The sequence below is a fragment of the Streptomyces eurythermus genome (genome assembly GCF_014649115.1).
GTDB classification, from domain to species: Bacteria; Actinomycetota; Actinomycetes; order Streptomycetales; family Streptomycetaceae; genus Streptomyces; species Streptomyces eurythermus.
In genome coordinates this window covers 285,416-629,120 of sequence record NZ_BMSK01000001.1, presented here as the reverse complement: position 1 = coordinate 629,120, position 343,705 = coordinate 285,416, and the positions used below count along the sequence as shown (strand labels likewise).

Genomic DNA, 343,705 nt, shown 5'->3' with positions numbered 1-343,705 from the left:
ACCGGCACCAACTGGGTCTTCCGCGACGAGACCATGCACATGAGCTTCGCCTTCGACGTCGTCGACACCGTCCGCAAGGAAGAACCCGACCTCTTCGACGACCAACTCCAGCAACAGGTCACCGACATGCTCAAGGAAGCCGTCGAAGCCGAGCTGCAATTCGCCCGCGACCTGTGCGGCGACGGCCTCCCGGGCATGAACACCGACTCCATGCGCCAATACCTCGAATGCGTCGCCGACCAGCGCCTCACCCGCCTCGGCTTCGCCCCGGTGTACGGCTCCGAAAACCCCTTCTCCTTCATGGAACTCCAGGGCGTTCAGGAACTGACGAACTTCTTCGAGCGCCGCCCCTCCGCCTACCAGGTCGCCGTCGAGGGCACGGTCGACCTGGACGAGGACTTCTGATCCCTCCTGCCGTCCCGGGCCTCCTGGGCCTCCCTGATCTGCCGGTCGATGCGCCTGTCGCGCAGGTGCCCGAGCATGGAGGGGAGGGCCAGGAGGACCAGGATCCCGAGGGTCAGTCCGATTCCGATGAGGCCTTCGATCTGGTTCTCGTTCATGGACACCACTGTCGCGCCGGACACTCCTGACCGGGAGGGGCAGGACTGCCGGGGACCCTCGAATTACTGCCACCGCCGAGGCACACTGGCAGCATGCTGAAGAACGTGGCGGCCGTGCTGCTGGATGGTGTGCATCCCTTCGAACTGGGCGTCGTCTGCGAGGTGTTCGGCATGGACCGCAGCGATGACGGGCTCCCGGTGTACGACTTCGCCGTGGTGTCGGCGGAGGGGCCCGGCCTGGCCACCCACTGCGGGTTCACGGTGTCCACGCCGCATGGCCTGGAGCGGCTCGAGGAGGCCGATCTGATCGCCGTGCCGGCGGGCGAGGCCTTCACCGTGCGCGAGTTCCCGCCGGAGCTGCTGGCGGCGCTGCGCCGGGCGGTCGACCGGGGTACCCGGGTGCTCAGCGTCTGCTCCGGGGTGTTCGTCCTGGCCGCGGCGGGGCTGCTGGACGGGCGGCGGTGCGCGGTGCACTGGCACCACGCCGAGCAGCTCGCCCGGCGCTACCCCCGGCTCCAGGTCGAGCCGGACGTGCTGTACGTGGACGAGGACCCGGTGATCACCTCCGCCGGCACCGCCGCCGGGATCGACGCCTGTCTGCACCTGGTGCGCAAGGAGCAGGGCCCGGAGGTGGCCAACAAGCTGGCCCGCCGCATGGTGGTGCCGCCGCACCGGGACGGCGGACAGGCGCAGTTCATCGAGCGGCCGCTGCCGAAGGCCCCGGCCGACACGGTCGGGGAGGTGCTGGCGTGGATGGAGACCCACCTCGACCAGGAGGTCACCGTCGAACAGCTCGCCGCCCGCGCCCATATGGCGCCGCGCACCTTCGCCCGGCGCTTCCGGCAGGAGACGGGGACCACGCCCTACCGCTGGCTTCTGCGGCAACGCGTGTTGCTGGCACAGGAGTTGCTGGAGGGCACGGACGAGACGATGGACGCGATCGCCTGGCGCACCGGGTTCGGTACGGCGGCCGCGCTGCGCCATCAGTTCCTGCGGGCGCTGGGTACCACTCCGAACGCCTACCGGCGCGCGTTCCGGGGCCCGCGGGCCGCCTGAGCGCGCGCCGGCAGCGGCGGCCTACCAGGGCCTCGCGCGCAGCAGCAGATTGTGCGGGCGGAGCGTGATGCCCACGCGGGTGCTGTCGTCCGAACCGTCGGCCGGTTCGAAGCGGTACTTCGCCGAGACCGCCGCGGTGATCAGGCTCAGCTGGGTCATGGAGAAGTGGTCGCTGGGGCACTTGCGGTTGCCCACGCTGAACGGGCTCATGGCGTACTTCGGCACGTCCTTGGCCCGCTCGGGCAGCCAGCGGTCGGGGTCGAAGTCGAGGTGGCGGTCGTAGGAGCGGTGGTCGCGCTGGATCGCGTACGGGCTGTAGACGATGTCCGCACCGGCCGGAAGGCGATAGCCGCCGAGTGCGGTGTCGGCCACCGCGCGCCGCGTCAGAATCCACACGGCCGGCCGGAGCCGCATGGCCTCGACGACGACATTGTTGGTGTGCGTCAGCGAGCGGACATGCTCGAATCCGACCGGTCGACCACCGGTCACGGATTCGACCTCGGTCCGTACCTTCTCCGCGTGTTCCGGGTGTTCGGCGAGGACCTGGAGCAACCACATGACGGTGGAGGCCACTGTTTCGCTGCCGGGCGTGAGTATCGCCACGACCTGGTCGTGGATCTCCTGTTCCCCGATGGGGTCGCCATTGTCGTCCTTCGCCTCCAGCAATGCCGTCAGCAAATCGTCCGGCCTTTGCCCGGATGCCCTGCGTTCGGCGACGATCTCGTCCACCAGCAGATGCAGATCGGCCAGGGCCCGGTTGAATTCGCGGTTGGCCGGGAACGGCAGCCGGTACAGCGGCCCGAGCGGGATCACCATCCGGCGGTACATGCCCCGGAAGACGGTGGCGAGATCGACGCTGAGCCGTTCCGCGCGCTCGTCCATGAAGTCGCCGCGCAGCAGGCAGCGGGCGGCGATGCGGACGGCGACCCGGAAGGACTCGGAGGTGCAGTCGATGGTCTCGCCGGGCCGCCAGCGCTCGGTCAGCGCGTGCGCCTCCTCCTCCATGACGGGACCGTAGCCCGGTAGCGCGTCGAGCCGGAACGCGGGCTGGATGGTGCGCCGCTGCCGGCGGTGCCGGGGCCCGTTCGCGGTGGCCACGCCCTCCTTGCCGAGCAGTCCCTCCAGGGACTCCCACAGCGGGCCGTCGATCGTGAAGTCCGGGTTGAGGGCCAGCGCGCCGGTCAGCTCCGGGGTGGTGACGGCGTACACCGTCTTGGGGCCGAGCCTCAGGCGTACGACGTCGCCGTGGTCGCGCAGCGCGGACATGAAGGCGAGCGGGTCGCGGACCAGTCTCAGGCCGTGCCCGAGGACCGGCAGGGCGCCCTGGGCCAGGGGCGGTTCGCGCAGTTCGGACGTCCCGGGGGTGGCGGGGCTCTGGGGCCGCACCGACTCTACGGTCATTTCTCACCTGCCGCTTCGTTCGTGACGTACGGGGGCGTGGCGCGGTCGTCCCAGCTGTCGACCATGTACCGGCCGGACTCGTGGTGGAACCAGTAGACGGAGCTGAACCAGTTGCGCATATTGCCGACGCAGGTACGGACCGCGGTGCTCAGTTCCCGGCCGCGTGCCGTTCCGTCGTCGATCTGCCGGGCCAGTGCGAGGGCGTTGCGCTCCGCCTCGGGAAATTCGCTGACGCATCCCTCGACCCGCCGTCTGATTTCCTCCACCGCTTCTTCGAGGGTGAGCCCGGCATGGGTGATGAGACTGATGCCGAGATTGTGCACCTCGTCGCCCGCGATTTCCTTGGGCAGCGAGCAGAGGTCGTTGTACCAGGCGGCGAATTCCTGGCTGAGCAGCGCCGCCCTGCGGTATGCGGGATTTCTCCTCACAGTGTCCGGGAGTTCACATCCGGCGCTGGGTTCCAGCAGATCCGTCCATATCCAGTGGGCGAAGGTGAGGCGGCGCAGGGCGAGGTATTCCCCGACGGCGGGGATACGGCCCTCGGCGCGGTTGTGGAACTCCCGGTCGTAGGCCTCGATCACGGCGTGGAAGTGCCGGGCGAACCGCTGGTTCCAGGTGTGCGGCAGAAAGCCGTACAGCCGCAGCACGCTCTCGGCGAAGCCCGCCACGAGGGGGTCGGGGTGGCGCAGATGGGAGCGGGGCGCGTCCAGGGCCGTGTGCAGCCGGTTCCGCAGCCGCTGCCAGTCGGCGGCCCGGCCGTGGACGATGTCGCGGTCGTGGCGGTCGTCCCAGACGAAGAACCAGGCGCTGTAGTCGGCTATGGCCTGGAGGACCTCGTCCGGGGCCCCCAGGTAGTAGCCCGCCATGAGATCGGTGTAGCACAGTCCATCGGCATATTCCGCGACCTTGTCCGCCGGCATCAGCCGCTTTTCCAGCAGCCACAGCCGCGTCTTCTCCTGGAGCTTTGGCCAATACGGGTGCAGTTGCCGTGGAAAGGAGGACTCGATCACCGGGAGTGCCAGTGACGGTGGGACTACGACCGCTGTCGCCGTCGCCGTGGTGCTGCGTGGGAAAGCTTGCACAGAACAAACCCCTCTCAGCCGCCAGGAGCGCACACCCTCCCCTCGTGCGGGCGTGCGCCGTTGTGTATCCCCGTACTTACATTCAGCACCACAAGTGACCGCCGTGGGAACGGATTTGCTCCACTCACTACCCCAAAGTGGCGTGACAGCCCCCTTGTCTGACTGAACAGTGACAACACGAAGGCGCCCGGCCGGGAGATTCCCGGCCGGGCGCCCCATCGGACCGTGCGGATCAGTCGTTGGCGACCACGGGGTAGCGCGGCTCGTTCTCGGCCATCTGCCGCAGCGCGTCCTTGCGGTCCCGCTTGGAGAGCCGGTCGATGTACAGGTAGCCGTAGAGGTGGTCGGTCTCGTGCTGGAGGCAGCGCGCGAAGTACCCGGTGCCCCGGACCTTGATCGGGTTGCCCCGCTCGTCCTGGCCGGTCACCTCGGCGTAGTCGGGGCGCGCGAGCGAGGCGTACGCCGTCGGAACGGACAGGCAGCCTTCGTTGCTGTCGTCGAGCCGGCGCCGCTCGGCGGGCAGGTCGACCAGCTTCGGGTTGCACACCACGCCGACGTGCCGGACGCCCTCGTCGTCCTGGCAGTCGTAGACGAAGACCTTCAGGTCGACACCGATCTGGTTGGCGGCCAGGCCCACGCCCTCGGCGGTGCGCTGGCTGGCGAACATGTCGGCGACCAGCTGCTGGAGCTCCTCGCCGAACTCGGTGACGTCCTGGCACTCCTTGTGCAGGACCGGGTTGCCGACGACCGTGATCGGCCGCGAGGTGCCGCGCTCACGCCAGGCATTCTCGCGCTCCTCGCAGTTCTCCGTGTCGACGACATAGCCCTCGTCGTCGACGGGGAGCACGCCCGCGTGCTGCTGATCGGTGTCCTGCTGCGCCATGACCGACGTACGCCTTCCTCAAAGAACAGGGGGAGATGTTGCTGGTACAGGTTACGTGCACGCTCCCCGGAGGGGCGCGGGGAACCGCAGGGCCGGGCGCGGTCCTCAGCACACCTCTTCGAGATCCCGCCAGTCACGCGAATCCGGGCTGTCGGCGACCCAGCCGTCGAGCAGCCCCCGGACCAGCGAGGCCGGCGCGGCCACCCCGCACTCCCGCTCGGGCACCCACAGCTGCCCGTCCGTCCGGTGCCCCAGCGGCCCGGGATGCCCCGGCTCGCTGTGGTCGTGCGGGTCGAGGTGCACCCCCTCCCCCTCGTCGGAGGGCATCCGGGACTCGCTGCACATCCGGCACAGCAGCCGCACCGAGGACGACCAGTCCTCCGCGGCGAACCCCGCGTCGGCGGCCAGCTGCTCCAGCGCGTCCCGGTCGGCCTCGGTGGCCGCCTCCAGCAGGACCACCCAGGTCGGCACGGGGGACGGCGCCCACAACTCGATCTCGTCGAACACCGGGTAGGAGTGCCCGGTGGAGGTGGTGCGCTCGCCGTGCGGGACGCCGTCGTGCAGCACGACCTCGCCCCAGCGTCGCCCGGACGAGGGAAGCGGGATGGACAGCACCTCCAGCCGGGCCGGGTCCAGCCGGCGGCCCCAGACCACCTCGGCCTCGCCCTCCGGGGAGAGCCGTACGGCCGCGCTGCCCAGCTCCATGCCGAGCGGCTCGGCGGTGGCCGCCGAGCCCCCGGGCACCTTCAGCCCGTACGCCTGCCAGGCGCGGCGGGCCAGCGGCCAGTCCTGCAGGGCGGTGGCGGCGATGCCGACGTTCCACCAGTCGGGCGCCCCGGTGTCCTTGTCGAGCAGGGCGACCGCGCGCAGTCCGGCCGCGCGGGCCTGCTCCCAGTCGTGCCGGAACTTGTGCAGCAGCGCGAGGTTGAACCAGGACTCCGACAGCCAGGGTTCGAGATCGGCGGCGCGTGTCAGCAGTTCGCCGGCGTCCTCGTACCGGCCGTCGCCGATGAGTGTGAACGCGCGGTCGGTGGCCTGCCGCCAGGAGGCGGAGGGCCGGTGCCGTCCCTTGCCGAAGATCCTCACGATTCCCGCCTGCCAGTTCCAGTTCCGCACAGTGGGCTGGCTTGTGCCCCCGGACACCCTCTCCCTCGCATCCAACCACGTACGGCGGGAAAGGCGCTCATTACCCATGGGTTACCCAGCCCGGCGCGGGATCAGACCATCCCGGCCGCCTCACCGGCACGCGTTCGCGCGCCGTCTGGGGCTGGGCCAGCACCCGGGCGAGCGACTCCACCACCTCGGGGGCGTAGTCCCCCGCGGTGCCGAGCCGCAGTTCCTCCAGCGCGCGCCGGGCGCCCCGGGGGCCGGCGTCCCGGCTCTTCTCCTCGTAGGCGTTGACGGCCCGGACGATACGGGCGGCGAGCGGCTGCTCGGGGTAGGGGTCGGCCTGCCGCTCGACGACGACGGCGACGGCCGGGTCGACCCCGGTCTGCCGGACGACGGCCCCGCCTAGCAGGGCGATGCGCCGCTGCTCCGCCACGGGCAGGGCGGCGGTGGCGCCGGCCGGGACCGGGTCGACCAGGCTGAGCTGTCCGATGTCGTGCATCAGGGCCGCGTACTCCAGCACGGTCAGTTCCGGGCCGGTCAGCCTGAGGTCCCGGCCGACGGCGACGCTGAGCGCGGCCACCCGGCGGGCGTGTCCGGCGGGGGTGCACCCGGCGATCTCGGTGGCGCGGGCCAGGGAGGCGATGGTCTGCCGGTAGGTGGCGCGGACCGCCGCGTACCGGCGCACGGACAGCTGGACGAGCAGCAGGGGCAGGCAGAACACGGGCAGCGCCCACAGCCCGGCGACGGCGACCGCGAGCGCCATCACCGCGCCGGTCGCGACGACGGCGGAGCCGATGCCGAGCAGCCCGCGCACCTCCTCGCGCAGCAGCGGGCCGAACGGCCGGCCGGTGCGGCAGTGGGCCAGCGCGGCGACCAGGGCCGTGCCGCACAGGGAGGTCAGGGCGAGCAGGGTGAGCAGCAGCAGGGCGTAGGCGGAGCCGTCCAAGGCGGTGAAGACGCCCTTGTTGTACAGGGGTTGGAAGCACAGGGCGGCGAAGCCGACAGTAAGGACGCGGCGGGCCAGGTGGTCGGTGGTGGGGGCGCGGCCGGACCAGATGTGCGGGACGGCACCGAGCAGCGCGGCGACGAGCACGACGGTGACGACCTGGGCGGCGTCGTGCTGGCTGGGCCGGCCGGCGACGGCGCCCAGCAGGGCGTACGACAGCGAGCCGGCGGCGCCGAGCGGCGCGGCCTGACGGGCCCGGTCGTCGCTCCACCGGGTCAGCTCGCCGACGGTGATGAGCAGGCCGAAGGCGAGCGCGTCGCCCCGGTCGGCCAGGCCGGTCCACAGGGTCTCGGCGACGGAGCCGGCCGCGACGAGGGCGGCGGCGGTGTGGATGAGCCGCAGCACGGTCATCGGTGGGCCCCGGTGCGCGGGGCCCGCTCGGCGGGCGCGGTGCCGTACGCCGGTTCGTCGGCGGTGACCGCCGGGCGCCAGCCCTCGCGGCGCAGGGCGCGGACCAGCGCGCGGACCATGCGGGGGTCGAAGTGCGCCCCGGCGCAGCGCTCCAGCTCGGCGACGGCGGCCTCGACGGGGCGGGCCCGGCTGTAGCAGCGGGTGGAGGTCATGGCGTCGAAGGCGTCCGCGACGGCGACGATCCGGGCGCACTCGGGGATCCGGTCGCCGGCCAGGCCGTAGGGGTAGCCGGTGCCGTCGAGCCGTTCGTGGTGGTGCAGGATGGCGGCGCGGGCCTCGCCGAGGAAGGAGATCCCGCGGACCATCTCGTGGCCGTACTCGGGATGCAGTTCGATGATCCGCCGTTCCTCGGGGGTGAGCGGCCCGTCCTTGCGCAGCAGCCGGGTGGGCACGCCCAGCTTGCCGACGTCGTGCAGGATGCCCGCGAAGCGCAGCACCTCCACCCGGTCGTCGTCCAGGCCCAGTTCGCGGGCGATCAGCACCGAGGCCTGGCCGACGCGTTCGCTGTGGCCGCGGGTGTAGCCGTCCTTGATGTCGACGGCCTGGACGAGGGCGCGGATGGTGGCCTGGTGGGCGGCGCGCTCGCGGTGGTACTGGGCGAACACCCACCAGGAGACGCACATGGGCAGCAGCACGAGCAGGGCGGACACCGGCCCGTAGGGGCTGCGCCACAGCACGGCCATCATCAGGCCGGCGAGTCCGTGCACCGCGACGGGGGCGAGCGAGCGGGCCAGCAGGCCGCGCCAGGTCCGGCACGGCGGCACCAGTCCGGCCGCCGCGCGCAGGCCGCCGTCGAGCGCGGTGAGCACCAGGCAGAAGGCGAGCACGGCCGCGCCGGCGGGCAGCAGGGCGTACGGGAAGTCGGCGTCGGCGACGGCGTCCCGTCCGCCGAGCGCCTCGTGCACCCGGGCGGCGGCCCATACGGCGAGCGCGGGCCGCGCGGCCCGCCAGACCCGGCGGGGCAGGGCGGGCCGGTGGCCGACCGGGCCGAGCAGGGCGGCCGGGACCGGCACGAGCGCGGCGGCCGACGGCGGGAGCAGGAACGCCCCGGCGAGCAGCACCGGGTAGAAGGTGCCGCCGAAGCGCCGGTGCACGGCGTGCTCACAGGCCGCGTAGAGTGCGGCGAGCAGGGTCGGTGCCAGCCAGGAGCCGGGGGTGTCCGGCGGCCGGGACAGGCAGGGGACGGCCAGCAGGGCGACGGCGGTCACATAGCCGCGTGCCCTCGCCGGTACCGCGTCCATCACGCCCTCCCCGACCGTGTCCGTCCAGGGCTCGGAGCCTAGGGCGGCAATCGGGGGATGTGGGGCTTATGACCTGAGGATTAGCACGTACGGGTGATTTGGCCCGGCGTGTCAGGTCTCCTGGGGCGCGGTCGGCGCCCGGGTCACGTCGTGCTCCGGCACGGTCTGCCCGGAGCGGATCAGCTCGATCCGCCCCATGACCTTGGCCCGCAGGTCGGCCGGCACGTCGTCATGCCCGCAGCAGCGCTTGACCAGCTTCTTCACTGCCTGCTCCAGCCCGTACTTCTCCAGGCACGGGGAGCATTCCTCGAAGTGGTGCTGGAACTTGTCGCGATCGATGTCCGGCATCTCGCTGTCGAGGAACTCGTACAGGTGGTCGAGGACCTCACTGCAGTCCGTCTCGTGCGGCTCTCCGCAGCTCATGAGCCCGAGCCTTTCGCTTCGTTCGACTCTCCGGCGCCCGCCGGGACCAGCCCGCGCTCACGGGCGTAGTCCTCCAGCATGCCGCGCAGCTGACGGCGGCCCCGGTGCAGCCGGGACATCACCGTACCGATGGGTGTCCCCATGATGTCGGCGATCTCCTTGTAGGCAAAGCCCTCCACATCCGCCAGATAGACGGCGATGCGGAACTCCTCGGGGATCGCCTGCAGGGCTTCCTTCACGTCCGAGTCGGGCAGGTGGTCGAGCGCCTGCGACTCGGCGGAGCGCAGCCCCGTCGACATGTGCGACTCGGCGCGCGCGAGCTGCCAGTCCTCGATCTCCTCGGCCGCGCTGCGCTGGGGTTCGCGCTGCTTCTTGCGGTACGAGTTGATGAAGGTGTTGGTGAGAATCCGGTACAGCCACGCCTTGAGGTTGGTTCCCTCACGGAACTGGTGGAACGACGCGTACGCCTTGGCGTAGGTCTCCTGCACCAGATCCTCGGCGTCGGCCGGGTTGCGCGTCATGCGCAGCGCGGCCGAGTACATCTGGTCGAGGAACTCGAGCGCGTCCCGCTCGAAGCGCGCGCTGCGCTCCGCGCTCGTCTCGGACGCGCCGTTGCCCTGGCCCTCGGGCAGCTCCGCCTGGCCGTTGTCGGTCCCTGCGTCGGTCCCAGTGACCGGACCCACCTCCTCAAGATCCCGGGCGGGACCGAAGCCGATCCCACTCGTTTCGGAGGATAGAACACGACCGGTACCCGCCGCCGCTCGAATAGGGGCCGTCTTGGCCGCGTGCAGCACGGACCAGTCCAGGTCAGCGGCGCTGCGGCGGCTCGGGCAGATGGTCGAACCCATGCGGCGGACTTCCTCTCGTGCTACGACGTCGGTGCCGGGACTTCGGCACTTCTGACGCTCTCAACAGCGGGCCGCCGCCCGGCATTCCCGGGGTCACCCGAGTGACGCGACCCACTGCCGGACCGCTTCGGTGACGATCTCCAGCGCCCTCTCCCCGGTGATCTCCGCGCGCTTGGGCACGGCGAGGCCGTGATCGGCCCAGGGCACCTCGACCAGGCCGTGATCGCCCGGGGGGAACTCGGCCGGCTTCCCGAAGGGGTCGTTGCCGCCCTGCACCACCAGCGTGGGCACACCGGCGCCCAGCAGTTCCTCGGCGCGGGACTTCTCCGGCTTGCCCGGCGGGTGCAGCGGGAAGCTCAGGGCGAGCACGGCGTGCGCGCCCAGTCCGGCCGCCGTGCGGCAGGCGACCCGGGCGCCCGCGCTGCGGCCGCCGGAGATCACCGGCAGGCCGGGCCGGGTGAGCGCGGGCCACACGCCGCGCCATCCGGTGTCCAGGGTCTTCGGCGCGGGCGCGACCTTCTTGCCGGCCACCCGCCAGGGCTGCTCGACGAGGGCGACGGTCACGCCGTGGGCGGGCAGCGCGCCGGCGAGCGCCTGGAGGTCGCGGGCCTCGATGCCGCCGCCCGCGCCATGGCTCACGGCCAGCACCAGCCGCGCCTTGCTCGCCGGGTGCCAGGTGATCCGGGCGTCCCCGGCCTCCGTGGCGACCGTCTCGGTGGTCACGTCGGTCACGTGTGTCACATCCGTCACGTCAGAAGAGTGTGCCCTCTTCCGGTGCCTCCAGCTCCTTCAGCAGCTCCGGGCCGTTGTTGCGGACGTTGCTGACGGCCGTGGAGACCGGGTAGGCGCGCATCAGGCCGGGCGGGGGCGGGGCGAGCAGGTCGCGCAGGGCGTCGGGGTCGGTGCGGGCGGGGTCGAGCCAGGCGTCCCAGCGGTCGGGGGTGAGCATCAGCGGCATCCGGGGGTGGATGTCGGCGAGGGAGCGGGGGCCCTCGGCGGGGGCGACGGCGAGCGGGGTCCGCTCGGCCTCGGTGGTGATCACCGAGCAGGTGACCCACCAGGCGCGGGGGTGGTCGTCGGGCAGGGTCCGGTCGCGCCAGAACTCGTACAGTCCGGCCATCGCGAACACCGAGCCGTCGGCGGGCAGCACGAAGTACGGCTGCTTGCGGGGCCGCTTCTTCTTCCCCTCGACCTCCAGCTCGCGCTCCTGCTCGCCGGTGACCCACTCGTAGTAGCCGTCGGCGGGCAGGATGCAGCGGCGGGCGGCGAAGGCGCGGCGGTAGGCGGGCTTCTCGTGCACGGTCTCCGCGCGGGCGTTGATCATCCGGGCGCCGCCCTCGGGGCTCTTGGCCCAGGACGGGACCAGTCCCCACGTGAGCTTGCGCAGCTGGCGAACCGGACGCGGCGATTCCGCGTCTTTCAAGGGGCGGTCCAGGACGGCGTAGACCTCCTTGGTCGGCGCCACGTTGTAGTCCGGCTCCAGGGTCTCCTCGGGCTCCCATTTCTCGACCTCGAAGACGCCTGCGAGATCCTCGGGCCCACGACTCGATGCATACCGTCCGCACATAAGTGCCACACTGCCAGACCCGACACGACAACAGGGAGCCGTCACCGGACATGGACAGCCTCGCCGCCACCGCGCTGCCCGACCTCTGGGACCGGCTCACCGGCACCCAGACCGCCCCGGCCCTGTGGGTCGTGCTGGCCACGTGCGCCGCCGCGCTGGCCGTCGTGGTCCCGCACCCGGTGTGGCGGATATCCCGCAACGCGATCACCATCGCGCACGAGGGCGGCCACGGACTGCTCGCCCTGCTCACCGGCCGGCAGCTCACCGGCATCCGGCTGCACTCCGACACCAGCGGCCTCACCGTGAGCCGGGGCAAGCCGTACGGGGCCGGCATGATCCTGACCGCCGCCGCCGGCTATCCGGCCCCCTCCCTGCTGGGCCTCGGCGGGGCCGCGCTGCTCGCGGCCGACCGGATCACCCTGCTGCTGTGGGCGGCGACCGCGCTGCTGCTGGCGATGCTGGTGATGATCCGCAACGCCTACGGCGTGCTGACCGTGGTCCTGGCCGGCGGCACGTTCCTGCTGGTGTCCTGGCTGGCGCCGCCGCAGGTGCAGGCGGCGTTCGGGTACGCGGTGGTGTGGTTCCTGCTGCTCGGCGGGGTCCGGCCGGCGTTCGAACTCCAGGCCAGGCGGTCCCGGGGCGGCGCGGGCGACTCGGACGCCGACCAGCTGTCCCGGCTGACGCACGTACCGGCGGGCCTGTGGCTGCTGCTGTTCCACGCGGTGTCGCTGTGCTCGCTCATCGGCGGCGGCCGCTGGCTGCTGGAAGGTTGACCCCGGGCCCTCCTTATAAAGTGGCCCCATGGCCCCGAACAGCTCCTCCACCGCCCTCTGGCCCGCCCCGCACGCGAGCGGAGCCGTCGACGCGACGGTCCACGTGCCGGGGTCCAAGTCGGTCACCAACCGCGCCCTGGTCCTCGCCGCCCTGGCCTCCGAGCCGGGCTGGCTGCGCCGCCCGCTGCGGTCCCGCGACACCCTGCTGATGGCCGGTGCGCTGCGGGCCATGGGCGTGGAGATCGAGGAGGGGGTCGGTCCGGACGGCACCGGCGAGGCCTGGCGGGTGCTGCCCACGGGGCTGCGCGGCCCCGCCACGGTGGACGTCGGCAACGCGGGCACGGTGATGCGGTTCCTGCCGCCGGTGGCCGCGCTGGCCGACGGCCCGATCCGGTTCGACGGGGACCCCCGGTCGTACGAGCGCCCCCTGAACGGTGTGATCGACGCGCTGCGGCAGCTGGGCGCCCGGATCGACGACGACGGCCGGGGCGCGCTGCCGCTGACCGTGCACGGCGGCGGGGCCCTGGACGGCGGCCCGGTGTCGGTCGACGCCTCCTCGTCCTCCCAGTTCGTCTCGGCTCTGCTGCTGTCCGGCCCGCGCTTCAACCAGGGCGTGGAGGTCCGCCACACCGGCGCGACCCTGCCCTCGATGCCGCACATCCGGATGACGGTGGACATGCTGCGCGCGGTCGGGGCCCAGGTGGACACCCCGGAGTCGGGCGGCGAGCCCAACGTGTGGCGGGTGACGCCGGGCGCGCTGCTCGGCCGGGACCTGACCATCGAGCCGGACCTGTCCAACGCGCAGCCGTTCCTGGCGGCGGCCCTGGTGACCGGCGGCAAGGTGCTGATCCCGGACTGGCCGGCCCGCACCACCCAGCCGGGTGACCGGCTGCGGGAGATCTTCACCGAGATGGGCGGTTCCTGCGAACTCACCGAGTTCGGGCTGGTGTTCACCGGCTCGGGGGCGATCCACGGCATCGACGTGGACCTGGGTGACGTGGGCGAGCTGACCCCGGGCATCGCGGCGGTGGCCGCGCTCGCCGACTCGCCGTCCACCCTGCGGGGCGTGGCCCATCTGCGGCTGCACGAGACGGACCGGCTGGCCGCGCTCACCAAGGAGATCAACGAGCTGGGCGGCGATGTCACGGAGACCGCCGACGGCCTGCACATCCGCCCGCGCCCGCTGCACGGCGGGACCTTCCACACCTACGAGGACCACCGCATGGCCACCGCCGGTGCGATCATCGGCCTGGCGGTGCCGGGCGTGCGGATCGAGAACGTGGCGACGACCGCGAAGACCCTCCCGGACTTCCCCGAGCTGTGGACCGGGATGCTCGGGCAGTAGGGACGTACGCCATGCGCCGCTACGGCAAGCACACCGACGAGGACGACATCCGCAGCCGCCCCAACCGCAAGGGCAACCGGCCGCGCACCAACATCCGGCCCAAGCACGAGGACGCCGCCGAGGGCATGGTCCTCACCGTCGACCGGGGCCGCCTGACCTGCCTGGTGGACGACCGGCCCGTGCTGGCGATGAAGGCCCGCGAGCTGGGCCGCAAGGCGGCCGTCGTGGGCGACCGGGTGGCCCTGGTCGGGGACCTGTCCGGCAAGAAGGACACCCTCGCCCGGATCGTCCGCATCGAGGAGCGCTCGTCGGTGCTGCGGCGCACGGCCGACGACGACGACCCCTACGAGCGCGTGGTCGTCGCCAACGCCGACCAGCTGGCCATCGTCACCGCCCTGGCCGACCCCGAGCCCCGGCCCCGCCTCGTCGACCGCTGTCTGGTCGCGGCCTACGACGGCGGCCTGGAGCCGCTGCTGGTGCTGACCAAGTCGGACCTGGCCCCGCCGGACAAGCTGCTGGAGCTGTACGGCGACCTGGACATCCCCTACGTCGTCACCAGCCGGGAGGAGCTGGAGAACGGCGACGCGGCGGACCGGGTGCGCACCCACCTGAACGGCAAGATCACGGCGTTCGTGGGGCACTCCGGCGTCGGCAAGACGACCCTGGTCAACGCGCTGGTGCCGGAGGAGCGCCGGCGGACGACGGGACTGGTCAACGCGGTGACGGGCCGGGGCCGGCACACCACCACCTCCGCGCTCGCGCTGCCGCTGGCCGGTGCGGACGGCTGGGTGATCGACACCCCGGGCGTGCGGTCCTTCGGGCTCGCCCACATCGATCCCTCCCGGGTGATCCACGCCTTCCCGGACCTCGAACCGGGCACCGCGGGCTGCCCGCGCGCGTGCAGCCACGACGAGCCGGACTGCGCGCTGGACGCGTGGGTGGCGGACGGGCACGCCGACCCGGCTCGGCTGTACTCCCTGCGCCGGCTGCTGGCCACGCGGGAGCGGCGGGAAGGCGACTGAGTCCCGCGTTGTTTGCCCGAGCATCAATGCGGTGAGTGCATAATCACACCGAGCCGGAGATCCGGATCCAACGGGAGGACAGCACATGGCGTGGCTGCTGGTCATAGTGGCCGGGATATTGGAGACCGGTTTCGCCGTGTGCCTGAAACTCTCACACGGGTTCACCCGCCTGTGGCCGACGATCGCGTTCGCGTCGTTCGCACTGGGCAGCTTCGGTCTGCTGACGCTGTCCCTGAGGAAGCTGGACGTCGGCCCGGCGTACGCCGTGTGGACCGGGATCGGCGCGGCCGGCACCGCGATCTACGGCATGGTCTTCCTCGGCGATCTGGTGTCCACCTTGAAGATCGTCTCCATCAGCCTGGTCATCGTCGGGGTGATCGGGCTCCAGCTGTCGGGGTCGGCGCACTAGAGGGCCGCGCCGGTCCGGTCAGGTGGCGCGGGAGCACGGCCCGCACCAGCTCCGCGATGCCGCCCTCCCCGGGCGGGACCGCCACACAGGACAGGGCGAGGCGGACGACCAGTTCGCACGGGAGCAGCAGTTCGGCCGGGGCGGTGCCGGGAGCGGCCAGCGCGGTCGCCGCGCGGTCCCGGACGATCCGTACGAAGTCGCGGGGCGCCGGCAGCGGCCCGTCCGCCCGGCGCTGCGCCGGGACCGTGGCGGTGGAGTGCGCGGCGGTGAGCGGCGGGCTCGGCAGCCGCTCGGTCCAGCAGCCGGTGAGCAGGGCCCGCACCAGCACGTTGTCCCGGGCCGCGGCGGCCGTCCACTCGGCGGCCGCGGTGAGCCGGTCGCAGGCCTCGGCGGGCCCGGCGAGGGCCCGCTCGACCCCGGCGAGGTAGCCGTCGGCCTCCCGCCGCACCAGCGCCCGCGCCAGGCCGTCCTTGCTGCCGAACTCGTTGTACAGGGTCTGCCGGGACACCCCGGCCCGCGCGGCCACGTCGACCATCCGCACCGCGGGCCACGGCCGGCGCGCGAGCGCCGCGTAGGCGGCGTCCAACAACGATTCCCGGGCAGCAGGCATCCGCGCCTCCCTGGGCCACAGTGACTTAGCGCCCAGATTTGACGGGCTTGTATGCACTGTCAAGGGTTCGCGGGGGGTGTGGGGGGCGTGCGGTGAAGTACGGGGGTGGTGACCGCCGGTCCACGGGCCGGGGGCGGCCGCACCGCCCCGACCGCGCCCCGCCGCCCGCCGCCCCCTGTGGCCCCGCGCCGAGCCCGGCGGATACCGTTCGTCACATGCCCGACTACCTCGACGACCTGCGCCTCGCCCACGCCCTCGCGGACGCGGCCGACGCCGCCACCACGGCCCGCTTCCAGGCCCTCGACCTGAAGGTGGAGACCAAGCCGGACATGACGCCGGTGAGCGAAGCGGACAAGGCGGCGGAAGAACTGATCCGCGGCCATCTCCAGCGCGCCCGCCCCCGGGACGCCGTCCTCGGCGAGGAGTACGGCGTCGAGGGCACCGGACCGCGCCGCTGGGTGGTCGACCCGATCGACGGCACCAAGAACTACGTCCGCGGCGTCCCGGTGTGGGCCACCCTCATCGCGCTGATGGAGGAGGCGGAGGACGGCTACCAGCCGGTCGTCGGCGTCGTCTCCGCCCCCGCCCTCGGCCGCCGCTGGTGGGCGGCGAAGGGCCACGGCGCCTTCAGCGGGCGCGACCTGGCCGCCGGCACCCCGATCCATGTCTCCCGCGTCGGCGGGCTCGCGGACGCCTCCTTCGCGTACTCCTCGCTCTCCGGCTGGGAGGAGCGGGGCCGCCTGGACGGCTTCCTGGACCTCACCCGTCAGGTGTGGCGCACGCGCGCGTACGGCGACTTCTGGCCGTACATGATGGTCGCGGAGGGTGCCGTGGACATCTGCGCCGAACCGGAGCTGTCCCTGTGGGACATGGCCGCCAACGCGATCATCGTGACCGAGGCGGGCGGCACCTTCACCGGCCTCGACGGCCGTCCGGGCCCGCACAGCGGCGACGCGGCGGCGTCCAACGGCCTGCTGCACGACGAGCTGCTGGGGTATCTCGGCCCGCGCCGCTGAGCGCCGGTCTGCCCCGCGCGCGCCGTCGACAAGCGGCGCGCGCCCTCTTGTTGACCCTTCCTTTGCCTGTCACCCTGGGCCCACCCCACTTGTGAACAAGTGAATCCCGGGCTTTCGCGGGATTCCCAGGAGGTGGCCCCTTCATGCTCGTCCGTGACGCCATGAGCACGGTGATCCTCACCCTCGGCCCCGCCCACACCCTCCGCCAGGCAGCCACCCTGATGTCGTCCCGCCGTGTCGGCGCCGCCGTGGTCCTCGATCCGGACGCCGGCGGCATCGGCATCCTCACCGAACGCGACATCCTCGAATCCGTCGGACTCGGCCAGAACCCGGACGCCGAGCCCCTGCACGCCCACACCACCACCGACATCGTCTTCGCCGCCCCGACCTGGACGCTGGAGGAGGCGGCCCGCGCCATGGCGCACGGCGGCTTCCGGCACCTGGTCGTGCTCGACCACGGCGAGGTGGCCGGGATCGTCTCGGTCCGCGACATCGTCCGCCGCTGGATCCCGGCCCAGCGGCCCGCCCCCGTCTCCTGAGCGCGCGAACGGGCGGCCCGCCGGGTTCCGGCCCCGGCGGCCCGCCCACGTGTCCCGAACGCGCGAACGGGCCGGACCCAGAGCACCGTGGGTCCGGCCCGCCCAGCCGCGGGAGCGGCCGGCTCAGCCGCGCAGCTCCTGCACCGCGGCCTCCAGCCGCTTGCCGAAGTCGGCGTCGGCGTTGCGGAAGTTGCCGATCGCGCGCTCGACGATGTCCTGGCGCGTGACCTTGGCGATGAAGCCGGCCAGGTTGGCGACCAGCCGCTCCTTCTCCGCCTCGGTCATCAGCCGGTAGAGGTTGCCCGCCTGGACGAAGTCGTTGTCCTCGGCGTGGACCGGCGTCGGGTGGTTGCCGGTGCCGCCGCTGACGTCGAACGGCTGCCACAGCGCGCGGCCGGTCTGCTGCGGGCCGCCGAAGCTGTTCGGCTCGTAGTTCTTCTCCCCGCCGTGCCGGCCGTCGTAGAGGTAGCCGTCACGGGAGTTGGTGCGCGCCTCGGTGGCGTGCGGGCGGTTGACCGGCAGGTGGTCGGCGTTGATCCCGACGCGGTAGCGGTGCGCGTCGCCGTAGGCGAACAGCCGGCCCTGGAGCATCTTGTCGGGCGAGGGGCCGATGCCGGGCACGAAGTGCGCCGGGGAGAAGATCGACTGCTCGACCTCGGCGAAGATGTTGCGCGGGTTGCGGTTCAGCTCCAGCTTGCCGATCTCGATGACCGGGTAGTCCGCGTGCGGCCACACCTTGGTCAGGTCGAACGGGTTGAAGCGGTAGGTGGCCGCGTCGGCCGCCGGCATGATCTGCACGCCCACGGTCCAGCTCGGGAACTGACCGCGCTCGATCGCCTCGCGCAGGTCGCGCTGGTGGGAGTCGGGGTCCTTGCCCGCGAGGATCTCCGCCTCCTCGGCGGTGAGGTTCTTGATCCCCTGGTCGGTCTTGAAGTGGTACTTGACCCAGAAGACCTCGCCGGCCTCGTTGTTCCACTGGAAGGTGTGCGAGCCGAAGCCGTCCATGTGCCGGTACGACGCCGGGATGCCGCGGTCGCCGAACAGCCAGGTCACCTGGTGCGTGGACTCCGGCGACAGCGACCAGAAGTCCCACACGTTGTCGGCTTCCTGGCTGCCGGTGTACGGGTCGCGCTTCTGGGTGTGGATGAAGTCCGGGAACTTGATCGCGTCCCGGATGAAGAAGACCGGGGTGTTGTTGCCGACGAGGTCGTAGTTGCCCTCCTCGGTGTAGAACTTCACCGCGAAGCCCCGCGGGTCACGCACGGCGTCCGCCGCGCCGAGGTTGCCGGCCACGGTCGAGAACCGCAGGAAGACCTCGGTCTGCTTGCCGACCTCGGAGAGGAAGGCGGCACGCGTGTACGGGGTGACGTCCGCGGTCACCGTGAAGGTGCCGTAGGCGCCGGCGCCGCGGGCGTGCACGACCCGCTCCGGGATCCGCTCCCGGTTGAAGTGGGCCAGCTTCTCCAGGAGCAGCTGGTCCTGGACGAGGACCGGCCCGCCGACGCCCGCCGTCTCGCTGTTCTGGTTGTCGGCGACCGGAGCCCCGGCCTCCGTGGTGAGCGGTCCCTGCGTCACGTGCGCCTCCTGCGTCATCACTGACTTGTCCTGTCCTGTGGCCAAAGCCGTTCCCGATCCTACAATGGACTTTGTCTAAGTCAAGTGATGATCCAAAGTCACACCTATTCCCGATCTGGGGATCCTTCCTGTTAGGCTGGTGGTCATGAGCGACCTTCTGGAACGGCTGCGTGGACGCGGATGGCGGATGACCGCGCAGCGGCGCGTGGTGGCCGAGGTCCTGAACGGCGAGCACGTCCATCTGACCGCCGACGAGGTCCACGCGCGCGCCGTCGCGAAGCTGCCCGAGATCTCCCGGGCGACCGTCTACAACACCCTGGGCGAGCTGGTCTCGCTCGGCGAGGTGCTGGAAGTCACGACGGACAAGCGCGCCAAGCGGTACGACCCGAACGCGCACCGGCCGCACCACCACCTGGTGTGCGCCCGCTGCGGCGCGATCCGCGACGTCCACCCCACCGGCAACCCGCTCGCCGACCTCCCCGACGCCGAGCGCTTCGGCTTCACGGTGTCGGATGTCGAGGTGACCTACCGGGGGCTGTGCCCGGACTGCGCCGACGCGTGACCCGAGCGGCACACCGATCGCGTGACACGCGGCACAAGGGGGCGAGAGCCCCCTTTTTTTGCTGCCCGTTTTCGTTGTCCGGACCTTTTCGCCACCGGATCTTCGCCGCCCGGGCCGAGCGGACGCCGCAACGACCGAGGGCCGGAACCCATTCCTGGATTCCGGCCCTCGGCCTTCAGTAGCGGGGACAGGATTTGAACCTGCGACCTCTGGGTTATGAGCCCAGCGAGCTACCGAGCTGCTCCACCCCGCGTCGATGAACAAGACACTACGTGACTGTTGAGCCGGGATGCAAATCCCTTGGCGGGCAAGTGGCCGGGGTCACGCCGACAGCTCCTCGCGCAGCGCGTCCCGCAGCCGGCCCGCCCGCTCCGCCACTTCCGCCGGACCCAGCTCCACCGCGCGGTCGGCCCAGCGCTGCCCCTCCGCCAGCTCGCCGCGACGCGCGTAGACCAGGGCCAGCCGCAGGGCTGCCCGCCCGTGGCCGGCGTCGGCGGCCCGGGCCCACCACACCGCGGCCTCCGGCTCGCTGCCCTCCCGGGCGAGCAGCAGCCCGAGGTTGAAGGCGCCGTTGCGGGAGCCGGCCTCGGCCGCCGTCCGGTACCACCGCGCCGCCTCGACCACGTCCCCCCGGGCGGCGGCCAGCATCCCGACGCGGACCTGCGCCCGCCGGTGCCCCTGGGTGGCGGCCCGCTCGTACCACTCCTCGCACTCGGTCTTCTCGTGCACGATCTCGCCCAGCTCGTGCGCGGGCTCGGGGGGACGGCGCGCGTCGAGCAGGGTGGCCAGCCGGTATGCGCCCTCCGCGCTGCCGCCCCCCGCGGCGCAGCGCAGATGGCGTTCGGCCTCCCGCTCGTCGCCCTCGCGCAGCCGGGCGATCCCCACCTGGAGGGCGGCCTCGGCGTGTCCGGCGGCGGCGGCCCGCTCGTACCAGCGCAGCGCCATCCGCTCCTCGCCGCGTCCGGCGTAGAGGATGCCGAGGTTGAACGCGGCGTCCACGCTTCCGGCCTCGGCGGCCTTGGAGAACCACGGCTCGGCCCCGGTGGTGTCGCCGCCCTGGAGCAGCAGGATGGCCAGCGCGTTGGCGGCCTCCCGGTGCCCGGCGTAGGCGGCCCGCCGGTACCACTGTTCGGCCTGCGCGGTGCGGCCCTGCTCGGCGCAGAGCAGCCCGAGGTTGTAGGCGCCGTTGTCGTCACCGGCGTCCAGCGCGGCCCGGTACCAGCGCTCGGCGGTCTGGGTCTCCCCCCGCTCGGCGTGCAGCGCGCCCAGCGCGTTGGCCGCGTTGCCGTCGCCCTCCTGGGCGGCGCGCAGCCACCACACGGCGGCGCTCTCGGTGTCGCCGGCGTCGCGCAGCAGAAAGCCGAGGGCGCAGGCGGCCCTCGGCTCGCCGTCCTTGGCGGAGGTCAGGTACCAGCGCCCGGCCTCCTTCAGCTCGCCGCGCCGCTCCAGGATCGCCCCGAGCTGGAGCGCGGCCTTCCGGTGCCCGCGCGCGGCGGCCTGCCGGTACCACTGCTCGGCCTCCGCGACACCGTTGTCCGGGCCGTTCCCCTCCCCGGGCCACTCCTCCCCGTGCCCGGCGGCACGGTCGAGCGCCCGGGCCAGCCGGTAGGCGGCCTCCCGGTGCCCGCGCTCGGCGGCGGAGCGCATCCAGTGCTCGGCCCCGACGTCACCGCGGTGCTCCAGCAGGTCGGCGAGGGCGTAGGCGCCGAGGACATGGCCCTGCTCGGCGGACTGGCGCAGCCAGTACTCGGCGGCCGGCTCGTCCCCGCGCTCGCGGTGGTAGCGGCCGAGGGCGTGCGCCGCGGCGGCGGAGCCGGCCACGGCGGCGATCCGCCACCAGCCGGCCGCCTCCTCGGGATAACCGCGCTGGTGCAGCAGGACGCCCAGGTTGTTGGCGGCGGCCCGGTCACCGGCCGCGGTGGCGGCGCGCAGATGGGGTTCGGCCGCGTCCAGCTCGCCGCGGCGCAGCAGCATCGCCCCGAGGACACTGGCCGCCTCGGCGTCCCCGCTCTGCGCGGCGAGCGCGAGACGCGTCTCCTCGGCGGCCTCCCCCATGTCCACCAACTCGTCGCGGGCCGACTCCGTACCGGAAGACTGCGCAAATCGCCCTGACTCGAACAGAGTTGCCTTCTCCCCCATAACGTCCATCGTCGCACCACCTGCAACCTGGGTACACCCGGTATACCGCAGCAGCCCGTGAGGTCACTTCGGCGTTTTGTCGACATGCCCACAGAGTGACAAGTCAAACACACACCCCCCAACTCCCCACGGCGGCGCGGCCGTCCCTCCCCTCGGCACATGAGTTCGCACACCACGAAGGCCCGGATCCCTTTTCCCGGATCCGGGCCTTCGATGCAGTAGCGGGGACAGGATTTGAACCTGCGACCTCTGGGTTATGAGCCCAGCGAGCTACCGAGCTGCTCCACCCCGCGCCGTTGCGTGTCAACCGTACCACGGCGCGGGGGGCATCCTGATCAGCTCTTCTTTTTCTCGCCGGCCTTCTCGCCGGCCTTCTCGCCTGCCTTGTCGCCGGCCTTGGACTGGGCCTCCTCGGCCTGCTTCAGCGCCTCCTGGAGTTCCTTCTGCGCCTTGGCGTACGCGGCCCAGTCCGGCCCGTCCTTCAGCGCCCGCTGCCCGGCGTCGAAGGCCTTCTGGGCGTCCTGGAGCGCCTGCCGGACCGTCGGGTCGCTGGTGCCGGGCGGGGTGCCGGTGCCGGTCCCCGGCGGCTTGGTGGCCGGACTCCTGGCGCCGAAGATCTTGTCGAGCGCCTCGTCGAGGGTGTTCTCGAACGCGGTATCGCTCCCGTAGGTGACGAGAACCTTGCGCAGCAGCGGGAGCTTGAGTCCGCCGCCGCGGACGTAGACGGGCTCGACATAGAGCAGTCCGCCGTCCAGCGGCACGGTCAGCAGGTTGCCGTACTCGATGTCGGAGTCGTCGCCCCTCAGGAGCTTGATCGTGGAGGCGATCCTCTCGTTCGAGTTGAACTTGCTCTGCACCTGTTTGGGGCCGTCGACCGTCGTCCTGGTCGGCAGTTTCAGAATCCTGATCTTGCCGTAGTCCTTGCTGCCGGCCTCCGCGTCCACGGTCATGAACGCGGCCAGGTTGTCCCGCCCGGTGGGCGTGAACGTCGTCGACAGGGAGAACGCCTGCTGCTTCTGGCCCGGCATCTTCATGCTCAGGTAGTACGGCGGCACCGCGTTGCCCGACTTGTTGGTCGGGTCGTTGGGCACCTGCCACACCTCGCTGGCGGTCAGGTAGGTCTCGGCGTCCGTCACGTGGTAGCGGGTGAGCAGTTCGCGCTGCACCTTGAACAGGTCCTGCGGATACCGCAGATGGTCCATCAGGTCGTCGGAGATCGCGCTCCTCGGCTGCACCGTGTCCGGGAACGCCTTCATCCAGGTCTTCAGCACCGGGTCCTGGGTGTCCCACTGGTACAGCTTGACCTCGCCGGTGTAGGCGTCGACCGTCGCCTTCACCGAGTTGCGGATGTAGTTGACCTGGTTCTGCTGGGCCACCACCGCGCGGGAGTTGTTCGTCGCGGTCAGCGAGTCGGCCGTCGTATCGCCCAGGGTCGTACGGGAGGCGTACGGGTAGCCGTTGGTGGTCGTGTAGGCGTCGACGATCCACTGGATGCGGCCGCCGACGACCGCCGGGTACGCGTCGCCGTCGATGGTCAGCCAGGGGGCGACCGCCTCCACGCGCTCCTTGGGGGTGCGGTTGTACAGGATCCGCGAACCCTTGCCGATCGCGCCCGAGTACAGGATCTGCGGCTCGTTGAAGGTCAGCGCGTACGCGGCCCGGTTGACCGGGTTGTCGAGGTTGACGCCGCTGCCGCCCCGGTACCTGGTCGGCTTCTCACCGTCGTTGTCGGAGTAGTCGATCTCCTCCTGGGGACCGCCGACGATCGAGTAGGTGGTGGTCTTCTCACCGTAGTAGATCCGCTGCTCGTAGTCGCCGATGTCGCCCTTGGACGGCAGGTCGTACTCGGTGAACACCGGCTCGCCGCCCTTGGCCTCGGTGCCCTTGGCGGCGACCACGCCGAAACCGTGCGTGTAGCGGAAGTGGTCGTTGATCCAGTTGTGCTTCGGGACGCCGGCCAGGTCCAGCTCGCGCAGCCCGATGACCGTGTCCTGTTCCTTGCCGTCCTTGCCCGGGTACCGGTCGACGTCCAGGTTGTCCGGGAAGCCGTAGTAGTCCTTCATCTCCTGCCGCTGCTGGAACGTCGGGGAGACGATGTTCGGGTCGATCACCCGGAAGCTCGCCGCGTCGTCGACGGCACCGCGCAGCGTGCTCTTGTCCTTGGTCTTGGACTCGCCCTCGTACCCGGTGACCTCGGTGTCGTCGATGCCGTACGCCTCGCGGGTGGCCTTCAGGTTCTTCTGGACGTACGGCGCCTCCTTGGCCTGCTCGTTCGGCTGCACCTGGAACTTCTGCACGATGGCCGGGTACAGGCCGCCGATCAGGATCGCCGAGAGCACCATCAGGCCGAAGCCGATGACGGGCAGCTGCCAGGTGCGCCGCCACAGCGTGGCGAAGAACAGCAGCGCGCAGATGACGGCGATGCAGAACAGGATGGTTTTGGCCGGCAGATAGGCGTTGGCGTCGACATAGCGCAGGCCGGTCCAGTTGTCGGTGGCCTTGAAGTCGCTGGACTTGACCGCGAGGCCGTACCGGTCGAGCCAGTAGGCGACCGCCTTCAGGGCGACGAAGATGCCGAGCAGCACCGACAGGTGGCCGGTCGCGGCGGCGGTGGCCCGGGCGCCCGGGCTGGTGACGCGCAGCCCGCCGTACAGGTAGTGGGTGAGCGCGGCGGCGATCAGGCACAGGATGGTGGCGGCGAAGCCGAAGCCCAGCAGGAACCGGTACCAGGGCAGGTCGAAGGCGTAGAAGGCGATGTCGAGGTGGAACTGCGGGTCCTTCTGGTGGAAGGGCACGCCGTTCACCCACATCAGCCAGGTCCGCCACTGGCCCGCCGCCGAGGCGCCCGCGATCAGCCCGACCAGGCAGGTGACGACGAGCAGCAGCCACTTCTTGTACGGCGCGATGCCCATGCGGTAGCGGTCCAGGCTCTGCTGCTCCATGGACATGGCGCTGAGCGGGGGCCGCAGCCGGTGCGCGAGCCAGATGTTGAGGCCGACCGCGGCCGCCATCAGCAGACCGAAGACGAAGAACAGCCCGATCTTCGTGGACAGCGTGGTGGTGAACACGGACGAGTAGTGCACCGACCGGTACCAGAGCCAGTCCGTCCAGAAGCCCGCGAACATGGTGAACACCATGCCCAGGGCGGCGAGGACCCCCAGGGTCACGAGCAGGGCCCGCACCTTCCGGGAGGGGCGGCCCGCCCTGATCCGTGGCCCCGTCGGGCCTCCGCCGCGGTCCGGCATCTGGAAAGCCAAGGTGCGCCCCTCGAAGTTCGCTGTCGTTCCGTCAGGCCCTCGGGTTCGCGGGCCCACCGTGGCCCCCCGTGTCCGCGGGCCCACACCTATGCAACTTACTCACCGTTTACTCGGTTCCCGATTCCGGCCGGGAACGAGGCAGGATTGTGACCATGTCCAACACTCCCATGGCAGCGAGCCCGCTCACCCGGGCCGTACTCGAGATCGACGAGTACGTCTCCGGCCTCGGCTGGGACCAGCCCGCTCGCCTTTTCGCCCTTGTAGACACCGCACGGCTGCGGGCTCAGGAACCTTCGCTCGCGGCTCAGCTGGGCCTCGAGGACGAGTCCGAGACCGCCGGTCTCACCCCGATCGAGCAGGACGAGGTCCCCTCCGGCAAGCCGCTGGACGAGTTCCTCGCCACCATCGCCTGGCCCGACGCGGTCACCGGCTGCGCCCTCACCGTGGAGCGGCTGATGCTGCCGCCGTCCGCCGAAGCCCAGGTGCCCTCCGACCTGGACGAGGCCCGGCTGGCCGAGTGGGTCGCCCGGCACCCCGAGCGCCAGGAGGTCCGCATGACGGTGGCCGTGCTGCGTGACGGCAGCCGCGAGTCGGCGCTGCGGCTGCGCGAGAAGGACACCCCGACGGAGGTCCTGACCGGCCCCGACCTGGTGCCGGGCCTGGCGGACGCGCTGGCGGCGACGTTCGCGGACTGATCCGTCCACCGCGGACGCGCCTTGGTATGACACCTTGGCGTGACGCGTTGATACGGCGTCCTGGTACGGCGCCGGGGGTGCCCCGTCCCTGGGGCGCCCCCGGCCGGGGCACGGCCGCTCAGCCCTTGGCGGTGCACTTCGGCAGGGCGGCGATGTCCCCGCCGCGGATGTCCTTGAGGGCGTCGAGCGCGTCGCCGATGGTCTTGACCTTGACCAGGGTGAGCCCGTCCGGGGTGTCCTTGGCCGCCGCCGCGCAGTTGTCGGCCGGGGTGAGGAAGTACCGGGCGCCCTTGTCCCGCGCGCCGACGGTCTTCATCTCGATGCCGCCGATCGGGCCGACCGTGCCGTTGTCGTCGATGGTGCCGGTGCCCGCGACGAACGTGCCGCCGGTGAGGCTGCCCGGGGTGAGCTTGTCGTAGATGCCGAGCGCGAACATCAGGCCGGCGCTGGGCCCGCCGACATCGGCGAGCTTGATGTCGATGTCGAACGGGAAGGTGTGGTCGGTCCCGGCGGAGATGCCGACGATCGCCCGCTTCGCGCCGCCGTCGTCGGCGGCCCGGGTCGTGATCGTGACGTTCCGCGCGCCGGTCGCCTCCTTGCGGGCCTTCTCGGCGGCCGCCTGGTCCTTGGCGGGGACGATCGTGAAGACGACGTCCTGACCCGGCTTGTGCTTCGTCACCAGCTTGGCGACGTCGGCCGGCTGCTTGACCGCCGTGCCGTCGACGGCCTTGATCACATCGCCCGCGTGCAGCCGGCCCTCGGCCGGGGAGCCCTTGACGACCGTGGAGACGATCACCCAGGACTTCACCGGGATGTGCAGCTCCTTCAGGGCGGCGACCTTGGCGCTCTCCTGGGACTGGCTGAACTCCTCGGCGTTCTCCTGGCTGGACTGCTCCTCCGTCTTGCCGTCCGGATAGAGCGTGTCGTGCGGGACGATCTTGCTGTCGTGGGCCAGCCAGCCGTAGACGGCCTCGACGAGGTTCATCCGGTAGTCGGCGCCGGTGACCCGGACGGTGGTCATGTTCAGGTGGCCGTCGGCCGGGTACGTCTTGTGCCCGGAGATCTGCAGCACCGGCTCGCCGTCGTGCTTCCCGAGCGTGTTCACGGTCGGGCCGGGGGACATCTCCGCGTACGGCACGGGGATGAGCACTCCCGCGCACAGGAGCGCGATCAGCATCAGGGTCGAGGCGAGCATCGTCACGGTGCGGCGTGGCATGCCTCGACAGTACGGGACGACGCTGTCGGCGCGCCGTCGCACCCCTCTTCAGGCGCCGCGCGCGCCCGGCCGGGGCTTCTCCATGGCCTCGCGGAACCGGGCGTATCCGTCCAGCTCGGGGCCGTCGCCGCGCACCTTGCGGGTCCGGTTGGCCCAACTGCCCCACAGTCCGCCACCGACCGCGGCCACCAGCGGAATCAGCAGCCAGACAAGCACCCCCATGCCGACCTCCTACGCCATGAGCGTCCGCAACTGACTGATCAGCAGATTAACCATCCGCACGGACAACGCTCACGCGAGGGTGCCGGTTACGCAACCGCAGAGGGGGGTGTGTCGGGTGTGAAGGGGAAGAGAGCCGCAATATCGGCAGGCCCCCACCCGCCCTCCCGTCGCCCGGCCACCACCCCTCGACGACGGCGCTACGCGCCGACCCACTCCTCGGTTCCGTCGGAGAACTTCTGGTGCTTCCAGATGGGCACCTCGTGCTTGAGGTCGTCGATCAGCTTGCGGCAGGCGTCGAAGGCCTCCGCACGGTGCGGGCAGGCCACGGCGACGACCACGGCGAGATCCCCGACCCGCAGATCACCCACCCGGTGGACGGCGGCCAGCGCCCGCACGGGATGGTCGGCGACGACCTTCTCGGCGATCCGCCGCATCTCGGCCTCCGCGCTGGGATGGCAGGAATAGCCGAGGGCGTCCACGTCGGCGCCGCCGTCGTGGTTGCGCACGGTGCCCACGAACAGCGCGATGCCCCCGGCCGCGGCGTCCCCGACGGCGCGGAAGACCTCGTCCACGGAGAGCGGTGTCTCCCGGACGGCGATCAGCTTGACGGGGTTCTCGGCCGCCCGCTCGCCCGGGTGGTCGTTCGTGAGTGCCATGCGCCCATCGTGCCCCACGGGTCCGACATCGGGGAATACGGCTTTCCGCAGCACGCGCGCGTGGACGGTTTGGAGGCTTCTACAGAGGCTGCCGCCGGCCCACGCGGGCCAGGGGCGTGTCGCCGCGCCTCAGACCCGCCGCCGGGCCTTCCGGGCCCGCCGTACGACGGCCGCCGCGCCCAGCAGGGCGACGGTCGCGCCGGCCGCCCCGGCCGCCGTCGCGTCCTTGCGGCCCAGCCGCCGCCCGGCGACCGTGCGCCGCCCGGACACCTCCTCCAGCAGCTCGGCCAGCACCTCCTCGTTGGTCCACTTCGGCCGCCAGCCGGCGTCGTGCAGCCGGCTGCCGCTGACCACCCAGGGGTACATCGTGTACGCCAGGTCCCCGGCCGGGGAGGGGGTGAGCCCGATCCGGTGCAGCCGGGCCGCCGCGCCGAGGGCGACCGCCGACGGCAGCTCCATGCGCCGGATCCCGCTGAGCTCCTCGACCTCCTCCTGCTCCAGCCACCCGTCGCAGCCGACGGCCAGTTCCCCGTCGACCTTCTCCAGCACGGCGTACTCCAGGGCGCTGCACAGGTCCTCGACGTGGCAGAACTGCCACGCGGGCCGCGATCCGGCCACCACCAGCAGCCGCGGCGACTCGAAGTACCTGGTCAGCGCGGTGTCGGTGCCGCCGACCAGGACGGCCGGCCGGACCACGGTGACGTTCAGCCCCGGATGCGCGCGCGGGGCGCGCCGTGCCAGCCGCTCGATCTCCAGCAGGTCCCCGACCCCGGTCGCCTCGGCGGTGGCGCGCAGCTCGGCCTCCTCCGACAGGGGCAGCTCGTTGTCCGGCAGCGCGCCGTAGACCATCGCCGAGGTGCACAGCACCACCCGGCGCACACCGGCCGCCGCGGCGGCCGTCAGCACCGTCTGGGTCCCCCGCACGTTGTAGGCCGTGCGCGCCGCCGGGTCGGTCTCCAGATCGAGGTCGAGGGCGAGGTGGACGACCACGTCGGTGCCGCGCAGCTTGTCCGCGATCGCCGGGTCGCGCACGTCGAGGATGTGCCACCGGGCCTCGGCGCACTCGCCGCGCCGCTCGTCGATGGCGACAACCTCCTTGATCTCGTCGGAGGCGGCGAGCCGCTCGGTGAGCAGGGCGCCGACCCCGCCGGCCGCGCCGGTCACCGCGACGACGGGCCCGCGCACGGCGGGAGAGGTTGAACGGTTTCGCGCTGCGCGAACCTGCGGATCTGGGGAACTCACCGGGCGTCTCCAGCGGTTGTCTTCAGTACGCGCGCGAGTGACGCGTACGTACCAGGTGCATCCATCCTGCCGCAGGCCTTCCGCAGGCGAAGCACCGAGGCCCGATCGGGTCCGGGTGTCTACGCTGGGTGGTGTTGTCGGGCAGCCGCGCCGCCGGAAGAACCGGTGGCCTTACCAGCCGAGGAATCCCGTGAGTGACACCCCATTCGGTTTCGGCCTTCCGCCGGAGGAGCCGGAGGACGGCGACGAGGGCAAGAAGAAGGACCAGCAGAGCGGTGGTGGGCAGGGACCGGCGAATCCGTTCGGTTTCGGCGGCCTGCCCGGAGCCGGCGGCTTTGGCGGCCCCGGCGCAGACAACCCGTTCGCTGCCATGTTCGGCTCCCTGAACCCCAGCGACCTGGGCGCGGCCTTCCAGCAGCTCGGGCAGATGCTCTCGTACGAGGGCGGGCCGGTGAACTGGGACATGGCCAAGCAGATCGCCCGCCAGACGGTCGCCCAGGGCGCGCCGAACGGCACGAAGGACGCCAGCGTCGGCGCGGCCGAGCGCCGGGCCGTGGAGGAGGCCGTCCGCCTGGCCGACCTGTGGCTGGACGACGCGACGTCCCTGCCGTCGGGTTCCGCCTCGGCGGTGGCCTGGTCGCGGGCGGAGTGGGTCGAGGCGACCCTGCCCGCCTGGCGGGAGCTGGTCGACCCGGTCGCCGAGCGGGTCGGCGCGGCGATGGGCGACGTGCTGCCGGAGGAGATGCAGGCCATGGCGGGCCCGCTGATCGGCATGATGCGGTCGATGGGCGGCGCCATGTTCGGCACGCAGATCGGGCAGGCCGTGGGCGTGCTCGCGGGCGAGGTCGTCGGCTCCACCGACATCGGCCTGCCGCTGGGCCCGGCCCGCAAGGCGGCCCTGCTCCCGGCCAACGTGGAGGCGTTCGGCAAGGACCTGGGCGTGCCGCAGGAGGAGGTGCGGCTCTATCTCGCGCTGCGCGAGGCCGCCCACCAGCGGCTGTTCGCGCACGTGCCGTGGCTGCGCTCGCACCTGTTCGGCGCGGTCGACGGCTATGCGCGCGGCATCAAGGTCGACACGGCCAAGCTGGAGGACGTGGTCGGCCAGTTCGACCCGCAGAACCCCGAGCAGCTGCAGGACGCGCTGCAGCAGGGCATGTTCCAGCCGGAGGACACACCCGAGCAGAAGGCGGCCCTGGCCCGTCTGGAGACCGCTCTGGCGCTCGTGGAGGGCTGGGTGGACGCGGTGGTGCACGCCGCCGCGAAACCGCGTCTGGGGTCCGCCGACGCGCTGCGCGAGACGCTGCGCCGCCGGCGCGCGACCGGCGGCCCGGCGGAGCAGACGTTCGCCACGCTGATCGGCCTGGAGCTGCGTCCGCGCCGGCTGCGCGACGCCTCCCGGCTGTGGGCCTCGCTCACGGACGCGCGCGGGGTCGACGGCCGGGACGGCCTGTGGGCCCACCCGGACATGCTGCCGACCGCGACCGACCTGGACGACCCGGACGGTTTCGTGCACCGCGAGCAGCTGGACTTCTCCGAGCTGGACAAAATGCTCGGTGAGGCGGCGGGCGGCGGCCACGACAAGCCCGACCTGCGCAAGAAGGACGACGACGAGACCAAGGGCGACGGCACCGAGTGAGCCTGTACGACGACGCGGTCCTGGTCCTGAAGGGGTACGAGGGCCAGGACGAGCTGCGCCAGTCGTACCTGGACCACCTGGCGGACCGTCCGGACGGCATGTGGAAGGCCTGTGACGCCGGCCACGTCACGGCCAGTGCCCTGGTCGTCGACCCCGGGCGCGGCCGGGTGCTGCTCACGCTGCACCGGAAGCTGCGGATGTGGCTCCAGATGGGCGGTCACTGCGAGCCGGGCGACCCGACGCTCGAGGCGGCGGCCCTGCGGGAGGCGACGGAGGAGTCCGGGATCGCGGGGCTGACCCTGCTGCCCGGCGGCCCGGTGCGGCTGGACCGGCATCCGATCCCGGCGCCCTGCAACTGGCACTTCGACGTGCAGTACGCGGTTCTGGCCCCGCCCGGCGCGGCGTGGGAGATCAGCGAGGAGTCCCTGGACCTGCGCTGGTTCGGCTACGACGAGGTGGCCGGGGTGGCCGACGAGTCGGTCGTGCGTCTGCTGGAGGCCACGCGCGCCCGGCTCTGACGGGTGTCCGGCGGGTTGTAAGGGGCGTCCGCCTGAGCGGTCGCCCCTTACCCGTGTCCGGCTCAGCTCCAGACGTTGCCCTGGTTCTGGCCGCGCGCCCCCTGCTGGCCCATGCCGAACTGGGCGGCGAGGCCCTGCCCGATCACGGCGTTCTGCGGCGGCAGCAGCTCGCTGGGCTGGACGAGCGCGAACCCGGAGCCCATGAAGCTCAGCTCCCAGCCCTCTCCGGTGCTGCCACGCCGGCGCCAGACCCCGGAGGAGTGCGTCTGGGCCTGCATCTGCACGCGCAGCCCGGTGGACCAGGCGACGATCGCGTCGGCGTCGCAGTTGACGTACTTGTCGGGCGTGACCCGCATCAGCAGCGGGGCGCCCGAGGTCATCAGGGCGACCCTGCCACGCCCGGTGATGTTGAGCTGGTACTTCCCGGAGCCGGAGATGCCGTACAGGCTGTCGACGGCGACGACCTCGTAGTGCAGCGAGGAGTCCATGGCGAGGACGTAGGAGCTGTCGACGGTCAGCCCGTCCTGCTCGATGTCCATGATGTGCACGTGCTGGGCGAGGTTGGCGAGGTAGACCGTGCCCTGGCCGTGGCAGCGCATCAGGTCCAGGCCCTCACCGGTGCGCGCACGCGCGCGTGCCTGCCGGTTGCCCTGGTACTCGGCGTCGAACTCGACCATCCCCTGGTAGGCGACCATGGTGCCCTTGCGGGCGAGGAGGTCGTCATGGCCGTCCAGGGTGATCCGGAGCATCTGCGCGTTCTGCAGGCTCCAGCGCTCCTGGGTCTGGAGGTCGTTGTGCGCGAAAAGCGGGCTCTGCATGGTGTTCTGGCTCCCCCTCAGCCCCGGACCCGGAGGCGGTCGGTGCTGTCCTCGCTGGGCTGGACGACGACGATGCCCTGTCCGGAGAAGGCCATCTGGTAGGCCTCGCCGCTGCCCCGGCCGATCAGCGACTGTGCCTTGAAGCTGCGCTTGCCCTTCACCTTCAGGTTCGGCGACCAGGCGACGAGCGCGTCGGGGTCGACGTACGTCTCGTCCTCGCCGCCCCCGCAGTCCACGACGATCGGCGTGCCCCGGGAGGTCAGCGCGACCCAGCCCTGCCCGGAGATCCGCGTGTTCCACAGGCCCTGCCCGGCGAACTTCGCGAGCCCCTTGACGCGCTCCACGCCCCAGCTCAGATGGGCGTCGAAGGCGAGGAGGTTGGTGGCGTTGACGGAGATGCCGTCGCCATTGAGGTTGATCACGACGACGTCGGCGCCGTAGTCGGCGAGGTAGAGCAGGCCGTCGCCGGAGCACTTCATCAGCGGCGCGCCCTCGCCGGTGGCCCAGTCGCGGGCGATCTGGCGGACGGCCGGCGGGTTGGGCTCGTACTGGATGAAGCCCTCGTAGGCGACCATCGACCCCACGCGCGCGAGGAGGTCGTTTCCGGTCTGCAGGGCGACCTTCAGCATGTGGTTGCCGTGGTTCTCCATGCGGGCGGTGACGGGTGCGGGGGCGAAGCCCGCGAGCGGCTGGTTCATGACGGGCTCCCTCAGACCTCGTACGGCTGGACGACGATGAAGTTGCCGGGCGCGCCCCGGAACTGGAGGTTGACGCTCTCGCCGGTGTCGCCCGGGTAGGCGTTGCGGCGCATGCGGACCTGGCTGGAGACGATCACCTGGGAGCCGGCCGACCAGGCGACGACGGCGTTGCAGTCGGCGAAGGTGGTCGGCGTGACCGGCAGCACCACGGGCGTGCCGTGCGTCTTGACGACGATGGTGCCGGTGCCCTGGAACTGCATCGTGAACAGCGCGCCGCCGGGGATGCCGTGGCCCTCGACCCGGCGGACCTCGTAGCTCAGGCTCTCGTCGAAGGCGAGGACGTTCTCCGCGGACACGCAGATCGCGTCACCCTGGAGCTCGACGGGGTGCAGATGGGCGGAGTTCTCGGCGAGGAAGACCTGGCCCTGGCCGGAACAGCGCATGAGCTGCATCTCCTGGCCGGTGGCGTTGCCCACGACGCGGCCCATGAAACCGGCGCCCTTGTAGCCGAAGTCGACCTTGCCCTGGTAGAGCACCATGCTGCCCTGCCGGGCCAGCACCGGCTGCCCTCCGATGCCGAGGTCGACGCGGACGAGCGTCTTGTTCTGCTGCGTCCAGCGCTGCCCGGTCGGCGTCTCCTTGAACGCCTGGAGCGCGGCCGTCACGCCGGCACCGCCCTGGGGCGCGCCCTGCGGCACTTCGTAGGCGGCGGGCCGGCCGGGTGCCTGCGCGTAGCCCGGCGGCATGGGCGGGGCGGGCTGGCCGGCGCCGTAGGGGGCGGGCTGCTGGCCGTACCCGGGGGGCATCGGCGCGCTCGGCCGGCCGCCGTACGACGGCTGCTGGGGCGGCTGGCCGTAGGGCGCGGGAGCCGTGGGGGCGGGGGTCACGGGCGCGGCCGGCGGGGGGACGGTGCCGCCGGGCGGGGTCAGGGGGGCGACGACCGTGGGGGCGACGTGCACGTTCGGCGCGGGCGCCGGGGCCGGGGGCGGGGTGTGGCCGGGCGGCGGGGCGAAACCCTGCGGGGCGGGCTGCGGGGCCGGGGCGGGCGCAGGTTGCGGGGCCGGGGCGGGCTGCGGGGTCGCCTGGGCCGGCGGTGCGGCGAACGCGGGCGGCGTGGCCTGGGCGGGCGGGGCGAAGCCGGGGACCGCGCCGGGCTGCGGTTGCTGTGGCTGTTGCGGGGCGGCGGGAGCCTCCTCCTCCGCCACCTCGCCGCCGAAGTTCTTCAGCAGCGCCTCCAGGCCGCCGTCGAAGCCCTGTCCGACCGCGGCGAACCGCCATCCGTCCTTGAAGTAGAAGTCGCCGAGCATCACGGCCCGCTCGGTGGAGAACTCGGAGCCGTCGAAGGAGTACCGCGCGACCTCCTCGCCGCCCGCCACGATGCGCAGGTAGCCGGGGGCTATCTGCGACATCTGGCCGGCGCCGTCGATGGTCGCCGTGAAGGACAGCTTGCGGATCTGGGAGGGGATCCGGTCGAGGGTGACCCGGAAGGACTCGGTGTCTCCCGCCTGCGCGCCCAGCAGCTGGATCGACTCCTCGGGCGACTTCGGCTGGTTGAAGAAGACGAAGTACCGGTCGTCCGAGAGCCGTTCGTCGGCGTCCAGGCCGAAGCAGCTGATGTCGAAGGTCAGACCGGGAGCCGAGATCTGCACGCCTACGTACAGATCCGTGCCCAGCGTGAGGTCACTGATCCTGGCCTTGTGGCCGCGTTGGAATTCCCTGGCCATGCGTTACGACCGTCCCCCATCCCGAGTGTGAGTGCGTCGCGTCAGGCTAACGGCAAAGACCGACAGCGCCGCCGAAGGGGCCTGGTCGGTACAGAGCCGGTACACAATCACACCCGACCGCGGACACACCGGGGCCGCCGCCACGTCAGGGGCGCCGGCGGGCAGGGTGTCAGGCGTTCCGTTCGCCGCGCGCGCCGGGCACGTGCGGCAGCCGTGCGGCCGCGACGACCCCTTCCAGATAGCCGCGGGCCCGCTCGGTCCGCGGATAGGCCTCCAGCAGCCGCCAGAAGTCGGGGCCGTGCCCGGGGACCAGCAGATGCGCCAGCTCGTGGCAGAGCACGTAGTCCACGACGTACTCCGGCATCCCCTGGAGGCGGTGCGAGAGCCGGATGCTGCCCTCGGCGGGGGTGCACGAACCCCAGCGGGTGTTCTGGTTGGTGACCCAGCGCACGGAGGCGGGCCGGGCGCGGCCGGCGAAGTACTGGGCCGACAGCCGCTCGGCGCGCTCGGCCAGCTCGGCGTCGCCCAGTATCTTCCTGCTCTCCTGGGCGGCGAGTTTGTCGAGCATGACGGTCACCCAGCGCTGCTCCTCCGCCTTGGACATCCGGGCGGGGATCAGTACGACGGTGCGGTCGCCCTCGCGGTACGCGGAGACCGTGCGACGGCGCCGGGCGCTCCTGCGGACCTCGATCGCGCTCGCCCCCGAGCCGCCGGGCGGCTGGGTCGTCGTGCTGCGCTGTGGTTCACCGGCGCGGTACAGAGGGTCGGCGGGCACGCCCCGACGTTACCCGGTGGGCGAGGGCAAAGTCCCGGCTCCCGGAGGGTTCCCCGCCGATCCCCCACCATGTGTTTGATTCGTACGATCGCTCCGCCGATCTTGTTTGCCCATGTTCAGCCCACTGCAGGTCGGCGACACACCCGATTTGTACGACTACCCCGCTCGCCTGTGGATAACTTTCGGCGCCCGGCGGCGGGCCCGGGCATGCTGGCAGGCGTCGGCGGATCGTGACCGGTGCCACCGGCGAAGGCGCGGTCCGCGTCTCCCTTCCACGCTTCTCCGCTTTCGGCTCAAGGGTCTTTTCGACAGGTACGGGGGTCTGGCATGCATCCGATGGTGAAGCCCGCGCTGCGGCGCGGCTGGCGCGACCGCGGCACCGTGCAGTTCGGGATGACCCCGGCGCACGCGGTGACGCTAGGCCCGGTGGACCCGGCGACGGAGGGCCTGCTGAAACTGCTCGACGGCACCCGCGGGCTGGCCTCGCTGCGCGCGGAGAGCAGCCGGGCGGGCGTGCCGGCCGCCCGGGTCGACACCCTGGTGGCCCGGCTGGCCCGGGCGGGTCTCGTCGACGACGCCCGTGGCGGAGGTCCGGCCGCGGACGCGCTGCGGGAGAAGACGGAGGTCCTCGACCGGCTGCGCCCCGACCTGGCCTCGCTGTCCCTCCTCACACCCGAGCCCGGTGGCGCGCCGGCCCGGCTCGCCGCCCGGCGCGCGCTGCGGGTCCGGGTGCGGGGCGCGGGCCGGGTCGGCGCCCTGCTGGCGTCGGTGCTGGCGGGCGCCGGCGTGGGCGAGGTCGACGTGCACGACGTGGGCCGCGTGGAGCCGTGGGACCTGGCGCCGGGCGGGCTGACCGCCGAGTCGCTCGGCGACCGCCGGGACGCGGCGGCGCGGGCCGCCGTCCGTCGCGCCGCACCCGAGCGCCCGCCGCGCCATGCCCACCGCCCGGGGTCGGGCGCCGGGGACCCGGGCTTCTCCCTGGTGATCCTCGCGCCCCGGGACGACATCGCCGTGCACGCCCCGGACCCGTGCGCCGCCGAACCGCTCCTGGCCTCCGGCACACCCCATCTGTACGCCGGTGTGGTGGAGGGCACGGGCGTCGTCGGCCCGCTGGTCCTGCCCGGCGAGTCGGCCTGCGCCGGATGTCTGGACCTGGACCGCCGGGACCGGGACCCGGTCTGGCCCCGGCTGGTCACCCAGTGGCGCTCCGGCCGGGCCCGCCGGGTCGGCGCCTGCGACCTGGCCCTGGCCACGACGGTGGCCGGTCTCGCCGCGGCCCACGCCCTGGCCTTCCTCGACGGACGGTCACCGGCCGGCACGGGCACCCGCTGGGAGGTCTGTATGCCCGGCCTGGACTGGCGGGCCCGCCCGGTCCGGCCGCATCCGGAGTGCGGCTGCGGTGCGGCGAGGAGAGGTAAACGGGAGCGCTCCTCAACCGACGGCGAGCGGCGCGAGACAATGGCGGTGCAACGGCCGTCGACGGAGCGACAACGCCAAGCAGGCGCGGCACGGCCGACTGGGACCTGGAGGGCGCATGTCTGATCTTCCCCGGAAGGCGGTCACCCGTACCGCCAAGCTCGCCGCGCTCCCGCTCGGCTTCGCCGGCCGGGCGACCTGGGGGCTGGGCAAGCGGATCGTGGGCGAGTCCGCTGAGCTGGTCGGCCGCGAGCTGCAACAGCGCACGGCGGAGCAGCTGTTCAAGGTGCTCGGCGAGCTGAAGGGCGGTGCGATGAAGTTCGGGCAGGCCCTGTCCGTCTTCGAGTCGGCGCTGCCGGAGGAGGTCGCCGGCCCCTACCGGGCGGCCCTGACCAAGCTCCAGGAGGCGGCCCCGCCGATGCCGATCCGCACGGTGCACGCGGTGCTCGAGGAGCGGCTGGGCGCGGACTGGCGGGAGCTGTTCGAGGAGTTCGAGGACAAGCCGGCCGCCGCGGCCTCGATCGGCCAGGTGCACCGGGCGGTGTGGCACGACGGCCGCGAGGTGGCGGTCAAGGTGCAGTACCCGGGCGCCGGTGAGGCGCTCCTGTCCGATCTCGGCCAACTGAGCCGCTTCGCCCGGCTGTTGGGTCCGCTGATCCCGGGCATGGACATCAAGCCGCTGATCGCGGAGTTGCGGGACCGGGTCTCCGAGGAACTGGACTACGGGCTGGAGGCCGAGGCCCAGGCCGTGCACGCGCGGGAGTTCGCCGGTGACCCGGACGTGGTCGTCCCGGCGGTGGTGCACCAGTGCGAACAGGTCCTGGTGACCGAGTGGATCGACGGCATCCCGCTGTCGGAGATCATCGCGGACGGCACCGAGGAACAGCGCGACCGGGCCGGTCAGCTGCTGGCCCGCTTCCTCTTCTCGGGCCCGGCACGCACCGGCCTGCTGCACGCCGATCCGCACCCGGGCAACTTCCGGCTGCTGCCCGGCGGCCCGGGCGGGGAGGACGACTGGCGCCTGGGCGTGCTGGACTTCGGCACGGTCGACCGGCTCCCCGGCGGCCTGCCGGCCCCGATCGGCGTCTCCCTGCGGATGACCCTGGACGGCGAGGCGGAGACGGTCTACGAACTGCTCTGCGCGGAGGGGTTCGTGAAGGAGACCATCGAGCTGGACCCGGAGGCGGTCCTGGAGTATCTGCTGCCGATCATCGAGCCGGCCCGGGTGGACGCGTTCACCTTCACCCGTTCCTGGATGCGCGGCCAGGCCGCCCGCATCGCCGACCCCCGCTCCCCCGCCTACCAGCTCGGCAAGCGGCTCAATCTGCCGCCGGCCTATCTGCTGATACACCGGGTGACCCTCAGCACCATCGGGGTCCTGTGTCAGCTGGGTGCCACGGTCCGGCTGCGGGACGAACTGGAGGAATGGCTGCCGGGCTTCGTGACCGGCGCGGCCGAGTCCGGCCCGGACGAGGAGGAATCCGCGGCGGGGGCGTGATCCGGCGCGCGTCCGGGGTTTCTGAGCGGGCCTCCCGGCGGGGCGCGACGCGCCGCGGGGGCCGGTCCGTTCGGCCGGACCGGCCCCCGCGGGGAGCTTCGCCTCCCGGGTCCGGGAGGCCACCGCTGCTCAGGTGTTCATCACTGCATGACGGCCATGGCGAGCGCGCGGCGCGCGCGCAGCGAGGCGCGCTCGGCCCGGCGCTGCATCCGCTGGGCGACCGCCAGGCGCATGGCCCGGCGTTCCCGTACGGCGTCATGAAGCCGGTCGTGCATATGCGCGCGAGCCAGGGCTTCTTGCATGAGTTGCATCTCACGGTTCCTGTTCTGGCGCGCTTCGGTCGCGCCGGTGTTGGTGGAGTCTGGGATCGCGGAGCCGGCGGGCTCGCTGGTGGACGGCTTCATCGGGGCCTGCTTCTTGGGGTCGTGCGTGAGGGGGCGATCGATTGTTCCTGCGGTGTTCATGCCGTGACCGGGTTCTTCCGCGGGCGGCCACGCGGCCGCTTCCGGGCGACGACGACACCCTGGACGAACAGCTCGCCACCCCAGACACCCCAGGGCTCGCGCCGCTCCTTGGCTCCGGCGAGGCATGCCTCGATCAGCGGGCAGGTGCGGCACAGGGACTTGGCGTACTCCACGTCCGCGGGCGACTCGGCGAAGAAGACCTCCGGGTCGTAGGAGCGGCAGGGTACGGCTACGCCGAGGTTCTCGATGGCGTCGTCGAGCGCGGTGAGCGCGGTGAGGGGGGTCAAGGTGGAGTCCTCCGTGAGGCCGGGCGGGGGGATCGTTTGCGAAGGCGGTACGGACGGGGCGTGCGCTTCGAGTTGCACGATTGGTCTTCCTCGTCTGTTCGTTCCGGCCGGTTGACCGGGTGTCGGCTTGGTACCGGGTTCTTTTCTTGTCCCGAGGCCCCTTCGCTCCGCCGTCCCGTTCGGGACAAACAGAAGGGCCGCGGATCCCGGATGGGGTTCCGCGGCCCTGAAGGCGCCGGCCTGATCGGCGATCAGGCTGGATCACTCCAGGGTTCTGGCCCACGGAAGGCCCACATCAGGTGGTGCTGCGTCGTCTGCTTCCGGAATCCGGCACCGGCCGCCGCAAAGGCATAGGCGTGCGCCTGTGCCACTACCGCTTCCAGTGCCTTGCTCGGTCGCTCATCGCGCTCGCGGACGGGAAGGCCCGCGGGGGCAACGGAGGACGCCGGACGCACGGCAGAGATGCCGGACAGACCGGTGCCCTGGTTCGAGGCGCCGAGCATGCACGTGGAGACGGCCGAGCGATCGGTCAGTTTGGCCGTGCTGATGGTGCTGAAGTTGATGCTGATCACTGGACTCGCCTCCTCTCGGCGTCTCAGGGACTGGAGTGAACCAGTCCGCTCGGATGTGCAAGTACAACACGGAACCGGGGCCTTCGAGAAGGCCGCTGCTTCCGTGCCTAGAACCTATGGGGATTGCCGGGGCATGCGCAAACTATTTTTTCGACGAGTTCCACTCAGTCGTCCCCGTCGGCCTCATCAGGCTCCTGACCTGCGCAGATGGCCAGAACATCGGCGCCGTAGCTGCGCAGCTTGCGGCTGAGGACACCAGGGATGCGGGCGAGTTCGGCGGAGGTCTCCGGGCAGGCTTCCGCGATGGCCATGAGCGTCCGGTCCGTGAAGACGCAGAAGTCCGGCTGGCCGCTGCGCTCGGCCTGGACCGCCCGCCACTCGCGCAGCCGCTCGTAGAGCCCTTCGTCCATGTCCGAGGGGCAGTCCGCGCAGCGCATCAGCTTCATCTCGCCCGCGTCGGTGAGCGTGCGGCCGCAGACCCGGCAGCGGGCGGGGGTGCGCTGGGTGCGCCGGGGAGCGGCGACGGCACCGGCGGTGAACCCGCGCTCGACTCCGCCGCCCGTGCCGGCGCCGGTGTGTCCGACGGTGGGGGTGGTGCCGGGGCGCAGGCCGTCCAGGAAGCGGCTCGGTCTGCGGTTGGGGCGTCCGCCGGGCGAGCGGGACAGGGCCCAGGAGACATGGAGCCGTTCGCGGGCGCGGGTGACGCCGACGTAGAGCAGCCGGCGCTCCTCCTCGATCTGCTCGTCCGTGCGGGCGTAGGTGATGGGCATCATGCCCTCGGCGACGCCGACCAGGAAGACGACGTCCCACTCCAGGCCCTTGGCGGCGTGCAGGGAGGCGAGGGTGACGCCCTGGACGGTCGGGGCGTGCTGTGCGTTCGCCCGCTCGTCCAGTTCGGCGACGAAGTCGGCGAGGGTGGCCGTGGGCCGGGCGGCGGCGAGGTCGTGGGCGAGACCGACCAGGGCGGCCAGGGACTCCCAGCGCTCCCGGACGGCACCGGAGCCGGCCGGCGGCTCGGTGGTCCAGCCTTCGCCGGACAGCACCGCCCGCACCTGCGAGGGCAGGTCCACGGCGTCGTCCAGCAGGGAGTCGTTGCCGCCGAAGCGGGCCGCGCCGCGCAGGGCGACGCCGGCCTTGCGGACCTCGGGCCGGTCGAAGAAGCGCTCGGCTCCGCGCAGCTGGTAGGGGACCCCGGCGTCGGCGAGCGCCTGCTCGTAGGTCTCGGACTGGGAGTTCGTGCGGAACAGCACGGCGATCTCGGCGGCGGGGACACCGGCGTCGATCAGCTCGCGGATGCGCCGGGCGGCGCCCTCGGCCTCGGCGGGCTCGTCGGTGTACTCGGTGTAGACGGGCTCGGGTCCCGGGGGGCGCTGAGAGACGAGTTCCAGCCGGTGTCCGGCGGCGCGGCCCTTCGCCTGGGCGAGCAGGCCGTTGGCGAGGCGCACCACCTGGGGGGTCGAGCGGTAGTCACGGACCAGCTTCACGACCGTGGCCCCGGGGTGCCGGACACGGAAGTCGAGCAGATGATCGGGGGTTGCTCCCGTGAACGAATAGATCGTCTGGCTGGCGTCGCCCACGACGCACAGGTTGTCCCGGTCGCCGAGCCACAGGTCCAGCAGCCGCTGCTGGAGGGGGCTGACGTCCTGGTACTCGTCCACGACGAAGTGCTGGTACTGCGCGCGGACCTGCTCGGCGATGTCGTGCCGGTCCTGGAGGACGGCGACGGTCAGCAGCAGGACGTCCTCGAAGTCGATCACCGCGCGGTCGCGCTTGAGGTCCTCGTAGGCGGCGTAGAGGTGGGCGATCTCGGCCGGGTCGCGGGGGGCCTCCCGGCCGGCCTTCGCAGCCGCGTACGGATAGTCGGCGGGGACGGTCTGGGTGACCTTGGACCATTCGATCTCGGCGGTCACGTCCCGCAGCTCGTTGCGGTCGAGGCGGGTGCCCAAGGAGGCGGCGGCGTCGGCCACCAGCTGGATCTTGCGGTCCACCAGCCGGGGCATGGAGCCACCGATCGCTTTCGGCCAGAAGTACTGGAGCTGACGCAGGGCGGCGGAGTGGAAGGTGCGGGCCTGGACGCCCTGGGCGCCGAGCTGGCGCAGCCGGCCGCGCATCTCTCCGGCGGCGCGGGCGGTGAAGGTGACGGCGAGCACGCTGGACGGCTGCAGGATGCCGGCGCGCACCCCGTAGGCGATGCGGTGGGTGATCGCCCGGGTCTTGCCCGTGCCCGCTCCGGCCAGCACGCACACCGGACCGTGCAGGGCGGTGGCCACCTCGCGCTGCTCGGGGTCGAGCCCTTCGAGCACCGCGTCGGGCGACTCCGGGACCCGCGGGAAGAGGGTGGAATGCGTTGCTGCTGTCACACCGCCATGCTGCCAGGTCGCCCGGGACGGCTGTGCGAGTTGTCCACAGGCGGGGACTCGCAGTCGTACTGATTACAGGCTGATCGTCGTACCGATGCGGCAGGCATCACACCGACCGCGCGCGGGGAGCGCCGGGGGGCATACCCCGCCCGGGAATGAGGTTCCGCCCGCCCGTGTTCTCCTTCGCGACGAGATTTTCCGAGCCGTGCGAGGAGAGCGAAAGACATGCAGGGCACTGTGACGATGTACAGCACGACGTGGTGTGGCTACTGCCGGCGGCTGAAGAGCCAGCTGGACCGGGAGGGCATCGCGTACAGCGAGATCAACATCGAGCAGGACCCCGAGTCCGCCGCTTTCGTGGAGAAGGCGAACGGCGGCAACCAGACGGTCCCGACCGTGCTCTTCCCGGACGGCACCACGCTGACGAACCCGTCGCTGGCCCAGGTGAAGCAGAAGCTCGCCGCATAACGCCCGGCGGCTCGCGCCGCGACCGACGTGAAGGGCGGCCCCGGCAGGACCGGGGCCGCCCTTCACGTGTCACACGAAGCCGCGGGTCGGCAGGGGCTTGCCGTACCACATCTCGATCAGCCGGGCCGCGATGGAGATGCCGTAGGGCGGCAGCACCTCGCCGGACTCGAAGGCCGCGTCCAGCTCCTCCCGGGAGAACCAGCGGGCCTCGTGGATCTCGTCGCCGTCGACGTCGATCTCGGTGGAGGTGGCGCGGGCCATGAAGCCCAGCATCAGGCTGGACGGGAAGGGCCAGGGCTGGCTGGCGACGTACTCGACCGGGCCGACGGTGACGCCGACCTCCTCGCACACCTCACGGCGCACCGCCTGCTCGATGGACTCGCCCGGCTCCACGAACCCGGCGAGCGTGGAGAAGCGGCCCTCGGGCCAGTGGACCTGCCGGCCGAGCAGGATGCGGTCCTTCTCGTCCGTCACCGCCATGATCACGGCCGGGTCGGTGCGCGGGTAGTGCTCGGCGCCACAGGCCTGGCAGCGGCGGATGTGGCCGGCCGCCGCGATGACCGTGCGCTCACCGCAGCGGGAGCAGAAACGGTGGGTGCGCTGCCAGTTCTCCAGACCGACGGCGTGCACCATGAGCCCGGCGTCGCGCGGCGACAGCAGCAGCCCGGCCTCCCGCAGGCCCGCCGGGCGCGCGGACTGGTCGATCCGGCCGGGCAGCGAGTCCTTCTGGAGCGCGAAGTAGCTGACGCCCTCCTCGTCGATGCCGAGGAAGTAGCGGTGTGCCTCGGTGAGCGGCGCCTCGAAGGACGGCGTCATGACGAGTTCGGTCCGGCCGTCCGGCGTCTCGTCGATGAGCACCTGGCCGCCGGAGACCACGAAACAGCGGGTCGTGGGGTGGCTCCACGCCGCCGCGAGCCAGGCCTCGTCCAGCCGGTGGTGGGCGGCGCGGTCGATGCCGCTCGGGGCGGTCAGCGAGATGGGTCGGTCGGCTGTGTGGTCGGTCCAGGTGGTCACGTGTGCTTCCAACTCCCCCAGTACAGCGGTTTGCGGCGGTCGGTTCGGCGGGACGTGGGCGGGAGGGCACCGGGTCGGGCCGGGCGGGGCGGGCGGGACGGTCCCTCCAGTGTGCCCCGCGCGCGGTGCCCTTCCGTACGGCGCCGGCCGGTCAGGGCGCGGTACGCCAGTTCCGGGCCAGGTCGTCCCATAGGTAGGCGCTGGTCTCGACACCCTTGAGGAGGAGGTCCAGCTCGACCTTCTCGTTGGGGGCGTGCCAGCCGTCGGACGGGACGGAGATGCCCAGGAAGAGCACCGGCGCGCCGAGGACTTCCTGGAGGTCGGCGGCGGGTCCGGAGCCGCCCTCGCGGGTGAAGCGGACCGGTTTCTCGAAGGCGCGGCCCATGGCGCGGGCCACGGACCGCAGCGCGGGATGGTCGAGCGGGGTCAGGCACGGGCGCGTGGCCGAGCCGAAGAGGACCTCGCACCGGATCCCCGCGGGCACCTGCTCGGCGGCCCAGGCGCGGACGGCCTTCTCGATGTGGTCCCGGTCCTGGCCGGCGACCAGCCGGAACGACAGCTTCACCATGGCCGTGGACGGGATGATCGTCTTGCTGCCGGGGCCCTGGTAGCCGCCGCCCATGCCGTTGACCTCGGCGGTGGGCCGGGCCCAGACGCGCTCCAGGGTGGTGTAACCGGCCTCGCCGTGCACGGCGTACGACTTGGCCGTGCGCAGCCAGCGCTCCTCGTCGAAGGGCAGCTCGGCGAACAGCTCGCGCTCGCGGTCGGTCAGCTCCACGATGCCGTCGTAGAAGCCGGGTACCGCCACGCGCCCGTGCTCGTCGTGCAGGGCGGCGACCAGGCGGGCGGCGGCGGTGGCCGGGTTGGGCACGGCACCGCCGAAGGAGCCGGAGTGGATGTCCTGGTCCGGTCCGTGGAACCGGATCTCGCACTCCGCCAGGCCGCGCATGCCGGTGCACACGGTCGGGGTGTCCTCGGACCACATGCCGGTGTCGGAGACGATCACGGCGTCGGCGGCGAGCCGGCCCGCCCGCTCCTCCACCAGCGCCCGGAAGTGCGGGGAGCCGGACTCCTCCTCGCCCTCGATCAGCAGCTTGAGGCCGACGGCCGGTGCGGTGCGGCCGGTCGCGGCGAGGTGGGCGCGGACGCCGAGTGTGTGGAAGAACACCTGGCCCTTGTCGTCGGCCGCCCCGCGCGCGTAGAGACGGCCGTCGCGCACGACGGGCTCGAAGGGGTCGCTGTCCCAGCCGTCCTCGCGGGCGGCGGGCTGGACGTCGTGGTGGCCGTAGACCAGGACCGTCGGCGCCTGCGGGTCGTCCGAGGGCCACTCGGCGAAGACGGCGGGGGCGCCCGGGGTCTGCCAGACCTCCACGGTGGGGAAGCCGGTGTCCTCGAGCTTGCCGGCGAGCCAGTCGGCGCTGCGCCGTACATCGGGCGCGTGGTCGGGCCGGGCCGACACGGAGGGGATGCGCAGCCACGCGGCGAGGTCGTCGAGGAAGGCGGCGCGGTGCTGCTCGATGTACGTGCGGACGGCGCTGTCCGGGGTCTGGCTCATGCTCCGAGCCTATCGGCCCGCACCGACAACCTCGGCGGGCGGTTCGTCACACTCAGGTCGCCTCCCGTGTGCTCTCCGTCTCACCCGTGAGCAGCCGCTCCAGCGCGGCCCGGTCCGGCAGGCCCTCGGGGCGTACGACCTCGCCGGTGCGCACGTACAGGAAGGCGGCCGTGACCGACTCGGGCGGGACGCCCTGCTGCTCGGCCCAGCCGAGGCGGTACACGGCGAGCTGGAGCGGGTCGGCGGTGCGGGTGCGGCCGGTCTTCCAGTCGAGGATCTCGTACGTCGCCTCGTCGCCGTCGCCGTTTTTGTAGACGGCGTCGATGCGGCCCCGGATGACGCGGCCGGCCACGGTGATCTGGAACGGGGCCTCCACCCGGTAGGGCGTGCGCCGGGCGTACTCGGTGCGTTCGAAGGCCTCCTTCAGGGCTTCGAGGTCGTGTTCGTCGGCGATCTCGGCGTCGCCGCCGGGCAGCTCGTCGGGCTCCAGCAGGGGCAGGGTCAGCTCCTCGAAGCGGGCCTCGACCCAGGCGTGGAACCGGGTGCCCCGGCGTGCGGCCGGTTGCGGGGGGCGCGGCATGGGGCGCGCGAGTTCCTGCGCGAGCCCGTCGGGGTCCTCGGCGAGCCGCAGCAGCTGGGACGCGGTGAGCGTGGGGGGCAGGGGGACCTCGGTGACGGCCTGCCGGGCGCGCAGCAGCTCTCCGGTGAGCGCGTCCAGGTCACGGTCCCAGGAGGCGATGGTGCGGGCCTCCTCCGGGGTGAGGCCGGTGCCGGGCCGCGGCGCGGCGGTCCGGGGGCCGTCCGGTGGGGCGGACGCCTGGTGCGGGACCAGACCGGTAGGGCCGGCCGGGAGTGCCTCGTGCGTCCGGCCGTCGGGTTCCGGGCCGTAGGGCTCCTCGTCGCCGCCGGGCTCGTGGCCGTAGGGCGGCAGGCCGTCCTCGTGGGGGGCGTCCTCGTACGGGTCGCCGTCGTACGGGTCGCCGTAGGGCTCTTCGTACGGCTCTTCGTCGTACGGGGCGTCGTACGGCTCCTCGCCGTACAGGTCGTCGTACGGGGCGTCGTCCGGGGCGTCGTCCGGGGCGTCGTCCGGTGGTGCGGGCCAGTCCGGGTGTTCGTCGCCGGCGGGGTCGTGCAGGGCCGGGCCGGGGCCCTCGGGGCTCGCGGCGAGGGCGTCCAGATGGGCGAGGACCGTCCGGGCGGCGGCGCGGCGGCGGGCCAGCGCGCCGGCGTCCAGCGGGAGCGGCCACACCTGGTCGGCGCCGGCCGTGTGCAGGGCCGGGTTCTCCGCGTCCTCGGCGGGCTCCTCCGCCCACGCCTCGATCTCGCCGTACCCGGCGGCGCAGTGGTCGTACAGGGCCTTCAGGAAGTCGGAGGGGCCGCGCTTCTTCTTCTGGCTGGGCCCCCACCAGTGCCCGGAGCCGAGCAGCAGCGAGCGGGGGCGGGTGAAGGTGACGTAGCCGAGGCGCAGTTCCTCGGTGTGCTGGTGGTCCTTCATGGCCTCGTGGAAGGACTTCATGCCGCGCGCGTCCCAGCTGTCGACGTCGGGCAGGGTGTCGGTGTCGCCGCGCAGGGCGTGCGGCAGCACCTTGGCCTGGGCGGTCCACTTCTCGCGGCCCTGGGCGCTGGGGAAGGTGCCGGTGACCAGCCCGGGGACGGCCACGACGTCCCACTCCAGGCCCTTGGACTTGTGCGCGGTGAGTACCTTGACGGTGTTCTCGCCGCCGGGCAGCGCGTTGTCGAGTCCCTTCTCGTACTGGGCGGCGGTGCGCAGGAAGCCGAGGAAGGCCAGCAAGGTGGCCTCGCCGTCGCTCGCGGCGAAGGACGCGGCGATGTCCAGGAAGTTGGACAGGGTCTCGCGGCGCCGGGCGGCCAGTGCGTGCGGTGACGCCGACAGCTCCACTTCGAGGCCGGTGACGGCGAGGACGCGGTGCAGGACGTCCATCAGCGGGTCGGACAGCGAGCGGCGCAGGTCGCGCAGCTCGGCGGCGAGATGGGCGAAGCGCACGCGCGCGTCCGCCGAGAACGGCAGCCCGTCGTCGTCCCCGTAACCCTCGGCCGGCGTTTCCAGGAAGGTGTCCAGGGCGTCGGCGAGCGATATCACCTCGGCCGGGTCGACGCCCTCGACGGCCGCCGCGAGCCGGCGGTCGGGGTCGTCGGCGGCGTCCACGCGCGCGTGGGCGACCAGCAGGCGGGCCCGGCGGCCCAGCAGGGCGAGGTCACGGGGGCCGATGCGCCAGCGCGGTCCGGTCAGCAGGCGCACCAGGGCGGCGTTGGCACCGGGGTCCTGGAGGACCTCGCAGACGGCGACGAGGTCGGCGATCTCGGGCAGGTGCAGCAGCCCGGACAGGCCGACCACCTCGACGGGGATGTCCCGGGCGACCAGGGCGCCCTGGATCTCGGCGAAGTCGGTCGCCGTCCGGCACAGGACGGCGATCTCGCCGGGTGGCGTGCCGGTGCGCACCAGGTGGGCGAGGGAGTCAGCGATCCAGTCGATCTCCTCGGCGTGGGTGGGCAGCAGGGCGCAGCGGACCGTGCCGTCGTACTCGGCGCCGGGCGCCGGGCGCAGGGCCTCCACGCCCGCGTGCATGGCGCGCAGGGGCGCGGCGAGGCCGTTGGCGAGGTCGAGCAGGCGTCCGCCGCTGCGGCGGTTCTCGCTGAGTGCCTGCCGGGCGGCCGGGCGGCCGTCGGCGCCCGGGAAGTGGTCGGGGAAGTCGTCCAGGTTGGCGACGGAGGCGCCGCGCCAGCCGTAGATGGCCTGGCAGGGGTCGCCGACGGCGGTCACCGGGTGGCCGGTGCCGCCGCCGAACAGGCCGGCCAGCAGGACGCGCTGGGCGACGGAGGTGTCCTGGTACTCGTCCAGGAGGACCACGCGGAACTCCTCGCGCAGCAGGCGGCCCACCTCGGGGATGCCGGCGAGGCGGGCCGACAGGGCGATCTGGTCGCCGAAGTCGAGCAGGTCCCGCCGTCGCTTCTCGGCTCGGTAGCGCTGGACGAGGTCGGCGAGTTCCCGGCGGGCGGCGGCCGTCTCGGGGACCTTGCGCAGGTCGGCGTTGGTGAGCTTGGCCCCCTCCAGGGTGCGCAGCAGACCGGCGTCCCAGGCGCGCAGTTCCTCGGGGTCGACGAGGTGTTCGGCGAGTTCGGAGTCGAGGGCGAGCAGGTCGCTGACCAGGTCGGCGAAGGAGCGGGTCAGCGCCGGGTAGGGTCCCGGGGCCTCGCGCAGGACGCGCGCGGCGAGCTGGTAGCGGGTGGCGTCGGCGAGCAGCCGGGAGCTGGGCTCCAGGCCGATGCGCAGGCCGTGGTCGGTGAGCAGCCGGCCGGCGAAGGCGTGGTACGTCGAGATGACCGGCTCGCCCGGCGGATTGTCGGGGTCGACGGAGTCGGCGTCGGTGACCCCGGCCTTGACCAGCGCCTTGCGGACGCGCTCGGCCAGCTCGCCGGCGGCCTTGTTGGTGAAGGTCAGGCCGAGGACCTGCTCGGGGGCGACCTGGCCGGTGCCGACCAGCCAGACCACGCGGGCCGCCATCACGGTGGTCTTGCCCGACCCGGCGCCGGCCACGATCACCTGCGGGGCGGGCGGCGCGGTGATGCAGGCCGTCTGCTCCGGGGTGAACGGGATGCCGAGGAGCTCCTTGAGCTGCTCGGGGTCGGTGAGAGGGGCGGACATGTCGAAAGAGGCTAGCGGCGGGGACTGACAATCGGGCACGGATCGGTCGCCCGGGATGGAAGAAACGCAGGTCAGCGCGGGTGGTGGGGTACGTCACGCCTGCCGCGGGGGATCACTCCACGACGTGCCGGCCCTCCGGACGCGCGCTGCACGAGGCGCGGAAGGCGCAGTGTGCGCAGTGCTGGCCGGCGCTGGGTGTGAACCGCTCGTCGAGGACCTTGCCGGCGGCCGTGGCCAGCAGCTCGCCGACCCACTCCTGCGCCGTCGGCTCCTGCGTCTGGACCTTGGGCAGGCTGTCGCCCCCGTCGCGCTTGGCGGCGCCCTGGCGGAGGTGGACCAGTTCGGCACCGCCCGGTTCGGGGCGGGCGCCGTCGAAGGCGGTGTCGACGGCGCCTTCCCGGATGGCGAGCTGGTAGACGGCGAGCTGGGGGTGGCGCTCCACCTCACGCGCGGTGGGCGCCTGCTTGCCGGTCTTGAAGTCGACGACGTAGGCCCGGCCCGCGGCGTCCTTCTCCACGCGGTCCATCTGGCCGCGGATGCGGACCTGGTAGTCGCCCGCTTCGAGGGTGACGTCGAAGTCCTGCTCGCTGGCCACCGGGGTACGGCCGGCCCGGTCCAGCACATGCCAGTTCAGGAAGCGTTCGAGCGCCACGCGCGCGTTCTCCTTCTCCTGCCGCGATTTCCAGGGCGCGTCGAAGGCGAGCGCGTTCCACACCGAGTCCAGGCGCTCCATGAGGACGTCGAGGTCGGCGGGGGTACGGCCGGAGGCGACCTCGTCGGCGAGGACGTGCATGACGTTGCCGAAGCCCTGCGCGGTGGTGGCGGGCGCGTCGGCCTTCACCTCGCGGCCCAGGAACCACTGGAGCGCGCAGGTGTTGGCGAGCTGGTCGAGGGCGCTGCCGGAGAGCACCACGGGCTGGTCCCGGTGGCGCAGCGGCACCTTGCTCTCGGTCGGCTCGTACATGCCCCACCAGCGGTAGGGGTGCGCGGACGGCACCAGCGGGCGGCCGTCCTCGTCGGCGAGCGCGGCGAGCCGGGCCAGGCGGCGGGCGGCGGCCTCGCGCAGCGCGGCGGACACGCGCGGGTCGACCGTGGTGGCGCGCAGCTCGGCGACGAGCGCTGCGACGGACAGCGGGCGGCGGGGGCGCGCGGTGACGTCCTTGGGCTCGACGCCCAGCTCGGTCAGGAACCGGGACGGCTGGTCGCCGTCGTCGGCCGGGGCCTTCACGGCGGTGACGACGAGTCGGTCACGCGCGCGCGTGGCGGCGACGTAGAACAACCGGCGTTCCTCGGCGAGCAGCGCGCCCGGGGGCAGCGGCTCGGCGAGGCCGTCGCGGCCGATGCGGTCGGCTTCCAGCAGCGAGCCGCGACGCCGCAGGTCGGGCCACAGGCCCTCCTGGACGCCGGCGACGACGACCAGCCGCCACTCCAGGCCCTTGGAGCGGTGCGCGGTCATCACACGGACCGCGTCGGGGCGTAGCGCGCGGCGCGTGAGCGTGTCGGCGGCGATGTCCTCGGCCTCGATCTCCGCCAGGAAGTTCAGGGCGCCCCGGCCGCCGGTGCGCTCCTCCGCGCGCGCGGCGGTGGCGAACAGCGCGCACACGGCGTCCAGGTCCCGGTCGGCGTTCCGGCCGGCCGCGCCGCCACGCCGGGCGGCCCGTTCCAGGCGCCCGGGCCACGGTGTGCCCTCCCACAGGTCCCACAGCGCCTCCTCGGCGGTGCCGCCGCCCGCGAGGCGCTCCCGGGCCTTGCGCAGCAGCGCGCCGAGGCGCTGCGCCCCGCGCGCGTACGCCGGGTCGTGCACGGTCAGGCGCTCTGGCTCGGCGAGCGCCCGCGTGAGCAGCTCGTCGGAGGGCGGCGGCAGCGGGTTCCCGGCGGCGCGCTCCTCCTCGCGCAGGGCCCGGCCGAGGCGGCGCAGATCGGCCGCGTCCATGCCGCCGAGCGGGGAGGTGAGCAGGGTGAGGGCGGTCTCGGTGTCGAGCCAGGGGGTGTCCGGGGCCGGTACGGCGGCGTCGGTGCTCTGCTCGCCGGTGCGTCCGGCCTCCTCGGTGGACGACGCGCTCTCCGCCGTACGCGTGGTTTGCCGGGCGGATGACGCGCTCTCGTCCGTACGCGCGGTTCCCTGGCCGGATGACGCGCTCTCGTCCGTACCCTCGTCCGCCCCGGTGCGCCCGCCCGTCTCCGAGCCACCGGCCGGCCGCTCCGTCCGCTGCCGCGCCTCCGCCGTGGCGACCGCGCGCAGGGCCGCGAGCAGCGGTGCCACCGCCGGCTCGTGCCGCAGCGGCAGATCGTCACCGTCGATGTCCACGGGGACACCGGCCGCGGTGAGGGCGCGGCGGAGGCTCGGCAGGGTGCGGGAACCGGCACGCACCAGGACGGCCATGTCGCTCCAGGGGACGCCGTCCTCCAGATGCGCGCGGCGCAGGATGTCGGCGATGTTGTCCAGTTCGGCGCCGGCCGTCGGGTACGTGTGGACCTCGACCCGGCCACCCTCCCGTACGGGGGCCGGGTCACGGTGGGCGCGGACCTTGTCCGCGGGCAGCCGGGTCAGCGGCATGCGCCGGGTGATCAGGCGGGTCGCGGCCAGCAGGGCGGCACCGGAGCGGCGGGCGGTGCGCAGTACCTCGACGGAGGCGGGACGGCCGTCCGCGCGCGGGAAGGCGGCCGGGAAATCGAGGATGCCGTTCACGTCGGCGCCCCGGAAGGCGTAGATCGACTGGTCGGGGTCGCCGAACGCGACCAGGGTGCGCCCCTGGCCGGCCAGGGCGTGCAGGAGCCGGACCTGGGCGGGGTCGGTGTCCTGGTACTCGTCGACGTACACGGCGTCGTACTGGGCCGCGAGCCGGGCGGCGGTCTCCGGGTGCCGGGCGAGCAGGACCGCGCGGTGGACCAGTTCCGCGTAGTCGATCACGCCCTGGAGGTCGAGGGTGTCGAGGTACTCGGCGAGGAACGCGGCGGCGGCCCGCCAGTCGGGGCGGCCGATGCGGCCCGCGAAGGCGTCCAGGGCCTGCGGGCCGAGACCCAGCTCGCGGGTGCGGGCGAGGACGGCGCGGACCTCGTCGGCGAAGCCCCGGGTGGTCAGGCAGGCGCGCAGTTCGTCCGGCCAGCGCACATGGGTCAGGCCGAGCCGTTCCAGCTCCGGCTGGCCGGCGAGCAGCTCGCGGACGGTGACGTCCTGCTCGGGGCCGGACAGCAGCCGCAGCGGCGTGGTGAACCGGTCGCTGTCCTGGTGGGCGCGGACCAGGGCGTAGCAGTAGGAGTGGAACGTGGTCGCCCTGGGCGCGCGGGCGGCGCCCATGCGCAGGGCCATGCGGTCGCGCAGGTCGACGGCCGCCTTGCGGCTGAACGTGAGCACCAGGATCCGCGCGGGGTCGCCGCCCCGGGCGATCCGGGCGGCCACGGACTCCACGAGGGTGGTGGTCTTGCCGGTGCCGGGGCCGGCCAGGACGAGCAGCGGGCCGCCGCGGTGGTCAACCACGGCGCGCTGCGCCGCGTCCAGACGAGGGGGATCCGCGACGGGCGGCGGGGTACGGACCAGTCGGTAGGCGCCACGCCTCCCCTGTCGCGCCGAGGGGTGCGACAGGCGCCTGGTGGACGAAGAGGAGCTCACGTGATCGGCCGGTCCTGGTGGTTGTGCTGGCGGGCGGGCGGTCACGCGCGCGAGGCGGTGACCGCGGGGTGAGGGGGACACGTGCCGCCGACGCTACGCCGCCGCTCCGGGCGGAAGCAGAGCTTCCGATCCGTCCCGTAGGGCGCTCGGGGCATCCGGCCGGGTGCTCGAGTCGTCCCGCCGGACGCTCGGGTCGTCCCGCAGGAGGCTCGGGCCACGCGTATCCCACCCCTCACGAACGTACGGCATGCCACGGACGTCCCCGATGTCACCCGAACGGGCCACGGGTCTGCCCTGGCGGCATCCGATGGCGGAAGCTGTCAGGTGTGACCCTCCGCGTCCGCACCGCCGTCCCAGCGGGCCCGTCGCATGTCGAGCCGCGGCAGATGACCCTGTGTGGTCCTGCCCGCCTGCTTCAGCGGGGTGCCTTCCGCGCGGTAGTGCGCCAGCGCGCGCAGCTCGTGTCCGGGCAGCAGCACGCCGTCGGCGCGTACGACCCGCCACCACGGAACGGCGCCCCCGTAGAGGGCCATCACCCGGCCGACCTGGCGTGGGCCGCCCTCCTCCAGCCACTCGGCGACGTCGCCGTAGGTCATGACGCGGCCCGGCGGGATCCGCTCGGCGACCTCCAGGACCCGCTCGGCGTACTCCGGCAGCGCGTCCGGGTGCCCGGCGCGGGCCTCTTCGGGAGGGCTCTGCTCGCTCATCCACCCCATCCTGCCGCACCGCTCCGGCGTCCCGGCGGGGTGCGGAGCGAACGGCGCCCTCGCCCCGGGGCGGCGCTTCGGGCAGACTGTGCGCCCGCGCATCCGCACCCTGATGCCCCGGTGTGTCGGTGGGGCATGCCACCATCGTGCGGGCGGTGACTGGTGATACGAGACCAAGAAGAGACCATGAACGAGCAGGGCGCGCACCCCGACAGAGCGGCGGGGACCCCTGACGCCTCCGCGCACCCGGACGCCTCCCGCACGGGCGAGACCGGCGCCGGCGCGCGGCGCGAGGACACCGGTCCGCCCGAGAACGACGCCGCACGTGAGGGCGACAGCGCGGCCGAGAACACCGGTCCGTCCGGGGACGACGGCGCGCGTGAGGACGACAGCGCGGCCAAGGACACACCTCCGCCCGAGAACGACGGCGGGCATGAGGACGAGCGCCCGCCCCAGGCCGACGATGACGACAGCACCCGCGATGACGACGACCCGCACGCCGAGCGGGTGGCGGTCGACGAACCGCTGCTCCCCGCGCGCGTGCACCGCCCCTCCGACCTCATGCGGCTCCTGGTGGGCGTCCTGGCCATCGTGGTGCTCCTCGCGATCGCCGCGTTCGCGCACGGCACCACCTCGGGCTTCGAACAGGACATCAACAAGGGCACCGGGCAGGCCCCGGACCTGCTGATCAAGATCGCGGGGCTGGCGTCCAGCATCGCGATCCTGCTGGTACCCGTCGCCTTCGCCATCGAACGGCTGATCAAACGGGACGGGCTGCGCATCGCCGACGGCGTCCTGGCCGCCGTCCTGGCCCACGGAGTGACACTCGCCACCGATCTGTGGGTCGCCCGGGCCGCCCCGGACTCGATCCAGGAGGCGCTCACCCAGCCCTCGCCGGGCGACATCCACGCCCTGACCGACCCGGTGCACGGCTATCTGGCGCCCGTGATCGCCTATATGTCGGCCGTCGGCATGTCCCGCAGGCCCAGATGGCGCGCGGTGCTGTGGATCGTGCTGCTGCTCGACGCGTTCTCGATGCTGGTCACGGGCTACACGACCCCCTTCTCGATCATCCTCACCGTGCTGATCGGCTGGTCCGTCGCCTACGGCACGCTCTACGCGGTCGGCTCCCCCAACGTCCGCCCCACCGGCCAGACCCTGATGGCGGGCCTCAGGCACGTCGGCTTCCACCCCGTCAGCGCCTCCCGGGAGGACACCTCGGAGTCCGAGAGCGGCGACCGGGGCCGGCGCTATTTCGTCACCCTGGAGGACGGCCCGCCGCTGGACGTCACGGTCGTCGACCGGGAACAGCAGGCACAGGGATTCTTCTACCGCGCCTGGCGCAACCTGACCCTGCGCGGCTTCGCGACCCGCTCCAGCCTCCAGTCGCTGCGCCAGGCGCTGGAGCAGGAGGCGCTGCTGGCGTACGCCGCGATCGCGGCCGGCGCCAACGCGCCGAAGCTGATCGCCACCTCCGAACTCGGCCCCGACGCGGTGATGCTCGTCTACGAGCACACCGGGGGCCGCACCCTGGACACGCTGGCCGACGACGAGATCACCGACGAGCTGCTGCGCAACACCTGGCACCAGGTGCGGGCGCTGCAGTCCCGGCGCATCGCGCACCGCAGGCTGGCCGGTGACGCGATTCTGGTGGATCGTTCCGGCAGGGTGATCCTCACCGATCTGCGCGGCGGCGAGATCGCGGCCGGGGAACTGCTGCTCCGCATGGACGTCGCCCAGCTGGTCACCACGCTCGGCCTGCGGGTCGGCGCCGAGCGCGCCGTGGCCTCGGCGGTCGGCGTGCTCGGGCCGGACGCGGTCGCCGACTGCCTGCCGATGCTCCAGCCGATCGCGCTGACGCGCTCCACGCGCGCGACGCTGCGCCGGCTGGCCCGGGAACGGGCCCAGCGCGAGCGCGAGGCGGTGCTCGAAGCCTCCCGCCAGGCCAAGCTGGCCCGTCCGGAAGAGGCGCCCGGGACCGCCGGGGCAGCCGCCGGAAAGCCCGACAAGAAAGCCGTACGCGCCGAGCAGCGCGCGGAGAAGCGCGCCATCGACGAGGCCCTGGAGGAAGCCCGCGAGGAGGACCTGCTCACCCAGATCCGGCACCAGGTGCTGCGGATCAGACCGCAGGCACCGGTGGAACCGGCCCGCCTGGAGCGGATCCGGCCGCGCACGCTGATCAGCTTCATCGCCGGCGCGATCGGCGCGTACTACCTGCTGACGCAGCTGACCCACATCGAGTTCGGCACGCTGTTCGCCCAGGCCCAGTGGGGCTGGGTGGCCGCCGCGGTGCTGTTCTCCGCGCTCAGTTACGTCGCCGCGGCGATGGCGCTGCTGGGGTTCGTACCGGAGCGGGTGCCGTTCCCGCGGACCGTGGCGGCGCAGGTCGCCGGATCGTTCGTGAAGATCGTGGCACCGGCCGCGGTCGGCGGGGTGGCCCTCAACACGCGGTTCCTCCAGCGCGCGGGCGTGCGCCCTGGGCTCGCGGTGGCGAGTGTCGGTGCCTCGCAGCTGTTCGGGCTCGGCTGCCACATCCTGATGCTGCTGTCCTTCGGCTATCTGACCGGTACCGAGAAGACGCCGTCGCTGTCGCCGTCCCGTACGGTCATCGCGGGTCTGCTGACCGTGGCCGTGCTGGTCCTCGTGGTCACGTCGGTGCCGTTCCTGCGGAAATTCGTCGTCACGCGCGTGAGGTCGCTGTTCGCCGGTGTCGTCCCGCGCATGCTCGACGTGCTCCAGCGGCCCCAGAAGCTCATCACCGGCATCGGCGGCATGCTGCTGCTGACCGCCTGCTTCGTGATGTGCCTGGACGCCTCCATCCGGGCCTTCGGCGACGGCTCGGTGTCGCTGAGCATCGCCAGCGTCGCCGTGGTCTTCCTCGCCGGCAACGCGCTCGGTTCCGCGGCGCCCACCCCCGGTGGCGTCGGCGCGGTCGAGGCGACCCTGACGGTCGGTCTGATCGCCGTGGGCCTGCCCAAGGAGGTCGCCGCCCCGGCCGTCCTGCTGTTCCGGCTGCTGACCCTGTGGCTGCCGGTGCTGCCGGGCTGGCTGGCCTTCAACCATCTCACCCGCAAGGGAGCGCTCTGAGCGCGCGGTGATGTAGCCCGGACGGCCCGCGCCCCGCGCGAGCCGGCGTGCGCACGCTCACGATGGGGAGCATGGCGAACCCCTCCCGGCTGCGCGCCACCGCGCTGACCACCTCCGCTGTGCTGCTCTTCGCCGCGCTCACCGGCTGCGGCGGCGACTCCGAGGACGGGGACCTCACCCACCAGCGGCTGGACTGGCAGGACTGCCCGGCCCCGTCCGAGGCGGAGGGCGGCGGCAGCGCCCCCTCGCCACTGGCGAACGGCACCGAGTGGGAGTGCGCCACCATGAAGGCGCCGCTGGACTGGGCCGAGCCCAAGGGCAAGACGATCGGCATCGCCCTGATCCGCGCCCGGGCCGACGCCCCCGAGGACCGCCGGATCGGCTCCCTGGTGTTCAACTTCGGCGGCCCCGGCGGCAGCGGCGTCACCACGCTGCCCGCGTTCGGCCCGGACTACGCGACCCTGAACACCCGCTACGACCTGGTCAGCTTCGACCCGCGCGGGGTCGGCCGCAGCGCGCCGGTGAAGTGCGAGAGCGACGCCCGGCTGGACGAGTTCTTCCAGCAGGACGCCACCCCGGACGACGGCGCCGAACGCACCGAGCTGCTGCGGCGCACCCGGCAGTTCAACGCGGCCTGCGAGAAGAACTCCGGCAAGATCCTGCCGCATGTACGCACCACCGACGCGGCCCGCGACATGGACCTGATGCGCCAGGTCCTCGGCGACCGGAAGCTGCACTACTTCGGCATCTCCTACGGCACCGAACTCGGCGGCGTCTACGCCCACCTGTTCCCCAAGAACGTCGGCCGCGCCGTCTTCGACGCCGTCGTGGACCCCACCCAGGACGCCGAACAGGGCGCGCTGGGCCAGGCGAAGGGCTTCCAGCTCGCGCTGGACAACTTCGCGAAGGACTGCACCTCCAAGACCACGGAATGCCCGATCGGCGACACCCCGCAGGAGGTGAAGGAGCGCATCGCGAAACTGCTCGCCGACCTGGAGAAGAAGCCCATCCCCGGCATCTCCCCGCGCGAGCTGACCCAGACCGCCGCCACCAGCGGCATCGCGCAGTCCCTGTATTCGAAGGACTTCTGGGAGTTCCTGACCGAGGGGCTGGAGGAGGCCTACGACGGCGACGGCAGGATCCTCATGCTGCTGTCGGACTCGATGAACGGCCGCAGCGAGAACGGGGAGTACAGCAATCTGACCGCGGCGAACGCCGCCATCAACTGCTCCGACGACAAGGCGCGGTACACCGTGGACTACGTCCAGCGGCGGCTCCCGCGGTTCCGTGCCGCGTCCGCGCTGTTCGGTGACTACCTGGCCTGGGGCATGGTCAGCTGTACGGACTGGGCGGTGCCCGGCGCCGCCGACCATCCCGACGTGAGCGCGCGGGGGTCGGCGCCCATCCTCGTCGTCGGCAACACCGGCGACCCGGCCACCCCGTACGAGGGCGCGAAGAAGATGGTGAACGCACTCGGCAAGGGCGTCGGCGTCGAGCTGACGTACAAGGGTCAGGGACACGGGGCCTACGACAGCAAGAACAAGTGCGTGCAGCGCGCGGTGAACGGCTACCTGCTGGACGGGAAGGTGCCGAAAGCGGGCCTGGTCTGTTCCTGACACACTCGCGAATCGGCAAGAAACCGCAGCTCAGAGGGTTATCCACAGGCTCTCACGAGCCGGGTCGAAGACGCCTACCATGGCTTGGACGCCCGGCGCGGCACGACGCGGCGGGCCTGTTACGGGGGGTACGCATGACGCGATTTCCACGGTGGACGGCCGCGGTGGCGGCCGGACTGCTGCTGGCCGGCTGCGGCGGCTCGTCCGGCGGGGACGACAAGGGCGACGAGGGCAAGGAGACCGGATCCGCCGCCCCGTCGGCGCCGGGTTCCCCGGCCGCGCCGTCCGCCACGGCCCTTCCCGCCTCGCTCACCTCCCAGCGGCTCGACTGGCGGCGGTGCCGGGCCAACGGGAACTCCCCCGCGCCGGGCGGCGCCTGGCGGTGCGCGACGCTCAGGGTGCCGCTGGACTGGTCCGACCCGGACGGCAAGACGATCGGTGTCGCCCTCATCCGCTCCCGGGCGACCGGCGACGACCGCATCGGCTCGCTGCTGTTCAACTTCGGCGGCCCCGGCGGCTCGGGGGTGACGACGATGCCGTACTTCGCCTCCGCCGTCTCCGAGCTCCACGAGCGCTACGACCTGGTGAGCTGGGATCCGCGTGGCGTGGGCGCGAGCGCGGGCGTGCGCTGCCGCGACGACCGGACGACACAGGCCGCCGAGGCCGTCGACGCCACGCCGGACACCCCGGCCGAGGAGCAGGCGTACTTCCGGGATGCCGCCGACTTCGGCAAGGGCTGCCAGAAGGCCGCCGGCCCGCTGCTGGCCCATGTGTCCACCACCGACACGGCCCGCGACATGGACCTGATGCGCCAGGTCCTCGGCGACGGCAGACTGCACTACTTCGGCATGTCCTACGGCACCGAACTCGGCGGTGTCTACGCCCACCTGTTCCCCGGGCGGGTGGGCCGGCTGGTGCTGGACGCGGTGGTCGACCCGGCCGCGGACATGGTGGGCCACGCCGAGAACCAGGCCCGTGGCTTCCAGCGGGCCCTGGACGACTACCTGAAGTCCACCGGCCAGGACCCGGTACGGGGTTCGCGGGAGATAGCCGACCTGCTGAGGCGGCTCGACGCCGAGCCGCTGCCGGCCACGTCCGGACGGAAACTGACCCAGACCCTCGCGACCACCGGGATCATCCTCCCGCTGTACAGCGAGCCGAGCTGGCCCAGACTGACCAGCGCCCTCAAGTCGGCGCGGCGGGGCGATGGTTCACCACTGCTCGCGCTCGCCGACGAGTACAACGAGCGGGACGCCTCCGGGCGGTACGGCACCACGTCCCACTCCCAGCGGGTCATCTCATGCCTGGACGACAAGCAGCGGCCGACACCCGCCGAGACGAAGCGCCGGCTGGCCCGGTTCGAGCGGATCTCCCCGGTGTTCGGGGCCTACCTCGGCTGGGACACGGCGGGCTGGTGCCACGACTGGCCGGTGCCGGGCCAGTACGACACCCCGGAGGTCTCCGCCCCGGGCGCGGCCCCCGTCCTGCTGATCGGCAACACCGGCGACCCGGCCACCCCCTACGAGGGCACCCGCAAAATGGCCGACGAACTGGGCCGCGGAGTAGGCATCCAACTCACCTGGAAGGGCGAGGGCCACGGAGCGTACGGCAGCGGCAGTGACTGCGTCGACACGACGGTGAACACCTACCTGCTGAAGGGAACGGTGCCGAAGAACAACAAGGTCTGCTCATGACACATCCGCACCGTGCTTAGGATTCCCGCATGGAGTCGCGCAGCCGGACTGGCCGGCAGGTCAAGCGGATAGAGCAGAAGTGGGGATTCGGGCTGGCCCCGATCAAACCGGACGTACAGCGCGGGCGCGTCGAGGCTGCTCGAACGGTCCTTGCCACCCTCACCCAAGGGCACCACGCGGCTCTCGGCCGGCTCGACGACCTTTCGACGGTCAAGGGCCTGTTCACGCGGACGTACGAGAAGAACCAGTGGGACTGGTTCACCGTGTGCGCCCAGCTGGGCTATCCCGCGTTCAAGGAAGCACGCCAGACATCCGGCACGCTCCGGCACCTCCGTCAGTGCCTCCGGGACGCGAACTGGCAAGCGGCCGCAGAGGCTATAACGGCCTTGCAAAGGATTGAGCTCCCTGACCGACTGCGTGACTTCATCGCCGGTACATCGACTCTCCCCGGCGACCACGGCTTCGTCTACGTACTCTCCACTCGCGAGGCCCCCGAGATGCTCAAGATCGGTTACACCAACCGCGATCCCCTGACACGAGCCAAAGAGATCAATTCCGCGACCGGCGTGATCATCCCCTGGGGCGTCCGCGGCGCTTGGATGGTCGCCCACGCCGACCGTGTAGAAGCGGACGTTCACGCCCTCCTCGCCGACTACCGTGTCCGCAGGGATCGCGAGTTCTTCAACATGCCGTTCGCGGAGGCGGCCCGCGTCATCGAAGGGTACGCGGTCAAGGTCCGTTGAGGTCCCGTGTGTCGGTCATGAGCGCACCTGAACTCGGGGTGTCTCCGGGGCTTCCGGGGTCGGCCCGCACCGACCGGCAACGGCAGAAGCCCCCGGACCCGAGTAGCTCGGAGCCGGGGGCTTCGTCAGTGTCGCTGTTGAGCGGAAGCAGGGATCAGTAGACCGGCTTGTGGGGTTCGATCTGGTTGACCCAGCCGATGACGCCGCCGCCGACGTGGACCGCGTCGGCGAAGCCCGCGGACTTCAGGACCGCGAGGACTTCCGCACTGCGGACACCCGTCTTGCAGTTCAAGACGATCTTCTTGTCCTGCGGGAGGCGCTCCAGGGCGGTGCCCATGAGGAACTCGTTCTTCGGGATCAGCGTGGCGCCCGGGATGGAGACGATCTCGAACTCGTTCGGCTCGCGGACGTCGATGATCTGGATGTTCTCGCCGTCGTCGATCCACTCCTTGAGCTGCTTGGGAGTGATCGTGGAGTCGATCGCCGCCGCCTGGGCCTCCTCGGAGACGACGCCGCAGAAGGCCTCGTAGTCGATCAGCTCGGTGACGGTCGGGTTCTCGCCGCAGACCGCGCAGTTCGGGTCCTTGCGGACCTTGACCTGGCGGTACTGCATCTCCAGGGCGTCGTAGATCATCAGGCGGCCGACCAGCGGGTCACCGATGCCGGCGAGGAGCTTGATCGCCTCGTTGACCTGGATGGAGCCGATGGACGCGCACAGCACGCCCAGCACGCCGCCCTCGGCGCAGGAGGGGACCATGCCGGGGGGCGGCGGCTCCGGGTACAGGCAGCGGTAGCAGGGACCGTGCTCGGACCAGAAGACGGACGCCTGGCCGTCGAAGCGGTAGATCGAGCCCCACACGTACGGCTTGTTCAGCAGCACACACGCGTCGTTGACCAGGTAACGGGTCGCGAAGTTGTCGGTGCCGTCGATGATCAGGTCGTACTGGCTGAAGATGTCCATCACGTTGTCGGCTTCGAGCCGCTCCTCGTGAAGGACCACGTTCACGTACGGGTTGATGCCCTTGACGGTGTCACGGGCCGACTCGGCCTTGGAGCGGCCGATGTCGGACTGGCTGTGGATGATCTGGCGCTGCAGGTTCGACTCGTCGACCTCGTCGAACTCCACGATGCCGAGGGTGCCCACGCCCGCGGCGGCCAGGTACATCAGCGCCGGCGAGCCCAGGCCGCCGGCGCCCACGCAGAGCACCTTGGCGTTCTTCAGCCGCTTCTGCCCGTCCATGCCCACATCGGGGATGATCAGGTGGCGGGAGTACCTGCGAACCTCGTCTACGGTGAGCTCGGAAGCCGGCTCGACCAGGGGTGGCAGCGACACGGGGACTCCGTTGGTCGGTCAATCACTACAGTTGTTCTCCTCGTAACACTGCCACGCCCTTCTTCATTCCGAGACACCCGTTCCGAGGCGCGAGACGGATTCGTCCCAGCAGCCGGGCACCGTCCCCCGGGGGCCGGTCCGGCCGGGCGCCGGCCGTGCTCAGATGCGGCAGGCCGCTTCCATCCAGATGTCGGCCAGGGACTCCTCGAGGTTGATGCGGGGCCGCCAGCCGAGGCGGTCGCGGGCGGTGCGTACGTCGGCCTGCTGCCAGCTGCCACAGCCGTCCGGGTAGGGGTAGGCCACCGGGGGCGTGTGGTCGGCGTCGGCACGGGGGTGCCCGAGGGCGGAGCGCAGCGGCCCGGGCGGGGCGTCCAGTTCGTGGAGGGCACCGCCGTATCCGGCCACGCGCGCGAGCACGGCGGCGGCGTCCCGGAGGCGGACGGCACGGCCGGAGCCGATGTTGATCACGCCTTGCGCGGCGGAGAGCGAGGCGGCGTGCACGGCCCGGGCGACATCGCGTACGTCGACGAAGTCCCGCTGCACGCCGAGGCCGCCGAGCTTGAGCTCGCCGTCGCCGGACTGCATGGCGCGGCGCATGGCCTCGGCGAGCCGGCCGAGCGGGGAGCCGGCCGGCGTACCGGGCCCGGCCGGCGAGAAGACGCGCAGGACGACCGCGTCCAGGCCGGAGCCGAGGACCAGTTCGGTCGCGGCGAGCTTGCTGACGCCGTAGGGGCCGCCGGGGCGCGGTACGGCGTCCTCGGGCGTGGAGGAGCCGGGCTGGCTGGGGCCGTACTCGGAGCCGCAGCCGATCTGCACCAGGCGGGCGCCGCAGCCGCTGCGGCGCAGCGCCTCGCAGACGGTGGCCACGGCCACGGTGTTGTGCCGGGTGAGTTCGCGGGCGCCGCCGCGGGTCGCGCCGGCGCAGTTGATGACGACTCCGGGGTGGACCGCGTCCAGGAAGCGGGTGAGTGCGCCCGGGCTGCCGGTGGCGAGGTCGAAGCGGACGTCGGCGTCGTCGCCGCGCCCGAGCGCGGTGAGCTGGACGGCCGGGTCGGCGAGCAGGCGGTCGGCGACGAAGCGGCCGATGAAACCGTTGGCTCCGATCAACAGGACCCTCATCGGGCGGCTCCCGGGGTGTGCGCGCCGGTGGTACCGGCCGTGTCGACGGCTCGTGCGGCTGCTCCGGACGCTCCGGCGGTTCCGGTGGCTCCGGACGCTCCGGGTCGGGAGGTGGTCATCTGGTGTTCTCCTTCAGAGGGATGGTGCGACATGCCTGCGGCGAGTGGGTCGGGCCGGCGGGCGGGAGATTTACTCGGGTGCTCCCGTGGGAGCGTGGGCCGAGGCCCGGGTGAGGGTGCGGCCGGCGTGCCACAGCAGGGCCAGCGCCGCGGTGCCGCAGGCGAGGACCGGTACGGCGGCCTCGCCCCCGACGTCTACGAGGGTCTGTACCGGGACCGCCAGGAAGGCGCAGTCGGGCAGTCGGCCGGCCGTCGGCAACGCCAGCGCCAGCGCCTCCGCGAGCACGGCGGCCCCCAGCGCGCGGGCGGGCACGCGCGGGTGGCGGTGCGTGGTGAGCAGGCGGGCGGACAGCAGCAGGGCGCCCAGGGTGAGGGCCTGCGGGTAGGCCGCGGGCTGGTGCAGGGCGGTGCCGCACAGCGTGAGCAGTGCGGCGAGGGCGGCCAGGAAGAGGGCGTACGCGCCGAGCAGCGGGGGTGTCACGGCGGCCGTGAACTGCCTCAGGGTCCGGCTGCCGGTGAGCCCGCGATGGGCGCCGACGGCCAGGAGGTGGGCACACCAGGCCGCGGGGGCGCAGGCCAGCAGAAGGGCCAGGGCGGGCGCGGTGGCCGTGGGCCAGGGGCCTTCCGGGGAGCCGGTGGGCGGGGCGTCGGGGCCGCCCGTCAGGACGGCGTGCAGGAGGCCGTCGCCGAGGAGGGCGTACCCGAGGAGCCAGAGCGTCCAGACGCGCGTGCCGAGGGTTGTGCGCCCCGCGTGAGTGCCGGGAGCGATGCGCCCGGCGCGTGCATCGGGCGGCACGGTACGCGCCCCGCGTGCATCGGGCACCGTACGCCCCTCGCCGACGTCGGCGCCGGTGCCGGTGCCGGGGGCGGTGTGCCACGCGCGCGTGGCGGGCGGGCCGGCGAGCGGGCTGTGGCGCAGCGCCGCGCGGGTGGCGAGGGCGACGGCGAGGAGGCCGCCGAGTGCCGCCAGCAGGCGGGGGGTCCCCTGGGTGAAGCGCAGTCCGGTCGCCGTGCCCGCGCCGAGCGCTCCGGGCAGGAGGGTGAGCAGGAGCCAGCGGGCACGGACGCGGGGTACCGGCAGGGGCTGGGATTCCGGGGAGGGCCGCTCGGTGGCGCGTGGCACGCGCGCGTGCAGTTCCTCGGCGAGCGAGAAGACGTCACGGTGGCGGCAGCGGGCGGCGGTCCGGTCGGTGACGCCCTGCGCCTCCAGGCCCACGGCGATCTCCAACGGGTCCACGGCCCGCTCGCACAGCTCCCGGTGCCGGTGCAGCAGCGCTTTCACCGGGTCTCCGGATCCGTACGGAACGCCCCCGCCCCGCAACTGCCCGCCAAGCCCCGCCGAGGGCGAGGGACCGCTCCCAGGGCCCGTCGCGGCCGGACCGGCCGACGGGCCGAAGGCGGACCCGAACCCCTGCGGACCGGCGGACAGCGGCCCCCCGGACAGCCGCTCCCCCGGTGACCGCCCGCCTCCCGACAGTCGCCCCGTCGGCACCCACTCCCCCGACCGCGCGTCCCACGGGTCCGCGCCACTCGGCATCCCCGGGCGGTCCGAACCGACCGGATCCGCCCAGGCCGGGTCACTCCGGACCAGGTCACTCCCGTCCGAGCCTGCCCAGGCCAGGTCGCTCCGGACCAGGCCACTCCGGACCGGATCCGTCCAGGCCGGGCCTCTCCCCCCGGGGTCTCTCCCCGCCAGAGCACCCTCGCCCGGGTCGTCCGCCGTCGCGGCGGCCGGCGTGCTCGGCTCGCCGGGCCGCTCCTGGGGCTCGGCGGTGGACTCGGAGGTCAGGCCCGAGCCCGAGTCCGCCCCATAGCCGGGCCCCCGGCCCTCCGCTCCATAGCCGGACCCCCGGCCCTCCGGGTCTCTCATCGTGCCTCCTCCGCCGACGGCTGGGTGCTGTCCGCAGCCCACGCGGGGACACCGCGGAGCTGGGCGTGGTCCTCAGGACCGGTCCAGTGGCCGGGGACGAGGGACTCGGCGGGGGCCGCGAAGGGGCGGGGCTCGTCCGGCGCGGCCCGGCGGACCGGGCAGCGTGAGGCGATCTCCAGGTAGATGCCGTGAAAAGCCATGGTGTTGCGCTCCACCGTGAACAGTTCCAGCGCCCGGGCGCGCGCGGCGGCGCCGAGGCGCGCACGGCGCTCCGGGTCGCGCAGCAACGCCACGCACGCCTCCGCGAGCGCCCTGGGGTCGTGCGGTGGTACGACCAGTCCCGTGCCGCCGATGACCTCCGCGACCGCTCCCACGTCCGTCGACACCGTGGCCCGGCCACAGAGCATGGCCTCGACGAGGCCGGCCGGAAAGCCCTCCGCGCCGCCGGAGTGGACGGCTACCGCGCAGGCGGCGTACGCGTCGGCCGGCCCCGTCTCCTTCGCCGGGCCGGTCTCCTCGAAGGAGACGGGATGGTCACCCTCCGCCGCGTCCGGGAAGAGCCGCGCGGCCAGCGTCCGGCAGTGGCCGAGGCAGGCGGCGCCCTCGGGACCGGTCGGCGTGCCCAGCACGCGCAGGCGTGCCTTGGGCTCCTCCCGGCGGACCTCGGCGAAGGCGTACAGCAGGGTCTCCAGGTCCTTGGCGGGGTCGACCGGCCCGGCCCAGACCAGCGTGCCCGGGTCGGTCCGGAGCGCCGGCTCGGCCGCCTCCGCGAACCGTTCGGCCGCCGTGCCGGGGTACACCGTGCGGATCCGGGCGCGGTCGGCGCCGCACCGTTCCTGCCAGCGGCGCGCGTGCGCGTCGCCCGCGGTGAGGAGCTCGGCCGCGCGGTAGACCTCGGCCGTGAGCCGGCCCTGGAAGGCGGCGAGGACGGCGCGTACGGCGGGGGCGGCGGTGTGCGGGCCGGACGTCAGGTAGTGCGTGCGCAGGTGCACGGCGTACTCGGTGACGAGCAGCGGCACACCGCAGAAGTGCCGGGCGAGCAGCCCGCAGAGGGCGGGCGGACCGCCCGTGGTGGCGTGGCAGAGGTCGGCCGCGCCGAGGGTGTCGTCGTCGTACCAGTCGAGCGAGAGGGGGCGCAGGGCGCGTTCGAGGTGTGCGGCGATGGTGAGCAGGTCGGACACCCGCGCCTCGTGCGCCGCGCACAGCGCGCGGGGAGCGTGGCAGGCTCGTTCCAGGGCGCGTACGGCGATGTCCGAGCGCAGGGCGCCGGCCAGTCCGCCCTTGTCGCGGGCGAGTTCGGCGAGTCCGTACAGGGCGCTGCCGAAACGGTCCGCCAGGCCCCCGGGCGTGCCCGGTGCCTCCGCCCCGGGCACGCTCCCGACAGCTCCGGCGCGCGCACACACCGCCCCGGCCAGTTCCTCGTAGCACTCGGCGAAGCGTCGGCGTGCCCGTCGGCCGTACGCGGGTCCCTCGGCCGTCCACAGCGGCGCCGTACGCACCCGGCGGACCTGCGGCGGCAGCGGGACACGGTGGCTGCCGGCCTCCTGGCGCGGGCCGTGGCCGAGCGCGTAGACGTCGAACTCGTGCTGCTCCAGTCCGCGCACCAGCCGTTCGCACCAGAGTCCGGCGTCACCGCTCACATACGGATGGCCACCTTCGGTGAGCAGTCCCATGCGCATGTGTGCACCCCCGGTCTCCCGTCTGGGGAGCCGCCTTCGGGCCGGCGGCTCGCAGCGGGATGAACGTAAGGGGACGAGGCGGTGGTGCGACGGACGGTTGTCCGTCGCACCACCAAAAGGGGTGAACGCTCGTAACTTTCGCGTGCGGGTCGCGTTCGACCGCGCTAATGCGTCACAGGGTGACCGCGCGAGCGCGAAACGTTACGGCAATCGAGCGGGCGCGGTGCCGGGTGCTAGGCCACCGCCGGTTCGCGCCGGGCGGCGCGCCGCCGGGCCGCCAGCTCCGGGTCGAGCGCGGGTACGGCGGCCAGGAGCTGCCGGGTGTACGGCTCGCGCGGGCTGTCGTAGACCTCGTCGGCGGGCCCGTACTCGACGAGCCGGCCGCGCCGCATCACGGCGACCCGGTCGCTGACCTGGCGGACCACGGCGAGGTCGTGCGCGATGAAGACCAGCGCCAGGCCGAGTTCCCGCTGGAGTTCGCCGAGCAGGGCGACCACTTGGGCCTGGGTGGTGACGTCGAGCGCGGAGACCGGCTCGTCGCAGACGAGGACGCGCGGTTCGGCGGCGAGCGCGCGTGCGATGCCGACGCGCTGGCGCTGGCCGCCGCTGAACTCGTGCGGGTAGCGGTCGTAGTGCGCCCGGTCGAGGCCCACGCGCTCCAGCAGGTCCGACACGCGCCCCCGGACGCGCTCCTCGTCGCGCTCGCCCCGCGCGCGGAGCGGGTCGGCGATGGACTCGCCGACGCTGCGGCGGGGGTTGAGGGAGGAGACGGGGTCCTGGAAGACCATCTGGACGGCCGGGTTCACCCCGGTGTGCGGACGCCCCTCGTAGCGGATCTCGCCGGCGGACGGCTCCAGCAGCCCGACCAGCATGCGGCCGAGCGTGGTCTTGCCGCTGCCGCTCTCGCCGACCACGCCGAGGGTCTCCCCGCGCCGGACGGTCACCGAGACGTCGTCCACCGCCGCGAACGCCCGCCTGCCGCGACCGAATTCGCGCCGCACCCCGGTGGCCTCCAGCACGACCTCCCCGGTGGCCGGGGAAGCGGTCCGGCGGGCGTCCACGCGCGGGACGGCGTCGAGCAGCTCACGGGTGTACGGCTCGGCGGGCGCGGCGAGGACGGCGCCGACCGGGCCGCGCTCGACGGCTCTGCCGTGCCGCATGACGAGGATGTCGTCCGCGCTCTCGGCGGCCACGCCCACGTCGTGGGTGACGAGCAGCAGGCCCATGCCGGTCTCCGTGCGCAGGGCGTGCACCAGGTCGAGGATCTGGGCCTGCACGGTGACATCGAGGGCGGTGGTCGGCTCGTCGGCGATCAGCAGGTCCGGCTCGCCGGCCAGGGCCATGGCGATGAGGGCACGCTGGCGCATGCCGCCGCTGAACTCGTGCGGCCGGGACCGGGCCCGCCGGGGGGCGTCGGGGATGCCGACGCGGTCCAGTACCTCGACGGCACGCGCGCGTGCGGCGCGCCGCGTCACGCGCGCGTGCACGCGGTAGACCTCGGCGATCTGGTCGCCGATCGCGTAGTACGGGTCGAGCGAGGACAGCGGGTCCTGGAAGACCATGGCCGCCTTGGCGCCGCGCAGCCGGCGCAGTTCCTCGTCGGAGGCCGCCTGGACGTCGGTGCCGGCCACCCGGACCGAGCCGCCGACCCGGGCGCCGGTGCCCCGGTGCAGGCCCAGCAGGGCGCCCGCGACCGTGGACTTGCCGGAGCCGGACTCGCCGACCAGGGCGAGGGCGGCGCCCTCCGCCAGGCTGAAGGAGAGTCCGTCGACGGCGCGCAGGGCCCCGAACTCGACGGTCAGGTCCGTCACTTCCACCAGGCTCATGCGAGCACCACCCGTCGGTCGGCCACCGCGTACAAGACGTCCGCGACGGCGTTGGCGAGGACCACGAAGAAGCCGGTCACCAGGACCATGCCGACGACCACCGGCAGGTCGACGACCTTGACCGCGCGCACCAGTTCCTGGCCGATGCCGGGCAGGCCGAACAGGGTCTCGGTGAGGACGGCGCCGCCGACGGCCGAGCCGACGGTGACCGCGTTGAGCGCGATGACGGAGGCCGTCGCGCCGCGCAGCGCGTGCCGGACGATCACCGCGCGTTCGCCGACGCCGTAGGCGCGGAAGGTGCGGATGTGGTCCTCGGCCAGCGTCTCCAGCATCGAGGCCCGGGTCAGCCGGGCGAAGCCGGCCGCTTCGATGAGGGCGAGGGACAGCCAGGGCAGCAGCAGGTTCCACGCCCACTGTTCGGGATCGTCGGTGAAGTTCACGTACTGCGGGAAGGGCAGCAGCTGGAGTTCGCCGCAGACGACGATCATCAGGACCAGCCCGATGACGAAGACGGGGGTGGCGACGCCCGCGAGGGTGACCGCGGTCAGCACGCGCTCGGAGAGCCGGCCGCGCCGCCAGGCGGACAGCACGCCGGTGCCGACGCCGAGCAGCAGCCAGATCACCATCGCGCCGGACACCAGCGAGAAGCTCACCGGCAGCTTGGCCCAGATGATGTCGGTGACCTCCCGGCCGGTCTGGTACGACTGGCCCAGGCAGGGCGCCGCGCAGTGCTCCACGGAGGTGCCCGTGGAGTAGTCCTGGCCGACGAAGACGCCTTGGAGGAAGTGCCAGTAGCGCACGTACAGCGGGTCGTCGAGGTGGAGTTGCTGGGCCACCTGGTGGACCTGGGCCGGGGAGCAGCGCGGGCCGCAGGTGATCTGGGCGACGTTGCCGGGGGTGGCGTAGAAGACGACGTAGATGATCACCGAGAGCACGAGCAGGGTGACCACGGCACCGGCGAGCCGGCGCAGGACGAAACCGGGGAAGCCGTTCACGCCCCCTCCTCCTTCTTCGGCTCGGTGGCCGGTACGGCCGCCTGGGCGCGGGCCTCCCGTTTGCGGCCGGTGCCGACGCGCAGCCGGGAGGCGGCGCGCGGGTCGAGGGCGACGCGGACGCCGTCGCCGAGGACGGTCATCGCGAACACGGTGACGAACAGGGCGAGGGCGGGCAGCAGCAGGTACTGCGGGGCCGCCTGGTACCAGACGTCGGCGCTGGTGAGCATCTGGCCCCAGGAGGGGGTGGGCGGCTTCACGCCGACGCCGAGGAAGGACAGGGCCGCCTCGGCGCTGATGTTCGACGGGACCAGCAGCGCGGCGTAGGTGATGACCGGCGCGGCGAGGCCCGGCAGGAGTTCGCGTACGGCGGTCCGCCAGGTGCTCCAGCCGCTGAGCCGGGAGGCGGAGACGTAGTCGAGGTTCTTCAGGGCGAGCGTCTGCGCGCGCACCATCTTCGCCGTCGTGGACCATCCGGCGACCAGGGCGAGGATGAGCGCGACCAGGACCGGCCGGGGGAAGCCGTCGGGTACGACGGCCAGCAGGGCCAGCGCCATGATCATCAGCGGGAGCGACAGGAAGATGTCGGTGATCCGGCTCAGGACCAGGTCGATCCAGCGGTTGCCCAGCCCGGCGGCCACGCCCATGGCGACGCCGACGAAGACCTGGACCAGCGTGGCACCCAGCGACACGCCCAGGGAGACCCGCGCGCCGTAGACCAGCCGGGCGAACATGTCGCGTCCGGTCTGCGGCTCGACGCCCAGCCAGTGGTCGGCGCTCGCGCCGCCGAAGGAGCCGATGGGCACGCCTCCGCGGGCGGAGTCGATCAGGTCGGGGTGGTAGGTGGTGGGGTCCTGCCCCTCCAGGGCGGTGAGCAGCGGCGCGGCGAGCGCGACCAGGACGAGCAGCGCGACCACGACGGCGGCGCCGAGGGCGGCGCGCTGCTCCCGCAGCCGCCGCCAGAACTGACGGGCCCCCGGGGCCGCCGGGACGGTGGTGTCCGTCCCGGCGGCCCCGACGGCGGCAAGTGCCTCGCTCACGGTGCTACTTCACCGCGACCTGGGAGACGTCCAGGACACCGGTCCAGTCGCTGATGACGATGTTCTTGACGTCCGAGCCGTACAGACGCTTGTAGACCGGGTGGAACAGCGGCACGACGAGGGCCTTCTCGCCGATCTTCTTGTCGAGTGCGCCCCAGCGCCGGGCGGCGGCGTCAAGGTCGGTCAACTTGTTGATCGCGTCAATCTCGTCATTGACCGACTTGTCGTCCAGCAGGCCCGTGTTGAAGTTCGCTCCGTCCTTGACGATCTGCCGGCCGTCGAAGATGGGTGCGAGGAAGGGGCCACCGGACGGCCAGTCCGCGCCCCAGTGGGCGAGGAAGAGGCCCGGCTCGGACTTCACGCTGTGGATCTTGTCCTTGTAGTCGTTCTCCTCCAGACCCTGGAGCTTGACCGTGATGCCGGCCTTCTTGAGCGCGTCCTGGACGGCGGTGGCGATCTCCGGGCTGGTCTCGAAGTCCTTGCTGTTGGAGTGGGTCAGCGTGAGGGTGAGGCCGTCCTTGTGACCGGCCTGCGCGAGCAGCTCCTTGGCCTTCGCCGGGTTGCCGGAGGCGCCGGCCGGGAACGGGTCGTACGGCGTGTAGCCGAAGGACTTCTGGTTCGGCAGGAAGGTGGTGGCGGGCTCGGCGAGGGCGCTGCCGCCGGCCGCGTTGACCACGGAGGAGCGGTCGACAGCGTACGCGATCGCCTGGCGCACCTTCGGGTCGTCGAACGGCTTCACCTTCGGGTTGAACGCGAGGTAGTTGGTGTAGCCGAAGTGGCCAGTGCCCACGCGGGCGGCCAGTTCCTTGTCGCCGCTCACCTTGGCGAGTTCGGCGGGGCCGAGGTTGGTGTCCGTGGTGACGGCGGCGGCGTCCGCTCCCTGGGACGCGGACAGCCGCTGGTTGATCACCGAGGAGTCGAGGCCGGAGCGCACGTCGATGGTGTCCGGGTACGCCTTGCGCTCGGCGTCGGTCGCCGCCGACCAGTTCGGGTTGCGCTCCAGGACGAGGTGCTCGCCGTCGTTCTCGTTCTTGACGACCTTGTACGGGCCGGAGGAGACCGGATGCGACTCGTACTTGGTGCCGGTGTCCTTGCTCTTGGGCACCGGGGCGAACTGCGTCTGCGTGGCGAGGTACGGGAACTCGCCCTCGGGCTTGTTCAGATGGAAGACGATGGTCCGCTCGTCCGGCGTCTCGATCGCGGAGAGGCCCTTCTTGTCCTTGTACGGCCCCTGGTAGTCGGCGGCGCCGGCCAGCCAGTCCCGCAGATAGGGGGCGCCGCCGGAGAGTTCGGGGGCGAAGGAGCGCTCGATGCCGTACTTGATGTCGGCCGAGGTGATCGGCGTGCCGTCCTCGTACTTGAGGCCCTCCTTCAAGGTGTACGTCCACACCGTCGCGTCCTTGTTGGGGCGTCCGGTGTCGGTGGCGAGGTCCGGGACGACCTTCGCGCCGGCCTCGCCGTTCTCGCGGTTGCGCGTGGTGAGGGTGCGGAAGACCAGCGAAGGGACGTTTCCGCCGCCGGAGGTGTAGAGGCGCGCGGGGTCGAAGTCTTCCTGCGGCTGGGAGTTCAGGATCGTGAGCGTGCCGCCCTTGTGGGGCGCGGAGTCGCCACCGGAGCTCTTGGCATCGTCCTCGGGGCCGCAGGCGGCGACGCCCGCTGCCACTACCAGGCTGACGGATGCCGCTGCCACGCGGCGCGCTCTGACGGACGGTTGACGCATCGGAATGACGACCTCTCGGGATGACGAGTCGGAACCGGGTCGAGTTGATCCAGAGGTGATCGAGAGTCGATCAAGGGTTGATCAATGCTTTCTCGACGGTGGAGCGAGGATTCTCTCGACGGGTGAGACATGTGGACGAGGAGTGAGACGACTGCGGACAGACGTCGGCCCCGGCGTCGGGTCGTCGAAAAATCCGTGACACGGTCACGGAGAGAAGGGTGAACAGTCGCGACGCGAACGCCAGGGAGGCGGCGTCAGCGACAGTGGATGTCGGCCACGCAGAGTGCGGTCACGCCGATGAGCGCCAGCTCGATGGCGGCGCTCGCGGAGACGGCATGACGGGACCACATGCGCAGCAATATGGATGACCATACGGGCTTATGTCAATGTGACATAAGCGCCGCAAGTCAACTCCCCGGATACGGCCAGGCGTTGGCCCGGCAGTGGATCCCGTCGTGGTCCAGGAACTTGGTCTGCTGCTGCATCACCGGCGCCAGTTCGCCGTCCTTCTGGCAGGTGACGTGTCCGTGGCCGAGCCGGTGACCGACCTCATGGTTGATCAACATTTGCCGGTACTCATGGATCCGGTCACCGTACGTCGTGCTTCCTTGAGCCCACCGGTACGCATTGATCATGACGCGTTCGGTCGCGGCCGAGTCGCAGGAAACGTTGTCCTCGGTCGTGTCCAGCCCCGACTTGGCACACCACTTGGCGGTGGTGCCGGGGCTGGCCAGCGTGATCACGAAGTCGGGCGTGCCGGAGGAGACGCGCTCGAAGGTGCGGGCACCGCCGTGGGCCCAGCTGCGCGGGTCGTTGAGCGTCTTCTGCACGGCCTCGGCGAACAGCGCCCCGTCCAGCCCCAGCCCCTGCTCGACATCGACGCGGTAGCGGTACTTCTGCCCGGTGCCGGGCGCTTTGTCGAACCCGGGCACGACATCGAACTTTCCCGGTCCGCTCAGCGTGGCGCCGAGCGGATACGTACGGCTCATCTTCTGGTCGTACGTCAGGGGCGCCGCGCTCGGCACCGCGGAGGGTGCCGAGTCGCCGGAGGTCCGGGTGTCGTGGGCGTGGTCGGTGGCGGACCGCGACCGTACGTCGCCGTCGTCCCGCGCCTTGGTCACCTGGCCGGCGACCAGCACCGCGAGCACGGTGGTGACGGCGGCCGCCGCGATGCCCGTGAAGGTCCGCCCCTTGCCGCCGCCGCGCGGTGCGGGCACACCGGTGCCGGACGCCTGCGGCGCCTCGGCCGGCTGTCCGCTCGTACGGGGCACGGGGACGGTGCCACTACCCGAGCCGCTGCCGGTACCGGTGCCGGCCGGGGAGCCGCCCGTGTTCCTGGTCCCGGCACCGCGCGGACCGGCGCCCCGGCCGTCGCCGGCGCCGTCGAAGGCTTCGAGGTACTCCTGGCGGGGACCCGGCCCGGAGCCGCGCCGCGCCGCGGGCGGCTCCCCCTGCCGCTGCCGGGGCAGCACCACACCGGGCCCGCCGGCCCCGGCCGGACGGCCGCCCAACTCGCCCCAGCCGCCCCCGGCTTCCCGCTGCTCGGGGTGACCGCCCCGCGCGGAACCACCCTCGGGAAAACGCGGCACACCGCGCGCGGGGGTGCCGTCGGCCATGCCCGGCGCGGTGTGCGCGGAAGCACCACCGCCGGCCCCGCCCACGCCGTGCGCGGGGGCACCGGCGGAGAACTCGGGCGCGCCCTCCGCGCGCCTCCGCGTGCCCGTGGCCGGAGTGGCGTCGGGCTGCCCCGGAGCCTCCGGCCCGGGCATGCCGTCGGCAGGTGCCCCGGGGACGGTGTGCTGCCCGCCGTCGGCACGGTTGCCGTGTCCGCCGGTGCGCTGTGGTGTTATGTCCGTCGTCTCGGTCCTGGGGGCCGGTCCGCGGCGGCTGTGGCGTCCCACCCTGGCCCTCAGCTCCTCGCGTCCGGGGCGGTGCCGTCGGCGCCGGCCGGCTGTGCGAGCAGCTCACGGAACGCGCCGGCGACCACGTCGGGGTACTCCATCATCGCCACGTGCCCGGCGTCCGGCAGGGTCACCAGCCGGGAGTGGCGGAAGACGCGGGCGGCCTTGGCGGCCATGCGGAAGCCGACGAGCTGGTCCCGGCCGCCGTAGACCAGCAGGGTGGGGGCCAGTACCCGTTCGGCCTGGCGCCACAGCCCGTGCTGTCCGCCGAGCGTGTAGGCGTTGATGATGCCGCGCGCCGAGCGGGCCATCGCGTCCCAGAAGTACGGCAGTCGCAGCCGCCGCTCCAACTCCTCCACGGCGTGCTGGAACGCCTCCGGCGTCACCCGGCCGGGGTCGCCGTAGCACAGCCCCATGACCCCGCGCACCCGCTGCTCGGCGGTCCACTCCTTGGTGAGCCGGGTGAACAGGGCGGCGATCCCGGGCACGCCGAGCAGTCCGGTCGGCACCGCCGTGCGCTGGATGCGCAGCTCCGGCAGGGCGGGCGAGACGAGCGTGAGCGTGCGGACGAGGTCGGGGCGCACGGCGGCCACGCGCGTGGCGACCGCGCCGCCGAGCGAGTTGCCGAAGAGGTGCACCGGGCCGCGGCCGGCCGAGTCGAGATAGCGGATGACCGCGCGCGCGTGTCCGGTGACGGAGTAGTCGCCGTCGTCCGGGGGCGGGGAGTCGCCGAAGCCCGGCAGGTCGACCGCCTCGCTGTCCACGGCGTCGGCCAGCTCGTCCATCAGCGACGACCAGTTCTGCGAGGAGCCGCCGAGCCCGTGGACGTACAGCGCGGGCGGCAGGCCCTCGCGCGCGGGCCGGCGGGAACGGATCGCCAGCGTGACGCCGGGCAGGCCCACGGACCGCAGTCGCTCGCCCTCACCGACCCGGACGGGCGCCACTCGGGGAAGAACACTGGCGGCCGGCACGGACGGCGACTCGGTCGAAGGCATGCGGCAATGTTACGAGGTGATCACGTCCGGATTCATGTGTTCGCCATCACAGAGTGAACCGTATCCGGACGGAAAACCGACAGCGGACGGGCCTGACGGCATGGCGTCCGGATCAGCAGTCTCCTAGGCTCGTACAGAGGGCACCCGCGTGTGGCCCCTGCTGTTTCCAGGGACGTTCGTAGGAAGGGAGCCCACCATGGCCTATGACCCCACAGAGCCCGACGCGATCGAGGACATCGACGAGCTGGAGGCCGGAACGGCCGCGGAGTTCGGCGTCGAGGCGCCCGAAGGGGACGCCGCCGAGCAGCACACGGACATCGCGCCGGACCGCGACGACCCGCTGACGGATCTGGACCCGGACCGTGGGAACGAGGCCGATCTCATGGAGCAGGCACGCGTCGTCGCGCTCGACGAGGACGACTACCGCTGACCTCGCGGGACCCCGGCCGACCGCCTCGGAGCGCCGCACGGCTTTCGCCGTCGTCCGGTACGTGAAATTCTGCGCTCGCACCGCGCACACCACGGTTACCGAAAAGTACGATGGCCGCGCGGCCGAGACCGCATGTGGACGACTTTGGGAGGCGGCGTGACAGCCATCGAGCAAACTGAGGCGGCACGCCCGCGCGGCACCCGGCTGCCGCGCCGAGCCCGGCGGAACCAGCTGCTGGGCGCCGCCCAGGAGGTTTTCGTCGCGCAGGGCTACCACGCGGCGGCGATGGACGACATCGCCGAGCGGGCCGGGGTGAGCAAGCCGGTGCTCTACCAGCACTTCCCCGGCAAGCTCGACCTGTACCTCGCGCTGCTGGACCAGCACTGCGAGTCGCTGATCCAGGCCGTGCGCGGCGCGCTGGCGTCGACCACCGACAACAAGCAGCGCGTCCGGGCGACCATGGACGCCTACTTCGCCTATGTGGAGGACGACGGCGGGGCCTTCCGGCTGGTCTTCGAGTCCGACCTGACCAACGAGCCCGCGGTGCGCGAACGCGTGGACAAGGTCACCAACGAGTGCGCCGAGGCGATCTGCGACGTGATCGCCGAGGACACCGGTCTGTCGCGCGCGGAGTCGATGCTGCTGGCCTCCGGGCTCGGCGGGCTCGCCCAGGTGGTCGCCCGCTCGTGGCTGCACAGCGACCGCAGCGTCCCGCGCGACCAGGCGGTGCAGCTGCTGGCCTCGCTGGCCTGGCGGGGCATCGCCGGCTTCCCGCTGCACGGCACCGAGCACCACTGAGGGCGCCCCGTCCGGGGCGATTCCGGGGCCCTTCCGGGTTCTTCCAGGTCCGGTCCCGGTTTGTTCCCGCCCGGTGTTCGCTCCTGGCGTTCCGTCCCGCGGCGTGCGGATCCCCTCACCGGGCTAATGTGTGCTGGGTACGGCGCGGTTGATCGCGCACATCACTGACCGTCGGAGGGACATAGCCGTGGAGGTCAAGATCGGCGTGCAGCACGCGCCCCGCGAGATCGTTCTGGAGAGCGGTCAGAGCGTCGAGGAAGTCGAGGCCATCGTGGCCGAGGCGCTGGCCGGCAAGACGGGGCTGCTCAGCCTCCAGGACGAGAAGGGCCGCAAGGTCCTGGTGCCGACGGACCGGCTGGCGTACGTGGAGATCGGCGAGCCGACCGTGCGCAAGGTGGGTTTCGGCGCACTCTGAACGGAAAGCTTCGCGCTCCGCGCCGAAGTTGTCGAAAGGGCCCGGCGGCCGTGTGCCGCCGGGCCCTTTCGCATGGTCGGTACACACACATGCGCGCATGGATCCGTACACACATACGGAGCACAACTTCTCCACAGCCGAGGATTGCAATCCGCAGGTCACGGGTATGACGGGCTACGACCGTCGAGCCGGACCGGCCGTGGGAGGGACCCCGACATGATCTTCGAAGCACTCGGCTCCGCCGTGCTCGGTCTGATCCTCGCGTGGGTGGGGGCGCACCGGCTCGCCCACCGGCTGCCGGCCCGCCCGCTGGTGTACTCGACAGGCGTGGCCGGAGCCCTGTTCGGAGACTTCGTCACCCGTACCGCCCTGGGGCCCGGCACCGCTCTGCTCAGCCTGCTGGGCGCCGCGGTCATCTCGGTGGCGTCGCTGTCCCTGCTGCTGCGCCCGGCGGGCCGCCTGCGCCGGCGATCAGCGCCGGCCTGAGGCTCCCGGCACCCGGCGCCCGGGTCACGGGCCCGGGGGCCGTGCCCAGGCTCATTCGGTTCAGGCCGCGAGGCCCAGCGCGGCCATCCGCTTCGTGTGCGCCTCGGTGATCCGGGAGAACATCCGGCCGACCTCGGCGAGGTCGAAGCCGTCGGCCACGCCCCCCACGAGCATCGTGGACAGCGCGTCCCGCTCGGCGACCACCCGCTGCGACTGCGACAGCGCCTCGCCCATCAGCCGCCGCGCCCACAGCGCCAGCCGGCCGCCCACCCGCGGGTCGGCGTCGATGGCGGCCCGCACCTTCTCCACCGCGAAGTCGGCGTGCCCGGTGTCGTCCAGCACGGCGAGCACCAGCTCACGGGTGTCGGAGTCGAGGCGCGCGGCGACCTCCCGGTAGAAGTCGCTGGCGATCGAGTCGCCGACGTACGCCTTGACCAGGCCCTCCAGCCAGTCCGAGGGCGCGGTCTGCCGGTGGAAGCCGTCGAGCGCGGCCACGAACGGGTCCATGGCGGCCGTCGGCTCCTCGCCGATCCCGGTCAGCCGGTCCCGCAGCCGCTCGAAGTGGTGGAACTCGGCCGAGGCCATCTTCGCCAGCTCCGCCTTGTCCGCGAGGGTCGGCGCCAGCTTGGCGTCCTCCGCGAGCCGCTCGAACGCCGCCAGCTCTCCGTAGGCGAGCGCGCCGAGCAGGTCCACGACGGCGGCGCGGTACTGCGGGTCGGCGGACGCCTGCGCCCAGTCCTGGGCGGCGACACCGGTGGGGCCGGAAGGTGCGGCGGACGCGTTCTCAGGCTTGTCAGAGCTAGTCATGAGGCGCACAATAGCCCGCTCGGCGGCTCGCTCAAGCCCTCGGCCGATCACTGTGAAACCACGGCCGATCGATGTGACGACCACTACGTGACCGAATCGGCCATCGCATGTGCGTCGATCCGGGGTATGGTGGTAATGCGCCTGCTGAGTGCGTCGACGGTGTTCGACGTGTCCCGACAGGCCGCACGCATGAGGATGCCCGGTCGGTGGCCCGATCGGCTCCGACCCGACAGCTCTCCACGACCGTACGGCTCAGACCGTACGACAACGGGAGAGACCCTCAGCGGTACGAGCGCTAGAGCGTCGGCAGAGGTCCCGTGTCTTACGGCTTGCCCGAGTGGTTCGTCCGTACGGCAGCCGACGTCCCCGGCACGGTCAGACATGACCCCCCGCGCTCGCCTCGCACCGCACACACAGAAGAGGCAGCACCCTGACTACGACGTTCCGAGACCTCGGGATCCTTCCCGAGACCGCCGAAGCCCTGGAAGCCGTCGGCATCATCACCCCCTTCCCCATCCAGGAGATGACGCTCCCCGTAGCCCTGTCGGGCACGGACGTCATCGGCCAGGCCAAGACCGGCACCGGCAAGACGCTGGGCTTCGGCCTTCCGCTCCTCGAGCGCGTCACCGTCCCCGCCGACGTCGAGGCCGGGCGCGCCACCCCCGAAGCCCTCACCGACGCCCCGCAGGCCCTCGTCGTCGTCCCGACGCGCGAGCTGTGCACCCAGGTCACCAACGACCTGCTGACGGCGGGCAAGGCCCGTAACGTCCGCGTGCTCGCGATCTACGGCGGCCGGGCGTACGAACCGCAGGTCGAGGCCCTGAAGAAGGGCGTCGACGTGGTCGTCGGCACCCCGGGCCGGCTGCTGGACCTCGCGGGCCAGAAGAAGCTGGACCTCAAGCACGTCAGGTGCCTGGTCCTCGACGAGGCCGACGAGATGCTCGACCTGGGCTTCCTGCCCGACGTCGAGAAGATCATCGACATGCTGCCCGCCAAGCGCCAGACCATGCTGTTCTCGGCGACCATGCCGGGCGCGGTCATCGGCCTCGCACGCCGCTACATGTCCCGGCCCACGCACATCCGCGCCACCGCGCCGGACGACGAGGGCGCCACGGTCGCGAACATCAAGCAGTTCGTCTACCGCGCGCACAACATGGACAAGCCGGAGATGGTCGCCCGCATCCTGCAGGCCGAGGGCCGCGGACTGGCGATGATCTTCTGCCGTACCAAGCGGACGGCCGCCGACATCGCCGAGCAGCTCCAGCGGCGCGGGTTCGCCTCCGGCGCGGTCCACGGCGACCTCGGCCAGGGCGCCCGCGAGCAGGCGCTGCGCGCCTTCCGCAACGGCAAGGTCGACGTCCTCGTCTGCACCGACGTCGCCGCGCGCGGCATCGACGTCGAGGGTGTCACCCACGTCATCAACTACCAGTCCCCCGAGGACGAGAAGACGTACCTGCACCGCGTCGGCCGTACGGGCCGGGCGGGCGCCAAGGGCACGGCGATCACGTTCGTCGACTGGGACGACATCCCGCGCTGGCAGCTGATCAACAAGGCGCTGGAGCTGGACTTCCACGAGCCGGTGGAGACGTACTCCAGCTCCCCGCACCTCTTCACCGACCTGGGCATCCCCGCGGGCACCAAGGGCATCCTGCCGCGCTCCGAGCGGACCCGCGCCGGTCTGGACGCGGAGGAGCTGGAGGACCTGGGCGAGACCGGCGGGCGGGGCGCGCGCGGCCGTGGCCGCGGTGGCCGGGACGACCGTGCCCAGACTGCCGAGCGCGACCGTGACCAGTCGGCCGAGCGCGAGCGTCCGGCCCGTACGCCGCGCCGGCGCCGCCGTACGCGCGGCGGAGCGCCGGTGGACGCGGCCCCCGCCGCGTCGGCCCCGGCCGCCGAGGTCGCCGGGGCGGAGGAGGCCCCGGCCGCCACCCGTACCCCGCGCCGCCGTCGCCGCACGCGCGGCGGAGCGGCCGCGCAGCCGGTGACGGCCGCGACGGCGACCACGACGGCCGAGGAAGCCCCCGCCGCCGAGGCGGTGGCCCCGGTGGAGGTTCCCGCCGCCGTGGAGGAGGCGCCGGAGAAGCCGCGCCGCCGCCGCACGCGGAAGTCGACGGCGAGCGAGCCGGTGACGACGGAGGCTGCGGAGGCTACGGCCCCGGTGGCCGAGCCTGTGATCGCGGCCACCCCGGTGACGGAGCCCGTGACCGAGCCCGTGGCCGCTGCCGCTCCGGTGGCCGAGGTCGCGCCGGCGACGGAGACCAAGCCCCGCCGCCGCACGCGGAAGACGGCCGAGCCGGCCCCCGAGGTGGAAGCGGCCGTGGACACGGCCGAGGCCACGGAGGAGCCCAAGCCTCGTCGCCGCACCCGCAAGACTGCGGAGCCCGCCACGCCCGACGCCCCCGAGGCGGAGGCGGAGACCAAGCCGAAGCGCACCCGCAAGACCGCCGCGACCACGCCGGAGGCCGCCGAGGCCAAGCCGCGCCGGACCCGCAAGACCGCGGCTGCGGCCGAGGCCCCTGCGGACACGGCCGAAGGCACGGAGACGAAGCCGCGCCGGACCCGCAAGGCCGCGGTTGCCGCGGAGGCCCCCGAGGCCGAAGCGGAGACCAAGCCGCGCCGGACCCGGAAGACCGCGGCTGCGGCACCGGAAGCCGCCGAGGCGGAGGCCGAGGCCAAGCCGAAGCGCACCCGCAAGACCGCCGCGACCACGCCGGAGGCCGCCGAGGCGGAGGCCGAGGCCAAGCCGAAGCGCACCCGTAAGACGGCCGCCGCTGCCGAGGCCCCTGCGGCCGAAGCCGAGGCGGAGGTCAAGCCGAAGCGCACCCGCAAGACCGCCGCGACCGCGCCGGAGGCCGCCGAAGCCGAGGCCAAGCCGCGCCGGACCCGGAAGGCCGCCACCACGGCACCGGAGGCCGCCGAGGCGGAGGCCGAGGCCAAGCCCCGTCGTACCCGTAAGACGGCCGCTGCCGCCGAAGCCGGTGACGGGGAAGCGGTGGCCGCTCCGAAGGCGCGGCGGGCCCGTAAGGCCACCGCCGCCGAGGCGGCTGCTCCGGAGATCCCGGCGCAGTCCACCGAGGAGCCGGAGGTCAAGCCGCGACGCCGGACCCGCAAGGCGGCGGAGCCAGCTGCCGAGGCGGCCGGTGAGAGCGCCGGGACGACGACGCCCAAGCCGCGCCGGACCCGTAAGGCCACGGCCGCCGCGGAGGCTCCCGAGGCCTGAGCCGGTGCCGCACGCGCGGCACTGGCAGGGCATCAGCTCAGGTCCGATGGCCGGGTTCACGACAGTGGACCCGGCCATCGGCGTCTCCGCCCGAGCCCGGGCCCCGCCGGCCACTCCGCCCCCTTCTCACGGCGGAGCCCGACGCCCGGGGCCCCCGCCCGGCGGCCCGAACCCGCGCGCGCCCTTCCCCGCCCCCTGCCGATAGCCTCTCCCCATGAGCAGGCCCGCCACCTTCGTCCCGCCCCCCGGTGCCCGCGCCTACCCCCTCCGGACGGCGCGCGGGGAGTTCGCCGTGGTCGACGCCCCGGTGGCCGCCGGAGTCGAGCCCAAGGGGGTCGCGCTGCTGCTGCCGGGGTTCACCGGGAGCAAGGAGGACTTCAATCCGCTGCACGTGCCGCTGGCCGAGCGCGGCTACCGGACCGTCGCCGTCGACGGCCGGGGCCAGTTCGAGTCGGACGGCCCGGTGACGGACGAGTCGGCCTACGCGCAGGAGGAGCTGGCGCGGGACGTCCTCGCGCAGGCGGAGGCGATCGGCGGCCCGGTGCATCTGCTGGGCCACTCCCTGGGCGGCCAGATCGCGCGCGCGGCCGTGCTGCTGGACCGCTCGCCCTTTCTGTCGCTCACCCTGATGGCCTCGGGCCCGGCGCAGATCTCGGCGCCCCAGCAGGAGCGCGTGAAGCTGCTCCGGGACGCGCTGGCGGTGCTCGGCATGGCGGAGGTGTGGGAGGCGCTCCAGGCGATGGAGCCGCCGGAGGAGACGGAGGCGCCGGCGCTCGACGCCGGGCTGGACGACCGGGCCGATCTGCGGCGCCGCTGGCTGGGCACCAAACCCGCCCAACTGCTGGCCACCGGGCGCCAGTTGTGCACGGAGCCGGACCGGGTCGCCGAGCTGGCGGCCGTGCCGCTGCCGTTCCATGTGCTGTCGGGCGCGCGGGACGACACCTGGCCGCTGCCGCTCCTGGACGACATGGCCGTACGGCTGAGGGCCCGGCGCACGGTCGTCGAGGGCGCCGAGCACTCCCCGAACACCGACCGGCCCCTGGAGACGGCCCGGGCGCTCGCCGGCTTCTGGGACGACACCGCGGACGCCCGCCGCAACCGGCCTGGTACCGGCCCGGTGCCGGCCTAGTACTGGGTCCGCAGGTGCTCCCAGAACCCGTCCCTGAGCGCGCGGCGCAGCTCCGCCTGGCCGCGCAGGGAGTACTGGAGCAGTTCCTCGGCCTCGACCAGCAGCTCCTGGTCGACGGAACCGGGCAGGTAGGGGTGGCCGGGGAACAGTTCCACGAGGGCTTCGCGGCCTCGGGAGACGAGCCACTTGGCCGCGATCTGGGCTCCGACGAAGCGGACGTCCTCGCGGGTGGGGCGGGCGGTGCCGGTGGCGTCGTACGCGGCGGCCGTGCGCCGGGCGACGTACGGCTTGAAGAAGTCGAGGTCGAAGGTGCGCTGGCTGTCGACCTCCCAGAGCAGCGGTTCGGCCTGGTTGCGGCCCTCGGGTGCCTCGATGCCCCAGAGGTGGACGCGGGCGCCGTAGCCCTGGGCCGCCTCGACCGCCGAGACGAGGTCCTCGTCGCCGCCCAGGAGGGCCGCGTCGCTGATCGCGCGGTGCCTCGCCAGTGACTCCAGGTCCGTGCGGATCAGCGAGTCGACGCCCTTCTGCTGGTTGTTGGCGTTGAGGTTGCCGAGGCGGACCTTGACGTCGGGCAGCTCGGCGATGACCTGTTGTTCGGCGGTGTGTATACGACGCCGGGCGCCGTCGTACCAGTAGACGCGCAGCAGCCGGCTGTCCGCGAAGATCATTCGGGCCCGGTCGATCAGCGCCTCGATCAGGCCCTCGGCGTCCAGGTCGAAGGCGCGGCGGTCCTCGGTCCCGGCGACCAGCCGGCCGACGGCGGCGTACAGATAGCCGGCGTCCACGAAGATGGCGTGGGTCGAGGGCGTCTTCGCCACCTCGGCGAGCATGCGCTCCAGCAGCTCGTTCGTGCGGTCGATGCGGGCCTCGAGGGCGGCGGCCTGGTCGTCGTTCATTGTCTTCATTGTCCCGGTGGTCACAGTACGAACACAACCGGTCCCGGTCGGTCCCTTCCGTTCTGCTTACCGGTCAGTTATTAGTCGTTCGAAAAATTTCTTTAGCGTAGGGAATGTTCGTAACAAACGGAGCGTTGACTAGGTACGACACCGGGAGCACCGGCAGTCACACCAGTAGTTCTCCGCAGGAGGATGACCAGACGAAGGGAGAAGCCCATGCGCTTCGAAATCATGCGACTCGACGAGGTCGACGGCACCGCCGTGGACAGCACCGTCGTGGACGCCGCCTCCGTCAACCGGATCGTTCAGCAGGCCGCCGCCGTCGGGCAGCGCCTGTGGATCCGCCCGGCCGAGACCCAGGCCTCGTAGCCCGCGCGCGGGCGTCAGCCACTCAAGCTTTCCGGGGGAGCCGAGCCGACGAGGGTCAGCTCCCCCGGATCACCTGAGTGACACCGTTGATGATCTGCTGGACGGCGATCGCGGAGAGCATCATGCCCGCGAGCCGCGTCACCAGCACGACGCCGCCGTCCTTGATGACCCGGATGATCAGCAGCGAGTAGCGCATCACCAGCCACAGCACGACGTGGATCGCGAGGATCGCGGACCACACCGAGATCTGCGTGGTCACGCTGTCGGCCTTCTGCACGGCCAGGATCACGGACACGATCGCGCCGGGCCCCGCCAGCAGCGGCATGCCCAGCGGCACGAGGGCCACGTTGACGTCCTTGGTCTGCTTCGGCTCGTCGGTCTTGCCGGTGAGCAGGTCCAGCGCGATCAGCAGGAGCAGCAGTCCGCCCGCGATCATCAGCGCGGGCACGGAGACGTGCAGGTAGTTCAGGATCTGGTGGCCCAGGACGCCGAAGACGGCGATGACCCCGCCCGCCACGCAGACGGCCTGGAAGGCCATCCGCTTCTGCACCTTGGCCGGCCGTCCGGCGGTCAGGGCGAGGAAGATCGGGGTGATCCCAGGGGGATCCATGATGACAAAAAGGGTCAGGAACAGAGAGCCGAAGACGGCGATGTCGAACATGAGGGAAGTGCAGGCCTTGCGGGAAGAGGAAGTACGGGCGTGAAGGGGTACGGCGGACCGGCCCCGGAGGGCCTCAGGCTCCGCCGGTACCCGGCACCGGGAACGCGCCCGTCGCCCGCCGGGTGATCTCCCCGTACACCTCGGGGTCGGTCGTGTTCGCGCCCAGCGCCACGGTCTTGCGGCTGCCGTGGTAGTCCGAGGAGCCCGTGACCAGCAGCCCCAGCTCGTTCGCCAGGCCGCGCAGCCGGGCCCGGGCGTCGGCGTCGTGGTCGATGTGGTCGACCTCGATGCCGTCCAGTCCGGCCTCCGCCAGCTCCGCGATCCGCGCGTCGGGCACGGTGCGGCCCCGCTTGGCCGCGGCCGGGTGGGCGAACACACAGACTCCGCCCGCGGCCTTGACCAGCCGGATCGCCTCGAAGGGGTCGGTCTCGTGCTTCTCCACGAAGGCCCGCCCGCCGTCGGCCAGCCACTCCTCGGTGAACGCGTCGCTCACCGAGGGCACGACCCCCAGCTCCACCATGGCGCTGGCGATGTGCGGGCGCCCGACGGAGCCGCCGGCGGCGATCCGCTCGACCTGCTCCCAGGTGACCGGCACGCCCAGCATGTTGAGCCGGGCGATCATGCCCTTGGCCCGCGGCACCCGGTCGTCCCGGACCAGCTCCCGCTCGGCGAGCAGGGCGGGCTCCTCGGGGTCGAAGAGGTAGGCCAGCAGGTGCATCGAGATGCCGTCGACCCGGCAGGACAGCTCGGCGCCGGTGACGAGGGTGAGCCCCTCGGGCACCGCGGCGACGGCCTCGCCGTAGCCCCGGGTGGTGTCGTGATCGGTCAGCGCGACGACGTCCAGTCCGGCCGCGGCGGCGTTCCGCACCAGCTCGGCCGGGGTGTCCGTACCGTCGGAGGCCGTGGAGTGGCAGTGCAGATCGATGCGCACGACGACTCCAGACAGACGGACGTAAGGGACACGGACACCTAAGGATACCGATGTTTTCGCCGTCGACTGTCACACCCGAACCCGCCAAGCACCCTTTACTTGGGCGTCCCAAAGGGGCGCGGGGCTGTACCGAATATGCGGCTCCGCCGCGCGGGCGCGACCAGCCACGACGAACCCGCACCCGCCGACGCGCAGAACCCGGCACCCCAGCAGGCGCTACGGCCGAAGCAAGCGCGGCGAAAGCGCTCCGCACGGCACCAGGTCTATCTCCGCCCCCGCGTCCCGCAGATCCGTCAGCACCAGTTCGTCGTACATGAGCAGCCCGGACTGCTCGGGCCAGATCACCGCCCACAGCCACATGCCGAGCGCCTCCCCGGCGAAGACGGCACGGTCGTCGGGGGTGCGGTAGACGTGCCAGAGCGGGGTCGGGCGGCCGGCGGCCAGCACCTTGGTCTGCGGCGGCTTCTCCACGTTCATGTACGAGCCGGGGTCCGGCCCGTCGATGCCGGCGTAGCGCGCGCCGAGGCCGACACCCAGTTCCTCGGCGATCAGGATCAGCTCCCCGGGGCCGCCGAGCGGTCCGGGGCCGGAGCAGGCCACCGCGGTCGCGCGGCCGCCGCTGCGGTCGTCCCCGGCGTACGCCACGCCGGTGAACAGCCAGCCGACCGGCAGCGGCCACGGCATCCACACCGGTACCTGGGTGCGGTGCACGACGACGTTGAGCGCCTCGACGCTGGGCGGGATCACGGGCTGCAGCGGATACACCGTGCCGTGCACATCGCACTGCCACGCATCGGCGAAGAGTCCGGGAGCCCTGACCCGGCCACCGCATCTCGGGCAACTGGGTTCGCCCCTCATAGGGCTCCACGGTCCTACCCCCGACCGCCCACGTCAAGGATGATCACCCGTCCGGACGGAAGAGCCGACCATATGCCCGACCAGCCAAAATAGATGCATCTTGCATTAATTAGGTGCGCTAACTTACTATGTGTATAACCCAACTACCTAGTGAGGATGGGAGAAGCACATGGACCCCCTAGACGCGGGAGCCGGCGGCATCCTGCGGCAGCCCAAGGCGGTCTGGGCCACGGCCGGCGCCTCCGTCGTCGCCTTCATGGGCATCGGCCTCGTCGACCCGATCCTGCCGTCGATCGCCCGGGGCCTGGACGCCACCCCCAGCCAGGTGTCCCTGCTCTTCACCTCGTACTTCCTGATCACGGCCGTGGCGATGCTGCTGACCGGCTTCGTCTCCAGCCGGATCGGCGGGAAGAGGACGCTGCTGCTCGGCCTCGCGTTCGTGGTGGTGTTCGCCGGTCTGGCCGGCACCTCCGGCTCGGTCGGCCAGCTCGTGGGCTACCGGGCCGGCTGGGGCCTCGGCAACGCGCTGTTCGTCTCCACCGCCCTCGCGGTCATCGTCGGCGCGGCGGCCGGCGGCAGCGCGGCGGCGATCCTGCTCTACGAGTCCGCGCTCGGTCTCGGCATGGCCTGCGGCCCGCTGCTCGGCGCGGTCCTCGGCAACGCCAGCTGGCGCTACCCGTTCTTCGGCACGGCCACGCTGATGGCGATCGGCTTCCTGTGCATCGCCGCGTTCCTGAAGGAGCAGCCCAGGCCGGCCCGCAAGACCTCGGTCCTGGACCCGCTCAAGGCGCTCGGCCACGGCGGTCTGGCCTCGGCGGCGGTCTCCGCGTTCTTCTACAACTACACGTTCTTCACCGTGCTGGCCTTCACGCCGTTCGTGCTGGACATGACGCCGTACCGGTCGGGCGCGGTGTTCTTCGCCTGGGGCCTGCTGCTCGCCGTCTTCTCGGTGATCGTGGCCCCGCGCATGCAGGAGCGGTTCGGCTCGCTGAGGGTGCTCGGCGGCTCGCTGGTGCTGCTCGCGGCGGACGTGCTCGTGCTCGGCTACGGCAACCACACCACGGCCGTCGTCTGCACGATCCTGTCCGGCGCGTTCATCGGCGTGAACAACACCGTCTACACCGAACTGGCCCTGGGCGTGTCGGACGCCCCGCGCCCGGTGGCGAGCGCGGGCTACAACTTCGTGCGCTGGTTCGCCGCCGCCGCGGCGCCCTACTTCGCGCCCAAGATCGAGGAGTGGACCGACATCCACATCCCGTTCGTGGTGGCGGCCGTCACGGCGGTGCTGGGCGCGCTCGTGGTCCTGGTCCGGCGCCGGGCCCTCGCGCACGAGGCCGAGGAGCTGGAGCCGAGGCACGCGACCGAGGACGGCGTCGGGGTCTTCGCCAACTGACCGGATCCGGCCTTGTGTTGGTGAGATCGGTCACTCCCGGCGACCGTGGCGGGTCAGTCCAGCGGGACGGATTTCCGGGCCGGGTCCCTGAGGTCCGTCCCGTTCGCCAGCCAGCGCTCCTGGAGGGCCTGGGCGCCGTGCACCCGCTTCCAGGCGGCCTCGTTCGGGGTCATCGGCAACAGCGGCAGGAAACGTACGGGATCCAGCGGGGCGTCCAGTTCCAGGTCCTCGACCAGCCCGCCGGGCTCGCCCACCAGGACCGAGCTGAAGGGGGCGCCGGGCCACAGCGGCTCGCCCACGTCCAGGGAGGCACCGGGTGCCACCACCAGGCCCTCCACCTGCGGGCTCGCGGCCAGGACGGCGAGCGGGCGGAGCAGCTTGTCGGTGTCGGCGAGGCCCGCGCGGACGGACAGCACCAGTTCGGCGCGGGGCCCCTTCACCGGGTCGGCGAGCACCGCCGTGGGGTCCGTCATGGGCTGCCGGGACATCCCGAGGGTGGCGTACCGGACGACGTCCCCCTCGTGGAAGCGGAGCACCTCGATGCGGTCCGTGCCGAGGAAGGTGACGGCGGCACGCGCGTCCGGCTCGCCCAGCGCGGTGGTCAACCGGGCCTCGACCAGAGGAAGAACATCAGCCATGCGGCGAGCATAGAACTCGTCAGCAGCGGGCAAAGCGGCGCCTTGACAGTATCGGCGGCTGGTACTCTGAGCCGGGGGTTCGGGGCGACACGCGGAAGCGTCGCTGTCAAGTCCCGACACCGTTGAGACTCCCTTACGAGGGACCGGCCGGAGGAGGTGGGGCTGCCATGGATCGAAGTCGACCGTGCAGTACCACTCGCTCTTCCGGCCGCTGAATCCCGTTACCGGCTGGCCGCCGTCTTCCTTTGCGCGTCGTCGTTCGGAAGAGCATCTCGTTTCGCTTTGCCTGATCTGTCTGATCTGAATCAGTTCTGCATCGGCAGTGAAGCCGCCACCGCGACGGTGCGGTGCTCCCCGCTTTGTGGACGTGCCACGCACGCACAGCCAGGACGTCCCCATTCCGGGTAGTTCCACCCGTCGCCGCGCGCGTTTTCGCCGCCCGCCCGCGAAGGAGCCTGCCCATGTCGATGATCCGCGACCTGCGCGCCGTGGTCCGCCCCTCGTCCCGCGTCTCGCTGCGCAAGGACTCCGGGACGACGTCGTACGACACCACGCGCGACCCCGCGACGCCCTCGGCCGTCGTCGACTGCGCCGTCTACCGCGACGGCGCGCGCGTGCACAGCGCGGGGCCGCTGAGCCCGCAGGAGGCGATGCGGCAGGTGCGCCGCGACGGCGGGTTCGTCTGGATCGGCCTGCACGAGCCGACCGAGGAGGAATTCGCCGGTATCGCCGGTGAGTTCGGGCTGCACCCGCTGGCCGTGGAGGACGCCGTGCAGGCGCACCAGCGGCCCAAGCTGGAGCGCTACGACGACTCGCTGTTCACGGTCTTCAAGACCATCCACTACGTCGAGCACGACCGGCTGACCGCCAACAGCGAGGTCGTGGAGACCGGCGAGGTCATGTGCTTCACCGGCCGGGACTTCTTCATCACCGTCCGGCACGGCGGCCAGGGTTCCCTGCGCGCCCTGCGCCACCGCCTCCAGGACGACCCCGAACTGCTGGCCAAGGGCCCCTCGGCCGTGCTGCACGCCATCGCCGACCATGTGGTGGACGGCTACATCGCGGTCGCCCACGCGGTGCAGGACGACATCGACGAGGTGGAGACCGAGGTCTTCTCGCCCGGCCGCAAGGGCGGGGTCTCGCGCGGTGTGGACTCCGCCCGGATCTACCAACTCAAGCGCGAGGTACTGGAGTTCAAGCGGGCGGTGGCGCCGCTGCTGCGGCCCATGCAGCTGCTGAGCGAGCGGCCGATGCGGCTGATCGACCCGGACATCCAGAAGTACTTCCGGGACGTGGCCGACCACCTGGCCCGGGTCCAGGAGCAGGTCATGGGCTTCGACGAACTGCTCAACTCCATCCTCCAGGCCAATCTCGCCCAGGCGTCCGTCGCGCAGAACGAGGACATGCGCAAGATCACCGCGTGGGCGGCCATCATCGCCGTACCGACGATGGTGTGCGGGGTGTACGGCATGAACTTCGAGCACATGCCCGAGCTGCACTGGCGGTACGGCTACCCGGTGATCATGGGTGTCACCGCCGCGATCTGTCTGGGCATCCATCGCACGCTGAAGCGCAACGGCTGGCTGTGAGCGGCCGGTGCGGGCCGGCCGGCGGGCCGGTGCGGCCTGGTTAGGCTGGGCCCATGACAAGCGAGCTGCTCGAGCGGGCCCTCATCGAGGAGGCCGCGAAGAAGTCCGGCCTGATCTGGGTCAGGGGCGCCGGTGCCCCGGCCGCGCGGGCGCTGTGGCATGTGTGGCACGAGGGCGCGGTGTGCGTGGTCGGCGACGGGCCGGGCGAGCAGCCGCTGGCGGGGCTGGCCGACGGGGGCCGCGCCGAGGTGAGCGTGCGCAGCAAGGACAAGGGCGGCCGGCTGGTGACGTTCCCGGCCACCGTGAGCGAACTGGTGTCCGGGTCCGAGGAGTGGGAGGCGGCGGTCGCCGAGCTGAAGGGCAAGCGGCTGAACGCCCCCGACGCCGAGGAGATGCCGGCCCGCTGGGCCCGTGAGTGCCGGGTGCTGCGCCTGGTGCCGGCCGGTTCGGTGACCCCGCTGCCGGACGGCAGTCTCGCGGAGCGCCCGGTGCCGACTCCGGTCACCACGCGCGGACCGGTGCCGGCGGGCCTGCCGAAGCTGCTGGTGAAGCGCCGGAAGGGCAGATAAGGGGCTGAGCCGGGTCAGGCACCGCGGCGCCCCCGGCTCGCTACGACGCCGGCAGCTGCCTGCCGTAGTCCACCGTCTCCGACTTCGCCGGCTCCTCGACGGTGAAGTTCCTGCCCCAGTCGGAGAAGCGGAGCGTCCCCGCCTGCCCGGCCCGGACCAGGCGCAGCGGGTACGGCGTGCCCTGGAGGGACACGTCCAGCGTGCCGCCGGAACCCTGGTCGCCGGTGATGCGGATCGTGCGGGTACCCGATCCGTCGGCGTGCCGGCCGTCCGTCGCCAGCGTGCCGTGCAGCGTCAGCAGACCGTCGAGGAGGACGTCCTTGTCCGTGAAGCCGCTGAACTTCCGGTACGCGGGATCCCGCTGCGGCACCTTCACATACTTGCCGTCCAGCTTGCCGGAGGCGCCGTCGCCGCCGTCGGCGTGGTTCCAGAAGTCCGCGCCCGCCTTGAGGTACAGGTCCTCGCCGACCCGCAGCAGCTGGAACGTCGTGCCCTGCGCGGTCACCGACCCGGTGCCGCCGTCGGTCTTGAGCCGCATGTCCAGCCGGTACGTACGGCCGCTGGTGACCACGGTCCCGGACAGCCGTACCGCGCTCGCCGCGTCCGCCGCGGCCCGCGTCTTCGCCTGGATCCGGTCGGGGGGCAGCTTGCCGATCCCGTTGGTCCCGGCGTCGGGATCGTCGTCGCCGCCGCACCCCGACAGCGCCAGCGCTCCCGTCACGGCCAGTGCGCAGGCCGCGGTCACCCAAGCGGTGCGGCGGGTACGGGCCCGGGGAATCGCAGTCACCAAGGGAGCTGCCTTTCTGACGGTTCCTGAGCGGCGTACCGCAGGGTACCGGGGCTCCGCCCGCCCGGCGGAGCCGGTCCGTCCGGACCGCCCACCAGGGCGTATCCGATCGGGACGGGCTAGCCTGAAGCGCACCCGTGCGGACATGTCCGAGCAATTCCCACGATCCTCACGCAAAGGAAGCACAGTCATGGCAGCCGGCGCTCCCCGGATCTTCGTCTCGCACCTCGCCGGGGTGTCCGTCTTCGACCCGGCCGGCGACCAGGTGGGCCGCGTCCGCGACGTGGTCGTCATGCTGCGCGTGGGGCGGCGGCCCCCGCGGGTCCTCGGGCTGGTCGTGGAGCTGTCCACCCGGCGCCGCATCTTCCTGCCCATGACCCGGGTGACCGGCATCGAGTCGGGCCAGGTCATCACCACCGGCGTGCTCAACGTCCGGCGCTTCGAGCAGCGGCCCACCGAGCGGCTGGTCTTCGGCGAGCTGCTGGACCGGCGGGTGACACTGGTGGAGACCGGCGAGGAGGTCACCGTCCTCGACGTGTCCGTGCAGCAGCTGCCCGCCCGCCGGGACTGGGAGGTCGACCGGGTCTTCCTGCGCAAGGGGCGCAAGGGCGGCGCCTTCCGGCGGGCGAAGGGCGAGACGCTGACCGCCGAGTGGTCGGCCGTCACCGGGTTCTCCCTGGAGGAGCACGGGCAGGGCGCCGAGAGCCTGCTCGCCACCTTCGAGCAGCTGCGCCCCGCCGACCTCGCCAACGTCCTGCACCACCTGTCCCCGAAGCGGCGCGCCGAGGTGGCCGCCGCCCTGGACGACGACCGGCTCGCCGACGTCCTCGAGGAGCTGCCGGAGGACGACCAGATCGAGATCCTCGGCAAGCTGAAGGAGGAGCGGGCGGCGGACGTGCTGGAGGCGATGGACCCGGACGACGCGGCCGACCTGCTGGGCGAGCTGCCCGAGGAGGACAAGGAACGGCTGCTGAGCCTGATGCAGCCCGCCGACGCGGCCGACATGCGCCGGCTGATGGCGTACGAGGAGCACACGGCCGGCGGTCTGATGACGACCGAGCCGATCGTGCTGCGCCCGGACGCCACGGTCGCCGACGCGCTCGCCCGGGTCCGCAACCCGGACCTCTCCCCCGCCCTCGCCGCTCAGGTCTACGTCTGCCGCCCGCCCGACGAGACCCCGACCGGCAAGTACCTGGGCACCGTGCACTTCCAACGGCTGCTGCGCGACCCGCCGTACACCCTGGTCAGCTCGCTGGTCGACCACGATCTGCAGCCGCTGGACCCGGACGCGGCGCTGCCGGTCGTCGCCGGGTTCTTCGCCGCCTACGACATGGTGGCGGCGCCCGTGGTGGACGAGTCGGGGTCGCTGCTCGGCGCGGTGACCGTGGACGACGTACTGGACCACATGCTGCCCGACGACTGGCGGGAGACGGAGTTCCACCTGGCCGAGGGAGAGGAGGCGCCCCCGCATGGTTCCTGAGCGCGAGACCGTGGCCCGCGAGCGCCACCCGGCGGGCGCCACGGCCGCCGGCCGGCCCCGGATGCCCCGGCTGGACCAGCCGCGCCCGCCCCGGCGCCGGTTCCTGCCCGAGTGGGACCCGGAGGCCTTCGGCCGGCTGTCGGAGAAGATCGCCCGGTTCCTGGGCACGGGACGCTTCATCGTCTGGATGACGGTCGTCATCATCGTGTGGGTGCTGTGGAACGTCGCCGCGCCCCGCCATCTGCGATTCGACGAGTACCCGTTCATCTTCCTCACCCTGATGCTGTCCCTCCAGGCGTCCTACGCGGCCCCGCTGATCCTGCTCGCGCAGAACAGGCAGGACGACCGCGACCGGGTCAACCTGGAGCAGGACCGCAAGCAGAACGAGCGGTCCATCGCCGACACCGAGTACCTGACCCGGGAGGTGGCCGCGCTGCGCACCGGGCTGGGCGAGGTGGCCACCCGCGACTGGATCCGCTCCGAGCTCCAGGACCTGCTGAAGGAGCTGGAGGAGCACCGCCGGCACGACGGGCACGCGGGTCAGGTCGTATTCCCGGCGGAACGGGCAGAACGCCCGCCGGGACGTGACACAGACGACCGCTGAAGGGCATCCCTCAGGCCCCTCGGCGGGCCGTACCATCGTCCTTATGGCTACGGAAGACGCGGTGCGCGAGGCACTGGCGACGGTGAACGACCCCGAGATCAACCGCCCGATCACCGAACTCGGGATGGTCAAGTCCGTGGAGATCGGCGCGGACGGAGCGGTCGCGGTCACCGTGTATCTGACGGTGTCCGGCTGCCCGATGCGGGACACCATCACGCAACGCGTCACCGAGGCGGTCTCGCGGGTCGAGGGCGTCACCCGGGTCGACGTCACCCTGGACGTGATGAGCGACGAGCAGCGCAAGGAGCTGGCGGCGGCGCTGCGCGGCGGCCAGGCCGAGCGCGAGGTCCCCTTCGCCAAGCCGGGCAACCTGACCCGGGTCTACGCGGTCGCCTCCGGCAAGGGCGGGGTCGGCAAGTCCTCGGTGACGGTCAACCTGGCGGCGGCGATGGCGGCCGACGGCCTGAAGGTCGGTGTCGTCGACGCCGACATCTACGGTCACAGCGTGCCGCGCATGCTGGGCGCCGACGGCCGGCCCACCCAGGTCGAGAACATGATCATGCCGCCGTCCGCGAACGGCGTGAAGGTCATCTCCATCGGCATGTTCACGCCGGGCAACGCCCCGGTCGTCTGGCGCGGCCCGATGCTGCACCGCGCCCTCCAGCAGTTCCTCGCCGATGTCTACTGGGGCGACCTGGACGTCCTGCTCCTGGACCTGCCGCCCGGCACGGGTGACATCGCGATCTCCGTGGCCCAGCTGGTCCCGAACGCCGAGATCCTGGTCGTGACGACCCCGCAGCAGGCGGCGGCCGAGGTCGCCGAGCGCGCCGGTTCCATCGCCGTACAGACCCACCAGAAGATCGTCGGCGTGGTCGAGAACATGTCCGGCCTGCCCTGCCCGCACTGCGGCGAGATGGTCGACGTCTTCGGCACGGGCGGCGGCCAGCTGGTCGCCGACGGCCTGACCCGCACCACGGGCACGACGGTCCCGGTCCTCGGCAGCATCCCCATCGACGTCCGCCTCCGCGAGGGCGGCGACGAGGGCAAGCCGGTGGTCCTCACCGACCCCGGCTCCCCGGCGGGCTCGGCCCTGCGCGCGATCGCCGGCAAGCTGGGCGGCAGGCAGCGCGGTCTGTCGGGCCTGTCGCTGGGCCTGACGCCGAAGAACAAGTTCTGAGCCGGCCTGTCCCAGGCGCTACGGCACGGGGGCGCGCGTCCTTCTGGACGGCGCCCCTTTGTCATGCCCCGGCGGCGCCCCTCTGCCGTGCCGCGTGCGGCTCAGTCGTCCTCGTCCCCCGGGCAGAGGTCGAGCTTGGTGCAGAGCAGGATCTCCTCGTACGCGCCCGACCCGGGTCCGGCTCCGGGCTCGCGCTCGGCATGTGGGACGAACCGCCACTGCGACGCCTTGGCATGCCGGGTCCTGTCCGCCTTCTCCACCTGGACGTGGAGCGTGCGGGCCCTGGGGTCGTTGGTCTCCACGAGGACCTCGTCCGCGGCGAGCGGGAAGTGGTCGTGGAGCAGACACAGGCCGAAGCGGTCCAGGTTGCCGTGCTTGGCGAGCACCGCCACGATGTCCCTGACGAATTCCGAGTCCTCGGGGCCCAGCCCCTCGGCTTCCTCGAAGCGGGGCAGCGGGGCCCGGGAAGCGGAAACGTTCATGTCGGTCATGACCCCTCCGTCGGACAGTTGACGGCACATCGGATTCCAGTATCAACCAGGGACTATTTTCCCGCAATTCCACGGGCGGCAGCCGATGGGGTGGCCTGCCGAAACCCCTTCGCGTGTCCCTGGGCATCCCGAGCACGACGCCGATAAATTCCTCCGGAAGGAGGTGGCGGACAATGAAGGGGATCCGATGGTGGCAGCTACTGCCATTGATTTTCGCGAACCTGATGTGGTGGGGGTGCTCTCCTTCGGAAGCCCTGCAGAAGGATAGCAGCAGATGCTGGGAAAGTCAGCTCGAGAGCAGTCGTGTGGACGCCGTGATTCAATTCGACCAACACGACAGGGACGCCATCAGAATTCACTCGGACATGACTGTCGAGATTCCCGTGAACGAATGGGCCCTGTCCGACCAACTGCTTCTCGACAAGCATTCCGGAGAATATAAACATGCCATGCAGTGCCTGCTGCGCGGGAAGGACACGTCAATCCGGCGTTCGGAATGGCGGTTCAACGAACCGGAGGTGAAAGAGCAGGGGCAGGACATTCGAGTGAGGTATGAATCCTACGCATGGATCAGGGATTATGCCCCCATCAAGCTCGGCCCGTGGGTGGTCAAGTGGAAGAAGGGCGGCACATGGACGGTCCAGTTCAGCCCGACGACGCTGCAGAAATCCCACTGGAAAGTTCGGGCGGACCTCGGGGGCCTGAGCTTTGACGACACGTCGAAAACCGCCTCGCCCGACGACGGCAAGTGGATGTGGGAAGGGGACCCTCCCGGCCGGATCACCTTCGACGTCGGTCTTCCGTGGCAGCGCTGGTGGGTCCTGACCTACGGCCGGTCGTTCTGGAGCAAGATCGGCGTCGGGGCCTGGTGGGTGTGCGCTTCGGTCGTGGTCGCGCTAGCCGCGCTGCGCGGGCGGCCGAGGCACCCGTACTCCGGGAGCGACGGCCGCAAGGACAGCGCTGTCCAGGCCGTACTGCAATGGGCCGCGCTCAGCGGGTCGGTCGCCGTGATGCTGATCGTGATCAGCTACCAGCATGTGAGTCCGCCGTGGAATGCCCTCATGTGCATTTCGGCCGGCCTGGCCCTGACCCTTGTCGCCCGCCCCTGGCTCGGTGGCACGCCTCTCCAGGCCCGCGCCGTGCGAGGCGCGGTCATCTCCGTGGCGGCGGCCGGGTTGCTGGTGGTCGTCGCGCCCCACCTGTTCTACCTGCCGCCGCATCTGGTCTCGAAGGCCGAACCGAGCGTCCTGGGCAAGGTGGGTTATGTGCTCATGGGACTGGCGGCCGTGTGGCTGTGGCTGGCGGCCATGACCGCGTGGGCATGGCGTTTCGCCCGCGAGGGGCTCATGGTCCCCGCCTCCTGGACGGACAGATGGAACAGGGCCCCGGTTCTCTGTGTCACCGTGGTCTCCCTGGCGCTCGGAGCGGTTGCCGGAGGCCTGCTCGGATGTCTCTCCTGGGCGAATGAGAACCAATGGGAGAGGAGTTCCTGGCCCGCCGGGCAGACCGCCGGGCAGACGCACGGGGCGAACGTCGCCAATTACCTGGCGAACTTCTCGTTGTCCCACCTGACGTTGATCTTCTCTGACAGTTGGGTCCTGACGGGGATCGCGCTCCTGGCCCTCTTGAGCTACCGCACCAGGACGCGGCGCCAGTCCGATGAGAATCGGGAGCGGTCGGTGCTGGGGCCGGAAGGACCCGACGTACTGCTCACCGCGGGGGTCTTCTCTTTCACCGCGGGTGTGCAGGGCGCATCGGTCGCCGGGAACGCCGCTCAGTACCCGATCTGGCTCCTGTTGAACATCGCCTCGCTGTTCGGAGTCCTCTCGGTGGGACGACGGTGGTCGGTACTGGGCCGAGCGGGCGAAACCTTCTGCCTGCAGAGGATGAGCGACGAGGGATGGCGTCGTGAGCTGATGGACCGGGCCCATGAGCACCGCTTCCTCGAGAACGAGTCACGGGTGCTCGGCAAGGGGGGCAGCGCGAGCATGACGCTGGATCAGGTGGAAGCCCGTCAGCGCGACTTGCGGCAATGGCTGCTGGCCGGATGCGACAGCGACAGGCCACCGCCCGCCCAGATGTCCGTCATGGACATCGCCCTGGCCTGGGGGCCGGAGGGCCACTGGTGGGACAACGCGGTCCGCGCCGCGCGCGTGGCCTTCTGGTTCGGGATCCCGGGCACCGTAGGGCTGCTTCTGCTGGAACTGCGGCCACGTCTGCAGCAGATGCGGCTCAGATTCGAGCCCACCGCGTTCCCGGAGATCGTCGTGAAGTTCATCGCGTTGCAGGCGGCGTGGGCCGCCGCGGGCTTCGTCCTGGGCGCGCTGTGGCGCCTGCTGCCCGGCCGTCCGAGCCCGGTCCGGGCGTTGAGCCTGGTCCTCGCCTACGCCGTGCCCGCCTGCCTGGCCGTCCTGCTCAATCTCCTCATCGGCGGGGCCTTCACGCGCCTGCTCCTGTACTCCCTTTTCATGGCCGTCGTCCTGACGGCCACCAGCATCGTCATGGACGCGTCGACGTTCAGCGAGGACCAGCAGTACACGCACAGTCGTTTCGCGCTCGTCATGTCCATCTACCGGCTCCAGGGCTTCGCCGCGTACGTCGCCTGGTTCCTGGCCCAGCTGGCCGCTGCCGCAACGCTCTGGGAGTACCTGATCGATTAGCCGGCCGGTCCCGGACCGCCGCCCGGCCGCGGCGGCCCCCAGGCCCCGCCGGCTACGCGTACGCCGCGATGTCCTTGATCGCGGCGAACCCGAGTCCGTACGCGCTCATCCCCCGCCCGTACGCACCCAGATGGACCCCCGCCCCGGTCGTACCGGCGAGCACCCACCCGAACTCGGACTCCCGGTAGTGGAACGAGGCGGCAACCCCGTCGACCGGCAGGGACAGCCGGGACCATTCGGCGCCGTCCAAGTCGTCGGCCAGGGCCCACGCCGTCTCCGTCTGCTGTTCCAGCCAGTCGTCCCGCAGGCTGTGGTCCATCTGCCCGGGCCAGGTGAACGACAGCAGCCCCACCCCGGCCAGCCAGGCCGCGGAGGACACCGACGTCGCCTCCAGCAGGCCGGTGCCGTCGGCGGTCCGCCGGGACGGCTGCGCGGCGACGGTCACCACCACCGCGAACTTCTCCCGCGGCTCGCCCGAACCGCTCTCGCCCCGCAGCGAGGGCTCGTCCCCGTGCCCGATCGAGCCGTGCTCCACGGCACCGTCGGACGTCGTGCCGACCTGCATCAGCCAGCGCGGCCCGGTGAACGCCTCGTCGAGCCCGTACCAGGGGAAGGGCGCCCGCAGGTAACCGTCGACCGTACGCCAGGCGGAGGGGAGCTGCTGTCCGCCCTCCGCGGCCGGCGCCTGCGCGCCCACCCGACTCGTCGTCTCCATCTGCCCGGACGCCTCCTCGCTCTCGTCGGACCGGCCGGCCCGCCCCCCTTCGGGCGTACGCGTCAGGTCCGCACAACAACTCGGCAGCATATCCACACCGCGGAGAGCGGCAGGGCAGGCTCTGGACGCGTGGGTCGCGCGAACGGCCTGTTCACACCGTGCGCGACGGGCGCACGCTATGAAACACGTCACGTGCGCGGCGCACGCCCGCCTGCGTGTCGGGGGGAAGGAGGCGTGGCTTACGGGGAGGAAGCGTGGCTTATGTGGCGTCCATGTCGAACGGCGGGCGGTCGTCGCCGGGACCCTCGGGCTTCTTGGTCATGTCGACGCGTCCACCGGAGGCCGGGGGCGGGGACGACGAGGACGGCGCCTCGCTCTCGCGGCCGTGGACGGCGTCCGTGACCTCGGCCATCTCCTTCTTCAGGTCGAAGCCGTTGCGGATCTCCTTCAGGCCCAGCTCTTCGTTGTCCAGCTGCTTGCGGATGAAGGTCTTGGGGTTGAGATCCTCGAACTCGAAGTCCTTGAACTCCGGACCCAGTTCGTTACGGATGTCCTGCTTGGCGCTCTCCGAGAACTCGCGGATCTTCCGGATCGTGCGCATGACGTCCTGGATGACCTTGGGGAGCTTGTCCGGACCGAAGACGAGCACGGCGAGCACGATGATGGTCACCAGCTCCAGTGGCCCTATGTCATTGAACACCTGACGCTCCTTGCGATGTCCTCGGTCGCTCAACGGTACCCGGCCATCCCGTCCGACCGGTACCGTCCCGAGGTGAGACTTCTGTCAGTTCCGGCCGGACTCGCCCAGCACGAGTGACACCTCCCGCTCCGTGCCGTCGCGTTCGACCGTCAGGCGCAGCCGGTCGCCGGGCCGGTGCGCGCGGATCTTGACGATCAGCTCCCGGCCGGTGCGCACGCGCGCGCCGTCGGCCTCGGTGATGACGTCGCCCGCCTTCAGTCCGGCCCGGTCGCCGGGCCCGCCCCGGGTGACGGCGGGGCCGCCGTTCGCGCCCTTGCCGTCGATGCGGGCGCCGTCACCGGTGTAGCCCATGTCGAGCGTGACGCCGATCACGGGGTGGGTGGCGTGGCCGTGGTCGATCAGCTCCTCGGCGACCCGCTCGGCCTGGTTGACGGGTATGGCGAAGCCGAGGCCGATGGAGCCGGACCGGCCGTCGTCGGCGCCGGAGCCGCCGCCGGCCGAGCGGATGGCGGAGTTGATGCCGATGACCCGGGCGTGGGAGTCGAGCAGCGGGCCGCCGGAGTTGCCCGGGTTGATGGGGGCGTCGGTCTGGAGCGCGTCGACGTAGCTGAGGTCGCTTCCGTCGCTCTTCTCGCCGCCGGCCGTGATGGGCCGCCCCTTGGCGCTGATGATGCCGGAGGTGACCGTGCCCGCGAGGTCGAAGGGGGCGCCGATGGCCACGACGGGGTCGCCCACCTGTACGTCGTCGGAGTCGCCGAGGGGCAGCGGGGTGAGCCCGTGGACGCCGCGCACCCGGACGACGGCGAGGTCATAGCCGGCGTCGCGGCCGACGACCTCGGCCTTCACGGTGTCGCCACTGCTGAACGTCACGGATATCTCGCCGTCCGGCCCGGCGGGCTCGACCACGTGGTTGTTGGTGAGGATGTGTCCCTGGGCGTCGAGGACGAAGCCGGTGCCGGTGCCCGCCTCGTCGTCGCCCCGCACATGCAGGGTGACCACGCTGGGCAGGGCGCGGGCGGCGATCCCGGCCACGCTGTCCGGCGCGCTCCCGGGCTGCGGCCGTACGCCGTCGAGTCGCTCGCGTTCGACGTACGCGCCGACGACTCCGCCGGTGCCGCCGGAGACGACGGCCACGGCGAGGGTCCACCCGACGACCCACCGCCAGGCCCGCCGCCTGCGCTGCGCCCGCGTCAGCACCTTGGCCCCCGTCTGCTGCAACGGCTCCCGCGCCTGAGCCTCGGCCCAGGGGTCGTAACCGGCCCAAGGCCCGGCGCCGCTCTCCGGGCCGGGGGGTGCGGCGGACCCTTGCACCGCCGTGCCCTCCGAGCCGGGGGGTACGGCGGCCTCGTGCGCCGCAGTGCCGTCCGGGCCGGGAGGTACGGCAGCCCCGCGCGCCGCAGTGCCCTCCGGGCCGGGAGGTACGGCAGCCAGGGGCGCCGCCGCGGATTCCAGCCCCTGCGGGGCGGGCGTGCCGTGGGGTGAGGGGAGTGCGGGACCGGTGGGGGGTGCGGGAGGTGGTGCCTGGGGGGCGGAGGGCGTGGCGTCGGACGGCGCCTGGGGGGCGGGGGCCGGCGTTTGGGGCGCGGGAGCTGTGGCGGGAGCCGCCGCTTGGGGCTCGGGGGATGTGGCGAGTGTCTGCGGCACGGGGGCCGTGGTGTGGGCGGGGGCCTGCGGCGCGGGCGCCGTGACGGGAACCCCCGCTTGGGAAGCGGGTGCCGGGGTGGGGGCGGGCATCTGCGACCCGGGAGCCGTGGCGGATCCCGGTGCCTGCGGCGCGGGCGCCGTGGCGGATGCCGGTGCCTGGGGTGCGGACGTCGTGACGGGAACCGCCGCCCCGAGCGCGGGCGCCGCAGCGGGCGCGGGCATCCGCGACCCGGGAGCCGTGGTGGAACTCGGTGCCTGCGGCGCGGGCGCCATGACAGGAACCGCAGCCCCGGGCGCGGGCATCTGCGGCATGGGGGCCACGGTGGATGCGGGTATCTGCGGCGCGGGCGCGCCCTGCGGTATGGGGAGTACGGGCGTTCCGGGGGTCGCGGGCGCCAGCGGGGCCAGGGGCGGGGGGACGGCCGTACCGTGCGCCTGGCTGACCGCCGGATGCTGCACCGGAGGCGCGGGCGCCCAAGGGCCGGGTTCGCCGTACGGCGGGGTGCTGTAGGGGTCGGGATCGTGCAGGGGCGTGACCCGCTCGGCCCCGAACCGCTCACCGGAGTCCGGTACGACGGCCTCCGCGTCCGGACCTCCGGAACCCCCGGCGGACACGGCGGTCACCTCGGCCGCACCGTCCACCGCACCCGGTTCGGGTGACGCCACCTCGGGCCGCCCGGCGGATTCCGCCCTCTCGTCCGCCCGCGCGGCAGGATCCGCCACCGCGTCGGCCCGCGCGGTCGGCGCGGTCGGCAGAGCCGAATCCGCCACCCCGTCGCCCCGCACGACCGGGACCACCACCCCGCCAGCCTGTACGACCGGGTCCACGACCCCGTCGGCCGCCACAGCCGAATCCGCCACCCCGTCGGGTTCGTTCGTCGCCGTCACGGGCCGCGCAGGCCCCGTGCCGGTCTCCCCGGGCTTGCTCCCAGCCTCTCCCCCGGCCTCCCCGGGGGACGCGGGTGGGGTCGGCTTGGCCAGTTCGAAGTCGCCGTCGCCGTCGCCGTCGGAGGGCGGGGTGGTCGGTGTCGTCTCCGGCGTTTTCCGCTGTCCGTCCGCCGGCGGCACGCCGTTCCCCTCGTTCATGCTCTCCCCACGGCTGGTCACGGGACATCGGCCGCCGCCCCGGGTCGGCGCCACGGCACGGCGTCCCAGGATTCAACCAGGTGTGCGGGCCGTGGCGCAGTGACGGTCAGGGCGAGGGGGGCGGGGAGGCCGTGACGGGGGAGGGCGTGGTGTCGGGGACGGGGGCGGGCAGGGGGCCGGAGCCGGTGGCCCCGGGAGGCGTGAGCCAGTCGGTGAGCGGAAGGGCGACCGGCTCGTCCAGCGGACGTATCAGCGGGGAGACGGCGGCCGCACCGGCGAACACCGGCGCGGTCAGCGCGCGTACCGCCTCGGCGCGGGCCTGTCCGGAGGCCGGGGCGGGCACTCCGGGCAGCAGCGGCGCGGACAGCGTGGTCGGCGCCACCGGGGCCGAGCCGAGCAGCGCGCCGCCCTGGGCGAGCAGCGGTCCCATGGGACGCCGGCGCTGACTGTCCGGGGTGGCCGCGCCACCGCCCGTGCCGGCCGAGCGCACCGGGATGACGCCGGAGCCGCCGCGGGCGTCCGTGGCCGGGTCGCCGGGGAAGCCGGTGGTCACGCCGCCGAGGGCCAGCGCGGCCAGCGACACCGCGCCGGCGGCGGCGAACGCGAAACGCCGGCCGCGCGAGGCGGTGCGGGCGTCGTCCGGGCGGCCGACGGGGTGGATGCGGAAGCCGTCGTCCCGGGGTCCGCCGGCGCCGTCCGCGCCGGTCGGCAGCAGTCCGTGCGGGCGGGCCGGGACGTACCCGAACGGCAGGCGGTCGCCGCGCCGCGCCCCGAAGGGCCCGAGGCCGCCGGAGGTGCCGGGTCCGGGCCCGGGTGACGGCGTGCCGCCGCCGTCCGGATCTCCCCCGGGAAGGCCCTGGAGGCGGGCCAGGAGGCTCGCCGAGGGCGGGGGCGGGGCGGCCTCCGCGAAGACGTTCTTCAGCGCGCGCTGGGCGTCCGCCTCGGCCTTGCACCGGGCGCAGGTGGCCAGGTGCGCGAGGACCCGCTCACGCGTCTCATGACCGAGTTCCCCGTCCACCAGGGCGGAGAGCCGGTCTCCCAGGTGCTGCTCTGCGAGGTGTGCCTCCCCGGCAGGTTTCGACCGAGATCCACTCACGCGGTCGCGCCCCCTCCTCCCAGCGCGGGGACCCGGGCCAGGAAGGAGCGCCGCTCGGCCGCGCGGGCCTCCGGGGAGCGGTGTGCGAGCGCCTTGCGCAGCTGGGACCGGCCGCGGTGGATACGGGAGCGGACCGTGCCGAGCTTCACGCCGAGGGTGGCGGCGATCTCCTCGTACGACAGTCCCTCGATGTCGCACAGGACGACGGCGGCGCGGAACTCGGGCGCCAGGGTGTCCAGGGCCTGCTGCACGTCGGCGTCGAAGTGCGCGTCGTTGAACAGCTGCTGCGGGGTGGGCTCGCGGCTGGCCAGGCGCTCGGCCGCGTCCTCGCCGAGGGCGTCGAAGCGGATGCGCTGCTTGCGCCGGACCATGTCCAGGAAGAGGTTGGTGGTGATGCGGTGCAGCCAGCCCTCGAAGGTGCCCGGCGAGTACGTCGACAGGGAGCGGAAGACGCGGACGAAGACTTCCTGGGTGAGGTCCTCGGCATCGTGCTGATTGCCCGTCAGCCGGTAGGCCAGTCGGTAGACGCGGCCGCTGTGCGTGCTGACGATCTCGTCCCACGTGGGCGGAGTCCACGCCTGCCCGTCCGCGTCGGTGGTGAAGGTCGCGGTCGGGGTCTCGCCTGCGGCGGTCCCGGCGGCGTGGCTGTCAGCAGCGGTGTCGGTCACGGATTTCGGCCTGCCCGCCGACCCGAGGAAGCGCCGCAGCACTCCACCCCGGTCCCCGGGCGCAGCCGCACCTCCCCTGTCGGCTCTGGTGGTGTCCAGTGGAGCCCCTACCATAGCCACCTCGCCCGTTAGCTCCGGATAAGCGGTTTTACGAGAATTTGATACTTGCTGATCCGGCTCATCCGGCTGCGTCAGCAGTTGCTCGGCGTCCTGCCTCACCGCTCGCCCCCCGTCGCGTCGCCGGCCACCGTCTCATCCCTGTAAACGCACGGGCTCATCTGCGGGTTCCCGCCGCCAACGGATACAGTCACGCCCAGGCAACCACGGGGACAGGAGAGGGTCATTACCGCCAACCGGCAGACGAGCTGGGCGTTCGCCGACGCCTTTGTCGCCGAGGACGAAGCGCTGCGCTGGGCCCGCGAACGGGCCCGCGAGGCAGGGCTGCGCTCGGTGGCGCCCAGCACGGGCGCCGCGCTGCGACTGCTCGCCGCCTCCGTGGACGCGAAGGCGGTCGCGGAGATCGGCACCGGCTGCGGGGTGTCCGGCATTCATCTGCTGCACGGGATGCGGCCGGACGGGGTGCTCACGACGGTGGACCCGGAGCCGGACCACCAGCAGTTCGCCCGGCAGGCCTTCCGCGGCTGCGGCTTCGCCAGCAACCGGGCCCGGTTCATCCCCGGCCGCGCCCTGGAGGTCCTGCCGCGCCTCGCCGACGCGGGCTATGACCTCGTGTTCTGCGACGGGGACCGGCTGGAGTACCCGGACTATCTCGCCGAATCGTTGCGCCTGCTGCGGCCGGGCGGACTGGTGGTCTTCGAGGGCGTGTTCGCGGACGGCCGTACGGTCGACTCGGGGCCCCAGCCCGCCGAGGTGCTGCGGCTGCGGGAGCTGCTGCGCACGGTGCGGGAGAGCCAGGAGCTGGTGTCGTCGCTGCTGCCGGTGGGCGACGGGCTGCTGTGCGCCGTCAAGCGATGACGGCGGCGCCTGGGGTGCGCGGGGTGCCCGCGGTACCGGCCGAGGGGGCCGCGCCGGCCGCCCCCGAAGACGCGGCTGCCCCGGCACCGCGTACGATGCCGGGGCAGGCGCGAGGACAGAATCGGGACGTCAGACGACGACCTTCTTGAGGGCGTCGCCAAGCGCCTCGGCCTCGTCAGGGGTCAGCTCGACGACGAGTCGACCGCCGCCTTCGAGCGGAACGCGCATGACGATGCCCCGCCCCTCCTTGGTCACCTCGAGCGGGCCATCACCCGTCCGCGGCTTCATGGCCGCCATGCTCGTTCCCCTTCCTGAAACCAGCTCATCGTCTCTGCCGGTACCCCCGGGCAGGGGGCACCCGCCATCCGGAACGGACACGCGACACCGGCATCGAACACATTGCTTCCTGGCCATTATCCCGCATGGCAGGACCCGATGACCAACATCGGTCGGCATCGCTTGGGCAACGCGCGCGAGCAAAACCACCCAATTCGGCGATGTGCCTGCGATACTGCGCCACCCCGCGAGGCTCCTGCGACCGGCTCCGTCCTGGTTTTCTTTGACGCAGGTCACACGTCCGCTCCGGCCGCCGGCCGGGGATCTCCGCCATGCTGTCCTCAGACAGGGACGTACTGAGCGGTACGTCACCAGCGGCTACTCCGGAGGGGACACGCCATGGCCGACACCGTGCTCTACGAGGTGAGCGACGGACTCGCGACGATCACGCTGAACCGCCCGGAGGCGATGAACGCGCTGAACATCGCGACGAAGGCGGCCCTGCGGGAGGCGGCGGAATCGGCGGCCGGGGACACGGCCGTACGGGCGATCCTGCTGACCGCCGCCGGGGACCGGGCCTTCTGCGTGGGCCAGGACCTCAAGGAGCACATCGGGCTGCTGGCCGGCGACCGGGAGACCGGCGCCGGGCAGACGATGAGCACGGTCAAGGAGCACTACAACCCGGTCGTGCGGGCCCTGGCCGGGGCGCCGAAGCCGGTGGTCGCGGCGGTGAACGGCGTCGCGGCCGGCGCCGGGTTCGGCTTCGCGCTCGCCGCGGACTACCGGCTGGTGGCCGACACCGCCGCGTTCAACACCTCCTTCGCGGGCGTCGCCCTGACCGCCGACTCCGGCATCTCCTGGACGCTGCCCCGGGTGATCGGCCCGGGCCGCGCCGCCGACCTGCTGCTGTTCCCGCGCAGCATCAGCGCCCAGGACGCCCTGGAGCTGGGCATCGCCAACCGGGTCGTACCGGCGGGCGAGCTGCGCGCCGAGGCCGAGAAGGTGGCGCGGGCGCTGGCCGAGGGGCCGACCGTGGCGTACGCGGCGATCAAGGAGGCGGTGGCCTACGGGCTGACGCACTCCCTGGAGGAGACGCTGGAGAAGGAGGACGAGCTGCAGACCCGGGCCGGGCGGTCCGAGGACCACCACATCGCCGTCCAGGCGTTCGTCAACAAGGAGAAGCCGAAGTACCTGGGACGGTGACGCGCCGCGGGCCCGCGGCCTCGTCCGCTACGGCGTGCCGCGGGCCACGCAGGCCTCCAGGTGGTCGTCGACCAGGCCGCACGCCTGCATCAGGGCGTACGCCGTCGTCGGGCCGACGAAGCGCAGGCCCCGCTTCTTCAGGGCCTTGGACAGGGCCGTGGACTCCGGGGTCACCGCCGGGACGTCGTCCAGGGTCCTGGGGACCGGGCGGGCCGTCGGGTCCGGGGCGTGGGACCAGATCAGCTCGTCCAGCTCGCCCTCGGCCCAGTCGGCGAGCAGGCGTGCGTTGGCGAGCGTGGCGTCGATCTTGGCGCGGTTGCGGATGATGCCCGGGTCGGCCAGCAGGCGCTCGCGGTCGGCGTCGGTGAACGCGGCGACCTTCTCGATGCGGAAGCCGGCGAAGGCGGCACGGAAGCCGGGGCGGCGGCGCAGGATCGTGATCCACGACAGGCCCGACTGGAAGGCCTCCAGGCTGAGCCGTTCGAAGAGGGCGTCGTCGCCGTGGACCGGGCGGCCCCACTCCTCGTCGTGGTACGCCACATAGTCGTCGGTGGACAGGGCCCAGGGGCAGCGCGGGGCGCCGTCCGGCCCGGCGACGGCGGCTCGGCCGGTCATCGCTGCTCCTCCCGGCCCTCGTCGGGCTCCGTCCGCGGGTGCTCGGCCCGCTGTTCGTGCGCGGCGGCCCGGGCGCCGGCCAGCGCGGACTCCAGGCCGGCGATGCGGGCGTCGCGTTCGGCCAGTTCGGCGGCGAGCCGGCCGAGCGCGTCGTCCACGTCGGCCATGCGGTAGCCGCGCGGCGCGACCGGGAAGCGCAGGCTCTCCACGTCCGCGCGGTCCACCGGCCGGTCCGGTGGCAGCGGGTCCTGGAGCCGCTCCGGCGCCGCCTCCGGCAGCGGGGCGCTCTCCCCGCCGCCGACCACGGCCAGGGTCACCGCGGCGACCACGACGGCCAGCGCGACGACCAGGAACAAGAACATCACCATCGCCTCAGGGTCCCCACGCTCGTACCGGACGCTGCCGGCAGCGGTATCTGTCAGGCTCCGATCGTGCCATGCGAGTCTGACAGTTAGGGTCACAGGCGGCCGTACAGCGGGACGTACTAGGAGAGGGCAGGGCGGATGCTCAGGCTGGGCAAGCGGGAATTCGGGCCGCACGAGCCGGTGATCATGGCGATCGTGAACCGGACGCCGGATTCCTTCTACGACCAAGGGGCCACGTTCCGCGACGAGCCGGCCCTCGCGCGGGTGGAGCGGGCGGTGGCCGAGGGCGCCGCGATCGTGGACATCGGCGGGGTCAAGGCCGGGCCCGGCGAGGAGGTCTCCGCCGAGGAGGAGGCGCGCCGCACGGTCGGCTTCGTCGCGGAGGTACGGCGCCGGTTCCCCGATGTGATCATCAGCGTGGACACCTGGCGGGCGGAGGTCGGCGAGGCCGTGTGCGAGGCGGGCGCGGATCTGCTGAACGACGCGTGGGGCGGCGTCGACCCCGGGCTCGCCGAGGTCGCGGCGCGGTACGGCGTGGGGCTGGTGTGCACGCACGCGGGCGGGGCGCAGCCGCGGACCCGGCCGCACCGGGTGACGTACGACGACGTCATGGCCGACATCCTGAACGTGACCCTCGGGCTGGCCGAGCGGGCGGTCTCGCTGGGGGTGCCGCGGGAGTCGGTGCTGATCGACCCCGGGCACGACTTCGGGAAGAACACCCGGCACAGCCTGGAGGCGACGCGGCGGCTGGACGAGATGGTGGCCACGGGCTGGCCGGTGCTGGTGTCGCTGTCCAACAAGGACTTCGTGGGCGAGAGCCTGGACCGGCCGGTGAAGGAGCGGTTGATCGGCACGCTGGCCACGACGGCCGTGTCCGCGTGGCTCGGCGCCCAGGTGTACCGGGTGCACGAGGTGGCGGAGACCCGGCAGGTGCTGGACATGGTCACCGCCATCGCCGGCCACCGGACCCCCGCGGTGGCCCGGCGGGGCCTGGCCTGACCGCGGTGAAGGCGGCGGTGGTGAACACCCCACGCCCGTGAACCCTCGGGTCGCGGGTCCTCGGTGAGCCGGCCGGTGGCCTGGAGCAGGGTGTCCACGCCCTCGGGATCGTCCTCGAGGAAGCCCGTGGCCTCATCGAGCGCCGCCGGCTCCTCCTGGACTTCCCACGTCACTCCGTGCTCCTCCCCGCGGCTTCGAGGAGTGTCCGCCGCGCCTCGGCGATGGGGTGGGCAGCGGACATGAACCCAGTGTGCGGCCAGATGACACTTCCGTTCAGTGGCTGCGCACTTCTCCCTACCGCCCCGCCTCCTTCGACACCAGGGACACCGCCTCCTCCACCTCGTCCGTGACGTGGAACAGGAGGAGGTCCTTCTCCGCGGCCTTGCCCTGGGCGACCAGGGTGTTTCTCAGCCAGGACACCAGGCCGCCCCAGTACTCGCTGCCGAAGAGGACGATCGGGAAGCGGGTGACCTTCTGGGTCTGGACGAGGGTGAGGGCCTCGAAGAGTTCGTCCAGGGTGCCGAGGCCGCCGGGGAGGACCACGAACCCCTGCGCGTACTTCACGAACATCATCTTGCGGACGAAGAAGTAGCGGAAGTTCAGGCCGATGTCGACGTAGGGGTTGAGGCCCTGCTCGAAGGGCAGCTCGATGCCGAGGCCCACCGAGATGCCGCCCGCCTCGCACGCCCCCTTGTTGGCCGCCTCCATCGCGCCCGGGCCGCCGCCGGTGATGACCGCGAAGCCAGCCTCCACCAGCCCCCGGCCGAGCCGCACCCCCGCGTCGTACTCGGGCGAGTCCACCGGTGTCCGCGCCGAGCCGAAGACACTGATGGCGGGCGGGAGTTCGGCCAGCGTGCCGAAGCCCTCGATGAACTCCGACTGGATGCGCAGCACCCGCCAGGGGTCGGTGTGGACCCAGTCGGTGGGAGCGCGCTCGTCCAGCAGCCGCTGGTCGGTCGTGCTGGCGGTGACCTGGCCCCGCCGCCGGAGGACCGGACCGAGCCGCTGCTCGTCCGGCGGCTGCTTCTTCCCCTCGGGGTTTCCGGTAGCCATGTGCGCTCCCTCCGCTTGCCGGCAGTTCCTTCTCAGCCTAGATCCATACGGGTTACGGACGGGGGACCCCGGCGTGTCCGGCAGGCACCGGCACCCGTGCGGCCCTTACGCGGTGAGCCAGTTCCGCAGCCGCTCCTCGCCCGCGAGGATCTTCGCGGTCTCCACCCGCTCGTCCCGCTTGTGCGCCAAGTGCGGGTTGCCGGGGCCGTAGTTGACCGCCGGGATGCCGAGCGCGGAGAACCGGGACACGTCCGTCCAGCCGTACTTGGGCCGCGGGGTGCCGCCCACCGCCTCGATGAAGGCCGCGGCGGCCGGGTGGGACAGGCCCGGCAGCGCGCCCCCGCTGTGGTCGTCGACGACGAACTCCGTCACGCCGCAGTCCGCGAACACCTCGTGGACGTGCGCGATCGCCTCCTCCTCGGTGCGGTCGGGGGCGTAGCGGAAGTTGACCGTCACCACGCACTCGTCGGGGATGACGTTGCCCGCCACTCCCCCGCCGATGCGCACCGCGTTCAGGCCCTCGCGGTACTCCAGCCCGTCGATGACCGGCCGGCGCGGCTCGTAGGACGCGAGGCGGGCCAGGATGGGGGCCGCCGCGTGGATGGCGTTGGAGCCCATCCAGCCGCGCGCCGAGTGCGCCCGCTCGCCCGTGGTCTTCAGCAGCATCCGCAGCGTGCCCTGGCAGCCGCCCTCCACCTCGCCGTCGGAGGGCTCCAGCAGGACCGCGAAGTCGCCCTGGAGCCACTCCGGACGGGCCTCGGCGACATGCCTGAGGCCGTTGCGCTCGGCCTCGACCTCCTCGTTGTCGTAGAACACGAAGGTCAGGTCGCGGTTGGGGGCGGGGACCGTGGCCGCGATGCGCAACTGCACCGCCACGCCCGACTTCATGTCGCAGGTGCCGCAGCCCCACAGCACGCCGTCGTCGTCGAGCCGCGAGGGCAGGTTGTCCGCGATCGGGACGGTGTCGATGTGGCCGGCCAGGATGACGCGCTCGGCGCGGCCCAGGTCCGTCCGGGCGATCACGTTGTTGCCGTACCGGTCCACGGTCAGGTGCGGCAGGGCGCGCAGGGCGGTCTCGATCGCGTCCGCGAGCGGCTTCTCGGTGCCGCTGACCGACGGGAAGTCCACGAGCCGCGCGGTGAGCGTGGCGGCGTCCAGCGTGAGGTCAAGGGAGGTGTCGGGCATGGCCTCGACCCTAGCGCGCCACCTGCCGGAACACCGCCGGGCCGACGGCGCGGACCCCACGCGGGGCACCGGCCGGGCTCCAGTACCTTGTACGCGTGCCAGAGCCGTCCCCCACCTCTCCCGAGCGCCGTGGCCGCCGTTTCCGTTTCACGGCGGCCCTGTTGGTCCTGTGCGGTGTCGCCGCGTACCTCGTGGTGCAGTACGTCACCGGAGGCGGCGGAGAACGCGGCTGCAAAGTGGTCTCGGCCTCCGGTGACGGGGCCGCCTACGAGTTCACGCCCGAGCAGGCGGAGAACGCGGCCACGATCGCGGCCGTGGGGACCGGGCGCGGGATGCCCCAGCGGGCCGTGACGATCGCGCTGGCCACCGCCATCCAGGAGTCGGGGCTGCGCAACATCCGGCACGGCGACCGGGATTCGCTGGGCCTGTTCCAGCAGCGCCCCTCGCAGGGCTGGGGCAGCGAGCGGCAGATCATGGACCCGTCGTACGCGGCGGGCATCTTCTACGCGCACCTGGCCGAGGTGCCGCACTACACGGACCTGCCGCTGACGGTGGCCGCGCAGCGGGTGCAGCGCAGCGGCTACCCGGAGGCGTACGCCAAGCACGAGTCGGACGCCACGCTGCTGGCGGCGGCCCTGACCGGGCGCGCGGCGGCCACGCTGACCTGTGACGGGCGCCCGCAGCACACGGCGCCCGAGACCGGCCCGGACGCGGTACGGGCCGCGCTGGTACGGGACTTCGGGCGCGACGCGCTCCAGGAGACCGGCGCGGTGGTGGGCGGGGCGCCCGTGCCGTCGCCGTCCCCGTCGCCGAGCGTGACCGCGACCGCGCGCGGGCGGACGGTGACGGTTCCGGTGCCGGAGGGCGCGAGGACGGACGCCGCCGGGCGCGACGAGCTCGAGCGGGGCTGGCAGCTGGCGCACTGGGCGGTCGCCAACTCCTCGGCGCTGCGCATCGAGCGGGTGACGTACGCCGGGCGGGAGTGGACCGTGGGGAGCGACTCCGACGAGTGGCGCCCCGTCGCCTCCGAGGGGGCCGCCGGGGCGGAGCGGTCCGCCGGGGCCGTCCGGATCGTGGCCGCGCAGTAGGCCGTTGGCAGCGGGCCGCACAGCAGTGCGGCCGGTCACTCCCGCGGGTTGTGCTCCGCCGGAGTGACGGGACGGTCGGCGCGGATGCTCCTCCGGGGGCGGAAATCCTTGGGAGATCAGGGACCGGAAGGTTTCTGCGCGGCGAAGACGCGAACCTTCTTTGCCCGTTTTTATCCACACCCGATAATGCGATGCGTTATCCATTCTTTACCCGGGGCGTCCGCAACCTTCGCGGGCTTCGAGCGGTAGTCACGGCGTCCGAGCCGGAGACGGGCTCGGGCGCAGACACCGTTCTCTCCCGTCGAATGGAGCATCATGTCCCTCCCTCTGACCCGCCGGATCGCCCGTGCCGCGCTGCTCGTCGCAGCGGGAGCGGCCGCCGGGGTCGGTGCGGCCGGCTCCGCCGGTGCGGCCACGAACCTGCCCGACGTCGGCCCCAACCTGAGCGGGCTGACCGCGCTGGACGGGGCGCACGCCGGTGACGCCGTCGACAGTGCCGCACGGCAGGTGACCTCGGTCGCGGGCCACACGGGCGGCAAGGCGGTCGAGCAGGCGGTGCCGGCCGCGGGCAAGACCGGCGGCAGCGCCGTGAAGCGGACGACTCCGGTGGCGCAGAAGGCCGCGGGCGACGCGGCCGGGGCCGCGGGGGGTGTCCTCGGGGACGCCGCGGTCGGCGCGACGAAGGGCGGCGGCCTGCCGACGGACTCGCTCACCAAGGGCGGGCTGCCGACGGACTCCCTGCCGACCAAGGGTCTGCCGACGCAGGGTCTGCCCACGCAGGGCCTGCCGCTCGGCTGAGGCCGCCGGTGCCGGTGAACGGGGTCCAGGGAGCTGCCTGGGCCCCGTTCGCCGTTGTGCCCGCGCCCGCGGCGCCGGTCAGCGGGTCAGCGGGTCAGGCGGGAGACGGCCGCCTGGACGCGTTCGTCCGTCGCCGTGAAGGCCACCCGTACGTGGCGTGCGCCCGCCTCGCCGTAGAAGTCGCCCGGGGCCACCAGGATGCCCTGGTCGGCCAGGTGGGCGACCGTGGTCCAGCAGGACTCGTCCCGGGTGGCCCACAGGTAGAGGCTCGCCTCGCTGTGTTCGATGCGGAAGCCGTGGGCGAGGAGGGCCGAGCGCAGCGCCTCGCGGCGGGCCGCGTAGCGCGCGCGTTGTTCCCGCACGTGGTCGTCGTCGCCGAGCGCGGCCACGACCGCGGCCTGCGTCGGCGCGGAGGTCATCATGCCGCCGTGCTTGCGGATCTGCAGCAGCGGGCCGAGGACCTCCGGGTCGCCGGCGACGAAGGCCGCGCGGTAGCCCGCCAGGTTGGACCGCTTGGACAGGGAGTGCACGGCGACGATGCCGTCGTAGGAGCCGCCGTTGACGTCCGGGTGCAGGACCGAGACCGGGTCGGCCTCCCAGCCCAGCTCCAGGTAGCACTCGTCGGAGAAGAGCAGGACGTCGTGGGCGCGGGCCCAGGCGACGATGTCCGTCAGCTCCCGCTTGGTCAGGACCCGGCCCGTCGGGTTGGACGGGGAGTTCAGCCAGAGCAGCCGCAGGTTCGCCGGGTCCAGCTCGCGCGGGTCGTCGTAGACCTCGTACTCGGCGCGGGCGAGGCGGGCGCCGACCTCGTAGGTGGGGTAGGCCAGGCGCGGGTAGGCGACCTTGTCGCCGGGGCCGAGACCGAGCTGGGTGGGCAGCCAGGCCACCAGTTCCTTGGAGCCGACGACCGGCAGGACGTGCCGGTGGGTGATCCCGCGGGCGCCCAGCCGGCGCTCCAGCCAGCCCGTGATCGCGTCGCGCAGAGCGGGGGTGCCCCAGACGGTCGGGTACCCCGGCGAGTCGGCCGCGTCGACCAGGGCCTTCCGGATCAGCTCGGGCACCGGGTCGACCGGGGTGCCCACCGAGAGGTCGACGATGCCGTCCGGGTGGGCGGCGGCCGTCTGCTTGTACGGCTCCAGCTTGTCCCACGGGAAGACGGGAAGCCGGTCGGAGACTGCGGACACGATCAGTGGCTCACTTTCGTACGGTGCGGCAAACGCCTCGGTCCCGTGCGGCGCTGATCAGGGTGATCGGGCCGTACGGGACCGAGGCGGCGCGGTTGCGGCCGCTTGACGCTCAGGCGGGCGCTCAGCCCTGCTTCGGCAGCTCGGCGACGAAGGGGTGGTCGCGCTCGATCAGCCCCAGCTTGCTGGCGCCGCCGGGCGAGCCCAGCTCGTCGAAGAACTCGACGTTCGCCTTGTAGTAGTCCTTCCACTCCTCCGGGACGTCGTCCTCGTAGAAGATCGCCTCGACCGGGCAGACCGGCTCACAGGCACCACAGTCGACGCATTCGTCCGGGTGGATGTACAAGGACCGCTGGCCCTCGTAGATGCAGTCGACCGGGCACTCCTCGATGCACGCCTTGTCCTTGACGTCGACACAAGGCTGCGCGATGACGTAGGTCACGCTGTCGTTCCTCCTCGATAGGGCGCTGGCGGGCCTCCTCAGGCCCGCCGCCTGGCGCGCGGGAGCGCGGCGTCGTCGATGCCCGCCCCTAGTATCTCCGTTCCGGAGCATGATCCGAACAGGAGGGGTGAACTGACCAGTGGAAATCTCGGCGACAGGACGCCTGGAGGTCCGAATCACCCCTGCTGACGTGGGGAAACGGGTCTCTGTACGGCGGTTGGGCGAACCCGGTGCCGGACCGGAGAAGTTCACTGACACGGTGGGTGTTCTCACATCCTGGGACGGTGGCGTGCTCATGATCACACGCCGGGACGGGGAAAGTGTCGGAATTCCGGAAGCCGCGCTGGTCGCGGGCAAAGTGATTCCCGCCGCACCGGCGCGCCGCCGGGGTCCCGCCGCCTCGTACCCGGAACTGGCGCGCGTCGCCGCGCGTGCCTGGCCGCCGGTGGAGAGCGAGCCGCTGGGCGACTGGGAGCTGCGGGCCGCCGCCGGGTTCACCCGGCGCGCCAACAGCGTGCTGCCGCTGGGCGACCCCGGGCTCGGGCTCGACGCGGCCCTGGACGCCGCACGGCGCTGGTACGGCGAGCGTGGCCTGCCGGCGCGGGTGCAGACGGCGACCGGCGCCGAGGGCACGCAGGAGCTGCTGTGCGCGGAGCTGGAGCGGCGCGGCTGGGTGCGGGAGGTGACCGCCGAGGTGTGGACCGGAGCGCTGGCGCCGGTCGCGGACCGGGCCGGCGGCGAGGGCGTGGTGCTGTCCCGGACGGCGGACGAGGCGTGGCTCGCCCGGTACCGGCGCAAGGGAGTGAGCGAGGTGGCCCTGCGGGTGCTGCGCGGCGGACCGTCGGTGTGGTTCGCGGCCGTGCCCGGTGCCGGGGCCGGCGAGCCGCCGGCGGCGATCGGACGGTGTGTCGTGGACGGCCGCTGGGCCGGGTTCGCCGCCGTCGAGGTGGACCCCGCCCGGCGCCGGGAGGGGCTGGCCACCGAGGTGATGGCCGCGCTGGCCCGGCGCGCCCTGGACGAGGGCGCCTCGGCGGCGTGGCTCCAGGTGGAGACGGACAACGAGGGCGGCAGGGCGCTGTACCGCGCCCTCGGCTTCCTGCCGCACCACGCCTACCACCACTACCGCGCCCCGGATGCACCGGCCACGCCCGACGCCGCACCGGCCGCACCGGCCGCGTCCACCACGCCCCACCACCCGCCGCAGGCACCGGCCGCACCCGACGCCGGACCGGGCTCACCGGCCGCATCTGCCGTCCCGGACCGCACGCCGGGAGGACCGGCCGCGTCCGCCGCAACCGCCCGCACGCCGGACCGACCGGCCGCGCCCGGCCACGTACCGGCAGGACCGCCCGGGCCCGCCGGCCCCGACCACACGCCACAGGAGCCACCCGGGCCCGCCGGCCCCGGCCGCCCGCCGGAAGAATCGACCGCGTCCGCCGCAACCGCCCGCACGCCGGACCAACCGGCCGCGCCCGACGCCGCACCGGACGCCTCAGCCGTCCCGGACCGCACGCCGGGAGGACCCGCCGCGCCGGCCGCAGCCCCCCGCACGCCGGACCAACCGCCCGCACCCACCACGCCCCACCACCCGCCGCAGACACCGGCCACGCCCGACGCCGCACCGGACGCACCGGACGCACCGGACGCACCGGACGCACCGGCCACGCCCGACGCCGGACCGGGAACACCGGCCGCGCCCCCCAACCGCCTCGGAAGGGCCTGAGCCTGTCATGCGTCAGCCGTATCTGCCGCCGCCGTATCCGCCCCCGCCGGAACGCTCCGCCGAGTTGCGGCGGCGGTTCGCCGAGGAGGCGCGGGCCGAGCGGCCGGATCTGCCGGCGCTGTGCCTGCTGATCGGCGCCGAGCTGGACGGCTCGCTGGACGACGCCGGTATCGACGCCTCGCAGGCGGAGCTGGACCGGCTGGCGGGCGAGCTGCCGTACCGGCCGGGCGGGCCGCGCGCGTGGGCGGAGGCGGCGCGCCGGCTGCTCGGCGACCGCCACGGTTTCCACGGCACGCCCGGCGACTACCAGCACCTGGAGTCCTCCCTGCTGCACGAGGTGCTCCGGCGGCGGCGCGGGCTGCCCATCCTGCTGTCGGTGGTGTGGCTGGAGGTCGCGCGCCGGGCCGGGGCGCCGGTGTACGGGGTCGCGCTGCCGGGGCACTTCGTGGTCGGGTTCGGACCGGCGGCGGACCGGGTGCTGGCCGATCCGTTCGAGGGCGGGCGGGTGCTCACCGGGACGGACGCCGAGCTGCTGGTGGTGGGCGCCACGGGCGCGCCGCCGGACCCCTCGATGCTGGAGCCGGCGCCGCCGCTGGAGGTCGTGCAGCGGGTGCTGAACAACATCCGGGCGTGGGCGGCGGCCCGGCCGGAGCGGTCGGACGTGGGACTGCGGGCCGTGGAGCTGGCGCTGCTCATCCCCTCCCATCCGGCGCGCCTGCGCTACGAGCGCGGGCAACTGCTGGTGCGGAGCGGGCAGTTCACGGCGGGCGCCGAGGAACTGGAGCATTACGCCGACCTGATCGAGGTGGTGGACGAGGCGGCGGCGCGCAGGATCCGGCAGGAGGCGGGCACCGCACGCGCCCAGCTCAACTGACCGGACACCCCCTTACAGCCACCCCTTCTCGCGGGCGATCAGCACCGCCTCCGCCCGGTTGCGGGCCGCCAGTTTCTGGATGGCCGTCGACAGGTAGTTGCGGACCGTGCCCGGGGACAGGTGCAGGGCCTGGGCCAGTTCGGCGTTGGTGGAGCCGTCGGCCGCCGCGCGGAGCACCTCGCGTTCGCGCTCGGTGAGCGGATTGGCGCCCTCGGCGAGCGCGGCGGCGGCCAGCGTGGGGTCGATGACCCGCTCGCCGGCCAGCACCTTGCGGATCGCCTCGGCGAGCTGCGCGGCGGGGGCGTCCTTGACGAGGAAGGCGTCGGCGCCGGCCTCCATGGCGCTGCGCAGGTAGCCGGGCCGCCCGAAGGTGGTGAGCACGACCAGCTTGACGTCCGGGTGGGCGCGGCGCACCCGGGCCGCGGCCTCGATGCCGGTGCAGCCGGGCATCTCGATGTCGAGCAGCGCCACGTCCACGCCGTGCGCGCCGACGGCGGCGACCACCTCGTCGCCGCGCGCGACCTGGGCGACGACCTCGATGTCGTCCTCCAGGCCGAGCAGCGCGGCCAGCGCCTCGCGGACCATCGACTGGTCCTCGGCCAGCAGGACCTTGATCGTGCTCGTCATGCCCCGGATCCTACGTCGGTCAGGGGGGCCGCCGGCACGCGGGCGACCAGCCGGAATCCCTGCCTGACCCGGCCTGCCCGCAGGGTGCCGCCGGCCTTGTGGAGCCGCTCGGTCAGGCCGGTCAGACCGTTGCCGGGTCCCTTGCCGGAGCCGCCGGAGCCGTTGTCCTCGACGGTGAGTTCGAGCACCGGGCCGTCCAGGGTCTCGTGGCGCGACAGGCGTACGGCGCAGCGGTCGGCGCCGCTGTGCCGGACCACGTTGGTGACCGCCTCGCGCAGCGCCCAGGCGAGGGCGGACTCGGCCTCTTCGGGGACGCCGGTGAGAGCGGGGTCGTGGGGCACCTCGGCGACGACCCCGGCGGCGGCCAGGGCGACCTGGGCGCCGGCGAGTTCGGCGGCCAGCCGGGGCCGCCGGTAGCCGGTGACGGCCTCCCGGACGTCGACCAGGGCCTGCCGGCTGACCTGCTCGATGTCGGCGACCTGCCGGGCCGCCTGCTCCGGGTGGCCCGGCAGCATCCGGCCGGCCAGCTCGCTCTTCAGCGTGATCAGGGAGAGCGAGTGACCGAGCAGGTCGTGCAGGTCGCGGGCGAGGCGCAGGCGCTCCTCGTTCGCGGCGAGCTGGGCGACGGTGGCCCGGGCCTTGCGCAGCTCGATGGTGGTGCGCACGAGCTGGCCGACGCCGGTCATCGCGAACCCGATGAGCACGACGAGGATGACCAGGCCGCGCGCCTCCCGCTCGTCGGAGCGCAGGCCGATCAGGTACATCACCAGGGCGGTGGCCGGGATGGCCCAGTAGGCGGCGCGCAGCGGCAGGGTGGCGCCGTAGGCGACCGCCAGGTAGACGAACAGGCCCAGCCAGGCGCTGCCGAGGGTGTAGGCCAGGACGGGGGCGAGGATGCCGAGGATCCCGCCGAGGGCGAGCACGACACCCCGGGCGAACGGGCGGCCGATGTTGCGGAAGACCATCGTCAGGTAGACCCCGACGAAGACGGCGAGGCCGCAGGAGCCCGCCACGGTGGCGGCGGTGGAGTGGTGGCCGCCGGCCAGGTCCTCGACGGGGGAGCTGAGGAAGACCAGCCAGACCCCGATCCACAGTGATTTGACCATCAGGTCGCGCCGGCTGGTGGGCGGCCGGCCCACGGGGGTGTGCCGCGGCATCGCGGTGTGCCGGTCTTCCGTCGTCGTGCCGCTCACGCCTTCAGCGTGTCCTTCCGGTACAGCCAGGCCGCGCCGCCCGCGAACAGGACGAAGGAGACGACGAGCACGGCGATGTCCTGGGCGTGCGGGGCCTGGCTCTGTTCGATGGCCCGTCCCAGGGCAGCGTACGCGTGGGTGGGCAGCCACCGGGCGATGTCCTGGAGCCACTGCGGGAAGGTGGTGGTGGGCATCCACAGGCCGCCCAGCATGGACAGCGCGAAGTAGATGATCATGGTGATGGGGCGGACCGCGTCACCGGTGGCCAGGTAGCCGAGGGCGACGCCGAGCGCGGCGAAGACCAGGCTGCCGGCCCAGACGGCGCCGCTCAGCGCGAGCCACTGCCAGGCGTCGAGGCGTACGTCCTTCACCACGGCGGCGACCGCGAACACGATGACGATGGACGGCAGGCTGACCACGGCCGCGCCGGCGGTCTTGGCGAGGACGTAGCCGCGCCCGGGCAGCGGGGTCAGCCGCAGCTGCCGTACCCAGCCGCTCTCGCGCTCCTTGGCGATGCGCTCGCTGTTGCCCATGAGCGTGGCGGTCAGGGCGCCGAAGGACGCCATGGAGACCATCATGTACGTCGGCAGGGTCAGCCCCGTGCCGTCGACCTCGGTGTGGCTGTCGGCGTTGCCCGCGATCAGCAGGAACAGGGCCGAGGGGTAGATCACGGTGAAGAACAGGAACTTGCGGTTGCGCAGGGCCCGGACGAGTTCCAGTTTGATCAGGCTGTTCACTGCTGCTTGGCCTCCTCGGCGGCGGTGATGGCGACGAAGGCCTGCTCCAGGCCGAGGCCGGCGACTTCGAGGTTGCGGGGGTAGAGGCCGAGGCCGTACAGGGCGTGGACGGTGGCGTCGGCGTCGGCGGACTGGATGCGGACGGTCTGGCCCGAGACGTCGATCCGGGTGACGGACGGCAGGGCGCCGAGCGCGCTTTCGTCGATGCCGCCGGCCAGGTCGAAGGAGATACGGCGGGCGCCCGCCCTGGCCTTGATCTCGGCGGCGGTGCCGTCGGCGAGGAGGCGGCCCCGGTGCAGCACCAGGACCCGGTCGGCGATGGCGTCGGCCTCTTCGAGGTAGTGGGTGGCGAACAGCACCGTACGGCCCTGGTCGGCCTGCTCCCGCATGGTGGCCCAGAAGGCCTGGCGGGCGGAGACGTCCATGCCGGTGGTCGGCTCGTCCAGGATGATCAGGTCGCTGTCGCCGGCGGTGGCGAGGGCGAACCGGACCCGCTGGGCCTGCCCGCCGGACAGCTTGTCGGCCTTGCGGTCGGCGATCGGGGTCAGGCCCGCGCGCGCCAGCACGTCGGCGACCGGGTACGGCCGCGGGTGCAGCGCGCAGGCCAGCTTCACCAGTTCGGCGACGGTGACCCCGTCCGTCAGCCCGCCGCTCTGCAGCATGGCGCCGACCCGGCCGGCCACGATGGCTTCGCGCGGGCTGGTGCCGAACAGGGCGACCGAGCCGCTGTCGGGCTGCTTCAGCCCGAGGAGCAGGTCGAGGGTGGTGGACTTGCCGGCCCCGTTCGGGCCGAGGAGGGCGACGGTCTCGCCCGGGTACAGCCGCAGCGAGAGGCCGTCCACGGCCCGCACGCTCCCGTACGTCTTGGTCACCTGGTCGAACCCGACCACCGGGGTGGTGGTGGCCGGTACCGCTGTCGTCGTCATGGCGTCCATGCTGGCGGCAGGGGGTGGCGGACCGGCAGTGCCGTGGGTCCTGACCGCCGGGTGACAGATGTCATGCGCGGCGGGTGACGGTACGGCGAGGGGCGCCCCCGCCGTGGAGACGCCCCGCTTCCCGTGCGGTGACCGGCTAGCTCGGGTCCGTCTCGATGATCCCGACCCGGTTGGTCCTGCTCATCAGCGCGGGACGCAGCGCCGCGTAGACGTCCTCGGGGGTGACGGCCGTCTTCTTGCCGTTGCCCCGGGTGATGAGCACCCCGTCGAAGGCCTGGCCGTACAGCTCCTTGAGGGCGGCCAGGTCGGGCTTGTCGACCAGCTTGCCGTTCACGGCCGTGACCCGGAGGAACTTCCACAGCGAGTTCTGCGGGCTGAACGGCACCGAGTGGGCCGCGTCCACCTGGACCGTCACCCGGCCCGACATCGCGGGCTCGGCGAACTCCTTCATCATCCGGTCGACCTCGGCGTCGGAGACCGTCGGCTGCCGGGTGGTGGTCGGCACGGCGACCGGGGTGGCGTCGCCCGTCTCCACCAGTGCCCGGAATGCCTGTTCGACCGCTTGGGCGGAGTGTTCGGCGTCGACGGCCTTGCCCGCCTTGCCGTAGACGGGCACGGCCTTGCCGGACTTGAACTCGATGGTGCCGTCGGTGGCCACGCCCGCGCCCGCCTGAGAGCCGCCCCCGGCCTGCTGGAGCGCGGCGTGCAGCTTCTCCTCGTCCACCGGCATCACCGGGGCGACCACGCGCTTCTGCCCGAACAGGGAGCCGACGACGTGGACCGGGTTGTAGTCGCTGTGCGCGGCCTCGCTGACGGTGGCCTGGTAGTCGAACTGGAGGCCCGCGTTCTCCGGCGTGAGGGTGACGGTCTTGCCGCCGACAGCGAGCTTCAGCGGCTTGTCGACCCGCTTGCCGAAGGCGTCGTCCAGCTTCTTGACCGCGTCGTCGCGGGTGCCGCCGCCGATGTCGACACCGAGCACGGTGGTGCCCTTGGGCACGTCGGTGTGGTTCATCAGCAGCCCGGCGCCGTAGGCACCGCCCGCGACGACGACCACGGCGGCGACGAGCAGCATCAGCTTGCTGCGGCCCTTCTTCTTCGGCTTGGCCGCCTTGGCGGCGGGGGCCGGTTCCGGCTTGGGCGCGGACGCCGCGGGTGCCGCCGGGCCGCCGCCGGGGGCGGCGAACGGGGTGCCGCCGCCCGCGCCGGGGACGACCGGGACGCCGCTGGTGACGGTCTGCCCGGAGACGTTGCCGGCGGCCGGCGAGCGGTAGCCGGGCGTGCCCGGTTCGGGGGCCGGCTTCTGCGGGGTGAGGATCGCGGTGTCGTCGCTGAGCCCGCCGCCGGGACCGCGGCCGGCCGGGCGGGTGCCCGCACCGGTGGGACCGGCGCCGGGGCCGTCGAAGTCCGCGAGGTCGGTCAGGGCGCTGCGCGGGGTGCCCTGGCCGGGGTAGCCGGCGTCGGCGCCCGAGGGGCCGTCGAAGGGGCCGCCCGCGCCGGGGCCGGGCGGCGGCACGAGGGTGCCGTCGCCGGTGACCGGGCCGCTGGTGGGGCCGGCGGGGCCCTGCGGTCCGCCGGGGCCGCCGGATCCGCCGGGCCCGTTGAAGCCGCTGGCGCCGCCGTGGCCGTTCGGGCCGCCGGGGCCGCCGTGGCCGTTCAGGCCGCCGGGGCCGGTGAAGTCGCCGGCGCCGCCCTGCCGGGGGGCACCGGCCGCACCGCCACCGTAACCGTCGGGTCCGCTCGCACCGCCGCCGTAGCCGTCCTGGCCGCCGTGGGCCGGGCGGTCCGCCGAGAAGTACGGCAGGTCGTCGCGGCGGGACTCGTCGGCACCGGGCGCACCGGGACCGGGGGTGCCGGGGCGGGAGCCGCCGCCCAGCGGGCCCGCGGTCAGCGCCTCGGTCACGTCGAAGGAGCCGGTGCCGCCGCCGTGGCCCGGGGCGACCGGGCCGCCGGTGGCACCGGGCAGGCCCTTGCCGCCGCCCTTGCGGCCGCCGGAGCGGGAGCCGCCCGGCGCGCTCATGGCGCCGACCACACCGCCGGGACGCCCGCCGGAGCGCGCGCCGGTGGCACCGGACGCGCCGGACGCACCCGGACCACCCTTACGGGGGCGCGCGGCGCCGGAGGCGGGGGCCGGGGCGGCCGAACCGCCCTGGATCCCGGCGCCGTTGGTGCCGCCGCCGCCCGGACCGCCCTTCGGGGCGCCGGACTTGCGGGGCGCGAACCAGTCGCTGGTCTTCTCCTCCGCCTGGCCGGCGGGCTCGGCCGGGACCTCGGCGGTGCCGTCGCCGGCGGGCGCGCGGTCCACCGCGGGCCGCTCCTCGGCGGCGGGCGTGTCGTCCCCGCCGCCCTCTCCGTCCGCGACGGGCTTGCGCACGACGACCGGCGGGATGGGCCGGGATCCGGGGATGTTGATCCGGATCCGGGTCGTCAGCGTGGTCTCGGTCTTCTTCTCGTCCGGCCGCGTGCCCGAACGGCCCGCGCCCGTACCGTCGTCGGAAGCCAGGGGGGTCCCGTACGGCGGTGTGCCGGAGGGGTATGCGGCTCCGCCGCGCCCGTTGGGCCCGGAGGACGGAGTGTCAGTTTCACGACTCAAGGCAGGTTCTCCCGGTTGGCTCCGCCGCCCTTACGACCTGACTGCTCGGGCGGCTCGGCGGCGCGCACCACCATACTGGCCACTTCTGGCGCGCATCCCACGACCGCTGAGGAAACCCACACGGGACTCGCACGTGCGCCGCACGGCGAAGTGGTACGTCACTTGCCAAGTCGGGCGGAGCCGCCGCCGGGTTGCCGTACGGCGCCAACGGTGGCACAGATCACAGCCAGCACCATGCCGCCGAGCAGGAAGAGATAGGAGCCGCCGCCCGCGCCGAACAGGAAGTCGCCTTCCGGGCGGGTGGTGGTGAGCAGGACCACGGCGACGAGCCAGCCCGCGGCCGGCGCGACCGCCCCGGCCCGGCCGCCGGTGGCGTAGGAGCCGCCGAGGAAGGCCCCGGCGGCGCCGGCGAGGGCGAGCAGCAGCCCGCCGGGGAACCAGGCGGCCTGCACCAGGGCACCGGCCGCGCCCACGAGCGCGCCGAGCACGAACAGGCCGGCGAGGGCGGCGGCCCGGCCGGGAGAGGGCGGGCGCAGCGGCTGGGCGAGCAGCGGGCCCGGTCGGCCGTCGCTCATGACGCCTCCTCGACACCCGCGAAGAGGTCGGTCTCCCCGGGCTCGGCCGTGCCGCGCACCAGCTCGTAGTACTCGGTGGTGAACAGCGGCTGGGCGAGGGCGTTGGAGAGCGCGAAGTACGGCCCGGCCACCTCGATCTGGGTGGCGTGGGCGCGCATCGCGGCGGCCTTGGCGGCGGCGTGCGCGCTGCCGTCGACGGCGGTGGTGATCCGCTCGTCGTCGACCACGCCCGGTACGTCGTCCACGGCCGCGCTCTTGTCGAAGGGCAGGGTGTCCAGCTCGTCCTGGAGGCGGGCGAAGGCGGCCTCGGCGACGGAGCGCGGGACGCGGTTCCAGTACACCTTGGCGATCCGGTGGCCGCGTTCGGCCGCGAGGTCGACGGCGCGCATGGCGACGCGGTGGGCCTGGACGTGGTCGGGGTGGCCGTAGCCGCCGTTGTCGTCGTAGGTGACGAGGACCTGCGGGCGGACCTCGAGGATCACCTCGGCGAGGTGGCCGGCGGCCTCGTCCACGTCGGCCTGCCAGAAGCAGCCGGGGTCGTCGTTGTCGGCGGTGCCGGTCATCCCGGAGTCGCCGTAGCGCCCGGCGCCGCCGAGCAGCCGGCCGTCGGTGACGCCGAGCGCGGCGAGGGCCGCGCCCAGCTCACCGCGCCGGTGTGTGCCCAGCGCGGGGCCCGCCAGATGCCGCAGCTCCGGCGGGATGACCTCGCCGCGCTCGCCCAGGGTGCAGGTGACCAGGGTCACATGGGCACCCTCGGCCGCGTACCTGGCCATGGTCGCGCCGTTGTTGATCGACTCGTCGTCCGGGTGCGCGTGCACCAGCAGCAGACGTCGCGCGGGCAGTTCCGTCATGGCACCACCCTACGAGGTCCCGCGCACCGCCCCCGGCGACACCGGCCCTAGAACTTGATGCTGCCGATCATGCCGGCGACGTTGGTCGTCAGCTCCCTGATCGTGGGCGCGATGGTCGAGGAGGCGAGATAGAAGCCGAGCAGAATGCAGACGACCGCGTGACCGCCCTTCAGTCCTGACTTCTTGATCAACAGGAAGACGATGATCGCCAGCAGCACCACCGCCGAAATCGAGAGTGCCACGGCGGCTCACCTCCAAAGATCCCAGGGACGCGGGTTCTAGATCAGTTGAGCAAATCCATGCAGACGCCAGCAGGTTCATACCCACACAGCGGTAGTGATCATAACTATCCGTGTGCGCGCATCGCTCGGCGCACAGCCGCACAAGGGGGCGCATGGCCAATATGGTCGGGGTATGACGACCGAGGCTGACTCCTTCCCCCGCCGGCACGCCCGGACGCAGCGGTTCACGCTCGGCGCGCCGCGTTCCTTCACCGTGGCACCCGACGGCGCGCGCGTCGCGTTCCTGCGTTCCGGCTCGGGCACCGACCGGGCCAACTCCCTGTGGGTACTGGATCTTCCGGACGGCACCGAGCGCCTGGCGGCCGATCCCGGGGTGCTGCTCCAGGGCTCCCCGGAAGAGCTGCCGCCCGAGGAGCGGGCCCGCCGCGAGCGGAGCCGGGAGGGGGGTGCGGGCATCGTCGGTTATGCCACCGACAATTCCGTGGAGCTGGCGTCCTTCGCCTTGTCAGGGCGGCTTTTCACGGCGGAGCTGCGGGCCGGGACGGCACGTGAACTCCCCGTTCCGGGACCGGTGGTCGACCCCCGTCCGGCCCCCGACGGGCGGCACATCGCCTACGTCGCGCGGGGCGCGCTGCGGGTGGTGGGCGCCGAGGGGGACGGCGACCGGGCGCTGGCCGAGCCGGAGTCGGCGGAGGTCTCCTACGGGCTCGCGGAGTTCGTCGCGGCCGAGGAGATGGGGCGTTCGCGGGGCTTCTGGTGGGCTCCGTCCTCGGACCGGCTGCTGGTGGCGCGCGTGGACGACACGCCGGTGCGGCGGTGGTGGATCGCGGACCCGGCCCGTCCGGAACGTGAGCCACTCAACATCCGGTACCCGGCGGCGGGCACCCCCAACGCGGACGTACACCTGTTCGTTCTCGGGCTGGACGGCAGTCGCACGGAGGTGGTCTGGGACCGGGCCCGCTATCCCTATCTGGCACGTGTGCACTGGTCAGAGGCGGGTGCGCCGCTGCTGCTGGTGCAGGCGCGGGACCAGCGCAGCCAGCTGTTCCTGGCCGTGGACCCCGATTCCGGGGCCACCCGGATGGTGCACGCCGACGAGGACTCAGATTGGCTGGAACTTTTCGCTGGTGTGCCCTGCTGGAGCCCCTCGGGGCGGCTTGTCCGTATCGCGGACGAGGGCGGCGCCCGGGTGCTGACGGTCGGAGAACGGCCGTTGACCAGCGCACAGTTGCACATTCGTGCGGTTCTGGACGTGGGTTCCCGGGACGTACTGGTTTCCGCCTCTTCCGGTCCGGAGGCCGCGGCGCCGGAAATTGGCGAAGTTCATGTGTACAGGGTGAACGAGTTGGGCGTGGAGCGCGTGTCGGAGGAGCCCGGTGTGCACTCCGCGGTGCGCGCCGGGGGTGTGACCGTCCTGGTGTCCGCGGCCCTGGACCGGCCGGGCACCCGGGCCCGGGTGCTGTGCGACGGGAAGCCGGCGGCCACGATCCGGTCGTACGCCGAGGATCCGGGGCTGCGTCCGCGGGTCACGCTCACCGAGGGGGGCGCACGCCGAATTCCATGCGCCGTGCTTATGCCACGGGACTACCCCGGTGACACTCCCCTGCCGGTCCTGCTGGATCCCTACGGCGGCCCGCACGGGCAGCGGGTGGTGGCCGCGCACAACGCCCACCTCACCTCCCAGTGGTTCGCCGACCAGGGTTTCGCGGTGCTCGTCGCCGACGGCCGGGGCACCCCGGGCCGCTCCCCCGCGTGGGAGAAGGCGATCCGGGACGACGTGGCGGCCGTGGTGCTCCAGGACCAGGTCGACGCGCTGCACGCGCTCGCCGAGCGGTACCCGCTGGACCTGGACCGGGTGGCGATCCGGGGCTGGTCCTTCGGCGGCTATCTGGCGGCGCTGGCGGTGCTGCGCCGCCCGGACGTCTTCCACGCGGCGGTGGTCGGCGCGCCCGTCACCGACCTCAGGCTCTACGACACCCACTATCAGGAGCGCTACCTCGGCGACCCGGGCGAACAGCCGGAGGTCTACCGCCGCAACTCGGTGATCGACGACGCGGGCCTGGTCGACGCGGCCGAACCGCACCGCCCGATGATGGTGATCCACGGGCTCGCGGACGACAACGTGGTGGTCGCCCACTCGCTGCGGCTGTCCTCCGCCCTGCTGGCCGACGGCCGGCCGCACGAGGTGCTGCCGCTGTCCGGGGTCACCCACATGACCCCGCAGGAGACGGTCGCGGAGAATCTCCTCCGCCTCCAGCTGGACTTCCTGCGGCGCTCCCTGCCCCCGGTGAAACGCCCGTGAACTCCGTTAACACACAGGCAACTTCACGGAAGCGGTACCGATATACGGACAAGGCAGCCTGAACTGCGTACGGCCGTGCGGGTGCCGTAAACGGGCCGGGGTGCGCCATGTCACCCCGGCCCGTTGCCGTTCCCGGGCTCCCCGGAGGGGAGGGCCGGCCTCTCCTCGGCGAAGTGACAGGCCGACGGGTGGGCCGCGGGGCCGCCGGCGTCCCGGAAGACGGCCGGCACCGCCAGCTCCGGGACCTCCCGCGCGCACCGCTCGCGCGCCTTCCAGCAGCGGGTGCGGAAGCGGCACCCGGACGGGACGGCCGCCGGCGAGGGCACGTCCCCGCTGAGGATGATCCGCTCGCGCCGGTCGCGGGCCCCGGGGTCGGGCACGGGCACCGCGGAGAGCAGCGCCTGGGTATAGGGGTGCGTCGGATGGTCGTAGATCGCGTCGGCCGGGCCGCTCTCCACGATCCGGCCCAGGTACATCACCCCGACCCGGTCCGAGATGTGCCGCACCACCGACAGGTCGTGCGCGATGAAGACGTACGACAGGCCGAACTCCGCCTGGAGCCGGGCCAGCAGGTTGACCACCTGGGCCTGCACCGAGACGTCCAGGGCGGAGACCGGCTCGTCGGCGACCACGATCTCGGGGCGCAGCGCCAGCGCCCGGGCGATGCCGACGCGCTGGCGCTGGCCGCCGGAGAACTGGTGGGGATAGCGGCCCGCGTACTCCGGGTCCAGGCCGACCACGTCCAGCAGCTCCCGCACCCTGCGGCGCCGGTCACCCTTGGGGGCCGCCTCGGGGTGGATCTCGTACGGCTCCCCGACGATGTCCCCGACCGTCATCCGGGGGTTGAGCGAGGTGTAGGGGTCCTGGAAGACCATCTGGACGGCGCGGCGCACGGCCTTCAGGGCCCGGCCGGACAGGGCGGTGATGTCCTCGCCCTTGAACCGGATGGTGCCGGCCGTCGGGCGCTCCAGATGGCACAGCAGCCGGGCCACCGTCGACTTGCCGCAGCCCGACTCGCCGACCAGGCCCAGGGTCTCGCCCCGGCCGAGCGTGAAGTCGACGCCGTCGACCGCCTTCACCGCACCGGTCTGCCCGCGCAGCAGCACGCCCCGGGTGAGGGGGTAGTGCTTGACCAGCCCGGTCACCTCCAGGATCGGCTCAGCCACGCAGGCACTCCCTCCAGAAGTGGCAGGCGCTGGCCCGGCCGCCGGGCACCTCGTACAGCGGGGGCTCGTCGGTGCGGCACACGTCCTGGGCCATGGGGCAGCGCGGGTGGAAGGAGCAGCCGGGCGGGACGCGCATGAGGTTCGGCGGCATGCCCTTGATCGCGTACAGCTCCCGGCCCTTGCGGTCCAGCCGCGGCACCGAGTCCAGCAGCCCCCGGGTGTAGGGGTGGGCCGGGGCCCGGTAGAGGTCGCGCACGGGCGCGGACTCGACGATCCTCCCGGCGTACATCACCGCGATCCGATCGGCGACGTCCGCGACCACGCCCAGGTCGTGGGTGATCAGGATCAGCCCCATGCGGTACTCCCGCCGCAGCTCCGCCAGCAGGTCCATGACCTGGGCCTGGACCGTGACGTCCAGGGCGGTGGTGGGCTCGTCGGCGATGACGAGGGCCGGCCGCAGGGCCAGCGCCATCGCGATCATGATGCGCTGGCGCATGCCGCCGGAGAACTGGTGGGGATGGTCCCGCACCCGCTGGGCCGCCGCCGGGATGCGCACCCGCTCCATCAGCTCCACCGCCCGGGCCCGGGCGTCCTTGCGGGACATCCCCCGGTGCACGACGAACATCTCCCCGAGCTGGTCCCCCACGGTGAGCACCGGGTTGAGCGCCGACAGCGCGTCCTGGAAGATCATCGCCATCTGCGCGCCCCGGATCCGGCGCCGCTCCCTCTCCTTGAGGGTGAGCAGGTCCCGGCCCTGGAACAGGACGCGCCCGCCGGTGATCCGGCCGGGCGGGGTGTCCAGGATGCCCATCACGGCCTGCGCGGTGACGGACTTGCCGGAGCCGGACTCGCCGAGCACGGCCAGGGTCTCCCCCGCGTCCACCGCGTAGCCGACCCCGTCGACGGCCCGGGCGATGCCGTCCCGGGTCCGGAACTCCACGCGCAGGTCCCGCACTTCGAGCAGCACGGCGCCGTCACCTCAGTTTCGGGTCGAGGGCGTCGCGGACCGCGTCGCCGAGCATGATGAAGGCCAGCACCGTCACGGCCAGGGCGCCCGAGGGCCACAGCAGGGCGTGCGGGGCGTTGCGGATGAAGGGGGAGGCGGCGGAGATGTCGATGCCCCAGGAGACGCTGGGCGGCCTCAGGCCGACGCCGAGGTAGGACAGGGTCGCCTCCAGGGCGATGTAGGTGCCGAGCGCGATGGTGGCGACGACGATGACGGGCGCCACCGCGTTGGGGGCGATGTGTCTGAGCAGGATGCGGGTGTCGGAGGCGCCGAGGGCGCGGGCGGCCTGGACGTAGTCGTTCTGCTTGACGGTGATGACCGAGCCGCGCGCGATCCGGGAGATCTGCGGCCACCCCAGCAGCACCATGAAGCCGACGACCGGCCAGACCGTGGTGGAGGTGACCATCGAGAGCAGGACCAGGCCGCCGAGGACGACCGGGATGGCGAAGAAGATGTCGGTGAGCCGGGACAGCAGCGCGTCCCAGACGCCGCCGAAGTAGCCCGCGAGTCCGCCGAGCACCGAGCCCAGCAGCGCCACCCCGAGCGTGGCGCACAGGCCGACCGTGACGGACGTACGGGCGCCGTGGACGGTGCGGGTGTAGACGTTGCAGCCCTGGCCGTCGTAGCCGAAGGGGGCGCCCGGGGCCGGGCCGTCCTGGGATCTGGCCAGGTCGCAGCTGAGGGGGGAGCCGGGGGCGATCAGCGAGGGCCACAGCGAGATCAGCACCAGGAAGCAGATGACCAGGGCCGACAGCAGGAAGACGGGGTTGCGGCGCAGGTCCCGCCAGGCGTCGGACCACAGCGACCGGGGCCGGCCGGCCGGTCCCTGCCCCGGTCCTCCGCCCGGTGTCCCCTCCAGTGTGACGGCCTCGCTCGCGCCGAGGTCCATCGCGCCGCCCATGCCGGTGCCGGCGATCGCGCCTTCGGGCTCGTAGGGCTGTTCAGGCATGGCGGATCCTCGGATCGAGTACGGCGTACAGCAGGTCGACGAGCAGGTTGGCCACCAGGAAGACGAGCACCAGCACGGTCACGAAGCCGACGACGGTCTGGCTGTTCTGGCGCAGGATGCCCTGGTAGAGCTGGTAGCCGACGCCGTGGATGTTGAAGATCCGCTCGGTGACGATGGCGCCGCCCATCAGCGCGCCGATGTCGGTGCCGATGAAGGTGACCACGGGGATGAGCGAGTTGCGCAGCAGGTGCCGGGTGACGACCCGGCGGCGGGGCAGGCCCTTGGCGACGGCGGTGCGGACGTAGTCGGAGCGCCGGTTCTCCGCGAGGGAGGTGCGGGTCAGCCGGGTGACGTAGGCGAGCGAGACGGAGGCGAGGACCAGCCCGGGCACGATCAGCTCGTCGAAGCCGCCGGCGCGCACCGAGGGCCTGATCCACTGCCACTTGATGCCGAGCAGCAGTTGCAGCAGCAGGCCGGTGACGAAGGTCGGCACGGAGATGACCACCAGGGTGGCCAGCAGCACCGCGGTGTCCACGGGCCGGCCGCGCCTGAGCCCGGTCACCACGCCCAGGGTGACGCCGACGACGACCTCGAAGAGGACGGCCACGACGGTCAGCCGGACGGTGACCGGGAACGCCGTCGCCATCAGCTCGGTGACCGGCTGTCCGTTGAACGCCGTGCCGAAGTCGCCGGTGAAGACCTTCGCCATGTAGGTGAGGTACTGCCGCCACACCGGCTGGTCGAGGCCGAACTCCCGTCTGAGCTGGGCGGCGGTCGCCGGGTCGCAGGCCCGTTCCCCGCACAGGCCGGCGACGGGATCGCCCATCACGTTGACCATCAGGAAGATCAGCAGCGTGGCCCCGACGAAGACCGGGATCATCTGGAGCAGCCGGCGCAGGACGTGGCGTCCCATGGCTCAGCCGACCCTGATCTCGTTGTACACGGGCACGCTGAACGGGTTGAGCGCCACGTGGGACAGCCGCTCGGAGTAGCCGGCGTTGCCGTTCTGGTACCACAGCGGGATCGCGGCCATGTGGTCCCGGACGACCTCCTCGGCGCGCTGGAAGAGGGCGACGGACCTGGCGGGGTCGGTCTCGGCGTTGGCCCGGTCGACCAGCCGGTCGAACTCCTCGTCGGACCAGGCGCCGTCGTTGGAGGAGGCGCCGGTGTAGTAGAGGGGCTGGAGGAAGTTCTGGATGAGCGGGTAGTCCATCTGCCAGCCCGCCCGGAACGGGCCGGTCATCCGGTGCCCGCCGAGCTGGTTGCGGAAGTCGGCGAAGGTGCCGACCGGGTTGCCGACGCAGGCCCGGTCGTCGCCGAGCGCGTTGTTGATGGAGTTGCACACCGCGTCGACCCACTGCCGGTGCGAGCCGGAGTCCGCGTTGTAGGTGACGGTGAGCCGGCCGCCGGGGATGCCGCCGCCCTCCTCGATCAGCTCGCGCGCCCGGCCGGGGTCGTAGTCGCACGCCCTGCCGCACAGGCCCTCCTTGTAGCCGCCGGCCGCGCCGAGCACCGGGGAGGTCCAGTCGGTGGCCGGGGTGCGGGTCCCGCGGAAGATGGTGTCGGTGATCTGCCGGCGGTTGATCGCCATGGACAGCCCGGTGCGGACCTTCTCCGCGCCGGGTCTGCTCCAGGCCTTGTCGTAGTAGGGGAAGGCGAGGGTCTGGAGGATGCCCGCGGGCGTGTTGAGGTAGCGCTCGCCCAGGTCGCTCTCGACGTTCTTCAGCTGGGCGGCGGGGATGTCGTCGGCGAGGTCGAGGTTGCCGGCCAGGAGGTCGGTGTAGGCGGTGTTGCTGTCGGTGTAGACGAGCAGGGTGACGCCGTCGTTGCGCGCCTTGTCCGGGCCGGGGTAGCGGTCCCACTTCTTCAGGTACATCTGCGCGCCCTTTGTATAGGACTCGATGGTGTACGGGCCGTTGCCGACGGGCTTGCGCACCCAGGCCGCGTGGTCGGTGAAGAAGGCGCGGGGCAGCGGGGCGAAGGCCGCGTAGCCGAGGGTGTCGGGGAAGCCGGAGAACTTCTGGTTGAGCCGGACGGTGAAGGTGTGGTCGTCCACCACCTTCAGGCCGCTCAGGGTGTCGGCGCGCTGCCGGCCGTTGTCGGGGTGGACCTCGTCGTAGCCGTCGATGTAGCCGAAGAAGTAGGCGTTCTTCTGGTTGTTGCGCAGGTTCGCCCCGTAGTTCCAGGCGTCCACGAAGGAGCGGGCGGTCACCTTCTCGCCGTTGGAGAAGATCCAGCCGTCTTTCAGGCGGACGGTGAAGGTGCGCGAGTCCCGGGTCTCGATGGACCGGGCCAGAAAGTCGCGGGCCTTGCCCGTTTTCGGGTCGTACCGCTTCAGGCCCCGGAAGATCATGTCGAGGACCTTGCCGCCCTGCACCTCGTTGGTGTTGGCCGGCTCCAGCGGGTTCTGCGGGTCGGCCCAGGAGGAGCTGAGCACTGCGCCGCCGTTGCCGCCGGCGCCCGCGCCCGCGCAGCCCGTGGCGGCGAGCGCCAGGGCCGCCGCCGCGCAGGCGGCCCGTCGGGCGTGCGTGCTGCGCCGCATGGCGTGCCTCCTCGTGAGCCGGAAAACGAGTACGGGTCGAGGGAGACATACCGCGCGCGGCTGTCGCGTACTGCCCGAAAAGACGGCCTTTAGGGGGACGCGTCATCCGATTGCAGGCACCCGGCGCCCGGCCACTGATGATCTTGACCATCCAGCGCAATAGATCTCCGCGTAACGATGCCGAAACGTTGGATTGGGACGGGGTGATGTACGCATGTCGACACTCCACCGTCCGCATATCGAACTTCTTGCCCGTTTCGCGCAGTTGGTCCGATGTGAAGCACGGATTGATTACGGCGCGCTACCCGCGTAGCTACGGAACGATCAAGAGGGGGTAAAGAAGGTAAAGAGAAAACCAAGGCGGCCGAGAATTTATTGACCTTGAATGAATTGCGTTGAAAAAGTCCGGCGTAGCCCGTAGGGGAGCGCCCTGCGGAGCCTTGACCCACAAGGCACGGAGCATCATGACCCCCGCAACCCCTTCCCCGGCCGCCCCGCTCGAGGTGACCGACGAAGACAGCGCCGCATCGGCGAAGCCCGCCACCCCCAAGGGCACCGAAAGCCGCTCTCCGGGACGGCTGGCCTGGATCCGCTTCAAGCGGGACCGGACGGGCGTCATATCCGCCTTCGTGGTGATCCTCTTCTTCGTCGTCGGCATCCTCGCGCCGCTCATAGCCAAGCTGTACGGCAAGGACCCGTACACCACCTACGGCATGAACATCCCGGGCCTGCTGAACGAGTTCAACTACCCGGTCAAGCCCAACGGCGGCATCAGCTCCGACTTCTGGTTCGGCATCGAGCCGCAGCTCGGCCGGGACGTCTTCACCTTCCTGCTCTACGGCATCCGCAACTCGCTGCTCATCGCGACCGCGGCCGCCCTGCTGACGACCCTGCTCGGCGTCGTCGTCGGCGTCACCGCCGGTTACCTCGGCGGCAAGACGGACTACTTCGTCGGCCGGGTCATCGACATCCTGCTGGCGTTCCCGCAGACCCTCTTCTTCATCGCCTTCTGGCCCGTGGTGATGGCCATCTTCGTCTCGCCGGAGGAGAACACCCCGGTCTGGCTGACCGTCACCAGCCTCATCCTCGTGATGACGGCCTTCGGCTGGGCCTCCATCGCCCGACTGCTGCGCGGCGAGGTGCTCGCGCTGCGCGAGCGGGAGTTCGTGGAGGCGGCCAAGGTCACCGGCGCGTCCCCGGCACGCATCATCTTCAAGGAACTGCTGCCCAACCTCTGGACGCCGATCCTGATCCAGTCGACGCTGCTGCTGCCCGCGTACGTCACGGCGGAGGCGGGTCTCGCCTTCCTCGGCGTCGGTCTGACGGACCCCACCCCCGACTGGGGCGTGATGATCCAGAACGGCGCCAAGGTGTACCAGGACGACATCACCTTCATGCTCTTCCCGGGCCTGTCGATGGTGGTCTTCGTGGTCGCCTTCAACCTCCTCGGTGACTCGGTCCGCGACGCCCTGGACCCCAAGACCAAGCGCTGAGCTCCATCCCCGGCCACGGCGACGGGGCCCGGCCGGGGTCCCAGCACCACTTCGTTCCTCCAGCAGAACAGGCCAGCCATGTCCTTTTCCCGCAGAAACTTCCTGATCGCCACCTCTGTCGCGGCCGCGGGCTCGACGGTGCTGTCCGCGTGCAGCAGCGGTGACGCGGGCGGCAGCGGTACCCCGAGCGCCGGCGCCACGGAGTACACCGGCGCCAAGGTCACCATCGGCACCCAGGCCGACTCCACCGGCCCGGCCCCGGAGATCCCCGGCGCGAAGACGGGCGGGACGATCTACGGCCTGGCCCCGGACGACTTCTCGCACCTGGACCCGCAGCGCATCTACTACGCGTACAACTCCACCGTCGCGAACGTGCTGCACCGCTGCCTGACCGGCTACAAGATCGACGCGTCCGGCAAGCAGAAGCTGGTCGGCGACCTGGCCACCGACACCGGCACTCCCTCCGCCGACAACAAGACCTGGACCTTCACGCTGAAGGAGGGTCTGAAGTGGGAGGACGGCAGCGAGCTGACCGTCGAGGACGTCCGCCACGGCATCGAGCGCTCCTGGGCGCCGTTCATCACCGAGGGCGCCGACTACGTCCAGCGGGCGCTGACCGGCAAGTCCGGCAAGTGGCGTGACGCCTACGAGGGCCCGTACAAGGGCAAGCACCTCGACTCGATCGTCACCGACAAGGCCAAGCGGACGATCACCTTCAAGCTCGCGGAGTCCAAGCCGGACTTCAACTTCACCCTGGCGATGCACTCGTACGCCCCGGTGCCGGCCAAGCTGGACACCAAGGAGAAGTACGACAAGAAGCCGGTCGCCTGCGGCCCGTACATGGTCAAGGCGCACACCACCGACAAGTCGATGGTGCTGACCCGCAACAAGCACTGGGACCCGAAGACGGACCCGATCCGCAACGCCTACCCGGACGGCTTCGAGTTCCGCTTCGGTGTGGAGACGCTCGACTCCACCGACCGCCTCATCGCCTCCCAGGGCAACGACGCCTACGCGGTCTCCATCTACAAGGGCGTCCCGGCCGAGCGCATCCAGAAGGTCCTGACCGACCCCGAGCTGAAGAAGCGCACCTTCAACGGCCTGATCGGCGGCACCTACTTCTACTGGATCAACACCAAGCGGGTCACCGACCTCAAGGTCCGCCAGGCCCTGATCCACGCCTGGCCGCTCCAGCAGATCCGGCAGATCTACGGCGGCCCGTCCGCCGGTGACATCGCCACGACGACCATCAGCCCCGACATCATCGGCTACGAGAAGTCCGATGTGTACGGCAAGCTGAAGAAGCCGCAGGGCGACCCCGAGGCCGCGAAGAAGCTGCTGAAGGAGGCCGGCAAGGAAGGCCAGAAGATCGTCTACGCCTTCCCGAACGACCCGACCTACAACAAGACCAAGGTCGTCATCGAGAACGCGCTCAAGGCGGCCGGCTTCACCCCGGTCATCAAGCCGATCGACTCCACGTCCTACTACGACCAGGTCCAGCAGGTCGACAACAGCTACGACGTGATGTGGGGCGGCTGGTCCCCGGACTGGCCGACCGCCTTCACGATGCTCCAGCCGCTGTACGACGGCGAGGCCATCGGCAACGGCAAGAACAACGTCTCGCAGACCAACGTCGACTGGATCAACGAGGGCATCAAGAAGAACGCGGTCATCAGCGACCAGAACGAGGCCGGCAAGGCCTGGGTCGCCCTGGACAAGCGGATCATGGAGGAGGTCGCCCCGATCATCCCCGAGACGTTCACCCGCCGCTTCTACGTCTACGGAAACAAGGTCGGCGGCGCGCAGTTCGACCCGAACTTCTCCGCCACGCTGCTGTACAAGACCTTCGTCAAGGCCTGACGTACGGCCCCCTAGGCGGGGCGGCCCCGGTGCCGCCCCGCCGTCTCTCCCCCCTACGGCATCCGTCAGGAAATCCCAACTGCCATGTTCCGCTTCCTCGTCCGCCGGATCCTCGGCGCCGCGGTGATTCTGCTGATCATCAGCGCCCTGGTGTTCGTCCTGTTCTACGCCGCTCCGCGCGACCCCGCCCGCATCGCCTGCGGCAAGGTCTGCACCCCGGAGACCCTGGAGTTGGTGAAGAAGAACCTGGGGATCTCCGATCCGCTCCCCATGCAGTACTGGGAATGGCTCAAGGGCCTGTTCGTGGGGCGGGACTACACCTCGTACGGGCACTGCGACGCGCCCTGCCTGGGCTACTCGTTCCAGAGCCGTGAGCCGGTGCTGGACACCATCCTGGACCGCTTCCCCACCACCATCTCCCTGTCCCTCGGCGCCGCCGTGGTCTTCCTGATCTTCGGTGTCGGCACCGGCATGCTGGCCGCCGTCAAGCAGGGCAAGGCGCTGGACAAGATCGCCAGCTCGGCCTCGCTGATCGCGTCCTCGATGCAGATCTACGTGGTCGGCGTGTTCGCCACCTACCTCCTGGTCGACCAGCTGCACCTGCTGGACCGGGCCAGCTACACGCCGTTCACCGACAACCCCGGCAAGTGGTTCTCCGGCCTGCTGGTGCCGTGGCTGGTGCTGTCGCTGATCTTCACCGCGAACTACACCCGTATGACCCGTTCGCAGATGGTCGAATCGCTCACGCAGGACTACGTGCGCACCGCCCGCGCCAAGGGCCTGTCGCGCCGCACGGTGTTCTTCCGGTTCGCCTGGCGCGGCGCCATGGGCCCGATCATCACCATCTTCGGCCTCGACCTCGGTGTGCTGCTCGGCGGCGCGATCATCACCGAGTCGACCTTCAGCCTCCAGGGCCTCGGCATGCTCTCGGTGAAGGCGGTCGGCACCAACGACCTGCCGATCCTGCTGGGCGTCATCATGGTCGCCGCCGCCGCGATCATCGTGTTCAACATCATCGTGGACGCCGTGTACGCCCTGATCGACCCGCGCGTGCGCCTCGCTTAAGGAGAGACCCATGAGCACCCCCTTCCTCTCCGTCCGCGACCTCAAGGTGCACTTCTCCACCGAGGACGGCGTCGTCAAGGCCGTCGACGGGCTCTCCTTCGACCTGGAGAAGGGCAAGACCCTCGGCATCGTCGGCGAGTCCGGCTCCGGCAAGTCCGTCACCAACATGGCGATCCTGGGCCTGCACGACCCGCGCAACACCGCCCTCGACGGCGAGATCCTGCTCGACGGCAAGGAGCTGGTCACCGCCACCGAGAAGGAGCTGGAGCAGCTCCGCGGCAACAAGATGTCGATGATCTTCCAGGACGCGCTGGCCTCGCTGTCGCCGTACCACACCATCGGCGCGCAGATCGGCGAGACGTACCGCAAGCACACCGGCTGCTCCAAGAAGGAGGCCCGGGAGCGCGCGGTCGAGATGCTCCGCCGGGTCGGCATCCCGCAGCCCGACGTCCGGGTGGACGACTACCCGCACCAGTTCTCCGGCGGTATGCGCCAGCGCGCGATGATCGCCATGGCGCTGGTGTGCGACCCGGAGCTGCTGATCGCCGACGAGCCGACCACGGCCCTCGACGTGACGGTCCAGGCGCAGATCATGGACCTGCTGAAGGACCTCCAGCAGGAGTTCGGCACCGCGATCATCTTCATCACGCACGACCTGGGCGTCATCGCGGACATCGCGGACGACGTGCTGGTGATGTACGGCGGCCGGTGCGTGGAGCGCGGCACGAAGAAGGAAGTGCTCCAGACCCCGCAGCACCCGTACACGCTGGGGCTGCTCGGTTCCATGCCGAGCCTGGACGGACCGGTCGACGTACCGCTGTCGCCGATCCCCGGCTCGCCGCCCTCCCTGCTCAACCCGCCGTCCGGCTGCCGCTTCCACCCCCGGTGCGCGTTCGTCGACCAGGTGGCCGGCGGGCGGTGCTCCAGTGAGCGGCCCGCGCTGGAGTTCGTGGACGGGCGGGCCGCCGCCTGCCATCTGACGCCGGAGCAGAAGCGCGAGTTGTTCTCCGACTACGCCGCGGCCCGCACCCACTGACGGTCTTCAGACGGGACTTCACCACCATGAGCAGCACCACCCCCCTCCTGGACGTCTCCGGGCTCACCAAGCACTTCCCGATCAAGGGCGGCTTCCCCATCAAGCGAACCGTCGGCGCCGTCCAGGCCGTCGACGGGCTGGACTTCCAGGTCGCCGCGGGCGAGAGCCTGGGCCTGGTCGGCGAGTCCGGCTGCGGCAAGTCGACCACCGGCCGGCTGATCACCCGCCTGCTGGAGCCGACCAGCGGCAAGATCACCTACCAGGGCCAGGACATCACGCACGCCGGCCGCAGGGATCTGGCGCCGATCCGCTCCGAGATCCAGATGATCTTCCAGGACCCGTACGCCTCGCTGAACCCGCGGCAGACGGTCGGCAAGATCATCTCCGGGCCGATGGAGATCAACGACATCAACCCGGAAGGCGGCCGGGAGAAGCGGGTCCGCGAACTCCTGGAGATCGTCGGTCTGAACCCGGAGCACTACAACCGGTTCCCGCACGAGTTCTCCGGCGGCCAGCGCCAGCGCATCGGCGTGGCCCGCGCCCTCGCCCTGGAGCCGAAGCTGATCGTCGCCGACGAACCGGTCTCCGCCCTGGACGTCTCCATCCAGGCCCAGGTCGTCAACCTGCTCCAGAAGGTGCAGCGGGAACTCGGCATCGCGTTCGTGTTCATCGCCCACGACCTCGCCATCGTCCGGCACTTCTCGCAGCGCGTCGCCGTGATGTACCTCGGCAAGATCGTGGAGATCGCCGACCGCGAGGACCTGTACGGCAACCCGCGCCACCCCTACACCCGGGCCCTGCTGTCCGCCGTGCCCGAGGCGACGGTGGAGGAGGAGCCGCGCGAGCGCATCCGGCTGACCGGGGACGTGCCGTCGCCGATCAACCCGCCCTCCGGCTGCCGCTTCCGCACCCGCTGCTGGAAGGCGACCGAGAAGTGCGCGTCGGAGGCGCCGCCGCTGGTGCGGGTGGAGGGCAACCGGGACGGCCACCTCACGGCCTGCCACTACCCGGAGACGGCGGACACCGTGCCCGCCCCGCGCCTTTCCAAGGACCCCGAGGCGGCGGCCTGACACACCCCTTTCCGTCAGCCGCCCCCTCGCGGAGCGGACTTTCACCGGCCCATTGACCCGAGCCCATGAACGTCCGGTCCAGGGGACGAGGGCCCGCGCCTGCCCAGGCGCGGGCCCTCTCCCGTGCTCCACCGGTTCGCGTCACCGAACAGCAACTCCCTTTGTTTTCAAGGGATTACAAGTACGCCTTTCCCGACCCATCGTTCGGTGCGGTGTGTCACACTGCCGCGGTGGTGGACCAAGCCTTTGCCGACCCCTCACTCGCCGCGCTGTACGACAGCCTCAACCCCTGGGGACCGGGTGACGACTTCTACCTCGGGCTGCTGCGGGAGGGCGGCTCCGTGCTGGACATCGGGTGCGGCACCGGGCAGTTACTGCGGCGGGCCCGGGCCGAGGGACACCGGGGACGGCTGATGGGCCTCGATCCGGCTCCCGCGATGCTCGTCCAGGCCCGCCGGGCGCGACCCGACGTCGAGTGGGTCCTCGGCGATGTCCGGGTACGGCACTGGCGGCAGGAGTTCGACCTGGTCGTCATGACCGGCCACGCCTTCCAGGAGCTGCTGACCGACGACGACATCCGGACCTGCCTGCACGCCGCCCACGCCGCCCTGCGCGGCGGCGGCCGTTTCGTCTTCGAGACCCGCAACCCCGCCGCCCGGCCCTGGGAGCGCTGGACCCCGGACCGGGTGCACGAGATCACCGCTCCCGACGGCACCCCGGTGCGGGTCTGGCACGAGACGCTCGGCACCGGCCCGGAGCGGGGCCGGGTGCGCTTCACCGAGACCTACGCGGGCCCGCACTGGCCGTCCCCGCGCTCCGCGCACGGCGTCCTGCGCTTCCTGGACGCCCCGGCGCTGGAGGGTTTCCTCGCCGAGGCGGGCCTGACGGTGGCCGCACAGTACGGCGACTGGAACCGGGCCCCGCTCACCCCCGCGGCCCCGGAGATCATCACGGTGGCCCGCCGGGCCTGAGCCCGGCGGGCCGGGCCCCGGGCGACCCCGTCGTGGCGCTCGCGCTCAGCCCCCCTGTTCCTCCTCCAGCGCCGTCAGGGCCGGGTCCAGCACGATGTCCTCGGCCCGGGCCCCGGTGGTCGGCTCCTCCGGGAAGTGGCAGGCCGTCAGGTGGCCGTCCCGGTTGCCGGCGAGCCGGACCAGCGGGGGCTCCTCGGTCGCGCACCGGTCCTGGGCCTTCCAGCAGCGGGTGCGGAAGCGGCAGCCGGAGGGCGGGGAGATGGGGGACGGGACGTCACCGGCCAGCCGGATCCGCTCGCGCCGGGGCGCCTCGCCCTCCGTCAGGGTCACCTCGGGGACGGCGGAGAGCAGGGCGTGGGTGTAGGGGTGGCGCGGACGGGTGTAGATGGAGTCGCGGTCACCCACCTCGATGATCTTGCCCAGGTACATGACCGCCACGCGCTGGGAGAAGTGGCGGACCACCGCCAGATCGTGGGCGATGAAGAGGAACGCGATGCCCAGCTCCTTCTGGACCTTCTGGAGCAGGTTCACCACCTGGGCCTGGATGGAGACGTCCAGCGCCGAGACCGGCTCGTCCGCCACGATCAGCTTCGGTTCCAGCGCCAGCGCCCGCGCGACCCCGATGCGCTGGCGCTGGCCGCCGGAGAACTCGTGCGGGAACCGGTTGTAGTGCTCCGGGTTGAGGCCCACGATCTCCAGGAGTTCCCGGACCCGCTTCTCCCGGCCGCCTTCCGGGTCGATGCCGTTGATCTCCATCGGACCGGAGATGATCTTGCCGACCGTCTGCCGCGGGTTCAGCGACGAGTACGGGTCCTGGAAGATCATCTGGATCTCGGAGCGGATGGGGGCGAGCTGCTTGCGCGTGGCATGGCTGATGTCCCGGCCGCGGTAGGTGATCGTCCCGCCGGTCGGCTCCAGCAGGCGGGTGATCAGCCGGCCGGTGGTCGACTTGCCGCAGCCGGACTCGCCGACCAGGCCGAAGCTCTCCCCCGCGTGCACGGTCAGGTCCAGCCCGTCCACGGCCTGGACGGCGCCGACGGTCCGCTTGATGGGGAAGCCGCCCTTGACGGGGAAGTGCTTGACCAGCCCCGAGACCTCCAGCAGGGGTTCCGGTGGCGTGTCGGCAGCGGCCTCGCGGGCGGCGGGGAGGACCAGGTCCTCTTTCATGTCGGTTGTCCTCCTAGCCCAGTCGGGGCCTGATCTCTTCGGCGAAGATGGTGCGTTTCTGTTCGGCGCCGAGGTGGCACGCCGAGGAGCGGCCCGGTGCCAGGGCGGGGCTCTCGGTGACGCAGCGGTCGCCGCCGACCCGGTCCCGGAAGGCGCACCGGGGGTGGAAGCGGCAGCCGGACGGCGGGGTGAGCAGGCTCGGTGGCGTCCCGGGAATGGGTTCCAGCGGGGTGGCGAGGTCGGAGTCCAGCCGGGGCATGGAGTTCAGCAGGCCCCAGGTGTACGGGTGCCGCGGCGCGCGGAGCACCTCGTCGACCGTGCCGCGCTCCACCGCGCGCCCGGCGTACATGACCATGATGTCGTCGGCCATGTCGGCGATGACCCCGAGGTCGTGGGTGATGAAGACGATCGCGGTGCCGAACTCCCGCTGGAGGTCCTTCAGCAGATCCAGGATCTGGGCCTGCACGGTCACGTCCAGCGCGGTGGTCGGCTCGTCGGCGATCAGGAGGTCCGGGTCGCACACCAGCGCCATGGCGATCATCGCGCGCTGGCGCATACCGCCGGAGAACTGGTGCGGATAGTCCCGGGCGCGCTCCGCGGGGTTCGGGATGCCGACCTTGCCGAGCATCTCCACGGCACGTTCCCAGGCGGCCTTCTTCGAGGCGCCGGTGTGCTTCATGTACGGCTCGGCGATCTGCCGGCCGATGGTGTAGAAGGGCGACAGCGCGGTGAGCGGGTCCTGGAAGATCATCGCCACCCGGTTGCCGCGGAGCTGCTCCAGCTCCTTCTCGGTGGCGGTGACCAGCTCCTTGCCGTCCAGGACGATCTCCCCGTCGATGGTCGTGAACAGCGGGTCGTGCAGCCCGAGGACGGTCAGGTTGGTGACCGACTTGCCCGAGCCCGACTCGCCCACGATGCCGAGGGTCCGGCCGCGGTCGACGTCGAAGGAGAGCCCGTCGACGGCCCTGACCGGGCCGTCCTCGGTGGAGAACGTCACCTGGAGATCGCGCACCGAGAGGAATCCGCCCGGCCCGGTCGGGGCCGGCGCTCCCCCGGCCTTGGTCACTGTGGTCACGATGGCTGGTCTTCCTAGGAGAGCCGGATGCGCGGGTCGATCCACGCGTAGGTGATGTCGGTGAGGATGTTGATGAGCAGGATGAAGAAGGCGCCGAACAGCATCACTCCCATCGTCAGCGGCAGGTCCTTGTTGACCGCGCCGTCCACGGCGAGCCGGCCGATGCCCTGGAGGGAGAACGTCAGCTCGGTGACGACGGCGCCGCCCAGCATGGAGCTGACGTCGATGCCGAGGATGGTGACGATGGGGATGAGCGAGCCGCGCCAGGCGTAGCGCAGGAAGACGTATCTGCGGGACATGCCCTTGGCGCGGGCGGTGCGCACATGGTCCTCGGCGAGCTGCTCGATCATCGACGAGCGGGCCATACGGGTGTACTGCGCGGTGAAGATCGTGGCCAGCACGCAGACCGGGATCGACATCCCGACGAACCAGCCGACCGGGTCCCGGGTGAGGGGCACGTACTTGGGGTCCTCCATCCAGCCGGTGCTGTAGACGAGGATCGTCAGCACGACCGGGCCGAGGAAGTAGATCTGGAAGGAGCTGAGCACCATGGAGGCGCCGGTGGCGACCTTGTCCACCAGGGTGCCGCGCCGGTAGGCGGCGATCATGCCGGCGCCGATCCCGACGAGGAGGAAGACGACGGCGCCGCCGGCGGTGAGGGTGAGGGTCAGCGGGAACCGGTCCATGATGGTGCTCCAGACCATGTCCCCGGAGTAGAACGACACGCCCAGGCAGGGCGCCGAGCAGTGACCGGCCGGGAAGTCGCGGCCCGTGACGATGCCGGACATGAAGTCCCAGAACTGCTGGGCCAGGGGCAGGTCGAGCCCCAGCGCCTCCCTGATGTCCGCCAGCCGCTGGGGCGAGCAGTCCTTGCCGCAGGCCAGGGAGGCGTAGTCGGAGGGTGCGGCCACGAAGAGGAAGAACGTCGCCGCCCCGATGAGGAACAGCGTGACGAAGGCGCCGACCGTGCGCCGGAGGATGAACTGAACCATGGCGGGCTGGCTGCTCTCTGCGGAGTCGGTGGGAGACGGTGGGCGGGCCCAGGTGGCCGGGGAGGCGGGGCGCCCGCCGCGCGGCGCGCTCCGCCTCCCCGGCCGGGCGTCACGACTTCAGGTACAGCCGGTTGATGTCGATGAGGCTGGACACCGTGCCGTAGCGGGCGCCGCCCACGTTCGAGCCGGAGAGCTGGAACTGCTTCGCGTACCACAGGGGGGCCGCCGGGAGGACGTTCTCCAGCAGGTAGTGGTGGGCTTCCTTCCAGGTCTTGGCGGCCTCGGCCGGCTGCTGGGTCAGCGCCTTCTTGATGAGGGCGTCGACCTTCGGGTCCTTCACGTGGGAGTAGTTGGAGGAGCCGTCGAAGACCTGCGAGCCGTCGTAGATCGGGGTGACGACCGTGCCCGGGGACGGCCAGTCCTGGCCCCAGCCGGTGATGTACACGTCGTAGGGGTTGTCGAGCTTGCCGAGCTGCTCGTAGTAGCTGGCCGCGTCGATCTCCTTGGCCACGACGTCGAAGCCGGCCTTGCCCAGCGCGTCCTCGAGGGCGACCTTGCGCCGCTGGCCCTGCTCGCTGTTGGCGTACGCGAGGACGAGCTTCTTCTCGGCGGCCGGGACGTCCTTGAGGATCTCCTTGGCCTTGGCGGGGTTGCCCTGCGGGGTCTTCAGCCGGCCGTAGGGGTCGTAGGAGGGCTCGTAGCCGGGCAGCGTCGGCGCGAAGAGGTTCGGCGCGACCTCACCGCCGTACGCCCCGCCCTCGCCGGCGATGAGGGACTTGGAGTTGACCGCGTAGGCGGCGGCCTCGCGGACCTTCTTGTTCTTGACCCGGTCGAGGTTGAAGGTCAGCGCCATGACGTAGGGCTGGTAGCCCCTGACGGTGCGCTTGTTGGCCTCCGGGTTCCTGATGACGTCCTGGATCTGGGTGGCGTCGACGCCGCCGGTGAGCTGGATGGCGTTCTTGTTGTCGCCCTCGTCGGCGAGCAGCCGCTTGGTCTGGGTGGACTCGGTGACGCCGAACTGGATGGTGAAGCCGTCGACGTACTGGTGGCGCACGGAGTCGGTCTTCGGGTCCCAGTTGGTGTTCCGCACCAGCTTCAGGGTCTTGCCGGCCTTGTTCTCGGCGACTTTGTACGGTCCGGTGGCGACCGGCTTCTTCTCGTACCGCTCCTTGGTGTCGCCCTTCGCGGGGACGACGGCGTAGCCGTGCATGGCGAGCGTCTGCGGCAGGTCCGGGCGCGGCTGGTCGAAGTGGAAGACCACCGTCTTGTCGTCGGGGGTGTCCAGCACCGAGGCCGGCAGGTGCTTGCCGTCGAAGCCGCCGCCGGGCAGGGCCTTGCGGTAGTCGGTGCCGCTCAGCCAGGTCTGCAGATAGGTGGGGCCGTCGAAGATGAACTTCGCGTACTGGCGCTCGACGGTGTGCCGGACGTCGGCCGAGGTGAGGGCGTTGCCGTTCTCGTCCTTGATGCCGTCCTTCAGGGTGAAGGTCCAGGTCTTGCCGCCGTCGGACGCCTTGCCGGAGTCGGTGGCGAGGTCACCGACGACCGTGACGTTGCCCTTGGCGTCCTCCTGGAACTGGGTCAGGCGGCGGAAGAGCAGGTTGGCGACCTGGCCGGAGTCGTTGACGTAGATCTGGCCGGGGTCCAGATGGGACAGGCCCGCCTCCTGGTAGACGGTGATCGTGCCGCCGCGCCTGGCGCCGGGCACCTCCTCGGCGGGGCCGGTCGATCCCGCGACGTCGGCGTAGGCGACCGGTTTGGACTGGACCGCCGCCTCCTTCTGGTCCTCCTTGGTGTCCTTCCCGGACTTGCCGCCCTCGTTCTTCGAGCAGGCCGTGAGAGCCAGTGAGCCGGCCGCGAGGGCGATCACGACGGCACGCGCTGCGCGGGCACGCTGAGACATCATGTGGGCTGTCCACCTACCTGTCGGGTCTGTTATCCGTGAGATCTGCCGGGCGCCGGCCGTGCGGGCCGGCGGGGGCGGCAGCCACCCCCCACCCAACGGACGTGCTAGCGCCCGGACTTGGGGTCGAACGCGTCCCGTACGGAGTCCCCGAGGAGGTTGAAGCACAGGACGAAGATCACCAGCGCCACCCCGGGGAAGAACATGAACGCCGGGTCCTGTTCGGCGTACCGGGCGCCGGCGGCGAAGAGGCGTCCCCAGTCGGGCGTCGGCTCGACGAAGCCGACCCCGGCGAAGGACAGGAAGGCGATGCTGAGGATCGTGTTGGGCAGCTGGTACGTGAACTGCACCAGGATCGGGGTGACGACGTTGGGCAGGATCTCCTTGCGGACGATCCGCCACGGCGAGGCGCCCGAGACCCTGGCCGCCTCCACGAACTCCCTTTCGCGCAGGGAGAGTACGGTGGAGCGCACCAGCCGGGCCATGCCCATCCAGCCCAGCAGCCACAGCACGATCAGCATCGCCGCGGCGCGGAAGTAGGTCGGCGTCTCCTCGCGCGGGTCCACGAAGAACGACGTCACGACGGGCATGAACGCGATGAAGAACAGCTGCTGCGGGAAGGAGAGGAAGAAGTCGGTGCCGCGGCCGATCCAGTAGTCCGTGCGGCCGCCGAAGTACCCGCCGATCAGGCCGATCACGACCCCGGTGAGCATGAGCAGGAGGGTGATGCCGAGCGCCATGTACAGGGAGGTGCGCATGCCGTACAGCAGCATGGCGAAGAGATCACGGCCGTACTGCGGCTCGACGCCGAACCAGTGCTCGCCGGAGACGCCCCCCAAGTAGCCGAGCGGAAGCCCGAATTCGTCGAGCACGGGATGGTCGGCGTAGGTGGGATCCTGGCCGTAGAGGGTGTACGGATCGGTGCCGGGCAGCTTCGCCAGCAGTGGCGCGAGCAGCGCGACGACGAAGTAGCCGATCACCACCACGGCGCAGATCACGCCGGTGCGGTCGCGTCTGAAGCGCAGCCACATCAGCCGGCCCGGCGACCGGCCCGCGAGTTCGACGGCCTGGGTCCCTGGCTCCGGTGGTAACGCGCCGGAGACGACGGCCGACGCCCCGCTGCCCTCTGTTTCGATAGGACTTGTCACGGTTCGTCCGTTTCACAGGTATGCGTGTGAGAGATACCCGGGTACTCCGAGGACGCGCGTGACCGCGGTCGGACGCGCGTGATGACTGGGGTTCCCTCCTCATGACTTCACGTGTTCACCAACGGGAGGGGGTTTCCGTCTTCCCTCCGACACCCCTGACGGAGGGTCAGACACCCCCTGGTGCTCGTGAGTCGGGCACTGTCCCCACAGTGCGAGACCCATTGACCCGAGCGCTACGCCGCTAACTATCTGCCATGGGTCGACTACCGACCACCGCTCGTAGATCTCAATTCAGTCACAGCTCGCGCGTAGACCTTCCAAAATCTGGACAAACTGTTCGCCGGAAGAAGGCGCGAAACGGACTTGTTACATGGCTATCGGGCACCGATCACCGCATGCCGGACATCACGCCCCCGAAAACGGGTTGCAAAAAGCCCGGGTGCCCCCGTGACGGGGGCACCCGGGCTCAAGTGCCGGGAGATCAGCCGTGCTTGGCGCGGCTCGCGGCGCGGGCGCGGTCGCGCTGGTCGAGCACGACCTTGCGGATGCGAACGGCCTCCGGGGTCACCTCGACGCACTCGTCGTCGCGGCAGAACTCCAGCGACTGCTCCAGCGACAGCTTGCGCGGCGGCACGATCGACTCGGTCACATCGGCCGTCGAGGACCGCATGTTGGTGAGCTTCTTCTCCTTGGTGATGTTGACGTCCATGTCGTCGGAGCGGGAGTTCTCACCGACGATCATGCCCTCGTACACCTCGGTGCCCGGCTCCACGAAGAGCACGCCGCGCTCCTGGAGGTTCGTCATCGCGAACGCGGTGACGGCACCGGCGCGGTCGGCGACCAGGGAGCCGTTGTTGCGGGTCTGCAGGGTGCCGAACCAGGGCTCGTGACCCTCGTGGATGGAGTGGGCGATACCAGTGCCGCGGGTCTGGGTCAGGAACTCGGTACGGAAACCGATCAGACCGCGGGACGGCACGACGAACTCCATGCGGACCCAGCCGGAGCCGTGGTTGGACATGTTGTCCATGCGGCCCTTGCGGACGCCCATGAGCTGCGTGACCGCGCCCATGTGCTCCTCGGGCACGTCGATCGTCATGCGCTCGACCGGCTCGTAGACCTTGCCGTCGACCTCCTTGGTGACGACCTGCGGCTTGCCGACGGTCAGCTCGTAACCCTCCCGGCGCATGGTCTCGACCAGGATGGCGAGCGCCAGCTCACCACGGCCCTGGACCTCCCAGGCGTCCGGGCGCTCGGTGTCGAGCACCCGGAGGCTGACGTTACCGATCAGCTCGCGGTCCAGGCGGTCCTTGACCTGGCGGGCGGTGACCTTGCGGTCCTTGACGGCCGCCTTGTTGTCGGCGCCCTTGCCGGTGGCACCCCGGCCGACCAGCGGCGAGGTGTTGGTGCCGATCACCATGGAGATGGCCGGCTCGTCCACCGTGATCAGCGGCAGCGCGACCGGGTTCTCCGGGTCGGCCAGGGTCTCGCCGATCATGATGTCCGGGATACCGGCCACCGCGCAGATGTCACCCGGGCCGGCCTTCTCGGCGGGCTTGCGGGTGAGCGCCTCGGTCATCATCAGCTCGGAGATCCGCACGTTCTGCACGGAGCCGTCGCGCTTGATCCAGGCCACGGTCTGGCCCTTGCGCAGCTCGCCCTGCTCGACCCGCAGCAGCGCGATACGGCCGAGGAAGTTGTCGGCGTCGAGGTTGGTGACGTGGGCCTGGAGCGGGGCCTCCTCGTCGTAGGTGGGGGCCGGGATGTGCTCCAGGATCGTGGAGAAGAACGGCTCCAGGCTGTCGCTGTCGGTCGGGACGGTGCCGTCGGCCGGCTTGGTCAGCGAGGCGACGCCGTCACGGCCGCAGGCGTAGACGATCGGGAACTCGATCTGCTCCTCGTCCGCGTCCAGGTCGAGGAAGAGGTCGTAGGTCTCGTTGACGACCTCGTCGATCCGGGCGTCCGGGCGGTCCGTCTTGTTGATGCACAGGATGACGGGCAGGCGCTGCTGGAGCGCCTTGCGCAGCACGAAGCGGGTCTGCGGCAGCGGGCCCTCGGAGGCGTCGACGAGCAGGACGACACCGTCGACCATCGACAGACCACGCTCGACCTCGCCGCCGAAGTCGGCGTGGCCGGGGGTGTCGATGATGTTGATGGTGATCGGGTCCCCGCCGTCCTTCGGGTGGTACTTGACCGCCGTGTTCTTGGCGAGGATCGTGATGCCCTTCTCACGCTCCAGGTCGTTCGAGTCCATCACCCGGTCGTCGACCTGGTCGAGCTGATGGGCGGCGAAGGCACCGGCCTGCTTCAGCATGCCGTCGACGATGGTGGTCTTGCCGTGGTCGACGTGGGCGACGATGGCGACGTTGCGGATGTCGTGGCGCGTGGCCATATTGTGGCGTACTCCCGGAGTGTGCGGTCTGCCCTGCGCGTACGTCCGTGCCGCGCGGGCCCTGCCGGGCTGGACACGCCACGGCCTCACCCCATGGTACGTGGCCGTCGCCGAAGAGGCTCGCCCGGGCCGTCCTACCCCTTGTCCTTGCCCGGGGCCGGCGAGACCTTCGCCCCCTTCTTCAGGAAGCCCATGTCCTCGTAGACCGGCGTCTGGAAGCCGAAGGCCCCCGCGTTCACGACGTTCCTGCGCGCCCCCACCAGCTGCGGGCGCTGGTAGAGCGGGATGGAGCCCGCCGCCGCCCAGATCCGGGAGTCGGCCTTCTTGATCAGGTCCCGTGCCTCGTCCTCGTCCAGGGTGGTCGCGGCCTGGTCGAAGAGCTGGTCCACCTGGTCGGTGCCGACCCGGGTGTAGTTCTGCTCGACGTTCACCGAGCCGTCCGCCGCCGGCAGCGGCTTGGCGTAGACGGGCCGGGCGTCGGTCGCCGGGAAGGCGGTGGCGGGCCAGGAGTACAGGGCGAGGTCGTAGTCGCCGGCGGCGATGTGGTCCTTGAAGTAGCTCTCGTCCGAGACCTTGGTGATCGTCGCGCGGATGCCGACCTGCTCCAGCATCGCGGAGATCCTCTCGGCGACCGAGTTCAGGGTGTCCGAGCCGGGGCCGGAGGGCAGCACGAAGCGCAGCGCGAGCGGCTTGCCGTCCTTGGCGAGCGGCCCGGCCGGCGCGGCGGCCGGGGCCGCCGTGCCCTTCGGGGCGTAGGCACCGGGGGCGCCGCCGGCCCGGCCCTCCCGGGCCAGGTGCGGGTCGGTGTGCTGGTCGCCGGCGGTCCCGTGGCGGTTGCCCTTGTCGTCCTCGCCGACGATGTACGCGCCGTCCTCGCCGCCCTGGGAGACGTCCTCGCCGTGGTGCTCGGAGCCCGCCGCCTTCTGGGTCTTGTGCTGCTCCTTCAGCGGGCCGCCGCGCACCCAGCCGGCGTCGGCGAGCAGCGCCTGGGCCTCCTTGGCGTCCTGGGCGCCGAGCGCGCCGCTGTTGTCGGCGTAGGCGGCCTGTCCGGACAGCGCCAGATGGCTGCCGACGGGTACGGCGGGCAGCCCCAGCGGGGTGAGCACCAGCCGGGCCAGCTCCACGCGGTCCAGGGCGCGGGCGACGGCCCGGCGCACCCGTTCGTCGGCCAGGGGGCCGCCGGCGCCGTTGAGGGCGAGCTGGGTGTAGGCGGGCTCCAGCGACTTGCGGATCTCCACGTCCCGCAGTGCCTGCTGCCCCAGCTTCTTCACGGCGGTGCGGCCGCCGCCCTGGAGCGGGGTGCCGGTGCCGCCCGCGCGGTGCGCGAGCCCGATCCGCTGGGCGTCGGCGGCGTCGACCTCGGCCAGGTCCACGCTGCCGTCGGCGAGCGCGGCGGCCCGCTGGTCGCGGGGTACGGCGTGCAGCACGATCTTCTCCAGCTTGGCCGGCCTGCCCCACCAGCGGGGGTTGCGGGTGAGCACCACGTCCTTGTTCGCGGTGTCGACCTTCTCCACCCGGAACGGGCCGGCGGTGACCTTCAGCTTGCGGCGGGCGCCGTCGTTGAAGGCGTCCGGGGTGCCGGTGACGTCCTTCGGGTACAGCGGGGAGAACAGCGACTTCCAGTCGGCGTAGGGGCGGGAGAAGGTGACCCGGACCTGGAGGTCGTTGTCGCCGCGCTCGATCTTGGCGATGCGGTCGTAGCCGGCGTTGCGGGCGGTCCAGTAGGCGCTGTTCCGGCCGGACAGGGCGCGCCACTGGGCGACGAAGTCCGCGGCGCCGATCTCCCGGCCGTCGCTCCACACGGCCTGCTGGTTCAGCTTGTACAGCACCACCTGGCGCGGCTCGGTCTCGATGACCTCGGCCGATTCCAGGTAGGCCGGGTTGGCCACCGGGCGGCCGTTCGCGTCGAGCCGGAACATCGAGGGCAGCACGGCCTGGGCGACCCGGCCGGTGCCGGCGTCGGCGTCGGCCTGGAAGGTGTTGAGCGTCTCCGGCAGGGCGTCCACGGCCCACTTCAGGGTGGAGCCGTCGGCGACCAGGCTCCGGGCGGCCGGGGCGATGTCCTGCCCGGCGAGGGGGGCGGGGGGCTTCTCGTCCTCACCGCAGCCGGCGAGCAGCGGCACGGCGAGGGCGCCGGCGGCGAGGAAGGCGGCCGATCGCAGGGCGCCCCGTCCAAGGGGCCGGGACGCGGTGCGGTGCGGCCGCGGGCGGATCGTGGCCGGCCGCGCGCCGGCGGGGCGCTGGCCCGCCGCGACCGCGTGGTGGGCGTCGCCGTCGTAGGACATCTCTGCTACCTCCGGGGAGCCACGGGCCTTATGCTCGCATTTGGCGGTATATGGAGCTGATCAGATCTATGCCGCCACTGAAGAGGAAAGGATCCGGCAACGGCGGGCGACACGGCGGCGACAGCCGGTAAGCCCACCCATGCGGCGCACACCGCCCGGACGATGCACCCGTACGCCCCGGCCAATCGCCGCACATCCCTTCACACAGGCAGGCCGAGGCGCAACACTCCAAGACGCATGAACGTTGCCGCCCATGGCCCGCCGGTCCCGTGGAAGTGAGGGCAAGTCATGTCCGTGCACGACGACATCACCGCCGTCCAGCGCTGTCTGGACGACCTCAACCGGTCGCTGAGCCGCCTGGAGCACCAGCTGGGCCGCGGCGGTCTGGAGATACGGCGGGTCCGGCTGGACGCCGAGCACCTGCGCGAGAGCGTGGCCCTGCTGCGGGAGACCGCCACCACCCCGGCCGCGCACCCCCGGCCCGACCTCGTCACCATCTCCGACACGCCCTACGACATCAGTCTGTGGACGGACTCGGACGACGAGGGCCTGGGCGCCCGCGACCGCCGCGCCCCCTGAACCCGCTACCGACCGGAGTCCCGACTTGGCCACTGGTACGGAATCCCCCCGGCAGCGCGGCGGCGTACACACCGGTACGCGCGCCGCGATCACCGCCCCGCATCTGCGGACCGACCGCTGGTGGCTGGCACCCGCCTGCACCGCGGCCGGTCTGCTCGCCTTCGTCGTCTACTCGACCTGGCGGGCCTTCGCGAACGCCGACTACTACGCGGCGCCGTACGTCTCGCCGTTCTACTCGCCGTGCCTGGCGGAGAACTGCCACGCCATGCGCGCCGGCCCCAACGCCGATCTGTTCGGCGGCTGGTGGGGCATCTCGCCCGCGATCATCATCCTGGTCTTCCCGCTCGGCTTCCGCCTGACCTGCTACTACTACCGCAAGGCGTACTACCGCGCCTTCTGGGCGTCCCCGCCCGCCTGCGCGGTGGCCGAGCCGCACCGCTCCTACACCGGTGAGAGCCGCTTCCCGCTGATCCTGCAGAACGTCCACCGGTACTTCTTCTACGCCGCCCTGCTGGTGGCCGGGGTGCTCACCTACGACACCGTGCTGGCCTTCCGGGACCAGCACTACCGGTGGGGGCACATGGGCCTGGGCACCCTGGTGTTCCTGGCCAACATCGTGCTGATCTGGGCGTACACCCTCTCCTGCCACTCCTGCCGGCACATCGTCGGCGGCAAGCTCAAGCACTTCTCCAAGCACCCGCTGCGCTACCGCGCCTGGCAGTTCGTCGGGGCGCTCAACGCCCGCCACATGCAGCTGGCCTGGGCCTCGCTGCTCAGCGTGGCGCTCGCCGACCTCTACGTGTACCTGGTCGCGTCCGGTGTCTTCGACGATCCGAGGTTCTTCTGATGGCAGCGGTGGAACGGCAGCAGTGGGACGTCGTGGTCGTCGGTGCCGGCGGCGCCGGGCTGCGGGCCGCGATCGAGGCCCGCGAGCGGGGTGCCCGTACGGCCGTGATCTGCAAGTCGCTGTTCGGCAAGGCGCACACGGTGATGGCCGAGGGCGGCATCGCGGCGGCGATGGCCAACGCCAACGAGAACGACACCTGGCAGGTCCACTTCCGCGACACCATGCGCGGCGGCAAGTTCCTGAACCAGTGGCGGATGGCCGAGCTGCACGCCCGGGAGGCCCCGGAGCGGGTGTGGGAGCTGGAGACCTGGGGGGCGCTGTTCGACCGGACGGCGGACGGCCGGATCTCCCAGCGCAACTTCGGCGGCCACGAGTACCCGCGCCTCGCGCACGTCGGCGACCGCACCGGGCTGGAGCTGATCCGCACCCTCCAGCAGAAGATCGTCGCGCTCCAGCAGGAGGACCACCGGGCAACCGGTGACTACGAGTCCCGGCTGAAGGTCTTCCAGGAGTGCACCGTCACCCGCGTGCTCAAGGACGGCGAGCGCGTCTCGGGGGTCTTCGGCTACGAGCGGGAGACCGGCCGCTTCCTGGTGCTTCAGGCGCCGTCCGTGATCCTCGCGACCGGCGGCATCGGCAAGTCCTTCAAGGTCACCTCCAACTCCTGGGAGTACACCGGGGACGGCCACGCGCTGGCGCTGCTGGCGGGCGCTCCCCTGGTGAACATGGAGTTCGTGCAGTTCCACCCGACCGGCATGGTCTGGCCGCCGTCGGTGAAGGGCATCCTGGTCACCGAGTCGGTGCGCGGGGACGGCGGGGTGCTCAGGAACTCCGAGGGCAAGCGGTTCATGTTCGACTACGTCCCGGACGTCTTCAAGGACAAGTACGCCGAGTCGGAGGAGGAGGCCGACCGGTGGTACGCGGACCCGGACCACAACCGCCGCCCGCCGGAACTGCTCCCCCGCGACGAGGTGGCCCGCGCGATCAACGCCGAGGTGAAGGCGGGCCGGGGCTCCCCGCACGGCGGGGTGTTCCTCGACGTCTCCACCCGGATGCCCGCCGAGGTGGTCCGGCGCCGGCTGCCGTCGATGTACCACCAGTTCAAGGAGCTGGCGGACGTCGACATCACGGCGGAGCCGATGGAGGTCGGGCCGACCTGCCACTACGTGATGGGCGGGGTCGCGGTCGACTCCGACACGGCGGCGGCGCGCGGGGTGCCCGGACTGTACGCGGCCGGCGAGGTGGCCGGCGGCATGCACGGCTCCAACCGGCTCGGCGGCAACTCGCTGTCCGACCTGCTGGTGTTCGGCCGCCGCGCGGGCCGGTACGCGGCCGAGTACGCGCACGGGCTCGCGGACCGGCGCCCGCCGGTGGACGAGGCCCAGGTGGACACGGCGGCGGCGGAGGCACTGCGCCCGTTCACGGCCGGCGCCGCCGATGAGTCCGCCGCCGGGGCCGGGGGTTCCGTGGGCGCCGGGGGCGAGGCGGGTCCGCCGGAGAACCCGTACACCCTGCACCAGGAGCTCCAGCAGACCATGAACGACCTGGTCGGCATCATCCGCCGGGAGGGCGAGATGGAGCAGGCCCTGCGCGGGCTGGCCGAGCTGCGGGTACGGGCCCGGCGGGCCGGGGTGGAGGGCCACCGCCAGTTCAACCCCGGCTGGCACCTCGCCCTGGACCTGAGGAACATGCTGCTGGTCAGCGAGTGCGTGGCCCGGGCCGCGCTGGAGCGCACCGAGTCGCGCGGCGGGCACACCCGCGAGGACCACCCGGCGATGGACCGCGCCTGGCGCAACGTGAACCTGCTGTGCTCCCTCGCCGACCCCACCGGCGGCCTCGCGGCGGCCGACCCCGCGCGGGCGCAGATCCGGCTCGCCCGCGAGCGAACCGAACCCATCCGCCCGGACCTGCTCGCCCTCTTCGAGAAGGAGGAGCTGGTCAAGTACCTCGCCGAAGAGGAGCTGTACGAGTGAGCGGCTACGAGGCCCGTTTCAAGGTGTGGCGGGGCGACGCCGGGGGCGGCGGCCTGGAGGACTTCACCGTCGAGGTCAACGACGGCGAGGTGGTGCTGGACATCGTCCACCGCCTCCAGGCCACCCAGGCGCCCGACCTGGCCGTGCGCTGGAACTGCAAGGCGGGCAAGTGCGGTTCCTGTTCGGCGGAGATCAACGGCCGCCCCCGGCTGATGTGCATGACCCGGATGTCGGTCTTCGACCGCGCCGAGACGATCACCATCACCCCGCTGCGCGCCTTCCCGGTGATCCGCGATCTGGTGACGGACGTCGGCTTCAACTACGACAAGGCGCGGGAGGTCCCGGCCTTCGTGCCGCCGGACGGGCTCGGGCCGGGCGAGTACCGCATGTTCCAGGAGGACGTGAACCGCTCGCAGGAGTTCCGCAAGTGCATCGAGTGCTTCCTGTGCCAGGACACCTGCCATGTGGTGCGCGACCACGAGGAGAACAAGCGGGCGTTCGCCGGGCCGCGCTTCCTGATGCGCGTCGCCGAGCTCGACATGCACCCGCTGGACGCGGCGGCCGGGGCCGGCCTGGACCGCGGGCGCGCCGCGCAGGACGAGCACGGCCTGGGCTACTGCAACATCACCAAGTGCTGCACGGAGGTGTGCCCCGAGGGCATCAAGATCACCGACAACGCGCTGATCCCGCTGAAGGAACGGGCCGTGGACCGCAAGTACGACCCGCTGGTGTGGCTGGGTTCGAAGATCAGGAGGCGGTCGGGGGCGTAGCCGCCCAGCCGTCCCGGTACGCCCGCCAGTCCGCCTCGGTGGCCGCGAAGTCGACGTACAGGGCGACGCCGAAGCGGGCGCGGCCGGCGTCGGTGCGGCTCAGGCCGAGCCGGACCCCGCGCACGGCGGCCGGGACGGTCTCGGCGTGCGCCCAGTGGCCGAACCGGTTCTCGTGGTAGAAGGGCAGGCCCATCAGCAGGTCGGTGCCCTCGGGGGTGACCTCCAGGGCGAGGCTGGTCTGCTGGGCGACGTACCCGCCGTACAGGCTCTGCGTCGGCTGCATGGTGTCGTACGACATGACGGCGATCTGGTCCACCCGGCGGGCCACCTGCCCGAAGTACGCCTGCGACCACCACTTGGGGTGGCCCGTGGTCGTGCCCCAGAAGGAGTGGAAGGCGGGCAGCGGGTCGATCTGGTGGGCGGCGACGGACAGCACCGCGCTCCGGGCGTGGGTGAGGTCGCGCAGGTCGTCGAGGAGGGCGAGGTAGTTCCGGTCGCCGGAGTGCAGGGGTTCCAGGTCGAAGTGCGCGCCCTGGAACCCGGCGTCGAGGACGGCCCGGGTGGAGGCGAGGATCGCGGTCCGGGTGGCCGCGCGTTCCAGGCGCAGCCCGTCGGGGGTCTCGGTGGCCAGCACGTCGCCGAGCCAGGCCTGCACCCGGACGCCGGGTAGTTCCCGGTGCACGGCGTCGGTGAACCAGTGGGCCTTCCGGTACGCCGACGCGGGCAGGGTGCCGTCGTGTTCCAGGGGGCCCGAGTGGACGTAGAGGTCCCGGATGCCGGTGTCGCGCAGCCGCCGGGCGAGCTCCCGCACGTCCCGGTCGGTCTTCCGCCCGTCCACCCAGGCGTGCCCCAGCCAGAGGGCGTCCCGGTGCCGGGTGCGGGTACCGGGCGCCGGGTCACCGGTGTAGTTGATCCGCAGCGCGGTCTCGGCGGTGAGCAACGGCAGCAGGAGGAAGGCGAGGAGGGCCCCGAGGAGACGGAGGATCCGGCGCTTGCGGGGGCGGGAGGGGGAGGCGGGCTTCGGCGCCGGGGCGGAGTCGAGGGCTGGGCCCGGGGCGGGGTCCGAGGCGGGTGCGGAGGCCGAATCGGGGGCCGGGCCGGGGCCGGTGTCCGGGGCGGGCTTCGGCCGTGGGGGCGGGTGCGGGCTTCGGGCCGGGACCGGTGTGTCCGCGCTGCCGCGGTCCGCGTCCGTTCCGGCCGGTCGGCTCTCGGGTGCCTGGGAGGCGGGCGCCTGGTTCCGGCCGGCCGGGTCTCCGTCGGCGTGGCCGTCGTCGCCCCGGGTCCCGTCCATCCGACTCTGGCTCATTCCGCCCCCTCTGTGGCTGGTTCCCCACCCGTATCCGCCCCGCTGGCGGAGCCGTCAAGCCGCCCATACGCTCCGAAAGGTGACGTCCTTCCTGATCCGGGGCCGGCCCCGGCGTGCCACGGCGCACATACGGGTACGGGTGGCGCATGCCCTGCTGGGCGTCGTGACGGGGACCGTGTGGCTGGTGTTGCCGCTCATGACGGTCGGGGCCCCCGATGCGGTTCCCGCGGCTCGCGCCGGCACCACGGCCCGCTCCGCCCCGCCGCGGCCGGAGGGGACGTCGACCGCCGACCTGGTGCTGCCGCTCCTCGCCGGGGTCGCGGCCGTGGCCCTGGCCGGGTACGGCCGGCTGCGGCGCGTCCGGCGGGCCCGCACCCGGACGACTCCGGGGACCGTCCCGGCGCGCCCGTCCGCTCCCTCCCCCGAGGACGCCGAACGGCAGGCCCGGGCGGCGCTGCGGCTGGCCGACGACTGCGTACGCACCAGCGGGGAGGAACTGACCTTCGTCCGGGAGCGGTTCGGGGCGGGGCGGACCGAGCGGTTCGAGCGGGCGCTGCGGGCCGCCGAGACCGAGTCGGCGGCGGCGTTCGCGATCTGGCGGCGCTACGAGCAGGGGGCCCCGCGGGAGGCGGGCGCCCGGCGGCAGGCACTGGCCGGGGTGACCGGCCGGTGCGCGGAGGCGGGCCGGCGGCTGGACGCGGAGGCGGAGGCGCTGGACCGGCTGCGGGGGTTCGGGGAGCGGGGGCTGGACCCGGCCGGGCTGGAGGTGGCCGAGGGGCGGTCGAGGGAGCTGACGGCGCGGGTGGCGGCCGCTCGGGAGACGCTGGCGGAGCTCCGTGCGCGGTACCCGGCCTCGGCCTCCGAGTCGGTCGCCGGGTATGCCGAACAGGCCGGGGACCGGCTGCTGTTCGCCACCGCCCGGCTCGACGAGGCGCGTCGGGCCGCCGACGCGGGCGACACCGGGCGGGCCGTGTGCCGGCTGCGGGCGGGCGAGGGCGCGGTGGCCCAGGCCGGGGTGCTGGTGGGCGGGGTGGAGCGGCTCGCGGCGCGACTGGCGGAGGCGGCCATGCTGGTGCCGGACGCGCTGGCGGCCGCGGAGACGGAAGCGACGGCGGCTCGGGGAGGCGCGGCGCGGGCGGCGCGCGAGGAGTGGGCCGCCGGGACCGGTGACCCGCTGGACCTGCTGCGCCGGATCACCCGGGCCGCCCGGCCGGTGCCGGGGGCGGGATCCGGGGCGCTGGAGCGCGCGGCGCTGCTGGTGGCGCGGTGCTCCGTGGAGGGCGCGGAGGAGTACGTGTCGGTGCACCGGGCGGCGGTGGGCACGGCGGCCCGGGCCCGGCTGGCGGAGGCGGTACGGGAGCTGGGCGCGGGGCACGCCGGGCGGGCCGACGTGGTGGCCGGGGAGGCGCGGGAGCTGGCCGGGCTGGACGTGCGGACCCACGGCAGGCCGTACGCCGACGTGGAAGGGGACACGGCGGGACTGCCGGGCGCGGTGCTGGGCGGCATCCTCCTCGCCGAGGACGCGGACGCGGGCCCCCCGGCGTCCTACGGCGGCCCGCGCACGAGGTCCCGCCACCGCGCGTGACTCCCGCCCCGGACGCCGGGCGGTGGGCGGAGGACGTGTCAGAACAGGCTCAGCAGGGCCTCCGCCGGGTCGGTGAGGGCGCCCTCTCCGCCGGGCAACGGCAGCTCGAACCACACCGTCTTGCCGCGCGGTGTCCGCCGTGAGCCCCACGCCGCGCTGAGCAGCCCGACCAGTTGCAGGCCCCGTCCGCCCTCGTCGGTGTCCCGGGCCCGTCGCCGGCGCGGCTGGACCAGGCCGGAGTCCCAGACCTCGCACACCAGCGTGCGGTCCAGCAGCAGCCGTAGCCGGATCTCCCCCTCGCCGTACCGCAGGGCGTTCGTCACCAGCTCGCTGACCAGCAGCTCGGTCGTGTCGATCAGCGGCTCCAGGTCCCAGGACTGCAGCCGGTCGCGGGCGTACTCGCGGGCCCGGCCCACGCTGCGCGGCTCGCGGGGCAGCGTCCAGTCCCCGACGGAGTCCGCGGGCAGCCCCTGCACCCGGGCCATCAGCAGGGCGATGTCGTCCTCGCCGTGGTGGGTGTCGAGGGTGCTGAGGACGTGGTCGCAGACGTCCTCCAGCGGCCGGCAGGGGTCCGTGAGCGCCCCGATGAACGCCTGGAGGCCCTCGTCCAGCGGATGGTCCCGGGACTCGACCAGACCGTCCGTGTACAGGGCGAGCAGCGCGCCCTCCGGCAGTTCGACCTCGACCTCCTCGAACGGCTCGCCGCCCACGCCGAGCGGCATGCCCGGCGGCACGTCGAGCATCAGCGCCGGCTCGCCGGGCTCGACCAGCACCGGCGGCAGATGGCCCGCGTTGGCGAACGTACATCGTCTGGTGACGGAGTCGTAGACGGCGTAGACGCAGGTCGCGAGGTAGACCTCGGACAGGTCGGCGTCCCTGGGCTGCCGGGCCGTGCGGGTGGCCTGCTGGATCCCGCCCGGCGTGCCGAGGCCGCGGGCGATCTCGTCCAGCGCGGAGAGCACCTCCGCCGGTTCCAGGTCCAGCAGCGCCAGGGTGCGTACGGCGGTGCGCAGTTCGCCCATCGCGACGGCCGCGCGCAGGCCCCGGCCCATCACGTCGCCGACGACCAGTGCCGTGCGGTGGCCGGGCAGTTCGATGACGTCGAACCAGTCGCCGCCCACCTCGGTCGCCGCGTTGCCGGGCAGATAGCGGCAGGCGATGTCCAGGCCGGACGCCTCGGGGTCGCCGGGCGGGAGCAGGGACCGTTGCAGTATCAGCGCCCGTTCGTGTTCCCGGCGGTACAGGCGCGCGTTGTCGATGCAGACGGCGGCGCGCGCGGCCAGTTCGACGGCGAGGTCCCGGTCCCGGTCGCCGAACGGCTCGCTGCCCTTGGTGCGGGCGAACTGGGCGAGTCCCACGACCGTGTCGTGGGCGACCATCGGCACGGCCAGCGTGGACTGCACCAGGCCGCCCTCCTCGGCGGGCACCCGCTGCGGGCGGGCGGTGCGCAGGGCCTCGGCGCAGGGCGAGTGGAACGGGAAGTGGTGGACCGCGCCGACGTCGACGGGCTTCCCGGCGCTGCTGAAGGGGGCGCCGGAGACGGCGCTGGCGAAGGCGACGCGGCGCAGTTCGGCGCTGCCGTCGGCGTGGCCGGGCGGGGTCTCGTCTCCGGCCAGCAGGCCCTGGTAGAGGTCGACGGTGGCCAGGTCGCAGAAGCCGGGGACGACCACGTCGAGGAGTTCCCGGGCGGTGGTCTCCAGGTCGAGGGAGTTGCCGATGCGGGCGCCGGCCTCGTTGAGCAGCGCGAGGTTGCGGCGGGCGGCGGCGGCCTCGCGGGCGGCGGCCCGGCGGGCGGTGATGTCCGTGCCCAGCCAGGCGACACCGATGGGCCGGCCGCTGCCGCTGTGCACGCGGTAGAGGTTGATGGACCAGTGCCGGCGTTCCTCGGAGCCGGGCACGTACCCGGTGACGTGCATGTCGGTGATGGACTCGCCGGTCTCCAGCACCCGCCGCAGGGTGGCCGAGACCCGCTCGGCCTCGGGGCGCGGCAGATAGTCGTGCACGCCCTTGCCGCGGTGGTCGTCGGGGGTGCCGCCGAAGATGGAGGCGAAGCGCTCGTTGGCGCGGCGGACCCGCAGGTCGGTGTCGATCAGCAGGAAACCGAAGGGCGACTGGCCGAATATCGCCTGTGAGGCGGCGAGGTCGGTCTCGATGCTGCGCAGGGTGCGTACGTCCACGACGATGCAGACGGCGGCCTTCTCGCCCTCGGCGGTGTGCGTCGGCATGACGTACACCTCGGCCAGGCCCTCCTCGCCGCGGGTGCCGTCCGGCCGGTCCGGCATCCGGAACGGCACCACTCCGGTCCACTCGCGCCCGTCGAGGATCTCGGCCATCTTCCGCTGGCCGCGCTCGCGCAGGTCGGGATCGACGAATGCCTCTATGGGGTCCATGCCGACGGCGCGGTCGGCGGGAATGCCGAACAGCTGCTCGGCGCGCAGGCTCCACTGGTCGACGAGACCGCCGGGGCCGATGGAGAAGGACGCCACCCGGATGTAGTCGTAGATGGAACCGGGCGGACTGCTCTGCCACATGGCGTCACCGGCCGCCGCCTCCGCTTGTGCGGCCTGACTCCTCGCGCCGTCCGACGGGTCCTCGGACTCCGTGGCCTTCGCTGGTATCTCGCTCACGCGAACCGTCCCCTCCAGCTCACCGCGTCCGGCACCGGTCACCGGGGGCGGCTGCCCGCAGTATCCAGCACTACGGCGCCACAGGACACGGTGTTCACGATCACAGGTCGGTCCAGATGTTTTTCGGACCGGTCCGTGACAACACTTCCACTCTTCTAACCAGGGAACACACCGCCGAACCACACGCCGCCGAACCGTGTGCGCCCCCGGCGCGCGCGCCGTACGGCACGTAGACGGCCGTACACCCCCGTGCCCCGTGGGTGCCCCGCTACCCGGGTACCGCCAGCTCGAACCAGACCGTCTTCCCCTTCTCCCCGGGGCGGGTTCCCCAGCGGCGGGAGGAGCCGGCGACCAGTTGCAGGCCGCGCCCGCTCTCGTCCTCGGGATGGGCGACGCGTTCCCGCGGGGGGTCGGGGAGCGGGTCGGAGACCTCCACCCGCAGGGTGTCGCCCAGTGCGGCGGGGCGCAGCAGCCGTACGCCGATGGGGCCGGTGGCGTGCCGCAGCGAGTTGGTGACCAGCTCGCTGACGAGCAGCGCGGCGAGGTCGGCCACGCAGTCCAGGTCCCAGCCGTGCAACTGGCCCCGGACCACCGCGCGGGCGGAGCGCACGGCGCCCGGCTCCGCGGGAAACGTCCACTCGGCGCAGCCGCCATCGGTGTCGATCACGCCGATCACTTCCCAGGCCAGCGGGAGCCCACCATGTCCGGTTTCGTGGGGTTAATGGGGACATACCCGATATCCGGCAGGCAGTACCGCACAGCACGGCGCACTGTGGCACGAACGGCGTACGGGGTGCTTCGCGGGGTCCGGGGGCGGGGGCGCCGGGAAGCGTCGACCCAGAAGTCACGGAGCCCCGGGAACCCGGAAAGCCGGACGGGCGCACGGAGCCCGCTGGCCCGAAGGGCCGAATCCACGCGGAAGCCAGGGAGGCCCGGGCGTGCCGGCGTCGGCTTTGTCAGAGCTGGTCAGGACTCTCGGGCCAGCGGGTGGTGACCTCGCGTACCGCCGGGACGTCCTGGTCCAGCCAGTCCACCTCCCAGATGCGGTCCGGGGTGAGCCATCGCAGCTCGTCGTGGTCCTGGAGGGGCCGGGGGGCGGGCGAGCCGGGGCACAGCCGGACGGTCCACACCTTCAGGACGTACGGCGTGCGCAGCGGCCACTGCCCCGGCACGCGTTCGACCGGTTCGGCGTCGACACCCAGCTCCTCGCGCAGCTCGCGCACCAGGGCGTCCTCGGGCCGCTCGCCGGGCTCGACCTTGCCGCCGGGCAGCTCCCAGCGCCCGGCCAGGTCCGCGGGCGCGCTGCGGCGCGCGGCGAGCAGCCGGCCGCCGTCGAGCAGCGCGGCCCCCACCACCACGATCGGTTCCACCTGGGCAGTCGTGCGCGTCATGGAGGGGAGCCTACGGGAGCGCGCGCCCGGTCAGTTCTGCCCGCCGTCCCCGTTCTGGCCGATGCGCTCCACCCAGTACAGCTGTTCGCGGCCCTGGCCGCCGAGGCTGTCGGCGGTCTTCTGCGCCTCCGCCCGGGTCGCGTACCGGGCGACGCGGTAGCGATTGCCGTTGTCGTCCTGCCGTATCAGGATCCAGGGCAGGGAGACCGCCCCCTCACTCATCGCCCCCACCGCCCGTGCCCCTTCCCGCACCGTTCCACCCGCCTTCCGCGGACAAGGAAACCGCACTCCGCATATGCCCGAGCGTACGCCCTACCTTCACGCTGCGCATACGGCTTTTCACAAAGAGGTACGCAACCAGCCAGAACGCCGGGGGCGCGCGCGGCCGAACGCGCCGTCGGGGACGGCACCGCCCCGGGTCGGGGGTCCACCGGGTCCAGCAGGCGCCCACCTGGGCAGACGGCCGGATCTCCGGGCTTCGGGAGAGGGCGGCGACGGTCGGCGGGCGGCGTCGGCGGCGCGCGGGATGTGCGCTAGCTCACTCCGAGCGGAGCACGGGGTTCCGCGCGCACCGCCCCACGACTCGCAGGGCCGGGGTCACCTCACGGGCAGGTGGTAGGCGACCCGGTAGCGGTCGGCCGGGATGACCACGTCGGCGGTCTCGACCGGGCGGCCGGAGGCGAAGTAGGTGCGCTGGACGACCAGCACCACATGGCCGGGGACCCTGCCGAGCAGGTGCAGCTCCTCGGCGAGGCCGGGGCGGGCACCGACCTCCTCGGTGACGTTGTCCACGATGACGTCGATGGCCCGCATCCGCTCGACCACGCCCATCCCGCCGAGCGGGCCCTCCTCGGGCAACATCACGGGCGTGCGGCCGGTGACCGCGAGGGGCTCCCAGGAGGTGGAGAGCATCATCGGCTCGCCGGCCTCCCGGAAGACGTACCGGGTGCACATGACCCGGTCGCCGGCCTGGATCGCGAGCCGCTCGGCGACGGCCGCGCCGGCCTCGGCCTGCTCGCTGCTGGACTCCCAGGTGCCACGCACCGAGGTGTCGGCCTGCTCCTGCCGGAAGGGGGTCGCGCCGCCGGCCGGGCGGTATCCGGAGCGGGCCACCCGCCGGGGCACGGGCCGCTCGCGCACATAGGTGCCCGAGCCGGAGCGGCCCTCGACCAGCCCCTCGGCCATCAGCACCTTGCGGGCCTCCAGCGCGACCGTGTCCGAGACGCCGTACTCCTCGCGGATGCGGGCCTGCGAGGGCAGCCGGGTGTGGGGCGGCAGCAAGCCGTCGACGATCTTCTTGCGGAGATCACCCGCGACACGCAGATACGCCGGCTGCTCACCGAAAGCCACTGGCCACTCCCCTCAGGTTGTACAGACAGCAACAGCCTGGCAACCGTGGGTTCAGCGGTGCAAGCAGAGGCCAGAGAATCACCCGATGTGATGACGTGGCGGCGGGTACGCCTTTACGCAGGCACTTTTCCTGCCGTATAGGTGCCCTCGGTCCGCACCGGCTCACACCTGCATGCGGCCGCCGCTTCCCTCGACGTCCCCTGCCGTGGGCGGGGTGGTGGCCAGCCCCAGGACCGACCGGACGATCACCGTGCGGACCGGATCGATCAGGTCCAGGCCGTTCTCGTAGTGCGCGGTGAAGCCGTCCGCGTCCCCGGCCCCGGCCGCCTTCGCCCATTCCGTGCGCGCCTTGTCCAGGCCGGCGGCGAGCGCGGCGACCGGCCCGGCGGTCTCGTCCGGCCAGGAGTGCGCGCGCAGCATGCGGGCCTGCTCGCCGAGCGCGGCCGCCACCCGGCCGGCCCACGCCTTGTGGCCCGCCAGGTCGTCCTCCGCGTACTCCTCGTCGGGCGCGGTCTCCAGCGCCGCGTTGAGCACGTGAGCGGCCTTCAGATAGGCGACCTGGTCGGCGTCCAGGTCGGTCTCGTCGTTGCGCAGCGACCCGGTCAGCTCGCCGCCCTCGTCGGTGTGGCCGAACACGCAGGTGACCTCGCGGTCCCCGGCCGCCCAGCTGTCCTCGGTCGGCGTCAGGAAGTACACCTCGACGTACCCGGGCACGGCCCAGCCGTCCATCGCGTAACCGTCCCGCAGGGATTGGCAGCGCTGGTCGGCGGTGTCGGCGACCTCGTCGTCCCCCGGGTACGGGCCGCCGCCCGGCAGCCGGAAGGACGCGAAGACCTCACCGTCGTGCACGCCGGTGCACGGCACCGTGTCCACGTCGTAGGTCACACCGGTCAGCGCACCGCCCGGCGCGTTGAAGCACTGGCCCTCCGTCAGCGAGACGGCGGCGCCGTCGCGTGCGCCCTCTCTGATTCCGTGCCACAGGGCCGAGACACCGCCCGTGGCGAACAGCAGCGCCCACAGCAGCAGTCCCACCCCGGACAGCACCGCGCCGCCCACGGCCAGACCGGTGCCGCGCTCGCCGCGCCGGCGGATCTGCCGCAGCCCGGTCAGCCCGAGCACCAGTCCCACGCCGGGCACGAAACACAGCACCCCGAGCACCAGGGAGGCGATGGCGAGGCCGTTGACCGGCGCCGGGGCGTTGTGCGGGCGGTAGCCCTGGGTCCACGGCTGGTACACGGGCAACCCCGGGGACGCGCCCGGGGGTTGGGGACGAGCCGGCGGGCCGTACGGCTCCCGGTGCGGCGGAACGGACCCTTCTGGCTGGTGGGGGCCGGAAGGCGGGGGTATGGACACCGGTACCGTGCTCCTGGGTCGGGCGGCGGCAGCACAGGACCGGCGGCCGGCCGGCGGCTGGACTGACGTACGACTGGCCGCATGTTAAGCGGGGCCCGGGCGGGGGCGGAACACGGCCCCGGACGGGCACGGGACGACCGGGGGGCCGGGGTGGGAATGAGCAGGGCGGACCGGGAGGGGCACGAGTGAGCGGGGTGGCCGAGGAGACGGTCCGGCGGGTCAACGGACTGACGGCCCGCTGGGCGCAGGCCCTGACCGGGGGGACGGTGTTCTCGGCGCCGGGTGTGTGGCCCCTGCTGGCCTTTCTGGCCGACGGCGCGGCGGGCCCGGCGCGCGCGGAGCTGGCCGGTGCCCTGGGGGTGCCGGCCGATCAGGCGGCCGGGGCCGCGCGGGAGTTGCTGGCGGGGCTCGCGTCGGTGTCCGGGCTGGACGCGGCGCTCGGGCTGTGGACGCACCACGGGCTGGTGCTGCGCGAGGAGTGGCGGGCCGGGCTGCCCGCCGGCACCCACGGCCGGTTCGGGGACGACCTGGTCACCGCGCAGGAGCGGCTGGACGCGTGGGCGGCCGAGCGGACCGGCGGGCTGGTCGAGCGGATGCCGGTGACGCTGACCCGTGAGTCCCGGATGGTGCTGGCCGGCGCGCTGGCGCTGCGGACCCGGTGGCGCCAGCCGTTCATGGAGCTGCCGTTGCTGCCGGACACCGGGCCCTGGCAGGGCCGTACCCTGCGCGGACTGCACCGGCGCAGTGTGCGGCCGGACCGGGTGGGGGTGGCAGGCACCCCGGACGGCTTCGTCACCGCGCTGACGGTTCCCGGGGACAACGGCGTCGATGTCCATCTGGTCCTGGGCGAGGAGCGGATGGCTCCGGGTCAGGTGCTGGCGGCCGGGGTCGGCATCGTGGAGCGCGGCCTGCCGCTGACCGCGGGCGGCGCCCTGCCGCACGGGCATGTCGGCCCCGGCCTGCATGTGGAGCAGCAGCCGGCCGTCACACCGGAACCGAGGACGCTGGACGTGCGGACGGTGGCGTACGAGGTCCGGGCCGACCACGATCTGCTCGCCCTGTCCGGCCTGTTCGGGCTCACCACGGCGATGGACGCCCGGACCGGGCACTTCCCGGGGGTGAGCGACCGTCCGCTGGCCGTCGGCGAGGCCCGGCAGTCGGCGGTGGCCCAGTTCGGCGCGCTGGGGTTCCGGGCGGCGGCGGTGACGGCGGTGCCGATGACGGCGGGCGGGCTTCCGGAGTTCCGCTACGAGACCACGGTCGTCCGGGTCGCCTTCGACCGCCCCTTCGGCTTCCTCGCCGCCGACCGCGACTCCCGCCTGGTCCTGGCCGCGGGCTGGGTCACGGACCCGGCCCCGTACCAGGCCAGGGACCTGGGACCGGGACCGGGCATCGCGCCGACGCTCTGAACGCGGCCGGAGGGCCGGGGCCCGGCGCAGCGGCCGGACGGCCGGAGCCCGGCGGAGCGGCCGGAGGGCTGGTGTGCCGGGGCCCGGCGGGCGAGCCGGGGCGCCGGGCCGGGGGGCCGAGCCGGTGCTCCGCGATCCGGCCGGTGAGCCGGTGCTCCGCGATCCGGCCGGTGAGCCGGTGCTCCGGGCCCGGCAGACGAGCCAGCGCTCCGGGACCTGGCAGACGAACCGGCACTCCGCGATCCGGCGGGCAAGCCGGGCGCCGGGCCACGGCGGACGAACCGGCAAGCCGGGCGCCGGGCCGGGGGCCGAGCCGGTGCTCCGCGACCGGGGGGACGAACCGGCACTCCGCAATCCGGCAGACGAACCGGCACTCCGGGACCGGGCAGACGAACCAGCACTCCAAGACCCGGCGGGCAAGCCGGGCGCCGGGCCGGAGGCCGAGCCGGCGCTCCGGGCCGGAGGGACGAACCGAGGCTCCGCGAGCCGGCCGGTGAGCCAGTGCTCCGGAACCGGGCAGACGAACCGGCGCTCCGGAACCGGGCGGACGAACCGGCGCTCCGAGGCCCGGCGGGCAAGCCAGGCGCCGGGCCGAGGCGGACGAACCAGCACACCGCGACCCGACAGACAAGCCAGCCCTCCAGGCCGAGGCGGACGAACCAGCACACCGCGACCGGGCGGACGAACCAGCACTGCGGGCCGGGGCAGGCGAGGCGGTGCTCCGGGATCCGGCCGGTGGCCGGATCCGGTGTGCCGGGCTGCGCCGCACCGTGGTTTCCGCCGCTTCCGTTGCCCGCGCCGCACCGGCGGGATATCGGGCCGGTATAGCCCGCGGCGGGACGCTCGTGGTCATGACGGAGACCATGACCTGGGCCCCCGCGGAGATCACTCCCTCGGACGGCCCGCTGCCCGGCCTGCTGGCCGGGCGCCTCGACGAGCTGCTGCTGAGCGCCGGTGCCGTGGTGTTCCGCGGTTTCGGGATCACGCCTGCCGCCCTGGACGGCGTACTGGACCGCGTGCTGCGCGACCGGCTCGCGTACGTGCACGGGAATTCGCCGCGCAGCCATGTGGGCGACCGCGTGTACACGTCCACGGAGTACCCCGCCGAGCACACGATCTCGATGCACAACGAGCTGTCGTACTCGGCGCGCTGGCCGGCCCGGCTGGCCTTCTACTGCGAGACCGCGCCGGGTTCGGGCGGTGCCACGCCGGTCGTGTCCGGCGCGGCGTGGCTGGCCGCGCTCCCGCCCGGGCTGCGGGCCGCGTTCGCCGGGGGTGTGCGCTACACCCAGAACCTCCATGACGGGCACGGCTTCGGCAAGAGCTGGCAGGAGACGTTCGAGACCGCCGGCCGGGCGGAGGTGGAGAAGTATCTGGCGGGGATGCCCGGCACGACCTGGGAGTGGAAGCGGGACGGGGGGCTCAGGATCACGCAGGTGCGCCCGGCGACCGTCACCCACCCGGTCACCGGTACGGAGGTCTGGTTCAACCAGGCCGACCAGTGGCATCACGCGGCGCTCGGCGACGAGACCGCCGCCGCGCTGGCGCGGATCATGCCGGAGGAGGACCTGCCGCAGCACGTCACCTTCGCGGACGGGTCGCCGATCGACCCCGCGTACGTCCTGGAGATCCGCGACCGGGGCCTGGCCGCCGCGGTGGACGTGGACTGGCGGGCGGGGGACCTCCTGGTCGTGGACAACGTGCTGGTGGCGCACGGCCGCAGGCCCTACTCGGGGCCGCGCCGCGTCCTGGTGGCGATGTCCGGCTGAACTCCCGGACGGCACACGGAAACAGGTACTTCGAGGAGGAGTGGCTATGGACGGAACGGCTGCGGGCAGCATCCTCGGAACGGTCGGGGGCACACCCTTGGTGGAGCTGCACCGGCTTCTGCCCGGATTCGGCGGAAGGGTATTCGCCAAGATCGAAGGTTTCAATCCGGGGGGCAGCATAAAAGACCGGACCGCGGTGAGCATGGTCCTCGACCGGATCCACAGCGGGGAGATCGACCCGGCCCGCTCGGTGGTGGTCGAATCCAGTTCGGGCAATCTCGCCGTGGGAATCGCCCAGTTGTGCCGTTACCACGGAATCCGGTTCATCTGCGTGGTCGACGCGAAGGCCTCGCGGCAGAACCTGGCGATCCTGCGGGCGTACGGCGCCGAGATCGAGGAGGTGACCGAACCGGACCCGCGCACCGGCGAGTTCCTGGAGCGCCGGCTGGAGCGGGTGCGCCGGCTGGTGGCGACCATCCCCCACGCCTTCTGGCCCAACCAGTACGCCAACCCGCTCAACCCCGCCGCGCACGAACACACGATGCGGGAGATCGTCCGGGCCCTGGACGGCCGGGTCGACTACCTGTTCTGCGCCACCAGCACCACCGGCACCCTCCAGGGCTGCGCCCGCTACGCCCGGGCCAACGGCCTCGGCACGACCATGGTCGCGGTCGACGCCGTCGGCAGCGTGCTCTTCGGCGACGGGGGGCCGGTACGGCGCCTCATCCCCGGGCACGGCGCGTCGGTCCGGCCGGCCCTGTTCGATCCGTCGGCCGCCGACCGGGTGGTGCACGTGAGCGACCTGGACTGTGTCGTGGGCTGCCGGCGGCTGGTCGGCAGCGAGGCGGTGCTGGCCGGCGGCTCGTCCGGGGCGGTGGTCGCGGCGCTCCAGCAGATCCGTGACGAGATCCCGGACGGCGCCACCTGTGTGCTGGTGTTCCCCGACCGGGGCGACCGCTATCTCGACACCGTCTACGACGACCTCTGGGTGAGCGAGCGGTTCGGCGAGGTCTCGCAGCTGTGGAAGCCGGAACTCCCCGTCCCCTCCTCCTGAGCGGCCACCGGGCGCGCGGATCCGGCGGCCCGGCAGCACGCCCGTTCCTCCGGCGGCCCGCCGCCGGGTCCCGCCGGTGCCGGCCTTCCGGCCGGCCGGCGGCCCGCGCGGCCCGCCGCTCCACCCCGACTTCGCAACCGGATCTGTCACGCCTTCAGCGGCACCGTGCGCGCCCCGCACGGGCCCCGCGGCCGGATGTGCCGTTGCCCGAATGCCCGAATATGGAGTGGGTATGGCGGCCGTCGCCAGCATCGGAAGGCTGATAGTCATCCATGACTGGAAGAGGCCGAGATGACCCCGAGAGAATCCGTGATGGCGCCGCCCGCCGACGAGGTGCGCGCCGAGCTGCTGCGGCAGCGGCTGGCCGGAGGGGGGCGGCGCGCGCGGGCGGTCATCGAGCCGGCCGATCGCTCGGGCGCGCTGCCGCTCTCGTTCGGCCAGGAGCAGATGTGGTTCCTCAGCCGGCTCGATCCGGGCAGCACCGAGTATCTGGTCCCGGTCTCGTTCCGGCTGCGCGGGCCGCTCGACGCGGGCGCGCTCGGGCGGGCCTGGGACGCGGTGACGGAGCGGCACGAGATCCTGCGCACCCGGCATGTGCTGGCGGGCGCCGAGCCCGAGCAGGTCGTCGATCCGCCCCGGGCGGGCACGCTCGCCGTCGCCGGGGCGGACGGCGAGGAGCGGGCCCACGAGGTGGTGGAGGAGGCGTGCGCGCGCGCCTTCGACCTGGCGCGCGACTGGCCGACGCGGGCCCTGCTGGTCCGGATCGCGGACGACGACCACGTGCTGCTGCTGGTCTCCCACCACATAGCCTGCGACGCCTGGTCGACGGGCATCCTGGTCGGCGAACTGGCGACCGCCTACGCGGCCTTCGCCGAGGGCCGGGAGCTGCCGCTGCCCGCGCCCGCGCTGCAGTACGCCGACTTCGCCGCCTGGCAGCGGGGGCAGGCCTCCGGTGACCGGTTCGCCCGGCAGCTCGCCCACTGGAAGTCCCGGCTGACCGGCGTGGAGCCGCTGGAGCTGCCCTTCGACCGGCCGCGTCCGGCGGTGCGCGGGCACCGGGGCGCCGAGGTCGCCCTGGAGTTCCCGGAGGGTCTGGCCGAGCGGGTCAGGTCCGTCGCCGACGAGCGGGACACCACGGTCTTCACCGTGCTGCTCGCCGCCTATCAGGTGCTGCTCGGCCGCTACACCGGCCGCCGGGACGTGGCGGTCGGCACCGTCGTCTCCGGGCGGAGCCGGCCCGAGTTGCAGGGCATGCTCGGCTACGGCGTCAACACCCTGGTGCTGAGGACGGACTGGGCCGCCGACGACTCCTTCGCCGGTCTGGTCGACCGGGTGAGGCGCACCAGCCTGGACGCGTACGACCACCAGGCCGTCCCCTTCGCCAGGGTCGTCGCCGAGGTGGAGCCCGAGCGGGACCTGTCCCGTACCCCGCTCTACCAGGCGGTGTTCACCCTGCACGAGGGCGGCGGCGCCCGGTTCGGGCTGCCCGGCGTCGCGGTCGAGCCCTTCCTCGCCGACGGCGGCGTGGCCCGCTGCGACCTCGAACTGCAGGTGCGTGACTCCCGCGCGGGCGGCTTCACCGGCCGGCTGATCTACGCCACCGACCTGTTCGACCACGACACCGTCGCCCGGATGGGCCGCCACCTCGTACGGCTGCTGGACGAACTCACCTCCGCCCCCGGACGCCCGCTGTCCGCCGTGGAGATCCTGGACGACGCCGAGCGGGACCGGTTCCTCGCCGCGGGCCGGGGCGCGCCCGCCGCCCCCTGCCGCTCCGTGCCGGAACGGTTCGCCGAGCGGGTCGCGGCCGGCCCGGACGCCCCCGCCGTCACCGGCGCGGGCGGCACCGTGTCCTTCCGGACCCTGGACGACCGCGCCGGAATCCTCGCCGGCCGCCTGGCCCGGCGCGGTGTGGCGGTGGAGTCGGTCGTCGGCGTGCTGCTGGACCGCGGCCCCGACCTGCTCGCCGCCCTGCTCGGCACCTGGCGGGCGGGCGGCGGCTACATCCCGCTGGACCCGCAGTTCCCCGCGGAGCGCTGGGCCGCGCTGCTCGCCGACGCGGGCGCCGGGGCCGTCCTCACCGACCGGGCCCGGGCCGGCCGCCTCGCCGAGGTCTTCCCCGGCGAGATCGTCGTCGTGGACGAGGCCGATCCCGAGGACGCCCCCGGCCCCCGTGTGCTGCCCGACCCGGACGCGCTGGCGTACATCATCCACACCTCGGGCTCCACCGGCCGCCCCAAGGGCGTGCAGATCTCGCACGCGTCGCTGGCCGTGCACCTCGACTGGGTGCTGGCCGAGTACATCGGCGACGCCCGGGCGGGCGGCGCCCCGCTGTTCTCCACGGTCGCCTCCGACGTCGTCGTCCCGGTGCTGTTCGGCCCGCTGCTCGCCGGGCTGCCGGTGCACATGCTCCCGCAGGACCTCGACCTCGCCGACCTGGGCGCCCTGCTGGCCCGGGGCGCGCCGTACGCGTTCGTCAAGCTCACCCCGGGCCATCTGGAGCTGCTCGGGCACCAGCTCGCCGACGACGCCGTCGACGGTCTTGCCCGTACCGTCGTCACCGGCGGGGACGCCCTGCTCGGCCCGACCGCGGAACGCTGGGACGCCCTGCTGGGCGCGGGCCGTCTGATCAACGAGTACGGTCCCACCGAGATCACCGTCGGCAACTCGGCGCATCCGGTGGCCGGCGCCCAGCGGGAGGTCGTCCCGATCGGGCTGCCCATCCCGGGCACCACCATGTACGTGCTCGACGAGACGCTCCGCCCGGTCCCGCCCGGGGTCGTCGGGGAGGTCTGCGTCGGCGGCGCGGGCGTGGCCCGGGGTTACGCGGGCCGGCCGGCGGCGACCGCCGGGAAGTTCCTGCCCGACCCCTTCGGGGAGCCCGGCTCCCGTCTGTACCGCACCGGCGACCTCGGCCGGGTCCTCGCGGACGGCACCGTGGAGTTCGCCGGCCGCGCCGACCGGCAGCTGAAGATCCGCGGGTACCGGGTCGAACCGGCCGAGGTGGAGGCCGCGCTGGCCGGGCACCCGTCGGTCACCGAGGCGCGGGTGCTGGCCGTGGACGGCAGGCTCGCCGCGTACTACGTGCCCGAGGGGGACGCCCCGGACCCGGGCGCGCTGCGCGACCGGCTGTCGCTGACGCTGCCCGAGCACATGATCCCCGGCACGTTCACGGCGCTGGAGCGGATCCCGCTCACCCCGGTCGGCAAGCTGGACGTCGCGGCCCTGCCCGCCCCCGGTCCGGCGCGGGAGGCGGCCGGGACGGCCCCGCGCACCCCGCTGGAGGAGCGGGTCGCCGCGGTCTGGGCGGGGGTCCTGCCGGGCGGTGAGGTCGGCGTGCACGACAGCTTCTTCGACCTCGGCGGCGACTCCATCCGGGCGGTCGCGCTGGTCGGCGCGTTGCGGGAGGCGGGTCTGGACGTGTCGGTCCGGGACGTGTTCGCCCACCACACCGTCGCCGCGCTGTGCGAACTGGTGGCCGCCCGCCCGGTGCTGGCCGGGCGGGAGCCGGGCGTCGCCCCGTTCGCGCTGATCGGCGAGGAGGACCGGGCGCGGCTGCCCGAAGGCGCCGTCGACGCCTATCCGCTGTCGCAGAACCAGATCGGCATGCTCGTGGAGATGCTCGCCGACGAGCAGAACAGCTACCACAACGTCACCTCCTTCCGGATCAAGGACCCGAAGCCGTTCTCGCTCCCGGCCTGGCGGGAGGCGGCCCGGATCGCGGTGGCCCGGCACGAGATCCTGCGCACCTCGCTGCACCTGTCCGGCTACTCGGCGCCGATGCAGGTCGTGCACGCCGAGGCGGTGATGCCGGTCGGCATGGAGGAGCTGGGCCCGCTCCCGGACGAGGAGGTGCAGCGGGTCCTCGCGGACTACGCGGCGCGGGACCGCGCCGACCTGTTCGACCTGGGCACTCCCACCCTGATGCGAGTCTTCGTCCATGTGACCGGTGACGGCGGCTACTGGCTGTCCGTCACCGAATGCCACCCGATCCTGGAGGGCTGGGGCCACCACACCCTGATCATGGAGCTGCTCGGGCTGTACGACCGGCTCCGGGACGGTCTGGAACCCGAGCCGTTCGAGCGGCCGGCCGTCCGGTTCGCCGACTTCGTCGCGGCCGAACTGGCCTCCGTGGACTCGGCCGCGGACCGCGCCTACTGGAAGGGGATCACCAGCGGTCACGCGCCGATGCGGGTGCCCGCCGGCTGGGGCGACCCGGCGTTGCCCACCGGCTCACGGTATCTGGTCCGCCGTACGCCCTGGTCCCACCTGGAGGACGGGCTGCGCGCGCTCGCCTCGGCGGCCGACGCCTCTCTCAAGAGCGTGATGGTCGCCGCCTACACCAAGGTCATGAGCCAGCTCACCGACGAGGCGGCCTTCCACACCGGGCTGATCTGCGACGCCCGCCCGGAGACGGCCGGTGCCGACCGGGTCTACGGCATGTACCTCAACACGCTCCCGTTCCCCGTCGACCGGTCCGCGGCGACCTGGCGGGACCTGGTCCGCCGTACCTTCGAGCGGGAGGTGGAGCTGTGGCCGCACCGCCGGTTCCCGCTCGCGGAGATCCAGCGGGACGTGCCCGGACGGCAGCGCCTGGTCCACGTGTACTTCAACTACCAGGACTTCCGGCAGGTCGACACCGATCTGATCGACATGGCCGGCACCGACGACAGCCCGACCGAGTTCCCGCTGACCGTCTCCTCCCGGGCCGGCCACATCTGGGTGACCGCCGACCCCCGCTTCGTGGACGAGCGCAACGCCGACCGGGTCGCCGGGATGTTCCGCGCGGTGCTGGAGTCGATGGCCGCCGGTCCGGACGGCGACGCGCGGGCCGTCCGGCTGCCCGAGGGCGAGCGCGAGCAGCTGGCCGCGTGGACCGCGAACGCCCGCACCCCGCTCACCCTGGACGTGCCCGGGGCGGTCGCCGCGTTCGCGCGTACGACGCCGGACGCGCCCGCCCTGACCGACGCCACGGGCACGCTCACCTACCGGGAGCTTCACGAGCGTTCGGGCCGGCTGGCCCGCCGGCTGACCGCCGGGGGCGCCGGCCCGGACGCCGTCGTGGGCCTGTGCATGGACCGCTCCGCGGAGCTGGTCGTCGCGGTGCTGGCGGTGCTCCGGGCGGGCGCCGCCTATCTGCCGCTCGACCCGGAGCTGCCGGCGGACCGCCTCGCCTACATGCTCTCCGACGCCGGTGCCCGCCTGCTGGTGACCGGCCCCGGCGCCCCGGACGGCCTGCGCGCCGGCACCGTGCTGGACCTGGACGGACCCGAAACGGCCGCCGGCGCGCCGGCCGACCGCCCGGCGGACCCGGAGAACCTGGCCTACGTCATCTACACGTCCGGCTCCACCGGACTGCCCAAGGGTGTGCTGGTGCACCGGCGCGGCATGGGCAACCACCTGCTCGCCAAGGTGGAGGACCTCGCTCTGACCGCCGCCGACACGATCGTGCAGAACGCCTCGCAGGGCTTCGACATCTCCGTGTGGCAGATGCTCGCGGGCCTGGTCACGGGGGGCCGCACCCGGGTGGCCGGCCGCTCGGTGGCGCTCGACCCGAAGGCGCTGTTCGGCCTGGTGGACGCCGAGTCCGTGACCGTGCTGGAGGTCGTCCCGTCCCTGCTGCGCGCCGCCCTCGACCTGTGGGACCTGGGCACCGGCGCGCCCCGGCTGGAGACACTGCGGTGGCTGGTGGTCACCGGCGAGGAACTGCCGCCCGAGCTGTGCGCGCGCTGGTTCCGGCGCTTCCCCGGCATCCCGCTGGTGAACGCCTACGGCCCCACCGAGTGCTCCGACGACATCACCCACGCCGTCCTGACGTCCGGCACCGCTCCGGCCCAGCGGGTGCCCATCGGCACGGTGGTCCGCAACACCGGGCTGTACGTCCTCGACGAGGAGCTGCGGCTGCTCCCGGCCGGGGTCACGGGCGAGCTGTACGCGGGCGGCGCCGGGGTCGCCCGGGGCTACGGCGGCCGGCCCGCGCTGACCGCCGAGCGCTTCGTCCCCGACCCGTTCGGCGGGCGGCCCGGCGACCGGCTCTACCGCACCGGCGACCTGGCCCGCTGGCGGGCGGACGGCAGCCTGGAGTACCTCGGCCGGGCCGACGACCAGGTGAAGATCCGCGGGCACCGGGTGGAGCTGGGCGAGATCGAGGCCGCGCTCACCGCGACCGGGCTGGTCCGGCAGGCCGTCGTGGCCGTCCGGGGCGGGCAGCCGGTGGGATACGTGGTGGCCGGGGAGGCCGGGGAGGCCGACCCGGCGGCGCTGCGGGCCGCGCTGGCCCCCACCCTGCCCGACTACATGATCCCGGCCGCCTTCGTCGCGCTGGAGCGGATCCCGCTCACCCCGAACGGCAAGGTGGACCGCAAGGCGCTGCCCGATCCCGGGTCCTCGGCGTTCGCCCGGGCCGCCCACGTCGAACCCCGCACCGCCCTGGAGCGGCGGGTGGCCGCGGCCTGGCTCGACGCGCTGCCGGTGGACCGGGTGGGGGTGGACAACGCCTTCTTCGACCTCGGCGGCGACTCCATCCGGGCCGTCACCGTGGCGGGCGTGCTGCGCGCTGAGGGCCTGGACGTGACCGTGCGGGACATCTTCCAGCTGCGCACCGTCGCCGCGCTCTGCGCGGAGCTGGAGCGCCGGCCGCCGCTCGACGCCGCCGCCCAGCGGGTCGTGGCGCCGTTCGCGCTGGTGCCCGAGGCGGACCGGCCGCTGCTGCCCGGCGGGCTCGCCGACGCCTATCCGCTGGCGCAGAACCAGATCGGCATGGCCGTGGAGATGCTGTCCGGTGACGGCCGCGACAGCTATCACGACGTCACCTCCTTCCGGATCAAGGACGAACCCCCCTTCGACCCCGGGGCGTTCCGCCGGGCCGTGGACGAGCTGACAGCACGGCACGAGATGCTGCGGACCTCGGTGCGGCTGACCGGGTACTCCGTGCCGATGCAGCTCGTCCACGACAGCGCGCGCATCCCGGTCGAGGTCCGCGACCTCAGGGACGGCACCCCGGCCGACGTACGGGCGGCCGTCCGCGCGATGGCCGGGCGGGGTGATCTGTTCGACCTGGCACGGGCGCCGCTGATGCGGATGACCGTGCTGCTGGAACCGGACGGCCACTGGACGGTCGTCTTCACGCAGGCGCACCTGATCACCGAGGGGTGGACCTACCACCAGCTGCTGATGGAACTGCTCGGCTGCTACCGCCGGCTCAGGGACGGGCTGGAGCCGGAACCGCACCGGCCCCCGGCCGTCCGGTTCGCCGACTTCGTCGCCGAGGAACTGGCCTCGCTCGCCTCGGCGGAGGACCGCGCCTACTGGGCGGGCGTCCTGGCGGACCGGGTCCCCTTCGCCTTCCCCGACAGCTGGGGAGGCGGCGGCGGCGAACCGGCGGACACGGCCGACGTGGTCGTGGAACTCACGGACCTCCAGCCCGCGCTGCGGGATCTCGCCGCGCGCGCCGAGGCCTCCGTGAAGAGCGTGCTGCTGGCCACGTTCGTCAAGGTCATGGGGGCGCTCACCGACGAACGCGACGTCCATGTGGGGCTGGTGTGCGACACCCGGCCGGAGCGGATCGGCGCCGACCGGGTGCACGGCATGTACCTGAACACGGTGCCGTTCCCGGTGGACCGGGCGGCGGCGACCTGGCGGGACCTGGTGCGGTCGGTGTTCCGGCGCGAGGTGGAGCTCTGGCCGCACCGCCGCTACCCGATGTCGGCCCTCCAGCGCGGCTGGAGCGCCGGCCGGCTGATCGACACCATCTTCAACTTCGTGGACTTCCACCAGGTGGACACCGAACTGGTCGATGTCGCGGCCGGGCTGGGCGGCAGCCTGCGCACCGAGTTCGGGCTCAATGTGATCGCCCGCCCGGACCGGCTGGGTCTGAGCCACGACCCGCGTGCCGTGTCCCGGGCCGAGGCCGAACGCGTCGGGCGGATGCTGCGCACCGTGCTGGAGGCCATGGCCCGCGACCCGGAGGGCGATGCCCGCGGCCCGGTCCTGCCCGGCCCGGCCGCCGCGCGCGAGCCGGCCGCCCCGGTCCCGGGCCGGCTGCACGAACTGGTCCGGCACCGGGCGGCCCGCGTCCCGGACCGGCCCGCGGTGGTGTCCGGCCCGGTCACCCTGTCGTACGCGGAGCTGGACCGGCGCGCGGACGGCCTGGCCGCGCGGCTGGCCGGGCGCGGGGTCCGCCCGGGCGACCGGGTCGGCGTGCACGTCGAGCGCTCCGCCGACCTCGTCGTGGCATTGCTGGGCGTGCTCAGGGCGGGCGCCGCCTACCTGCCGCTCGACCCCGCCCTGCCGGCCGCGCGGCTCGCCGGGTACGCGGCCGACGCGGGCGCCCGGATCGCGGTGACCGGGCCGGGGCTCGCCCTGCCGGGACTCGACTCCGTCTCCCCCGGGGGCGGCGGGCGTCCGCCGGCCGTCCCGGAACCGGCCGGCGACCTGGCGTACGTGATCCACACCTCCGGTTCGACCGGACGGCCCAGGGGTGTCGCGGTGACCCACACCCAGGCGGCCTCCGTCGTCCTGGCCGCGCTGGAGCGGATCGGCGTGGCCGAGGGCGAGGTGTGGGCGCTGACCCACTCCCCGGCGTTCGACGTGTCGGTCTTCGAGATCTTCGGCGCGCTGCTCTCGGGCGGCACGCTGGTCGTCCCGGACCGGGAGACCGCCCGCTCACCGCGCGAACTGCTCGCCCTGATCGACGGGCACGGCGTGACCGTGCTCTGCCAGACGCCGACGGCGTTCCGGGGGCTGACCGAGCTGGTCGCGCGGGGCGCCGACCCCGGGCTGCGGGCGGTGGTGCTGGCCGGGGAGAAGGTGCGCTTCGCGGAGCTCGCCCCGTGGGCGGGGCGGCTGGGGCGTACGGCCCTCGTCAACATGTACGGCCCGACGGAGACCGCCATCTACGCGACGGCGCACCGGATCACCGCCGACGACCTCGCCACCCGTACCGGCCGGAGCGTGATCGGCCGGCCCCTGCCGGGCGTGCACGCCGAGCCGCTGGACGCGGCGGGGCACCCGGTCCCGGACGGGGTCCCGGGCGAGCTGTACATCGGCGGCGCGGGCGTGGCCGTCGGCTACCTGGGCGATCCCGGGGGCACGGCCGCGCGGTTCGTACCCGACCCGGCGGGCGGTCCGGGGGCCCGCCGGTTCCGCACCGGCGACCGGGTCCGCCGGCTGGCCGACGGCTCCCTGGAGTTCCTGGGCCGGCTCGACGACCAGGTGAAGATCCGCGGCCACCGGGTGGAGCCCGCCGAGGTCCGCGCCGCCCTGCTGGCCACCGGGCTGGTCACCGACGCGGCCGTGACGGTGGCCGGCGGCGGGCTGGTGGCCTACGCGGTGGGAGCCGGCACCGGCCCGGCCGGGCTGCGCGGGGCGCTGGCCCGGGTGCTGCCCGAGCCGATGATCCCGGTCGCGTACGTGCTGCTGGACGCGCTTCCCCGCACGGTCGCCGGCAAGACCGACCCGCGCGGGCTGCCGCTGCCGGGGCCCGAGGCGTACGTCCGGGCCGCGCCGGTCGCGCCCCGGACCCCGCTGGAGGAACGGGTCGTGGCGGTCTGGCGGTCGGTGCTCCCGGTGGACGAGGTCGGGGTCGAGGACGACTTCTTCGACCTCGGCGGCGACTCCGTCCGGGCCTTCCGGGCGACCGAGGAACTACGCCGCGCGGGCGTACGCGTCTCGGTCCGCGAGGTGTTCGAACACCGGACGGCGGCACGCCTGAGCACCGCACTCACGTAACCGCTCCGCGGGCCGCGCGGGTTCCACGGTGAAGGCTCTCCTCCCCAGCCGGGGAGGAGAGCCTTCACCGTGCGCGGGCCCCCTCCGCCCGACCCGCGCGTGCGGGCCGCGACCGGCGGGTTCTCACGCGTTGGCCACGACCGACGGACTCCCGCGTGCGGACCACAACCAGCGAACTCCCGTGCCCGGGCCGCGAGCGGTGGGTTCTCGTGCACGGGCCGTAACTGACGGACCCCGCATGCGGGCCCGCAACCGACGGACTCCCGTGCGCGGGCTACGACCGGCCGGTTCTCGTGCGCGGGCCGTAACCGACGGACCCCGCGTACGGCCCACAACCGACGAACCCCCATGCGTGCGCCGCGACCGGCGGACTCTCATGCACGGGCCGAAACCGACGGACCCCGCGTGCACGCTGCGACCGACGGACTCCCGTGCGCGAGCTACGACCGGCCGGTTCTCGTGCGCGGGCCGAAACCGACGGACCCCGCATGCGCGGGCTACGACCGGCGGGTTCTCATGCGCGGGCCACGACCGACAGAACCCCGCGTGCGCGCTGCGACCGGCGGGCTCTCACACGCCCGGCCACGACCGACACACCCCGCGTACGGGCCACAACCGACGGGTTCCCATGCGCCGGCCACGACCGGCGGAACGCCGCATGCGGGCCGCAACCGACGGACTCCCGTGCCCGGGCCGCGAGCGATGGGTTCTCGTGCGCGGGCCGTAACTGACGGACCCCGCATGCGGGCCCGCAACCGACGAACTCCCGTGCGCGGGCTGCGACCGGCGGGTTCTCACACGCCCGGCCACGACCGACACACCCCCGCGTACGGGCCACAACCGGCGGGTTCCCATGTGCCAGCCACGACCGGCAGGACGCCGCGTGCGGGCCGCAACCGACGGACTCCCGTGCGCTCGCCGCGACCGGTGGGTTCTCGGGTGTGGGCTTCGGTTGTCGGGCGTCCAAGTAGCTCGTGCGCGTGCCCGGACAGTCGAGGCTCCCCGCCCGGTCGCCGGGTGGGGAGCCTCGTCGGTGGGGCGGTGCGGCTTTGCTCAGGGGTTGCGGATCGCCGGGCTGGCGGCGGCCGTGACGGTGCACACGAGCATGGCCGCGGCGACGCCGAGCAGGACGGTGGTGGTGCTGAAGGCGGCCAGCAGGAAGCCCGCGGCCAGCGCGCCCAGGGAGTTGGCGCCCCAGGAGGCCAGCATGACCGCGCTCATCGCCTTGCCGTGGATCTCGTCGGGGACCAGGTGCGCCATGTACGCGCCGGCGCCGACGTTGAGCGCCGCGCCCGTGAAGGACATCGCCGCGTACAGCGCCAGCAGGGCCCCGTACTGGGTGGTCAGGGCCACCGCGGGGACCAGGACCGTCCAGCTCAGCAGGGTGCCGAGCAGGATGTTCGGCAGCCGGATCCCGGTCAGCAGCTTGCCGGCCGACAGCGCGCCGGCCACCCCGCCGAGTCCGGAGACCAGCCCGATCAGCCCGACCTGGGCCGCCGAGCCGCCGTGTTCCCGGATGACCACGAGCGGGGCCATGTTGACGATCTGGAACAGCAGGTTGGTGACCGCGACCACGCAGATCGCCGCGCGCAGGAACCGCTGGCCCCACAGCCACGCCAGGCCCTGGCGCACCTCCGCCTTCCAGTCCCGCCCGCCCGGCCCGCGTTGCTCCTGGAAGGGCGTCCTGACCAGGCTGAGGTTGACGAGGGACAGCAGGTGCCCGGCCGCGACCACCCCGAACGGCAGCCAGCCCGCGACCGAGAACGCGGCACCGCCGACCGGCTGCCCGAGCAGGCCCGCCGCCCGTCCCCGCGCCTCGTTCTGGGCGAGCGCGGAGGACAGCCGGTCGGGGTGCACCACGTTGCGGACCGCGGTGCGCTCGGCCAGCTGGTAGAAGATCGTCGCCGCGCCGTCCACGAAGGCGACCGCGAGGATGTGCGGCAGCCAGACCCGGCCGGCCAGGACCACGGCCACCACACTGGCCATCGCCGCCAGACCGATCACGTTGCAGACCAGCATCAGGCGGCGCCGGTCCCAGCGGTCGACCAGCACCCCGGCGGGCAGCTGGAGCACCAGCATGGGCAGCAGGCCGGCGAACGCGACCAGCCCGGCGTCGGCGGCGGTGCCGTCGCCCCACAGCACGAGCAGCGGGTAGGCGATGACCCCGGTGCGGGCGCCGAGCTGGGTGGCGCCCGCGCCGGTCCACAGCAGCAGGAAGTCCCGGTTGCGCCGCAACGGCGGCGGCGCGCCGGCCTTGGCCGACGCGCCGCTGGGACTGATCCCGGTCACCACAGGGATGCCTTTTCGCTCCCGGTACGGCTCTCCCCGAGGGCCGCGCCCGCCCCGCGGTCCTCCATGGGGGCGCCGTGGCACCACTCCAGGACCGCCATGGCGCTGTGCATCTTGTTCTCGGCCTGCTGGAAGGCGATGCTCATCGGGCCGTCCAGCACGTCCGCGGTGACCTCCTCGCCCCGGTGAGCGGGCAGGTCGTGCATGAACACCGCCTCCGGGCTGCCCCGCCACAGCTCCCGGGTCACCTGGAACGGCCGGAAGGTCCGCCGCCAGTCCGGGTCGGGCTTGGTGGTGCCGGTGGTCTGCCAGCGCGTGGTGTAGACGACGTCGAAGCCGCGGGGCGCGGGCTCCATCCGGTGGCTCTCGACGACATGGGCCCCGCACCGCCGGGCGTGTTCCTGGGCCAGTTCCAGAAGGCGCGGATCGAGCCCGTAGCCGGGCGGGGTGCGCAGCTGGAGTTCCACGCCGGGGGTGCGGCCCAGGGCGAGCGCCAGCGCCGAGGCGGTGTTGTTGCCCTCGCCGACGTAGAGCACCCGCAGTCCCTCGAGGGAGCCGAAGTGGCGCCGCAGGGTGGTGAGGTCGGCGAGCGCCTGGGTCGGGTGCTCCTCCTCGGTCATGGCGTTGACCACCGGCATCCGGTGCTGCCCGGCCCAGTCCGCGAGTTCCCCGGTGGGCCGGCCGGTGCGGGCGACGAGCAGGTCGAGCATGCCCGACAGCACCCGCCCGGTGTCCGAGGACGCCTCGCCGGTGTTGGTCTGGAGGTCCGACGGCCCGAAGGTGATGACGTGGGCGCCGAGCCGGAGCGCCGAGGACCAGAACGCGGTCCTGGTCCTGGTCGAGGTCATCCCGAAGTAGATGCCGACCACCTGGCCGGCCAGTGGCTCGTGGTGGACGGAGGTGCCCGCGGAGTGGGAGACGCCCCGGCGCACGATCCGCTCCAGGTCACCGTCGTCGAGGTCCTCCAGCGACACCAGCCTGCGGGCGCCGCTCATCGGGCCGCGGCCATCCGGCGGCGCAGGCTCGCCGGCCGCAGGTCGGTCCAGATCTTCCCGATGTGGGCCAGGCATTCGTCCTTGCCGCCCTCGGTGCCCTCCGGGTGCCAGCCGGCCGGCAGGGGCCGGTCGGCCCACCAGATCGAGTACTGCTCCTCGTCGTTGAGCACCACGAGATAGCGGCGGTCGTCGGCTTCCTCAGCGTGCATTTCCCACCTCCGGTGAACAAGGGACCCGTGCAGACACGGACCCTCCCGAGCTTCGGTAACCGGCCATAGCCGAGCCATATTCGCCAGATACACCGAGGCCGCGGCGGTGCGGTCGGCGGGATCCGGCCGACCGGTGCGCACGTATGGGACGGATATAGATCGCGCCCCTACCGTTCCGGACATGGATACGGGAACGGCGATGGTGCGGCTTGAGTCCGTGAGCAGAGGATTCGGCAAGCGGGACAACCGGGTCATCGCCCTCGACGAGGTGACGCTGGACTTTCCCGAAGGGGTCTTCACCGCGGTGATGGGACCGTCGGGCTCCGGCAAGTCGACCATGTTGCAGTGCGCGGCCGGCATCGACCGGGTGGACTCCGGGGAGGTCACGCTGGCCGGCACCCGGCTGCGCGGGCTGAGCGAGGCCGCGCTGACCAGGCTGAGACGACAGCATGTGGGCTTCGTCTTCCAGACGTTCAACCTCATTCCGTCGCTGACCGCGCGGCAGAACGTGGCGCTGCCGCTGATGCTCGGGGGGAAGAAGCCCGCCCGCAAGGCCGTGGACGCCGCGCTGGACCGGCTGGGGCTGGGCGAGCGCAAGCAGCACCGCCCCGGCGAACTGTCCGGCGGCCAGCAGCAGCGGGTCGCGCTCGCGCGGGCGCTGCTGACCGGGCCGAAGGTGCTGTTCGCCGACGAGCCGACCGGGGCGCTGGACTCCAAGTCGTCCCGGCAGGTGATGCAGTTGCTGCGCGAACTGGTCGACACCACCGGGCAGACCATCATCATGGTCACCCATGACCCGGTCGCCGCCTCCTACGCCGACCAGATCGTCTTCCTGGCCGACGGCCGCCCGGCGGGCGTGCTGGAATCCCCCACCCCCGAACTGGCCGCGGCGCGGATCACGAAACTGGAGCAGTCATGGTGAGGCTTGCGCTCGCGACCGTGCGAGCCCGTGCCGTCTCGTTCGCGGGCGCGTTCCTCGCGCTGGCGCTGGGGGTCGGCATCATCGCGATGATGACCCTCGCCCTGTGGGCCGTGGGGACCACCGATCTGTCGGGGCCGCAGCGGTATGCCGCGGCCCCCGCCGTCGTGACGCAGCCCGTCACCTACAAGCTGACCGACGACGACGGCGATCCCCGGGAGTTCCCGATCGCCCGCCCGGGCGACCTGCCCGCGCGGACCGTGAGCGCGCTGGCCGCCACCGGGCGGACGGTCGAGGACCGGTCGTTCTCCGCCCGGCTGCCCGGCGGTCCCGGTGATCAGGTCGGCCATCCGTGGTCGACGGCCGCCTTCACCCCGTACCGGCTCGCTTCGGGCCGGGCGCCGCGGGCCGCCGACGAGATCGTGGTCGGTGGCGGCGACGCCGCCCTGGTCGGCAAGCGGGTCGAGGTCGCCGTGGGCGGCACCTTCGCCGGCTACCGGGTCGTGGGGGTCACGGATCTGGTCTGGTTCGAGGACGCCGTGTTCTTCACCGACGCCGAGGCCAGGAGGCTCGCGCCCGGTGTCCGGGCCGTCGTGGCCTACGGCCCGCTCGACCGGGTGCGCTCGGCGGCCGGCCCGGCGAGCGTGCTGACCGGGGACGCCCGGCTGCTCGCCGAGGCCGACCAGGAGGGCGGCCGGGACCAGCTGAGGGACGCCGAGGGCATGGCGGGCACCTCGCTGATGATCGTGGCCTTCGTCGCGGTCTTCGTGGTGATCGCCACCTTCGCCTTCGTGGTCGACCAGCGCCGCCGCGAACTCGCCCTGTTCCGCACCATCGGGGCGACCCCCTGGCAGGTGCGGCGGATGGTGCTGCTGGAGGCGCTGCTGCTGGCCTCCGTCGCCTCCGCGCTGGGCTGTCTGGTGGGTGCCCGGTTCGCCGCGCTGCTGCGGGACTTCATGGTCGACAGGGACATCGCCCCGGCCTGGTACCAGATCGACGTCGTCTGGCCGCCCCTGCTGATCGCCTTCGCGGCCGGCCTGCTGTCCGCGATGCTCGGCACCGCCGCCGTGTCCTGGAAGGCGGGCCGGGTCAAACCCGCCGAGGCACTGCGCGAGGCCACCGGGAGCCGCCGGGCGCTGACCCCCGTCCGCCTGGTGCTCGGCGTCGCCCTGCTGGGACTCGGCCTGCAGAAGAGCGTCTCGGCGGTGGACAGCCCGCTCACCGCGATGAGCATGCAGAACTACTTCCCGGTGCCCGTGCTGATCGTGGGCGGCTGCGCGCTGCTGACCCCGCTGCTGCTGCGCCCGGTGCTGTTCCTCGCCTCCTGGCCGCTGGGCAGACTGGGCGCCGGGGCCATGATCGTGCGGGAGGGCGCGCTGTTCGCGGGCCGCCGCACCGCCTCGGTCGCGGCGCCGGTCGTGCTGGCGCTCGGCCTCGGCGGCGCGCTGCTCACCGCACCGGTCGCCGCCGGTGACGCCGGTGCCGCGGGGCTGCGGGCCCAGGCGAGGGCGGACTTCACCATGGTCGCCGACGACGGCGCGACCATCGGCGCCGCCACCCGGGACAAGGTGCTCGCCCTGCCCGGTGTCCGGGCCGCCGCGCTGACCCCCGGCGAGCTGCGCCTGTCCGGGGCGAAGGACCGCTACATCGGCACCCTGTCCAGCTGGGCGGTGGATCCGAAGGCACTGGCCGCCACCCAGGCCCTGAAGATCACCGAGGGTTCGCTGGACCGGTTCGGCGACCGGCAGCTCGTCCTGGACGAGGACACCGCGGCCGAGTTCGGCATCAAGGCCGGGGACGAGGTGAAGGCCGGACTGCCCGACGGTACGGCGGTGAACCTGACGGTCGCGGCGCTGACGGGCCCCTCGGTGCTGGGCGAGACCGGCTATGTCTCCGCCGCCCACGCGGCCGGTGGCGAGCCGACCCGGATCGACGTCGAGGTCGGCCCGGGCGGCGACCGGGCCGCGGTCGCCGCGGCGCTGCGCGAGGCGGCGCGCGACCAGCCGGTCAAGGTCGCGCCGATGGCCGAGTTCCTGGACGAGGTGCGCGACGACCAGCAGGAGCAGGCCCGGCTCGCGACCCTGATCGTGTTCGCGCTCGCGCTGGGCTACGCGCTGCTCGCGATCGCCAACACCCTCGTGATGGCGGCGCCCGGCCGGCGCCGGGAGCTGGCGGCCCTCAACCTGACCGGCGCCACCCGCGGCGACACGCTGAAGTACGTGGCGGCGGAGACCGCGGTCGCGGCGGCGGCCGGGGGGATCCTCGGCGCGGTCGCGGCCGGGCTGGTGGTGGCCGGCCAGCGGGCCGCGCTGACCAAGCTGGCCGGCGGGTTCGCGTTCAGCGTGCCGTGGGGGGCCGTCATCGCCGTGGGCGCCGCCTGCGCGGCCGTCGCGGTGACGGTCGCGGTCGTCGCCACCCGCTTCTTCCTGCGGGGCCGGCTGCTCGACCTGGCCGGCAAGGGAGAGTAGGGCCGCGCGTCGAAGGGGGCGCGCCGAAGGGGCGGGATCCTTGGGGATCCCGCCCCTTCCGCCTGCCGCCGGGCCCTGAACCAGCCGTCCGGGGAGCGGAGTTCGCGTCCTCAGACCCGGATCTCGCGGACGAGTCCCGCCACGGTCCCGCACAGGTCGGCGGCCGGATCGTCGATGAAGTAGTGGTCGCCCGCCACCTCGACGGCCTCGAAGCCGCCGATGGTGTGCGCCGCCCAGCGGCCCATCTCCGCCACCCCGCACCCGTGGTCGGCGGCGCCGGCGATGGCGGTGACCGGGCAGGTCACCTTGGCGCCGGGGCGGGGCGCGTAGGTCTCCGACATCGTCAGGTCCGCGGCCAGCGAGGGAGCCGCCAGCTGCCACAGCTCGGGGTCGGCCGCGGCCTGCCGGGCCGCCCCGCCCGAGCGCTCGGCCCAGGCCCGCAGCACGGCGTCCGCCCGGAAGTCCCGCCCGCTCGGCCGGTGGTCGGCGGGCGCCCTGCGGGCGGAGACGAACAGCCGGACGACCGGGGACGGGAACCTGGGGAGCATCCGGCGGGCCACCTCGAAGCCGACCGTGGCGCCCAGGCTGTGCCCGAACAGCGCGACGGGCGGGCCGTCCAGGGCGGTCAGCTCGGCCGCGATCCGGTCGGCCAGCACCTCCAAGTCCTCGACCGGGGCCTCGGCACGCCGGTCCTGGCGGCCCGGGTACTGCACGGCCACGACCTCGATCGCGGGCGGGAGCTTCTGTGCCAGCGCACGGTAGAGGCCCGCGCCGCCGCCTGCGTAGGGAAGGCAGACCAGGCGGACACGGGCCTCGGGCCGGGCGTGGAACGTACGGAACCAGCTCACCGTACGGCCACCGGGACGACGGGCTCGGCCATGGCCACGGCTATCCGGCGCGGGCCGGTGAAGGGCTCCCGGCCGTGCGCCGCCAGCATGTTGTCGACCAGGAGCACGTCCCCGCGCCGCCAGTCGAACCTGCGGGAGGCCGTGCGGTAGCGGTCGCGCAGATGGGCGATGACGTCGTCGGGGATGGTGCCGCCGTCGCCGTAGTAGCTGTTGGCCGGCAGGCCGTCGTCCCCGAACAGCTCCAGCAGGCCCTCCCGGACGTCCGGCGGGAGGGTGCTGTCGTGGAAGAAGGTGATGTGGTTGAACCAGACGGACTCCCCCGTGACCGGGTGCCGGTGGACGGCCCCGCGGACGCCCTCGGTGCGCAGCACGTCGCCGTCCGCCCAGGAGCAGCGCAGGTCGCGGGCCGCGCACAGGCGGGCGATCCCGGCGCGGTCCCCGGTGCCGAAGGAGGTCCGCCAGTCGACGCCGAAGCGCGGCCGGTAGGTGCGTACGACCATCCAGCCGCGCTCCTCGAACTCCGCCCGGACCGCCGGATCGACCGAGCGGTATATCTCCCGGGTGTCGGCGAGCGGGGTCGCCCCCCGGGTGAGGGGCGGCTCGACGCAGGTGAAGAACAGCACGCCCGGCCAAGAGGCCTGGTAGGAGTTCTCGTTGTGCAGGAAGATCTCCTCCTCGGGCGGATAGTCCGTGGAGGTGTAGATGTTGCCGTGCAGGGCGGTCCGCGGGGACGACTGCTCGGCGTACTCCAGCGGTGGGCCGGAGAAGGCGCGGACCACGTCGTCGACGCCGCGCAGCTGGTCGGGGCCGGTGGAGAAGCCCCGCAGCAGCACGGCGCCGTGGCGGGTCAGCCGGGCCCGCAGCTCGTCGCGGTGGAGCGCGGTGAACTCCGGCAGCGGCGGGGCGCCGGGTCCGCCCTCCACGAGATGGGGCAGCAGGTCGCTCATGGGATCTCCGATTTCTTCTCCGGGACGAACGGCCAGGTGAGCCGCATCTGCTCCTCGTCGGAGTGCTCGACGCGGTCCATCGCCCTGCGCAGCAGGGGCGGGGCCATGAGGGAGGTGACGATCGCGACGAGCACGATCGTGGTGTAGGCGGTGGCGTTGAGGACGCCGAGCCGTAGCCCGGTCATCGCGACGATGACCTCGATGACACCGCGGGCGTTCATGCCGGCGCCGCAGGCCAGTGCCTCCGCGGTGCCGAGGCCGCTGGCGGCGGCGCCCGCCCAGGCGCCGAGGAACTTTCCGGCGACGGCCAGCAGCAGGATGCCGGCGGCCACCGCGGCGACCTCGGGATCGGCCAGCGCGGTCAGGTCCATGCGCAGGCCGGCCAGGGCGAAGAACAGCGGCGCCAGGACGGTCAGGGTGACCGTGCGCAGCGGGGCCAGGGCCTCCGGGCGGGGGTTGACCGACGCGATCACGACCCCGCAGACGAACGCGCCGAACACGGCCTCGATGCCGAGGGCCTGGGTGGCCGCGCCGCCCAGCAGGACGATGACCACCACCGGTGCGATCGCCGGACCGCGCCGCAGCACGACGCGGGCGGCCGGCCGGAGCACGAACGCGGCGACCAGCAGCACGGCGGCGATCTCGGCCACCGAGCCCACCACCGTCCTGGCGCCGAGCCCGGTCGTGGCCATCGCGGACACCACCGAGAGCATCAGCCAGCCGAAGACGTCGTCGATGACGGCCGCGGTCAGGGTCAGCTGGCCCACGTCGCGGTGCAGCAGGTTCATGTCCAGCAGCGTCTTGGCGATGACGGGGATCGCGCTCACGCACATCGCCACGCCGAGGAACAGCGCGACGACCGTACGGTCCGCGCCGCCCGACAGCAGCGACAGCGGCAGGACGAAGCCCGCCGCCACGCCGAGGGCGAGCGGCACGAGCAGCCCGCCGAGGCTGATCCTCGCCGCGGTCGCCCCGCGGGTGCGCACCAGCCGCAGGTCCAGCTCGGCGCCGGAGAGACCGACCAGCAGCAGGACACCGAACTGGCCGGTGGCGTCGAGCAGATGCATCTGCTCGGTGCCGGGCCCGTGCCAGGCGCCGAGGGCGCCGAGCACCGACGGGCCGAGCAGCACCCCGGCGCACAGCTCACCGGCGACCGCGGGCAGGTTCACCCGCCGGGCCAGCCTGCCGAGCACCAGCGCGGTGCCCAGCAGCAGGCCCGCCTGGAGCAGAAACGTCAGCAGCCGGTCCGCCGGAAGCGGCACCACCGGATTCGCTGCTGTCACCATGGGGGCGAGTGCTGTCACCATGGGGCCGAGCGTCGAATCGGATCCGATAAGGCGCCCATATTGCCGCTATACCCGTCCGGTGCCCTGACCTGGGGTCGTTTTGCTATAGGCCGCTGATAGCCGGGCCGCGCACGCTCTCCGGCATGGAATACCAACGGCGGCTTCCGCTCTCCATGGCGCAGCAGGGCGTCTGGTTCGCCCATCAGCTGGACCCTTCGGGCCGGCGCTACAACTGCGGTGAGTGCATCGACATCCGCGGTGACCTGGACCCCGAGGTGCTCCGGCGGGCCTGGGCGCGGTTGTGTTCCGAGGCCGAGGTGCTGCGGGTGACCTCGGTCGGCGAGGACGGCGAGGGGCTGCGGCAATACGTGTCCGCGGCCCCGCCGAAAATGCCTCCCCTGGTCGATCTGCGCGACAGCGCCGACCCGGAGGAGGCCGCCCGGAAATGGATGGACGCCGATCTGGCGACGTCCGTGGATCTGGAGAAAGGGCCGTTGTCGCACGCGGCCGTTTTCCGGATCGGTCCGGCACGGCTGCTGTTCTACTACAGAATTCATCACATTCTCGTGGACGCCTACGGCGTGCATCTGCTGCGCCGCCGGCTCGGCGAGCTGTGCGGCGCGCGGCCCGGCCCGGCCGGCTTCGAGCCGTTGCACACGCTCGCCCGGGATGAGGCGGGCTACCGCGCCTCGCCCGGGTTCGAGGACGACCGCGCCTACTGGACCGCCCGCTTCGCCGACCGCCCGGAGCCCGTGCTGCTGCCGGGCGCCGCCCCCACCGGCGACCGGCCGCCGCGTCTGCGCCGGGAGGACCCGCTGCCCGAGGCCGGACGCGCCGTGCTGGACCGGGCCGCGCAGGAGGCCGGCACCACCTGGCAGACCCTCCTCGTCGCCGCGACCGCCGCCTACGTGCGGCGGCTGACCGGGCGCAGCGACGTGATCCTCGGCCTGCCGGTCTCCGGCCGGCGCGGTCCCGGCGCGCGCCGGGTGCCCGGGATGGCCACGGGCACGGTCGCACTGCGCTTCGACGTCCCGCTGGAGGCGAGCCTCGCCGACCTGGTGCCCGTGGTGGCGGCGGAGATCGGCACCGCGCTGCGGCACGAGCGCTACCGGCACGAGGACCTGTGCCGCGAACTGGGCGTCACCGGGCGGGAGGGCGGCCTGCTCGGAACGCTGGTCAACTTCATGCCGTACGAGCGGGACCTGGACTTCGGCGGCGCCACCGGCCGGGTGACGAACCTGGCCTCCGGCCCGGCCCCCGACCTGACCGTGGCGGTCAGCGGCCGTTCGGACGGCTCGCCGGGCGCGCTGCTCTTCGACGCCGACCCCGGCCTGCACGACGCCGCCGGGCTGGCCGCGCACGCGGCGCGGCTGACCGCGTTCGTCCTGCGGGCGGCGGACTCGGTGCGCACGCCCATCGGCGAGCTGGACCTGCTGACCCCGGACGAGCGGACGGCCCTGCTGCCGGTCCGGGCGCCCTCCCCGGCGTACGGGGGCGATGTGCCCGGGCTCGTGGCCGGCCGTCCGGCCGGGGCGCCCGCCCTGGAGTACGGGGACACCACGCTGACCTACGGCGAACTCAACGCGCGCGCCGACGCGCTGGCCGCCCGGCTGCGCGAGCGGGGGGCGCGGGAGGGCACGACGGTCGCGCTGCTGATGCCGCGCACGGCCGGACTGGTCGTGGCGATGCTCGCCTGTCTGCGGGCCGGTGCCGCCTATGTGCCGGTCGACCCCGGATACCCGCGGGAGCGGATCGACCACCTGCTGGCGGACGCCGCCCCGGTGTGTGTCCTCACCGAGGAGGGCCCCACCGGGTCACCGGGGGGCGGGTTCGGCCGTCCCGACCCGGACTCGGCCGCGTACCTCGTCTACACCTCGGGCTCGACCGGCCTGCCCAAGGGCGTGGTCGTCCCGCACGGCGCGCTCGCCAACCTCGCCCTCGACCACGCCGGACGGTTCGGGCTCGGGCCGGGCAGCCGGGTGCTGCAGTACCTCTCGCCCGGTTTCGACGCCGCCGTCGGCGACATCTGGCCCGCCCTGATCTCCGGTGCCACGCTGGTGCTCGCGCCGGACACCTCGGCCCTGGCGCCGGACGACCTCGCGGAGCTGCTGCGGGACGCCCGTATCACTCATCTGGCGCTGCCCACCGCCGTCCTGGCCGGCCTGCCCGCCCGGGAACTGCCCGACCTGGACGTGCTGATCGTCGGCGGGGAGGCCGTGGACGAGGCGCTCGTGGCCCGCTGGGCGCCGGGGCGCCGCATGTTCAACATGTACGGGCCGACCGAGGCGACCGTGGCGGCGACCGGCAGCGGCCCGCTGGGCGGCGAGGGCCGGCCGCCGATCGGCCGCCCCATCGCCGGGGCGCGGGTCTACGTGCTGGACGAGCGGCTGGAGCCGGTCCCCGCCGGCTGCCCCGGCGAGCTGTACATCGCGGGCGCCGGAGTGGCGCGCGGCTACCACGGCCGCCCGGAGCTGACCGCGGACCGTTTCCTGCCCTGCCCGTACGGCCCGGACGGCGACCGCATGTACCGGACCGGGGACCGCGTCCAGTGGCGGCCGGACGGCCAGCTGGAGTATCTCGGCCGCGGGGACGGGCAGTTCAAGCTGCGCGGGCTGCGGATCGAGGCGGGCGAGGTCGAGGCCGCGCTGAGCCGGCACCCCGGCGTCCGCGCGGCGGCCGTGGCCGTCCGGGAGGACCGTCCCGGTGCCCGGCGCCTGGTCGGCTATCTGGTCCCGGCCGGGCCGCTCGACCCCGCCGAGGTCCGGGAGACGGCCCGGCGGATCCTGCCCGAGGCCATGGTGCCCTCCGCGCTCGTCGTGCTCGACGCCCTTCCGCTGACCCCGCACGGCAAGCTCGACCGCCGCGCGCTGCCCGCCCCGCCCGAGGGGCGCGCGGACGACACGGACCTGCCCGGCTCCCCGGCCGAGGAGACGCTCCGCGCGCTCTTCGCCGAGGTCCTGGGGCTGGACCGGGTGGGCGCCCATGCCTCCTTCTTCGACCGGGGCGGCGACAGCATCATGGCGCTGCAACTGGTCAGCCGCGCCCGCAAGGCCGGGCTGGAACTCACCTCGCGCGAGGTGTTCCTGCACCCGACGGCCGCCGAACTGGCGGGCGCCGCCCGCCCGTTGGCCGACGAGGGGGCCGTCGAGCCCGAGGGCGCGGGCATCGGCGAGGTGCCGCTCACCCCGATCGTGGCCTGGCTCGCCGGACAGCAGGCCCCCAGCACGCGCTTCAGCCAGTCGGTGACGGTCCGGACACCGGCGGGCACCACGTCCGACGCCCTGTCCGACGGCCTGCGCACCCTCATCGACCACCACGACGCGCTGCGCCTGCGGCTGCGCGAGGGAGGACGCCTGGAGGTCAGACCGCCGGGCACGGTCGCCCCCGAGCTGACCGTCGTAACGGAACCGACCGGCATACCCACACCGGCCGTAATACCGGGACCGGCCGGCGCCGCCGAAGCAGCCGTCATACCGGGGCCGGCCGTCGTACCGACACCGGCCGGCATCCCCGAACCGACCAGCCCCGCCGAACCACCCGTCGTACCCGAACCCCCCGTCGTACCCGAGCCCGGCCGGGAAGACAGCCCGCGTGCGGGTGCGCGGGACCGGCTCGACCCGGCGCGGGGGGTCGTGCACCAGGCCGTCTGGTGCCCCGGCGGGCCCGGCGCGCCCGGTCTGCTCCAGCTGACCCTGCATCACCTGGCCGTGGACGGCGTGTCCTGGCGGGTGCTGCTCCAGGACCTCGCCTCGGCGATGACCGGCGCCCCGCTGCCCGCGGTGGGCACCTCGCTGCGCACCTGGGCCCACCGGCTCACCGCGGCGGCCCCCGAGCGGGCCGGCGAGCTCCCGATGTGGGAGCGGATCGCGTGCACCGCCGACCCGGGGGCCGGGGCCGGCGCCCTGGACCCGGCCGCCGACCTGTTCGCCACCGCCCGCAGCGTGACGGTGACCCTCTCCCCCGAGACGACCGGGGCGCTGCTCACCGAGGTGCCCGCCGCGTTCCGCGCCGGAGTCACCGACGTGCTGCTGACCGGGCTGGCACTGGCCTACCGCCGCTGGCGCGGCGCGGACGGCGCGGTGCTGTGCGAGCTGGAGGGGCACGGCAGGGAGGACGTCTTCCCCGGCGTCCGTCTGGACCGCACCGTCGGCTGGTTCACCAGCATGTACCCGGCCCGTCTGGACCCGGGCGAAGTCGCATGGCCGGAGGTGGCGGCGGCGGGCCCGGCCCTGGGCGACGCGCTCAAGCGGGTCAAGGAGCAGCTGCGCGCGCTGCCCGACCACGGCCTCGGCTACGGCATGCTGCGCCATCTCCACGAGCCGTCCCGGGCCCGGCTGTCGGCGCTGCCCGCGCCCCGGCTCGGCTTCAACTACCTGGGCCGCTTCTCCTCGGGGCAGGGCGCCGACTGGGGGCTGACCGACGGGGGTTTCCACGCCGACGCCGACCCGCGGATGCCGTTCGCGCACGAGCTGGAGATCCTCGCGGCCACCTTCGACGGCCCGTCCGGCCCGGAGCTGACCCTCACCGTCCACTGGCCGCGGCGGCTCTTCCCGGACGAGCGGATCACCGAGCTGACCGCCCTGTTGCGCACGGCCCTGGAGGGCCTGGCCCGGCACGGCCGGGGTGCCGGGGCGGGCGGGCTCACCCCGTCCGACGTGCCGCTGGTCGAGCTGTCCCAGGACGAGATCGACGAGCTGGCCGGGCAGTACGGGCCGCTCGCCGACCTGCTGCCGCTCTCCCCGCTGCAAGAAGGTTTCCTCGTCCACAGCATGCGGACGGAGCACACGCTCGACGTCTACGCGGCCCAGCTCGGCGTCGACCTCGACGGAGCCCTCGACGCCGCGCGGATGAGGGCCGCCGCCGAGGCCGTCCTGGACCGGCACGCCAACCTGCGCGCCGCCTTCCACTACGGCGACCTGGACGAGCCGGTCCAGGTCCTGCCGGCCCGGGTCGCGCTGCCCTGGCGGGAGACGGACCTGACCGGCGGCCCCGACCCGGAGGCCCAGGCCGCGCGGCTGGCCGCCGCGGACCGCCGCGCCCGGTTCGACCCGGCGAAGCCGCCGCTGCTGCGGTTCCTCCTGCTCCGGCTCGGCACCCGGCGGTACCGGCTGGTGCTGACCGTCCACCACATCCTGTGGGACGGCTGGTCCACCTCGGTGCTCGTGCGGGAGCTGTTCGCCCTGTACGCGGGGAGCCGGCTCGCGCCCGTCACGCCGTACGGGCGGTACGCGGCCTGGCTCGCCGGCCGGGACCGGGACGCGGCGAAGGATGCCTGGCGCGAGGCGCTGGCCGGCCTGCCCGGTCCGACCCTGGTCGGCGCCACGGGCCGTACCGAGGTGCCGCACGAGCTGGTCGTGCGCGAGCTGGACGAGGCCACCACCCGGGCGCTGACGGCGCGTACCGCGGCGCACGGGCTGACGCTGAACACCGTCGTCCAGGGCGCCTGGGCCGTGGTGCTGGGCGGGCTGACCGGCGGCCACGACGTGGTCTTCGGGTCCTCGGTGTCCGGCCGGCCGCCCGAACTGCCCGGTGTCGAGGGCATGGTCGGGCTGTTCACCAACACCGTCCCGGTGCGGGTGCGGCTGGCACCGGACGAGCCGTTCCTCGGCGCGCTGCACCGCCTCCAACGGGAGCAGGCCGCGCTGCAACCGCACGACCACCTGGGCCTGGCCGAGATCCAGCGGGCGGCCGGCCTGCGCACCCTGTTCGACACCACGACGCTGTTCGTGAACTACCCGATGGACCCCTCCGCGTGGGCGGCGGCCCTCGCCGGGCGGCTGCGGATGCGCGCGTTCGCGGCCGCGGACGACACCCACTTCCCGCTGCGGCTGGCGGTCGTCCCGGGCGAGCGGCTGTCGCTGCGGCTCGGGCACCGTCCCGACGCCTTCACCCCCGATGAGGCGCGGGGGCTGGCCGCGCGCTGCGCCCGGGTGCTCGAAGCGGTCGCGCTCGGCCGGGACCTGCTGGTCCGCGATCTGTCCGAACCCGTTCAGGAAGGAACGTCATGACCGAGGACCACGTATTCACCCTCACCGAGGCGGAGAGGGAGCGGACCGGGGCCGTCGCCGGGGCGCTCGCCGAGGTGGAACCGCGCCTGGTCGACGACCGGAGCTGGCTGGACGCCTGCCGGGAGATGTCCGAGGAGCTCCCGGAGCGGCTGCGCCGCAGACTGCGGGCGTTCCGGCACGACCCGCGGGCGGACGGCATGCTGCTGGTCCGCAACCTGCCGTCGGCGCCGGCACTCGCCCCCACCCCGACCGTCCAGGAGTCGGTCGAGCGGGCGGCCACCCCGGCCGCCGGGACCATCGCCCTGGTCTCCTCGCAGCTCGGCGAGGTCATCGCCTACCGGGACGAGAAGAGCGGCGCCCTGGTGCAGAACGTCGTCCCCGTGGCCGGGCGCGAGGCACAGCAGAGCAACGCCGGTTCGGTCCCGCTGGAACTGCACGTGGAGAACGCCTTCCACCCGTACCGGCCGGACATGGTCGCGCTGCTGTGCCTGCGCCCCGACCACGACGGCGGCGCCGGTCTGCGGGTCGCCTCGATCCGCCGGGCGGTCGCGCTGCTGCCGCACGACGTGCGCAAGGTGCTCGGCGAGGAACGGTTCCGCACCGAGGTCCCGCCGTCCTTCGGCGGCCCCGGCGGCCAGGCCCCGCCGCACCCGGTCCTGTACGGCGACTTCGACGACCCCGACGTCCGGGTGGACTTCCACGCCACCCACCCCGAGGACGGGCAGGCCGCCGAGGCGATGACGGTCCTGCGGGCCGCCCTGGACACCGTCACCCGCGCCGTCTACCTGCGCCCGGGTGACCTCGCGATCGTCGACAACCGGGTCACCCTGCACGGCAGGACCCACTTCACCCCGCGCTACGACGGCGAGGACCGCTGGCTGCACCGGACCTTCATCCACCTCGACCACCGCAGGTCCCGCGCCCTGCGCGCCGACAACGGGCAGGTGCTGTCGTGAGACGGCTCGTCCTGGCCGTCACGGCCCTGCTGGTGGGGCTGGTCTCCTCGGTGCCGGCCGTCGCCGCGAAGGAGGCCGGGCCGCGGCGGGCCGCCGGGCCCGAGGTGGTCGTGATCGGCACCGGCGGCACCATCACCGGCGTCGCCGAGGACCGGGCCGGCTTCGAGGACTACGACGGCAGCGCGCTGCCCATCGCGGACATCGTCTCCGGTCTGCGCCCGGAGCTGGACGGGGTGGCGCGGGTCACCACCCGGGAAGGGCCGGAGCGGACCGCGATGACCGACTACTACGACCTGGCCCGGCAGGTCGACCGCGCGCTGCGCACGGCGGACGCGGTCGTGGTCACGGCGGGCACCAAGTCGCTGGAGGAACTGGCGTACTTCCTCGACCTGACCGTGCGCAGCCCCAAGCCGGTGGTCGTGACCGGGTCCGTGCGGCCGTCCAACGTGTTCGGCGCGGACGGCCCCGCCAACCTCTACGACGCCGTGGTGCTGGCCGCGAGCGGGCGCACCCGGTGCTTCGGCACGGTCGTCGCGTTCGGCAACGACATCCTCGCCGCCCGCGAGGCCACCAAGACCACCACGCTCAGGCCCGGCGCCTTCCAGGCCGGACAGGCGGGGGTGCTCGGCACCGTCGACGGCGACCGGATCCGGCTGCTGCGGGCGCCCGCCCGGGTCCAGCGGTGCGGCGGGAGCGGCTGGCGCACACCGTTCGACCTGGACCGGATCCGGCGGGAGGAGCTGCCCCGCACCGAGATCGTCGCCTCCTACCCGGACGCCGGCGGCGAGGCGATCACCGCGTTCGCCGACGCGGGCGTCAAGGGCGTCGTCGTCGCGGGCGACCCCTCGCCCGGCGAGGCGGGCGCGCTGCGCGGGGCGCTCGGCAAGGGCGTGACGGTCGTGGCCGCGGCCCGCACCGGCGGCGGCGCCGTGTACGACGCCCACGCACCCGGTGTGCTGCCCGCCGAGGACCTGCTGCCGCAGAAGGCCCGGATCCTGCTGCTGCTCACGCTCGCCACCACCCGCGATCCCGCGGCGATCGCCGAACGGTTCGCCCGCTACGGCATCCCGCAGTTCACCCCCTGACCCGCCGCCGGCCCCGGCCCCGGGCACACCCGGCTTCCCGGCACGACCGTACTCCCAGCACACCCGCACTCCCGGAGCTACCGCACTACCGGCACGCGAGCTCCCGATACGCCCGAACTCCTGGCGCAACCGCACCCCGGCACACCCGCACTTCCAGCACACCCGCACTCCCGGAGCTACCGCACCACCAGCACGCGAGCTCCCGATACGCCCGAACTCCTGGCGCAACCGCACCCCGGCACACCCGCACTCCCGGCACGCCCCGCACTCCCGGCGACCCGAACTCCGGGCACGACCCGCACTCCCAGTACGACCCGAACTCCCGGCACACCCGAAGGAGACCCTGTCATGACCGCCCCGACGCCCGTCCCCGAGCTGGTGGCCCGGCAGATCGCGCTGACCCCGGACCGGCCGGCGGTGGCCGCGGCCGGCAGGCAGCTGACCTACGCCGAGCTGGACGCCCGGGCCGACGCCCTGGCCCACGCCCTCGTCGTCCACGGCGCGGCACCGGACCGCCCGGTCGGCGTCCTGCTGCCGCGCGGCCCCGACCTCGTCGTCACCCTGCTCGCCGTCTGGCGGGCGGGGGCCGCCTACCTGCCCCTGGACCCCGGCCACCCGTCCGTCCGGCTGTCCGGCCTCATCGAGCAGACCGGCCTCACCCTGGTCGTCACCGACCGCGCCGGGCACGCCCGGGTCACCGCGGCCGGCGCCACCGCGGTGCGCGCCGACGCACCCGCCCCGGCCGGGGGAATCCCCCCGGGCCAGGGGGGCGCGCGGGCCGCCGCAGAGCCCGGCGGAGCCGCGTACGTGATGCACACCTCCGGCTCGACCGGCCGCCCGAAAGGCGTGGTGATCGACCACGCGGGCCTCGCCAACCGCGTCCGCTGGGCGATCGGCGCGCTCGGCCTGGACGCCTCGGACCGGGTGCTGCAGAAGACGCCGGTGACCTTCGACGCGGCCGGCTGGGAGATCTTCGCGCCACTCGCCGTCGGCGGCACGGTCGTCCTCGCGCCGGAGGGTGCCGAGCGGGACCCCGCGGCCCTGCTGCGGGCCGTCGCCGACACCGGTGCGAGCGTGCTCCAGGTCGTGCCGTCCGTGCTGCGGGCGCTGGCCGAGGAGGACGGCTGGGACCGCTGCGGCGCGCTTCGGGTGCTGGCGTGCGCCGGCGAGCCGCTGCACGCGGAGGTGGTCCAGCGGGTTCTCGCGCTGGCCCCTTCCGGAGTCACGGTGTGGAACACCTACGGGCCGACCGAGTGCTCCGTCGACATCACCGCCCACCGCTTCGACCCCGCGCAGCGCACCGGGCCCGTGCCGATCGGCCGGCCGATCACCGGGATGCGCGTGCTGGTGCTGGACGACAGCGGCGAACCGGCGGACACGGGCGAGCTGTTCGCGGGCGGGGTGGGGGTCGCCCGCGGGTACCTCGGGCGGGCCGACCTGACGGCCGAGCGGTTCGTGCCCGACCCGTACGGGCCCGCCGGGGCGCGGCTGTACCGCACCGGCGACCGGGTGCGGGTGCGCCCGGACGGAGCCCTGGAGTACCTCGGGCGCATCGACCGCCAGGTCAAGATCAGCGGTGTCCGGATCGAGCCGGGCGAGATCGAGGCCGCCCTGGAGACCCACCCCGCGGTCGGCGGCGCCGCCGTCGTCCCGGTCGAGGCACCGGGCGGCGGAACGGCCCTGGCCGCCTATGTCCGGGCGCCGAAGGTGCCGGACGGGCTGCGCGGCTTCCTCGCCGAGCGGCTGCCGGGCAGCCATGTGCCGTCGGTGCTGATCGCGGTCGACCGGTTCCCGGCCACGTCCAGCGGCAAGCTGGACCGCGCGGCGCTGCCCGTGCCGACCCTCGCGGCGCCGGCCCTCGCCGCGCCGGCCGTCCGGCGCGGGCCGGCGGCCGAGGAGACGGTGGCCCGGGTCTGGCGCGACCTGTTCAAGAGCGACGGCATCGACCCGGATGCCGACTTCTACCAACTCGGCGGAACGTCACTCCAGTTCACCCGGCTGGTCAACCGGCTGCGCAAGGCGACCGGCCGCGACCTGCCCCTCGCGGACCTGCTGACCGCGACCACGATCGCCGGCCAGGCCCGCCTGCTCGCCGGCCGGGACGAAGGCGACGGCCCGGACGCCGGGAACGCCCCGGTACCGCCGGCCGACCAGGCCGACCAGGCCGACCAGTCCCACGGGGACACCCCTCTCGACGACCCCGGCGCCACCCCCCTCGACCACCCCGACGGCCCCAGCGGCCCCGTGCCGCTGCCCCGTACCGGGCCGCTGCCCCTGTCCTTCGGTCAGCGCCGGCTGTGGGTGCTGGACCGGATGAAGCCGCGCAGTCGCGAGTGGGTGTCCGCGCTGTTCCTGCCGGTGCCGGACGGCACGGGCGCGGACCTGGTCACCGCCGCGCTGGACCGGCTGGTCGAGCGGCACGAGGCGCTGCGCACGGCGTTCGTCGTCCAGGACGGCGAGCCGATGCAGCTGATCCGGCCGCCCGCCCCGCTGGAGCTGACGACGGCCGAGGTCACGCCCGGGGAGCTGCCCGCCGTGCTCGACCGCGAGCTGGACCGCGGCTTCGACCTGGCGGGCGGCCCGCTCGCCCGCGCCCTGCTGGCCCGCGACCCCGCGCCCGGCGGCCGGCAGGTGCTGGTGCTCTCGGTGCACCACATCGTCTGCGACGGCTGGTCCTCCTCCGTACTGGAACGGGAGTTCGCCACGGTCCTCGCCGCGCTGCGCGCCGGCCGGGCGCCGCGACTGCCCGCGCTGCCGGTCCAGTACGCCGACTTCGCCGTCTGGCAGCGGGAGCGGATCACGCCGGAGACGGTGGAGCGGGAACTCGCCTACTGGCGCACGGCGCTGGACGGCGCGGCCCCGCTGGAGCCGAGACCCGACCACCCGCGGCCGCGGGTGCGCGACGGCCGGGGCGCGATGGTGCCGCTGGAGCTGTCGCCCGAGGTCACCGAGGCCCTCACCGAGCTGGGCCGAAGCCATGGGGCGACCCCGTTCATGACGCTGCTGACCGGGTTCGGCACGCTGCTCGCCCGCCGGACCGGACAGTGGGACGTGGTGCTCGGCACCCCGGTGGCCGGCCGCGACCGGCCGGAGACCGAGGGCGTGGTCGGCTTCTTCCTCAACAGCCTGGTGCTGCGCCTGGGCCTGTCCGGCCGGATGACCTTCGACGCGGGCGTCCGGCGGGTCAGGGACGCGTGCCGGGCGGCCTTCGCCCACCAGGAGCTGCCCTTCGAGCAGCTCGTGGCCGACCTCGCCCCCGAGCGGGACTCCTCGCGCACCCCGCTGTACCAGGTCGCCTTCGACCTCCACGACGAGGAGCTGACCGGGTCTGCCGCCGACGCGGCGGACCTCGCGGCCCTGGTGGAGGTCTCCCGGATCGCCAAGACCGACCTCACCCTGTATCTGCGCCGCCGCCCCGACGGGGGGATGTCCGGGGGCCTGGAGTACGCGACCGCCCTGTTCGAGCGGGACACCGTCGCGCGCTTGGCGGAGCAGTTCGTGCTGCTGCTCCAGCGGGCCTCGGCGAGCCCCGGCACCCGCCTGGACGCACTCGGTCTGCTGCCGGACGCCGAGCGCGGGGCGCTGCTGCGCTGGAGCGGCACCCCCGCCCCGGCGTACACCACCGACGCCCCCGGCCTCTTCGAGCGGCGGGCCGACGCCTCCCCCGACGCGGTCGCCCTGCGCACCGAGACCGGCGAGGTCACCTTCGCCGAACTGGACCGGCGGGCCAATCGCGTCGCCCACCGGCTGCGCGACCTCGGCGCGGGCGCGGACTCGGTGGTCGGTGTCCTGGTCGACCGCGGCGCCGACCTGATCGCCTCCCTGCTCGGCGTGTGGAAGGCGGGCGCGGCCTATCTGCCGATCGAGCCGGGCACCCCGGCCGAGCGGGTCCGGTACATGCTGGCGGACGCCGGGGCCCGGCTGCTGGTCTCCGGCACCACCGTCGAGGGCGCCCGGAGCGTGTCGCCGGGCGCGGAGGGCGCCGAGGAGTCCCGGCCCGCCCGCTCCGCCGACCCGGACCGGCTGGCGTACGTCATCTACACCTCCGGTTCGACGGGCAGGCCCAAGGGTGTCGAGATCACCCACGCCGCTCTGGCGGGCCATCTGCGGTGGGCGGTGGACGAGTTGGCGCTGTCCGCGCCGGGCGGCGCGGCGGTGTTCACCTCGGTCGCCTTCGACCTCGGCGTCCCCAACCTGTGGGCGGGGCTGCTGGCTGGCCGGCCGACCACGCTGCTGCCGCAGGACCTGGACCTGACCGAGCTGGGTGACCGGCTGGTCGCCGCCGCCCCGCTGGCCTTCCTCAAGCTCACGCCCGGCCACCTGGAGATCCTGTCCGGGCTGCCCGAGGAGCGGATCGCGGGCCTCGCGGCCCGGATCGTCGTCGCGGGCGAGGCGCTGCCGGCCGCCCTGGCCGAGCGCTGGGCGTCCCTCCTCGGCCCGGGCCGGCTGATCAACGAGTACGGCCCCACCGAGACCTGTGTGGGCGCCACCGTGCATCCGGTCACGGCGGGCTCGGGCCGGGACGGCGTGCCGATCGGACGGCCCCTGCCCGGCGTGCGCGCGTACGTGCTGGACTCCTGGCTGCGGCCGGTCCCGGTCGGCGCGGTCGGCGAACTGTGCGTCGGCGGCGCGGGCGTCGGGCGCGGCTACACCGGCCGGCCGGAGCAGACCGCGGAGCGGTTCGTCCCCGACCCGTTCGGGGCGCCGGGCGACCGGCTGTACCGGACCGGGGACCTGGCCCGGGTGCTGGACGGCGGCGAGGTGGAGTTCCTCGGCCGCGCCGACACCCAGGTCAAGATCCGCGGCTACCGCGTCGAACTCGCCGAGATCGCCGCGGTGGTCGCCGAGCACCCGCGGGTGCGGCAGGCCGTGGCCACCGCGCACGACGGGCTGATCCGGGTCGCCTACGTCCCGGACGGCACCGCGCCCTCCCCGCGGTCGCTCACGGCCCTGTGCGCCGCCCGGCTGCCCGCGTACATGCAGCCGGCCGTGTTCACCGCGCTGGCCGCGATGCCGCTGAACGCCAACGGCAAGGTCGACCTCGGCGCGCTGCCCGCGCCCGCGTCCGGCGAGCAAAAGCTGGTGGCGCCGCGCGGGATCGTCGAGGAACGGGTCGCGGAGATCTTCACCGGTCTGCTCGCGGCCCCGGTGGGCGCGCACACCGGCTTCTTCCGGGCCGGGGGCAACTCGATCCTCGCGATCCGGCTGGTCGCCGCGCTCCAGGACGCCTTCGACGTGGACCTGCCGATCCGGGCCGTCTTCGAGGGCCCGACCGTCGCCGAACTGGCGGCGCTGATCGAGGAATTGGTCCGTTCCGAGCTCGACGCGATGTCCGACGCCGAGCTCCACGCCTACGGAAAGGAGGACGTCGATGGACTTCGCCTTGACGACCGAGCAGCAGCGTCGTCGTGACCGGCTGCTGGCCGCGATCAGGGAGGAATTGCCGGGGCGCCGGCGCACGGATCCCGCGGACCACTTCGACCGGGAGGACTGGGCGAGGGCGGCGGCCCTCGGGCTGACCGGGCTCTGTCTGCCGGAGGAGTCGGGCGGCGGCGGGCTCGGCGCCCTGGACACCGCGCTGTGCCTGGAGGCGTTCGGGCAGGGCTGCCTGGACACCGGGCTGGCCTTCGGGGTCGCCGCCCATCTGCTGGCCTGCGCGGTGCCGGTACGGGACTTCGCCGGCCCGGAGCTGCGGGAGGAGCTGCTGAAGGGCCTGTCCACCGGCTCGCTGATCGCGTCCAACGCGATCACCGAGGACGCGGCGGGCTCCGACACGGCCCGGCTGGGGATGACCGCCCGCCGCGACGGCGACGTCTACGTGCTCGACGGGGTGAAGTCGTTCGCGAGCAACGCCCCGCTGGCCGACGTGATCGTCACCTACGCGGTCACCGAGCCCGCGGCCGGGTTCCTCGGCACCAGCGGGTTCGTGGTCCCGCGCGGTCTGCCGGGGCTGAGCGTCAGCCCGCCCCTGGAGAAGATGGGCCTGCACGGCTGCCCGGCCGGCCGGATCACCTTCGACGGGGTCCGGGTGCCCGCCCGCTTCCTGCTGGGCGTGGAGGGCCAGGGCCGGGCGATCTTCCAGCACTCGATGGGCTGGGAACGGGCCTGCCTGTTCGCGATCTACCTGGGCGTGATGACGTACCAGCTCCAGCGGTGCGTCGCCCATGTCCGCTCGCGCAAGCAGTTCCGCCGCAGGCTGGCCGACTTCCAGGCCGTGTCGCACAAGATCTCGGTGATGTCGGAGCGGCTGGAGGGTGCGCGGCTGCTGCTGTACCGCGCCTGCTGGCTCACCGACCAGGGCACCGCCGACGCCGGTGCCGTGTCGCTGGCCAAGGTCGCGGTCTCCGAGGCCGCCGTCGCCAACGCCCGGGACGCGGTGCAGGTCTTCGGCGGCATCGGCTACCTCGCCTCGACCGGCATCGAGCAGCAGCTGCGCGACGCCGTGCCCAGCACGCTCTTCTCCGGCACCACCGAGATCCACCGGAGCGTCATCGCGAGGGAGAGAGGACTGTGAACCTCCACGAGCTGGTCATACGTTCCGCCCGGCGGTATCCGCTGCGGCCGGCGGTGGCGGGAGAGGGGCGCGAGCTGACCTACCGCGCACTCGACCGCGCGGCCGACGCCTACGCCCGCCTCCTCGCCCGGGCCGGGGTCGGCCGCGGGGACCGGGTCGTGCTGTGGGGCGACAAGTCGCCCGAGGTCGTGGTGGCGATGCAGGCGGTGCTGCGCCTGGGCGCCGTCTACGTCCCCCAGGACGGGACGGCCCCGGCCGGCAGGGTCGCCACCGTGGCCCGCGACTGCGCCGCCCGGGTGGTGTGCGCGACGGGCACCCGCCTGACGCGGATCCGCCCGGCGCTCGACCTCCCCGTACCACTTGACGGCACCGCGCAGCCCGACGGCACCACGCGACCCGACGCCGTGCCCGGCCTCGTCACGGTGCTCGATCTGGCGGCGGCCCCGCCCGGTGACGACGAGGCGGTGCCCCCGGTCGACACGGAGGTGAAGCCGGACGACCCGGCGTTCATCCTGTACACCTCCGGCTCCACCGGGACGCCGAAGGGCGTGAGCATCAGCCACCGCAACGCCCGCGCCTTCGTCGACTGGGCCGTGGAACTGCTCGGCGCGGGGCCCGGGGACCGGTTCGCCAACCACGCGCCGCTCGTCTTCGACCTGTCGGTGCTGGACCTGTACGCCGCCTTCGCGGCCGGCGCCTCGGTCCGCCTGGTCCCGGCCACGCTGGCCTACGCGCCCGGCGAGCTGGTGGAGTTCCTGCACCGGGAGCGGATCACGGTCTGGTACTCGGTGCCGTCGGCGCTGATCCTGATGATCCGCGGCGGCGGCCTGCTCGACCGGCCCGCCCCCGCCGGGCTGCGGGCGGTGCTGTTCGCCGGGGAGCCGTTCCCCATCGCCCACGTCCGCCGCCTGGCCGCGTGGACGAAGGCCCGGCTGCTCAACCTGTACGGCCCGACCGAGACCAATGTGTGCACCTGGCACGAGGTCGTCCCGGCCGACCTGGAGCGCGACCGGCCGGTGCCGATCGGCAGGGCCGCGAGCGGCGACGAGGTGTGGGCCCGGACCGACGCCGGCGCCGTGGCCGGGCCGGGCGAACAGGGCGAACTCGTCGTCACCGGGCCGACGGTGATGCTCGGCTACTGGGGCGGGCCGCCCGGCTCCGGCGAGTACGCCACCGGCGACATCGTCACCGTGCTGCCCGACGGCTCCTTCGACTACGTGGGCCGCCGCGACCACGCGGTGAAGGTCCGCGGCCACCGCATCGAACTCGGCGAGATCGAGACCACCTGCGACGCCCACGACGAGGTGGAGACCGCGGCCGTCGTCGTGGCCGGCGAGGGCATGGACGCCCGGCTGGTCGCCTTCGTCGTCCCCGTGCCCGGCGCCCGGCCCGGCGCGCTGGCGCTGCGCCGGCACCTGGCCGAGCGGCTGCCCAGCTACATGATCACCGACCACGTCCATCTGCTCGACGACCTGCCGCGCACCCGCAACGGAAAGATCGACCGTCCGGCGCTGGTCCGACGGCACCTGACCCTTTCGAAAGGACGCTCATGAACACCGAAGCCGTGACCGCCCGCGTGCTGGACTTCATCCGCACCGAGTTCCTGTGGTCCGACGAGGACCGCGCGATCGACGCGGCCACCCCGCTGCTGGAGTGGGGCATCATCGACTCGCTCCGGATCGCGCTGCTGCAGGCCTTCATCCTCAACGAGTGGGACGTCTCCGTGCCCACCGCCCGGATCGACGCGAGGAACTTCAAGAACGCCGCCTCGATCGCCGCCATGATCTGCGAGCTGGAGCAGGAGACCGTCCGATGACCACCGACTTCGACATCGCCGTGATCGGCGGCGGGCCCGCCGGCTCCACCGCCGCCTCCTACCTGGCCCGCGCCGGGCTCTCCGTGATCGTCTTCGAGAGCGAGACCTTCCCCCGGCCGCACGTGGGCGAGTCCCTGGTCCCGGCCACCACACCGGTGCTGCTGGAGATCGGCGCCCTCGACAAGATCGACGAGGCGGGCTTCCCGCGCAAGTACGGCGCCTCCTGGACCTCCGCCGAGTCGCGTGACATCCCCCGGCTGGGCTTCAGCGGCCTCCAGCACGACTGGACCGCGGACATCCAGTTCGTGGAGCGCGACCAGCAGGGGGTGGACCGCGACTACACGTACCACGTGGACCGGTCCCGCTTCGACGCGATCCTGCTGCGGCACGCCGAGGAACAGGGCGCGACCGTCCTCAACGGGGCCCGGGTCCTCGGCGTCGACTTCGGCGACCCGGAGGTGACGGTCCGCACCCGGATCGCGGGCAAGCGCGTGGACTACACGGTCGGCATGGTCGTGGACGCCTCCGGCCGGCAGACGATGCTGGGCCGGCAGCTGAGGACGAAGGTGCCCGACCCGGTCTTCGACCAGTACGCGGTGCACGCCTGGTTCGAGGGGCTGGACCGGGAGGCGCTGTCCACCTCGGCGGCCCAGGCCGAGCACATCTACGTGCACTTCCTGCCTATCAAGGACTCCTGGGTCTGGCAGATCCCGATCACCGACACGATCACGAGCATCGGTGTGGTGACCCAGAAGAAGCGGTTCGCCGAGGGCAGCGGCGACCTGGACGAGTTCTTCTGGGACTTCGTCGGCAGCCGCCCCGAACTGCACGACGCGCTCAAGGGCTGCCGCCAGGTCCGCCCGCTGAAGGCGGAGGGCGACTACAGCTACTCGGTCAAGGAGATCACCGGCGACCGCTACGTCCTGATCGGCGACGCCGCCCGCTTCGTCGACCCGATCTTCTCCAGCGGCGTCAGCGTGGCCCTGAACAGCGCCCGTATCGCCTCCCGGGACATCATCGCGGCGCACACGGCCGGCGACTACGGCAAGGAACGGTTCACCGCCTACGAGACCAAGCTCCGCAGGGCGGTGCGCTACTGGTACGAGTTCATCTCCATCTACTACCGGCTCAACGTCCTGTTCACCGCGTTCGTCCAGGACCCCCGGTACCGGACGGACGTACTGAAGATGCTCCAGGGCGACGTGTACGACGACGAGGAGCCCAAGGCCCTGGTCGCCATGCGCGAGGCGGTGGCCGCGGTGGAGGCCAACCCCGACCACCTGTGGCACCCCTATCTGGGCACCCTCAAAGCCACCCGCTGACCGGCACCGCCCACCCCCTGGAAGGAACGGACTCCGTCATGCTCATCCTGCGCCACAGCGAGGTCGCGCGGCTTCTCGACGGCCGCGAACCCGACACCATGTCGGTCGTCGCGGACGCCTACCGCCTGCACGAGCGGGGCGACACCGCGGTGCCGCACTCGACGTTCCTGCGGTTCCCCGGGCAGCCCCGTGACCGGATCATCGGGCTGCCCGCCTACCGCGGCGGGCAGCGGCCGGCCGCCGGCATGAAGTGGATCGCCTCCTTCCCCGCCAACATCGGACGCGGGATCCAGCGGGCCAGCGCGGCGATCATCCTCAACTCCCTGGAGACGGGCCGCCCCGAGGCCCTGATCGAGGGATCGCTGATCTCCGCCAAGCGCACCGCGGCGAGCGCGGCCCTCGCCGCGGAGCTGCTCACCCGCGACCGCCGCCCCGACGGCCTGTCCCTGATCGGCTGCGGGGTGATCAACCTGGAGATCCTGCGCCACGTGCACGCCGTCCTGCCCGGCCTCACCTCGCTGGCGGTGTACGACAGTTCGCCCGAACGCGCCGCCGAGTTCGCCTCCCAAGCGGCCTCGGTGGTGCCCGGGGCGCGGGTGCTCGTCCTCGACAGCGCCCAGAAGGCGCTGGCCGCGCACGGCCTCGTCACCATCGCCACCTCGGCCGTCGAACCACACCTGGACCTGGGGGCGGCCGAACCGGGCACGGTCGTGCTGCACATCTCGCTGCGGGACCTGCTGCCCGAGTCGCTGCTCGACGCGTACAACATCGTGGACGACACCGAGCACGCGCTGCGCGAGCGCACCTCCCTCGACCTCGCCGTCCGGGCGGCGGGCCACCGCGACTTCATCGCCCCGACGATCGGCCGGCTGCTCCTGGACGAGGACGCGGGGCAGGGGTACGTCCCCGAGCCGGGCCGGACGGTCGTCTACGCCCCGTTCGGCCTCGGTGTCCTCGACATCGCGCTGGCCGACCACGTCCTGACCGCCGCCCGGGCCCAGGGGCTCGGCGTGCGGGTGGAGGGCTTCCTGCCGGACTGACCGGCCGGGAGTCCCCGCCACCGAAGCGGGGCCAGGGCCGGTACATCCCCCGGCCGGCCCTGGCCCTTCCCTCGATCCCGGCGCCGCCGGCTCCTCGCAGAGAGGCACGTCATGCCCCGTACCCCGCCCGCCGCCGACGCCCCCGGCCGAGGTTCCGCCCGGCCGGCCGGCCGCGGCCGCGCGCCGTCGGTGCGCGACGGCACCGCCCGCTTCGGCCGCGGCAACGCCGTCCACGTGTGGCACGGCCGGGCCGGGGACCTCCCCGACCCGGCCGACCTGGCCGTGCTGGACGACACGGAACTGAGCACGTTCCGGCGCCGGGGCGCGCCGTTCGCCGCCCGCTACGCCGGAGCGCACGCCGCCGTGCGCCGCATCCTCGCCGACCACTATCTCGGCGGCCCGCCGGCCGCGATCCGGTTCGGCCGGCACCCGTGCCCGAGGTGCGGTGACCCGCTGCACGGGCGGCCGAGGATCGTGGCACCCGCCACCCGGCTGGACTTCAGCCTGTCGCACTCCGGGCCGTACTGGCTGCTCGCCGTCACCGCCGCCGGGCAGGTGGGCGTCGACATCGAGCAGCACACCGGGCGCGGCTTCGGGGACGCGCCCCGGATCGCCCTGTCGGACGGTGAACTCGGCGTCCTGGGCCGGGCCGGGAGCGAGCGGGAGTACGAGGAGGTCTTCCTGCGCGCCTGGACCCGGAAGGAAGCGGTCCTCAAGGCCGTGGGGGTCGGCATCGTCGCCGACCTGCGCGGCCTGGACGTCCTCACCGGCGCGCGCGGCCCGGTCCGGGTCGATCACAAGGAGCCCGGTTCCCCGGGCGGTTGGACGGTCGAGGACCTCCTCCTGGGCCCCGGCCGCTCGGCCGCGCTGGCCCGCGAGTACGCCCGCCCGGGCCCGCTGATGCTTCGCCCGTCCGGCGCGCCGATGCCGTAGCGCGGCCGTGTCTCCGGGGTGCACCAGGGCCTCCCTCTGCGGCGGTTCCCCGCCGCCGCCTTCGGGCCGGGCGGCCCGCCGGGGACCGTTCCGGCGGGCCGCCCGGCCCTCGCGCCTTTCCTCCGCTCTCCAGCTTGTGCGCAGTGCCGTGGAACTGCGCACCAGCTGGAGCCCCCGTCACCCGGTCGGACCGGCCACCAGATCTCCCCGGCCGGGGCGTGCCGGGGCGAAGTCGTCCGCCAGGATGGCCTGGTGGGCGCTGCGCAGCGTCGGCCCGGGATCGACCCCGAGCTGTTCCCGCAGCAGGCCGCAGCCCGCGTGGAACGTCTCGAAGGCCTCGGCCTGCCGGTCGCTGCGGTGCAGGGCGATCATCAGCTTCGCCCGGAACGTCTCCCGCAGTGGATGCGCTCCCACCAACTGCGTGAGTTCACCGATGAGCTGCCGGTGCCGGCCCAGGTGGAGGTCGGCGTCGATCCGGCTCTCCAGCACCTCCATCCGGGCCATCTCGATCCGGGACCGCTCGTTGTCGGCCAGCGCGTCCGTGACCCCGGTCAGGGTGGGGCCGCTCCACAGGCCGAGCGCCGCCCGGAACCGGGACGCCGCGTCGCCGGTGCGGCCCGAACGCATCAGCGCCTGGCCCTCCTTGGCCAGTCGGTAGAACTCGTCCAGGTCGAAGCGGGTGTCCCCTCTCTCGACGCGGTAACCACGGCCGCAGCGCGTGATCGTCGCGCCGCCGTGGAAGTGACCCCTCAGCCGCGAGGCGTAGGTGTAGATCTGTGCCTGATACGTGGCGGGAGGACGCCGTTCCCACAGCACCCCGCCGAGGTCGGAGTCGGAGACGACCCAGCCGTCGGCGAGCAGCAGGGCGGCCAGTATGGTGCGTTGCTTGCAACCGCCCAGTGGAGCCTCCACACCGTCGGACCACAGTCCGACGGGCCCGAGAACGCGGAACTCTAGCATGACCGTCAGTCAGCTCCCATCTGTGTCTCCCTGTGCGTACACGACGACAACTCCCGTTTCCGCCTTGCTGATCGGCCGGACGGGATCTCCTTGGCGACCTCCCCCTGCGGTCGCGGAGCGAGGTGCCGGTCAGCTCTGGCGGCTGTCCGTGTGGGGGGAGGTGGGCGAGCAGCTGCCGCTGTTCGGCCGCGGACGGGGGGATCCGGACGCCGGCCGGCTCGCGTCGAGCGGGCCCAGCACACTGATCTCCATGGCAACTCCAGGTCGATTCGCCTGAACCGGCGGGCCGGGGCCCGGTGTTTGTCAACGGTGCCATCCGGCGCGGTGGCGGCACAGTGCCGTCGTACCGGGACCGGGGTGTATTCCTCAGGTGCTGGATCATGAAGAAATCACGGTTGCGGGCCGGCCCCGGACGCGGGGGGACGGTGCCGTGTGAAAAGTTCACCCCCCGGTGATGAGACCGACACTGGGTGCGCTCCCCCGCGCTTCGCAGAATCGTTCCCGTAGCCACCGAGCAAGCCCACTGCGAAGGGAATCGATCGCGATGACACCGCACGTCCCGCATCCGGGCACCGTCAGGCACACCCCGGCCGCCGCCGCTCCGTCCGGCCCGCTGGTGATCGAGAATCTGGACGTCCCGGCCGAACAGTGCGGCGCGCTGTTCACCGTGACGTACACGCACATCGCCCCGGCGGCGGGAAGACCCGCCGCATGACCGCCCCCGGGACACACCGCGGCACCGCCGGCCTCCTCGGCTTCAAGCGCCACCTGCGGGCCGCCGTCGTTCCCGGAGAGGCCGCCTACCTGCTCTCGCAGCGCGGGGTCACCGCGCTGCGGGGGCGGCCGGCCGAGGTGCTGGTCCCGCTGCTGGACGGCACCCGCGACCGGGAGACGGTGATCCGCGACGCCGCCCGGTCCCTCGGCCCGGAGGCGGCCCGGTCGGCGCTCGCCGCGCTGGAGGCCGCCGGCCTGCTCCGGCTGCACACCGCCCCCGCCGCCCCGGCGAACCCGTCCGCCGCCGCGGCCGAGGCCTACTGGGACCTCGCCGGGCTGGACGGCGGGCGGGCCACCCGCGACGTGGCCGGCACCCGGGTCCGGCTCGTGGCGCTGCCCGGCACCGACCCGGCCCGGCCGCACGCCGCGCTGCGGGAGTCCGGCATCCGGACCGCGGCCGCCGGCGAGGACGCCGGGTTCGCGCTCGTGCTCTGCGCCGACTACCTGGACCCGGCCCTCGCGGACGTCGACGCGGCCCTGCGCGGCCGGGGCACCCCCTGGCTGCTCGCCCGCACCGGCGGCGCCGACCCGTGGGTGGGGCCGGTGTTCCGGCCCGGCGCCGGGCCCTGCTGGTCCTGCCTGGCCGCCCGGCTGCGCGGGCACCGCCGCTCGGAACTGCCGCTCCAGCACCACCTCGGACTCACCGGCCCCGCGGACCGGCCGACGACCGGGCTGCCCGCCTGCGAGTCGGCGGCGGCCCAGCTCGCCGCCCTGGAGACCGCGAAGTGGCTGGCCGGCGTCCGGCACCCCGGCCAGGGCGCCGTACACATCCTGGACACCCTCAGCCTCGGCTCCGCCGCGCACCCGGTGTCCCGGCTGCCGCAGTGCCCCTCGTGCGGCGACCCGCAGCTGGTCGCCCGGCGGGTGCGCGCCCCGTTCGTCCCGGTGGCCCGGCCCAAGGCCGACCAGGACTCGGGCGGCCACCGGGCCCTCACCCCGCGGCAGATGCTCGACCGCTACGGCCACCTGGTCGACCCGGTCACCGGCGTCATCAAGGAGATCAGCCGGGCCGGGCACTGCCCGGACTTCGTGGAGTCCTTCCTCTCCGGCCAGAACCTGGCCATGGGCGCCGCGTCCCTGGCCGGACTGCGGGCCGGACTGCGCGCGCTCAGCGGCGGCAAGGGCGTCACCGAGACCGAGGCGAGGACCAGCGCCCTGTGCGAGGCCGTGGAGCGCTACAGCGGCACCCGGCACGGCGACGAGCCGGTGCTGCGGGACACGTACGCCGCGCTCGGCCCGGCCGCCGTCCACCCCCGCGCGTGCCAGCTCTACGACGACCGCCAGCTGCGGGACCGGCACGCGTGGAACGCCGGCGGTTCCTGGCTCACCCACGTACCCGGACCGTTCGCCGAGGACCGCCCGACGGAGTGGACGCCGGTGTGGTCGCTGACCGCCCGCACCCAGCGGCTGCTGCCCACGTCCATGCTCTACTTCGGCCAGGAACCCGCCGCCGACGGCCTGTGCGCCGACTCCAACGGCAACGCCGCCGGCAGCAGCCCGGAGGACGCCCTGCTCCAGGGCTTCCTGGAACTCGTGGAACGCGACGCCGTGGCGCTGTGGTGGTACAACCGCATCCGCCGGCCCGCCGTGGACCTCGACAGCGCGGACGAGCCGTACGTCGAACGGTTCCGCTCCGGCTGCCGGCGGGCCGGCCGCGAGCTGTGGGCGCTCGACCTCACCTCGGACTTCGGCATCCCGGTGGTGGCGGCGCTCTCCCGGCGCACCGGCCGGCCCACCGAGGACATCGTGTTCGGGTTCGGCGCGCACTTCGACCCGCGGATCGCGCTGCGGCGGGCGCTGACGGAGATGGGACAGCTGCTGCCCGCGGCCGCGCCCGGCCCCGGCGGCACCGGCTACGCCATCGCCGACCCGGACCCGGTGCGCTGGTGGCGCACCGCCACCCTCGCCAACCAGCCCTACCTGGCGCCGGATCCGGACGCCCCGCCGGCCCCGGCACACGGTCGCGGCTACCGGCCGCGCACCGATCTGCGCGACGACGTCACGGCGGTCACCGAACTGGTCCGCGAGCGCGAGATGGAGCTGCTCGTCCTCGATCAGACCCGCCCGGACCTGCAACTGCCCGTGGTGAAAGTGATAGTTCCCGGCATGCGTCACTTCTGGCCGAGATTCGCCCCCGGACGGCTCTTCGACGTCCCGGTGGCCCTGGGCCGGCTGGCCGAGCCGACACCCTACGCCGACCTCAATCCCGTGCCGATGTTCGTGTAGCCCGGCAACTTCTGGGCGGCGACCGGCTTCACCTATTATCCCCTCAGTGCGCGTGGCCGCGGGCTAGCGGAGGGGGCCGGTAGGACGATGTCGCCACACAACGGTTTACGTCATGCGGCCGCCGAAACGGCGGAGAGTACGGAACCGGCCGACGGGGAAACGGAGTCGGGGCTGCCCGACGCCCCCGCGCCGCGCCTCGCGCGCGTCATCCTCATGGCCGCGCTGCTCAGCTTCCTGCTCATCACGATGCTCAACGTGCTCAGCGCCGGCCTGGGCACCGGCATGAACCTGGTGGCGCTGGCCTGCCTGGCCGCCATCTTCACGCTCCAGCTCAGACATTCGCGTCCCAAGGCGCACCGGGCCCCCTGGCGGTGGAAAGCGGCCGCCCTGGGGGTCCAGGCGCTTCTGACGTACCTTCCGCTGCTGGTCTTCCAGGCCGAATGGGGCGGAATGGCCGGGTTCTTCGCCGGTTCGCTCCTGCTCCTGCTGCCACCGCGCCTGGCCTGGCCGCTGTACGCCGTGGTGGGCCTGTCGATGCTGCTGCCGCCGGCGCTGGAGGGCCGCTCGGTGCTGGACAGCGTCTATCTGTGCCAGTCGACGCTGCTGACCGGCCTGATCGTGTTCGGCCTGACCCGGCTGGCCGACCTGGTGCACGTACTGCACGACACCCGGGGCCAGCTCGCGCGGATGGCCGTCACCAAGGAACGGCTCAGGTTCGCGCGGGACTTGCACGACCTGCTCGGCTACAGCCTCTCCGCCATCACGCTCAAGAGCGAGCTGATCCACCGCCTGGTCCCGGCCCATCCGCAGCGCGCCCTGGCGGAGATACGTGATGTGCTCGCCATCTCCCGGCAGTCGCTGGCCGATGTGCGTACGGTCGCCAGCGGACTGCGCGACATGTCCCTGGCGGAGGAGATCACCACGGCCGAGGGACTGCTGACCGCGGCGGAGGTGGACATCCGCGTCACCCTCCGGCCGGGGACGATGAGCCAGCAGGTCAACACCGTGCTCGCGGCCGTACTGCGCGAGGCGGTCACCAATCTGCTGCGGCACTCCAAGGCCGACAGCTGCGTGATCGAGGCGGTACAGCACGAGGGCCGGGTCCGGCTGCTCGTGGAGAACAACGGCGTGGACCCCGACTACCGGGACCCGTCCGCGCACAGCGGCAGCGGCCTCGGCAACCTCGCCACCAGGATGCGCGAGATCTCCGGCGAGCTGAGCACCGACCGGGACCCGGCCGACACCTTCCGGCTCGTCGCCGAGGCCCCGGCCTTTCCCGAACGACCCTGGTCCGGCGCCGACACGGCGGTGCCGACGACCCGGAAACCGGCGGCCTGAGCCGGAAAGGAGACGGTCGGTGGCCATTCGCCTGCTGCTGGCAGAGGACATGAACATGGTGCGCGGCGCGCTGGTGGCGCTGCTCAGCCTGGAGGACGACCTGGAGGTGGTCGCCGAACTGGAGCGCGGTGACGAGATCGTGGACGCCGCGCTGGCCTGCCGGCCCGATGTCGCGATCATCGACATCGACCTGCCCGGCATCGACGGCCTGACCGCCGCGACCCGGCTCAGGGAGAAACTGCCCGAGTGCCGCTCCCTGATCCTGACCAGCCTGGGCCGTCCCGGCACCCTGCGCCGAGCGCTCGGCGCCCAGGTCAACGGCTACCTGCTCAAGGACGCCCCGCCGCGCGAACTCGCCAACGCGGTGCGCCGGGTGGCGGCCGGCCAGCGCGTCATCGATCCCCAGCTCGCGCTGTCCGTCTGGGGCACCGCGGAGACCCCGCTGACGGAACGGGAGACGGAGGTGCTGCGGCTGGCCGCGGAGGGCCTGGAGGCCGGCGAGATCGCCGACCGCCTGCGCCTGGCACCCGGCACCGTGCGCAACTACCTCACGACGGTGGTGACGAAGCTCCTGGCCCGCAACCGGGTGGACGCGATCCGCATCGCCCGGGAGGCGGGCTGGCTGCCGTGACCGTACCGGGCCGGCCGGCCTCGGCGGACCTCTCCCGGGCCGCCGTCAACCGCCCCCACCGCTCCCGGCGTCACCCCGCCGGAAGACGGCCGAAGGCACCCGCTCCTCCTCCACGGCGGCGGTCATGCCCGCCGCGGCGAGATAGTCCATGATCCGCTCGGCGACCCCCGCGGGCAGGGCCAGCGCGGCCGACACCTGGTCCGGGGTGACCGGCCAGGCCAGCCGCCCCAGCACCCAGACGGCCTCCGGGCGGTGCACGAGCACACGGTACGAGGAGCCGGGCGACTGCACGCTGACACCGTCGCGCCCGACGGTGAGCGAGGCCCCGCTGGGCAGTCGCACGGGCCGCCGGCCGGGCAGCCTGGCGAGGGCGAAGCGCGCGACGGGCGACACCGGCATGGCCGACAGCAACGGCCCGGCCAGGTCGTCGATGCCGAGCGTACGGACGATCAGGTGGGAGAGCCGCTCCAGGTGGAGCGACAGGCAGTACCAGTCGTCCCGGCCCGCCGCGTCGTCCGCCCGGGGTGCGAGGTTGGCCAGCAGGACCGGCCCCAGCTCCATGCGGCGCAGGGCCTCTTCGACCACCGGTCGCGGCGCGGTGACCCGCTCGCTGCCCCAGCGGCCGTTGAGCACCAGCTCGCCCTCCAGGTCCCCCGGCTCGACCACCACGTCCTCGGCGAGCGACCAGAGGTCGACTGTGGGTCCGCCGGCCTCGTCCGGCATGACAATCCTCCTCGTCGCCACCTTCACGTGCGAACGCCCCCGCCGCGTCCACCGGGCACCTGATTGTGGGCCGGCACTAGGTGCGGCAGACACCTATCCCCTCACAGCCTCCGCGTGAAGATTTCACGCGGCGCGAGACGAAGCGGGTGCCGGCACGCGAAAGACGCACCCCCCGGAAGGGACGCACGCCCCGACCACCGACGAGGACATGCACGGAAGAGGACAGGTACGGAAGAAGAGGACAGGTACGGGAAAGGACAGGCACCGGAGGGGCGCACACCGCCCCGGTGCCCGCGCGCCCCCGAGAATCCCGGTGCCCCACCCACTCAACCCCTAGGGGACCTGCCCGGGACCGCTGGGGGATGGTCCGGATACCCGTCCCCGCCCCGGACCGGGACCGTGGAGACATGACCTCGACACCCCCCGCGACCCGGCTGTCCCGACTGTGCTGCGCCCTCATCCCCCTCCTCCTGCTGTCGTACGGCGTGCTGCGCCTGATCGACGGCATGGACGGCCACCACGGCCCGGGCCCGGCCTGGAACGCCGGCCACTTATGCTTCCTGGCCGCGTTCCTCCTGCTGGGCGCCTTGGTGAGGGAACTGCGCGCCCTGGTCCCCGCGTCCACGGCCCGGATGAGAACCGCGGCCGGCGCCGCGACGGCCGCGGGCCTGTTCGGCGCGGCCTGCTTCGTGTGGGTGATCCTGGGCGATCTGTTCCCCGCCCTCTCCGACACGGCCCCGCTCCCCGCCCCCCTGGAACTGGCCGGCCCCCTCGCCTTCCAACTGGGCCTGCTCACCCTCCTGGTCATGCTGGTGACCACCCGCCCCAGGCAGCTACCGGTCTGGAGCCCGGCCCTGGTGTTCGCGTTCTTCCTCCTGATCACCGTCAACCTCGACCTGCTCCCCCTGGCAGCCCTCATCCTCATGGCCGCCCTCACCCCTCTGACCCGCCCCCGCGCCCTCCGCGCGGCCCGGTAACCCCGCGCAGTAGGCAGGTACTGGATCGCCGAGGTGCGGGCGCCATCGCCTTGCCGAAGAATCGTTGGCGTCCGGGAACGTCCGGCGGTCCTCCTGGGCAGCCCTGCGCACGCCGGTGTTTCTTGTGTGCGGCACTCGCCCGGTCCGGACGAGTGCGGGGTGCCGTAGGCGCCATGGGACGCGGCCCGCTGCCGAGTGGGCCGCACTTCTGAGAGGTGTACCGCCTCATGCAGATCGATCTGAGCGGACGTACCGCGCTGGTCACCGGGTCGACGGCGGGGATCGGGGAGGCGACGGCACGGGCGCTGGCCGCCGCCGGGGCCGATGTCGTGGTCAACGGACGCAACGCCGACCGTGTCGCGGAGACGGCGGAGCGGATCGGGGGACGCGGCGTCACGGCCGACGTCGGGACGGCCGAGGGAACGGCCGACCTGATCCGGCAACTGCCCGACACCGACATCCTGGTCAACAACACCGGCGTCTTCGCGACCAGGCCCGTCTTCGAGATCACCGACGCGGACTGGCTGCGCTTCTACGAGGTCAACGTGCTCTCCAGTGTGCGCCTGGCCCGCCACTACGCACCGCGGATGGCCGGACGCGGGTGGGGACGCGTGATATTCGTCAGCAGTGAGGCGGGCGTGCAGACACCGACGGACATGGTCCACTACGGAATGACCAAGACGGCCCAGCTCGCCGTGTCACGCGGCATGGCCCAGGAGGTCGCCGGTACCGGGGTGACGGTGAACTGTGTGCTGCCCGGGCCGACGATGAGCGACGGCGTGCTGGCCATGTTCGAGGAGCTGTATCCGGGCCTCGACCGGGACGAACAGGAGCGGCGTTATCTGGCGGAGAACCGCGCGGCCGCGTCCCTGCTCAAGCGGCTGATCCGGCCCCACGAGGTGGCCAGCATGATCACGTACGTGGCGTCGGAGCACGCCTCGGCGACCACGGGCAGGGCACTGGGCGCCGACGGCGGCCTCGTCCCCACGATCATTCCGTGACGGGCACCCGGGCCGCGGCCCGTCGGCACACCACACCGAGCAGACGGATCGCGCTCCCAGGCGCCCCCTCCCTGTAGGGCCGTCCGGAAAAGCCCCGGGAGGCCGGTGCCGGTCAGAGCCGGCTGCGGGCGTACTCCCACAGCCGGTCGGCGGTGACTCGGTCGAGTGCGTGGGCGGCCACGCCGTCGCCTGTGCCGTCACAGGTCACCGGGGCTTCCTGGTTGTCCTCGAAGTAGCGGCCCGTGACGCCCTCCAGCAAGGGGGAGGCCGCGAGCAGGACGGACGTGGCGGCTCCTTGCTCGGTGCTCTTGTAGAAGGGCTGCTCGACGCGGTTGCCCGCCTCGTCGGCGGCGCCCATGGCCCGCAAGGTCTCCAGGTCGAGGTGGCGTTGCAGCCGTGTCGTGATCCACCCGGGCATGAGTGCGTTGGCGGTGATGCCGTCCGGGGCCCAGCGTTCCGCGATGCCGACGGCGAGGAGGACCATCGCGCTCTTCGAGCGGCCGTAGGCCACCCACCGGTCGTAAGGGGTGTGCTCGAACTGCGGGTCCTCCAGATCCACCGGGTGCCGGCGGTGTGCCCCGGAACTGACGGCGACGACGCGTGCGGAGCCGGCCCGACGGAGGGCGTCGCGCAGACCCAGGGCGAGCGCGAAGTGACCCAGATAGTTGGTGGCGAGTTGCAGCTCCCAGCCGGTGCCGGACCGCTCCAGGTCCGGCAGGGCCATGATTCCGGCGTTCGCGACCAGGATGTCCAGCGGGCCCTCCCAGCTGTCGGTGAGGGCGCGGACGGAGTCGATGTCGGCGAGGTCGAGCCGTGCGGCACGGACCCGTCCGGCCCCTCGTACGGCATCGACCCGAGGGACGAGTCCGGCCACGGTCTCGGGGCGCCGGACGGCGACGGTGACCTCGGCTCCGGCCTCGGCCAGGGCGCGGACCGTCTCCGTTCCGATCCCGGAGGCACCCCCGGTCACGAGGGCGCGCTTGCCGGTCAGGTCGACACCGACCAGGACCTCGCGGGCGGTGGCCGACGCGTCGAAGGGGGTCGTGATCAGGCCCGGAACCGCGGCGCGGTTGTCGGCCGGGGCCGGGACGGATGGTGTCGGCATGCGGGGTGCTCCTGTCGTGGGGTCTCTCGCCACCCAAAGCTAAGAGCAGGGGCCTAGACTCCCTATCGTCATGAGTCCAGAAGAATCCATTGACCGTCCAGACTCGCTGGATCCGCTGGAGGACGTACTGGCGCTCGTCGGTACGCGGGCCACCTCGGCATCGACCCTGACGGGGCGCGGCGAGTGGGCACTGCGGTTCCCCGCGCCCGCGGGCGCGAAATTCAACTCCGTGGTGCAAGGGACCTGCACCCTCACCGTCGCGGGACACGAGCCCGTCCCGCTGCGTGCCGGCGACTCGTTCCTCCTCACCTCCCCCGCGCCGTTCGCGCTGGCCACGTCACCGGCCGCCACGGTGCAGCCCGCCTCGCCGTTCTTCCGCGGCGAGGGCCGCGGCGCACAGGCCGGACCGGCCACCTCGCCGGTCACCACGCGGCTGGTCGGCGCCAGCTTCCGGTTCGCGCACCGCGCCCGCCGGCTCCTGCTCGACCCGCTGCCGCCGGTCCTGCTGCTGCCCGCGCACGCGGACGGCGCCGCCTTCGTCCAGCAGACGCTCGGCCGTATCGAACGCGAACTCGACGAAGAACGGCTCGGCGCCCGCCAGGTCGCCCAGCAACTCGCCCTGGTGATGCTCGTCGACCTCCTGCGCCACCACGCGTCCACCGGGCAGGGCCCCAGCGGCTGGCTGCACGGCCTGGACGACCCCGTCACCGCCACGGCCCTGCGCGCCATCCACGCCGACCCCGCAAGACGCTGGAGCGTGCGGTCGCTGGCCGAGACCGCCCACGTCTCGCGCTCCACACTCGCGGCACGCTTCAAGAGATCCGTCGGGCAGGGCCCGGTGGAGTACCTCACACGCTGGCGCCTGGAACTGGCCGCACACCGCCTGATCACCACCGAACAGCCCATCGCCGCCATCGCACAGAGCGTCGGCTACGGATCCGAGACAGCACTGGGCCTCGCCTTCAAGCGGGAGTTCGGCACGACTCCCGGCGCCTACCGGCGCACCGCGTCACCGACGTAACCCAACCCCCGGCCCGGGCCCACGGCAGCAGCTCGTACCGGCGCGGTCGGCGCCCGCAGACACGAGGAACCTCCACACCCAAGGTCGCGCCGGCGCGGAGGAGTCCTTTGAGCGGCCGCCCACCGCCCGCCCGCACGCACGCACGCGCACTCTGGCCGGTGGAGATGTCGGGCACTTCGGCATCGGCGAATTCGGCAGCAGCTGCTCCTCAGTGCGCCGCCCCCTGATCGGGTGACGGTCCGCGCGCCTCCGTGCCGGTTGTGTCACGGACAGTGATCTTGGGTCGAGGTCACCCGCTTCTGGTGGCCGCACTGGCGGCGTGGCAGTGCCCTGACACCCCGCCGTCGCCCGTCCTCGACACGCGCCCGCACTGGCGGGCCGCGGTGCCCTGACCGCGATGCTGAAGGAGCTGTGATGCCCGGCACCACCGACCGACGCGCCACCATTGTGGTGGCGGGCGCGGACCGCTGGTCGGCGCAGGACCTGGCCGAACGGATCGAGCGCTATTTCGCCGATGCCTACGAGGTGCTGAGCGCGGCCACACGTGGTGAGGCCGAGCAGGTACTGGAGGGCGCCGCGTCGGCCGGACGGCGTGTCGCGGCCGTGGTGGCGGCGGAGGACCTGTCCGACGGATCGGGCCTGGACCTGCTGCGGGAGACCGGCGCTGTCCCGCCGGCCGGACGCCTGCTGCTGTCCGACAGCGGTACCCGGGCCGGCGCTGAGGGCCAGGACGGCATCCAGGTGCTGTCTGCCCGTCCGGACGAGGACGACCTGTGGCCGCGGCTGGAACGGATGCTCTACGACACGGCCCCTCCAGGGGAGCGAAGGGTTGTGGTCCAGGGGGACCGCAGATCCGCCGCTGTGTACCGGGTGGTGCGCTTCCTGCTGCTCAACCACATCCCGTTCACGGTGAAGGGCATGCCGGAGGAGGAGGTGGTGGTCGCCGTGGAGATCGACGGCCGGCGGCTGCTGAATCCGCATCTGATCACACTGGCCAAGGCGCTGGACCTGACGCATTACAGCGGAGAAAGCGACTTCGACGTGGTCGTGGTCGGCGGCGGCCCAGCGGGACTGACCGCGGCGATCAACCACGCCGGCCTGTTCGGCCACACGGTCCTCATCATCGAGAACGAGGCACCGGGGGGTGCGGCCGGCACCGCGGTCAACGTCATCGACAACCACTTCGGTTTTCCCTACGGCATCGTGGCAGGTGAGCTGGCCCAGCGAGGGTTGCAGCAGGCCCTGCTCAAGAACGTGCAGTGGTTGCCCGCCGCCCGGGCGCAGGAACTGCTGACGTTGGAGAATCGCGCCGCGGGTGACGGACAGCCGCCGCTGAGGCGACTGCGGCTGACGGCGCGCACTGATGACGACCAGAAGGTCGAGGTGAGCGCTGCCGCCGTGGTGGTGGCCTGCGGAGCCGCCGCCCGCCGTCAGGGCGGCAAGTACGAGACCGACTACGAGAACCAGGGCGTGTATTACATGGCCCTGCCGGCAGACGCCGAGCAGGTCTCCGAGGAACACAAGATCGTAGTCGTCGGCGCCGGTGACACCGCGGGCCGTGCCGCGCTGATGTTCGCGGCGAAGAAAGCCGAGGTCACCCTGGTCATCCGCGGGACCCTGGACAACAATCCCGCGATGCTGCCCAGCCTGGTCACGGCCATCAAGGAGTCGGCCGTCCACGTGCGCTCGAACACCGAGATCGCCGAGTACCTGGGGACCAACGGGCGGCTCACCGGGGTGCGGTTGAAGACGAGAAAGCGCATGGAAGAGACGCTGCCGGTGAATGCCGTGTACGTGCTGATCGGCGCCGACCCGGACACCTCGTGGCTCGAGAGCGCCAGGGTGGAGCTGAAGAACAAGTACGTGGTCACGGGCACCGATGTCTCCGGTACGGCCGTGCCCGCGTACGCCACCAGCGTGCCGGGGGTCTTCGCCGCCGGAGACGTGCGGTACCGCGGCGTGCGCCGTATCGCGATGGCCGCGGGCGAAGGAGCGGCGGCCGCGCTCGCCGTCCACAACTACTTCACCGGCCGCCCGCAAGTGCTACAGACCGGCGGCGGCACCGCCAACGCGGCACTGAGCGCCTACTACGCCTGACCAGGCCCGGATTCCGTCATCGCCAAAGCCGTCCCCACCCTGGAGAGGTAACGCTGAAAAGGCGCACTGATTACGCCCGAACGGTGGATTCGCCAACAAGATCCCCGCTGCGGCAGAGCGGAATGACCGCGTCTATGCAAGCCTCGTACCGAGGCCCTTCCCGCGATCCCCAGTGAATCGGCGAGCGGCGTCAGAGGTGTCGATCGCAAAGCGCCGGGATCAAGGGAAGCCCTGATCGGTCCATCGGCGGGCGCCGCGATGCTTGCTTGTCTTGGTTCCCCAGCTTGAACCCGGAGTCCGAGCTGGTTCTCTTCGCCAGTGGCAGGGGCGGGCCTCGACAGTCATTCAAACACCATCCGTTCTGAAGGCTGGCCGGATCTGCCATCGGGCTGTTCTGCCCATAACCGGGGTGAGGTCACCCCCAGACGCGACAAGGGGCGTCAATGATGTCTTACGACGGTACGGACCAGGTGATCTTTCCAGCCGGTGCCGCGACGCAGACCAGCGCCGCAGAGGCTGCCCAAGGCGTGTGGGATGCCGTCATCGTCGGTGGCGGCATGGCAGGCTCCATCGTCGCCGAGCAGTTGGGCCAGGCTGGCTACAGGGTGTTGATTCTCGAAGCCGGCCCCGGCAAGGACATGGACCTCGCCGAGTACGAGTCGTACCTGTCGCGGTTCTACGGCGCTGTCGTCAAGGACAACCAGTCTCCGTACCCGTTCAACCCGAACGCCCGGATGCCCAGGAGCACCGACACGATGCCGGTGGATCCGAACACACCCCGGGACGACTTCTACCTCGTGCAACAGGACAAGTACTGCACGGACACCACCTTCACCCGGGTCCTCGGCGGCACCTCCATGCATTGGGAGGGGAAAGCGCTGCGCATGCTTCCCGAGGACTTCGACCTGCGAACCAAGTACAACCAGGGCCTGAACTGGCCGCTCAACTATGACGACCTGGAGCCCTACTACCGCAAGGCCGAGGCCGAACTGGGCGTGGCCGCCGAAGTCGAGGACCAGGCGTACCTGGGAATGCACTTCCCGAAGGGATACGTGTTCCCGATGCACCGCATGCCGCTTTCCTATCTCGACCAGACGGTCGCCCGGGGCGTGGACGGTATGCGGGTCAACCTGGCGGACGACGAATACACCCTCCAGGTACGGAGCTTTCCGCAGGCCCGTAACGGCGTGCCGAACGCCGCGTACGACGGCGGCAAGGGCTTCGTCCCGGTCGGCGCGGTGAGCACGAGCCAGGTGGAAGAGGGCGAGCGCTGTCAGGGCAACACCAACTGCGTCCCGCTCTGCCCGGTGCAGGCCAAATACCACTCGGGAAAGACGCTGGCCAAGGCGCTCCGCAAGGGCAACGTCAAGATCGTGACGCAAGCCGTCGCGTCGAAGGTCGAGATCAACGACCACAACCAACGGGTGGCCGGGATCACCTTCAAGAAATACGAGTCGCTCGGCTCCGAGAAGTACACGGAGTACACGGTGGAGGGCGCCGTGTACATCCTCTGCGCGCACGCCATCGAGAACGCCCGGCTCATGCTGGCCTCCGGCATGCAGGATATGAGCCGCAGCAAGCTGATCGGCCGCAACCTGATGGACCACGCGTACCTGCTGACCTGGGGCCTGCTGCCCGAGCCGGCCGGCACGATGCGAGGCACAACCTGCACGGGCGGCATCACCGACCTGCGCGGCGGGCGATTCCGCGCGACCCAGGCCGGGTTCGGCGTGGACATCCACAACGACGGCTGGGGGTGGGCGACCGGCTCGCCCTACACGGACCTGGTCGAACTCGTGGACAGGCAGGGCCTGCGCGGGCGGGACTTGCGCAGGACCCTCGGGAACCAGATCTCCCGGCAGCTTCTGCTGGCCTTCATGATCGACCTGCTGCCCGACAGGAACAACACGGTCACCGTGGACGAGCGGTACAAGGATGCCCTCGGCAACTTGAAGCCGGTCGTGTCGTTCAAGATCCCGCCCTACACGATGAAGGGCGCCGCGTTCGCCCGCAAGCTCGCGACCGACATCTTCGAGAAGCTCGGCGCCGAGGACAGGACCACGTACGACCAGAACAGCTACAGCGCCGTCGAGTACGAGGGCCAGTGGTACAACATCGTGGGCGGCAACCACCTGGCGGGCACTCACATCATGGGGACCGACCCGGCGAACTCCGTGGTCGACCGCGACCAGCACTCGTGGGACCACGACAACCTCTACCTTGTCGGGCCCGGCAGCATGCCCTCGATCGGGACGTCCAACATCAGCCTGACCATGGCGGCGCTCGCCTTCCGCAGTGCGGCCCACATCGTCAAGTACCTGCGTGCCGCGAAAGCGCCGGCCGTCGTCCGCAGCTAGACGGCTTGCAGGCCGGCGGGTTGAACGCGACACCGCCCACCGTCCACCGCCCACGATTGGGGGAACATGTCCGTTTCAGAATCAGAGCCCGCTCCGGACCCCAAGATCAAGACCATCGAGGAGCTGTACGACTACCTCTACAAGGGGCTGCAGCTGGAGCACGCGACGCTCCCGCCCTACCTGACCGCGCTCTACTCGCTGCGTCCGGGGACGAACTCGGATGCCCGGCATGTCATCAGGGTCGTGGCCGTCGAGGAGATGCTGCACCTCACCCTGGTCGCGAACGTCCTGAACGCCGTGGGCGGGAAGCCGGACCTCACCAAGCCGGGATTCGTGCCGAATTACCCGACGCGCCTGCCGTGTGGTCCCGATTACTTCGATGTCCATCTCCGGCCGTTCTCGCGCGAGGCTCTCGACACGTTCCTGAAGATCGAGAAGCCCCCGGAGGCAGCTACCGAACAAGACAGGTTCGTACCGATGGACTGGGCGGCCCTTGGACTGACGTCCGACGGCGCGCCACCGCCACCGGAGAAACTGGCGCAACTCGAGGAGTCCGGGACGCTCTTCGGCCTCGTCCCCGGAGAACCCAGCAAGCGTTTCGCGAGCATCGGTGAGTTCTACGAGGAGATCATCCGGGGCATCAACCACCTGGAGGACCAGGCCCGTCAGGCAGGGAAGACGATTTTCACCGGCGATCCCGCCCGCCAGGTGACTCCCGAGTACTTCTACTCCGGCGGCGGCGATGTGATCGAGGTGACCGGCCGCGACAGCGCGGTCGCGGCGCTCACCCTCGTCGCGGAGCAGGGCGAAGGGCTGTACGGCGGCATCTACGACAGCCAGGACGAACTCGCCCACTACTACAGGTTCCAGCAGCTGGAAAAAGGGCGGTACTACCAGAAGGGCGATGAGCCGAACGAGCCTTCCGGCCCGATTCTGCACGTCGACTGGGATGCCGTCTATCCGGTGAAGCCGGACATCAAGATGGTGGACCTCTCGAGAGACCCGGAAATCCTGGCGGCGGCCGCGGAATTCAACCAGTTCTACGCCACCTTCCTGACCAACATCAATCTGGCCTACAACGGTCAGCCCGACCTTCTGCTCAAGGCGGTTTGGGAGATGTTCCGCATGCGCGACAGCATGAACCGGCTCGTCCGCAACCCGCTCACAGGGCATGCCGGGAAGAACGCCGGCCCGACATTCGAGCTCTAAGACCGTCGAAGGAGGTGGGATCATGACACAGACAACGGACGCAGAAAACAATCTGGACGAATTCGTGAAGTTCTCTGCCGCTGTGACCGGGTTCAGCGAGTTCGACCTCTGGGGAACCGGCCAGGCGGAGGAGTACTACAAGACGGTCCTGAATCAAGAAGGGCCGGAAGCGATCCGGAAGGTGATTGCTTCCGACCCCTCTGCCGTCCCCTCCGATCCAGTGGTGAACAGCATCATCAAGCTCTGGTACGTCGGCGTCTGGTACGGCCCGGAACTGGTCGGACGCATGGACGTGGCGGCCTGGACGGCGCCCGGGCGGAGCGGAGCGAAGCCCGCCGTCCCGGATGACAGCCGGCCCGAGGAAAGCCGGTCCCTGCTGGCCACGTCCGGACGACTCCAGGATGGGGAAGACCGCGCGCACGGTGAAGTCGAACGCAAACCCCTGTTCGTCGTCTCCCCCGACGCCTACACCGAGGGGCTGTTGTGGCGGGCGATCGGCGCCCACCCGTCCGGCGCGAAGGCGCCGGGCTACGGATCGTGGGTCAATCCGCCCGTATTCGAGGACTGACAACCCGTATTCGAGGACTGACAAGAGGAGGAAGTGTCATGACCAGCACGATCTCGAACCTGGGTCCCGACAGGGTGTCACTCGGCGTGACGCCGACGCTGTGGTGGAACGACGACTTTCCGCTAATCGACATCGGCATCCCGTTCGAGCAATGCGTGAGCGAGATGGCGCTCGCGGGATTCCAGGGCTGCAGCATCGGTCACAAGTACCCGACCGACCCCGCCGTACTGAAGAAGGCACTCGACCTGCGTGACCTGAGGGTGTCCGAGCCCTGGGTGAGCACCTACTTCACCATCGGCGAAGAAGAACGGACCGTCGAAAACTTCAAGAGGCAGCTGGAGTTCCTCGAGAAAGTGGGCGGCGAGGACATCGTGGTCGCAGAATTCGGGCTGTCGTCGCACCTGCAGCCCATCCCGGTTTTCGACCACCGCCCGAAGTTCACCGAAAAAGAATGGGATCTCCTCACCAGCGGGCTCAACAAAATCGGTGAGCTGGCCGCGCACAAGGGGATGCGGCTGTGTTACCACCATCACATGGGCACTGGTGTGCAGACGACCGAGGACGTCGACACGTTGATGGCGGGAACCAACCCGGAGCTCGTGCATCTGCTGCTCGACACCGGGCATCTCCGGTTCGCGGGCGACGACCCGCTCACGACCGCCAAAAAACACAAGCAGCGGATCAAGCACGTTCATCTCAAGAACGTCCGCCAGCCTGTGGTCGACAAGGTGAGGAGCAACCGCCTGTCCTTCCAGGAGGGAATCCTGGAAGGCGTCTTCACCGTGCCCGGAGATCCGGAAGGCGCGATCGACTTCAAGCCCATCCTGTCGACGCTGGAGGAGGCCGGCTACGAGGGCTGGCTGGTCGTCGAGGCCGAACAGCACCCGGCGACGGCACACCCGCTGACGTACGCCAAGATGGCCCGTCGTTACCTCACCGAAGTCCTGGGGTGGTGACGATGAGGGCACGCGACATCTACCTCAGCTTCTTCATGTTCACCGTCAACCTGCACCCGGATGACCCCCAGTACACCGAGGTCGTCGTCAGGCACATGGAGAAACTGCAGGAGATCGGGTACGCGGGCTTCGACCTGCCCGTTTTCCCGAACGGCACGGGCGACCCGCAAGCGGACGTACCCCGCTACGAAAGGCTCAGGAAGGCTCTCGACGCAGCCGGCTTGGAGAACGTGGGTCTGACCACCAACGTGGCCACGACGCCGGCCTACAACCCCACATCGCTGAACGCCGAGGAACGCGAGGCGGCCCTGGCCTACCTCAAGTCCAGGGTGGACATCACAGCGGCCCTGCGCGGCACCATCATGGCGGGCCCCGTCCTGTTCCCCTACAACGTGTTTCCCGCCGTCAACGGCGAAACGCTGTGGAGTGACGCGCTGCAGGACTGGCTGCGGCCCCGGTACGACATCGCGCGGCCGCTCTTCGAGCAGCTCGGCGCGTACGCGGCGGACAAGGGCGTCCAGGTCGCCATCGAACCCGTCAACCACTGGGAGACACCCGCCCCGAACATGGTGCGCGACGTGCTCGACTTCCTCACCGAGGTGCGCAGTCCGCACATCGGCGTTGCCGTGGACAGCTCCCACGTCGTCCTCGGCAGCAGCGGCCCGGAGGCGTACCGCCGCGACATCCAGGACGCAGCCGACCAGCGACGCCTGCACCACGTGCAGGTGTCCCCACCGGACCGCGGTGAGGTCGCGGACAGCTGGATCCCCTGGCGCGAGTTCCTCGACCCCATCCTGCCCGTGTACGACGGACCGCTGCTCATCGAAGTCTTCAACGCCATCCCGGCGTTCCTCGATTCGTTGCGGCTGACCAGGCGGAAGTTCTGGATCCCCGGGGAGGGCGAGCCGGTTCCGGGCGTGCCGAGCGCCTACGAGGTCGCCGAGGAGGGGATCAAGAAACTGCGCTCGGAGCTGACCGCACTGCACGCGACGTGATCCGGGCTGCCCATCGGCCAAGGCGCCTGCTGCCTGCGCCACGTCACACTCACCGGCATCCCGGCACGATCCCGGCACGGGAAGAATCAGGGGCCCGACTCCGAAGAGTCGGGCCCTTCCGACCTGCGTGTTCGGCAGATCAGTGACGTAGTGGCATGTCACCCGCTACACGTTGAGGCGGAACTCCGTCGCCCTGTTGCCGAGCTCGTGGCCCGGCCCTCGCCGAGTCGCTACGGTTGAGCCATGACCGCACTGCCCGACTGGATGCGCCCGCCGCGCGAGGAAGGCTGGTTCGCGGAGGACCTGGACCGCCTTCCCGAGGCACCCCGCCACACCGAGCTGATCGACGGAGCGCTTGTCTTCATGATGTCGCCGCAGAGGTGGTGGCACGGCCACCTCGTCACCATGCTCACAGTCGCTCTCATGGAGCAGACGCCCGGCGATGTCAGGGTCGGCCGCGAGATGACCATAAAGCTCGACGAGCGAAACCGGCCCGAGCCGGATCTGCTGTTGACGACGGCCGGCTACGACGCGGACCGCACCTGGTTCGCACCGGACGAGGTGCGACTCGTCATCGAGGTCGTCTCACCCGAGTCCGCGCACCGGGACCGCACGGTCAAGCTCCGCAAGTACGCGGAGGCGGGCATCCCGCACTACTGGTGCATCGAGGACGAGAACGGCGCCCCCGTCGTCCATGTCTACGAACTCGACGAACCAACTCGCGCCTACGCACCCGCCGGCATCTTCCGAGGCACCTTGAAACGCCCGGTTCCCTTCGAGATCAGCCTGGATCTCGACAAACTCACCCCACCGCGGGGCAACTGAAGTCAGCACGGGAACGGGAAAGGACCGGGATCCCCAGAGCCCGGCCCTTTCCAGCCTGCACGCTTGACGAATCCCCTAGCGCACAGTAACGCAGCGATCACACGTTGAACCGGAACGTCTGACCCAGCGCTGTGACTTGCGGAACCGACTCTTTCGAGTCGGTCATCCCAGCACGGGAGCCGTATCCCAGCACCATGCGGCGTCTCGGCTGCTGTGGGCACCCGTGCCCCCTCGGAGCGCGACCTTCGTGATTGGTGCAGGGCCTGTGGCACGGAAGGCGAGGTGGAGGATCTCATCTCGACCGCCCGCGGCATCGAGGACATGCATGCCATCGGCTCTGGCTGCCGTGATGCCTTCGTCGGTGTTCTCTTGGGAGAGGCAGGCGCTCGTAGGCGCAGACGGCTTCGCAATAAGCATGGACACCCCCGTGTGGGTGATTATTCAGCTTTCCACAGGCTGTCGCGTAGATCTCCCTCCGAGATTCCGCGACCGTGAGAAATATGACAGCAAGTCCTTGGCAGTGGGCATTGGTAATCGTGCTGATTGTCGCCGGGTTGCTTCTCTCTGGCCTCGCCTGGAAGATGGCAATTGGAACACATCAAGCATCCACGGAGAGTAGCGTTCTCGCCGGCATTGGGGGAGGGTTGATTACGGGCTTCGCCGTCAGCCTATCCGTATTCTTCCTGGAACACTCTTTCGAGAAAACTCAGGAAGAAGCCACGTGGCGCGCGAATGTACAGCTATCTTCAAGCATCTCTGGCTTCGACCCGCATCACCACTCGATCAAGGATCTTTCTTTTGCAGGCAAGGAGTTGCTTGATGCAGACTTCAGGGGAATGGATCTGGAGGGATATTCCTTTCGCGACGCCAAGCTACGAGGTGCAATTTTCGATGACGCCAATCTGAGAGGAGCTAATTTTATTGGAGCCGACCTCTCCGAAGCCAGCTTCAGACGTGTGAATCTTGAGCGTGCACTGTTGCTGAGCACACGCATGCATCTGACCGATCTAAGGGGTGCACGATACAAGAAGACGCAGGTGAACTACCTGACCTGCTGGCCGCGTCAATTCTTCTCGACGGTAATCCGAAGCGGCGGTCTGCGCCCAATGCCGAAATGGGAGCTCGGTGGTGTCACCCATCAAGCTGACACGGGCGTTCTCTGCTGATCGAAACGCTCACATCCGGTCGCACAGCAGCCTGGTAGTGCAGGGATGACGACAGATGACGAGGCATCAGCCATCCCAGCACCATCCCAGCACGGGAAAAGCCAGGGGCCCGACCCCGGAGAGTCGGACCCCTTCCGACCTGCATGTTTGGCAGATCAGTGAAGTAGTGGTGTCACCCGCTACACATTGAACCTGAACTCCACCACATCCCCGTCCTGCATCACATAGTCCTTGCCCTCCATGCGGGCCTTGCCCTTGGCTCGGGCCTCGGTGACGGAGCCGGCTTCCACCAGGTCGTCGAAGGAGATGACCTCGGCCTTGATGAAGCCCTTCTGGAAGTCGGTGTGGATGACACCGGCCGCCTCGGGGGCCGTGGCGCCCTTCTTGATGGTCCAGGCGCGGGACTCCTTGGGGCCGGCCGTCAGGTACGTCTGGAGGCCGAGGGTGTCGAAGCCGACGCGGGCCAGGGTCGCGAGGCCCGGCTCGTCCTGGCCGACGGACTGGAGGAGCTCCAGGGCCTCCTCCTCGTCCAGCTCGGCGAGGTCCGCCTCCAGCTTGGCGTTGAGGAAGATCGCTTCCGCGGGAGCGACCAGCGCGCGCTGCTCGTTCTTGAAGTCCTCGTCCACCAGCTCGTCCTCGTCGACGTTGAAGACGTAGAGGAAGGGCTTCGTCGTCAGCAGGTGCAGGTCGTGGAGGAGCTCCGCGCGCTCGCTGCCCTGGACGATGCCGTGGGCGAAGAGCGTCTCGCCCTTCTCCAGGATCTCCTTGGCCTCCTCGACGGCCTTGACCTTGGGCGCGACGTCCTTCTTGATCCGCGACTCCTTCTGGAGGCGGGGCAGGACCTTCTCGATGGTCTGGAGGTCGGCGAGGATCAGCTCGGTGTTGATCGTCTCGATGTCGTCCTTCGGCGAGACCTTGCCGTCGACGTGGACGACGTTCTCGTCCTTGAAGGCGCGGATGACCTGGCAGATCGCGTCGGACTCGCGGATGTTCGCCAGGAACTTGTTGCCCAGGCCCTCACCCTCGGAGGCGCCGCGCACGATGCCGGCGATGTCGACGAAGTCGACCGTGGCCGGAAGGATGCGCTCCGACTTGAAGATCGAGGCCAGCTGGGCGAGGCGGGCGTCGGGCACGCCGACCACGCCCACGTTCGGCTCGATCGTGGCGAACGGGTAGTTGGCCGCCAGCACGTCGTTCTTGGTCAGGGCGTTGAACAGGGTCGACTTGCCGACGTTGGGCAGGCCGACGATTCCGATCGTGAGCGACACGTTGCGACTTCCCGTAGTTGAGTGGGCCAGGGGCTGCCAGGGGCCAGAGACCGACACTGGCCGATCCACCAGTTTACGGCGTCCCGGGCGTCCGCCTCACGAGAGCGCCGGACGCCCGGCCAAGCTCCCCCGCCCGGCGTGTCTGAGGGCTGATTCAGCACATAAACAGACCTAGGTTGGTCCCTGTGGAGCAACACAGGCAGCGACCCCCGAACGACGGACCGCGACGCGGCATGCCGCCCCAGCGCCCCAGAGGCCTGCGGCAGCCCCCGCCGTCGTCGGCTCCCGGGGCGTCGCCTGCCCATGGGGTGTCGCCGGGTTCCAGGGCTTCGGAGGCTGCCAGGGCTTCGGAGGTCCCCATGCGTCCCGTGCCGCCCACGGCTTCTCCCTCCCCGATGCCCTCCCAGGGCCGGCGGCGCCCGGGTGGCGCCCGTGGGGGTGGCAGCGGGACCGGTCGGGCCGGCCGGCGGACCCGGGTGGCGTCCGCGACCGCGCCCCCGGGACCCCGGCTGCCCAATCCCCGGCTGACCGGGCTCGGCAGCGGTCTGTTCTGCGCCGTGGCCATGTTTCTGCTCGGCTGCCTGGACCAGCTGCTGTTCGGCGCCTCCCCGGCGGTCTACGGCGTGCTGTTCCTGCCGGTGAGCGTGCTGACCGCGCTGTGGGTGCGGGGCGGGGACGTACTGAGCGCGCCCGTGGTGCTGCCGATCGCGTTCGCCGTGGGACTGCTGCCGGTCGCGGAGGGCGGCGGGGGGCTGCTCGGCCGGCTGATGGGCCTGGTCACCGGGCTCGCCACCCAGGCCGGCTGGCTGTACGGCGGGACGCTGCTGGCCGCGGTGATCGTGCTCGTCCGCCGGGTGCGGTGGGTGCGGGGACGACAGCGGCGCGGCTGACGCCCCCTCGGGCCCGGATTTCACCGGTCGGCCGGCGGGCCACTCCCCAGCCAAGCCGCCCGGTGGCGCGGGACTGCTGCGCCCCCCTCAGCCCGACTGTGCCGCTCTCATCGCCGCTCCCACGATTCCCGCGTCGTTCTGGAGTCGCGCCGGGACGATCTCGGCCTTGACGTCCTCGATGAGGTGCAGGAACTTGTCCGCCTTGCGGCTGACCCCGCCGCCGATGATGAACAGCTCCGGCGAGAACAGCATCTCCACGTGCCGGAGATACCGCTGGACGCGGCGCGCCCAACGCTCCCAGCTGAGGTCGTGGTCCTCCTTGGCCTTGCTGGAGGCGCGCTTCTCGGCCTCGTGGCCGTTCAGCTCCAGGTGGCCGAGTTCCGTGTTGGGGAGCAGGGCGCCGTCCACGAAGACGGCGCTGCCGATGCCGGTGCCGAAGGTGAGCAGGATGACCGTGCCCCGGCGGCCCCGGCCGGCGCCGAACTCCATCTCGGCGACGCCCGCCGCGTCCGCGTCGTTCACCACGGTCACCGGCAGGCCGCCGAGCCGGTCGGCGAACAACGCGCGCGCGTCCGTGTCGATCCAGCCCGGGTCCACGTTCGCGGCCGTACGGACCGTGGCGCCGCCGGTGACCACTCCGGGGAAGGTCAGGCCGACCGGCCCGGTCCACCCGAAGTGGTCCACCACCTGCTTGACCCCGTCGGCGACGGCGTCGGGCGTCGCCGGGTGCGGGGTGAGCACCTTGTGGCGCTCCTGGGCCAGGTCGCCCCGGTCGAGATCCACGGGAGCGCCCTTGATCCCGGATCCGCCGATGTCCACGCCGAAGATCTGCATGGCTCCACGTTACGACGGACCACTGACAGTCACGCCACGGGTGTGCCGCTCCCGCCGCGCTCGGCCACCAGTGCCGCCGCCTCTTCGCGCAGGTCGCGGCGCAGTTCCTTGGGCAGCGAGAAGGTGATGGTCTCCTCGGCCGCCCTGACCAGCTCCACATCGCCGTAGCCGCGCTCGGCGAGCCACTCCAGGACCTGCTCGACCAGCACCTCGGGCACGGAGGCGCCGGAGGTGACGCCGACCGTCGTCACGCCCTCCAGCCAGGACTCGTCGATCTCGTCGGCGAAGTCGACCAGGTGGGCGTCGCGGGCACCGGCCAGCTTGGCGACCTCGACCAGCCGCTTGGAGTTGGAGGAGTTGCGCGAGCCGACGACGATGACCAGCTCGGCCTCGGCGCCCATCTGCTTCACCGCGAGCTGGCGGTTCTGGGTGGCGTAGCAGATGTCGTCGCTGGGCGGGGAGACGAGGCCCGGGAACTTGGTCTTCAGGGCGTCGACGGTCTCCATGGTCTCGTCGACGGAGAGGGTGGTCTGGGAGAGCCAGACCACCTTGGAGGGGTCGCGGACCTCGACCTTGTCGACGTCGTCGGGGCCGTCGACCAGCTGGATGTGGTCGGGGGCCTCGCCGGAGGTGCCGATGACCTCCTCGTGGCCCTCGTGTCCGATCAGGAGGATGTCGTAGTCCTCGCCGGCGTACCGGACGGCCTCCTTGTGGACCTTGGTGACAAGGGGGCAGGTGGCGTCGATGGTGGCGAGCCGGCCCTGGCGGGCCTCCTCGTGCACCACGGGCGCGACGCCGTGCGCCGAGAACATGACGATGTTGCCGGGCGGCACTTCCTCCGTGCGCTCCACGAAGATGGCGCCCTTCTTCTCCAGGGTCTGCACCACGTACTTGTTGTGGACGATCTCGTGCCGGACGTAGATCGGGGCCCCGTACTGTTCCAGGGCTTTCTCGACGGCGATCACGGCGCGGTCCACGCCGGCGCAGTAGCCCCGGGGGGCGGCGAGCAGGACACGGCGGCCAGAGGAAGCGGTCATGCGTCCCATCGTAAGGCCGCGTTCACAAGCGCAGAGATCGCTTCCCCACACTCCGCGGGGAAGACTTGTGTGTATGTCCAACACCGGAACGACAACCTCCGGGGCCGACGCGGGCCATCGTCTCCGGCGCAGCCTGGGCTTGCGGGACCTCGTGGTCTACGGGCTGCTGTTCATCGCGCCGATGGCGCCGGTCGGGGTGTTCGGGGCGCTGGACGCCAGATCGCACGGCGCGGTGGCGCTGGTGTACGTGGTGGCGACGGTCGCCATGGGGTTCACGGCGTTCAGCTACGCGCAGATGGTGCGGGTCGTCCCGCAGGCGGGGTCGGTGTACGCCTACGCGCGCGCGGGGCTCGGCGAGGGGGCCGGGTTCGTCGCCGGCTGGATGGCGATGCTGGACTACGTCCTCATCCCCGCGGTGGCCTATCTCTTCTCCGGGATCGCGATGAACGCGCTGGTCCCGGAGGTGTCCCGGTGGGTGTGGACGGCGCTGGCCGTGGTGCTCACGACCCTGCTGAACCTGTGGGGCGTACGGGCCGCCGCGCGCGTGGGCTTCGCCGTGCTGGCCCTGGAGATCGTGGTCCTGCTGGTGTTCGTGGTCTCGGCCGTCGTGGTGCTGGCGCACGACGGGGCGGCGCGGGGGCCGCTGTCGCCGCTGACGGGGGACGGTACGCAGGGTGGTTTCGCGGCGGCCGCGGTGCTCGGCGCGGTGTCCGTGGCGGTCCTGTCCTACCTGGGTTTCGACGCCATCGCGACGTTCGCCGAGGAGGTCACCGGAGGCTCGGCGCGGGTGGCGCGGGCGCTGCTGTTCTGTCTGGCGCTGGCGGGGGTGCTGTTCGTGGCGCAGACGTATCTGGTGGCGCTGCTGGAGCCGGTGTCCTCCGCGGGGCTCGCGCGCGATCCGGGGCGGCAGGGGTCCGCCTTCTACGACGCGGTGGACTCCTCGGTCGGCACGTGGCTGCACGACCTGGTGGCCGCGAGCAAGGCGGTCGGAGCGGCGTTCGCGGCGCTGGCGGGACAGGCGGCGGCCGGACGGCTGCTGTTCGCGATGGGCCGCGACCGGCGGCTGCCGCGCGCGCTGTCCCGGACGGACGGGGGCGTACCGCGGGTCGCGCTGGTGTGCGCGGCGGTGGTCACGCTGGTCGCGGCGGGGTGGGCGGCACGGCGGGACGACGGGCTGGACAAGCTGGTCTCGGTGGTCGACATCGGCGCGCTGTCGGCGTTCACGCTGCTGCACGCGAGCGTGGTGGGGTATTTCGTCCGCCGCCGGGGGGAGGCGAGCTGGTGGCGGCATGTGCTGGTGCCGGTGGCCGGGGCCGGCATCACGGTCGCCGTCGTCGTGGCGGCGTCCGGGGTGGCCCAGGTGGTGGGGGCGGTGTGGCTGGTGATCGGTCTGGGGGTGCTGGCGGGGCAGCGGGGCCGGGTTCCCGGATAGCCGACGTGTGTGCGCCCCGAAGGGGCGCGGGGAACCGCGCGGGAGACCACGACGGACCCGCACCCGGCAACGCGCGCCCCGCCCCACGGCGCACGGCCGCACGGCCGCCCCCTTGTCAGTACCGGCCGTTACTCTCGACCGCATGGCTGTGAACACGTCCCCGGAGTCCCCCCTGCCCGTAGGCGAGGTGTCGCGGCTGATCGGGGGATGGATCGACCGGCTCGGCGCGGTGTGGGTCGAAGGGCAGATCACGCAGTTGTCGCGCCGCCCCGGCGCCGGAGTCGTGTTCCTCACCCTGCGCGACCCGTCGCACGACATCTCCGTCAGCGTGACCTGCTACCGCCAGGTCTTCGACGCGGTCGCGGACGTCGTCGGCGAGGGCGCCCGGGTCGTCGTCCTGGCGAAGCCCGAGTGGTACGCGCCCCGCGGCCAGCTGTCCCTGCGCGCCGCCGAGATAAGGCCCGTCGGCGTCGGTGAGCTGCTGGCCCGGCTGGAGCAGCTGAAGAAGTCCCTGGCGGCGGAGGGGCTCTTCGCACCGGAGCGGAAGACGGCGCTGCCGTTCCTGCCGCAGCTGATCGGGCTGGTGTGCGGCCGGGCCTCCGCCGCGGAGCGGGACGTGCTGGAGAACGCCCGGCACCGCTGGCCCGCCGTCCGCTTCGAGGTCCGCAACGTCCCCGTGCAGGGCGTGCACGCCGTCCCGCAGGTCGTGCAGGCGGTCAAGGAGCTCGACGCGATGGACGAGGTGGACGTGATCATCGTCGCGCGCGGCGGTGGCAGCGTGGAGGATCTGCTGCCGTTCTCCGACGAGCAGCTGGTGCGGGCGGTGGCCGGCTGCCGTACGCCCGTGGTGTCGGCGATCGGGCACGAGCCGGACACCCCGCTGCTGGATTACGTGGCCGACCTGCGCGCCTCCACGCCGACGGACGCGGCCAAGAAGGTCGTGCCCGACGTGGGCGAGGAGCTGGAGCGGGTGCGGATGCTGCGCGACCGGGCCCGGCGGTGCGCGGCGGCGTTCGTGGAGCGGGAGGAGCGCGGGCTGGCGCACGCCCTGGCCCGGCCGGCGATACAGGATCCGCACCGGATGCTCGACGAGCGCGCCGACCACGTGCTGTCCCTGCTGGAGCGCGGCCGGCGGACCCTGGGGCATCTGCTCGACCGCGCGGACTCGGAGCTGACGCACACGCACGCGCGTGTGGTGGCCCTCTCCCCGGCGGCGACGCTGCGGCGCGGCTACGCGGTACTGCAACGGGCGGACGGGCACGTGGTGCGCGATCCGGCCGAGGTGACGGCGGGCGAGGCGCTGCGGGCCCGCGTCGCCGACGGTGAACTGACTGTGAAGGTGGACGGATGACGAGCAAGGTGGACGAGGCGCTCTCCTACGAGCAGGCCCGGGACGAGCTGATCGAGGTCGTACGGCGGCTGGAGGCGGGCGGTACGACGCTGGAGGAGTCCCTGGCGCTCTGGGAGCGCGGCGAGGAGCTGGCCAAGGTGTGCCGGCGCTGGCTGGAGGGGGCCCGGGCCCGGCTGGACGCGGCCCTGGCCGAGGAAGAGGGGGGCGCCGAGGGCTCGGACGAGTAGGACGAGCGGACGGCACGGGTCACGCGGGCTGCCGTCCGGCCGGTACGGGCCGCCCTGGCCGCCAGTGCGCCGGTACGGTCGCCCCGGCTGTGAGGCGGCTCACCGCGCCCCCCTCTTAGTTGAACGTTAAACCTCGCTGGCGTAGGGTCGACCGCGTCAGCCGGTCCGGCATCCCGTCGGGCCGGACGCGCACCCCAGGAAGTACACGCATGTCTCTCGTTCTTGACCCCGCCGCCCAGGACCTGCTGTTCCGCGAGGCCCGCACCGCCAACACCTTCACCGACGAGCCGGTGACCGAGGAGCAGGTGCAGGCGATCTACGACCTGGTCAAGTACGGCCCCACCGCCTTCAACCAGAGCCCGCTGCGCATCACCCTGGTCCGCTCCCCCGAGGCCCGCGAGCGCCTGGTCGCGCTCATGGCCGAGGGCAACCAGCCCAAGACCGCCGCCGCCCCGCTGGTCGCGATCCTCTCCGCGGACAACGAGTTCCACGAGGAGCTGCCGGCCCTCTTCCCGCACTTCCCGCAGGCCAAGGACGCGTTCTTCAGCGAGCGCCAGGTCCGGGAGAGCGCCGCCGCGATGAACGCCACCCTCCAGGCCGCGTACTTCATCATCGGCGTCCGCGCCGCCGGCCTGGCCGCCGGCCCGATGACCGGCCTCGACTTCGAGGGCGTCCGCAAGGAGTTCCTGGACGACGACCACACCCCGCTGATGGTCGTCAACATCGGCAAGCCGGGCCCGGACGCCTGGTTCCCCCGCTCCCCGCGCCTGGCCTACGAGGACGTCGTCACCACCGTCTGACACTCCCGTACGCACGAGGAGGCCCCCGGCAGCATCAGCGCCGGGGGCCTCCTCACACGTAGGGGAGCGCGCGGGCGGTCACTCCGCCTTCAGTGCCGCCGCCAGCGTCTTCAGGTCGTCGAAGGAGGCGGTGCCGGCGACCACCGTGGTGGAGCCGGGGGTGTTGTCCAGGACCAGGGCGTCGTACCGGCCGCCGGTGTAGCGGGTCCAGGTGCGGCCGGCGATCCGTTCGGTCCGCTCGGTGGCCGAGCCGCCCTGGGTGGCCTCCTCGATGAATTCGGTGCGCTTGCGCGTGGACTGCTCGACCTGCGCGTACTGGCCGTCCGGGGTCTGGAAGCCGAGGTGCCAGCGGTCCGCGTCCTTGCCCTCGGAGCGTACGGAGGTCGGTTTCCAGGTACTCGGCAGGCCCTCGGGCGCCGCCACCGGGTAGTCCGCCGCGCGGCGGGCCGTGAGCAGCTCGACCCGGTAGTCGACCCGCTGGAGTTCGGGAGCGTGATCGTCGTGCGGGATGGTGAAGAAGTACACGACCAGCGACGCGATGACGATCAGGGCCAGGGAGAGAACCATGTCCCGGGCCGTCTTCTGCTTGCGGTTCGAACCTGCCACGCCCCCTATCGTCGCAGGTGTCCCAAGCGCTCATCCGTGGGGTCCCCTGCTCATTTTGTATGCCTAACGATAGAGTCGGGTCCAAGACCCTCATCCGGCCGTCGTCGTATCAGAAAGGTGCGCTCCGATGACCGAACACCATCACCTGCCGTCCGAGCTCGATGTTCCCTCGGAGGCTCCCGACCGCAACCTCGCCCTGGAGCTGGTCCGGGTGACCGAGGCCGCCGCCATGGCCGCGGGCCGTTGGGTGGGGCGCGGCGACAAGAACGGCGCCGACGGCGCCGCGGTGCGCGCCATGCGGACCCTCGTCTCCACCGTGTCGATGAACGGCGTGGTCGTCATCGGCGAGGGCGAGAAGGACGAGGCCCCGATGCTCTTCAACGGGGAGCACGTGGGCGACGGCACCGGCCCCGAGGTGGACATCGCCGTCGACCCGATCGACGGCACCACGCTGACCGCCAAGGGCATGCCGAACGCGATCGCCGTCCTCGCCGCCGCCGAGCGCGGCGCGATGTTCGACCCGTCCGCCGTGTTCTACATGGACAAGCTGGTCACCGGCCCCGAGGCGGCCGACTTCGTCGACATCAACGCGCCCGTCGAGGTGAACATCCGCCGGATCGCCAAGGCCAAGCGGTCCACGCCGGAGGACGTCACCGTCGTCATCCTCGACCGGCCCCGGCACGAGGGTCTGATCCGGGAGGTCCGGGAGGCCGGCGCGCGCATCAAGCTGATCTCCGACGGCGATGTGGCCGGTTCGGTGTACGCGCTGCGCGAGGGCACCGGTGTCGACCTGCTGCTCGGCGTCGGCGGCACCCCCGAGGGCATCATCTCGGCCTGTGCCGTGAAGTGCCTGGGCGGGACCATCCAGGGCAAGCTGTGGCCGAAGGACGACGAGGAGCGGCAGCGGGCGATCGACGCCGGGCACGATCTGGACCGGGTGCTCACCACGGACGACCTGGTCGCCGGGGAGAACGTCTTCTTCGTGGCGACCGGCATCACCGACGGCGAGCTGCTGCGCGGGGTCCGGTACCGCTCGGAGACGGCGCTGACCGAGTCCATCGTCATGCGGTCGAAGTCGGGGACGGTCCGCCGGATCGACTCCGAGCACCGGCTGAGGAAGCTGCGGGCCTACAGCGCGATCGACTTCGACCGGGCCAAGTAGCGCCGGACGGCGGCCGGACGACAGGGCCGGGAGAACCCCGGAGCCCGTCAGAAGGGGCACCCTCCTCGCGTGGAGGGTGCCCCTTCTTCCGCCGTCTCAGCCCGCCATGCGGTTCGCCGCGGCCCGCGCCGCCTTCTTCAGCTCCACCTCGCGGCGGCGCCGGCGCGCCAGCACCACCCGGCGCTCGGCCGCCGTCAGGCCGCCCCAGACGCCGTAGGGCTCGGGCTGGAGCAGGGCGTGCTCGCGGCACTCGACCATGACCGGACAGCGGGCGCAGACCCGCTTGGCCGCCTCCTCGCGGGACAGCCGGGCGGCGGTCGGCTCCTTCGACGGGGCGAAGAACAGCCCGGCCTCGTCGCGCCGGCACACCGCCTCGGTGTGCCAGGGCGCGTCTTGGTCCCTGTCTCGCGCCGGCACCCGCTGGGCCGGAACGCCAGCTACCTGCAGGGACGAATGCGGCGGTTGCAGCACGGTCTACTCCTGACGACGGCTTCGCGAGCGAGAGACGATGCAGCAAGGCCTACCCGCTGTGCGCGCGCCTATGCACAGCGTTGGCCCCGGCGAACGCCCGGCGGCTCGTTCCCGCCCCCCGCCCCGGCCGTCACCGACGGACCGGAACGTTCCGGTCACCGGCGGATTCGCGTCCGTCGAGGGCGGGCGGACGCGCGGCCGTCAGCGGCCGAAGTGCTTGCTCAGTTTCCGGTCGACCTTGTCCTGGACGCGCTCGAGGATGTCCGAGACGGTCCGGCCGCGCCGGGGCCGTGCCTCCACGGCGCCGAGGACCGCCCAGCCGTCGACGTAGACGACCGGCGCCGCGGAGTCGGCGGAGTCCAGCGGGCTCACCTCGAACTTCCCGAGCACCCCGCCCCCGGTGCCGCGCAGCGAGATGTTCTCCGGGACCCGGATCCGCACCTCGCCGAAGACGGAGACGGCCTTGATGACCACATGCTGGTACTCGAAGATCGCCTCGCTGAGGTCGATCTCCACGTTGCCGAAGACCGCGTACGCGTGCAGCCGGCGCCCGGCGCGCCAGCGGCCCCGGCGCACGGCGCTGCTGAAGACCGCCACCACGTTGGCGTCGGCCGCCGCGGGGATCGCGCCCGGCTCGGGGCGGGACGGAGCGGGAGCCGTGGGCGGCCGGTAGGCGGCGGGCAGGTCCCGGATGAAGGCCTCCAGCTCGCCCACCGTCTTGGCGTGCAGCGCCCCGTCCACGCGCTCGGCGTGCTCGTCGGCGGTCAGCCGGCCCTCGGCCAGGGCCTCGCGGAGTATGTCGGCGACCCGGTCGCGGTCGGCGTCCGAGGCGCGCAGCTCGGTCGCGGGTGTGGGTGCGCTCTGTTTGTGAAGGTCCACGACGGCAGCGTACCGAAACACGATAGATCGCGACAGCCCTGACTGAGCGCCACCTCACAGGTTCACGGCCGGCGGCAGGTTCTACGCTGGGGAGGCTCGCCAGCGTCGGCGGGCCGCCGTCCGTCAGAGTGAGGAATGGGCTGAGATGCCTGAGTTCGCGTACACCGATCTGCTCCCCCAGGGCGAGGACACCACCCCGTACCGGCTGGTGACCTCCGAAGGCGTGTCCACCGTGGAGGGCCCGGACGGCCGGACGTTCCTCAAGGTGGAGCCGGAGGCGCTGCGCAAGCTCGCCGAGGAGGCCATCCACGACATCCAGCACTATCTGCGTCCGGCCCACCTGGCGCAGCTGCGCCGGATCATCGACGACCCCGAGGCGTCGGCGAACGACAAGTTCGTGGCGCTCGACCTGCTGAAGAACGCGAACATCGCGGCGGCCGGCGTGCTGCCCATGTGCCAGGACACCGGCACGGCGATCGTCATGGGCAAGCGCGGCCAGAACGTGCTGACGGCCGGCGAGGACGAGAAGCACCTCTCGCACGGCATCTTCGACGCCTACACCAGGCTGAACCTGCGCTACTCGCAGATGGCTCCGCTCACCATGTGGGAGGAGAAGAACACCGGCTCCAACCTGCCGGCCCAGATCGAGCTGTACGCGACCGACGGCGGCGCCTACAAGTTCCTGTTCATGGCCAAGGGCGGCGGCTCGGCCAACAAGTCCTTCCTGTACCAGGAGACCAAGGCCGTCCTGAACGAGTCCTCCATGATGAAGTTCCTGGAGGAGAAGATCCGTTCGCTCGGTACGGCCGCCTGCCCGCCGTACCACCTGGCGATCGTCGTCGGCGGCACCAGCGCCGAGTACGCGCTGAAGACCGCGAAGTACGCCTCCGCGCACTACCTGGACAACATGCCGGCCGAGGGCTCGCCGCTCGGCCACGGCTTCCGGGACAAGGAGCTGGAGGAGAAGGTCTTCGAGCTGACGCAGAAGATCGGCATCGGCGCGCAGTTCGGCGGCAAGTACTTCTGCCACGACGTCCGTGTGGTCCGGCTGCCCCGGCACGGCGCGTCCTGCCCGGTCGCCATCGCCGTGTCCTGCTCCGCCGACCGCCAGGCCGTCGCGAAGATCACCGCCGAGGGCGTCTTCCTGGAGCAGCTGGAGACCGACCCGGCGCGCTTCCTGCCGGACACCACGGACGAGCACCTGGACGAGTCGTCCGACGTGGTGAGGATCGACCTCAACCAGCCGATGGACACGATCCTCGCCGAGCTGACCAAGTACCCGGTCAAGACCAGGCTGTCGCTGACCGGTCCGCTGGTCGTGGCCCGTGACATCGCGCACGCCAAGATCAAGGAGCGGCTGGACGCGGGCGAGGAGATGCCGCAGTACCTGAAGGACCACCCGGTGTACTACGCCGGCCCGGCCAAGACCCCCGAGGGGTACGCCTCCGGTTCCTTCGGCCCGACCACGGCCGGCCGCATGGACTCCTACGTGGAGCAGTTCCAGGCGGCGGGCGGCTCGAAGGTGATGCTCGCCAAGGGCAACCGCAGCAAGCAGGTCACCGACGCGTGCGCGGCGCACGGCGGCTTCTACCTCGGCTCCATCGGCGGCCCGGCCGCCCGCCTGGCCCAGGACTGCATCAAGAAGGTGGAGGTCCTGGAGTACGAGGAGCTGGGCATGGAGGCCGTCTGGAAGATCGAGGTCGAGGACTTCCCGGCGTTCATCGTGGTGGACGACAAGGGCAACGACTTCTTCCAGGACCCGGCCCCGCAGCCGACGTTCACCACCATTCCGGTACGGGGTCCCGGGCTGGCCTAGCCCGCACGCGGAACCCGGGGCGGGCGTCGTACGAAAGGTGCCCGCCCCGGGCCGGCGGTCAGCTGAAGCGCTGGGCCGCCGAGCCGTCGCAGGTCTGGAGCCTGACCCGCTCCTTCGCCGCCGTCAGGGTCAGGCACAGGCCCGGTGCCGCCGCCGGGCGCAGGGTGCCCGCCTGGCGGACGAACCGCTGGTTGGCGCCGCCGTGGCAGTTCCACAGGATCAGGCCGGTGCCGGCGGTGTAGGAGCCGTCCGGTACGTCCAGGCAGCGGTCGTGGGTCAGCTCCAGGTGCAGCGCGCCCCGAGCGGTGTCGTACCACCAGCCCTGGTTGCGGCCCCCGTGGCAGTCCCAGCCGATGACCTCGGTGCCGTCGGCGCTCGCCCCGCCCGAGGCGTCGAGGCAGGCGCCGGCGGCCTGGCCGGTCAGCGGGCGGAACGCGTCGTCCCAGGCGCCCGGGTACAGCTCGGGCGTGCCGGTGCTCGCCGGGTCGGCGCAGCCCGCCTCGCGCAGCCCGGAGCCGTAGAACCGGGTCAGGCACGCGGCGAAGGCGGCGTGGCCGCGGGCGTTGGGGTGGAAGGACTGCCGGACCGAGTTGGCGTCCGGCGGGAAGGGGTTGGCCAGATCGACGTACAGGCCCCGCGCCCAGGTGTCCTCCATGCAGACCTCGTGGCCGTGGAAGAGCCGGGAGTTGTCCAGGTAGGAGGCGCCGCTCTTGCGGGCCGCCTCGCGCATGCCGCGTTCGAACAGCGGGACGGCGCTGTTCCGGCCCCAGGCGCTGTCGGAGTCGTAGCCGGTGCAGCCGCCCGGGAGCTTGCCCGGGAAGTCCGGGTTGTCGTGGATGTCGGGGCCGATGGGGCTCGGGTAGCCCATGAGGACCAGCTTGTAGTCGCCGTCGGCGTAGCCCGCGTCCCGCATCACCGCCTTCAGGTCGGCGACGGTGGCCTCCACCTTGGGTACGAGGGCGTCCACCCGGGCCTGCCAGCCGGGCGCGTACTTCGGCTCGCAGGTCCCCTGGAGGGTGAGGTAGCGGGTGACGCAGTCGGTCATCACGGGCCCGAACTGGAGGTCGTCGTTGGCGCCGGCGACCAGGACGATCATCTTGATCCGGGTGGTGCGGGCCTTGACGGCGAGGCTGTCGCTCTGGACGAGTTCGTCGGCGTACTGCCTGGCGCCGCCGACGCGGATGTTGCCGGTGTAGGCGCCCGAGCAGGCGACGTTGTAGGTGACGTCGGCCGGGATGCCGGTGCGGTGGATGGCGGCCTGGGGCGAGCGGTGGCACCAGTTGTCCGGGCCGTTGGTGCCCGGTTCGTAGGAGCCGACGCCCTCGCCGGATATCTCGCTGTCACCCAGGGAGATGAGCGAGGTCTTGCGGTCGGCGAGGGGCCGCTCGGCCGGGTCGCCGTAGAGGGCGGTGGACTCGGCGGCCCGGACACGTTCCAGGTCGGGCGGGAGCGGGGTGGCCGCCGCGGCGGCGGGGGCCGCGTGGGCGGTGGGGGCCGCGAGGCCCGCGAACACGGTGGCGGCCGTCGCGACAGCGGCGGCCGTACCTCTGATCCTGGACCCGATGGATCCGACGCGTTTCATGACGCCTCCCCGAAGCAGGTGTTACCACCGGTATTTACTGGCGGGTAGTCAGATAGGGAATACGCGTGACGTGAAACGTGCTCATGTTTTCGGAGGTACGACGATGACGACCGAAGAGCCGCAGTACCGGATCGAGCACGACTCGATGGGCGAGGTCCGGGTCCCGGCCCATGCCAAGTGGCGCGCGCAGACCCAGCGCGCCGTCGAGAACTTCCCCGTCTCCGGACAGCGCCTCGAACGGGCCCACATCGAGGCCCTGGCCCGCATCAAGGCGGCGGCGGCCAAGGTCAACGCCGGGCTCGGAGTGCTGGACGAGGACATCGCGGGGGCGATCCAGGAGGCGGCCGCGGAGGTCGCCGACGGCCGCTGGGACGAGCACTTCCCGGTGGACGTCTTCCAGACCGGCTCCGGCACCTCGTCCAACATGAACACCAACGAGGTCGTCGCGACGCTGGCCACCGAGCGGCTCGGCCGTGACGTGCACCCCAACGACCACGTCAACGCCTCGCAGTCGTCCAACGACGTCTTCCCGTCCTCGATCCACATCGCGGCCACCGCGGCCGTCACCCACGATCTGATCCCGGCCCTGGAGCACCTGGCCGCGGCCCTGGAGCGCAAGTCCGCCGAGTTCGCGGACGTGGTGAAGTCCGGGCGCACCCACCTGATGGACGCCACCCCGGTCACCCTCGGCCAGGAGTTCGGCGGATACGCGGCCCAGGTCCGCCACGGCGTCGAGCGCCTGCACGCGTCCCTGCCCCGCCTGGCCGAACTCCCGCTGGGCGGCACGGCGGTGGGCACCGGCATCAACACCCCGCCCGGCTTCTCCGCCGCCGTCATCGAGGAGGTCGCCCGGGTCACCGGGCTGCCCCTGACCGAGGCCCGCGACCACTTCGAGGCCCAGGGCGCCCGCGACGGCATCGTGGAGACCAGCGGCCAGCTGCGGACCATCGCGGTCGGCCTGACGAAGATCGCCAACGATCTGCGCTGGATGTCCTCCGGCCCGCGCACCGGTCTGGCCGAGATCCGGCTGCCCGACCTCCAGCCCGGCTCCTCGATCATGCCGGGCAAGGTCAACCCGGTCGTCCCCGAGGCCGTGCTGATGGTCGCCGCGCAGGTCATCGGCAACGACGCCACCATCACCACCGCCGGCGCCGCCGGCAACTTCGAGTTGAACGTGATGCTCCCGGTCCTCGCCAAGAACGTCCTGGAGTCGATCCGGCTGCTCGCCAACGTCTCCCGGCTGCTGGCCGACCGGACGATCGAGGGCATCACCGCCGACCGCGAACGCGCCCGGGAGTACGCCGAGTCGTCCCCGTCCGTCGTCACCCCGCTGAACAAGTACATCGGTTACGAGGAGGCCGCGAAGGTCGCCAAGAAGTCCCTCGCCGAACGCAAGACGATCCGCGAAGTCGTCCTGGAGGGCGGGTACGTGGAGCGCGGCGACCTGACGCCGGAACAGCTCGACGAGGCGCTGGACGTCCTGCGGATGACGCGCCCGTGACCGCGGCGAACGTTTCCGGCCACCCGGGGCGGCCGTGACGCGCGCCGCAGCGTCGTATGCCGGCGGCACCTAAAATCTGTCCATGACGGACGACGGAGCGATGGCACGAGTGACGGCGGGAGCGGCGGCGCACTGGACGCCGGGGACACACATCCTGTGGCGCTACCGGGAGAACGGGGGCGAGCAGTTCCACATCGTCCGGCCCGTCACCGTCGTACGTGACGACGCCGACCTGCTGGCGGTGTGGCTGGCCCCCGGCACCGAGTGCGTGAAACCGGTCCTGGCCGACGGCACGCCCGTGCACCTGGAGCCGCTGGAGTCCCGCTACACCAAGCCGCGCACGGTGCAGCGGGACCGCTGGTTCGGCACCGGCGTGCTGAAGCTGGCCCAGCCCGGCCGGCCCTGGTCGGTGTGGCTGTTCTGGGAGCCCGGCTGGCGGTTCAAGAACTGGTACGTCAACCTGGAGCAGCCCCTCGTGCGTTGGGCGGGCGGGGTGGACTCCGAGGACCACTTCCTGGACATCACCGTGGGCCCGGACCGCAGTTGGCGCTGGCGGGACGAGGACGAGTTCGCGCAGGCCCAGCGGGACGGGCTGATGGACCCGGCGACCGCCGAACGGGTGCGGGCGGCGGGCCGGGAGGCGGTCGACGTGATCCGCGCGTGGGGGCCGCCGTTCCCGGACGGCTGGCAGAACTGGCGCCCGGATCCCTCCTGGGGGGTACCTTCTCTACCCGAGGACTGGGACCGCACGCCCGCGCATGTGTCCTCATGAGACCCTTGATGCGCCCCCGGGCGAGAAACGTAGGATCGTCCTCCGCAAGGGCGCGTGAACGCAACTACCGGAGCATGCGCCGGGGCTGACCGATCGTCACCGAGGGACGGCAGGACGTGAGCGAGGGGTATCAGGGCACCACCACGAAAGCCGGCCCCGCGGGAATCCCGTTCCCTGGGCACGTATTGCGGGTATCGGGACTTCGGCGGGACCAACTGCGCGCCCGGCGCATCCGGCGCGCAGCCCCGGACGGACGGATGCGACACGCGTGACGGAGCAGCCCACCTCCATCGAGCGCCCCCAGCCGGGCGCCGACCCCGCGGAGCCCCGCGGGGCGTTCCTGTGTGCCCCGGAGCAGTCCGCGCGGCAACCCGTCGAGCCGGCCTTACCCGCGCAGGCCCGTGCCGACACCACGCCCGCCGGCCCGGGCACGGCCACGCCCCGTGGCAAGGGAAAGGACGGCATGGGGAAGGAGCACCCGGTGGGCGGCCCCGAACACTCCCAGCCCGCCATCACCGAACCCGACGCCCTGCGCCCGCGGCCCGCTCCGGACGGCATCCCGGCACAGCCCGGTACCGACCCGGAGCGCGCGCCGGGCGGTCCGGAGCGCCGTACCGGCCGGGCGGTGCCCTCGGGGCGGCCGATGCCGATGCGGCGGGACGGCGACCGGCTCAGGTTCGTGGGCGCGGCCACCCGGCGCATCGCCCGCGGGCTCGACCTGGACGAGATCGTGATGGGCCTGTGCCGGGCCACCGTGCCGACGTTCTCCGACGCGATCCTGGTCTATCTGCGTGATCCGCTGCCGGTCGGCGACGAGCGGCCCACCGGTCCGGTGGTGCTGCGGCTGCGCCGCACCGACCGGATACCGGACGAGCGGGACACCGACGGGGTGCTGCTGCCGGCGGCGTTCGAGCCGGAGCCGGAGCCGTCGGTGCTGGCGGACCTGTCGGCGCTGACCACCGAGCTGTGCGAGGTGCGGCCGGGCGGCGCGCTGAACGAGGTGCTGCGCGGGGTGCGCCCGGTGTTCGCCGACGCGCCCGCCGCCCGGGCCGCGCTGCCCGAACTGCTCGGCGAGAGCGGGGAGGGCGTCGTACCGGGCGGGCAGCACGCGATCCTCGCGCCGCTGCGCGGCCGGCGCCGGGTGATCGGCGCGGCGCTGTTCCTGCGCCGCCCGGACCAGCCGGCGTTCGAGGCGGACGACCTGCTGGTGGCCGCGCAACTGGCCACGCACAGCGCGCTGGGCATCGACAAGGCGGTGCTGTACGGCCGGGAGGCGTACATCGCCGACGAGTTGCAGCGCACCATGCTGCCCGAGACCCTGCCCCGGCCCACCGGTGTCCGGCTGGCCTCGCGGTACCTGCCCGCGGCGGAGACCGCGCGGGTCGGCGGCGACTGGTACGACGCGATCCCGCTGCCGGGCAGCCGGGTCGCCCTGGTCGTCGGCGATGTGATGGGCCACTCCATGACCTCGGCGGCGATCATGGGCCAGCTGCGCACCACCGCGCAGACGCTGGCCGGGCTCGACCTGCCGCCGCAGGAGGTGCTGCACCACCTGGACGAGCAGGCGCAGCGCCTGGGCACCGACCGCATGGCGACCTGCCTGTACGCGGTCTACGACCCGGTGACGCACCGCATCACGATCGCCAACGCCGACCATCCGCCGCCCGTGCTGCTGCACCTGGGCGGCCGGGCCGAGGTGCTGCGGGTGCCGCCGGGCGCGCCGATCGGGGTCGGCGGGGTGGACTTCGAGGCGGTGGAGCTGGACGCGCCCGCCGGGGCGACCCTGCTGCTGTACACCGACGGGCTGGTGGAGTCCCGGCTGCGGGACGTGTGGACCGGCATAGAGCAGCTGCGGGAGCGGCTGGCCGCGACGGCCCGGCTGACCGGGCCGGACCATCCGCCGCCGCTGGAAGCGCTGTGCGACGAGGTGCTGGACATGCTCGGCCCGGGCGACCGGGACGACGACATCGCGCTGCTGGCGGCCCGGTTCGACGGGATCGCGCCGAGCGATGTCGCGTACTGGACGCTGGAGCCGGAGCGCACCGCCCCCGGCCAGGCCCGCCGGCTGGCCCGCCGGGCGCTCGCCCGGTGGGACCTGGAGGACCTGTCGGACTCGGTGGAGCTGCTGGTCAGCGAGGTGGTGACGAACGCGGTGCGGTACGCGTCGCGGCCGGTGACGCTGCGGCTGCTGCGCACGGACGTGCTGCGCTGCGAGGTCGGCGACGACGTGCCGCAGCTGCCGCGCCTGAGGCAGGCCCGGGCCACCGACGAGGGCGGGCGCGGCCTGTACCTGGTCAACAAGCTGGCCCGGCGCTGGGGCGCGACCCGGCTGAGCACCGGCAAGGTGGTCTGGTTCGAGCTGAACCGCTGAGCCGGAAGGCGCTACGACGCGAAGGGGCGCCCGGAGTCTCCTCCGGGCGCCCCTTGGCGTGTGCGGGCCCTACTGGCCGAAGTGGAAGCCGCCGCCGTCGTCGTCCGGGTCGGGCGGGCCCTCGGTGGTGGGTTCCGTCGGCAGCCCGGTGGTGGGGGTTCCGGACGGCGTCTGCGAGGGCGTGCGGGACGGCGTCTCGCTCGGCGTCTCGGACGGGGTCTGCGACGGCGTGCGGGACGGCGTCTCGCTCGGCGTCTCGGACGGGGTCTGCGACGGCGTCGTGGACGGGGTCGGCGGCGCGCTGCTGGTGGGCGGCGGGGGCGGCGCGACGGCGGCGCCCTGGGTGGTGTCCAGGTCGAACGCGGACCGGTCGGTGACGCCGAAGGTGTAGGCGGCCCAGATCTCCGCCGGGTAGCCGCCGCCGTTGATCCGGCCGCGCCCCGGAAGGAGTCCGGTCGCGCCCTCCATGGACACATGGCCGTGGGTCTTCGGGTCCTCGCCGAACAGGCCGACGGAGGTGACCAGGTCGGGGGTGTAGCCGGTGAACCAGGCGGACTTGTTCTCGTCGGAGGTGCCGGTCTTGCCGGCCACCTGCTGGCCGTCGCGCAGCGGGTTGGCGGCCACGGACGTCTTGGCCGTGCCGTCGTCCACCACGCCGGTGAGCACCGAGGTGACCGTGTCGGCGGCCGTGCGGCTGAGCACCGTACCGCCGACGGGGTCCGGCATGTCCACCGTGCGGCCCTTCTGCTCCGCCGACTTGATGATGGCCGGGGTCACCTTGTGGCCGTGGTTGGCGAAGGTGGCGTAGATCCCGGCCATCTCCAGGGGGCTCGCGCCCATCGAGCCGAGCGTCTGGGCGGGCACCGCGGGCATGCCCTTGGTGTCCATGCCGAGGCTGCTCGCGGTGCTCATGACGTTGTCCATGCCGACGTCCACGCCCATCTGCGCGAAGACGGAGTTGACGGACTTGTTCATCGCCTCCTGGACGGTGATCTTGTCGTAGTCGGCCTCGTCCTCGTTGGGCGGGGCGAAGCCGACCGGGCGGCCGTGGTCCACCACCGGGCGCCGGTTGCCGCCGTCGTAGAGGGTACTGGCGGTGATGGGCTTGCCGTCCTGCGTGGTGGCCTCGCGCTCCAGGGCGGCGGCGAGGATGACCGGCTTGAAGGTGGAGGCCGGCTGGTAGTCCCTGCGGGTGGCGTTGCTCGTCCAGTGCTCGTAGTAGTTCTGGCCGCCGTACAGCGCCACGATCTTGCCGGTCCCGGGGTCCACGGAGACGGCGCCGGGCTGGATGTCGCCGTCGACCTTGCGCTTGGTCTTGTCGAGCTTGCCGGTCAGCTCGCTGCGGACGGCCCGCTCCAGCGCGGCCTGCTTCTTGCGGTCGATGTTGAGGGTGATGGTCCAGCCCTTCCCCTCGACCGCGTTCTCCGCCTGCGACTGGGTCAGGCCCTCCTGCGCCATGAGCTGCTGTTCGAGCTGCTGGTTGGCCAGCTCGACCAGATAGCCCTTCTGCCCGCCGAGCCCGGGGGCGCGCTTGGGCGCCTTGATCTCGGGGAAGTGCATGGCCGTGCGCTGCGCCTTGGTGAGCCAGCCCTCCTCGACCATGTTGTCCAGAACGTAGTTCCAGCGCTGGGTGACCAGCCGCTTGCCGGTGTCGGTCGCCACCGCCCAGTCGTACTGGCTCGGCGCCTGGAGCAGCGCGGCCAGATAGGCGCCCTGTTCGACCGAGAGGTCCTGGGCGTCGACGCCGAAGTAGGCCTGGGCGGCGGCCTGGATGCCGTAGGCGTCGCGGCCGTAGTAGCTGGTGTTGATGTAGCCGGCGAGGATGTCGTCCTTGGACTTCTCGCGGTCCACCTTCAACGAGATGACCAGCTCCTTCAGCTTGCGCGTGACGGTCTGGTCCTGGTTGAGGTAGTAGTTCTTGACGTACTGCTGGGTGATCGTGGAACCGCCCTGCTTGCCCCGGCCGCGCAGGGTGTTGAGCAGGCCGCGGGCGGTGCCCTTGAAGTCGACGCCGGAGTCGCTGTAGAAGCTCTTGTTCTCGGCGGCGACGAAGGTCAGCTGGACCTTGCGGGGCACCTTGGACAGGTCGACGATCTCGCGGTTGACCTTGCCGCTGCGGGCCAGCAGCGTTCCGTCGCTGAACTTGTAGACGTTGCTCTGCTGCCGGGCGGCGGCGTTGCCCTCGGGGATGTCGACGTACATGTACAGGCCGATGAAGCCGAGGATGGCGAGCAGGCACACTCCGAAGACGGTGCCGAGGATCTTCTTCCAGGTGAACATCCGGCGCAGGAGGCTCTTGGCGGGTTTGCCGGCCGCCGCGGGTTCGGAGCGGCGGCGCTTGGACGCCGCGCGGTGACCACGCTGTCGCGCTCGTCTCTCTTCCGCTCGTCCCATGGGTCCCTACGCTCGCTTCCGTCTCGGGGTCAGCTCCGAAAGCTAACACCCGCCTATATGACAAAGGGCGACCGATCCGGTCTTTTACGGACGTGACAATCAGCACCCATCCACAAGGAACCGACGTTCGGCGGTAGTTCAGGGTTGCCCGTGCCTGGAAAAGTGATATCACTTAGCTAGACCAACGCTAGACGCTCCAACGAACGGGGATCACCCATGTCCGACATACCCGAGATGCCCGCCCCGCGTGTGCGCGAGTTCCAGGCCCACAGCATCGGCGGCGGGCTCGCGCTGCTGCTCGGCCTGCTCGGGCTCGGCGCCGCCGCCGCCCTCTTCGGCACCGCCGGGGCCGTCACCTCGGCCGGCGTCCGGGGCGGGCTCATCGCCGCCGGTGCCGTCGTGCTGCTCGCGGCCCTCATCGCGATGCGCGGCCTGAACACGGTGGCCCCGGGCGAGGCCCGGGTGGTCCAGCTCTTCGGGCGCTACCGGGGCACGATCCGGCAGGACGGGCTGCGCTGGGTGAACCCCTTCACCTCCCGGACCCGGATCTCCACCCGGGTGCGCAACCACGAGACCGCCGTACTGAAGGTCAACGACGCATACGGCAACCCGATCGAGCTGGCCGCGGTCGTGGTGTGGAAGGTGCGCGACACCGCCCAGGCCACCTTCGAGGTGGACGACTTCGCCGAGTTCGTCGCCACGCAGACCGAGACGGCCGTGCGGCACATCGCCATCGAGTACCCCTACGACTCCCACGACGAGGACGGCCTCTCGCTGCGCGGCAACGCCGAGGAGATCACCGAGAAGCTGGCCCGCGAGCTCCAGGCCCGGGTGGAGACGGCCGGAGTGGAGATCGTCGAGTCACGGTTCACGCATCTCGCGTACGCTCCCGAGATCGCCTCGGCGATGCTCCAGCGGCAGCAGGCGGGCGCGGTCGTGGCGGCCCGGCGGCAGATCGTCGACGGCGCCGTGGGCATGGTGGAGGCGGCGCTGGCCCGGATTTCGGAGGCGGACATCGTGGACCTGGACGAGGAGCGGAAGGCGGCGATGGTGTCGAACCTGATGGTGGTGCTGTGCGGGGACCGCGCCCCGCAGCCGGTCCTGAACACCGGAACCCTCTACCAGTGACCGACCCGGAACGGACACCCGGGAACCGGCCGCGGCAGCGCAAGCAGGTGCTGCTGCGGCTGGACCCGGCGGTGTACGAGGCGCTGGCCCGGTGGGCCGGGGACGAACTGCGGTCGGCGAACGCGCAGATCGAGTTCCTGCTGCGGCGCGCCCTCGCGGAGGCGGGGCGGCTGCCGGGGGACGCGGGCCCGCTGCCCCGCCGGGGCCGGCCGCCCGGCGACTCCGCCCCCGGCACCCCGCCCCCGCCGTCCTGAGCCGGGCTCCCGTCCAGGGGCCCGGCCGTCGTCGCACCCGGTGTCCGCGACTGTTACAAAACGCTGACAAAGGCGCCTCACCTGCGCCGACACGCTCCCGAGATGCCACTCTGCACCCGGTGTATACATGGTGGGTATACACGCTGTGTAGAGTGCCGCCATGTCCATCGGTCACACCCTCCTCGGGCTCCTGGAGTCCGGCCCACGCCACGGCTACGACCTCAAGCGGGCCTTCGACGAGAAGTTCGGTCACGACCGGCCGCTGCACTACGGCCAGGTCTACTCCACGATGTCCCGGCTGCTGAAGAACGGTCTCGTGGAAGTCGACGGGATCGAGGCCGGCGGCGGCCCCGAGCGCAAGCGGTACGCCATCACCGACGCCGGCATCACCGACGTCGAACGCTGGCTCGCCACCCCGGAGAAGCCGGAGGAGTACCTCCAGTCGACCCTCTACACCAAGGTCGTCCTCGCCCTCCTCACCCACCGCGACGCCGCCGACATCCTCGACACCCAGCGGTCCGAGCACCTGCGCAGCATGCGCATCCTCACCGACCGCAAGCGCAAGGGCGACCTCGCCGACCAGCTGATCTGCGACCACGCCCTGTTCCACCTGGAGGCCGACCTGCGCTGGCTGGAACTCACCGCCGCGCGCCTCGACAAGCTCCGTGCGGCGGTGACCCGATGACCCCTCCCCCCGGCTCCCTGCTCGCCGCCGAGAACCTGCGCAAGAGCTTCGGCCCCACCGTCGCGCTCGACGGCGCCGATTTCTCCATCCACCCCGGCGAGGTCGTCGCCGTGATGGGCCCCTCCGGCTCCGGCAAGTCGACGCTGCTGCACTGCCTGGCCGGCATCGTGCCGCCCGACTCCGGCTCCATCACCTACGCCGGCCGCGAACTCGCCGGCCTGAGCGACACCGAGCGCAGCGCGCTGCGCCGCCGCGACTTCGGGTTCGTCTTCCAGTTCGGCCAGCTGGTCCCGGAGCTGACCTGCGTGGAGAACGTGGCCCTGCCGCTGAGGCTGAACGGCAGCCCCCGCAAGGAGGCCGAGCGGGCCGCGCTCACCTGGATGGAACGCCTGGAGGTGGACGACCTCAAGGGCAAGCGGCCCGGCGAGGTCTCCGGCGGCCAGGGCCAGCGGGTCGCGGTGGCGCGGGCGCTGGTCACCGGGCCCCGGGTGGTGTTCGCCGACGAACCGACCGGCGCGCTCGACTCCCTCAACGGCGAACGGGTCATGGAGCTGCTGACCGACGCGGCCCGCTCCACCAACGCGGCCGTCGTGCTGGTCACCCACGAGGCCCGGGTGGCCGCCTACTCCGACCGGGAGATCGTCGTGCGCGACGGCAGGTCCCGGGACATGGAGCGCGCCATATGAACCTCCGGCAGTGGTCCAGGGACCTGGGCATGGGCGTCCGGTTCGCCGTCACCGGCGGGCGCGAGGGCTGGGTCCGGATGGTGCTGACGGCGGTCGGCGTGGGCCTGGGCGTGGCGCTGCTGCTGCTGACGACCGCGCTGCCGAACGTGCTGACGGCACGGCACCAGCGCGAGCAGGCCCGCACGGACCTCACCTACAGCGCGGCCGTGCCGCCGAAGGGCGAGAACACCGTGCTGGTCGGCATGGCCGACACCAAGTGGCACGACAAGGACGTCCGGGGCCGCTTCCTCGACCCGGAGGGCCCGCGGGCGCCGCTGCCGCCGGGCGTGGACCGCTTCCCCGCGCCGGGCGAGATGGTGGTCTCCCCCGCGCTGAAGAAGCTGCTCACCTCCGACGAGGGCGGGCTGCTGCGGGAACGGCTGACGGACCGGATCACCGGCACGATCGGCGAGCCCGGGCTGATCGGCTCGCACGAACTGGCCTTCTACGCGGGCGCGGACGACCTGGCGGTGCAGAAGGACAGCTCGCACGTGGTGCGGCTGACCGCGTTCGGGGACCGGCACCCGACACCCGAACGGGCCGACCCGGTCCTCATCATGATGACGCTGGTGGTGTTCGTCGCCCTGCTCACCCCGGTCGCCGTGTTCATCGCCGCGGCCGTGCGGTTCGGCGGCGAGCGGCGCGACCGCCGGCTGGCCGCGCTGCGGCTGGTCGGCTCCGACCGCCGAATGACCCGCCGGATCGCGGCGGGCGAGGCACTGGCCGGAGCCCTGCTCGGCCTGGTCGTCGGCACGGTGTTCTTCCTCGTCGGACGGCAGACGGCGGGCTCGGTGGAGGTGCTGGGCGAAAGCTTCTTCCCCAGCTATCTGAACCCCTCCCCCGCGCTGGTCGTCCTGGTCGCGGTGGCGGTCCCGGCCGCCGCGGTGGGGGTGACGCTGTTCGCGATGCGCGGGGTGGCCGTCGAACCGCTCGGCGTGGTGCGCACGGCCAAGCAGGCCCGGCGGCGCCTGTGGTGGCGGCTGCTGCTGCCCCTGGCGGGCCTCGCGCTGCTGTACCCGATGATCGGCAAGGGCCGGTCCAACGGCGACTTCAACGAATACCTGGTCGTCGGGGGCGTGCTGCTGCTCCTGGTCGGCGTCAGCGCACTGCTGCCCTGGCTGGTGGAGGCGGTCGTGGCCCGGCTCGGTACGGGCCCGGTCTCCTGGCAGCTGGCCGTACGCCGGCTCCAGTTGAGCAGCGGTACGGCGGCCCGCATGGTCAACGGCATCGCCGTGGCGGTGGCCGGGGCGATCGCGCTCCAGATGCTGTTCGCGGGTGTGGAAGGCCAGTACACCCGGGACACCGGCAAGGATCCGGAGCGGGCGTCGGTGGAGATCAACCTCTCGGACGGGGCCGCGCTGCCCGCGGCGGCCCGGGAGTTCCCCCGGACCAAGGGCGTCCGGGCGGCGGTGGCGATCTCCTCCGGCTCGATGGGCGACCGGCGCCGTGACCCCGGCTCCACGGTGGGCATCACCGTCGGCACCTGCGCCGCGCTGCGCGAACTGGCCCAGCTGCCGTCCTGCCGGGACGGTGACGTGTTCGTCGTCCCGGACGCGCGCGACGAGCCCGACGACCTGGCCCTCGCCCGGCCGGGCCGGCGCGGCTACATCGACGCCACCTATTCGGACGGCGTGCGCGGGCGCGAGATCCCCTGGACGGTACCGGCCGGAGTACGCCAGGTCAGCGCGCGCAAGGACGCGCTCCAGTCGTACGTCAACGGTCTGCTGGTCACCCCGTCCGCGCTGCCCGCCACGGCCGCGCCGACGCTGTACCACCAGGTCTACGTCCGCCTGGACCTGTCGGTGCCGGAAGCGGAGCAGTACGTGCGCAACACGGCGGCACGGGTGGACCGGCTCTCGTCCGTCTGGCACTGGACGGCGACCACCGCGTCCCGGAAGTACACCTCCCTGCGCACCGGCCTGTTCCTCGGCGCGGTCTGTGTGCTGCTGCTGATCGGGGCGAGCCTGCTGGTCTCCCAGCTGGAGCAGTTGCGCGAGCGGCGCAAGCTGCTGTCGTCGCTGGTCGCCTTCGGCACCCGGCGCCGCACCCTGGGGCTGTCGGTGCTGTGGCAGACGGCGGTACCCATCTCGCTCGGCCTGCTGCTGGCCTCGACGGTGGGCCTGGCCCTCGGTGCGGTGCTGCTGCGGATGACGGCCACGACGGTGACCGTCGACTGGGCGAGCGTGCTGTCGATGGCGGGCGCGGGCGCGGGAGTGGTCCTGGTGGTCACCTTGCTCAGCCTGCCGCCGCTGCTTCGGATGATGCGGCCGGAGGGCTTGCGTACGGAGTAGGCGGCGCCCGCGCCCGAAGGGGCGCGGGGAACTGCGCGCGCCCCACAGCCGCTCCCGGAAGCGCTAGTCGGAACCGTCCAGCACCCGTACCGGCAAAGCCCGCAGCGCGCCCCGTAGCGCCGCCGCCAGTTCCTCGTACTCCGCGGCGCGGGCCGCGCCCGCGCGCATGGCGAAGGCGACCCGGCGGCTCGGGGCGGGTTCGGCGAAGTAACCGGTGAGCAGCTGGCTGCTGCGGGAGGTCTCCAGCTTCAGCGCGGTGCGCGGCAGCAGCGTGCAGCCGAGGCCGCCCGCCACCAGCTGGACCAGCGTGGACAGCCCGGCGGCCGTGGTGGTGACCGGCGCGTCCTCGCGGCCCGCCTCCCGGCAGATGTCGAGGGCCTGGTCGCGCAGGCAGTGCCCCTCGTCCAGGAGCAGCAGGTGCAGCTCCTTCAGGGCCTCCCGGGGTATGCCCTCGCGGCCGCCGAGCCAGTGGTCGAGCGGCGTGACGAGCACGAAGTCCTCGTCGAACAGGGGGAGTTCGACCACGCCGGGGACACCGAGCGGCACCGCGAGCAACAGCAGGTCGAGCCGGCCGGAGAGCAGGCCGTCGAGCAGGCTGGCGGTCTGCTCCTCGTGCACCTGGAGGTCGAGCTGCGGGTAGCGCTCGTGCACCAGCCGGAGCACGGCGGGCAGCAGATACGGCGCGACGGTCGGGATCACCCCGAGGCGCAGCGCGCCCGTGAACGGGGCCCGGACCGCCTCGGCCTCCTCCATCAGCGCGCCGACCTCGTCCAGCACCGCCTTGGCCCGCACGGCCAGCCGCTCCCCCGCGGGCGAGAGCAGTACCTTGCGCGTCGTACGCTCGAGGAGGGTCACCCCGAGGGTCTCCTCCAGCGCGGAGACCGCGCCGGACAGGGCGGGCTGGCTCATCCCGATGGCCGCCGCCGCGTCCCGGAAGTGCAGATGCTCGGCGACGGCGACGAACGCCCGCAGCTGCGACAGCGTCGGCTGCCGTCGCCTCCCGTTGCCCATCGTCACTGATAAGCACCTCCAATCAACACGACCGAGTGTAGCTATTTCCCTAATCAATGCACCCTGTGCCACCATCGGCAGAGTCCAACCCCATGGGAAACGCCCCAAAAGGGAAGTTTCTTCGCTGCAAGGAGAGCCTGTGCTCACTGTCGGTGACAAGTTCCCCGAGTTCGATCTGACCGCCTGCGTCTCGCTCGAGAAGGGCAAGGAGTTCGAGCAGATCAACCACAAGTCCTACGAGGGCAAGTGGCTCGTGGTCTTCGCCTGGCCCAAGGACTTCACGTTCGTGTGCCCGACCGAGATCGCCGCGTTCGGGAAGCTGAACGACGAGTTCGCCGACCGCGACGCCCAGATCCTCGGCTTCTCCGGTGACTCCGAGTTCGTGCACCACGCCTGGCGCAAGGACCACCCGGACCTGACCGACCTGCCGTTCCCGATGATGGCGGACCCCAAGCACGAGCTGATGCGCGACCTCGGCATCGAGGGTGAGGACGGCTACGCCCAGCGCGCCGTCTTCGTCGTCGACCCGAACCACGAGATCCAGTTCACGATGGTCACCGCCGGTTCCGTGGGCCGTAACCCCAAGGAGGTCCTGCGGGTGCTGGACGCCCTGCAGACCGACGAGCTGTGCCCGTGCAACTGGTCCAAGGGCGACGAGACCCTCGACCCGGTCGCGCTGCTGGCTGGTGAGTGACCCGTGTCGCTCGACTCCCTGAAGTCCCGTATCCCGGACTACGCCAAGGACCTGAAGCTCAACCTGGGCTCGGTCATCGGCAACTCGGAGCTGCCGGCGCAGCAGCTGTGGGGCACGGTGCTGGCGACCGCGATCGCCTCCCGCTCCCCGATCGTGCTGCGTGAGCTGGAGCCGGAGGCGAAGGCGAACCTCTCGCCGGAGGCGTACCAGGCCGCCAAGTCGGCCGCCGCCATCATGGCGATGAACAACGTCTTCTACCGCACCCGGCACCTGCTGTCCGACCACGAGTACGGCACCCTGCGCGCGGGCCTGCGGATGAACGTCATCGGCAACCCGGGCGTGGAGAAGGTCGACTTCGAGCTGTGGTCGTTCGCGGTCTCCGCGATCAACGGCTGTGGCATGTGCCTGGACTCGCACGAGCAGGTGCTGCGCAAGGCCGGCGTGGAGCGCGAGACCGTCCAGGAGGCGTTCAAGATCGCCTCCGTGGTGCAGGCGATCGCCGTCACCGTGGACGCCGAGGCCGTCCTGGCCGAGTAGGACCCCTCCCGAAGACCCCGCTCACTCCTTGTGGGCGGGGTCTTCGTCGTCCCCGGCGCCCTTGCCCTCGGTGTTTCCGGAGTCCTCGGTGCCCTTGGCGTCCTTGGCGTCCTCTCCGATGGACTTCCCGGGCCCCTCGTCTGAGGCCGGAGCATCCGCTTCCTCCCCGTCGCCCCCGTCCTCCACGGCCGCATCGGACTGCTGCTGCGCGTACGTCCGCAGATAGCCCACCACCGTGTTCGTCACCGCGACCAGCGGTACGGCCACCACGGCGCCGCCGATGCCGGCCACCATGCCGCCGGCGGCCACGGTCAGGACCACCGCCAGCGGATGCACCCGGACCGCGCGGCCGAGAATGAACGGCTGGAGCACATGGCCCTCGATCTGCTGCACCGCGAGCACCACCACCAGCGTCATCAGCGCCGTGAACACGCCCTGGGTGACCAGTGCGACGATCACCGCGAGCGCGCCGGAGGCGACCGCGCCGACCAGCGGGATGAACGAGAACAGGAAGATGAACACGGCCAGCGGGACGGCCATCGGCACGTCCAGGAAGTAGATGCCGATGCCGATGAAGATCGCGTCGATGAGGGCGACCAGCACCGTGCCGCGCACATAGGCGGTCAGCGTGCGCCAGGCCCGCGGGCCGGCCCCGGCCACGCCCGGGCGGGCGGCGGCGGGCACCAGCTTCAGGAACCACTCCCAGATGCGCTTGCCGTCGTAGAGCAGGAAGAGCGTCGAGAAGAACACCAGCAGTATGCCGGTGAGGGCCTCCACGATGACCTGGACGCCCTCCAGGCCCGCGGACGTTATCTGGTCGGCGTTGGCGCCGATCGCCTCGCGGAGGTTCTTGGCGATCTGGTTGATCTGCTTGTCGGTGACGTGGAAGGGGCTCTTCAGCAGCCAGTTGCGCAGGTCGTCGATGCCGGACTGGATCTGGTTGGAGAGCGTGTCGATGTTCTCCATGACCTGCCAGGTCACGAACCAGCCCATGAGGCCGATGACGACGAAGCCGCTGATGGCGGTGAGCGCGGTGGCCGGGCCGCGCGGCACCCCGCGCCGGGTGAGCCGGGCGACCGTCGGCTGGAGCAGGGCGGTGACCAGCAGGGCGATGACGAACGCGAACACCACCAGCTGGACCGCGCTGATGACCCGCATCAGCACCCACAGGGTGCCGGCCAGCACCAGCAGCCGCCAGCCCGCCTCGGCGGCGACCCGGACACCCCAGGGCACGGCCTCGGCGGGATCCGGCCGGCGGCCGGGCGTGGCCCGGCGGGCGGGTGCCGCGGACCGGCGGGCGGGCGGGGTCGCCGGATCGGCTGCGGGCACCTGGGCCGCCGGTTCGGGACCGGGCTCGTCCCGCTCCTTCTCGACCTCCGCGCGCCGCTCGTCCAGCCGCTCGCTCATCTCGGCCAGACCACGTCCGATCCGGCCCAGCCATCGTGGCACTCGCGCCATGCTCCGTCCTCTTCCCCCGCGTCCCCGCGTGCTCGCCACCACTCCCCCGTGGAGTCGTCCGCATAAGACCGTACAGGGCGAAAGCCCTCCCCCTGGGGACGGGGAAGGGCTGCGCGAGGCCGAGCCGGGGCCGGGCGGGCCGGCGGGTGGCCTAGTACCAGTGGTTGGCCTGCCAGAACGACCAGGCCTGGCAGGGGCTGCCGTACCGCTCGTTCATGTAGTTGAGGCCCCACTTGATCTGGGTCGCCGGGTTGGTCCGCCAGTCGGCGCCGGCCGAGGCGTACTTGCCGGCGGGCAGGGCCTGGAAGAGACCGTAGGCACCGGAGGAGGCGTTGACCGCCTGGTAGTTCCAGCTGGACTCGTGGTCCACGATGTTGCTGAAGCACTGGAACTGGCCGCCGGCCACCATCTGGCGCGCCATCGCCTGGATCTGCGCCACGCTGTAGCTGCCCTGGACCGGGAAGCTGGAGGAGTCGCGGACGTCGGTCCCGCCACGGCTGGCCGCGGCCTTGGCCTCGAGGCGCTCCTTGGCTTCCTTGGCGGCCTGGGCCGCCTTCTCCTCGGCGGCCTTCTTCTTCGCGATCGCGGTGTCGGCGGCCGCCTTGCGGGCCGCCTCCTCGGCGTCCTTCTTGGCGCTCGCGTCCGCGGCGATGGCCTGAGCGTCGGCCTGCTGCGTCAGGGACGCGGTCTGCACCTGCGCCTGCTGACCCGCGGGTATGTCCGCGAGGAGCGTGGTGTCGGCTGCCGTCGCCTCGGCGGCGTCGTTGGTCTGCGCGGTGCTGCCCGAGGCAACGCCGACGACGCTTCCGACAGCGGTGACCGCGGTGGCCGAGGCCACTGCGAATCCCCGGACCGAAATCCGGCTCACACGGTTTCCTTCCAGCATCGCCCGCTTCGGTGACCCTGGCGGACGCGATCGTGCCCCTGACACAGGCCTCCCAACTGCGGGGTCACGGGAGGCGCGGGCCCGGTGGGCAACTCCCCTGCGGGGAGCGCCGCGTGGTGCTCGGGCGGCATACGACGACTCTATGGAGTTGGTGGGGCCTGCGGGGCGCCGTGCCGCTGGGGGCACGACTGTGTCGTATGCGGGGCCTGACAGGAACGAGACTCTGCCGTAACCGGACGCCGTGTGGCAATTCTGTGTTGCGTGTGAAAGCTCACATCCCGTTTGGCCCAGGGGATTTCAGGAAAGTCCCACGCACGACGGCGCCGCCCGGCTAGGCTCTTGAGCCTTTGCCGGACGGCGCCAATCGAGGGCGGGGCCGGATCAGATGTGGCCGTCCTCCAGCATCTCGGTCACGAGCGCGGCGATCTGGGACCTCTCGGACCGGGTCAGCGTGACATGGGCGAAGAGCGGATGCCCCTTCAGCTTCTCCACCACGGCGACGACTCCGTCGTAGCGGCCCACCCGCAGATTGTCCCGCTGGGCCACGTCATGGGTGAGGACCACCCGTGAGCCCGCGCCGATCCGGGACAGCACGGTCAGCAGGACGTTCTTCTCCAGCGACTGCGCCTCGTCCACGATCACGAACGCGTCGTGCAGCGAGCGGCCGCGGATGTGGGTCAGCGGGAGCACCTCCAGCATCCCGCGCGCGGTGACCTCCTCGATGACCTCGCGGCTGGTGACCGCGGAGAGGGTGTCGAAGACGGCCTGCGCCCACGGGCTCATCTTCTCCGCCTCGGTGCCCGGCAGATAGCCCAGGTCCTGCCCGCCGACGGCGTACAGCGGCCGGAAGACCATCACCTTCTGGTGCTGACGGCGTTCCAGCACCGCCTCCAGGCCCGCGCACAGCGCCAGCGCCGACTTGCCGGTGCCGGCCCGGCCGCCCATCGAGACGATCCCGATGTCCGGGTCCAGCAGCAGGTCGAGGGCGATGCGCTGCTCGGCGCTGCGGCCCTTGATGCCGAACGCCTCCCGGTCGCCGCGCACCAGGCGGACGTTGCCCTCGGCGGTGACCCGGCCGAGCGCCTTGCCGCGCTCGGACTGGATGGTCAGGCCGGTGTGCACGGGCAGACCGGCCGCCTCCGGGACGTACACGTGTCCTTCCTCGAAGAGGATGTCCACCTGTTCGCCGGGCAGGCTGAGCTCCGACATCCCCGTCCAGCCGGAGTTCTCCGTGATGGCGAGTTCGGCCCGGTACTCCTCGGCGAGGAGCCCGACGGAGGACGCCTTGATCCTCAGCGGCAGGTCCTTCGACACGACGGTGACGTCGTACCCCTCGGCCTGGAGGTTGCGGGCCACCGCGAGGATGCGGGAGTCGTTGTCGCCCAGTCGGTAGCCCGTGGGCAGGACGCTGGGGTCCGAGTGGTTGAGCTCGACCCGGAGCGTTCCGCCGAGGTCCCCGGTCGGGATGGGGGCGTCGAGGCGGCCGTGCCGGACCCGGTAGTCGTCCAGCAGGCGCAGGGCCTGCCGGGCGAAGTAGCCGAGCTCGGGGTGGTGCCGCTTGGCCTCCAACTCCGTGACCACCACGACGGGGAGCACGACCTCGTGTTCCTCGAAGCGGGTCAGGGCGTTCGGGTCGGCCAGCAGGACGCTGGTGTCGAGAACATAGGTGCGCCGGTCGGGCTTGTGGCGCTTTGTGCTGGTCACCACGGAAGGACGTACCCCCTCGGATGTGGTCGGGGAGCGACGAGGAGTTGCTGGACCGGTGTCTGGCCCCCGCGCACGGCGGGCCGTGAACCGGCCCTCCGCGGCTGATTCCGTGCCGTGACCGCACGGTCGGGCTGGTGCAAAGGGCCTCCCGGGCGGACGGCCCCGAGCCGCCCGCTGAGAACCGACGCCCGTGGTTCGGGTGTCGACCTGTTGGGTTTATGCCCTCGAACAGGCGCGGCCATGCAAATGCGGCCACCGGCGGACCGGTGAACTCCTTGTTACGTCCGCGCCAATCGGCGGACACGACGACGCCCCGTCACCGGGCGGCGACGGGGCGGTGCGGGGCCGGTCAGCCGCCGTAACGGCGGTGACGTGCGGCGTAGTCGCGCAGGGCGCGCAGGAAGTCGACCTTCCGGAAGGCCGGCCAGAAGACCTCGCAGAAGTAGTACTCGGAGTGAGCGGTCTGCCAGAGCATGAATCCGGACAGCCGCTGTTCGCCGCTGGTGCGGATGACCAGGTCCGGATCGGGCTGGTCGCCGGTGTAGAGGTGACGGCCGATCATGTCGATGTCGACGGACTCGGCGAGGTCCTCCATCGACAGGCCCCGCTCCTGCGCCTCGTGCAGCATGGAGCGCACGGCGTCGGCGATCTCCTGCCGGCCGCCGTAGCCGATGGCCACGTTGACGAGTATGCCGTCGTTGTGGGCGGTGGCCTCCTCGGCCTCCTTCAGCGTGCGCTGCATGCCGGCGGGCAGCAGGTCCATCGCGCCGACGTGGTGCACCCGCCAGCGGCCGTCGGCGACGAGGGTGCGCACGACGTCCTCGATGATGCCGAGCAGGGGGACCAGTTCCGCCTGCGGCCGTTCGAAGTTGTCGGTGGACAGCAGCCACAGCGTGACCACCTCGACGTCGGTCTCGGAGCACCAGCCGAGGAACTCCGTGATCTTGTCGGCGCCGGCCCGGTGCCCGTGCTCGGTGCTGGAGCCGGACGCCTTGGCCCAGCGGCGGTTGCCGTCCACGATGACGCCGATGTGCTTGGGCACCTGAGCGTGATCCAGGTGACCTTCCACCCGGCGTGCGTAGAGCCTGACGAGCAGACCGCGCAGCTTGTCGCGCAGGTTCACGTGACCCTCCGGGGGTTGGGCGCGGGGTAGGGGGTGCCGGAGCCGTAGGGGGAGCCGGAGTCGTTGAGCCTACCGCTGCCGGAGGCCCGGTCCGGTCCGGGGTTTGGCCATGCGGCGGTGTCGTACGCCGCCGGGGCCGCGCCCCTTTCGGGGGGACGCCGGGCCGGGGCCGGGCGGTTCCGGAACCCGGCCGTCCTCGGCCATGAAAAAACGGGCCGGTCCGTGGGGGGGAGACGGACCGGCCCGAGGGGGGGTTTCCACCATAACCCTTCGTAAGGGCTGGTGGGTGCATCGACGCCCAACAACTACTCTCCGGAATCGCACGACGACGCCGGGGCGGTTACGGAATGCGGGATTCAGGGGTGTTCCTGGGGTGGTTCACAGTGGATTCGCAGGAAAATGCGGCCGGATGCAAATGGATTCGCAAGGGTTGGGCCGTTCTGGGGGAATCAGCGAGATGTCGCCCGGGTCCCTCCGACGGGCGACCCCGCCGACGCGGGGCGGACTTGACCGTTCCGCTACGGCGCCGGGGCCGGGGCCGGTCCCCCGGCGGTGCCCCGAGGCGGCTTCACGGCACCGCGCGGCCCCCTCCACCGCGCGGTGCCGACCGCGCGGCTTTGCCGACGCGAATTACCTTGGTCTGAACTTACGTGACCTGTGGGACGCATGTGAACGCGGGGCGATAACAATGTGGAAACCCGGTTCCCTCGGCGTTACGGCTTGCGTACGTCGAAGAGATGCCGGGTGCTGTGCGCGACGAACGGCCCCTCGTTCCGGATCCGCTCGTGCAGTGCCCTCAGCCGTGACGCGTGGGCCTCGACCGTGAAGCCCGGGACCATCCAGACGACCTTGCGCAGGAAGTGGACGACGGCGGCGATGTCGTGGAACTCCATCCGCAGCCGCTCCGCCCGCAGGACGGCCACCTCCAGCCCCGCCGCCTCGGCGTCGGCCCGCTCCCGCTCGGGGTCACGGGCGCGGCGCACCTCCTCCGGCTGGGGCCCGAGGAAGTACTCGACCAGCTCGAAGACGCTGGCGGGCCCCACGTGCTGGGCGAAGTACGTCCCGCCGGGCCGCAGCACCCGGGCGATCTCCGCCCAGTGCGGACGCACCGGGTGCCGGCTGAGCACCAGGTCGAACGCCTCGTCGGCGAAGGGCAGCGGCGCGTCGTCCGGGGCGGCGACCACGACGACGCCGCGGGGCCGCAGCAGGGCGGTGGCCCTGGCCACGTTCGGCGGCCAGCCCTCGGTCGCCGCCACCAGCACCGGCCGGGCCGGCTCCGCCCGCCCGAGCGCGAAGTCCAGCACCTCCCCGCCACCGGTCTGGATGTCCAGCGCCGCCTCGGCCCCCGCCAGCCGCTCCCCCGCCGACCGGGCGTACCCCCACGACGGCCGCGCCTCACTGGCCCGCCCCTCGAACCACGAGAAGTCCCACCCCTCGGTGGGCACGGCGGCCCCCTCGGCCACGAGGTCCTCGAAGGAACGTTCGACACTCATACGGCCATGATCCCAGGGAAGCGGCGCGGGGGCCTGCGGATTTCCGGCGCCGGATGATCTCCGCGGGCCGGGCCGGCCGGCGGGCCCTGCACGGGGCCTGGACCGGGCGTCGGGTCCCGCACGCGGGCAGCCGACCCGTCGGAGTGACCCGGAGAGGCGGCGACCGGCGGGTCGGTCCCGCACACGACAGCCAACCCGACGAGGCAACCCGGAGAGGCGGCGACCGGCGGGTCGGTCCCGCACGCGGGCAGCCGACCCCACGGGGCGACCCGGAGAGGCGGCCGACGGGTCCCGCACACGACAGCCAACCCGACGAGGCCCCGGAGAGGCGACGACCGGCGGGTCGGTCCCGCACACGACAGCCAACCCGACAGGGCGACCCGAGGTAGCGGCGGCCAGCGGGTCCCGCACGCGAGCAGCCGGCCCATCGGGGTGACCCGAGGTAGCGGCGGCCAGCGGGCCCCGCACGCGGGCAGCCGGCCCATCGGGGCGACCCGGGGACGCGGCGGTCGGTCGGGGGCGTCGCTGCGGGGCGCGACCGGGGAGCCGGTGGCCCCGCTCGTCCCGTCGGTCATGCGGGGGCACTGTGGCAGGCGCCACTGGCAACCGGGCCCGGCCCGCGGCGACGGCCCGGTCAGTGGATCAGCGGATCAGGGGTGCGACCTGCTCCGCCGTGAAGCGCACGAAGGCCTCCGGGTCGGGTTCGTCGGCCGTCGGCTGGAGGACGACGGTGTCCGCGCCGGCCTCGGCGAGGCGCCGTACCGCGTCGGCCACCGCCTTCGCGTCCCCGGCGACGCCCAGGTCCGGCACCGACGCCAGGCCCTGGGCGGCGAGGTCGGCGCGCAGCCGGGACTCGGCGTCGGCGCCCGTGGCGGCCAGGAGGTAGACGACGATCCGGTGCGCGCCGGTACGGCCGGCCGACCGGCGCCCCTCCTCGATCAGCTCCCGGGCCCGCCGTACGCCGTCCGGCGGCGTGGCGGAGGTGAGGAGGGTGCCGTCGGCCTTCTCGCCGGTGAGCCGGAGCGTACGGGGTCCGGTGGCGCCCGCGAGGACGTCCACCGGGCGCGGCGGCGGCCAGTCGAGGGCGACGTCGTCCAGCTGGACGTACCGCCCGCGCATGCTGAGCCGCTCCCCGCGCAGCAGGGCGCGCAGGGCGTCGAGGTGTTCGCCGAGCAGGCCGAGCGGCGAGGCGGCCCGGGCGCCGACCTGGCCCATCCAGTCCTGCACGCCGTGTCCGACGGTCAGGACGGCCCGCCCGGGGAACATGCGCTCCAGCGAGGCCGCCTCCATCGCGGTGACGGCCACGTTCCGCAGCGGCACGGGCAGCAGCCCGATGCCGACCCGCACCCGTTCGGTCCAGGCGAGCGCGGCGGCGGCCGTGGACACGCCGCCCTCCAGGAAGCAGTCCTCCCACAGCCACAGTTCGTCGAGCCCCGTCTCGTCCGCGACGCGGGCGACGGCCCTGAGTCGCTCGGGAGGAAGCTGGGGGCGGAATACGGCACCGAGTCCTGTCATAGCGCCCTTCCTAGTGGGGAGGACGGGAAAGGACAACGCATTTACGGGCCTGCGAAGTTGGCGGCCACGAGAGCGGAGGGCGGGTCATGGGGCGCTGGCGGGACGGGCGGGGGCTGCTGACCGTGCGGGCGGACACCGGGGAGGTGCCGGCCGCCTCCGTCCCCCTGGAGATCGCGACCTCCTACCGGGCCCGTACCAGGGGTCTGCTGGGCCGGGACACGGTGGCCGGGGCGATGCTGCTATCACCGGCGAGCGGGGTGCACACGTTCGGGATGCGGATCCCGATCGACGTGGCCTACCTGGACCGCCGCCTCACCGTCATCGCCGTGCGCACGATGCCCCCGGGCCGCCTGGGCCTGCCGCGCCCGCGCGCCCGGCACGTGCTGGAGGCGGCGGCCGGGGCGATGGCGGGGTGGGGGGTACGGGCGGGCGTACGGGTGGAAGTGGAAACGGAGGCGGAGGCGGAGGCGGAGGCAGAGGGGTGACCCGTGGCCGCCGGTCCGGTCACTGGCCGGTGCGGGGGAACGACACCTCGACGCGGCGGTTCTTCTTCCGGCCGGCCTCGGTGGCGTTGTCGGCGATCGGGTACTGCTCGCCGTAGCCGCGGACGTCGAAGGTGATGGACGGGGTGTTCAGGTCCTGGTCCAGCACGGCCTGTACGGCGTTGGCGCGCCGCTTGGACAGGGCGACGCCGTGGGTGGTGGTGCCGAGGCTGTCGGTGAAGCCGAAGACGCGGACCCGGGTGGCGCGCTGTTTCCTGATCTCCTCGGCGATGACGGCGATGCGGGTCCTGGCCTCCTCGCCGACACTGGCGCTGTCCTTGCCGAACAGCACCTCGGACTGGAGGGCGAAGGTCACGTCGGCGTTGGTGTCCTCGCGCCGCTCGTCCCCGCTCTGCTCCTCCACGACCAGCTTGATGTCCAGCACCTTGGCCTCGGCGAGCGTGGCGCCTTCGGGGAGCTTGAGGTCGGGGTCGGTCGGGTCGGGGTCGACGGGGGCGGCCGCGGTGGGTTCGGTCAGGGGCGGCTCGCCGGGGCCGGTGCCGTCGGCGGCGGCCGGGGCGGCGGGCAGGTTCAGGACGCACAGCAGCAGGGCGCCGGCGAGGGCGAGGCGGGGTGTGGTGGTCATGTGTGCCTCACCCGGAGACCTTGATGCCGGCGGAGGTGAACGTCGGCAGCTGGAAGTCCATGTCGGTGACGCCGGCCGGGGGCGCCGGGAACTGCATGAAGACGGCCAGGGTGGCGCCGGACTTCAGGGTGGTGAAACCGGTGGTCGTCAGCGGCCGGCCCTCGGTGTCCCGCAGCACGTAGTACCGCTTCTTGCCCTTCGGGTCGACCAGTGTGGCCCCGCCGAGCGATCTGCCGTTCTTGATGATCTCGGTCTCGTTGCCGCTCAGCGCGGAGGGGATGACGGCGGTCCGGGCCCCGTCGTTCTTCAGTGTGCCGTTGACCGTCACGAAGCCGCCCGAGTCGCGCTGGGCGGAGGTGATCCGCAGCAGCAGGCCGTCCGACCCGCGCAGTTCCGCCAGCGGCTGTTCGGGGTCGCCCTCCTGGGTGCTCGGGCCCGGGTCGTCGGCGGTTGCGGCGGACGCCGGTCCGCTCGGCTTGTCCTCCCCGCCCCCGCCTCCCCCGCAGCCGCTCACCCCGACGGCCACACCGGCCGCAACGGTCAAGGCGACCAGCCCTCTGCGGGCCTTCGCAGCGAACCGCATGCTCATCACTGTCGCTTCCTTCGTCATCGGTCGTTCGCCGGGGAGTCGGCCAGGTGGACGTCGAAGAGGTCCTCGGGCCCCGGCAGCTCCGTGGTGTCGTCCGGCTCGGGATGCCAGACCTTGTCCTCGCAGGTGAGCGGGGGCAGCGGGGTGTCGTCGGGCTCGGGGGGCCGCTGCCCGTCCCCGGGCGGCGCCGAGCCGTCTCCGGGGGGCGCGGAACCCTCTGCGGGGGGCGCCGTCGGCTCCTCGGAAGGCCCGGGCGGACCGGGCGGACCGGGCGGCGTCTCGGGTGGTGTGCAGAGCGGTTCTATGACGGCCCTGGCGTGCGCCGTCGCGTGCACGTTCTCGGTGCCGGGGACGATGGAGTCGCCCACGGACTTGTCCGTCCGGGCGTCGACCACATAGCTCAGCGGCGCGTCGAACTCGCAGCGCACCGCCGCGTCGTTCAGCGCGGCGAGCTGATCGGCGCGCCAGCAGGAATCGCCGGCGCCCGCCCCCTCGAAGATGGCCCCCCAGCTCGCCGGGTCGTCCAGGTTCTCCCGCCACAGGTCCGCCAGCTGGTCGCGGGTCTCCTGCGCCGCCGCCAGGGCCGCCGCGTCCGCCGCCGTCTGGGCGCCGCCGCGGTTGACGGCCGCCTGGCCGACCGCGAGGTACGCCAACGCGAGAAAGAGCAGGCCCGCCACCACCGTGAGGTAGATGGGGAAGGCCTGCCCCGTGTCGTGCCGTGCGCGGATCAGCCGCCGGTGACCTCGGCGATCTTGTTGGTGATCGCGTCGTAGATCGACTGGCCGATGCTCGTGCCGGTGATCGCCAGGACGATCGCGACGACCACCGCGATGATGCCGAGGTACTCCACCGCGGTCTGTCCCCGGTCGCCGCGCGCGGCCCGGGACTGCAGATACGCGGCGGTGGTGCGGAACCATTTGCTCACGGTCTTCCCCTCCAGCTTCGCCTCCGGTCCGGGCACCGTACGGCCGGCCGCTCCCGCCCCCGAAGGGCCCCAGGGCCCAACCGCGGACCCATTCGCTCCGCCGCGCCGTCATCTCACGCCACCCCCAGCCACTTCGCGGTCGCCTGGGACCTGGTGGTGCTGTGGAGCTTGGCGAAGATGCGGTTGATGTGGTTCTTGACCGTCTTCTCGGTGATGAAGCAGGCGGCGGCGATCTGCTGGTTGGTCATGCCGGACGCGATGAGGTCCATGATCTCCGCCTCCCTCTCGCTCAGCCGGAACCGCGAGCGGAACGACTGTGCCACAGGTGATTGCAATCGCGAAAGAGCCAAGGGTTCGGAAATGGCCGACGTTTCAGGGAAGTTGGGTCCGGAGTGTGCAGACGCATCGGACCGGAGCGCCGTCAGCAACGCCCTGGTCGCCCCGGGCGTCACCTGCGGGCGCCCCTCCCGTACGTCCCGTACCGCCCGCACCAGCTGCTCCGTCGTGAACTCGCCGTGCACCAGGTATCCCCCCGCGCCCAGCCGCAGCGCCTCCCGTACGGTCTCCGTCTCGTGGCTGTAGGTGAGCATCATGACGGGGGCCAGCGGCACCAGATGGGGCAGTGCCGAGATGCCGTCCACGCCGGGCATGCGGACGTCGAGCAGGATGACGTCCGGCCGGTGCCGCAGCGCCGCCTCGTACGCCTCCCGGCCGTCGCGCGCCTCGGCCACCACCGTGGTCCCGGCGCCGTCCGAGAGCAGGGCCGTGAGGCCGGCCCGGACCACCGGGTTGTCGTCGGCGACCAGCAGCCGCAGCGGCGGGGCGGCCGGGGCCGGCGGCGGGAAGCCGGGCCGGGACGTGCTGGGCAAGGGCCGCATGGTGCCTCCTCTCAGGGGTTGACGGGGGCCTGGGGCGCGGGCCGGGGCAGGGGGATGTCCAGGCGCACTTCCGTGCCCCGGTCGTGCGTGCCCCTGCCGATCCGGATGCGGGCGCCCGCCTGCGCGGCCCGCTCGACCATGCCGAGCAGCCCGAAGTGACCCTGGTCGCGCAGCCGTTCCAGCGTGGTGCCGGGCGGCAGGCCGGTGCCGTCGTCGTGGATCGCGAGGCCGAGCAGCTCTCCGTCGAGCGTCGCCCGTACGTCCACCCGGCCGGCGGACGCGTGGCGGTGGGCGTTCTCCAGGGCCTCGGTGGCGATGGCGAGGACGTGCCGGGCCACGGGCGCGGGCAGGGGCGGCAAGGGAGCGGGGTGGTCCGCCGGCCAGTGGCAGGTGACCTTCAGACCGGTGCGCCGGGCGAACTCCTGGGCCCGGTAGGACAGGAGGTGCCAGAACGAGATCTCCTCCGGCGCCGGCGCCGGGTCCCGGCGCAGGTCGGCCAGCAGTTCCCGGGACTCCGCCGCCGCCCGGCGCGCCGAGCGGGAGACCAGCTCCGCCTGCTGCCGGACGCGGGCGGGGTCCGGGGCGCCGGCCGACGCGGTCGCCGCCAGTCCGTCGGCGGCGAGGGCCACGCCGTACAGGGTCTTGGCCACGGAGTCGTGCATCTCCCGTGCCAGCCGGGCGCGTTCTGCGCTCACCGCCTCCGCCGCCGCGAGCCGGGCGCGCGCCGTGGTCAGGGCCTCGGTGGCGGCGCCGAAGCGGAGCATCAGACTGCGCAGGGTGGAGCCCATGGCGCCCGCGATGACGCACAGGCCGGGCAGCAGCAGGGCCTCGGCGACGGGCTCGGGCCGGCCGGCCTTCAAGGTGGTGTGGACCAGCAGCAGGATCAGGGCTTGCAGCGAGGCGAAGCAGGCCGCGCCGCGCCAGCTGTAGACCAGGCCGGCCAGCAGCGGGGTGCAGACGCTGACGTAGGCGAGGGTGGTGTCCGGGCCCGCCGAGACCAGGAGGAAGGAGCCGAAGAGGGTGTCGGCGGCCAGCAGGCTGGGGTGGCGCAGCAGCAGGGGGCCGAACCGCTCCCAGTCGCGGAAGAGGACGTACGACACCATGACGGTGACGACCACGGCCGTGCCGGCCAGGCGGACGCCCAGGCCGGGGGCCGCGTTGAGCAGGGCGGCGGGCGCCGATACGACGATCATGGCCAGCCGGAATCCGAAGACCTGCCGGCACATCGCCTGAAGGGCACTGACCTGGAGCTTCTCGGAGGGCTCGGCCGACGGAACGGGCTCGGCCGACGGCACAGGCCCGGCCGACGGCACAGGCTCACGCGCCGCCCGCTCCGGCCGCACCCGGGAACCTCCGGCATCGACCCGCGCCCCGGAACCTCCGGCATCCGCCCGCGCCCCGGAACCTCCGGCACCGGCCCGCCTCAGCCACGCCCCCGGGGGGCCGGCACCCGGACGCCCCGGCCCTGCCCGGCGCCGCCCGCCGCCCGTCCTCCGTAACCGCTCCAGTAAGCGCGCCCCCCTGCCCGTCACCTCCATCACCGTCACGTCCGTCCTCACTTCCCGGTGAGCGAGCCGAAGTCGACGCCGGAGCCGAGCAGCAGGCCCGCGCCCAGCAGCAGCATCGTCGCCGGGACCATGAACGTGGTGATCATCAGCGTGGCCTTGGGCACCGCCCGCGCGGCCTTGCGGCGGGCGTTCTGGGCGTCGGTGCGGCGCATGTCCTTGGCCAGGGAGACCAGGGTGTCCACGATGGGCGCGCCCAGCTCCTCGCCCTGCTGCAACGCGGTCACGAACATCGCCACCTGCTCGGAGTCGTTGCGCCGGCGCAGCTCCGCGAACGCCTGGCGGCGGCTCATGCCGAGGTCCATCTGGCGCAGGGTGATGCGCAGTTCGTCGGCCCAGGGGCCCTCGTAGCGGGCGGCGACCCGGTCCAGGGCCTGCCGGAAGCCGAGGCCCGCGCTGACCACCACGGCCAGCACGTCCAGGAAGTCGGGCAGGGTGCGTTCGATGACCTGCCTGCGGACCCGGATCGCCGACCAGAGGCCGACCTCGGTCCACAGCGCCCCGAAGGCCAGCAGGAGCAGCGCCACGAACCACTGGCCGCGCAGCAGGAAGACCAGGAAGCCGACGGCGCCCAGCGCGCCGTAGACCGCGCGGCGGGCCGCGTAGCGGTCGATGGTCAGGCCGCCGGGGTTGCCGGCGAGGTCGATCCTGCGGCGGTAGCGGGCGACCAGCCGGGGGCCCATCAGGCGCAGCACCAGCGGCGCCCAGCGCATGCCGAGGCGGTCGACGACCGAGCCGACCACGCCGGTTCGGGTGGCGCCGACCTCCAGGGCGACGGCGAGGTCGGCGGGGAGCCGGGCGTCCGCGCGGTACATGCGCAGGCCGGCGAAGACGCCCCAGACGCCGGCGCCCATCAGCAGGGCAAGCAGGAACTCCACGGGTCACCTCCCTCAGACGTCGATCCGGCTGAGCCGGCGGATCAGGACGAAGCCGACGGCGTACATGACGAACGCGACGAGCACGCAGACCTGGCCGGCCGGGGAGCCGGTCATGCGGTCGAGCGCGCCGTCCTTGACGCCGTTCATCAGGAACAACGCGCCGACCCCGAGAACGGGTACGGCGTACGAGGTCATGATCACCTGGGAGAGCTGGGTGCGGATCTCGCGCCGGGTCTCCTTGCGCTCCTCCAGCGTCTCGGTCAGGTTGCGCAGCGCCGAGACCACCTGCCCGCCCGCCCGGTTGGACAGCACCAGCGTGGTGACCAGCACGACGAGTTCCCGGGAGGGCAGCCGGTCGGCCAGCTCGCCGAGGGCGTCGTCCAGGGAGTGGCCGACGGCCAACTGGTCGGCGACCTTGCCCAGTTCCTCGCCGGCCGGGGCCTCCAGCTCCTCCGCGGCCATGCCGATCGCGGTGCGCAGGGCGAGGCCGGCGTGGGTGGCGTTGGCCAGGATGCGGGCCAGTTCGGGGAGTTGGCCGATGAAGCGTTCGATCCGCTTCTGCCGCTGCCAGTTGAGGAACTGCAGGGCCGCCCCGACGCCGAGGAGCCCGGCGATCGGGCCGAAGAACGGCGCCAGGGTGGCCTGGCCGATCAGCCACAGCGCGGCGACGGCGGCGAGCATGGCGGCGAAGAACTCGCCGGGGGTGACGCTCAGCCCGGTCGCCGCCAGGCGCCGCTCCAGCCAGCGGCCGAACCGGGTGCGGCGCAGCCGCCGGTCCAGGGCGACGAAGCGGCGTCCGCGGCCGGTCGCGGGGGGCGCCCCGGTGTGCGCGAGCCGGTCGACGAGGGCGGCGCGCCGGGCCCGGCCCGAGGCGTAGGCGTGCACGCCGGCCACGGCCAGGACGCAGGCCAGCAGGGTCGCGCCGGTGATGAGCTGGGCGAGGGTGCTCGGTGACATGGTGGGGGTCCTACCTGGCTTCTCGGGTGGCGAGCTGGTCGGCGGAGCGGGCCACGCCGAAGGCCTGCGGGACGGGCTGGCTCGCCATGTAGAGGCGGTCGGCGGTGCGGCGCGGGAGCGGGAGGTGCCGGAAGGCGCCGTGGACCCGGCCGTCCGGGGTCATCGGCCGGGCCTCGAAGCGGGCGACGGTGGCCAGCCGGTACGGCTCCCCGCCGTGGCTGTCGAGCAGCGCGATCTCGGTGATGCGGCGGGCGCCGTCGGCGAACCGGGTGAGCTGGACGATGACGTCGACGGCGCTGTTGATCTGGTCGTGCAGGGCGACGAAGGGGACCTCGACGTCGGACATGGAGGCGAGGGTCTGGAGCCGGGTGAGGGCGTCCTCGGCGCTGTTGGCGTGCACGGTGGCCAGCGAGCCGTCGTGGCCGGTGGACATGGCCTGGAGCATGTCGAGGGACTCGCCGCCGCGGACCTCGCCGACCACGATCCGGTCGGGCCGCATGCGCAGCGAGTTGCGGACCAGGTCGCGGATGGTGACCTCGCCCTTGCCCTCCACGTTCGGCGGGCGGGACTCCAGGCGGACCACATGGCTCTGCTGGAGCTGGAGTTCGGCGGAGTCCTCGATGGTGATGATGCGTTCGTGCGGCGGGATCAGCCCGGACAGGGCGTTCAGCAGGGTGGTCTTGCCGGTGCCGGTGGCGCCCGAGACGATGATGTTGAACTTGGCCTGCACCAGGCCGGCCAGCAGGTACACCATGTGCTCGTCCAGCGAGCCGAAGCCGATCAGCTCCTGGAGGGTGAAGGAGCGCGGGAAGCGGCGGATGGTGAGCACCGGGCCGGTCAGGGACAGCGGCGGGATGATGACGTTGACCCGCTCGCCGGAGGGCAGCCGGGCGTCCACCATCGGGTTGGACTCGTCCACCCGGCGGTTGACCGTCGAGACGATCCGCTCGATGGTCTGCATCAGCTGGTCGGCGGAGACGAACCGCAGCGGCAGCTGCTCGACCCGGCCGCCGCGCTCCACGAAGATCGCGTCGGGGCCGTTGACCATGATCTCGGTGATGGACGCGTCCTCCAGGAGGGGTTCCAGGATGCCGAGGCCCAGCGCCTCGTCCACCACCCGGCGGATCAGCTGGGCGCGTTCGACGGTGGACAGGACCGGTCCCTCGCGGCTGATGATGTGCCCGAGCACCCGCTCCAGGCGCGCCCGGCGTTCGGCGGCGGCCAGCGCGCTCATCTCCGCGAGGTCGATCTCCTCCAGCAGCTTCGCCCGGTAGGAGGCGACCAGGCGTCCGTCCTCGCCCCGGCTGCCGTGCTCCTCCGGAGCGCTGATGCGTGCCCGCAGGCTCATGGGTCTGTCGCCTCCTTTTGTCAGTGGTCGAGCGGCATGGTCGCGGACTTGGTGGCGTCGCCCAGGTCCCACACGAGGGCGGGGATGCGGACGGTGGCGGTGACGGTCACCGTGTCGTCGCCTTCGGCGGCCGAGCAGGACACGTCCAGCACGCCGCTCACCGCGTCGGCGCAGGCCTGGGTGTAGGACCGGTCCAGGGACGCGGCCCGGGCTCCGGCCCGGGCCGCCGTACCGGCCTGTTCGGCGGCGTAGGCGACGGCACCGAGCTGGAGGCCGGCCAGCCCGACTATCAGCAGGACGGGGATGAACCCGAGGTATTCGAGGGCGACTTGACCTCTGTCTTGCCCCCGGTCCTGCCCCCGGTCGCGTGCTCGGCGGTACGCCATCTCAGCGTGTCACCTCCTCCACGGCCCCGGCGTGGCCGTGCACGGTGGCGGGGAAGGAGATCACGCCCGGGAAGAGGACCGGGACCTTCACGGAGACGTCGGCGGTGACGTAGCCGGAGGTGCCGCACCGCACCGACGCGCCCCCGCGCCACGCCCCCGACAGGTGTCTCAGCCCGGCCTCGGCACAGGCGGCCTGCCGGGCGCCGCCCCGGGGTGCCGCCGTGGCGGCCCGCACCGCCTCGTCGGCGGCGTTCCCGGCGAGCGTGAAGGTGTAGCCCACCAGCACGGCCTGCCACATCAGCACCAGCGTCAGCAGGATCAGCGGGGTCATGCCGAGTAACTCGACGCTGACCTGTCCCCGGTCCCCGTCCGGTCTCCCCATGGCGCCGCTCATTCCTTCCGCCGCCTGAAGCCCACCGCCGCCCGGCCGGTCCCCCGGTGGGAGGGCTGCTGTCCCGCCTCGGCCAGCCCCAGCTCCGCCGCGAGCGCCCACAGCGCCTGCCTCACCGTGCTCCTGCCGTCGAGTTCGTGCAGCCGTCCGGCGTCCACGACGCCTTGCAGCTCCTTGTAGGCCGCGGGTACGGCGGTCCGGGCGAGCGCGGTGCCGGTGATGCGCTGCACCAGCGCGGGCTGGATCTCCGTACCGCGCGTGTGCCGGTTGACGACGACCGTGGTCTCCTCGGCCTTGCGGATCTGGAGCCGGTCCCACATCCGTACGGTGCGTTTGGCGGCGCGTACGGCGATCACGTCCGGGGTGGTGACCAGCAGCGCGGTGTCGGCGGTCTCGACGGCCGCCGCGCCGGCCCCGCTCAGCTGGGCGCCGCAGTCCACGACGACGGCCTCGTAGCGCGAGCGCAGGGCGCCGACCAGCTGCCGGGCGGCCCGCTCGGTGACCTCCTCGCCGCGTTCGCCCTCGGCGGGCGCGAGGAGCAGGGCGAGCCCGGTGTCGTGGCGGAAGACGGCGTCGGCGAGGACGCGCGGCGAGATGTCGGTGATGGCGGCGAGGTCGGCCACCGAGCGGCGGAACTGGACGTCCAGGTAGGAGGCGATGTCACCGCTCTGCAGATCCAGGTCGACCAGCGCGGTGGCGCGGCCGGAGGCCTGGGCGGCGAGGGCCAGCTGAACCGCGGTCAGCGTGGCGCCGACACCGCCCTTGGCGCCGCTGACCGTGACGACGCTGCCCCCGGGCCCGGCCGGCGTCTCGGCCCCGTGCCCGAGGTGGCGTCGTACCCCCGCCGACCACTGGGCGACGGCCTGCACGCGGCCGGCCAGTTCCTCGTACGACAGCGGGAGCCCGACCAGGCCGCGGGCGCCGGAGTCCATGGCGGCGGCGAACAGGCCGGGGCTCGCGTCGCTGGTGACGAGGACGACACCGGCGGCCGGGAAGCGCAGGGCGACCTCGCGGATCAGTTCCAGGGCCGGTACGGGGCCGATGCGTTCGTGGACGACGACGACCTCGGGCAGCTCCTCGACCGACTCGGCGGCCAGCCGGGCGAGGGTGTCCACCAGCTGGGTGGAGTCGGTGACCGGGGGCTGCGGTTCGGCGTCGGGGAGCTGGCTGAGCAGGGTGGTGAGGGAGCGGACGGCGTCCGGGTCCGCGCCGGCCGGGAGGATCCTGGTGGGCATGGCCGCCTCTCACTTGTCCGTCGCGAGTTCGTAGGTGCGGTCCTGGTCGGGGACGCTGGTCTCGCTGCCGGGGGCCACGAGCGCGAGCCGGACGCGCTGGGCGAAGGACTCGGCGTAGGTGAGGCGCTGGGCGTCGAGGGTGGACAGCGCGAAGGTGATGGGGACGGCGTCGGTGGGCCGGCGGCGGCCGTCGTCGTCGGGGTCGAGGACGGTGATCCGGCCGACGTCGAGGACCCGCGCGTTGGTGACGATGATCTTCGACTGGTCGGGGTCGCCCTCCTTGCGTCCCTCGAAGGTGGCGTAGACGTTGACGCGCGAGCCCGGGGTGATCTTCCCGGCCACTCCGGTCGCCGCGTCGATCATGATGGCGACCTCCTGCTGGCCGGGCTGGAGGGCGGGCCGGTCCACGATCATGTCGGTCTGGAGCAGGGAGCCCGCGCGCAGGGTGGTCACGGCGATCTTGCCGCGTATCTGCGCCAGGTCGGTGACGGCGTTGCCGGACAGCCACCGCCTGGGCATCTCGACCTTCTCGAACTGGTCCGCGTCCAGGGTGGTGTACGGCCTCACCTCGGACCTGACCCGGTAGGCGGTGGTCTCGGGCCCGACCTTGGTGTTCACGTCGTGGACGAAGGAGAGCACGCCGGCGAACGCGCCCAGAGCGCACAGGGCCGACAGGATCAGCAGTAAGACGCCGCGGCGCTGACGGGAGTTCATGGACCGTGCAACCTCATTGGGGGGATCGGTCGAGCGGGACGGGTCGGTTCGCGCAGGTCAGGCGGGCGTTCGCGATTCCAGGGCGCGGGGTGGGGCGGGGGCTTCGCAGGTGGCGCGGCAGAAGACGCAGCGGTCGCCGATGACGTCGAGGCCGCACCAGTGGCAGCGGGTCTGCCGTACGGAGGTGACCAGTTGGTAGAGGACGGACAGGTCGGCGAGGTAGCCGCAGAACTCGACCAGGCGGCCGGTCCCCCACCACACCGGGGACTCGGCGGGCAGCGTGGCCTCGCGCAGTCCGTGCACCCCCCACCGGGTGCCGAGGCCGGCGACCCAGTCGCTGTGCGACTGCCCCTTGGCGACCAGCATCCAGGTGCCGAACTCCGGCCCCTTCAGGTCGGCTTCGGGGCCGACCCGGACCACCTGCGGTTCGGGGTGGGCGAGGACGGCGAACTGGCTGCCGGGCACCCATGACCTGGCGTGCGCCTTCAGCCCGACCGGGACCCGGTCCAGCCGGGCGACCGAGCCGAGGACGGCGCCCGCGTGGATGTAGTGGGTGAGCAGCCGGCCGGCGGAGGCGAGCACGCCCGGGCTCAGATCGCAGGAGGCGAGCTGGCGCAGCTGCCGGGCCAGGACGGCGACGCCGAGCGGGGGCAGGGCGGGCCGGAACAGGGCGATGCGGTCGCTCTCCAGCAGCGCGCGCAGGGTGTGCAGCCGCCGGACGACCGGCTCCGGGGTGGCCTCGGAACAGACGACGACCACGTATCCGTGCTGCTCGGTGAGCCGGTGGAGTCCGGCGAGGCCCTCGTCCAGCGGCCCGCGGTCGAGTCCGGTCAGCACGACGGCGGGTACGGTCCGCTCGTCCTGCGCCGGCAGCGCCATGTCGGCGCTGGTCACGGCAATGGCTGTTGGCACGCGCAGCTCTCCGCTCTTCACATCCGTCGGCCCACCGGGGTCACTCCGGTGCGCCGGGACGACTTCATTGCGTGACTACCCGAGCACTGTATCCACGGCCGTATGACCGGGAGAACAGCGTGAGTGAAGCCGGTGGGGAACTCTCCCGCCGCAAGCCCCGCCAAACCAGGACAGGTTGAGCCGCCGGCTCGAAACGTTTCCGGTCTGGACCTCTTGACACCCTCGATTGGTCTGGACCAACTTGTAGGGCGAGCGGTGGCCACCGTCCTCTCTCCCCTTCTCTCCCCGTCCGACTCCCCACCGGAGGCTTCAGTGGACCGCGCACCAGGCATACCCAGACCCACCGGACGGCGCCTTGCGGCATGGTCCGCCGCCACCGCCCTGGCCCTCACGGTCGCGGGCCTCGCCGCGGCCTCCCCCGCCTCGGCGGCGGACGTGAACAACGTGCGGAACGCGGGCTTCGAGTCGGGCCTCGCCGACTGGACGTGTACGGCCGGCAGCGGCACGACGGTCACGTCCCCCGTGCACGGCGGCACCGGCGCCCTGAAGGCGACCCCGGCCGGCCAGGACACCGCCAAGTGCTCCCAGACGGTCGCGGTCAAGCCCAACTCGACGTACACGCTGAGCGCGTGGGTCCAGGGCGGCTACACCTACCTCGGCGTGACGGGCACGGGCACCACGGACGTCTCCACCTGGACCCCCGACACACCGTCCTGGAAGCAGCTCCAGACGACGTTCACCACCGGCTCCTCCACCACCTCGGTCACGGTCTACACCCACGGCTGGTACGGGCAGGCGGCCTACTACGCCGACGACCTCTCCGTCTACGGACCCGACGGCGGCGGGAGCGGCAACCCGAACCCGACGGTCCCGGCGGCCCCGTCCGGCCTCGCCGTGTCGTCCTCGACGTCCTCCTCGGTCTCCCTGTCGTGGTCGGCGGTGTCCGGTGCGACGGGCTACAACGTCTACCGCGACGGCACGAAGGTCACGGCGGTGTCGGGCACGTCGGCGACGGTGACCGGCCTCGCGGCCTCCACGTCGTACTCCTTCCAGGTGACGGCGACCAACGCGGCGGGCGAGTCGGCGAAGTCGGCCACGGTGACCGGCACGACGACCACCGGCTCCGGCGGCGGGGGCGGCGGCTCCCTGCCCAAGCACGCGGTGACCGGCTACTGGCAGAACTTCAACAACGGGGCCACGGTCCAGAAGCTGTCGGACGTCCCGTCGGCCTACGACATCATCGCGGTGTCCTTCGCGGACGCCACGTCCACGCCGGGAGCGGTGACCTTCAACCTGGACTCGGCCGGCCTCGGCGGCTACACGGTCGACCAGTTCAAGGCGGACATCAAGGCCAAGCAGGCGGCCGGCAAGAAGGTCATCATCTCGGTCGGCGGCGAGAAGGGCTCGGTGTCGGTCAGCGACGCGAACTCGGCGGCGAACTTCGCGAACTCCGTGTACGGCCTGATGCAGACGTACGGCTTCGACGGCGTCGACATCGACCTGGAGAACGGCCTGAACGCGACGTACATGACGCAGGCCCTGCGCTCCCTGTCGGCGAAGGCGGGCCCCTCGCTGATCATCACGATGGCCCCGCAGACGATCGACATGCAGTCGACGTCGAACTCGTACTTCCAGACGGCCCTGAACGTCAAGGACATCCTGACGGTCGTCAACATGCAGTACTACAACAGCGGTTCGATGCTGGGCTGTGACGGCAAGGTCTACAGCCAGGGCACGGTCGACTTCCTCACCGCGCTGGCCTGCATCCAGCTGGAAGGCGGCCTGTCCCCGTCCCAGGTCGGCCTCGGCCTCCCGGCCTCCACCCGCGCGGCGGGCGGCGGCTATGTCTCCCCGACGGTCGTCAACAACGCCCTGGACTGCCTGACGAAGGCCGCCAACTGCGGCACCTTCAAGCCGTCCAAGACCTACCCCGACCTGCGCGGCGCGATGACCTGGTCCACCAACTGGGACGCGGCCTCGGGCAACGCCTGGTCCAACAGCGTGGGAGCCCACGTCCACGCCCTCCCGTAACCGACCCCGTCCCCTCCCCCGGCGCCCGGACCACCCCACGGTCCGGGCGCCGTCGCGTACGCGCCCCGGGTTGGCCGGACTCGCTCCCTCGGCCGGCTGTCGCGTTGAACCCGCCGACAGGGGGTGTGATGATCCCGGCCATGGCCGAACACGGGGGAAAGACCGGCTCGGCGGGGCGGGCGCGCCGGTCACGGTTGTACGACTACGCGGACGCGCCCGAGCCCGGCCGGCAAGGGGCTGCCGACCGCGTTGTGCGCGGCAGGCGCGAGTTCGCGGTCCTGCTGGGTGAGTTCCGGCGTACGGCGGTGCTCGTGCCGGTGGATGAGGGCGAGGCGCCTTTGACGGCGGATTTCGGCGGCGTGCGCTGGATCTACGCCTTCTCCGACGAGGGCGCGTTGGCGCGTTTCGCGGTGGCGCGGGGTGAGGGCGCGCGTGAGTGGACTTATCAGCGGTGGCTGGGGGCGCGGTTGCTGGACGCGGCGGTACCGGCGGTGGGGGTGCCGTGCGGGGTGGCGCTGGACTGTGCGGACGGCGAGGACGGGATGCTCTTTCCTCCGGTGCGGGGGGTCGTGCCGGATGCGGTGGCGGTGGACGTCGACGGCGGGACGGGGGACGTGCGGTGAGCGGGGACGGCGGCAAGGACCTGACGACGCAGGGGCTGGGCCTGATCGCGAAGGGGCTGACCGAGGCGTTGGGGGAGCTGAAGGAACTGGGCATGGACGGCCGGGCGGGAGCCGGCCGGGGTTTCGGTGATATCGCCTTGTCGGGTCTGGAGCTGGGCCATCAGGGCCTGACGGATGAGTTCAAGTCGTTCTGTGAGCGCTGGGAGTGGGGGGTCCGGGCGCTGGTGATCGAGGGGAACAGCTTCGCGGCGCGGACGGGCCTGGCGGCGGGCACGTACTACGAGACGGACCAGTACGTGAAGGGTGCCTTCAAGGTCGCCGGGAACGCGGTGGTGGGCGATCCCTACGCCTCCGAGGAGGAGGTGCAGAAGAGGAGCTGGGGCCAGATCGTGGACTCCGGTTCGGGTGTGGATTACAGCGAGGAGTCGTTCCGGCAGGCGTGGGCGAACAGCCGGCAGGGCTGGAAGGACGCCTCGTACGAGGTGCTGGCCTCGGACGACATCGCCCTGCCGGGCCTGGACCGGGAAGAGGTCCAGGAGAGGTTCGGTGTCTCGGGCGAGCGGTACGAGGAGATGCTGGCCGAGACCTTCGACCCGTCCCCCGAGGCCCGCGCCCGGACGGCCGGCCAGGACGGTGAGGGCTGATGGGCCTGGGAAACATCACCAACAAGCTCCTCAGCGGCGGTGAGCACCTGGTCGACGGCGGCAAGAAGCTGCTGGGCAAGGGTGTCGACTACACCACGGACAAGATCGGTGAGGGCCTGGACCGGCTCGGGGTGCACGAGTGGGCCGATGTGGTGGAGGACTGGGGGGACGGGGTCGCCTCCGATCTGGGAGCGACCCCGGGTGAGCAGCAGCTCGGTGAGAGTGAGGAGGCGAACGAGCTCGTCCACGGCAGCCCGGCGAAGATCCGCGAGGCCGCGAAGCATCTGCGGGACTTCCATGGTGCGTTCGACCGGGTCGGGCAGGGGCTGAGGAAGGTCGACTCCTCCGGCTGGAGGGGTGAGGGCGGGGACGCGTTCCGCAGGAAGTTCGGTGTGCATCCCGCCAAGTGGGCCCAGGCGGCCGAGGCATGTGAAGCGGCGGCAGAGGCGCTGGAGACGTACGCCGACACGGTGACGTGGGCGCAAGGGCAGGCCGAGGAGGCCGTTCGCCTGTACCGCGAGGGGGTGAAGGCGTCCAAGGAGGCGTACGAGGCGCACAAGAAGAGGGTCGCCGCCTACAACGAGAAGGCGGAGGCGGGTGAGGATCCCGGTCCCCGGCCGGGCGAGTTCCAGGACCCGGGCAAGGCCGATGTGCAGGCCGCGCTGCACCAGCTGGCCCGGGCCCGCGAGCAGCGCAACACCGCCGCCACCGAGGCGCAGGCCAAGGTCCGCTCGGCCCTGGCACACGCACCGGCCGAGCCCCCGCCGCTGGAGCGCCTGAAGACCGAGGTGGTGGACGGTTCGGTGGCCGCGAGCCTGGAACTGTCCCACTTCGCCGGGGGCATGATCAAGGGCACGGCCGGCCTGGTCACCTTCGTCCGCGGCGTGAATCCCCTCGATCCCTACAACCTCACCCACCCCGCCGCGTACCTGCAGAACGTCAGCATGACGCTCTCCGGCCTGGTCACCACCGCCGCCCATCCGGACCAGGCGGCGAAGGCCATGTGGGACAGCTTCCGCAAGGACCCCGCCGAGTTCCTCGGCCGTCTCGTACCCGAACTCGTCGGGAGCAAGGGCGCGGGACTGGCCCGGGGCGGACTGCGGCTCGGGCTGAAGAAGGGTATGGAGGAGGCCGCGGAGCAGGGGGCGCGCAAGGGTGCCCGGAACGCGGTCGAGGAGGGCGCGGAGGACGTCTCCCGGCGCCCGGCCGACAAGGTCTGCGAGAAGGATCCCGTCGACGTCGCCACCGGCCGGATGGTGCTGCCGCAGAACGACGTCTCGCTCCCCGGCGTCCTGCCCCTCGTCGTCAAGCGTCAGTTCGAGTCGTCGTACCGGCTCGGTGGCTGGTTCGGCCCGACCTGGTCCTCCACGCTCGACCAGCGCCTGGAGATCGACGCGGAGGGTGTCGTCTTCGTCGGCGAGGACGGGGTGACGCTCGCCTATCCGCATCCCGCCCCGGGCGTGCCGACCCTGCCCGGCCACGGCCCGCGCTGGCCCCTGGACCGGGTGGACGACGGCTACACCCTCACCGACCCCGAGTCGGGCCGGGTACGGCACTTCGCCGACCGCTCCGAGGACCTGGCGGTCCTGGAACAGCTGGACGACCGCAACGGCAACTGGATCACCTTCGAGTACGACACCGAGGGCACCCCGCTGGCGATCGCCTCCTCGGCCGGTCACCGGCTGCTGCTGTCGACCGCGGACGGCAGAATCACCGCGCTGCGCCTGGCGGGCGCGGCAGCCGACGGCACCGACCAGGAACTCGTCCGCTACGGCTACACCGACGGCCACCTCACCGAGGTCGTCAACTCCACGGGCCGCCCCACCGTCTTCGGCTACGACGACCAGGGCCGCCTCACCTCCTGGACGGACACCAACGACAGCCACTTCACCTACGCCTACGACGACCGGGACCGCTGCACCCACCAGTCCGGCGCCGCAGGCCACCTGGCCTCCGCCTTCACCTACTCGCCCGTGGACCCCGACACCGGCGAACACACCACGACCATCACCGACTCACACGGCCTCACCACCCACTACCTGATCAACCACCGCTGCCAAGTGATCGCCGAGACCGACCCACTCGGCGCGACCACCCGCTACACCCGCGACCGCTACAACCGCCTGCTGTCCACAACGGACCCGTTGGGCAACACGACGGCGTTCGAGTACGACGAGACGGGCAACCTCACGCGGGTGGTCCGCCCGGACGGCCGCGAGACGAGGGCCGAGTACGACACCCTCGGCCTGCCGGTGAAGGTGGTGAACCCGGACGGCACGGTGATCCACCAGACCTACGACGATCGGGGCAACCGCACGTCGGTGACGGACCCGGCCGGCCAGACGACCCGCTTCACCTACACGGAGGCGGGCCACCTGACGTCGGTGACGGACCCGTTAGGCAACACCACCACGGTCGTCTGCGACCGCGCGGGCCTCCCGGTCCAGGTGTCGGACCCGCTGGGAGCCACCACCTGCTACGAACGCAACGCCCTAGGCTTACCGACCGCCATCACGGACCCACTCGGTGGTGTCTTCCACCTGGAGTGGTCGGTCGAGGGACGGCTGACCCGCCGCACGGCCCCCGACGGCACGACGGAGACGTGGACGTACGACGGCGAGGGCAACTGCACCAGCCACACCGACCCCCTCGGCGGGGTCACCCGCTTCGAGTACACCCACTTCGACCTGTTGACGGCCCGCACGGGCCCCGACGGCGTCCGCTACGAATTCACCCACGACACCGAACTACGCCTGACCAAGGTCACCAACCCCCAGGGCCTGACGTGGGAGTACGCCTACGACCCGGCTGGCCACCTGATCCGGGAAACGGACTTCGACAACCGCACCCTGACGTACGAGTACGACGCGGCAGGCCGCTTGGCGACACGACGGAACGCCCTCGGCGGGGAGACGACGTTCGACCGCAACGCCCTCGGCCAGGTGCTCCGCAAGACCACACCGGACGGACCCACGACGTATGCCTACGACCTGACCGACCGACTCGCCCACGCGACCGGCCCCGACGGCACCACCCTCACCCTGCTCCGCGACCGCCACGGCAACCTGCGCTCGGAAACGGTGAACGGCCGCACGGTGACGTACACGTACGACACCCTGGGCCGCCGTACCAGCCGGGTGACCCCAACCGGGGCGGTGACGACGTGGTCGTACGACGAGGCAGGCCGCCGCACGGGCATGACGGCATCGGGCCACCCGATCGATTTCACCTACGACGAGGCCGGGCACGAACTGAAGCGCCTGATCGGTGACACGATCACCCTGGAGCACGCCTACGACACCATGGGCCGCCTGACGACCCAGTCGGTGACCGGCGCCGCAGGTCGCAGGGTCCAGCACCGGTCGTACACCTACCGGGCCGACGGCAACCTGACCGCCATCGAGAACGAGTTGTCCGGCTCCCGCCGCTTCGACCTGGACGCCTCCGGCAGGGTGACGGCGGTCCACGCGGCCGGCTGGACGGAACGCTACGCCTACGACGAGGCAGGCAACCAGACCGAAGCCGCCTGGCCGACGACCCACCCGGGAGCAGAGTCGACGGGCCCCCGCACCTACACAGGCACCCGCATCACCCAGGCAGGCAACGTCCGCTACGAACACGACGCCCTCGGCCGCATCACCCTCCGCCAGAAAACCCGCCTCTCGCGCAAGCCGGACACCTGGCACTACGAATGGGACGCGGAGGACCGCCTGACCTCGGTGGTCACCCCGGACGGCACCCGCTGGCGCTACACCTACGACCCCCTGGGCCGCCGCACAGCCAAGCTCCGCCTGGCGGAGGACGGCGAAACGGTCGTGGAACGGGTGGACTTCACCTGGGACGGCACCACCCTCTGCGAACAAACGACAAGGTCCGAGGCTTTCCCCCACCCGATCACCGTGACCTGGGACCACCAGGGCCTCCGCCCCCTCGCCCAAACGGAACGCATCACAGCGGCGGAAGCCCCCCAGCAGGAGATCGACTCCCGCTTCTTCGCCATCGTCACCGACCTGGTCGGCACCCCGACCGAGCTGCTGGACGACCAGGGCGAGATCGCCTGGCACACCCGAAGCACCCTGTGGGGCACAACGGCGTGGTCGACAAACAGCACGACCTACACCCCCCTACGCTTCCCAGGCCAGTACTACGACCCGGAAACGGGCCTGCACTACAACTACTTCCGCCACTACGACCCCGAAACAGCCCGCTACTTAGCATCCGACCCCCTCGGCCTCACCCCCGCGCCCAACCCCGCGACGTATGTCGACAATCCCCACACCTGGGCCGACCCCCTGGGACTCTCCCCCTGTCCTCCGGAACAGAAGGTTGTCCAGACCCGCGAGGTCGTCGCCCCAAAGCCCCTTAAACCACACGAGGTGTTGGACGAGTGGGATAAATTCCTGGGCGAGGGCCCTTATACGAACATCCATCCGCGTACTGGATTACCGGATCCGGACCGCCTCGTCTCCGCCGACGGCCGGCGCAGCATTCGACTTGGTTCACACGAGATGAACAGCAAACCCACCAAGTTCCACTTCCACATGGAAACCTGGACTTTCGAATCACCCACTAACACATGGATCGTGGACAACACCATGGTCCGAGTACCACTAGGACTGAAGTAGTGCGCATTGAGATTATGGACCTATTGCCAGGCACGGAGACCGGCAAAGGCCCCCTCGTGGCCTTCAGGGGAACGTCGGGGCAGGCGTGGGGCCAGTGGTGTGGATCGGAGATTCCGCAGGTGGGTGATCTTGTGGATGTCGAGTTCGATGCCCCGGAAGAGATCACCCAGTGGACCACTGCAGACGGACCGACCATGATGACATCGGATTTTCCGACTTCACCAGTACGGATCAGAGGTGTTGTGGCCTCTGTAGCCGAGGACTCCGTGGTGGCTCTCCGAGTCGACACCGACATTGTACTTGTGGAATTCGAGAACTCGATGAACTCCGTCCAGTCCCACCAGGCCGAGGAGCCGAGAGTCGGCGACTGCATCGAATTCACGACTCCTCGGATTGATCTCTACCCTTACTCGGTCTGAACTTTTCCCTCCGCCGAGTGCCTCTCAATAGAAGGTTCGATACGAATACCGGGATGCAGTGCTACCCAGAGTCAATCAGTAGCCGACAACCCTTCTCCATCCGGGTTCTGTCTGTGCCGTCCCGTTCCGGAGCCGCAGCGGGTGAGAGTGCCATTGGACACATCACGGTGGGCGACTTCGAGGAAAGCTTTCCGATAGACCTGACCTATTGGGACGTGGAGCAATACCAGACCAGTTGGGCACACTGCCTGAGGGTTCTTGAAGGTGAACGCAACGCTACATCGTGCCTCATTTCATCCATCCCGGATCCGACACACGGCAACTTCATCACCTGTTGGCCCCTCTACAGGTTCGGGGAGACCATCTTCATCCAGAACTCGATCATTTTTCTGGAAGACTTATCGGAAGTTTTCAACCCCGCCGAGCCTTGGCGTTCCGTGGAACCAAGATCCATAGTCGACGAAGAGGGGAACTTGATATCCGAATGGCAGACGACCATCGGTGAGATCAGGAGATTCCTCTACATCTGACCCCGCCAATCAGTCGCGTCATGAAATGGCTGGCTCAATACCGTTGACTCACGCCACGGAGTAACTCATGCTCTGGCGCTTTGTGGACAGGAACAGCGTCGACTGATCACTCAAGACATCGGGCTCCATTGGCTGCTTCCCGTCGCTTTGGACTGCCTGCGCGAAACAGCACCACAGGAAGCGGCGGTCGGCTGGTATGACGACGACTCGCTCTCGGCGGTGCTGCCATGTCGTTTGGACTGCCACCTGGCCGTTTCCCTCCTAGTCGGCGTTCCCGCCTGGACTCTTCCGTCGGCGATCGAGCAGGCCTGGACGAAACCGAGGCGCGGGATGATGATCCCGGCCATGGCCAACCAGGGGAAAGACCGACACACGGTACCTCATAGACAAACAGGCGTACTCACTCAACCGAGACAAAGCATGGATCGCGAAAACCAACTCTTTGAGGCATGGCGAAAAGCCCACAGTTACAGGACTGTCAGCCCCGGAGAAGCAAATCAACTGTTCGACTATCTGAGCAGCCTTCCATGGGGTGCCAGCGGGGTTGACTGGGACAAGACGCCCGGCCTTCGCATTCCGTTTGGTGACGACGATCCTCAGCCGCGATGGACCGGCAATTTTTCCGACACTCCCCTAGGGGGTCATGAATTCATCATGGTTGCCTACGCGCCAGGAAAAATTGCCCTCCTGGCCGACAGGGATGAGGTGCTGGCCGACCTCGATCTCCTCTACGCACAAGCGCCGGGGGTTCGGTACTTTTGTGGCGCCGATATCAATCAGGATACTGTCACCGTGGCGGTGGAACACTTTGCGGAATTTTCCGACAGCGGCGTCATCGTGCACCTCCCGGAGCATCGGCGGAGGCGGTTCCGTTGTCGCAACTGAAACGTGGTGACGTCCTCAAAGGCGTCGTTGCCGAGATGGAAAGTTTTTTGGCGTCTATGTTGATCTGGACGGATGCAGGGGCCTAGTCACATTGATTGAGCTCTCGTGGAGGTCAAGGGAGTGAATACTGGGTCCGGGAGGAAGAGTTCTTCCATGATGGCTCCTGACAGAGACAGGCACCTCGTCGGTCGGGACTGGCCAGTACCCTAAGTTCGCCACAGCTGGAACGAGGAGCGGAAGGGTTTCATGTCGTTCGGGCCGCCACCTGCCGGGTTCCCTGCTGTCGCCGCTCCCGCCTGGACTCCCCCGTCCGAGATCGAGCAGGCCCTGTTCGAGGCCAAGGGGCGGGGGGACTGGGTCGCGTACTTCGGCACGCTTGCTCAGGCGCGGTTGTTCTTCGAGATAGAGAAGGGCGGGGCGGATGCCACGCCCAGGGTTACGTACGCCGTGTTCGGGTATGACCCGCGCGTCGCCGGGGGGCGGATCTGGGCCGTGTACACCGAGGGCATGCTGCCCGCCCCGGAGCCCCACCGGGTGTTCGACTGGAACCGCCTGGAGTGGTTCGCCAAGGTGTGGCAGCCGACCGATCCGCCGGTGATCGTCGTCAATCCGGGCAGCCCCTGCGAGGCGTTCCTGCCGTCCGCCCCGCCGCATTCCGCGGCTTGGGCGCAGTACGGGGAACAGGCCCCGCCGCGGGACCAGTCGATGCGGCTGCGGACCCTCCGCGTCGGCGGCCCCCTGCATGGTCCGGTCGCCCACGGACTCGCCTGTGGTGCTCTCCTCTGCGTCAACAACGGCTCTTTCTGGAACGGCATGGCCTGGCACGGCACCGGTTATCCGAACGAGCGGAAGCGGTTGAACGAGTGGTGGGGCATCACCACCCGCGAGCAGTGGCAGTACTACCTCCGCGACCTCCTCGCCTGCGAACAGCACAGCTCCGTCTGGGACTTCGCCCTCGGCCTGCGCCGCACCATCGCCCGCGACTTCGGCGGCCACGTCGATGTCGGCTATTGGCGCCAGGCCGCCGCCAACGTCATCCGCGCCAGGTCCGAGGGGTCGGTCGTGGTCGGAGAGGACGGGGTCACCAAGACCGAACCCCGGCCCACCTCCGAGGTCGAGGCCCACATCGAGGGCGTACAGCGACTCATCGGGCGCATCACCCGCTACGAGGCCCGGATGCGCGCCGACGGTGTGCTCGACGGCAACCAGTACGTCTCGTCCGTCGACGCCTGGGATCTCGGCCGCGCCTCGAAGATGGCCCGGTGGGGGCTCGGAGCCCGCTTCGGCACGCTCAAGGAGGCCGAGGCCGCCGTCCTCCAGGCCGGCCGGGCCGCCGCCCTGTCCTACAAGTCCTGGCAGGACTTCTCCGCCGGCTACATCCTCGGCCGCTGCCTCCACTTCGACGACGAGGAGTTCGGGGACTGGTACCAGGACATGGTCTCGGCGCATCGCATTCTGATGTCCGACCCCGGCAGCCCGTGGCTCACGATTCCGTTCCGCTGACGGTCATCCGCTCAGCAGGCGGGCAACTCGCACCACACGTACTTCCCCCGGTCCCCGAACCTCGCCGACGGCTGCCACCCCCAGTACTCCGCGCACGCCACGACCAACCCCAGCCCCCGCCCCTCCTCCGCCTCCAGCGCCCGCCCCAACGGCACCGGCGGCTCGGGCGGTTCCGGGTCCGTGTCCCACGCCCCGATCCACACCAGCCCCTCCGCCGACCTCCGCACCCGCAATGCCGCCGGCCCCTTCGTATGCCGTACCGCGTTCGACACCAACTCCGTCGCCAGCAGCTCCGCCGTGTCCGCGAGCGCCGTCAACTCGTGCATCGCCAGGATCACCCGCAGGGTCCGGCGGCACACGGTCACGGCTCTGAGGTCGTTGGGGATGTAGAGCGTGTAGTCCCATGTCTCGGTTGTCCCGGTTTCGGGCATGCCTCATCAACTCCAGCAAGGAGAAGGGGAAGTCGAGCGCGGTGGCTTTGCCGCAGGCGTCAGGGCAGGACGATGCGGTGCGCTTCCGCAGCGTGCTCGTTACGTCACCGACGGTAGGGCATAATTTTCATTCGCTGCAAGCGGGTCGCGTAACGTCGACCCCGAACGAGTCACCTCACCAGAGAGGACGACGTGCCTGCACGACGGAACCCCACAGCGCGCCAAGTGCGCCTGGGCACCGAACTGCGGAGGCTTCGCGAGGCCGCCGGCCTCAAGGCGACGGCGGCAGCGGCCCTGCTGGGCGCGAACTCCGTGCAGATGAGCCAGATAGAGTCCGGGATCGCGGGAGTGAGCGAGCAGCGTGTGCGGCGGCTGGCCGCCAACTACGCCTGTACGGACGACGCGTTGATCAACGCCCTGACCGCCATGGCAACGGACCGTACGCGTGGCTGGTGGGAGGAGTACCGGGGCGTCCTCCCCGCTGCCTACCAGGATCTCGCCGAGCTGGACCACCATGCGCGGTTCCGCAAGGAAGTGGCGGTCATCCACGTACCAGGTCTTCTTCAGACGGAGGACTACGCCCGGGCACTCTTCGCCTACATGAACCCGGAGTTCCCGGACAGCGAGGTGGCTCTGCGCGTGGAGCACCGGATGAAGCGGAGAGCCGTCATCGACGGCCCGGACCCGACCCCGTACGAGACCGTGATCCATGAAGCGGCGCTCCGTATCAGGGTGGCCGGACGCGCCGCCTCCCGGGCCCAGCTCGGCCGCATTCTGGAGGTGTCCGAGGCGGACCACGTCACCGTGCGGGTCATCCCCTTCGCGCTGGACGACTTCGCGGGCGCCGGAAGCACCATGGTGCACCTGGGCGGGGCGGTTCCCCGGCTGGACACCGTCGTACGGGATGCTCCGCACGGCACGGCGTTCATCGACTCCGAAGCGCAGTTGGAGCACTTTCGCAAGCTCTTCCGTAGGGTGAGGGAAGAGGCGCTGTCCCCCGAACGGTCGCGCGACCTCATCCACCAGTTGGCGAAGGAGCTGTGAGGACCGGCATGACCACCTCCCCCTTGTGGAAGAAGTCGTCCTTCTCCGGCGGAGGCGAGGGCAACGACTGCGTCGAAGTCGCCCACTCCCACCCCCACATATCCATCCGCGACTCCAAAGCCCCCACCCGAGCCACCCTCACCTTCCCGGCCACCGCCTTCGTCCGCTTCATCGAGTCCCTGAAGGTCCGCGCCTCCAGGGACTGAGAAGCCCCGGCCGGTTTCCGTCACGCACTCGTCCGTGTACTTGACCTGTGCATGCCCGGCCCCCACCATGAGCGCCAACCCGCACAGCGAGACCACAGCGAACCCACAGGGAGTCCCACGAACGGCCCCCCGCAAGGTTCGTGACCGCACGTCGCACGGGAACACCCACTCCAACCCCCACAGGGAGCGTTCATGCGACTTCGCAGACGGACCGGCGCGCTCGGCGCGCTGCTGGCCCTCGCGCTCGCCGCGCCGGTGTCCGCCGGGCTCGACCAGGCCGGCGCCGACAGTGTGCGCAGGGTCCGAGCGGCCGACGACGACATTCGGCAGTACGAGATCCATCAGCGCACCACACCCGTGACCCGTACGGCCATCCAGTCCGCCGGTGTGACCGTCGACGAGGCCGACGAGGAGAGCGTCGTCGTCTCCGGGCGGGCGGAGCAGGCCGAGAAGCTGCGCCGGATGGGGTATGACGTCCAGCCCATGGGGGCCGCTCCCCAGCGCGGGCAGGCCCGGCTCTACGACTTTCCCAGCGCCGACGCGAAGTACCACAACTACGCGGAGGCGAACGCCGAGATCGATCAGCGGCTCGCCGCCTACCCGGGCATCATGAACAAGCGGGTGATCGGGAAGTCGTACCAGGGGCGGGACATCGTCGCCATCAAGGTCAGCGACAACGTCGGCACCGACGAGAACGAGCCCGAGGTGCTGTTCACCGCGCACCAGCACGCCCGGGAGCACCTCACCGTGGAGATGGCCCTGTATCTGCTGCGCGAACTCGGCGCGGGGTACGGGTCCGACTCCCGGATCACCAACCTCGTCAACAGCCGTGAGATCTGGATCGTGCCCGATCTGAACCCGGACGGCGGCGAGTACGACATCGCCAGCGGGTCGTACCGGTCGTGGCGGAAGAACCGGCAGCCCAACTCCGGCTCCACGAACGTGGGGACGGACCTGAACAGGAACTGGAACTACAAGTGGGGCTGCTGCGGCGGGTCCTCGGGGTCCACGTCCTCCGAGACCTACCGCGGGTCCGCCGCCGAGTCCGCGCCCGAGGTGAAGGTCGTCGCCGACTTCGTACGCGGCCGGGTCGTCGGCGGCAAGCAGCAGATCACGGCCGGGATCGACTTCCACACCTACAGCGAGCTGGTGTTGTGGCCGTTCGGGTGGACCTACGCGGACACCGCCACGGGGATGACCGCCGACGACGCCGCCGCGTTCCAGGCCGTCGGGCGGAAGATGGCCGCCAGCAACGGCTACACCGCCGAGCAGTCCAGCGACCTGTACATCACGGACGGGACGATCGACGACTACCTGTGGGGTACGCAGAAGATCTTCAGCTACACCTTCGAGATGTACCCGACGTCGTCGTCCGGGGGCGGGTTCTACCCGCCCGACGAAGTCATCGAGCGGGAGACCTCCCGGAACAAGGACGCCGTGTTGCAGCTGCTGGAGAACGCCGACTGTATGTACCGGTCGATCGGCAAGGCCGCCCAGTACTGCTCCTAGCGGCTACGCCTCCTCGAAGTAGGCGTCGAGCACCGCGTCCAGCTGCTCGTCCCACTCCTTGAAGCGCGCCCTGGCCGTCGCCTCGATCTCGATCGGGAACCAGCGGCGGTCAGGGGTGTGCACAGTGACGGTGTACCGCTTGCCGAAGCGGGCCGTCTCCGTCTCCACCGCGGCGATCTCGTCCCAGCGGAACTCGCAGGCCTCCTCGTCCAGGCTGAGGCGGACGCCCCTGCGGTCGGCCACGATCCGCGCCCGGCGGTCCGCCGCCTCGAAGACCGGCCCGTCGGCCGCCGATTCGCCGGAAGGTTCCTCGGCGGGCTCCCCGGCGAGTTCTCCGGCAGGTTCTCCGGCGGATTCCTCGCGGGCCTCCTCGAGGACTTCCTCGGTGTCCGCCGGCGCCACCTCGTCCTGCGGCCCCGACGGCTCCTTGGACACCGGTCCCGCCTCGGTCGGCGTCGGACCCGTGATCCCCGGGACGAAGGCCGGGTCGAAACCGGCACCCAACACCGGCTCGGCCTTCAACGGCCCGCCCGGCAACGGCTCGGCCTTCACCGGCTCCGCCTTCAACGGCTCCGCGGCCCCGGTCGGCTTGCTGCTCGATCCTATGCGCTGCTCCACGGCGGCAGTATGGACGACTTCCCTGTGCCGTAACCAGTCAGCTCACGAACACGCCACCGGATCGGTCAGCTCACGAACACCCCGGCCACCACCGCCACCACGAACCCCGCCAGCGACAACACCGATTCCAGCACCGTCCAACTGCGCAGCGTGTCGCGTTCGCTGATGCCGAAGTACTTGGCCACCATCCAGAAGCCGCCGTCGTTGACGTGCGAGGCGAAGATGGAGCCCGCCGAGATGGCCATGATGACGAGCGCGGCGAACGCCTGCGAGTGCCGGCCCTCCGCCAGCAGCGGGGCCACGATGCCCGCCGTCGTCACGATCGCCACCGTCGCCGAGCCCTGGGCCACCCGCAGGACGAGCGCGATCAGGTACGACAGGACGATCACCGGCAGGCCGACACCGTGGAAGGTGTCCGACAGGGCCTGGGCGACGCCTCCGGCCTTCAGTACGGCGCCGAAGATCCCGCCCGCGCCGACGACCAGCAGGATGTTGCCGACCGGCTTCAGGGAGGCGGTCGACACCGTCTCCAGCGACTTGCGCGACCAGCCGCGGCGGATGCCGAGGAGGTAGTAGGCGAGGAGCAGGGCGAGGGTGAGCGCCACGAAGGGGTTGCCGAAGAACTCCAGGACCGAGCGCGTCGCAGAGGGGTCCAGGGCGATCGAGGAGAACGTGGCCGCCAGGATCAGCAGCAGGGGTGTGCCGATGATGGCCAGGACCGTGGCGAGGGGGACCGGGGTCTCCTTCGGTGTCACGCCCTGCGCGCGCTGCTCGGCCGCCACCGCCCGCTTCGCCTCCTCCGCCGCCTCCGCCATGTCCTGCGGTACGGGGACGAAGATCCGCTTTCCGGCCCAGGCGGCGTACGCCCAGGCGGCCAGTACGGCGGGCAGGCCGCAGACGACGCCCATGAGGATGACCCAGCCGAGCTGGACGTGCAGCAGTCCGGCGGCGGCGACCGGGCCGGGGTGCGGCGGCAGGAAGGCGTGGGTCATGGACAGGCCGGCGAGCAGCGGGAGGCAGTAGAGCAGCACCGACTTGCCGGATCGTTTCGCTGCCGCGTAGACGATGGGCGCGAGGACGAAGATGCCCACGTCGAAGAAGACCGGGATGCCGAACAGCAGGCCGGTGAGGCCCATGGCGAGCGGGGCCCGCTTCTCGCCGAACAGGGCCAGCAGGCGTGCGGCCAGTACCTCGGCGCCGCCGCTCACTTCGAGGATCGCGCCGAGCATCGTGCCGAGGCCGATGATGATGGCGACGTGGCCGAGGATGCCGCCCATGCCGGACTCGACGGTGGAGACGGCGTCGGAGCGCTGGACGGTGCCGAAGAGTTCGGTGACCGAGAGGCCGGCCAGCAGGCCGACGGCTATGGAGACGGCGAGGAGGGCCACGAAGGGCTGGAGCCGGACCTTGATGATCAGGAAGAGCAGGAGGGCCATGCCGAGGGCGGCGACCGTGAGCAGACCGGGCGTGCCGTCGATCAGGAGGAGCAGGCCCCCGGTGTGGGGTGGCGCGGTGGGCGTGGGGGCGGCGAGCGGGAAGGACATACGGGGGTCCTCTTCGTAAATGCATGCTGCTTTCGGGCAGGGAGGAGCGCGGCACGGCACCCCGGGGAGTGCCGTGCCGTGCGGACGTACGTACAGAAAGGGGAAGTCGGCGCGCGTCAGCCCAGTACGGCGAGCGCGTCGATCTCGATGAGGAGGCCGGCCGGCAGACCGACGTAGACCGTCGTGCGGGCGGCGGGCGGCTGGGTCAGGCCCTGTTCCTCGAAGTAGGCGTTGTAGATGTCGTTCATCTCGGCGAAGTGGTCCACGTCCGTGAGGTAGACGCGGATCATCATCACGTCGTCCCAGGTGGCGCCGCCCTCCTCCAGGATCGCCTTGACGTTGGCGAGGGTCTGGAGGGTCTGCTCGCGCAGGGTGGGGCCGGCCGGCGTCGGGGGCTTGCCCTCCTCGGCGGGCAGGAAGCCGACCTGGCCGGCGACCTGGAGGATGTTGCCCTTCCTCACGCCGTGCGAGAACTTCGCGGGCGGGGTGGTGTGGGTCTTCGGGGTGAGCGCGATCTTCTCGGTCATGCGGGGGTGCCCTTCACTGGCGTTCTTCCGGAGTACTCGCCGCTGATGGCGTCCGCCGTGCGGCGGACCAGCGGGAGCAGGCTGAGGAGTTCCTCGGCGGTGACGACCACGTTCGGCGCGGAGACCGACATGGCGGCGACCACCCGGCCGTCGGCGCCGCGCACGGGGGCGGCGACGCAGTTGATGGACTCCTCGTGGCCACCGAGGTCGGTGGCCCAGCCCTGTTCGCGCACCGTGGCCAGTTCCTTCAGGAAGGCCTCGGCGTGGGGGGTCGAACGGGCCGTGTAGAGGGGGTAGTCGAGCTGCTCGGCGAGGGCGCGGCGCTCTGGTTCGGGCAGGTCGGCCAGGAGCAGCTTGGCGACGGCGGCGACGGTGATGGCCACCGGCTTGCCGATCCGGGAGTACATGCGGACCGGGTAGCGGCTCTCCACCTTGTCGATGTACAGCACCTCGTTCTCCTCGTACACGGCGAGGTGGACGGTGTGTCCGCACTGTTCGTTGAGCCGGACGAGGTGGGGGTGGGCGATCTCGCGGATGTCGAGGTTCTCCATCGCCTCCTGGGCGAGCGCGAAGAGCCGGGCGCCGAGGCGGTAGCGCTGGTCGGACTGGCGGTAGACCAGGCCGTGTTCGTGCAGGGTGCGCAGCAGGCGCAGGGCGGTGGACTTGTGCACGCCGAGGCGGTCGGCGACCTGCCCCAGGTCGGCGGGGCCCTCGGCGAGCAGCGGCAGGATGCTCAGGGCGCGGTCGACGGTCTGGCTCATGGGATGTTCGCCTCCTCCTCGGCCCGCTCGGCTCGTGTCCAGCCGGGGCCGAGTCGAAGTCTCTCCCATGCGCCGTCGTCGAGGGCGGCGAGGCGGTCGGCGTGGTCGCGGTCGGGGGGTGCGGCCAGGTCGCCGGGGGTGGTGAGAGTGGCGGCGGCGAAGAGGTGGCCGTACCTCAGGCGGGCCTTGACGGGGAGTCCGCGCAGGGTGGCGGAGAGGAAGCCGGCGGCGAAGGCGTCTCCGGCGCCGGTGGTGGCCACGACGACGGTGTGCAGGGCGGGGTGGAAGGTGCCGTCGGGCAGGTCCCGGGTGAAGGCCGTGGCGCCGCGCGCTCCCTCCTTCACGACCAGCACGTGCGGTTCGGGCAGCAGCCGGCGGACGGCGGCTGGTCCGCCGGTGACGCCCCAGGCGTGGGCGGCCTCGTCCTCGCCCACGAACACGATGTCCGCGCGCCGGGCCAGCTCCAGCAGGACGTCGGCGCCCTCGCCGTCCCGCCACAGCCCGGGCCGGTGATTGACGTCGAAGGACACCGGCGGGCGTCCCGGACCAGGGGCCGTCAGCTCGTACAGCAGCTCCCGGCACTCCGCCGACAGCGCGGCCGTGATCCCGGACAGGTGCAGCACCCGGGCCGCGCGGGCCGCCGCCAGGTCCACGTTCCCCACGGACATCGCGGAGGCGGCCGATCCGGCCCGGTAGTACGCCACCTCGTGCGCGCCCGTCCCGCGGTCCCCGGCGGTGCGGAAGTACACGCCGGTGGGCCGGCCGGGGTCCCGGCGGACGGCGGTGACGTCGACTCCGTACCCGGCGATCCGTTCCACCAGGTGGTCGCCGAAGCCGTCCGCGCCGACCCGGCTGACCCAGCGTGCCGGGTGCCCGAAGGCGGCCAGGGCGCAGGCCACGTTGGACTCGGCGCCGCCGATGGCCCGCTGGAAGGAGGGGACGTCGGCGAGGCGGCCGGGGCGGGTGGGCAGGAAGGTGACCATGGACTCGCCGAGCGCCGCCACGTCCACGTCCGTGACGGGCCGCGGGGGCGCGACGGCCGGGGCGTAAGCAGCGTCGTTGATGATGACTCCTGTCGATCGCCAGGGCGACGGATCCGTTGACCCGGTGTTCGGCGAGATGCTAGACACCAGTAAGCACTAGACGCAATGGTCGTTGCAGAATACGCAACGCCTGAGAGGGGCTCCATGGGCACCGAAGCGCTCACCCGCCTCGCCGAGGAACACGTCGACCACCGCTTCAAGGGCCTCCCGCCGGACGCCTACGGCCTGACCGTCGCCGAGCTGGCCGCCCAGCGCCGCAATCTCTTCCACGACGGCGACCGGGACGGCGGCGGCTTCACCACCCCGGTCCTCGCGCTGTCCGCCGAGCGCCTGGCGCACAACCTCGCGCTGATGGAGACGTACACCGCCCGGCACGGCCTGGCCTTCGCCCCGCACGGCAAGACCTCCATGGCCCCGCAGCTCTTCCACCGCCAGATCGAGCACGGCGCCTGGGGGATCACGCTCGCGCTGCCCCACCAGGTGCGCGTCGCCCGGGCGTTCGGCGTCCGGCGGGTCTTCCTCGCCAACGAGCTGGTGGACGCCTCCGCCCTGCGCTGGCTCGCCGCCGAGCTGGCCGCCGACCCGGAGTTCCGGTTCATCGCCTACGTCGACTCGGTGCGCGGGGTGGAGCTGATGGACGCGGCCCTCGCCGGCGCGGCCCGCCCGGTGGACGTCGTGATCGAGCTGGGCGCGGGCGAGGGGGCGCGCACGGGGGTGCGTACGGAGGCGGAGGCCGGGGAGGTCGCCGCCGCCGTGGCCGCCGCACCGACCCTGCGCCTGGTCGGCGTGGCGGGGTACGAGGGCGAGGTGCCGAAGGCCGATCCCGAGCGGGTGCGGTCGTATCTGCGGCGGCTGGTGGCGCTGGCCGCCGGGCTGGACGGTGCCGGACGGTTCGGCGAGGCCGACGAGATCGTGGTGAGCGCGGGCGGCAGCGCCTGGTTCGACGCGGTCGCCGACGTCTTCGCCGAGATCCCCGGGCTGTCCAGGCCGGTGCTGAAGCTGCTGCGCTCCGGCGCGTACGTCTCGCACGACGACGGGCACTACCACCGGCTCACCCCGTTCGGCCGGGTCCCCGAGGAGGGCGCGCTGGAACCCGCCTTCCGGCTGTGGGCGCAGGTCGTCTCCCGGCCGACCGCCGAGCAGGCCTTCGCCAACGCGGGCAAGCGCGACGCGGCCTACGACCTGGACCTGCCGACCGCCCAGGTGGTACGCCGGGGCGGCGAGGAGCGCCCGGCCGCCGGCATCACCGTCACCGGGCTGTCCGACCAGCACACCTGGCTGCGCACGGACCCGGAGGCGGACGTCGAGGTGGGCGACTGGATCGGCTTCGGCCTGTCCCACCCGTGCACGTCGTTCGACAAGTGGCAGCTGATCCCGGTGGCCGAGGCGGACGGCACGGTCGTGGACTACATCCGTACGTTCTTCTAGGAGGCCCGCGTGGAGGACCTGGTCATCCGGGACGCCGACGTCGTCGACGGCAGCGGCGCGGACGCGTACCGCGCCGATGTCGTGATCGACGCGGGCCGCATCGTCTCGATCGTCAAGGAGGCCGCCGCCGCGGGCTGCCAGCGGCCGCGCGCCACACGGGAGATCGACGCGGAGGGCCTGGTCCTCTCCCCCGGCTTCATCGACATGCACGCCCACTCCGACCTCGCCCTGCTGCGCGACCCCGACCACAGCGCGAAGGCCGCGCAGGGGGTCACGCTGGAGGTCCTCGGCCAGGACGGGCTGTCGTACGCCCCGGTGGACGACCGCACGCTGGAGGAGGTGCGGCGGGCGATCACCGGGTGGAACGGGTACGGCGACGACATCGACTTCGACTGGCGTTCGGTGGGCGGGTACCTGGACCGGCTGGATCGCGGCATCGCCGTGAACGCGGCCTACCTGATCCCCCAGGGCACGGTCCGGGCGCTCGTGGTCGGCTGGGAGGACCGCGCGGCCACCCCGGCGGAACTGGGCCGGATGCGGCGGCTGGTCGCGGAAGGGCTGGAGCAGGGCGCGGTGGGCCTGTCGTCGGGGCTGACGTACACCCCGGGCATGTACGCGCGCGACGCCGAACTGACCGAGCTGTGCCGGGTGGTGGGCTCCTATGGCGGCTACTACTGCCCGCACCACCGCTCCTACGGCGTCGGCGCGCTGGAGGCGTACGCCGAGATGGTCGCCCTCACCCGGGAGGCGGACTGTCCGCTGCACCTCGCGCACGCGACGATGAACTTCGGGGTGAACAAGGGCCGGGCGCCCGAGCTGCTGGCCCTGCTGGACCGGGCTCTTCAGGCGGGCGCGGACATCACCCTGGACACCTATCCCTACACCCCCGGCTGCACCACCCTCGCCGCGCTGCTGCCGAGCTGGGCGAGCGAGGGCGGCCCGGAGGAGATCCTGGCCCGGCTCACCGACCCGGCGACGGCCGGGCGGATCCGGCACGACCTGGAGGTCACCGGCTCGGACGGCTGCCACGGCGTGCCGGTCGAGTGGGAGACGATCGAGATCTCCGGGGTGGCCGACCCGGCCCTCGGCGACTTCGTGGGCCGTACCGTCCGGGAGGCGGCGGACCTGCGCGGCGAGGCCCCCTGGGACACGGCCCGCCGGCTGCTGGTGCGCGACCGGCTCGGTACGACGATCCTCCAGCACGTGGGCCACGAGGAGAACGTCCGCGCGATCATGCGGCACCGCGCGCACACCGGCGGCTCCGACGGCATCCTGCGCGGCAGCAAGCCGCACCCCCGGGCGTACGGCACGTTCCCGCGCTATCTCGGCCACTATGTGCGGGAGTTGGGCGTGCTGTCGCTGGAGGAGTGCGTGGCCCACCTCACCTCCCGGCCGGCGGCGCGGCTGCGGCTGCCGGACCGCGGGCTGGTGCGCGAGGGGTACCGGGCCGACCTGGTGCTGTTCGACCCGCGGACGGTCGCGCCCGGCGCCACCTTCGCCGAGCCGCGCCGGCTGCCGACCGGGATCCCGTATGTGCTGGTCGACGGCCGGTTCGTCATCGAGGACGGCCGGCGGACGGATGCCCTGCCGGGCCGGTCCGTCCGCCGGACACCGCTGTGAACCGCGTTTACGGCTTGGGCAGCGTGCAACCGGCCGCGCTCAGGTTGAGCTTGTTGCCGGTGGTGAAGCAGGCCGGGATGTTGTAGGTCTCCTGGGCGTAGTTGATGCCCTGGCGGACGGTGACGTTGCCGCTCGCGTCGACCTCGCACGGGTTGTTCACCGTGCACCGCTGGCCGTCCTCGTTGCCGGTGTTGTTGACGGCGACCACCTTGCCGGTGGTGGCGTCTATGACCGGGGACCCCGAGGTGCCGCCGATGGTGTTGCAGGCGGAGGTGTAGCGGACCGAGTCCTTGAAGGTCCAGTCGCCCTCCTTCAGCCGGTACACGAACCCGTCGACGTTGCAGCTGTAGATGCGCTTCCAGTAGCCGGAGACCACCTTGATGGCGGTGCCGGCCACCGGGTGGGTGTCCTGCACGGTGAGCGGGCTGATGCCGTACGAGCTCTTGATCGCCGCGTACGTGGTGGTGGTGCGGTAGATCGTGACGTCCGTGTCGGTCATCGTCGAGTACACGACCTGGTTGGCCCGGAGAGTGGCGATCTTGGTGCCGGCGGAGTTCAGCAGGCCGAAGGTACGGCTGGAGGACTGGCCGGTGATGACCTGGCCGGCGCTCGGCATGCCGGTCTCCAGGCAGTGCCCGTTGGTCAGCACGAGCGCCGGGTCGGTGTCGGCGGAGCCCGGGAAGCGGATGACGGAGCCGGAGCAGTTGCTGAGCGAGACGGTGCCGGCGAAGTCGACGGTGACCGCGGCGGCCTTGGCGGAGTGCGGGGCGGTGGTCTGCGCGGCGGGGGCGTGCGGGGCGGCCAGCGCCGGGGTGGCGCCCAGACCGATGGTGGCCACGGCCGAGAGCGCGGCCAGGAGAGGCTTGTTCACGTGGGGGTCCCCTCTTACGACGGGGGCGACCGGAGGTTTTCCGGTCGCCCACACTGTTGTCATGCGCATTGTCGACAGTGCGGAGGGGCGGGGACAAGAAGTCACGACAGGTCATAGGGGTTTCCCTCGGACCGCGCGCGGGAGGTTTGCCTCGACCGTGCGACGGAGGGCGGCACGTCGGCCTCATGAGGAAGGGTCAGCTTCCGCCGGGTGTGGCAACCGGTTCACTTCCGGGGCGGCTTGGTGACGACGGCTCCGAACAGGGCGAGGCCCTTGACGACGACACGCGGGGCGGCGGGACCGGCAGTTCCCCGCCGCGCCCGCCCCTCGCGTCCGCCGAACACCCCGAACAAGCCGAACCCCCTGACCTGGAGGTCGATGTCGTCGGGCACAACGATCCCGATGCCGCCCCACAGGGCCACGGCCCGGATCACCGTCACCGGCGCGGCGAACCGGGCCTCGGTCAGATCGAGCCGGCCGCCGCCCCACATCGACCAGGCGGTGAACCGGGGCGGCACGACCCACCCGCCGTCCCGCCGGAACCCGCCGAAGACGCCTAGCGCGAACCGGGACGTGGGAGCGCCGTCCACCACCCGCGCGTCCCTGGGCCCGGGAGCGGGCAGCCCGCTCCCGGCCGCCCGCAGTTCGCCCCGGGTCCGGGCGGCGTAGATCCGGTCGAGCCGGCCGCCCAGTTCGTCCAGCGGCAGCCGGCCGTCCGCCAGGGCGTCCCGCACGCGCTCGACGACCCGCTCCCGCTCCTCGTCGGAGACGAGCACGTCGTGACCGGGTTCCGCCTGCCCGCCACGGTGGTCACCGTACGTCTGTTCACCCATGGGATCACCCTGCCATGGCGGCCAACTTCCATGACAGGAGCAGTGGTTGGGCGTGTCGGGAGCGTGTACGGCCCAGGCGCCGGCTCCGCTCACTCCGTCAGTGAGGCCACCTCGGGCCACCGTGCCCGCGGTGGGGGCCGCCCGGGCGGTAGGTCGGCGGGGCGGTGGACGAGGTCGTGGCCGTGGGGGCGGCGGACCGGTCGGCAGGGGACTCGGTGGTGACCGGCCGGCCGCCGTCCGGGCCGCTCGCGGTGGCGCTCGGGCGCGGGGCGGCGGGGCGGGTGGCCGTGCTCGACGGCGCGACCGCGGCGGGGCGGGTCGCGGTGGCCGGGGCCGACACGGGCGGCACGGTGGCGGGCGTGGCGTCACCGGCGCCCCCGCCGCCCGTGCCCTCGCCCCCGCCGCCTGTGCCCTCGCCCACGCCCTCGCCGTCCGTGGCGTCGCCCGCGTTCTCGCCGTCCGTGCCGTCGCCGCGCGCCGTCGGGGCGTCGGCGGTCCGGCCGCCGTCGGCGGGGCGGGACCCGTCCGGGGAGCCGGTGCCGGACAGCACGGCGATCACCGCGACGGTGCCGGCCACCGCCGCGAGGGCACCGCCGGCGACCACCGCGCGCCGGCGTCCGGCCGCGCGCCGCCGTGCCCGCCCGCGCCCGGCCCGGCGCGCCCCGGCTCGCCCCGCCCCGGCCCCGGAAAGCTCCGGCGGCGCGGGCTCGGCCGGCCCGTCGGGCGCCCCGGTCACCGGGGGCAGCTCGCGTGTCGCGTCGTAGTCGTTCTGCCAGCCGTGCGCGGCGGCCGGGTCGGCGTACTCCTCGTACGCGGGGGCCGGAGCCGGCAGCGGGTGGTACACGTTCGGCCGGACGCCGGGCGGGCCGCCCGCCGCCTGCGGCACGTGCGCCTCCGCTTCGTACTCCTGTTCCGTGGACATGTCAGCGGATTCTAGGGACGCAAGGCACCCGGAAGACATTCGGCGGTGCTTTCCGGGCAGCCTCGCGTCCCGGGTGGTGGAAAACACCGCCCATGCGGCACGAGGGGGCCGTAAGCTCACGGACATGCAGGTGATCCAGTCGACCAAGCTCGCCAACGTCTGTTACGAGATCCGGGGCCCGGTTCTCGAAGAGGCCATGCGGCTGGAGGCGGCGGGCCACCGCATCCTCAAGCTCAACACCGGCAACCCGGCCGCCTTCGGCTTCGAGTGCCCCCCGGAGATCCTGGAGGACATCCTCCGCAACGTCTCCACGGCGCACGGCTACGGCGACGCCAAGGGTCTGCTCGCCGCCCGCCGCGCGGTCGTGATGCACAACCAGACCATCGGCATCGAGACGGACGTCGAGCACGTCTTCATCGGCAACGGCGTCTCCGAGCTGATCGTGATGGCGATGCAGGCCCTGCTGGACGACGGCGACGAGGTCCTGGTGCCGGCCCCGGACTACCCGCTGTGGACGGCGGCCGTCTCCCTGTCCGGGGGAACGGCGGTGCACTACCGCTGCGACGAGCAGTCCGACTGGATGCCCGACCTGGCCGACATCGAGCGCAAGGTCACCGACCGCACCAAGGCGATCGTCGTCATCAACCCGAACAACCCCACGGGCGCGGTGTACGACGAGGAGGTGCTCAAGGGGCTGACGGACATCGCCCGCCGGCACAACCTGCTGGTCTGCTCGGACGAGATCTACGACAAGATCCTCTACGACGGCACCACGCACACCCCGACCGCGAAGGTCGCCCCCGATCTGCTCACCCTCACCTTCAACGGCATGTCGAAGGCGTACCGGGTGGCCGGCTACCGCGTCGGCTGGATGTCGGTCTCCGGCCCGCGCGCCCACGCCGACTCCTATATCGAGGGCCTGACGATCCTGGCGAACATGCGGCTGTGCGCCAACATGCCGGGGCAGCACGGGGTGGTCGCCGCGCTCGGCGGACGTCAGTCGATCAACGACCTGGTGCTGCCGGGCGGGCGGCTGAAGGAGCAGATGGACGTCGCCTACGACCTGCTCACCGCGATCCCGGGCGTCAGCTGCGTACGGCCCAAGGGCGCGCTGTACCTCTTCCCCCGGCTGGACCCGAAGGTCTTCAAGGTCAAGGACGACCGGCAGCTGGTCCTGGACCTGCTGCGGCAGGAGAAGATCATGGTCGTCCACGGCACCGGCTTCAACTGGCCGGAGCCCGATCACTTCCGGGTGGTGACCCTGCCGGCGGTCGGCGATCTCCGGGACGCCGTCACCCGCATCGGCACCTTCCTGGACGGATACGGCCAGCCGTAGCCGGCGGACCGCGTTCCGTGACTCGGCTCAACTTTAGACGAAATCCAATGTAGGATGGTTTCCTGTCAGAGCACAGGAGGCCATCCCCATGTACGAACCGATCCGCTCCAAGTCGGTCCACAGCACGATGGCCGGCACCCCCTGCGACTTCCCCCACCGGTCGCGCGAGGAGGAGCTGGACATCCAGCTCGCCGGACACCTCGCCGCACTGCTCGCGGTCACCGACGAACTGCGCGCCCTGACCCCGTCCGCCGACCTGGACACCGCCGCGGAACGCCTCGCGGCCCAGGTGGCCCGGCTGCGCGGCGGCCGGACGCCGCTGCGCGCGGCACCGGCCGTGGCGGGCGACCCGGCCGCACTGCACCGGCGGGCGCACACCCTCGCCGGACGCGCCCTCGTGGTCGCCGCCTCCCGCGCGGACACCGCGGCGGCGATCCTCGCGGCCGAGCGGATGGACGCCCACGCCGCCGGGACCGACCCGAAGACGCTCAGCCCGGCCCACTGACCCCGCCGAGGGTCCCCCTGTCGGCCCCGGTCCGCGCGCACCCGCAGCGACGCGCGGACCGGGCGCCATCCATCCCGCCGGCCCCGACGCCCAAAGCCCGGGGCCCCGCACGCCGTTGTGCGGGGCCCCGGGCGGGTGGTCACCGCGGCCGGTCGTGACGATCGCTGGTCAGGGCACATCCGGACCGGCCGCGGAGTCTTTCGGGTACGGGGCTCAGCCCAGGCGCTCCAGCAGCGCGTGGTACTGGTCCCAGAGCTCCTTCGGGGTGTGGTCGCCGAAGGTGTTCAGGTGCTCGGGGACCAGGGCGGCCTCCTCGCGCCAGACCTCCTTGTCCACGGTGAGCAGGAAGTCCAGGTCGGCCTCGGGCAGTTCGAGCCCGTCGGTGTCCAGCGCGCCCTTGGCCGGCAGGATGCCGATCGGGGTCTCGACGCCCTCGGCCCTGCCCTCCAGCCGCTCCATGATCCACTTCAGGACACGGGAGTTCTCGCCGAAGCCCGGCCAGACGAACCGGCCCTCGTCGTCCTTGCGGAACCAGTTGACGTAGTAGATCTTCGGCAGCTTGGACTGGTCCTTGTCCTTGGCCACGTCGATCCAGTGGGCCATGTAGTCGCCCATGTTGTAGCCGCAGAACGGGAGCATGGCGAACGGGTCGCGGCGCAGCTCGCCGACCTTGCCCTCGGCCGCCGCGGTCTTCTCGGAGGCCACGTTGGCGCCGAGGAAGACGCCGTGGTTCCAGTCGAAGGACTCCGTCACCAGCGGCACGGCCGTGGCCCGGCGGCCGCCGAACAGGATCGCCGAGATCGGCACGCCCTTGGGGTCCTCCCACTCGGGCGCGATGATCGGGCACTGCGAGGCCGGCACGGTGAAGCGGGCGTTGGGGTGGGCGGCCGGGGTCCCGGACCCGGGCGTCCAGTCGTTGCCCTTCCAGTCGGTCAGGTGGGCCGGGGACTCCTCGGTCATGCCCTCCCACCACACGTCGCCGTTGTCGGTGAGCGCGACGTTGGTGAAGACCGCGTTGCCCCACAGGGTCTTCATCGCGTTGGCGTTGGTGTGCTCACCGGTGCCGGGCGCGACGCCGAAGAAGCCCGCCTCGGGGTTGATCGCGTACAGCCGGCCGTCCTCGCCGAACCGCATCCAGGCGATGTCGTCGCCGACGGTCTCCACCGTCCAGCCGGAGATCGTGGGCTCCAGCATGGCGAGGTTGGTCTTGCCGCAGGCCGAGGGGAAGGCGGCGGCGACGTACTTGGCCTCGCCCTGCGGCGGGGTGAGCTTCAGGATCAGCATGTGCTCGGCCAGCCAGCCCTCGTCACGGGCCATGACCGAGGCGATACGCAGCGCGTAGCACTTCTTGCCGAGCAGGGCGTTGCCGCCGTAGCCGGAGCCGTAGGACCAGATCTCGCGGGTCTCGGGGAAGTGTGAGATGTACTTGGTCTGGTTGCAGGGCCAGGGGACGTCCTCCTGGCCCGGCTCCAGCGGGGCGCCCAGCGTGTGAACGGCCTTGACGAAGAAGCCCTCTTCGCCCAGCTCGTCCAGGACGGCCTGGCCCATGCGCGTCATCGTGCGCATGGAGACGGCCACGTACGCGGAGTCGGTGATCTCCACGCCCAGCGCGGACAGCGGGGAGCCGAGCGGGCCCATGCAGAACGGCACGACGTACATCGTGCGGCCCCGCATCGAGCCGCGGAACAGGCCCTGGTCACCGGTGAAGATCTCCCGCATCTCGGCGGGGGCCTTCCAGTGGTTGGTCGGGCCCGCGTCCTCCTCCTTCTCGGAGCAGATGAAGGTGCGGTCCTCGACGCGCGCGACGTCGGTCGGGTCCGAGGCGGCGTAGTAGGAGTGCGGGCGCTTGACCGGGTCGAGCTTCTTGAACGTTCCCTTGGCGACCAGTTCCTCGCACAGCCGCTCGTACTCGGCCTCGGAGCCGTCGCACCAGACCACCCTGTCCGGCTGCGTCAGTTCGGCGATCTCGTTGACCCACGAGATCAGTTCCCGGTGGTTGGTGGGGACGACGGTGGGAGCCGCGTTGTCGCGCGCCACGATTGCTCCTAAGTGAGGGTTTTGAGGTGTGTTCGCCCCGTGGGGGCCGCGACCCGGATGCTTCGTAGCCGCTCATCCGGTGCCGACCGCACTCATTTGATCATCCGAGTCTAGTGCCCATCTGTCCAGAGGGCATCACAGGTGAGCGGCGTGAGGAATCCCACGGTGTCCAGGTTGTTTTGCGTCCACGTTGGGTTCGGCTGAAGGACTTTTTGCCAACCACGCGGGAGTGACCTGGATGCGTACGCATTGACGTTTGATTTACGAAGGCGTCGGTACCATGCCCCGCATGACTGCGTCCGTCCCCGACGCGCCCACGGACACGCCGGCCGCCGGCCGCGGTCCCGTCGCGCTTTCCCTGCCGCATCCGGTCAAGCCCCGACTCCGCGGGTGGCTGCACCTCGGCATGTTCCCGGCCGTGCTCATCGCGGGCCTCGTACTCACCGCCCTCGCCGACTCGACCAGAGGCCGCATAGCCTGCGGTATCTACGTCCTGACGGCGTGTCTGCTCTTCGGCGTCAGCGCGCTGTACCACCGGGGCAACTGGAGCCCCCGCATGGACGGCGTGCTGCGCCGACTGGATCACGCCAACATCTTCCTGATCATCGCGGGCACCTACACCCCGCTCACCCTGCTGCTCCTGCCCGACGGGAAGGGCCGCTGGCTGCTGTGGGGCATCTGGGGCGCTGCGGCGGCCGGCATCGTCTTCCGCGTCTTCTGGGTCGGCGCCCCTCGCTGGCTGTACACGCCCTGCTACATCGCGATGGGCTGGGCGGCCGTGTTCTTCCTGCCCGACTTCCTGCGCGCCGGCGGCATCGCCGTCCTGGTCCTGGTCGTGGTCGGCGGTCTGCTGTACAGCGCCGGCGGCGTGATCTACGGCATCAAGCGCCCGAACCCGTCACCGCGCTGGTTCGGCTTCCACGAGGTCTTCCACTCCCTCACCCTCGCCGCGTTCGTCGTGCACTACGTCGGCATCTCGCTGGTCGCCTACCAGCACGCGTGAGCCGCCCCCGGAGAAAAAACGCCGAGGTCCGCGCGGGGTCCCGTGCGATGCTGGCCGGGTGAACGCAACCGAGATCCACGTCGAAGTCGACCCCGCGCTCCATCTGTTCGTGCCGGCCGCCCGCCGGCACGGGGCCACGGCGCTGGCCACCGACGGCGTCTCGACGCTCGGCCACGTCATCGAGTCCCTCGGCATCCCGCTCACCGAGGTCGGCACCCTGATCGTGGACGGCCGCCCGGTCCCGCCCGGGCACATCCCGGGCGCCGCCGAGCGGGTCGTCGTGCGCCCGGTGGAGCGCCCCCAGCGGGTGCCCGGCGCGCCGCTGCGCTTCCTCCTCGACGTCCATCTCGGCACGCTCGCCCGCCGGCTGCGGCTGCTCGGCGTGGACACGGCGTACGAGTCCACGGACATCGGCGACCCGGCGCTCGCCGCCCGCTCGGCGGCCGAGAAGCGGGTGATGCTCAGCCGCGACCGGGGCCTGCTGCGCCGCCGGGAGCTGTGGGCCGGCGCGTTCGTCTACAGCACCCGCCCCGACGACCAGCTCGACGACGTCCTGGACCGCTTCGATCCCGAGCTGCGGCCCTGGAGCCGCTGCACCGCGTGCAACGGCCTGCTGCGGGAAGCCGCCAAGGAGGAGATCGCCGACCAGCTCGAGGGCGGCACCCGGCGCACGTACGACGCGTTCGCCCAGTGCGCGGACTGCGGTCGCGCGTACTGGAAGGGCGCGCACCACGATCAGCTGGAGGCGATCGTGGAACGCGCCCTGAGCCGGCGGGGCGCGGTACGGCGCTGACGCCCGCCCACCCGGCGGGCCTCAGGCCAGCTTCGCCCGCAGCGCCTCCGGGTCCGTCACCGGCAGGTCGCAGACGAAGCCCCGGCAGACGTACGCGGCCGGGGCGCCGTCGATGAGGGTGCGGCCGGCCAGCAGCGGGAACTCGTCGCCGTCCGGGGTGCCGCAGGCGACGACGGCACCCGGGGCCGCGCCCAGCAGGGCCGTACGGTGCAGGGCGGCCGTCCGCTCGTCGTCCGGGCCGGGTCCCACGACGGCCACCTCGCGCGGCCCGTCGAGCAGTGCCTCGGCGACGGCCAGCCCCCACCCGATGAACCGCGGCACCCGCGGCCCGAGGGTCTTCACGACCCCCAGCGCCCGCTCGGCGGCCACCCGGTGGGCCTCGGAACCGGTGTGCGCGGCGTAGCCCAGCAGGGCCCCGGCGGCGGCGGTCCAGCCGGAGGGGGAGGCGTTGTCGGTGGGGTCCTGGGGCCGACGGATCAGCCGCTCGGCGTCGGAGGCGGTGTCGAACAGGGCACCGGTGGCCGGGTCGGTGAACCGGACCAGGACCTGGTCGAGCAGCAGTCCGGCGAAGTCGAGCCAGACGCCCTCGCCGGTGACCGACGCGAGCGCCAGGAAGCCCTCGGCCACATCGCCGTAGTCCTCCAGCACGCCCGCGTTGGGGCCGACCCGGCCGTCCTTGCTGGTGCGCGCGAGCCGGGCGTGCTCGTCCAGGTGGACGCGGACGAGCAGATCGGCGGCGCCGAGCGCGGCCTCGACCAGGTCGGGCCGGCCGAAGTAGGCGCCGGTCTCGGCGAGCGCGGCGACGGCGAGCCCGTTCCAGGCGGCGACGACCTTGTCGTCCCGGCCGGGGGCGGGCCGCCGGGCACGGGCGTCGAACAGCCGGCGCCGCACGGACGCGATCTTCTCGGCGTCGAACACGCCCTCCGTCTGCGGCAGTTGCAGCACCGACTGCCCGTGCTCGAAGGTGCCCTCCTCGGTCACGCCGAAGTACTGGGCGGCGAGTCCGGCGTCGTCACCGAGGACGTCGCGCAGCTGCGCGGGCGTCCACACGTAGTACGCCCCCTCCACGTGCCGTCCGGTGCCGTCGTCGCTGTCGGCGTCGAGCGCGGAGGCGAACCCGCCCTCCGGCGTGCGCAGTTCGCGGACGAGGAAGTCGGCGGTCTCCAGCGCCACCCGCCGGGCGAGGTCCGAACCGGTGGCCCGCCACAGATGCGCGTACACCCGGCACAAAAGGGCGTTATCGTACAACATCTTCTCAAAATGGGGCACCGTCCAGTCCCGGTCGACGGAGTACCGGGCGAACCCGCCGCCGAGCTGGTCGTAGATCCCGCCCCGCGCCATCCGCTCACAGGTGTCCACGGCCATCTGCAACGCGCCTTCGGCGCCCGTGCGGGCGTGATGGCGCAGCAGGAACTCCAGCACCATGGACGGCGGGAACTTGGGCGCGCCGCCGAATCCGCCGCGCTGCGGGTCGTACTCGCGGGTGAGGCCGAGCAGGGCCTGGGCGAGCTCCTGCTCACCGGGCGCCTCGGCGGCCTGCCGGACGATCTCCCGCTGGGCGAGATCCCGGACGATCTTCCCGGCGACCTCGCCGACCTCCTCCCGCCGGGTGGTCCAGGCCTGCTGGACGCCTTCCAGCACCTGCCGGAAGGAGGGCATGCCGTGGCGCGGGGCGGGCGGGTAGTAGGTGCCGAAGTAGAAGGGTTCGGCGTCGGGCGTGAGGAACACGGTCATGGGCCAGCCGCCGTGGCCGGTGGCCGCCTGGACCGCCTCCATGTACACCGCGTCCACGTCCGGCCGCTCCTCGCGGTCGACCTTGACGCTGACGAAGTGCTCGTTGAGGTAGTCGGCGGTGCCCTGGTCCTCGAAGGACTCGTGGGCCATGACGTGGCACCAGTGACAGGAGCTGTACCCGACGCTCAGCAGGACGGGTTTGTTCGTCCGCCGGGCCTCGGCGAAGGCCTCGGCCGACCATGGCCACCAGTCGACGGGATTGTCGGCGTGCTGGAGCAGATACGGGGACGTCTCATGGGCCAGTCGGTTCACCGTTCCACTCTCCCACGGGCTCCGGCGCCGCGTAGAGCCCACGGCGACCGGCGCGCGGCAAGCACCGGACCGCCACGGCCGTGAGGTGACGGGGGTGGCGGTGCCGGTGTGGTGGTGAGCCCCGGGGGCCCTGCTGTGCGGGGCCCTACTGTGCCGGGGAGCCGGCCTGCTTCCCGGCCGGCTCCGCCCCGGTGTCCGGGGCCTCCTTGAAGTCGACCTTCTGCATGTGCTTGCTCATCGACTTCATCAGACCCCAGACGGCCACGGCCATCACCGCGAAGACGATGAAACCGAGGACACCGGGGGTGACCTTGTTCTGGTCCACCTCCTTGGCGAGGGGGACCAGGTGCGTCATTGCGAGGCTCACGCTTGCGCTCATGTCAGGCATTGTCCCGGATGCCCGCGAAGAGGTCGTCCTCGGGGAGGGAGGTATCGACCAGAGACTTCGCGAGCTCGTACTCCTCGGTGGGCCAGACCTCCTTCTGGAGCTCCAGCGGCACCTTGAACCAGCCGCCGTCCGGGTCGATCTGCGTGGCGTGGGCGATCAGCGCCTTGTCGCGGATCTCGAAGAAGTCCGCGCACGGAACGTGCGTGGTGAGCGTGCGCTCGGTGCGCTCCACCTCGTCCCAGCGCTTGAGCCAGTCCCCGTACGGCGACTCCAGGCCGCGGTCGAGCATGGCCTGGTGCAGGGCCTCGGTGCGGGGGCGGTTGAAGCCCTGGTTGTAGTACAGCTTCAGCGGCTGGTAGGCGGGCCCGTACTCGTCCTCGGGGTACTTCCGGGTGTCCGCCGCGCCCTCGAACGCCACCATGGAGATCTTGTGGGTCATGATGTGGTCGGGGTGCGGGTAGCCGCCGTTCTCGTCGTAGGTGGTGATCACCTGCGGGCGGAAGGAACGGATCTTCCGCACCAGCTCACCGGCCGCCTTGTCGACGTCCTCCAGGGCGAAGCAGCCCTCGGGCAGCGGCGGCAGCGGGTCGCCCTCCGGCAGCCCGGAGTCCACGAAGCCCAGCCACTCCTGCTTGACGCCGAGGATCTCGCGGGCCTCGTCCATCTCCTTCTTGCGCACCTCGTGGATGTGCTTCTCGATGTACGCGTCACCCTGCAGCTTGGGGTTGAGGATGGAACCGCGCTCTCCGCCGGTGCACGTCACGACCAGCACGTCCACCCCCTCGGACACGTACTTCGCCATGGTGGCCGCGCCCTTGCTCGACTCGTCGTCGGGGTGCGCGTGAACGGCCATCAGTCGCAACTGGTCAGTCAAGACTCAATCCTCGGTAACTCGGCGCCCCCGTGGCTCCGGGCGCAGTCGGCGGCTTCTATAGTGACTCAATCGGGGGGCGAATAATTCCGCGGAGAGGACGATCATGAGTACCGCGAGCACGCGGCTGCCCGAGGGCCGCTACGGCCGCTCCTCGGACGAGCGCGCCGACCGCAAGCTCAGGATCGCCGCCTCGGTACTGGGCGCGGCCCTGCTGGCCCTGGTCGGCTACTTCGCCTACCACTACGTGGCGCAGAGCGAGATCAGCGCCCAGGTCATCGCCTTCCAGGCGTCCGACGACACGGTGAAGGTCCATCTGGAGGTCCACAAGGACTCCGGCGCCTCCGGCTACTGCACCGTGCGGTCCCAGTCGGACGACGGCGCCGAGGTGGGCCGGGCCGACTTCCGGTTCTCCGGGTCGGACACGCGCATCGACAAGGTCGTCACGCTCCGTACGACCGCGCGGGGGACGACGGCCGAGCTGCTGGGCTGCCACGCCGACTGAGGGCCGGCCGGCGGACACTCCCCGGCGCCATCCGGAATACGCGGCTCCTGACCTGCGTTGATGAGATTTACACGGCTTATGTCCTCCCCCTTTCGCCCATGAATTGTTAGGCTCGTGGTTTCGCCCATCCATGAGGGAACATTCTTCTGGGTAGGGCGATGCTTTGTATTCCCAGTACCGACGAGGAGCACCCTGTGACCCAGACCAGCGAGAACGTCACCTGGCTGACCCAGGAGGCGTACAACAAGCTCAAGGACGAGCTTGAGTACCTTACTGGTCCTGCGCGCACGGAGATCGCCGCCAAGATCGCGGCTGCGCGTGAGGAGGGCGACCTGCGCGAGAACGGCGGGTACCACGCGGCCAAGGAGGAGCAGGGCAAGCAGGAGCTGCGTGTGCGCCAGCTGACCCAGCTCCTCGAGAACGCCAAGGTCGGCGAGCCGCCGGCCGCGAACGGTGCCGTCGCCCCGGGCATGGTCGTCACGATCGCCTTCGACGGTGACGAGGACGACACGCTGACGTTCCTGCTCGCCTCCCGCGAGTACGCGAGCACCGACATCGAGACCTACTCCCCGCAGTCCCCGCTGGGCGCGGGCGTCATCGGCCACAAGGTCGGTGAGGACGCGGAGTACGAGCTGCCCAACGGCAAGAAGGCCTCCGTGCGGATCCTGAAGGCCGAGCCCTACACGAGCTGACCCCGGCCACTGGTCCGCCTCGGGCCCCCGGCCCCCTTCGGGGCGGCCGGGGGCTTTGTCATGTGCGGGCCCGGGGAGCGGACCCGTGCCCGCCGCCGGGCCGGTGGTCAGGCGGTCGCGGAGCGGTACTTGCGCACCGCGAGGGTGCGGAAGACGACGACGATCAGGACCGAGTAGATCAGCGAGGCCCACACCGGGTGCTGCATCGGCCAGGCGCCCGAGGCGGACTGCCCGGGGTTGGCGAACAGGACGCGGGCCGCCTGGACGGTGGCGCTGAACGGGTTCCACTCGGCTATGTGGCGCAGCCAGGGCGTCATGTTGGCGGTGTCCACGAACGCGTTGGAGAGGAAGGTGACCGGGAAGAGCCACACGAGCCCGCCGGAGGTGGCCGCCTCCGGGGTGCGCACGCTCAGGCCGATCAGCGCGCCGATCCAGGTGAACGCGTAGCCGAGCAGGAGCAGCAGCCCGAACGCGGCGAGGACGCGGCCGGGGTTCGTGTCGCCGTCGGAGCCGGTCCGCCAGCCGACGAGCAACGCGACGATCGCGAGGACCAGCACGGTGAGCGCCGTCTGCACCAGGTCGGCGAGGGTGCGGCCGGTCAGCACCGCACCGCGCGCCATGGGCAGGGAGCGGAAGCGGTCGATGAGCCCCTTGTGCATGTCGTCGGCGATGCCGGCACCGGCGCCCGCGGTCGCGAAGGTGACGGTCTGCGCGAAGATGCCGGCCATCAGGAAGTTCTTGTAGTCGAGCGCGCTGGTGCTGGCGCCGATCTTCATGGAACCGCCGAACACATAGGTGAACAGCACCACGAACATGATCGGCTGGATCAGCCCGAAAATTAACATTTCGGGGATCCTGGACATGCGAATCAAGTTACGCCGGGCGACGATCAGCGAGTCCCGGACGGACCGGCCGACGGCGTTGCCGGGTGCGGGGGCGGGTGCGGCGTCGGTGACGGCGCTCATTTCACGGCCTCCTTGCCGTTCCGTTCCTTCTGCTGGTGCGGGGCCTCCGACCGGTCCTGGTCGGCGCTCTCGGCCGCGTGTCCCGTCAGGGACAGGAAGACGTCGTCGAGGGTGGGGCGGCGCAGCCCGATGTCGTCTATCCCGATCCCGCGGGTGTCCAGCTCGCGGATGATCTCGGCGAGCAGCTTGGCGCCGCCGCTGACGGGCACCGTGAGCCGGCGGGTGTGCTCCTCGACCGTGGTCTCGCCCTTGCCGAGGTTGCGCAGCACCTCCGCCGCGGTCGCGATGCGCTCCCGGTCCTGCACCACGACCTCGACGCGCTCGCCGCCGGTGCGGGCCTTGAGCTGGTCGGAGGTGCCCTGGGCGATGACCCGGCCGTGGTCGACGACCGCGATGTCATGGGCCAGATGGTCGGCCTCCTCCAGGTACTGCGTGGTGAGCAGCAGTGTCGTACCCCCGGAGACCAGTTGCTTGATGACCTCCCACAGCTGCTGGCGGTTGCGCGGGTCGAGGCCCGTCGTCGGTTCGTCCATGAACATCACCGGCGGGGAGACCACGAGGGCGGCGGCGAGGTCCAGCCGGCGGCGCATGCCTCCGGAGTAGGTCTTGGCGGGGCGGTCGGCGGCGTCCGCGAGGTGGAACTGCTCCAGCAGCTCCGCCGCGCGGGCCTTGGCCGCCTTCGCCCTCATCTGGTACAGCTGCCCGACCATCTGCAGGTTCTCCCGGCCGGTCAGATACTCGTCCACCGCCGCGAACTGGCCGGACAGGCCTATGGAGCGGCGCACGGCGTCGGGGTGGCGCAGCACGTCCACGCCCGCGACGACCGCCTTGCCGCTGTCGGGGCGCAGCAGCGTCGTCAGGCAGCGGACCGTCGTCGTCTTGCCGGCGCCGTTCGGCCCGAGCAGGCCGAGGACGGTGCCCTCGGGCACGTCCAGGTCGACGCCGTCCAGTGCCCTTACGTCGCCGAAGGTCTTCACCAGACCTTCGGCATAGATGGCCCCTGGCATGTCTGTCTCCACCTCGTCGGGGATTTTCGGGGACGGACTCTTCGCAAAAGCTAGGTGTATTCGCCCGGCCGCGCCCCCTTTTTTCCGCACCGGCGCGGGCGACGTCTCACGCGGGTGCCGACAGGCAGCCCGGCGACCACACGAGATACCGTAACGCGATGTATCGCGTCCCTCAAGAGGCTTCACCCGAAAGGGTGGTTGGCCGTCGGATGCCGGATGACCGGCCGCCGGATGTCAGGCGATGACCGTGTAACCGGCGTCCCGCAGGGCCCGGCCGAGCTCCGCGCAGTGCGCCGGGCCCTTGGTCTCCAGGTGCAGCTCCACCTCCGCCTCGGTGAGCCCGAGGCGCGGGTCGGTGCGGACGTGGCTCACGTCGAGGACGTTGGCGTCGGCCGCCGACAGCACCCCGAGAAGCGTGGCGAGCGCGCCCGGCCGGTCCGTCAGCCGTAGCCGTACGGCCAGGTAACGGCCCTGCGCGGCCATGCCGTGCCGCAGCACGCGCTGCATCAGCACCGGATCGACGTTGCCGCCGGAGAGCACCGCGACGACCGGTCCCTCGAAGGTCTCCGGCGCGGCGAGCAGCGCGGCGACCGGGCTGGCCCCGGCCGGCTCCACGACCAGCTTGGCCCGCTCCAGGCAGAGCAGCAGCGCCGCCGACAACTCGTCCTCGCTGACCGTGCGCACCTCGTCGACCAGCTCGCCGACGATCCCGAACGGCACCACGCCGGGCCGTCCCACCCTGATGCCGTCGGCCATCGTCGCCGGGTTCCGCAGCGACACCGGGTGCCCGGCGGCCAGCGAGGGCGGGTAGCAGGCGGCGCCCTCCGCCTGCACGCCGATGATCCGGACGTCCGGCCGCAGCGCCTTGACCGCCACCGCGATCCCGGCCGCGAGCCCGCCGCCGCCCATGCCGACGACTATCGTGCGCGCCTCGGGGCACTGCTCCAGGATCTCCAGGCCGACCGTGCCCTGCCCGGCGATCACGTCCGGGTGGTCGAAGGGATGGATGAACACCGCGCCGGTCCGGGCCGCGTACTCCTCGGCGGCGGCCAGTGTCTCGTCGACCACCTGGCCGTGCAGGCGCACCTCGGCGCCGTAGTCCCGGGTCGCGCTCACCTTCGGCAGCGGGGCGCCCTGCGGCATGAACACCGTGGCGTGCACGCCAAGCAGCGAGGAGGCCAGCGCCACGCCCTGCGCGTGGTTGCCGGCGCTCGCGGCCACCACACCGGCGGCCCGCTCCTCCGGCAGCAGCCCGGCGATCCGCACATAGGCGCCGCGCAACTTGAACGAGCCGGTCCGCTGGAGGTTCTCGCACTTCAGGTGCACCGGCGCGCCGACCAGCCGGGACAGGTACCGGCTGCCCTCAAGCGCGGTCACCCGGGCCACGCCCGACAGCATCTTCCGGGCACCGCGCACATCGTCGAGGGTGACGGAACGCAAGGAGTCGGCCGTGCGGTAGCTCATATCACCAGCATCGCAGTTCACATTTGCGCACGCCGGATGTGACCAAGCTGCGAGACCGGTTCGCACAGCGCCGGTACGGCGCCGCTCCCGGCCGCGTACCCTGTCCCCCAACCCAGCAGCCCTCATGAAGTGAGCCTCCGGCCATGCCCACAACACCAGGAATGTCGATGGACATGACGACCGTCGGTGACACCGGTCTTCTCGACACCCTCCAGCACGAGGTGGCGCTGTTCGCCCGCCGTGCCGAGCAGACGCGGCTCGGCGGCTTGGGCCAGGTGCGCAACTCCATGGACCGTGCCGCGTATCTGCTGCTCAACCGCCTCGACAAGGAAGGCCCGATGGGGGTCAAGGCGCTCGCGGCGAGCATGGGCATCGACTCCTCCACGGTCACCCGGCAGGTGGCGCCCCTGGTCGACACCGGCCTGGTCAAGCGCACCTCGCACCCGGAGGACGGGCGGGCGGTGGTGCTCCAGCTGTCGCCGCGCGGCGCCGCCCGGCTGGAGGAGGTGCGCTCGTCCCGGCGTCAGCTCATGGCCGAGCTGACACACGACTGGGCGCCGGAGGAGCGCGAGCAGTTCTGCACGCTCCTGACCCGCTTCAATCACGCGCTCTCCGCGCGGATGGCGGTGCAGGGCGTTCCGGCGGCGGAACAGCCCTCGGCCTCCTGAGCCGCGCGTCGCACCGGAGGGGTCCGACGTCTTGACCCCGGGCCGCCCCTGGCTTGATATGAGACCGGGTCCGGACGGGCCCCGTCGGGGGGAGGCGCGGTGCGTGATCGGCAGCCGGCCCGCGGTGAGCGCCGGGCCCTGGAGTTCGAGGCGTTCGTGGCGGGCGCGGCGGGGCGCCTGCTGCACGCGGCCACGCTGCTCACCGCTGAGGCACCGGACGCCAACCCGCGCGCGCGACGCCTGCTGACACTCGCCCTGGCCCACACCTACGCCCGCTGGGACCGGCTGCGCGGCGAGGACCCGTACGACTGTGCCCGCCAGTACCTCGCCACTCGCTTCGCGCACACCACCTGGCACCCCCACGGCGCCTTCGGCCATGCCCGGCCCGGTCCGCGCGGGCCGCTCGCCGCGCTCACCCCCCGGGAGCGGCTGGTGCTGGTCCTGCGGATCTACGAGGGGGTGGCCGAGGAACAGACGGCCGCGCTGCTCGGTCTGCCGGCGGAACGCGTCCACACCATCTGCGAACGCGCGACGGCGACCGTGCTGCACCCTGCCCGGGCGGCTTCGGCGGTCCGGACGGCCGCGAAGGCGGCCCCGTCATGACCGGCGGCGCCGGGGGCTTGCCCAGGCCGGTGGGGGAATGTGCTGCCGCGGGTGGTGCGAAACGCGCGGCGGAGCGGGCGCGTCGCCCTACGCGCGCGTGCCTGACCGCGGGGAGGCCCGCGGACGGTGCCGCAGTACCGCCACCCGGCCCCACGGACGGCGCCGCCGTACCTCCACCCAGCCCCACGGACGGCGCCGCCGTACCGCCACCTCGGCTCCCGGACGGCGCCGTCGTACCGCCGCCACCCGGGCCCCTGGACGGTGCCGTACGGCCGGCCGGGCCGGCGGGCGGGGCGGTGGCGCCGTCGCCCCCGCCCGGCCGGTGCTGGAGGCCCTGGTGAGGCGGGGGGAACGGGAGGCCGCCGTGCGCGCGGTCATGGAGCGGGCCGTGGCGCCGGTGCCGCCCGAGCTGTACGCGGACGCGGTGCTCCGCGGGGACCGTCTGCTGCGGCGCCGGCGGCTCGCGCGGCGGGCGCTGTGGCTGCTGGCGTGCGCGGCGGTCCTCGCGTTCACCGTGTGGGCGGCCGAGGCCCGCCCGTGGGCGGAGTCGCCCTCGCGGACGAGTCCGCCGGTCACCGGCCGGTGACCCCGGTCGCTAGCCGAGGGCCTGCTTGAGGTCCTCCAGCAGGTCATCGACGTTCTCGATGCCGACGGACAGGCGCACCAGGTCGGCGGGGACCTCCAGCTGGGAGCCGGCCACGGAGGCGTGCGTCATCCGGCCGGGGTGCTCGATCAGGGACTCGACACCGCCGAGGGACTCGCCGAGGGTGAACACCTTGGTACGGGCGCACACCTCCAGCGCGGCCTCCTCGCCGCCCGCGACGCGGAACGACACCATGCCGCCGAACGACCTCATCTGCTTGGCGGCGACCTCGTGGCCGGGGTGGTCGGGCAGGCCCGGGTAGTACACCTGCGTCACGCGCGGGTGCCGGGTCAGCATGTCGGCGACCTTCGTGGCGTTCTCGCCGTGCCGGTCCATGCGCACCGCGAGGGTCTTGGTGCCGCGCAGCACCAGCCAGGAGTCGAAGGGGCCGGCCACGGCGCCCATCGCGTTCTGGTGGTAGGCCAGCTCCTCGCCCAGCGCCTGGTCGGCGACGACCAGCGCACCGCCGACCACGTCCGAGTGGCCGCCCATGTACTTCGTGAGCGAGTACACGACGACGTCCGCGCCGAGTGCCAGCGGCTGCTGGAGGTAGGGGGTGGCGAAGGTGTTGTCGACGACGAGCTTCACGCCCGCGTCGTGGGCGACCTGGGCGACGGCGGCGATGTCGGTGATGCCGAGGAGCGGGTTGGAGGGGGTCTCCACCCAGACGGCCTTCGTCTTCGGCGTGATCGCGGCCCGTACGGCGGCCGGGTCGGAGGTGTCGGCGACGGACCACTCCACGCCCCAGCGGGTGGCCACCTTGGCGAAGAGCCGGAAGGTGCCGCCGTAGGCGTCGTCCGGGATCACCACGTGGTCACCCGGGCCGAGGAGCGTACGCAGCAGCGTGTCCTCGGCCGCCAGGCCGGACGCGAAGGCGAGGCCTCGGCGACCGCCGTCCAGCGCGGCGAGGTTCTCCTCCAGGGCGGTCCGGGTCGGGTTGGCGCTGCGGCTGTACTCGTAGCCGCCGCGCAGCCCGCCGACGCCGTCCTGCTTGTAGGTCGAAACCTGGTAGATCGGCGGGACGACCGCGCCGGTCAGGGGGTCCGCGGTGTTGCCCGCGTGGATTGCGAGGGTCTCGAAGTGGTCGCTGATGTGCCTGTCGCTCATGTGCATCGAGCGTAATGCGCCCGGCCGGTTCCTGACGCCCGGCGAGAGGTGTTCGCCAGGTTCTGCAATGTTGCTGTCACGGTGTGACCGGAGTTGCTGTCATGCTCTGATCGAGAGTTTTCCACAGGATCGCGGCGGGGTTCGCCAATTGTCGGCGGGGTCTGGTTCGCTTGGGACATGGCGATTCTCTGGCTGCTGATGGCGCTGCTCGTGCTGAGCCTCGTCCTGCTCCCGGTTCTGCGGCGCGGGCGCGGCGGGATCCAGCGGGTTCCGGCGGGACACCCGGACGCCGCCGACCCGGCGGCCTACGGCTTCCTGCGCGAGGAGGAGCTGGACGTGCGCCTGCCCGGCCCGGACCAGGACCTGCTTGAGACCCTGGAGCTGGTGCAGCGTACGCAGGACTACCGGGCCGCCGCCCAGTTGCTGGCCGGCACCGAGGCCGAGGGCGAGCTGCGCTGGCAGCGGGTGCAGGCCTTCGCCGGCGCCGCCGCGCTGGAGCTGCGGCAGCGGCCGGGCGGGGTGCACGAGACGCCGGGCGGCCAGTGGCTGCGGGTGTGGCGGGCCGAGAAGCCCAAGGACGCGGGCGGTGCCGCCGTGCACGCGGAGTTCCTGGTGCAGCAGGCCTGGCGGACGGCGACGCCGGGCACGGACGAGTTCCGGATCATCATGGAGGAGGCCCGCAAGACCTGCGCGGAGGCCGCCCTGCTGGCGCCCGGAGACCCGGTGCCGTACGTCATAGAGCTGTCCGTCGCACGCGGGCTGGCCTATCCGCACGCCGAGTTCGAGCAGCTGTGGGCCAAGATCCTCGACCGGGCCCCGTATCACATGGGCGCGCATCTGGCCGCGCTGCACTACTGGTGCGAGAAGTGGCACGGCTCCCGTGAGCAGGCGTACTCCTTCGCGCAGAGCGCGGCGGCCCGCGCCCCGGAGGGCTCGCTGCTCGCCGCGCTGCCGCTGTTCGCGGTCTTCGAGCACCTCCCGGAGGTGAACCTGGTCGCGAGCTTCTACCAGAGCGAGGTCGTCGCCAAGGCGATCCACGGCGCGCTGCACGCGGTGCACTCGGCCGGCCCCGACGACCCGACCCTCCCCCACGTCCGGCATCTGCTGGTCTTCTTCCTGGTCCGCGCCGAGCGCTGGGCGGAGGCCATGGACCAGCTCATACACGTCGACGGGCATGTGGGCGCGCTGCCGTGGACCCTGTCCGAGGACCCGGCCGCCGCGTTCGCCCTCCACCGCGCACTGGCGGTCGCGGGCTACGAGGCCAACGGCGGCAGCCCGGCGACCCTGCCCGGCTGAGGGCGACCCACCGGCTGAGGGCGACCCCGACCGGCTGAAGGAAGCACGGGGACTGCCCGGGCGAGGGATCGCCGGTCCGCCCGGGCGAGCGACACCGGGTCTTCCCGAGCGGACGAACAAGCGGCGAGCGAAGGCCGAGGCTTCCCGAGCGGACGAACAAGCTCCACGACCGCACCCCGTCCGCCTTTACGCGCCCCTCACATTGCCCTTCTGACCTGCGGTAGGGCATACTCCGCTTCCCCCACACCGCATCACCAGTCCCATAGCACCACCTGCACCACCACGCCGGCACCACTGGCACCAACAGCACCACCGCACCGACCGGTCATCGCCCCGGTGCGTCCTTCCTGTCCTTTTCCGCCGCTTCGTCATGTCCCTTTTCCGGGGTCCTGTGGGGGGATCTGCCCGATGGGCGCAACGCTGCGCGCACTGCGCGCTCTCGTTCTGCTGCTCGGCTTCTATCTGCTGAGCCTCGTCCTGCTCGCCGCGCTGGCCGGCGTCGACGTCCTCGTGTTCAGCTGGGGACACGGCCCGCTCACGGCGAAGGTCGGCTTCGTCACGGTGCTGCTGGCCATCCCCGTGGTCCGCGGCATGCTGATGCTGCGCACCCCGAAGGGCGAGGACCCGCCCGGCCTCCCGGTCACCGACGCCGATGAACCCCGGCTGTGGGCGCTGGTGCGCGAGCTGGCCGCGGCGGCCGGCACCCGCGCCCCCGACCGCATCCTGCTCACCGGCGAGGTCAACGCCTCCGTCAGCGAGGACCCGCGGCTGCTCGGCCTGCTGCCCGGCCCGCGCCGCCTCACGCTCGGCGTGCCGCTGCTGATCGGCCTGACCGAGGCCCAGCTGCGCTCCGTGCTCGCCCACGAGTTCGGTCACTTCACCGGCGGCGACACCCGGCTGTCCGCGCTGGTCGTGCGCGGGCGCGTGCAGATCGGCCGGGTCATCGGGCAGTTCCACGCCAAGGCGGACGGCAAGGTGGCCGCCGACCGGGCCCGGCAGGAGCGGGCGTCCGCCAAGCGGGTCGCCAAGGGCCGCAAGGCCAAGGAGATCGACACCACCGGTGTCGGGGCGACGTACCGGACGATGGCGCGGATCTACACCGCCTACGGCAAGCTCTACCTGCGCGCCTCCCTGTCCACCGCGCGCGGCCAGGAGTACGCCGCCGACCTGACCGCCGCCCGGATCGCCGGGCGGGACGCGACCGCGTCGGCGCTGCGCGAGATCCCGGCCCTGTCCGCCTCGCACGACTTCTACGTGGACTCCTACGCCACGCTGGGTCTGCACGCTCGGCTGCTGCCGCCGCGCGGCGAGTTCTTCGGCGGCTTCGGCCGGCTGCTGACCGCCCGGGAACCGGAGCCGGCGGGGCTGCGCGCGGAGCTGCCGGAGATGCCGGTGGGACCGTACGACTCCCACCCGCCGATCGCCGACCGGGTACGGCGGATCGAGGCGCTGCCCGCCGACGGGCGCACCGACGAGGCCCGGGGCTCGGCGCTGACGCTGCTGACCGACCCGGAGCGCACCCTGGGCGCGCTGGAGGACGCAGTCCTCCTGGACGAGCTGCTCGCCTGCCCGCGCGCCGCCGGCTGGGAAGAGCTGCTGAACGCCTCGATGGCCGCGGGCCTGTCCGCCACGACGACCCCGCTGCACCGCGCGCTGACCGCGTACACGGGGCAGCCGGCCACGCTGTCCGCGCTGCTGGACCTCATCGACGACGGCCGGCTGTGGCGGCTGGCGGAACGGCTGCCGCTGTCGGAGCAGGCGGCGGCCGCGAAGGGGCGGGCGTTCCGCGAGTTCGTACGGCCGGCGCTGCTGGGCTCGCTGCGCACGATGGTGCTGGCCGAGTTCAGCGCCTGCTCGCTGCTGACCTGGGAGTTCTCCTGGACCAGCCCGGCGACGGTACGGCTGCCCGGCTGGGAGACGGGCGCAGGGGACGACAGCCCCGAGGCCGAGCTGGACGCGGCCCTGGAGGCGGCGGTCGCCGACCACCCCGACACCACCCGGCTGCGCGCGCTGCTGCCGCCGGCGGTCCAGAACGCCTGACCCGTCGGCTCCGCCTGACGCGCCGACCCACCCGATCCGCCGGCTCCCTTCGACCCGCCGAGCCCACCCCATCCGCCGGCCCCGCCCGGCCCCGCCCGGTCCGCCGGCTTCTTCCGGCCCGCCGGCCCCATTCGACATTCGACACGAACGGACCGACCCGCATGACCGTCCTCTTCTGGATCCTCGGCATCCTGGCCGTCCCCACGGCGGTCTTCCTGCTGTGGCTGCTCTGGGTGTTCCTGAAGGAACTCTTCTCGCCGAGCCCCGACGACGGGGACACCGACGCCGACGCCGAGGCCGCGCGGGCCGCCAAGGCCGCCGCGAAGCTCGGCCTGCTGCCCGCCGAGCGGCAGAACACCGAGCTCGCCGCGCCGCTGCCGGAGCAGTGGACGGCCGCGCTGGCCGCCGTGCGCGGTGGTGACTGGCAGCCCGCCGCCGACCTGCTCGCGGCGGTGGGCCGGGACTGGGAGCGTCGCTCGGCGCTCGCCTATCAGCTGGCCGACCGCGCGGCCGAGGAGGACGCGTGGCTGCTGGCCTGGGAGGCGGCCCGGCCCGACGACCCGGACGCGGCCGTGGTCCGCGCGCGCAGCACGGTGATCCTGGCCTGGAAGATCCGGGGCGCGAAGGCGGCGAAGTACACGACCCGGGAGCAGGCCGAGGGCTTCCACCGCACGCTGACCGCCGCGCGCGCGGATGTCGCGCGGGCGGCGGCGCTGAACCCCGACGACCCGACCCCGTTCGTCGCGGAGATCTGGGTGGCGCTGGGCCTCGGCTACCCGAACGCGCGGATGGACGAGCTGTGGACGGAGATCACCTCGCGTGCCCCGCACCACTACGAGGCGCACTTCTCGGCGCTGCAGTACTGGTGCGCGAAGTGGCGCGGCTCCGAACGGCTCGCCCGCGAGTTCGCCGAGCGGGCGGCGGCCGGCGCGCCGCTGGGCAGCCTGCTGACCGTGCTGCCGCTGATCGCGCACTTCGAGCACGACGAGTCGGACGACACCGAGGCCGACAACACGCCGGAGATGCGGGCCCGGGTCGAGGCGGCGCTCGCGGACGCGGCGGCGGCCGACCCGTCCCACCCGAGGCTGCCGGAACTGCGTCACCTGCTGGCGTACTACCTGCACCTCCAGGGCCGCAACGAGGCGGCGCTGGAGCAGTTCCGGCTGGTCGACGGGCATGTGAACGCGCTGCCGTGGCGCCACGACAGCGACATGGCCGGCTACTACTGCCGGGTCCGGAACACGACGGTCGCCCTGGCGGAGGAGGCGGCGACGGCGGGCGTCTGACCGGAATGCGCGGGGCGCGCGGGGCGTTGTACGGGTGCCGTCGCCGCCGACGCGGGCGGCACCCAGCCCCGACCGACAGGGAGACCCGATGCTCTTCGGCCGCACACCCCAGCTGCCCACCCCCGAGCAGGCGCTCAAGGGCCGCCCCGAGCCGGCCTACGCGGTCCCGGAACGCCACACGGTCCTCGGCACGCCGCTGCTCGGCCCCTTCCCCGAGGGCCTGGAGATCGCCGACTTCGGCCTGGGCTGCTTCTGGGGCGCCGAGCGCAAGTTCTGGCAGCTCCCGGCGGGCGTGTTCACGACCTTGGTCGGTTACCAGGGCGGTCACACGGAGAACCCGACGTACGAGGAGGTCTGCTCGGGCCTGACCGGTCACACGGAGGTGGTCCGGGTGGTCTACGACCCGCGGCAGATCTCGTACGACGCCCTGCTGAAGACCTTCTGGGAGTCGCACGACCCGACGCAGGGCTTCCGGCAGGGCAACGACGTGGGGACGCAGTACCGTTCGGCGATCTACACGCACACCCCGGAGCAGGCCGCGGCGGCGGAGGCCTCTCGCGACGCCTACCAGAAGGTCCTGACCTCCTCCGGCTACGGCATGATCACCACGGAGATCCTCCCGGCCGAGGGCCGCGCCTTCTACCCGGCCGAGGCGTACCACCAGCAGTACCTGGACAAGAACCCGGCGGGCTACTGCGGCCTGGGCGGCACCGGCGTGTCCTGCCCGGTCGGCATCGCCCGCACCGGGAGCTGAGGGCTTCCGCCCCGGACGGCGGCCGGGAGCGGTAAATCGCGCGACGGCTCCGGCTCGCGGCCCGTACATTCGCCCCTTTGCGTCTGTTGAAGGGGAGGGCATGGGCAGTCCGGTGTTTCTGATCGGTGGCGGCTGGGACCGCGCCGAGGTGTACGAACCGTTTCTGCGCCAGGTGCGCGGCGCCCGGCGGATCGGGTGTCTGATCGTCGACGAGGGGGACGGGAAGGCGCAGTTCGAGCGGTACGCGGGGGCGCTGGGCAAGGCCGGGCCGGCGTGCGTGCCGGTGCCGCTGCTCGTACCGCTCGGCGGCCGGTTCGAGCCGGAGGCCGCGCTGGACGGGATCGACGGGCTGCTGGTGTGCGGAGGGCTCACGCCCGCGTACCAGGAGGCGCTCGCGGAGTGCCTGGAGCGGCTGCCGGGGCTGCTGGCCGAGCGCGGGCTGCCGTACGCGGGTTTCTCCGCCGGTGCCGCCGTGGCCGCACGGCGGGCCGTGGTCGGCGGGTGGCTGGTGGACGGCGTGCCGGTGTGCCCGGAGGAGACCGGGGAGGATCTGGCGGAGGTGGAGGTCCGGGCGGGGCTCGGACTGGTGCCGTTCGCGGTGGACGTGCACGCCGCCCAGTGGGGGACGCTGGCCCGGCTGGTCGCGGCGGTCGGCCGGCGGCAGGCGCCGTACGGGGTCGCCGTGGACGAGAACACCCTGCTCGCCGTCCATGACGGCGAGGCCCGGGTGTCCGGCACCGGCCGGGTACACGTGGTACACCCCGCCCCGAACGAAAGCGCGACGGTACGGGCATACAGCGCCGGCGAGGGCTTCGTTCTTCAGTAGGGGCAGAGAGCGCCCCGAAGGGGCGCGGGGAACTGCGCGAGCAACCACGACGGCCCCGCGGTCGGCAGACAACCCCGGCAGGCAGACACCCCGCCGCCGGCCGTAGCCCGGCAAGGACTACGGCCGGCAGGACTACGGCCAGGCGGACCGCAGGTCAGATCGTGGCGGTGTCGATCACGAAGCGGTAGCGGACATCACTGGCCAGCACCCGCTCGTACGCCTCGTTGATCTCGGATGCGGCGATCAGTTCTATCTCCGCGCCGATGCCGTGCTCCGCGCAGAAGTCCAGCATCTCCTGGGTCTCGCGGATGCCGCCGATCATGGAGCCCGCGAGGGTCTTGCCGCCGCCGATCACCGAGAAGAGGTTGAGGGAGACCGGCTCCTCGGGGGCACCCACGTTCACCAGCGCGCCCTCCGTCTTCAGCAGCGACAGGTAGGCGTTGAAGTCCAGCGGGGCCGACACCGTGGACACGATCAGGTCGAACGTGCCCCGCAGTTCCTCGAAGGTCTTCGGGTCGCTGGTGGCGTAGTAGTGGTCGGCGCCCAGCTTGAGGCCGTCGTCCTTCTTGCGCAGGGACTGCGACAGCACGGTCACCTCGGCGCCGAGCGCGTGCGCGATCTTGACGCCCATGTGGCCGAGGCCACCCATGCCGAGGATCGCGACCTTCTTGCCGGGGCCGGCGTTCCAGCGCTTCAGCGGGGAGTACGTGGTGATGCCGGCGCACAGCAGCGGCGCGGCCGCGTCCAGCGAGAGCCCGTCGGGGATGCGGACGACGTAGTTCTCGTCGACGACGATCTTCTGCGAGTAGCCGCCGTAGTTGGGCGTGCCGTCCCGGCCGATGGCGTTGTACGTGGGGCCGAAGCTGCCGTTCAGGCAGTACTGCTCCTGCCCGGCCCGGCAGTTCTCGCACTCACGGCAGGAGTCGACCAGGCAGCCGACGCCCACCCGGTCGCCGACCTTGAACTTGGTCACACCGGGGCCGACCTCCGACACGACGCCGGCGATCTCGTGGCCGGGGACCATCGGGAAGATCGCCTCGCCCCAGCCCTCCCGGGCCTGGTGGATGTCGGAGTGGCAGATACCGGCGAACTTGATGTCGATCAGGACGTCGGACTCGCCGACCGCGCGTCGCTCGATGGTCGTGCGCTCCAGCGGAGCCTTCGCGGCGGGGGCGGCGTATGCGGCAACAGTGGTCATGCCGGGGGTTCTCCTAGCGGTCGTTCTCGCGCCCGGTCCTGGTACCGGGCACGGCGTCCAGCCTGCCGCACGACCGGTGGTGTACCCAGACCACGCCTTTGCGTACGACCGCTGTGCGTACCACCAGCGAGGTCAGGCTCCCGGGCATACGACCAGGAATACTGGACGCATGGACAGCAGGGACGAGCAGCCGGAGACCACGATCAGCACCGGCGGGGCCCTGGACCGGCGGGCGGAGCTGAGCGAGTTTCTGCGCAGCCGGCGGGCCCGGCTGAAGCCGGAGGACGTGGGACTGTCCGGCTTCGGGCGGCACCGCCGGGTGCCGGGGCTGCGCCGGGAGGAGCTGGCGCAGCTGGCCGGGGTGTCGGTGGCGTACTACACCCGGCTCGAACAGGGCAACGGACGGAACGTGTCGGCGGAGGTGCTGGACGCGATCGCGCGGGCCCTCAGGCTGACGGACGCCGAGCACGCCCATCTGACGCATCTGGCCAAGCCGAAGGCGCTGAAGAAGAAGCAGGTGGCGCGCCAGCAGCAGGTGCGCCCGGCGCTGCGGCAGCTGCTGCAGACCATGGAGTCCGTGCCGGCGTACGTCGTGGGCCGGCGCTCGGAGATCCTCGCCTGGAACCGGATGGCGGCGGCCCTCTTCGGCGACTGGGCGGAGGTGCCGCCGGCCGAGCGGAACTGGGCCCGGCTGGTGTTCCTGCGCCCCGAGTACCGGGAGCTGTTCGTCGACTGGGAGCAGAAGGCGATCGACATCGTGTGCGCCCTGCGCATGGACGCGGGCTGCCACCCGGACGATCCGAAGCTGTCGGCGCTGGTGGGCGAGCTGTCGGTGAAGAGCGAGGAGTTCCGCCGGCTGTGGGCCACGCACGACGTCAAGGAGAAGAGCCATGGCGTCAAGCACCTGCACCACCCCTTGGTGGGCGACCTCGCGCTGAACTTCGAGAGCTTCCGCCTGACGGACGGCTCGGAGCAGTCCCTGATCACCTATCACGCCGAGCCCGGCTCCCCCACCGCCGAGTCCCTGCGCCTGCTGGCGAGCTGGGGCACGGACGCCACCCGGGCGGTTCCCTCGGTGTAGCCCGGAAACGGGCGAGCGGCCCGCGGCGGGTGGGTACCCGCCGCGGGCCGCTCGTGCGGACGGTCGGCTAGCGAGGGATCACTTGCCGAAGTACGCGTTGTGGATCGTGATCTCCGACGTGTTGCCCTTCTTGTCGGTGATCTTGGCGCGGAACGAGACGGCCTTGTTCCTGGCCGGGTTCTTCACGGTGATCTTGCCGTTCCTGACGTCGGTCTTCTTGAAGTTCTTGCCGTCGTAGGAGACGTAGACGGCGAGGGACTTCAGGTTGCGGCCGGCGGCGGCGCCCTCCACGGTGACCGGGAAGGTGACCTTCTTGCCCGCCGCGACCCGGCTGTCCAGGCCGGTGGTGGCACCGAAGCGCAGGGTGGAGGCGGGCAGCTGGACGAAGTCGCCGGACGGCCTCTTGGAGCGGAAGGTCCAGGCCGCGTCGATCCGGGTGGAGGCCTCGGACACCGTGGCCTTCCGCGTGACCGAGGTGGTCAGCCTGTACGCCGCGTCACCGGCCGGGACCTTGAAGGTCTCGCCGCCGAACAGCGGGTCCTTGATGGTGCCGACCTTGGTGCCGTTGCGGTACAGGGTGGTGCTCGCCGAGGCGAAGCTCGAGTACCCGGCGTGCCCGGCCGAGTCGGCGAACAGCGGCAGCGCGCCGAAGATCTCGTCGCCCTCCCGGAAGAGACCGGTGTCCTTGGTCAGGTGCGGGCCGAAGACGGCGGTGTTGACCGTCTTGGTGTAGGTCTTGCCGCCCTTGAAGGTGGAATCGCCGAGCGAGTACCCGGCGTCGTAGTCGTCCCCGCCCTGCTGGCCGAACTCCAGCCCCCAGCGCACACCGCCCGTGGTGGACAGGTGCAGGGTGCGGGTGCCGGGCAGCTTCTGCGGAACGCTGATGGAGGAGGCGCCGGAGCTGCCGGGCAGCCAGCCCATGGCGTCGACGGTGCCCGTCTTGCCGCGGGCCGCCACGCCCATCCGGACCTTCACCGTGGCGAGTTCGCCGGCCTTGTAGTGCCGGGTGTAGCCGGTGGCGAGCTGCTTGACCGGGCCGCCGGAGGTGACGGCGTACTCCTCGGTCGCGCCCTTGGTCCAGTGGGCGTCCCACTGCTGGGTCAGCGAGCCGGCGGGCGGCTGCGGGCCGAGGTGGGCGGTGCGGAAGTTCTTGTACGAGTCCAGGAACCTCGTGTAGAGGTACTCGCTGTCGCCGACCGTGATGCCGAAGCCCGGCGCGGCGAACGCGGGCTTCAGGCCCGAACCGGGGACGGTGATGTCCACCGGCTTGGTCTTGCGCGCGTCGAGGGTGATCGTCTGCTTCTTGTCGACGGTCAGCTTCGGCTGCACGAGCCAGTCGATGCCCTTGGCGGAGTTGTCCGGGTCGCGGTAGACGGTGGTGTCGAGGATGTACGTGCCCTTGGGCGCGCGCACCTTCACCGTGCCGGACTTGTCGTAGGGGTTCACCGAGGTGCCGGCCGCCAGGCCCGCCACGCCGGTGAGGTCGGCCTCGTAGTACGGGGCCGGCTTGCCGTCACGGCCGATGAACTTCAGCGTGACGTCGTAGGTCTCCACCTCGCGCTGCACCGCGGCGGCCGTGCGGACGGTCTGGCCGTCGCCGCCCGTCGCCGTGACGTACGCGGAGTAGGCGCCGTCGACGGTGCCGCCGAGCCTGGTGTCCACGGTGAGGTCGACCGCGGCCGTGCCGTGCGCCGGGACGGTGACCTGGTTGGCGCCGAGCGTGAAGAAGCCGGCCGGGGCCGCCGCGCCCTTGGGGCCGGTGGCGGTGCTCGCCAGGGTGAGCGTGACGTCCTTGTCGCCGAGGTTGCGGTACGTCAGCTTCTTGGTGACCGGGGTGTCGTCGGTGTGCGGCCACTGCTGCACACCGAAGTTCAGCGAGACCGGTTCGGCGACGACCGACTGGTTGATGGCCTTGTCGACCTGGATACGGCCCGAGCCCTGCTCGAAGGCGGTGTACTTGCCGCCCTTGGTGGAGCCGGTCAGGGCGCCCTTCAGCTCGGCGTAGCCCCAGTCGGGGTGCCGCTGCTTCAGGATGGCCGCGGCGCCCGCGACATGCGGGGTGGCCATCGAGGTGCCGGAGATCGTGAGGTAGCCCTTGGGCTTCTGGCCGACCTCCCCGTCGATGACGCTGCCGTCGGCCGCGGCGGCGGTGATGTCGACGCCCGGCGCGGTGACGTCCGGCTTGATGGCGCCGTCGCCGACGCGCGGGCCGGTGGAGGAGAAGTCCGCCAGCTTGTCCTTGTCGTCGACGGCGCCGACGGTGAGCGCGGCGTCCGCGCTGCCCGGCGAACCGACCGACTGGGGGCCGTCGTTGCCCGCGGCGATCGCGAACAGGACGCCCTTCTCGGCGGAGAGCTTGTTGACCTCGGCCTCGAGCGGGTCGATCCCGGGGGTGTCGTAGCCGCCGAGGCTGAGGTTGATGACGTCGGCGCCCTGGCCGGCCGCCCACTCCATGCCGGCGAGGATGCCGGAGTCGTCGCCGAAGCCGCTGTCGTCCAGGACCTTGCCGTTGAGGAGCTTGGCGTCCGGGGCCACACCCTTGTACTTGCCGCCCGACTTGGCGCCGGTGCCCGCCACGATGGAGGCGACGTGCGTGCCGTGGCCGAAGTGGTCGGTGGCGTCGGCGGCGGCGGTGAAGTTCCGGGAGGCGATCACCTGGTCCTTCAGGTCCACGTGCCGGGTGTCCACGCCGGTGTCCAGGACGGCGACCTTGACGCCCTTGCCGGTGTAACCGGCCTTCCACGCGGTGGGGGCGCCGATCTGCGGCACGGACTTGTCGAGGCTGGCCTCGCGGACGCCGTCGAGCCAGACGTGCGCGATGCCGGAGGCGGTCCTGTCGCCGTCGGTGACGGCGTCCCACAGCCCGGCGGTGTCCCCGGCCGGAATCTGCACGGCGTCCGCGTTGAGGGCGGTCAGGCTGCGGCGCAGGGTGCCCGCGTCGCGGACCCCGGCCTTGGCGGCGCCCGCGCCGCCGCGGTAGCCGACGATGACCTTCAGGCCGTTCTTCTGTGCCTTGCGGGTGGGGGCCTTGTCCAGCTCGGTGACGTCGAACAGACGCCGGTCCAGCGTGCCGGAGGCCACCAGGCGGGCCGCGTCCGCGGGGATCACAAGGGTGTGCCCGGCGGCCCTGCGGACCTTGAAGGGTATGTGCTCGCGGCCCTTGGCCCGCTCCAGGCCGACGACCCGGCCCTTGGCGTCGAGGGCGACGCGGTCACCGGTGATCAGGGTGACGTGGTGCCTGGCGGTGAGCGCGGAGGCGCCCGCCGAGGTGCGGGCGGGCTTCGCCGACGCGGGGCTGGTCATTCCCGCTGCGAGGGCGACCGCTGCGGCCGTTGCCACGGTGGCCGCAGCCGCTCTTTTCACTTGTACGCGCAAGTTCTCCCCCTGGAGATGAGGTACCGGGCGAATTCCCCGTTCACCCGGCCGGGGGCGGACTCGCACAGGTGCGCGTCGGCCTCCCGGGCATCGAAGTATTCCGGGAGGCGATCAGGCACTCAAGAGATGAGAGAACGGTGAGAAAGCACGACAGGAAACTGTTACGTGCCGTCCGGGACACCGTTACAGAACCGCGAAGTCCCTTGGAACCAAAGGGTGTTATGCGCCGTCAACGAACGATGCCGCCCCCGGAGGGGCGGCATCGCGCGAGGTGATGACGGAGCGTCAGACGGCCGAACCGGCCTTCCACTGCGCCCAGTCCATGTTCCAGCCGTTGAGGCCGTTGTCCGGCGAGACCGTCTTGTCGCCGGTGTTCTGGACGACCACGACGTCACCGATCAGCGTGTTGTTGTAGAACCAGGCCGCCGGAGTGCTCGGGTCGTTGGCGCCCTTCGCGTCCCGCAGACCGACACAGCCGTGGCTGGTGTTCGCGCTGCCGAACACCGACGGCGCGCCCCAGTAGTTGCCGTGGATGAAGGTGCCCGAGGTGGTCAGGCGCATGGCGTGCGGCACGTCCTTGATGTCGTACTCGCCCTTGCCGTCGTCGTCGGTGAAGCCGACCGTGGCGCCGTTCATGCGGGTCTGCTTGAACTTCTCCGAGACCACCATCCGCCCCTCGTACGTCTTGTTGTCGGGGGAGCCGGCGGAGATCGGGATGGTCTTGACGACCTTGCCGTCCTGCGTGACCTTCATCTGCTTGGTCTGCGCGTCGACGTAGGAGACCTGGTTGCGGCCGATGTGGAAGGTGACCGTCTTCTGCTGGACGCCGTAGACGCCGCTCGCGCCCTGGACGCCGTCGAGCGCCAGCTTCAGGGTGACGGTGGAGCCTTCCTTCCAGTAGTCCTCGGGACGGCAGTCCATGCGGTTGGCGTTGAACCAGTGGCAGGCGACCTCCTGGCCGCTGCTGGAGCTGACCGTGATGCCCTTCTGCACGGCCGCCTTATTGGTGATCGCCTTGTCGAAGTTGATCGACACGGGCATGCCGACACCGACCGTGGAGCCGTTGTCCGGGGTGAAGGTGCCGATGAAACTGTTGGCCGGCGAGACCGTGGTGAAGGAGGCGTTCTCGTGGGCTATGCGGCCCTCGGAGTCCTTGGCCTCCGCGGCGACCTTGTAGGTGGTGGACCGCTCCAGCGGGGTGCTGGGCTTCCAGCTCTTGTTGTCGGCGGACAGCTGCCCGGCGACGGGCTTGCCGTCCTGGGTGGTCATGGTGACGCCGGTGAGCGTGCCCTTGCTCACCGTCACGGCGGCGGAGTTGTTGATCGACGCGTTGGCGGAGCCGTCCTTCGGCGTGATCGTGATCTGCGCCTCGGAGGACTTCTTGGCCGCCGCCTCGTCGACGCTGGCCTGCGAGGTGTCGCCGTTGCCGCTGCCGGAGGCGTCGGCGTCGCCGCCGGAACACGCCGTGAGCACCAGCACACCGCCGAGCAGAGCGGAAGCGGCCGCCAGGCGTCCGCGCCGCTTACTGTCCGTCATCACAAGCTTCTCCATCGTTGCCGAGTCGCGAAAACCCCGAGAGTCCCCCGTCAAGAACCATCAACGCTACGGCCGGTTCGTCCCGTTCCCGCCCCGTGGATCTGTGGGGCATCCCACGTCCGTGGCGCGCTCCTTCGTCACGGGTGGGGCCGGACACCGGTCCGTACGTCCCCTGGGACGACGAAGGCCCCGGACGGCGGGTGCCGTCCGGGGCCATGGGTGCCCCGGGACGCTCAGCCGATGCCGTCCTCTTCCTCGTCGTCCTCCCCATCATCCTCGTCCAGGTCCCACTCGGGCGAATCGGGGTCGTAGTCGACGCGCTCGCTGGACCAGGACGCCTGCTGGAGCTCCACCCCGGGCACCTCGCTGACCAGGTCGAACGGATCCACGAGATAGGCCAGGGCCTCCGCGGTGTCTTCCGTCACAGCGGACTCGGCGTGCGCCCGCTCCGCCTCCGGCAGCCCGGTGTCCCCGGCGAGGCGGCGCAGCGCGGCCTTGGCCACCTCGTCCTCGTCGTGCACCTCCAGCACCAGCTCCACCCGAAGCCGCACAAACCGTGATGTCTCTTCCGTGCTCATGAGGGGAGCGTACGGTCGAAACCTCCCGTGACTTTCCTGTGACCCGCGCCTTTCACTAACATCACCCCACACGGCCAATTCGCCAGCGTCACAAGGGGATCGATATTCCGTGTCCTACGCTCGCCGCCCGTTGCTGACCGCCACCGCCGCGGGCACCCTCCTGTGCGCACTGTGGTTCGTCCCGTCCGCGAACGCCTCGCAGAACACCCCGGCGAGAGAGACGGCGACCGCCTCGACGCCCGCCCGGGTCACACAGGCCACAGAGGCCACAGAGGTCACACAGGTCGCGCAGGTCAGAGCGGTGTGGGCGCCGGCCACAGGCACGGACCGGGCGGCCGAGGAGGCCGAACTGGCCGACACCGGCGCCTTCGACACCACCCCGTACGTCATCGGCGGGAGCCTGTTCCTCGCGGTGGGCGCCGGTTTCGTCGTGTACTCGGTGCGTCGCGAGCGCATGGGTTTTTGATGTGTCTTGACCAAGGGCTCGGGGAACACCTCGGGCAAGGACGCCGCGAAGCCGGCCGCGAAGACGCTGAGCGCGGCGGAACTGCAGAAGCTGATCATCGCCAAGGGTGATGTGCCCGGGCACGAGGTCGGACCGGTCGAGGGCGGCGTCCCGGACCGCTCCGAGGTCAAGGCCTGCGACGCCAAGTGCGAGCCGGTGCTCCAGGCCTTCACCGGCATCGCGCCCGGCGCCCCGGCGGCGAACACCAGCCGCATGGCCACGCAGGAGAACAAGGCCCCCACGGCCCCGCCCAGCTCCCCGGAGGACCTGACCGAGGGCGCCCTCAAGGACGAGTTCACCAAGGCCATGAACCTGGACGTCACCGTGGTCACCCCGGCCTCGTACGACGGGGACGGCGCCGAGCGGGCCCTGACCTCGCTCCAGGACGCGGTCAAGGCGTGCGCGGGCGGGTTCTCCGGCGAACAGGACGGCGAGAAAGGCAAGTTCACCAAGGTCGCCGAGGAGAAGGCCTCCGGCACGGGTGACGCGTCGGTGGCCTTCACCGCGACCGACGAGGACGGCGAGGACGGCGCCCTGCCGCTGCACTCCGAGGTGGTGCGGCACGGCAGGACCCTCGCGGTGTACACCACGGTCAACATCGGCGCGATGATGAACAAGAAGCCCTACACGGTCTCCGCCCCGGTCGTGAAGGCGCAGGCCGCCAGGCTCTCGTGACGGAACGTCACCCATGGGACGGGGCCCCGGCCGGGGCCCCGCCGTCGGTCACTGGAGCGGGCCGGTGACCTTCTCCACGGCCGCCAGCAGCTCGCCGCCGCGCACGAAGGCGTCGGCGGCGGCCAGGTCGGGCGCCAGGAACCGGTCCGGGCCCGGGCCTTCCACGCCTGCGGCGCGCACGGCGTCGATCACGGCCTGCGTGGCGGGCGCCGGGGTGAGTCCCTCGCGCAGCTCGATGGCGCGGGTCGCCGCGTACAGCTCGATGGCGATGACCCGGGTGAGGTTGTCCACGGCGGTGCGCAGCTTGCGCGCGGCCGACCAGCCCATGGAGACGTGGTCCTCCTGCATGGCGGAGGACGGGATGGAGTCCGCGGAGGCCGGTACGGCGAGCCGCTTCAGCTCGCTGACCAGCGCGGCCTGCGTGTACTGGGCGATCATCAGCCCGGAGTCCACGCCGGCGTCGTCGGCGAGGAACGGCGGCAGGCCGTGGCTGCGGTTCTTGTCCAGCAGCCGGTCGGTGCGGCGCTCGGCGATGGAGCCGAGGTCGGCGGCGGCGATGGCGAGGAAGTCCAGCACATAGGCCACCGGCGCGCCGTGGAAGTTGCCGTTGGACTCCACCCGCCCGTCGGGCAGCACCACCGGGTTGTCCACGGCCGAGGCCAGCTCCCGGTCGGCGACCAGGCGGGCGTGCGCCATCGTGTCGCGTCCGGCGCCGGCGACCTGCGGGGCGCAGCGCACGGAGTAGGCGTCCTGGACGCGCGGGGCGTCGTCCTGGTGGTGCCCGGTGAGCCCCGAGCCCTTCAGCACGGCGAGCATGTTGGCGGCGCTGGCGCCCTGCCCGGGGTGCGGGCGGATGGCGTGCAGCTCGGGCGCGAGGACCTTGTCGCTGCCGAGCAGCGCCTCCAGGGTGAGGGCGGCGGTGACGTCGGCGGACTTGTAGAGGGTGTCCAGGTCGGCGAGGGCCATGATCAGCATGCCGAGCATGCCGTCGGTGCCGTTGAGCAGGGCGAGGCCCTCCTTCTCGCGCAGCTCGACGGGCCGGATCCCGTGCTCGGCGAGCAGCTCGCCCGCGGGCCGGACGCGCCCGTCGGGGCCCTCCGCCTCGCCTTCGCCCATGAGGGTGAGCGCGCAGTGGGACAGCGGGGCCAGGTCGCCGGAGCAGCCCAGGGAGCCGTACTCGTGCACGACCGGGGTGATCCCGGCGTTCAGCACGTCGGCCATGGTCTGCGCGACCTCGGGCCGCACCCCGGTGTGCCCGGAGCAGACGGTCTTCAGCCGCAGGAACATCAGGGCCCGTACGACCTCACGCTCCACCCGGGGACCCATGCCGGCGGCGTGCGAGCGGACGATGTTGCGCTGCAACTGGGCGCGCAGCTCCGGGCTGATGTGCCGGGTCGCCAGGGCGCCGAAGCCGGTGGAGACGCCGTAGACCGGGTCGGGCTTGGCCGCCAGCGCGTCCACGATCTCCCGGGCCGCCGCGAGGGCCGCCACCGCCTCCGCCGACAGCTCGATGCGGGCACCGCCGCGCGCCACGGCGAGAACGTCGGACGCCGTGACCCCGGACGTCCCCACCACCACAGTGTGCATATCCATATTCAGGAGCGTACGCATTGAATGCGATGGTGTCACTAGTGGGCACCGGAGTCACCCCTTACCTCGGAGTGTGGGTTTCGCCTCACCAGCGGCGCCCGTTCACGGCCGCCGCCCACGGAACCGGCGCCGCTCGGCGCGCGAGGGCGGCGGCTCGTCGGCCAGCCGGACGACCGGATCGCCGGGCCCCTCCCGGCCGGCCACCACCGGCCGGTCCAGCCGCAGCGCCTTGGCCCGGTACTGGGCGGCGTCCGCGAGCCGGAACAGCCGCCGGGCGTCGCCCACCTCGCCGATCGCCTCCGCGGTCGAGGCGATCCCGCACGCCACCCCCTCCCCCGGCTCCAGCTCCCCGGCCCGGCGGCACAGCTCGTCCGCCGCCTTCACCACGTCGTCGGCGGGCGGCCCCACCGCGACCAGGCAGAACTCGTCCCCGCCGAGCCGCGCGACCAGCGCGCCCGGCACCATCGCCCCGCACAGCGACAGCACCGAGCCGAAACGCTCCAGCAGCCGGTCGCCGACGGCGTGCCCGAGGGTGTCGTTGACCCGCTTGAGCCCGTTGAGGTCACAGACGACCAGGCTGACCACCGCACCCTCCGCGCGGTGCCGCTCGACGGCCTCCTCCAGGCACACGTCCACGGCCCGGCGGTTGGCCAGGCCGGTGAGGGCGTCGGTGAACGCGAGCCGGCGGGCCTCCTCCAGCCGCTCGGTCTGCGCGATACCGGCGGCCACGACGGCGGCGAGCACGGTGGCGAAGTCGGAGTCGGCCCGCGCGAACACGGGCGCGCCGGCCGCGCGGGCCACGTACAGCTCGCCCCAGGCCCGGCCGTGCAGCACGACGGGGGCGACGACACAGCACCCGCGCCCCCGCCGGCGCAGGGCCGAGACCCGCTGGTGGAGGTACCCGGCGCTGCCCTCGGCGGCGCCCTCGACGGTCTCCACCCAGGCGTTGGGTCCCCCGCCACCGGCCCACCGCTCGTGCAGGAACTCGGTGATCTCCGGGAACTGGTGCACCGGATAGGTCTCGGCCTCCGGGAACTCCTCCTCGTCCGCCGCCCGGTCCCCCACGTTCACGAGGACCCGGAGCCGGCCCAGCTCGCGCTCCCAGACCGACAGCGCGGCGAAGTTGCCGTCCAGCGCGTGACAGGCGCCGAGGGCGGCGGCCTGCCAGCACTCGCGAGGGGTGTGCGCCGCCGCCATGCCCTGAGCCAGCGCCACGACCGCGGCGAGCCGCTTGTCCTCACCCATTACTCCAGGTTAGGGAGTAATGCGGACACAAGGGACATCGATGCGGCGATCAGGTGGCCGCCGGCGAGACGGCCGGGCGCACGCCCGGACCACCACTGCCCGGCAATGAGCCGGCCGAAGCGCACCCGGACCTCGGCTACCCGCCCCCCTTACTCCCCCGGCCACTGCGGCTTGCGCTTCTCGTTGAAGGCGGCCACACCCTCCGCGCGGTCGCCCGAGAAGGCCACCGAGCGCCATGCCGCGTCCTCGACCTCCAGACCGGCCCGCAGATCCAGCCCGTGACCCAGCCGCAGCGCCCGCTTGGCGGCCCGCAGCCCCACCGGCGAGTTCCCGGCGATCCGCTCCCCGAGCGCCAGCGCCTCCTCGCGGTCCCGGCCCTCCTCCGTCAACTGGTCCACCAGCCCCAGCCCAAGGGCCTCCTCCGCCGCCACCCGCCGGGCCGAGAAGATCAGCTCGGCGGCCCGTGCGGCCCCGACCCGCCGGGGCAGCAGCTGCGTACCACCGCCGCCCGGGATGACACCCACGGACACCTCCGGCAGCCCCACCACGGCCGTACGGTCCGCCACGATCAGATCGCAGGAGAGGGCCAGTTCGAAACCGCCGCCCAGCGCGAAGCCGTGCACCGCGGCGATCGTCGGCATCGGCAGCTCCAGCACCCCGGTGTACGCCGCCCGCGCCACCGGCCGCTGCCGGACCAGGTCGGCGTCGGTGAAGGAGTTCCGCTCCTTCAGGTCCGCCCCGACACAGAACGCCCGGTCGTGCGAGGAGGTCAGCACGACCACCCGGGCGGCGGGGTCACCGGCGAGCGCGGCGCACGCGCCCGCGAGGGAGCGGGCCATCTCCGTGGAGACGGCGTTCATCGCCTTGGGCCGGTCCAGCACCAGCTCCGCGACGTGCCCGTGCCGCCGCACCAGGACGAACTCCCCGTACCGCTCCTCGCTCATGACACCCCTCCGGTTAACGCGGGTTAACACACTGTGGGTCAGATCATCGCAGCCGTACCCGATCCCGGAAAAGACCGGGGCCGCACCCTCACGCCGAGGCCGCCACCGCAAGCAGGACGAAGCGCGTACGGGACGGGTGACCCGGCGAGCGGGGCTAGGAGGACCGACCGTCGCGACGGGTGAGCAGCCACGGCTCGACGACGCCGAGCCCGCGCACCGGCCGCTGCCACATCGGCTGGAGGGCGAAACGGTACGACGGCGTCTCCTCGCCCTCCTTCTCGGCCGCCGCGGCTTCGGCCTCGGAGGCGGGCGCCTCACCGGTGCGGATCAGTTCCTCGGCGAAGGCGCTGTCCACCAGGACGGCGTCCCGGGGCGCGATGGAGGTCAGCCGGGAGGCGAGGTTGACCGTCGTACCGAACACATCACCCATCCGGGTGGTCACCGTGCCGAAGGCCATGCCGACCCGCAGCTCGGGCATCGTCTCGTCGTTCGCCAGGGTCTCCACCAGGCGCAGCGCGATGTCCGCGGCCACACCGGCGTCGTCCGCCGCGTACAGCACCTCGTCACCGAGGGTCTTGATCAGCCGGCCGCCGCGGGCGGCCACCAGGTCGGCGGCGGTGGTCTCGAATGCCTCGACCAGCTCGCCCAGCTCCTCTTCCTCCATCCGGCGGGTGAGCCGGGTGAAACCGACGAGGTCGGCGAAGCCGACGGCGAGCCGGCGGTCGACCATCTCCTCGTCGTCGGCGGCCTGCACGACCCGGCCGGTCGCGGCGGCGAGCTGACGGCGCCAGACGTAGACCAGGAACTCCTCCAGCTCCGGCAGCAACAGTTCGACCAGCGGGTACGTCACCTCGGTGCGGGTCATGCCCGGCTCCGGGGGCTCGGTCAGCCCCTCCAGGAACGAGTCGATCTGCCACTCGGCCAGCCGGGCCGTGGTCTGCCCGGTGGACCGGGCCACCTGCACCGCCATGGCCTCGCTGAGCAGCCCCGCCTCCACCAGACCGGCGAGCCGCCGCAGGGCCAGCACATCGGCCTCGGTGAGGGCCTTGGCCTGCCCTATGTCCGCGAACCCCATGGCCCGCCAGAACCGGGACGCCAGCTCCATGGAGACACCGGCGCTACGGGCCGCCTGGAACGGGGTGTAACGGCGCTCGGCACCCAGGATGAGCTGTTCGAGCCGCAGGGCCAGCGGGTCCTCGCCGTTGTCGGGGGCGTGGGGATCCACCCGGCCGTCCCCGCCAGCGCCGGAGCCCGTGTCGTCGACGGTCACGCCTGCTGCCCTTCCGATCTGCCACGGTCAGGTATCGACCGGCCTCAACTCTACGGCAGGTGTGCGCCAGCTCACTCCGTCGGGTTGGGCCGACGGGACCCTTCCCGGTACGCCGACCATGGCTGGTCGCGCAGTTCCCCGCGCCCCTTCGGGGCGCCAGGGTTGCCGTTGGTCGAGAGGCGAGACGGCGGGTCGGCCGCGCACGGCGGGAAGGGGACGTGTCGGGGGGTGTCCGCCCGCAGCGGTTGGCGCGTCAACACGAGAACCTCTACGGCCAACCGATTCCGCGCCGTTCCGAGGACGGACACCCCCCGGCGCGGCCCCGACTCCCCCACTCATCCTGGGCGCGACGCGCACCCCCACACACCCGCGGAGGCGCCGCAGGCACCCAACCCCCCACCCGCACCCAAGGCACCACGCGAGGGCACCCGCACAGGCGCCGCAGGCATCCGACCCCCAGCCGCACCCGAGGCACCACCCCTGGGGGACACAACACACCCGCACCCCGCACCCCCCACCCGAGGCACCACGCGAGGGGACCCCCACAACGCACCGGCACAGGCACACCCCGCCCCCAAGGCACCACGCGTGGGAACACAACGCACCCGCACAGGCGCCGCAGGCACCCGCACCCGGACCCTGCCACCGCGCCGCACCACCCCCCGAGCCCCCCGGCCAAGCCCCCCGCAGGGGTCACGCGGGGCGCAGATGAACGATGTCCCCCGCCCCCACCGGCTCCTGAACCCCTTCCCCCGTGGCGATGACCAACCGCCCGTCCCCGTCCAGCGCCACGGCCTCCCCCACCACGGACCGGTCCCCGGGCAACTCCGCCCGCACCGTCCGGCCGAGCGTGGCGCACCCCGCCGTGTACGTCTCCTGCAACCCGCACACCGAGGGGTCACCCCCCGCCGCCCGCCACCGCCCGTACCAGTCCTCCAGCGCCCGCAGCACCGCCCGCAGCAGCGGATCCCGGTCCGTCCCCGCCGCCCCGGCCAGCGCCAGCGACCCCGCCTGCGGAACCGGCAGCTCGTCGGCCCGCAGGCTGACGTTGATGCCGACGCCGATGACGACCCCGTCGTCCCCGGCCCGCTCCGCGAGGATCCCCCCGGCCTTGCGCTCCTCCCCGCCGACGGTGACCAGCAGGTCGTTCGGCCATTTGAGCGCCGTGTCGACGCCCGCCGCCCGCGCCAGCCCCGTCGCCACCGCGACCCCGGTCAGCAGCGGCAGCCACCCCCACCGTGCCACCGGCACCTCACGGGGCCTGAGCAGCACGGAGAAGAACAGCCCGGACCGCGGCGGCGCGCTCCATCGCCGGTCCAGCCGCCCCCGGGCGGCCGTCTGCTCCTCCGCGACGAGCACCGCCCCCTCCTCGAGGCCCCCGGCGGCGGCCCGCGCCACGAGGTCGGAGTTGGTGGAACCGGTACGCGGCACCACCTCGATGTCGCGGTACAGGCCCCCGTCCCGGACCAGCCCGCGCCGCAGCGCGGTGGCGTTCAGGGGCGGGCGTTCGAGGTCGGACCAGCGGCTGTCGTCTGATGGATTCTGCGGCGTCATGCAAGCCACCCTAGGTGTGGTAAACGACGCACTGCTGATCGGTAGCGCCACCACTACTCTACGAATGAGTAACCGTCCCCCCTTTTGAGCAGGCAGGGAGCCGCATCCCGATGTCCGAGCCGGAAGAGCGTCACGAGATCCAAGGGATCGACATTCACACGACCGCGGGGAAGCTCGCGGATCTCCAGCGGCGCATCCACGAGGCGACGCACGCCGGTTCGGAACGCGCCGTGGAAAAGCAGCACGCCAAGGGCAAGCTGACGGCCCGTGAGCGGATCGAGCTGCTGCTGGACGAGGGCTCGTTCGTCGAGCTGGACGAGTTCGCCCGGCACCGCTCGACCAACTTCGGCCTGGACCGCAACCGCCCCTACGGCGACGGCGTGGTCACCGGCTACGGCACGGTCGACGGCCGCCCGGTCGCCGTCTTCTCCCAGGACTTCACGGTCTTCGGCGGCGCCCTCGGCGAGGTCTACGGCCAGAAGATCGTCAAGGTGATGGACTTCGCCCTGAAGACCGGCTGCCCCGTCATCGGCATCAACGACTCCGGCGGCGCCCGCATCCAGGAAGGCGTCGCCTCCCTCGGCGCGTACGGCGAGATCTTCCGCCGCAACACCCACGCCTCCGGTGTCATCCCGCAGATCAGCCTGGTCGTCGGCCCCTGCGCGGGCGGCGCGGTGTACTCCCCGGCCATCACGGACTTCACCGTCATGGTCGACCAGACCTCGCACATGTTCATCACCGGCCCGGACGTCATCAAGACCGTCACCGGCGAGGACGTCGGCTTCGAGGAGCTGGGCGGCGCCCGCACCCACAACACCGCCTCGGGCGTGGCCCATCACATGGCCGGCGACGAGAAGGACGCCGTCGAGTACGTCAAGCAGCTGCTGTCGTACCTGCCGTCCAACAACCTCTCCGAGCCCCCGGTCTTCCCGGAGGAGGCGGATCTCGCCGTCACCGACGAGGACCGCGAGCTGGACACGCTCGTCCCCGACAGCGCCAACCAGCCCTACGACATGCACACGGTGATCGAGCACGTCCTGGACGACGCCGAGTTCTTCGAGACCCAGGCCCTGTTCGCGCCGAACATCCTCACCGGGTTCGGCCGGGTCGAGGGCCACCCGGTCGGCGTCGTCGCCAACCAGCCGATGCAGTTCGCCGGCTGCCTGGACATCGCCGCCTCCGAGAAGGCCGCCCGCTTCGTCCGCACCTGCGACGCCTTCAACATCCCGGTGCTGACGTTCGTGGACGTCCCCGGCTTCCTGCCCGGCGTCGGCCAGGAACACGAGGGCATCATCCGTCGCGGCGCCAAGCTGATCTACGCCTACGCCGAGGCCACCGTCCCGCTGATCACCGTCATCACCCGCAAGGCATTCGGCGGCGCCTACGACGTCATGGGCTCCAAGCACCTGGGCGCCGACCTCAACCTGGCGTGGCCCACCGCCCAGATCGCCGTCATGGGCGCCCAGGGCGCGGTCAACATCCTGCACCGCCGCACCATCGCCGAGGCGGACGACGCCGAGGCCACCCGGGCCCGCCTGATCCAGGAGTACGAGGACACCCTCCTCAACCCCTACGTCGCGGCCGAGCGCGGTTACGTCGACGCGGTGATCATGCCGTCCGACACCCGCGCGCACATCGTCCGCGGCCTGCGTCAACTGCGCACCAAGCGGGAATCCCTGCCTCCGAAGAAGCACGGCAACATCCCCCTGTAGGCCCCGCCGACCCTGGGAGCGGTCATGAACATCAAGGTCGTACGAGGCAACCCGACCCCGGAGGAGCTGGCCGCCGCCCTGGCGGTGGTCCGCGCCCGCGCCGCGGCGGCGGCCACCGCGCCGTCCGGCGCGGGAGGTCCGAGGGACGCGTGGAACGACCCGGCCCGCATCGCCGCCCGGCACGTCCCGGCGCCGGGCCCGGCGTCGTGGTCCCGCACCTACTGGCCGGGCCGGGGCTGACCGCCCGCCTACCGGAATCCCGGGTGCCGAATTGAGTACGCCTACTCAGGCACCCGCACCCGGTCCGGCCGCACGCTGGGGGCATGCTGTGGTCAGATCCGGAGAACGAGCCGCCCGAGGAACTGCGCGAGGCGCAGAACATGCTCCGGCGGCTCGGTCTCCTCATGGCGCTGGCCATGGTCCTGGCGATGATCGTGATCGGCCTGAGGTGAGCCGCCCGGCGCGCCGTGGCTAACCTGACCGCATGACTGCCAATCGCCGCAGGCGACTCGTGCTCGCCTCCCAGTCCCCCGCCCGGCTGGGCCTGCTCCGGCAGGCCGGATTCGACCCCGAGGTCATCGTGAGCGGCGTCGACGAGGACGCCGTCACCGCGCCCACCCCGGCGGAGCTGGCGCTCGCCCTGGCCGAGGCGAAGGCGTCGGTGGTCGCGGCACGCCCCGAGGTGCAGGGGGCCCTGGTGATCGGCTGCGACTCGGTGCTGGAGCTGGACGGCAGGGCGCTCGGCAAGCCGGCCGACGCCGAGGAGGCCACCGCCCGCTGGAAGGACATGCGCGGACGGGCGGGCGTGCTCCAGACGGGGCACTGTGTGTGGGACACGGAGGCCAAGCGGTACGTGTCGGCGACCGCCTCCACCGTCGTCCGGTTCGGTGAACCCAGCGACGCCGAGATCGCCGCCTACGTGGCCTCCGGTGAGCCCCTCCACGTGGCCGGCGCCTTCACCCTGGACGGCCGTTCGGCGCCGTTCATCGAGGGCATCGACGGCGACCACGGCAACGTGATCGGCATCAGCCTGCCCCTGGTCCGCCGGCTCCTGGCGGAACTGGGCGTCGGTATCACGGAGTTGTGGGCGCCGGAGCGCTGACCCGGGCGTGCGCGGAGCCCTGGGACGGGACGGAGTCCCGGGGTTCCCCGTCGCCGTCCTGAGGTTCGCCCGTACGGCCCGTCGGCGCGTCCCCGTCGACGGGTTCCGGACCCGGCTCCGGCCCCGCCGCCGGCCCGGCCCCCTGCCCGGGCGTGCCGCCGGGGACCGCGCCCTGCGGGCCGGCCGCGCGGTCGTACGTCATCAGGAGCAGCACGATCAGCCCGAGGACGGCGACCATGAACACGAACGCCGCCATGCCGAACAGTCCCCAGGCGAACGCGCCGAGCAGGGCGTGCACCACGGCCGCGCTGATCAGCACCACTCGGCCAAAGCCGGCCGGTGCACGGTCGCGTACCGCGACGAGCACGGCCACCAGCGCGCACAGCGCGAAGTAGAGCCCGAAGACGACTCCGCCGATCTTCGAGGACGTCGCCATGACATCGGGGTCGAGACCGGCCAGGGACATCTTCTGCCGGTCCACGACGACCCCGAGCAGCCAGTTCACCGCCACGACGGACAGCGCCTCCACGACGAGGACGACCGCCACGACCCACGCCACCGGTCTGCGCACCACCGGGCCCCACCCACTCTCACACCGACAGCCTGTTACCCCAGGTACGTCCGAGACATCGGGAACGCTACTAACGGGTAAACCAGGGGACAAGGGTTGCGACGGAAGCAAAGAATCATTGGGCCATTCGTAGGGACTCGACAAAGAAACAGAGTGGGCCGCAGCACGCCCGCACAGAGACCTTGACCACACGGCGGGGCTAGGGTTTTCCCCAGGAGTCCTGCGTACCCCGGTGCGACATGGGCTTTCTCTGGTCGGGCGAGCCTCGGATCACGCTCCGTGTGGGCAAGCTCACCATTGGGGACGGGTCGAAGTGCCGTGTCGGCAGTCCCTAAACTCGGCTTGTTTCAAGGAGGGAGCCTCAATCGTGCGCAAGGTGCTCATCGCCAACCGTGGCGAAATCGCTGTCCGCGTGGCCCGGGCCTGCCGGGACGCCGGGATCGCGAGCGTGGCCGTCTACGCCGACCCGGACCGGGACGCTCTGCATGTCCGCGCCGCGGATGAGGCGTTCGCCCTGGGCGGTGACACCCCGGCCACCAGCTATCTCGTCATCGACAAGATCCTGAACGCCGCCCGCG

The 343,705-nt window shown here is 72.3% G+C and carries 290 protein-coding genes, 2 tRNA genes and 1 pseudogene; 136 read left to right on the top strand and 157 right to left on the bottom strand.

Features of this window, described 5'->3' with window-relative positions:
* Nucleotides 1-405 (top strand): ribonucleotide-diphosphate reductase subunit beta (locus tag IE251_RS02845; RefSeq protein ID WP_189751275.1); only part of this gene is annotated, 405 nt, incomplete at its 5' end.
* Here the strand turns inward: IE251_RS02845 and IE251_RS02840 are convergent.
* Nucleotides 357-560: a hypothetical protein gene (locus IE251_RS02840; RefSeq protein ID WP_189751274.1), complete on the bottom strand. Its 204-nt coding sequence runs from the start codon at nt 558-560 to the stop codon at nt 357-359. The two genes, IE251_RS02845 and IE251_RS02840, sit on opposite strands and share 49 nt — an antisense overlap.
* Before the next feature lie 93 nt (nt 561-653).
* Here IE251_RS02840 and IE251_RS02835 point away from each other — a divergent pair, with 93 nt between their 5' ends.
* The gene (locus tag IE251_RS02835) at nt 654-1,616 is read left to right on the top strand and encodes a GlxA family transcriptional regulator (RefSeq protein ID WP_189751273.1); all 963 of its coding nucleotides are present in this window, start codon (nt 654-656) and stop codon (nt 1,614-1,616) included.
* 21 nt (nt 1,617-1,637) lie between these two features.
* Here the strand turns inward: IE251_RS02835 and IE251_RS02830 are convergent, their stop codons facing one another.
* From IE251_RS02830 to IE251_RS02785, 10 genes are all read right to left on the bottom strand, one after another.
* Nucleotides 1,638-3,017, bottom strand: a complete 1,380-nt coding sequence (locus IE251_RS02830) for a bifunctional albaflavenone monooxygenase/terpene synthase (protein ID WP_189751272.1) — start codon at nt 3,015-3,017, stop codon at nt 1,638-1,640.
* On the bottom strand, nt 3,014-4,099 hold the full coding sequence (gene cyc1, locus IE251_RS02825; RefSeq protein ID WP_189751271.1) for an epi-isozizaene synthase: 1,086 nt from the start codon (nt 4,097-4,099) through the stop codon (nt 3,014-3,016). The genes IE251_RS02830 and cyc1 overlap by 4 nt, the downstream gene beginning before the upstream one ends.
* Before the next feature lie 232 nt (nt 4,100-4,331).
* A complete protein-coding gene (gene def, locus IE251_RS02820; protein ID WP_189751270.1) occupies nt 4,332-4,982 on the bottom strand; it encodes a peptide deformylase in 651 nt (216 codons plus the stop codon).
* Nucleotides 4,983-5,087: 105 nt separating this feature from the next.
* Nucleotides 5,088-6,068 carry a hypothetical protein gene (locus IE251_RS02815; RefSeq protein ID WP_030787759.1) on the bottom strand — a complete coding sequence of 327 codons (981 nt, stop codon included), beginning with the start codon at nt 6,066-6,068 and terminating at the stop codon, nt 5,088-5,090.
* Nucleotides 6,069-6,168: 100 nt separating this feature from the next.
* Complete coding sequence (locus tag IE251_RS02810; RefSeq protein ID WP_189751269.1) at nt 6,169-7,449, bottom strand: HD-GYP domain-containing protein; 1,281 nt, start codon at nt 7,447-7,449, stop codon at nt 6,169-6,171.
* Nucleotides 7,446-8,750: an HD-GYP domain-containing protein gene (locus tag IE251_RS02805; RefSeq protein ID WP_189751268.1), complete on the bottom strand. Its 1,305-nt coding sequence runs from the start codon at nt 8,748-8,750 to the stop codon at nt 7,446-7,448. Before IE251_RS02805 ends, IE251_RS02810 begins: the two co-directional genes overlap by 4 nt.
* Nucleotides 8,751-8,861: 111 nt before the next feature.
* The gene (rsrA, locus tag IE251_RS02800) at nt 8,862-9,173 is read right to left on the bottom strand and encodes a mycothiol system anti-sigma-R factor (RefSeq protein WP_030609759.1); all 312 of its coding nucleotides are present in this window, start codon (nt 9,171-9,173) and stop codon (nt 8,862-8,864) included.
* Nucleotides 9,170-9,856 carry an RNA polymerase sigma factor SigR gene (gene sigR / locus IE251_RS02795; protein ID WP_189751267.1) on the bottom strand — a complete coding sequence of 229 codons (687 nt, stop codon included), beginning with the start codon at nt 9,854-9,856 and terminating at the stop codon, nt 9,170-9,172. Before sigR ends, rsrA begins: the two co-directional genes overlap by 4 nt.
* 258 nt (nt 9,857-10,114) lie before the next feature.
* On the bottom strand, nt 10,115-10,762 hold the full coding sequence (locus IE251_RS02790; RefSeq protein WP_229896556.1) for an alpha/beta hydrolase family protein: 648 nt from the start codon (nt 10,760-10,762) through the stop codon (nt 10,115-10,117).
* A gap of 10 nt (nt 10,763-10,772) precedes the next feature.
* Complete coding sequence (locus IE251_RS02785) at nt 10,773-11,588, bottom strand: SOS response-associated peptidase (RefSeq protein WP_189751266.1); 816 nt, start codon at nt 11,586-11,588, stop codon at nt 10,773-10,775.
* 50 nt (nt 11,589-11,638) lie between these two features.
* Here IE251_RS02785 and IE251_RS02780 point away from each other — a divergent pair, with 50 nt between their 5' ends.
* From IE251_RS02780 to IE251_RS02765, 4 genes are all read left to right on the top strand, one after another.
* Nucleotides 11,639-12,361 (top strand): M50 family metallopeptidase, encoded by a 723-nt coding sequence (locus IE251_RS02780; protein ID WP_189751265.1) that lies wholly within the window; start codon nt 11,639-11,641, stop codon nt 12,359-12,361.
* Nucleotides 12,362-12,389: 28 nt separating this feature from the next.
* Complete coding sequence (gene aroA / locus IE251_RS02775; RefSeq protein WP_189751264.1) at nt 12,390-13,706, top strand: 3-phosphoshikimate 1-carboxyvinyltransferase; 1,317 nt, start codon at nt 12,390-12,392, stop codon at nt 13,704-13,706.
* A gap of 11 nt (nt 13,707-13,717) precedes the next feature.
* On the top strand, nt 13,718-14,728 hold the full coding sequence (gene rsgA, locus IE251_RS02770) for a ribosome small subunit-dependent GTPase A (RefSeq protein WP_189751263.1): 1,011 nt from the start codon (nt 13,718-13,720) through the stop codon (nt 14,726-14,728).
* Between the two features lie 85 nt (nt 14,729-14,813).
* Entirely contained in the window at nt 14,814-15,137 is a 324-nt protein-coding gene (locus tag IE251_RS02765) for a DMT family transporter (protein WP_014674883.1), read from the top strand.
* On the opposite strand, the gene IE251_RS02760 is transcribed toward IE251_RS02765, so the two are convergent.
* Nucleotides 15,091-15,747, bottom strand: coding sequence for a TetR/AcrR family transcriptional regulator (locus tag IE251_RS02760; protein ID WP_189751262.1), 657 nt, complete (start codon nt 15,745-15,747; stop codon nt 15,091-15,093). The genes IE251_RS02765 and IE251_RS02760 overlap by 47 nt on opposite strands.
* Before the next feature lie 215 nt (nt 15,748-15,962).
* Between IE251_RS02760 and hisN the strand changes: the two genes are divergently transcribed.
* A complete protein-coding gene (hisN, locus tag IE251_RS02755; protein WP_189751261.1) occupies nt 15,963-16,763 on the top strand; it encodes a histidinol-phosphatase in 801 nt (266 codons plus the stop codon).
* A 143-nt stretch (nt 16,764-16,906) separates the two neighbouring features.
* Nucleotides 16,907-17,302, top strand: coding sequence for a CBS domain-containing protein (locus IE251_RS02750; RefSeq protein WP_189751260.1), 396 nt, complete (start codon nt 16,907-16,909; stop codon nt 17,300-17,302).
* 123 nt (nt 17,303-17,425) lie between these two features.
* Here the strand turns inward: IE251_RS02750 and IE251_RS02745 are convergent, their stop codons facing one another.
* Nucleotides 17,426-18,877, bottom strand: a complete 1,452-nt coding sequence (locus IE251_RS02745) for a catalase (RefSeq protein WP_229896544.1) — start codon at nt 18,875-18,877, stop codon at nt 17,426-17,428.
* 145 nt (nt 18,878-19,022) lie between these two features.
* Here IE251_RS02745 and IE251_RS02740 point away from each other — a divergent pair, with 145 nt between their 5' ends.
* Nucleotides 19,023-19,439: a Fur family transcriptional regulator gene (locus IE251_RS02740; protein ID WP_189751258.1), complete on the top strand. Its 417-nt coding sequence runs from the start codon at nt 19,023-19,025 to the stop codon at nt 19,437-19,439.
* Nucleotides 19,440-19,618: 179 nt separating this feature from the next.
* Here IE251_RS02740 and IE251_RS02735 read toward each other — a convergent pair.
* The 4 genes from IE251_RS02735 to IE251_RS02720 all read right to left on the bottom strand — a co-directional run bounded on the left by IE251_RS02735 (nt 19,619) and on the right by IE251_RS02720 (nt 24,823).
* Nucleotides 19,619-19,692 (bottom strand) — tRNA-Met (locus IE251_RS02735).
* Between the two features lie 68 nt (nt 19,693-19,760).
* Nucleotides 19,761-21,587, bottom strand: coding sequence for a tetratricopeptide repeat protein (locus IE251_RS02730; RefSeq protein ID WP_189751257.1), 1,827 nt, complete (start codon nt 21,585-21,587; stop codon nt 19,761-19,763).
* A 210-nt stretch (nt 21,588-21,797) separates the two neighbouring features.
* A tRNA-Met gene (locus IE251_RS02725) sits at nt 21,798-21,871 on the bottom strand.
* A 42-nt stretch (nt 21,872-21,913) separates the two neighbouring features.
* Complete coding sequence (locus IE251_RS02720; protein WP_189751313.1) at nt 21,914-24,823, bottom strand: UPF0182 family membrane protein; 2,910 nt, start codon at nt 24,821-24,823, stop codon at nt 21,914-21,916.
* A gap of 164 nt (nt 24,824-24,987) precedes the next feature.
* Here IE251_RS02720 and IE251_RS02715 point away from each other — a divergent pair, with 164 nt between their 5' ends.
* The gene (locus IE251_RS02715) at nt 24,988-25,530 is read left to right on the top strand and encodes a PPA1309 family protein (protein ID WP_030787803.1); all 543 of its coding nucleotides are present in this window, start codon (nt 24,988-24,990) and stop codon (nt 25,528-25,530) included.
* Between the two features lie 118 nt (nt 25,531-25,648).
* Here IE251_RS02715 and IE251_RS02710 read toward each other — a convergent pair whose 3' ends face one another.
* The 4 genes from IE251_RS02710 to IE251_RS02695 form a co-directional block, all read right to left on the bottom strand.
* A complete protein-coding gene (locus tag IE251_RS02710) occupies nt 25,649-26,746 on the bottom strand; it encodes a YlbL family protein (RefSeq protein ID WP_189751256.1) in 1,098 nt (365 codons plus the stop codon).
* 48 nt (nt 26,747-26,794) lie between these two features.
* A complete protein-coding gene (locus IE251_RS02705) occupies nt 26,795-26,968 on the bottom strand; it encodes a hypothetical protein (protein WP_167345758.1) in 174 nt (57 codons plus the stop codon).
* 197 nt (nt 26,969-27,165) lie between these two features.
* On the bottom strand, nt 27,166-27,624 hold the full coding sequence (locus IE251_RS02700) for a molybdenum cofactor biosynthesis protein MoaE (protein ID WP_030609711.1): 459 nt from the start codon (nt 27,622-27,624) through the stop codon (nt 27,166-27,168).
* Between the two features lie 129 nt (nt 27,625-27,753).
* Nucleotides 27,754-28,866: an SDR family oxidoreductase gene (locus IE251_RS02695; protein ID WP_189751255.1), complete on the bottom strand. Its 1,113-nt coding sequence runs from the start codon at nt 28,864-28,866 to the stop codon at nt 27,754-27,756.
* Between the two features lie 190 nt (nt 28,867-29,056).
* Between IE251_RS02695 and IE251_RS02690 the strand changes: the two genes are divergently transcribed.
* Together IE251_RS02690 and IE251_RS02685 are read left to right on the top strand one after the other, a co-directional pair.
* Complete coding sequence (locus tag IE251_RS02690; protein ID WP_189751254.1) at nt 29,057-30,502, top strand: zinc-dependent metalloprotease; 1,446 nt, start codon at nt 29,057-29,059, stop codon at nt 30,500-30,502.
* A complete protein-coding gene (locus IE251_RS02685) occupies nt 30,499-31,020 on the top strand; it encodes an NUDIX hydrolase (protein WP_189751253.1) in 522 nt (173 codons plus the stop codon). The genes IE251_RS02690 and IE251_RS02685 overlap by 4 nt, the downstream gene beginning before the upstream one ends.
* A gap of 62 nt (nt 31,021-31,082) precedes the next feature.
* Here IE251_RS02685 and IE251_RS02680 read toward each other — a convergent pair whose 3' ends face one another.
* The 4 genes from IE251_RS02680 to IE251_RS02665 all read right to left on the bottom strand — a co-directional run bounded on the left by IE251_RS02680 (nt 31,083) and on the right by IE251_RS02665 (nt 35,035).
* The gene (locus IE251_RS02680) at nt 31,083-31,838 is read right to left on the bottom strand and encodes an AIM24 family protein (RefSeq protein WP_189751252.1); all 756 of its coding nucleotides are present in this window, start codon (nt 31,836-31,838) and stop codon (nt 31,083-31,085) included.
* 17 nt (nt 31,839-31,855) lie between these two features.
* Nucleotides 31,856-32,536, bottom strand: a complete 681-nt coding sequence (locus tag IE251_RS02675) for an AIM24 family protein (protein ID WP_030787826.1) — start codon at nt 32,534-32,536, stop codon at nt 31,856-31,858.
* A gap of 11 nt (nt 32,537-32,547) precedes the next feature.
* The gene (locus IE251_RS02670; protein WP_189751251.1) at nt 32,548-34,260 is read right to left on the bottom strand and encodes a TerD family protein; all 1,713 of its coding nucleotides are present in this window, start codon (nt 34,258-34,260) and stop codon (nt 32,548-32,550) included.
* Between the two features lie 169 nt (nt 34,261-34,429).
* Complete coding sequence (locus tag IE251_RS02665; protein WP_189751250.1) at nt 34,430-35,035, bottom strand: M48 metallopeptidase family protein; 606 nt, start codon at nt 35,033-35,035, stop codon at nt 34,430-34,432.
* Between the two features lie 327 nt (nt 35,036-35,362).
* Here IE251_RS02665 and IE251_RS02660 point away from each other — a divergent pair, with 327 nt between their 5' ends.
* Together IE251_RS02660 and IE251_RS02655 are read left to right on the top strand one after the other, a co-directional pair.
* The gene (locus IE251_RS02660; protein WP_189751249.1) at nt 35,363-36,577 is read left to right on the top strand and encodes a TOMM precursor leader peptide-binding protein; all 1,215 of its coding nucleotides are present in this window, start codon (nt 35,363-35,365) and stop codon (nt 36,575-36,577) included.
* Nucleotides 36,570-37,949 carry an ABC1 kinase family protein gene (locus IE251_RS02655; RefSeq protein WP_189751248.1) on the top strand — a complete coding sequence of 460 codons (1,380 nt, stop codon included), beginning with the start codon at nt 36,570-36,572 and terminating at the stop codon, nt 37,947-37,949. The genes IE251_RS02660 and IE251_RS02655 overlap by 8 nt, the downstream gene beginning before the upstream one ends.
* A gap of 140 nt (nt 37,950-38,089) precedes the next feature.
* Here the strand turns inward: IE251_RS02655 and IE251_RS02650 are convergent, their stop codons facing one another.
* From IE251_RS02650 to IE251_RS02635, 4 genes are all read right to left on the bottom strand, one after another.
* Nucleotides 38,090-38,413, bottom strand: coding sequence for a putative WhiB-interacting protein (locus tag IE251_RS02650; protein ID WP_030787833.1), 324 nt, complete (start codon nt 38,411-38,413; stop codon nt 38,090-38,092).
* Nucleotides 38,410-38,778, bottom strand: coding sequence for a WhiB family transcriptional regulator (locus tag IE251_RS02645; protein ID WP_030787835.1), 369 nt, complete (start codon nt 38,776-38,778; stop codon nt 38,410-38,412). Before IE251_RS02645 ends, IE251_RS02650 begins: the two co-directional genes overlap by 4 nt.
* A gap of 173 nt (nt 38,779-38,951) precedes the next feature.
* The gene (locus tag IE251_RS02640) at nt 38,952-39,272 is read right to left on the bottom strand and encodes a hypothetical protein (protein WP_189751247.1); all 321 of its coding nucleotides are present in this window, start codon (nt 39,270-39,272) and stop codon (nt 38,952-38,954) included.
* A gap of 164 nt (nt 39,273-39,436) precedes the next feature.
* On the bottom strand, nt 39,437-41,632 hold the full coding sequence (locus IE251_RS02635) for an ATP-dependent DNA helicase UvrD2 (RefSeq protein ID WP_189751246.1): 2,196 nt from the start codon (nt 41,630-41,632) through the stop codon (nt 39,437-39,439).
* Nucleotides 41,633-41,857: 225 nt separating this feature from the next.
* On the opposite strand from IE251_RS02635, the gene IE251_RS02630 reads away from it, so the two are divergent.
* A complete protein-coding gene (locus tag IE251_RS02630) occupies nt 41,858-42,100 on the top strand; it encodes a mycoredoxin (protein WP_030787841.1) in 243 nt (80 codons plus the stop codon).
* Between the two features lie 69 nt (nt 42,101-42,169).
* Here IE251_RS02630 and nudC read toward each other — a convergent pair whose 3' ends face one another.
* The 5 genes from nudC to IE251_RS02605 form a co-directional block, all read right to left on the bottom strand.
* On the bottom strand, nt 42,170-43,114 hold the full coding sequence (gene nudC / locus IE251_RS02625) for an NAD(+) diphosphatase (protein ID WP_189751245.1): 945 nt from the start codon (nt 43,112-43,114) through the stop codon (nt 42,170-42,172).
* A 151-nt stretch (nt 43,115-43,265) separates the two neighbouring features.
* The gene (locus tag IE251_RS02620) at nt 43,266-44,669 is read right to left on the bottom strand and encodes a dipeptidase (protein ID WP_189751244.1); all 1,404 of its coding nucleotides are present in this window, start codon (nt 44,667-44,669) and stop codon (nt 43,266-43,268) included.
* Between the two features lie 52 nt (nt 44,670-44,721).
* Nucleotides 44,722-48,333 carry an ATP-dependent helicase gene (locus tag IE251_RS02615; protein ID WP_189751243.1) on the bottom strand — a complete coding sequence of 1,204 codons (3,612 nt, stop codon included), beginning with the start codon at nt 48,331-48,333 and terminating at the stop codon, nt 44,722-44,724.
* 112 nt (nt 48,334-48,445) lie between these two features.
* On the bottom strand, nt 48,446-51,943 hold the full coding sequence (locus IE251_RS02610) for an ATP-dependent helicase (RefSeq protein WP_189751242.1): 3,498 nt from the start codon (nt 51,941-51,943) through the stop codon (nt 48,446-48,448).
* A gap of 320 nt (nt 51,944-52,263) precedes the next feature.
* The gene (locus IE251_RS02605; RefSeq protein ID WP_189751241.1) at nt 52,264-52,650 is read right to left on the bottom strand and encodes an MGMT family protein; all 387 of its coding nucleotides are present in this window, start codon (nt 52,648-52,650) and stop codon (nt 52,264-52,266) included.
* A gap of 186 nt (nt 52,651-52,836) precedes the next feature.
* Between IE251_RS02605 and IE251_RS02600 the strand changes: the two genes are divergently transcribed.
* From IE251_RS02600 to IE251_RS02585, 4 genes are all read left to right on the top strand, one after another.
* Nucleotides 52,837-55,737 (top strand): lysylphosphatidylglycerol synthase domain-containing protein, encoded by a 2,901-nt coding sequence (locus IE251_RS02600; protein ID WP_189751240.1) that lies wholly within the window; start codon nt 52,837-52,839, stop codon nt 55,735-55,737.
* Nucleotides 55,738-55,808: 71 nt separating this feature from the next.
* On the top strand, nt 55,809-57,353 hold the full coding sequence (locus tag IE251_RS02595; RefSeq protein ID WP_189751239.1) for an alpha/beta hydrolase: 1,545 nt from the start codon (nt 55,809-55,811) through the stop codon (nt 57,351-57,353).
* Nucleotides 57,354-57,487: 134 nt separating this feature from the next.
* Nucleotides 57,488-59,047, top strand: coding sequence for an alpha/beta hydrolase (locus IE251_RS02590; RefSeq protein ID WP_189751238.1), 1,560 nt, complete (start codon nt 57,488-57,490; stop codon nt 59,045-59,047).
* A gap of 29 nt (nt 59,048-59,076) precedes the next feature.
* Nucleotides 59,077-59,790 (top strand): GIY-YIG nuclease family protein, encoded by a 714-nt coding sequence (locus IE251_RS02585; RefSeq protein WP_189751237.1) that lies wholly within the window; start codon nt 59,077-59,079, stop codon nt 59,788-59,790.
* Nucleotides 59,791-59,944: 154 nt separating this feature from the next.
* On the opposite strand, the gene moeZ is transcribed toward IE251_RS02585, so the two are convergent.
* The 11 genes from moeZ to IE251_RS02535 form a co-directional block, all read right to left on the bottom strand.
* On the bottom strand, nt 59,945-61,123 hold the full coding sequence (gene moeZ, locus IE251_RS02580; protein WP_189751236.1) for an adenylyltransferase/sulfurtransferase MoeZ: 1,179 nt from the start codon (nt 61,121-61,123) through the stop codon (nt 59,945-59,947).
* Nucleotides 61,124-61,282: 159 nt separating this feature from the next.
* The gene (locus IE251_RS02575; RefSeq protein WP_189751235.1) at nt 61,283-62,242 is read right to left on the bottom strand and encodes an NAD-dependent epimerase/dehydratase family protein; all 960 of its coding nucleotides are present in this window, start codon (nt 62,240-62,242) and stop codon (nt 61,283-61,285) included.
* Between the two features lie 189 nt (nt 62,243-62,431).
* Complete coding sequence (locus tag IE251_RS02570; protein ID WP_189751234.1) at nt 62,432-63,643, bottom strand: hypothetical protein; 1,212 nt, start codon at nt 63,641-63,643, stop codon at nt 62,432-62,434.
* A gap of 584 nt (nt 63,644-64,227) precedes the next feature.
* Nucleotides 64,228-65,910, bottom strand: a complete 1,683-nt coding sequence (locus IE251_RS02565; RefSeq protein WP_189751233.1) for a DUF3492 domain-containing protein — start codon at nt 65,908-65,910, stop codon at nt 64,228-64,230.
* Nucleotides 65,911-66,143: 233 nt separating this feature from the next.
* The gene (locus tag IE251_RS02560) at nt 66,144-67,736 is read right to left on the bottom strand and encodes a dipeptide ABC transporter ATP-binding protein (protein ID WP_189751232.1); all 1,593 of its coding nucleotides are present in this window, start codon (nt 67,734-67,736) and stop codon (nt 66,144-66,146) included.
* Nucleotides 67,733-68,731: an ABC transporter permease gene (locus IE251_RS02555; protein WP_189751231.1), complete on the bottom strand. Its 999-nt coding sequence runs from the start codon at nt 68,729-68,731 to the stop codon at nt 67,733-67,735. The genes IE251_RS02560 and IE251_RS02555 overlap by 4 nt, the downstream gene beginning before the upstream one ends.
* Nucleotides 68,728-69,768, bottom strand: a complete 1,041-nt coding sequence (locus IE251_RS02550) for an ABC transporter permease (protein ID WP_189751230.1) — start codon at nt 69,766-69,768, stop codon at nt 68,728-68,730. The genes IE251_RS02555 and IE251_RS02550 overlap by 4 nt, the downstream gene beginning before the upstream one ends.
* A gap of 4 nt (nt 69,769-69,772) precedes the next feature.
* On the bottom strand, nt 69,773-71,488 hold the full coding sequence (locus tag IE251_RS02545) for an ABC transporter substrate-binding protein (protein WP_189751229.1): 1,716 nt from the start codon (nt 71,486-71,488) through the stop codon (nt 69,773-69,775).
* 254 nt (nt 71,489-71,742) lie between these two features.
* Nucleotides 71,743-71,838 (bottom strand): Ms4533A family Cys-rich leader peptide, encoded by a 96-nt coding sequence (locus tag IE251_RS41975; RefSeq protein WP_342450990.1) that lies wholly within the window; start codon nt 71,836-71,838, stop codon nt 71,743-71,745.
* Nucleotides 71,839-71,895: 57 nt separating this feature from the next.
* Nucleotides 71,896-73,389 (bottom strand): DUF3152 domain-containing protein, encoded by a 1,494-nt coding sequence (locus IE251_RS02540; RefSeq protein WP_189751228.1) that lies wholly within the window; start codon nt 73,387-73,389, stop codon nt 71,896-71,898.
* A gap of 8 nt (nt 73,390-73,397) precedes the next feature.
* Complete coding sequence (locus tag IE251_RS02535) at nt 73,398-74,384, bottom strand: alpha/beta fold hydrolase (protein WP_189751227.1); 987 nt, start codon at nt 74,382-74,384, stop codon at nt 73,398-73,400.
* Between the two features lie 196 nt (nt 74,385-74,580).
* On the opposite strand from IE251_RS02535, the gene IE251_RS02530 reads away from it, so the two are divergent.
* From IE251_RS02530 to IE251_RS02515, 4 genes are all read left to right on the top strand, one after another.
* Nucleotides 74,581-74,814, top strand: a complete 234-nt coding sequence (locus IE251_RS02530) for an Rv3202a family protein (RefSeq protein ID WP_189751226.1) — start codon at nt 74,581-74,583, stop codon at nt 74,812-74,814.
* A 156-nt stretch (nt 74,815-74,970) separates the two neighbouring features.
* Nucleotides 74,971-75,612: a TetR/AcrR family transcriptional regulator gene (locus tag IE251_RS02525; protein WP_030787897.1), complete on the top strand. Its 642-nt coding sequence runs from the start codon at nt 74,971-74,973 to the stop codon at nt 75,610-75,612.
* 187 nt (nt 75,613-75,799) lie between these two features.
* On the top strand, nt 75,800-76,027 hold the full coding sequence (locus IE251_RS02520) for a DUF3107 domain-containing protein (protein WP_030787899.1): 228 nt from the start codon (nt 75,800-75,802) through the stop codon (nt 76,025-76,027).
* Nucleotides 76,028-76,243: 216 nt separating this feature from the next.
* Nucleotides 76,244-76,513: a hypothetical protein gene (locus tag IE251_RS02515; RefSeq protein ID WP_189751225.1), complete on the top strand. Its 270-nt coding sequence runs from the start codon at nt 76,244-76,246 to the stop codon at nt 76,511-76,513.
* 60 nt (nt 76,514-76,573) lie between these two features.
* On the opposite strand, the gene IE251_RS02510 is transcribed toward IE251_RS02515, so the two are convergent.
* Entirely contained in the window at nt 76,574-77,320 is a 747-nt protein-coding gene (locus tag IE251_RS02510) for a ferritin-like fold-containing protein (RefSeq protein ID WP_030787904.1), read from the bottom strand.
* Nucleotides 77,321-77,843: 523 nt separating this feature from the next.
* Here IE251_RS02510 and IE251_RS02505 point away from each other — a divergent pair.
* Both IE251_RS02505 and IE251_RS02500 read left to right on the top strand, forming a co-directional pair.
* Nucleotides 77,844-80,540, top strand: a complete 2,697-nt coding sequence (locus IE251_RS02505) for a DEAD/DEAH box helicase (RefSeq protein ID WP_189751224.1) — start codon at nt 77,844-77,846, stop codon at nt 80,538-80,540.
* 214 nt (nt 80,541-80,754) lie between these two features.
* Nucleotides 80,755-81,669, top strand: a complete 915-nt coding sequence (locus IE251_RS02500) for an alpha/beta fold hydrolase (RefSeq protein WP_189751223.1) — start codon at nt 80,755-80,757, stop codon at nt 81,667-81,669.
* Here IE251_RS02500 and IE251_RS02495 read toward each other — a convergent pair.
* Complete coding sequence (locus tag IE251_RS02495) at nt 81,666-82,574, bottom strand: NYN domain-containing protein (RefSeq protein WP_189751222.1); 909 nt, start codon at nt 82,572-82,574, stop codon at nt 81,666-81,668. The two genes, IE251_RS02500 and IE251_RS02495, sit on opposite strands and share 4 nt — an antisense overlap.
* Before the next feature lie 207 nt (nt 82,575-82,781).
* Between IE251_RS02495 and IE251_RS02490 the strand changes: the two genes are divergently transcribed.
* Nucleotides 82,782-82,934 (top strand): DUF8834 family protein, encoded by a 153-nt coding sequence (locus IE251_RS02490; RefSeq protein ID WP_189751221.1) that lies wholly within the window; start codon nt 82,782-82,784, stop codon nt 82,932-82,934.
* Nucleotides 82,935-82,989: 55 nt separating this feature from the next.
* Here IE251_RS02490 and IE251_RS02485 read toward each other — a convergent pair whose 3' ends face one another.
* The 3 genes from IE251_RS02485 to IE251_RS02475 all read right to left on the bottom strand — a co-directional run bounded on the left by IE251_RS02485 (nt 82,990) and on the right by IE251_RS02475 (nt 85,384).
* On the bottom strand, nt 82,990-83,595 hold the full coding sequence (locus IE251_RS02485; RefSeq protein WP_030614765.1) for a MarC family protein: 606 nt from the start codon (nt 83,593-83,595) through the stop codon (nt 82,990-82,992).
* A gap of 73 nt (nt 83,596-83,668) precedes the next feature.
* Complete coding sequence (locus IE251_RS02480) at nt 83,669-84,526, bottom strand: PHP domain-containing protein (RefSeq protein WP_189751220.1); 858 nt, start codon at nt 84,524-84,526, stop codon at nt 83,669-83,671.
* Between the two features lie 216 nt (nt 84,527-84,742).
* Nucleotides 84,743-85,384 carry a DUF6758 family protein gene (locus tag IE251_RS02475; protein ID WP_030614772.1) on the bottom strand — a complete coding sequence of 214 codons (642 nt, stop codon included), beginning with the start codon at nt 85,382-85,384 and terminating at the stop codon, nt 84,743-84,745.
* Nucleotides 85,385-85,553: 169 nt separating this feature from the next.
* Here IE251_RS02475 and IE251_RS02470 point away from each other — a divergent pair, with 169 nt between their 5' ends.
* Nucleotides 85,554-86,777 (top strand): MFS transporter, encoded by a 1,224-nt coding sequence (locus IE251_RS02470; RefSeq protein WP_189751219.1) that lies wholly within the window; start codon nt 85,554-85,556, stop codon nt 86,775-86,777.
* A gap of 53 nt (nt 86,778-86,830) precedes the next feature.
* On the opposite strand, the gene IE251_RS02465 is transcribed toward IE251_RS02470, so the two are convergent.
* Nucleotides 86,831-87,415, bottom strand: a complete 585-nt coding sequence (locus tag IE251_RS02465; RefSeq protein WP_189751218.1) for a suppressor of fused domain protein — start codon at nt 87,413-87,415, stop codon at nt 86,831-86,833.
* 461 nt (nt 87,416-87,876) lie between these two features.
* Between IE251_RS02465 and IE251_RS02460 the strand changes: the two genes are divergently transcribed.
* Both IE251_RS02460 and IE251_RS02455 read left to right on the top strand, forming a co-directional pair.
* Complete coding sequence (locus IE251_RS02460; RefSeq protein WP_189751217.1) at nt 87,877-89,004, top strand: magnesium and cobalt transport protein CorA; 1,128 nt, start codon at nt 87,877-87,879, stop codon at nt 89,002-89,004.
* Between the two features lie 53 nt (nt 89,005-89,057).
* Entirely contained in the window at nt 89,058-89,573 is a 516-nt protein-coding gene (locus IE251_RS02455) for a hypothetical protein (protein WP_189751216.1), read from the top strand.
* A gap of 40 nt (nt 89,574-89,613) precedes the next feature.
* Here IE251_RS02455 and IE251_RS02450 read toward each other — a convergent pair whose 3' ends face one another.
* A complete protein-coding gene (locus IE251_RS02450; RefSeq protein WP_189751215.1) occupies nt 89,614-90,360 on the bottom strand; it encodes a hypothetical protein in 747 nt (248 codons plus the stop codon).
* Nucleotides 90,361-90,550: 190 nt separating this feature from the next.
* Between IE251_RS02450 and IE251_RS02445 the strand changes: the two genes are divergently transcribed.
* Genes IE251_RS02445 through IE251_RS02435 form a run of 3 tightly spaced genes read left to right on the top strand, consistent with a single transcriptional unit; the run spans nt 90,551 to nt 93,621 of the window.
* Nucleotides 90,551-91,840 carry a magnesium transporter MgtE N-terminal domain-containing protein gene (locus tag IE251_RS02445; protein WP_189751214.1) on the top strand — a complete coding sequence of 430 codons (1,290 nt, stop codon included), beginning with the start codon at nt 90,551-90,553 and terminating at the stop codon, nt 91,838-91,840.
* Entirely contained in the window at nt 91,830-92,444 is a 615-nt protein-coding gene (locus IE251_RS02440; RefSeq protein ID WP_189751213.1) for a DUF1003 domain-containing protein, read from the top strand. The genes IE251_RS02445 and IE251_RS02440 overlap by 11 nt, the downstream gene beginning before the upstream one ends.
* Before the next feature lie 43 nt (nt 92,445-92,487).
* Nucleotides 92,488-93,621 (top strand): Mrp/NBP35 family ATP-binding protein, encoded by a 1,134-nt coding sequence (locus IE251_RS02435; RefSeq protein WP_030787938.1) that lies wholly within the window; start codon nt 92,488-92,490, stop codon nt 93,619-93,621.
* A 101-nt stretch (nt 93,622-93,722) separates the two neighbouring features.
* On the opposite strand, the gene IE251_RS02430 is transcribed toward IE251_RS02435, so the two are convergent.
* On the bottom strand, nt 93,723-94,112 hold the full coding sequence (locus tag IE251_RS02430) for a hypothetical protein (RefSeq protein ID WP_229896542.1): 390 nt from the start codon (nt 94,110-94,112) through the stop codon (nt 93,723-93,725).
* 173 nt (nt 94,113-94,285) lie between these two features.
* Between IE251_RS02430 and IE251_RS02425 the strand changes: the two genes are divergently transcribed.
* A complete protein-coding gene (locus tag IE251_RS02425) occupies nt 94,286-96,772 on the top strand; it encodes a DUF6185 family protein (RefSeq protein ID WP_307784818.1) in 2,487 nt (828 codons plus the stop codon).
* 52 nt (nt 96,773-96,824) lie between these two features.
* Here the strand turns inward: IE251_RS02425 and IE251_RS02420 are convergent, their stop codons facing one another.
* The 5 genes from IE251_RS02420 to sigE all read right to left on the bottom strand — a co-directional run bounded on the left by IE251_RS02420 (nt 96,825) and on the right by sigE (nt 102,723).
* Entirely contained in the window at nt 96,825-97,487 is a 663-nt protein-coding gene (locus tag IE251_RS02420; RefSeq protein WP_189751211.1) for a hypothetical protein, read from the bottom strand.
* Between the two features lie 259 nt (nt 97,488-97,746).
* Complete coding sequence (locus tag IE251_RS02415) at nt 97,747-98,187, bottom strand: sec-independent translocase (protein WP_189751210.1); 441 nt, start codon at nt 98,185-98,187, stop codon at nt 97,747-97,749.
* Nucleotides 98,188-98,271: 84 nt separating this feature from the next.
* Nucleotides 98,272-99,921, bottom strand: a complete 1,650-nt coding sequence (locus tag IE251_RS02410; protein ID WP_189751311.1) for a trypsin-like peptidase domain-containing protein — start codon at nt 99,919-99,921, stop codon at nt 98,272-98,274.
* Between the two features lie 1,102 nt (nt 99,922-101,023).
* Nucleotides 101,024-102,013 (bottom strand): zf-HC2 domain-containing protein, encoded by a 990-nt coding sequence (locus IE251_RS02405; RefSeq protein ID WP_189751209.1) that lies wholly within the window; start codon nt 102,011-102,013, stop codon nt 101,024-101,026.
* On the bottom strand, nt 102,010-102,723 hold the full coding sequence (sigE, locus tag IE251_RS02400) for an RNA polymerase sigma factor SigE (RefSeq protein ID WP_189751208.1): 714 nt from the start codon (nt 102,721-102,723) through the stop codon (nt 102,010-102,012). The genes IE251_RS02405 and sigE overlap by 4 nt, the downstream gene beginning before the upstream one ends.
* Nucleotides 102,724-102,957: 234 nt before the next feature.
* On the opposite strand from sigE, the gene IE251_RS02395 reads away from it, so the two are divergent.
* Entirely contained in the window at nt 102,958-103,656 is a 699-nt protein-coding gene (locus IE251_RS02395; RefSeq protein WP_307784819.1) for an O-methyltransferase, read from the top strand.
* Nucleotides 103,657-103,785: 129 nt separating this feature from the next.
* Here IE251_RS02395 and IE251_RS02390 read toward each other — a convergent pair whose 3' ends face one another.
* Nucleotides 103,786-103,953: a DUF3117 domain-containing protein gene (locus tag IE251_RS02390; RefSeq protein ID WP_018544333.1), complete on the bottom strand. Its 168-nt coding sequence runs from the start codon at nt 103,951-103,953 to the stop codon at nt 103,786-103,788.
* A 378-nt stretch (nt 103,954-104,331) separates the two neighbouring features.
* On the opposite strand from IE251_RS02390, the gene chcB reads away from it, so the two are divergent.
* Nucleotides 104,332-105,135 (top strand): 2-cyclohexenylcarbonyl CoA isomerase, encoded by an 804-nt coding sequence (chcB, locus tag IE251_RS02385; protein ID WP_189751207.1) that lies wholly within the window; start codon nt 104,332-104,334, stop codon nt 105,133-105,135.
* Nucleotides 105,136-105,162: 27 nt separating this feature from the next.
* On the opposite strand, the gene IE251_RS02380 is transcribed toward chcB, so the two are convergent.
* Together IE251_RS02380 and IE251_RS02375 are read right to left on the bottom strand one after the other, a co-directional pair.
* Nucleotides 105,163-105,750: a DNA-3-methyladenine glycosylase I gene (locus IE251_RS02380; RefSeq protein WP_189751206.1), complete on the bottom strand. Its 588-nt coding sequence runs from the start codon at nt 105,748-105,750 to the stop codon at nt 105,163-105,165.
* Nucleotides 105,747-106,118: a DivIVA domain-containing protein gene (locus IE251_RS02375; protein WP_189751205.1), complete on the bottom strand. Its 372-nt coding sequence runs from the start codon at nt 106,116-106,118 to the stop codon at nt 105,747-105,749. Before IE251_RS02375 ends, IE251_RS02380 begins: the two co-directional genes overlap by 4 nt.
* A gap of 135 nt (nt 106,119-106,253) precedes the next feature.
* Between IE251_RS02375 and folP the strand changes: the two genes are divergently transcribed.
* Nucleotides 106,254-107,114: a dihydropteroate synthase gene (folP, locus tag IE251_RS02370; protein ID WP_189751204.1), complete on the top strand. Its 861-nt coding sequence runs from the start codon at nt 106,254-106,256 to the stop codon at nt 107,112-107,114.
* 294 nt (nt 107,115-107,408) lie between these two features.
* Here folP and IE251_RS02365 read toward each other — a convergent pair whose 3' ends face one another.
* Both IE251_RS02365 and dapE read right to left on the bottom strand, forming a co-directional pair.
* On the bottom strand, nt 107,409-108,167 hold the full coding sequence (locus tag IE251_RS02365) for an LOG family protein (protein WP_189751203.1): 759 nt from the start codon (nt 108,165-108,167) through the stop codon (nt 107,409-107,411).
* A 105-nt stretch (nt 108,168-108,272) separates the two neighbouring features.
* Nucleotides 108,273-109,352, bottom strand: coding sequence for a succinyl-diaminopimelate desuccinylase (dapE, locus tag IE251_RS02360; protein WP_189751202.1), 1,080 nt, complete (start codon nt 109,350-109,352; stop codon nt 108,273-108,275).
* A 95-nt stretch (nt 109,353-109,447) separates the two neighbouring features.
* Between dapE and IE251_RS02355 the strand changes: the two genes are divergently transcribed.
* The gene (locus IE251_RS02355; protein ID WP_189751201.1) at nt 109,448-110,440 is read left to right on the top strand and encodes a VldE C-terminal domain-containing protein; all 993 of its coding nucleotides are present in this window, start codon (nt 109,448-109,450) and stop codon (nt 110,438-110,440) included.
* A gap of 315 nt (nt 110,441-110,755) precedes the next feature.
* Complete coding sequence (locus IE251_RS02350) at nt 110,756-111,238, top strand: ATP-binding protein (RefSeq protein WP_030778950.1); 483 nt, start codon at nt 110,756-110,758, stop codon at nt 111,236-111,238.
* An 86-nt stretch (nt 111,239-111,324) separates the two neighbouring features.
* On the opposite strand, the gene IE251_RS02345 is transcribed toward IE251_RS02350, so the two are convergent.
* Together IE251_RS02345 and fdxA are read right to left on the bottom strand one after the other, a co-directional pair.
* Nucleotides 111,325-112,422: a bifunctional succinyldiaminopimelate transaminase/glutamate-prephenate aminotransferase gene (locus tag IE251_RS02345; protein WP_189751200.1), complete on the bottom strand. Its 1,098-nt coding sequence runs from the start codon at nt 112,420-112,422 to the stop codon at nt 111,325-111,327.
* A gap of 124 nt (nt 112,423-112,546) precedes the next feature.
* Nucleotides 112,547-112,864 (bottom strand): ferredoxin, encoded by a 318-nt coding sequence (fdxA, locus tag IE251_RS02340; RefSeq protein WP_030614838.1) that lies wholly within the window; start codon nt 112,862-112,864, stop codon nt 112,547-112,549.
* A 139-nt stretch (nt 112,865-113,003) separates the two neighbouring features.
* Between fdxA and IE251_RS02335 the strand changes: the two are divergent.
* Both IE251_RS02335 and IE251_RS02330 read left to right on the top strand, forming a co-directional pair.
* A pseudogene (locus IE251_RS02335) lies at nt 113,004-114,011 on the top strand (GNAT family N-acetyltransferase); the annotation flags it as partial.
* 583 nt (nt 114,012-114,594) lie between these two features.
* Nucleotides 114,595-115,461: a transglutaminase family protein gene (locus IE251_RS02330; RefSeq protein WP_189751199.1), complete on the top strand. Its 867-nt coding sequence runs from the start codon at nt 114,595-114,597 to the stop codon at nt 115,459-115,461.
* Nucleotides 115,462-115,473: 12 nt separating this feature from the next.
* On the opposite strand, the gene IE251_RS02325 is transcribed toward IE251_RS02330, so the two are convergent.
* The 8 genes from IE251_RS02325 to IE251_RS02290 form a co-directional block, all read right to left on the bottom strand.
* Nucleotides 115,474-116,088 (bottom strand): response regulator transcription factor, encoded by a 615-nt coding sequence (locus IE251_RS02325; RefSeq protein ID WP_189751198.1) that lies wholly within the window; start codon nt 116,086-116,088, stop codon nt 115,474-115,476.
* Nucleotides 116,085-117,245, bottom strand: coding sequence for a sensor histidine kinase (locus IE251_RS02320; RefSeq protein WP_189751309.1), 1,161 nt, complete (start codon nt 117,243-117,245; stop codon nt 116,085-116,087). The genes IE251_RS02325 and IE251_RS02320 overlap by 4 nt, the downstream gene beginning before the upstream one ends.
* A gap of 32 nt (nt 117,246-117,277) precedes the next feature.
* The gene (locus IE251_RS02315) at nt 117,278-118,018 is read right to left on the bottom strand and encodes an ABC transporter permease (protein ID WP_189751197.1); all 741 of its coding nucleotides are present in this window, start codon (nt 118,016-118,018) and stop codon (nt 117,278-117,280) included.
* The gene (locus tag IE251_RS02310) at nt 118,015-118,944 is read right to left on the bottom strand and encodes an ABC transporter ATP-binding protein (protein WP_229896541.1); all 930 of its coding nucleotides are present in this window, start codon (nt 118,942-118,944) and stop codon (nt 118,015-118,017) included. Before IE251_RS02310 ends, IE251_RS02315 begins: the two co-directional genes overlap by 4 nt.
* A gap of 145 nt (nt 118,945-119,089) precedes the next feature.
* Entirely contained in the window at nt 119,090-121,543 is a 2,454-nt protein-coding gene (locus IE251_RS02305; RefSeq protein WP_189751195.1) for a hypothetical protein, read from the bottom strand.
* Between the two features lie 158 nt (nt 121,544-121,701).
* Entirely contained in the window at nt 121,702-122,118 is a 417-nt protein-coding gene (locus IE251_RS02300; protein WP_189751194.1) for a DUF6113 family protein, read from the bottom strand.
* Nucleotides 122,115-122,969 carry an N-acetyl-1-D-myo-inositol-2-amino-2-deoxy-alpha-D-glucopyranoside deacetylase gene (mshB, locus tag IE251_RS02295; protein ID WP_189751193.1) on the bottom strand — a complete coding sequence of 285 codons (855 nt, stop codon included), beginning with the start codon at nt 122,967-122,969 and terminating at the stop codon, nt 122,115-122,117. Before mshB ends, IE251_RS02300 begins: the two co-directional genes overlap by 4 nt.
* Before the next feature lie 47 nt (nt 122,970-123,016).
* On the bottom strand, nt 123,017-123,211 hold the full coding sequence (locus IE251_RS02290) for a hypothetical protein (protein WP_030614868.1): 195 nt from the start codon (nt 123,209-123,211) through the stop codon (nt 123,017-123,019).
* Nucleotides 123,212-123,383: 172 nt separating this feature from the next.
* On the opposite strand from IE251_RS02290, the gene IE251_RS02285 reads away from it, so the two are divergent.
* Nucleotides 123,384-125,513 (top strand): S9 family peptidase, encoded by a 2,130-nt coding sequence (locus IE251_RS02285; protein ID WP_189751192.1) that lies wholly within the window; start codon nt 123,384-123,386, stop codon nt 125,511-125,513.
* Between the two features lie 110 nt (nt 125,514-125,623).
* On the opposite strand, the gene IE251_RS02280 is transcribed toward IE251_RS02285, so the two are convergent.
* Genes IE251_RS02280 through IE251_RS02260 form a run of 5 tightly spaced genes read right to left on the bottom strand, consistent with a single transcriptional unit; the run spans nt 125,624 to nt 131,176 of the window.
* Nucleotides 125,624-126,679 carry an ABC transporter ATP-binding protein gene (locus tag IE251_RS02280; protein ID WP_189751191.1) on the bottom strand — a complete coding sequence of 352 codons (1,056 nt, stop codon included), beginning with the start codon at nt 126,677-126,679 and terminating at the stop codon, nt 125,624-125,626.
* Entirely contained in the window at nt 126,672-127,646 is a 975-nt protein-coding gene (locus IE251_RS02275) for an ABC transporter ATP-binding protein (protein ID WP_189751190.1), read from the bottom strand. The genes IE251_RS02280 and IE251_RS02275 overlap by 8 nt, the downstream gene beginning before the upstream one ends.
* Nucleotides 127,647-127,653: 7 nt before the next feature.
* Complete coding sequence (locus tag IE251_RS02270) at nt 127,654-128,634, bottom strand: ABC transporter permease (RefSeq protein WP_189751189.1); 981 nt, start codon at nt 128,632-128,634, stop codon at nt 127,654-127,656.
* Nucleotides 128,627-129,547, bottom strand: coding sequence for an ABC transporter permease (locus tag IE251_RS02265; RefSeq protein WP_030778920.1), 921 nt, complete (start codon nt 129,545-129,547; stop codon nt 128,627-128,629). Before IE251_RS02265 ends, IE251_RS02270 begins: the two co-directional genes overlap by 8 nt.
* Before the next feature lie 3 nt (nt 129,548-129,550).
* On the bottom strand, nt 129,551-131,176 hold the full coding sequence (locus IE251_RS02260) for a peptide ABC transporter substrate-binding protein (RefSeq protein ID WP_189751188.1): 1,626 nt from the start codon (nt 131,174-131,176) through the stop codon (nt 129,551-129,553).
* 464 nt (nt 131,177-131,640) lie between these two features.
* Between IE251_RS02260 and IE251_RS02255 the strand changes: the two genes are divergently transcribed.
* The 6 genes from IE251_RS02255 to IE251_RS02230 all read left to right on the top strand — a co-directional run bounded on the left by IE251_RS02255 (nt 131,641) and on the right by IE251_RS02230 (nt 138,671).
* A complete protein-coding gene (locus IE251_RS02255) occupies nt 131,641-132,669 on the top strand; it encodes an ABC transporter permease (protein WP_030778916.1) in 1,029 nt (342 codons plus the stop codon).
* A 78-nt stretch (nt 132,670-132,747) separates the two neighbouring features.
* The gene (locus tag IE251_RS02250; protein WP_189751187.1) at nt 132,748-134,529 is read left to right on the top strand and encodes an ABC transporter substrate-binding protein; all 1,782 of its coding nucleotides are present in this window, start codon (nt 132,748-132,750) and stop codon (nt 134,527-134,529) included.
* A gap of 84 nt (nt 134,530-134,613) precedes the next feature.
* On the top strand, nt 134,614-135,594 hold the full coding sequence (locus tag IE251_RS02245; protein WP_189751186.1) for an ABC transporter permease: 981 nt from the start codon (nt 134,614-134,616) through the stop codon (nt 135,592-135,594).
* Between the two features lie 10 nt (nt 135,595-135,604).
* Entirely contained in the window at nt 135,605-136,630 is a 1,026-nt protein-coding gene (locus IE251_RS02240; protein ID WP_189751185.1) for an ABC transporter ATP-binding protein, read from the top strand.
* Nucleotides 136,631-136,656: 26 nt separating this feature from the next.
* The gene (locus tag IE251_RS02235; RefSeq protein WP_189751184.1) at nt 136,657-137,700 is read left to right on the top strand and encodes an ABC transporter ATP-binding protein; all 1,044 of its coding nucleotides are present in this window, start codon (nt 136,657-136,659) and stop codon (nt 137,698-137,700) included.
* Nucleotides 137,701-137,930: 230 nt separating this feature from the next.
* Nucleotides 137,931-138,671 (top strand): class I SAM-dependent methyltransferase, encoded by a 741-nt coding sequence (locus IE251_RS02230; RefSeq protein WP_189751183.1) that lies wholly within the window; start codon nt 137,931-137,933, stop codon nt 138,669-138,671.
* A gap of 45 nt (nt 138,672-138,716) precedes the next feature.
* On the opposite strand, the gene IE251_RS02225 is transcribed toward IE251_RS02230, so the two are convergent.
* The 7 genes from IE251_RS02225 to IE251_RS02195 form a co-directional block, all read right to left on the bottom strand.
* Complete coding sequence (locus IE251_RS02225; RefSeq protein WP_189751182.1) at nt 138,717-139,838, bottom strand: ABC transporter ATP-binding protein; 1,122 nt, start codon at nt 139,836-139,838, stop codon at nt 138,717-138,719.
* 13 nt (nt 139,839-139,851) lie between these two features.
* Nucleotides 139,852-140,913, bottom strand: a complete 1,062-nt coding sequence (locus IE251_RS02220; protein WP_189751181.1) for an ABC transporter ATP-binding protein — start codon at nt 140,911-140,913, stop codon at nt 139,852-139,854.
* Nucleotides 140,914-140,927: 14 nt separating this feature from the next.
* Nucleotides 140,928-141,905: an ABC transporter permease gene (locus tag IE251_RS02215; protein WP_189751180.1), complete on the bottom strand. Its 978-nt coding sequence runs from the start codon at nt 141,903-141,905 to the stop codon at nt 140,928-140,930.
* Between the two features lie 109 nt (nt 141,906-142,014).
* Nucleotides 142,015-143,808 carry an ABC transporter substrate-binding protein gene (locus tag IE251_RS02210; RefSeq protein WP_189751179.1) on the bottom strand — a complete coding sequence of 598 codons (1,794 nt, stop codon included), beginning with the start codon at nt 143,806-143,808 and terminating at the stop codon, nt 142,015-142,017.
* 104 nt (nt 143,809-143,912) lie between these two features.
* The gene (locus IE251_RS02205) at nt 143,913-144,953 is read right to left on the bottom strand and encodes an ABC transporter permease (RefSeq protein WP_189751178.1); all 1,041 of its coding nucleotides are present in this window, start codon (nt 144,951-144,953) and stop codon (nt 143,913-143,915) included.
* 481 nt (nt 144,954-145,434) lie between these two features.
* Nucleotides 145,435-147,342 (bottom strand): translational GTPase TypA, encoded by a 1,908-nt coding sequence (gene typA, locus IE251_RS02200; protein WP_189751177.1) that lies wholly within the window; start codon nt 147,340-147,342, stop codon nt 145,435-145,437.
* A gap of 134 nt (nt 147,343-147,476) precedes the next feature.
* Complete coding sequence (locus IE251_RS02195) at nt 147,477-149,627, bottom strand: ABC transporter family substrate-binding protein (RefSeq protein ID WP_189751176.1); 2,151 nt, start codon at nt 149,625-149,627, stop codon at nt 147,477-147,479.
* Nucleotides 149,628-149,915: 288 nt separating this feature from the next.
* Between IE251_RS02195 and IE251_RS02190 the strand changes: the two genes are divergently transcribed.
* The 4 genes from IE251_RS02190 to IE251_RS02175 are packed head-to-tail and all read left to right on the top strand — an operon-like array spanning nt 149,916 to nt 153,796.
* Complete coding sequence (locus IE251_RS02190; RefSeq protein ID WP_189751175.1) at nt 149,916-150,206, top strand: Rv0250c family protein; 291 nt, start codon at nt 149,916-149,918, stop codon at nt 150,204-150,206.
* Between the two features lie 25 nt (nt 150,207-150,231).
* Entirely contained in the window at nt 150,232-151,053 is an 822-nt protein-coding gene (gene sdhC, locus IE251_RS02185) for a succinate dehydrogenase subunit SdhC (RefSeq protein ID WP_189751174.1), read from the top strand.
* A complete protein-coding gene (locus tag IE251_RS02180; protein WP_189751173.1) occupies nt 151,053-153,026 on the top strand; it encodes a fumarate reductase/succinate dehydrogenase flavoprotein subunit in 1,974 nt (657 codons plus the stop codon). Before sdhC ends, IE251_RS02180 begins: the two co-directional genes overlap by 1 nt.
* Nucleotides 153,023-153,796 (top strand): succinate dehydrogenase/fumarate reductase iron-sulfur subunit, encoded by a 774-nt coding sequence (locus IE251_RS02175; RefSeq protein WP_189751172.1) that lies wholly within the window; start codon nt 153,023-153,025, stop codon nt 153,794-153,796. Before IE251_RS02180 ends, IE251_RS02175 begins: the two co-directional genes overlap by 4 nt.
* On the opposite strand, the gene IE251_RS02170 is transcribed toward IE251_RS02175, so the two are convergent.
* Nucleotides 153,774-155,102 (bottom strand): glycoside hydrolase family 18 protein, encoded by a 1,329-nt coding sequence (locus IE251_RS02170; RefSeq protein ID WP_229896540.1) that lies wholly within the window; start codon nt 155,100-155,102, stop codon nt 153,774-153,776. The genes IE251_RS02175 and IE251_RS02170 overlap by 23 nt on opposite strands.
* A 79-nt stretch (nt 155,103-155,181) precedes the next feature.
* Here IE251_RS02170 and IE251_RS02165 point away from each other — a divergent pair, with 79 nt between their 5' ends.
* On the top strand, nt 155,182-156,687 hold the full coding sequence (locus tag IE251_RS02165) for a coiled-coil domain-containing protein (RefSeq protein ID WP_189751171.1): 1,506 nt from the start codon (nt 155,182-155,184) through the stop codon (nt 156,685-156,687).
* Nucleotides 156,688-156,725: 38 nt separating this feature from the next.
* Here the strand turns inward: IE251_RS02165 and IE251_RS02160 are convergent, their stop codons facing one another.
* The 6 genes from IE251_RS02160 to IE251_RS02135 all read right to left on the bottom strand — a co-directional run bounded on the left by IE251_RS02160 (nt 156,726) and on the right by IE251_RS02135 (nt 163,297).
* A complete protein-coding gene (locus IE251_RS02160) occupies nt 156,726-159,314 on the bottom strand; it encodes a SpoIIE family protein phosphatase (protein WP_189751170.1) in 2,589 nt (862 codons plus the stop codon).
* Nucleotides 159,315-159,582: 268 nt separating this feature from the next.
* Nucleotides 159,583-159,990 carry an ATP-binding protein gene (locus IE251_RS02155; protein WP_229896539.1) on the bottom strand — a complete coding sequence of 136 codons (408 nt, stop codon included), beginning with the start codon at nt 159,988-159,990 and terminating at the stop codon, nt 159,583-159,585.
* 280 nt (nt 159,991-160,270) lie between these two features.
* Entirely contained in the window at nt 160,271-160,705 is a 435-nt protein-coding gene (locus IE251_RS02150) for a (deoxy)nucleoside triphosphate pyrophosphohydrolase (RefSeq protein ID WP_189751169.1), read from the bottom strand.
* 30 nt (nt 160,706-160,735) lie between these two features.
* Nucleotides 160,736-160,927 (bottom strand): SPOR domain-containing protein, encoded by a 192-nt coding sequence (locus tag IE251_RS02145; RefSeq protein WP_189751168.1) that lies wholly within the window; start codon nt 160,925-160,927, stop codon nt 160,736-160,738.
* Between the two features lie 375 nt (nt 160,928-161,302).
* Nucleotides 161,303-162,055, bottom strand: a complete 753-nt coding sequence (locus tag IE251_RS02140; RefSeq protein ID WP_189751167.1) for a GntR family transcriptional regulator — start codon at nt 162,053-162,055, stop codon at nt 161,303-161,305.
* Between the two features lie 162 nt (nt 162,056-162,217).
* The gene (locus IE251_RS02135; RefSeq protein ID WP_189751166.1) at nt 162,218-163,297 is read right to left on the bottom strand and encodes a DUF4190 domain-containing protein; all 1,080 of its coding nucleotides are present in this window, start codon (nt 163,295-163,297) and stop codon (nt 162,218-162,220) included.
* 296 nt (nt 163,298-163,593) lie between these two features.
* On the opposite strand from IE251_RS02135, the gene IE251_RS02130 reads away from it, so the two are divergent.
* The 4 genes from IE251_RS02130 to IE251_RS02115 all read left to right on the top strand — a co-directional run bounded on the left by IE251_RS02130 (nt 163,594) and on the right by IE251_RS02115 (nt 177,369).
* On the top strand, nt 163,594-164,817 hold the full coding sequence (locus tag IE251_RS02130) for a serpin family protein (RefSeq protein WP_373301959.1): 1,224 nt from the start codon (nt 163,594-163,596) through the stop codon (nt 164,815-164,817).
* A gap of 851 nt (nt 164,818-165,668) precedes the next feature.
* Complete coding sequence (locus tag IE251_RS02125) at nt 165,669-166,586, top strand: TauD/TfdA family dioxygenase (RefSeq protein WP_189751165.1); 918 nt, start codon at nt 165,669-165,671, stop codon at nt 166,584-166,586.
* 46 nt (nt 166,587-166,632) lie between these two features.
* Nucleotides 166,633-167,640, top strand: a complete 1,008-nt coding sequence (gene sbnA, locus IE251_RS02120; RefSeq protein ID WP_189751164.1) for a 2,3-diaminopropionate biosynthesis protein SbnA — start codon at nt 166,633-166,635, stop codon at nt 167,638-167,640.
* 291 nt (nt 167,641-167,931) lie between these two features.
* Nucleotides 167,932-177,369: a non-ribosomal peptide synthetase gene (locus IE251_RS02115; protein ID WP_189751163.1), complete on the top strand. Its 9,438-nt coding sequence runs from the start codon at nt 167,932-167,934 to the stop codon at nt 177,367-177,369.
* Between the two features lie 1,053 nt (nt 177,370-178,422).
* Here IE251_RS02115 and IE251_RS02110 read toward each other — a convergent pair.
* The 3 genes from IE251_RS02110 to IE251_RS02100 are packed head-to-tail and all read right to left on the bottom strand — an operon-like array spanning nt 178,423 to nt 180,862.
* Complete coding sequence (locus IE251_RS02110) at nt 178,423-179,658, bottom strand: MFS transporter (protein WP_189751162.1); 1,236 nt, start codon at nt 179,656-179,658, stop codon at nt 178,423-178,425.
* Nucleotides 179,655-180,653: an ornithine carbamoyltransferase gene (locus tag IE251_RS02105; protein WP_189751161.1), complete on the bottom strand. Its 999-nt coding sequence runs from the start codon at nt 180,651-180,653 to the stop codon at nt 179,655-179,657. The genes IE251_RS02110 and IE251_RS02105 overlap by 4 nt, the downstream gene beginning before the upstream one ends.
* The gene (locus IE251_RS02100; protein WP_189751160.1) at nt 180,650-180,862 is read right to left on the bottom strand and encodes an MbtH family protein; all 213 of its coding nucleotides are present in this window, start codon (nt 180,860-180,862) and stop codon (nt 180,650-180,652) included. Before IE251_RS02100 ends, IE251_RS02105 begins: the two co-directional genes overlap by 4 nt.
* 181 nt (nt 180,863-181,043) lie before the next feature.
* Between IE251_RS02100 and IE251_RS02095 the strand changes: the two genes are divergently transcribed.
* Nucleotides 181,044-181,784, top strand: coding sequence for an ABC transporter ATP-binding protein (locus IE251_RS02095; protein WP_189751159.1), 741 nt, complete (start codon nt 181,044-181,046; stop codon nt 181,782-181,784).
* Entirely contained in the window at nt 181,778-184,249 is a 2,472-nt protein-coding gene (locus IE251_RS02090; RefSeq protein WP_189751158.1) for an ABC transporter permease, read from the top strand. The genes IE251_RS02095 and IE251_RS02090 overlap by 7 nt, the downstream gene beginning before the upstream one ends.
* Before the next feature lie 110 nt (nt 184,250-184,359).
* On the opposite strand, the gene IE251_RS02085 is transcribed toward IE251_RS02090, so the two are convergent.
* The 3 genes from IE251_RS02085 to IE251_RS02075 are packed head-to-tail and all read right to left on the bottom strand — an operon-like array spanning nt 184,360 to nt 187,351.
* A complete protein-coding gene (locus IE251_RS02085) occupies nt 184,360-185,097 on the bottom strand; it encodes a thioesterase II family protein (RefSeq protein WP_189751157.1) in 738 nt (245 codons plus the stop codon).
* The gene (locus tag IE251_RS02080) at nt 185,094-186,044 is read right to left on the bottom strand and encodes a TauD/TfdA family dioxygenase (RefSeq protein WP_189751156.1); all 951 of its coding nucleotides are present in this window, start codon (nt 186,042-186,044) and stop codon (nt 185,094-185,096) included. The genes IE251_RS02085 and IE251_RS02080 overlap by 4 nt, the downstream gene beginning before the upstream one ends.
* Entirely contained in the window at nt 186,041-187,351 is a 1,311-nt protein-coding gene (locus IE251_RS02075; RefSeq protein WP_229896537.1) for a cation:proton antiporter, read from the bottom strand. The genes IE251_RS02080 and IE251_RS02075 overlap by 4 nt, the downstream gene beginning before the upstream one ends.
* A 122-nt stretch (nt 187,352-187,473) precedes the next feature.
* Between IE251_RS02075 and IE251_RS02070 the strand changes: the two genes are divergently transcribed.
* The 10 genes from IE251_RS02070 to IE251_RS02025 all read left to right on the top strand — a co-directional run bounded on the left by IE251_RS02070 (nt 187,474) and on the right by IE251_RS02025 (nt 207,004).
* Nucleotides 187,474-193,338, top strand: a complete 5,865-nt coding sequence (locus IE251_RS02070; protein WP_189751155.1) for a non-ribosomal peptide synthetase — start codon at nt 187,474-187,476, stop codon at nt 193,336-193,338.
* Nucleotides 193,335-194,294 carry a TauD/TfdA family dioxygenase gene (locus tag IE251_RS02065; protein WP_189751154.1) on the top strand — a complete coding sequence of 320 codons (960 nt, stop codon included), beginning with the start codon at nt 193,335-193,337 and terminating at the stop codon, nt 194,292-194,294. The genes IE251_RS02070 and IE251_RS02065 overlap by 4 nt, the downstream gene beginning before the upstream one ends.
* Nucleotides 194,291-195,379, top strand: coding sequence for an asparaginase (locus tag IE251_RS02060; protein WP_189751153.1), 1,089 nt, complete (start codon nt 194,291-194,293; stop codon nt 195,377-195,379). The genes IE251_RS02065 and IE251_RS02060 overlap by 4 nt, the downstream gene beginning before the upstream one ends.
* A gap of 348 nt (nt 195,380-195,727) precedes the next feature.
* Entirely contained in the window at nt 195,728-200,791 is a 5,064-nt protein-coding gene (locus tag IE251_RS02055) for a non-ribosomal peptide synthetase (RefSeq protein ID WP_229896536.1), read from the top strand.
* Nucleotides 200,751-201,893, top strand: coding sequence for an acyl-CoA dehydrogenase family protein (locus IE251_RS02050; protein WP_189751152.1), 1,143 nt, complete (start codon nt 200,751-200,753; stop codon nt 201,891-201,893). Before IE251_RS02055 ends, IE251_RS02050 begins: the two co-directional genes overlap by 41 nt.
* Nucleotides 201,890-203,446 carry an AMP-binding protein gene (locus tag IE251_RS02045; RefSeq protein WP_189751151.1) on the top strand — a complete coding sequence of 519 codons (1,557 nt, stop codon included), beginning with the start codon at nt 201,890-201,892 and terminating at the stop codon, nt 203,444-203,446. The genes IE251_RS02050 and IE251_RS02045 overlap by 4 nt, the downstream gene beginning before the upstream one ends.
* Nucleotides 203,443-203,709 (top strand): hypothetical protein, encoded by a 267-nt coding sequence (locus IE251_RS02040; RefSeq protein WP_189751150.1) that lies wholly within the window; start codon nt 203,443-203,445, stop codon nt 203,707-203,709. The genes IE251_RS02045 and IE251_RS02040 overlap by 4 nt, the downstream gene beginning before the upstream one ends.
* On the top strand, nt 203,706-205,031 hold the full coding sequence (locus tag IE251_RS02035; RefSeq protein ID WP_189751149.1) for an NAD(P)/FAD-dependent oxidoreductase: 1,326 nt from the start codon (nt 203,706-203,708) through the stop codon (nt 205,029-205,031). The genes IE251_RS02040 and IE251_RS02035 overlap by 4 nt, the downstream gene beginning before the upstream one ends.
* Nucleotides 205,032-205,069: 38 nt before the next feature.
* Nucleotides 205,070-206,071, top strand: a complete 1,002-nt coding sequence (sbnB, locus tag IE251_RS02030) for a 2,3-diaminopropionate biosynthesis protein SbnB (protein ID WP_189751148.1) — start codon at nt 205,070-205,072, stop codon at nt 206,069-206,071.
* A gap of 111 nt (nt 206,072-206,182) precedes the next feature.
* Nucleotides 206,183-207,004 (top strand): 4'-phosphopantetheinyl transferase family protein, encoded by an 822-nt coding sequence (locus IE251_RS02025; protein ID WP_189751147.1) that lies wholly within the window; start codon nt 206,183-206,185, stop codon nt 207,002-207,004.
* A 177-nt stretch (nt 207,005-207,181) separates the two neighbouring features.
* Here IE251_RS02025 and IE251_RS02020 read toward each other — a convergent pair whose 3' ends face one another.
* Entirely contained in the window at nt 207,182-207,964 is a 783-nt protein-coding gene (locus tag IE251_RS02020; protein ID WP_189751146.1) for an AfsR/SARP family transcriptional regulator, read from the bottom strand.
* Between the two features lie 544 nt (nt 207,965-208,508).
* On the opposite strand from IE251_RS02020, the gene IE251_RS02015 reads away from it, so the two are divergent.
* The 4 genes from IE251_RS02015 to IE251_RS02000 all read left to right on the top strand — a co-directional run bounded on the left by IE251_RS02015 (nt 208,509) and on the right by IE251_RS02000 (nt 212,933).
* Complete coding sequence (locus IE251_RS02015; RefSeq protein WP_189751145.1) at nt 208,509-208,679, top strand: hypothetical protein; 171 nt, start codon at nt 208,509-208,511, stop codon at nt 208,677-208,679.
* Nucleotides 208,676-210,964: a TOMM precursor leader peptide-binding protein gene (locus tag IE251_RS02010; protein ID WP_189751144.1), complete on the top strand. Its 2,289-nt coding sequence runs from the start codon at nt 208,676-208,678 to the stop codon at nt 210,962-210,964. Before IE251_RS02015 ends, IE251_RS02010 begins: the two co-directional genes overlap by 4 nt.
* Before the next feature lie 87 nt (nt 210,965-211,051).
* Nucleotides 211,052-212,302 carry a sensor histidine kinase gene (locus IE251_RS02005; protein ID WP_229896535.1) on the top strand — a complete coding sequence of 417 codons (1,251 nt, stop codon included), beginning with the start codon at nt 211,052-211,054 and terminating at the stop codon, nt 212,300-212,302.
* 19 nt (nt 212,303-212,321) lie between these two features.
* A complete protein-coding gene (locus IE251_RS02000) occupies nt 212,322-212,933 on the top strand; it encodes a response regulator transcription factor (protein ID WP_189751143.1) in 612 nt (203 codons plus the stop codon).
* 45 nt (nt 212,934-212,978) lie between these two features.
* On the opposite strand, the gene IE251_RS01995 is transcribed toward IE251_RS02000, so the two are convergent.
* Nucleotides 212,979-213,656, bottom strand: a complete 678-nt coding sequence (locus IE251_RS01995; protein ID WP_189751142.1) for an NADH oxidase — start codon at nt 213,654-213,656, stop codon at nt 212,979-212,981.
* Nucleotides 213,657-214,063: 407 nt separating this feature from the next.
* On the opposite strand from IE251_RS01995, the gene IE251_RS01990 reads away from it, so the two are divergent.
* Nucleotides 214,064-214,633 carry a hypothetical protein gene (locus IE251_RS01990; RefSeq protein ID WP_189751141.1) on the top strand — a complete coding sequence of 190 codons (570 nt, stop codon included), beginning with the start codon at nt 214,064-214,066 and terminating at the stop codon, nt 214,631-214,633.
* Between the two features lie 227 nt (nt 214,634-214,860).
* Complete coding sequence (locus tag IE251_RS01985; protein ID WP_189751140.1) at nt 214,861-215,634, top strand: SDR family NAD(P)-dependent oxidoreductase; 774 nt, start codon at nt 214,861-214,863, stop codon at nt 215,632-215,634.
* 112 nt (nt 215,635-215,746) lie between these two features.
* On the opposite strand, the gene IE251_RS01980 is transcribed toward IE251_RS01985, so the two are convergent.
* Nucleotides 215,747-216,739, bottom strand: a complete 993-nt coding sequence (locus IE251_RS01980) for an SDR family NAD(P)-dependent oxidoreductase (RefSeq protein WP_189751139.1) — start codon at nt 216,737-216,739, stop codon at nt 215,747-215,749.
* Between the two features lie 70 nt (nt 216,740-216,809).
* Here IE251_RS01980 and IE251_RS01975 point away from each other — a divergent pair, with 70 nt between their 5' ends.
* The 9 genes from IE251_RS01975 (at nt 216,810) to IE251_RS01935 (ending at nt 227,933) form a co-directional block, all read left to right on the top strand.
* Nucleotides 216,810-217,760, top strand: a complete 951-nt coding sequence (locus IE251_RS01975; protein WP_229896534.1) for an AraC family transcriptional regulator — start codon at nt 216,810-216,812, stop codon at nt 217,758-217,760.
* 414 nt (nt 217,761-218,174) lie between these two features.
* Nucleotides 218,175-219,857 (top strand): NAD(P)/FAD-dependent oxidoreductase, encoded by a 1,683-nt coding sequence (locus tag IE251_RS01970; RefSeq protein ID WP_189751138.1) that lies wholly within the window; start codon nt 218,175-218,177, stop codon nt 219,855-219,857.
* Nucleotides 219,858-220,300: 443 nt separating this feature from the next.
* Nucleotides 220,301-222,214, top strand: a complete 1,914-nt coding sequence (locus IE251_RS01965) for a GMC family oxidoreductase (RefSeq protein ID WP_308436569.1) — start codon at nt 220,301-220,303, stop codon at nt 222,212-222,214.
* A 66-nt stretch (nt 222,215-222,280) separates the two neighbouring features.
* Nucleotides 222,281-223,423: a ferritin-like domain-containing protein gene (locus IE251_RS01960; protein WP_189751137.1), complete on the top strand. Its 1,143-nt coding sequence runs from the start codon at nt 222,281-222,283 to the stop codon at nt 223,421-223,423.
* A gap of 22 nt (nt 223,424-223,445) precedes the next feature.
* Nucleotides 223,446-223,991, top strand: coding sequence for a hypothetical protein (locus IE251_RS01955; RefSeq protein ID WP_189751136.1), 546 nt, complete (start codon nt 223,446-223,448; stop codon nt 223,989-223,991).
* A 38-nt stretch (nt 223,992-224,029) separates the two neighbouring features.
* On the top strand, nt 224,030-224,947 hold the full coding sequence (iolE, locus tag IE251_RS01950) for a myo-inosose-2 dehydratase (RefSeq protein WP_189751135.1): 918 nt from the start codon (nt 224,030-224,032) through the stop codon (nt 224,945-224,947).
* A gap of 2 nt (nt 224,948-224,949) precedes the next feature.
* Entirely contained in the window at nt 224,950-225,942 is a 993-nt protein-coding gene (locus IE251_RS01945) for a sugar phosphate isomerase/epimerase family protein (RefSeq protein WP_200692311.1), read from the top strand.
* Between the two features lie 243 nt (nt 225,943-226,185).
* Entirely contained in the window at nt 226,186-226,767 is a 582-nt protein-coding gene (locus tag IE251_RS01940) for a Uma2 family endonuclease (protein WP_189751134.1), read from the top strand.
* 500 nt (nt 226,768-227,267) lie between these two features.
* Nucleotides 227,268-227,933 (top strand): pentapeptide repeat-containing protein, encoded by a 666-nt coding sequence (locus IE251_RS01935; RefSeq protein WP_189751133.1) that lies wholly within the window; start codon nt 227,268-227,270, stop codon nt 227,931-227,933.
* Nucleotides 227,934-228,112: 179 nt separating this feature from the next.
* On the opposite strand, the gene ychF is transcribed toward IE251_RS01935, so the two are convergent.
* Nucleotides 228,113-229,201: a redox-regulated ATPase YchF gene (gene ychF / locus IE251_RS01930; protein ID WP_030778799.1), complete on the bottom strand. Its 1,089-nt coding sequence runs from the start codon at nt 229,199-229,201 to the stop codon at nt 228,113-228,115.
* A 476-nt stretch (nt 229,202-229,677) separates the two neighbouring features.
* On the opposite strand from ychF, the gene IE251_RS01925 reads away from it, so the two are divergent.
* Nucleotides 229,678-230,091, top strand: coding sequence for a DUF6542 domain-containing protein (locus IE251_RS01925; RefSeq protein ID WP_373301958.1), 414 nt, complete (start codon nt 229,678-229,680; stop codon nt 230,089-230,091).
* 87 nt (nt 230,092-230,178) lie between these two features.
* Here IE251_RS01925 and ppgK read toward each other — a convergent pair whose 3' ends face one another.
* Together ppgK and IE251_RS01915 are read right to left on the bottom strand one after the other, a co-directional pair.
* Nucleotides 230,179-230,925, bottom strand: coding sequence for a polyphosphate--glucose phosphotransferase (gene ppgK, locus IE251_RS01920; RefSeq protein WP_189751132.1), 747 nt, complete (start codon nt 230,923-230,925; stop codon nt 230,179-230,181).
* A 29-nt stretch (nt 230,926-230,954) separates the two neighbouring features.
* Nucleotides 230,955-231,971, bottom strand: a complete 1,017-nt coding sequence (locus IE251_RS01915; protein ID WP_189751131.1) for a 4-hydroxy-3-methylbut-2-enyl diphosphate reductase — start codon at nt 231,969-231,971, stop codon at nt 230,955-230,957.
* Nucleotides 231,972-232,035: 64 nt separating this feature from the next.
* Between IE251_RS01915 and IE251_RS01910 the strand changes: the two genes are divergently transcribed.
* From IE251_RS01910 to IE251_RS01895, 4 genes are all read left to right on the top strand, one after another.
* Nucleotides 232,036-233,394, top strand: coding sequence for an APC family permease (locus IE251_RS01910; protein WP_189751130.1), 1,359 nt, complete (start codon nt 232,036-232,038; stop codon nt 233,392-233,394).
* Between the two features lie 142 nt (nt 233,395-233,536).
* On the top strand, nt 233,537-234,745 hold the full coding sequence (xseA, locus tag IE251_RS01905; RefSeq protein ID WP_030778789.1) for an exodeoxyribonuclease VII large subunit: 1,209 nt from the start codon (nt 233,537-233,539) through the stop codon (nt 234,743-234,745).
* Nucleotides 234,742-234,972: an exodeoxyribonuclease VII small subunit gene (locus IE251_RS01900; RefSeq protein ID WP_189751129.1), complete on the top strand. Its 231-nt coding sequence runs from the start codon at nt 234,742-234,744 to the stop codon at nt 234,970-234,972. The genes xseA and IE251_RS01900 overlap by 4 nt, the downstream gene beginning before the upstream one ends.
* A 209-nt stretch (nt 234,973-235,181) precedes the next feature.
* The gene (locus IE251_RS01895; protein ID WP_030778785.1) at nt 235,182-235,772 is read left to right on the top strand and encodes a malonic semialdehyde reductase; all 591 of its coding nucleotides are present in this window, start codon (nt 235,182-235,184) and stop codon (nt 235,770-235,772) included.
* Between the two features lie 78 nt (nt 235,773-235,850).
* Here the strand turns inward: IE251_RS01895 and IE251_RS01890 are convergent, their stop codons facing one another.
* Nucleotides 235,851-236,378, bottom strand: a complete 528-nt coding sequence (locus IE251_RS01890; RefSeq protein WP_189751128.1) for a DUF4245 domain-containing protein — start codon at nt 236,376-236,378, stop codon at nt 235,851-235,853.
* A gap of 127 nt (nt 236,379-236,505) precedes the next feature.
* Here IE251_RS01890 and glpX point away from each other — a divergent pair, with 127 nt between their 5' ends.
* Entirely contained in the window at nt 236,506-237,540 is a 1,035-nt protein-coding gene (glpX, locus tag IE251_RS01885; protein ID WP_030778779.1) for a class II fructose-bisphosphatase, read from the top strand.
* Between the two features lie 96 nt (nt 237,541-237,636).
* On the opposite strand, the gene IE251_RS01880 is transcribed toward glpX, so the two are convergent.
* Together IE251_RS01880 and IE251_RS01875 are read right to left on the bottom strand one after the other, a co-directional pair.
* Nucleotides 237,637-238,011, bottom strand: a complete 375-nt coding sequence (locus IE251_RS01880) for a WhiB family transcriptional regulator (RefSeq protein WP_189751127.1) — start codon at nt 238,009-238,011, stop codon at nt 237,637-237,639.
* Between the two features lie 201 nt (nt 238,012-238,212).
* Nucleotides 238,213-238,890: a DUF1707 SHOCT-like domain-containing protein gene (locus tag IE251_RS01875; RefSeq protein WP_189751126.1), complete on the bottom strand. Its 678-nt coding sequence runs from the start codon at nt 238,888-238,890 to the stop codon at nt 238,213-238,215.
* A gap of 145 nt (nt 238,891-239,035) precedes the next feature.
* On the opposite strand from IE251_RS01875, the gene IE251_RS01870 reads away from it, so the two are divergent.
* Nucleotides 239,036-240,706 carry a fumarate hydratase gene (locus IE251_RS01870; RefSeq protein ID WP_189751125.1) on the top strand — a complete coding sequence of 557 codons (1,671 nt, stop codon included), beginning with the start codon at nt 239,036-239,038 and terminating at the stop codon, nt 240,704-240,706.
* 58 nt (nt 240,707-240,764) lie between these two features.
* Here IE251_RS01870 and IE251_RS01865 read toward each other — a convergent pair whose 3' ends face one another.
* Nucleotides 240,765-242,288, bottom strand: coding sequence for a ricin-type beta-trefoil lectin domain protein (locus IE251_RS01865; protein WP_189751124.1), 1,524 nt, complete (start codon nt 242,286-242,288; stop codon nt 240,765-240,767).
* A gap of 103 nt (nt 242,289-242,391) precedes the next feature.
* Here IE251_RS01865 and IE251_RS01860 point away from each other — a divergent pair, with 103 nt between their 5' ends.
* From IE251_RS01860 to IE251_RS01850, 3 genes are all read left to right on the top strand, one after another.
* On the top strand, nt 242,392-243,789 hold the full coding sequence (locus IE251_RS01860) for a class II fumarate hydratase (RefSeq protein WP_189751123.1): 1,398 nt from the start codon (nt 242,392-242,394) through the stop codon (nt 243,787-243,789).
* Between the two features lie 82 nt (nt 243,790-243,871).
* Nucleotides 243,872-244,561, top strand: a complete 690-nt coding sequence (fomD, locus tag IE251_RS01855) for a cytidylyl-2-hydroxypropylphosphonate hydrolase (protein WP_189751122.1) — start codon at nt 243,872-243,874, stop codon at nt 244,559-244,561.
* Between the two features lie 268 nt (nt 244,562-244,829).
* Nucleotides 244,830-246,932 (top strand): SpoIIE family protein phosphatase, encoded by a 2,103-nt coding sequence (locus IE251_RS01850; protein WP_189751121.1) that lies wholly within the window; start codon nt 244,830-244,832, stop codon nt 246,930-246,932.
* A 69-nt stretch (nt 246,933-247,001) separates the two neighbouring features.
* Here the strand turns inward: IE251_RS01850 and IE251_RS01845 are convergent, their stop codons facing one another.
* Nucleotides 247,002-249,326 (bottom strand): transglycosylase domain-containing protein, encoded by a 2,325-nt coding sequence (locus tag IE251_RS01845; protein ID WP_189751120.1) that lies wholly within the window; start codon nt 249,324-249,326, stop codon nt 247,002-247,004.
* A gap of 216 nt (nt 249,327-249,542) precedes the next feature.
* Between IE251_RS01845 and IE251_RS01840 the strand changes: the two genes are divergently transcribed.
* The 5 genes from IE251_RS01840 to IE251_RS01820 all read left to right on the top strand — a co-directional run bounded on the left by IE251_RS01840 (nt 249,543) and on the right by IE251_RS01820 (nt 254,409).
* Complete coding sequence (locus IE251_RS01840) at nt 249,543-250,454, top strand: SPFH domain-containing protein (RefSeq protein ID WP_189751119.1); 912 nt, start codon at nt 249,543-249,545, stop codon at nt 250,452-250,454.
* A complete protein-coding gene (locus IE251_RS01835; RefSeq protein ID WP_189751118.1) occupies nt 250,451-250,708 on the top strand; it encodes a type II toxin-antitoxin system antitoxin in 258 nt (85 codons plus the stop codon). The genes IE251_RS01840 and IE251_RS01835 overlap by 4 nt, the downstream gene beginning before the upstream one ends.
* A 160-nt stretch (nt 250,709-250,868) precedes the next feature.
* A complete protein-coding gene (locus IE251_RS01830) occupies nt 250,869-251,393 on the top strand; it encodes a PadR family transcriptional regulator (protein WP_030616502.1) in 525 nt (174 codons plus the stop codon).
* The gene (locus IE251_RS01825; RefSeq protein ID WP_189751117.1) at nt 251,390-252,079 is read left to right on the top strand and encodes an ABC transporter ATP-binding protein; all 690 of its coding nucleotides are present in this window, start codon (nt 251,390-251,392) and stop codon (nt 252,077-252,079) included. The genes IE251_RS01830 and IE251_RS01825 overlap by 4 nt, the downstream gene beginning before the upstream one ends.
* Nucleotides 252,076-254,409 carry an ABC transporter permease gene (locus IE251_RS01820; protein WP_189751116.1) on the top strand — a complete coding sequence of 778 codons (2,334 nt, stop codon included), beginning with the start codon at nt 252,076-252,078 and terminating at the stop codon, nt 254,407-254,409. Before IE251_RS01825 ends, IE251_RS01820 begins: the two co-directional genes overlap by 4 nt.
* A gap of 63 nt (nt 254,410-254,472) precedes the next feature.
* Here the strand turns inward: IE251_RS01820 and IE251_RS01815 are convergent, their stop codons facing one another.
* Nucleotides 254,473-255,420 carry a LysR substrate-binding domain-containing protein gene (locus IE251_RS01815; protein ID WP_189751299.1) on the bottom strand — a complete coding sequence of 316 codons (948 nt, stop codon included), beginning with the start codon at nt 255,418-255,420 and terminating at the stop codon, nt 254,473-254,475.
* A 139-nt stretch (nt 255,421-255,559) separates the two neighbouring features.
* On the opposite strand from IE251_RS01815, the gene IE251_RS01810 reads away from it, so the two are divergent.
* Together IE251_RS01810 and IE251_RS01805 are read left to right on the top strand one after the other, a co-directional pair.
* A complete protein-coding gene (locus IE251_RS01810; RefSeq protein WP_030778760.1) occupies nt 255,560-256,114 on the top strand; it encodes a peroxiredoxin in 555 nt (184 codons plus the stop codon).
* Nucleotides 256,115-256,117: 3 nt separating this feature from the next.
* Nucleotides 256,118-256,651 (top strand): alkyl hydroperoxide reductase, encoded by a 534-nt coding sequence (locus IE251_RS01805; RefSeq protein ID WP_030616493.1) that lies wholly within the window; start codon nt 256,118-256,120, stop codon nt 256,649-256,651.
* 21 nt (nt 256,652-256,672) lie between these two features.
* Here IE251_RS01805 and IE251_RS01800 read toward each other — a convergent pair whose 3' ends face one another.
* The 6 genes from IE251_RS01800 to IE251_RS01775 form a co-directional block, all read right to left on the bottom strand.
* Nucleotides 256,673-258,109, bottom strand: coding sequence for an AI-2E family transporter (locus IE251_RS01800; RefSeq protein ID WP_189751115.1), 1,437 nt, complete (start codon nt 258,107-258,109; stop codon nt 256,673-256,675).
* 151 nt (nt 258,110-258,260) lie between these two features.
* Nucleotides 258,261-258,977 (bottom strand): aggregation-promoting factor C-terminal-like domain-containing protein, encoded by a 717-nt coding sequence (locus IE251_RS01795; RefSeq protein ID WP_491590675.1) that lies wholly within the window; start codon nt 258,975-258,977, stop codon nt 258,261-258,263.
* A gap of 399 nt (nt 258,978-259,376) precedes the next feature.
* A complete protein-coding gene (gene phoH2 / locus IE251_RS01790) occupies nt 259,377-260,702 on the bottom strand; it encodes an RNA 5'-3' helicase PhoH2 (RefSeq protein WP_189751113.1) in 1,326 nt (441 codons plus the stop codon).
* A gap of 349 nt (nt 260,703-261,051) precedes the next feature.
* Complete coding sequence (locus IE251_RS01785; RefSeq protein WP_189751112.1) at nt 261,052-261,825, bottom strand: isoprenyl transferase; 774 nt, start codon at nt 261,823-261,825, stop codon at nt 261,052-261,054.
* 713 nt (nt 261,826-262,538) lie between these two features.
* The gene (locus tag IE251_RS01780; RefSeq protein ID WP_189751111.1) at nt 262,539-263,318 is read right to left on the bottom strand and encodes a class I SAM-dependent methyltransferase; all 780 of its coding nucleotides are present in this window, start codon (nt 263,316-263,318) and stop codon (nt 262,539-262,541) included.
* Between the two features lie 642 nt (nt 263,319-263,960).
* Nucleotides 263,961-264,833 (bottom strand): LLM class flavin-dependent oxidoreductase, encoded by an 873-nt coding sequence (locus tag IE251_RS01775; protein WP_189751110.1) that lies wholly within the window; start codon nt 264,831-264,833, stop codon nt 263,961-263,963.
* 86 nt (nt 264,834-264,919) lie between these two features.
* On the opposite strand from IE251_RS01775, the gene IE251_RS01770 reads away from it, so the two are divergent.
* Complete coding sequence (locus tag IE251_RS01770) at nt 264,920-265,318, top strand: DUF192 domain-containing protein (protein ID WP_189751109.1); 399 nt, start codon at nt 264,920-264,922, stop codon at nt 265,316-265,318.
* A gap of 19 nt (nt 265,319-265,337) precedes the next feature.
* Here IE251_RS01770 and IE251_RS01765 read toward each other — a convergent pair whose 3' ends face one another.
* The 14 genes from IE251_RS01765 to IE251_RS01700 form a co-directional block, all read right to left on the bottom strand.
* Nucleotides 265,338-265,961, bottom strand: a complete 624-nt coding sequence (locus IE251_RS01765; protein ID WP_189751108.1) for an OmpA family protein — start codon at nt 265,959-265,961, stop codon at nt 265,338-265,340.
* Nucleotides 265,962-265,968: 7 nt separating this feature from the next.
* Nucleotides 265,969-266,550, bottom strand: a complete 582-nt coding sequence (locus tag IE251_RS01760; protein ID WP_189751107.1) for a hypothetical protein — start codon at nt 266,548-266,550, stop codon at nt 265,969-265,971.
* Between the two features lie 17 nt (nt 266,551-266,567).
* The gene (locus IE251_RS01755; RefSeq protein ID WP_189751298.1) at nt 266,568-267,281 is read right to left on the bottom strand and encodes a pilus assembly protein TadG-related protein; all 714 of its coding nucleotides are present in this window, start codon (nt 267,279-267,281) and stop codon (nt 266,568-266,570) included.
* Nucleotides 267,278-267,475, bottom strand: coding sequence for a Flp family type IVb pilin (locus tag IE251_RS01750; protein ID WP_030616442.1), 198 nt, complete (start codon nt 267,473-267,475; stop codon nt 267,278-267,280). The genes IE251_RS01755 and IE251_RS01750 overlap by 4 nt, the downstream gene beginning before the upstream one ends.
* A 113-nt stretch (nt 267,476-267,588) precedes the next feature.
* Nucleotides 267,589-268,353, bottom strand: a complete 765-nt coding sequence (locus IE251_RS01745) for a response regulator (RefSeq protein WP_189751106.1) — start codon at nt 268,351-268,353, stop codon at nt 267,589-267,591.
* Between the two features lie 11 nt (nt 268,354-268,364).
* A complete protein-coding gene (locus tag IE251_RS01740) occupies nt 268,365-269,891 on the bottom strand; it encodes a sensor histidine kinase (protein WP_373301961.1) in 1,527 nt (508 codons plus the stop codon).
* 17 nt (nt 269,892-269,908) lie between these two features.
* Nucleotides 269,909-270,796 (bottom strand): DUF5936 domain-containing protein, encoded by an 888-nt coding sequence (locus IE251_RS01735; protein ID WP_189751105.1) that lies wholly within the window; start codon nt 270,794-270,796, stop codon nt 269,909-269,911.
* A gap of 12 nt (nt 270,797-270,808) precedes the next feature.
* Nucleotides 270,809-271,753 carry a type II secretion system F family protein gene (locus IE251_RS01730; protein WP_189751104.1) on the bottom strand — a complete coding sequence of 315 codons (945 nt, stop codon included), beginning with the start codon at nt 271,751-271,753 and terminating at the stop codon, nt 270,809-270,811.
* Between the two features lie 10 nt (nt 271,754-271,763).
* On the bottom strand, nt 271,764-273,101 hold the full coding sequence (locus tag IE251_RS01725; RefSeq protein WP_189751103.1) for a TadA family conjugal transfer-associated ATPase: 1,338 nt from the start codon (nt 273,099-273,101) through the stop codon (nt 271,764-271,766).
* A 20-nt stretch (nt 273,102-273,121) separates the two neighbouring features.
* A complete protein-coding gene (locus IE251_RS01720) occupies nt 273,122-273,487 on the bottom strand; it encodes a TadE/TadG family type IV pilus assembly protein (RefSeq protein ID WP_189751102.1) in 366 nt (121 codons plus the stop codon).
* 1 nt (nt 273,488) lies between these two features.
* On the bottom strand, nt 273,489-273,869 hold the full coding sequence (locus IE251_RS01715; RefSeq protein WP_189751101.1) for a pilus assembly protein: 381 nt from the start codon (nt 273,867-273,869) through the stop codon (nt 273,489-273,491).
* Between the two features lie 8 nt (nt 273,870-273,877).
* Nucleotides 273,878-275,113 carry a CpaE/TadZ family protein gene (locus IE251_RS01710; RefSeq protein ID WP_189751100.1) on the bottom strand — a complete coding sequence of 412 codons (1,236 nt, stop codon included), beginning with the start codon at nt 275,111-275,113 and terminating at the stop codon, nt 273,878-273,880.
* A gap of 9 nt (nt 275,114-275,122) precedes the next feature.
* Complete coding sequence (cpaB, locus tag IE251_RS01705) at nt 275,123-275,827, bottom strand: Flp pilus assembly protein CpaB (RefSeq protein WP_189751099.1); 705 nt, start codon at nt 275,825-275,827, stop codon at nt 275,123-275,125.
* A gap of 57 nt (nt 275,828-275,884) precedes the next feature.
* Entirely contained in the window at nt 275,885-276,739 is an 855-nt protein-coding gene (locus tag IE251_RS01700; protein ID WP_373301957.1) for a hypothetical protein, read from the bottom strand.
* A gap of 312 nt (nt 276,740-277,051) precedes the next feature.
* Between IE251_RS01700 and IE251_RS01695 the strand changes: the two genes are divergently transcribed.
* The 8 genes from IE251_RS01695 to IE251_RS01660 all read left to right on the top strand — a co-directional run bounded on the left by IE251_RS01695 (nt 277,052) and on the right by IE251_RS01660 (nt 287,999).
* Nucleotides 277,052-278,770, top strand: a complete 1,719-nt coding sequence (locus tag IE251_RS01695) for a chitinase (RefSeq protein WP_189751097.1) — start codon at nt 277,052-277,054, stop codon at nt 278,768-278,770.
* Nucleotides 278,771-278,910: 140 nt separating this feature from the next.
* The gene (locus IE251_RS01690) at nt 278,911-279,393 is read left to right on the top strand and encodes a hypothetical protein (RefSeq protein ID WP_373301956.1); all 483 of its coding nucleotides are present in this window, start codon (nt 278,911-278,913) and stop codon (nt 279,391-279,393) included.
* On the top strand, nt 279,390-280,037 hold the full coding sequence (locus IE251_RS01685) for a hypothetical protein (protein ID WP_189751095.1): 648 nt from the start codon (nt 279,390-279,392) through the stop codon (nt 280,035-280,037). Before IE251_RS01690 ends, IE251_RS01685 begins: the two co-directional genes overlap by 4 nt.
* Complete coding sequence (locus IE251_RS01680; protein ID WP_189751094.1) at nt 280,037-284,662, top strand: putative T7SS-secreted protein; 4,626 nt, start codon at nt 280,037-280,039, stop codon at nt 284,660-284,662. The genes IE251_RS01685 and IE251_RS01680 overlap by 1 nt, the downstream gene beginning before the upstream one ends.
* Nucleotides 284,662-285,081 carry a hypothetical protein gene (locus IE251_RS01675; RefSeq protein WP_189751093.1) on the top strand — a complete coding sequence of 140 codons (420 nt, stop codon included), beginning with the start codon at nt 284,662-284,664 and terminating at the stop codon, nt 285,079-285,081. Before IE251_RS01680 ends, IE251_RS01675 begins: the two co-directional genes overlap by 1 nt.
* A 167-nt stretch (nt 285,082-285,248) precedes the next feature.
* Nucleotides 285,249-285,611 carry a hypothetical protein gene (locus IE251_RS01670; RefSeq protein WP_229896532.1) on the top strand — a complete coding sequence of 121 codons (363 nt, stop codon included), beginning with the start codon at nt 285,249-285,251 and terminating at the stop codon, nt 285,609-285,611.
* A gap of 420 nt (nt 285,612-286,031) precedes the next feature.
* Complete coding sequence (locus IE251_RS01665; protein WP_189751092.1) at nt 286,032-286,496, top strand: hypothetical protein; 465 nt, start codon at nt 286,032-286,034, stop codon at nt 286,494-286,496.
* Between the two features lie 246 nt (nt 286,497-286,742).
* Entirely contained in the window at nt 286,743-287,999 is a 1,257-nt protein-coding gene (locus IE251_RS01660; protein ID WP_189751091.1) for a DUF1266 domain-containing protein, read from the top strand.
* An 11-nt stretch (nt 288,000-288,010) separates the two neighbouring features.
* On the opposite strand, the gene IE251_RS01655 is transcribed toward IE251_RS01660, so the two are convergent.
* Nucleotides 288,011-288,430, bottom strand: coding sequence for an ATP-binding protein (locus tag IE251_RS01655; RefSeq protein WP_189751090.1), 420 nt, complete (start codon nt 288,428-288,430; stop codon nt 288,011-288,013).
* Nucleotides 288,431-288,622: 192 nt separating this feature from the next.
* Here IE251_RS01655 and IE251_RS01650 point away from each other — a divergent pair, with 192 nt between their 5' ends.
* The 3 genes from IE251_RS01650 (at nt 288,623) to IE251_RS01640 (ending at nt 291,189) form a co-directional block, all read left to right on the top strand.
* Nucleotides 288,623-289,474 carry a DUF5753 domain-containing protein gene (locus IE251_RS01650; RefSeq protein ID WP_189751089.1) on the top strand — a complete coding sequence of 284 codons (852 nt, stop codon included), beginning with the start codon at nt 288,623-288,625 and terminating at the stop codon, nt 289,472-289,474.
* A gap of 8 nt (nt 289,475-289,482) precedes the next feature.
* Nucleotides 289,483-289,680: a DUF397 domain-containing protein gene (locus IE251_RS01645; RefSeq protein WP_189751088.1), complete on the top strand. Its 198-nt coding sequence runs from the start codon at nt 289,483-289,485 to the stop codon at nt 289,678-289,680.
* Between the two features lie 192 nt (nt 289,681-289,872).
* Nucleotides 289,873-291,189, top strand: coding sequence for a M14 family metallopeptidase (locus tag IE251_RS01640; RefSeq protein ID WP_189751087.1), 1,317 nt, complete (start codon nt 289,873-289,875; stop codon nt 291,187-291,189).
* 3 nt (nt 291,190-291,192) lie between these two features.
* Here the strand turns inward: IE251_RS01640 and IE251_RS01635 are convergent, their stop codons facing one another.
* From IE251_RS01635 to IE251_RS01615, 5 genes are all read right to left on the bottom strand, one after another.
* On the bottom strand, nt 291,193-291,807 hold the full coding sequence (locus IE251_RS01635) for a hypothetical protein (protein WP_373301955.1): 615 nt from the start codon (nt 291,805-291,807) through the stop codon (nt 291,193-291,195).
* Nucleotides 291,808-291,872: 65 nt separating this feature from the next.
* Nucleotides 291,873-293,351 (bottom strand): GntP family permease, encoded by a 1,479-nt coding sequence (locus tag IE251_RS01630; protein ID WP_189751086.1) that lies wholly within the window; start codon nt 293,349-293,351, stop codon nt 291,873-291,875.
* A 116-nt stretch (nt 293,352-293,467) separates the two neighbouring features.
* Nucleotides 293,468-293,878 carry a RidA family protein gene (locus IE251_RS01625; RefSeq protein WP_189751085.1) on the bottom strand — a complete coding sequence of 137 codons (411 nt, stop codon included), beginning with the start codon at nt 293,876-293,878 and terminating at the stop codon, nt 293,468-293,470.
* Nucleotides 293,875-294,639 carry an IclR family transcriptional regulator gene (locus tag IE251_RS01620; RefSeq protein ID WP_189751084.1) on the bottom strand — a complete coding sequence of 255 codons (765 nt, stop codon included), beginning with the start codon at nt 294,637-294,639 and terminating at the stop codon, nt 293,875-293,877. The genes IE251_RS01625 and IE251_RS01620 overlap by 4 nt, the downstream gene beginning before the upstream one ends.
* Nucleotides 294,636-295,622, bottom strand: a complete 987-nt coding sequence (locus IE251_RS01615) for a sugar kinase (RefSeq protein WP_229896552.1) — start codon at nt 295,620-295,622, stop codon at nt 294,636-294,638. Before IE251_RS01615 ends, IE251_RS01620 begins: the two co-directional genes overlap by 4 nt.
* A 204-nt stretch (nt 295,623-295,826) precedes the next feature.
* Here IE251_RS01615 and IE251_RS01610 point away from each other — a divergent pair, with 204 nt between their 5' ends.
* Nucleotides 295,827-297,110 (top strand): amino acid deaminase, encoded by a 1,284-nt coding sequence (locus IE251_RS01610; RefSeq protein WP_189751083.1) that lies wholly within the window; start codon nt 295,827-295,829, stop codon nt 297,108-297,110.
* A 9-nt stretch (nt 297,111-297,119) separates the two neighbouring features.
* Complete coding sequence (locus tag IE251_RS01605) at nt 297,120-298,730, top strand: N-acyl-D-amino-acid deacylase family protein (protein WP_189751082.1); 1,611 nt, start codon at nt 297,120-297,122, stop codon at nt 298,728-298,730.
* A gap of 7 nt (nt 298,731-298,737) precedes the next feature.
* On the opposite strand, the gene IE251_RS01600 is transcribed toward IE251_RS01605, so the two are convergent.
* The 3 genes from IE251_RS01600 to IE251_RS01590 all read right to left on the bottom strand — a co-directional run bounded on the left by IE251_RS01600 (nt 298,738) and on the right by IE251_RS01590 (nt 301,356).
* Nucleotides 298,738-299,601 (bottom strand): S1 family peptidase, encoded by an 864-nt coding sequence (locus IE251_RS01600; protein WP_189751081.1) that lies wholly within the window; start codon nt 299,599-299,601, stop codon nt 298,738-298,740.
* Between the two features lie 224 nt (nt 299,602-299,825).
* Nucleotides 299,826-300,434: a DUF1707 SHOCT-like domain-containing protein gene (locus IE251_RS01595; protein WP_189751080.1), complete on the bottom strand. Its 609-nt coding sequence runs from the start codon at nt 300,432-300,434 to the stop codon at nt 299,826-299,828.
* 97 nt (nt 300,435-300,531) lie between these two features.
* On the bottom strand, nt 300,532-301,356 hold the full coding sequence (locus IE251_RS01590; RefSeq protein WP_189751079.1) for a hypothetical protein: 825 nt from the start codon (nt 301,354-301,356) through the stop codon (nt 300,532-300,534).
* 124 nt (nt 301,357-301,480) lie between these two features.
* On the opposite strand from IE251_RS01590, the gene IE251_RS01585 reads away from it, so the two are divergent.
* Together IE251_RS01585 and IE251_RS01580 are read left to right on the top strand one after the other, a co-directional pair.
* On the top strand, nt 301,481-302,692 hold the full coding sequence (locus tag IE251_RS01585) for a pyridoxal phosphate-dependent aminotransferase (protein WP_030778686.1): 1,212 nt from the start codon (nt 301,481-301,483) through the stop codon (nt 302,690-302,692).
* A gap of 88 nt (nt 302,693-302,780) precedes the next feature.
* Nucleotides 302,781-303,197, top strand: a complete 417-nt coding sequence (locus IE251_RS01580; RefSeq protein WP_189751078.1) for an SCO4983 family protein — start codon at nt 302,781-302,783, stop codon at nt 303,195-303,197.
* A 213-nt stretch (nt 303,198-303,410) separates the two neighbouring features.
* On the opposite strand, the gene IE251_RS01575 is transcribed toward IE251_RS01580, so the two are convergent.
* Nucleotides 303,411-305,234, bottom strand: coding sequence for a phosphoenolpyruvate carboxykinase (GTP) (locus IE251_RS01575; RefSeq protein ID WP_189751077.1), 1,824 nt, complete (start codon nt 305,232-305,234; stop codon nt 303,411-303,413).
* Between the two features lie 289 nt (nt 305,235-305,523).
* Here IE251_RS01575 and trhA point away from each other — a divergent pair, with 289 nt between their 5' ends.
* Together trhA and IE251_RS01565 are read left to right on the top strand one after the other, a co-directional pair.
* A complete protein-coding gene (gene trhA / locus IE251_RS01570; RefSeq protein ID WP_189751076.1) occupies nt 305,524-306,237 on the top strand; it encodes a PAQR family membrane homeostasis protein TrhA in 714 nt (237 codons plus the stop codon).
* Nucleotides 306,238-306,295: 58 nt separating this feature from the next.
* Nucleotides 306,296-307,030: a Mut7-C RNAse domain-containing protein gene (locus IE251_RS01565; RefSeq protein ID WP_189751075.1), complete on the top strand. Its 735-nt coding sequence runs from the start codon at nt 306,296-306,298 to the stop codon at nt 307,028-307,030.
* A gap of 21 nt (nt 307,031-307,051) precedes the next feature.
* Here IE251_RS01565 and IE251_RS01560 read toward each other — a convergent pair whose 3' ends face one another.
* The 3 genes from IE251_RS01560 to mca all read right to left on the bottom strand — a co-directional run bounded on the left by IE251_RS01560 (nt 307,052) and on the right by mca (nt 310,317).
* Nucleotides 307,052-309,076 carry a thioredoxin domain-containing protein gene (locus IE251_RS01560; RefSeq protein WP_189751074.1) on the bottom strand — a complete coding sequence of 675 codons (2,025 nt, stop codon included), beginning with the start codon at nt 309,074-309,076 and terminating at the stop codon, nt 307,052-307,054.
* 145 nt (nt 309,077-309,221) lie between these two features.
* Entirely contained in the window at nt 309,222-309,464 is a 243-nt protein-coding gene (locus IE251_RS01555; protein WP_181794606.1) for a hypothetical protein, read from the bottom strand.
* Nucleotides 309,457-310,317: a mycothiol conjugate amidase Mca gene (gene mca / locus IE251_RS01550; RefSeq protein ID WP_189751293.1), complete on the bottom strand. Its 861-nt coding sequence runs from the start codon at nt 310,315-310,317 to the stop codon at nt 309,457-309,459. Before mca ends, IE251_RS01555 begins: the two co-directional genes overlap by 8 nt.
* A 124-nt stretch (nt 310,318-310,441) precedes the next feature.
* On the opposite strand from mca, the gene IE251_RS01545 reads away from it, so the two are divergent.
* Together IE251_RS01545 and greA are read left to right on the top strand one after the other, a co-directional pair.
* Nucleotides 310,442-310,840 (top strand): DUF4307 domain-containing protein, encoded by a 399-nt coding sequence (locus IE251_RS01545; RefSeq protein WP_189751073.1) that lies wholly within the window; start codon nt 310,442-310,444, stop codon nt 310,838-310,840.
* Between the two features lie 194 nt (nt 310,841-311,034).
* Entirely contained in the window at nt 311,035-311,532 is a 498-nt protein-coding gene (gene greA, locus IE251_RS01540; RefSeq protein ID WP_189751072.1) for a transcription elongation factor GreA, read from the top strand.
* Between the two features lie 107 nt (nt 311,533-311,639).
* Here greA and IE251_RS01535 read toward each other — a convergent pair whose 3' ends face one another.
* From IE251_RS01535 to ilvA, 3 genes are all read right to left on the bottom strand, one after another.
* Complete coding sequence (locus IE251_RS01535) at nt 311,640-312,497, bottom strand: ABC transporter permease (RefSeq protein WP_189751071.1); 858 nt, start codon at nt 312,495-312,497, stop codon at nt 311,640-311,642.
* Nucleotides 312,494-313,504: an ATP-binding cassette domain-containing protein gene (locus IE251_RS01530; RefSeq protein ID WP_189751070.1), complete on the bottom strand. Its 1,011-nt coding sequence runs from the start codon at nt 313,502-313,504 to the stop codon at nt 312,494-312,496. Before IE251_RS01530 ends, IE251_RS01535 begins: the two co-directional genes overlap by 4 nt.
* Before the next feature lie 234 nt (nt 313,505-313,738).
* On the bottom strand, nt 313,739-314,968 hold the full coding sequence (gene ilvA, locus IE251_RS01525; RefSeq protein ID WP_189751069.1) for a threonine ammonia-lyase: 1,230 nt from the start codon (nt 314,966-314,968) through the stop codon (nt 313,739-313,741).
* A gap of 161 nt (nt 314,969-315,129) precedes the next feature.
* Between ilvA and IE251_RS01520 the strand changes: the two genes are divergently transcribed.
* The 3 genes from IE251_RS01520 to IE251_RS01510 all read left to right on the top strand — a co-directional run bounded on the left by IE251_RS01520 (nt 315,130) and on the right by IE251_RS01510 (nt 316,825).
* The gene (locus tag IE251_RS01520; protein WP_189751292.1) at nt 315,130-315,636 is read left to right on the top strand and encodes a MarR family winged helix-turn-helix transcriptional regulator; all 507 of its coding nucleotides are present in this window, start codon (nt 315,130-315,132) and stop codon (nt 315,634-315,636) included.
* A 99-nt stretch (nt 315,637-315,735) separates the two neighbouring features.
* Nucleotides 315,736-316,239, top strand: coding sequence for a sigma factor-like helix-turn-helix DNA-binding protein (locus IE251_RS01515; protein ID WP_189751068.1), 504 nt, complete (start codon nt 315,736-315,738; stop codon nt 316,237-316,239).
* A gap of 337 nt (nt 316,240-316,576) precedes the next feature.
* Nucleotides 316,577-316,825: a hypothetical protein gene (locus IE251_RS01510; protein WP_189751067.1), complete on the top strand. Its 249-nt coding sequence runs from the start codon at nt 316,577-316,579 to the stop codon at nt 316,823-316,825.
* A gap of 9 nt (nt 316,826-316,834) precedes the next feature.
* Here the strand turns inward: IE251_RS01510 and IE251_RS01505 are convergent, their stop codons facing one another.
* The gene (locus tag IE251_RS01505) at nt 316,835-317,989 is read right to left on the bottom strand and encodes a cystathionine gamma-synthase (protein WP_030619414.1); all 1,155 of its coding nucleotides are present in this window, start codon (nt 317,987-317,989) and stop codon (nt 316,835-316,837) included.
* Nucleotides 317,990-318,166: 177 nt separating this feature from the next.
* Here IE251_RS01505 and IE251_RS01500 point away from each other — a divergent pair, with 177 nt between their 5' ends.
* From IE251_RS01500 to IE251_RS01480, 5 genes are all read left to right on the top strand, one after another.
* Nucleotides 318,167-319,285, top strand: coding sequence for a hypothetical protein (locus tag IE251_RS01500; protein ID WP_189751066.1), 1,119 nt, complete (start codon nt 318,167-318,169; stop codon nt 319,283-319,285).
* A 408-nt stretch (nt 319,286-319,693) separates the two neighbouring features.
* Nucleotides 319,694-321,325: a M48 family metalloprotease gene (locus tag IE251_RS01495; RefSeq protein WP_189751065.1), complete on the top strand. Its 1,632-nt coding sequence runs from the start codon at nt 319,694-319,696 to the stop codon at nt 321,323-321,325.
* 161 nt (nt 321,326-321,486) lie between these two features.
* Complete coding sequence (locus IE251_RS01490) at nt 321,487-322,611, top strand: hypothetical protein (protein ID WP_189751064.1); 1,125 nt, start codon at nt 321,487-321,489, stop codon at nt 322,609-322,611.
* A gap of 88 nt (nt 322,612-322,699) precedes the next feature.
* Complete coding sequence (msrA, locus tag IE251_RS01485) at nt 322,700-323,365, top strand: peptide-methionine (S)-S-oxide reductase MsrA (RefSeq protein WP_189751063.1); 666 nt, start codon at nt 322,700-322,702, stop codon at nt 323,363-323,365.
* Nucleotides 323,366-323,465: 100 nt separating this feature from the next.
* Entirely contained in the window at nt 323,466-324,191 is a 726-nt protein-coding gene (locus IE251_RS01480; RefSeq protein ID WP_189751062.1) for a Type 1 glutamine amidotransferase-like domain-containing protein, read from the top strand.
* A 154-nt stretch (nt 324,192-324,345) separates the two neighbouring features.
* Here IE251_RS01480 and IE251_RS01475 read toward each other — a convergent pair whose 3' ends face one another.
* On the bottom strand, nt 324,346-325,389 hold the full coding sequence (locus IE251_RS01475; RefSeq protein ID WP_189751061.1) for an NAD(P)-dependent alcohol dehydrogenase: 1,044 nt from the start codon (nt 325,387-325,389) through the stop codon (nt 324,346-324,348).
* Nucleotides 325,390-325,558: 169 nt separating this feature from the next.
* Here IE251_RS01475 and IE251_RS01470 point away from each other — a divergent pair, with 169 nt between their 5' ends.
* The gene (locus IE251_RS01470) at nt 325,559-326,470 is read left to right on the top strand and encodes a helix-turn-helix domain-containing protein (RefSeq protein WP_189751060.1); all 912 of its coding nucleotides are present in this window, start codon (nt 325,559-325,561) and stop codon (nt 326,468-326,470) included.
* 78 nt (nt 326,471-326,548) lie between these two features.
* On the opposite strand, the gene IE251_RS01465 is transcribed toward IE251_RS01470, so the two are convergent.
* From IE251_RS01465 to IE251_RS01455, 3 genes are all read right to left on the bottom strand, one after another.
* A complete protein-coding gene (locus tag IE251_RS01465; protein WP_189751059.1) occupies nt 326,549-329,833 on the bottom strand; it encodes a S8 family peptidase in 3,285 nt (1,094 codons plus the stop codon).
* Between the two features lie 297 nt (nt 329,834-330,130).
* Complete coding sequence (locus IE251_RS01460; protein ID WP_189751058.1) at nt 330,131-331,381, bottom strand: L,D-transpeptidase; 1,251 nt, start codon at nt 331,379-331,381, stop codon at nt 330,131-330,133.
* A gap of 233 nt (nt 331,382-331,614) precedes the next feature.
* Nucleotides 331,615-331,959, bottom strand: coding sequence for a hypothetical protein (locus IE251_RS01455; RefSeq protein WP_229896531.1), 345 nt, complete (start codon nt 331,957-331,959; stop codon nt 331,615-331,617).
* Between the two features lie 109 nt (nt 331,960-332,068).
* Between IE251_RS01455 and IE251_RS01450 the strand changes: the two genes are divergently transcribed.
* Nucleotides 332,069-332,425 (top strand): hypothetical protein, encoded by a 357-nt coding sequence (locus tag IE251_RS01450; RefSeq protein ID WP_189751057.1) that lies wholly within the window; start codon nt 332,069-332,071, stop codon nt 332,423-332,425.
* Nucleotides 332,426-332,431: 6 nt separating this feature from the next.
* Nucleotides 332,432-333,139, top strand: coding sequence for a hypothetical protein (locus IE251_RS01445; RefSeq protein ID WP_229896530.1), 708 nt, complete (start codon nt 332,432-332,434; stop codon nt 333,137-333,139).
* Between the two features lie 48 nt (nt 333,140-333,187).
* Here the strand turns inward: IE251_RS01445 and hutH are convergent, their stop codons facing one another.
* The 5 genes from hutH to IE251_RS01420 all read right to left on the bottom strand — a co-directional run bounded on the left by hutH (nt 333,188) and on the right by IE251_RS01420 (nt 339,742).
* Nucleotides 333,188-334,726: a histidine ammonia-lyase gene (hutH, locus tag IE251_RS01440; protein WP_030778620.1), complete on the bottom strand. Its 1,539-nt coding sequence runs from the start codon at nt 334,724-334,726 to the stop codon at nt 333,188-333,190.
* A gap of 105 nt (nt 334,727-334,831) precedes the next feature.
* A complete protein-coding gene (locus IE251_RS01435) occupies nt 334,832-335,974 on the bottom strand; it encodes a GGDEF domain-containing protein (RefSeq protein WP_189751056.1) in 1,143 nt (380 codons plus the stop codon).
* A 149-nt stretch (nt 335,975-336,123) separates the two neighbouring features.
* Nucleotides 336,124-336,918 (bottom strand): enoyl-CoA hydratase/isomerase family protein, encoded by a 795-nt coding sequence (locus IE251_RS01430; protein ID WP_189751055.1) that lies wholly within the window; start codon nt 336,916-336,918, stop codon nt 336,124-336,126.
* 154 nt (nt 336,919-337,072) lie between these two features.
* On the bottom strand, nt 337,073-338,188 hold the full coding sequence (locus tag IE251_RS01425; protein ID WP_189751054.1) for an adenylate/guanylate cyclase domain-containing protein: 1,116 nt from the start codon (nt 338,186-338,188) through the stop codon (nt 337,073-337,075).
* Between the two features lie 693 nt (nt 338,189-338,881).
* Nucleotides 338,882-339,742, bottom strand: coding sequence for a biotin--[acetyl-CoA-carboxylase] ligase (locus IE251_RS01420; protein ID WP_189751053.1), 861 nt, complete (start codon nt 339,740-339,742; stop codon nt 338,882-338,884).
* A gap of 110 nt (nt 339,743-339,852) precedes the next feature.
* Between IE251_RS01420 and IE251_RS01415 the strand changes: the two genes are divergently transcribed.
* From IE251_RS01415 to IE251_RS01405, 4 genes are all read left to right on the top strand, one after another.
* Nucleotides 339,853-341,454 carry an acyl-CoA carboxylase subunit beta gene (locus IE251_RS01415; protein WP_189751052.1) on the top strand — a complete coding sequence of 534 codons (1,602 nt, stop codon included), beginning with the start codon at nt 339,853-339,855 and terminating at the stop codon, nt 341,452-341,454.
* A gap of 24 nt (nt 341,455-341,478) precedes the next feature.
* Nucleotides 341,479-341,694, top strand: coding sequence for an acyl-CoA carboxylase epsilon subunit (locus IE251_RS01410; protein ID WP_189751051.1), 216 nt, complete (start codon nt 341,479-341,481; stop codon nt 341,692-341,694).
* An 83-nt stretch (nt 341,695-341,777) separates the two neighbouring features.
* Nucleotides 341,778-341,906, top strand: coding sequence for a morphogenic membrane protein MmpB (gene mmpB / locus IE251_RS41625; RefSeq protein ID WP_267925621.1), 129 nt, complete (start codon nt 341,778-341,780; stop codon nt 341,904-341,906).
* A gap of 32 nt (nt 341,907-341,938) precedes the next feature.
* Nucleotides 341,939-342,556: a Maf family protein gene (locus tag IE251_RS01405; protein WP_189751050.1), complete on the top strand. Its 618-nt coding sequence runs from the start codon at nt 341,939-341,941 to the stop codon at nt 342,554-342,556.
* On the opposite strand, the gene IE251_RS01400 is transcribed toward IE251_RS01405, so the two are convergent.
* Nucleotides 342,528-343,130: a hypothetical protein gene (locus IE251_RS01400; RefSeq protein ID WP_229896529.1), complete on the bottom strand. Its 603-nt coding sequence runs from the start codon at nt 343,128-343,130 to the stop codon at nt 342,528-342,530. The two genes, IE251_RS01405 and IE251_RS01400, sit on opposite strands and share 29 nt — an antisense overlap.
* Nucleotides 343,131-343,494: 364 nt before the next feature.
* Between IE251_RS01400 and IE251_RS40575 the strand changes: the two genes are divergently transcribed.
* A partial coding sequence (locus IE251_RS40575) for a biotin carboxylase N-terminal domain-containing protein (protein ID WP_308436568.1) occupies nt 343,495-343,705 on the top strand: 211 nt, incomplete at its 3' end.

Excerpts from the sequence above, each read along its gene's own strand:
- IE251_RS02840 (WP_189751274.1), bottom strand. The coding sequence starts at position 560 with ATGAACGAGAACCAGATCGAAGGCCTCATCGGAATCGGACTGACCCTC.
- IE251_RS02835 (WP_189751273.1), top strand. The coding sequence starts at position 654 with ATGCTGAAGAACGTGGCGGCCGTGCTGCTGGATGGTGTGCATCCCTTC.
- IE251_RS02830 (WP_189751272.1), bottom strand. The coding sequence starts at position 3,017 with ATGACCGTAGAGTCGGTGCGGCCCCAGAGCCCCGCCACCCCCGGGACG.
- def (WP_189751270.1), bottom strand. The coding sequence starts at position 4,982 with ATGGCGCAGCAGGACACCGATCAGCAGCACGCGGGCGTGCTCCCCGTC.
- IE251_RS02810 (WP_189751269.1), bottom strand. The coding sequence starts at position 7,449 with ATGACCGTGCTGCGGCTCATCCACACCGCCGCCGCCCTCGTCGCGGCC.
- IE251_RS02805 (WP_189751268.1), bottom strand. The coding sequence starts at position 8,750 with ATGGACGCGGTACCGGCGAGGGCACGCGGCTATGTGACCGCCGTCGCC.
- rsrA (WP_030609759.1), bottom strand. The coding sequence starts at position 9,173 with ATGAGCTGCGGAGAGCCGCACGAGACGGACTGCAGTGAGGTCCTCGAC.
- IE251_RS02785 (WP_189751266.1), bottom strand. The coding sequence starts at position 11,588 with ATGTGCGGACGGTATGCATCGAGTCGTGGGCCCGAGGATCTCGCAGGC.
- IE251_RS02780 (WP_189751265.1), top strand. The coding sequence starts at position 11,639 with ATGGACAGCCTCGCCGCCACCGCGCTGCCCGACCTCTGGGACCGGCTC.
- aroA (WP_189751264.1), top strand. The coding sequence starts at position 12,390 with ATGGCCCCGAACAGCTCCTCCACCGCCCTCTGGCCCGCCCCGCACGCG.
- rsgA (WP_189751263.1), top strand. The coding sequence starts at position 13,718 with ATGCGCCGCTACGGCAAGCACACCGACGAGGACGACATCCGCAGCCGC.
- IE251_RS02765 (WP_014674883.1), top strand. The coding sequence starts at position 14,814 with ATGGCGTGGCTGCTGGTCATAGTGGCCGGGATATTGGAGACCGGTTTC.
- IE251_RS02760 (WP_189751262.1), bottom strand. The coding sequence starts at position 15,747 with ATGCCTGCTGCCCGGGAATCGTTGTTGGACGCCGCCTACGCGGCGCTC.
- hisN (WP_189751261.1), top strand. The coding sequence starts at position 15,963 with ATGCCCGACTACCTCGACGACCTGCGCCTCGCCCACGCCCTCGCGGAC.
- IE251_RS02750 (WP_189751260.1), top strand. The coding sequence starts at position 16,907 with ATGCTCGTCCGTGACGCCATGAGCACGGTGATCCTCACCCTCGGCCCC.
- IE251_RS02740 (WP_189751258.1), top strand. The coding sequence starts at position 19,023 with ATGAGCGACCTTCTGGAACGGCTGCGTGGACGCGGATGGCGGATGACC.
- IE251_RS02730 (WP_189751257.1), bottom strand. The coding sequence starts at position 21,587 with ATGGACGTTATGGGGGAGAAGGCAACTCTGTTCGAGTCAGGGCGATTT.
- IE251_RS02720 (WP_189751313.1), bottom strand. The coding sequence starts at position 24,823 with ATGCCGGACCGCGGCGGAGGCCCGACGGGGCCACGGATCAGGGCGGGC.
- IE251_RS02715 (WP_030787803.1), top strand. The coding sequence starts at position 24,988 with ATGTCCAACACTCCCATGGCAGCGAGCCCGCTCACCCGGGCCGTACTC.
- IE251_RS02710 (WP_189751256.1), bottom strand. The coding sequence starts at position 26,746 with ATGCCACGCCGCACCGTGACGATGCTCGCCTCGACCCTGATGCTGATC.
- IE251_RS02705 (WP_167345758.1), bottom strand. The coding sequence starts at position 26,968 with ATGGGGGTGCTTGTCTGGCTGCTGATTCCGCTGGTGGCCGCGGTCGGT.
- IE251_RS02700 (WP_030609711.1), bottom strand. The coding sequence starts at position 27,624 with ATGGCACTCACGAACGACCACCCGGGCGAGCGGGCGGCCGAGAACCCC.
- IE251_RS02680 (WP_189751252.1), bottom strand. The coding sequence starts at position 31,838 with ATGCAGAGCCCGCTTTTCGCGCACAACGACCTCCAGACCCAGGAGCGC.
- IE251_RS02675 (WP_030787826.1), bottom strand. The coding sequence starts at position 32,536 with ATGAACCAGCCGCTCGCGGGCTTCGCCCCCGCACCCGTCACCGCCCGC.
- IE251_RS02670 (WP_189751251.1), bottom strand. The coding sequence starts at position 34,260 with ATGGCCAGGGAATTCCAACGCGGCCACAAGGCCAGGATCAGTGACCTC.
- IE251_RS02660 (WP_189751249.1), top strand. The coding sequence starts at position 35,363 with ATGCATCCGATGGTGAAGCCCGCGCTGCGGCGCGGCTGGCGCGACCGC.
- IE251_RS02655 (WP_189751248.1), top strand. The coding sequence starts at position 36,570 with ATGTCTGATCTTCCCCGGAAGGCGGTCACCCGTACCGCCAAGCTCGCC.
- IE251_RS02650 (WP_030787833.1), bottom strand. The coding sequence starts at position 38,413 with ATGAACACCGCAGGAACAATCGATCGCCCCCTCACGCACGACCCCAAG.
- IE251_RS02630 (WP_030787841.1), top strand. The coding sequence starts at position 41,858 with ATGCAGGGCACTGTGACGATGTACAGCACGACGTGGTGTGGCTACTGC.
- IE251_RS02620 (WP_189751244.1), bottom strand. The coding sequence starts at position 44,669 with ATGAGCCAGACCCCGGACAGCGCCGTCCGCACGTACATCGAGCAGCAC.
- IE251_RS02615 (WP_189751243.1), bottom strand. The coding sequence starts at position 48,333 with ATGTCCGCCCCTCTCACCGACCCCGAGCAGCTCAAGGAGCTCCTCGGC.
- IE251_RS02605 (WP_189751241.1), bottom strand. The coding sequence starts at position 52,650 with ATGAGCGAGCAGAGCCCTCCCGAAGAGGCCCGCGCCGGGCACCCGGAC.
- IE251_RS02600 (WP_189751240.1), top strand. The coding sequence starts at position 52,837 with ATGAACGAGCAGGGCGCGCACCCCGACAGAGCGGCGGGGACCCCTGAC.
- IE251_RS02595 (WP_189751239.1), top strand. The coding sequence starts at position 55,809 with ATGGCGAACCCCTCCCGGCTGCGCGCCACCGCGCTGACCACCTCCGCT.
- IE251_RS02590 (WP_189751238.1), top strand. The coding sequence starts at position 57,488 with ATGACGCGATTTCCACGGTGGACGGCCGCGGTGGCGGCCGGACTGCTG.
- IE251_RS02585 (WP_189751237.1), top strand. The coding sequence starts at position 59,077 with ATGGAGTCGCGCAGCCGGACTGGCCGGCAGGTCAAGCGGATAGAGCAG.
- IE251_RS02575 (WP_189751235.1), bottom strand. The coding sequence starts at position 62,242 with ATGAGGGTCCTGTTGATCGGAGCCAACGGTTTCATCGGCCGCTTCGTC.
- IE251_RS02565 (WP_189751233.1), bottom strand. The coding sequence starts at position 65,910 with ATGCGCATGGGACTGCTCACCGAAGGTGGCCATCCGTATGTGAGCGGT.
- IE251_RS02560 (WP_189751232.1), bottom strand. The coding sequence starts at position 67,736 with ATGAGCCTGGTGGAAGTGACGGACCTGACCGTCGAGTTCGGGGCCCTG.
- IE251_RS02545 (WP_189751229.1), bottom strand. The coding sequence starts at position 71,488 with ATGCGTCAACCGTCCGTCAGAGCGCGCCGCGTGGCAGCGGCATCCGTC.
- IE251_RS41975 (WP_342450990.1), bottom strand. The coding sequence starts at position 71,838 with ATGTGGTCCCGTCATGCCGTCTCCGCGAGCGCCGCCATCGAGCTGGCG.
- IE251_RS02535 (WP_189751227.1), bottom strand. The coding sequence starts at position 74,384 with ATGCCTTCGACCGAGTCGCCGTCCGTGCCGGCCGCCAGTGTTCTTCCC.
- IE251_RS02530 (WP_189751226.1), top strand. The coding sequence starts at position 74,581 with ATGGCCTATGACCCCACAGAGCCCGACGCGATCGAGGACATCGACGAG.
- IE251_RS02515 (WP_189751225.1), top strand. The coding sequence starts at position 76,244 with ATGATCTTCGAAGCACTCGGCTCCGCCGTGCTCGGTCTGATCCTCGCG.
- IE251_RS02510 (WP_030787904.1), bottom strand. The coding sequence starts at position 77,320 with ATGACTAGCTCTGACAAGCCTGAGAACGCGTCCGCCGCACCTTCCGGC.
- IE251_RS02505 (WP_189751224.1), top strand. The coding sequence starts at position 77,844 with ATGACGCTCCCCGTAGCCCTGTCGGGCACGGACGTCATCGGCCAGGCC.
- IE251_RS02500 (WP_189751223.1), top strand. The coding sequence starts at position 80,755 with ATGAGCAGGCCCGCCACCTTCGTCCCGCCCCCCGGTGCCCGCGCCTAC.
- IE251_RS02495 (WP_189751222.1), bottom strand. The coding sequence starts at position 82,574 with ATGAAGACAATGAACGACGACCAGGCCGCCGCCCTCGAGGCCCGCATC.
- IE251_RS02490 (WP_189751221.1), top strand. The coding sequence starts at position 82,782 with ATGCGCTTCGAAATCATGCGACTCGACGAGGTCGACGGCACCGCCGTG.
- IE251_RS02485 (WP_030614765.1), bottom strand. The coding sequence starts at position 83,595 with ATGTTCGACATCGCCGTCTTCGGCTCTCTGTTCCTGACCCTTTTTGTC.
- IE251_RS02475 (WP_030614772.1), bottom strand. The coding sequence starts at position 85,384 with ATGAGGGGCGAACCCAGTTGCCCGAGATGCGGTGGCCGGGTCAGGGCT.
- IE251_RS02470 (WP_189751219.1), top strand. The coding sequence starts at position 85,554 with ATGGACCCCCTAGACGCGGGAGCCGGCGGCATCCTGCGGCAGCCCAAG.
- IE251_RS02465 (WP_189751218.1), bottom strand. The coding sequence starts at position 87,415 with ATGGCTGATGTTCTTCCTCTGGTCGAGGCCCGGTTGACCACCGCGCTG.
- IE251_RS02460 (WP_189751217.1), top strand. The coding sequence starts at position 87,877 with ATGTCGATGATCCGCGACCTGCGCGCCGTGGTCCGCCCCTCGTCCCGC.
- IE251_RS02455 (WP_189751216.1), top strand. The coding sequence starts at position 89,058 with ATGACAAGCGAGCTGCTCGAGCGGGCCCTCATCGAGGAGGCCGCGAAG.
- IE251_RS02445 (WP_189751214.1), top strand. The coding sequence starts at position 90,551 with ATGGCAGCCGGCGCTCCCCGGATCTTCGTCTCGCACCTCGCCGGGGTG.
- IE251_RS02440 (WP_189751213.1), top strand. The coding sequence starts at position 91,830 with ATGGTTCCTGAGCGCGAGACCGTGGCCCGCGAGCGCCACCCGGCGGGC.
- IE251_RS02435 (WP_030787938.1), top strand. The coding sequence starts at position 92,488 with ATGGCTACGGAAGACGCGGTGCGCGAGGCACTGGCGACGGTGAACGAC.
- IE251_RS02430 (WP_229896542.1), bottom strand. The coding sequence starts at position 94,112 with ATGACCGACATGAACGTTTCCGCTTCCCGGGCCCCGCTGCCCCGCTTC.
- IE251_RS02425 (WP_307784818.1), top strand. The coding sequence starts at position 94,286 with ATGAAGGGGATCCGATGGTGGCAGCTACTGCCATTGATTTTCGCGAAC.
- IE251_RS02420 (WP_189751211.1), bottom strand. The coding sequence starts at position 97,487 with ATGGAGACGACGAGTCGGGTGGGCGCGCAGGCGCCGGCCGCGGAGGGC.
- IE251_RS02410 (WP_189751311.1), bottom strand. The coding sequence starts at position 99,921 with ATGCCCGCCCCCACCCCGGCACCCGCTTCCCAAGCGGGGGTTCCCGTC.
- IE251_RS02390 (WP_018544333.1), bottom strand. The coding sequence starts at position 103,953 with ATGGCGGCCATGAAGCCGCGGACGGGTGATGGCCCGCTCGAGGTGACC.
- chcB (WP_189751207.1), top strand. The coding sequence starts at position 104,332 with ATGGCCGACACCGTGCTCTACGAGGTGAGCGACGGACTCGCGACGATC.
- IE251_RS02380 (WP_189751206.1), bottom strand. The coding sequence starts at position 105,750 with ATGACCGGCCGAGCCGCCGTCGCCGGGCCGGACGGCGCCCCGCGCTGC.
- IE251_RS02375 (WP_189751205.1), bottom strand. The coding sequence starts at position 106,118 with ATGGTGATGTTCTTGTTCCTGGTCGTCGCGCTGGCCGTCGTGGTCGCC.
- folP (WP_189751204.1), top strand. The coding sequence starts at position 106,254 with ATGCTCAGGCTGGGCAAGCGGGAATTCGGGCCGCACGAGCCGGTGATC.
- IE251_RS02365 (WP_189751203.1), bottom strand. The coding sequence starts at position 108,167 with ATGGCTACCGGAAACCCCGAGGGGAAGAAGCAGCCGCCGGACGAGCAG.
- dapE (WP_189751202.1), bottom strand. The coding sequence starts at position 109,352 with ATGCCCGACACCTCCCTTGACCTCACGCTGGACGCCGCCACGCTCACC.
- IE251_RS02350 (WP_030778950.1), top strand. The coding sequence starts at position 110,756 with ATGTCCCTCCCTCTGACCCGCCGGATCGCCCGTGCCGCGCTGCTCGTC.
- IE251_RS02330 (WP_189751199.1), top strand. The coding sequence starts at position 114,595 with ATGCGTCAGCCGTATCTGCCGCCGCCGTATCCGCCCCCGCCGGAACGC.
- IE251_RS02325 (WP_189751198.1), bottom strand. The coding sequence starts at position 116,088 with ATGACGAGCACGATCAAGGTCCTGCTGGCCGAGGACCAGTCGATGGTC.
- IE251_RS02320 (WP_189751309.1), bottom strand. The coding sequence starts at position 117,245 with ATGCCGCGGCACACCCCCGTGGGCCGGCCGCCCACCAGCCGGCGCGAC.
- IE251_RS02310 (WP_229896541.1), bottom strand. The coding sequence starts at position 118,944 with ATGACGACGACAGCGGTACCGGCCACCACCACCCCGGTGGTCGGGTTC.
- IE251_RS02300 (WP_189751194.1), bottom strand. The coding sequence starts at position 122,118 with ATGAGCGACGGCCGACCGGGCCCGCTGCTCGCCCAGCCGCTGCGCCCG.
- mshB (WP_189751193.1), bottom strand. The coding sequence starts at position 122,969 with ATGACGGAACTGCCCGCGCGACGTCTGCTGCTGGTGCACGCGCACCCG.
- IE251_RS02285 (WP_189751192.1), top strand. The coding sequence starts at position 123,384 with ATGACGACCGAGGCTGACTCCTTCCCCCGCCGGCACGCCCGGACGCAG.
- IE251_RS02270 (WP_189751189.1), bottom strand. The coding sequence starts at position 128,634 with ATGCCTGAACAGCCCTACGAGCCCGAAGGCGCGATCGCCGGCACCGGC.
- IE251_RS02265 (WP_030778920.1), bottom strand. The coding sequence starts at position 129,547 with ATGGGACGCCACGTCCTGCGCCGGCTGCTCCAGATGATCCCGGTCTTC.
- IE251_RS02260 (WP_189751188.1), bottom strand. The coding sequence starts at position 131,176 with ATGCGGCGCAGCACGCACGCCCGACGGGCCGCCTGCGCGGCGGCGGCC.
- IE251_RS02255 (WP_030778916.1), top strand. The coding sequence starts at position 131,641 with ATGACCCCCGCAACCCCTTCCCCGGCCGCCCCGCTCGAGGTGACCGAC.
- IE251_RS02250 (WP_189751187.1), top strand. The coding sequence starts at position 132,748 with ATGTCCTTTTCCCGCAGAAACTTCCTGATCGCCACCTCTGTCGCGGCC.
- IE251_RS02245 (WP_189751186.1), top strand. The coding sequence starts at position 134,614 with ATGTTCCGCTTCCTCGTCCGCCGGATCCTCGGCGCCGCGGTGATTCTG.
- IE251_RS02240 (WP_189751185.1), top strand. The coding sequence starts at position 135,605 with ATGAGCACCCCCTTCCTCTCCGTCCGCGACCTCAAGGTGCACTTCTCC.
- IE251_RS02235 (WP_189751184.1), top strand. The coding sequence starts at position 136,657 with ATGAGCAGCACCACCCCCCTCCTGGACGTCTCCGGGCTCACCAAGCAC.
- IE251_RS02225 (WP_189751182.1), bottom strand. The coding sequence starts at position 139,838 with ATGAAAGAGGACCTGGTCCTCCCCGCCGCCCGCGAGGCCGCTGCCGAC.
- IE251_RS02215 (WP_189751180.1), bottom strand. The coding sequence starts at position 141,905 with ATGGTTCAGTTCATCCTCCGGCGCACGGTCGGCGCCTTCGTCACGCTG.
- IE251_RS02210 (WP_189751179.1), bottom strand. The coding sequence starts at position 143,808 with ATGATGTCTCAGCGTGCCCGCGCAGCGCGTGCCGTCGTGATCGCCCTC.
- typA (WP_189751177.1), bottom strand. The coding sequence starts at position 147,342 with ATGGCCACGCGCCACGACATCCGCAACGTCGCCATCGTCGCCCACGTC.
- IE251_RS02195 (WP_189751176.1), bottom strand. The coding sequence starts at position 149,627 with ATGTCCTACGACGGCGACGCCCACCACGCGGTCGCGGCGGGCCAGCGC.
- IE251_RS02190 (WP_189751175.1), top strand. The coding sequence starts at position 149,916 with ATGTCCGTGCACGACGACATCACCGCCGTCCAGCGCTGTCTGGACGAC.
- IE251_RS02180 (WP_189751173.1), top strand. The coding sequence starts at position 151,053 with ATGGCAGCGGTGGAACGGCAGCAGTGGGACGTCGTGGTCGTCGGTGCC.
- IE251_RS02170 (WP_229896540.1), bottom strand. The coding sequence starts at position 155,102 with ATGAGCCAGAGTCGGATGGACGGGACCCGGGGCGACGACGGCCACGCC.
- IE251_RS02150 (WP_189751169.1), bottom strand. The coding sequence starts at position 160,705 with ATGACGCGCACGACTGCCCAGGTGGAACCGATCGTGGTGGTGGGGGCC.
- IE251_RS02145 (WP_189751168.1), bottom strand. The coding sequence starts at position 160,927 with ATGAGTGAGGGGGCGGTCTCCCTGCCCTGGATCCTGATACGGCAGGAC.
- IE251_RS02125 (WP_189751165.1), top strand. The coding sequence starts at position 165,669 with ATGACGGAGACCATGACCTGGGCCCCCGCGGAGATCACTCCCTCGGAC.
- sbnA (WP_189751164.1), top strand. The coding sequence starts at position 166,633 with ATGGACGGAACGGCTGCGGGCAGCATCCTCGGAACGGTCGGGGGCACA.
- IE251_RS02115 (WP_189751163.1), top strand. The coding sequence starts at position 167,932 with ATGACCCCGAGAGAATCCGTGATGGCGCCGCCCGCCGACGAGGTGCGC.
- IE251_RS02105 (WP_189751161.1), bottom strand. The coding sequence starts at position 180,653 with ATGAGCGGCGCCCGCAGGCTGGTGTCGCTGGAGGACCTCGACGACGGT.
- IE251_RS02100 (WP_189751160.1), bottom strand. The coding sequence starts at position 180,862 with ATGCACGCTGAGGAAGCCGACGACCGCCGCTATCTCGTGGTGCTCAAC.
- IE251_RS02095 (WP_189751159.1), top strand. The coding sequence starts at position 181,044 with ATGGATACGGGAACGGCGATGGTGCGGCTTGAGTCCGTGAGCAGAGGA.
- IE251_RS02090 (WP_189751158.1), top strand. The coding sequence starts at position 181,778 with ATGGTGAGGCTTGCGCTCGCGACCGTGCGAGCCCGTGCCGTCTCGTTC.
- IE251_RS02080 (WP_189751156.1), bottom strand. The coding sequence starts at position 186,044 with ATGAGCGACCTGCTGCCCCATCTCGTGGAGGGCGGACCCGGCGCCCCG.
- IE251_RS02075 (WP_229896537.1), bottom strand. The coding sequence starts at position 187,351 with ATGGTGACAGCACTCGCCCCCATGGTGACAGCAGCGAATCCGGTGGTG.
- IE251_RS02070 (WP_189751155.1), top strand. The coding sequence starts at position 187,474 with ATGGAATACCAACGGCGGCTTCCGCTCTCCATGGCGCAGCAGGGCGTC.
- IE251_RS02065 (WP_189751154.1), top strand. The coding sequence starts at position 193,335 with ATGACCGAGGACCACGTATTCACCCTCACCGAGGCGGAGAGGGAGCGG.
- IE251_RS02055 (WP_229896536.1), top strand. The coding sequence starts at position 195,728 with ATGACCGCCCCGACGCCCGTCCCCGAGCTGGTGGCCCGGCAGATCGCG.
- IE251_RS02050 (WP_189751152.1), top strand. The coding sequence starts at position 200,751 with ATGGACTTCGCCTTGACGACCGAGCAGCAGCGTCGTCGTGACCGGCTG.
- IE251_RS02040 (WP_189751150.1), top strand. The coding sequence starts at position 203,443 with ATGAACACCGAAGCCGTGACCGCCCGCGTGCTGGACTTCATCCGCACC.
- IE251_RS02035 (WP_189751149.1), top strand. The coding sequence starts at position 203,706 with ATGACCACCGACTTCGACATCGCCGTGATCGGCGGCGGGCCCGCCGGC.
- sbnB (WP_189751148.1), top strand. The coding sequence starts at position 205,070 with ATGCTCATCCTGCGCCACAGCGAGGTCGCGCGGCTTCTCGACGGCCGC.
- IE251_RS02025 (WP_189751147.1), top strand. The coding sequence starts at position 206,183 with ATGCCCCGTACCCCGCCCGCCGCCGACGCCCCCGGCCGAGGTTCCGCC.
- IE251_RS02020 (WP_189751146.1), bottom strand. The coding sequence starts at position 207,964 with ATGCTAGAGTTCCGCGTTCTCGGGCCCGTCGGACTGTGGTCCGACGGT.
- IE251_RS02015 (WP_189751145.1), top strand. The coding sequence starts at position 208,509 with ATGACACCGCACGTCCCGCATCCGGGCACCGTCAGGCACACCCCGGCC.
- IE251_RS02010 (WP_189751144.1), top strand. The coding sequence starts at position 208,676 with ATGACCGCCCCCGGGACACACCGCGGCACCGCCGGCCTCCTCGGCTTC.
- IE251_RS02005 (WP_229896535.1), top strand. The coding sequence starts at position 211,052 with ATGTCGCCACACAACGGTTTACGTCATGCGGCCGCCGAAACGGCGGAG.
- IE251_RS01995 (WP_189751142.1), bottom strand. The coding sequence starts at position 213,656 with ATGCCGGACGAGGCCGGCGGACCCACAGTCGACCTCTGGTCGCTCGCC.
- IE251_RS01990 (WP_189751141.1), top strand. The coding sequence starts at position 214,064 with ATGACCTCGACACCCCCCGCGACCCGGCTGTCCCGACTGTGCTGCGCC.
- IE251_RS01985 (WP_189751140.1), top strand. The coding sequence starts at position 214,861 with ATGCAGATCGATCTGAGCGGACGTACCGCGCTGGTCACCGGGTCGACG.
- IE251_RS01980 (WP_189751139.1), bottom strand. The coding sequence starts at position 216,739 with ATGCCGACACCATCCGTCCCGGCCCCGGCCGACAACCGCGCCGCGGTT.
- IE251_RS01975 (WP_229896534.1), top strand. The coding sequence starts at position 216,810 with ATGAGTCCAGAAGAATCCATTGACCGTCCAGACTCGCTGGATCCGCTG.
- IE251_RS01970 (WP_189751138.1), top strand. The coding sequence starts at position 218,175 with ATGCCCGGCACCACCGACCGACGCGCCACCATTGTGGTGGCGGGCGCG.
- IE251_RS01965 (WP_308436569.1), top strand. The coding sequence starts at position 220,301 with ATGATGTCTTACGACGGTACGGACCAGGTGATCTTTCCAGCCGGTGCC.
- IE251_RS01960 (WP_189751137.1), top strand. The coding sequence starts at position 222,281 with ATGTCCGTTTCAGAATCAGAGCCCGCTCCGGACCCCAAGATCAAGACC.
- IE251_RS01955 (WP_189751136.1), top strand. The coding sequence starts at position 223,446 with ATGACACAGACAACGGACGCAGAAAACAATCTGGACGAATTCGTGAAG.
- iolE (WP_189751135.1), top strand. The coding sequence starts at position 224,030 with ATGACCAGCACGATCTCGAACCTGGGTCCCGACAGGGTGTCACTCGGC.
- IE251_RS01945 (WP_200692311.1), top strand. The coding sequence starts at position 224,950 with ATGAGGGCACGCGACATCTACCTCAGCTTCTTCATGTTCACCGTCAAC.
- IE251_RS01940 (WP_189751134.1), top strand. The coding sequence starts at position 226,186 with ATGACCGCACTGCCCGACTGGATGCGCCCGCCGCGCGAGGAAGGCTGG.
- IE251_RS01935 (WP_189751133.1), top strand. The coding sequence starts at position 227,268 with ATGACAGCAAGTCCTTGGCAGTGGGCATTGGTAATCGTGCTGATTGTC.
- ppgK (WP_189751132.1), bottom strand. The coding sequence starts at position 230,925 with ATGCAGATCTTCGGCGTGGACATCGGCGGATCCGGGATCAAGGGCGCT.
- IE251_RS01915 (WP_189751131.1), bottom strand. The coding sequence starts at position 231,971 with ATGGGACGCATGACCGCTTCCTCTGGCCGCCGTGTCCTGCTCGCCGCC.
- IE251_RS01910 (WP_189751130.1), top strand. The coding sequence starts at position 232,036 with ATGTCCAACACCGGAACGACAACCTCCGGGGCCGACGCGGGCCATCGT.
- xseA (WP_030778789.1), top strand. The coding sequence starts at position 233,537 with ATGGCTGTGAACACGTCCCCGGAGTCCCCCCTGCCCGTAGGCGAGGTG.
- IE251_RS01900 (WP_189751129.1), top strand. The coding sequence starts at position 234,742 with ATGACGAGCAAGGTGGACGAGGCGCTCTCCTACGAGCAGGCCCGGGAC.
- IE251_RS01895 (WP_030778785.1), top strand. The coding sequence starts at position 235,182 with ATGTCTCTCGTTCTTGACCCCGCCGCCCAGGACCTGCTGTTCCGCGAG.
- glpX (WP_030778779.1), top strand. The coding sequence starts at position 236,506 with ATGACCGAACACCATCACCTGCCGTCCGAGCTCGATGTTCCCTCGGAG.
- IE251_RS01870 (WP_189751125.1), top strand. The coding sequence starts at position 239,036 with ATGCCTGAGTTCGCGTACACCGATCTGCTCCCCCAGGGCGAGGACACC.
- IE251_RS01865 (WP_189751124.1), bottom strand. The coding sequence starts at position 242,288 with ATGAAACGCGTCGGATCCATCGGGTCCAGGATCAGAGGTACGGCCGCC.
- IE251_RS01860 (WP_189751123.1), top strand. The coding sequence starts at position 242,392 with ATGACGACCGAAGAGCCGCAGTACCGGATCGAGCACGACTCGATGGGC.
- fomD (WP_189751122.1), top strand. The coding sequence starts at position 243,872 with ATGACGGACGACGGAGCGATGGCACGAGTGACGGCGGGAGCGGCGGCG.
- IE251_RS01845 (WP_189751120.1), bottom strand. The coding sequence starts at position 249,326 with ATGGGACGAGCGGAAGAGAGACGAGCGCGACAGCGTGGTCACCGCGCG.
- IE251_RS01840 (WP_189751119.1), top strand. The coding sequence starts at position 249,543 with ATGTCCGACATACCCGAGATGCCCGCCCCGCGTGTGCGCGAGTTCCAG.
- IE251_RS01830 (WP_030616502.1), top strand. The coding sequence starts at position 250,869 with ATGTCCATCGGTCACACCCTCCTCGGGCTCCTGGAGTCCGGCCCACGC.
- IE251_RS01825 (WP_189751117.1), top strand. The coding sequence starts at position 251,390 with ATGACCCCTCCCCCCGGCTCCCTGCTCGCCGCCGAGAACCTGCGCAAG.
- IE251_RS01820 (WP_189751116.1), top strand. The coding sequence starts at position 252,076 with ATGAACCTCCGGCAGTGGTCCAGGGACCTGGGCATGGGCGTCCGGTTC.
- IE251_RS01815 (WP_189751299.1), bottom strand. The coding sequence starts at position 255,420 with ATGGGCAACGGGAGGCGACGGCAGCCGACGCTGTCGCAGCTGCGGGCG.
- IE251_RS01800 (WP_189751115.1), bottom strand. The coding sequence starts at position 258,109 with ATGGCGCGAGTGCCACGATGGCTGGGCCGGATCGGACGTGGTCTGGCC.
- IE251_RS01780 (WP_189751111.1), bottom strand. The coding sequence starts at position 263,318 with ATGAGTGTCGAACGTTCCTTCGAGGACCTCGTGGCCGAGGGGGCCGCC.
- IE251_RS01775 (WP_189751110.1), bottom strand. The coding sequence starts at position 264,833 with ATGACAGGACTCGGTGCCGTATTCCGCCCCCAGCTTCCTCCCGAGCGA.
- IE251_RS01770 (WP_189751109.1), top strand. The coding sequence starts at position 264,920 with ATGGGGCGCTGGCGGGACGGGCGGGGGCTGCTGACCGTGCGGGCGGAC.
- IE251_RS01765 (WP_189751108.1), bottom strand. The coding sequence starts at position 265,961 with ATGACCACCACACCCCGCCTCGCCCTCGCCGGCGCCCTGCTGCTGTGC.
- IE251_RS01760 (WP_189751107.1), bottom strand. The coding sequence starts at position 266,550 with ATGAGCATGCGGTTCGCTGCGAAGGCCCGCAGAGGGCTGGTCGCCTTG.
- IE251_RS01745 (WP_189751106.1), bottom strand. The coding sequence starts at position 268,353 with ATGCGGCCCTTGCCCAGCACGTCCCGGCCCGGCTTCCCGCCGCCGGCC.
- IE251_RS01740 (WP_373301961.1), bottom strand. The coding sequence starts at position 269,891 with ATGGAGGTGACGGGCAGGGGGGCGCGCTTACTGGAGCGGTTACGGAGG.
- IE251_RS01730 (WP_189751104.1), bottom strand. The coding sequence starts at position 271,753 with ATGTCACCGAGCACCCTCGCCCAGCTCATCACCGGCGCGACCCTGCTG.
- IE251_RS01725 (WP_189751103.1), bottom strand. The coding sequence starts at position 273,101 with ATGAGCCTGCGGGCACGCATCAGCGCTCCGGAGGAGCACGGCAGCCGG.
- IE251_RS01720 (WP_189751102.1), bottom strand. The coding sequence starts at position 273,487 with ATGGCGTACCGCCGAGCACGCGACCGGGGGCAGGACCGGGGGCAAGAC.
- IE251_RS01715 (WP_189751101.1), bottom strand. The coding sequence starts at position 273,869 with ATGGGGAGACCGGACGGGGACCGGGGACAGGTCAGCGTCGAGTTACTC.
- IE251_RS01710 (WP_189751100.1), bottom strand. The coding sequence starts at position 275,113 with ATGCCCACCAGGATCCTCCCGGCCGGCGCGGACCCGGACGCCGTCCGC.
- cpaB (WP_189751099.1), bottom strand. The coding sequence starts at position 275,827 with ATGAACTCCCGTCAGCGCCGCGGCGTCTTACTGCTGATCCTGTCGGCC.
- IE251_RS01690 (WP_373301956.1), top strand. The coding sequence starts at position 278,911 with ATGGCCGAACACGGGGGAAAGACCGGCTCGGCGGGGCGGGCGCGCCGG.
- IE251_RS01680 (WP_189751094.1), top strand. The coding sequence starts at position 280,037 with ATGGGCCTGGGAAACATCACCAACAAGCTCCTCAGCGGCGGTGAGCAC.
- IE251_RS01665 (WP_189751092.1), top strand. The coding sequence starts at position 286,032 with ATGGATCGCGAAAACCAACTCTTTGAGGCATGGCGAAAAGCCCACAGT.
- IE251_RS01660 (WP_189751091.1), top strand. The coding sequence starts at position 286,743 with ATGTCGTTCGGGCCGCCACCTGCCGGGTTCCCTGCTGTCGCCGCTCCC.
- IE251_RS01655 (WP_189751090.1), bottom strand. The coding sequence starts at position 288,430 with ATGCCCGAAACCGGGACAACCGAGACATGGGACTACACGCTCTACATC.
- IE251_RS01645 (WP_189751088.1), top strand. The coding sequence starts at position 289,483 with ATGACCACCTCCCCCTTGTGGAAGAAGTCGTCCTTCTCCGGCGGAGGC.
- IE251_RS01640 (WP_189751087.1), top strand. The coding sequence starts at position 289,873 with ATGCGACTTCGCAGACGGACCGGCGCGCTCGGCGCGCTGCTGGCCCTC.
- IE251_RS01630 (WP_189751086.1), bottom strand. The coding sequence starts at position 293,351 with ATGTCCTTCCCGCTCGCCGCCCCCACGCCCACCGCGCCACCCCACACC.
- IE251_RS01625 (WP_189751085.1), bottom strand. The coding sequence starts at position 293,878 with ATGACCGAGAAGATCGCGCTCACCCCGAAGACCCACACCACCCCGCCC.
- IE251_RS01620 (WP_189751084.1), bottom strand. The coding sequence starts at position 294,639 with ATGAGCCAGACCGTCGACCGCGCCCTGAGCATCCTGCCGCTGCTCGCC.
- IE251_RS01615 (WP_229896552.1), bottom strand. The coding sequence starts at position 295,622 with ATGGTCACCTTCCTGCCCACCCGCCCCGGCCGCCTCGCCGACGTCCCC.
- IE251_RS01610 (WP_189751083.1), top strand. The coding sequence starts at position 295,827 with ATGGGCACCGAAGCGCTCACCCGCCTCGCCGAGGAACACGTCGACCAC.
- IE251_RS01595 (WP_189751080.1), bottom strand. The coding sequence starts at position 300,434 with ATGGGTGAACAGACGTACGGTGACCACCGTGGCGGGCAGGCGGAACCC.
- IE251_RS01590 (WP_189751079.1), bottom strand. The coding sequence starts at position 301,356 with ATGTCCACGGAACAGGAGTACGAAGCGGAGGCGCACGTGCCGCAGGCG.
- IE251_RS01585 (WP_030778686.1), top strand. The coding sequence starts at position 301,481 with ATGCAGGTGATCCAGTCGACCAAGCTCGCCAACGTCTGTTACGAGATC.
- IE251_RS01580 (WP_189751078.1), top strand. The coding sequence starts at position 302,781 with ATGTACGAACCGATCCGCTCCAAGTCGGTCCACAGCACGATGGCCGGC.
- trhA (WP_189751076.1), top strand. The coding sequence starts at position 305,524 with ATGACTGCGTCCGTCCCCGACGCGCCCACGGACACGCCGGCCGCCGGC.
- IE251_RS01555 (WP_181794606.1), bottom strand. The coding sequence starts at position 309,464 with ATGCCTGACATGAGCGCAAGCGTGAGCCTCGCAATGACGCACCTGGTC.
- mca (WP_189751293.1), bottom strand. The coding sequence starts at position 310,317 with ATGGCCGTTCACGCGCACCCCGACGACGAGTCGAGCAAGGGCGCGGCC.
- IE251_RS01545 (WP_189751073.1), top strand. The coding sequence starts at position 310,442 with ATGAGTACCGCGAGCACGCGGCTGCCCGAGGGCCGCTACGGCCGCTCC.
- IE251_RS01535 (WP_189751071.1), bottom strand. The coding sequence starts at position 312,497 with ATGAGCGCCGTCACCGACGCCGCACCCGCCCCCGCACCCGGCAACGCC.
- IE251_RS01530 (WP_189751070.1), bottom strand. The coding sequence starts at position 313,504 with ATGCCAGGGGCCATCTATGCCGAAGGTCTGGTGAAGACCTTCGGCGAC.
- ilvA (WP_189751069.1), bottom strand. The coding sequence starts at position 314,968 with ATGAGCTACCGCACGGCCGACTCCTTGCGTTCCGTCACCCTCGACGAT.
- IE251_RS01520 (WP_189751292.1), top strand. The coding sequence starts at position 315,130 with ATGTCGATGGACATGACGACCGTCGGTGACACCGGTCTTCTCGACACC.
- IE251_RS01505 (WP_030619414.1), bottom strand. The coding sequence starts at position 317,989 with ATGAGCGACAGGCACATCAGCGACCACTTCGAGACCCTCGCAATCCAC.
- IE251_RS01500 (WP_189751066.1), top strand. The coding sequence starts at position 318,167 with ATGGCGATTCTCTGGCTGCTGATGGCGCTGCTCGTGCTGAGCCTCGTC.
- IE251_RS01495 (WP_189751065.1), top strand. The coding sequence starts at position 319,694 with ATGGGCGCAACGCTGCGCGCACTGCGCGCTCTCGTTCTGCTGCTCGGC.
- IE251_RS01490 (WP_189751064.1), top strand. The coding sequence starts at position 321,487 with ATGACCGTCCTCTTCTGGATCCTCGGCATCCTGGCCGTCCCCACGGCG.
- msrA (WP_189751063.1), top strand. The coding sequence starts at position 322,700 with ATGCTCTTCGGCCGCACACCCCAGCTGCCCACCCCCGAGCAGGCGCTC.
- IE251_RS01480 (WP_189751062.1), top strand. The coding sequence starts at position 323,466 with ATGGGCAGTCCGGTGTTTCTGATCGGTGGCGGCTGGGACCGCGCCGAG.
- IE251_RS01475 (WP_189751061.1), bottom strand. The coding sequence starts at position 325,389 with ATGACCACTGTTGCCGCATACGCCGCCCCCGCCGCGAAGGCTCCGCTG.
- IE251_RS01470 (WP_189751060.1), top strand. The coding sequence starts at position 325,559 with ATGGACAGCAGGGACGAGCAGCCGGAGACCACGATCAGCACCGGCGGG.
- IE251_RS01460 (WP_189751058.1), bottom strand. The coding sequence starts at position 331,381 with ATGACGGACAGTAAGCGGCGCGGACGCCTGGCGGCCGCTTCCGCTCTG.
- IE251_RS01455 (WP_229896531.1), bottom strand. The coding sequence starts at position 331,959 with ATGAGCACGGAAGAGACATCACGGTTTGTGCGGCTTCGGGTGGAGCTG.
- hutH (WP_030778620.1), bottom strand. The coding sequence starts at position 334,726 with ATGCACACTGTGGTGGTGGGGACGTCCGGGGTCACGGCGTCCGACGTT.
- IE251_RS01435 (WP_189751056.1), bottom strand. The coding sequence starts at position 335,974 with ATGGGTGAGGACAAGCGGCTCGCCGCGGTCGTGGCGCTGGCTCAGGGC.
- IE251_RS01430 (WP_189751055.1), bottom strand. The coding sequence starts at position 336,918 with ATGAGCGAGGAGCGGTACGGGGAGTTCGTCCTGGTGCGGCGGCACGGG.
- IE251_RS01420 (WP_189751053.1), bottom strand. The coding sequence starts at position 339,742 with ATGACGCCGCAGAATCCATCAGACGACAGCCGCTGGTCCGACCTCGAA.
- IE251_RS01415 (WP_189751052.1), top strand. The coding sequence starts at position 339,853 with ATGTCCGAGCCGGAAGAGCGTCACGAGATCCAAGGGATCGACATTCAC.
- IE251_RS01410 (WP_189751051.1), top strand. The coding sequence starts at position 341,479 with ATGAACATCAAGGTCGTACGAGGCAACCCGACCCCGGAGGAGCTGGCC.
- mmpB (WP_267925621.1), top strand. The coding sequence starts at position 341,778 with ATGCTGTGGTCAGATCCGGAGAACGAGCCGCCCGAGGAACTGCGCGAG.
- IE251_RS01405 (WP_189751050.1), top strand. The coding sequence starts at position 341,939 with ATGACTGCCAATCGCCGCAGGCGACTCGTGCTCGCCTCCCAGTCCCCC.